The sequence below is a fragment of the Enterobacter sp. ECC-249 genome (assembly GCF_043965265.1).
Classification (GTDB): Bacteria; Pseudomonadota; Gammaproteobacteria; order Enterobacterales; family Enterobacteriaceae; genus Enterobacter; species Enterobacter quasiroggenkampii.
The window spans coordinates 3,215,613-3,676,985 of the sequence record NZ_CP143660.1 but is presented as its reverse complement, the minus strand read 5'-3'; the positions used below and the strand labels follow the sequence as shown (position 1 = coordinate 3,676,985).

Annotated in this window: 414 protein-coding genes, 7 tRNA genes, 3 pseudogenes, 2 riboswitches and 1 other annotated feature (2 of these 427 running past the window's edge); of the genes and pseudogenes, 263 read left to right on the top strand and 161 right to left on the bottom strand. The window is 55.0% G+C overall.

What is annotated here, in order from left to right:
* Positions 1-885, top strand: partial view of a catecholate siderophore receptor CirA gene (cirA, locus tag V1587_RS17540; RefSeq protein WP_371897293.1) — the end only. It extends 1,086 nt beyond the left edge of the window; 885 of the gene's 1,971 nt are visible here — the last part of the coding sequence; its start codon lies off the left edge, out of view; its stop codon occupies positions 883-885.
* 103 nt (positions 886-988) lie between these two features.
* On the opposite strand, the gene fghA is transcribed toward cirA, so the two are convergent.
* Positions 989-1,816, bottom strand: coding sequence for an S-formylglutathione hydrolase (gene fghA, locus V1587_RS17535; RefSeq protein ID WP_371897292.1), 828 nt, complete (start codon positions 1,814-1,816; stop codon positions 989-991).
* A 138-nt stretch (positions 1,817-1,954) separates the two neighbouring features.
* On the opposite strand from fghA, the gene V1587_RS17530 reads away from it, so the two are divergent.
* The 7 genes from V1587_RS17530 to mglC all read left to right on the top strand — a co-directional run bounded on the left by V1587_RS17530 (position 1,955) and on the right by mglC (position 10,070).
* Positions 1,955-3,025: a YbfB/YjiJ family MFS transporter gene (locus V1587_RS17530; RefSeq protein ID WP_395314437.1), complete on the top strand. Its 1,071-nt coding sequence runs from the start codon at positions 1,955-1,957 to the stop codon at positions 3,023-3,025.
* A 102-nt stretch (positions 3,026-3,127) separates the two neighbouring features.
* Positions 3,128-3,796, top strand: coding sequence for a GTP cyclohydrolase I FolE (gene folE, locus V1587_RS17525; protein WP_008500927.1), 669 nt, complete (start codon positions 3,128-3,130; stop codon positions 3,794-3,796).
* A gap of 19 nt (positions 3,797-3,815) precedes the next feature.
* Positions 3,816-4,973 carry a DUF418 domain-containing protein YeiB gene (yeiB, locus tag V1587_RS17520; RefSeq protein WP_395314436.1) on the top strand — a complete coding sequence of 386 codons (1,158 nt, stop codon included), beginning with the start codon at positions 3,816-3,818 and terminating at the stop codon, positions 4,971-4,973.
* 155 nt (positions 4,974-5,128) lie between these two features.
* The gene (galS, locus tag V1587_RS17515) at positions 5,129-6,151 is read left to right on the top strand and encodes an HTH-type transcriptional regulator GalS (protein ID WP_371897289.1); all 1,023 of its coding nucleotides are present in this window, start codon (positions 5,129-5,131) and stop codon (positions 6,149-6,151) included.
* Positions 6,152-6,445: 294 nt separating this feature from the next.
* Complete coding sequence (mglB, locus tag V1587_RS17510) at positions 6,446-7,444, top strand: galactose/glucose ABC transporter substrate-binding protein MglB (protein WP_014884564.1); 999 nt, start codon at positions 6,446-6,448, stop codon at positions 7,442-7,444.
* A 79-nt stretch (positions 7,445-7,523) separates the two neighbouring features.
* The gene (gene mglA, locus V1587_RS17505) at positions 7,524-9,044 is read left to right on the top strand and encodes a galactose/methyl galactoside ABC transporter ATP-binding protein MglA (protein WP_148242272.1); all 1,521 of its coding nucleotides are present in this window, start codon (positions 7,524-7,526) and stop codon (positions 9,042-9,044) included.
* A 15-nt stretch (positions 9,045-9,059) separates the two neighbouring features.
* Complete coding sequence (gene mglC / locus V1587_RS17500) at positions 9,060-10,070, top strand: galactose/methyl galactoside ABC transporter permease MglC (protein ID WP_029740401.1); 1,011 nt, start codon at positions 9,060-9,062, stop codon at positions 10,068-10,070.
* 50 nt (positions 10,071-10,120) lie between these two features.
* Here the strand turns inward: mglC and V1587_RS17495 are convergent, their stop codons facing one another.
* From V1587_RS17495 to V1587_RS17470, 6 genes are all read right to left on the bottom strand, one after another.
* A complete protein-coding gene (locus V1587_RS17495) occupies positions 10,121-11,509 on the bottom strand; it encodes a glutamine synthetase family protein (RefSeq protein WP_371897288.1) in 1,389 nt (462 codons plus the stop codon).
* A 124-nt stretch (positions 11,510-11,633) separates the two neighbouring features.
* On the bottom strand, positions 11,634-12,350 hold the full coding sequence (gene sanA / locus V1587_RS17490) for an outer membrane permeability protein SanA (RefSeq protein ID WP_008500918.1): 717 nt from the start codon (positions 12,348-12,350) through the stop codon (positions 11,634-11,636).
* Positions 12,351-12,477: 127 nt separating this feature from the next.
* Positions 12,478-13,362 (bottom strand): cytidine deaminase, encoded by an 885-nt coding sequence (gene cdd, locus V1587_RS17485; protein WP_371897287.1) that lies wholly within the window; start codon positions 13,360-13,362, stop codon positions 12,478-12,480.
* 129 nt (positions 13,363-13,491) lie between these two features.
* The gene (locus V1587_RS17480) at positions 13,492-14,187 is read right to left on the bottom strand and encodes a CidB/LrgB family autolysis modulator (protein WP_029740398.1); all 696 of its coding nucleotides are present in this window, start codon (positions 14,185-14,187) and stop codon (positions 13,492-13,494) included.
* A complete protein-coding gene (locus V1587_RS17475; protein ID WP_023312463.1) occupies positions 14,184-14,579 on the bottom strand; it encodes a CidA/LrgA family protein in 396 nt (131 codons plus the stop codon). Before V1587_RS17475 ends, V1587_RS17480 begins: the two co-directional genes overlap by 4 nt.
* A 184-nt stretch (positions 14,580-14,763) precedes the next feature.
* Complete coding sequence (locus V1587_RS17470; protein ID WP_371897286.1) at positions 14,764-15,474, bottom strand: type 1 glutamine amidotransferase; 711 nt, start codon at positions 15,472-15,474, stop codon at positions 14,764-14,766.
* A 59-nt stretch (positions 15,475-15,533) separates the two neighbouring features.
* Between V1587_RS17470 and V1587_RS17465 the strand changes: the two genes are divergently transcribed.
* From V1587_RS17465 to V1587_RS17430, 8 genes and pseudogenes are all read left to right on the top strand, one after another.
* Complete coding sequence (locus V1587_RS17465) at positions 15,534-16,331, top strand: helix-turn-helix domain-containing protein (protein ID WP_371897285.1); 798 nt, start codon at positions 15,534-15,536, stop codon at positions 16,329-16,331.
* Positions 16,332-16,372: 41 nt separating this feature from the next.
* Positions 16,373-17,305 carry a tRNA dihydrouridine(16) synthase DusC gene (dusC, locus tag V1587_RS17460; protein ID WP_371897284.1) on the top strand — a complete coding sequence of 311 codons (933 nt, stop codon included), beginning with the start codon at positions 16,373-16,375 and terminating at the stop codon, positions 17,303-17,305.
* Positions 17,306-17,664: 359 nt separating this feature from the next.
* The gene (locus V1587_RS17455) at positions 17,665-18,954 is read left to right on the top strand and encodes a carbohydrate porin (protein WP_371897472.1); all 1,290 of its coding nucleotides are present in this window, start codon (positions 17,665-17,667) and stop codon (positions 18,952-18,954) included.
* 166 nt (positions 18,955-19,120) lie between these two features.
* Positions 19,121-19,954 carry a BglG family transcription antiterminator LicT gene (licT, locus tag V1587_RS17450; RefSeq protein ID WP_023336336.1) on the top strand — a complete coding sequence of 278 codons (834 nt, stop codon included), beginning with the start codon at positions 19,121-19,123 and terminating at the stop codon, positions 19,952-19,954.
* A 24-nt stretch (positions 19,955-19,978) separates the two neighbouring features.
* A pseudogene (gene bglF, locus V1587_RS17445) lies at positions 19,979-21,942 on the top strand (PTS beta-glucoside transporter subunit IIABC).
* 15 nt (positions 21,943-21,957) lie between these two features.
* The gene (locus V1587_RS17440; protein ID WP_371897283.1) at positions 21,958-23,352 is read left to right on the top strand and encodes a glycoside hydrolase family 1 protein; all 1,395 of its coding nucleotides are present in this window, start codon (positions 21,958-21,960) and stop codon (positions 23,350-23,352) included.
* Between the two features lie 326 nt (positions 23,353-23,678).
* A complete protein-coding gene (mdtQ, locus tag V1587_RS17435; protein WP_395314435.1) occupies positions 23,679-25,097 on the top strand; it encodes a multidrug resistance outer membrane protein MdtQ in 1,419 nt (472 codons plus the stop codon).
* A gap of 50 nt (positions 25,098-25,147) precedes the next feature.
* Positions 25,148-25,912, top strand: a complete 765-nt coding sequence (locus V1587_RS17430; protein ID WP_371897281.1) for an SDR family oxidoreductase — start codon at positions 25,148-25,150, stop codon at positions 25,910-25,912.
* A 429-nt stretch (positions 25,913-26,341) separates the two neighbouring features.
* Here the strand turns inward: V1587_RS17430 and V1587_RS17425 are convergent, their stop codons facing one another.
* Positions 26,342-26,914, bottom strand: a complete 573-nt coding sequence (locus V1587_RS17425; protein WP_371897280.1) for a DedA family protein — start codon at positions 26,912-26,914, stop codon at positions 26,342-26,344.
* A 157-nt stretch (positions 26,915-27,071) separates the two neighbouring features.
* On the opposite strand from V1587_RS17425, the gene V1587_RS17420 reads away from it, so the two are divergent.
* Both V1587_RS17420 and pbpG read left to right on the top strand, forming a co-directional pair.
* Positions 27,072-27,659 carry a Yip1 family protein gene (locus V1587_RS17420; protein ID WP_371897279.1) on the top strand — a complete coding sequence of 196 codons (588 nt, stop codon included), beginning with the start codon at positions 27,072-27,074 and terminating at the stop codon, positions 27,657-27,659.
* 167 nt (positions 27,660-27,826) lie between these two features.
* Positions 27,827-28,750 (top strand): D-alanyl-D-alanine endopeptidase, encoded by a 924-nt coding sequence (gene pbpG, locus V1587_RS17415; RefSeq protein WP_371897278.1) that lies wholly within the window; start codon positions 27,827-27,829, stop codon positions 28,748-28,750.
* A gap of 96 nt (positions 28,751-28,846) precedes the next feature.
* Here the strand turns inward: pbpG and V1587_RS17410 are convergent, their stop codons facing one another.
* Positions 28,847-29,401, bottom strand: a complete 555-nt coding sequence (locus V1587_RS17410) for an N-acetyltransferase family protein (protein WP_371897277.1) — start codon at positions 29,399-29,401, stop codon at positions 28,847-28,849.
* Positions 29,402-29,513: 112 nt separating this feature from the next.
* Complete coding sequence (gene dld, locus V1587_RS17405) at positions 29,514-31,262, bottom strand: D-lactate dehydrogenase (RefSeq protein ID WP_371897276.1); 1,749 nt, start codon at positions 31,260-31,262, stop codon at positions 29,514-29,516.
* 189 nt (positions 31,263-31,451) lie between these two features.
* Here dld and bglX point away from each other — a divergent pair, with 189 nt between their 5' ends.
* The 5 genes from bglX (at position 31,452) to V1587_RS17380 (ending at position 37,648) form a co-directional block, all read left to right on the top strand.
* The gene (bglX, locus tag V1587_RS17400; RefSeq protein WP_371897275.1) at positions 31,452-33,749 is read left to right on the top strand and encodes a beta-glucosidase BglX; all 2,298 of its coding nucleotides are present in this window, start codon (positions 31,452-31,454) and stop codon (positions 33,747-33,749) included.
* Positions 33,750-33,896: 147 nt separating this feature from the next.
* A complete protein-coding gene (locus tag V1587_RS17395; protein WP_395314434.1) occupies positions 33,897-34,814 on the top strand; it encodes an ABC transporter substrate-binding protein in 918 nt (305 codons plus the stop codon).
* 12 nt (positions 34,815-34,826) lie between these two features.
* Entirely contained in the window at positions 34,827-35,984 is a 1,158-nt protein-coding gene (locus tag V1587_RS17390) for an ABC transporter permease (RefSeq protein ID WP_371897273.1), read from the top strand.
* The gene (locus tag V1587_RS17385; protein WP_371897272.1) at positions 35,977-36,927 is read left to right on the top strand and encodes an ABC transporter ATP-binding protein; all 951 of its coding nucleotides are present in this window, start codon (positions 35,977-35,979) and stop codon (positions 36,925-36,927) included. The genes V1587_RS17390 and V1587_RS17385 overlap by 8 nt, the downstream gene beginning before the upstream one ends.
* Positions 36,911-37,648 (top strand): ABC transporter permease, encoded by a 738-nt coding sequence (locus tag V1587_RS17380; RefSeq protein WP_371897271.1) that lies wholly within the window; start codon positions 36,911-36,913, stop codon positions 37,646-37,648. The genes V1587_RS17385 and V1587_RS17380 overlap by 17 nt, the downstream gene beginning before the upstream one ends.
* Here V1587_RS17380 and V1587_RS17375 read toward each other — a convergent pair.
* The gene (locus V1587_RS17375; protein WP_202781890.1) at positions 37,623-37,736 is read right to left on the bottom strand and encodes a protein YohO; all 114 of its coding nucleotides are present in this window, start codon (positions 37,734-37,736) and stop codon (positions 37,623-37,625) included. The genes V1587_RS17380 and V1587_RS17375 overlap by 26 nt on opposite strands.
* A gap of 69 nt (positions 37,737-37,805) precedes the next feature.
* Positions 37,806-38,546 carry an HTH-type transcriptional regulator MlrA gene (gene mlrA, locus V1587_RS17370; protein WP_048224086.1) on the bottom strand — a complete coding sequence of 247 codons (741 nt, stop codon included), beginning with the start codon at positions 38,544-38,546 and terminating at the stop codon, positions 37,806-37,808.
* 217 nt (positions 38,547-38,763) lie between these two features.
* Here mlrA and V1587_RS17365 point away from each other — a divergent pair, with 217 nt between their 5' ends.
* From V1587_RS17365 to V1587_RS17355, 3 genes are read left to right on the top strand one after another with little or no spacing between them, the layout of a single operon-like run.
* On the top strand, positions 38,764-40,449 hold the full coding sequence (locus V1587_RS17365; protein ID WP_371897270.1) for a LytS/YhcK type 5TM receptor domain-containing protein: 1,686 nt from the start codon (positions 38,764-38,766) through the stop codon (positions 40,447-40,449).
* The gene (gene btsR / locus V1587_RS17360) at positions 40,443-41,162 is read left to right on the top strand and encodes a two-component system response regulator BtsR (RefSeq protein ID WP_024908144.1); all 720 of its coding nucleotides are present in this window, start codon (positions 40,443-40,445) and stop codon (positions 41,160-41,162) included. Before V1587_RS17365 ends, btsR begins: the two co-directional genes overlap by 7 nt.
* A gap of 46 nt (positions 41,163-41,208) precedes the next feature.
* Positions 41,209-41,679 (top strand): DUF1456 family protein, encoded by a 471-nt coding sequence (locus V1587_RS17355; RefSeq protein WP_023312442.1) that lies wholly within the window; start codon positions 41,209-41,211, stop codon positions 41,677-41,679.
* A 107-nt stretch (positions 41,680-41,786) separates the two neighbouring features.
* On the opposite strand, the gene metG is transcribed toward V1587_RS17355, so the two are convergent.
* The gene (metG, locus tag V1587_RS17350; RefSeq protein ID WP_045908657.1) at positions 41,787-43,820 is read right to left on the bottom strand and encodes a methionine--tRNA ligase; all 2,034 of its coding nucleotides are present in this window, start codon (positions 43,818-43,820) and stop codon (positions 41,787-41,789) included.
* Positions 43,821-43,957: 137 nt separating this feature from the next.
* On the opposite strand from metG, the gene apbC reads away from it, so the two are divergent.
* Positions 43,958-45,067, top strand: a complete 1,110-nt coding sequence (gene apbC / locus V1587_RS17345) for an iron-sulfur cluster carrier protein ApbC (protein WP_029740176.1) — start codon at positions 43,958-43,960, stop codon at positions 45,065-45,067.
* Positions 45,068-45,162: 95 nt separating this feature from the next.
* On the opposite strand, the gene V1587_RS17340 is transcribed toward apbC, so the two are convergent.
* Complete coding sequence (locus V1587_RS17340; RefSeq protein WP_371897268.1) at positions 45,163-45,648, bottom strand: GNAT family N-acetyltransferase; 486 nt, start codon at positions 45,646-45,648, stop codon at positions 45,163-45,165.
* Positions 45,593-45,925: an RcnB family protein gene (locus V1587_RS17335; protein WP_296235877.1), complete on the bottom strand. Its 333-nt coding sequence runs from the start codon at positions 45,923-45,925 to the stop codon at positions 45,593-45,595. Before V1587_RS17335 ends, V1587_RS17340 begins: the two co-directional genes overlap by 56 nt.
* Positions 45,926-46,410: 485 nt before the next feature.
* Here V1587_RS17335 and V1587_RS17330 point away from each other — a divergent pair, with 485 nt between their 5' ends.
* From V1587_RS17330 to V1587_RS17315, 4 genes are all read left to right on the top strand, one after another.
* Positions 46,411-47,550 carry a polysaccharide export protein gene (locus V1587_RS17330; protein ID WP_371897267.1) on the top strand — a complete coding sequence of 380 codons (1,140 nt, stop codon included), beginning with the start codon at positions 46,411-46,413 and terminating at the stop codon, positions 47,548-47,550.
* Positions 47,550-47,999 (top strand): protein tyrosine phosphatase, encoded by a 450-nt coding sequence (locus tag V1587_RS17325; RefSeq protein WP_371897266.1) that lies wholly within the window; start codon positions 47,550-47,552, stop codon positions 47,997-47,999. The genes V1587_RS17330 and V1587_RS17325 overlap by 1 nt, the downstream gene beginning before the upstream one ends.
* On the top strand, positions 47,999-50,179 hold the full coding sequence (locus V1587_RS17320; protein WP_371897265.1) for a polysaccharide biosynthesis tyrosine autokinase: 2,181 nt from the start codon (positions 47,999-48,001) through the stop codon (positions 50,177-50,179). The genes V1587_RS17325 and V1587_RS17320 overlap by 1 nt, the downstream gene beginning before the upstream one ends.
* Before the next feature lie 76 nt (positions 50,180-50,255).
* A complete protein-coding gene (locus V1587_RS17315) occupies positions 50,256-50,771 on the top strand; it encodes a protein disulfide oxidoreductase (RefSeq protein ID WP_371897264.1) in 516 nt (171 codons plus the stop codon).
* Between the two features lie 36 nt (positions 50,772-50,807).
* Here the strand turns inward: V1587_RS17315 and V1587_RS17310 are convergent, their stop codons facing one another.
* The 3 genes from V1587_RS17310 to V1587_RS17300 all read right to left on the bottom strand — a co-directional run bounded on the left by V1587_RS17310 (position 50,808) and on the right by V1587_RS17300 (position 55,010).
* Positions 50,808-52,274, bottom strand: coding sequence for an aspartate aminotransferase family protein (locus V1587_RS17310; protein ID WP_371897263.1), 1,467 nt, complete (start codon positions 52,272-52,274; stop codon positions 50,808-50,810).
* Between the two features lie 18 nt (positions 52,275-52,292).
* Positions 52,293-53,669: a diaminobutyrate--2-oxoglutarate transaminase gene (locus V1587_RS17305; protein WP_014884533.1), complete on the bottom strand. Its 1,377-nt coding sequence runs from the start codon at positions 53,667-53,669 to the stop codon at positions 52,293-52,295.
* A 333-nt stretch (positions 53,670-54,002) separates the two neighbouring features.
* Entirely contained in the window at positions 54,003-55,010 is a 1,008-nt protein-coding gene (locus V1587_RS17300; RefSeq protein ID WP_371897262.1) for a LacI family DNA-binding transcriptional regulator, read from the bottom strand.
* A gap of 238 nt (positions 55,011-55,248) precedes the next feature.
* Here V1587_RS17300 and V1587_RS17295 point away from each other — a divergent pair, with 238 nt between their 5' ends.
* Positions 55,249-56,490: an MFS transporter gene (locus V1587_RS17295; RefSeq protein WP_119312181.1), complete on the top strand. Its 1,242-nt coding sequence runs from the start codon at positions 55,249-55,251 to the stop codon at positions 56,488-56,490.
* Positions 56,491-56,506: 16 nt separating this feature from the next.
* Complete coding sequence (locus V1587_RS17290) at positions 56,507-57,940, top strand: glycoside hydrolase family 32 protein (protein WP_371897261.1); 1,434 nt, start codon at positions 56,507-56,509, stop codon at positions 57,938-57,940.
* Positions 57,941-58,060: 120 nt separating this feature from the next.
* Here the strand turns inward: V1587_RS17290 and V1587_RS17285 are convergent, their stop codons facing one another.
* Together V1587_RS17285 and V1587_RS17280 are read right to left on the bottom strand one after the other, a co-directional pair.
* Positions 58,061-58,564 (bottom strand): YrhA family protein, encoded by a 504-nt coding sequence (locus V1587_RS17285; RefSeq protein WP_371897260.1) that lies wholly within the window; start codon positions 58,562-58,564, stop codon positions 58,061-58,063.
* Positions 58,565-58,577: 13 nt separating this feature from the next.
* Positions 58,578-59,723 carry an HNH endonuclease signature motif containing protein gene (locus tag V1587_RS17280; protein WP_395314433.1) on the bottom strand — a complete coding sequence of 382 codons (1,146 nt, stop codon included), beginning with the start codon at positions 59,721-59,723 and terminating at the stop codon, positions 58,578-58,580.
* 388 nt (positions 59,724-60,111) lie between these two features.
* A riboswitch (TPP riboswitch) is annotated at positions 60,112-60,208 on the top strand.
* 35 nt (positions 60,209-60,243) lie between these two features.
* Between V1587_RS17280 and thiM the strand changes: the two genes are divergently transcribed.
* The 3 genes from thiM to V1587_RS17265 are packed head-to-tail and all read left to right on the top strand — an operon-like array spanning position 60,244 to position 62,600.
* Positions 60,244-61,014: a hydroxyethylthiazole kinase gene (gene thiM / locus V1587_RS17275; protein ID WP_371897258.1), complete on the top strand. Its 771-nt coding sequence runs from the start codon at positions 60,244-60,246 to the stop codon at positions 61,012-61,014.
* A complete protein-coding gene (gene thiD / locus V1587_RS17270; RefSeq protein WP_371897257.1) occupies positions 61,011-61,811 on the top strand; it encodes a bifunctional hydroxymethylpyrimidine kinase/phosphomethylpyrimidine kinase in 801 nt (266 codons plus the stop codon). The genes thiM and thiD overlap by 4 nt, the downstream gene beginning before the upstream one ends.
* A 42-nt stretch (positions 61,812-61,853) precedes the next feature.
* Positions 61,854-62,600 carry a GntR family transcriptional regulator gene (locus tag V1587_RS17265; RefSeq protein ID WP_069720624.1) on the top strand — a complete coding sequence of 249 codons (747 nt, stop codon included), beginning with the start codon at positions 61,854-61,856 and terminating at the stop codon, positions 62,598-62,600.
* Here the strand turns inward: V1587_RS17265 and V1587_RS17260 are convergent.
* The 3 genes from V1587_RS17260 to V1587_RS17250 are packed head-to-tail and all read right to left on the bottom strand — an operon-like array spanning position 62,574 to position 65,802.
* Positions 62,574-63,527, bottom strand: coding sequence for a PfkB family carbohydrate kinase (locus tag V1587_RS17260; protein WP_371897256.1), 954 nt, complete (start codon positions 63,525-63,527; stop codon positions 62,574-62,576). The genes V1587_RS17265 and V1587_RS17260 overlap by 27 nt on opposite strands.
* Complete coding sequence (locus tag V1587_RS17255; protein WP_371897255.1) at positions 63,524-64,528, bottom strand: ADP-ribosylglycohydrolase family protein; 1,005 nt, start codon at positions 64,526-64,528, stop codon at positions 63,524-63,526. Before V1587_RS17255 ends, V1587_RS17260 begins: the two co-directional genes overlap by 4 nt.
* Entirely contained in the window at positions 64,525-65,802 is a 1,278-nt protein-coding gene (locus V1587_RS17250; RefSeq protein WP_371897254.1) for a nucleoside permease, read from the bottom strand. The genes V1587_RS17255 and V1587_RS17250 overlap by 4 nt, the downstream gene beginning before the upstream one ends.
* A 250-nt stretch (positions 65,803-66,052) precedes the next feature.
* On the opposite strand from V1587_RS17250, the gene fbaB reads away from it, so the two are divergent.
* Positions 66,053-67,105 carry a class I fructose-bisphosphate aldolase gene (fbaB, locus tag V1587_RS17245; protein WP_023312424.1) on the top strand — a complete coding sequence of 351 codons (1,053 nt, stop codon included), beginning with the start codon at positions 66,053-66,055 and terminating at the stop codon, positions 67,103-67,105.
* Positions 67,106-67,173: 68 nt separating this feature from the next.
* Here the strand turns inward: fbaB and yegS are convergent, their stop codons facing one another.
* The 12 genes from yegS to yegD all read right to left on the bottom strand — a co-directional run bounded on the left by yegS (position 67,174) and on the right by yegD (position 84,811).
* Positions 67,174-68,073, bottom strand: a complete 900-nt coding sequence (yegS, locus tag V1587_RS17240) for a lipid kinase YegS (protein WP_320711149.1) — start codon at positions 68,071-68,073, stop codon at positions 67,174-67,176.
* 175 nt (positions 68,074-68,248) lie between these two features.
* Entirely contained in the window at positions 68,249-68,800 is a 552-nt protein-coding gene (locus V1587_RS17235; RefSeq protein ID WP_371897253.1) for a hypothetical protein, read from the bottom strand.
* A gap of 61 nt (positions 68,801-68,861) precedes the next feature.
* On the bottom strand, positions 68,862-69,827 hold the full coding sequence (locus V1587_RS17230) for a hypothetical protein (protein ID WP_371897252.1): 966 nt from the start codon (positions 69,825-69,827) through the stop codon (positions 68,862-68,864).
* Between the two features lie 417 nt (positions 69,828-70,244).
* A complete protein-coding gene (gene yegQ, locus V1587_RS17225; protein WP_023312421.1) occupies positions 70,245-71,606 on the bottom strand; it encodes a tRNA 5-hydroxyuridine modification protein YegQ in 1,362 nt (453 codons plus the stop codon).
* Positions 71,607-71,760: 154 nt separating this feature from the next.
* Positions 71,761-72,093, bottom strand: coding sequence for a YegP family protein (locus V1587_RS17220; protein WP_048991161.1), 333 nt, complete (start codon positions 72,091-72,093; stop codon positions 71,761-71,763).
* Positions 72,094-72,228: 135 nt separating this feature from the next.
* A complete protein-coding gene (gene baeR / locus V1587_RS17215; RefSeq protein WP_032642850.1) occupies positions 72,229-72,951 on the bottom strand; it encodes a two-component system response regulator BaeR in 723 nt (240 codons plus the stop codon).
* Positions 72,948-74,351 carry a two-component system sensor histidine kinase BaeS gene (gene baeS / locus V1587_RS17210; protein WP_371897251.1) on the bottom strand — a complete coding sequence of 468 codons (1,404 nt, stop codon included), beginning with the start codon at positions 74,349-74,351 and terminating at the stop codon, positions 72,948-72,950. Before baeS ends, baeR begins: the two co-directional genes overlap by 4 nt.
* The gene (locus V1587_RS17205; protein WP_371897250.1) at positions 74,348-75,763 is read right to left on the bottom strand and encodes an MFS transporter; all 1,416 of its coding nucleotides are present in this window, start codon (positions 75,761-75,763) and stop codon (positions 74,348-74,350) included. The genes baeS and V1587_RS17205 overlap by 4 nt, the downstream gene beginning before the upstream one ends.
* Complete coding sequence (gene mdtC, locus V1587_RS17200; protein WP_395314432.1) at positions 75,764-78,841, bottom strand: multidrug efflux RND transporter permease subunit MdtC; 3,078 nt, start codon at positions 78,839-78,841, stop codon at positions 75,764-75,766. It lies immediately after the preceding gene.
* The gene (locus tag V1587_RS17195; RefSeq protein ID WP_395314431.1) at positions 78,842-81,964 is read right to left on the bottom strand and encodes an MdtB/MuxB family multidrug efflux RND transporter permease subunit; all 3,123 of its coding nucleotides are present in this window, start codon (positions 81,962-81,964) and stop codon (positions 78,842-78,844) included.
* Positions 81,964-83,166 carry an MdtA/MuxA family multidrug efflux RND transporter periplasmic adaptor subunit gene (locus V1587_RS17190; RefSeq protein ID WP_371897247.1) on the bottom strand — a complete coding sequence of 401 codons (1,203 nt, stop codon included), beginning with the start codon at positions 83,164-83,166 and terminating at the stop codon, positions 81,964-81,966. The genes V1587_RS17195 and V1587_RS17190 overlap by 1 nt, the downstream gene beginning before the upstream one ends.
* Before the next feature lie 292 nt (positions 83,167-83,458).
* The gene (yegD, locus tag V1587_RS17185; RefSeq protein WP_371897246.1) at positions 83,459-84,811 is read right to left on the bottom strand and encodes a molecular chaperone; all 1,353 of its coding nucleotides are present in this window, start codon (positions 84,809-84,811) and stop codon (positions 83,459-83,461) included.
* A 130-nt stretch (positions 84,812-84,941) separates the two neighbouring features.
* On the opposite strand from yegD, the gene alkA reads away from it, so the two are divergent.
* Complete coding sequence (gene alkA / locus V1587_RS17180; protein ID WP_371897245.1) at positions 84,942-85,820, top strand: DNA-3-methyladenine glycosylase 2; 879 nt, start codon at positions 84,942-84,944, stop codon at positions 85,818-85,820.
* On the opposite strand, the gene V1587_RS17175 is transcribed toward alkA, so the two are convergent.
* A complete protein-coding gene (locus V1587_RS17175) occupies positions 85,779-89,108 on the bottom strand; it encodes a diguanylate cyclase (RefSeq protein ID WP_371897244.1) in 3,330 nt (1,109 codons plus the stop codon). The two genes, alkA and V1587_RS17175, sit on opposite strands and share 42 nt — an antisense overlap.
* A 343-nt stretch (positions 89,109-89,451) precedes the next feature.
* Between V1587_RS17175 and udk the strand changes: the two genes are divergently transcribed.
* The 3 genes from udk (at position 89,452) to asmA (ending at position 92,639) form a co-directional block, all read left to right on the top strand.
* Positions 89,452-90,093: a uridine kinase gene (gene udk, locus V1587_RS17170; RefSeq protein WP_008500855.1), complete on the top strand. Its 642-nt coding sequence runs from the start codon at positions 89,452-89,454 to the stop codon at positions 90,091-90,093.
* A 91-nt stretch (positions 90,094-90,184) separates the two neighbouring features.
* Entirely contained in the window at positions 90,185-90,766 is a 582-nt protein-coding gene (dcd, locus tag V1587_RS17165) for a dCTP deaminase (protein WP_024908111.1), read from the top strand.
* Between the two features lie 22 nt (positions 90,767-90,788).
* A complete protein-coding gene (asmA, locus tag V1587_RS17160; protein WP_371897243.1) occupies positions 90,789-92,639 on the top strand; it encodes an outer membrane assembly protein AsmA in 1,851 nt (616 codons plus the stop codon).
* 127 nt (positions 92,640-92,766) lie between these two features.
* Here asmA and V1587_RS17155 read toward each other — a convergent pair whose 3' ends face one another.
* Complete coding sequence (locus V1587_RS17155; protein WP_023312406.1) at positions 92,767-94,350, bottom strand: TerC family protein; 1,584 nt, start codon at positions 94,348-94,350, stop codon at positions 92,767-92,769.
* Between the two features lie 693 nt (positions 94,351-95,043).
* Here V1587_RS17155 and V1587_RS17150 point away from each other — a divergent pair.
* The 37 genes from V1587_RS17150 (at position 95,044) to ugd (ending at position 136,354) form a co-directional block, all read left to right on the top strand.
* Positions 95,044-96,183 (top strand): polysaccharide export protein, encoded by a 1,140-nt coding sequence (locus V1587_RS17150; protein WP_014170829.1) that lies wholly within the window; start codon positions 95,044-95,046, stop codon positions 96,181-96,183.
* A gap of 6 nt (positions 96,184-96,189) precedes the next feature.
* Complete coding sequence (gene wzb / locus V1587_RS17145; RefSeq protein WP_371897242.1) at positions 96,190-96,633, top strand: low molecular weight protein-tyrosine-phosphatase Wzb; 444 nt, start codon at positions 96,190-96,192, stop codon at positions 96,631-96,633.
* Positions 96,634-96,635: 2 nt separating this feature from the next.
* On the top strand, positions 96,636-98,798 hold the full coding sequence (gene wzc, locus V1587_RS17140) for a tyrosine-protein kinase Wzc (protein WP_371897241.1): 2,163 nt from the start codon (positions 96,636-96,638) through the stop codon (positions 98,796-98,798).
* Between the two features lie 151 nt (positions 98,799-98,949).
* Entirely contained in the window at positions 98,950-99,792 is an 843-nt protein-coding gene (wcaA, locus tag V1587_RS17135; protein WP_371897240.1) for a colanic acid biosynthesis glycosyltransferase WcaA, read from the top strand.
* On the top strand, positions 99,792-100,283 hold the full coding sequence (gene wcaB / locus V1587_RS17130; RefSeq protein WP_023312402.1) for a colanic acid biosynthesis acetyltransferase WcaB: 492 nt from the start codon (positions 99,792-99,794) through the stop codon (positions 100,281-100,283). The genes wcaA and wcaB overlap by 1 nt, the downstream gene beginning before the upstream one ends.
* A complete protein-coding gene (gene wcaC, locus V1587_RS17125; protein ID WP_371897239.1) occupies positions 100,280-101,497 on the top strand; it encodes a colanic acid biosynthesis glycosyltransferase WcaC in 1,218 nt (405 codons plus the stop codon). Before wcaB ends, wcaC begins: the two co-directional genes overlap by 4 nt.
* Entirely contained in the window at positions 101,472-102,692 is a 1,221-nt protein-coding gene (wcaD, locus tag V1587_RS17120) for a colanic acid polymerase WcaD (protein WP_045908624.1), read from the top strand. Before wcaC ends, wcaD begins: the two co-directional genes overlap by 26 nt.
* Positions 102,693-102,708: 16 nt before the next feature.
* On the top strand, positions 102,709-103,455 hold the full coding sequence (gene wcaE, locus V1587_RS17115) for a colanic acid biosynthesis glycosyltransferase WcaE (protein WP_371897238.1): 747 nt from the start codon (positions 102,709-102,711) through the stop codon (positions 103,453-103,455).
* 15 nt (positions 103,456-103,470) lie between these two features.
* Positions 103,471-104,019 carry a colanic acid biosynthesis acetyltransferase WcaF gene (gene wcaF, locus V1587_RS17110; protein WP_371897237.1) on the top strand — a complete coding sequence of 183 codons (549 nt, stop codon included), beginning with the start codon at positions 103,471-103,473 and terminating at the stop codon, positions 104,017-104,019.
* 24 nt (positions 104,020-104,043) lie between these two features.
* Positions 104,044-105,165: a GDP-mannose 4,6-dehydratase gene (gmd, locus tag V1587_RS17105; RefSeq protein WP_014884502.1), complete on the top strand. Its 1,122-nt coding sequence runs from the start codon at positions 104,044-104,046 to the stop codon at positions 105,163-105,165.
* Positions 105,166-105,167: 2 nt separating this feature from the next.
* Positions 105,168-106,133, top strand: coding sequence for a GDP-L-fucose synthase (locus tag V1587_RS17100; RefSeq protein ID WP_032642824.1), 966 nt, complete (start codon positions 105,168-105,170; stop codon positions 106,131-106,133).
* A gap of 2 nt (positions 106,134-106,135) precedes the next feature.
* Positions 106,136-106,615 carry a GDP-mannose mannosyl hydrolase gene (locus V1587_RS17095; RefSeq protein ID WP_126330696.1) on the top strand — a complete coding sequence of 160 codons (480 nt, stop codon included), beginning with the start codon at positions 106,136-106,138 and terminating at the stop codon, positions 106,613-106,615.
* Positions 106,612-107,835 (top strand): colanic acid biosynthesis fucosyltransferase WcaI, encoded by a 1,224-nt coding sequence (wcaI, locus tag V1587_RS17090; protein ID WP_371897236.1) that lies wholly within the window; start codon positions 106,612-106,614, stop codon positions 107,833-107,835. Before V1587_RS17095 ends, wcaI begins: the two co-directional genes overlap by 4 nt.
* Before the next feature lie 3 nt (positions 107,836-107,838).
* Entirely contained in the window at positions 107,839-109,275 is a 1,437-nt protein-coding gene (cpsB, locus tag V1587_RS17085) for a mannose-1-phosphate guanyltransferase (RefSeq protein ID WP_023336268.1), read from the top strand.
* Between the two features lie 111 nt (positions 109,276-109,386).
* The gene (cpsG, locus tag V1587_RS17080) at positions 109,387-110,757 is read left to right on the top strand and encodes a colanic acid biosynthesis phosphomannomutase CpsG (protein WP_029742028.1); all 1,371 of its coding nucleotides are present in this window, start codon (positions 109,387-109,389) and stop codon (positions 110,755-110,757) included.
* Between the two features lie 46 nt (positions 110,758-110,803).
* Entirely contained in the window at positions 110,804-112,198 is a 1,395-nt protein-coding gene (gene wcaJ, locus V1587_RS17075; protein WP_371897235.1) for an undecaprenyl-phosphate glucose phosphotransferase, read from the top strand.
* Position 112,199: 1 nt separating this feature from the next.
* Complete coding sequence (gene wzxC, locus V1587_RS17070; RefSeq protein ID WP_371897234.1) at positions 112,200-113,678, top strand: colanic acid undecaprenyl disphosphate flippase WzxC; 1,479 nt, start codon at positions 112,200-112,202, stop codon at positions 113,676-113,678.
* Between the two features lie 15 nt (positions 113,679-113,693).
* Positions 113,694-114,974 carry a colanic acid biosynthesis pyruvyl transferase WcaK gene (gene wcaK, locus V1587_RS17065; protein ID WP_371897233.1) on the top strand — a complete coding sequence of 427 codons (1,281 nt, stop codon included), beginning with the start codon at positions 113,694-113,696 and terminating at the stop codon, positions 114,972-114,974.
* The gene (wcaL, locus tag V1587_RS17060; RefSeq protein WP_371897232.1) at positions 114,971-116,191 is read left to right on the top strand and encodes a colanic acid biosynthesis glycosyltransferase WcaL; all 1,221 of its coding nucleotides are present in this window, start codon (positions 114,971-114,973) and stop codon (positions 116,189-116,191) included. Before wcaK ends, wcaL begins: the two co-directional genes overlap by 4 nt.
* Positions 116,192-116,203: 12 nt before the next feature.
* Positions 116,204-117,595, top strand: coding sequence for a colanic acid biosynthesis protein WcaM (wcaM, locus tag V1587_RS17055; RefSeq protein ID WP_371897231.1), 1,392 nt, complete (start codon positions 116,204-116,206; stop codon positions 117,593-117,595).
* 176 nt (positions 117,596-117,771) lie between these two features.
* Positions 117,772-118,668: a GalU regulator GalF gene (galF, locus tag V1587_RS17050; protein ID WP_029742022.1), complete on the top strand. Its 897-nt coding sequence runs from the start codon at positions 117,772-117,774 to the stop codon at positions 118,666-118,668.
* A gap of 353 nt (positions 118,669-119,021) precedes the next feature.
* The gene (gene rfbB, locus V1587_RS17045; RefSeq protein ID WP_371897229.1) at positions 119,022-120,104 is read left to right on the top strand and encodes a dTDP-glucose 4,6-dehydratase; all 1,083 of its coding nucleotides are present in this window, start codon (positions 119,022-119,024) and stop codon (positions 120,102-120,104) included.
* 53 nt (positions 120,105-120,157) lie between these two features.
* Entirely contained in the window at positions 120,158-121,102 is a 945-nt protein-coding gene (locus tag V1587_RS17040) for an NAD-dependent epimerase/dehydratase family protein (protein ID WP_371897228.1), read from the top strand.
* A complete protein-coding gene (locus V1587_RS17035; protein ID WP_371897227.1) occupies positions 121,102-122,136 on the top strand; it encodes a glycosyltransferase family 4 protein in 1,035 nt (344 codons plus the stop codon). The genes V1587_RS17040 and V1587_RS17035 overlap by 1 nt, the downstream gene beginning before the upstream one ends.
* Complete coding sequence (locus tag V1587_RS17030; protein WP_371897226.1) at positions 122,137-122,697, top strand: sugar O-acyltransferase; 561 nt, start codon at positions 122,137-122,139, stop codon at positions 122,695-122,697.
* A gap of 38 nt (positions 122,698-122,735) precedes the next feature.
* The gene (locus V1587_RS17025) at positions 122,736-124,622 is read left to right on the top strand and encodes a polysaccharide biosynthesis protein (RefSeq protein WP_371897225.1); all 1,887 of its coding nucleotides are present in this window, start codon (positions 122,736-122,738) and stop codon (positions 124,620-124,622) included.
* Between the two features lie 80 nt (positions 124,623-124,702).
* A complete protein-coding gene (rfbC, locus tag V1587_RS17020; RefSeq protein WP_371897224.1) occupies positions 124,703-125,242 on the top strand; it encodes a dTDP-4-dehydrorhamnose 3,5-epimerase in 540 nt (179 codons plus the stop codon).
* Positions 125,239-126,057 (top strand): NAD-dependent epimerase/dehydratase family protein, encoded by an 819-nt coding sequence (locus V1587_RS17015; protein ID WP_371897223.1) that lies wholly within the window; start codon positions 125,239-125,241, stop codon positions 126,055-126,057. The genes rfbC and V1587_RS17015 overlap by 4 nt, the downstream gene beginning before the upstream one ends.
* The gene (gene wzx / locus V1587_RS17010; protein ID WP_371897222.1) at positions 126,050-127,309 is read left to right on the top strand and encodes an O45 family O-antigen flippase; all 1,260 of its coding nucleotides are present in this window, start codon (positions 126,050-126,052) and stop codon (positions 127,307-127,309) included. Before V1587_RS17015 ends, wzx begins: the two co-directional genes overlap by 8 nt.
* The gene (locus V1587_RS17005) at positions 127,296-128,270 is read left to right on the top strand and encodes a glycosyltransferase family 2 protein (RefSeq protein WP_371897221.1); all 975 of its coding nucleotides are present in this window, start codon (positions 127,296-127,298) and stop codon (positions 128,268-128,270) included. Before wzx ends, V1587_RS17005 begins: the two co-directional genes overlap by 14 nt.
* Position 128,271: 1 nt before the next feature.
* A complete protein-coding gene (gene wzy / locus V1587_RS17000) occupies positions 128,272-129,420 on the top strand; it encodes an O45 family O-antigen polymerase (RefSeq protein WP_371897220.1) in 1,149 nt (382 codons plus the stop codon).
* Entirely contained in the window at positions 129,413-129,949 is a 537-nt protein-coding gene (locus tag V1587_RS16995; protein ID WP_371897219.1) for a serine O-acetyltransferase, read from the top strand. The genes wzy and V1587_RS16995 overlap by 8 nt, the downstream gene beginning before the upstream one ends.
* Position 129,950: 1 nt before the next feature.
* The gene (locus V1587_RS16990) at positions 129,951-130,961 is read left to right on the top strand and encodes a hypothetical protein (protein ID WP_371897218.1); all 1,011 of its coding nucleotides are present in this window, start codon (positions 129,951-129,953) and stop codon (positions 130,959-130,961) included.
* A 47-nt stretch (positions 130,962-131,008) separates the two neighbouring features.
* Positions 131,009-131,881 carry a glucose-1-phosphate thymidylyltransferase RfbA gene (gene rfbA / locus V1587_RS16985; protein ID WP_371897217.1) on the top strand — a complete coding sequence of 291 codons (873 nt, stop codon included), beginning with the start codon at positions 131,009-131,011 and terminating at the stop codon, positions 131,879-131,881.
* 58 nt (positions 131,882-131,939) lie between these two features.
* Complete coding sequence (locus V1587_RS16980) at positions 131,940-133,406, top strand: glycoside hydrolase family 1 protein (RefSeq protein WP_371897216.1); 1,467 nt, start codon at positions 131,940-131,942, stop codon at positions 133,404-133,406.
* 148 nt (positions 133,407-133,554) lie between these two features.
* Positions 133,555-134,961: an NADP-dependent phosphogluconate dehydrogenase gene (gene gndA, locus V1587_RS16975; RefSeq protein ID WP_371897215.1), complete on the top strand. Its 1,407-nt coding sequence runs from the start codon at positions 133,555-133,557 to the stop codon at positions 134,959-134,961.
* Between the two features lie 226 nt (positions 134,962-135,187).
* Entirely contained in the window at positions 135,188-136,354 is a 1,167-nt protein-coding gene (gene ugd / locus V1587_RS16970; RefSeq protein ID WP_371897214.1) for a UDP-glucose 6-dehydrogenase, read from the top strand.
* Between the two features lie 53 nt (positions 136,355-136,407).
* Here the strand turns inward: ugd and V1587_RS16965 are convergent, their stop codons facing one another.
* Positions 136,408-137,412: an NAD-dependent epimerase gene (locus V1587_RS16965; RefSeq protein WP_371897213.1), complete on the bottom strand. Its 1,005-nt coding sequence runs from the start codon at positions 137,410-137,412 to the stop codon at positions 136,408-136,410.
* A 191-nt stretch (positions 137,413-137,603) separates the two neighbouring features.
* Between V1587_RS16965 and wzzB the strand changes: the two genes are divergently transcribed.
* Positions 137,604-138,584 carry an LPS O-antigen chain length determinant protein WzzB gene (gene wzzB / locus V1587_RS16960; protein ID WP_371897212.1) on the top strand — a complete coding sequence of 327 codons (981 nt, stop codon included), beginning with the start codon at positions 137,604-137,606 and terminating at the stop codon, positions 138,582-138,584.
* Positions 138,585-138,622: 38 nt separating this feature from the next.
* Here wzzB and hisIE read toward each other — a convergent pair whose 3' ends face one another.
* From hisIE to hisL, 9 genes are all read right to left on the bottom strand, one after another.
* A complete protein-coding gene (gene hisIE / locus V1587_RS16955; RefSeq protein WP_371897211.1) occupies positions 138,623-139,234 on the bottom strand; it encodes a bifunctional phosphoribosyl-AMP cyclohydrolase/phosphoribosyl-ATP diphosphatase HisIE in 612 nt (203 codons plus the stop codon).
* Positions 139,228-140,004 carry an imidazole glycerol phosphate synthase subunit HisF gene (gene hisF / locus V1587_RS16950; RefSeq protein ID WP_371897210.1) on the bottom strand — a complete coding sequence of 259 codons (777 nt, stop codon included), beginning with the start codon at positions 140,002-140,004 and terminating at the stop codon, positions 139,228-139,230. The genes hisIE and hisF overlap by 7 nt, the downstream gene beginning before the upstream one ends.
* Positions 139,986-140,723 carry a 1-(5-phosphoribosyl)-5-[(5-phosphoribosylamino)methylideneamino]imidazole-4-carboxamide isomerase gene (gene hisA / locus V1587_RS16945; protein ID WP_371897209.1) on the bottom strand — a complete coding sequence of 246 codons (738 nt, stop codon included), beginning with the start codon at positions 140,721-140,723 and terminating at the stop codon, positions 139,986-139,988. Before hisA ends, hisF begins: the two co-directional genes overlap by 19 nt.
* The gene (gene hisH, locus V1587_RS16940) at positions 140,723-141,313 is read right to left on the bottom strand and encodes an imidazole glycerol phosphate synthase subunit HisH (protein WP_371897208.1); all 591 of its coding nucleotides are present in this window, start codon (positions 141,311-141,313) and stop codon (positions 140,723-140,725) included. Before hisH ends, hisA begins: the two co-directional genes overlap by 1 nt.
* The gene (gene hisB / locus V1587_RS16935) at positions 141,313-142,380 is read right to left on the bottom strand and encodes a bifunctional histidinol-phosphatase/imidazoleglycerol-phosphate dehydratase HisB (protein ID WP_371897207.1); all 1,068 of its coding nucleotides are present in this window, start codon (positions 142,378-142,380) and stop codon (positions 141,313-141,315) included. Before hisB ends, hisH begins: the two co-directional genes overlap by 1 nt.
* Entirely contained in the window at positions 142,377-143,438 is a 1,062-nt protein-coding gene (gene hisC, locus V1587_RS16930) for a histidinol-phosphate transaminase (RefSeq protein WP_371897206.1), read from the bottom strand. Before hisC ends, hisB begins: the two co-directional genes overlap by 4 nt.
* Complete coding sequence (hisD, locus tag V1587_RS16925) at positions 143,435-144,739, bottom strand: histidinol dehydrogenase (protein WP_371897205.1); 1,305 nt, start codon at positions 144,737-144,739, stop codon at positions 143,435-143,437. Before hisD ends, hisC begins: the two co-directional genes overlap by 4 nt.
* A gap of 5 nt (positions 144,740-144,744) precedes the next feature.
* Complete coding sequence (hisG, locus tag V1587_RS16920) at positions 144,745-145,644, bottom strand: ATP phosphoribosyltransferase (RefSeq protein WP_000886595.1); 900 nt, start codon at positions 145,642-145,644, stop codon at positions 144,745-144,747.
* A 45-nt stretch (positions 145,645-145,689) separates the two neighbouring features.
* Positions 145,690-145,813 (bottom strand) — a sequence feature (His leader region).
* Positions 145,789-145,839, bottom strand: a complete 51-nt coding sequence (gene hisL, locus V1587_RS16915; protein WP_001364200.1) for a his operon leader peptide — start codon at positions 145,837-145,839, stop codon at positions 145,789-145,791. It overlaps the preceding feature by 25 nt.
* A 175-nt stretch (positions 145,840-146,014) precedes the next feature.
* Between hisL and V1587_RS16910 the strand changes: the two genes are divergently transcribed.
* The 4 genes from V1587_RS16910 (at position 146,015) to plaP (ending at position 149,440) form a co-directional block, all read left to right on the top strand.
* The gene (locus V1587_RS16910; RefSeq protein WP_395314430.1) at positions 146,015-146,839 is read left to right on the top strand and encodes an SDR family oxidoreductase; all 825 of its coding nucleotides are present in this window, start codon (positions 146,015-146,017) and stop codon (positions 146,837-146,839) included.
* A 41-nt stretch (positions 146,840-146,880) separates the two neighbouring features.
* Positions 146,881-147,810 (top strand): LysR substrate-binding domain-containing protein, encoded by a 930-nt coding sequence (locus V1587_RS16905; protein WP_395314429.1) that lies wholly within the window; start codon positions 146,881-146,883, stop codon positions 147,808-147,810.
* Between the two features lie 219 nt (positions 147,811-148,029).
* Positions 148,030-148,092 (top strand): membrane protein YoeI, encoded by a 63-nt coding sequence (gene yoeI / locus V1587_RS16900; protein ID WP_100245854.1) that lies wholly within the window; start codon positions 148,030-148,032, stop codon positions 148,090-148,092.
* Positions 148,082-149,440, top strand: coding sequence for a putrescine/proton symporter PlaP (plaP, locus tag V1587_RS16895; RefSeq protein ID WP_371897202.1), 1,359 nt, complete (start codon positions 148,082-148,084; stop codon positions 149,438-149,440). The genes yoeI and plaP overlap by 11 nt, the downstream gene beginning before the upstream one ends.
* 123 nt (positions 149,441-149,563) lie before the next feature.
* On the opposite strand, the gene sbcB is transcribed toward plaP, so the two are convergent.
* The gene (gene sbcB / locus V1587_RS16890) at positions 149,564-151,000 is read right to left on the bottom strand and encodes an exodeoxyribonuclease I (protein WP_371897471.1); all 1,437 of its coding nucleotides are present in this window, start codon (positions 150,998-151,000) and stop codon (positions 149,564-149,566) included.
* 198 nt (positions 151,001-151,198) lie between these two features.
* Here sbcB and dacD point away from each other — a divergent pair, with 198 nt between their 5' ends.
* The 4 genes from dacD to V1587_RS16870 all read left to right on the top strand — a co-directional run bounded on the left by dacD (position 151,199) and on the right by V1587_RS16870 (position 154,727).
* The gene (dacD, locus tag V1587_RS16885; protein WP_032646438.1) at positions 151,199-152,365 is read left to right on the top strand and encodes a serine-type D-Ala-D-Ala carboxypeptidase DacD; all 1,167 of its coding nucleotides are present in this window, start codon (positions 151,199-151,201) and stop codon (positions 152,363-152,365) included.
* 119 nt (positions 152,366-152,484) lie between these two features.
* Positions 152,485-152,958 (top strand): DNA gyrase inhibitor SbmC, encoded by a 474-nt coding sequence (gene sbmC, locus V1587_RS16880; RefSeq protein ID WP_235404692.1) that lies wholly within the window; start codon positions 152,485-152,487, stop codon positions 152,956-152,958.
* 92 nt (positions 152,959-153,050) lie between these two features.
* On the top strand, positions 153,051-154,109 hold the full coding sequence (locus tag V1587_RS16875) for an FUSC family protein (protein WP_371897200.1): 1,059 nt from the start codon (positions 153,051-153,053) through the stop codon (positions 154,107-154,109).
* Positions 154,110-154,391: 282 nt separating this feature from the next.
* A complete protein-coding gene (locus V1587_RS16870; RefSeq protein WP_008499467.1) occupies positions 154,392-154,727 on the top strand; it encodes a DUF496 family protein in 336 nt (111 codons plus the stop codon).
* A gap of 47 nt (positions 154,728-154,774) precedes the next feature.
* Here the strand turns inward: V1587_RS16870 and V1587_RS16865 are convergent, their stop codons facing one another.
* Positions 154,775-155,110 carry a gamma-glutamylcyclotransferase family protein gene (locus V1587_RS16865; protein WP_029739253.1) on the bottom strand — a complete coding sequence of 112 codons (336 nt, stop codon included), beginning with the start codon at positions 155,108-155,110 and terminating at the stop codon, positions 154,775-154,777.
* A 53-nt stretch (positions 155,111-155,163) separates the two neighbouring features.
* A tRNA-Asn gene (locus V1587_RS16860) sits at positions 155,164-155,239 on the bottom strand.
* 161 nt (positions 155,240-155,400) lie between these two features.
* Here V1587_RS16860 and emmdR point away from each other — a divergent pair.
* On the top strand, positions 155,401-156,855 hold the full coding sequence (emmdR, locus tag V1587_RS16855) for a multidrug efflux MATE transporter EmmdR (RefSeq protein WP_371899906.1): 1,455 nt from the start codon (positions 155,401-155,403) through the stop codon (positions 156,853-156,855).
* Between the two features lie 103 nt (positions 156,856-156,958).
* A tRNA-Asn gene (locus tag V1587_RS16850) sits at positions 156,959-157,034 on the top strand.
* 136 nt (positions 157,035-157,170) lie between these two features.
* Here the strand turns inward: V1587_RS16850 and V1587_RS16845 are convergent.
* The 3 genes from V1587_RS16845 to shiA form a co-directional block, all read right to left on the bottom strand.
* A complete protein-coding gene (locus V1587_RS16845; RefSeq protein WP_371899392.1) occupies positions 157,171-158,943 on the bottom strand; it encodes an aminopeptidase P family protein in 1,773 nt (590 codons plus the stop codon).
* Between the two features lie 18 nt (positions 158,944-158,961).
* Complete coding sequence (locus V1587_RS16840) at positions 158,962-160,416, bottom strand: AMP nucleosidase (RefSeq protein WP_371899391.1); 1,455 nt, start codon at positions 160,414-160,416, stop codon at positions 158,962-158,964.
* 73 nt (positions 160,417-160,489) lie between these two features.
* Positions 160,490-161,806, bottom strand: coding sequence for a shikimate transporter (gene shiA / locus V1587_RS16835; protein ID WP_371899390.1), 1,317 nt, complete (start codon positions 161,804-161,806; stop codon positions 160,490-160,492).
* Between the two features lie 256 nt (positions 161,807-162,062).
* On the opposite strand from shiA, the gene pagP reads away from it, so the two are divergent.
* On the top strand, positions 162,063-162,638 hold the full coding sequence (pagP, locus tag V1587_RS16830; protein ID WP_371899389.1) for a lipid IV(A) palmitoyltransferase PagP: 576 nt from the start codon (positions 162,063-162,065) through the stop codon (positions 162,636-162,638).
* On the opposite strand, the gene V1587_RS16825 is transcribed toward pagP, so the two are convergent.
* From V1587_RS16825 to V1587_RS16815, 3 genes are read right to left on the bottom strand one after another with little or no spacing between them, the layout of a single operon-like run.
* A complete protein-coding gene (locus V1587_RS16825; protein WP_048029361.1) occupies positions 162,635-163,600 on the bottom strand; it encodes an acyltransferase in 966 nt (321 codons plus the stop codon). The genes pagP and V1587_RS16825 overlap by 4 nt on opposite strands.
* Complete coding sequence (locus tag V1587_RS16820) at positions 163,597-166,659, bottom strand: efflux RND transporter permease subunit (protein WP_371899388.1); 3,063 nt, start codon at positions 166,657-166,659, stop codon at positions 163,597-163,599. Before V1587_RS16820 ends, V1587_RS16825 begins: the two co-directional genes overlap by 4 nt.
* Positions 166,659-167,744 (bottom strand): efflux RND transporter periplasmic adaptor subunit, encoded by a 1,086-nt coding sequence (locus V1587_RS16815; protein WP_371899387.1) that lies wholly within the window; start codon positions 167,742-167,744, stop codon positions 166,659-166,661. Before V1587_RS16815 ends, V1587_RS16820 begins: the two co-directional genes overlap by 1 nt.
* 396 nt (positions 167,745-168,140) lie before the next feature.
* Between V1587_RS16815 and V1587_RS16810 the strand changes: the two genes are divergently transcribed.
* From V1587_RS16810 to ldtA, 3 genes are all read left to right on the top strand, one after another.
* Complete coding sequence (locus tag V1587_RS16810) at positions 168,141-168,572, top strand: universal stress protein (RefSeq protein ID WP_371899386.1); 432 nt, start codon at positions 168,141-168,143, stop codon at positions 168,570-168,572.
* 47 nt (positions 168,573-168,619) lie between these two features.
* Positions 168,620-171,313 carry a cation-transporting P-type ATPase gene (locus tag V1587_RS16805; protein WP_371899385.1) on the top strand — a complete coding sequence of 898 codons (2,694 nt, stop codon included), beginning with the start codon at positions 168,620-168,622 and terminating at the stop codon, positions 171,311-171,313.
* 62 nt (positions 171,314-171,375) lie between these two features.
* Entirely contained in the window at positions 171,376-172,272 is an 897-nt protein-coding gene (ldtA, locus tag V1587_RS16800; RefSeq protein WP_371899384.1) for a L,D-transpeptidase, read from the top strand.
* A gap of 136 nt (positions 172,273-172,408) precedes the next feature.
* Here ldtA and V1587_RS16795 read toward each other — a convergent pair.
* Positions 172,409-172,484, bottom strand: a tRNA-Asn gene (locus V1587_RS16795).
* Between the two features lie 320 nt (positions 172,485-172,804).
* Between V1587_RS16795 and nac the strand changes: the two genes are divergently transcribed.
* From nac to V1587_RS16780, 3 genes are all read left to right on the top strand, one after another.
* Positions 172,805-173,722, top strand: a complete 918-nt coding sequence (gene nac, locus V1587_RS16790; protein ID WP_045908128.1) for a nitrogen assimilation transcriptional regulator NAC — start codon at positions 172,805-172,807, stop codon at positions 173,720-173,722.
* A 96-nt stretch (positions 173,723-173,818) separates the two neighbouring features.
* A complete protein-coding gene (gene cbl / locus V1587_RS16785; RefSeq protein WP_028013741.1) occupies positions 173,819-174,769 on the top strand; it encodes an HTH-type transcriptional regulator Cbl in 951 nt (316 codons plus the stop codon).
* Between the two features lie 163 nt (positions 174,770-174,932).
* Entirely contained in the window at positions 174,933-176,219 is a 1,287-nt protein-coding gene (locus tag V1587_RS16780) for a hypothetical protein (RefSeq protein ID WP_371899383.1), read from the top strand.
* Between the two features lie 36 nt (positions 176,220-176,255).
* On the opposite strand, the gene V1587_RS16775 is transcribed toward V1587_RS16780, so the two are convergent.
* Positions 176,256-177,176 carry a LysR substrate-binding domain-containing protein gene (locus tag V1587_RS16775; RefSeq protein ID WP_371899382.1) on the bottom strand — a complete coding sequence of 307 codons (921 nt, stop codon included), beginning with the start codon at positions 177,174-177,176 and terminating at the stop codon, positions 176,256-176,258.
* A 141-nt stretch (positions 177,177-177,317) separates the two neighbouring features.
* Between V1587_RS16775 and V1587_RS16770 the strand changes: the two genes are divergently transcribed.
* The 4 genes from V1587_RS16770 to V1587_RS16755 all read left to right on the top strand — a co-directional run bounded on the left by V1587_RS16770 (position 177,318) and on the right by V1587_RS16755 (position 179,573).
* Positions 177,318-177,755: a RidA family protein gene (locus V1587_RS16770; protein ID WP_371899381.1), complete on the top strand. Its 438-nt coding sequence runs from the start codon at positions 177,318-177,320 to the stop codon at positions 177,753-177,755.
* Positions 177,755-178,714 carry a zinc-binding alcohol dehydrogenase family protein gene (locus V1587_RS16765; RefSeq protein ID WP_371899380.1) on the top strand — a complete coding sequence of 320 codons (960 nt, stop codon included), beginning with the start codon at positions 177,755-177,757 and terminating at the stop codon, positions 178,712-178,714. The genes V1587_RS16770 and V1587_RS16765 overlap by 1 nt, the downstream gene beginning before the upstream one ends.
* Positions 178,715-178,982: 268 nt before the next feature.
* Positions 178,983-179,240, top strand: a complete 258-nt coding sequence (locus V1587_RS16760) for an antitoxin (RefSeq protein ID WP_371899379.1) — start codon at positions 178,983-178,985, stop codon at positions 179,238-179,240.
* The gene (locus tag V1587_RS16755) at positions 179,241-179,573 is read left to right on the top strand and encodes a type II toxin-antitoxin system PemK/MazF family toxin (RefSeq protein ID WP_371899378.1); all 333 of its coding nucleotides are present in this window, start codon (positions 179,241-179,243) and stop codon (positions 179,571-179,573) included.
* Positions 179,574-179,627: 54 nt separating this feature from the next.
* Here V1587_RS16755 and V1587_RS16750 read toward each other — a convergent pair.
* From V1587_RS16750 to V1587_RS16725, 6 genes are all read right to left on the bottom strand, one after another.
* A tRNA-Asn gene (locus V1587_RS16750) sits at positions 179,628-179,703 on the bottom strand.
* A 164-nt stretch (positions 179,704-179,867) separates the two neighbouring features.
* Positions 179,868-182,057 carry a TonB-dependent siderophore receptor gene (locus tag V1587_RS16745; RefSeq protein ID WP_371899377.1) on the bottom strand — a complete coding sequence of 730 codons (2,190 nt, stop codon included), beginning with the start codon at positions 182,055-182,057 and terminating at the stop codon, positions 179,868-179,870.
* A 26-nt stretch (positions 182,058-182,083) separates the two neighbouring features.
* Entirely contained in the window at positions 182,084-183,409 is a 1,326-nt protein-coding gene (locus V1587_RS16740) for a lysine N(6)-hydroxylase/L-ornithine N(5)-oxygenase family protein (RefSeq protein WP_371899376.1), read from the bottom strand.
* Positions 183,406-185,148: an aerobactin synthase IucC gene (iucC, locus tag V1587_RS16735; RefSeq protein WP_371899375.1), complete on the bottom strand. Its 1,743-nt coding sequence runs from the start codon at positions 185,146-185,148 to the stop codon at positions 183,406-183,408. Before iucC ends, V1587_RS16740 begins: the two co-directional genes overlap by 4 nt.
* Complete coding sequence (locus tag V1587_RS16730) at positions 185,145-186,092, bottom strand: GNAT family N-acetyltransferase (RefSeq protein ID WP_371899374.1); 948 nt, start codon at positions 186,090-186,092, stop codon at positions 185,145-185,147. The genes iucC and V1587_RS16730 overlap by 4 nt, the downstream gene beginning before the upstream one ends.
* Complete coding sequence (locus V1587_RS16725; protein ID WP_395314428.1) at positions 186,092-187,834, bottom strand: IucA/IucC family protein; 1,743 nt, start codon at positions 187,832-187,834, stop codon at positions 186,092-186,094. Before V1587_RS16725 ends, V1587_RS16730 begins: the two co-directional genes overlap by 1 nt.
* 138 nt (positions 187,835-187,972) lie before the next feature.
* On the opposite strand from V1587_RS16725, the gene V1587_RS16720 reads away from it, so the two are divergent.
* Positions 187,973-189,184, top strand: coding sequence for an MFS transporter (locus tag V1587_RS16720; RefSeq protein WP_371899372.1), 1,212 nt, complete (start codon positions 187,973-187,975; stop codon positions 189,182-189,184).
* On the opposite strand, the gene mtfA is transcribed toward V1587_RS16720, so the two are convergent.
* On the bottom strand, positions 189,181-189,978 hold the full coding sequence (mtfA, locus tag V1587_RS16715; RefSeq protein ID WP_371899371.1) for a DgsA anti-repressor MtfA: 798 nt from the start codon (positions 189,976-189,978) through the stop codon (positions 189,181-189,183). The genes V1587_RS16720 and mtfA overlap by 4 nt on opposite strands.
* Positions 189,979-190,192: 214 nt before the next feature.
* Between mtfA and V1587_RS16710 the strand changes: the two genes are divergently transcribed.
* From V1587_RS16710 to V1587_RS16700, 3 genes are all read left to right on the top strand, one after another.
* Positions 190,193-190,339: a DUF2256 domain-containing protein gene (locus V1587_RS16710; protein ID WP_071530926.1), complete on the top strand. Its 147-nt coding sequence runs from the start codon at positions 190,193-190,195 to the stop codon at positions 190,337-190,339.
* Positions 190,336-191,865: a cryptochrome/photolyase family protein gene (locus V1587_RS16705; RefSeq protein WP_371899370.1), complete on the top strand. Its 1,530-nt coding sequence runs from the start codon at positions 190,336-190,338 to the stop codon at positions 191,863-191,865. The genes V1587_RS16710 and V1587_RS16705 overlap by 4 nt, the downstream gene beginning before the upstream one ends.
* A gap of 92 nt (positions 191,866-191,957) precedes the next feature.
* Positions 191,958-192,857: a LysR family transcriptional regulator gene (locus tag V1587_RS16700; protein WP_371899369.1), complete on the top strand. Its 900-nt coding sequence runs from the start codon at positions 191,958-191,960 to the stop codon at positions 192,855-192,857.
* Here V1587_RS16700 and V1587_RS16695 read toward each other — a convergent pair.
* The 3 genes from V1587_RS16695 to V1587_RS16685 form a co-directional block, all read right to left on the bottom strand.
* Complete coding sequence (locus V1587_RS16695; protein WP_371899368.1) at positions 192,832-193,620, bottom strand: substrate-binding domain-containing protein; 789 nt, start codon at positions 193,618-193,620, stop codon at positions 192,832-192,834. The two genes, V1587_RS16700 and V1587_RS16695, sit on opposite strands and share 26 nt — an antisense overlap.
* Complete coding sequence (locus tag V1587_RS16690; protein ID WP_371899367.1) at positions 193,617-194,930, bottom strand: MFS transporter; 1,314 nt, start codon at positions 194,928-194,930, stop codon at positions 193,617-193,619. Before V1587_RS16690 ends, V1587_RS16695 begins: the two co-directional genes overlap by 4 nt.
* Positions 194,931-195,211: 281 nt before the next feature.
* Positions 195,212-196,510 (bottom strand): serine hydrolase domain-containing protein, encoded by a 1,299-nt coding sequence (locus V1587_RS16685; protein ID WP_395314427.1) that lies wholly within the window; start codon positions 196,508-196,510, stop codon positions 195,212-195,214.
* A gap of 106 nt (positions 196,511-196,616) precedes the next feature.
* Between V1587_RS16685 and V1587_RS16680 the strand changes: the two genes are divergently transcribed.
* The gene (locus tag V1587_RS16680) at positions 196,617-197,510 is read left to right on the top strand and encodes a LysR family transcriptional regulator (protein ID WP_371899365.1); all 894 of its coding nucleotides are present in this window, start codon (positions 196,617-196,619) and stop codon (positions 197,508-197,510) included.
* On the opposite strand, the gene fumA is transcribed toward V1587_RS16680, so the two are convergent.
* Both fumA and V1587_RS16670 read right to left on the bottom strand, forming a co-directional pair.
* Positions 197,499-199,148 carry a class I fumarate hydratase FumA gene (gene fumA, locus V1587_RS16675; RefSeq protein WP_028019612.1) on the bottom strand — a complete coding sequence of 550 codons (1,650 nt, stop codon included), beginning with the start codon at positions 199,146-199,148 and terminating at the stop codon, positions 197,499-197,501. The genes V1587_RS16680 and fumA overlap by 12 nt on opposite strands.
* A 55-nt stretch (positions 199,149-199,203) precedes the next feature.
* Positions 199,204-200,712: an anion permease gene (locus V1587_RS16670; RefSeq protein ID WP_023325580.1), complete on the bottom strand. Its 1,509-nt coding sequence runs from the start codon at positions 200,710-200,712 to the stop codon at positions 199,204-199,206.
* A 609-nt stretch (positions 200,713-201,321) separates the two neighbouring features.
* On the opposite strand from V1587_RS16670, the gene V1587_RS16665 reads away from it, so the two are divergent.
* Together V1587_RS16665 and V1587_RS16660 are read left to right on the top strand one after the other, a co-directional pair.
* Entirely contained in the window at positions 201,322-204,102 is a 2,781-nt protein-coding gene (locus tag V1587_RS16665; RefSeq protein ID WP_371899364.1) for a flavocytochrome c, read from the top strand.
* 94 nt (positions 204,103-204,196) lie between these two features.
* Positions 204,197-205,159, top strand: coding sequence for an FAD:protein FMN transferase (locus V1587_RS16660; protein WP_371899363.1), 963 nt, complete (start codon positions 204,197-204,199; stop codon positions 205,157-205,159).
* Here the strand turns inward: V1587_RS16660 and dcuR are convergent.
* Positions 205,140-205,859, bottom strand: a complete 720-nt coding sequence (gene dcuR / locus V1587_RS16655) for a two-component system response regulator DcuR (RefSeq protein ID WP_023336197.1) — start codon at positions 205,857-205,859, stop codon at positions 205,140-205,142. The two genes, V1587_RS16660 and dcuR, sit on opposite strands and share 20 nt — an antisense overlap.
* Positions 205,856-207,472: a sensor histidine kinase gene (locus tag V1587_RS16650; RefSeq protein WP_063143643.1), complete on the bottom strand. Its 1,617-nt coding sequence runs from the start codon at positions 207,470-207,472 to the stop codon at positions 205,856-205,858. Before V1587_RS16650 ends, dcuR begins: the two co-directional genes overlap by 4 nt.
* Before the next feature lie 164 nt (positions 207,473-207,636).
* On the opposite strand from V1587_RS16650, the gene V1587_RS16645 reads away from it, so the two are divergent.
* Positions 207,637-208,500 carry an N-acetylmuramic acid 6-phosphate etherase gene (locus V1587_RS16645; RefSeq protein WP_371899361.1) on the top strand — a complete coding sequence of 288 codons (864 nt, stop codon included), beginning with the start codon at positions 207,637-207,639 and terminating at the stop codon, positions 208,498-208,500.
* A 54-nt stretch (positions 208,501-208,554) separates the two neighbouring features.
* On the opposite strand, the gene V1587_RS16640 is transcribed toward V1587_RS16645, so the two are convergent.
* Positions 208,555-209,709: a porin gene (locus V1587_RS16640; protein WP_371899360.1), complete on the bottom strand. Its 1,155-nt coding sequence runs from the start codon at positions 209,707-209,709 to the stop codon at positions 208,555-208,557.
* A 308-nt stretch (positions 209,710-210,017) separates the two neighbouring features.
* Between V1587_RS16640 and V1587_RS16635 the strand changes: the two genes are divergently transcribed.
* The 3 genes from V1587_RS16635 to V1587_RS16625 all read left to right on the top strand — a co-directional run bounded on the left by V1587_RS16635 (position 210,018) and on the right by V1587_RS16625 (position 212,671).
* Positions 210,018-210,722, top strand: coding sequence for a phosphohydrolase (locus V1587_RS16635; protein WP_371899396.1), 705 nt, complete (start codon positions 210,018-210,020; stop codon positions 210,720-210,722).
* A gap of 61 nt (positions 210,723-210,783) precedes the next feature.
* Complete coding sequence (locus tag V1587_RS16630) at positions 210,784-212,199, top strand: DNA cytosine methyltransferase (protein WP_395314426.1); 1,416 nt, start codon at positions 210,784-210,786, stop codon at positions 212,197-212,199.
* The gene (locus tag V1587_RS16625) at positions 212,180-212,671 is read left to right on the top strand and encodes a very short patch repair endonuclease (RefSeq protein ID WP_371899358.1); all 492 of its coding nucleotides are present in this window, start codon (positions 212,180-212,182) and stop codon (positions 212,669-212,671) included. Before V1587_RS16630 ends, V1587_RS16625 begins: the two co-directional genes overlap by 20 nt.
* Here the strand turns inward: V1587_RS16625 and yedA are convergent.
* Positions 212,643-213,557, bottom strand: coding sequence for a drug/metabolite exporter YedA (gene yedA, locus V1587_RS16620; RefSeq protein WP_371899357.1), 915 nt, complete (start codon positions 213,555-213,557; stop codon positions 212,643-212,645). The genes V1587_RS16625 and yedA overlap by 29 nt on opposite strands.
* A gap of 178 nt (positions 213,558-213,735) precedes the next feature.
* Between yedA and V1587_RS16615 the strand changes: the two genes are divergently transcribed.
* The 3 genes from V1587_RS16615 to dgcQ all read left to right on the top strand — a co-directional run bounded on the left by V1587_RS16615 (position 213,736) and on the right by dgcQ (position 216,682).
* The gene (locus V1587_RS16615) at positions 213,736-214,647 is read left to right on the top strand and encodes a DUF808 domain-containing protein (RefSeq protein WP_008500306.1); all 912 of its coding nucleotides are present in this window, start codon (positions 213,736-213,738) and stop codon (positions 214,645-214,647) included.
* 78 nt (positions 214,648-214,725) lie between these two features.
* Entirely contained in the window at positions 214,726-214,908 is a 183-nt protein-coding gene (locus V1587_RS16610; RefSeq protein WP_023618677.1) for a YodC family protein, read from the top strand.
* Between the two features lie 73 nt (positions 214,909-214,981).
* Positions 214,982-216,682, top strand: a complete 1,701-nt coding sequence (gene dgcQ, locus V1587_RS16605; protein ID WP_371899356.1) for a cellulose biosynthesis regulator diguanylate cyclase DgcQ — start codon at positions 214,982-214,984, stop codon at positions 216,680-216,682.
* On the opposite strand, the gene V1587_RS16600 is transcribed toward dgcQ, so the two are convergent.
* Together V1587_RS16600 and yodD are read right to left on the bottom strand one after the other, a co-directional pair.
* Complete coding sequence (locus tag V1587_RS16600; protein WP_371899355.1) at positions 216,667-217,467, bottom strand: mannosyl-3-phosphoglycerate phosphatase-related protein; 801 nt, start codon at positions 217,465-217,467, stop codon at positions 216,667-216,669. The genes dgcQ and V1587_RS16600 overlap by 16 nt on opposite strands.
* Before the next feature lie 301 nt (positions 217,468-217,768).
* Positions 217,769-217,996, bottom strand: coding sequence for a YodD family peroxide/acid resistance protein (gene yodD, locus V1587_RS16595; protein ID WP_008500310.1), 228 nt, complete (start codon positions 217,994-217,996; stop codon positions 217,769-217,771).
* Between the two features lie 129 nt (positions 217,997-218,125).
* On the opposite strand from yodD, the gene dsrB reads away from it, so the two are divergent.
* Positions 218,126-218,314 carry a protein DsrB gene (dsrB, locus tag V1587_RS16590; RefSeq protein ID WP_008500312.1) on the top strand — a complete coding sequence of 63 codons (189 nt, stop codon included), beginning with the start codon at positions 218,126-218,128 and terminating at the stop codon, positions 218,312-218,314.
* Positions 218,315-218,415: 101 nt separating this feature from the next.
* On the opposite strand, the gene rcsA is transcribed toward dsrB, so the two are convergent.
* From rcsA to fliF, 14 genes and pseudogenes are all read right to left on the bottom strand, one after another.
* Positions 218,416-219,039, bottom strand: a complete 624-nt coding sequence (gene rcsA / locus V1587_RS16585; protein WP_008500313.1) for a transcriptional regulator RcsA — start codon at positions 219,037-219,039, stop codon at positions 218,416-218,418.
* Positions 219,040-219,326: 287 nt separating this feature from the next.
* Positions 219,327-220,119: pseudogene (fliR, locus tag V1587_RS16580) on the bottom strand (flagellar biosynthetic protein FliR); the annotation flags it as partial.
* A gap of 7 nt (positions 220,120-220,126) precedes the next feature.
* The gene (fliQ, locus tag V1587_RS16575; protein WP_008500315.1) at positions 220,127-220,396 is read right to left on the bottom strand and encodes a flagellar biosynthesis protein FliQ; all 270 of its coding nucleotides are present in this window, start codon (positions 220,394-220,396) and stop codon (positions 220,127-220,129) included.
* Positions 220,397-220,405: 9 nt separating this feature from the next.
* Positions 220,406-221,143, bottom strand: coding sequence for a flagellar type III secretion system pore protein FliP (fliP, locus tag V1587_RS16570; RefSeq protein ID WP_185791107.1), 738 nt, complete (start codon positions 221,141-221,143; stop codon positions 220,406-220,408).
* Positions 221,143-221,517: a flagellar biosynthetic protein FliO gene (gene fliO / locus V1587_RS16565; RefSeq protein ID WP_127731516.1), complete on the bottom strand. Its 375-nt coding sequence runs from the start codon at positions 221,515-221,517 to the stop codon at positions 221,143-221,145. Before fliO ends, fliP begins: the two co-directional genes overlap by 1 nt.
* Positions 221,518-221,519: 2 nt before the next feature.
* Positions 221,520-221,933, bottom strand: coding sequence for a flagellar motor switch protein FliN (fliN, locus tag V1587_RS16560; protein WP_008500318.1), 414 nt, complete (start codon positions 221,931-221,933; stop codon positions 221,520-221,522).
* On the bottom strand, positions 221,930-222,934 hold the full coding sequence (gene fliM, locus V1587_RS16555) for a flagellar motor switch protein FliM (RefSeq protein ID WP_008500320.1): 1,005 nt from the start codon (positions 222,932-222,934) through the stop codon (positions 221,930-221,932). The genes fliN and fliM overlap by 4 nt, the downstream gene beginning before the upstream one ends.
* 4 nt (positions 222,935-222,938) lie before the next feature.
* Complete coding sequence (gene fliL / locus V1587_RS16550) at positions 222,939-223,409, bottom strand: flagellar basal body-associated protein FliL (RefSeq protein ID WP_023312306.1); 471 nt, start codon at positions 223,407-223,409, stop codon at positions 222,939-222,941.
* 106 nt (positions 223,410-223,515) lie between these two features.
* A complete protein-coding gene (fliK, locus tag V1587_RS16545) occupies positions 223,516-224,748 on the bottom strand; it encodes a flagellar hook length control protein FliK (protein WP_371899353.1) in 1,233 nt (410 codons plus the stop codon).
* Positions 224,745-225,188 carry a flagellar export protein FliJ gene (gene fliJ, locus V1587_RS16540; RefSeq protein WP_021241386.1) on the bottom strand — a complete coding sequence of 148 codons (444 nt, stop codon included), beginning with the start codon at positions 225,186-225,188 and terminating at the stop codon, positions 224,745-224,747. The genes fliK and fliJ overlap by 4 nt, the downstream gene beginning before the upstream one ends.
* Positions 225,189-225,209: 21 nt before the next feature.
* Complete coding sequence (gene fliI, locus V1587_RS16535) at positions 225,210-226,580, bottom strand: flagellar protein export ATPase FliI (RefSeq protein WP_371899352.1); 1,371 nt, start codon at positions 226,578-226,580, stop codon at positions 225,210-225,212.
* The gene (gene fliH, locus V1587_RS16530) at positions 226,580-227,287 is read right to left on the bottom strand and encodes a flagellar assembly protein FliH (RefSeq protein ID WP_395314425.1); all 708 of its coding nucleotides are present in this window, start codon (positions 227,285-227,287) and stop codon (positions 226,580-226,582) included. The genes fliI and fliH overlap by 1 nt, the downstream gene beginning before the upstream one ends.
* Positions 227,280-228,278, bottom strand: coding sequence for a flagellar motor switch protein FliG (fliG, locus tag V1587_RS16525; RefSeq protein ID WP_008500327.1), 999 nt, complete (start codon positions 228,276-228,278; stop codon positions 227,280-227,282). Before fliG ends, fliH begins: the two co-directional genes overlap by 8 nt.
* Positions 228,271-229,950 carry a flagellar basal-body MS-ring/collar protein FliF gene (gene fliF / locus V1587_RS16520; protein ID WP_371899350.1) on the bottom strand — a complete coding sequence of 560 codons (1,680 nt, stop codon included), beginning with the start codon at positions 229,948-229,950 and terminating at the stop codon, positions 228,271-228,273. The genes fliG and fliF overlap by 8 nt, the downstream gene beginning before the upstream one ends.
* Positions 229,951-230,178: 228 nt before the next feature.
* Here fliF and fliE point away from each other — a divergent pair, with 228 nt between their 5' ends.
* A complete protein-coding gene (gene fliE / locus V1587_RS16515) occupies positions 230,179-230,493 on the top strand; it encodes a flagellar hook-basal body complex protein FliE (RefSeq protein ID WP_008500329.1) in 315 nt (104 codons plus the stop codon).
* 472 nt (positions 230,494-230,965) lie between these two features.
* On the opposite strand, the gene V1587_RS16510 is transcribed toward fliE, so the two are convergent.
* The 4 genes from V1587_RS16510 to V1587_RS16495 all read right to left on the bottom strand — a co-directional run bounded on the left by V1587_RS16510 (position 230,966) and on the right by V1587_RS16495 (position 235,081).
* A complete protein-coding gene (locus V1587_RS16510) occupies positions 230,966-232,060 on the bottom strand; it encodes an acyltransferase family protein (protein ID WP_371899349.1) in 1,095 nt (364 codons plus the stop codon).
* A 107-nt stretch (positions 232,061-232,167) separates the two neighbouring features.
* Positions 232,168-233,802 carry a DUF6056 family protein gene (locus V1587_RS16505; protein ID WP_395314424.1) on the bottom strand — a complete coding sequence of 545 codons (1,635 nt, stop codon included), beginning with the start codon at positions 233,800-233,802 and terminating at the stop codon, positions 232,168-232,170.
* On the bottom strand, positions 233,799-234,722 hold the full coding sequence (locus V1587_RS16500; protein WP_028013696.1) for a glycosyltransferase family 2 protein: 924 nt from the start codon (positions 234,720-234,722) through the stop codon (positions 233,799-233,801). Before V1587_RS16500 ends, V1587_RS16505 begins: the two co-directional genes overlap by 4 nt.
* The gene (locus V1587_RS16495; protein WP_371899395.1) at positions 234,719-235,081 is read right to left on the bottom strand and encodes a GtrA family protein; all 363 of its coding nucleotides are present in this window, start codon (positions 235,079-235,081) and stop codon (positions 234,719-234,721) included. Before V1587_RS16495 ends, V1587_RS16500 begins: the two co-directional genes overlap by 4 nt.
* 384 nt (positions 235,082-235,465) lie before the next feature.
* Between V1587_RS16495 and yedD the strand changes: the two genes are divergently transcribed.
* Entirely contained in the window at positions 235,466-235,879 is a 414-nt protein-coding gene (yedD, locus tag V1587_RS16490; protein ID WP_371899347.1) for a lipoprotein YedD, read from the top strand.
* A 94-nt stretch (positions 235,880-235,973) separates the two neighbouring features.
* On the opposite strand, the gene amyA is transcribed toward yedD, so the two are convergent.
* The 4 genes from amyA to fliD form a co-directional block, all read right to left on the bottom strand.
* The gene (gene amyA / locus V1587_RS16485; protein WP_371899394.1) at positions 235,974-237,461 is read right to left on the bottom strand and encodes an alpha-amylase; all 1,488 of its coding nucleotides are present in this window, start codon (positions 237,459-237,461) and stop codon (positions 235,974-235,976) included.
* Between the two features lie 63 nt (positions 237,462-237,524).
* Positions 237,525-237,887 (bottom strand): flagella biosynthesis regulatory protein FliT, encoded by a 363-nt coding sequence (fliT, locus tag V1587_RS16480; protein ID WP_371899346.1) that lies wholly within the window; start codon positions 237,885-237,887, stop codon positions 237,525-237,527.
* A gap of 5 nt (positions 237,888-237,892) precedes the next feature.
* A complete protein-coding gene (gene fliS, locus V1587_RS16475) occupies positions 237,893-238,297 on the bottom strand; it encodes a flagellar export chaperone FliS (protein ID WP_023325565.1) in 405 nt (134 codons plus the stop codon).
* A gap of 13 nt (positions 238,298-238,310) precedes the next feature.
* Complete coding sequence (gene fliD, locus V1587_RS16470; protein WP_371899345.1) at positions 238,311-239,729, bottom strand: flagellar filament capping protein FliD; 1,419 nt, start codon at positions 239,727-239,729, stop codon at positions 238,311-238,313.
* A 354-nt stretch (positions 239,730-240,083) separates the two neighbouring features.
* On the opposite strand from fliD, the gene V1587_RS16465 reads away from it, so the two are divergent.
* The 14 genes from V1587_RS16465 to sdiA all read left to right on the top strand — a co-directional run bounded on the left by V1587_RS16465 (position 240,084) and on the right by sdiA (position 256,356).
* A complete protein-coding gene (locus V1587_RS16465; protein ID WP_371899344.1) occupies positions 240,084-240,920 on the top strand; it encodes a flagellin in 837 nt (278 codons plus the stop codon).
* Positions 240,921-241,122: 202 nt separating this feature from the next.
* The gene (locus V1587_RS16460) at positions 241,123-242,517 is read left to right on the top strand and encodes a hypothetical protein (protein WP_371899343.1); all 1,395 of its coding nucleotides are present in this window, start codon (positions 241,123-241,125) and stop codon (positions 242,515-242,517) included.
* Between the two features lie 36 nt (positions 242,518-242,553).
* Positions 242,554-245,904: a methyltransferase domain-containing protein gene (locus tag V1587_RS16455; RefSeq protein WP_371899342.1), complete on the top strand. Its 3,351-nt coding sequence runs from the start codon at positions 242,554-242,556 to the stop codon at positions 245,902-245,904.
* Between the two features lie 64 nt (positions 245,905-245,968).
* Positions 245,969-247,129, top strand: coding sequence for a DegT/DnrJ/EryC1/StrS family aminotransferase (locus V1587_RS16450; protein WP_371899341.1), 1,161 nt, complete (start codon positions 245,969-245,971; stop codon positions 247,127-247,129).
* Positions 247,126-248,292 carry an acetyl-CoA carboxylase biotin carboxylase subunit family protein gene (locus V1587_RS16445; protein WP_371899340.1) on the top strand — a complete coding sequence of 389 codons (1,167 nt, stop codon included), beginning with the start codon at positions 247,126-247,128 and terminating at the stop codon, positions 248,290-248,292. Before V1587_RS16450 ends, V1587_RS16445 begins: the two co-directional genes overlap by 4 nt.
* Positions 248,293-248,302: 10 nt before the next feature.
* Positions 248,303-249,418 (top strand): Gfo/Idh/MocA family protein, encoded by a 1,116-nt coding sequence (locus tag V1587_RS16440; protein WP_371899339.1) that lies wholly within the window; start codon positions 248,303-248,305, stop codon positions 249,416-249,418.
* A gap of 22 nt (positions 249,419-249,440) precedes the next feature.
* Positions 249,441-250,565, top strand: coding sequence for an FkbM family methyltransferase (locus V1587_RS16435; RefSeq protein WP_371899338.1), 1,125 nt, complete (start codon positions 249,441-249,443; stop codon positions 250,563-250,565).
* Positions 250,566-250,666: 101 nt separating this feature from the next.
* Positions 250,667-251,386: an RNA polymerase sigma factor FliA gene (locus V1587_RS16430; protein WP_014170714.1), complete on the top strand. Its 720-nt coding sequence runs from the start codon at positions 250,667-250,669 to the stop codon at positions 251,384-251,386.
* 54 nt (positions 251,387-251,440) lie between these two features.
* Entirely contained in the window at positions 251,441-251,992 is a 552-nt protein-coding gene (gene fliZ, locus V1587_RS16425) for a flagella biosynthesis regulatory protein FliZ (protein WP_008500339.1), read from the top strand.
* 86 nt (positions 251,993-252,078) lie between these two features.
* Positions 252,079-252,879, top strand: a complete 801-nt coding sequence (tcyJ, locus tag V1587_RS16420) for a cystine ABC transporter substrate-binding protein (RefSeq protein ID WP_023336163.1) — start codon at positions 252,079-252,081, stop codon at positions 252,877-252,879.
* A gap of 107 nt (positions 252,880-252,986) precedes the next feature.
* Complete coding sequence (gene dcyD, locus V1587_RS16415) at positions 252,987-253,973, top strand: D-cysteine desulfhydrase (RefSeq protein ID WP_371899337.1); 987 nt, start codon at positions 252,987-252,989, stop codon at positions 253,971-253,973.
* 21 nt (positions 253,974-253,994) lie between these two features.
* Positions 253,995-254,663, top strand: a complete 669-nt coding sequence (gene tcyL / locus V1587_RS16410) for a cystine ABC transporter permease (protein WP_014884380.1) — start codon at positions 253,995-253,997, stop codon at positions 254,661-254,663.
* Positions 254,660-255,412 carry an L-cystine ABC transporter ATP-binding protein TcyN gene (gene tcyN, locus V1587_RS16405; protein WP_371899335.1) on the top strand — a complete coding sequence of 251 codons (753 nt, stop codon included), beginning with the start codon at positions 254,660-254,662 and terminating at the stop codon, positions 255,410-255,412. Before tcyL ends, tcyN begins: the two co-directional genes overlap by 4 nt.
* Before the next feature lie 221 nt (positions 255,413-255,633).
* The gene (gene sdiA, locus V1587_RS16400) at positions 255,634-256,356 is read left to right on the top strand and encodes a transcriptional regulator SdiA (protein ID WP_371899334.1); all 723 of its coding nucleotides are present in this window, start codon (positions 255,634-255,636) and stop codon (positions 256,354-256,356) included.
* Positions 256,357-256,423: 67 nt separating this feature from the next.
* Here sdiA and V1587_RS16395 read toward each other — a convergent pair whose 3' ends face one another.
* Complete coding sequence (locus tag V1587_RS16395; protein WP_008500345.1) at positions 256,424-256,648, bottom strand: DUF2594 family protein; 225 nt, start codon at positions 256,646-256,648, stop codon at positions 256,424-256,426.
* A gap of 466 nt (positions 256,649-257,114) precedes the next feature.
* On the opposite strand from V1587_RS16395, the gene uvrY reads away from it, so the two are divergent.
* From uvrY to V1587_RS16360, 7 genes are all read left to right on the top strand, one after another.
* Positions 257,115-257,771 carry a UvrY/SirA/GacA family response regulator transcription factor gene (gene uvrY, locus V1587_RS16390; protein WP_013096026.1) on the top strand — a complete coding sequence of 219 codons (657 nt, stop codon included), beginning with the start codon at positions 257,115-257,117 and terminating at the stop codon, positions 257,769-257,771.
* Positions 257,768-259,600: an excinuclease ABC subunit UvrC gene (gene uvrC, locus V1587_RS16385; RefSeq protein WP_395314423.1), complete on the top strand. Its 1,833-nt coding sequence runs from the start codon at positions 257,768-257,770 to the stop codon at positions 259,598-259,600. The genes uvrY and uvrC overlap by 4 nt, the downstream gene beginning before the upstream one ends.
* A 56-nt stretch (positions 259,601-259,656) precedes the next feature.
* Positions 259,657-260,205, top strand: a complete 549-nt coding sequence (gene pgsA / locus V1587_RS16380; protein ID WP_023336158.1) for a CDP-diacylglycerol--glycerol-3-phosphate 3-phosphatidyltransferase — start codon at positions 259,657-259,659, stop codon at positions 260,203-260,205.
* Between the two features lie 152 nt (positions 260,206-260,357).
* A tRNA-Gly gene (locus V1587_RS16375) sits at positions 260,358-260,433 on the top strand.
* A gap of 46 nt (positions 260,434-260,479) precedes the next feature.
* Positions 260,480-260,553 (top strand) — tRNA-Cys (locus tag V1587_RS16370).
* An 11-nt stretch (positions 260,554-260,564) separates the two neighbouring features.
* Positions 260,565-260,651: transfer RNA gene (locus V1587_RS16365), tRNA-Leu, on the top strand.
* A 302-nt stretch (positions 260,652-260,953) separates the two neighbouring features.
* Positions 260,954-261,631, top strand: coding sequence for a DUF2076 domain-containing protein (locus V1587_RS16360; RefSeq protein WP_371899332.1), 678 nt, complete (start codon positions 260,954-260,956; stop codon positions 261,629-261,631).
* A gap of 279 nt (positions 261,632-261,910) precedes the next feature.
* On the opposite strand, the gene V1587_RS16355 is transcribed toward V1587_RS16360, so the two are convergent.
* The 5 genes from V1587_RS16355 to V1587_RS16335 form a co-directional block, all read right to left on the bottom strand.
* The gene (locus V1587_RS16355) at positions 261,911-262,627 is read right to left on the bottom strand and encodes an ABC transporter ATP-binding protein (protein WP_371899331.1); all 717 of its coding nucleotides are present in this window, start codon (positions 262,625-262,627) and stop codon (positions 261,911-261,913) included.
* A complete protein-coding gene (locus tag V1587_RS16350) occupies positions 262,624-263,499 on the bottom strand; it encodes an ATP-binding cassette domain-containing protein (RefSeq protein ID WP_371899330.1) in 876 nt (291 codons plus the stop codon). Before V1587_RS16350 ends, V1587_RS16355 begins: the two co-directional genes overlap by 4 nt.
* A complete protein-coding gene (livM, locus tag V1587_RS16345; protein ID WP_371899393.1) occupies positions 263,496-264,770 on the bottom strand; it encodes a high-affinity branched-chain amino acid ABC transporter permease LivM in 1,275 nt (424 codons plus the stop codon). The genes V1587_RS16350 and livM overlap by 4 nt, the downstream gene beginning before the upstream one ends.
* Before the next feature lie 11 nt (positions 264,771-264,781).
* Complete coding sequence (locus tag V1587_RS16340; protein WP_109845204.1) at positions 264,782-265,696, bottom strand: branched-chain amino acid ABC transporter permease LivH; 915 nt, start codon at positions 265,694-265,696, stop codon at positions 264,782-264,784.
* Positions 265,697-265,795: 99 nt separating this feature from the next.
* Positions 265,796-266,917 (bottom strand): branched-chain amino acid ABC transporter substrate-binding protein, encoded by a 1,122-nt coding sequence (locus V1587_RS16335; RefSeq protein WP_023312277.1) that lies wholly within the window; start codon positions 266,915-266,917, stop codon positions 265,796-265,798.
* A 424-nt stretch (positions 266,918-267,341) separates the two neighbouring features.
* On the opposite strand from V1587_RS16335, the gene V1587_RS16330 reads away from it, so the two are divergent.
* The 11 genes from V1587_RS16330 to V1587_RS16280 all read left to right on the top strand — a co-directional run bounded on the left by V1587_RS16330 (position 267,342) and on the right by V1587_RS16280 (position 279,058).
* Positions 267,342-268,010, top strand: a complete 669-nt coding sequence (locus tag V1587_RS16330) for a YecA family protein (RefSeq protein WP_371899328.1) — start codon at positions 267,342-267,344, stop codon at positions 268,008-268,010.
* Between the two features lie 380 nt (positions 268,011-268,390).
* On the top strand, positions 268,391-270,910 hold the full coding sequence (locus tag V1587_RS16325) for a type VI secretion system Vgr family protein (protein WP_371899327.1): 2,520 nt from the start codon (positions 268,391-268,393) through the stop codon (positions 270,908-270,910).
* Positions 270,907-273,048, top strand: coding sequence for a DUF3274 domain-containing protein (locus V1587_RS16320; protein ID WP_395314422.1), 2,142 nt, complete (start codon positions 270,907-270,909; stop codon positions 273,046-273,048). The genes V1587_RS16325 and V1587_RS16320 overlap by 4 nt, the downstream gene beginning before the upstream one ends.
* A 2-nt stretch (positions 273,049-273,050) precedes the next feature.
* Positions 273,051-273,746, top strand: coding sequence for a hypothetical protein (locus tag V1587_RS16315; protein ID WP_371899325.1), 696 nt, complete (start codon positions 273,051-273,053; stop codon positions 273,744-273,746).
* A 215-nt stretch (positions 273,747-273,961) separates the two neighbouring features.
* A complete protein-coding gene (locus V1587_RS16310) occupies positions 273,962-274,657 on the top strand; it encodes a hypothetical protein (protein WP_395314421.1) in 696 nt (231 codons plus the stop codon).
* A gap of 2 nt (positions 274,658-274,659) precedes the next feature.
* The gene (locus V1587_RS16305) at positions 274,660-275,364 is read left to right on the top strand and encodes a hypothetical protein (protein ID WP_395314420.1); all 705 of its coding nucleotides are present in this window, start codon (positions 274,660-274,662) and stop codon (positions 275,362-275,364) included.
* Positions 275,365-275,366: 2 nt separating this feature from the next.
* On the top strand, positions 275,367-276,059 hold the full coding sequence (locus tag V1587_RS16300) for a hypothetical protein (protein WP_395314419.1): 693 nt from the start codon (positions 275,367-275,369) through the stop codon (positions 276,057-276,059).
* Between the two features lie 3 nt (positions 276,060-276,062).
* On the top strand, positions 276,063-276,572 hold the full coding sequence (locus tag V1587_RS16295; protein WP_395314418.1) for a hypothetical protein: 510 nt from the start codon (positions 276,063-276,065) through the stop codon (positions 276,570-276,572).
* Between the two features lie 185 nt (positions 276,573-276,757).
* The gene (locus tag V1587_RS16290) at positions 276,758-277,417 is read left to right on the top strand and encodes a hypothetical protein (RefSeq protein WP_371898715.1); all 660 of its coding nucleotides are present in this window, start codon (positions 276,758-276,760) and stop codon (positions 277,415-277,417) included.
* A gap of 10 nt (positions 277,418-277,427) precedes the next feature.
* Entirely contained in the window at positions 277,428-277,685 is a 258-nt protein-coding gene (locus V1587_RS16285; RefSeq protein WP_395314417.1) for a PAAR domain-containing protein, read from the top strand.
* Positions 277,685-279,058 (top strand): hypothetical protein, encoded by a 1,374-nt coding sequence (locus V1587_RS16280; protein WP_371898713.1) that lies wholly within the window; start codon positions 277,685-277,687, stop codon positions 279,056-279,058. Before V1587_RS16285 ends, V1587_RS16280 begins: the two co-directional genes overlap by 1 nt.
* Before the next feature lie 120 nt (positions 279,059-279,178).
* On the opposite strand, the gene tyrP is transcribed toward V1587_RS16280, so the two are convergent.
* Positions 279,179-280,390 (bottom strand): tyrosine transporter TyrP, encoded by a 1,212-nt coding sequence (gene tyrP / locus V1587_RS16275; RefSeq protein ID WP_371898712.1) that lies wholly within the window; start codon positions 280,388-280,390, stop codon positions 279,179-279,181.
* A gap of 229 nt (positions 280,391-280,619) precedes the next feature.
* Between tyrP and V1587_RS16270 the strand changes: the two genes are divergently transcribed.
* The gene (locus tag V1587_RS16270) at positions 280,620-280,961 is read left to right on the top strand and encodes a hypothetical protein (protein ID WP_371898711.1); all 342 of its coding nucleotides are present in this window, start codon (positions 280,620-280,622) and stop codon (positions 280,959-280,961) included.
* Positions 280,962-280,997: 36 nt separating this feature from the next.
* Here the strand turns inward: V1587_RS16270 and ftnA are convergent, their stop codons facing one another.
* Together ftnA and yecR are read right to left on the bottom strand one after the other, a co-directional pair.
* A complete protein-coding gene (gene ftnA / locus V1587_RS16265) occupies positions 280,998-281,495 on the bottom strand; it encodes a non-heme ferritin (RefSeq protein ID WP_014884366.1) in 498 nt (165 codons plus the stop codon).
* Positions 281,496-281,698: 203 nt separating this feature from the next.
* On the bottom strand, positions 281,699-282,037 hold the full coding sequence (gene yecR, locus V1587_RS16260) for a YecR family lipoprotein (protein ID WP_371898710.1): 339 nt from the start codon (positions 282,035-282,037) through the stop codon (positions 281,699-281,701).
* Positions 282,038-282,269: 232 nt separating this feature from the next.
* Between yecR and azuC the strand changes: the two genes are divergently transcribed.
* Both azuC and V1587_RS16250 read left to right on the top strand, forming a co-directional pair.
* Positions 282,270-282,353 (top strand): stress response protein AzuC, encoded by an 84-nt coding sequence (gene azuC, locus V1587_RS16255; RefSeq protein ID WP_014884364.1) that lies wholly within the window; start codon positions 282,270-282,272, stop codon positions 282,351-282,353.
* A 107-nt stretch (positions 282,354-282,460) separates the two neighbouring features.
* Positions 282,461-282,712 carry a DUF2766 family protein gene (locus V1587_RS16250; protein ID WP_008500405.1) on the top strand — a complete coding sequence of 84 codons (252 nt, stop codon included), beginning with the start codon at positions 282,461-282,463 and terminating at the stop codon, positions 282,710-282,712.
* 42 nt (positions 282,713-282,754) lie between these two features.
* Here the strand turns inward: V1587_RS16250 and V1587_RS16245 are convergent, their stop codons facing one another.
* Together V1587_RS16245 and V1587_RS16240 are read right to left on the bottom strand one after the other, a co-directional pair.
* A complete protein-coding gene (locus V1587_RS16245) occupies positions 282,755-284,098 on the bottom strand; it encodes an anaerobic C4-dicarboxylate transporter (protein ID WP_371898709.1) in 1,344 nt (447 codons plus the stop codon).
* Between the two features lie 156 nt (positions 284,099-284,254).
* The gene (locus V1587_RS16240) at positions 284,255-284,758 is read right to left on the bottom strand and encodes a non-heme ferritin-like protein (RefSeq protein WP_371898708.1); all 504 of its coding nucleotides are present in this window, start codon (positions 284,756-284,758) and stop codon (positions 284,255-284,257) included.
* A gap of 787 nt (positions 284,759-285,545) precedes the next feature.
* Between V1587_RS16240 and araF the strand changes: the two genes are divergently transcribed.
* The 5 genes from araF to otsA all read left to right on the top strand — a co-directional run bounded on the left by araF (position 285,546) and on the right by otsA (position 291,501).
* On the top strand, positions 285,546-286,535 hold the full coding sequence (araF, locus tag V1587_RS16235; RefSeq protein WP_008500409.1) for an arabinose ABC transporter substrate-binding protein AraF: 990 nt from the start codon (positions 285,546-285,548) through the stop codon (positions 286,533-286,535).
* A gap of 71 nt (positions 286,536-286,606) precedes the next feature.
* Entirely contained in the window at positions 286,607-288,121 is a 1,515-nt protein-coding gene (gene araG, locus V1587_RS16230) for an L-arabinose ABC transporter ATP-binding protein AraG (RefSeq protein ID WP_371898707.1), read from the top strand.
* 11 nt (positions 288,122-288,132) lie between these two features.
* Positions 288,133-289,122: an L-arabinose ABC transporter permease AraH gene (gene araH, locus V1587_RS16225; protein WP_371898706.1), complete on the top strand. Its 990-nt coding sequence runs from the start codon at positions 288,133-288,135 to the stop codon at positions 289,120-289,122.
* Positions 289,123-289,298: 176 nt separating this feature from the next.
* Positions 289,299-290,102: a trehalose-phosphatase gene (gene otsB / locus V1587_RS16220; protein ID WP_371898705.1), complete on the top strand. Its 804-nt coding sequence runs from the start codon at positions 289,299-289,301 to the stop codon at positions 290,100-290,102.
* Entirely contained in the window at positions 290,077-291,501 is a 1,425-nt protein-coding gene (gene otsA, locus V1587_RS16215; protein ID WP_371898704.1) for an alpha,alpha-trehalose-phosphate synthase, read from the top strand. Before otsB ends, otsA begins: the two co-directional genes overlap by 26 nt.
* A gap of 15 nt (positions 291,502-291,516) precedes the next feature.
* Here otsA and uspC read toward each other — a convergent pair whose 3' ends face one another.
* Positions 291,517-291,945 (bottom strand): universal stress protein UspC, encoded by a 429-nt coding sequence (gene uspC, locus V1587_RS16210; RefSeq protein ID WP_371898703.1) that lies wholly within the window; start codon positions 291,943-291,945, stop codon positions 291,517-291,519.
* A 795-nt stretch (positions 291,946-292,740) separates the two neighbouring features.
* Here uspC and flhD point away from each other — a divergent pair.
* From flhD to cheW, 6 genes are all read left to right on the top strand, one after another.
* Entirely contained in the window at positions 292,741-293,091 is a 351-nt protein-coding gene (flhD, locus tag V1587_RS16205; protein WP_008500415.1) for a flagellar transcriptional regulator FlhD, read from the top strand.
* 2 nt (positions 293,092-293,093) lie between these two features.
* Positions 293,094-293,672 carry a flagellar transcriptional regulator FlhC gene (flhC, locus tag V1587_RS16200; RefSeq protein WP_013096051.1) on the top strand — a complete coding sequence of 193 codons (579 nt, stop codon included), beginning with the start codon at positions 293,094-293,096 and terminating at the stop codon, positions 293,670-293,672.
* A gap of 123 nt (positions 293,673-293,795) precedes the next feature.
* Positions 293,796-294,683, top strand: coding sequence for a flagellar motor stator protein MotA (gene motA, locus V1587_RS16195; protein WP_008500417.1), 888 nt, complete (start codon positions 293,796-293,798; stop codon positions 294,681-294,683).
* Entirely contained in the window at positions 294,680-295,609 is a 930-nt protein-coding gene (gene motB / locus V1587_RS16190) for a flagellar motor protein MotB (protein WP_032658606.1), read from the top strand. Before motA ends, motB begins: the two co-directional genes overlap by 4 nt.
* A gap of 4 nt (positions 295,610-295,613) precedes the next feature.
* The gene (gene cheA / locus V1587_RS16185; RefSeq protein WP_371898702.1) at positions 295,614-297,650 is read left to right on the top strand and encodes a chemotaxis protein CheA; all 2,037 of its coding nucleotides are present in this window, start codon (positions 295,614-295,616) and stop codon (positions 297,648-297,650) included.
* A 19-nt stretch (positions 297,651-297,669) separates the two neighbouring features.
* Positions 297,670-298,173: a chemotaxis protein CheW gene (gene cheW, locus V1587_RS16180; RefSeq protein WP_008500420.1), complete on the top strand. Its 504-nt coding sequence runs from the start codon at positions 297,670-297,672 to the stop codon at positions 298,171-298,173.
* Between the two features lie 96 nt (positions 298,174-298,269).
* On the opposite strand, the gene V1587_RS16175 is transcribed toward cheW, so the two are convergent.
* Positions 298,270-299,535, bottom strand: coding sequence for a dicarboxylate/amino acid:cation symporter (locus tag V1587_RS16175; protein ID WP_033145875.1), 1,266 nt, complete (start codon positions 299,533-299,535; stop codon positions 298,270-298,272).
* 430 nt (positions 299,536-299,965) lie between these two features.
* Here V1587_RS16175 and V1587_RS16170 point away from each other — a divergent pair, with 430 nt between their 5' ends.
* The 11 genes from V1587_RS16170 (at position 299,966) to cheZ (ending at position 311,582) form a co-directional block, all read left to right on the top strand.
* Positions 299,966-300,538 (top strand): spore coat U domain-containing protein, encoded by a 573-nt coding sequence (locus V1587_RS16170; protein WP_371898701.1) that lies wholly within the window; start codon positions 299,966-299,968, stop codon positions 300,536-300,538.
* Between the two features lie 12 nt (positions 300,539-300,550).
* Positions 300,551-301,099, top strand: a complete 549-nt coding sequence (locus tag V1587_RS16165; RefSeq protein WP_371898700.1) for a spore coat U domain-containing protein — start codon at positions 300,551-300,553, stop codon at positions 301,097-301,099.
* Positions 301,100-301,115: 16 nt separating this feature from the next.
* Entirely contained in the window at positions 301,116-301,871 is a 756-nt protein-coding gene (locus tag V1587_RS16160; protein ID WP_371898699.1) for a molecular chaperone, read from the top strand.
* On the top strand, positions 301,847-304,231 hold the full coding sequence (locus tag V1587_RS16155; protein WP_395314416.1) for a fimbria/pilus outer membrane usher protein: 2,385 nt from the start codon (positions 301,847-301,849) through the stop codon (positions 304,229-304,231). Before V1587_RS16160 ends, V1587_RS16155 begins: the two co-directional genes overlap by 25 nt.
* The gene (locus tag V1587_RS16150; RefSeq protein ID WP_371898697.1) at positions 304,228-305,190 is read left to right on the top strand and encodes a spore coat protein U domain-containing protein; all 963 of its coding nucleotides are present in this window, start codon (positions 304,228-304,230) and stop codon (positions 305,188-305,190) included. The genes V1587_RS16155 and V1587_RS16150 overlap by 4 nt, the downstream gene beginning before the upstream one ends.
* Positions 305,191-305,274: 84 nt before the next feature.
* The gene (gene tar, locus V1587_RS16145; RefSeq protein WP_371898696.1) at positions 305,275-306,942 is read left to right on the top strand and encodes a methyl-accepting chemotaxis protein II; all 1,668 of its coding nucleotides are present in this window, start codon (positions 305,275-305,277) and stop codon (positions 306,940-306,942) included.
* A 44-nt stretch (positions 306,943-306,986) separates the two neighbouring features.
* On the top strand, positions 306,987-308,588 hold the full coding sequence (gene tap, locus V1587_RS16140) for a methyl-accepting chemotaxis protein IV (protein ID WP_371898695.1): 1,602 nt from the start codon (positions 306,987-306,989) through the stop codon (positions 308,586-308,588).
* 19 nt (positions 308,589-308,607) lie between these two features.
* The gene (cheR, locus tag V1587_RS16135) at positions 308,608-309,474 is read left to right on the top strand and encodes a protein-glutamate O-methyltransferase CheR (RefSeq protein WP_023312253.1); all 867 of its coding nucleotides are present in this window, start codon (positions 308,608-308,610) and stop codon (positions 309,472-309,474) included.
* The gene (locus tag V1587_RS16130) at positions 309,471-310,520 is read left to right on the top strand and encodes a chemotaxis response regulator protein-glutamate methylesterase (RefSeq protein ID WP_008500430.1); all 1,050 of its coding nucleotides are present in this window, start codon (positions 309,471-309,473) and stop codon (positions 310,518-310,520) included. Before cheR ends, V1587_RS16130 begins: the two co-directional genes overlap by 4 nt.
* A gap of 17 nt (positions 310,521-310,537) precedes the next feature.
* Positions 310,538-310,927, top strand: a complete 390-nt coding sequence (cheY, locus tag V1587_RS16125; RefSeq protein ID WP_008500431.1) for a chemotaxis response regulator CheY — start codon at positions 310,538-310,540, stop codon at positions 310,925-310,927.
* 10 nt (positions 310,928-310,937) lie between these two features.
* Entirely contained in the window at positions 310,938-311,582 is a 645-nt protein-coding gene (cheZ, locus tag V1587_RS16120; RefSeq protein ID WP_023312251.1) for a protein phosphatase CheZ, read from the top strand.
* Positions 311,583-311,630: 48 nt separating this feature from the next.
* On the opposite strand, the gene V1587_RS16115 is transcribed toward cheZ, so the two are convergent.
* The 4 genes from V1587_RS16115 to V1587_RS16100 all read right to left on the bottom strand — a co-directional run bounded on the left by V1587_RS16115 (position 311,631) and on the right by V1587_RS16100 (position 316,754).
* Positions 311,631-312,797: a fimbrial protein gene (locus V1587_RS16115; RefSeq protein WP_371898694.1), complete on the bottom strand. Its 1,167-nt coding sequence runs from the start codon at positions 312,795-312,797 to the stop codon at positions 311,631-311,633.
* Positions 312,798-312,801: 4 nt separating this feature from the next.
* Complete coding sequence (locus V1587_RS16110; protein WP_371898693.1) at positions 312,802-315,258, bottom strand: fimbria/pilus outer membrane usher protein; 2,457 nt, start codon at positions 315,256-315,258, stop codon at positions 312,802-312,804.
* A gap of 93 nt (positions 315,259-315,351) precedes the next feature.
* The gene (locus tag V1587_RS16105; protein ID WP_371898692.1) at positions 315,352-316,044 is read right to left on the bottom strand and encodes a molecular chaperone; all 693 of its coding nucleotides are present in this window, start codon (positions 316,042-316,044) and stop codon (positions 315,352-315,354) included.
* A 134-nt stretch (positions 316,045-316,178) separates the two neighbouring features.
* A complete protein-coding gene (locus V1587_RS16100; protein WP_371898691.1) occupies positions 316,179-316,754 on the bottom strand; it encodes a fimbrial protein in 576 nt (191 codons plus the stop codon).
* Positions 316,755-317,258: 504 nt separating this feature from the next.
* Between V1587_RS16100 and flhB the strand changes: the two genes are divergently transcribed.
* The 3 genes from flhB to V1587_RS16085 are packed head-to-tail and all read left to right on the top strand — an operon-like array spanning position 317,259 to position 320,870.
* A complete protein-coding gene (gene flhB, locus V1587_RS16095; RefSeq protein WP_033145863.1) occupies positions 317,259-318,407 on the top strand; it encodes a flagellar biosynthesis protein FlhB in 1,149 nt (382 codons plus the stop codon).
* Positions 318,400-320,478 (top strand): flagellar biosynthesis protein FlhA, encoded by a 2,079-nt coding sequence (gene flhA / locus V1587_RS16090; RefSeq protein ID WP_371898690.1) that lies wholly within the window; start codon positions 318,400-318,402, stop codon positions 320,476-320,478. The genes flhB and flhA overlap by 8 nt, the downstream gene beginning before the upstream one ends.
* Positions 320,478-320,870 (top strand): flagellar protein FlhE, encoded by a 393-nt coding sequence (locus tag V1587_RS16085; protein WP_371898689.1) that lies wholly within the window; start codon positions 320,478-320,480, stop codon positions 320,868-320,870. Before flhA ends, V1587_RS16085 begins: the two co-directional genes overlap by 1 nt.
* A 59-nt stretch (positions 320,871-320,929) precedes the next feature.
* Here V1587_RS16085 and argS read toward each other — a convergent pair whose 3' ends face one another.
* Complete coding sequence (gene argS / locus V1587_RS16080) at positions 320,930-322,663, bottom strand: arginine--tRNA ligase (protein WP_371898688.1); 1,734 nt, start codon at positions 322,661-322,663, stop codon at positions 320,930-320,932.
* Between the two features lie 239 nt (positions 322,664-322,902).
* On the opposite strand from argS, the gene V1587_RS16075 reads away from it, so the two are divergent.
* Together V1587_RS16075 and cutC are read left to right on the top strand one after the other, a co-directional pair.
* Positions 322,903-323,463 carry a VOC family protein gene (locus tag V1587_RS16075; protein WP_371898687.1) on the top strand — a complete coding sequence of 187 codons (561 nt, stop codon included), beginning with the start codon at positions 322,903-322,905 and terminating at the stop codon, positions 323,461-323,463.
* Positions 323,464-323,541: 78 nt separating this feature from the next.
* Positions 323,542-324,285 (top strand): copper homeostasis protein CutC, encoded by a 744-nt coding sequence (gene cutC, locus V1587_RS16070; RefSeq protein WP_371898686.1) that lies wholly within the window; start codon positions 323,542-323,544, stop codon positions 324,283-324,285.
* Between the two features lie 262 nt (positions 324,286-324,547).
* On the opposite strand, the gene cmoB is transcribed toward cutC, so the two are convergent.
* From cmoB to V1587_RS16045, 5 genes are read right to left on the bottom strand one after another with little or no spacing between them, the layout of a single operon-like run.
* On the bottom strand, positions 324,548-325,519 hold the full coding sequence (gene cmoB / locus V1587_RS16065) for a tRNA 5-methoxyuridine(34)/uridine 5-oxyacetic acid(34) synthase CmoB (protein WP_371898685.1): 972 nt from the start codon (positions 325,517-325,519) through the stop codon (positions 324,548-324,550).
* A complete protein-coding gene (cmoA, locus tag V1587_RS16060) occupies positions 325,516-326,259 on the bottom strand; it encodes a carboxy-S-adenosyl-L-methionine synthase CmoA (RefSeq protein WP_371898684.1) in 744 nt (247 codons plus the stop codon). The genes cmoB and cmoA overlap by 4 nt, the downstream gene beginning before the upstream one ends.
* Positions 326,260-326,299: 40 nt before the next feature.
* Positions 326,300-326,695: an MAPEG family protein gene (locus V1587_RS16055; protein WP_021240443.1), complete on the bottom strand. Its 396-nt coding sequence runs from the start codon at positions 326,693-326,695 to the stop codon at positions 326,300-326,302.
* Positions 326,696-326,746: 51 nt separating this feature from the next.
* Complete coding sequence (locus V1587_RS16050) at positions 326,747-327,565, bottom strand: DUF72 domain-containing protein (protein WP_371898683.1); 819 nt, start codon at positions 327,563-327,565, stop codon at positions 326,747-326,749.
* Complete coding sequence (locus V1587_RS16045; RefSeq protein ID WP_371898682.1) at positions 327,562-328,128, bottom strand: hydrolase; 567 nt, start codon at positions 328,126-328,128, stop codon at positions 327,562-327,564. Before V1587_RS16045 ends, V1587_RS16050 begins: the two co-directional genes overlap by 4 nt.
* 263 nt (positions 328,129-328,391) lie before the next feature.
* Between V1587_RS16045 and aspS the strand changes: the two genes are divergently transcribed.
* From aspS to ruvB, 6 genes are all read left to right on the top strand, one after another.
* On the top strand, positions 328,392-330,164 hold the full coding sequence (gene aspS / locus V1587_RS16040; RefSeq protein WP_395314415.1) for an aspartate--tRNA ligase: 1,773 nt from the start codon (positions 328,392-328,394) through the stop codon (positions 330,162-330,164).
* A 1-nt stretch (position 330,165) separates the two neighbouring features.
* A complete protein-coding gene (nudB, locus tag V1587_RS16035; RefSeq protein ID WP_023336110.1) occupies positions 330,166-330,609 on the top strand; it encodes a dihydroneopterin triphosphate diphosphatase in 444 nt (147 codons plus the stop codon).
* Positions 330,610-330,636: 27 nt separating this feature from the next.
* Positions 330,637-331,377, top strand: coding sequence for a YebC/PmpR family DNA-binding transcriptional regulator (locus V1587_RS16030; protein ID WP_008500447.1), 741 nt, complete (start codon positions 330,637-330,639; stop codon positions 331,375-331,377).
* Between the two features lie 34 nt (positions 331,378-331,411).
* Positions 331,412-331,933: a crossover junction endodeoxyribonuclease RuvC gene (gene ruvC, locus V1587_RS16025; protein WP_003859749.1), complete on the top strand. Its 522-nt coding sequence runs from the start codon at positions 331,412-331,414 to the stop codon at positions 331,931-331,933.
* Between the two features lie 80 nt (positions 331,934-332,013).
* On the top strand, positions 332,014-332,628 hold the full coding sequence (gene ruvA / locus V1587_RS16020) for a Holliday junction branch migration protein RuvA (RefSeq protein ID WP_023312236.1): 615 nt from the start codon (positions 332,014-332,016) through the stop codon (positions 332,626-332,628).
* Positions 332,629-332,636: 8 nt separating this feature from the next.
* On the top strand, positions 332,637-333,647 hold the full coding sequence (gene ruvB / locus V1587_RS16015; protein WP_371898681.1) for a Holliday junction branch migration DNA helicase RuvB: 1,011 nt from the start codon (positions 332,637-332,639) through the stop codon (positions 333,645-333,647).
* Positions 333,648-333,710: 63 nt separating this feature from the next.
* On the opposite strand, the gene znuB is transcribed toward ruvB, so the two are convergent.
* Positions 333,711-334,496 carry a zinc ABC transporter permease subunit ZnuB gene (gene znuB, locus V1587_RS16010; protein WP_371898680.1) on the bottom strand — a complete coding sequence of 262 codons (786 nt, stop codon included), beginning with the start codon at positions 334,494-334,496 and terminating at the stop codon, positions 333,711-333,713.
* Positions 334,493-335,248, bottom strand: a complete 756-nt coding sequence (gene znuC / locus V1587_RS16005) for a zinc ABC transporter ATP-binding protein ZnuC (RefSeq protein WP_023344425.1) — start codon at positions 335,246-335,248, stop codon at positions 334,493-334,495. The genes znuB and znuC overlap by 4 nt, the downstream gene beginning before the upstream one ends.
* 77 nt (positions 335,249-335,325) lie before the next feature.
* On the opposite strand from znuC, the gene znuA reads away from it, so the two are divergent.
* From znuA to lpxM, 3 genes are all read left to right on the top strand, one after another.
* A complete protein-coding gene (znuA, locus tag V1587_RS16000; RefSeq protein WP_371898722.1) occupies positions 335,326-336,270 on the top strand; it encodes a zinc ABC transporter substrate-binding protein ZnuA in 945 nt (314 codons plus the stop codon).
* A 15-nt stretch (positions 336,271-336,285) separates the two neighbouring features.
* Positions 336,286-337,605, top strand: a complete 1,320-nt coding sequence (mepM, locus tag V1587_RS15995; protein WP_196365033.1) for a murein DD-endopeptidase MepM — start codon at positions 336,286-336,288, stop codon at positions 337,603-337,605.
* Between the two features lie 122 nt (positions 337,606-337,727).
* On the top strand, positions 337,728-338,699 hold the full coding sequence (lpxM, locus tag V1587_RS15990; protein ID WP_371898679.1) for a lauroyl-Kdo(2)-lipid IV(A) myristoyltransferase: 972 nt from the start codon (positions 337,728-337,730) through the stop codon (positions 338,697-338,699).
* 62 nt (positions 338,700-338,761) lie between these two features.
* Here the strand turns inward: lpxM and pyk are convergent, their stop codons facing one another.
* Together pyk and V1587_RS15980 are read right to left on the bottom strand one after the other, a co-directional pair.
* On the bottom strand, positions 338,762-340,204 hold the full coding sequence (gene pyk, locus V1587_RS15985; RefSeq protein ID WP_020883399.1) for a pyruvate kinase: 1,443 nt from the start codon (positions 340,202-340,204) through the stop codon (positions 338,762-338,764).
* 145 nt (positions 340,205-340,349) lie between these two features.
* A complete protein-coding gene (locus V1587_RS15980) occupies positions 340,350-341,219 on the bottom strand; it encodes a MurR/RpiR family transcriptional regulator (protein ID WP_023312229.1) in 870 nt (289 codons plus the stop codon).
* 356 nt (positions 341,220-341,575) lie between these two features.
* Between V1587_RS15980 and zwf the strand changes: the two genes are divergently transcribed.
* From zwf to V1587_RS15965, 3 genes are all read left to right on the top strand, one after another.
* Complete coding sequence (zwf, locus tag V1587_RS15975; protein WP_008500457.1) at positions 341,576-343,051, top strand: glucose-6-phosphate dehydrogenase; 1,476 nt, start codon at positions 341,576-341,578, stop codon at positions 343,049-343,051.
* A gap of 232 nt (positions 343,052-343,283) precedes the next feature.
* Complete coding sequence (edd, locus tag V1587_RS15970) at positions 343,284-345,095, top strand: phosphogluconate dehydratase (protein WP_045908212.1); 1,812 nt, start codon at positions 343,284-343,286, stop codon at positions 345,093-345,095.
* A 39-nt stretch (positions 345,096-345,134) separates the two neighbouring features.
* Entirely contained in the window at positions 345,135-345,776 is a 642-nt protein-coding gene (locus V1587_RS15965) for a bifunctional 4-hydroxy-2-oxoglutarate aldolase/2-dehydro-3-deoxy-phosphogluconate aldolase (protein ID WP_262808430.1), read from the top strand.
* Between the two features lie 41 nt (positions 345,777-345,817).
* On the opposite strand, the gene purT is transcribed toward V1587_RS15965, so the two are convergent.
* On the bottom strand, positions 345,818-346,996 hold the full coding sequence (purT, locus tag V1587_RS15960; protein ID WP_371898678.1) for a formate-dependent phosphoribosylglycinamide formyltransferase: 1,179 nt from the start codon (positions 346,994-346,996) through the stop codon (positions 345,818-345,820).
* 170 nt (positions 346,997-347,166) lie between these two features.
* Between purT and V1587_RS15955 the strand changes: the two genes are divergently transcribed.
* Both V1587_RS15955 and ptrB read left to right on the top strand, forming a co-directional pair.
* On the top strand, positions 347,167-347,817 hold the full coding sequence (locus V1587_RS15955; RefSeq protein ID WP_395314414.1) for a tellurite resistance TerB family protein: 651 nt from the start codon (positions 347,167-347,169) through the stop codon (positions 347,815-347,817).
* 85 nt (positions 347,818-347,902) lie between these two features.
* Positions 347,903-349,963 carry an oligopeptidase B gene (gene ptrB, locus V1587_RS15950; protein ID WP_371898676.1) on the top strand — a complete coding sequence of 687 codons (2,061 nt, stop codon included), beginning with the start codon at positions 347,903-347,905 and terminating at the stop codon, positions 349,961-349,963.
* Here the strand turns inward: ptrB and exoX are convergent.
* The 3 genes from exoX to V1587_RS15935 form a co-directional block, all read right to left on the bottom strand.
* The gene (gene exoX, locus V1587_RS15945) at positions 349,960-350,622 is read right to left on the bottom strand and encodes an exodeoxyribonuclease X (protein WP_010432611.1); all 663 of its coding nucleotides are present in this window, start codon (positions 350,620-350,622) and stop codon (positions 349,960-349,962) included. The two genes, ptrB and exoX, sit on opposite strands and share 4 nt — an antisense overlap.
* Positions 350,623-350,646: 24 nt before the next feature.
* A complete protein-coding gene (locus tag V1587_RS15940) occupies positions 350,647-351,297 on the bottom strand; it encodes a nitrilase-related carbon-nitrogen hydrolase (protein ID WP_371898675.1) in 651 nt (216 codons plus the stop codon).
* Between the two features lie 110 nt (positions 351,298-351,407).
* Positions 351,408-351,638, bottom strand: coding sequence for a DNA polymerase III subunit theta (locus tag V1587_RS15935; RefSeq protein WP_013096102.1), 231 nt, complete (start codon positions 351,636-351,638; stop codon positions 351,408-351,410).
* 137 nt (positions 351,639-351,775) lie between these two features.
* Here V1587_RS15935 and yobA point away from each other — a divergent pair, with 137 nt between their 5' ends.
* Genes yobA through V1587_RS15920 form a run of 3 tightly spaced genes read left to right on the top strand, consistent with a single transcriptional unit; the run spans position 351,776 to position 353,373 of the window.
* Complete coding sequence (gene yobA / locus V1587_RS15930) at positions 351,776-352,147, top strand: CopC domain-containing protein YobA (RefSeq protein WP_371898674.1); 372 nt, start codon at positions 351,776-351,778, stop codon at positions 352,145-352,147.
* 1 nt (position 352,148) lies between these two features.
* Positions 352,149-353,018 carry a copper homeostasis membrane protein CopD gene (gene copD / locus V1587_RS15925; RefSeq protein WP_371898673.1) on the top strand — a complete coding sequence of 290 codons (870 nt, stop codon included), beginning with the start codon at positions 352,149-352,151 and terminating at the stop codon, positions 353,016-353,018.
* 16 nt (positions 353,019-353,034) lie between these two features.
* Positions 353,035-353,373 (top strand): YebY family protein, encoded by a 339-nt coding sequence (locus V1587_RS15920; protein ID WP_148241952.1) that lies wholly within the window; start codon positions 353,035-353,037, stop codon positions 353,371-353,373.
* 405 nt (positions 353,374-353,778) lie between these two features.
* Here V1587_RS15920 and V1587_RS15915 read toward each other — a convergent pair whose 3' ends face one another.
* Positions 353,779-354,720 carry a VirK/YbjX family protein gene (locus V1587_RS15915; RefSeq protein WP_371898672.1) on the bottom strand — a complete coding sequence of 314 codons (942 nt, stop codon included), beginning with the start codon at positions 354,718-354,720 and terminating at the stop codon, positions 353,779-353,781.
* A 166-nt stretch (positions 354,721-354,886) separates the two neighbouring features.
* Here V1587_RS15915 and pphA point away from each other — a divergent pair, with 166 nt between their 5' ends.
* Positions 354,887-355,531 (top strand): protein-serine/threonine phosphatase, encoded by a 645-nt coding sequence (gene pphA / locus V1587_RS15910; protein ID WP_395314413.1) that lies wholly within the window; start codon positions 354,887-354,889, stop codon positions 355,529-355,531.
* A gap of 34 nt (positions 355,532-355,565) precedes the next feature.
* Here the strand turns inward: pphA and V1587_RS15905 are convergent, their stop codons facing one another.
* From V1587_RS15905 to yebS, 4 genes are all read right to left on the bottom strand, one after another.
* The gene (locus V1587_RS15905) at positions 355,566-355,805 is read right to left on the bottom strand and encodes a YebV family protein (protein ID WP_008500472.1); all 240 of its coding nucleotides are present in this window, start codon (positions 355,803-355,805) and stop codon (positions 355,566-355,568) included.
* A gap of 106 nt (positions 355,806-355,911) precedes the next feature.
* Complete coding sequence (gene rsmF, locus V1587_RS15900) at positions 355,912-357,354, bottom strand: 16S rRNA (cytosine(1407)-C(5))-methyltransferase RsmF (RefSeq protein ID WP_371898670.1); 1,443 nt, start codon at positions 357,352-357,354, stop codon at positions 355,912-355,914.
* A gap of 77 nt (positions 357,355-357,431) precedes the next feature.
* Positions 357,432-360,065 (bottom strand): MlaD family protein, encoded by a 2,634-nt coding sequence (locus V1587_RS15895; RefSeq protein WP_371898669.1) that lies wholly within the window; start codon positions 360,063-360,065, stop codon positions 357,432-357,434.
* On the bottom strand, positions 360,034-361,317 hold the full coding sequence (gene yebS / locus V1587_RS15890) for a membrane integrity lipid transport subunit YebS (RefSeq protein WP_371898668.1): 1,284 nt from the start codon (positions 361,315-361,317) through the stop codon (positions 360,034-360,036). Before yebS ends, V1587_RS15895 begins: the two co-directional genes overlap by 32 nt.
* 132 nt (positions 361,318-361,449) lie before the next feature.
* On the opposite strand from yebS, the gene V1587_RS15885 reads away from it, so the two are divergent.
* The 4 genes from V1587_RS15885 (at position 361,450) to htpX (ending at position 365,873) form a co-directional block, all read left to right on the top strand.
* The gene (locus tag V1587_RS15885; RefSeq protein WP_008500476.1) at positions 361,450-361,947 is read left to right on the top strand and encodes a GAF domain-containing protein; all 498 of its coding nucleotides are present in this window, start codon (positions 361,450-361,452) and stop codon (positions 361,945-361,947) included.
* Between the two features lie 96 nt (positions 361,948-362,043).
* Entirely contained in the window at positions 362,044-362,730 is a 687-nt protein-coding gene (proQ, locus tag V1587_RS15880; protein ID WP_371898667.1) for an RNA chaperone ProQ, read from the top strand.
* A gap of 19 nt (positions 362,731-362,749) precedes the next feature.
* Positions 362,750-364,798 (top strand): carboxy terminal-processing peptidase, encoded by a 2,049-nt coding sequence (prc, locus tag V1587_RS15875; RefSeq protein ID WP_371898666.1) that lies wholly within the window; start codon positions 362,750-362,752, stop codon positions 364,796-364,798.
* 193 nt (positions 364,799-364,991) lie between these two features.
* On the top strand, positions 364,992-365,873 hold the full coding sequence (gene htpX, locus V1587_RS15870; RefSeq protein WP_014884290.1) for a protease HtpX: 882 nt from the start codon (positions 364,992-364,994) through the stop codon (positions 365,871-365,873).
* A gap of 50 nt (positions 365,874-365,923) precedes the next feature.
* Here the strand turns inward: htpX and V1587_RS15865 are convergent, their stop codons facing one another.
* Entirely contained in the window at positions 365,924-367,297 is a 1,374-nt protein-coding gene (locus V1587_RS15865) for an MFS transporter (RefSeq protein ID WP_371898665.1), read from the bottom strand.
* A 179-nt stretch (positions 367,298-367,476) separates the two neighbouring features.
* On the opposite strand from V1587_RS15865, the gene kdgR reads away from it, so the two are divergent.
* Positions 367,477-368,268, top strand: a complete 792-nt coding sequence (gene kdgR / locus V1587_RS15860) for a DNA-binding transcriptional regulator KdgR (RefSeq protein WP_371898664.1) — start codon at positions 367,477-367,479, stop codon at positions 368,266-368,268.
* 66 nt (positions 368,269-368,334) lie between these two features.
* Here kdgR and V1587_RS15855 read toward each other — a convergent pair whose 3' ends face one another.
* Complete coding sequence (locus V1587_RS15855) at positions 368,335-368,574, bottom strand: YobH family protein (RefSeq protein WP_371898721.1); 240 nt, start codon at positions 368,572-368,574, stop codon at positions 368,335-368,337.
* Between the two features lie 161 nt (positions 368,575-368,735).
* Here V1587_RS15855 and mgrB point away from each other — a divergent pair, with 161 nt between their 5' ends.
* The 7 genes and pseudogenes from mgrB to rlmA all read left to right on the top strand — a co-directional run bounded on the left by mgrB (position 368,736) and on the right by rlmA (position 373,969).
* Positions 368,736-368,879: a PhoP/PhoQ regulator MgrB gene (gene mgrB / locus V1587_RS15850; protein WP_006175995.1), complete on the top strand. Its 144-nt coding sequence runs from the start codon at positions 368,736-368,738 to the stop codon at positions 368,877-368,879.
* A gap of 74 nt (positions 368,880-368,953) precedes the next feature.
* The gene (locus tag V1587_RS15845; protein ID WP_024909723.1) at positions 368,954-369,244 is read left to right on the top strand and encodes a YebO family protein; all 291 of its coding nucleotides are present in this window, start codon (positions 368,954-368,956) and stop codon (positions 369,242-369,244) included.
* A gap of 23 nt (positions 369,245-369,267) precedes the next feature.
* On the top strand, positions 369,268-370,257 hold the full coding sequence (locus V1587_RS15840) for an MBL fold metallo-hydrolase (RefSeq protein WP_371898663.1): 990 nt from the start codon (positions 369,268-369,270) through the stop codon (positions 370,255-370,257).
* A gap of 525 nt (positions 370,258-370,782) precedes the next feature.
* Positions 370,783-370,927: pseudogene (locus tag V1587_RS15835) on the top strand (DUF2627 domain-containing protein).
* A 13-nt stretch (positions 370,928-370,940) separates the two neighbouring features.
* Positions 370,941-371,150: a transcription antiterminator/RNA stability regulator CspE gene (cspE, locus tag V1587_RS15830; RefSeq protein WP_001062678.1), complete on the top strand. Its 210-nt coding sequence runs from the start codon at positions 370,941-370,943 to the stop codon at positions 371,148-371,150.
* Between the two features lie 219 nt (positions 371,151-371,369).
* On the top strand, positions 371,370-373,088 hold the full coding sequence (ftsI, locus tag V1587_RS15825; protein ID WP_371898662.1) for a peptidoglycan glycosyltransferase FtsI: 1,719 nt from the start codon (positions 371,370-371,372) through the stop codon (positions 373,086-373,088).
* Positions 373,089-373,153: 65 nt separating this feature from the next.
* Positions 373,154-373,969: a 23S rRNA (guanine(745)-N(1))-methyltransferase gene (gene rlmA, locus V1587_RS15820; RefSeq protein WP_371898661.1), complete on the top strand. Its 816-nt coding sequence runs from the start codon at positions 373,154-373,156 to the stop codon at positions 373,967-373,969.
* On the opposite strand, the gene mntP is transcribed toward rlmA, so the two are convergent.
* From mntP to manX, 5 genes are all read right to left on the bottom strand, one after another.
* Positions 373,966-374,532: a manganese efflux pump MntP gene (mntP, locus tag V1587_RS15815; RefSeq protein WP_371898660.1), complete on the bottom strand. Its 567-nt coding sequence runs from the start codon at positions 374,530-374,532 to the stop codon at positions 373,966-373,968. The genes rlmA and mntP overlap by 4 nt on opposite strands.
* Positions 374,533-374,542: 10 nt before the next feature.
* A riboswitch (yybP-ykoY riboswitch) is annotated at positions 374,543-374,732 on the bottom strand.
* A 198-nt stretch (positions 374,733-374,930) separates the two neighbouring features.
* Positions 374,931-375,389, bottom strand: a complete 459-nt coding sequence (locus V1587_RS15810; protein WP_371898659.1) for a DUF986 family protein — start codon at positions 375,387-375,389, stop codon at positions 374,931-374,933.
* A gap of 55 nt (positions 375,390-375,444) precedes the next feature.
* Positions 375,445-376,296, bottom strand: a complete 852-nt coding sequence (locus V1587_RS15805) for a PTS mannose transporter subunit IID (RefSeq protein ID WP_006810994.1) — start codon at positions 376,294-376,296, stop codon at positions 375,445-375,447.
* 12 nt (positions 376,297-376,308) lie between these two features.
* A complete protein-coding gene (gene manY / locus V1587_RS15800) occupies positions 376,309-377,109 on the bottom strand; it encodes a PTS mannose transporter subunit IIC (RefSeq protein ID WP_024909729.1) in 801 nt (266 codons plus the stop codon).
* Positions 377,110-377,155: 46 nt separating this feature from the next.
* The gene (gene manX, locus V1587_RS15795; protein WP_371898658.1) at positions 377,156-378,121 is read right to left on the bottom strand and encodes a PTS mannose transporter subunit IIAB; all 966 of its coding nucleotides are present in this window, start codon (positions 378,119-378,121) and stop codon (positions 377,156-377,158) included.
* 266 nt (positions 378,122-378,387) lie between these two features.
* On the opposite strand from manX, the gene V1587_RS15790 reads away from it, so the two are divergent.
* Together V1587_RS15790 and yoaE are read left to right on the top strand one after the other, a co-directional pair.
* A complete protein-coding gene (locus tag V1587_RS15790; protein WP_371898657.1) occupies positions 378,388-378,597 on the top strand; it encodes a protein YoaL in 210 nt (69 codons plus the stop codon).
* The gene (yoaE, locus tag V1587_RS15785) at positions 378,585-380,144 is read left to right on the top strand and encodes a CNNM family cation transport protein YoaE (protein ID WP_033145827.1); all 1,560 of its coding nucleotides are present in this window, start codon (positions 378,585-378,587) and stop codon (positions 380,142-380,144) included. The genes V1587_RS15790 and yoaE overlap by 13 nt, the downstream gene beginning before the upstream one ends.
* A 6-nt stretch (positions 380,145-380,150) precedes the next feature.
* Here yoaE and V1587_RS15780 read toward each other — a convergent pair whose 3' ends face one another.
* The 4 genes from V1587_RS15780 to pabB form a co-directional block, all read right to left on the bottom strand.
* The gene (locus V1587_RS15780; protein WP_371898656.1) at positions 380,151-381,749 is read right to left on the bottom strand and encodes an EAL domain-containing protein; all 1,599 of its coding nucleotides are present in this window, start codon (positions 381,747-381,749) and stop codon (positions 380,151-380,153) included.
* A 130-nt stretch (positions 381,750-381,879) separates the two neighbouring features.
* Positions 381,880-383,244: an L-serine ammonia-lyase gene (gene sdaA, locus V1587_RS15775; protein WP_032647740.1), complete on the bottom strand. Its 1,365-nt coding sequence runs from the start codon at positions 383,242-383,244 to the stop codon at positions 381,880-381,882.
* A 185-nt stretch (positions 383,245-383,429) separates the two neighbouring features.
* On the bottom strand, positions 383,430-384,008 hold the full coding sequence (locus V1587_RS15770) for a CoA pyrophosphatase (RefSeq protein ID WP_371898655.1): 579 nt from the start codon (positions 384,006-384,008) through the stop codon (positions 383,430-383,432).
* A 6-nt stretch (positions 384,009-384,014) separates the two neighbouring features.
* Complete coding sequence (gene pabB / locus V1587_RS15765; RefSeq protein WP_395314592.1) at positions 384,015-385,340, bottom strand: aminodeoxychorismate synthase component 1; 1,326 nt, start codon at positions 385,338-385,340, stop codon at positions 384,015-384,017.
* Positions 385,341-385,401: 61 nt separating this feature from the next.
* On the opposite strand from pabB, the gene V1587_RS15760 reads away from it, so the two are divergent.
* On the top strand, positions 385,402-385,593 hold the full coding sequence (locus V1587_RS15760; protein ID WP_033145823.1) for a YoaH family protein: 192 nt from the start codon (positions 385,402-385,404) through the stop codon (positions 385,591-385,593).
* A gap of 6 nt (positions 385,594-385,599) precedes the next feature.
* On the opposite strand, the gene V1587_RS15755 is transcribed toward V1587_RS15760, so the two are convergent.
* Entirely contained in the window at positions 385,600-385,944 is a 345-nt protein-coding gene (locus tag V1587_RS15755; protein WP_008500498.1) for a RidA family protein, read from the bottom strand.
* A gap of 133 nt (positions 385,945-386,077) precedes the next feature.
* Here V1587_RS15755 and V1587_RS15750 point away from each other — a divergent pair, with 133 nt between their 5' ends.
* The 5 genes from V1587_RS15750 (at position 386,078) to rnd (ending at position 392,457) form a co-directional block, all read left to right on the top strand.
* Positions 386,078-387,988 (top strand): ATP-dependent DNA helicase, encoded by a 1,911-nt coding sequence (locus V1587_RS15750; protein ID WP_023293935.1) that lies wholly within the window; start codon positions 386,078-386,080, stop codon positions 387,986-387,988.
* 66 nt (positions 387,989-388,054) lie between these two features.
* Entirely contained in the window at positions 388,055-388,750 is a 696-nt protein-coding gene (gene tsaB, locus V1587_RS15745; RefSeq protein ID WP_371898653.1) for a tRNA (adenosine(37)-N6)-threonylcarbamoyltransferase complex dimerization subunit type 1 TsaB, read from the top strand.
* A gap of 37 nt (positions 388,751-388,787) precedes the next feature.
* Complete coding sequence (locus V1587_RS15740; RefSeq protein ID WP_371898652.1) at positions 388,788-389,369, top strand: Slp family lipoprotein; 582 nt, start codon at positions 388,788-388,790, stop codon at positions 389,367-389,369.
* 203 nt (positions 389,370-389,572) lie between these two features.
* Complete coding sequence (gene fadD, locus V1587_RS15735; RefSeq protein WP_371898651.1) at positions 389,573-391,258, top strand: long-chain-fatty-acid--CoA ligase FadD; 1,686 nt, start codon at positions 389,573-389,575, stop codon at positions 391,256-391,258.
* Between the two features lie 71 nt (positions 391,259-391,329).
* Entirely contained in the window at positions 391,330-392,457 is a 1,128-nt protein-coding gene (gene rnd, locus V1587_RS15730; protein ID WP_371898650.1) for a ribonuclease D, read from the top strand.
* A gap of 86 nt (positions 392,458-392,543) precedes the next feature.
* Here the strand turns inward: rnd and minE are convergent, their stop codons facing one another.
* Genes minE through minC form a run of 3 tightly spaced genes read right to left on the bottom strand, consistent with a single transcriptional unit; the run spans position 392,544 to position 394,357 of the window.
* A complete protein-coding gene (minE, locus tag V1587_RS15725; RefSeq protein WP_024909868.1) occupies positions 392,544-392,810 on the bottom strand; it encodes a cell division topological specificity factor MinE in 267 nt (88 codons plus the stop codon).
* 3 nt (positions 392,811-392,813) lie between these two features.
* Positions 392,814-393,626 carry a septum site-determining protein MinD gene (gene minD / locus V1587_RS15720; protein ID WP_023312187.1) on the bottom strand — a complete coding sequence of 271 codons (813 nt, stop codon included), beginning with the start codon at positions 393,624-393,626 and terminating at the stop codon, positions 392,814-392,816.
* Between the two features lie 23 nt (positions 393,627-393,649).
* Entirely contained in the window at positions 393,650-394,357 is a 708-nt protein-coding gene (gene minC / locus V1587_RS15715; RefSeq protein WP_023312186.1) for a septum site-determining protein MinC, read from the bottom strand.
* Between the two features lie 123 nt (positions 394,358-394,480).
* Between minC and V1587_RS15710 the strand changes: the two genes are divergently transcribed.
* From V1587_RS15710 to V1587_RS15700, 3 genes are all read left to right on the top strand, one after another.
* Positions 394,481-394,756 carry a YcgL domain-containing protein gene (locus V1587_RS15710; RefSeq protein ID WP_029742143.1) on the top strand — a complete coding sequence of 92 codons (276 nt, stop codon included), beginning with the start codon at positions 394,481-394,483 and terminating at the stop codon, positions 394,754-394,756.
* 47 nt (positions 394,757-394,803) lie between these two features.
* On the top strand, positions 394,804-395,463 hold the full coding sequence (locus V1587_RS15705) for a fumarylacetoacetate hydrolase family protein (RefSeq protein WP_371898649.1): 660 nt from the start codon (positions 394,804-394,806) through the stop codon (positions 395,461-395,463).
* Between the two features lie 93 nt (positions 395,464-395,556).
* Positions 395,557-395,997 carry a YcgN family cysteine cluster protein gene (locus tag V1587_RS15700; RefSeq protein WP_371898648.1) on the top strand — a complete coding sequence of 147 codons (441 nt, stop codon included), beginning with the start codon at positions 395,557-395,559 and terminating at the stop codon, positions 395,995-395,997.
* A gap of 125 nt (positions 395,998-396,122) precedes the next feature.
* Here the strand turns inward: V1587_RS15700 and dsbB are convergent, their stop codons facing one another.
* Positions 396,123-396,653: a disulfide bond formation protein DsbB gene (gene dsbB, locus V1587_RS15695; RefSeq protein ID WP_045908244.1), complete on the bottom strand. Its 531-nt coding sequence runs from the start codon at positions 396,651-396,653 to the stop codon at positions 396,123-396,125.
* Between the two features lie 143 nt (positions 396,654-396,796).
* A complete protein-coding gene (gene nhaB, locus V1587_RS15690; protein ID WP_371898647.1) occupies positions 396,797-398,335 on the bottom strand; it encodes a Na(+)/H(+) antiporter NhaB in 1,539 nt (512 codons plus the stop codon).
* 201 nt (positions 398,336-398,536) lie between these two features.
* Here nhaB and fadR point away from each other — a divergent pair, with 201 nt between their 5' ends.
* The gene (gene fadR / locus V1587_RS15685; RefSeq protein ID WP_371898646.1) at positions 398,537-399,256 is read left to right on the top strand and encodes a fatty acid metabolism transcriptional regulator FadR; all 720 of its coding nucleotides are present in this window, start codon (positions 398,537-398,539) and stop codon (positions 399,254-399,256) included.
* 109 nt (positions 399,257-399,365) lie between these two features.
* Here the strand turns inward: fadR and V1587_RS15680 are convergent, their stop codons facing one another.
* Complete coding sequence (locus V1587_RS15680) at positions 399,366-400,898, bottom strand: SpoVR family protein (RefSeq protein ID WP_023293929.1); 1,533 nt, start codon at positions 400,896-400,898, stop codon at positions 399,366-399,368.
* 321 nt (positions 400,899-401,219) lie between these two features.
* On the opposite strand from V1587_RS15680, the gene V1587_RS15675 reads away from it, so the two are divergent.
* Both V1587_RS15675 and dadX read left to right on the top strand, forming a co-directional pair.
* Positions 401,220-402,518: a D-amino acid dehydrogenase gene (locus V1587_RS15675; protein ID WP_371898645.1), complete on the top strand. Its 1,299-nt coding sequence runs from the start codon at positions 401,220-401,222 to the stop codon at positions 402,516-402,518.
* Between the two features lie 9 nt (positions 402,519-402,527).
* Positions 402,528-403,598 (top strand): catabolic alanine racemase DadX, encoded by a 1,071-nt coding sequence (gene dadX / locus V1587_RS15670; RefSeq protein ID WP_371898644.1) that lies wholly within the window; start codon positions 402,528-402,530, stop codon positions 403,596-403,598.
* Positions 403,599-403,692: 94 nt separating this feature from the next.
* On the opposite strand, the gene V1587_RS15665 is transcribed toward dadX, so the two are convergent.
* Positions 403,693-405,426 (bottom strand): potassium/proton antiporter, encoded by a 1,734-nt coding sequence (locus tag V1587_RS15665; protein WP_371898643.1) that lies wholly within the window; start codon positions 405,424-405,426, stop codon positions 403,693-403,695.
* Positions 405,427-405,523: 97 nt separating this feature from the next.
* Positions 405,524-406,438: a muramoyltetrapeptide carboxypeptidase gene (ldcA, locus tag V1587_RS15660; protein ID WP_371898642.1), complete on the bottom strand. Its 915-nt coding sequence runs from the start codon at positions 406,436-406,438 to the stop codon at positions 405,524-405,526.
* 106 nt (positions 406,439-406,544) lie between these two features.
* Between ldcA and emtA the strand changes: the two genes are divergently transcribed.
* Positions 406,545-407,156: a membrane-bound lytic murein transglycosylase EmtA gene (emtA, locus tag V1587_RS15655; protein WP_024909815.1), complete on the top strand. Its 612-nt coding sequence runs from the start codon at positions 406,545-406,547 to the stop codon at positions 407,154-407,156.
* Positions 407,157-407,194: 38 nt separating this feature from the next.
* Here emtA and V1587_RS15650 read toward each other — a convergent pair whose 3' ends face one another.
* Positions 407,195-407,926 (bottom strand): flagellar brake protein, encoded by a 732-nt coding sequence (locus V1587_RS15650; protein WP_371898641.1) that lies wholly within the window; start codon positions 407,924-407,926, stop codon positions 407,195-407,197.
* 208 nt (positions 407,927-408,134) lie between these two features.
* On the opposite strand from V1587_RS15650, the gene V1587_RS15645 reads away from it, so the two are divergent.
* Complete coding sequence (locus tag V1587_RS15645) at positions 408,135-408,389, top strand: GlsB/YeaQ/YmgE family stress response membrane protein (RefSeq protein WP_008502662.1); 255 nt, start codon at positions 408,135-408,137, stop codon at positions 408,387-408,389.
* A 112-nt stretch (positions 408,390-408,501) separates the two neighbouring features.
* Positions 408,502-410,604 carry a TonB-dependent siderophore receptor gene (locus V1587_RS15640; RefSeq protein WP_395314412.1) on the top strand — a complete coding sequence of 701 codons (2,103 nt, stop codon included), beginning with the start codon at positions 408,502-408,504 and terminating at the stop codon, positions 410,602-410,604.
* 64 nt (positions 410,605-410,668) lie between these two features.
* On the opposite strand, the gene V1587_RS15635 is transcribed toward V1587_RS15640, so the two are convergent.
* Together V1587_RS15635 and V1587_RS15630 are read right to left on the bottom strand one after the other, a co-directional pair.
* Positions 410,669-412,354 carry an alpha,alpha-trehalase gene (locus V1587_RS15635; protein ID WP_395314411.1) on the bottom strand — a complete coding sequence of 562 codons (1,686 nt, stop codon included), beginning with the start codon at positions 412,352-412,354 and terminating at the stop codon, positions 410,669-410,671.
* 102 nt (positions 412,355-412,456) lie between these two features.
* Complete coding sequence (locus tag V1587_RS15630) at positions 412,457-413,413, bottom strand: AraC family transcriptional regulator (protein ID WP_371898638.1); 957 nt, start codon at positions 413,411-413,413, stop codon at positions 412,457-412,459.
* Between the two features lie 115 nt (positions 413,414-413,528).
* Here V1587_RS15630 and V1587_RS15625 point away from each other — a divergent pair, with 115 nt between their 5' ends.
* Positions 413,529-414,716 carry an MFS transporter gene (locus V1587_RS15625; RefSeq protein ID WP_371898637.1) on the top strand — a complete coding sequence of 396 codons (1,188 nt, stop codon included), beginning with the start codon at positions 413,529-413,531 and terminating at the stop codon, positions 414,714-414,716.
* Between the two features lie 40 nt (positions 414,717-414,756).
* On the opposite strand, the gene gap is transcribed toward V1587_RS15625, so the two are convergent.
* Positions 414,757-415,767, bottom strand: a complete 1,011-nt coding sequence (gene gap, locus V1587_RS15620) for a type I glyceraldehyde-3-phosphate dehydrogenase (protein ID WP_371898636.1) — start codon at positions 415,765-415,767, stop codon at positions 414,757-414,759.
* Positions 415,768-415,845: 78 nt separating this feature from the next.
* The gene (locus tag V1587_RS15615; protein ID WP_371898635.1) at positions 415,846-416,826 is read right to left on the bottom strand and encodes a GlxA family transcriptional regulator; all 981 of its coding nucleotides are present in this window, start codon (positions 416,824-416,826) and stop codon (positions 415,846-415,848) included.
* Positions 416,827-416,975: 149 nt separating this feature from the next.
* Between V1587_RS15615 and V1587_RS15610 the strand changes: the two genes are divergently transcribed.
* Complete coding sequence (locus V1587_RS15610) at positions 416,976-417,947, top strand: fatty acid desaturase (RefSeq protein ID WP_371898634.1); 972 nt, start codon at positions 416,976-416,978, stop codon at positions 417,945-417,947.
* Positions 417,940-418,698 (top strand): phosphate/phosphite/phosphonate ABC transporter substrate-binding protein, encoded by a 759-nt coding sequence (locus tag V1587_RS15605; RefSeq protein WP_371898633.1) that lies wholly within the window; start codon positions 417,940-417,942, stop codon positions 418,696-418,698. Before V1587_RS15610 ends, V1587_RS15605 begins: the two co-directional genes overlap by 8 nt.
* Here the strand turns inward: V1587_RS15605 and V1587_RS15600 are convergent.
* Together V1587_RS15600 and V1587_RS15595 are read right to left on the bottom strand one after the other, a co-directional pair.
* The gene (locus V1587_RS15600) at positions 418,677-419,573 is read right to left on the bottom strand and encodes a LysR family transcriptional regulator (RefSeq protein WP_371898632.1); all 897 of its coding nucleotides are present in this window, start codon (positions 419,571-419,573) and stop codon (positions 418,677-418,679) included. The genes V1587_RS15605 and V1587_RS15600 overlap by 22 nt on opposite strands.
* Positions 419,574-419,595: 22 nt before the next feature.
* A complete protein-coding gene (locus tag V1587_RS15595; protein WP_371898631.1) occupies positions 419,596-421,884 on the bottom strand; it encodes an FdhF/YdeP family oxidoreductase in 2,289 nt (762 codons plus the stop codon).
* A 1,003-nt stretch (positions 421,885-422,887) separates the two neighbouring features.
* On the opposite strand from V1587_RS15595, the gene V1587_RS15590 reads away from it, so the two are divergent.
* The 34 genes from V1587_RS15590 to V1587_RS15425 form a co-directional block, all read left to right on the top strand.
* A complete protein-coding gene (locus tag V1587_RS15590; protein WP_371898630.1) occupies positions 422,888-423,382 on the top strand; it encodes an SH3 domain-containing protein in 495 nt (164 codons plus the stop codon).
* A 23-nt stretch (positions 423,383-423,405) separates the two neighbouring features.
* On the top strand, positions 423,406-423,909 hold the full coding sequence (gene tssJ / locus V1587_RS15585; RefSeq protein ID WP_371898629.1) for a type VI secretion system lipoprotein TssJ: 504 nt from the start codon (positions 423,406-423,408) through the stop codon (positions 423,907-423,909).
* 28 nt (positions 423,910-423,937) lie between these two features.
* Positions 423,938-425,281, top strand: coding sequence for a type VI secretion system baseplate subunit TssK (gene tssK / locus V1587_RS15580; protein WP_371898628.1), 1,344 nt, complete (start codon positions 423,938-423,940; stop codon positions 425,279-425,281).
* Positions 425,282-425,298: 17 nt separating this feature from the next.
* The gene (locus V1587_RS15575; RefSeq protein WP_045404313.1) at positions 425,299-426,537 is read left to right on the top strand and encodes a DotU family type VI secretion system protein; all 1,239 of its coding nucleotides are present in this window, start codon (positions 425,299-425,301) and stop codon (positions 426,535-426,537) included.
* A gap of 3 nt (positions 426,538-426,540) precedes the next feature.
* Positions 426,541-430,161, top strand: a complete 3,621-nt coding sequence (gene tssM, locus V1587_RS15570) for a type VI secretion system membrane subunit TssM (protein WP_371898627.1) — start codon at positions 426,541-426,543, stop codon at positions 430,159-430,161.
* 16 nt (positions 430,162-430,177) lie between these two features.
* Positions 430,178-430,894, top strand: a complete 717-nt coding sequence (gene tagF / locus V1587_RS15565) for a type VI secretion system-associated protein TagF (protein WP_371898626.1) — start codon at positions 430,178-430,180, stop codon at positions 430,892-430,894.
* Between the two features lie 11 nt (positions 430,895-430,905).
* Positions 430,906-431,922, top strand: coding sequence for a type VI secretion system protein TssA (tssA, locus tag V1587_RS15560; RefSeq protein ID WP_371898625.1), 1,017 nt, complete (start codon positions 430,906-430,908; stop codon positions 431,920-431,922).
* Positions 431,923-431,997: 75 nt separating this feature from the next.
* Positions 431,998-432,522 carry a type VI secretion system contractile sheath small subunit gene (tssB, locus tag V1587_RS15555; protein WP_008502644.1) on the top strand — a complete coding sequence of 175 codons (525 nt, stop codon included), beginning with the start codon at positions 431,998-432,000 and terminating at the stop codon, positions 432,520-432,522.
* A 3-nt stretch (positions 432,523-432,525) separates the two neighbouring features.
* Positions 432,526-434,025, top strand: coding sequence for a type VI secretion system contractile sheath large subunit (tssC, locus tag V1587_RS15550; RefSeq protein WP_021240385.1), 1,500 nt, complete (start codon positions 432,526-432,528; stop codon positions 434,023-434,025).
* 98 nt (positions 434,026-434,123) lie between these two features.
* Positions 434,124-434,789, top strand: a complete 666-nt coding sequence (locus V1587_RS15545) for a hypothetical protein (RefSeq protein WP_256043249.1) — start codon at positions 434,124-434,126, stop codon at positions 434,787-434,789.
* A 681-nt stretch (positions 434,790-435,470) separates the two neighbouring features.
* A complete protein-coding gene (locus tag V1587_RS15540; protein WP_008502640.1) occupies positions 435,471-435,953 on the top strand; it encodes a type VI secretion system tube protein Hcp in 483 nt (160 codons plus the stop codon).
* Between the two features lie 58 nt (positions 435,954-436,011).
* Positions 436,012-436,503, top strand: a complete 492-nt coding sequence (locus V1587_RS15535; protein ID WP_032645536.1) for a type VI secretion system amidase effector protein Tae4 — start codon at positions 436,012-436,014, stop codon at positions 436,501-436,503.
* On the top strand, positions 436,500-436,853 hold the full coding sequence (locus tag V1587_RS15530; RefSeq protein WP_371898624.1) for a T6SS amidase immunity protein Tai4 family protein: 354 nt from the start codon (positions 436,500-436,502) through the stop codon (positions 436,851-436,853). Before V1587_RS15535 ends, V1587_RS15530 begins: the two co-directional genes overlap by 4 nt.
* Positions 436,854-436,939: 86 nt before the next feature.
* Positions 436,940-438,703 (top strand): type VI secretion system-associated FHA domain protein TagH, encoded by a 1,764-nt coding sequence (gene tagH, locus V1587_RS15525; RefSeq protein ID WP_395314410.1) that lies wholly within the window; start codon positions 436,940-436,942, stop codon positions 438,701-438,703.
* Complete coding sequence (locus tag V1587_RS15520) at positions 438,700-439,497, top strand: PP2C family serine/threonine-protein phosphatase (protein WP_014884226.1); 798 nt, start codon at positions 438,700-438,702, stop codon at positions 439,495-439,497. Before tagH ends, V1587_RS15520 begins: the two co-directional genes overlap by 4 nt.
* 16 nt (positions 439,498-439,513) lie before the next feature.
* Positions 439,514-440,512: a hypothetical protein gene (locus V1587_RS15515; RefSeq protein WP_371898622.1), complete on the top strand. Its 999-nt coding sequence runs from the start codon at positions 439,514-439,516 to the stop codon at positions 440,510-440,512.
* Positions 440,513-440,521: 9 nt separating this feature from the next.
* Positions 440,522-441,334 carry a type VI secretion system accessory protein TagJ gene (locus V1587_RS15510; RefSeq protein WP_371898621.1) on the top strand — a complete coding sequence of 271 codons (813 nt, stop codon included), beginning with the start codon at positions 440,522-440,524 and terminating at the stop codon, positions 441,332-441,334.
* Positions 441,327-441,890, top strand: coding sequence for a type VI secretion system baseplate subunit TssE (tssE, locus tag V1587_RS15505; protein ID WP_371898620.1), 564 nt, complete (start codon positions 441,327-441,329; stop codon positions 441,888-441,890). Before V1587_RS15510 ends, tssE begins: the two co-directional genes overlap by 8 nt.
* A gap of 2 nt (positions 441,891-441,892) precedes the next feature.
* A complete protein-coding gene (gene tssF / locus V1587_RS15500; protein WP_371898619.1) occupies positions 441,893-443,764 on the top strand; it encodes a type VI secretion system baseplate subunit TssF in 1,872 nt (623 codons plus the stop codon).
* Entirely contained in the window at positions 443,761-444,804 is a 1,044-nt protein-coding gene (tssG, locus tag V1587_RS15495) for a type VI secretion system baseplate subunit TssG (RefSeq protein ID WP_371898618.1), read from the top strand. Before tssF ends, tssG begins: the two co-directional genes overlap by 4 nt.
* Before the next feature lie 38 nt (positions 444,805-444,842).
* Positions 444,843-447,458: a type VI secretion system ATPase TssH gene (tssH, locus tag V1587_RS15490; RefSeq protein ID WP_371898617.1), complete on the top strand. Its 2,616-nt coding sequence runs from the start codon at positions 444,843-444,845 to the stop codon at positions 447,456-447,458.
* A gap of 24 nt (positions 447,459-447,482) precedes the next feature.
* On the top strand, positions 447,483-448,901 hold the full coding sequence (locus V1587_RS15485) for a serine/threonine protein kinase (RefSeq protein WP_395314409.1): 1,419 nt from the start codon (positions 447,483-447,485) through the stop codon (positions 448,899-448,901).
* Positions 448,902-449,132: 231 nt separating this feature from the next.
* Entirely contained in the window at positions 449,133-449,543 is a 411-nt protein-coding gene (locus V1587_RS15480) for a hypothetical protein (protein ID WP_371898615.1), read from the top strand.
* Between the two features lie 315 nt (positions 449,544-449,858).
* Positions 449,859-450,929, top strand: coding sequence for an ADP-ribosylarginine hydrolase Tri1 (gene tri1 / locus V1587_RS15475; RefSeq protein ID WP_371898614.1), 1,071 nt, complete (start codon positions 449,859-449,861; stop codon positions 450,927-450,929).
* A gap of 80 nt (positions 450,930-451,009) precedes the next feature.
* Positions 451,010-451,390, top strand: a complete 381-nt coding sequence (locus tag V1587_RS15470; protein ID WP_371898613.1) for an immunity protein Tsi6 family protein — start codon at positions 451,010-451,012, stop codon at positions 451,388-451,390.
* Between the two features lie 37 nt (positions 451,391-451,427).
* The gene (tri1, locus tag V1587_RS15465) at positions 451,428-452,528 is read left to right on the top strand and encodes an ADP-ribosylarginine hydrolase Tri1 (RefSeq protein ID WP_371898612.1); all 1,101 of its coding nucleotides are present in this window, start codon (positions 451,428-451,430) and stop codon (positions 452,526-452,528) included.
* Between the two features lie 258 nt (positions 452,529-452,786).
* A complete protein-coding gene (locus V1587_RS15460; protein ID WP_371898611.1) occupies positions 452,787-453,134 on the top strand; it encodes an immunity protein Tsi6 family protein in 348 nt (115 codons plus the stop codon).
* Positions 453,135-453,243: 109 nt separating this feature from the next.
* On the top strand, positions 453,244-453,678 hold the full coding sequence (locus V1587_RS15455) for a hypothetical protein (RefSeq protein ID WP_371898610.1): 435 nt from the start codon (positions 453,244-453,246) through the stop codon (positions 453,676-453,678).
* Between the two features lie 64 nt (positions 453,679-453,742).
* The gene (locus V1587_RS15450; protein WP_371898609.1) at positions 453,743-456,283 is read left to right on the top strand and encodes a type VI secretion system Vgr family protein; all 2,541 of its coding nucleotides are present in this window, start codon (positions 453,743-453,745) and stop codon (positions 456,281-456,283) included.
* 58 nt (positions 456,284-456,341) lie between these two features.
* Positions 456,342-456,776, top strand: a complete 435-nt coding sequence (locus V1587_RS15445; RefSeq protein ID WP_371898608.1) for a hypothetical protein — start codon at positions 456,342-456,344, stop codon at positions 456,774-456,776.
* Positions 456,777-456,851: 75 nt separating this feature from the next.
* Positions 456,852-457,400, top strand: a complete 549-nt coding sequence (locus V1587_RS15440) for a hypothetical protein (RefSeq protein ID WP_371898607.1) — start codon at positions 456,852-456,854, stop codon at positions 457,398-457,400.
* Between the two features lie 3 nt (positions 457,401-457,403).
* Positions 457,404-458,480, top strand: a complete 1,077-nt coding sequence (locus tag V1587_RS15435) for a hypothetical protein (RefSeq protein ID WP_371898606.1) — start codon at positions 457,404-457,406, stop codon at positions 458,478-458,480.
* A gap of 73 nt (positions 458,481-458,553) precedes the next feature.
* Positions 458,554-458,994: a DcrB-related protein gene (locus V1587_RS15430; protein ID WP_167211171.1), complete on the top strand. Its 441-nt coding sequence runs from the start codon at positions 458,554-458,556 to the stop codon at positions 458,992-458,994.
* A 3-nt stretch (positions 458,995-458,997) separates the two neighbouring features.
* Positions 458,998-461,373 carry the 5' portion of an RHS repeat-associated core domain-containing protein gene (locus V1587_RS15425; RefSeq protein ID WP_371898605.1) on the top strand. The gene runs 2,049 nt beyond the window's last position, so only the first 2,376 of its 4,425 coding nucleotides appear in the window; its start codon is at positions 458,998-459,000; the stop codon falls past the right edge of the window.

Here is a 461,373-nt window from a genome sequence, read left to right as displayed (position 1 = left end):
CTGTTCCTTGAAGATGAGTGGCGTATCTTTGAACCTCTGGCGCTGACCACCGGCATCCGTATGGATGACCATGATACCTACGGCGATCACTGGAGCCCGCGCGCCTATCTGGTCTACAACGCGACCGATACCGTAACGGTGAAAGGGGGCTGGGCTACCGCGTTTAAAGCGCCGTCACTGCTGCAGCTGAGCCCGGATTGGGTCACCGGCTCGTGTCGCGGTGCCTGTGAGATTGTCGGTAACCCGGATCTGAAGCCGGAAACCAGCGAGAGCTTCGAATTCGGTCTGTACTACAGCGGGGAAGAGGGATGGCTGGAGGGCGTGCAGGCCAGCGTCACTACCTTCCAGAATAATGTGGATGACCGCATCAGCATCAGCCGTACGGCCAATGCGAAACAGGCCCAGGGCTACCCTAACTACGTTGGCCTGAATGCGGACGGTGAACCGATTTTCCGGTATTACAACGTTAACAAGGCGCGCATCCGCGGGGTGGAAACAGAGGTTAAGTTCCCGGTTGCTGAAGACTGGAAGGTGACGCTGAACTACACCTATAACGACGGTCGTGATATCAGCAACGGCGGCAACAAGCCGCTGTCCGATCTGCCGTTCCACACCGCCAACGGGACCGTTGACTGGAAGGCAACGCAGGACTGGTCGTTCTATGTTCAGGGCAACTACACCGGTGAGAAACGCGCGCTGACCAGCAGTGCACCAACGCCGGGCGGCTACGTGATCTGGAATACCGGTGCCGCGTGGCAGGTAACGAAAGCCGTTAAGCTGCGCGCGGGCGTGCAGAACCTGCTGGATAAAGATCTGAGCCGTGACGATTACAGCTACACGGAAGATGGCCGTCGCTACTTTGTCGGCGTGGATTATAAGTTCTGATCCAGCCATGTGCCGGGTGGCGGCTGCGCCTTACCCGGCCTACATAAGGGCACAGGCCCGTAGGCCCGGTAAGCGAAGCGCCACCGGGCAAAACAGGCAGCGCTTATGCAAATAAATGCTCCGCATGGAAGCGAAGATGATCCTCAATAAAGGACGCAATGAAGTAATAGCTGTGATCGTATCCCGGCTGAATGCGCAGCGTCAGCGGCCAGTCCTTCTGGCGTGCCGCTTCTGCCAGCACCGCAGGCTGTAGCTGTCCGGCGAGGAACTGATCCGCATCACCCTGATCGATAAGCATCGGGATCGCATTTGCTGAGCTGCTGGCCAGCATCAGCGCACAGCTGTCCCATTCCTGCCATTTCGCTTCATCTTCACCCAGATAGTTCGTGAAGGCTTTCTGCCCCCACGGCACCTGCGTTGGGTTCACAATTGGCGCAAATGCCGACACGCTGACGTATCTCCCCGGATTTTTCAGCGCCATGATGAGCGCGCCGTGTCCGCCCATCGAGTGGCCGCTGATCGCGCAGCGCTCGCCGACCGCAAACTGCGACTGCACCAGCGCAGGAAGTTCATCGCGAAGGTAATCATACATGCGGTAGTGGCGCGCCCAGGGCTGCTCGGTCGCATTCAGATAAAACCCGGCGCCTTTGCCCAGATCGTATCCGGCATCGTCGGCCACATCATCGCCGCGCGGGCTGGTGTCAGGCATCACCAGCGCAATGCCCAGCTCGGCAGCAATACGCTGCGCGCCCGCTTTGGTGGTGAAGTTTTCGTCGTTACAGGTCAGGCCTGAAAGCCAGAACAGAACCGGCGGATTTTCCGTCGGCGGCAGGAAAATGCTGAACGTCATTGCACAGTTCAGGACGGTGGAGTCATGCCGCCAGCGCTGCTGTCGACCTTCAAAACAACGGTGCTCTTCGAGCAGTTCCATGCAGGGCTCCTTAATGAGAATACGTATTCATAAAAACCATAATACAGTCTTTTCATTGACCTGTGAGTAACTTTCACTTTCGCCAGACGACGAGATGCTGCATCATAAATTTACTTTTCTTTAACAATTGGAGCGGTCATGGCGCTGCGTATTGCGCTCAGTGGGTTTGTCGTTCTGGTGGTGGCGATGGGGATAGGGCGCTTTGCCTTTACGCCTCAGGTGCCGCTGATGATTGCTGCCGGGCAGCTTACGCTGACCAGCGCGGGTCTGGTCGCGGCGATGAATTATCTGGGCTATCTGGTGGGCGCGTGGGATGCGATGCGCGCGCACCGCTTTGTGGAAACGCGCCTCTGGCTTGGCATCACCGGCGCGGTGGCGCTGACGCTGCTCTCCGCGGCGGCGGAGAACGCCGTCGTGCACGGCCTGCTGCGCTTCGTGATTGGCTGTATGAGCGGCTGGTCGATGGTACTCATTGCCGCCTGGACCAACGAACGGCTGGGACAGCTGGGTAAACCGGGCCTGAGCGCTGCGGTGTTTGCCGGACCGGGGGCGGGGATTGCCCTGAGCGGCCTGCTCGCCGTCTATATCCAGGCAAAATCCCTTTCGGCCGGGGCGGCATGGCAAATCTACGGCGTGCTGGCGCTGGTGCTGACGGCGGATTTAAAGCGCCTGGTCTGGAGCTACAGCCTGGCCGGTTTTGGCTATATCCTCCCGGCGACCTTCCTGTCGCAAATGGCGGCCGTGCGTTTTCCCGGCAGCCTGTTTGCGCAGTTTGTCTGGCCGATTTTTGGTATCGCCGCCGTGGTGGGCATTGCGCTCAGTATTCTTTTACGCCATACCTCAACGGCTAACCGCAGGCTGGCTATAGTCCTGTGGTTACAGGGGGCGGGCGTGCTGGCGGCCTGGCTGCTGCCGGGGATTGGCGGTTTGCTGACGGGCGGGCTGCTGGTGGGCGGCGGCTTTTTGTGTGCCGTGCAGCTCTCGCTTTTATACGGTCGCGAACTGGCGCCAAACCACACGCGCTATATGGCCGGCCTGCTCACCACCGGATATGCGATTGGGCAGTTGATTGGCCCGATGACCTCGGCGTTATCAACCTGGCTTACCCACCGACTGGAGCCCGCGCTGGGGCTGGCGGGCATTGCGCTGTTCGTGGGGGGAGCCCTGGTCTGGAATCGTCACGCTGAAAGGCAACAGCAATTGCAATAATTATCGTCGTGAATACTGGATTATGTGCGCCGCCTCACGCACAATGAACGCATACTTTTGCCACAACGAGGGCAAAAGACGCCACACCTGCAGGAGAACAAAATGTCATCACTCAGTAAAGAAGCTGCCCTGGTCCACGAAGCCCTGGTTGCGCGCGGTCTTGAAACGCCACTGCGTCCGCCCGTACAGGACTTGGACAATGAAACCCGCAAGCGTCTGATTGCCGGTCATATGACCGACATCATGGAGCTGCTGAATCTCGATCTGAGTGACGACAGTCTGATGGAGACGCCGCACCGCATCGCGAAAATGTATGTCGACGAAATTTTCTCGGGGCTGGATTACGCCAACTTCCCGAAAATCACCGTCATTGAAAACAAGATGAAGGTGGATGAGATGGTGACGGTGCGCGATATCACGCTGACCAGCACCTGCGAACACCATTTCGTCACCATCGACGGCAAAGCGACCGTGGCGTATATCCCAAAAGATACGGTGATTGGGCTGTCGAAGATCAACCGCATCGTGCAGTTCTTCGCTCAGCGTCCGCAGGTGCAGGAGCGTCTGACGCAGCAGATCCTGACCGCGCTGCAAACGCTGCTGGGTACCAATAACGTGGCCGTCTCTATCGACGCGGTTCACTACTGCGTCAAGGCGCGCGGCGTGCGTGATGCAACCAGCGCGACCACAACAACTTCGCTGGGCGGCCTGTTTAAATCGAGCCAGAATACCCGCCAGGAGTTCCTGCGCGCGGTACGTCACCACAATTAAGTCTTACAGGGCAGGGACCATGGAGCGAAACGTCACGCTCGATTTTGTTCGCGGCGTCGCCATTCTCGGTATCCTGCTGCTTAATATCAGCGCCTTCGGTCTGCCGAAGGCGGCTTATCTCAATCCTGCCTGGTATGGCGACATCACGCGCAGCGATGCCTGGACCTGGGCAATCCTCGATCTCTTTGCGCAGGTCAAATTCCTCACGCTCTTTGCCCTTCTGTTTGGCGCAGGCCTGCAGCTTCTCCTCAAACGCGGCACGCGCTGGATCCAGTCGCGCCTGACGCTGCTGGTTATCCTCGGCTCTATTCACGGCCTGTTCTTCTGGGACGGCGATATTCTTCTTGCCTATGGGTTAGTCGGGCTCATCTGCTGGCGCCTCATTCGCGATGCGCACAGCGTTAAAAGCCTGTTCAACACCGGGGTGATGCTCTATGTCATGGGGCTTGCTGTATTGCTGCTGCTGGGGATGATCTCCGGCGAGGCGACAAACCGTTCCTGGATACCGGATGCCGCTAACCTGCAGTACGAACAGTACTGGAAGCTGAAAGGCGGTACGGAAGCGATAAGCAACCGCGCGGATATGCTGGGGGATAACCTCCTTGCGCTCGGGGCGCAATACGGCTGGCAGCTGGCGGGCATGATGCTGATGGGCGCGTCACTGATGCGCACCGGCTGGCTGAAAGGCGAATTCAGCCTGCGTCACTATCGTCGTACCGGCGCCGGTCTGGTGCTGCTCGGCGTTCTGATTAACCTCCCGGCGGTAATTATGCAGTGGCATATCCACTGGGATTACCGCTGGTGCGCGTTCCTGCTCCAGGTGCCGCGCGAACTGAGCGCGCCGTTTCAGACCATCGGCTATGCGGCGCTGATCTATGGCTTCTGGCCAATGCTTTCCCGCCTGTGGATCGTCAGCGCTATCGCCTGCGTGGGCCGTATGGCGTTGAGCAACTACCTCCTGCAAACGCTGATTTGCACCACGCTTTTCTATCGCTTTGGCCTGTTTATGAAATTCGACCGCCTTACGCTGCTGGCGTTTGTTATCCCGGTCTGGGTAGTAAACCTGGCGTTTTCTGTGCTCTGGCTACGTTATTTCCGCCAGGGACCGCTGGAGTGGGTGTGGCGTCAGTTAACCGCACATGCTTCAGGGGTATCATTGAAAAACACATCCAGATAACGATCTGGATCACAATCATTAACAAAACGGATGTAAGCGTTTTCATGAGTGTGAGCTTCTTCACGTAGTCCCCTTTCTCTCGCTGCCAAAATAGCCACCTTGCTAAACACAGGGGGTGTCTGTGAGTTGCTGCAATCCTTTGAAGGATGGTGAATATGATCACCATTCGTGACGTCGCCCGTCAGGCGGGCGTTTCCGTGGCTACCGTCTCACGCGTGCTCAACAACAGCGCGCTGGTCAGCCCTGAAACCCGTGAAACCGTAATGAAAGCCGTGACCCAGCTCGGGTACCGGCCAAATGCCAATGCGCAGGCGCTTGCGACGCAGGTCAGCGACACCATCGGCGTGGTGGTGATGGATGTATCAGATGCCTTTTTCGGCGCGCTGGTGAAAGCGGTCGACGTGGTCGCCCAGCAGCATCAGAAATACGTCCTGATCGGCAACAGCTATCATGAGGCCGAAAAAGAGCGCCATGCCATCGAAGTGCTGATCCGCCAGCGCTGTAACGCCTTGATTGTCCACTCAAAAGCCTTAAGTGATGAAGAGCTAACCGGCTTTATGGATCAGATCCCGGGCATGGTGTTGATCAACCGCATCGTTCCGGGCTATGCCCACCGCTGCGTCGGGCTGGATAACGTTAGCGGCGCCATGATGGCCACGAAAATGCTCATCAACAACGGGCATCAGCGGATCGGTTATCTGGCCTCCAGCCATCAGATTGAAGATGACGATCTGCGGCGCGAGGGGTGGCAGAACGCCCTGAAAGAGCACGGCATTACGCCGTCTGAAAGCTGGACGGGCACCGGCACGCCGGACATGCAGGGCGGTGAGGCGGCAATGGTGGAGCTGCTGGGCCGCAACCTGCAGCTGTCTGCGGTGTTTGCCTATAACGACAGCATGGCGGCTGGCGCCCTGACGGCGCTGAAGGATAACGGCATTGCGGTGCCGCAGCATTTATCACTCATTGGTTTTGATGATATTCCGATTGCCCGTTACACCGACCCGCAGCTGACAACGGTGCGTTACCCCATTGCTTCTATGGCGAAACTGGCGACTGAGCTGGCGTTACAGGGGGCGGCAGGGCTGCTGGATCCGGGCGCAACGCACTGTTTCATGCCGACTTTAGTGCGCCGCCACTCCGTCGCGGCCAGGCAAATTGTGGTTCCGATCACTAACTGATTACATCAGGTGATGTAACCGTTTTCAATCTGTGAGTAAATTCACAGTATCTTAACAAGGCGCTGACTATGATGTCAGCGTTTTAGGAGCTGAAACGCTATGTAACGGTGATTATTCACTTTCACTATAGCCAACGAGCCGCAAACAACGAATAAAACGCATTTCTGGAGCGTTACCGAACACGGAAGATAGAAATTTTATAAGTGAACTTCGGCTGTCAGTAACGTTTTATTAACACCTGCCCGCCGATCGTTATTCACAAGAACTACCCTGCATAAAAAAACCGGAGATACCATGAATAAGAAGGTGTTGACCCTGTCTGCTGTAATGGCAAGCATGCTTTTTGGTGCAGCAGCGCACGCTGCGGATACCCGTATTGGTGTGACCATCTATAAATACGACGACAACTTCATGTCTGTTGTGCGTAAAGCGATTGAGAAAGATGCGAAAGCAGCGCCAGACGTTCAGCTGCTGATGAACGACTCCCAGAACGACCAGTCCAAACAGAACGACCAGATCGACGTTCTGCTGGCGAAAGGCGTGAAAGCCCTGGCCATCAACCTGGTTGACCCGGCTGCAGCAGGCACGGTTATTGAAAAAGCGCGCGGCCAGAACGTGCCGATCGTCTTCTTCAACAAAGAACCTTCCCGTAAGGCGCTGGATAGCTACGATAAAGCGTATTACGTCGGTACCGACTCCAAAGAGTCCGGTATTATTCAGGGCGATCTGATCGCCAAACACTGGGCGGCGAACCCGAACTGGGATCTGAACAAAGACGGCCAGATTCAGTTCGTGCTGCTGAAAGGCGAACCAGGCCACCCGGATGCTGAAGCGCGTACCACTTACGTTATCAAAGAGCTGAACGACAAAGGTCTGAAAACCCAGCAGCTGGCGTTAGATACCGCGATGTGGGATACCGCTCAGGCGAAAGATAAGATGGACGCGTGGCTGTCCGGCCCTAACGCCAACAAAATCGAAGTGGTTATCGCCAACAACGATGCGATGGCAATGGGTGCGGTAGAAGCGCTGAAAGCACACAACAAATCCTCCATTCCTGTGTTCGGCGTGGATGCGTTGCCAGAAGCGCTGGCGCTGGTTAAATCCGGTGCGATGGCCGGTACCGTGCTGAACGATGCCAACAACCAGGCGAAAGCGACCTTCGATCTGGCGAAAAACCTGGCCGATGGCAAAGGTGCGGCTGATGGCACCAGCTGGAAAATTGACAACAAAATCGTTCGCGTACCTTACGTGGGCGTAGACCAGTCCAACCTGGCTGAGTTTATCGGTAAATAAGTAAGCGGTACTGTCTCCACTGGGCGCAATTCGTTGCGCCCTTTTATAACGCGATATGCGAGGCCAACAAGGTATAATTATGGTCAGCACAACTACTCAGTCATCCGGTGAATACCTGTTGGAAATGAGCGGTATCAACAAGTCATTTCCCGGCGTTAAGGCACTCGATAATGTTAATTTAAAAGTTCGTCCTCACTCTATTCACGCCTTAATGGGGGAGAACGGTGCGGGTAAATCAACATTATTAAAATGTCTTTTTGGGATCTATCAAAAAGATTCTGGCAGCATTCTTTTTCAGGGGAAAGAGATCGATTTCCATTCAGCGAAAGAAGCACTGGAAAACGGTATCTCGATGGTTCACCAGGAATTAAACCTGGTTCTGCAGCGTTCAGTCATGGATAACATGTGGTTGGGGCGTTATCCAACCAAGGGTGTCTTTGTCGATCAGGAAAAAATGTATCGCGACACCAAGGCGATTTTCGACGAGCTGGATATTGATATCGATCCGCGCGCCCGCGTGGGAACATTATCCGTCTCCCAGATGCAGATGATCGAAATTGCCAAAGCGTTCTCCTATGATGCGAAAATCGTCATCATGGACGAACCGACATCGTCATTAACGGAAAAAGAGGTTAATCACCTTTTTACCATTATTCGCAAGCTGAAAGATCGCGGCTGCGGCATTGTGTATATCTCCCACAAAATGGAAGAGATCTTCCAGCTGTGCGATGAGATCACCATCCTGCGCGACGGCCAGTGGATTGCCACGCAGCCGCTGGAAGGGCTGGACATGGACAAGATCATCGCCATGATGGTCGGCCGCTCCCTGAACCAGCGCTTCCCGGATAAAGAGAACAAGCCGGGCGAAGTGATTCTGGAAGTGCGTAATCTGACCTCGTTACGCCAGCCGTCCATCCGCGATGTCTCCTTCGACCTGCACAAGGGTGAAATCCTGGGGATTGCCGGTCTGGTCGGCGCAAAACGCACCGATATCGTGGAAACCCTGTTTGGCATTCGTGAGAAAGCCGAAGGCACCATTACGCTGCACGGTAAGAAAATCAATAACCACAACGCCAACGAAGCCATTAATAATGGTTTTGCGCTGGTGACGGAAGAGCGTCGTTCGACCGGTATTTATGCTTATCTGGATATTAACTTTAACTCGTTAATTTCTAACATTCGCAATTACAAAAACAAAGTCGGGCTGCTGGATAACTCCCGCATGAAGAGCGATACCCAATGGGTAATAGACTCCATGCGCGTGAAAACGCCAGGCCACCGCACCCAGATTGGTTCGCTGTCAGGCGGTAACCAGCAGAAAGTGATTATTGGCCGTTGGTTATTAACGCAGCCAGAAATTCTGATGCTGGATGAGCCGACCCGCGGTATTGACGTCGGCGCGAAGTTTGAAATTTATCAGCTGATTGCCGAGCTGGCGAAAAAGAATAAAGGGATCATTATTATTTCTTCCGAAATGCCGGAATTGTTAGGGATCACGGACCGTATTCTGGTTATGAGCAATGGTCTCGTCGCCGGTATTGTTGACACCAAAACGACAACGCAAAATGAAATTTTGCGTCTTGCGTCTTTGCACCTTTAAGATCAGGGGCTCCTCATGAGTGCGTTAAATAAAAAAAGTTTTCTCACTTACCTGAAAGAAGGCGGTATTTACGTTGTTCTTTTAGTCTTGCTGGCAATCATCATTTTCCAGGACCCTACGTTCTTAAGCCTGCTGAACCTGAGTAACATTCTGACCCAGTCCTCCGTGCGTATTATCATTGCGCTGGGCGTGGCGGGCCTGATCGTGACCCAGGGGACGGACCTCTCCGCGGGGCGTCAGGTAGGTCTGGCGGCGGTTATCGCGGCAACCCTGCTGCAGTCGATGGAAAACGCCAACAAGGTCTTCCCGGAAATGGCCACCATGCCGATTTTCGTGGTGATCCTGATTGTCTGCGCCATCGGTGCGGTGATTGGTCTGATCAACGGTATTATCATCGCCTACCTGAACGTGACGCCGTTTATCACCACCCTGGGTACGATGATCATCGTTTACGGTATCAACTCCCTGTACTACGACTTTGTCGGTGCTTCACCTATCTCGGGCTTTGACAGCGGCTTCTCGACCTTTACGCAAGGGTTTATCGCGCTGGGCAGCTTCCGCCTGTCGTATATCACCTTCTATGCGCTGATTGCGGTGGCCTTCGTCTGGATCCTGTGGAACAAAACGCGCTTTGGTAAAAACATCTTCGCTATCGGCGGTAACCCGGAAGCGGCGAAAGTTTCCGGCGTAAACGTTGCCCTGAACCTGCTCTTCATCTATGCGCTGTCCGGGGTGTTCTACGCCTTCGGCGGGATGCTGGAAGCGGGCCGTATCGGCTCTGCCACGAACAACCTTGGCTTCATGTACGAACTGGATGCGATTGCAGCCTGCGTGGTGGGCGGCGTCTCCTTCAGCGGCGGCGTGGGGACGGTGCTCGGCGTGGTGACCGGTGTGATCATCTTCACCGTCATCAACTACGGGTTGACCTATATCGGCGTGAACCCGTACTGGCAGTACATCATCAAGGGCGCCATTATTATCTTCGCGGTTGCGCTGGATTCACTGAAGTACGCGCGTAAGAAATAATCGTCTCTCGCTATACCCGGCCCGCTCACCGAGCGGGCTTTTTTTATGCCCTATGCCAGATGGAACTCCTCCTGCGTCACAATCCGCTCAAACCAGTCGAGTTCAGAAAGCTTGCAGGCGACCCACTGTTCGGAAAAGGCGTCGCCCAGGCTGTCGGTGAGATACTGACAGCGGGCAAAGGCCTCAATAGCCTCCTGCTGGAACAGGGGAAGTTCGGGCCGATCGTGCTGCGGTTCGGGCAAATCCTCCTCGTCGATGTTTTCCAGCCCGTAGAGCATGCCGGTAAGGATAGTGGCCGCCACCAGATACGGATTCGCATCGGCTCCGGCCAGCCGGTACTCAATACGACGGTTGTGGTCATCCGAGCAGGGAATACGCAAGGCGGCGGAGCGGGTGTTATAGCCCCAGGAGTTAAAGACGGGTTCCGTCAGGTTTTTACGCAGGCGACGAAACGCGTTGACCCCCGGCGCAAGAATGGCGACGGAGGCGGGCATCAGCGCCAGCTGGCCCGCGATGCACAAACGCATCATGCTGCTCGGCGCATTCACCGGGGAAGCAAAAACGTTGTCGCCGCGGCTATCGTTCAGGCTGAAATGGATGTGCAAACCGCTACCGGACAGCTGGCTGAATGGCTTAGCCATAAAGTTGGCCTGCAGGCCGTGCTTTTCGGCAACGTATCGGGTCAGGCGACGCAGCGCCAGCACGTTATCGCAGACCTCAACGACGCGATGGCTGTGCTTCAGGTTTAATTCGTACTGACCGGACTCGGCTTCCGCTACGACCCCTGACAGCGGGATGCGCTGCAGGTGAGCCAGCTGTTCCAGCTCGTCAAACAGCGCCGCATGCGCCGACGAGGTATCCATATGAAAGCAGCCCTGATTTTGCGGATCGCGATCGCCCTGCCCCGTCAGATAGAACTCGATTTCCGGGGCAATCACCGGGAAAAGGCCGTGCCGGTGGAAGCGGGCCACGACGTTCTGCAGTATCGCGCGCGGCTCAAGCGGGCAGGGGTTACCGCCGCTGTCTTTCATCGTCAGCAGGATCTGCGCGTTGTGCTCCGGATCCTGCGGACAGGGACGCAAAGAGCCGGCGACCGGAACGCAGAGCCGGTCCGGTTCATCATGAAGCGGGGCGGCGATTTTTCCTTTTTGATCCATTGAGTAAACGGAAAGCGGAAAATAACAGCCTTTTTCCAGACTCAGCATGCTCTCCACTGAGAGGCGCTTGCCGCGCATCGTGCCGTTGATATCGTTCAGGTAAACGTCAACATGTTTCGTCTGCGGGTAACGTTCCAGATAATCGGCCACTTCCACGGCAACGTCGTGCTGCAGGGCGTCAATTTTTTCATCCAGCCAGAGACCAGAATGGAGTGCGCCAGGGAGTGATAAGCCGGGAAAGTTAAAGTAAGGGCGGAGACTTTTGAGGAAAAACGCATTCATTATCGAGTTCATAGTCATTCTTCAATGAAGCCGTAGCGGCAGTGAACTCAGCTTAAAAGAGCCGACGTAAAGGGGAGATAAAAAGCGTCAGGCCCGGCGTAAAGAAAGTATAAAGGCGGTCCCGCTATTTCTCTTTTTTCTGCATATCGAGCAGCTGCTCGGGCGTGACGGCCGGGTAACCCTGCGCGTCTTCCGGTACTTCGTGCATCGCCGGAATCGGCACCAGCGGGCCTAAAAAGCGCGGTTCGCGTTTGAAGATGTACAGATCGGCAAGGGCACCAAAGCGGGCGCCGAACTCGCGGACGCGCACGCTAAGCATATCTTTTGGCGACGGCACCGCGTAGCACTGCGCCTGAATGCCCATATGCAGGGCAATAAACAGCGCGCGCTCGCAGTGGAAGCGCTGGGTGATGATGATGAAGTCGTTGGTGTCGAAGACTTTGCGCGTGCGCACGATGGAGTCCAGGGTGCGGAACCCGGCGTAGTCGAGCACGATATCGGCAGGATCCACGCCCGCGGCAATCAGGTCCTTACGCATCGTCACCGGTTCGTTGTAGCTTTGCAGGGCGTTATCGCCGCTCAGCAGCAGGTAGTTCACCTTGCCGCTGTTGTAGGCGTTCAGCGCGCCCTGAATTCGGTAACGGTAATACTGGTTAATGACGCCGGTGCGATAATACTTGGCGGTGCCGAGCACCACGCCAACCTGGCGATAGGGCAGGTCCTGCAGGTCGTCAAAGATGTAGGGAGCGGTTTTCCAGCTCATCCAGCGGTCGAGACCGAGCACGATCAACAGCAGTATGCCGACCAGGACAGACAGGCTGTAAAAAACGCGCTTTAACATGCAGATGGCTCGTACCGAAGGTGAAATTTAACTCAGGCTACTTTACCCGCCTGGTTAGCGCAAGAAACAGCGACTCAACTGAGGGGTTTTTCAGCAAACTGGCGGGCATTTCTGCCCGCCGGAAGGATTACGCCAGCAGTACGCGGTCAATCGTCGTACAGCCCAGCGCTTTAAGCGTTGCGGCAGTGGCATCCCACTGAATCAGCGGCGCATCGGCAATTTCAGCCAGAATGGCGCGCTGAATGTCAGGATAATCATAGCCGTTCAGGCTCAGCAGGTTGAGTGCGCCCTGCAGAGGCGGCAGCGTTGGGTTAAACGCGGCGTTTTCCGCATAGCTGCCGGTGAAGATTCGGCCATCGCGGCACTGTAGCGCCACGCCGCTCGGGGACTTGCTGTAAGGCGTGTGGCTCTTGTTGGCGGCGGTAATCGCCGCCTGGCTCAGGTCATCGCCGGACAGGGCGAAACCGTGGTCCTGATCGTCCATCAGCAGCGTTTTGATCTCCAGATCTTTCGGGCCAAACGCGTCAGGCAGATAATCCCCCAGGGTATGCGGCGCGCGGCCTGGCAGATTGATGCGCAGCTGCAGCCCGCTGTTCAGCTCGTTCATAAACTGACGGCAGTGGCCGCACGGAGTGTAGTTAACGGTAATGGCGCTCAGCGCTTTTTCACCGCGCAGCCAGGCGTGACTGATTGCGCTCTGCTCGGCGTGCACGGTTTGCTGCATGGTTGCGCCCAGGAACTCCATGTTGCCGCCGAAGTACCAGGTGCCGCTAACGCCGCGCGCAATGGCCCCGACGTTAAAGTGGGAGAGATCGGCCCGCGCGCAGGCGGCAGCCAGAGGAAGCAGTGCGAAAGCCAGCGCGTCTTCGTCCAGTCCCGTTGCCTGTTTCAGCAACGTGACCTGCTCCGCGGTCAGCAGGGCGGGGAAGTGCGCATCTGCCAGAACGGGAGCAAGGGCTGACTGCAAATTCTCTGCAAGCTGGGCGAAAGCAGCTTGAAAACGTGGGTGCATGGCGTTTGCCTCATAAAGGTTAATGGATCGGTAGTTTACGGAGCCGTCAGGGCTTTATATGTGATCCACTTCTCATTATGTATGCAACTTATGAAATCAAAATGAAATTTGCGCGACGTATCGCAAATTTTAGCCCATCACCGCCAGAATCAGCGGGAAAATAAACGGAGCCAGCAGGGAGGTGATAATCCCGCAGATCACCAGCGCCAGCGAGCTAAACGCCCCTTCCTGATAATCCAGCTCCGCGCAGCGGGCCGTGCCCAGCGCGTGCGAGGCGGTTCCCATCGACAGTCCCCGCGCCGCTTTCGTATGAATACGCATCCCGTTCAGCAGGGTGTGACCAAACACCGCGCCGAGAATACCGACGAAAATGACGCACATCGCGCTGATGGCCGGAATGCCGCCGAGGCTGCCCCCGACAGCCATCGCGATAGGCGTGGTCACCGATTTAGGCAGGATAGAGGCGGCAATCTGTGGAGAGGCTCCCATCAGCAGCGCTACCGACGTTCCGGTGATCATCGCCACCAGGCTGCCCACAAAACAGATGGTAATGATGGATTTCCAGCGGGCGCGGATCTGGTGGAGCTGCTCGTATAAAGGAAAAGCGAGCGCCACAACGGCAGGCTGCAGCAGGTCGTTTAAGATTTTACTGCCGGCAAAGTAGCGTTCGTAAGGAATGCCGGTGAGCAGCAGGAACGGAATAATCACCACCATCGCCACCAGCAGCGGGTTCAGCAGCGGCATTTTGAAACGCGCGGCAAGTTTGCGCGCGGCGAAGAACACCGCCAGGGTTAACGGCAGCGACCACCAGATATTGGCCATCATTTTTTTGTTTTCTCCCCGACCACGTTACGTTCGCCATGCACCAGATGCGAACTCCAGCTCACTACCAGGAAAACTACCAGCGTACTGACCGCGCAGGAGACCACAATCGGGCCGAACTGGGCTTTGAGCAAATCAAAATACTGCATGACCCCGACGCCAATTGGCACGAAAAGCAGCGCCATATAGCGAATGAGGACGAAGCAGCCGGGGTTGACCCATTTTGCGGGCAGGATTTGCAGCGCCAGCAAAACGAAAAGGATCAGCATGCCGATAATGCTGCCGGGAATGACGATGGGAAGCAGCGACGCGATGAAAATCCCGGCATACAGGCAGGCGTAAATCAGGACGAATGCGCGCAGATATTGCCAGATAATGTTCAATGATTTGCTCATGGTGATAGTCCTTGCTGAAACGCATTCATCATACAATTAAACCTAAAAATGTGCCACGGATCACATCATGAAATTTGAGCATACCAGACATTCCAGAATGGAACGTCCGGTATCACCTTACTGGTGCAGGCTACAGTTTAGAGGAAAGGGGTTGCGCTGGCGACGTGGCGCGCCAGAGAATGCATCAGCATCTGGCGGTCAGTTTATCGAGAAAAGAAAACAGCACCTGGTTCATTTCGCGATAATCATGCGAGCGGAGCTTTTCTGCCGTTTCGACAAAACGGTATTCACCCGCGCGACGGAGGTCGTTCTGTGAATGCTCAATCAGCAACTCTACCACCTCCGGCGTTAGTTCCATGTGGCACTGGAAACCGTAAACCCGTTCGTCGTATTGCACAATCTGGCGGGGACAGCCCTCGCTGTAAGCGAGAACCTTAGCCTGCGGCGTCAGCCCTGGCATGTCGTTATGCCAGTGACCGACGTTCAGCACGCTGCCAAAGTCCTCAAACAGCGGATTCGCCTTGCCTGCATTTGTGAGCCTGACCGGGAATTTGCCGATCTCTTTTTCCGGGCTATGACAGAACGCTGCGCCCAGCGCTTCGCCGATAAGCTGTGAGCCCAGGCAAACGCCTATCACCGTTTTACCTGCCTTTATCGCGCGGCTGATGAGTGCTTTTTCCGCCTGCGCATCAAACCAGGGGCATTCCTGCAGCGTGGTGGCGGGTGACTGCGGGCCTCCCATGATGATAAGCAGGTCTATGTGCCCCAGCGCCTCGGGTAACGGATCGCCCTGATACACTCTGGTGTAGCTCAGACTGCAGCCGCGATTTTTCCCCCAGATTTCATAGGCGCCTGGCGCCTCGAAATGTTCATGAATAATAAAATGGATGTGCATTGCGTCTCTCTCTGGTTACGTGTACAAGCAGCATCATAAGAGGAAGGGGGGAATGTGAAATGCCAACCGTTATCGATAAAACGCCAATTCACGACGATGCCATCGGATGGTCAAGAGGAGCAATCCGCTATACGCGCGGCGAAATCGATCCGCCTCACCAGCATTCGCAGGGACAGCTTTTGTTTGCCATCAAAGGGGTCATGCTGGTCGAAACCGGCAGCAAGCGCTGGGTCATACCGCCGCAGCGCGCGCTGTGGGTCCCTCCCTTCCAGGAGCATACCTACCGCGTGTTATCCACAACGGAGCTGCGCGCTGTCTGGTTTAGCCCGGCGCTGATAGCGCAATGCGAGCCCTTTAAGCGGAAAGACGAGGTTCACGTGATTATGGCAACCGCGTTGTTCAAAGAGCTGATTGCCGGGCTGTTCAGCGCGGAATACCGGCCAGCCATCCAGCGCAGCATGGCCGTTTTGCTGCTCGATATCCTCAGTGAAGCTCAGCAAATCTCGGCCGAATTACCGATGCCCGTGGATGAGCGCTTACATCGCGTTGCCTGTGACATCATTGCCAACAATCTCTGGGATCTTTCTCTGGAAAGGCTGGCGGAACGGGCCGCGATGTCTGAACGCACATTTTCACGCGCGTTTATCAAAGATACCGGCTTTAGCTTCCGGGCCTGGCGACAGCGTGCAAGGATTTGTGCCTCGCTGGATCTGCTCGCAAACGGATACCCAGTAAAGCAGGTGGCCTGGATGCTGGGGTTTTCCGGCCAGGCGGCATTTGCGGCGGCATTTCGCGCCATTGTTGGGGCAACGCCGGGTGACTTTCTGCCTGAACAGAAGCGCTTCCCAGCGGTATAGAGAGCGGCTACTATAGCGCGTCTTTTTTCACAGGTACTGCTATGCGTGTTTTACTGGCCCCAATGGAAGGCGTGCTCGACTCCCTCGTGCGCGAGCTTCTGACCGAGGTGAATGATTACGATCTCTGCGTGACGGAGTTCCTGCGCGTGGTCGATATGCTGTTGCCGGTAAAATCCTTCTACCGTCTGTGCCCTGAGCTGCACAACCAGAGCCGGACCTCTTCCGGCACGCTGGTGCGTATTCAGCTGCTCGGCCAGTATCCGGAATGGCTGGCGGAAAACGCCGCCCGGGCGGTTGAGCTGGGCTCTTACGGGGTGGATCTCAACTGCGGCTGTCCGTCGAAGCTGGTGAACGGCAGCGGCGGCGGGGCGACGTTGCTGAAAGATCCTGAGCTGATTTACCGCGGCGCGAAGGCCATGCGCGAGGCGGTACCCGCGCATTTGCCGGTGACGGTTAAGGTGCGCCTGGGATGGGACAGCGACGCGCGGCAGTTCGAGATCGCCGATGCGGTGCAGCAGGCCGGAGCCACCGAGCTGGTGGTGCATGGCCGTACCAAAGAAGATGGCTACAAAGCCGATCGCATAAACTGGCAGGCGATCGGTGAGATCCGCAAACGCCTCACCATTCCGGTGATCGCCAACGGCGAAATCTGGGACTACGAGAGCGCGCAAACCTGTCTGCAGGCCACCGGCTGCGACGCGGTAATGATCGGCCGCGGCGCGCTGAACGTGCCTAACCTCAGCCGGGTGGTGAAATATAACGAACCGCGGATGCCGTGGGCAGACGTCGTCACGCTGCTGCAAAAATACAGCCGTCTGGAAAAGCAGGGCGACACCGGTTTGTATCACGTCGCGCGAATTAAGCAGTGGCTGAGTTATTTACGCAAAGAGTACGATGAAGCGCTGGGGTTATTTCAGGAGATTCGTACTTTACAGACGTCGGCTGATATTGCCCGGGTGATTCAGTCAAAATAATAAGCGTTAAATTGCTCACACTTTTTTAAAGCAGAAAACAGTTCAGGTTTTCAACGTGGCGCGACGGTGTTAAGGTGCCACTGTTTTCAACGCAGGATTGTTACTGGTTAACAGGCAAAACCTAAGCGTTTCACGGCATTTTCGCTGTGGAGCGCTTAGGTTTTTTTTTGCCTGTCGTTTACGCAGGAGAGACATTTGGCTTAGCGCTATTTACGGGTTTTTAAAAAATGAAATATCGACAGGAAATAGAAAAATTTCCTGCGGCCGGTTACGCACTCAATACTCAATCACAGGTTGTTATTATGGCATATAAAAATAAACTCTATGCGCTCGCCTTATTGGCGATATCCCCGCTGTCGATGGCGCAAGACTGGAACGGAACGGTATTAGGGTTTGAATCTCCGCCGGAGCCTGTTCTCGGCGAAATGCTCGGCATACGTAAAATCCTTAGCGATAACGGTTTTACCTACAACCTCGGATACCTGAATGAAATTGGCTGGAACGGCGGCGGTGGCTATAACCACGACTCCCACGTAGCCTATATTGACCAGTTCGCGCTGACCTTCAACCAGGATCTGGAGCGCTGGACCGGTATCCCGGACGCGCGTATCGAGGGGAACATCGTCAACCGCAACCACAATGACGACCTCACCACCAAACGCGTGCAGGACCCGCGCGTCAACTTTAACGATTTGACCCAGGAGAGCTGGGGCGGGCAGTCGATTACCCGTCTGGGCTGGCTGACCTTTGCCCGCAGCTTTGACGACCGGCGTCTGACCTGGCGCATCGGAATGATGAACAAGGTGCAAACCTTCGATCAAATTATCCCCTGTGATTTCCAGCTGCTGTCCCAGTGCGGCGGTAAGTCAGCCAACTCGCTCACCTGGAACAACTGGAACGTGCACACCTGGGGCACCACGCTTGCCTATAAATTAACGCCGACGCTGACCCTGAAGGGCGGCGTGATGGAGCAAAATCCGCAGGCATCCAGCCGCAGCCACGCGTGGAGCTGGTCGACGAAGGGAAGCAAAGGGGTCTTACTGCCGGTTGAAATCGAAGCGCGTCCGCTGATTAACGGTCTGCCGGGCGCTTACAACCTGGGCGTGGTGTTTACCAACGCGCCGCAAACCGATCTTTATCGCGGTAAATCGGGTGGGGCGGGGGCGACGGACCCGGACGGATTCGATACGCACAGCCGGACATGGTTTATGTACGCCGGGCTGAACCAGCAGCTTACGCAGCACCAGGATGACCCGAATCGCGGGTTGAGCACCTCGTTCAGCATGAGCCTTGCGGATCAGAGCACTAACTACATGCACCAGGTTTACGCCGCCTCGCTGCGCTACCGCGGGCTGTTTGATGCGCGACCGGAAGACTGGATTGGCTTTGGCTTAACCTGGATTGATATGAGCAGCCAGTACGCCCGCAACCAGCGTTACCTGAACAGCGTGAGCGGCGTAAGCGATTATAACAATCCGGCATATCACCCGGTGCCGGGCCATTCCCTGAACGGCGAGTTTTACTACCGTTTTCGTCCGGTGTCATGGCTTGAGCTGCAGCCGGGCATTCAGTACTGGCACCATCCCGGCGGGGTCAGTCGCACCCAGGATGCCTGGGTCACCGAGCTGAAAACGGTGGTGAGCTTCTGATATCTCCGCAGCAAGTTCGATCCGCGTCACGTTTCTGACGCGTGAGGCATTGAGGCTACGAATGAAACTGATAGAGTGCCAGAACTGGATTGTTACTGCTTAGGCAGGCAAAACCTGATTTTCTGGCATCTGCCGGAGGTCAGGTTTTTTTGTTTCTGGGGTTCAGATGAAAATCGCCAAGATACTCAATAATAACGTGGTGGTTGTTCAGGATGAGCGCGGGCGCGAACAGGTGGTGATGGGCCGTGGGCTGGCCTTTCAGAAGCGCGTCGGTGAAGCGCTGGATACCGCGTTGGTTGAAAAGGTGTTTGCGTTACAAAGCGATGAACTGGTGCGTCGGCTTGGGGAGCTGCTGAGTCAAATTCCGCTGGAGGTGATGACCACCTGCGACCGCATCATCGGGCTGGCGGCGCAGCGGCTGGGCAAGCTGCAGGAGAGTTTGTATATCACCCTCACCGATCACTGCTACTTTGCGATTGAGCGGCAGAAGAAAGGGCTGGCCATCAAAAACGTGCTGCTGTGGGATATTAAGCGGCTGTATCCGAAGGAGTTCGAGTTAGGGCAGGAGGCACGGGCCATTATCGCCAGACGCCTGAACGTCGAACTGGAGGAGGATGAGGCCGGATTTATCGCGCTGCATCTGGTCACCGCGCAGCTGAACAGCGAAATGCCGGAGGTGATGCACGTGACGCGGGTGATGCAGGAGATCCTGCAGCTGGTGAAGTATCAGCTCCAGCTTGAGTATGACGAAGAGTCGCTCAGCTATCAGCGTTTTGTCACCCACCTGAAGTTTTTTGCCCAGCGGATGCTCACCCGCACGGTGGTGGAAGATGATGATGTCTCGCTGCATACGGCAGTAAAAGACAACTACGCGAAAGCGTGGAAATGCGCCGAGAAAATCGCGCAGCACCTGAACAAAAGCTATCAGCGTGAGCTGACAACCGAAGAAATTATGTTCCTCGCCATTCATATCGAGCGGGTGAGAAAAGAGGGGCGTTAAGCCTCAAAACAGGATTGTTACTGCATCACGCAGGCAAAACCTGAGCGCGGCCTTCGTCAGAAGGCCGTTCTCGGGTTTTTTTATTTTTTGTACTCAGTCAACAGGTGCCTGCGGGCATCGGATGTAAGGAAATCGAGATGGAATACCAGGCTTTAGCGAAGGATATTCTCGGCCACGTTGGCGGAAAAGAGAACATCGTCAGTCTTGTGCACTGCGCGACCCGGCTTCGCTTCAAACTGAAAGAGAATCAACGGGCGGATGCAGAAGGGCTGAAGAAAAATCCGGGCGTAATCATGGTGGTCGAAAGCGGCGGCCAGTTTCAGGTGGTGATTGGCAACCACGTTCACGACGTCTGGCAGGCTGTCCGTAATGAAGCAGGCCTTACGGATGACGCCCCTGCTGTGGAAGAGAAGGGTGAAAAGGGGAACCTGCTGGGCCGTCTGATTGACATTGTCTCCGGGATCTTTACCCCGTTTATCGGCATTCTGGCCGCGTCCGGTATTCTGAAAGGGCTGCTGGCGCTGGCCGTGGTGTGCGGCTGGCTCAGCACCGAAAGCGGCACCTATAAAATCTGGTTCGCCGCCAGCGATGCGCTGTTCTTCTTCTTCCCGCTGGTGCTGGGCTATACCGCCGGGAAAAAGTTCGGCGGCAACCCGTTCATTACCATGGTGATCGGCGGGGCGCTCACCCATCCGATGATGATTGCGGCGTTTAATGCCAGCCAGCAGCCGGGGGCGGTTTCCGAGGCGTTTCTCGGCATCCCGGTGACCTGGTTTAACTACAGCTCGTCGGTGATCCCGATCATTCTCGCCGCGTGGGTCAGCTGCTGGCTGGAAAAGCAGAGCACCAGGCTGCTGCCTTCCTCGATGAAAAACTTCTTCGCGCCGCTGATCTGTCTGGTCGTGACCGTGCCGCTGACTTTCCTCGTTATCGGGCCGCTGGCGACCTGGCTGAGCCAGATGTTGGCGAATGGCTATCAGACTATTTACGTTCTGGCACCGTGGCTGGCGGGCGCGGCGATGGGCGCGCTGTGGCAGGTCTGCGTCATCTTCGGCCTGCACTGGGGGCTGGTGCCGCTGATGATCAATAACCTGGCGGTGCTGGGGCATGACTCCATGCTGCCCATGCTTTTGCCTGCAGTGTTCGGCCAGGTGGGAGCGGCGCTGGGGATCTTCCTCCGTACCCGCGATGCGCGTCAGAAAATGCTGGCCGGTTCATCCGTGACGGCAGGTATTTTCGGTATTACCGAACCCGCAGTGTATGGCGTAAACCTGCCGCTGCGCCGTCCGTTTATTTTTGGCTGCGTGGCAGGCGCTATCGGCGGGGCTATTGTCGGCTTCAGTGACACCCACGTTTACTCTTTCGGCTTCGCCAATATCTTTACTATTGCCCAGATGATTCCGCCGGGCGGCGTGGACGCTACGCTGTGGGGCGGCATTATCGGTACGGTGGTGGCGCTGGTGCTGAGCTGCGGCCTGACGCTGGCGGCGGGCATGCCAGCACGCTCAGCGCCCGAGGCGGTTGCGCCAGCGGGTGTAAACGATGTGCTGGCACCGATGACCGGTACCGTTCTTGCGCTCGACCAGGTGCCGGATACCACGTTTGCCAGCGGCCTGCTGGGCAGTGGTGCCGCGATTATTCCCTCCGATAACAAAGTGATTGCCCCGTTTGCCGGCGTGGTGGCCTCGCTGTTTCAGACCAAACACGCCATCGGCCTGCTCAGCAACGGCGGAATAGAAGTGTTGATCCACGTGGGGATCGACACCGTGAAGCTCGACGGCAAGCCGTTTACCGCCCACGTGAAGGTGGGCGACAAGGTACAGCCCGGCGATCTGCTGCTGGAGTTTGACCGACAGGCGATTATCGATGCCGGATACGACCTGGCGACACCGATCATTATCAGCAACAGCGATGAGTATCGTGACGTGGTGACCGTGGCGGCAACGTCCGTCAGTGCCGGTGCGCCGTTACTCAGCGTAAGCCATTAATAACAGGAGAATGTGATGAAAACTTTCCCGGACGATTTTTTATGGGGCGGCGCGGTTGCCGCGAATCAGGTAGAAGGCGCGTATCTGGATGATGGCAAAGGGCTGTCCACCTCAGACGTTCAGCCGCAGGGGGTCTTCGGCCCGGTGGTTGAGCGCGTGGCGGGCGACAGCGGCATCAAGGACGTCGCCATCGACTTCTATCACCGCTACCCGGAAGACATCAGGCTCTTTGCCGAAATGGGCTTTAGCTGCCTGCGCGTCTCCATTGCCTGGACGCGTATCTTCCCGAACGGTGACGAGCAGCAGCCTAACGAAGCGGGGCTGGCGTTTTACGACCGGCTGTTTGACGAGCTGGCCGCGCACAACATTACCCCGCTGGTGACGCTGTCGCATTACGAAATGCCGTGGGGGCTGGTGAAACAGTACGGCGGCTGGGGCAGCCGCCAGACCATTGGGTTCTTCGAGCGCTACGCCCGTACCGTGTTTACGCGCTACAGGGAGAAGGTGAAGCTGTGGCTGACCTTCAACGAGATCAATATGTCTCTGCACGCGCCGATGACCGGCGTGGGCCTGCCGGAAACCAGCAGCAAAGGGGAGGTGTACCAGGCGATCCACCACCAGCTGGTGGCCAGCGCGCTGGCGGTGAAGGCCTGCCACGAGATTATTCCGGATGCCAGAATCGGCAACATGCTGCTGGGCGGTCTGATGTATCCGCTGACCTGCAAGCCGGAAGATGTTCTGGAGACGCTGCAGGAAAACCGCGCGTGGCAATTCTTTGGCGACGTGCAGTGTCGCGGCGCCTACCCGGGCTATATGCAGCGTTTCTTCCGCGACAACGGTATTCAGCTAGAGGTAACGGATGCCGACCGCGAGGCGCTGAAATCGACCGTCGATTTTATCTCGTTCAGCTACTACATGACGGGCTGCGTCACCGCGGACGAGGCGCTCAACCAGCAGGCGCGCGGCAACATCCTGAGCATGGTGCCAAACCCGCATCTGGCAAGTTCCGAATGGGGCTGGCAGATTGACCCCATCGGCCTGCGTACCCTGTTAAACGTGCTCTGGGATCGCTATCAGAAGCCGTTGTTTATCGTGGAGAATGGCCTCGGGGCGAAGGATAAACCGGATGCGGACGGCGTGGTGCAGGATGACTATCGCATTAGCTACCTCAACGACCACCTGGTGCAGGTGCGAGAGGCGATTGACGACGGCGTGGAGGTGATGGGATATACCAGCTGGGGGCCAATCGACCTGGTAAGCGCGTCTAAAGCTGAACTTTCTAAGCGCTACGGCTTTATTTACGTCGATCGCGATGACAGCGGAAAAGGCTCCCTGGCGCGCAGCCGTAAGAAAAGTTTCTACTGGTATAAAGAGGTTATTGCCACGAAAGGCGCTTCGCTGAAAGACTGATATCAACGCCGTTGCCCGGCTCAGAGCCGGGCAAATGAATCAGAAAATCATCTTGAAAACGCCGGTAACCACTAAGAGCCCTATCAGAAATATAATCAAAATAACCCACAGTAATATTTTCATTTCTTTCTCCCGCTCATGTATGTCCTGAATAAGTGTAGCAGCGTATTTATATTTGACGTGAATGTATTGAATTTAATCATTCTCTATGGGAATAAATTTCCGGGTATTAAGATGTATGACAATTTGCGGATTGCCACGCGTTACTAAAAAAATGAACAACATCGAGCGTAACGTGCGCCTTTATTTTTTGAGTGTATGGCGTCATGAAACGTTCTCTTATTTTATCTCTGAGCGCACCCTTCTTTTTTATTCTGGCTGCCTGCGCGCCTGAACATGCCACGGTGTCTCCCATTAAAAAGCAAACCACGGCGGCGTCGGTTAATACGGTTCTGAATCATCAGGACTGGCCGAAAAATGAGTGGTGGAAAGCGTATAACGATCCCCAGCTTAACGGGCTTATTGCGAAAGCATTAAGCGATGCGCCGGATATGCAGATTGCCCGTCAGCGCATTACGCTTGCGGAAGCCCAGGCCAAAGCCGTAATGGCGGCAGACGGTCCGCAGATTGATTTTTCCGCCGATGCGGAGCGCCAGAAAATGTCCGCCGAAGGGCTGATGGGTCCCTTTGCCCTTACCGACCCGGCTGCAGGCACCACCGGGCCGTGGTACACCAACGGCACCTTTGGCCTGACCGCAGGTTGGGATCTCGATCTGTGGGGAAAAAATCGCGCCCTGGTCGAGGCCCGGATTGGCAAAGTGAATGCGCAAAAAGCGGAGCTGGAGCAGACCCGGCAGCTGCTGGCCAGCAGCGTGGCGCGGCTCTACTGGGAGTGGCAAACGCAGGCCGCCGCAGGGGAGGTACTCGCGCAGATCAAACATGAGCAGGACAACATTATAGGCGCCGATCGCGAACTGTATCAGCACGGCATCACCTCCTCCGTGGAGGGTGTGGAAACCGATATCAACGCCAACAAAACCGAAGAGCAGCTGGCAGAAGTCAACGGGAAGATGAAAGCCGTCGAGGCGCGTCTGGTCGCGCTGACGAATTCTTCCTCCGTAACGCTTACGCGCCATGCGCTGCCGACGGTAGACGCTTCGTTACCGTCGACGCTCGGCTATGAACTGCTGGCACGCCGTCCGGATCTACAGGAGGCGCACTGGTATATCGAAGCCTCCATGAGCGAGGTGGAGGCCGCCAGAGCGGCTTTCTATCCTGACGTGAACCTGATGGCGTTCCTGCAGCAGGATGCCCTCCATCTGAGCGATCTGTTTCGCTCTTCAGCGCAGCAGATGGGCGTGACCGCCGGATTGACGCTGCCGATTTTTGACAGCGGCAGGCTGAACGCCAGCCTTGATATCGCCCAGGCGCAGAATAATCTCTCGGTAGCCAACTACAACAAAGCGGTGGTTGAGGCTGTCAATCAGGTGGCACGCACGGCCAGTGAAGTCGAAACGCTGACGGCGAAGAACCGCCATCAGCAGGAGGTCGAAAAAGATGCGGCGCGGGTTGTAGCGCTGGCGCAGGCGCGTTTCAGCGCGGGGATCGTTGCGGGCTCCCGGGTCAGCGAAGCCAGAATTCCGGCACTGAAAGAACGTCTTGAAGGCGTCATGCTGAAAGGCCAGTATCTCGACGCCACGCTGCAGCTGACGTCGGCGCTGGGCGGTGGCTATCATCATGGCTAAAAAAGGCCATTATCTATACTTACCTCTTTGTAGTTTTTCAGGAGGTGAGTATGACCAGAGTAGCGATTGTTACCGCATCGGATTCCGGAATTGGGAAAACCACGGCCCTGATGCTGGCCGAGCGCGGGTTTGATATTGGCGTCACCTGGCACTCGGATGAAAAAGGGGCGCTGGAAACCTGCCGCGAAGTCGAAGCGCAGGGGCAGCGCGCGGAGGCTATCCATCTTGATTTAAGCACGCTGCCGGAAGGCGCTGAGGCCATTGAAACGCTGATTGCGCGTTTTGGTCGGCTGGACGTGCTGGTCAATAATGCAGGGGCGATGACCAAAGCGCCGTTTCTCGAGATGCCGTTTGACGACTGGCGGAACATTTTCACCGTCGACGTGGACGGCGCGTTTCTCTGTTCACAAATTGCCGCAAGGCAGATGGTGAAGCAGGGGAAAGGGGGGCGGATTGTGAACATCACCTCGGTACATGAGCACACGCCCCTGCCGGAGGCCAGCGCCTACACGGCGGCGAAACACGCGCTCGGCGGGTTAACCAAATCCATGGCGATGGAGCTGGTTAAGCACAATATTCTGGTGAACGCCGTCGCGCCGGGTGCCATTGCCACGCCGATGAATGATATGGACGACAGCGCAGTGAAGGAAGGTTCAATGCCGGAAATCCCGCTGGCAAGGCCGGGCCACACGAAAGAGATTGCCAGCCTGGTGGCGTGGCTGTGCGACAGCGACGCCAGCTATACAACAGGGCAATCGTTTATCGTCGACGGGGGCTTTATGCTGGCGAACCCGCAGTTTAAGCCGGGGGGATAGTAACCTTTCTCCCTCTCCCTTGAGGGAGAGGGCTGGGGTGAGGGGGAACATACGACTGTAGTGGTCATTCCGTTCACTTTATGTTCTTTGCTACTCTGTAACAGCATGACCTGTGAACGTGCCAGGGCGGCTCAATCGCCGCCGCCCTGGCGACCCGGGCTCCCGGCGGTAAATCGCCGCTTCGCGGTACCCTCAGCTTATTCCTTCGGGCTATCGGGTCGGGCATGAGCCTGCATCCCTGCAGGCCACGCCCTCTCGGCGCATCCCTGCGCCTCGCCCCGGCCCTACGGAAACGCCTCGGCGATTTACAGCCGGACCAGGGCGTCGCTGTAAGCCATTAATTTTCCTGAAGCAGTGTTCATCGCTTCAGGTAAAAAAATTACTGGGGAACCCTCAGCCCTGTGGGTGAGGGCATCAGGCTGAACCAGGCTACTCATCATCCCGCCTCTTTTCCCGGTGCTTCAGCCACAGTCGAACCGCAATCACCGCCACGACCACCAGAATCAACCACGCCCAGTGCTTCAGATGCTGGTCGAGATTATGCAGCCAGGGCGCAATCACTTCGCCCCCTACATAACCGAGAGTCGTAAAGATCAGCGCCCAGGCAATCGCGCCCACAATGTTGAGCGGCAGAAAAATTTTGGGCGGCAGATGGCTGGCGCCAATCAGTATCGGCCCGATAATGCGAAAGCCATACATAAAGCGCGTGCCGATGACGAACAGATAGGGATGACGTTGAATGAGCCGCTGAGCGCGGAGGATTTTCTTCTGATGCTTTGCGAAACGCTTAAGCAGCGTTGGCCCGAAGCGCAGCCCGAGAAAGTAGAGCAGCTGATCGCCTATCATCCCGCCCAGCGCGACCGCGGCGACGACCAGCGGGAATTTCAGTAACCCCTGATGCGCGGCGACGCCCCCTAACAGCGTGATGGTTTCACCTTCTGCCACGCTACCGATGACCAGCGCGGCATATCCATATTGCTCAATGAGTGCGTTAATATCCATTACGTAACTGTTATCTCCCTCTGCGTGCCTCGTTTAATCATATACCCCATGAATCAACAGCGGGGAAATCAACGGAAATTTCCCACTGTACATAAAATAATCTAAAGCCTGCATTATACTTAAGGTATCGCTGACGGGCCGACAACAAGGGGGCGCTATGAACCATGTCTGGGGACTTTTCTCCCATCCCGATCGTGAAATGCATGTCATTAAAAGTGAGAACGAAACGGTCTCGCATCATTACACGCACCACGTGCTGCTGATGGCTGCGGTACCGGTAATATGCGCTTTTATCGGAACGACACAAATCGGCTGGAACTTCGGTGATGGCACCGTGGTTCAGCTTTCCTGGTTTACCGGACTCTATCTGGCCATCGTCTTTTATGGCCTGATGCTGGCGGGTGTGGCGGTCATGGGGCGGGTCATTCACTGGATGGCGCGTAACTATCCGCAGCGTCCATCGCTGGCGCATTGTATGGTCTTTGCCGGATATGTCGCGACCCCGCTGTTCTTAAGCGGTATTGTTGCGCTCTATCCACTGGTCTGGCTGTGCGCGCTGATCGGTACCATTGCCCTCTTTTACACCGGTTATCTGCTGTATCTGGGGATCCCAACCTTCCTGAATATCAATAAAGAAGAGGGCCTGAGCTTCTCCAGCTCAACGCTCGCCATCGGGGTGCTGGTGCTGGAGGCGCTACTGGCGCTGACGGTGATTCTCTGGGGTTATGGATACCGTCTCTTCTAAACGCACTGCATTGCTGGCGTAAATGCCAGCAATGCAGCATCTGTTCACGATTATCCTCTGGCGACAACGCCCGCTGACGGCTATGATGCCGAAGCCAGCCTGAGTTTATCCGTCGACCCAGGCGGTGTACGTCATAACGTGCGTGAATAATTATCAGAAGTCTCACCATGCTGAAATTCCGAGTCTCTTTACTTAGCCTGGCGCTGTTGCTGGGTGCGTCCGCTGCCGTGCCGGCCGTCGCTAAAACGCCTGCGGTGGTTGCCGCAGCCGCTCAGCCGCAAATTGCTTCCGGCAGCGCGATGATTGTCGATCTCAACACCAATAAGGTGATTTACGCCAGCCATCCGGATCTGGTGCGACCGATCGCCTCTATTACCAAATTAATGACCGCGATGGTGGTGCTTGATGCCCATCTGCCGCTGGACGAAAAGCTGAAAGTGGATATTAGCCACACGCCGGAGATGAAGGGGATCTACTCTCGCGTGCGGCTGAACAGTGAGATCAGCCGTAAAAATATGCTGCTGCTGGCGCTGATGTCGTCTGAAAACCGCGCGGCGGCGAGCCTGGCGCACCACTATCCGGGAGGCTACGACGCCTTTATCCGCGCAATGAACGCCAAAGCCAAAGCGCTGGGGATGAACAATACGCACTACGTTGAACCGACGGGGCTGTCGATCAACAACGTCTCCACGGCGCGCGACCTGACGAAACTGCTGATTGCCAGCAAACAGTATCCGCTGATTGGTCAGCTCAGCACTACCCGTGAAGAGATGGCGACCTTTGCGAATCCGGCCTATACGCTGCCGTTCCGCAATACTAACCATCTGGTTTACCGCGATAACTGGAATATTCAGCTAACCAAAACCGGCTTTACCAACGCGGCAGGACACTGTCTGGTGATGCGCACGGTGTTTAACGGTAAGCCGGTGGCGCTGGTGGTGATGGATGCGTTCGGCAAATACACGCACTTTGCGGATGCGAGCCGCCTGCGTACCTGGATTGAGACCGGGAAAGTGCAGCCTGTACCGGCCGCGGCATTGACGTATAAAAAGCAGAAAGCCGAGCAGATGGCGACGGCGCAGAACGATTAGGTAAAAGCAAAACGGTAACGCATGTTACCGTTTTTTATGTTTTCTCCCTCTCCCTGTGGGAGAGGGCCGGGGTGAGGGCACCAGACCGCACTGCGTTTATTCCGGCAGCGTCCAGTCACCGTCGTTGAGCGGGCGCTGCATAATCACCGTATCCCGCCAGTCGCCTTTCTTATAGCCCACGCTGCGCAGCTGACCGACAATCACGAAGCCATGTTTTTTATGCAGGCGTAACGAACCGGCGTTGTTATTACCATCTCCCACTACGGCAATCATCTGCCGCCACGGCCCTTGCTCGCAGCGTTCAATCAGCGCATCCATCAGTGCCGAACCAAAACCGCGCCCGGTGATGCTGGCATCCACGTAAATCGACTCTTCCAGGGTATAGCGGTAGGCGTGTCGCGGTCGGTAAGGGGTGGCGTAGCAGTAGCCCACCACTATGCCGCGATACAGCGCGATAAGCCACGGTAAACCGCTCTCTGCTACGCTTTTCATACGCTGACGCATTTCATCGACGGTGGGGGGGACTTCTTCAAATGACGCGCGCCCGTGAAGCACATGCCAGGCGTAGATCGCAGCAATGGCATGCACATCATCGGGAAGGGCATCGCGCACTTCCAGTTCGGTCTCGGATAAAACATCAATAGCCGACATGATGTGCCTGCTCCTCGTTATCGAATGCCGGAGAAACGTTCCTCCGGCGTCAGACGGTTACTCTATTACGATTAAGGAGCGCTAAACAATCTCTCAAATTTGGCTGTAGGAATTAATCAGACGCTTGCGTTATGCGCTGCTCCGCGTCTGTGCTCTCTTTCCAGTATTTCTTCCGCGTTGTTTTACCGATGCCGGGATTCATGCTGTTTGTAGGGTCATTCTCGCGATAAAACTGCTTAAGTGCGTCAGGGGCTTTATAAAGATGCCCGACGTTGTGTTCCGCAGGATATTGTGCGCCGCGTTCACGCAGCAGGGCGAGCATCTGCTCCTTCAGTTCGTGCGCATCGACCCCTTTTTTGACGATATAGTCCTGATGGAAGACGTAACACATAAAGTGGCCGTAATAGAGCTTGTGCACCAGCTTGCTGTCGATTTCCGGCGGGAGGTGCTCAAACCACTCGGTGTCGTTACGGCGCAGGGCGATATCCAGCGCCAGAATATCTTCCACCTCTTCGGAATGCACCGCCTGGTAACGAATGGCGGCTCCTGCGGCGGCAAAGCGGTGCAGGAAGGCTTTGCTGCCTTCTTCAGGCGTACAGGCAAAGAAATCCCCTTCGGCGGATTTGAAGAATTCGGTCAGCCAGCTCTGCGCTTCAGCGATCCCGTCTCCGGCCATTTTCAGCAGCAGGTGGTGTTCATACTTGTCGCGCCAGGTTTTCATCCTCTCCGGCAGATGCGCCGGGAAAACGTTGCCCAGCTTCTGCATAAAGCGGTCGGTGAAGTGGGGCTTGAACAGCGACACTTTCTCCAGCATCGCGTCGGTACGGCCCTTCATGGTGAAGAAGAACGGCATTTTGTCGGTGCCGAGCTTGTCGATCATCAGGAATGTGTCTTTGCCGTAACGCTCGGCGATGTCGTAAATGTCCCGGTGCATGTACTCGCCCGCCACCGGCAGATGGGTGAATTCGCCCAGAATATGACGACGGATCTCTGTCAGAACCTCAGGCTGGTTGGTGCCGATATAAAATACCTGCTGCTTTTTCTCTGCCGGGAAGGTATCCAGACGCACGGCGAAAACGGCCAGCTTGCCCGCGCAGCCGGAGGATTCAAACAGGCGGTCCGGGTCGGCGTTGTAGCGCGCCGGCGTATCGGCGTCGATATCCCGCACGCGGGTCACATAGTCGTGATCGTGCGCATGACGACCATCGTGCTGCACGTCTTCGTCCTTCACGCGATCGTCGTCGAGCTTGCTGAGGATCTGTTCCGGCGTTACGCCGAGGTCGATGCCCAGATGGTTCACCAGCGTCAGCTTGCCGTTTTCGTCAATTCGGGCAAACAGCGACATCTCGGTGTAGGCCGGGCCGCGCTGCACCAGCGAGCCGCCGGAGTTATTGCAGATCCCACCGACCACCGAGGCGCCAATGCAGGAGGAGCCAATCACCGAATGCGGCTCACGACCCAGCGGCTTAAGGGCTTTTTCGAGGGAGTAAAGCGTGGTGCCGGGGAACGCAAGCACCTGCTCACCCTTATCCAGCAGGTGCAGCTTGTCGAGGCGCAGGGTACTGATAATCACGATGTCACGATCGTAATCATTGCCGTTCGGCGTGGAGCCTTCGGTCAGGCCGGTATTGGCCGCCTGCATTAAAATAATCTTGTCGGCGGCGACGCAGGCGCTCAGCACGCGCCACAGCTCCAGCAGCGTGCCGGGGAAAACCACCGCCAGCGCCTCGCCCTGACCGGAGCGGAAGCCCTTGCGGTAGCGGGCGGTTTTAGCCGGGTCGGTAAGCAGGTGAGAGGAGCCAACCAGGCGCGACAGTTCGTTAATAAATGTTTTGTTATCGTCAGTTCGAACAGAAGACATCTTCCACTCCTTGTGGTGGGGCAAATTTCTCGCTGTAAAGCATAGCGCGATTAACTGTTAAGCGGTCGAGTATTCACGAGAAAAATCAGAGAATAACCCTGCAACGTTCAGAGGGTTTGTGGCACACTGCGCTTTTCGCACGGTATGGCCGAGATCGTCCGGCGGTTATTGATGAGAGAGTAAAACGACATGAAATGGCTATGTTCTGTAGGTGTCGCCGTCAGCCTGGCGCTGCAACCTGCGCTGGCAGAGGATTTGTTTGGCAATCACCCGCTCACGCCTGAAGCGCGGGATGCGTTTGTCACGGAATTGCTCAAGAAAATGACGGTCGATGAGAAAATCGGCCAGCTGCGTCTGATCAGCGTCGGCCCGGATAACCCGAAAGAGGCCATCCGCGAGATGATCAAAGACGGGCAGGTGGGGGCCATCTTTAATACCGTCACCCGCCAGGATATCCGCAAGATGCAGGACCAGGTGATGGATCTCAGCCGCCTGAAAATTCCGCTGTTCTTTGCCTATGACGTGGTGCACGGCCAGCGTACCGTCTTCCCCATCAGCCTCGGCTTAGCGTCTTCCTTTAACCTCGACGCGGTGAAAACCGTCGGGCGCGTGTCGGCTTATGAAGCGGCGGACGACGGCCTGAACATGACCTGGGCGCCGATGGTGGACGTCTCGCGCGATCCGCGCTGGGGCCGCGGCTCGGAAGGCTTTGGTGAAGATACGTATTTAACCTCCACGATGGGTAAAACCATGGTGGAAGCGATGCAGGGCAAAAGCCCGGCGGACCGCTACTCGGTGATGACCAGCGTCAAACACTTTGCGGCCTACGGCGCGGTGGAGGGCGGTAAAGAGTACAACACCGTCGACATGAGCCCGCAGCGCCTGTTCAACGACTATATGCCGCCGTACAAGGCTGGTCTGGACGCGGGCAGCGGCGCGGTGATGGTGGCGCTGAACTCGCTGAACGGCACGCCTGCAACCTCTGATTCCTGGCTGCTGAAAGACGTGCTGCGCGACCAGTGGGGCTTTAAGGGCATCACCGTATCCGACCACGGCGCGATTAAAGAGCTGATCAAACACGGCACCGCCTCCGACCCGGAAGACGCGGTGCGCGTCGCGCTCAAGTCCGGCATCAACATGAGCATGAGTGACGAGTATTACAGCAAATACCTGCCGGGGCTGGTGAAGAGCGGCAAGGTGACGATGGCGGAGCTGGACGATGCCGCGCGCCACGTTCTGAACGTGAAATACGACATGGGGCTGTTTAACGATCCGTACAGCCACCTGGGTCCGAAAGACTCTGACCCGGCAGATACCAACGCCGAAAGCCGCCTGCACCGCAAAGAAGCACGTGACGTGGCGCGCGAAAGCCTGGTGCTGCTGAAAAACCGCCTCGACACGCTGCCGCTGAAAAAATCCGGCACTATTGCCGTGGTAGGCCCGCTGGCCGACAGCAAGCGCGACGTGATGGGCAGCTGGTCCGCCGCAGGCGTAGCCGACCAGTCCGTGACCGTGCTGACCGGTATCAAGAGTGCCGTCGGTGAAAATGCCAAAGTGGTTTACGCCAAAGGGGCGAACGTCACCAACGATAAAGACATCGTGACCTTCCTCAACCAGTACGAGGAAGCGGTCAAGGTCGATCCGCGCACGCCGAAGGAGATGATTGACGAGGCGGTGAACGCCGCGAAGCAGTCTGACGTCGTTGTCGCGGTCGTGGGGGAAGCGCAGGGTATGGCGCACGAAGCCTCCAGCCGTACCGATATCACCATTCCACAGAGCCAGCGCGATTTGATCGCCGCCCTGAAAGCGACCGGCAAGCCGCTGGTGCTGGTGCTGATGAACGGTCGTCCGCTGGCGCTGGTGAAAGAAGACCAGCAGGCTGACGCCATTCTGGAAACCTGGTTCGCCGGTACCGAAGGCGGTAACGCCATCGCCGACGTGCTGTTTGGCGATTACAACCCGTCGGGCAAGCTGCCGATGTCCTTCCCGCGCTCCGTCGGGCAGATCCCGGTTTACTACAGCCACCTGAATACCGGTCGCCCGTACAACGCCGACAAGCCGAACAAGTACACGTCTCGTTACTTCGACGAAGCTAACGGCCCGCTGTATCCGTTTGGTTACGGCCTGAGCTACACCACCTTCAAGGTCTCTGACGTCAAAATGTCGTCGCCGAGCCTGAAGCGTGACGGCAAAGTTACCGCCAGCGTTGAGGTGACCAACACCGGCAAGCGCGAAGGGGCAACGGTGATTCAGATGTACGTTCAGGATGTCACCGCGTCGATGAGCCGTCCTGTGAAACAGCTGCGCGGCTTTGAGAAGGTCAACCTGAAGCCGGGCGAAACCCAAACCATCAGCTTCCCGATCGACGTGGATGCGCTGAAGTTCTGGAACCAGCAGATGAAATATGACGCGGAACCGGGCAAGTTTAACGTCTTTATCGGCGTGGACTCCGCCCGCGTGAATAAAGGCGAGTTCGAGCTGCTGTAACCTTTCCCTCCTTTGCCTCCCCCCGTCCTGCGGGGGAGGCGTCTTACCTTATGCTAAAAAGGCATTTTGACGGTTAATTCCGCCGTTTTAAGCTACGCTTTTCTCTCAAGCCTCTGAAAAAGGCAGCAAAAAAATGAGGATAGCGGAATGACGATTGCAAAGGGGATGTTGGGATCTGCGGTGTTACTGGCGGCGCTGAGCCTGCCGTTACAGGCGGCGGAGCCGGTAAAGGTGGGCTCAAAGATCGATACTGAAGGCGCGCTGCTCGGCAATATTATTTTGCAGGTGCTGGAAAGCCACGGCGTGAAAACCGTCAATAAAGTTCAGCTCGGCACCACGCCCGTCGTGCGCGGCGCGATTACCTCCGGCGAGCTGGATATCTACCCGGAATACACCGGCAACGGCGCGTTCTTCTTCAAACAAGAAAACGATCCGGCCTGGAAAAACGCCAAAGCCGGGTATGAGAAAGTCAAAAAACTCGACGCGGAACAGAACAAGCTGGTCTGGCTGACCCCGGCGCCGGCCAACAATACCTGGACTATCGCCGTGCGCAAGGACGTGGCGGAGAAAGGGAAGCTGACTACACTGGCGGATCTCAGCCGCTACCTGAAAGAGAAGGGCGACTTTAAGCTGGCGGCGTCCGCGGAGTTTATCGAGCGTCCTGACGCGCTGCCGGCGTTTGAAAAAGCCTACGACTTCAAGCTCGATCAGGCGCAGCTGCTCTCGCTGGCGGGGGGTGATACCGCGGTAACCATCAAAGCGGCGGCACAGCAAACCTCCGGCGTTAACGCGGCAATGGCCTACGGCACCGACGGCCCGGTGGCGGCTCTCGGCCTGCAAACCCTGACCGATCCTAAAGGCGTACAGCCGATTTACGCGCCGACCCCGGTGGTGCGCGAGGCGGTGCTGAAAGCCTATCCGGATATTGCAGAATGGCTCAAACCGGTCTTCGAAAAGCTGGATGAAAAAACGCTGCAGCAGTTGAATGCCAGCATTGCCGTCGAGGGACTGGATGCCAAAAAAGTGGCCGCCGACTTCCTGAAGCAACAAGGGCTTGTGAAGTAACGGGAAAAGGCTGTGCCAATAAAATGTCATAACCGCGTCCTGCTGCTGCTGGCCTGCGTGGCCATCGCGGCGGTCGCGTTACCGTTTGTCAACGTTGCCCCAAACCGCCTGATGTCGGGGGAGGGCAAAGCGCTCTGGCAGGTCTGGTCGTTCACGCCGGTGTGGCTTGTGGCGTCTCCTGGCGCGTGGGTTATCCTGTCGCTCTGGCAGGGACGCCCGGCGCAGTGGCTGACGCTGCTCCTCTCCGAAGGGCTGTTTATCATCCTGTTCTGGAGTGCCGGGCTGGCGGCGACGCATATGGCCTCGGCGGAAAGTCCGCTGGCGAGAACCACGGTGGGCAGCGGTCTGTGGCTGTGGCTGGCGCTCTGTCTGCTGGCCTGCAGCGATGCCATTCGTCGACTCATCGCCAGCGCCGTCTGGCGCTGGGTGCTCAATGCGCAGATATGGTGTATTCCTTTACTCCTGCTGTTCAGCGGGGAACTGAACAATCTCTCGCTGCTAAAAGAGTACGCCAACCGTCAGGAGGTGTTTGATGATGCCCTGGCGCAACACCTGACGATCCTTTTCGGCACGCTGATCCCGGCTCTGCTGATCGGGATACCGCTCGGCATGTGGTGCTATCGCCATCCTTCACGCCAGGGGGGGATCTTTGCCGTGCTCAACGTGATCCAGACCATTCCTTCCGTTGCGCTGTTTGGCCTGCTGATTGCGCCGCTGGCCGGGCTGGTGAAGTCATTTCCTGTGCTGGGAACGCTCGGTATTGCCGGAACGGGGTTAACGCCCGCCCTAATCGCGCTGGTGCTGTATGCCCTGCTGCCGCTGGTGCGCGGCGTGGTTGCGGGCTTAGGTCAGGTCGCACCTGACGTGCTGGAAAGCGCCCATGCGATGGGCATGAGCGCCCGGCAGTGTTTCTGGAAAATTCAGCTCCCGCTGGCGCTGCCCCTGCTGCTGCGCAGCCTGCGGGTGGTGGCGGTACAGACCGTCGGCATGGCGGTGATTGCGGCGCTGATTGGCGCGGGCGGCTTTGGCGCGCTGGTGTTTCAGGGGCTGCTGAGCAGTGCCCTGGATCTGGTGTTATTGGGCGTGGTGCCCACGATTGCGCTGGCGGTGGTCGTCGACGCACTGTTTGCCTTATGGCTCGCGCTGCTCGGGAGAAGAGCCAATGATTGAATTTCATGATGTCAGTAAAACCTTTGCCGGTCGCCCCGCGGCGAGCCACCTGAACCTGAACTTTGCCGAGGGGGCGTTTTCCGTGCTGATAGGCACCTCGGGGTCGGGCAAGTCTACCACGCTGAAGATGATCAACCGGCTGGTTGAGCATGACAGCGGGCTGATTCGCTTTGCCGGGGAGGAGATCCGCAGCCTGCCGGTGCTGGAGCTGCGTCGGCGGATGGGCTATGCCATTCAGTCTATCGGCCTGTTTCCGCACTGGACGGTGGCGCAGAACATCGCCACCGTGCTGCAGCTGGAAAAATGGTCGCGGGCGAAAATCGCCGAGCGTGTTGATGAGCTGATGTCGCTGCTGGGGCTCGAGCCCGCGCTGCGCGATCGCTATCCGCATCAGCTTTCCGGCGGGCAGCAGCAGCGCGTGGGCGTGGCGCGCGCGCTGGCGGCCAACCCGCAGGTGTTGCTGATGGACGAACCCTTTGGCGCGTTGGATCCGGTTACGCGCGGGGCGCTGCAGGCGGAGATGACCCGCATTCACCGCATTCTCGGACGCACGATCGTACTCGTGACGCACGATATTGATGAAGCCCTGCGCCTGGCCGACCATCTGGTGCTGATGGATCATGGCGAAGTGGTGCAGCAGGGCTCGCCGCTTGAGCTGTTAACCTGGCCGAAGAACGACTTTGTGCGCGAGTTTTTTGGCCGCAGCGAGTTGGGCGTCAGGCTGCTCTCACTGCGAACGGTCAGCGACTATATGCGTCGGGATGCGGTGTCGGTGAGCGGCGAACCGCTGCAGGCGCAGATGAGCCTGCGGGATGCGCTCTCCGCGTTTGTCGCACGCCAGTGCGAGGTATTGCCCGTTTCGGATGCCCGGGGCGCGCCGTGCGGAACCTTACACTTTCGCGATCTGCTGGCCGGGGAGGTGACGCGTGAAGGCACTGCGTGATCCGCTCCTCTGGCTGATAGCGCTCTTTGTCGCCTTACTGTTTTTGATGCCCCACAGCGCGGCGCTGTTTAACAGCCTCTTTCCCGGGCTGCCGCGGCCGGTGTATCAGCAGGAGAGCTTTATTAATCTCGCCCTGGCGCATCTCTGGCTGGTGGCGCTCTCCAGTGCCATCGCGGTTGTGCTGGGCGTGGGGGCGGGCATCGCGGTGACGCGGCCTGCGGGCCGGGAGTTTCGCCCGCTGGTGGAGACGATTGCGGCTATCGGACAGACGTTTCCCCCCGTGGCGGTGCTGGCGATAGCGGTTCCGGTTATGGGCTTTGGTCAGCAGCCGGCGATCATTGCGCTGATTTTATACGGCGTATTGCCGGTGCTGCAGGGCACGCTGGCGGGCCTCGCGGCGGTACCGGCGTCGGTGCTGAGCGTGGCTGAAGGGATGGGAATGAGTCGTTTCCAGCGGCTGCGCAAGGTTGAACTGCCGCTTGCGGCACCGGTAATCATTGCCGGGATCCGCACCTCGGTAATCATTAACATCGGGACGGCGACCATTGCGTCTACGGTCGGTGCCAATACGCTGGGAACGCCGATCGTTATCGGCTTAAGCGGGTTTAATACGGCTTATATTGTGCAGGGAGCGGTGCTGGTCGCGCTGGCGGCAATCGTCGTCGATCGCCTTTTTGAGCGGCTGGCGCTGTATCTCAGCCGACACCGCCGCGAACAATAAACGAGTATCCTGCCAACATCACGCCGCCGATACCGCTCACGGCCATCAGGATAAAAAGGGTAATAATGGCCAGTTTGGTTGCCTTCATCATGTGCTCCTGTTGTTAACGGAACAATTATACGGTGAAGCGCAGCTGTTAATGAACCATTAAATGCCGTTATGGCTCATCCGGGCCAAGGGAATAAACCGGGTAACCATTCTCTCGCCATTCCGTCAGCAGCTGTTGCTGCGTGGCGGACGGCACTTCGCCACACCAGACCAGCAGGGTCTGGCCGTCGAAAAACTCAGGTCTGAGCTGCGCCAGCGAGTGCGCCAGGACATCCACGCGCCAGCCCTTCTGGGTCGCAATCCACGCTTCCAGCCACAGGCGGGTGGTATCGTGTACGTTCCAGCCGACTACCAGCGCATCTTTTCCGGCTTTGTTCTTCGCCGAGGCAAGGCAGACGGCAATGTAGTTGATCAGCACCCCGTCGAGCATGCTGAGCAGCGCCTGCAGGGTAGACTGCTGGCACTGCAGGCGTCGACGGAGCGGAATGAAAAGATGGGAGATCAGCGTCTGTGCCGGGTAATCGCGGCCTTGCTCTTTTATCCATGCGCGCAGGCGCTGAAGATTGCCCGCCTGCAGGAGCCGCAGCAGGGTTTCCTGCTGTTCGCGCCAGAGATGCTGCGTATCCGGGTCGTCGTGGCTCAGAAGGGACTTCACTTTGCCAACCTGCACCCCGTTGTCGATCCAGCTTTTAATTTCGCGAATGCGGTCGATATCGGCTTCATTGAAAAGGCGATGCCCACCGTCGGTCCTCTGCGGTTTGAGTAATCCATACCGTCGCTGCCACGCCCGTAGGGTAACGGGATTGATATCACAAAGGAGTGCCACTTCACCTATCGTGTAAAGCGCCATATTCGCCCCCTGGCTTACGCGTCCCCAGCTTAACTGTAGACTCACTTTGGCGAACCAGGAAGGATTGTTTGATTTTTGAACAAACAATGCGAAGCATGCGCGATATTCAGAAAAAGGTGTGATAACGGACACGATTTTGCGCTTTTTTGGGATGCTTCAAAGAAAGTAAACCCGCATCAGTGTATGTTACGCGTTTTTAGCGTGTGCGGTTTTGAGTATGTACGAGTTTAATCTGGTGCTGCTGTTGCTTCAGCAGATGTGCGTGTTTCTGGTCATTGCCTGGCTGATGAGCAAAACGCGCCTGTTTATCCCGCTGATGCAGGTCACCGTCCGTCTGCCGCATAAGCTGCTCTGCTACGTCACCTTCTCTATTTTCTGCATCATGGGGACTTATTTTGGTCTCCATATCGAAGACTCTATTGCTAATACGCGCGCTATCGGCGCGGTGATGGGCGGACTGCTGGGCGGTCCCGTCGTCGGTGGCCTTGTCGGTTTAACCGGGGGTCTGCATCGCTATTCCATGGGCGGTATGACGGCGCTCAGCTGTATGATCTCGACGATCGTGGAAGGGCTGCTCGGCGGGCTGGTGCATAGCTATATGATAAAACGCGGTCGCCCGGATAAAGTCTTCAGCCCGCTCACGGCCGGTGCCATTACCTTTGTGGCCGAAATGGCGCAGATGGCGATCATTCTGCTGATTGCCCGTCCGTTTGAAGATGCGCTGCACCTGGTCAGCAGTATTGCCGCCCCGATGATGGTAACCAACACCGTGGGCGCGGCGCTTTTTATGCGTATTCTGCTCGACAAGCGCGCCATGTTTGAGAAGTACACCTCGGCCTTTTCCGCCACGGCGCTGAAGGTCGCCGCCTCGACCGAAGGGATACTGCGCCAGGGCTTTAACGAAGAGAACAGCATGAAGGTGGCGCAGGTGCTCTACAAGGAGCTGGATATCGGCGCGGTGGCCATCACCGACCGCGAGCGGCTGCTGGCCTTTACCGGTACCGGCGACGATCACCATCTGCCGGGCAAACCGATCTCCTCAGCCTACACGCTGCGCGCCATTGAAACCGGCGAGGTGGTCTATGCCGACGGTAACGAAGTGCCTTATCGCTGTTCGCTGCACCCGCAGTGCAAGCTGGGCTCCACGCTGGTGATTCCGCTGCGCGGCGAGAATCAGCGGGTGATGGGCACCATCAAACTGTATGAGGCGAAAAACCGTCTGTTCAGCTCGATCAACCGCACGCTGGGGGAGGGGATCGCTCAGCTGCTGTCCGCGCAAATCCTCGCCGGGCAGTATGAGCGGCAGAAAGCCCTGCTGACGCAGTCTGAGATTAAACTGCTGCATGCCCAGGTCAACCCGCATTTCCTGTTTAATGCCCTCAACACGCTCAAAGCGGTGATCCGCCGCGACAGCGATCAGGCCGCCCAGCTGGTGCAGTTTCTGTCGACCTTTTTCCGCAAGAACCTGAAACGGCCGTCTGAGATTGTGACCCTCGCTGATGAGATTGAGCACGTGAACGCCTATCTGCAAATTGAGCAGGCGCGTTTCCAGTCGCGCCTGCAGGTGACGCTCTCGGTGCCGGACGAGCTGGCGTATCAGCATCTCCCGGCCTTTACCCTGCAGCCTATTGTCGAGAACGCCATTAAGCACGGTACATCGCAGCTTCTGGGAACGGGGGAGATAACCATTGCCGCCAGCAGTTTTAATCACCATCTGGTGCTGGATATTGAAGATAATGCCGGGCTCTATCAGCCTTCCGCTTCAGGCGGTTTGGGGATGAGCCTGGTGGATAAACGCCTGCGCGCCCATTTTGGCGACGACTGTGGCATTACCGTCGCCTGCGAGCCTGACCGATTTACCCGTATTACCGTACGACTGCCGCTGGAGGAAAACGCATGTTAAGAGTGCTGATTGTGGATGACGAGCCGCTGGCACGGGAAAACCTGCGCGTTCTGCTGCAGGAGCAGCCGGATATTGAGATTGTGGGGGAGTGCGCCAACGCCATTGAGGCCATCGGCGCGGTGCACAAACTGCGTCCGGACGTGCTGTTCCTCGATATTCAGATGCCCCGCATCAGCGGCCTGGAGATGGTGGGCATGCTCGACCCGGAACATCGTCCCTACATCGTGTTTCTGACGGCGTTTGATGAATATGCCGTTAAGGCCTTTGAGGAGCACGCGTTTGACTATTTACTCAAGCCGATTGAAGAGAAGCGCCTTGAAAAAACGCTCACCCGTTTACGCCAGGAGCGCACCGTACAGGACGTCACGCTGCTGCCGGAAAACCAGCAGCCGCTGAAGTTTATCCCCTGCACCGGGCACAGCCGGATTTATCTTCTGCAGATGGATGATGTGGCCTTTGTCAGCAGCCGTCTGAGCGGGGTGTTTGTCACCAGCGCGGAGGGGAACGAAGGGTTTACCGAGCTGACCCTGCGCACGCTGGAGAGCCGCACGCCGCTGATTCGCTGTCACCGCCAGTACCTGGTGAATATGGCGCACCTGAAGGAGATCCGCCTGGAAGATAACGGCCAGGCCGAGCTGGTGCTGCGTGCCGGGCAAACGGTACCCGTCAGCCGTCGCTATCTGAAGAGTTTGAAAGAGGCGATTGGCCTGTAAAACTGATACACTGCGCGCCATTGCATCATCGACATTCGAAGGCTCTATGCTAAGTAACGATATTCTTCGTAGCCTGCGCTACACCCTGAAAGCGAACAATAACGACATGGTGCGCATTCTTGCGTTGTCCGACATGGAATCCACGTCTGCCGGTTTCGACACCTGGATGACCAAAGAAGACGAAGAGGGCTTTGTCCGCTGCCCTGACATCATTCTGTCGGGTTTCCTGAACGGCCTGATTTACGATAAGCGTGGCAAAGATCCGGCCGCACCAGAGCTGGCGCTGGAGCGGCGGGTGAACAACAACACGGTGCTGAAAAAGCTGCGCATCGCTTTCTCGCTAAAAACGGACGATATCGTGGCGATCATGACCGAGCAAAAATACCGCGTATCCGTGCCGGAAGTGACCGCCATGATGCGCGCGCCGGATCATAAAAACTACCGCGAGTGCGGCGACCAGTTTCTGCGTAATTTCCTGCGCGGGCTGACCCACCGGGTGCATCACCCGAAGGCGTGATTGCGGAATGGGGGCGGCCTGATGCCCTCACCCCGACCCTCTCCCACGGGGAGAGGGAGAAAACAAAATGCCATAAAAAAAGCCGGAGATTATCTCCGGCTTTTTTCTTATTTCACCTGCTGACCCGGCTTCGCGCCTTCGTCAGGGCTTAACAGGAAGATATCTTTCCCGCCAGGGCCTGCGGCCATCACCATCCCCTCAGAAATGCCGAAGCGCATTTTACGCGGCGCCAGGTTAGCCACCATCACGGTCTGACGGCCGATCAGCACCTGCGGGTCCGGATAGGCGGAACGGATGCCGGAGAAGACGTTGCGCTTCTCACCGCCCAGATCCAGCGTCAGGCGCAGCAGCTTGTCTGAACCCTCCACGAACTCCGCGTTTTCAATCAGCGCCACGCGCAGGTCAACTTTAGCGAAATCATCGAAGGTAATGGTTTCCTGAATTGGATCGTCTGCCAGCGGGCCGGTAACAGGTGCCGCAGCCGCCTTCACCTCTTCTTTAGACGCTTCCACCAGGGCTTCAACCTGCTTCATCTCGATGCGGTTGTACAGCGCCTTGAAGGTGTTCACCTTGTGGCCGAGCAGCGGCTGCTGGATAGCATCCCAGGTCAGTTCGGTATTCAGGAACGCTTCAGCCCGGGCTGCCAGCTGCGGCAGTACCGGCTTCAGCCAGGTCATCAGCACGCGGAACATGTTCAGCCCCATGGTGCAGATCGCCTGCAGATCGGCGTCGCGGCCTTCCTGTTTCGCGACAACCCACGGGGCCTGCTCGTCCACATAGCGGTTGGCAACATCGGCCAGCGCCATGATTTCGCGAATCGCTTTACCGAATTCACGGCTTTCCCAGGCTTCACCAACCGCAGCGGCGGCATCGGTGAAGGTTTTATACAGCTCAGGATCGGCCAGTTCTGCAGAAAGCACGCCGTCAAAACGCTTGGCGATAAAACCCGCGTTACGCGACGCCAGGTTCACCACCTTGTTCACGATGTCCGCGTTCACGCGCTGTACGAAATCTTCCAGGTTCAGATCGATATCGTCGATGCGGGAAGAGAGCTTCGCGGTGTAGTAGTAGCGCAGGCTGTCCGCATCGAAGTGGTTCAGCCAGGTGCTGGCCTTGATGAACGTCCCGCGGGACTTGGACATCTTCGCGCCGTTCACCGTCACGTAGCCGTGAACAAACAGGTTGGTTGGCTTGCGGAAGTTGCTGCCTTCCAGCATGGCCGGCCAGAACAGGCTGTGGAAGTAAACGATGTCTTTACCGATGAAGTGGTACAGCTCGGCAGTGGAATCTTTCTTCCAGTATTCGTCGAAGCTTACGGTGTCGCCACGCTTGTCGCACAGGTTCTTGAAGGAGCCCATGTAGCCGATTGGCGCGTCCAGCCAGACGTAGAAGTACTTGCCCGGCGCGTTCGGGATTTCAAAGCCGAAGTACGGCGCATCGCGGGAGATATCCCACTGCTGCAGGCCGGATTCGAACCACTCCTGCATTTTGTTCGCCACCTGCTCCTGCAGGGCGCCGCTGCGGGTCCACGCCTGCAGCATTTCGCTGAAGGACGGCAGATCGAAGAAGAAGTGCTCGGAGTCACGCATCACAGGCGTGGCGCCGGAAACCACGGATTTCGGCTCGATAAGCTCGGTCGGGCTGTAGGTTGCGCCGCACACTTCGCAGTTATCGCCGTACTGATCCGGGGATTTACATTTCGGACAGGTGCCTTTGACGAAACGGTCCGGCAGGAACATGCCTTTTTCCGGATCGTACAGCTGAGAGATGGTGCGGTTTTTGATAAAACCGTTCTCTTTCAGACGGGTGTAGATCAGCTCCGACAGCTCGCGGTTTTCATCGCTGTGCGTGGAGTGATAGTTGTCATAGCTAATGTCAAAGCCAGCAAAATCGGTCTGATGCTCCTGACTCATTTCGGCAATCATCTGCTCCGGGGAGATCCCCAGCTGCTGCGCTTTCAGCATGATCGGCGTGCCGTGGGCATCGTCCGCACAGATGAAGTTAACCTCGTGGCCGCGCATTCGCTGGTAACGGACCCAGACATCAGCCTGGATATGCTCCAGCATGTGGCCGAGGTGGATTGAGCCGTTGGCGTACGGCAGTGCGCACGTTACCAGAATTTTCTTCGCGACTTGAGTCATAGTAGGCATTACTTCTTTTAACTGTGAAAAGGGTTTTTGATATTACCAAAAGGGGCATTATTAAGTAAGCACAAACCACGGCCTTTCAGGTAAACTTGTTCATCTAAGGTCTTATTCACAAGAACAAAGGAGTCGGGATGAGTTCTCAATCCCAGGCCAAATCACCGGAAGCCTTACGAGCAATGGTCGCCGGGACGCTGGCTAACTTTCAGCATCCAACCCTGAAGCATAATCTCACTACGCTGAAAGCGTTACACCACGTTGCCTGGCTGGACGATACGCTGCACATTGAGCTGCAGATGCCGTTCGTCTGGACCAGCGCCTTTGACGCGCTGAAAGAGCAGACCAGCTCTGAGCTGCTGCGCATTACCGGTGCGAAGGCGATCGACTGGAAGCTGAGCCACAGCATCGCCACGCTGAAGCGCGTGAAAAACCAGCCTGGCGTGAACGGCGTGAAAAATATCATTGCCGTCAGCTCGGGCAAGGGTGGAGTAGGGAAATCCTCTACCGCCGTTAACCTGGCGCTCGCGCTGGCAGCGGAAGGGGCAAAGGTCGGAATTCTGGATGCGGATATCTACGGTCCGTCTATTCCGAATATGCTGGGCGCGGAAAACCAGCGCCCAACCTCGCCGGACGGGACCCACATGGCGCCAATCATGGCCCACGGTCTGGCGACCAACTCCATCGGTTACCTTGTGACTGACGATAACGCCATGGTCTGGCGTGGCCCGATGGCCAGTAAAGCGCTTCTGCAGATGCTGCAGGAGACGATGTGGCCGGATCTGGATTATCTGGTGCTGGATATGCCGCCGGGCACCGGTGACATTCAGCTGACGCTGGCGCAGAACATTCCGGTGACGGGGGCGGTCGTCGTGACTACGCCGCAGGATATTGCGCTGATCGACGCTAAGAAAGGCATCGTGATGTTCGAGAAGGTGGAAGTGCCGGTGCTCGGTATCGTGGAGAACATGAGCATGCACATCTGCAGCAACTGCGGTCACCACGAACCTATCTTCGGTACGGGTGGCGCAGAAAAACTGGCCGCGAAGTATCACACCCAACTGCTGGGACAGATGCCGCTGCACATTACCCTGCGCGAAGATCTGGATAGCGGCAAGCCGACGGTTGTCAGCCGTCCGGACAGCGAATTTGCAGAGATGTATCGTCAGCTGGCGGGACGCGTTGCGGCGCAGCTCTACTGGCAGGGCGAAATCATCCCAGGGGAAATCGCGTTCCGCGCGGTGTAACGCCTTAGCGTAGAATTGCCGGGTGGCGCTTCGCTTACCCGGCCTACAAGTGGCACCATCACGTAGGTCGGGTAAGGCGAAGCCGCCACCCGACTTTAACCCAACCGATAGTGCATCAAATAATACTCTCCCTCCGGAGAATCACCCGTCGCCTCAATGTGCCAGCCGTGCCGCTGGTAAAACGCGACAGCCCGCGCATTCTTCACCAGACACTTAAGCGAACCCGTACTGGTAAAGGTCTTCTGAACCTGTTCCAGGAGTAACTTCCCGACCCCGAGGTTCTGATACTGCGGATCCACAAACAGGTTGTGAAGAAAATTATCGTTCGTCCAGACGGAGGCAAAACCCAGGCGATGGCCGTTCTGCGTGGCAACCCAAATCACTTCGTCACGGGTCGCCGCGTCAAAGTCTTCCAGCTGCCAGTCTGAACCGTCCAGCCATGGCCAGGCTTCACGCCGGGCGTGGAGGAAAAGCGTGCGCAGGAAAGGGCGATCGATTTCCTGCCAGGGGCGGATCAGAATGGTATTAGCGGTGATAGAAAATATCTCCGTTATAGGCTTTGTAGATTTTGCCGTCCGCATCACCGATCAGCACGTAGTTCTCACCCATGTAGGTCCAGTGGGTTCCGGCATCCGGAGCCGGCAGGTTACGCAGCTGGTATTGTTTGATGGTGTACTCGGGCGTCTGATACTGCGCCGGTGCCGTGTCGCCAATCTTGAATTTCGTGAAGTCAGCGATGAACTCTTGTTCTTCGTAGGCCTTGATGCCGGAGGGGGCAGCGGCCGGTTGCGGGGCAGAGAATGCAGATCCCGCCAGAGACAGTAATACACCCAGAAGCAGCAATTTACGCTTAGCCATTTTTTCTCCAGTGATATCGTGACAGATACTTTTCGTCTGCGGGTCGTGCAAAGCGGAGCAGACAGTCCATTTTAAGTATCAACGCAGGGTATGTTTGAAAAAAAATGTAACAAAAGTGGACGGTTTTGTGTAGTCGAATTGGAAGATGTCTATCATTGTGGTGAATATTACCTGCGCTTTATATTTTTAAAATTTATTATTTCGCTACTCAATTCTCAAAAGGAATTTTCACGTCAAAATTGGACTGCTATGCGAATGCTTTACCATTAAAGAAGATTTAATATTGTTTTTGAGTGAAGCGGGCTTACTTCCGTTTTATTACAGGGCTGAGTATTGCTTTTGTTTTTTAGAGAGCAATTTGGTCATGTTTTGTTATGCCAGAATTTCATATTGCAGAAGAATAAGCAATTAAATTTCATAAAGTTAGGTGAGACCTCTTCGCAAGCCTGACGATAAACGCAACGTTAAAAAGAAATTTTTATATAATGAAAGGTACAACTGTATTTTCGCTTTTATTTCTTACTGTTAGTCAATTAACAGGGTGTGTATTTTCCCCCGGCCAGAACTTAAGTGTATCCGGGAAAAAAGTCATTTCTGCAGAAGACGCCAATTATCAGCTTGATAAGCGCGTAGAAGTTTTTCCACTAACGCCGGGTTTGATTGAAAAGCTGCGTCCGACCGTATCAAAATCTCAGGCGAATCCTAATCTGGATGAGCAGATCAAAAACTGGGAATACCGTATAGGCACAGGCGACATCCTGACGGTCACCGTCTGGGATCACCCTGAATTAACGACGCCCGCGGGACAATATCGTAGTGCGAGCGATGCAGGCAACTGGGTCAACGCCGATGGTACGCTCTTTTATCCCTACGTCGGTAAGCTGCGGGTGGCGGGAAAAACAGTTTCACAGGTACGTGAAGAGATTACAGCGCGACTGGATAAAGTCATTGAGAGCCCGCAGGTGGACGTCAGCATTGCCGCCTTCCGTTCCCAAAAAGCCTATGTCACCGGAGAGGTCGAAAAATCGGGCCAACAGCCCATAACCAATATTCCACTGACGGTGATGGATGCGGTTAACGCCGCTGGCGGTCTTTCTGCGGATGCCGACTGGCGTAACGTCGTGCTCACGCATGATGGCAAGGACTCCCGCCTTTCGCTCTATGCGCTGATGCAGAATGGCGATTTGACCCAAAACAAGCTGCTTTATCCTGGCGATATCCTGTTTATTCCCCGGAACGACGCGCTGAAAGTGTTCGTGATGGGCGAGGTGGTCAAGCAGAGCACGCTTAAGATGGATCGTAGCGGCATGACGCTGGCCGAAGCCCTGGGGAATGCCGGGGGGCTTAACCAAAATATGGCCGATGCAACCGGCATTTTTGTTATTCGACAGGTATTTAAGAAAGGCGGCACGGACAAAATCGCCAATATCTATCAACTAAATGCGGAAGATGCTTCAGCCATGGTGCTGGGTACGGAATTCCAGCTGGAGCCGTATGACATTGTCTACGTCACCACCTCACCGTTATCCCGGTGGAATCGCGTGATATCGCAGCTGGTGCCTACTATCAGTGGCGTACATGACCTGACTGAAACCGTTCGTTACATCAGATCGTGGCCGCAATAATGTTCCAGTCAATCTTAGTGGTCTGCACCGGCAATATTTGCCGTTCACCGATGGGGGAGCGGCTGTTGCGCCAGCAATTGCCTGGCAAGCAGGTGACCTCAGCAGGTATTTTTGGACTTGAAGGACGCCCGGCGGATGCAGCTGCGCAGGCTGTGGCCCGGCGTCATGGTGTTTCGCTGGAAGGTCATGTTGCCCGCAAGGTGACGCGCAGCCTGTTGCAAAAATCCGATTTGATTCTGGTGATGGAGCCGGAACATCTCCGTTACATAGCCGCTATGGCCCCGGAGAACCGGGGAAAATCGCTACTCTTTGGACAATGGCTGGAAACCAGGGACATTCCCGACCCGTATCACAAAAGTCGCGAAGTCTATGAATATGTTTTCGAGCAATTGGGGAAAGCCAGTCAGGAATGGGCTCGTCGTTTGAGTCAACAAGGAATGAAGCCGTAATGTCGTCTTCTAAATCAGATAAAAATAGTGCTGCGACACCGCAGAATAATGAAATCGATCTTCTTCAGTTGCTTGCTGAGATGGTTGATAACCGGGTGACTATCGCGTGTGTCACGCTCCTGCTCACCGTATGCGCGGGTATCTACGCGTTCAGCGCCACGCCAGTTTATCAGGCCGATGCCCTGGTGCAGGTAGAAGCCAGACAAAGTAACTCGCTGCTCAAGAACCTGCCCCCGTTCGGGTCCGATCTCTCGCCAGAGGTCGCGCCGGAACTTTTACTCCTTAAATCGCGGATGATTCTGGGAGAGACCGTTGATCAACTAGGGTTGACGTACAGCGTTAAGCGACGCGTGTTTCCTGTCATCGGGCCTCTGTGGGAATACGTGCGGGGACGTAAATCCGATGAAATAAAGATTGGCGCGCTGGCTATTCCCCTTCTGGAAGGAAAGCCACAAAAGCTATTACTTACCGTACAGGAGAAAGGGCGGTATCGTCTTGAGGGTAAAAACCTTGAAGCAGACGGCATCGTGGGGAAAACGCTGGTTAAAGACGGAATATCGCTTCTGGTAACATCCCTCCGCGCGGAACCAGGCACCCAGTTTACCCTCGAAACCGTCACAAGGCTTGACGCGATCAACGCCATTCAGAACAGGCTTACGGTTGTTGAGTCGGCGAAACAGAGCGGTATGATCGCATTAACATTAATGGGTGAAGATCCCGCCAGGATCGCCACGGTACTTAATACCATTGCTGATAGTTTTCTCAGCCAGAATATTGCGCGCCAGGAAGCGAAAGATTCCCGCAGCCTCACGTTCTTACAGGAGCAATTACCTAAGATCAGCCGGGAACTGGATGAAGCTGAAGCGCGACTGAATGCCTACCGAGAGCAACGCGATTCTGTCGACTTATCTCTGGAAGCGAAGTCAGTCCTTGATCAGGTTGTTAACGTGGAAAACCAGCTTAACGAGCTGACGTTCCGCGAAGCAGAGGTTTCACAGCTTTTCAAAAAGGACCATCCCACCTACCGTGCCTTGACGGAGAAGAAACAAACGCTTGAGCGGGAGCGTGCGCGCCTGAATAATCGAGTCTCAACCATGCCTTCCACGCAGCAGGAGATCTTACGGCTGAGTCGCGACGTTGAATCCGGGCGTACTATATACCTGCAGTTGCTGACGCGTCAGCAAGAGCTGAGTATCTCGCGCTCCAGCGCTATCGGGAACGTGCGGATTATAGACCCGGCCGTAGCGAAGCCAGATCCGATCAAACCGCACAAAGCGCTCATTATCATACTGGGTATGCTGATGGGGTTGATGCTCTCTGCCGGAATGGTTTTAGTGCGTTCAGCCTTTAATCGGGGCATTACCTCTTCTGAACAACTGGAATTGCAGGGGATACCGCTTCTGGCGACGCTTCCGCGCTCGGTATGGCTCTGGAAAAAAACGCACCTGCGCAGGAAAACCCTGTTTGCGTCCCACTGGAGGCACAGGACGTCGAACGTTCCTTTTCTGCCCGTTGACCGTCCGGCAGATATGTTTGTCGAGGCGGTGCGCGGGCTGCGCACCAGTCTGCATTTTACCATGATGGAGGCCACAAACCGGATCGTCGTGGTGTCTGGCCCCACGCAGGACTGCGGAAAGACGCTGGTCAGTACGTCACTGGCGTCGATTGCCGCTCAGGCCGGACAGCGAGTGCTGTTTATTGATGCGGATATGCGCAAGGGATATGTCCACAATGTTTTCAAACTGAGCAATCATCGGGGATTATCCTGCGTGCTCGGCGGAGTCGTTGAGTGGCAGGAGGCAATTCAACGCGTCGAGAAAGGCGGTTTTGATGTATTGACCTGCGGACCCCAATCTTCGCATCCCGTTGAGCTGCTCATGAGTGAACGCTTCCAGGTCGTGATGTCTCAGATGGACAAACTGTATGACATTGTTATCGTCGATACCCCGCCTGTGCTTGCCGTAACGGATGCCTTGCTGATAGCCAGAACAGCGGCTACCACGCTGCTGGTCGCCCGCTTTGGTAAAACCAGCGTAAAGGAGATCGAGAACTGCCTGAAGCGTCTGCAGCAAATGGGTGTGCAGGTGAATGGCGCGATCCTCAATGATATCGTGAAATCTGCCGTGCTCTATTACAACTCGGGATATAGCTATTACGACTACGGTTATACCCAGGAGTAAACCTGGCGCGACACTTCTTTACAGCGTGATGGTGTATTGCCCGCTAAGATGACCTTCGTTAAATCAAGAGGTCACAATGGAAAACCGCAAAATGAGTCGACTGCGCCGCTGGGTGCGGGAAGGGATCATCCTCGTTCTCCTGACGCTGGTCGTGGTGTGGGCCGTGGATCGGTACCGGAAGCCGACGCTGCCCGCCACCTTTAGCGCAACCCCAATGCAGAGCATTGACGGCAAGATGCACGATATCGCGGCGCTCAGCCAGGATCGCCCGCTGCTGATCTACATCTGGGCGACCTGGTGTAGCATTTGCCGCTACACAACGCCTTCGGTTAATCAACTGGCAGAAGAGGGCGGGAACGTGGTGAGTATCGCCATGCGTTCCGGAGACAACGCAAAGCTTGAGCGATGGGTTGATAAGAAACAGCTGAAAATGCCGGTGATTAACGATGCAAACGGTGATTTGTCGCAGCAGTGGCAGGTGAGCGTCACGCCAACGCTGGTGGTTGTGTCGAAGGGAAATGTGGTGGGTACAACGACGGGCTGGACGAGCTACTGGGGATTAAAATTAAGGATGTGGTGGGCAGGCGTATAAAAATAACCCCTCTCCCGGCGGAAGAGGGGTTTTGTATTACTTAGCCAGAACTTCCTGCGCGGTGCGCTCAACCAGAGACAGCAGGATTTTAATATCTTCCAGCGTCACGGTTGGGTTCAGCAGCGTCAGCTTCAGGCAGGTCACGCCGTTATGCTCGGTCACGCCGACGTTTGCACGGCCTGATTCCAGCAGCGCATCACCAATTTTCTGGTTCAGCAGGGCGATACCCGCGTCGTCCATCTGGACCTGTCCGCGGAAGCGGAACAGGACGCTTGCCAGCTGTGGCTGCATAACCAGTTCCAGAGCAGGCTGCTCTTTCACGTAGGACGCAACCTGCTGTGCCAGCGTGACGCCGTGATCGATGATCGCCGCGTACTGTTCCTGACCCAGCGCTTCCAGGCTCATCCACAGCTTCAGCGCGTCGAAACGACGGGTAGTCTGCAGAGATTTGGACACCAGGTTTGGCACGCCTGCCTCTTCGTCGAACTCAGAGTTCAGGTAGGCCGCCTGGTAGCGCATCAGCTCATAGTGGCGCGCTTCTTTCAGCAGGAACGCGCCGCAGCTGATTGTCTGGAAGAACTGCTTGTGGAAGTCCAGGGTTACGGAATCCACCAGCTCAATGCCGTCCAGGTAGTGACGATACTGCTCAGACATCAGCAGCGCGCCGCCCCAGGCCGCATCAACGTGTACCCAGATGTTCTGCTTCGCGGCAAGCTCTGCAATCGCACGCAGCGGGTCGATAGCACCGGCATCGGTGGTACCTGCCGTCGCGACGATGGCCAGAATCTGCTCGCCGTTCGCATTGCACTGTTCAATTTTCGCCGCCAGATCGGTCAGATCCATACGGGAGAATTCGTCCGTTTTCACCTGCACTACGGACTGGTAGCCCAGACCCATCAGCGCCATGTTCTTCTGCACGGAGAAGTGCGCATTTTCGGAACACAGCACGCGGATTTTACGCAGATCGCCCACCAGGCCGTCCTGCTGAACGGAGTGACCCTGACGCGCGAAGAACGCATCGCGCGCCAGCATCAGGCCCATCAGGTTGCTCTGGGTACCGCCGCTGGTGAAGACACCTGCGTCGCCGGCCTGATAACCCACGCGGGTACGCAGCCACTCGATCAGCTTGATCTCAATGATGGTTGCGGACGGGCTTTGATCCCAGGAGTCCATACTCTGGTTAGTGGCGTTGATCAGCACTTCCGCCGCCTGGCTTACCACCAGGCTTGGGCAGTGCAGGTGCGCCACACACTGCGGGTGATGAACGGACAGGCTGTCTTTCAGGAAGAACTCGACGGCGCGTTCAATCGCCGCTTCGTTGCCCAACCCTTTCGGGTTGAAATCCAGCTTAATACGGTCGCGCAGTTCCGCGACCGTTTTGCCCTGGTACATCTCAGGCTGTTTCAGCCACTGCATCACAGCCTGAGTGCTTTGTTCAATCGCCTGCTGGTAAGCTTCAATGCTCTGCGCAGAGGAGAACAAAATTGGGTTTGAATCAGACATCGTAATCAACAACTCCGGTTACGCCGGGCGAACGCCCGCAGCAAGCAGTGCCTGCTCGAATTTATCCAGGAAGATCTTCAGCTCTTCATCGCTGATCAGCAGAGAAGGCAGCAGACGCAGAACGATACCGTTACGGCCACCGCGCTCCAGAATCAGACCGGCTTCGAAGCACTTCTTCTGAATCAGTGCAGACAGCTCGCCGTCGCCCGGGAAGCAGCCCATGTGGTCAGCGGCTTCGTGTGGCTTAACGATCTCAATACCGATCATCATGCCCAGACCGCGCACGTGGCCGATAACCGGATAACGTTTCGCCATCTCTTTCAGCTGGCCTTTCAGCCATTCGCCCTGTGCAGCCACTTTGCCTGCAATGTTCTGATCTTTCAGGATTTTCAGCGTCGTCAGACCGGTTGCCATCGCCAGCTGGTTGCCGCGGAAGGTACCGGTGTGGTGACCTGGTGCCCATGCATCGAACTGCTTTTTGATACCGAGCACGGCCAGCGGCAGACCGCCACCCACTGCTTTAGACATCACGATGATGTCTGGCTCAATGCCAGCGTGTTCGAAGGCGAAGAATTTACCGGTACGGGCAAAGCCAGCCTGAACTTCGTCGAGGATCAGCAGAATGCCGTGTTCCTGAGTCACTTTACGGATGCGCTGCAGCCATTCAGCCGGAGCCGGGTTCACGCCGCCTTCGCCCTGAACCGCTTCCAGGATCACCGCAGCAGGTTTACGCACGCCGCTTTCAACGTCGTTGATCAGGTTATCGAAGTAGTAAGTCAGCGCTTTCACGCCCGCTTCACCACCGATACCCAGTGGGCAACGGTACTCGTGCGGGTAAGGCATGAACTGCACTTCTGGCATCATACCGTCAACCGCTTCTTTAGGAGACAGGTTGCCGGTCACGGACAATGCGCCGTGGGTCATGCCGTGGTAACCACCTGAGAAGCTGATGATACCGCTACGGCCGGTGACTTTTTTCGCCAGCTTCAGCGCCGCTTCAACGGCGTCAGCACCGGATGGACCGGTGAACTGCAGGCAGTACTCTTTGCCCTGACCAGGCAGCAGAGAGAGCAGGTATTCAGAAAACGCGTCTTTCAGAGGCGTAGTCAGATCCAGGGTATGTAACGGCAAGCCGCTGGTAATGACATTTTGGATGCTTTTCAGCACATCAGGATGGTTATGGCCAAGCGCAAGGGTCCCCGCGCCTGCTAAACAGTCAAGGTATTCTTTATTGTCTGCATCGGTGATCCACACGCCTTCTGCTTTAGTGATGGCTAAAGGCAGTTTGCGCGGATAACTCCTGACGTTAGATTCAAACTCGGCCTGACGGGCCAGATAGGTTTCGTTGCTTTTGTGGGCATCTACGGTGTCAATACGGACTTTATCCGTCATCATATCACTCCTACAACCGCCGCTTCGTTATGAGCCACGATTGAATAAAAAGTTAAAAAACAGATGGGGGCCTGAAAAAAACGCCGCCAATATAGAGCCTTTTGCCACGGGGCTCAATGGTTAATTTGTTTACTGTTTTGTGACACGGGGCTGTAGGGAGAGAATATCCCCATTTATAAAATGAAAATTGCAATTTATGCCAAATAAAAACAGCCTGTTACAGGCTGTTTATCCCGTGTGTAAAGTCCCAGAAAAGAGTGTGACAAAACGTGCCATCGAATGGCAAAAAAGGAGGCTGGCTCTCTCTATTCCTGTGTCATGTGTAAAAAACGGTGCTTATGATGCAAGTACAACGGAATTACGCATTAAAAAAGGACTCTCAACGCGCGTGATGTTCTGATGCTCTTCACCGTTAATAATATGCAAGGCGCTCAGGCGACCAATTTCATAGTGTGGCAGTTGAACCGTCGTGAGAGGAGGCAGGAACAACTCCCCAATACCCACCATATTGTCATAGCCGATTACCGCGACATCTTCCGGTATGCGAAGCCCTTGCGCCAGAAGCGTCTGGTACACCATAAACGCGATACGGTCGTTGCCGCAGATAACGGAGTCGAACCGGGGAATGCCATTCTGCATGTGCGCCAGCAACACTGACGGGATATCACGATAGTGCTCGTCCCCGAACGCCATATAGCTGTGTACCAGGCTGTGAGGATCGAGCCCCGCTTCACGGCATGCACGTTCCAGCCCCTGACGACGTCGGGTTGTGGCCAGATGCCCCTCAGGCAGATGCAGGCAGAGAGGTTGGCGATAACCCTCCGAGAGTAACGCCCGCACGGCGGTATATTGCCCCTGTTCATCATCTGGAATATAGCTGGCGACCTTTTCGCCGTCGCTTTCGCAGTTGGCCAGCACGCAGGGAAGGGTGAGGAGTTTGGCCGGGAGAGGAACCTGACGTAACCCCATGGTGGTGTAGATAATTCCGTCAGGCCGATGCGAGAGGAGAAGGTCGACAATGGCATCCGGGTTGTCATCGGTAAACATATTCATCACGAAGCTGTTCCAGCCGTGCATTCTGGCCGTCTCTTCAATCGACAGCGTGATGTCCACCGAGAAAGGCGTCGTCACCGTATCGAGCGCCAGCACGCCTATGGTTTTCGGCGAGGCATGCGCGCCGCGAATTTTCTTGGCGGACAGGTCTGGCACGTAGCTGGTCTGCTCGATAGCCAGCTGAACGCGCGCCAGCGTTTCCGGCTTAAGGCGCTCCGGGCTGTTCAGCGCGCGGGAGACCGTCATCAGCGATACGTTTGCCAGCTTTGCGACGTCCTTCAGGGAAGCCATTTTCTTACTCCGTTAATGCTCTGTGTGAAAGGGTATACAACTAAGTCGCTGATGTAAAAGGAAGGCTAATGCACGGGCCAGGTCAGGCTTACCTCAGTGATAAATATTTGATCGCGATCTCACTCTCTTGATGTTAACGTTAACTTTCGTGATTAACATCTTAAATTTTTACCAAACAGCATGAGAAAGGATAAATGTTAACGTTACCATCGCGTCATTACTCCAACATGAGAATGTCATGATGAAAACGCATCACTCTCACAGCTACCCTTTATTAAGCGCATTACTGTTTTTCTTTTTTGTCACGTGGTCCTCTTCCGGCTCGTTGCTCTCCATCTGGCTTCATCAGGAAGTGGGCTTAAAAGCGGGGGATACCGGCGTTATCTATGCCGTGCTTTCTGTCTCCGCGCTGTGCGCGCAAATCTGCTATGGCTTCATTCAGGACAAGCTCGGCCTGCGAAAAAACCTGCTCTGGTTTCTGACCAGCCTGCTCATTCTTTCCGGTCCGGCCTTCCTGCTGTTTGGTTATCTGCTGCAAATTAACGTGTTGCTCGGCAGTATTTTCGGCGGGATTTATATCGGGCTGACGTTTAACGGCGGAATAGGGGTGCTGGAGTCCTATACCGAGCGCGTGGCCCGCCAGAGCCAGTTTGAGTTTGGCAAGGCAAGGATGTGGGGATCGCTTGGCTGGGCGGCGGCAACTTTTTTTGCAGGGCTCCTGTTCAACATTAACCCGAAGCTGAACTTCGCGGTGGCGAGCTGCGCCGGGCTGGTGTTTTTTGTGCTGCTGGCGCGCCTCAGGGTCTCTTCCGCTCCGCACGCCATGCAGGAGGCGGTGTCCGGCGGTAAGGTCACGCTGGAAGATGCCTTGCGCCTGCTGACGTTGCCGCGCTTTTGGGCGCTGGTGTTTTTCGTTATCGGCACCTGTATTTATGGCGTTTATGACCAGCAGTTCCCGGTCTATTTCTCGTCCCAGTTCCCGACGTTACAGGAAGGGAACGCCATGTACGGCTATCTCAACTCCTTCCAGGTTTTCCTTGAGGCGGCGGGTATGTTTTGCGCCCCGTGGCTGGTGAATCGCCTCGGTGCGAAAAACGGCCTGATTTTCGCCGGAATGGTGATGGCGATGCGTATGGTGGCATCGGGTCTGGTTGAGGGTCCGGTATTGATCTCCATTACCAAGCTCTTGCACGCGGTTGAACTGCCCGTTTTGCTGGTCTCCATCTTTAAATACAACAGCCTGCATTTTGATAAGCGGCTCTCTTCCACCCTCTATCTGGTGGGCTTTGCCTGTACAAGCTCGGTGATTGCCTCGGTGCTGTCGCCGCTGGCAGGTTACAGCTATGAGAAATACGGCTTTGCCCAGTCCTATCTCATCATGGGGCTACTGGTCTTCAGCACCACGTTTATCTCCATCTTCCTGTTGCGCTCGGGTAAGTCTTCTTCTGACCCGCTTATGCCGCAACCATCCACCATCTGATCGAAAGAGTAGAGAAATGACGTATACAATCGCGAAAGCAGAACAGGAACTACAGTCCAGACGCGAAGGGCTTAACTTGCGCTGGTATCCGCGTTACCACCTCGCTGCACGCGCTGGCTGGATGAACGACCCAAATGGTCTGGTCTGGTTTGACGGCTGGTATCACGCCTTTTATCAGCATCATCCGTATTCGACCCAGTGGGGTCCGATGCACTGGGGCCATGCGCGCAGCAAAGATTTAGTTCACTGGGAGCATCTCCCGGTTGCGCTGGCACCGGAAGGACCAGACGACAAGGACGGCTGTTTTTCCGGCTCAGCGGTGGTGGATGGCGACACGCTGGCGCTAATCTACACCGGCCACAAATTCCACGGCGATCCCGGCGATGAGGCTAATCTCTACCAGGTTCAGTGCCTGGCAACCAGCCGTGACGGCATCCACTTTGTGCGCCATGGGACCGTCATTGACACACCGCCTGGACTGCATCACTTCCGCGATCCGAAAGTATGGCGTGAAGGGGAGTGGTGGTACATGGTCGTTGGCGCGCGAGAGGGTGATACGGGCCAGGTGCGTGCGTACCGGTCTGCCAACCTGCGCGAGTGGGAGGACTGGGGCGTGCTCGCGGTGGCTGAAAAAGAGATGGGTTATATGTGGGAATGCCCGGACCTCTTCACTCTCAGTGGCAAACGCGTGCTGATGTTCTCTCCTCAGGGGCTGACCGCAGACGGCTTTAAAAATCGCAATCTTTTCCAGAGTGGCTATCTGGTAGGTGAATGGCAGCCCGGTCAGCCCTTTGTGCGTGAAGGTGAATTTGTGGAGATGGATTACGGGCATGATTTTTATGCGCCGCAAAGTTTCCTGACGCCGGATGGTCGACGCATCGTCATCGGCTGGCTGGACATGTGGGAATCTCCGCTGCCGGAACAGGACGATGGCTGGGCGGGCATGCTCTCCTTACCTCGCGAGCTGACGCTGAGTGCGGATAATCATCTGCAAATGCGGCCGGCCAGAGAAGTTGAAACCCTGCGCGGGGCTTGGTTCCCCTGGCCGGTAAGTACGCTTAATAACCAGCAGATGACGCTGGTGGAACACTGCGATGCGATGGAGGTCATTCTGCAATGGGATTGCGCGAACAGCAGCGCGGAGCAATACGGCATTCGTCTCGGCGACGGGCTACGCCTCTATGTTGATGCACAGATGCAGCGCCTGGTGCTGGAGCGACACTATCCACAGTATGGCCTGTGCGGTACCCGAAGCGTTGCGCTTAACCTGAACGACGCGCTCAGCCTGCGCCTGTTCTTTGATAGCTCGTCTGTGGAAGTGTTTGTTAACGAGGGTGAGGCGTGCCTCAGCAGCCGTATCTATCCTGATGCAGACTGCCGCGAGCTGGCGTTATTTGCCTGGACGGGGGGAGCGTCGCTTATTCATGGCGGAGCGTGGCAGTTAGAGTAAATTTATATTTAGTCACGAGCCAAAATAAAGCCCCATACAAATGGGGCTACGTTAATGTTAGATTATTATATAATATGGACAGTTTAGAAGAAGGGGACTCTCAAGTCCCCCATCCACAGACTATGCGACAGTATCAAGGATCTCTTTTAAAAAATAAGTGAAGTTATCAAATGAATCAAAAACATTTTCTGTACCAACATTATCCCTAATTTCAAATAAATTAGATTTAGTATCATAAGTAAATAATGAAATACTATCTTCTCCGATCACTAGTCTCTGAGCAAGATCAGGATTGATATAATCATCATTATCTCTATAAAAATCGTTCATAACAAATAAATTTCTAACGAATGGTTCAGGTATAGAAAGACTGAACAAGATTAATCCGTTATATTCAAATCCATCCATAAACTTTAAAAAACTTACATAATCAGGCTGATTTGTAAATAACAAGTCAATTTCATTACCTAAAGTCTGTAACATCGGATTTAGAGTATTGCTAGACTCTCTATTTTTTATGCTTTCAAGAAATGAATCTTTGATAGGGGCTTCTACTGGATACTCCCATTTATCCATTATTCCTTTTAATTCGATAAGAATATCATTTATGTTATTTTCCATCATTGTTCCTTTCAAATCATTTAAGTGGATAAATAGAACCAGTAGGCATAGCCCACGGAGTTATCTTACTTTCACCTGCTATCATATCTCTTATTACGGATGATTGCATATTGGTAAACACTTTATGGTACGGTTCATTTTCAATTAATGACAGGTTTTCAAAAGCGTTAGTACCGCCATCATCTAATGGTAACTTGTGGTGAACGCTCCAACCACTGGGGACACCGCCTTCTGACATACGCAATAAATCTGATGGATTAAACTTGTTTGCAGCTTCCGGTGTACCAGCAATGTCTTTAAGGAAATTTTTTCTGATAGAACTATTAAACTCTCGTCTTAATACTACTGCTTCGGCTGGATCACGTCTGACATAGTTAAGTTGCTTAATTTCTAATCCATCAAGCAACTTAGTTTCACCTCTCAACTTTCCTAAGTAACTATTCATTTCTTCATACAGTTGAGAATTAGGTCTTTTAGCCATTAAAATAGAGGCTGCTGCTATTGCTGTACCTGCTGTTTTTTCATTTAATACCTGTTCATAACCCTGTATAGCTTCACCGCCTAATTGTTCTGCTGTTTTCCTGAATCCTTGAATGTTTCCATTATAAATCCCACCAGCGGCTAATAAACGTCCTGCTGCTTTGCTATTGATAGTTTTAGCTGATTGCGCATATTGGATAGGGGCGTATGAATAATGAATTTTTTGTGTAGGCGCTGGTTTCCTTCCCTGATGATGATTTAAACACTTTTCATATGCTTCCCTGACTTCCATTTCAAACCATGGATGCCAATGTTCCATAAAGCTATCATAAACGAGATTGCCATTTTCATTAAAATAAAATGGATGTTTGAAGTAATCCCATTTTTCAGAGGTGTCTATTCCTATAAACCAGCCAGTATTTATATTATGCTGTGTATGATCATACGCACCATCATACATGCCATTAAGTTTACGGTCATATTTAGCTGAATGAGGATTTACAAACCCACTCTTTCTGTTTGGCATTTGATGGAGACTAAAATAAGAATAGTTGTCAGAATCAAGATCGTAGAAGATTCTTGCTTTTTCAAAAGCGACTTCCGGACTTAGTATGTATTGAAAATCTTCGGGTTTAAGTTCCCTTTCTGCATCCCATATCATGAACAATCTGAAATCGTGCATGTAGATCCCTCACAATGCAAAAGGTTTATATTATCAGAGGAAATTATATTATCAATTATTCCCATGATAGATAAATCCCTTGGATGTATTCATTGGATTGATATGAATTGCAAGCCATGAGTAACAATAAGGGAATCTATTATCTACTTTTAAACATCTTTTGAAGTGTGGTTAGTTATTTTGTCTATTGGCATGTCTTTGGCGTGGATTATATTTCGATGGTGCCAAAAGTAGTATTTATGTAATATAAAATCAATAAAAAATCTCTATTTATCTTCTGGCGGCAGACTTGAATTTAGTTGTAAATCGAAAATCCTTGCGCCTGATCCCTACCCCCGGTTACACTAAGAATCTACAATTTGTTTCTGTGTAACTGATTGTTTTATATAGCTTTGACTCGGGGTGCCCTTCTTTGTGAAGGCTGAGAAATACCCGTATTACCTGATCTGGATAATGCCAGCGTAGGGAAGTCAGATGCCTTCCCGGTCATCGCTTCTTCACGCAAGGCAGGAGCGAACCCATGCAGCCTGACCTGCTCGATTTACACGTTTTACATCACTTCCGCACCCGTTCTCCGCTTACCCATTGTATGACCAATGACGTCGTACAGACCTTTACGGCCAACGTCTTACTGGCGCTTAGCGCATCGCCGGCGATGGTGATCGAGGCCGAAGAGGCCGAGCAGTTTGCCCCGTTAGCCGATGCGCTGCTGGTTAACGTTGGCACGCTGACCGCGCCGCGCGCCCAGTCGATGCGTCGGGCGATTGAAAGCGCGGTGGCGGCAGGCAAGCCCTGGACGCTGGACCCGGTTGCCGTGGGCGCCCTGGCGTTCCGTACCCGGTTTTGCCATCAAATTCTTGCCCTGAAACCGGCGGCCATTCGCGGCAATGCTTCCGAAATCCTGGCGCTTGCCGGGATGAGCGCAGGCGGACGCGGCGTCGATACGACCGACACCGCAGCCAGCGCGGTGCCCGCTGCACAGGCGCTGGCCCGCCAGACCAATACGATTGTGGTGGTCACCGGCGAGGTGGACTACATCACGGACGGGCAACGCACCCGAACGGTAACCGGCGGTGACCCGCTGATGACGCGCGTGGTGGGCACCGGGTGCGCGCTTTCTGCCGTTGTGGCGGCGAGCTGTTCGCTGCCGGGCGACCGGCTGGATAACATCGCTGCCGCCTGCGGATGGATGAAGCGAGCCGGAACGGTCGCCGTAGCGCAGTCGCGTGGGCCAGGCAGTTTTGCCAGCGCGTTCCTCGACGCGCTCTATACGCTGGAGGAGCAGGCATGAAGCGGATTAACGCCCTGACTATTGCCGGCACCGATCCCAGCGGCGGTGCGGGTATCCAGGCTGACCTGAAAACTTTCTCGGCCCTTGGCGCGTACGGCTGCTCGGTCATCACCGCGCTGGTGGCGCAAAACACGCGCGGCGTGCAGTCGGTCTATCGTATTGAGCCGGATTTTGTTGCCGCGCAGCTGGATTCGGTGTTCAGCGACGTACGCATCGATACCACCAAAATCGGCATGCTGGCCGAGACGGATATCGTGGAAGCGGTGGCCGAGCGGCTTAAACGCTATCAGGTGCAAAACGTGGTGCTGGATACGGTGATGCTGGCGAAAAGCGGCGATCCGCTGCTCTCCGCCTCTGCCGTGGAGACGCTGCGTACAAAGCTGCTGCCGCAGGTGGCGCTCATCACGCCCAATCTGCCGGAAGCCGCCGCGCTGTTGGGCACATCGCACGCGCAAACTGAGCGCGAGATGAAAGCGCAGGGGAACGCGCTGCTGGCGATGGGCTGCGGGGCGGTGCTGATGAAGGGCGGGCATCTGGATGACGCGGAAAGCCCGGACTGGCTCTTCACCCGCGACGGCGAAGTGCGCTTTACCGCGCCGCGCGTGCAGACCAGAAACACCCACGGCACGGGCTGTACGCTTTCGGCCGCGCTGGCGGCGCTGCGTCCCCGGCATGAAGGCTGGGCCGATACGGTTCGCGAAGCGAAAGCCTGGCTCTCGGCGGCGCTGGCAAAAGCCGATACTCTGGAAGTCGGTCACGGTATTGGGCCGGTACACCATTTTCATGCATGGTGGTAAGCCAGTATACTGGCAGAATACATCACGCCTGAGAAAACAGAGATGGAACAAGCGCATACCCGGTTAATCGCTCAACTGAATGAACGGATCGCCGCGCCCGATAACACGCCGCTGTACCTGAAGTTTGCCGAAACAGTAAAAAATGCGGTGCGCAGCGGGGTGCTGGAGCACGGGAATATTTTGCCCGGCGAGCGCGATCTGAGCCAGTTGACCGGGGTGTCGCGCATTACCGTGCGTAAAGCGATGCAGGCGCTGGAGGAAGAGGGCGTGGTGACGCGCGCCCGTGGCTACGGGACGCAAATCAACAATATCTTCGAATATTCGCTGAAAGAGGCGCGCGGCTTCTCACAGCAGGTGGTGCTGCGCGGCCAAACGCCAAATACGCTCTGGGTTAACAAGCGGGTGGTGAAATGCCCGGAAGAGGTGGCTGACCACCTGTCGATCTCCCCGGACAGCGAGGTCTTTTTGCTCAAGCGCATTCGCTATGTGGATGACGATGCGGTGTCGATTGAAGAGTCCTGGGTCCCGGTCGGGTTAATTCCCGACCCGGATGCGATTGGCATTTCGCTGTACGACTACTTCCGCAGTCAGAATATTTTCCCGCAGCGCACCCGCTCAAGGGTGAGCGCCCGCATGCCGGACAGCGAGTTTCAGGCGCACATTAAGATGGATGAAAAAATACCGGTGCTGGTGATTAAACAGGTCGCGCTTGACCAGCAGCACCGGCCGATTGAGTACAGCATCAGCTACTGTCGTAGCGACCTATACGTCTTTGTGTGCGAGGAGTAATTCCTCGCGAGTTGGTGCGCAATCGCCGCCGCGCTGGCTGACTACCCAGGACGCCACGGCATTCCCTAGCAGAACCGCGTCCGCCAGCGACCATCCTCCCGCCAGTCCGGCAAGCGTGCCGCCCGCGTGGCTGTCGCCTGCGCCAATGGTATCCACAACCGTCGCCGGGAACGCCGCAACAACGCCCGAGGTATTACCGTCATACCACGCGGCGCCGTCTTTATCGTGGCGCACAATCAGCGCGGCACCGAAACGCAGCTGCCACTCCGCACCCAGGTTTTCAGCCGCTACACCCAGTCGTTCGGCTGCTATCTCCGCTTCCTGACGATTAAGCGACACAATAGGCCTGCAGGCCATAATTCGCGCCATCAGCGCGTCGGGGATATCCGCGATGCGGGGGCCGAAATCGATAAAGGCCGTTACCTCCTGCAACCCCTCCAGCCAGCGTGTCAGCAGCTCGCCGCACGGCGAGGCAAGCTGATAGCCGGACAAATAGACCAGGCTGTTTTGCGGAACGTGAAGCGCATCCAGCCAGCGCTGCTGCCACTGGTTCTCCACGCCGCTAAAGGACATAAAGGTGCGCTCGCCGTCAGGCTCAACCAGCGCCAGGCACCAGCCGTTATCGCCCGTATCGGCCTCCACGGCGCTGTGCAGATCCTGCTTCGCCATGGCGTTGCGGATAATGTCCGCCCACACGCCGTGGCCGACGGGCAGGGCGTTTTGCGCCGAAATGCCGAGCCGCTTCAGAGCGATGGCGATATTCAGCGCGCAGCCGCCAATATTCACGCCCTGCTGCTTAAGTTCGATATCGCACCCGCGCCAGGGCAGGGCGTAGGCGTCGGCGATGACGTCAATCACCGCTGCGCCCAGCACCGTCACCGGACGCGTGGCGTGCAGATTTTCGAGACGTTGGGCAAATACATTCATACGCCCTCCCTTTGCTCCCTGAAGTGCAGCAGTTTCTCGCAATAGTGGCCGAAATCGAGCCGGTTGACGGCGTCGAGTTCAGCTTTGAGCGCTGGGTCAATCGCCTGCACACCGTGGAGCGCACCGCAGATGGCCGTCGCCATGGCGCCAATGGTGTCCGTATCACCGCCAAGATTGGCGCATAAAATGGCGCAGCGGTTCGGGTCGGTTCCCGCCAGTTCCACCATCGCAATGGCTGCCGGAACGGACTCAATGGTGCTGGTTCCCGCGCCAATCAGCTGATAAACCTGCTCGCTGGCGGACTCAATCCCGTTGGCTTCCCGCACGGTTTTCAGCGCGAGTTCAATACGCGCCGCCAGCGACGCGCTGAAGGTGGTGGTTTTCGCCTCCTGCGCATAGCGGGCGATCCCCGGCAGGGCATCAACGATGTTCTGCCAGCTTTCGCCGTCGATGGCGCGGGATACCGCCCAGGCAATCACCACCGCGCCTGCAATGGCGAGGTCCGATTTATGGGTCGGGCTGGAGGCCAGCGCCACCTGCTGAACAAAGTGTTCCAGACGCGTGGCCGGGAGCAGGCAGCCCAGCGGGGACGCGCGCATCGCCGCCCCGTTGGTCACGCCGTTGTTTTCCAGTTCGCTGACCGGCTTGCCGTCGCGAATCGCGTTAAGCGCGATTTTGGAGGTCGGCCCGAGCACGTTCTTATTAAACGCGTCGAAATCGAGCGCCCAGCGCAGAATATGCTTGCCAATAACGTCCGCGTTAATCTCTCCGTCGCACTCGACGATCGCGTCAGCGAGGCACAGCGCCATTGAGGTATCGTCGGTGAACTCTGCCTGTTTGAAATAGCAGGCCGCATTATTCTCTGCCGGGCCGGGTAAAAAGCGGTCGATCCAGCCGAAGTGCGCCTTGACGCGCTTTCTCGGCCACAGCTCCGACGGCATGCCCATCGCATCCCCTAACGCCTGCCCGTAAAGGGCTCCGAGAACACGTTCTTGTTTCATTTAACTTCCCCTTGTGTCAGCGCGGTATCGCCATCAACCACCTCAATTGCGGTGATCTCTTTGTCCGATTCGCGGAAAAACAGCATAAACAGCACGGCAATCACGGCAATCATGATTGCACCAAACGCCCACATTCCGGCCCAGTTGAAGGTCAGCCCATTCACCGGCTCTTTGTATGCGAACATTTTTTCCATCATCACGCCGCCCAGGCGGTAACCCAGCAGGCTACCAAAGCCCTGACAGCACAGCGTAATCAGGCCTTGCGCGGCGGTACGCATATGCACCGGCGCTTTTTTGTCCACGTAGATATACGCGGTGACGTAGTAGAAGTCGTAGCTCACGCCGTGCAGCAGAATGCCGAGGAACAGCAGGGCGTAGGTGAAGTACTGCTCCGCACCGCCGTAAACGAAGAAGCCGTAGCGGATGGCGGCGGTGATCAGACCCAGCAGTAAGACCTTTTTAATACCAAAGCGTTTGGTAAAGAACGGCAGCGCCAGCATAAAGAAGATTTCAGAGAACTGGCCGAGCGTCATCCAGCCGGTGGCGTTTTTCATTCCCACTTCGGTGAGATAGCCGTTGGCGAAGATGTAATAAAAGGCCAGCGGCATGGCGAACAGGAACGAGCAGAAGAAGAACACGAGGAAGTTTCTATCGCGCAGCAGGATCAGCGCGTCCAGCCCCAGCATCACTTTGAAGTCCAGCTTGCCGGTGCTCTTCGGCGGCGTGTTCGGCAGGAACAGGGCAAATACGCCGAGCAGGGCGGAACTGGCTGCGGTCATCAGCAGCGGGATATTGGTATCGGAGATGTCGCTGTAGCCCAGCATCTGCGGCAGGAACCCGCACGCCAGCCCGGAGGCGATCCAGCCGATAGTGCCCATTACGCGGATACGCGGGAAATCGGCCTCGACGTCGTCCACGTTCGCGAAGGCAATACTGTTGGTCAGCGCGATGGTGGGCATATAGGTCAGGGAGTAAACCAGCAGCAGCGGGAAGAAGGTGCTGAACTGGGTTTGCTGTGCGGCGAAGTACATCAGAATCGCGCCGGCAAACATCAGCACCGCCAGCACTTTCTGCGCGGCAAAGAAGCGGTCCGTCAGCGAGCCGACGAGAATAGGAGAGAGGATTGCGGCAATCGCGGTACAGGCGTAAGACCAGCCGATTTCCCCGGCGGTAAACCCGCTTTTGCTCAGCCACAGCCACAGCGGCACGAACCATGCGCCCCAGATAAACCATTCAACAAACATCATGAATGACAGTTGGACTTTCGTTTTCATTTTTTAATCCTGCATGTCAGAGAGGGTACGCCTTTAACATACCACTCAATAATACCTTTTAAATACCTTTGTGGCGATTGTTTGATCAATGTAACAGTTTTGTTGTACACGAATCGAGCCAGCAGATTGTGCTGAAAAAAAATGCAAAGGGTGGAAAATCTGTTAAGTCGGTACCAGGCTTAGTCTGCCCATAAAAGATGGGACTGGATAAACACACACCGACACGACGTCGGACTTACGGGAGTATCACATGACTGATATTGCGCAGTTGCTTGGCAAAGACGCCGACAGCCTTTTACAGCATCGTTGTATGACCATTCCAGCCGACCAGCTGTATCTGCCTGGTCACGACTACGTTGACCGCGTGATGATCGATAACAACCGTCCGCCTGCGGTCCTGCGAAATATGCAGACGCTCTACAACACTGGGCGCCTCGGCGGCACCGGGTATCTCTCTATTCTGCCGGTGGACCAGGGCGTTGAGCACTCGGCGGGCGCCTCTTTTGCGGCGAATCCGCTCTACTTCGATCCGAAAAATATTGTTGAGCTGGCGATTGAAGCGGGCTGTAACTGTGTAGCCTCCACCTACGGCGTGCTGGCCTCGGTTTCGCGTCGCTATGCCCACCGCATCCCGTTCCTCGTGAAGCTGAACCACAATGAAACCCTGAGCTACCCTACCGAATATGACCAGACCCTCTACGCCAGCGTCGAGCAGGCGTTCAATATGGGGGCGGTAGCGGTAGGTGCGACCATCTATTTCGGCTCTGAGCAGTCCCGTCGTCAGATTGAAGAGATCTCCGCGGCGTTTGAGCGCGCGCACGAGCTGGGCATGGTCACCGTACTGTGGGCCTATCTGCGCAACAACGCGTTCAAGAAAGACGGCGTGGATTACCACGTGTCTGCCGACCTGACCGGGCAGGCGAACCACCTGGCGGCGACCATTGGCGCAGACATCGTGAAGCAGAAAATGGCCGAAAATAACGGCGGATACAAAGCGGTTAACTTTGGTTACACCGACGACCGGGTTTACAGCAAGCTGACCAGCGATAACCCGATCGACCTGGTGCGCTACCAGCTGGCGAACTGCTATATGGGACGTGCAGGGCTGATTAACTCCGGCGGCGCGGCGGGCGGCGATACTGACCTGTCAGACGCGGTGCGTACGGCGGTTATCAACAAACGCGCGGGCGGTATGGGGTTGATCCTTGGCCGCAAGGCGTTTAAGAAATCGATGGCCGACGGCGTGAAGCTGATCAATGCGGTGCAGGACGTCTATCTGGACAGCAAAGTCACGATTGCCTGACGCCTCCATCTCCCTCTCCCTGTGGGAGAGGGTTGGAGTGAGGGCATCATCGCGCACCGTGTGAAACATCAGCGCAAAAGCACACAGTCCGGCGGCAGCCGACACTGCAGCGCGCCGGGCAACACCTCAATGCGGAACTGCGTCCCGCTCAGCGGCTCTCCGTCAAGATTAAACGTCATCCCGTGCGGCGCATTTACCTCAAACCACGCCGATTTCCCGGCAATGATATTCGGACTCTCTTCCGGCTGCGTCAGCGTGGTAAACAGCGCGGGCAGCAGGCCGTCGCCCGTGAAAATTCGCAGCTGTAGCTGGCCGTCATTGATCAGCGCCTCCGGGCACAGCTGCTGGCCGCCGCCCGCCTGACGTCCATTGCCAATCCCTATCACCAGCGCGTCACCCTGCCACTGAAAATCCTCGCCGCGAATTTCGCAGCGGTCAGGCTTGAGGGTGTCCATGCGCATCAGCCCGTGGATCAGGTACGACACGCCGCCCAGCGCCGCCTTCAGCTTTTCCGGCGTTTCGCTGGTGATACGCGTGCCGAACCCGCCGGTGGCCATATTGATAAAGCAGGTTTTGTCATTCACCTGCGCAATATCCACAGCGGTGGCCTTGCCGAGGATCGCCAGCTGGAGCGCCTTCTCTAACTCTTCCGGGATCCCGGCGCTGGTGGCAAAATCATTGGCGGTGCCGAGTGGTAAAATACCCATAACCGGGCGGTTTGCCGGGGGGAGGTCGATAAGCGCTGACGCAATCTCATTGATGGTGCCATCGCCGCCGCCGGAAATGATGGTGTTGACGCCAAGCCCGAGGGCTTCATTGATATAGCGTGCCGCGTCGCCTTTTTCCCACGTCACCCTGACGTGAATACGCGCGCCGTCGTCACGCAAACCCTGAATTGCCTGACGCAACAGATCGTTGCCCGCACTTTTGCCGTTGAGAATCAATAAACTGTCTGGATAGGTTGCCATCCGCGCTGCTCCCTTTTTTAGCGTTAGTAAGAGTGTATAGCAGAGAGGGAAAAAGCGGGTAAGAACAGGATGAAAGGGAAAAATTAGCCCGCGTAAAAAGGGGCTCCTTTACAACGAAAGCGGCGCCCCGCGTTGTTGACTCTTTTTACGGCTTTTGCTCAACTGACTCTTACCGTTAACGTTTGAGCCCTGCCGTTTGCTTTGCCTCTATTTTCAACTGCTTACGCCACACCCGATTATGTAGCGTTAGCGCAATTGAACGGTAAAAGACCGATGTGTTCATCCACAAGATATTCAGGCAGAAAAATCCCAGCCCTAATAATGAGGTTATTTGCGGTGTGTAATTCTCTACAGAGCTGAATAAAAGCGAAATCCACGTCCAGATAAAGTAAACGATGCTCATCAAGCCAGTCAGTGTAATGACAGAAATATGCAGTTTATATCCCGTAAAGGACCCTCTGGCAGTTGAAAACATCGTGCTCATCACAATCATGCAATACACCACTGCTCCAAGGAATACTCCCATCATTACTTTAAACTCAGGTAAACCGAGCAGACGAAACAGCAACATCCAGACAGAAACTTGCAGCATAGCGTAGCAAAAAATAGTGAGTAAGGTACTTATTGCTAATGGAATGCCTGTCATATGTACGCCCACAGGAACGCCGAACTGACCTTTTAAGCGATCTTTCAATGATTCAAGCCGTTGGCGATCGTCAGTCGCCATTTCACCTGTTATCACTGTACTTAATGCAAGGCTCTTCTTGATGTAATTTATCATGTCCGGGTCAATAACTTCCTGTAAATGAAAAAGACTGAATCAAACCAAAAACGTATTTACCAGATTGTGTAATATTCTGAGGGTTCCGGATTGTACCCGAGAGAGCACTACCAACAAATGCTGAGGAGTTTGAAATAGCATTCAACAGCTCTCGCTGTAAGAGCAACTGCAGCGCTTCCGATGGATAACGTTTAGGATATACCCCGGCTTTCATTGCTGCTTTAACCCCTGAATTCGAGATGCCGGGATTTCGGATACGAATGATTTCCTCAGTTAACCGCGTGCGGTCTGCCCGGCTCATTTTTTGTAATAACGAGAGTAAACTTTCAGACGTTGAGCGATTAAGCAGGCGGTAGGTTAATACAGCGCTTTTTAGACCCGCAGCAGCCCCGGCAAGTGAAATCGCATCCAGAGCAGTATTGGTTGCGGTATACCATTCCTGGGAGTCCATCCACGCAACATAGTCATTATGATTCATGGCAATAAGTGACAAGCGGCCAAGCCCGTTTGCACACTGAATTCCTGTTGCTACACCACCAGCGACAATCACAGCGGCAACAGCACCGGAAGAACCTGCGGTGAGAGGAATGGCCATACCTGCACCTGCAGCAAGTACTACAGTGAGAATGGCAGCTCCGCAAGAAATCGCCGTAGAACCTATTTCAGTCGCTAATGACGGTGACTGAATCGTCGTCGTCGTTGCCTGGATGGGATTATTTGATGAGGCATTTACTTTAGTGATGACGACATGGCTTACCGAGCTTTCGTTTGGCGTCGCAATTCGCCTTGAGGGTCTTACTAACCACTGACGCGCGCCGTCTGAGTAGATGATCCCAACCTGGCTAAAGTTACGGCTACAGTCCAACTGATTGGCAAGAGCGGTGAAATTTATATCCCCGCCGGAGGCAAGACCCAGACTGCGTGCAAGTTCGTAATCCGGAATATCCTTTGAAATCTGACCAGGAAATGTCATGTCGTCTCTCCGTCCGTGTGAAATCGTATATCGCTAAGAAATCAAGAGTAAAGGGCATGTTGTGGGCGGGAATTAGGAATGATCCTAATAACGCTCCATCCTGCCAGATCCAATGAAAATTGTGATGGATATCATATACCCGCCCGATTTTCGTAAAAGATATTCCAGCAGACGCTGTCGCGAATCAACACCCTTCATTTGGTGGGGCGGTGCAATTTCATTCTGACTAAGTGGACTGAATGGTACAAAAAAATAAGCCCGCGTAAGGGAGATTACGCAGGCTAAGGAGGTGGTTCCTGGTACAGCTAGCATTTATGGGTTATGTTTTTCAGCGGGGGGATAATACCCGTATTGAACGAAGCGGTATGTGATCCGATTCTAAGAATTATCCCAGCGCGAAAAAATTTCCCTGATTAACTATTTGCCGTGTGGGTTTCGGGTGCTTTCACCGTTGAAGTTACGCATCAGCAGCGCGAACTTCAGCTCCACCTCTTCCGGAACCGGCAGCCATACGGTATGGCCGTCACCCGGCGCCACGTCAATCGCTTCGCCTTTGCCGTTTTCCAGATGCTCCAGCGTGAAGTTCATGTTGCCCTGCGGGGTCATCAGCTCCAGGCTGTCGCCTTTGGTGAATTTGTTTTTCACCGCAACGGCCGCCAGCGCGCCTTTGCGCTCGCCGGTGAAGTCTCCGACAAACTGCTGGCGCTCGGATACGGAGTAGCCGTGCTCGTAGTTCTGGTAGTCGTCGTGGGTATGACGGCGCAGGAAGCCTTCGGTATAGCCGCGATGCGCCAGGCCTTCCAGAGTTTCCAGCAGGCTGGTATCGAACGGTTTACCGGCGGCCGCATCGTCGATGGCTTTACGATACACCTGCGCGGTACGCGCGCAGTAGTAATAGGATTTGGTGCGGCCTTCGATCTTCAGGGAGTGCACGCCCATCTGGGTCAGACGCTCTACGTGGGCGATGGCGCGCAGATCTTTCGAGTTCATGATGTAGGTGCCGTGCTCGTCTTCAAAGGCGGTCATGTACTCGCCCGGACGTTTGGCTTCTTCAATCATAAACACGCTGTCGGTTGGCGCGCCGATGCCCAGCGTCGGCTCAACGTTGGTCACCGGGATAGGCTCATGCTTGTGGACGATGTTGCCGACGTCATCCTCTTTGCCTTCCTGAACGTTATATTCCCAGCGGCAGGCGTTGGTGCAGGTGCCCTGGTTAGGGTCGCGCTTGTTGATATAGCCGGAGAGCAGGCAGCGGCCGGAGTAGGCCATGCACAGCGCGCCGTGGACGAAGATTTCGATTTCCATATCCGGCACCTGGGTGCGGATCTCTTCGATCTCTTCCAGCGAAAGCTCGCGAGACAGAATGACGCGGGTCAGCCCCATCTGCTTCCAGAACTTCACCGTCGCCCAGTTGACGGCGTTAGCCTGTACGGAGAGGTGAATATCCATCTCCGGGAAGTTCTCCCGAACCAGCATGATTAAACCCGGGTCCGACATGATCAGCGCGTCCGGCCCCATATCGACCACCGGCTTCAGGTCACGGATAAACGTTTTCAGCTTGGCGTTGTGCGGCGCGATGTTCACGACCACGTAGAATTTCTTGCCCAGGGCATGCGCTTCGTTGATGCCGAGCTGCAGGTTCTCGTGGTTGAATTCGTTGTTACGCACGCGCAGCGAGTAGCGCGGCTGGCCCGCATACACGGCATCGGCGCCATAGGCGAAAGCGTAGCGCATATTTTGCAGCGTTCCCGCCGGGGAAAGGAGTTCCGGTTTAAACATGTTTGTTCTCGTTCTGATGACAGGTCAGATCCGCGTGCACCAGGTGCAGCGGTAAGGGGAGATCCCCCACTTTAAGGGCGGGCATTGTAGCGCTGCGGGGCAGGGAGGTAAAGCGCCGGGTCGCGTCAACGCTATCCCGGCGTGCTTCGTGTTGTCAGGTGTTGTCTTTTACCGTCTGAGTGGACCCGTTAGTTTTGACCGAGGCTATGCCCTTATCACGCGATTGTTCCGTTGCATAAAGCTGACTGCTGCCAATCACCTGATGATTGCCCGCCTTGAGATTGAAATGGTATTTACCGTTAGAGGCTGTTTTTTTCTCATAGCGCTCGTCCAGGGGGCTGTTCGTGCGTACGGAGGCAATGCCGTTTTCGGCGGCACTTTTACTGGTGTAAAGCTCGCTGGTAAGAACGATCTCCCCGTTACCCGCCTTCAGCACAAACCTGAACTGACCATCGCTGCTTTTACTTAATTCGAACCAACCAGACATAGGAACTCCTTGATCGAAAGTAAAATGAGAGGCACCAGTTATAAGCAAGCGAACCGGTAAAAAGAGTATGGTTGATTCCTGAATTGATTCCAGAAAAGAAAAACCCGCCCTGGGGCGGGTTTCAGCGTCGAAAGGTCACGCAATCCTGCACGCATCCGCTTCCCAGCGATATCCCACCCCATACACTGCGCGAATAAACGACTGCTCGGCGTCCAGCGCCTCCAGCTTGCGGCGCAGGTTTTTGATATGGCTGTCGATGGTGCGATCGGTCACCACGCGGTAATCGTCATACAGGTGGTTCAGCAGCTGTTCGCGGGAGAAGACTTTGCCCGGCTCGTGGGAGAGGGTTTTCAGCAGGCGGAACTCCGCAGGCGTCAGGTCCAGCAGCTTGCTGCGCCAGCTCGCCTGGAAGCGGCTTTCGTCGACAATCAGCGGGCTTTCGGCATCCAGCACCTGAAGCTCGCGCTGCGGCCTGCAGCGGCGCAGAATGGTTTTCACGCGGGCAACCACTTCACGCGGACTGTAGGGCTTGCAGATGTAATCGTCCGCGCCGATTTCGAGCCCCAGCAGGCGGTCAATCTCTTCGATTTTGGCGGTGACCATGACGATCGGCACGTCGGAGAAGCGACGAATTTCCCGGCAGAGGGTCAGTCCGTCAACGCCTGGCAGCATTAAATCAAGCAGGATCAGATCCGGCGGGGTCTGGCGCACGTACGGCAGCACCTGATCACCGTGGCTTATCAGTGACGGGGCATAGCTGGCCGCGCGTAAATAGTCGATCAGCAGCTGTCCCAGCTTGGGTTCGTCTTCGACGATCAAAATGCGCGGCGTGTTTTCGTCAATCGGTAACTCGGTCATACTTCTCTCGATAAATCCCGTTCCAGAGGTAACTCTACTGTAATGCTAACCCCGCCAAAAGGCGAATGGGCGGCGCGGATCGTGCCATTATGCGCCTCAACGATGTTTACGCAAATCGCCAGCCCCAGGCCGGAACCGCCGCTGGCGCGGTTGCGGGAGCCTTCGGTACGGTAGAAACGTTCAAACAGTTTTTCCAGCTGCGCGTCCTGCACGCCGGGGGAGGAATCCGCGAAGGTGAGGGCAAAGCGCCCGTTTTCCTGCCTGCCGGAGATATGCAGCCCGCCGCCGCTGTCGGTGTAGCGCAGGCTGTTTTCCAGCAGGTTGTTGAACAGCTGCATCAGCCGATCTTTGTCGCCAAACACCACCGCGCTGTCCGGCAGGGAGAGATCGATTTTCAGGTTGCGGCTGGCAAACCGCTCGCGGAACGCGCCGCTGATCACTTCCAGAATGTTAATCACGTCCACCGGCGCTTTCTGGTAGGCCAGCGCGCCTTCGTCGGACATGGAGAGCTGGTGGAGATCGTCCACCAGCTTGGTGAGCGTACCCACCTCCGCCTGCAGAGAGGCCACCGATTCGGGGGTAAACTGGCGCACGCCGTCCTGAATGGCCTCCAGCTCGCCGCGCAGCACCGCCAGCGGCGTGCGCAGCTCGTGGGAAATATCGGCCATAAAGTCGCGACGCATCTGCTGGTTCTTCTCCAGCGTGCTGGCGAGCTGGTTAAAATCCTGCGCCAGCTTGCCCAGTTCGTCCTGGCTGCGGGTATCGACGCGGGTGGTGAAATCCCCGGCGGCCAGCTTGTGCGTGCCCTCTACCAGCCGTTTCACCGGGGCGAGCAGACCGCGCGCCAGCGGGAAGGTGGCGAGCGCGGCGAGCAGCGTGGAGAGGGCGACAATCAGCCAGCTTGTACGACGCTGCTGGCGGTCAAAGTTGATGTCGGTGTTGCGCGTCAGGCGCTCCACCGGGGAGGCGATCACCCAGCCAACGGTGGCGTTATTCACTTTTATCGCTCGCCGGGTGCCGTCCGGCGGTATCGGCGCGCGCGGGCCAACCAGGGGACGCATATCCTGGTCGATCACCCAGAACTGGGTGCGCCAGCCGTGCGGCGGCATGCCCGGGCCGGGACGGTCGTCACCGGTATCGTGCTCCAGCGAGCGCAGGATCTGGAAAATAAAGCGGTCGTTATTGCGCAAAAAACGCCAGTTACCGTGCTGGGCGTACTGTTCACTCAGCGCATCGCTCAGTCCCTGCAGACGCTGCTCATTGCCATGCTTGATGTAATCAATAAAACCGCGCTCAAAGCTTACTCGCACCGCCCAGTGCATGGTGACCAGCAGGACGATACAGGTGGCAAATATCGCCACGAAGAGCTTGCCGGTAATGCCCGGACGCCAGAATTTCATGAGCCACTCCTTTTGCCGCGCCTAATCACGACGTTCTTGCTGGTATCATCCGGCACTCTGGCGAAGATGAAAGCGGGCAGGGCGATGATGACCGCCATGCTGAGATAGGTATACAAAAAGACCTGATGCGCCACCGGCGTGTCGACGCTGAGGTGGTGCTGGCCGTACATGCCGAGCAGTAACCCCGCGATAGTCACGCCCACGCTCATGGAGAGCTGCATCACCATCGACAGCAGGCTGTTGCCGCTGCTCGCCAGATCGTCCGGCAGGTCTTTAAGGGTCAGGGTATTCATCGACGAGAAGCGCATGGAGTTGACGATCCCCTGGCAGAACAGCACTAGCGGCAGAACGTAGTACCAGCCCATCAGCGCCACGGCCATAAACAACAAGCTGACAAGCGCCAGCCCCAGCGTGGCGGCCACCAGCACGTGTCGATAGCCAAAGCGGTTTACCACCTGCACCACAATGCGCTTCATCCCCATGCTGCCGAGCACCATCGGGATCATCATCAGACCCGCGTGGAACGGCGAAAAGCCCATGCCAATTTGCAGAAAAACGGGCGTCATAAACGGCAGCATCCCGCTGCCGATGCGTCCGGCAAAGCTGCCAGACAGGCCCAGACGGTAGGTGGGGTTTTTAAACAACGCCAGGCTGAACAGCGCCTTATCGTTTCCTCTGGCATGCCGGAGGTACCACAGAATAGCGGTAACGCCGAGCGCGATCAGGAGACCGAGCGTCAGGGGCGAAATCCCAAGTCCTTTTTGCCCGTCGAGCGCCAGGGTAAGCGTTGCCATACCCGCCGCCAGCAGGATAAAGCCAAAGAAATCAAAGCGCCGCGTCTGCATTTTGTAGTTCGGCATCAGCGCCAGGGTCGCAATCGCGCCGATAATGCCTACCGGGAGGTTGATTAAGAAGATCCAGTGCCAGGAGGCGTACTCCACCAGAATGCCGCCCAGCGCCGGACCCAGCAGCGGCCCCACCTGACCGGGCAGGGTGACAAAGGTCATCGCCGCCATGTACTGCTCGCGCGGCACAATCTTCATCACCGTTAACCGCCCGACGGGCACCATCATCGCCCCGCCGATGCCCTGCAGCACGCGCGCCATCACCAGCTGGTCGAGGGTATTGGCCTGCGCGCAAAACAGCGAGCCGGTGGTAAACAGCACGATGGCGGTAAAGAAGATATTCCGCACGCCGACCTTATCGGCCAGCCAGCCGCTGGCGGGCAGCATCACGGCAACCGTCAGCACGTAGGAGACAATCACCATGTGCATATGCAGCGGGCTCTCCCCCAGGCTTTTCGCCATGGAGGGGAGGGCGGTGTTGACGATGGTCGTATCCAGCGACTGCATAAAGAAGCCGAAGGCGACTATCCATAATTGCCAGCGAACGTTGCTGGGAAGCTCGGTCATTTACCCGTTTACCGTTTCTCTGTTTTTACGCGAAAAGCGCAGCCGCAGGCGGTCGAAGAACAGATAGACCACCGGCGTGGTGTACAGCGTCAGCAGCTGGCTCATCACCAGCCCGCCGACAATAGTGATCCCCAGCGGCTGACGCAGCTCTGAGCCGTCGCCGCCCGAGATAACCAGCGGCAGCGCGCCAAAAAGCGCCGCCAGAGTGGTCATCATAATCGGACGAAAACGCAGCAGGCAGGCCTGGAAGATCGCCTCTTCCGGCGAGAGGTTGCCGTTGCGCTGGGCGTCCAGCGCGAAGTCCACCATCATGATGGCGTTTTTCTTCACGATGCCGATCAATAGCATGATCCCGATAAGCGCGATAAGGCTGAACGGCGCGCCGAACAGCTCCAGCGCCAGCAGCGCCCCAACGCCCGCCGACGGCAGCGTCGAGAGGATGGTCAGCGGGTGCACGTAACTCTCATACAGTACGCCCAGCACAATATAGACCGTGGCGATGGCGGCCAGAATCAAAATCACCTGCGAGTTCATCGTCTCCTGGAACACCTGCGCGGTCCCGGCGAAGCTGCCGCGGACGGTGGACGGCACGCCAAGCTGGGTCATCGCGCGGTTGATTGCATCGCTGGCCTCAGACAGTGACGAACCGGCGGGTAGGTTAAAGGAGATGGTCGACGCCGCCGAAAGCCCCTGATGGTTCACCGACAGCGGCGCGTTGGCAGGCTGCCAGCTGGCGAAGTAGGAGAGCGGAATCGCCTTGCCGTCGTTGTTAATCACAAACATTTTGTCCAGGGCGCTGATGTCCTGGGTGTAGCGCGGGTCAACCTCCATCACCACCTTATACTGGTTCATCGGCTGGTAGATGGTGGAGATCTCGCGCTGGCCGAAGGCGTTATTCAGCAGGCTGTTGGCGGCTTCAACGTTGATGCCCAGCCGCGACATGGTTTCACGGTCGTAGGTCAGGGCCATCTCGGCGCCGTTGTCCTGCTGATCGGAGTTGACGTCCGCCAGCTCCGGCAGGGCGGCCAGCGCCTTACGGATCTTCGGCTCCCACTCGCGCAGGGCGGCCAAATCGTCCGAGAGTAACGTGTACTGATAGCTGGCGTTCGCCTGTCGCCCGCCGACGCGGATATCCTGAACGGCCATCAAAAACAGGTTTGCCCCCGGCTCTTTGGCGAGCTTCACCCGCAGGCGGTCTATCACCTGCTGGGCGGTTTCGTTGCGCTCGCCGCGCGGTTTCAGGGTGATAAACATCATCCCGCTGTTGACGCGCGACCCGCCGGTAAAGCCGGTCACGTTATCCACGGCTTTGTCTTCACGAATGATCTTCATAAAGTCCTGCAGCTTGCCGCGCATGGCCTGGAAAGAAATGCTCTGGTCCGCCTGAATGCCGCCCATCAGCACGCCGGTGTCCTGCTCCGGGAAGAAAGTTTTCGGGATGGTGATATACATCCAGACGTTGAGCACGATGGTGCCGATCAGCACCAGGCCGACCAGTCGGGTATGGTTCAGCACCCACTTCAGCGATTTTCCGTAGCCTTCCTGCATTGCCATCAGGAAACGGCCAAAGCCTTTGCGGCGCGGCTGCGAATGCGGTTTGCTGCGCTTGAGCATCCAGCCGCACATCATTGGCGTCAGAGTTAAGGAGATAACCAGCGATATTCCGATAGCGACGGAGAGAGTGACGGCAAACTCGCGCAGCAGCCGGCCCGGCAGCCCGCCCATCAGCAGCAGCGGCAGGAATACCGCCACCAGCGACAGGCTCATTGAGAGCACCGTAAACCCGACCTCGCGCGTGCCCTGCAGGGCAGCCTGCAGCGGCTTCACGCCCGCTTCCAGATGGCGGGAGATGTTCTCCAGCACCACGATGGCGTCATCCACGACGAAGCCCGTGGCAATCGTCAGGGCCATTAGCGACAGGTTGTTGAGGCTGAACCCGCACAGATACATGGCGGCAAAAGTACCGATCAGCGATACCGGCACGGCCACCGCCGGGATCAGCGTCGCGCGGCCGGAGCGCAGGAACAGGAAAACCACCAGGATCACCAGCGCGACGGAGATCACCAGCGTTTGCTCGACCTCTTCCAGCGAGGCGCGAATGGTCGGGGAGCGATCCTGGGCAATTTGCAGATCGATTGCTGCCGGGATGGTCTCCTGCAGGTCCGGAAGACGGGCGCGAATGCTGTTCACCGTCTCAATAATATTGGCCTCCGGCAGCTTGCGGATCATCAGCAGAATGGCCGGTTTAGCGTTGGTCATCCCGGCGTTACGCACGTCCTGCACCGAGTCGGTGACGCTGGCTACGTCGCTTAAGCGCACCGCCGCGCCGTTGTTGTAGTGAATAATAAGCGGCTGATATTCCGCCGCGGTTTTCAGCTCGTCGTTGGTGTGGATCTGCCAGCGGTGGCTGCTGTCCTCAATCGCCCCCTGCGGTTTACGCACGTTGGCGTTGCTGATGGCGGAGCGCACGTCGTCCAGCGACACGCCCTGGTTAAACAGCGCCTGCGGGTTTAACCCCACGCGCACGGCGGGCAGGGAACTCCCACCGACGCTCACGTCACCGACGCCGTTAATTTGCGAGATGGTCTGCGCCAGCTGGGTAGACGCAAAGTCGTAAAGCTGCCCCTGAGAATAAGTGTCCGAGGTCAGCGTCAGGATCATGATTGGCGCATCGGACGGGTTGGCCTTGCGGTAGGTTGGGCGGCTCGGCATCCCGCTCGGCAGAAGGCTTTGCGCGGCGTTGATGGCGGCCTGCACGTCGCGCGCCGCGCCGTTAATGTCCCGGTCGAAGCTGAACTCCAGAATAATGCGCGTGCTGCCCAGCGAGCTGCTGGAGGTCATCTCGTTGACCCCCGCAATCCGCCCGAGCGAGCGCTCCAGCGGCGTGGCAACGGACGAGGCCATGGTTTCCGGCGAGGCGCCCGGCAGCGAGGCGCTGACCATGATCACCGGGAAATCCACCTGCGGCAGGGGGGCTACCGGCAGCAGCCGGAAGCCCAGCACGCCACAGAGGGTAATGGCGAGCGAGATTAAAATCGTCGCCACCGGGCGATAAATGAAGAGGGCGAAAAACTTCACTTATGCCTCCTCTTCACGTTTCGGGAAGCGGCTTTTGGTCCACAGCGCCAGGCGGTCAAACAGCAGGTAGATCACCGGCGTAGTGAACAGCGTTAGCACCTGGCTCACCAGCAGACCGCCGACCATGCCGATACCCAGCGGACGGCGCAGCTCCGCGCCGACGCCGGTGCTCAGCATCAGCGGCAGCGCACCCAGCAGGGCGGCCAGCGTGGTCATCAGGATCGGACGAAAACGCAGCAGACAGGCCTGGAAGATGGCATCGCGCGGCGACATGCCCTGCTCGCGCTCGGCGGCCAGGGCAAAGTCGATCATCATGATGGCGTTTTTCTTCACGATCCCGATAAGCAGGATAATGCCGATGATGGCAATGACGTCCAGCTCGCTGCCCGCCAGCATCAGCGCCAGCAGCGCCCCCACGCCCGCCGTCGGCAGGGTAGAGAGAATGGTGATCGGGTGGATAAAGCTTTCATACAGCACGCCGAGCACGATGTACATCGCCACAACCGCCGCCACGATCAGCCAGATGGTGTTACCCAGCGCGGCCTGAAACGCCAGCGTGCTGCCCTGGAACTGGGTCTGAATATCGGACGGGAAGCTGAGATCTTTTTCAGCCGCCTGAATGGCCTCCACCGCTTCACCCAGAGAGTAATTATCCGGCACGTTAAAGGAGATGGTGGTGGACGGGAACTGATCCAGATGGTTAATCGACAGCGGGGTATAGCGTTCTTCCACCGTGGCGATAGCGCTCAGCGGCACAATGCCGCCGTCTTTGCTGGTCAGGCGCACCGAATCCAGCCCCGCCAGGCCAGGCGTGTTCTCCGTGTTGTGCTCCAGCACCACGCGGTACTGGTTGGCCTGGGTGTAGATGGTGGAGATCAGGCGCTGACCGAAGGCGTTGTACAGGGCGTTGTCCACGTCTGCCATGGTGATACCCAGGCGGCTGGCGGTATCGCGGTTGACGTTAACGTACGCCGCCAGCCCTTTGTCCTGCCAGTCGCTGCTGACGTCGGAGAGCTGGGGCAGGGTGTTAAGCTTGTTCACCAGCTGCGGCACCCAGGTGCTGAGAGCATCCAGCGTGGTGGCCTGCAGCGTGAACTGGTACTGCGTGCGGCTGACCTGCGTATCAATGGTCAAATCCTGAATCGGCTGCAGGTAAAGCTCAACGCCCGGCACGCGCGCGACGGCGTTTTGCAGACGCTCAATGACGGCGTTGACGCGATCGTCACGTTCATCCAGCGGCTTAAGGTTGATCTGCAGACGCGCGCTGTTGAGCGACGGGTTGGTGCCGTCGACGCCCACGTAGGAGGTCAGGCTCTCCACCGCCGGATCTTTCATGACGATCTCAGACACCTGCTGCTGGCGCTGGGCCATATTGGCGAAGGAGACCGACTGCGGGGCCTGAAGCGTGCCCTGGATAATGCCGTTGTCCTGGATCGGGAAGAAGCCTTTCGGAATGAAAATCCACAGCATCACGCTGAGCGCCAGCGTTCCCAGCGCCACGCCGAGCGTGGCCCACGGATGGTTCAGGACTTTCGCCAGCACGCGACCGTAGGCGGCAATAATCCGCTCGAACATGCGCTCGGAGGCGCGCGAGAAGCGGTTTTGCTTGCGCAGGGACTCGTGGCTCAGCATGCGGGCGCACATCATCGGCGTCAGGGTCAGCGACACCACGGCGGAGATCAAAATGGCGACCGCCAGCGTTACTGCAAACTCGCGGAACAGACGCCCGACGATATCGCCCATAAACAGCAGCGGGATCAACACCGCAATCAATGAGAAGGTCAGCGAGATAATGGTAAAGCCGATTTCCCCTGCGCCCTTCAGCGCGGCGGCCAGCGGTTTTTCGCCTTTCTCGATATAGCGCGAGATGTTCTCGATGACGACGATGGCGTCGTCCACCACGAACCCGGTGGCAATGGTGAGCGCCATCAGCGTCAGGTTGTTGATCGAAAAATCGAGGAACACCATCACCGCAAAGGTCCCGACCAGCGAGAGCGGCACGGCGACGGCGGGAATAATGGTTGCCGGAACGTTACGCAGGAACAGATAGATGATCATGACGACCAGCGCAATCGCCAGCATCAGCTCAAACTGGGTGTCGGTGACCGACGCGCGAATATTCGTGGTGCGGTCGGAAAGCACCTTCACGCTGACCGATTTCGGCAGGCTTTCGATCAGCTGCGGCAGCATGGTGCGGATGCTGTCGGCGGTTTCGATGATGTTAGCGCCCGGCTGGCGCTGCACGTTCATCACGATCGCCTGCTGCTTGTTGGCCCATGCCCCCAGCCAGCTGTTTTCCGCGCCTTGTTCTACGGTCGCCACGTCGCCCAGACGCACCGGGGCGCCGTTTTGGTAGGCGATAATCAGCTGACGATATTCGTCGGCGGACTGCATCTGGTCGTTGGCGGAGAGCGTGACGGCGCGGGTTGGGCCGTCCAGCGAGCCCTTCGCCGAGTTGACGTTCGCGTTGCTGATGGCGCTGCGGATGGTTTCGCTGGTGAGCCCCAGCGCGGCAATCGCCTGCGCGTTAAGCTTCACGCGCACGGCGGGACGCTGGCCGCCCGCCAGCGTGACGAGGCCGACGCCGGAGACCTGAGAAATTTTCTGCGCGACGCGCGTTTCGACCATATCTTCGACCTGGGTCATCGGCATGGCGGAGGAGGTGACGGCAAGCGTCATGATCGGCGGATCCGCCGGGTTCACCTTGCTGTAGACCGGCGGGTTAGGCAGGTCTGACGGCAGCAGATTGGTGGCGGCGTTGATGGCGGCCTGTACCTCCTGCTCGGCGACGTCCAGCGACAGCGTCAGCTGGAACTGCAGCGTCACGACGGACGCCCCGCCGGAACTCTGGGAGGACATCTGTTTTAGCCCCGACATCTGCCCGAACTGGCGCTCCAGCGGTGCGGTGATGGCGGACGTCACCACGTCCGGGCTTGCGCCGGGATACAGCGTCACCACCTGAATCGTTGGGTAATCCACCTCCGGCAGCGCCGACACGGGCAGGAAGCGATAGCCGATAATCCCGGCGAGCAGGATCGCCACCATCAGCAGCGTGGTGGCGACAGGACGAAGGATAAACAGGCGTGACGGCCCACCTGTAGAGCCCGGCGGCAGCACCTGCATCAGGAGGTCGCTCCCTGTTTCGCAGGTTCAACCACTTCCACTTTGGCCCCTTCGGTCAGACGGTCAATGCCGTCGGTGACCACGCGGTCGCCTGCGGAAAGCCCGGCGCTGATGACCACCGTCTGGCTGTCCTGAATTCCGGTTTTTACCAGATGCTTGCTGACCTTATTGTCGCTGTTAAGCACCCAGACGAAGTTACCTTCGTTACCCATTTGCAGCGCGGCGGTGGGGATCACCACCGCGTTTTCTTCGGTGGCGACCAGCATGCGCGCATTGACGAACTGGTTCGGGAAGAGGGCATCGTCCTGGTTATTAAAGCGCGCTTTCAGCTTGATGGTGCCGGTGGTGGTGTCGATCTGGTTATCCAGACTGAGCAAAGACCCTTCACTTAATTTCTGCTTGTTGGTGCGGTCCCAGGCTTCCACCACCAGGCCTTTACCGGCTTTTTGCGCCTGCATGACGGTCGCGATATCGCTTTCCGGCAGGGTAAAGACTAAATCAATCGGGTGGGTTTGGGTGATCACCACGATGCCCGTGGTGTCGCCGCTGGAGATTTGGTTGCCGATATCAACCTGCTTCAGGCCGACGCGGCCGTCTATCGGCGCGGTGATGCGGCTCCAGTCCAGCTGCAGCTGGGCGCTGGCAACGGCGGCTTCGTCGGCTTTGATAGTGCCCTGCGTTTCGCTGACCAGCGACTGCTGGGTATCAAGCTCCTGACGAGACACGAGGTTGGTTTTCACCAGCTGCTGGTAGCGGGCCAGATCGCGACGGGCATTAGCAAGAGTGGCTTTGTCTTTCGCGAGCTGTCCCTGCGCCTGGGCGAGGGCGACCTTAAACTGGCTCGGATCGATTTCTGCCAGTAAATCACCGGCTTTGACCTGCTGCCCTTCCTGGAAGTGAATGGCCATCAGCTGGCCGTCGACGCGGCTGCGCACCGTGGCGGTGTTGGCGGCGGTAATGGTCCCGAGACCTGTGAGATAGCGAGGAACGGCTTTATTCACCGCCGTCGCCGCCTGAACCGGCGCCAGCGCACCTCCGCGCATGCCGTGGCGCCCTCCGCCTGACGGGCGCTGTGCCTGACTGTTGGCACCGGCGGGAGCGGCGGAGTTCGCGGATTGACTGTGCCAGTACCAGGCGGCGGCAAGGACCACCACAATGATGCCAGCGGCGATTGCCCAGCGGGATTTGTTACTGCCTTTCATCGTTATACGTTCTCATCCTGAAGACTTCGGGGAATGATACTAGTTTAGTCAGCTAACACAGCGGAAAAATGGAGGAAATATGGAAGACTGTCTGGAATTGTCTGAGTGTTGCCGGGTGACGCTTCGCTTATCCGGCCTACAAGGTAAATGCAAACAGCAACGGATGTTGCCGTTTTGGGTGTTTTCTCCCTCTCCCTGTGGGAGAGGGCCGGGGTGAGGGCACCAGACCGCACCGCAACAGCACGCGTTTTGTAAGCCGGGTAAGGCGAAGCCGCCACCCGGCACGACCGCATTAGCTAAACATCACCTGCGCCCAGCGCGCCAGCCCTGCGGTAACGGAGCCAAAATCATCGCCACCCGCAATCGGTATTCCCGGCAGCTGTTCCGCCAGCGCTTTCTTGATCAGCGGTGAACGGGCGCTCCCCCCGGTCAGGTAGATAACGTCCGGCTTCTCTTTGCCGTTCTCCAGCGCCAGCTGCACCTGCTCCAGAATACGCTGCAGCGGCTGGGCGAGCGCCGTCTCCAGCCCGTCCTGCGAAATGGCGGTAGCCAGTTCGTCACTGATGAACGGCAGGGAGACCTCATGTTCAGCGCGGTCGGAAAGGGCGATTTTGCTCTCTTCCGCCGTACGCACCACGCGGTAGCTCAGACGCTGGCGCCACACTTTATAGAGCAGGGCGACTTTTTCGCCGTCCTGTGCATCGCGCACCAGATCGTTAAGGAAGCGGCCGTTGGCGGTGCTGTAAAAATCACTCTGCGCAGGCACATCGTTGATGGCAATCGCGTTCCACCACGGCAGGATCGGCAGGGCGATGCCTTTTTCCGTCTGCCCGCCCATGCCGAGCAGCGGCATCAGGCTCTTGAATGCCAGGGCGATGTCAAGATCGTTACCGCCTACGCGGCAGCCGCTGTGCCCAAGCAGGCTGTTTTCACGATCGCGACGGTTATGCCACTGGGGGCCCATCAGCAGCAGCGAGCAGTCCGTTGTGCCCCCGCCGATGTCCACGACTAATACGCGCTTCTCTTCCGTCAGCGTGGCTTCAAAGTCCAGCCCCGCTGCAACAGGCTCATACTGGAATACCACGTCGCGAAAGCCTGCGCGGTGCGCCGCGCGTTCAAGGATCCCCTGCGCCTGCTGGTTGGCCTCTTCGCCGCCCAGCCCCTGGAAGTTGATCGGGCGGCCAATGACTGCCTGGGTAATCGCATCGGAGACCTGCGTCTGCGCCTGCTGACGAATATGCAGCATCATCGCGCACACCAGGTCTTCGAATAGCGCGACCTGCTGCGGCTTCAGGCCGCTGGCGCCGAGGAAGGATTTTGGCGATTTAACGAAATAGACTTCTTCGGGGTCTTCAACGTAGTGCCCGAGCGAAGAGAGGCCGAACTGCACGCTGGACGGCGTAACATCGATATCTTCCTCGCGGTTAAAGCTGACCGCCCGGCGCAGCAGCGCCTGGGTCTCTGCCGCCGTGGCCGGAACCTGATGGTGGCGGAACAGCCATTCGCTCACCGCTTCACGCGTCGGCGCGCAGAGCATAGACGGCAGCAGCGTGCTCTCTTTTTCCATTTTCAGGAGCCGTGGCTGCCCGTTTTGCATAATCGCAACCGAGCAGTTTGCCGTACCGTAGTCAAATCCAATAAACACGATGAATCCCCATGCCGGTGAGAAGGGGCGAGACTTTAACGAAATGTCCGCATGGCGACAACAGGAATATGAAAGCAAGGCGAAACAGGACCTTTCCGTTTATGCTGTGAAGAACCCAAAAGGAGAGACGATGTACACCCTCAACTGGCTTCCCCCTTACGACTGGCAGTGGATGTTTGGCTTTCTTGGCGCGCGTGCGGTAACGGGCATTGAAACCGTCACTCACGACTACTACGAGCGCAGTTTTGCCTGCGAGGGGCATCAGGGGATTTTCCGCGTGACGCCGGATATCGCAACACAGACGCTGACCGTGACCCTCAGTCCGGGGTTAATTCCGGTTGCACAGCCGTGCCTTAAACGCATCGAACGCCTGTTCGATCTTGCCTGCAATCCGCAGCACATCGCGGAGACGCTGGGCGATCTCGGTGCTGCCCGCCCAGGCTTGCGTTTGCCGGGAGCGATGGATGCCTACGAGCAGGGCGTCCGGGCGATTCTCGGGCAGCTGGTGAGCGTGGCGATGGCGGCGAAGCTGGCGTCGCGCGTGGTGGCGCTATGCGGTGAACCCGTGGCGGATTGTCCGGGCTATCTCTGCTTCCCCACGCCGCAGGCGCTGGCGGCAGCGGACCCGCTGGCGCTGAAAGCATTGGGCATGCCGGTAAAGCGCGCTGAGTCGCTGATTCACCTGGCGCAGTCGGTTATCGACGGAACGTTTCCGCTTTTCCCACCCGCGAATATAGAAGAGGGGATGAAGGCGCTACAGCAGCGGCCGGGAATAGGGCGCTGGACGGCAAACTACCTGGCCCTGCGCGGCTGGCAGGCGAAAGATGTGTTTCTGCCGGATGATTACCTGATTAAACAACGCTTCGCCGGAATGACGCCCGCACAAATTCGTCGCTATGCCGAACGCTGGAAGCCGTGGCGCTCCTACGCGCTGCTGCATATCTGGTATACCGACGGCTGGGCACCGTCAGTTGATCGCGAAATAACTGGTGTTGAGAAGAAGATCTAATGGCTGCGGCTCGGCGATGGTATCACCAAAGATAAAATCGATGCCGATACCGGAGAGCGTATCCATCATGATGGGCTGGTTGCAGGGACCTGCGATAGTTTTCATGCCCAGTCGCTGGGCGTGGCCCTGAATAATGGTCACCATCATCTCATCCATCAGATTGCCGTATACGTTGGTGACCACCTCCGCATCCAGCATCAGATAGTCGGCCATATTCGCGGTCAGGTGGGTAAAGACGTTCATATCGCGTCCCACCTGGCTGAAGATCACGCGGCAGCCCGCCTGACGGAGCTTTTGCAGACCCCGATGCAGGTTCTTTTCCGGGCTGCACACCACATCGGCAGAGATAACCAGATGCAGCAGACGGCCCGGCATCGGGCTTTTATCCAGCAGGTCGAGCAGTTCATCCACCAGCGTCACGCTGGCTAAACCGGCTTCAGAAAGCGGCAGCGCCACGCCCATGCCTTTACTGGCGATCTGTGCGGCTGAGGTGCGGAAAAACTCGCTAAAGATCCGTCTGTCGAGGGCATGCAGAAGCTCAGGCTCCGCCAGGCCCGAGCGGAAGGCATGCTCTTCCTGAACTTCGCCCTGGCTGGTCCACAGGCGTAACGACAGCAGCCAGAAATTACTGCTTTCCGGGATGCGCGGAGAGGCGACGCTGCGGGCAATCATCATCAGATGATTGTCTTTAATCATGTGCCACTGTTCATCAAGCGACATCATGCTGCGCGTGTTGTGATCCCGCTCCTGCTGGGGTTCGTAAACCGTCACCATGCCGCGCCCGCTGTTTTTCGAGGCGTAACAGGCAATGTCCGCCTGGGACATGATCTCCGACGCCTGATGGTTATTTTCATCAATCAGCGTGATGCCGGCGCTGGCGCCGATCCGGTGCAGACGGCCTTCCCACATAAAGTGATAGTCATTGATCGTGTGAATCAGGCGCCCGGCGATATAGCGCGCGCTTTCAATATTGCAGTCCGGTAACAGTAATCCGAATTCGTCCCCGCCCAGACGTGCCAGCACGTCGCTGGAGCGGAGCATGGTCAACATCAGGGAGGCGAGTTCCCGCAGCAGGGCATCGCCCGCCGCGTGGCCAGCCGTATCGTTGACGGCTTTGAAGCGATCGAGGTCGATAAACACCAGAGCATGACGCTGGCGCGTTTCGCGAACGGTCTGCAGGAGCCGTTTAAGATGGTTTTCGAAGCTGACCCGGTTTGCCAGATGGGTCAGGGCATCGTGGGAGGCGCTGTAGCTCAGCTGACGCAGCATTTTGCGCGATTCGGTCACGTCCTGAATTACGATCACCGAGCCGATATTCTGTCCATCCAGCGTGCTGAGCGGCGTAATGCTGTAGTGAATATCAAAATTGCCGCCGGTACGGCAGTTCAGCACCACGTCCTGATCAATATCGGAACGGGACATATCGCCGCTGTGAATATTCTCCATCAGCGGCCCTTTTTCACCAAAGGTGATGTGTAACACCTTCAGGATCGGCTGACCAATAGCTTCGGTCTGCAGCCAGCCGCTCATTTTCTCGGCGACCGGGTTCATAAAGGTGACGTTCATGTTGATATCGGTGCACAGCACTGCTTCACCGATGGAGTCGAGGGTAATGTGCAGACGCTCTTTTTCCTGGAAAAGCGCCTCGTTAAGCTGCTTAACCTCGGTCATGTCCATGTTGATGCCGAGCAGCCGTTCGACTTCCCCCTGCTTATTGAGCACCCGGTTCGCCAGGGAGCGAATATGACGCACGCCTTCCTTCACGCGAATGCGGAATTCCAGCTTAAACGGCAGGCGGGAAATCAGAGAGTCCCGCAGTACCTGCTCTGCGTGGGCGCGATCTTCCGGCAGCATCGTGTCGTGCCAGAGCTGCCAGGTGGGCTTGATGTGCGGCGGAATTTCATACAGCTCAAACATCCGCTTATCCCAGCTGATAATGTCGGGTTCCAGATCCCACTCCCAGATGCCGATGCCCCCTGCTTCGTTTGCCAGGGTGATGCGCTCCATCAGACGTTTATTGACCCACTCGGTCTGCTTTAGATCGTTAATGTCTTCAATCTGGGCGATAAAATAGAGCGGCGAGCCGTCGGCATGGCGCACCACGGAGACGGCAAGCAGCGCCCAGACCACTTCTCCATCGCGCGTGTAATAGCGCTTCTCGAGGGTATAGGTATTGATGTCGCCGTTAATGAGCTGTTCGAGCTGCTCCAGGTCGGTATTCAGATCTTCCGGCCAGGTGAGCTGCTGGAAGGTCAGCGACTGGAGCTCCGTCTGGCTGTAGCCGAGGAAATTGCACAGCGCCTTGTTCGCCTGAAGCCATTTTCCTTCGATGCTGACCAGCGCCATACCGATGGCAGAATATTCCATTGCGTTACGAAAACGCTCTTCGCTTTCGGTGATGTGTTTGCGCTCGGCGCGGAAGGCGTACATCACCATGGTCATCACGTTAGCAGGCAGGAGCAACATCAGGAACGGTAGCCACGGGGCGTTCAGCATCGGCCCGGCGTGCTGGGTGGTCAGCGCCAGAGGGTTGCGGGCAATCATCAGCGACACCACCATCACGGTGACCAGAAACACCATGAACGCTTCCATCCGCGGCAGGCGCACGGCGCTCCACATCAGCAGAACGATCACGCAGGTGAAGGGCCACGGCAGCCAGGTGATGGCTGCCCAGCTGAGGGCCAGCGTCACGGCCAGCGTGGCCAGCGTTTCCAGCAGCAGTCTCGGGTCACGGTGGCGTAGCAGATAATGCGGCTTAAACAACAGCCCTAGCGGCACCAGCGCCAGCGCGCCAATCGCTTCTGACAATACCCAGACGAAGAAATTACGCAGGGGCTCAGGGCCCGGTGCCAGCAGAGACACCAGAATACCGCCTGCCAGCGGCGGCACCAGCGCGCTGCCGACGGCCACGCGGATCCAGTCGTTCAGATTCTGCAGCGGGTTATACCACGGGAGCCATTTGCGCAGGAACAGCGCGCCGATTGCGGCCTCAATGACGTTGATAGAAGGGTAGATGAGGCTGACCGACCCCCACGAAAACAGCATCCACGAGGCCAGAACATTGCCGAACGAGCAGGCCAGGGCGATTCCTGGCCACATTTTTCCGGCATGACGGTAAAACGCCACCATCATAATCGCGGTGGGGAACCAGAGCGGGGCAAGCAGGGTGCCGAACCGGGTGAGCTCCAGCGAAAATAAGGTAAAGATAAAGGTGACCAGGCCCAGACAGACAAGTCGTATTAAAGGATGTGGGGTGGTAACCAAAACCCGCTGGTATTGTTTATTCATTACCGCTTTATCCAGAGACGCCATGCCGTCAGGGAAGATGTCCGAACGCGTGAATTTGATAATTTGGTTTATGCTAGTACAAACAATTTACAATTCATATGGTGACCGCTCAGAATTTGACACCACAGACTTATTAAATAGAGGCTCTGTGAAAAAAAACGGTTAAACGCTGAAAAAACGTTCATTTAAATTTCACTCAGGGATTAAAGCGCTACTTTTCGGCCAGTCTCGCAGAACCTGTGCTTTCGACTGGTATCACGCCCGCGAAATCCCTATAATTGCCGCGTTTGACGCTCCGGCGTCGTCCTTCCTTAACATCCAGGTTAATCAGGTCGCTAAATTTATGACTGATAAGTCTCATCAGTGCGTCATTATAGGCATCGCCGGCGCATCGGCTTCAGGTAAAAGTCTAATTGCCAGTACGCTTTATCGCGAACTGCGTGAACAAGTAGGTGATGAGCATATCGGCGTCATTCCCGAAGACAGCTATTACAAAGATCAATCCCATCTGTCGATGGAAGAGCGCGTCAAAACCAACTATGACCACCCAAATGCAATGGATCACAGCCTGCTGTTCCAGCATTTAGAAGCGCTTAAGAGCGGCCAGGCGATTGAGCTGCCCGTTTACAGTTACGTAGAACACACCCGCACGCAGGAAACCATCCGCATCGAGCCGAAAAAGGTCATTATCCTTGAAGGCATCCTGCTGCTGACCGACGCCCGTCTGCGTGAATCCATGAACTTCTCGATTTTCGTCGATACCCCGCTGGATATCTGCCTGATGCGCCGCATCAAGCGTGACGTTAATGAACGTGGCCGTTCAATGGACTCCGTGATGGCGCAATACCAGAAAACGGTCCGCCCGATGTTCCTGCAGTTTATTGAACCCTCCAAACAATACGCCGATATCATCGTGCCGCGCGGGGGTAAAAACCGCATTGCGATTGATATCTTAAAAGCGAAAATCAGCCAGTTTTTTGAATAAGCCGCGTGAATTGTGTACCGTTCAGAGATAACCTGGTTTTACCCTGAGCGCTTACCGACTCAGGGTACGATGCATGAAAGGAGAAAGAGGCATGCGTCTTTGTGATCGCGATATAGAAGCCTGGCTGGATGAAGGCCGTTTGTCTATAACCCCACGTCCACCTGTTGAGCGTATCAATGGGGTGACCGTTGACGTCCGGTTGGGGAATAAATTCCGCACCTTTAGCGGCCATACCGCACCGTTCATTGACCTCAGCGGGCCGAAGGACGAAGTCAGCGCCGCCCTCGATCGCGTGATGAGTGACGAAATCGTTATCGACGATGGCGAAGCCTTTTATCTGCATCCGGGTGAACTGGCGCTGGCGGTAACGTTTGAATCCGTCACCCTGCCTGCGGACCTGGTCGGCTGGCTTGATGGCCGCTCTTCGCTGGCGCGACTGGGACTGATGGTACACGTGACCGCGCACCGTATCGATCCAGGCTGGTCGGGGCGTATCGTGCTGGAATTCTTTAATGCCGGTAAACTGCCGCTGGCGCTGCGCCCGGGCATGATGATCGGCGCGTTGAGCTTTGAACCGCTGTCAGGCCCGGCAGATCGTCCTTACAACCGTCGGCAGGACGCAAAATATCGCGACCAGCAGGGCGCGGTTGCCAGCCGTATTGATAAAGACTGATCGTTAGCCCATTGAGGATGCCATGAGAAGAGTTCTGACAACGCTGATGATTTTGCTGGTGGTGCTGGTGGCTGGCCTTTCGGCGTTGGTTCTGCTGGTTAACCCCAACGATTTCCGCGCTTACATGGTGCGGCAGGTCGAGGCGCGCAGTGGTTATCAACTGAATCTTGACGGGCCACTGCGCTGGCACGTCTGGCCGCAGCTCAGCATTCTCTCTGGCCGCATGTCGCTCACGGCACCGGGGGCGTCCCAGCCGCTGGTGTCCGCAGACAACATGCGCCTTGATGTGGCGTTAATCCCGCTCATTTCCCATCAGCTGCAGGTTAAGCAGGTGATGCTGAAGGGCGCGGTGATCCAGCTTACTCCGCAAACCGAAGCCGTGCGTGATGCCAATGCGCCGGTTGCGCCGCGCGAAAATACCCTTCCTGATGAGCCGTCCGATACCGGCTGGTCCTTTGATATTGGCAAGCTGAAAGTTGCCGATAGCGTGTTGGTTTTCCAGCATGAGCACCAGGAGCAGGTGACCGTTCGCAACATTAACCTGCAGATGGAACAGGATGCACACCATTTAGCGTCGCTGGAGTTTAGCGGGCGCGTGAACCGCGATCAGCGCGATTTGACCCTGTCGTTAAATGCCAGCGTCAACGCTTCAGACTATCCGCATCAGCTTACGGCCGACATCCAGCAGCTGAACTGGCAGCTGACGGGGGCAGATCTTCCCAACCAGGGGATCGCCGGGCAGGGAACGCTGCAGGCCGTGTGGCGCGAAGAGCAAAAGCAGCTGGAGCTGGATAACCTCAACCTGCAGGCAAATGACAGTAGCCTCAAGGGGCAGGCAAGCGTCACGCTCGAAGAGAAGCCAAAGTGGGTGCTGAATTTACAGTTTGACAAGCTCAATCTGGAAAACCTGCTGCCGCCTCTGCCGGCCAGCGCCACGGACAGCGATGCCACGCAGACGGGGCAAAGTCAGGCGCCGATCTCACGTCCGGTTATCTCGTCTAATCTCGATCAACCTGACTATAACGCTCTGCGCGGATTCACAGCGGATATTCTGCTGAAAGCCAATAGCCTGCGCTGGCGCGGTATTGATTTTACCGACGTGAGCAGCCAGATGTTTAACCATAACGGTTTGCTGGTGATCTCCGATCTGAGCGGGAAGATGGGCGCAGGGAATCTCTCGCTGCCCGGCACGCTGGACGTCCGTAAAGACGTTGCCAGCGCCGAATTCCAGCCGCGTCTCGACAACGTTGAGATAGGCACTATCCTGAAAGCGTTTAACTACCCGATATCCCTGACGGGGCAGTTAACCCTCGCGGGTGACTTCTCAGGCACGAAAATTGATGCCGCTGCTTTCCGCCGCGAGTGGCAGGGACAGGCGCATCTTGATCTGAAAAATTCCCGCATGGAAGGGCTTAACTTCCAGCAGCTGGTGCAGCAGGCGGTTGAGCGCAGCAGCGATGTGAAGGTCCAGGATAACTACGATAGCGCCACGCGCCTCGACAGCTTCACCACGGACCTGACGCTGGACAACGGGCAACTCACGCTCGACGGTATGCAGGGTGCCTCTTCACTGTTATCAATGACCGGTGAAGGTAAGCTGGATCTGGTGAAAGAGACGGCGGACACGCGCTTTAACGTGCGCGTACTTTCCGGCTGGCAGGGAGAAAGCAAGCTCATCGACTTCCTGAAAGAGACGCCGGTCCCGCTGACCGTATACGGCAAATGGCAGGCCCTGAATTACAGCCTGGAGGTGGATCAGATCCTGCGCAAGCATCTGCAGGATGAAGCGAAACGTCGGCTTAGCGGCTGGGCGGATCGCAATAAAGATTCACAGGACGGCAAGGATATGAAGAAGCTGTTGGATAAGCTTTGACGTTCGTTGTGCCGGGTGGCGGCTCCGCCTTACCCGGCCTACAAAAGCCTGACGCCATTGTACCGGGTGGGCGGCCAACAAAAATCTGATGTCGTAGGCCGGGTAAGCGCAGCGCCACCCGGCTTTTTTACACCTCAAAATCCAGTTCTTCCTCATCCCGCAGCGGGATGAGCTGAACCTTCTGCACGCGATGATTTTCAATCTGCAGCGTTTTGAGCAGATAGTCGCCTACCTGAACCTCTTCTCCCGGCTGCGGGATACGCTGTAAATACTCCATCAGCAGACCGGCAATAGTGTGATATTCCCGTTTTTCATCCAGCGGCAGCGGCACGTATTGCACCAGGTCTTCCAGCGGCATATGGCCGTTAGCCGTCCACGAACCGTCTGCGTTTTTCTGAATATCATGGCGGGCATCAATCTCATCCACCTCGTTAGGCAAATTACCGGCGATGGTTTCCATTACGTCGCTCAGCGTGACCAGCCCTTCCACCGAACCAAACTCATCCACCACAAAGGCAAAGTGCGTACGCGCGTTACGGAATTGCTCAAGGGCGGAAAGCAGCGGCAGCCCCTCAGGGAAAACCAGCGGCTGGCGCACCAGTACGCGCAGGTTGAGCGCCTCGCCGTGAAGCTGCTGCTGGAGCAGGTCAATAACGTGCACCACGCCCAGCAGCTCCTCTTCCTCTTCACCGCCGGTTACTACCACGCGGGTGTGCTGGTTTTTATCCAGCAGGGCGCGAATGTGCTCTTCCGGTGCCGTCAGGTCGATATGCTCAATGTCATGCCGCGAGGTCATGATGCTGCTGACCGTCCGCTGATTCAGATTGAGCACCCGCTCGATCATCCGTCGTTCCTGCGGATCAAAGATCAGCCCGTCGCTGTGGTCGGCCAGCATGGCGGAGGATTCCGCGTCCAGCTCCGCATCCTCTTTCTTACCGCTTAGCAGGCGCATAACCGTGTCGGCCGTGCGCTGACGAAGGGTTTGATTCGCGGACAGGAAGCGGCGGCGGTTAAATATCGCCAGCTGGTTGAGCGCTTCAATCATGACGGAGAATCCGATGGCGGCGTACAGGTAGCCTTTCGGAATATGGAAGCCAAAACCGTCGGCCACCAGGCTAAAGCCAATCATCAGCAGGAAGCTCAGACAGAGGATCACGATGGTAGGGTGACTGTTTACAAAGCGGGTCAGCGCCTTGCTGGCCATTACCATCAGCGTGATGGCAATAATCACCGCGGCCATCATTACCGCAAGGTGGTCCACCATTCCGACGGCGGTGATCACCGAGTCAAGGGAGAAGACCGCATCCAGCACCACGATTTGCGCCACTACCGGCCAGAATTTCGCTCCGCGCCGCTGGGTTGGGTTCTCGCTGTCTTTGCCCTCCAGCCGCTCGTTGAGCTCCACCGTGGCTTTGAATAGCAGGAACAACCCGCCGAAGAGCATGATCAGATCGCGGGCGCTAAAGCTCAGGCCGTGAATGGAGAACAAAGGCTGAGTGAGCGTCACCAGCCAGGAGATAGAGGCCAGCAGCAGCAACCGCATCACCATCGCCAGCAGCAGGCCCGTCACGCGCGCGCGGTCGCGCTGGGAAGGCGGCAGTTTTTCAGCAAGGATGGCGATAAAAACCAGATTATCAATCCCGAGCACCAGCTCGATGACGACCAGCGTAACCAGCCCGGCCCAGATTGAGGGATCGGCAATCCATTCCATAGTAATAGCAATACCTTCTGTTATATGACGAATGTCACACTTCGATCATGGATAAAGCTGGGGGAAATTGCAATGCCGGGCTGAGATTTCTCTTAATACGGCGGTTAAAAAAGAGAGCATTCTCAATAATGTGTAAATAAGCGAAATGCGAATATTTAATTGCAGAGATAGCATTTTAGGATATATCGCAGGCGCTATTTTTTACTCTCACTTTGTCAATATAAAGAAAATCCTAAAAGGTCAAAAATTTGCTCTTAATATTAATCTTAAAAACCGATATTAGGACAGTTGTCTCCTTGCCTGCTATTAGGTTAGCTGCAACAATTCTCCCAGCATCAAATGTTAAATCTCGGTGTTGCTATTAATGTTCGGTCTTCAGGAGATGGTTATTCATTATCCGTCGGGTTTCTCAAGCGACTGATATATTTCCAGAAGACCTTGCTCAAGAGGGTGTCTATCCATAACACATTGTTTAGTCAGTGGATTGGTAACTGAAAGCCAAGGGCGGTAGCGTGCCTGAAAGCGTGTGAATCAGCCTCGATTATTCTGTCAATAGCCAATGGATGAATAAGCTTTTTTTAGGACTGATGCCAGTTATATTTCTATTTGATTAACTGCATGCTGAAACCCAATACGACTCGAGCTTATTTAAATTGCACAGGATAATTACTCTGCCAAAGTGATAAATAATCAATGATGAAATCCAAAATGAAATTGATGCCATTATTGGTGTCTGTGACCTTGATGAGTGGTTGCACGGTCTTTCCCGGCAGCAATATGTCTACAATGGGTAAGGATGTGATCAAGCAACAGGATGCCGATTTTGATCTCGACAAAATGGTGAATGTTTATCCACTTACGCCTCGACTGGTCGAACAATTACGTCCACGTCCGAATGTTGCCCAGCCGAATATGTCGCTGGACCAGGAAATTGCGTCCTACCAGTACCGCGTGGGTCCGGGTGACGTGATCAACGTGACCGTCTGGGACCACCCCGAACTGACCACGCCAGCGGGTCAGTACCGCAGCTCAAGCGACACCGGTAACTGGGTGCAGTCAGATGGCACCATGTTCTATCCCTATATTGGTAAAGTGCATGTTGCAGGGAAAACGCTTGCCGAGATCCGTAGTGATATTACCGGCCGCTTAGCGCAGTACATCGCCGATCCGCAGGTGGACGTTAATATCGCCGCATTCCGCTCGCAAAAAGCCTATATCTCCGGCCAGGTGAACAAATCCGGCCAGCAGGCCATCACCAACGTTCCTCTGACAGTACTGGATGCCATTAACGCTGCGGGCGGGTTAACCGACGGTGCCGACTGGCGCAACGTCGTACTGACCCACAACGGGAAGGAGCAGCGCATTTCTCTGCAGGCGCTGATGCAAAACGGCGATCTTACCCAGAACCGCCTGCTCTATCCGGGCGACATTCTCTACGTGCCGCGCAATGACGATCTGAAAGTCTTCGTGATGGGTGAAGTGAAGAAACAGAGCACCCTCAAAATGGACTTCAGCGGTATGACGCTGACCGAAGCGCTGGGCAATGCTGAGGGTATCGATCTGACGACCTCTAACGCGACCGGTATCTTCGTTATCCGTCCGCTGAAAGGTGAGGGCAGTGCGAAAGGCAAGATTGCCAACATCTACCAGCTGGATATGTCCGATGCGACCTCTCTGGTGATGGCAACGGAGTTCCGCCTCCAGCCATACGATGTGGTGTATGTCACCACCGCGCCGGTTGCCCGCTGGAACCGTCTGATCAACCAGTTGCTGCCAACCATCAGTGGCGTTCGCTACATGACGGATACGGCGCGCGACATTCATACCTGGTAATCCGCGATGTTTAACAAAATTCTGGTGGTATGCGTGGGGAACATTTGCCGTTCCCCTACGGCTGAACGGTTGTTGAAACACTACCAGCCCGAGCTGACCGTTGATTCGGCAGGGCTGGGTGCACTGGTCGGTAAAGGTGCCGATGAGCGCGCAACGAGCGTGGCGCGGGATCATCACCTCTCTCTCGACGGCCACGTGGCTCGCCAGGTCACTGGCCGCATGTGCCGGGAGTATGACCTGATCCTGGCGATGGAAAAACGCCATATTCATGCGCTGTGCGATATCGCTCCGGAGATGCGCGGCAAGGTGATGCTGTTTGGTCACTGGGACAATGAACGTGAAATCCCCGATCCGTATCGCAAAAGCCATGAGGCCTTTGAGGCGGTTTACACCTTACTTGACCAGTCTGCCCAACAGTGGGCGCAGGCACTGAAAGTTCAGCAGGGATAACAATGACAGAAAAAACAAGACCTTCCGCCGCCCCGACTTCGGGCAGTGATGAAATTGATATTGGGCGCCTGGTCGGCACTGTTGTAGAGGCAAAATGGTGGGTGCTGGGCATTACCGCCGTGTTCGCGGCGGCGGCCGTCGTCTATACGCTGTTCGCCACCCCTATCTACAGTGCCGACGCGCTGGTGCAAATCGAGCAGAATACCGGCAACTCTCTGGTGCAGGACATTGGCTCCGCGCTGGCGAACAAGCCGCCGGCATCCGACGCCGAAATTCAGCTCATCCAGTCACGCCTGGTGCTGGGTAAAACGGTTCACGACCTCGGGCTCGATATCTCCGTCACCAAAAATACCTTCCCAGTCTTTGGTGCCGGCTGGGATCGTCTGATGGGGCGAAGCAACGACACGGTGAAAGTGACTGACTTCGTGCTGCCGAAAGGGGCTGCCGATCAGACGTTTACCCTGACGGTGCTGGGCCCGAAACAGTACCAGCTAACCAGCGACGCGGGTTTTAGCGCCCGCGGCGAAGTGGGGCAGATGCTGACCAAAGACGGCGTCAGCATGATGGTCAGCGCGATTAACGCCCAGGAGGGCGGTGAATTCACCGTTACCAAATTCTCCACGCTGGGGATGATCAACAATCTGCAGAACAACCTGACCGTCACCGAAAACGGTAAGGACACCGGCGTGCTGAGCATGACCTTTACCGGTGAAGATAAAGATCAAATCCGCGACATCCTGAACAGCATTACCCGCAACTATCTTGAGCAGAACGTTGAGCGTAAGTCGGCGGAAGCGGCGAAAAGCCTGGCCTTCCTCGCGAAACAGCTCCCGGAAGTGCGCGGCCGTCTGGATGATGCCGAGAACAAGCTGAACGCCTATCGTCAGGATAAAGACTCCGTTGACCTGCCGCTGGAGGCGAAATCGGTCCTCGATTCGATGGTCAACATTGATGCGCAGCTCAACGAGCTGACCTTCAAAGAGGCGGAGATTTCCAAGCTTTATACCAAGCGTCACCCAGCCTACCGCACGCTGCTGGAGAAACGCCGCACGCTGGAAGAGGAGAAGGCGAAGCTCAATGACCGCGTGACCGCGATGCCGAAAACGCAGCAGGAGATCGTGCGTCTGACCCGCGACGTGGAGTCCGGACAGCAGGTTTACATGCAGCTGCTGAACAAGCAGCAGGAGCTGAAAATCACCGAAGCCAGTACCGTCGGTGACGTGCGCATCGTCGACCCGGCTATTACCCAGCCTGGCGTACTGAAGCCGAAGAAAGCGCTGATCATTCTCGGCAGCATTATTCTCGGCCTGATGCTCTCCATCGTGGGCGTGCTGCTGCGTTCGCTGTTCAACCGCGGTATCGAAAGCCCGCAGGTGCTGGAAGAGAGCGGTATCAACGTCTATGCCAGCATTCCGCTGTCTGAGTGGCAAAAATCCCGTGACCGCGTCAAAACCATCAAGGGCGTCAAGCGTTACAAACAGAGCCAGCTTCTGGCGGTGGGTAACCCGACCGACCTCGCCATCGAAGCGATCCGTAGCCTGCGTACCAGTCTGCACTTCGCCATGTTGCAGGCCAAAAATAACGTCCTGATGTTGACCGGCGTGAGTCCGTCAATCGGTAAAACCTTCGTCTGCGCCAACCTGGCGGCGGTGGTCAGCCAGACCAACAAGCGCGTGCTGCTGATCGACTGCGATATGCGTAAGGGCTATACCCACGAACTGCTGGGCACCAACAACGTTAACGGTCTGTCGGAAATCCTGCTCGGCAAAGGTGACATTAGCCAGAGCGCGAAACCTACAACGGTGCCGAAATTTGACCTGATCCCACGCGGTCAGGTGCCGCCTAACCCGTCCGAGCTGCTGATGAGCGAACGCTTTACCGAGCTGGTGGAGTGGGCGAGTAAAAACTACGACCTGGTGCTGATCGATACGCCGCCAATTCTGGCCGTGACCGACGCAGCGGTTGTTGGCCGCCACGCTGGCACCACGCTGATGGTAGCGCGTTACGCGGTGAACACCCTGAAAGAGGTGGAAACCAGCCTGAGCCGCTTCGAGCAGAACGGGATTGAGGTGAAAGGGGTGATCCTGAACTCCATCTTCCGCCGCGCGACCGGGTACCAGGATTACGGCTATTACGAATACGAATACAAGTCTGACAGTAAATAAAAAAACACCCCCAACACCCCTCACCCTAACCCTCTCCCCAAAGGGGAGAGGGGACTGTTCGGTGCTGGATTTGGGGGACAAACGTAATGATAACCACTGGCTGCCTTTCACCCTCTCCCCTTTGGGGAGAGGGCCGGGGTGAGGGGAAAAAATGACCACACAACGCCCTTTAGTTTCAATCTATATGCCGACATGGAATCGTCAGCAGCTGGCGATCCGCGCAATAAAGTCGGTGTTACGTCAGGATTACGATAACTGGGAGCTGATCATCGTTGATGACTGCTCTTCCTCGTATGAACAGCTGCAAAAGTTTGTGACTGACCTCAACGACCCGCGGGTGGTCTATACGCACAACGCCATTAACTCCGGCGCCTGTGCGGTGCGTAATCAGGCGATTATGCAGGCCAAAGGGCAGTTTCTGACCGGCATCGACGACGACGACGAATGGACGCCGAATCGCCTGTCAGTCTTCCTGTCGCATAAAGAGCAGCTGGTTACGCACGCTTTCCTGTATGCCAACGACTATGTCTGCCAGGGCGAGGTTTACTCGCAGCCCGCCAGTCTGCCGCTGTACCCGAAATCACCGTACTCTCGCCGCCTGTTCTACAAGCGCAACATTATTGGTAACCAGGTCTTCACCTGGGCGTGGCGTTTCAAAGAGTGCCTGTTCGATACCGAACTGAAGGCCGCGCAGGATTACGATATCTTCCTGCGCATGGTGGTGGAATACGGCGAACCGTGGAAAGTGGAAGAGGCCACGCAGATCCTGCACATCAACCACGGGGAGATGCAAATCACCTCCTCGCCGAAAAAATTCTCCGGCTACTTCCATTTTTACCGCAAGCACAAGGACAAGTTTGACCGTGCCAGCCGTAAATATCAGCTCTTTACCCTCTATCAGATCCGCAATAAGCGCATGAACTGGCGCACGCTGCTGACGCTGTTTTCCGTGCGTAACGGCAAGCGCCTGGCTGATGGACTTCGGGGGAAATAATGTTTCTGGAAGATTGCCGCGCTAACAGCTGGAGCCTGCGTCCGTGCTGCATGGTTCTGGCGTACCGCATCGCGCATTTTTGCTCGGTGTGGCGTAAAAAAAATGTCCTGAACAACATCTGGGCGGCACCCGTGCTGGTGCTGTACCGCATCATCACCGAATGCTTTTTCGGCTATGAAATCCAGGCCGCTGCCACAATTGGCCGCCGCTTTACCATCCATCACGGCTATGCGGTGGTGATCAATAAGTTCGTGGTCGCCGGGGATGATTTCACCATTCGTCATGCGGTCACCATTGGCAACCGCGGCCCTGACAGCCTGGCCTGCCCGGTCATCGGCAATAACGTCGAGCTGGGGGCGAACGTGGTGATTATTGGTGACATCACGATTGGTAACAACGTCACGATTGGTGCGGGCAGCGTGGTGCTGGACAGCATTCCGGATAACGCGCTGGTGGTGGGAGAAAAAGCCCGCGTGAAGGTGATTAAATGAACATTCTGCAATTTAACGTACGCCTCGCAGAAGGCGGAGCGGCGGGCGTAGCCCTGGATCTACACCAGCGCGCGCTGCAAAAAGGACTCCAGTCTCGTTTTATCTACGGCTACGGCAAAGGCGGCAAGAAAAGCGTCAGCCACGATAATTTTCCGCAGGTGCATAAGCACACGCCGCGTCTGACCTCGATTGCCAACATTGCGCTTTTCCGTCTGTTTAACCGCGATCTGTTTGGCAACCTGAACACGCTTTACCGCACGGTGACCCGCACTACCGGCCCGGTTGTGCTGCATTTTCACGTGCTGCACAGCTACTGGCTGAATCTGGAAGAGGTGGTGGCCTTTTGTCAGAAGGTACAGGCCCACAAGCCCGACACCCGTTTCGTCTGGACGCTGCACGATCACTGGAGCGTGACGGGCCGCTGCGCGTTTACCGACGGCTGCGAAGGCTGGAAAGATAACTGCCAGAAGTGCCCGACGTTAAGCAACTACCCGCCGGTGAAGGTGGATCGCGCGCATCAGCTGGTGGCCGGAAAGCGCCAGCTGTTCCGCGACATGCTCTCGCTCGGCTGTACGTTTATCTCCCCGAGCCAGCACGTAGCCGATGCCTTCAACAGCCTTTACGGGGCAGGGCGCTGTCAGATTATCAACAACGGGATCGACGTGGCGACGGAAGCCATTCTTGCCGAGCTGACCCCGGTGGCGGAAACCGCGGGCAAACCGAAAATCGCTATCGTTGCGCATGACCTGCGCTACGACGGTAAAACCAACCAGCAGCTGGTGCGCGACATAATGGCGCTGGGTGACAAGATAGAGCTTCATACCTTCGGCAAGTTTTCACCGTTCGAAGGGGCCAACGTGGTGAACCATGGGTTTGAGACAGACAAGCGCAAGCTGATGAGCGCGCTGAATGAAATGGACGCGCTGGTGTTCAGCTCCCGCGTGGATAACTACCCGCTGATCCTCTGCGAAGCGCTCTCTATCGGCGTGCCGGTGATTGCTACCCACAGCGATGCGGCCCGCGAAGTGCTGGAAAAGTCCGGCGGGAAAACTTTTGCGGAGCAGGAGGTCCTGCCGCTGGTGCAGCTGCCGAAGGCGCAAATTGCTCAGGCCGTTTTTGGCACTGACCTGGAATCGTTCCGCAACCGCAGCCGCAAGGCCTACAGTGGACAACAGATGCTGGAGGAATATGTCTCGTTCTATCAGAATCTGTAGTTATCTGCTGCTGCCGCTGATTTATCTGCTGGTCAACGTCAAAATTGCCCAGCTTGGCGAAAGCTTCCCGATAACCATCGTCACCTTCTTGCCCGTTCTGCTTCTGCTGTATGTCGATAAAATCAACCTGAAGAAGCTGATGATTGCCCTGGGGCTGGGCACGGGCCTGACGCTGTTTAACTACATCTTTGGCCAGTCGCTGGATGCCAGTAAATACGTCACCTCGACCATGCTGTTTGTTTATATTGTTATTATTATCGGAATGGTCTGGAGTATTCGCTTCAAAACGATTTCTCCGCACAATTATCGGAAAATCCTCAGGTTCTTTTATATTGCCGTTGCGTTAATTGTTATGCTTGCTGCCATGGAGATGGCGCAAATTATTCTTACCGGCGGCAGCAGCCTGATGGAGATAATTTCGAAATATCTCATTTACAGCAACAGCTATGTATTGAACTTCATCAAGTTTGGCGGGAAGCGTACTACGGCCCTCTATTTTGAACCGGCGTTTTTCGCTCTGGCGTTAATCTCAATTTGGCTCAGCATCAAACAGTTTGGTATCAAAACGCCTAAGACCGATGCTATGATTCTTGCAGGAATTGTTCTGTCTGGATCGTTCTCAGGGGTAATGACATTTATCCTGTTTTACCTGCTGGAGTGGGCGTTCCAGTACCTGAACAAAGATGCGATTAAGAAAAAACTGCCGCTGGCGATTATCTCCCTGACGGTATTTATGGTAGGCGTGATATTTGCCTTCCCGTACATCTCAGAACGTCTGGGTGATTTGGGAACGGAAGGGTCTTCGTCCTATTATCGCATCATTGGGCCACTGGTGATGGTGGGTTATTCCTTAACCCACATTGATGGGGTAGTAAGATTCGGCTCACTTTACGAATATGTTGCATCATTCGGAATCTTTAACGGTGCGGATGTCGGTAAAACCATAGACAATGGTCTGTATCTGTTAATTATTTATTTTTCGTGGTTCGCCGTACTGTTGACCCTGTGGTATCTGTTTAAAGTTTTCAAAATGATGATTAACGCGTTTGGTGATAACCAGAACTTTCGCGTTCAGCTTTATCTTTTTACTCCGGTGTCGCTGTTTTTTACCGGGTCAATATTTAGCCCGGAATATGCTTTCTTGATTGTCTGTCCGTTTATTCTGCGCAAAGCGCTTAATATTACGAACGTATGACGAAATGAGGTGATTTATGTTTCTTAGCGTCATTACTGTCGCTTTTCGTAATTACGAAGGGGTGGTAAAAACCTGGCGCTCGCTGCGCAACCTGGCGCGCGATCCAAGCCTCACCTTTGAGTGGATTGTGGTCGACGGCGGCTCGAACGATGGCACGGCGGAGTTTCTGGAAAAACTCAACGGTGAGTTCAACTTACGCTACATCAGCGAGAAAGATAAAGGCATCTACGATGCAATGAATAAAGGCATTAACATGGCGCAAGGCCGTTATGCCATCTTCCTGAACTCGGGCGACATTTTCCATGATGACGTGGCGCTATTTGCCCGTCAGCTGGCTCGCCAGAAAGAGGACGCCATGTATATTGGCGATGCGCTGCTCGATTTTGGCGACGGACATAAAGTGTGTCGCAGCGCGAAGCCGGGCTGGTATATCTATCACAGCTTGCCGGCCAGCCATCAGGCCATTTTCTTCCCGGTAAAAGGTCTGAAAAAACAGCCTTACGATTTGCAGTATAAAGTGTCTTCGGATTATGCACTGGCGGCCAGCCTGTATAAATCAGGTTACCCGTTCCGTCGAATTAAAGGGCTGGTATCTGAATTCTCAATGGGCGGCGTGTCAACGTCTAATAATCTGGAATTGTGCCAGGATGCCAAAAACGTACAGCGTAAAATATTACGCGTGCCGGGATTGTGGGCGGAATTGTCTTATTTATTGCGCCTGCGTACCACAGGTAAAACGAAAACCTTATATAACAAAGCCTGAATATAAGGAAACGCAATGCAGGATTTAAAAGGTTTCTCCGTGCCGAAAGGTTTTCGGGGCGGGAACGGTATTAAGGTACAGCTGTGGTGGGCCGTTCAGGCAACCTTATTTGCCTGGTCGCCGCAAATACTGTACCGCTGGCGAGCTTTTTTATTGCGCCTGTTTGGCGCAAAAATAGGAAAAAACGTAGTCATCCGACCTTCTGTGAAAATTACCTATCCGTGGAAATTAACGCTGGGGGATTATGCATGGGTTGGGGATGACGCGGTGTTATATACCCTTGGCGAAATAACGATTGGCGCAAACTCGGTTGTTTCACAGAAATGTTATTTGTGTACCGGTAGCCACGATTTTATGAGTCAGCATTTTGATATTACCGCTTCGCCTGTTGTGATTGGTGAAAAATGCTGGCTGGCAACGGATGTTTTTGTTGCACCGGGTGTTTCTGTTGGCGATGGCACGGTAGTTGGTGCCCGCAGCAGCGTTTTTAAATCGCTACCGGCAAATAAAATTTGCCGTGGCAACCCCGCAGTGGTGATACGCGAACGCGTTGAAACTGATTAAATTCATAAGTAGAGGAATATAAACATGTCTAAAGTCGCTCTCATCACCGGCGTTACCGGGCAGGATGGTTCTTACCTGGCAGAGTTCCTGCTGGAAAAAGGTTATGAAGTACACGGTATTAAACGTCGTGCGTCTTCTTTCAACACCGAACGTGTGGATCATATCTATCAGGATCCTCACGCGGCGAACCCGAAATTCCACCTGCACTACGGCGACCTGACCGATACCTCCAACCTGACCCGTATCCTGCAGGAAGTGCAGCCGGATGAAGTGTACAACCTGGGCGCGATGAGCCACGTAGCGGTTTCCTTCGAGTCCCCGGAATACACCGCTGACGTTGATGCCATGGGTACGCTGCGTCTGCTGGAAGCGATCCGCTTCCTGGGCCTTGAGAAGAAAACGCGCTTCTACCAGGCGTCTACCTCAGAGCTGTACGGTCTGGTGCAGGAAATCCCACAGAAAGAGACCACGCCGTTCTACCCGCGTTCTCCGTATGCGGTAGCAAAACTGTACGCTTACTGGATCACCGTGAACTACCGTGAATCCTACGGCATGTACGCCTGTAACGGCATTCTGTTCAACCACGAATCTCCACGTCGCGGCGAAACCTTCGTGACCCGCAAAATTACCCGCGCTATCGCCAATATTGCGCAGGGTCTGGAGTCTTGCCTGCACCTCGGCAACATGGATTCCCTGCGTGACTGGGGCCATGCCAAAGACTACGTAAAAATGCAGTGGATGATGCTGCAGCAGGAACAGCCGGAAGACTTCGTGATTGCGACCGGCGTGCAGTACTCCGTACGTCAGTTCGTTGAAATGGCCGCGGCACAGCTGGGCATCAAGCTGCGCTTCGAAGGTACCGGCGTGGAAGAGAAAGGTATCGTGGTTTCCGTAACCGGCCACGACGCTCCGGGCGTGAAGCCAGGCGACGTGATTGTGCAGGTTGACCCGCGCTACTTCCGTCCTGCTGAAGTGGAAACCCTGCTGGGCGACCCAACCAAAGCGCACGAGAAGCTGGGCTGGAAACCAGAAATCACTCTGCAGGAGATGGTTTCCGAGATGGTAGCCAAAGATCTTGAAGCAGCGAAAAAACACTCCCTGCTCAAGTCTCATGGCTACGAGGTTGCCATCGCGCTGGAGTCCTGAGAATGACAAAACAACGTATTTTTGTCGCCGGTCATCGCGGAATGGTGGGTTCCGCGATTGTTCGCCAGCTGGAGCAGCGCGGTGACGTCGAAGTGGTTGTCCGTTCGCGCGACGAACTGAACCTGCTCGACAGCCGTGCGGTACAGGACTTCTTTGCTAACGAACGCATTGACCAGGTGTATCTGGCCGCGGCAAAGGTGGGCGGCATTGTCGCTAACAACACCTACCCGGCGGATTTCATCTACGAAAACATGATGATCGAGAGCAACATCATTCACGCGGCGCATCTGCACAACGTGAACAAGCTGCTGTTCCTGGGCTCATCCTGTATTTACCCGAAAATGGCGAAACAGCCGATCGCCGAAAGCGAGCTGCTGCAGGGCACGCTTGAAGCGACCAACGAGCCGTACGCCATTGCCAAGATTGCCGGGATCAAGCTGTGTGAGTCTTACAACCGTCAGTACAACCGCGACTATCGCTCGGTGATGCCGACCAACCTGTATGGACCTCACGACAACTTCCACCCGAGCAACTCGCATGTGATCCCGGCGCTGCTGCGTCGTTTCCACGAGGCAACCGCCGAGAACGCGCCGGACGTGGTGGTGTGGGGCAGCGGTACGCCGATGCGTGAATTCCTGCACGTGGATGACATGGCTGCGGCCAGCATTCACGTGATGGAGCTGGATCGCGAAGTGTGGCAGGAGAATACCGAGCCGATGCTGTCGCACATTAACGTGGGTACCGGCGTGGACTGCACCATTCGCGAGCTGGCGCAAACCATCGCGCAGGTGGTGGGCTACAAAGGCCGCGTGGTGTTTGATGCCACGAAACCGGACGGCACGCCGCGCAAGCTGCTGGACGTGACCCGTCTGCATCAGCTGGGCTGGTATCACGAGGTGTCACTGGAGCAAGGGCTGGCAAGCACCTACCAGTGGTTCCTGGAAAACCAGCACCGCTTCCGGGGGTAACGATGTTTTTAAGTCAGGAAGATTTTGCCACGGTAGTGCGTTCCACTCCGCTCATCTCGATTGATTTGATCGTGGAGAACGAACGCGGCGAGTTCTTGCTGGGGAAACGAACCAACCGTCCTGCGCAGGGCTTCTGGTTCGTGCCCGGCGGGCGCGTTCAAAAGGATGAGACGCTTACCGATGCGTTTGAGCGTCTCACTCTGGCGGAACTGGGTCTGCAGCTGCCGATGGCAGCGGGCCAGTTTTACGGGGTCTGGCAGCACTTCTATGACGATAACTTTTCAGGCACCGGGTTCACCACGCACTACATCGTGCTGGGGTTCCGCCTGAAGGTGAGTGAGGCAGACCTGCGTCTGCCTGATTCTCAGCATGACGACTACCGCTGGCAGACGCCAGAGGCGCTGCTTGCCAGCGACAATGTGCATGACAACAGTCGTGCCTATTTCCTGGCCGATCGTCAGTCCGGAGTGCCGGGCTTATGAAAATTTTAGTGTACGGAATCAACTACTCGCCGGAATTAACCGGCATCGGGAAATACACCGGCGAGATGGTCGAGTGGATGGCGAGCCAGGGACATGACGTGCGGGTCATTACCGCGCCGCCGTACTACCCGGAGTGGAAAGTCGGGGAGCGCTACTCAAGCTGGCGCTACCGTCGCGAAGAGGGTGCAGCGACCGTCTGGCGCTGCCCGCTGTATGTGCCTAAGCAGCCCTCAACGCTTAAGCGGTTGATTCATCTCGGCAGCTTTGCCCTGAGCAGTTTCTTCCCGCTGATGGCGCAGCGTCGCTGGAAGCCGGATCGCATTATCGGCGTGGTGCCGACGCTGTTTTGCACGCCGGGCATGCGCCTGCTGGGCAAACTCTCCGGCGCGCGCACCCTGCTGCACATTCAGGATTATGAAGTTGACGCCATGCTGGGCCTGGGGATGGCAGGCAAAAGCAAGGGCGGCAAGGTAGCGAAGCTCGCCAGCGCGTTTGAGCGCAGCGGCTTACACAACGTGGATTATGTTTCGACTATCTCGCGCTCGATGATGAACAAGGCGCAGGAAAAGGGCGTCCCGGCAGAGAAGGTGATCTTCTTTCCGAACTGGTCCGAAGTGGCGCGTTTTCGCGACGTGACAGAGCAAGACGCTCAGGCGCTGCGCGCGCAGCTCGGTTTGCCTGAAGATCAAAAAATCATTCTTTACTCAGGCAACATCGGCGAAAAGCAGGGGCTGGAGAGCGTGATCGAGGCGGCTCAACTGCTGAACGAACATCCATGGATGTTTGTGATTGTCGGGCAGGGCGGTGGAAAAGCGCGGCTGGAGAAAATGGTCAGCGAGCGCGGCCTGACCAACGTGAAATTTTACCCGCTTCAGTCTTACGAGGCATTGCCTGCGCTGCTGAAGATGGGCGACTGCCATCTGGTGGTGCAAAAACGCGGCGCCGCGGATGCGGTGCTGCCGTCCAAGCTGACCAACATTCTGGCAGTGGGCGGCAACGCGGTGATTACGGCAGAAGCCGAAACAGAATTAGGCCAGCTGTGCGACAGCTATCCGGGAATTGCCGTGTGCGTGGAGCCGGAATCGGTCCCGGCGCTGGTGTCCGGAATTGAGCAAGCGCTTGCCATGCCAAAAGTGAACACGGTGGCACGTGAATATGCCGAACGCACGCTCGAGAAAGAGAACGTGCTGAGCCAATTTATTGCAGATATACGGGGATAAATCATGAGTCAAACCACTTTGTATCCGGTTGTGATGGCTGGTGGCTCTGGTAGCCGGTTGTGGCCGCTGTCCCGCGTGCTCTATCCAAAACAGTTCCTCTGCCTGAAAGGGGATCTCACCATGCTGCAGACGACGGTAAACCGTCTGCACGGCGTGGAGTGTGAAAGCCCGGTGGTGATTTGTAATGAACAGCACCGCTTTATCGTTGCCGAGCAGCTGCGCCAGCTGAACAAACTCACAGAAAATATCATCCTGGAGCCTGCCGGACGTAACACCGCGCCTGCGATCGCTCTGGCGGCGCTGGCGGCAAAACGCAGCAGCCCGGACTGTGACCCGCTGATGCTGGTCCTGGCGGCAGACCACGTTATCCAGCAGGAAGACGCATTCCGCGACGCGGTGCGTGCGGCCATTCCTTATGCCGAGAGCGGCAAGCTGGTGACCTTCGGCATCGTGCCGGATCTGCCGGAAACCGGCTACGGCTACATCCGCCGCGGCAGCGTGACGCCGGGTGAGGGCGACAGCGTGGCGTTTGACGTGGCGCAGTTTGTTGAAAAACCGAATCTGGAAACCGCGCAGGCGTATGTCGCCAGCGGGGAGTATTACTGGAACAGCGGGATGTTCCTGTTCCGCGCCGGACGCTATCTGGAAGAGTTGCGCAAATACCGCCCGGATATTCTGAACGCCTGCGAGAAAGCGATGGCGGTGGTGGACCCGGATCTCGACTTCATCCGCGTGGATGAAGAGGCGTTCCTCGCCTGCCCGGAAGAGTCTATTGACTACGCGGTGATGGAACGTACGGCAGACGCCGTCGTGGTACCGATGGATGCGGGCTGGAGCGATGTCGGCTCCTGGTCCTCCCTGTGGGAGATCAGCGCCCACACCCCGGAGGGTAACGTCCACCACGGCGATGTTATTAGCCACAAAACGGAAAACAGCTACGTTTACGCCGAGTCCGGCCTGGTGACAACGGTCGGAGTGAAGGATCTGGTGGTTGTCCAGACCAAGGACGCCGTGCTGATTGCCGACCGTAACGCCGTGCAGGACGTTAAAAAAGTGGTGGAGCAGATCAAGGCGGATGGTCGCCACGAGCACCATATTCATCGCGAAGTCTACCGTCCATGGGGGAAATATGACTCCATTGATTCCGGTGACCGCTATCAGGTGAAACGCATCACCGTGAAGCCGGGCGAGGGGCTGTCGGTGCAGATGCACCATCACCGCGCCGAGCACTGGGTAGTGGTGGCGGGTACCGCGAAAGTAACTATTGACGGTGAAGTCAAACTGCTGGGTGAAAACGAGTCCATTTATATTCCGCTGGGGGCGACGCACTGTCTGGAGAACCCGGGGAAAATTCCTCTCGACTTAATTGAGGTGCGCTCCGGCTCGTATCTGGAAGAGGACGATATCGTGCGCTTCCAGGACCGCTACGGGCGGGTGTAGCACTTAGCATCATGCCCGGTGGCGCTGCGCTTGCCGGGCCTACGAATGACAAAAAAATCAATTTGGCCATTTAGTGGTCAGGGCCGACTGTTGCCTGAAAAAGGGGTCATCATGGAAAAATTAACCTGTTTCAAAGCCTACGATATTCGCGGCAAGCTGGGCGAAGAGCTGAATGAAGACATCGCGTGGCGCATTGGCCGCGCGTACGGCGAATATTTAAAACCGCAGACCATCGTGCTGGGCGGCGACGTGCGCCTGACCAGCGAGTCCCTCAAGCTGGCCCTGGCGAAAGGGCTGCAGGACGCGGGCGTGGACGTGCTGGATATCGGCCTTTCCGGGACCGAGGAGATTTACTTTGCCACCTTCCACCTGGGCGTGGACGGCGGTATCGAAGTGACGGCCAGCCACAACCCGATGGACTACAACGGCATGAAGCTGGTGCGCAAGGGCGCCCGCCCGATCAGCGGCGACACCGGCCTGCGCGACGTGCAGCGCCTGGCGGAAGCTAATGATTTCCCGCCGGTGAACGAGGCGAAGCGCGGCAGCTACAAAAAAATCAACCTGCAGAAAGAGTACATTGACCACCTGCTGGGCTACATCAACGTGGCGAACCTGAAGCCGCTGAAGCTGGTGATTAACTCCGGTAACGGCGCTGCCGGCCCGGTTGTCGATGCCCTTGAAGCGCGCTTTAAGGCACTGAACGTGCCGGTCACCTTTGTCAAGGTGCACAACACCCCGGACGGCAACTTCCCGAACGGTATTCCTAACCCGCTGCTGCCGGAGTGCCGCGACGACACCCGCAACGCGGTGATTGAGCACGGCGCTGACATGGGTATCGCCTTTGACGGTGACTTTGACCGCTGCTTCCTGTTCGACGAGAAAGGGCAGTTCATCGAGGGCTACTACATTGTTGGCCTGCTGGCGGAAGCGTTCCTTGAGAAAAACCCGGGCGCGAAAATCATTCATGATCCGCGCCTTTCCTGGAACACCGTCGACGTAGTGTCAGCGGCGGGCGGCACGCCGGTGATGTCCAAAACCGGCCACGCCTTCATCAAAGAGCGCATGCGCGAAGAAGACGCCATCTACGGCGGCGAGATGAGCGCCCACCACTACTTCCGTGACTTTGCCTACTGCGACAGCGGGATGATCCCGTGGCTGCTGGTGACCGAGCTGCTGTGCCTGAAGGGGCAGACGCTGGGCGAGCTGGTGCGCGATCGCATGGCAGCGTTCCCGGCGAGCGGGGAGATCAACAGCAAGCTGGCGCAGCCAGCCGAGGCTATTGCCCGCGTGGAGCAACACTTTGCGATTCACGCGCTGGAAATTGACCGCACCGACGGCATCAGCATGGCGTTCCCGCAGTGGCGCTTTAACCTGCGCTCGTCCAACACCGAGCCGGTGGTGCGCCTGAACGTGGAGTCCCGTGCTGACACGGCGCTGATGGAAGCCCGAACGAAGGACATTCTGGCGCTGTTGAATCAGTAATAATTGCCCCTCCCGGTGGGAGGGGGAACCGAATACAGGAACAACGATGACGAATCTAAAAAAACGCGAACGAGCGAGAACGAATGCATCGTTAATCTCTATGGTGCAGCGTTTTTCTGATATCACCATCATGGTCGGTGGATTGTGGGCGGTGTGTCGGATCAGCGGGCTGCCGTTCTTATACATGCATCTGCTGATGGCCCTGATTGCGCTGGTCGTGTTTCAGATGATCGGCGGGATGACCGATTTCTACCGCTCGTGGCGCGGCGTGAAAATGACCACCGAACTGATGCTGTTGCTGCAGAACTGGACCCTGAGCCTGATCTTCAGCGCAGGTCTGGTGGCCTTCAGCCATGATTTTGACAATCGCCTCGTCACCTATCTCTGCTGGTATCTGTTAACCAGCGTCGGCATGGTGGTGTGCCGTTCTCTTATCCGCTTTGGCGCGGGCTGGCTGCGTAACCGCGGTTATAACCGTCGCTTCGTTGCCGTGGCGGGCGATCTGCCGGTCGGGAAGGTGCTGCTCGATAGCTTCCGCAAAGAGCCGTGGTTAGGGTTTGAAGTGGTCGGGATTTATCACGACGCGAAGCCGGGCGGCGTGCCATCGGACTGGGCGGGTAATTACGACCAGCTTATTGAGGACGCGAAAGCCGGTAAAATTCATAACGTCTACGTCGCCATGCAGATGAGAGACGAATCCCGCATTAAGCAACTGATGCGCGAGCTGGCGGACACCACCTGTTCGGTGATCCTGATCCCGGACGTCTTTACCTTCAACATCCTCCATTCACGCATTGAAGAAGTGAACGGCGTGCCGGTGGTACCACTGTACGACACACCGCTGTCGGGCATTAACCGCGTGCTGAAGCGCGCGGAAGATATCGTGCTCTCTTCGCTGATCCTGCTGCTGATTTCGCCTGTTTTGTGCTGCATTGCCCTGGCGGTGAAGCTGAGCTCTCCCGGCCCGGTTATCTTCCGCCAGACCCGCTACGGTATGGACGGTAAGCCGATTATGGTGTGGAAATTCCGCTCCATGAAGGTGATGGAAAACGACAAGGTGGTGACCCAGGCAACGCAGAACGATCCGCGCGTCACCCGCGTGGGCAACTTCCTGCGCCGCACCTCGCTGGATGAACTGCCGCAGTTTATCAACGTCTTCACGGGCGGCATGTCGATTGTTGGCCCGCGTCCACACGCGGTGGCGCACAACGAGCAGTACCGCTCGCTGATTGAGGGCTACATGCTGCGCCATAAGGTGAAGCCGGGCATTACCGGTTGGGCGCAGATCAACGGCTGGCGCGGCGAAACCGACACGCTGGAAAAAATGGAAAAACGTATCGAATTCGATCTGGAGTACATCCGTGAATGGAGTATCTGGTTCGATATTAAGATTGTTTTTCTGACCATCTTCAAAGGTTTCGTGAACAAAGCGGCGTACTAAGATGAGCTTACGTGAAAAAACCATCAGCGGAGCGAAGTGGTCAGCGATGGCGACCATCGTCATCATTGGCCTCGGTCTGGTGCAGATGACCGTGCTGGCGCGCATTATTGATAATCACCAGTTCGGTCTGCTGACCGTCTCGCTGGTGATCATCGCGCTGGCCGATACGCTGTCTGATTTTGGTATTGCCAACTCGATTATCCAGCGCAAAGAGATCAGCCATCTCGAGCTGACTACGCTCTACTGGCTGAACGTGGGGCTGGGGATTTTCGTCTTCGTGCTGGTGTTCCTGCTGAGCGACACTATCGCCAGCGTGCTGCATAACCCGGATCTCGCTCCGCTGATGCGCACGCTGTCGTTTGCATTCGTGGTGATCCCCCACGGGCAGCAGTTCCGCGCGCTGATGCAGAAAGAGCTGGAGTTCAATAAGATCGGCATGATCGAGACCAGCGCGGTGCTGGCGGGCTTTACCTTTACCGTGGTGAGCGCCCATTTCTGGCCGCTGGCGATGACCGCCATCCTCGGTTACCTGGTGAACTCTGCCGTGCGTACGCTGCTGTTCGGCTACTTTGGCCGTAAAATTTACCGTCCGGGACTGCATTTCTCTCTTGCGTCCGTCTCGTCCAACCTGCGCTTTGGCGCGTGGCTGACGGCGGACAGCATCATCAACTATGTGAATACCAACCTGTCGACGCTGGTGCTGGCGCGTATTCTTGGCGCGAGCGTGGCGGGGGGCTACAACCTGGCCTACAACGTCGCGGTAGTACCGCCGATGAAGCTGAACCCGATAATCACCCGCGTCCTGTTCCCGGCGTTCGCCAAGATTCAGGACGACACCGAGAAGCTGCGCGTCAACTTCTACAAGCTGCTTTCCGTGGTGGGGATTATCAACTTCCCGGTGCTGCTGGGGCTGATGGTGGTTTCCAGCAACTTCGTGCCGCTGGTGTTTGGCGAGAAGTGGAACGGCATCATCCCGATCCTGCAGCTGCTGTGCGTGGTGGGGCTACTGCGCTCCGTGGGGAACCCGATTGGGTCCCTGCTGATGGCAAAAGCGCGCGTGGACATCAGCTTTAAGTTCAACGTGTTCAAAACCTTCCTGTTTATTCCGGCAATTATCGTCGGCGGGCACATAGCGGGCGCCATCGGCGTTACGCTGGGCTTCCTGCTGGTGCAGATCGTTAATACCGTTCTGAGCTACTTCATCATGATCAAGCCGGTGCTGGGCTCCAGCTACCGTCAGTACATCCTGAGCCTGTGGCTGCCGTTTTATCTCTCCTTACCCACTCTTGCGGTTAGCTATGGCCTGGGCGTGGTGCTCAGCGGTCATCTGCCGCTGGCCGCGCTGCTGGCGGTACAGGTCGCCGCGGGCGCGCTGGCGTTCGGCGTGATGATTGTGCTGTCGCGCAATGCGCTGGTGGTAGAGATGAAGCGCCAGTTTTGCCGTAACGAAAAAATGAAAACGCTGCTTCGCGCAGGCTAATTTTAAGAGGCCATTATGAAATTACTTATTCTTGGCAACCATACCTGCGGCAACCGTGGCGACAGCGCCATCCTGCGCGGTTTACTGGATGCGATTAACACCCTTAAGCCTGAGACCGAAGTGGACGTGATGAGCCGTTATCCGGTCAGCTCATCCTGGTTACTGAACCGCCCGGTGATGGGCGACCCGCTCTACAGCCAGATGAAACAGCACAACAACGCCGCGGGCGTGATGGGCCGCGTGAAGAAAGTGCTGCGCCGTCGCTACCAGCATCAGGTGCTGCTTTCCCGCGTGACCGATACCGGCAAGCTGCGCAATATTGCCATTGCCCAGGGCTTTACGGATTTCGTCCGTCTGCTCTCCGGCTATGACGCCATTATTCAGGTCGGCGGTTCTTTCTTCGTCGATCTCTACGGCGTGCCGCAGTTTGAGCATGCGCTCTGCACCTTTATGGCGAAAAAGCCGCTGTTTATGATTGGGCACAGCGTCGGGCCATTCCAGGATCCGCAGTTTAACCAGCTGGCGAACTACGTGTTCGGCCACTGCGACGCGCTGATCCTGCGCGAGTCGGTCAGCCTCGACATGATGAAGCGCAGCGAAATTGACACCTCAAAAGTTGAGCACGGCGTGGACACCGCCTGGCTGGTGGAGCACCAGGACGACAGCTTCCAGCCGAGCTACGCGGTGCAGCACTGGCTCGACGTGGCGGCGAAACAGAAAACCGTCGCCATAACCCTGCGCGAGCTGGCGCCCTTTGATAAACGTTTAGGCACGACGCAGGCGGCGTATGAGAAAGCCTTCGCCGACGTGGTTAACCGCGTGCTGGACAGCGGGTACCAGGTGCTGGCGCTTTCAACCTGCACCGGCATCGACAGCTATAACAAAGACGACCGTATGGTGGCGCTGAACCTGCGCAACCTGGTTAACGATCCGTCCCGCTATCACGTAGTGATGGACGAACTGAACGACCTGGAGATGGGCAAGCTGCTCTCCGCCTGCGACCTGACCGTGGGTACGCGCCTGCACTCCGCCATTATCTCCATGAACTTTGGCACGCCGGCCATTGCCATCAACTATGAGCACAAATCAGCAGGCATCATGCAGCAGCTTGGTATGCCGGAAATGGCCGTGGATATCCGTCATCTGCTTGATGGTTCGCTCGGGGCGATGGTGGGCGACACGCTCGGCCAGCTGCCTGCGATCAATGAACGCCTGGCCGTGGCGGTGAAAGCCGAGCGCGAGAAGGGCATTGGGATGGTGAAATCGGTACTTGACCGCGTACGGGAGGGGAAATGAAGGTTGGTTTCTTCTTGCTGAAATTTCCGCTGTCGTCTGAAACGTTTGTCCTGAACCAAGTCACCGCGTTTATCGATATGGGATATGACGTGGAGATTATCGCCCTGCAAAAGGGCGATACCAAAAATACCCATGCGGCGTATACCCAGTATGGTCTGGAGGCGAAAACCCGCTGGCTGCAGGATGAGCCGTCCGGGAAGCTGAGCAAGCTGCGCCACCGGGCCAGCCAGACGTTGCGCGGGATCCACCGCGCGTCGACCTGGCGGGCGCTGAATGTTTCCCGCTATGGGTCCGAATCCCGCAATCTGATCCTGTCGGCCATCTGCGGGCAAACGGCGCAGCCGTATCGTGCCGACGTGTTTATCGCCCACTTTGGCCCGGCGGGCGTCACCGCCGCGAAGCTGCGCGAGCTGGGCGTGATTGAAGGTAAAATTGCGACCATCTTCCACGGTATCGACATCTCCAGCCGGGAAGTGCTGAACCACTACACGCCGGAGTATCAGCAGCTGTTCAGGCGCGGCGACATGATGCTGCCTATCAGCGACCTGTGGGCCGGACGCCTGAAAAACATGGGCTGTCCGGGAGAGAAAATTGCCGTTTCGCGTATGGGCGTGGATTTAACGCGCTTCACTCGCCGTCCTGTAAAGGTGCCGGGAAAACCGCTGCAGATCATCTCCGTTGCTCGTCTCACCGAGAAGAAAGGCCTGCATGTGGCCATTGAAGCCTGCCGCCAGCTAAAAGCGCGCGGGGTGGATTTCCACTATCGCATTCTCGGCATTGGGCCGTGGGAGCGTCGTCTGCGCACGCTCATCGAACAGTATCAGCTGGAAGATGTCGTAGAGATGCCCGGCTTCAAGCCGAGCCACGAGGTCAAGGCCATGCTCGATGAGGCGGATGTCTTTCTGCTGCCCTCGGTTACGGGCGCCGATGGCGATATGGAAGGCATACCGGTGGCGCTGATGGAGGCGATGGCCGTAGGTATTCCGGTGGTATCGACTCTGCACAGCGGGATCCCGGAGCTGATTAAGTCTGACCATTCCGGGTGGCTGGTGCCGGAGAATAACGCGATGGCTCTTGCGGACCGACTGGCAGCCTTCAGCGATATCGACCAGCAGGCGCTGGAGCCCGTGCTCCATAACGCCCGACAAAAAGTGGAAACCGATTTTAACCAGCAGGTGATTAACCGCCAGTTAGCGAGCCTGCTGCAAACGTTGTAACGCCGAGGATGTATGCTGAAAAAGATTACCCGACGCACCTTTGTCTCTTCTCTCTCCGTTCTGGCGGCCACGCCGCTGCTGTCGTCACGTATTGCCCGGGCGGCAAGCGGAAGAACGGTCTCTGTTAATCAGTACAATAACAACGACTGGATCGCCGCCTTTAAGCAGGCGTTTAATGATGGCGACACCGTCGTGGTCCCTGCCGGGCTGACCTGCGAAAACATCAACACGGGCATTTTCATTCCCGACGGTAAAACGCTGCTGATCCGCGGGGCATTAACCGGTAACGGGCGCGGCCGCTTTGTTCTTCAGGAAGGCAGCAAGGTAATAGGCGAAGGTGCTGGCCGCACGGAGAACATAACGCTCGACGTTCGCGGCTCTGACTGCGTCATCAAAGGGCTGGCCATGAGCGGTTTTGGCCCGGTGACGCAGATCTACATCGGTGGCAAGAAACCCAGCGTGATGCGCAATTTGCTGATTGATAACATCAGCGTGAGTCAGGCCAACTACGCCATCCTGCGCCAGGGTTTCCACAACCAGGTGTACGGTGCCCGCATCACCAATAGTAAATTTAGCCATCTGCAGGGGGATGCGATCGAGTGGAACGTCGCCATCAACGATCGCAATATCCTGATCTCCGATCATGTCATCGACAACATCAGCTGTACCAACGGCAAGATCAACTGGGGCATCGGCATTGGCCTCGCCGGCAGCACCTACGATAACGACTACCCGGAGAAGCAAACCGTCAAGAACTTCGTGGTGGCCAACATTACCGGCAGCAACTGTCGCCAGCTGGTGCACGTTGAAAACGGTAAGCATTTTGTTATCCGCAATATTAAGGCCAAAAATATTACTCCCGACTTCAGTAAAAAGGCGGGAATAGACAACGCCACGGTCGCCATTTATGGCTGTGATAATTTCATTATTGATAATGTCGATATGGTGAACAGCGCCGGAATGTTAATCGGCTATGGGGTGATAAAAGGCGATTATTTGTCCATCCCGCAGAACTTCAAGCTCAACAATATTCACCTCGATAATCGACAGCTTGCGTATAAATTGCGCGGAATACAGATTTCATCCGGTAATGCCACTTCGTTTGTGGCGATTACCAACGTGGAAATGCAGCGTGCAACGCTGGAATTGCACAACAAGCCGCAGCATCTTTTTTTACGCAATATCAATGTCATGCAGGAAGCCTCCGTGGGGCCTGCCCTGAAGATTAACTTCGACCTGCGCAAGGATGTGCGAGGAAAATTCATGGCGAAAGACGAGACGCTGCTGTCGCTGGCGAACATAAAAGCAGTTAATGAGAAGGGGCAAAGCTCGGTGGATATTGACCGGGTCGACCAGCAGGTGGTGAATGTGGAAAGGCTGAACTTTGCGCTTCCGCACAGATAATCGACAATAATCTGTTTTAAGACAATTCCTGGCATAAAAGCGCGTTCGAATCAGATTACAACTACAGAAATTTGTAGTGCTAAGGCGTAACATTACCGAAGGATTACGGCAAATCATGCTGGCGAAAACAGGTTTAAGAGCTATAATTCGTCAACCATTTTAAGGTGGAAGAAATAATGATTAATTTGAAAGCAGTCATTCCGGTAGCAGGCCTGGGCATGCATATGCTGCCAGCCACAAAAGCCATTCCTAAAGAGATGCTGCCGATCGTCGACAAGCCAATGATTCAGTACATTGTCGACGAGATTGTTGCTGCAGGGATCAAAGAAATCGTCCTGGTTACGCACTCGTCCAAGAATGCGGTAGAAAACCACTTCGACACCTCTTACGAACTCGAAGCGCTGCTCGAGCAGCGCGTTAAGCGCCAGCTGCTGGCGGAAGTGCAGTCTATTTGTCCGCCGGGCGTGACCATCATGAACGTGCGTCAGGCGCAGCCGCTGGGTCTGGGTCACTCAATTCTGTGTGCCCGTCCGGTTGTGGGCGATAACCCATTCATCGTCGTGCTGCCGGATATCATCATTGATACTGCTTCTGCCGATCCGCTGCGTTATAACCTGGCGGCAATGGTGGCACGTTTCAATGAAACCGGCCGTAGCCAGGTGCTGGCGAAACGTATGAAGGGCGATCTCTCCGAGTACTCTGTGATCCAGACTAAAGAACCGCTGGAAACGGAAGGGCAGGTGAGCCGCATCGTTGAGTTCATCGAAAAACCGGATCAGCCACAGACGCTGGACTCAGACCTGATGGCTGTGGGTCGTTACGTTCTGAACGCCGATATCTGGGCAGAGCTGGAGAAAACCGAGCCAGGCGCCTGGGATCGTATTCAGCTCACCGATGCGATTGCCGAGCTGGCGAAAAAGCAGTCCGTGGATGCCATGCTGATGACCGGCGACAGCTATGACTGCGGTAAGAAAATGGGGTACATGCAGGCGTTCGTGAACTATGGGCTGCGCAACCTGAAGGAAGGGGCGAAGTTCAGAACCCGTATTGAGAAGTTGCTCGCAAACGACTGATATTCCAGCCACGACTTGAACAAGCGGCAGTCATTATTTTGGTGTGTTGATATCTAACCAAAATGATGACTGCCGTTTTTTGTTATAAAGTAAATGATTACATAGAGTTATGCGGTTTAAATCTGGACCGCTTTGTAGCGATTTGTGCTTGTTTCTGAGGTCGTTTAGGACGACAATTAACGCCAGTTTTTTGTCTGTATCCAGACAAGAAAATCATTTAATCAAACATCGCTCAGTGCACTGGTAGCTGTTAAGCCAGGGGCGGTAGCGTGCTCAATTTCTGAAATCGTTAATAAATGCTCAGGTTTCAGAACGCCAGTATCCAGACAAATACACTAGACGGAACAGATAACGTGAAAATTCTTGTGACGGGTGGGGCCGGCTTTATCGGCTCAGCGGTTGTACGACATATTATTAAAAATACCCAGGACGACGTCGTCAACGTAGATAAGCTGACCTATGCCGGCAACCTTGAGTCGCTTAGTGAAGTCAGCGACAGCGATCGATATGCTTTTGAGCATGCGGATATTTGCGATAAAAACGCTATGGATCGCATTTTCGCAAAGCATAAGCCTGATGCGGTGATGCATCTGGCGGCTGAAAGTCATGTCGATCGTTCTATTACCGGCCCGGCTGCTTTTATCGAAACCAATATCGTTGGCACTTATGTGCTTCTGGAAGCCGCCCGTGCTTACTGGTCAACGTTGGATGAGCAGGCGAAGAAAGCGTTCCGTTTTCATCACATTTCTACCGACGAAGTGTATGGTGATTTGCCGCATCCTGATGAACATCCCGCATCAACTGAGCTGCCACTCTTCACTGAAACCACCGCATATGCACCTAGCAGCCCATATTCAGCGTCGAAAGCCTCGAGCGACCATCTCGTTCGTGCCTGGCTGCGTACCTATGGTTTCCCGACCATTGTCACCAACTGTTCAAATAACTACGGCCCGTATCACTTCCCTGAAAAACTGATCCCTCTGGTTATCCTGAATGCGCTGGACGATAAAGCTTTGCCTATTTACGGCAAGGGGGACCAGATTCGTGACTGGCTGTATGTTGAAGACCACGCGCGCGCACTCTACACCGTTGTCACTCAGGGGAAACCGGGTGAAACGTACAATATTGGCGGTCATAACGAGAAGCAGAACCTGGACGTGGTCCATACGATTTGCGATCTGCTTGATGAGATTGTGCCAAAAGAGGGGTCTTATCGCGATCAGATTACCTATGTTGCTGATCGCCCGGGCCATGACCGTCGCTACGCCATTGATGCAAATAAAATTGGTGCTGAGTTGGGATGGACGCCACAGGAGACCTTTGAAAGTGGCATTCGTAAAACCGTTGAATGGTATTTGACAAATACAGAATGGGTTGAAAACGTTAAAAGCGGTAATTATAAATCCTGGATTGCGCAAAATTATCAAAATCGTTAAGAGCAGTTCATTTCTATATTTGTTTATAGTTCATTAACTGATAGGGGATGACAATGAAAGTTTTAGTGACAGGGGGAACTGGTTTTCTCGGTTCTGCTTTAGTCAAAACGCTGAGGTCGGCAGGTCATCAGGTAATTTTCACTTCCCGTCGAGACGAAAATATCGACAATGGGATGTACAACCTTGGCGATATCTCTGCACAAACAAACTGGACAACCCTTCTCCAGGGTTGTGATACTGTCATTCACACAGCAGGCAGAGCACATATCCTTAATGATAAAGCCGAAGATACGCTGACAGAATTTCGTCGTGTGAATCATGATGCCACGATGAAATTAGCTCATGATGCAATAAGTTGTAATGTGAAACATTTCATCTTTGTCAGTTCAATAGGTGTTAATGGTAATTCCACTTCGGGGATACCTTTTAGTGAAACGACACCTGCCAGACCCACTTCAGATTATGCTGTTTCAAAGCTAGAAGCCGAGGAAAGTCTTCTTAAAGCATTTACTGGTAGCAATATGGGGATAACCATAGTGCGTCCGGCATTGATTTGTGGTCCAAATGCACCGGGTAACATTCAACGATTGTTAAAATTAGTGTCGCGAAATCTGCCACTACCTTTTAAATCGGTTAAAAATAAGCGTGCTCTTGCTTCACTGGACAATGTTGTGAGTTTTATCAGTGAATGTGTCACGAATGAGAAGTCAAAGAATGAACTCTATCTTTTGGCTGACGAGGTGCATCCTTCAACGGAAGAAATGATAACGGCATTTACTACCGGGATGGGTATGAAAGCGCGACTTGTCTATTTCCCCAAAACAATACTGAAAATTTTCCTTTCTATACTGGGCAAGAAAAGTATATATGATCAACTGTTTGGCGATCTGGAAGTTGATTCAAGAAAATCAAGAGAGCAGCTTCAATGGACGCCACCCGTCTCGTTACAAGAAACGATGGTAAAAACAGCGAAGTATTTTATTGAAGGTAACAAATAATGTTGTATCTGGGCATTGTCGTTTTTGCATTCTTTATATCATGCGCGTTGACCTGGGGTTTAAGGTTATATGCCATCAAGAATAATGTAATTGATCAACCAAACCAAAGAAGTTCTCATAGTGTTCCTACACCTCGTGGGGGAGGGGTAGCTATTGTATTAACATTGTTAGCTTCATTAGTATGGCTGGTCCTTACAAATCATATAACTACGGCAACATTTTTAGGTTTCTTCGTGCCTGGCTTATTGATTGCGGTTATTGGTTTCCTCGACGATCATGGCCATATCGCCGCACGCTGGCGCTTGTTAATGCACTTCATCGCTGCAGCTATAGGGCTTTTTTATCTAGGATCGTTCCCAAGCATTAATATGTTTGGCTATGATGTTTCTTTGTCATGGTTTGGAATGATCCTCGGTAGTATCTATCTTGTATGGATGTTGAATTTATATAACTTTATGGATGGTATTAATGGTCTTGCAAGTGCGCAAGCTATTACCTTTTCGCTTTGTAGTATCTTGATAATAACTATCAATAACTACTCTGATTCATCTGATGCAATGACTATGCTTGCATTAGCACTCGCTGGATCGGTCGCGGGGTTCATCGTGTGGAACTTCCCTGTGGCAAGGATCTTCATGGGCGATGCTGGAAGCGGTTTTCTGGGTATCACCATTGGGTTGATGATCCTTTATTTTGCAAAGCTAGACTCACGTGTTCTGATCGCAGAACTCTGTCTGCTGGGTGTTTTCATTGTTGATGCAACTACTACCTTACTGAGAAGATTACTGGCGGGTAAGAAAGTCTATGAAGCACATGCGAGTCATTGTTACCAAATTCTTGCCCGTAAATATAAGAGCCATGTTCCTGTTACTATGGCGGCTATAGCTATTAACTTCATGTGGCTGCTCCCTATTGCTTACTTAATCATCTCTGCAAAAATTGATGGAATTGTAGGCATTACCATCGCCTGGTTACCATTGATTATTCTTGCATTCAGATGTGGTGCTGGAGTTAAAGATAAAGAGAAGGCATAAATGAATGATCTGATCATTGTGGGAGCTGGAGGACATGGACGTACATTGTACGAAACTGCTACGCTATTGGGATATGAAAAAATTGTATTCCTCGACGATAATGAATCTGGCTCCGACAATTCAAAGGTTCGTGTTATCGGGAAAACCTCAGATCTGAAGCTTTATGCTAGTACTGCTAAACACATTGTAATTGGCATAGGTAATAATAAGCTCAGAGAGTCATTACACCAACAGCTAGAATTGCTAAGCATTTATCCGATAACGCTAATTCATCCTTTTGCATTTGTGAGCCCGTCCGCTACTTTGGGACATGGCAGCGTAGTTTTAGCCGGTGCGGTTGTAGGAGCGAACTCAACTCTTGGTGTAGGTACGATAGTTAATTGTCATTCTACAGTCGATCATGATTCAACTCTCGGTGATTTCGCCCATTTAGGTGTTGGGGTGCATCTTGCAGGGGGAGCGCGTATTGGTAAATCGGCATTTCTGCAAGCGGGAACAGTGGGTGGATATAGTGCAACAGTGGAAGAGCATGTCATATGCCCTCCAGGTACTATTTTATAAATTAATAGCAAGCTTTAACGAGGCGACTAGTTTTTAGTATGCTAACTTATTTAATTTCTTTGCCAAGACCAATAAAACGGATTATAACGCTCTCTATTGATGTAGTACTATTAATGTGCGCATTTTGGTTTGCATTTTGGGTCCGTATTGATTCAATGACGCCATTATCAAGCGTATCTCATTGGTTACTGCTGACATCGATAATAGTGATTACTTTGGCCATCTTTGTAAAACTTGGCCTTTATAGAGCAGTCATAAGGTATATAACTGCGAAAATACTGCTTGTAGTTGCTATTGGGATGCTAATTTCGTCGTTGTTGCTGATTATTGCCGCATTTTACACGAATCTCTATCTTCCAAGAACAATCCCGTTTATCTACTTCTCTTTCGGAGTATTGTTCGTTGCAGGCTCACGCCTTGCTATGAGAATGCTGGTCAATCGTGGTTTAAAATTGGGAACCCGCGTAATTATATACGGGGCTGGAGCGTCTGGACGCCAGTTACTTCCTGCGTTAAGCCAAATGGATGAATACTATCCTGTGGCTTTTGTTGATGACAATCGCTCATTGCAGGGGCAGGTCATCCATGGTGTAAGCGTATTTTCACCTGAAAAATTGGCCTGGTTGATAGAGAAGTATGAAGCTAAGAAAATCCTCCTGGCAATGCCAAGTGCCAGCCGCGCCAGAAAAAATGAGGTTATATCTACCCTTGAGGGACTTCCGTGCGAGGTGCTTTCAATACCTGGAATGGTCGACCTCGTTGAAGGAAAAGCAAGAATCGATGCCTTACGTAAGGTAGTAATTACTGACCTTTTAGGACGCGATCCTGTTACCCCGATCCCTGAATTAATTTCAAAGAATATTCAGGGTAAAACAGTCATGGTTACTGGCGCGGGTGGTTCTATAGGCTCTGAACTATGTCGACAGATAATCAGAAATAAACCTTCTCAACTAATTCTTTTCGAATTATCAGAATTCTCACTATATTCAATTGATTCTGAATTGCGAAATTTAATACTTTCACAATCTTTAAATGTTAAGATTTACCCAATTCTGGGCAACGTTCAGGATATTGCACATCTTGAAAGGTTAATCAAGGCATTTAACGTTGAGACCATCTACCATGCGGCTGCTTATAAGCATGTTCCCCTGGTTGAATTTAACGTTATTGATGGTGTTCGTAATAATATCTTCGGGACCTTATGTTGTGCACAAGCTGCCGAAAACTGTGGTGTCGAAAGTTTTGTGCTTATCTCTACGGATAAAGCTGTGCGACCAACGAACACCATGGGCGCAACAAAAAGAATGGCAGAGCTAATACTTCAGGCTCTCGCATCAGAGTCAAGTAAAACCTGTTTCAGCATGGTCCGGTTTGGAAATGTGTTGGGTTCATCCGGCTCCGTCGTTCCATTATTTGAAAAACAAATTGCTGCTGGTGGTCCGGTGACGTTAACGCATCCTGACATCACACGTTATTTCATGACCATTCCTGAGGCAGCACAGCTTGTTATTCAAGCTGGAGCAATGGGCAGTGGTGGGGATGTTTTCGTATTGGATATGGGGGATCCGGTCAAAATTATTGACCTCGCCCACCGTATGATTGCCTTACAAGGACTTTCAGTACGTGATGATAAAAACCCTTATGGCGATATTGCTATCAAAACGACTGGCTTGCGTCCTGGTGAGAAGCTGTATGAAGAGCTGTTGATTGGCGATAATGTCTCAATAACACAGCATCCACGAATTAAGACGGCTAATGAGGTCATGCTTCCGTGGAATGAAATGAAAGGCATTATCGCAGAATTGGATAGCTCATGTCGCAACTTTGATTATGAGCGGGTACGCGAAATATTGCTTAATGCACCTACCGCATTTAATCCTACTGATGATATCTGTGACTTACTTTGGAAAGAACACAAAAGTTAAGTATTTATAGTTTCAACCAGTATCCGAAATTAACTAACAAAGCAGCTGGTGAGAATATTTTTCCAGCTGAGGGATTTTAAATGAATGTAATTCAAACACCTTTAAAAGATTGTGTCATCATTGAACCTAAGGTTTTTGGCGATTCTCGCGGTTTTTTCCTTGAAGCCTGGCATAAAGAAAAATATGAAAATGCAGGAATCAAAGGTAATTTTGTACAGGATAACCGCTCACGTTCGAGTCGAAATGTTTTGCGTGGACTGCATTTCCAGAAAACGAAACCCCAGGGTAAATTAGTCAGCGTAATCAGCGGGGAAGTTTATGATGTTGCAGTGGACCTGCGCCGCGATTCTGAGACGTTTGGTCAGTATGTGGGGGTTCTTCTTTCTGGCGAGAAGAATAACCAGTTGTACGTTCCTCCCGGATTTGCCCATGGATTTTGTGTATTAAGCGAATATGCTGATTTTCACTATAAGTGTACTGATTTTTACGATCCAAAGGATGAAGGTGGAATTATCTGGAATGATCCGGATATTGCGATTGACTGGCCGGTAACAGAACCACTTCTCTCAGAAAAAGATATTAAATTAATTACACTTGCAGAGTATAAAAAATCTTTATGAAAGCACATTATACAGTGATCGGTGGACGTGGTTTCATTGGCAGTGAAATCGTTGAAAACCTTCTGGCTAAGGGTGAGAATGTTGAGGTTCCACCGCGTGATGATAAGACTCTTTTTGAAAGAGATCTGGGAATTGTCATTTATGCTGCTGGCAATGGTGATTGTGCAAACACGCCGTTTGAAGTATATAAATCTAACACCGAGTTGCTGGCAACACTTTTGGAACGCGCTCAATTCTCGAAATTAATCTATATTTCATCAACGCGTGTTTACATGGAACAGGATAGCGCGTCGGAAATGGATAATCTTACGGTATGCACGAGCGATAACCGAAGGCTTTTCAATCTTACTAAACTGGTAAGTGAAGAGTTATGCTTAAAAAGCAACCGAGATACGATTATTGTCAGACCTAGTAATGTATATGGTTTGGCATTAAAGAGTAAGTTATTCCTACCTAGCATAATCAGAAATGCAATCTCGAATAAACATATTGATATGTATGTTGCCCCTGCCTATGCAAAAGATTATGTTTCAGTTACGGACGTTGCTGAGCTTATTTACCAGATCAGCCGTAAAAATGAGTATAGAATCTACAATATTGCATCAGGTGTTAATACAACAGCTGCTGATATTGCCGACTTAATTGCAAGTAAAACTGGTTGCACGATCAAATGGCATGAAGGTTTCAAAGGTGAATATTTCCCGCCAACAGATAATACCAGAACCACGAACGAGTTTGGCCATGTCTATAACAATGTATTGTCTGATATAGAAATAATGATTGATAACTTTAGAAAGAATATGACAGATGTCTAATTTTTTATTATCAGCCATAAAAAAAAATTTGGCGGATGAAGATAAAAGAAAAGTCTTTGTTAACTTCTTTTATCTTAGCCTCGAGAGAATCACTCAACTTGTTATCATTATTATCATTAACAGATTATTGATAAATAATTATGATTTTAGTGATTTCAGCAGTTGGCAATATTCTCTCGTCATTTTAGCTATATTTATGACAGGTACATGGATCTGTGGGGCCGAGGTGGTAATTCCTAAATTGCTGGATGCTCCATCTAAAATAAATACCACAATGAGCAACGTGATTATATTACGTCTGGCTGCAGGGACCTTCGTTGCGTTGTGCATGGTGGCATGGGGGTTTTTTGCTGCAAGTGGGCTGTCCAGACAGTTCATAATTGGTTTGGCCATATCTGTCGCATTGAGAGAAACTTTCATCGTCGGTTTAACATGGTACCAAAGCCAGGCTCGTCTCAAATTACCTTGCCTGGTACTAATGTTAGCTGCAATAATTAAACTTATTGTCATTTATATTGGTGTAAGGAATCAGTTACCAATAAATTATCTTTGGGTAGCATGGGTCATTGAATCACTTTTACCTTGTGGCTTTATCTTTTATTCTTTCAGAAAGGCTACCGGGTTTAGATTTGTGAAGGTTGATTCTGAAATTTTCTCATATCTTAAGATTGGCGTTGCCGTATGGTTTTGTTTGATCATGCAACAGGTCACGATGAAGTTTGATCGTGTATATCTGGAAGGTAAAATTTCCGGAGAAATGTATTCAAACTATGCTGCAGCACTTCAGTTGGTCGATAACTGGTATGCAATATGTATTCTGTTTGTCCAGGCAATTGCACCAATTTTTATATTTAAATTCATTGATATAACAAACATTAAAAGAAAATTACCATTCTGTGTTTTCGCTACACTTGCTGTAACCTGCGCAGGCGCATTATTTACAACAGTTCTTGCAGACATGATTATTCATATTCTTTATGGTACAAAGCTTGTTAATGCCTATAGTTATTTGCGAACGTTTGTCTGGCTAACCCCAATTTTAGCTATAGATCAATTGCTCAGTATGGTTCTAATTAGAATGAATCAGCTAAATAAATTAGCTATTAAGTGGTTGATAGCTTTCTGCCTGGTAGTGGCTGTTGTGCCTGCTATTTATCATTATATGGGTGTTAGTAACATCGTCTTCGGTTTAGCAGTAGTTTACGCCTTCAATATAATTTATTCTACGAGGTGCATTGGTGCAGTACAATGATAAGATTTCAATAGTGGTCCCTGCCTATTGTGAACCATCGAAAGTTAAGCGTTTCATGGATGCCATGCTGAATATTGATTATCCTGATAACCTTATTGAATTAATTGTTATTGATGATTGTAGTCCGGTTTCACTGGAAGAAATCGCAGCCTCTTATGGAGAAGCCTTTAAAGATAAAATAAATTTTTCATTTCACAGGAATCAGGTAAATTCTGGCAGGGCTATTTCCCGCAATGTTGGTATTTCTTTAGCGACAAACTCGTTGATAATGTTTATTGATATCGACAACCTGCTTGAACCTAATGCAATAAAAAAAATAGTTTCTTTTTTCCATGGTAAGCACTTCACTGCAGCCAGAATTAATATACGAATCGACCCAGCCAGACTTTCCACTAGCAATTATCTCCGTTATTTTGATAGCCGTTATCTCGGAGCGCGTAATATACCTGAAGGGATTATAAGTACTCGCTTCTTTGCAAGTGACGGCATTATCCTGACACGAGATATCATTAATACAATCGGTGGTTTTGATGAGACGTTCTATCATTACGGCTGTGAAGATGAGGAACTTGGCATCCGAGTTTCAAAAGCAAAATATGACTTTTATTTTTTACCCGATGCAAAGGCAGAAGACAGTGATACACCAACATTGCGCCGAGCATCAGAAAGAATGGTTGTGTATGCATCAAAATCTTTCCCTGTATTGAAAGAGAAACATCCGGAGTGCGTGAAGGACAGCCTCTTTTCATCCTACGAAGTAATGTTAGATGATACGAGACTCCCTAGTAAATTGCTCATAAATGTTATCCATCTTCTCCCACTTACAACAACCCGTAAAAGCCTTCTTTGGTTGTGTGACAAACTAGATACGAAAGCGATTAAAGTACCTGACTTCATATATAAGATCGTATTGGCACTTTCATATATTGAAGGTGGACGAATTCGACAGCTGAGGATGTAGGATGAGTATTTTTTTAATGTCCCCAGGTTTTGTGTATGCTTCAATTTGGCTGTTCACAATTATATTATATTCGCTTGGATTGACTACTAACATTAGCCCGCTCTCAAACGAGATGGTGGTGTTTTTATCAATTAATGTGGTTCTGGGTTTGATTTTTTCACTTCCATTTATCACTCCTGGCAGTATTAATCGCGTTCGTCTGGATAAAATTATGCCATCCTGGCGAGCGACTAAAATATGGCTCATCATTTGGTGCTTTGCGATAATTCCTGATGTGGTTGTTGCTGGCGGGATTCCAATGATTATGCAGTTTAGGGGCGGCTATAATTATACTGAGTTCGGTATACCGACGTATCATGGGATAGTTAATATGCTATTCCTTTTTGTTTTTCCGTCATTGTATTATCATTTTCTTTTGTCAAAAAGAAAAATTATTCTGCTGATTATACTATTGATGAGTATATGGGAAATGCTGGTCTTCAGACGAGGTATACTGATGTCTGGCCTCGTGGAAATATTCTTTTTATTTTTTATCTATAAAAAATTCACTAAAAAGATGTTTATTTACACAGTGTTTTCTGTAATCACAATAGTTCTCCTTTTTGGAGCAGTAGGAGATATCAGGGGCGCTGAAAATCCTTATCAATATTTGTTGTCACCAGAAGGACAATTTCTGTCGAGTTTGCCTTCAGGCTTCACATGGTTTTATGTCTATGTTACGGCAGGTCTTGCAAACCTTGCATATAACTTTGCGCACATAGTTCCGGTATACGATTTTACAAGCTTCCAGGATCTTTTCCCCAGTGTTATCCGAAATCTCATTTACAGTGATTTAGGATTCCATGATACCATGGCGTTAGTAGACGATAATGCCAACGTTTCGACAATGTTTGAAAAGCTAATGCCCGATCTTGGGATAGCGGGCTCCCTTATTGTGGTTACATGTTTACTTCTGCTTTTTAGTATTGCTTACAAGAATTTGCTTAAATCGTATCGTTATAGTTTGTTTCCTTATGCGATTGCAATGCAATGTGCAATATTCAGTGGCTTTTATAATTTATTCTTTATTCAAACATATTTTTTACTTTTCATTGTTACTCTTGTTTTTGTGAGAATAAAAATATTTACAGGGAGTCATTCTCATGTTTGAGTTAGTTAAAGATGATGTGCTGAGATATTACAAACTGACTGGGCGAAATAAATCAAAAGTATCTATCTTCGGTATAATATCGGCTTTTTTTGGAATGAAAATGACTCCAGTTATATTATACCGGATGAGTCATTTTTGCTTTAAGAAAAAAATACCTGTTTTAGGGAAGGTTTTTTCTCTAATAAATTTTGTTGTCTTTGGTGTTGAGATCGCTTCTAATTGCGAAATAGGTGGTGGTTTCTTTATTCCTCATTCGCAGGGCATTGTTATTGGTGCATCTAAAATTGGTGTTAACGCTACGATATACCAACAAGTTACTCTGGGTGCAAAAAATATAGATATTCCCTTTAATCACCTAAATCGCCCTGTTTTAGGTGATAATGTGGTTATTGCATCTGGGGCTAAGGTTCTTGGCGGTATTCGAATTGGCGACAACGTTATTGTCGCTGCTAACGCTGTTGTAATGCATTCCTGTGATAACAATGTGCTACTTGTAGGCATCCCGGCCGTTGTGAAAAAGAGTATTTGAAATGAAAGTGTTGTTTTTATGTCCTCGCTTTTTTAACTATGAAAATGAAATATCTGATGGATTAAGGCGAGCCGGTGCCACCGTTGATTATTTCGATGAAAAACCATTTAATAACGTATTTTTTAAAATATTACTCAGGCTTTGGAAAGATAATAATTTTCTTAAACGTATTTCAGATGCGTATTTTGAGAAAATTTTGCTTCAAACAAATGATGACTATGACTACGTCATAGTACTCAAAGGTGAATCTCTCAATAGAAAAAATTTATTAAAATTCAAAAATAAATATAAAAAAGCTAAATTCATTTACTACGCATGGGATTCTATTAAAAATTACCCTCATATTCAAGAGTATCTGAATTTATTTGACCGCGTGTTTACCTTTGATGATAACGATGCGCGAGAATATGATTTTATGACTCATTTGCCATTGTTTTATTCCCCGGATTTTGTAAGCACAGCGAAAAAAGACGCTTCAAAGAATTTTAAGCCATCTATTGCATTTCTCGGTACCGTACATAGTGACAGATACAGGCTATTGGGGGGAATTTATGAGAAATATAAAAATGAATATGATTTGAGGTTTGTTCTTTATTTCCCTTCAATTGTTGTCTTGGCAGGTTTTATTCTTACTAATATTAAGTCTATCATTAGGTTCAGACTTTTTAGTTTTACCCTTCGCTCTAGAAATAAAAAGCAGATAGCATCATTCTTCTCTAGTGCTGATGCGGTCCTTGATATCCAGCACCCCCGTCAGACAGGTTTGACGATGAGGACAATAGAATGCTTGCCTCTCAAGAGGAAATTTATAACTACCAATTCACGAGTTAAAAATTACGATTTTTATTCAGCTGAAAATTTTTACTTTATCGATCGCGATAATATCCATATCGACTCTGATTTTTTTGAAATCCCATATAACGATGCGCACCTGAATGCAATTTCGCGTTATAGTGTAGACTCGTGGGTAAAAACATTATGCTCGACTGATATCAGAGAAGATGTTGTTTAAATAAAGATATCTAATCTATTTTAGCTTAAAAGTATTGAGGTAGTAGAATGAAAGGCATTATCCTGGCTGGCGGTTCTGGAACACGTTTGCACCCGATAACACGTGGAGTCTCTAAACAACTCTTACCCATTTATGATAAACCTATGGTTTATTATCCAATGTCAGTGCTTATGCTTGCGGGAATTCGAGATATTCTCTTAATCACAACACCTGAAGATATGCCTTCTTTTAAACGTTTGCTGGGCGATGGCAGTCGTTTCGGAATTAATTTATCCTATGAAATTCAGCCATCTCCTGATGGCCTCGCGCAAGCATTCATTATTGGTGAAGAGTTTATCGCGGGTGATAAATGTGCCCTTGTATTAGGCGATAACATTTTCTTCGGGCAAAGTTTCGGCAGAAAACTTGAATCGGTTGTTTCCGGCAATGCCGGAGCTACTGTTTTTGGTTATCAGGTAATGGATCCAGAACGTTTTGGAGTTGTCGAGTTTGATGAAAACTTCAAGGCATTAAGTATAGAAGAAAAGCCAGCTGCGCCTAAATCCAACTGGGCTGTCACTGGCCTATACTTTTATGATGAAAACGTGGTTGATATGGCTAAACGTGTCAAGCCATCAGCACGCGGTGAACTTGAAATTACTACACTGAATGAAATGTATCTCGAGCAGGGGAATCTTCAGGTAGAATTGCTCGGCCGTGGTTTTGCATGGCTCGATACCGGTACCCATGATAGTTTAATCGAAGCATCACAATTTATTCATACTATTGAGAAACGACAGGGATTCAAAATCGCCTGCCTGGAAGAAATTGCTTACCGTAACGGCTGGCTCACTGAAAGTGAGGTCGTGACCTTAGGGAATGAGATGAGCAAGACTAATTACGGTCAATATTTACTCAATTTAATAAAGAATAGTAAATAGCAGTTATTGTTATCAAACAATATCATATCTTTCATGGGTATCTGGTAATAATTCTAAAATGAAAGCAAAATATTTTTTCTTTACCTCTGTACTTCTGTTACCTCCCGCATTCTCCGGCGAAAAACAGCAATGCGATTTTCTCTGGGGCACGGCATCCTCATCCTACCAGGTTGAAGGTGGTTGGAATATAAATGGAAAGGGGCCTTCAAATTGGGATTATTTTACCCATAATGAGGTCACAAAGTATACCATTGGCACTGTTCAAAATGGAGATATTGCGGCCAATCAAATTTCGCGAGATGTCTATCTAAAAGATATACAACTCATGAAAGAACTAGGTGTCAATTCGTACCGCTTCTCTATTTCCTGGTCAAGGATCATGCCCGACGGAGTGACGGTTAATAAAAAGGGATTAGAATATTATAGCCAATTGATTACTGACTTAAAAGACGCCAATATTGAACCTGTGATTACACTTTACCACTGGGACATGCCATTAGCACTTTATAAGAAAGGAAGTTGGTCTAATCCTGAATCACCAGTTTGGTTTGAGAAATATGCACAGGTCATTTTTGAAAATTTTGGTAGCAGAAGTCATTATTTTATAACTTTTAATGAGCCTGAAGGATACGTTTTTACTCTTGAACCTCTTGCAGCAAACCTTATTGATAAAAAGCCAGACGGATATCGTGACGTTTTATCCGTTGCTTCTCGTGGAAAACAAGCGGTAGCACTTCACAATCTTTTGATCGCTAATGCGATGGTTGTACGTAATTACCACAAAGCAAAATATGATGGACGTATTGGGATTGCATTAAACTTATCGCCATGCATTGATAATGACAATCCAAATAGTGCTACTGAGAAGTTATGTAACGATCTCCATAACAACTGGATCCTGGATGCCCTTTATAAGGGGAAATATCCTGATTCAGTATTGAAAATGTATCAGTCTGCATATCCTAAATTCAAGCCTACATCTCAAGATATGCAACTCATTACCCAGGGGAAACCTGATTTTATCGGCGTAAATTATTATGGTCCTACATTGGTTAAGCATGATAAATCTGAACCGTTTGAAATAGGTAACGTTCCAAATCCAGATAAAGAGCCTTCTGTCAACGGACCAGTCTCTCCAGAGGCGCTGGTAATGATGATGAAAAAGTTTGATACCCAATATTCGCATCCTACTTTCATTATTACTGAGAATGGTGCAGGTTTTGGTTTAGCCGATGAAAAACTTAATGATGGTATCATTTCTGATAAGTTGCGAGCAGACTATCTAAAGAGACATGTATCTGCAGTTATTGAAGCAAAAAAGGAAGGTTTGGATATCCAGGGCTATCTATTTTGGAGCTTACTTGATAATTTCGAATGGCTATGGGGTTACAAAAATAGGTTTGGCATAATTGGTGTTGATTTTGATGATAAGACATTGAAGCGTACACCGAAGTTAAGCTATTATAGCTATCAGAAAATTATTAAAGAAAATAAAAATCAATGTGTTTCATTGATGAAAAAATAACCTCACAATAAACCATGCTTTTGTTAAGGCTTAAGCGTGTCAATGACCATAATTACCTACCTCTGCTCTCGATTTCTGAGTTAAGATAATTCGATAATATCTCCACCGGGAAGTACCCCGGTGGGACCACACCTGACAGGAGTATGTAATGTCCAAGCAACAGATCGGCGTTGTCGGTATGGCAGTGATGGGGCGCAACCTGGCGCTCAACATCGAAAGCCGTGGTTACACCGTCTCCGTTTTCAACCGCTCCCGTGATAAAACTGAAGAAGTGATTGCCGAGAACCCTGGCAAGAAACTGGTTCCTTTCTATACGGTGAAAGAGTTTGTTGAGTCTCTGGAAACGCCTCGTCGTATACTGTTAATGGTGAAGGCGGGTGCAGGTACTGACGCAGCTATCGACTCCCTGAAGCCTTACCTCGAAAAAGGTGACATCATCATTGATGGCGGTAACACCTTCTTCCAGGACACCATTCGTCGTAACCGTGAGCTGTCTGCTGAAGGTTTCAACTTCATCGGTACCGGTGTTTCCGGTGGTGAAGAGGGCGCTCTGAAAGGCCCATCTATCATGCCTGGCGGCCAGAAAGACGCATACGAACTGGTTGCGCCTATCCTGACCAAAATCGCAGCCGTGGCTGAAGATGGTGAGCCTTGCGTAACCTACATTGGCGCCGACGGTGCAGGTCACTATGTGAAAATGGTTCACAACGGTATCGAATACGGCGACATGCAGCTGATTGCTGAAGCTTATTCCCTGCTGAAAGGCGGTCTGAATCTCTCCAATGAAGAGCTGGCTGAAACCTTTACCGAGTGGAACAAAGGCGAGCTGAACAGTTACCTGATTGACATCACCAAAGATATCTTCACGAAAAAAGATGAAGACGGTAAATACCTGGTTGATGTGATTCTGGATGAAGCAGCGAACAAAGGTACCGGTAAATGGACCAGCCAGAGCTCTCTGGATCTGGGCGAACCGCTGTCTCTGATCACTGAATCCGTCTTTGCGCGTTACATCTCTTCCCTTAAAGAGCAGCGCGTCGCGGCGTCTAAAGTGCTTTCTGGCCCACAGGCTAAACCCGCTGGTGACAAAGCCGAATTCATTGAAAAAGTTCGTCGTGCACTGTACCTGGGCAAAATCGTTTCTTACGCGCAGGGCTTCTCTCAGCTGCGTGCTGCGTCAGAAGAGAACAACTGGGATCTGAACTACGGTGAAATCGCGAAGATCTTCCGCGCGGGTTGCATCATTCGTGCGCAGTTCCTGCAGAAAATCACTGATGCCTATGCTGAAAACGCCGGTATCGCGAACCTGCTGCTGGCACCGTACTTCAAGAAAATTGCGGATGATTATCAGCAGGCGCTGCGTGACGTGGTTGCCTACGCTGTCCAGAACGGTATCCCGGTTCCGACCTTCTCTGCTGCAGTAGCCTACTACGACAGCTACCGTGCGGCTGTTCTGCCTGCTAACCTGATTCAGGCACAGCGTGACTACTTTGGTGCGCATACTTATAAACGCATCGATAAAGAAGGCGTATTCCATACCGAATGGATGGAATAAGTTAGCTTACTCGCTGTAATCAAAACCCGGAGCCTGTCTCCGGGTTTTTTTATGCAAAAAATGTCACCTGTTATTCGAAGTAGTCCGAATCTCGGCCCGCTCGTAGTGATTACTCCTGGTTTGCCTTGACAGTTCAGTTTGCCAGGAGGTACAAAGCCCAACAGTTATGTTTATCGCGATGGTCTGGCGGCCATCAGTACAGTTAACTCACAGAAGTCATTAGCGAATGAAAATAACAATCTCCGGAACAGGGTATGTCGGTCTTTCTAACGGCATTCTGATTGCTCAGAATCATGAAGTGGTTGCGCTGGATATCGTGCAGGCCAAAGTTGATATGCTCAATCAGAAAAAATCGCCGATTGTGGATAAAGAAATCCAGGACTATCTCAGCAATAAACCGCTGAATTTCCGCGCCACGACAGATAAAGAAGATGCATACCGCAATGCGGATTACGTCATCATCGCGACGCCTACTGACTACGATCCTAAAACCAACTACTTCAACACCTCAACGGTAGAAGCGGTGATCAAAGACGTTATCGCGATCAACCCTGATGCGGTGATGGTCATTAAATCAACCATTCCTGTCGGTTTTACCAAATCCATTAAAGAAAAATTTGGTATCGATAATATCTTCTTCTCGCCGGAATTCCTGCGTGAGGGCAGAGCGCTTTACGATAACCTGCATCCTTCGCGAATCGTCATTGGCGAACGTTCTGAGCGCGCTGAACGTTTTGCTGCGCTGCTTCAGGAAGGCGCAGTGAAAAAAGATATTCAGGTGCTGTTTACCGATTCCACTGAAGCTGAGGCGATTAAGCTCTTCGCGAATACCTACCTGGCAATGCGTGTGGCTTATTTCAATGAGCTCGACAGCTATGCTGAAAGTCTTGGACTGAATACCCGCCAGATTATTGAAGGGGTGTGTCTCGACCCGCGCATTGGCAACCACTATAATAACCCGTCATTTGGCTACGGTGGCTATTGCCTGCCGAAAGACACGAAGCAACTGCTGGCAAACTATCAGGCTGTGCCAAATAACCTCATTTCGGCGATTGTTGATGCGAACCGTACACGTAAAGACTTTATCTCCGATTCCATCCTTGCGCGTCAACCGAAAGTGGTTGGCGTGTACCGTCTGATCATGAAGAGCGGCTCCGATAACTTCCGCGCCTCTTCCATTCAGGGGATCATGAAGCGCATTAAGGCGAAAGGGGTTGAGGTTGTTATCTATGAGCCTGCCATGCCGGACGATCAGTTCTTCAATTCCCGGGTGATCCGCGACCTGGATGCATTCAAGCAAGAAGCGGATGTCATCATTTCAAACCGTATGGCGGAAGAGCTGTCTGACGTGGCGGATAAGGTTTATACCCGAGATCTGTTTGGTAGCGACTGATTCTCTGCTTTATCTGGTAAAAAACCCGGCTAAATTGCCGGGTTTTTTTATTTTCAAACCTTGTAAAAAGCGCGGTACCAGTCGACGAAGTTCTTCACCCCATCTTTAACTGAGGTTTGCGGTTTAAATCCGATCGCGTCATAAAGTGGCTGGGTATCTGCGCTGGTTTCCAGAACATCCCCGGGCTGGAGTGGCAGCATATTTTTCTCCGCTTTTTTACCGAGGGCCTCTTCCAGCGCGGTGATGTAATCCATCAGTTCCACTGGTGAACTGTTACCGATGTTGTAGACCCGGTAAGGCGCTGAGCTGGTTGCCGGCGAACCGGTCTCAACGGTCCAGTTTGTGTCAGACTGAGGAATAACATTCTGCAGACGAATAATTGCCTCAGCGATGTCATCAATGTACGTGAAGTCGCGCTTCATCTTACCGTAGTTATAGACATCAATGCTTTTGCCTTCAATCATCGCCTTTGTAAACTTAAACAGGGCCATATCCGGACGTCCCCACGGACCGTACACTGTGAAGAAGCGCAGGCCAGTGGTCGGCAGATTATAGAGATGCGAGTAGGTATGCGACATCAGTTCGTTGGCTTTTTTGGTCGCGGCATAGAGTGAGACCGGATGATCCACGGAATCGTCAGTGGAGAAGGGCATCTTGCGGTTGAGGCCATATACAGAGCTGGATGAGGCATACAGAAGATGCTGAACGTTATTATGTCGGCAGCCTTCCAGTACGTTGAGATGGCCGATAAGGTTGGCATCTGCATAGGCGTGCGGATTTTCCAGGGAGTAGCGTACGCCTGCCTGTGCGGCCAGGTGAATGACGCGATCAAATTTCTCACGAGCGAAAAGTGCAGCCATGCCTTCACGATCTGCTAACTCCAGCTTGTGAAAGGTGAAACGCTCAGATTGCAACCGTTCCAGACGCGCCAGCTTCAGATTGACATCATAGTAATCATTCAGATTATCAATACCGACAACCTGATGACCGACCTCAATGAGGCGTTTACTGACATTCGCACCGATAAAACCTGCAGCGCCCGTGACCAGAAATTTCATATCTTCCCTCAAATGCATTTACGTACTGATGCTTGTGTACATCAAATGATGTCTATGATACCGCGAAGACAGCAAGTTACATAACGCATCTTTCCGATATAACTCATCGGATTCTTATAGAAAAATTTTCAGCAATATATACACTATGCAAACATAATAATGTTTACCCTTTTTTATCTGTTAGGGATTGTATGACGCAAAACAACAATAGCCCGGTCAGCCGAAGCAATGACCCTGAGCATATTGATTTACTTGAATTAATGCAGCAGCTGTGGCGTGGGAAGGGGACGATAGCGATCTGTGTTGTTGTTTTTATCGCCATGGCAGTTGGATATCTGGCACTCGCGAAGGAAAAATGGACCTCAAAGGCTATTATTGCACAACCTGATGCGGCCCAGATTGCTACCTATTCAAATGCATTGAACATCCTCTATGGAAGTGCTGCCCCTTCAATGCTGGACATCCAAACGCGCGCGATTGGCCGTTTTAACTCTTCTTTCTCAGCGTTATCGCAGGCGCTGGACAATCAGGACGAACCTGAAAAGCTTACCATTGAGCCTGCTGTTAAAGGGGAAACGCTGCCGTTAAGCGTCACCTATACCAGTACATCAGCTGAAGCTGCTCAAAAGCAGCTTGCGCAGTACATCCAGCAGGTTGATGAACAGACGGCAAAAGAACTTGCTCTTGACCTCAAGGACAATATCAAGGAGCAGATTAAAAGCCTGAACGATTCTCTGGTAAGTCAGGAGAAGGTCGCTCAGGAGCAGAAAGATCTGCGAATCAAACAGATTGCTGAAGCGCTGAAAAATGCTGAGGCAGCGAAAATTACCTCGCCGCGCATTCAGCAAGCCCAGGATGTAACTCAGGAAACGTTGTTCCTGCTTGGAAGCGACGGGCTGAAATCGATGATTGACAATGAAGCTTCACGCCCGCTGGTCTTCTCAGCCGCGTACTATCAGACCAAACGAAACCTGTTGGACATCCAGAATCTGAACGTAAACCCGGACACTATTCACGTTTATCGTTACGTGATGAAGCCAAATCTACCTGTCCATCGTGACAGCCCAAAAAAACCTATTATTCTGATTCTTGCCGTGCTGCTGGGCTTAATGATCGGTTCTGTAGTGGTACTGGCGCGTAGTGGATTACGCAACTACAAACCTAAAGCCTGATTTGTAGATAAAAAAACCGGGGAATATCCCCGGTTTTTTTATTTGTGACGTTTGCGAAGATTTTCAATCACTGCCGTCAAATCCAGCTCCTGATCCTGCAGCAGCACCAGCAGGTGATACATCAAATCAGACGCTTCATTCGTCAGTTCCTCGCGGTCATGCACCGTCGCGGCCAGCGCGGTCTCAACGCCTTCTTCTCCCACCTTCTGTGCGATACGCTTGGTTCCGCTGGCGTACAGCTTCGCGGTGTAGGAACTTTCGGGATCCGCTGTTTTACGCTCTGCCAGCAGCTGTTCCAGTTGATACAGGAACAACCACTGGTGGCTCGTCTCGCCGAAGCAGCTGCTGGTGCCCTTATGGCAGGTTGGGCCGATTGGGTTTGCCAGCACCAGCAGGGTGTCGTTATCGCAATCAGGCGCGATGCTGACCACGTTCAGGAAATTACCCGAGGTCTCGCCTTTGGTCCAAAGGCGCTGTTTCGTGCGCGAGTAAAAGGTCACTTTGCCACTGTCGATCGTTTTCGCCAGCGCGTCCTGGTTCATATAACCCAGCATCAGCACTTCGCCTGACACGGCATGCTGGACAACTACCGGCAGTAATCCGTCCGTTTTTTCCCAGTCCAGCTGTGCCTGTTGTTGCTCTGTTAACATACCCTGATCTCCACGCCCTGGTCGGCCAGGTACGTTTTTAATTCACCAATATTAATAATCTGTTTGTGGAACACGGAAGCGGCCAGCGCGCCGTCCACGTTCGCATCGCGGAAGGCTTCGAGGAAGTGTTCCATGGTGCCCGCGCCGCCGGAAGCAATCAGCGGAACGTGGCAGACCGCGCGGACTTTTTTCAGCTGCTGGAGGTCATACCCATTACGCACGCCATCCTGGTTCATCATGTTCAGCACAATCTCGCCCGCGCCACGCTTCTGCACTTCCTGCACCCAGTCGAGCGTTTCCCACTGCGTTACGCGCGTGCGGTTTTCGTCACCCGTATATTGATTGACGTGGTACTTGCCCGTTGCGGCGTCATGCCAGGTGTCGATCCCAACCACAATACACTGTACGCCAAAACGATCTGCGAGGCGGGTAATGAGCTCCGGGTCGGCCAGGGCAGGGGAGTTGATGGAGATCTTATCGGCACCAAACGAGAGAATTTTGGCCGCATCGTCAGCGGATTTAATCCCGCCCGCCACGCAGAACGGAATATCGATCACTTCCGCCACGCGAGCTACCCAGCTTTTGTCCACCACGCGGCCATCGCTGGAGGCGGTAATATCATAAAAGACCAGCTCGTCTGCACCTTCATCGGCATAGCGTTTTGCCAGCGGGACGATGTCGCCAATGATCTCGTGGTTGCGGAACTGCACGCCTTTCACGACCTGGCCGTCACGTACGTCCAGGCAAGGGATTATCCGTTTTGCCAGCATTGAATCGCCTCCGTCACAGTAAATTTACCTTCCAGCAGGGCACGGCCCACAATCACACCCTGCACGCCGGTACCGCGCAGCGCGGCCACGTCGCTTATATCACCGATACCGCCAGAAGACTGGAACGCCACCTGCGGATAGCGCGCACAGACCTCTTCATACAGCGAGACGTTGGATCCCGCCAGCGTTCCGTCGCGGGAGATGTCAGTGCATAACACGTGCTTCAGGCCAACGGGCAGATAGATATCAACCAGCTCTTCCAGCGTCACGCCGGAGTTTTCCTGCCAGCCGCTAACGGCCACCTGCTTATTGCCCTGTTCGTCAATACGCACGTCCAGCGCCAGTACAAGGGCGTCGGCGCCAAAGCGGCGAAACCAGCCTTTTACCGTCTCAGGATCTTTCACGGCGGTTGAACCTACCACCACGCGTGCCACGCCAGCGTCCAGCAGCGCCGCAACGTCATCTTCCGTACGCACGCCGCCGCCGACCTGGACGGGCACATCAACACCCGCAACAAGTTGTTTAAGCAGCGGGATCTGGCGTTTCGCCGGATCTTTCGCGCCCGTCAAATCCACCAGATGCAATACCTGCGCCCCCTGGACGGCATAATCCTGCAGACGCGGCAGCGGGTCGTTTCCGTAGTCGCGCTGCTGGCCGTAATCACCCTGATGAAGACGGACAACCGTGCCGTCAATTAAATCTAACGCGGGAATAATCATCACATCTCCAGGAAGTTTTTCAGCAGCTGCGCGCCCGCGGCGCCTGAGCGCTCCGGGTGGAACTGCACGCCGAAGAAATTGTCTTTCTGTACGGCTGCCGTAAACGCCTCGCCATAAGTGCACTGGGCGATCGTATTCACGTTCACCGGCATGGCGTAGCTGTGCACGAAGTAAAAATACGCGCCGTCGTCGATGCCGCGAAACAGCCTGTCGCCCGCTTTGGCGTACACGCGGTTCCAGCCCATATGCGGCAGAGGCAGACCGTGGTCGGTCATTTTCGGCACGTCTTCATCAATAATGCCCAGCAGGTCAACGCCGTTGCTCTCTTCGCTGCGGCGGCCCAGGATCTGCATGCCCAGGCAAATGCCCAGCACCGGTTGGGTACAGGCTTTGATAAGATCGACCAGCTCGCGTTCACGAATCTGCTCCATCGCGGCCTGCGCGGTTCCCACGCCCGGTAAAAAGAGTTTGTCGGCACGCAGCACCACGTCCGGGTCACGGCTGACCATCGGCTCATAGCCGTGGCGCGCAATTGCCGATTTGACGGAGTTCAGGTTGGCGCATCCGGTATCCAGAATTACCACGTTCATTACAGCACTCCTTTCGATGAAGGCAGGGCGTCACCGTCCACGCGAATTGCCTGGCGCAGGGTGCGGCCAAAGGCTTTGAAGAGGCTCTCCACGCGGTGGTGGTCGTTCTTGCCTTTGGTCTTCAGGTGTAGCGTCAGGCCCATGGTGTAGGACAAGGAGCGGAAGAAGTGCTCCACCATTTCGGTGCTCAGATCGCCCACGCGCTGGTAGGTGAAATCGGCTTTATATTCCAGATGCGGACGACCGGAGATGTCCATCGCGCAGCGCGCCAGACACTCGTCCATCGGCAGAACAAAGCCGAAACGGTTAATGCCACGTTTATCACCGAGCGCCAGCTTCAGGGCTTCACCCAGCGCCAGACCGGTATCTTCCACGGTGTGGTGATCGTCAATGTAGAGATCGCCTTTTACCGTAATTTCCATGCGAAAACCGCCGTGGGTGGCAATCTGATCCAGCATGTGGTCGAAGAAACCGACGCCGGTGTGGATCTTGCTGCCGCCTTCGCGGTCCAGCCAGACCTTCACATCAATCTGCGTCTCTTTGGTGTTACGTTCAACGTGCGAGTAGCGGTCACGTTTTGTCAGCTGTTCACCAATCATCGCCCAGTTAAGGTTGTTACGGTCGTAGCGAAGCCCCGCGATGCCCATGTTTTCCGCGAGCGTAATATCAGTGATGCGATCGCCGATGACATAGCTGTTGGCTTTATCCAGCACATCCTCCGCCAGATAGCGCTCTACCAGCTTCACCTTTGGCTTACGGCAGTCACACTCTTCGGCCGGCATGTGCGGGCAAATCAGCACTTCATCAAACACCACGCCCTGAGAGGTTAGCACCTGCATCATTAAATTATGCGGGCCGTCAAAATCTGCCTGCGGGAAGCTGTCGGTACCCAGACCGTCCTGGTTGGTGATCATCACCAGCCTGTATCCGGCTTTTTGCAGCTTAAGCAGCACCGGGATCACGTCCGGTTCAAACGCCAGCTTGTCGAATCGGTCGACCTGAAAATCAGCTGGTGGCTCCGAAATAAGGGTGCCGTCACGATCGATGAAAAGGATCTTCTGGGTCATACTTTCTCCGCTTTCAGGGCGTCAATTACGCGCTGGCTCTCTGCACGGGTGCCGACGGTAATGCGCAGGCATCCGCTCAGAGAAGGTTGTTTATTCTGGTCTCGTAAGATAATGCCCTGATCCCACAAAGATTTAAATACGGCACTGGAGGCGGTGAAGCGAACCAGGATGTAGTTGGTTTCCGAGTCGAACACCTGCTCCACGCACGGGATATCCTTCAGGGCAACCACCAGATACTGACGTTCCTCAAGGATTTGCGCCACGCGCTCGCGCATCGCGTTAATCCCCTGAGGCGTTAGCGCCTGTGCCGCAATATCGGCAACCGGCGTCGAGAGGGGATACGGAGCGATCACTTTCAGCAGCAGGTCGATGACCTCCTTATTCGCCAGGGTGAATCCGCAGCGCAGACCCGCGAGGGCGAAAGCCTTCGACAGCGTACGCAGCACCACCAGGTGCGGATACTCTTCCAGCCAGCCTGCCAGCGTCGCCTGCGGACAGAATTCGATGTAGGCTTCGTCGGCCACCACCAGGGCTTTACCGCGCGTCATCTCCAGCAGGGTGCGGATATCCTGCGGATCGATAATCTGTCCGGTCGGGTTGTTCGGGCTACAGACAAACACGACTTTTACGCCATCGAGGTTGTCGGCAATCCCCTGCAGATCCAGCTGCCAGTTCTCCAGCGCCTGCACGTTGCGACACGCTACGCCGAAAGTTTCCGCGCTGACGCTGTACATGCCGTAGGTAGGCTGGCAGTACATCACCGCATCTTTGCCAGGCTCGCAGAATGCGCGGATCAGCAGTTCAATGCCTTCATCTGCGCCGCGGCTGACCAGCACCTGCTCCGGCTTCACGCCCGCGTACTGGGCGTAGTTTTCAATCACTGCTTTCGGCTGACACTCCGGATAGCGGTTCAGCGTTTGCTGCGACAGCTCAAACTGCACCGCCGTTGGATACTCGTTGGCGTTCAGCCAGACATCCCCTTTGCCGCCCAGACGACGCGCAGACTGATAGGGCGTCAGGCGACGGACATTTTCGCGGGCTAATTCTTCAATGTTCATGCTTGCTCCTTCAGGGCTGCAACGCGCAGCGTAACGGCATTTTTGTGGGCGGTCAGGCGCTCGGCAGCGGCAAGGGTTTCAATGGTGGACGCCAGTGAGGCAAACCCTTCACGGGAGAGTTCCTGCACGGTCATGCGTTTCTGGAAGTCCGCCAGCCCCAGGCTGGAACAGGTAGAGGTGTAGCCATAGGTGGGCAGCACGTGATTGGTGCCGGAGGCGTAATCGCCTGCGGACTCCGGTGACCAGTCGCCGAGGAACACCGAGCCAGCGCTGGTAATGCGGTCTACCAGATCGCGCGCGCTGCGGGTCTGAATAATCAGGTGCTCCGGACCGTACTGGTTGGAGATAGCAATACACTGGTTCAGATCGCGCGCCACAATCAGGCGGCTGGCCGCTAAGGCCTGGCGTGCCGTGTCGGCGCGGGGCAGATCGTCAAGCTGACGCTCCACGGCTTCGCCCACGCGTTTCGCCATATCGGCATCCGGCGTCAGCAGGATGACCTGCGAGTCCGGGCCGTGTTCCGCCTGAGAAAGCAGGTCGGAGGCGACGAAGTCCGGCGTTGCGCCGCTGTCGGCAATCACCAGCACTTCAGACGGACCGGCAGGCATATCGATGGCCGCGCCGTCCAGACGCTGGCTGACCTGACGCTTGGCTTCGGTCACATACGCATTGCCCGGGCCAAAAATTTTGTCGACCTTAGGAATGGAGTCTGTGCCAAACGCCAGGGCCGAAATCGCCTGCGCGCCGCCAACTTTATATACCGCCTGCACGCCGCATAGCTTCGCCGCATAAAGGATCTCGTCGGCAATCGGTGGCGGTGAGCAAAGCACCACTTTCTGACATCCGGCAATGCGCGCCGGTGTCGCCAGCATCAGTACGGTGGAGAAAAGCGGGGCAGAGCCGCCGGGAATATAGAGACCGACGGAGGCAACAGGGCGGGTTACCTGCTGGCAACGCACGCCGGGCAGGGTTTCCACATCCACGGTCTGCAGCTTTTGCGCGGTGTGGAAGGTGTCAATGTTTTTCACCGCAACGGCCATCGCCTGCTTGATGTCGTCGCCCAGACGATTGCTGGCATCAATGATTTCCTGCTCGGTAACCTGTAATGCACCGACTTCCGTCTTATCAAATTTTGCACTGTATTCACGCAGCGCGTCATCGCCACGGGCTTTGACGTTATCCAGGATCTCCGCCACGGTGCGCGAGATGCTTTCAGAGGCGGAAATCGCCGGGCGCATCAGCAGCTCGCGCTGCTGTGCGTCGCTACAGGTATTCCAGTCGATGATTGTGTTAAAGCTCATGGCAATTACTCCATCATCTTCTCAATTGGCAGCACCAGGATGGAGCTTGCGCCCAGCGCCTTCAGTTTTTCCATGGTTTCCCAGAACAGGGTTTCGCTGCTCACCATGTGCATCGCCACGCGCTGCTGATCGCCCGCCAGCGGCAGGATGGTCGGGCGCTCGGCGCCCGGCAGCAGGGCAATCACTTCATCCAGACGCTCGGTTGGGGCGTGCATCATGATGTATTTGGATTCACGCGCCTGAATCACGCCCTGAATGCGGGTCAGCAGCTTGTCAATCAGCTGCTGCTTGGCGTCTGCCATCTCTCCGTCGCGCTGAATCAGGCATGCTTTAGAGCGGTAAATCACTTCTACTTCGCGCAGACCGTTCGCTTCCAGCGTCGCGCCGGTAGAGACGAGGTCACAGATGGCGTCCGCCAGACCGGCACGCGGCGCCACTTCAACAGAGCCGTTCAGCAGGCATGACTTAAACTGCACGCCTTTCTGGTCGAGATAACGCTTTAACAGGTGAGGGTAAGAGGTGGCGATACGTTTGCCGTTCAGCGCGGCCGGACCGTCCCACGCTTCGTCAACCGGCGTCGCCAGCGACAGGCGGCAGCCGCCGAAGTCCAGACGACGCAGGGTAAAGTAACGCGGATCTTCGCCCTGCGCACGGCGGGTCAGCAGCTCTTCTTCCAGCACGTTTTCCCCGATGATGCCGAGGTCAACGACGCCGTCCATGACCAGGCCGGGAATATCGTCATCACGCACGCGCAGAATATCGATGGGCATGTTTTCAGCCAGAGCAATCAGGCGCTGGGTGTGCAGGTTAATTTTAATCCCGCAGCGGGCCAGCAGTTCGCGTGAATCGTCGCTCAAACGGCCTGATTTTTGAATAGCTATGCGTAAGCGTGAGTTATCTAACATTCTTTATTCCTCGTTAACCTGTTTTAACCTGTCTGAATTCGGTCCAAAAAAAAGCCCCCGGAAGAAGATCTTCCGGGGGCTTTCTCATGCGTTCATGCACCACTGGAAGATCCAAACGTCTTCCAGCACACATCGCCTGAAAGACTAGTCAGGATGATGGTGATGATGGTGGTGTTTAAATTGAACGCGTGTCATATAAATTCTCGATGAATGCTTATTCATTTGATGTCTTTTAACCTAAACCAGTTGTACGACATATTGCAAGGGCTTTTTTTGATCATTAATTCATTTCATATTGATGCTATGAATTGTGTGTTCTGCCGGGCTGGCGTAGCCTTATAAAAGACGAGTGAGAGTCAGGAGAATTCGCATGAAAAAGGTCGCGATTGTCGGTTTAGGATGGCTGGGAATGCCGCTGGCGATGTCATTAGCCGCGAAAGGCTGGCAGGTGACCGGGAGCAAAACCACGGCGGATGGGGTAGAGGCAGCGCGCATGTGCGGTATTGATGGCGTTGAACTGCGACTTGAACCGGAGCTGGTGTGTGATGCTGACGATCTGGACACGCTAATGAACGTCGATGCGCTGGTGATCACGCTACCCGCGCGGCGCAGCGGTCCGGGTAAGTCGTTTTATCTGCAGGCGATGCAGGAGATTGTCGATAGCGCGCTGGCTCACCATGTGCCGCGCATCATTTTTACCAGCTCGACGTCGGTGTATGGCGAAGTTGAGGGCGTGGTGAAAGAGAGTTCCGAGCGCCGTCCCGTTACGGCGAGCGGTCAGGTTCTGAAAGAGCTGGAAGACTGGCTGCATCATCTTCCCGGCACGCAGGTCGATATTGTTCGTCTGGCGGGGCTGGTTGGCCCGGGTCGCCATCCGGGACGCTTTTTTGCCGGAAAGTCGGCGCCAGATGGCCAGCATGTTGTCAATCTTGTGCATCTTGATGATGTGGTTGGCGCGATTGAGCTACTCTTACAGGCCCCGAAAGGTGGACACATCTATAATATATGTGCACCGTCTCATCCGACGCGCAGCACGTTTTACCCGCTGATGGCACGTCAGCTGGGCCTGGCGGCGCCGGTTTTCGGTGAGGCAAAGGATGACAGTAAAGGCAAAATTGTTGATGGCAATCGCATTTGTCATGAGCTGGGGTTTGAGTATCAGTATCCCGATCCGCTGGTGATGCCCATGGAATAAATCCCGCAGCGGAGACCGTCGCACACCGAAAGGGGGCGAGCATGAAACCGCTGCTGGATGTTCTTATTATTCTGGATGCACTGGAAAAAGAGGGGAGCTTTGCCGCAGCGTCGGCAAAGCTCTACAAAACCCCATCTGCGTTGAGCTATACCGTTCAAAAACTGGAAAGCGATCTTAATATCCAGATCCTCGATCGCTCCGGACACCGCGCTCGTTTTACCCGTACCGGACAAATGCTGCTGGAAAAAGGCCGTGAAGTCCTCCATACCGTTCGTGAACTCGAAAAACAGGCCGTGAAACTCCATCAGGGATGGGAAAACGAGCTGGTTATTGGCGTGGATGATACCTTTCCGTTTTCTCTCCTCACGCCGCTGATTGAAGACTTTTATCAACATCACAGCGTGACCCGGCTTATCTTTATCAACGGCGTGCTGGGTGGCTCCTGGGATGCCTTAACGCAGGGCAGGGCGGACATTTTCGTTGGTGCACTGCATGAGCCCCCCCAGCTGAGTGATTTTGGTTTTGCCCGGCTGGGCGTGCTGGAGCAGGTGTTCGCCGTGGCGCCACATCATCCGCTGGCTCAGGTGCCTGAGCCGCTTAACCGCCGCGTGATAAAAGGCTACCGCGCCATCGTGGTCGGGGACAGTTCTCGTCCGGAATGTGCGGTTTCGTCGCAGCTGCTTGACGAGCAGGAGGCCATCACCGTTTTTGACTTTAAAACCAAGCTGGAGCTGCAAATAAGCGGTCTGGGCTGCGGCTATTTGCCCCGCTATCTGGCACAGCGGTACATTGACAGCGGTGCGCTTGTTGAAAAACAGGTACTTGCTCAAAACAGTCAAGAATCGGTATGGGTAGGGTGGAATGAGCAAACCGCGGGGCTGGCCAGCGCCTGGTGGCGGGACGAAATTTTAGCAAATAGTGCTATCGCCGCTGTATATGCTCAGGGCAGTGTCGAGAAATCAGCCAGTTAGAAAAAAGAAAATTACCCGCTGCGTTGCAAAGTATTGCCTTTTGTATCCGATGTGGGGCAAAATGCCGCCGCTGCAACCAAATGAATAATCGACGATATAAAAGGCGTCGGTTATTTTTTTTTGCATGTACGAAACGAAACTAAAAACCAAGAGGCCGGGCTTCGTACCGGATAGATATTTACTAAAATCCGACAGTTGTTGTCGCTGAGGAAGAAAGAAATGGGGCAATTTTTCGCTTACGTGGCGGTTATCACCGTAAAGGAGATTAACTATGTCGCATAACGCAACTCCAAACACCTCTCGCGTGGAATTACGTAAAACGCTTACGTTGATTCCGGTTGTTATGATGGGCCTGGCCTATATGCAACCGATGACGCTGTTCGATACATTCGGTATCGTATCGGGCCTCACCGACGGTCATGTGCCGACGGCTTACGGCTTCGCGCTGATTGCGATCCTCTTTACCGCGCTGAGCTACGGTAAGCTGGTGCGTCGCTATCCGTCTGCTGGTTCCGCCTACACCTATGCCCAGAAATCCATCAGCCCGACGGTTGGCTTTATGGTGGGCTGGTCTTCGCTGCTCGACTACCTGTTCGCGCCGATGATCAACATTCTGCTGGCAAAAATCTATTTTGAAGCGCTGGTGCCGTCGATTCCATCCTGGATATTCGTCGTGGCGCTGGTGGCCTTTATGACGGCCTTTAACCTGCGCAGCATTAAGTCCGTTGCCAACTTTAACTCCGTTATCGTTGTGCTTCAGGTTGTGCTGATTGCGGTTATTCTTGGCATGGTTATTTATGGCGTATTCCACGGCGAAGGCGCGGGCACCCTGGCGAGCAGCAAACCGTTCTGGTCTGGTGATGCGCATGTGATCCCGATGATTACCGGGGCAACCATTCTGTGCTTCTCCTTTACCGGTTTTGACGGGATCAGCAACCTGTCTGAAGAAACGAAAGATGCAGAGCGCGTGATTCCTCGTGCCATCTTCCTGACGGCGCTGATTGGCGGTCTGATCTTTATTTTCTCGACCTATTTCCTGCAGCTGTACTTCCCGGATATCTCTCGCTTCAAGGATCCGGATGCGTCTCAGCCGGAAATCATGCTGTATGTGGCGGGTAAAGCGTTCCAGGTCGGCGCGCTGATCTTCTCCACCATCACCGTACTGGCGTCCGGTATGGCCGCGCATGCAGGCGTTGCGCGTCTGATGTACGTGATGGGCCGTGATGGCGTATTCCCGAAAAGCTTCTTCGGCTACGTGCATCCAACCTGGCGTACCCCGGCGATGAACATTATCCTGGTCGGTGCGATCGCGCTTCTGGCGATTAACTTTGACCTGGTGATGGCAACGGCGCTGATTAACTTCGGTGCGCTGGTGGCGTTCACCTTTGTTAACCTGTCGGTTATCTCTCAGTTCTGGATCCGTGAGAAGCGTAACAAGACGCTGAAAGATCACTTCCAGTACCTGTTCCTGCCGATGTGCGGTGCCCTGACCGTGGGCGCGCTGTGGGTTAACCTGGAAGAGAGCTCTATGGTGCTTGGCCTGATTTGGGCAGGTATCGGCCTGATTTACCTGGCCTGCGTTACGAAGAGCTTCCGTAACCCGGTTCCTCAGTACGAAGACGTCGCGTAAGACTGTGTCGGGTGGCGGCTACGCCTTACCCGACCTACATACCCCGTAGGCCCGCGCAAGCGCAGCGCCATCGGGCAAAAAAAAGCCGGAGACATCGCCTCCGGCTTTTTTTATACCCCTCACTCAGACAATTTCTTGAGCGTACTGGAACAGTGATTTCAACAGCGCCTGTTTCTCAGCATTTCCTTCATACTGGCCATAAAGCATTTCCAGCTCCTGGGCATAGCTATTAAGGAATTCCTGGGTAAAGACATTGCGACGATGCTGCAGCCAGCGTTCCTGCTCTGCTTCATCCAGCGTGCCGGGGTAGTTACGCGCGCGGTAATTAAACATCAGCTTTTCGATGCGCTTATCGGCGAAAGTAATATCCAGCGCCGGTAAGTTACGTGGCTCGGTTTGCAGAACGATATTCATCGCAGCGCGGTCGGCATCGCTGAAGAAACCGTTATAGAGCTGAGCGTCCACGTTTTCAGACGGCACGAACGGCTCGGCTTCGGCAAAAATGGCCACCACTTTCTCGCGCACCTGTGGATTTTCACGCAGCACTTTCAGGTTATCCAGGCAATGCTGACGGTTAATGCCCAGTCTGTCTGCATCTTCCGGGCGCAGCGTGTTCGCCTGCGCCAGTACCGGACATTTATTGATATGCACCAGCTTGACCGGCACCGCAGGCAGATCGCCGAGTTCATTTTTCGGCGTGTACAGCCGTTCACGCAGGGTATCGCTGTCAAGTTCCAGCAGCGGTGAAATATCGCCCGCCAAATCCACCATGATGACCGCATTTCGGTTGTCCGGATGCCACGCCAGCGGGGCGACCCAGCTTGTATTGCCGCGCCATGCGCCAAACATGCCGGAAATATGCACCAGCGGCTTCATCTGCGGCACATCAATCAGCGTGGTCAATTTCTGCTTACTGCGGTGGCTCAGGAGATACTCGAACAGTCGTGGCTGCGCGCTTTTCACCAGCTTCGCCATGGCAATGGTGGCATAGACGTCCGCCATCGCATCGTGGGCATTACTGTGCTCAATACCGTTGGCGCGCGTCAGGTGTTCCAGCCGGAAGCTGGTCAGCCCTTCCTCATTTTCCGGCCAGTTAATGCCCTCAGGACGCAGGGCATAACAGGCGCGCATGATGTCGAGCAAATCCCAGCGTGAATTGCGGTTCTGCCAGCTCCAGGCATAGGGATCGTAGAAGTTGCGATAGAAAATGTTGCGCGTCACTTCGTCATCGAAGCGGATGTTGTTGTAACCGACCACGCAGGTATTGGGAACGGTAAACAGATCGTGGATGCGTCGGGCGAATTCTGCTTCGTTAACGCCTTTCTCCCGCGCTTCCTGAGGGGTGATCCCGGTAACCATGACCGCGCCGGGCTGCGGCAGGTAGTCGTCCGCAGGCTTGCAGTAAAAGACCTCGGGCTCGCCAATGATGTTGAATTCGTCGTCGGTACGGATGGCGGCAAACTGGGCCGGTCGGTCCAGCGCCGGATGCGTGCCAAAGGTTTCGTAGTCGTGGAATAAAAAAGTCGGGCGAGCGGCAGAGTCAGACACCAGTAATACCATCCTGTTAAAAAATGACGTCACTATGGTAAACGATCGTGCGGGCCAGACCGAATAAAAAGCACCGCCGCGTCGCAAATTTGCGCGCCAGCTTCAGAGAAAAATCAGCGTTCTGTCACATTTTTTTGCAATTAAGCCAGGTAACGACATCAGAACTCCCGTAAAAAGGTCATCGATTTTTAATGACCTGAGGATATACCGTTGAAACGCCGTCTGTTTATTGCTGTTTCTTTACTCGCTTCGAGTGTCTCATCTGCTTTTGCGGCCGAACCACTGGATTTTTCGCCGCAGCCTCCGGCCATTCAGGCTGGCTCCTGGGTGCTGATGGATTACACGACTGGTCAGATCTTAACGGCGGGCAACGAACATCAACAACGCAATCCGGCGAGCCTGACCAAGCTGATGACGGGCTATGTTGTGGATCGGGCCATTGATAGCCACCGCATTACCCCGGATGACATCGTCACCGTAGGGCGCGATGCCTGGGCAAAAGGTAACCCGGTGTTTGACGGTTCATCGCTTATGTTCCTGAAAGAGGGCGATCGCGTCTCCGTGCGCGATCTGAGCCGCGGCCTGATTGTCGATTCCGGCAACGACGCCTGCGTGGCGCTGGCCGATCACGTGGCGGGCGGGCAGCCGCAGTTTGTGAAGATGATGAACGACTACGTGCAGAAGCTGAACCTGCGCGATACGCACTTTGAAACCGTCCACGGGCTGGACGCGCCTGGTCAGCACAGCTCGGCCTATGACCTGGCCGTCCTCTCCCGGGCCATCATCCACGGCGAGCCTGAGTTTTATCATATGTACAGCGAAAAGAGCCTGACCTGGAACGGGATCACCCAGCAAAACCGCAACGGCCTGCTGTGGGATAAGACCATGAATGTGGACGGCCTTAAAACGGGACATACCTCGGGGGCGGGTTTTAACCTGATTGCGTCTGCCGTTGACGGCCAGCGCCGTTTAATCGCGGTGGTGATGGGGGCGGACAGCCCGAAAGGACGTGAGGACCAGGCCCGAAAACTGCTGCACTGGGGGCAGCAGAATTTCGATACGGTGCAGATCCTGCATAGCGGTAAAAAAGTAGGGACGGAGCGCATCTGGTACGGCGATAAAGAGCAGGTGAAGCTGGGCACCGACCAGGACTTCTGGTTGGCCTTGCCGAAAGCGGAAGTGCCGAACATCAAAGCCAAATACGTGCTGGATAAAAAAGAGCTGGAAGCGCCGATTGCCGCGCATCAGCGGGTCGGGGAGATTCAGCTCTACGATCGCGACAAGGTGGTAGCCCACTGGCCGCTGGTAACGCTGGAAGCCGTTGATAAAGGCGGCCTGTTCTCTCGTCTGAGCGATTATCTGCACCACACGCTCTAACGGCAGATGAGCAGACTAGCAGGGTTGCGAGTCTGCTCACATAATAAACACTCCTCGTTTGCTGATAATGATAATCCAGTTTTATAGTGTATAAATATACAGTGATAAACGGAGGCAGCATGGACTACAGCATTACGCAGCAACAGAAACGTAAGATTGCCGGTTTTCATTTAGTCGGCCCGTGGGAACACACGGTAAAACAGGGCTTTGAACAGCTAGTCATGTGGGTCGACGGGCGTCACATTGAGCCGCTGGAGTGGGTTGCGGTTTACTACGATAATCCCGATGAGGTCCCGCCAGAAAAACTGCGCTGTGATACGGCCGTTACGGTACCGGATGATTTCGTTATCCCGGAAAACAGCGAAGGCGTCATGATGACGGAAATCGCGGCCGGGGATTATGCCGTGGCGACGGCGCGCGTGGAAAACTACGACTTCGCCACGCCGTGGTATCAGTTCTTCAATTCCCTGCTGCAGGACAATAAGTACCAGATGGCGCTCAAACCTTGCTTCGAACGCTATCTCAATGACGGCAATGCGGACGGCTACTGGGATATCGAAATGTATATCGCCGTCGAGCACAAAACGGTTTAAGCCTGCTAAATGAAGGGTTTTTCAGCCGGGAGCGATCCGCCCGGCTGAAAACACAGTACAATTGTGATTTGCCGTGTAGCTGGAGAGCGGGTGTGCGTCCCGACAAATCATTAACCCCTTTTGAAATTCGGTTGTACAAACACTACCGCGTGGTGCACGGGTGCCGCATCGCGCTGGCTTTCGTATTGACGTTTGTACTGGTCCGTTTGCTGAATGTTCCGGAAGGGACGTGGCCGCTTATCACGCTGGTGGTGGTGATGGGGCCCATCTCGTTTTGGGGGAACGTTGTTCCGCGCGCTTTCGAGCGAATTGGCGGGACGGTGTTAGGCTCGGCCCTCGGGCTTATTGCCCTGAAGCTGGAGCTCATCTCATTTCCCGTGATGCTGGCATGGTGCGGTGCCGCCATGTTCCTTTGCGGCTGGCTGGCGTTGGGCAAAAAGCCGTATCAGGCGCTGCTGATTGGTATTACGCTCGCGGTGGTTGTCGGCGCACCCGCCGGGGATATGACCACGGCTCTGTGGCGAAGCGGGGACGTCATCCTGGGGTCACTGCTGGCCATGCTCTTCACCGGCATATGGCCACAGCGAGCTTTTCTGCACTGGCGTATTCAGATGGCGAACTACGTCACCGCGTTTAACCGCGTCTATCAGGCCGGTTTTTCCCCGAATCTGGTCGAGCGCCCCCGGCTGGAAAAGCATCTGCAAACGATCCTCAACGACGTGGTTAAAATGCGTGGCCTGATCACGCCCGCCAGCAAAGAAACCCGTATTCAGAAATCGATTTTCGAAGCCATCCAGACGGTGAGCCGCAATCTGGTCTGCATGCTTGAGCTGCAAATCAACGCGCACTGGGCTTCGCGTCCCAGCCATCTGTTGATGCTTAACGCGCAGACCCTCAAAGAGACCCAGCAGATGACGCAGCAAACGCTGTTGACCATCGCCCATGCGCTCTATGAAGGGAACCCGCAGCCGATACTGGCCAACAGCGAGCGACTGAATGAGATCGTCGCGGAGCTGAAGCAGCTAATCAACGAGCGCCAGAGCGATAACGTCGCGGAAACGCCTATTCATGGCTACGTCTGGCTGAGCATGGAACTGGCGCGGCAGCTTGAGCTGTTATCGCACCTGATTTGCCGGGCGCTGCGCAAATAAAAGGCGTATGTGACGCCTGCTGCTTCGATTCAGCAGCAATTGGGGTTATGATAGCTTTAAACGATATATACCCTAAATAATTCGAGTTGCGTGAAGGCGGCGACGCAGCGAATCCTCAGGAGCGTACATCAGTACGTGACTGAGGTGAGCGAGGAAGCCAACGCACAGGCAACTTGAAGTATGACGGGTATACTCATTGCCATTCGCAGCCGCTGTCAGTAAGGTTATTGTTACAACGGTTGCCTTAACGAATCCGAATCTCACATTATCAGGGGTGTAAAAATGGAAACTACCAAGCCTTCGTTCCAGGATGTTCTGGAATTCGTCCGCCTGTTCCGCCGCAAAAACAAACTGCAGCGTGAAATCCAGGACGTTGAGAAGAAGATCCGTGACAACCAGAAACGTGTTCTGCTGCTCGACAACCTGAGCGACTACATCAAGCCAGGCATGAGCGTTGAAGCTATCCAGGGCATCATCGCCAGCATGAAGAGCGACTATGAAGACCGCGTTGATGACTACATCATCAAAAACGCAGAGCTGTCCAAAGAGCGTCGCGACATCTCCAAGAAGCTGAAAGTGATGGGCGAAATCAAAAACGGCGAAGCAAAAAGCGAGTAATCGCAGCGAATAGTGAAAAAGGCTCTCTGGTGACAGAGAGCCTTTTTTTATGATGCAGAACGCGGCTGTAGCTGATAAATCCAGGCCTTAACCTGTTTGCCTTCAAGGGTGGTCACGGTGACCTCAACCCGATCGTAGCCGTCTTCAAATTCATCCAGCATTTGCCAGTGTGCGGCAAGGTTATCAGAGATAAACAGATAGCCTTCGACGCGGGGACCATCAGGGTGGAGCACGATCCCCGGGAAGTCAGCCGCAGCGCCCCAGCCGCGTTCATAAAATGTACCGGATACGGAACCGGCCAGCCATTCACCGCCAATGTTTTCAAGAATATGCGCATTAGAGTGGCCCGGGCGCAGCGTGCCGTAGACAAACAGAGCGTTCATTTTCCCTCGTCCGCAAAGCAAAAAGCCTGCTTTAAAAGCAGGCTTTTTAAATTTGGCTCCTCTGACTGGACTCGAACCAGTGACATACGGATTAACAGTCCGCCGTTCTACCGACTGAACTACAGAGGAATCGTTGTGGAGGCTTATCTTAGCGGCGAAAAAAGTTTTGTCAAACCTGATCTTAGGGAAAATCGACCGATTGCTGATTCTGTCATCAGTTTGTTGTAAATCCACACATCTTTTTCTGGAAAATACTTTGCAGGATTAGCATTTGTCCCCCATCATTTGAAATGGAGTTTCAACTTTTCTCGCTAAGGTCCATTTTGAACGTCACTGCCTCCTTACGCCAGGCGATCGCGCGCACGCCATGGTATGCAAAACGTAAAAGCTATCGTGTCCTGTTCTGGCGTGAAATCACCCCTCTTGCCGTGCCTATCTTCCTGGAAAATACCTGCGTTCTGCTGATGGGAGTTCTGAGCACCTTTCTGGTGAGCTGGCTGGGAAAAGAGGCGATGGCTGGGGTGGGGCTGGCGGACAGCTTTAACATGGTGGTGATTTCGTTCTTTGCCGCCATTGACCTCGGGACGACGGTGGTGGTGGCCTTTAGCCTCGGCAAGCTTGACCCCAAACGTGCACGCGAGGCGGCCCGCCAGTCGCTGATGATCATGACCATTTTTTCGATCGTTCTGGCGGCGGCGATCCACTATTTCGGTAAAGAGATTATCGACTTTGTCGCCGGGGAGGCCACGAACGAGGTTAAAGATCTGGCGCTGACCTATCTGGAGATGACCGTCATCAGCTATCCGGCGGCGGCTATCGCCCTCATTGGCAGCGGCGCGCTGCGCGGGGCAGGGAACACTAAAATTCCTCTGCTGATCAACGGCGGAATGAATATCCTGAATATTATCATCAGCAGCGTGCTGATCTACGGCGTGTTCTCGTGGGACGGGCTGGGCTTCGTCGGTGCCGGACTGGGTTTAACCATTTCACGCTATATTGGTGCGGCGGCGATTATCGGCGTGCTGATGGCGGGGATCACCCCCTCGCTGCGTCTGACGCTAAAAAGCTATTTCCGTCCCTTTAATTTCGCCATTATCTGGGAAGTGATGGGGATCGGCATTCCCGCGAGCATTGAATCGGTGCTGTTTAACGGCGGGAAATTGCTGACGCAGATGTTTGTCGCCGGGATGGGCACCGACGTGATCGCCGGTAACTTCATCGCCTTCTCCATCGCCTCGCTGATTAACCTGCCGGGTAACGCGCTGGGCTCTGCATCGACCATTATCACCGGGAAACGGCTCGGGAAAGGGCAGATAGGCCAGGCGGAGCGACAGCTGCGCCATGTTTTCTGGCTGTCGACCATTGGACTGACGCTGATCGCCTGGGGAACCGCGCCGTTTGCCGGGCTGATGGCCTCGTTCTACACTCACGAAGACGATGTTAAAGAGGTTGTAAAAGTCCTCATCTGGCTCAATGCGGCCTTTATGCCCATCTGGGCAGCCTCATGGGTACTGCCCGCCGGGCTGAAAGGGGCGCGCGACGCCCGCTTTGCGATGTGGGTGTCGATGCTCGGCATGTGGGGATGTCGCGTCGTGGCGGGGTATACGCTCGGGGTGATGCTCGGATGGGGTGTGATTGGCGTCTGGCTGGGGATGTTCCTGGACTGGGCCGTGCGGGGCGCGTTGTTCTACTGGCGTATGGTCAGCGGGCGCTGGCTGTGGAAATATCCGCGACAAAATGCCTGACAATTGCGCGAAGTGGAGAATAATTCGGCAAACGATCGGAAATATGCATTCTGCCTTTGACATCGTGGGGGAGCATCGATAATATGCGCCCCGTTCACACGATTCCTCTGTAGTTCAGTCGGTAGAACGGCGGACTGTTAATCCGTATGTCACTGGTTCGAGTCCAGTCAGAGGAGCCAAATTTAAAAAGCCTGCTTTTAAAGCAGGCTTTTTGCTTTTCTGCACCAGGTAAAATTGTCGGGTGGCGGCTTCGCCTTACCCGACCTACGGAACTGTAGGCCCGGTAAGCGCAGCGCCACCGGGCAACAAACCGCACTACTGTTTGACGCGAACCGGCGCCGTCGCCTCCACCAGCCACTCGCGCGCCTCGCTGTTCACCAGAGGTGAAAGCGCCTCGCGTACCTGCTGGTGATATGCATCCAGCCACTGTTTTTCCTGCTCGCTCAACAGATGCAGCTCAACCTGGCTTAAGTCGATCGGGATAAGCGTCAGCGAGGCAAATCTGCAGAACCCCGGACGGCTCTCGGCAATCTCCACCTGGTTTTCAATGCGAATACCGTGGCTATCGCCCAGATAGTAGCCCGGCTCGATAGTCATGATATTTCCCGCCACCAGCGGCCACGGGTTGACCTTTTTGGCAATGCGATGCGGGTTTTCGTGGATAAGAAGCTGATGACCCACGCCATGCCCCGTGCCGTGATCGTAATCCAGCCCCATCTCCCACAGCGGGCGACGCGCAAATGCATCCAGCTGATGCCCCTGAGTCCCGGAAGGGAACTGCAGGGTAATGAGCGACAGGAAGCCTCTCAGCACGGCGGTGTAGTGCAGACGTTGCTGCGGATCGACCTTACCCCACGCCAGCGTGCGCGTGGCGTCGGTGGTGCCATTAACGTACTGACCGCCGGAATCGTTCAGGTAAAAATGGTCATGACCGATGGGCTTGTTGCTGGCCTCGCTCGAATGATAGTGACACATCGCCGCATTGCTCGAAGAGGCGGAGATGGTCGCAAAACTTTGCTCGATGAACCCGGTCTGCTGTTGACGGAACGCCAGCTGCTGCGCCTGGACTTCCAGCTCTGTTAGCGGATTCCCTGCCGCCTCGCGCAGCGGAACTTCACGGCTCAGCCAGGCCAGGAAGTTGACCCAGGCGGCGCCGTCCTGGTGATGACACGCGCGATAACCGGCCAGCTCAACCGGGTTTTTGGTGGCTTTCATCAGGGTGATGGGGTCGGTCCGCCAGACAATTTCTCCCCGGGGTTCGATGGCGAAGCGCAGGGCGACCGGCGCGGAATCGGCATCAACCATCACCCGTTTTCCTGCAGCAATCTGCTGGCAGCGTTCGACGAAGGCGTCCTGTGGCGCAAGGGTAAACGCATTGCGCACATCTTCCGGCAGGACGGCGAGCTTGTTGTCGTTAACAAACCACTCAACGTGGCCGTCACGGCCCAGAAGAGCAAAAGAGAGCGGTACCGGGCTGTAAGGGATATCCGCGCCACGGACGTTTAACAGCCAGGCGATATTATCCGGCAGGGTAACGGCGAGATAATCGGCATTGCTTGCAGCCAGCACGGCGGCGACGCGCTGGCGTTTATCAGCGCTGCTTTCACCGCTGTGTTCAACCGGCATTTCCCGAATAAGCCCCGCCGGCGCGGCAGGGCGGTCAGTCCAAAGAGTGTCAAACGGCGAGGCTTTCAGCGGGACCAGCTCGCAACGCGTGGCAGACAGTTGCTCAAACTCTGAGTGGGTCATCAGCAGCGGATCAAAACCGATGCGCGTCCCGGCCTCAACGTTTTCCGCCAGCCATTCAGCCAGCGGCTCGTTGTGCAGGTGGCGGATCTCTACCTCATCCATATTGACCTGAACGCGGGCCTGAACCTGATAGCGCCCGTCAACGAACAGCAGCGCTTTGTTTTTCAGCACCAGCGCGACGCCGGCCGAACCGTCAAAGCCTGTCAGCCAGGCCAGCTTTTCGTCGTATGGCGCGCAGTATTCGCTCTGCCACGCATCCGCACGCGGGACGATCATCCCGTCGAGATGGCTGGCCTCAAGCCAGTGGCGCAGGGCAGAGAGCGGAGATGTGCTGGACATGGTGATTCCTTATCGTTATTAGCGGAACGGCGGCTCGTTGAAGGTGCGCAGCTTGCGGGAATGGAGCCGGTCACCTTCTGCCCGCAGCAGGTCAATGGCGCGAATGCCGATTTGCAGATGTTCGGATATCGCACCTTCATAGAAACGGTTGGCCTGGCCCGGCAGCTTAATTTCACCGTGCAGCGGCTTATCGGAAACGCACAGCAGCGTGCCGTACGGGACGCGGAAGCGATACCCCTGCGCGGCGATGGTGGCGCTCTCCATATCAATGGCCACCGCGCGGCTCAGGTTGAACCGCAGCGCGGAGGCGGAATAGCGCAGCTCCCAGTTGCGGTCATCCGTCGTGACGACCGTACCGGTGCGCAGGCGCTGCTTAACTTCTTCTCCCGGCATGCCGCTGACCTCTTTGGTGGCGTCGTACAGCGCGCGCTGCACTTCCGCGATGCTCGGGATGGGGATATCCGGCGGCAGCACCGCATCCAGCACGTGGTCATCGCGCAGATACGCGTGGGCCAGCACGTAGTCGCCAATCAGCTGGCTTTCACGCAGGCCGCCGCAGTGGCCGATCATCAGCCACACGTCCGGACGCAGCACCGCCAGATGGTCGCAGATGGTCTTGGCATTTGACGGGCCTACGCCGATGTTGATCAGCGTAATGCCCTGACCGTCGGCGGTGATCAGGTGCCAGGCGGGCATCTGATGTTTTTTCCACGCCAGGTCGGAAATGGCCTGCTCGGGCGCTTCGGTCTCGGCGGTGATCCAGATCCCTCCCGCACAGGAGAGCGCGATATACGGGCTTTCCGGGTCGAGGATCTGGCTGCAGCCCCAGCGGACAAACTCGTCAACGTAGCGGGTGTAGTTGGTAAAGAGGACGAACGGCTGGAAATGTTCGACGGGCGTGCCGGTGTAGTGGCGCAGACGCGCCAGGGAGAAATCGACCCGGCGGGCATCAAAGTGCGACAGGGGAGAAAATTCTGCCGGGTGATAGATCCCATCGGCCGTCTCATCGCCAATCTGCGACAGTTCCGTTGTCGGGAAGTGGCGGGTCAGCCCCGCGCTCATGGAGCGGTCAAGGGTTAACGCCGAACCGTCAATCACGTACGGATACGGGATCTCATGCTGCGAGGGCTCAACGGAAATATGCGCGCCGTAATCCTGGTACAGGAGCGTGAGCTGTTCTTCAAGATACGGGCGGAACAGCGCAGGGCGGGTGACGGTGGTGCTGTAGCAGCCGGTGTGGGTAAAGCGCGCATAGGCACGGGTTTTGGGATTACTGCTAGCGCTGCCATCCCAGGTCACAGAGAGCGATGGATAAACAAAAAGGCCCTCGGTTCTGGCCTTTTCGTCGGGAAGTTTCCCTGTTTCGATATATTCGCTGATGGCGCTGCGCAGCGCGTTGACGGACTGTTCATACAGCGCGTCGAGTTTTTCCAGCGCCTGAGCCGGGGTCAGGCTGGAGCCCTTATTATTCATCTCTGTCTCCTTGTTCCACAGGTGTGCGACTCTACCCGATAGTATGTCACACGCCTGTGAAACAAAAGTGAGATCAGCGGTGGCTCGTCTCTTTCATCAATAGCGCCGTTGCCGCCGACAGCAGGCAACCGGCCAGCAGATAAATCGCCACGCTGTGCCAGTTACCGCCGGAGAAGGTCACCAGCGCGGCGGCAATAAACGGCGTAAACCCGCCGCCGACCACGCTTGCGACCTGGTAGCCCACGCCCGCGCCGCTGTAGCGGTAGCTGGCGCCGAACAGTTCGGTAAACATCGGCTGCTGCACGCACACCACCATATCGTGGGCGATGTTCGCGAGCATGATGGCGAAGAAGACAATCCAGAAGATCGACTGCGCCTCCAGCGCCATAAAGAACGGCCAGGCGCTGAGGGTTCCAATCAGCGCCCCGGTAATGTAGACGCGACGGCGGCCAAACCTGTCCGCAAGCCAGGCGAAGCAGGGTATCGTCAGACAGCTGATCCCGCCGACCAGCAGGCCAATATTCAGGAACAATTCACGGGGCAGGCCGAGATTCTGCGTCGAGTAGTTCAGCGCAAAGGCGGTGACGATATACATCGTCAGCAGCTCGCACAGGCGCAGGGCGATAATTTTCAGAAAAGCGCCAGGGTGTCGAATCAGGGCTTCCATCACCGGCAGACGTTTTTTAACGGCCGATTCCTCCTGCTGCTGTTGTTCGAATTCAGCAGACTCCTCCATGCCGTTACGGATCCACAGTGCGGCAATCACCAGCACGATGCTGAAGATGAACGGAATGCGCCAGCCCCAGCTCAGGAACTGCTCGTCGGTGGTGAGCTGGCTGATTAACGACACCAGCCCTGTGGAAAGCAACAGTCCGACGCCGTACCCGACCTGCACGCCGCTGCTATAAAATGCTTTTTTATTTTTTGGTGCGCTCTCAACGGATAACAGCGCCGCGCCGCCCCATTCGCCGCCCACGGCGAAACCCTGGATGGCGCGCAGGGTGACCAGCAGTACCGGCGCCCACCAGCCGATAGAGGCAAACGAGGGGAGAATACCGATAAGCGCAGTGGCGATCCCCATCATCCAGACGGTGAGCATCAGCATGCGCTTGCGGCCCAGGCGGTCGCCGAAGTGGCCGAAGATCACCCCACCCAGCGGGCGAAACAGAAAGCCGACGCCGAAGGTAGCAAACGCGGCGAGCGTACCCATCGCAGGGCTGATCTGGGGGAAGAATTCACGGTTAAACACTAGCGCGGCGGTAATGCCATAAAGCAGAAAATCATACCAGTCGACGACGGCACCCGCGAAGCTGCCGAGTGCGGCGCGGCGGGCACGATTGAGCGAAGGTGTCTCCTCGTTGGGACGATCGGAGATGAGGGTGGAGTCCATAGTTGTCCTGTCCGTACTAATTTTTAATTATTGGTATAAGAAAAGGTCACTCACATTGCGCCCGTCATATAAACGGAACCTATGAGACTACCGCGACAAAACGCCTTAGAAAACGTTTTTATCTTTCCGGAAGGTGCTGAATAAATAAATTTCATCTTCCCCTGCCTCGAGATAAATCAGTCTGTTTGGCTCCGGTTAGTGCTGAATGGATTACAGTAATAGATACCGCTGCGTGACTTAAGCTGAGGGAAAAACGATGCAACGCACCTTTTCGGCCATCTGGATTGTCCTGTTTTTATTCGCCGCACCGCTTCATGCCGAGCCGAAAGTCTATGGAGAACAGCGAATTAGCGGCTGGTGGAATGCGCTGACGGATGATATTTCGCAAACCTGGGAGCAGCCTCAGCGTTACGATCTGTACCTGCCGTTTCTGAGCTGGCACGCTCGCTTTATGTACGACAAAGAAAAAACCGACAAGTACAATGAAATGCCGTGGGGCGGTGGCCTGGGCGTGTCCCGCTATAACGAAGAGGGCAACTGGAGCGCGCTCTTCGCGATGATGTTCAAGGACTCGCACAACGAATGGCAGCCCGCGATGGGCTATGGCTGGGAGAAGGGCTGGTATCTGGATAGTGCCAAAGATTTCCGCCTTGGGCTCGGTGCCGCAGCGGGCATCACGGCGCGAGATGATTTTGCGAACTATGTCCCGCTACCGTTCATCTTCCCGCTGTTTTCAGCCGGGTATAAGCGCGTTACCGTCCAGTTCACCTATATTCCCGGGACTTATAATAACGGCAACGTGCTTTTTGCCTGGCTGCGCTTAGGCTTTTAAAGGGTGATCACCTTTTTTGCTACGGCGTTAGACAATACCAGCATGGAGAAGAGAACAGAGGTGACGAACGTAAGAACAATCAACGCCAGCTTCATTCCGAGAGAGGTCACCGGTATCAGCGCCGTCAGCAGATGAAACACCGAGTAGTGCACAATATATACGCCAGTCATCGTTTTGCTGATGGCGGCCAGTATGGACTCCTTAAATTCAGCATTGCGGCGAAAGCGCACGCCGTTCGCGGCAATCACCAGCGCGATGATCAGAATGTAAATTTGAGAGCCGGTGAGGATAAAGGCGTTTCTGTCGGCCTTGAACAGCGCGAAGAAGAAGTGGCGCTCGTAAAACCAGGTGAAGAGATAGATAAACGGGATGGCGATAACCGCCGCCCTGACTACATTTTTGCGGCTTATCCACTCGGCGATTTTTGGGTCGCAGAAGAGTTGCCCCGTCAGATAAAACAGCAGCCATGTCCACAGCCGATACTGCGGTGAAAGAGAAAGGACGTGCGTTTCAGGATAAAGCGCCGATAACAGATCGTATCCGTAGGAAAAGAACAGCAGGGCAGCAATCGCGCCGCAGAACAGCGATCTCCGCTGGCTAAGCCACTCCACCGCCGGGTGGAAGGTGTAAATCACGACAAAGGCGAACACGAACCAGGGCTGGATTAAATACCCGCGCTGATAAGGCTCCCACAGGTAGTAGATCGTTATCCAGAACAGAAAAACAATCACCAGGCTTTTAATTTTACCCAGCTGCCAGCGCGTGCCGTGCCGGGATTGTCCGTCGAGATAGCCCGACACCACAAAAAACAGCGGCGTGGCGATGGTCGAGATAAAGGTTAAAAACCCGAGGATCCAGTGATAGTCATAATCATAATGATCCCAGGTATTGTAGATAGTGAAGAAGGTAACCGCCGTCATGCAGCCCAGCGTCTTGATAATGTTCAGCCCTGTCGCATTCATTGTTGTTTGGCTTCGTCCTTACGATGGAAACACGCGTAGATCACGGGGAGTACCAGTAGCGTCAGGATTGTAGCAAACCCCAGTCCAAACATAATCACAACGGCCATGCTCTGGAAGAAAACATCCAGCAGCAGCGGAGCCAGGCCAAGTACGGTAGTGAACGCGGTGAGCAGGATAGGGCGCAGGCGCGAGGTGGCGGCATAAACGATCGCGCTGTGCTGATCCTTTTGCGTTTTCTGCTGTTCGATCTCTTCCACCAGCACGATGCCGTTGCGGATGAGCATTCCGCTCAGGCTCAGCAGACCAATCAGCGCCATAAAGCCGAACGGGATACCGGTAATTAAAAATCCTGGCGTGACGCCAATCAGCGCCAGCGGTACGGTCAGCCAGATTGCGACGGCATTTTTTACCGAGCTGAACATCAGCACCGTAATGACAAACATCACCAGATACCCGAGAGGCAGCGTAGTGAATAGCCCTTGCTGCGCTTCGCTGGAGTTTTCCGCGTCGCCGCCCCACTCGATGCTGTAGCCGTGGGGCAGGGGAAGGGCATCTACCTGCGGCTTAACGCGGGCGAGAATATCGCCGGAGGTTTGCTGGCTCAGCGGGTCCGGGTCCGTCTGAACCGTCAGTACCCGCGAGCGGTCGCGTCTAAGAATGAGCGGATCTTCCCACTCCAGCGAAAAGCTGCTGACGACGTTACTCAGCGGGATATACTGCTGCCGCGCCTGGCTCCACACCAGCACGTTGTTCAGGTGGCTGGCATCCAGCCTTTCGCTTTCCGGGGGCCTCACCACCACGGGCAGAAGGTCGCTGCCTTCCCGATACAACCCCGCCCGACTGCCGGAGAAATTCATCTCCAGCGCGTTGTCGACGTCCTGTTTATCCACGCCAAGCTCGCGTCCCAGCGCGGCGACGTACTGCGGACGGATCACTTTACTGCGGTTTTGCCAGTCGTTTCGGACGCTCCCCGTGGCCGGGTCGCGCGCCAGAATATCGTCCACCTGGCTGGCGATCAGGCGCAGCCTGTCAGGATCCGGGCCTTTAATGCGCACTTCAATGGCGCTGTCGCCGGAGGGGCCAAACATCACCCGTTTCGTGCTGGCGTTGACCTGCGGGTAGTTTCGCGCGATGTACTCATCAACGTGGCGGGTCAGGGGAGAAATGTTACGCTGGTCATCCATTCTTACCATGATTTGGGCATAGTTGCTGTACTGGCGCTGTCCGCTGTAGGTCAGAATAAACCGCATGCTCCCCTGACCGATGGTAGAAACAGTAGTTTCCACGCCGGGCTGGCCCTTGATGGTTTTCTCAATATCACCGGTCATTTTCTCGGTCCATTTGATATCGGTCCCGTAGGGTAACCAGAGATCGACAAAGAAAATCGGCGTATTAGATGACGGGAAAAAGTTTTGCCGCACCGCGCCAAACCCCCAGACAGACGCGGCCAGCAGGGCGGCCATCACTACCAGCGTCGGTGCCTTATGGTGCAGCAGCGTGTTAAGCAGGCGCTGGTAGAGGCGGTAGAGACGTTTGTCGTAAGGATCTGACTCGTCAGTGGTGTCCGGCGCGCTGTCGTTTTTAAACAACCACCACTTAATCATCACCGGGGTGAGGGTGAGCGCCGAGAACCAGCTCAGCATCAGGGAAATCAGCAGCACCTGGAAGAGGGATTTACAGTATTCCCCGGTGGAATCCTGCGACAGACCGATAGGCGCAAACGCAAGGATAGCAATCACCGTCGCCCCCAGCAGCGGCAGGGCGGAGCGGCGGATGATAGTATTAACGGCGGTCAACAGCGGGGAGCCCTGCTGTCGGGCAATCAACACCCCTTCGACAATTACGATGGCGTTATCCACCAGCATGCTGAGGGCGATAATCAGCGCCCCAAGCGAGATGCGCTGCAGCTCAATGCCCCACAGATACATAATCAGCAGCGTGCCCAGCACGTTAAGGGCGAGAGAAACCGCAATGATGATCCCGCTGCGTACGCCCATAAAGATCAGCAGCACGCCGATGACAATCGCCAGCGCCATCAGGAAGTTAATAATAAAACCGTTAACAGAGTGGCCCACTTCGGCTGCCTGATCGTAAAACAGATCTATCTGTATGCCTGCCGGTTTTTCCGCCGACATCTGGTTTAGCTTCGCCTCCAGCGCGTGGCCCACGTCGATCACGTTCACGCCGGGAATAAACGAGACGCCCATGGTGACGGCTTTTTTGCCGTTGGCATGGTAGATACTGGCTGGCGATTCGTTCAGCCCGCGCGACAGCGTGGCGATATCCCGCAGACGCGTTGCCGCCCCGGTGCCGGAAGGCGTGATGATGAGATCCGCCAGTTCATCAAGATTCTCGAACTCACCGGTCGGGTGCAGACGAATGGATTCGCTGCCGGAGGTGATTTCTCCGGCGCTGGAAACGACGTTGAGTCTGCTGAGCAGGGCCGAAAGCTGGTTCAGCGTAATGCCGCGCGCGGCCATTTTGGTCAGGGAAATATCGATGTTGACCTGTTGGCTAATCGCTCCGCCGATGGCAACCTTCGCGACCCCGGGGACCAGAATCAACTCGCGGCGCAGCTGTTCCGCGTATCTCACCAGTTCAGGATTACTGAATTCATCCCCGGATATTGCGAAGAAGAAGCCGAACACGTCGCCGAAATCGTCATTTACAAAGGGCGTGACGACGCCGGGCGGGAACTGACGAGAGGCATCGCCAACGCGGCGGCGCAGCTCATCCCAAATCTGCGGCAGTTCGTTTGAGTGATAGCGTGAAGCAATGTTAACGGTGATTTGCGACAAACCGTTTGAAGAGATGGAGCTCACGTTGTCCAGATAAGGCAACTGCTGAAGGGCATTCTCCAGCGGCAGCGTCACCTCTTCTTCGACCTGCTGAGCGGATGCGCCGGGGTAGTGGGTGACCACCACTGCGGTTTTGATGGTAAAGGCGGGATCTTCCAGCCTGCCGATATTCAACAGCGCGAAAATACCCCCGATGCCCAGCAGCAGGATCGTTAGCCAGACGCGAACAGGGTTATTAATAAACTGACGAGAGATATCCATTACAGTCCCCGTTCACGCGTCCAGATACGCACCGGCTGGTTAGCATGCAGCTCCCCAACGCCTGCGGCCACCACGCGCTCGCCCGCCTTAAGCCCGCTGGTGATCACCACGCCTTCGGTAATCACTTGCCCCACGCTGACCTTGCGGTCTTCAAGATGGAGCGTGTCGCCTTCCCCCGCCACAACCCAGACGTGCGGCTCATTGCGCGGGCTGTTGTCCGGATTAAAGACTGCCTCAACGGGTACGACCAGCGCCTCAGCGCCCGCGCCAGCCGGGAGGTTGGTTAAATTGATGGTCACCGTACCGCTTACGCCACCGACGGCGGGAAAATCATCTGGCCGCGGCATGGTCAGTATTACCTGCCAGGTCAGGGTATTACTGTCGCTGCTGCCCGAGTGTTCTTTATAAACGGCGGTAAATTCCCGATCCGGAATGGCGTTAATTCTCACTACCGGGCGATACTGCGCGTTGCGGATATCAAAGGTCTTAAACAGGTTTTCAGGAATGCTGAACACCACGTCAAGCAGATCGGTGCGGGTTAACGTCGCGATGGGCTGACCGGCAGACACCACCTGATGGTTTCGGACATGCACGCTGGCCGCCGTTCCGCTGAAGGGGGCGACAAGCGTCATTTGATTCAGCTCTTCTCGGGCGATCTGTAGCGCCGCATTCGCCGAATCGCGGTTCGCACGCTGCACGTCCATTTCGGCTTTCGAAATTGCCTGGCGGCCCGCCAGCGTCTGGAAGCGCTCGAATTGCCTCTGGGCAAGCGTCGCCGCCGTTTGTCTGTCATTTACCCGCTGCTGGGCTTCACGGGCGTTCAGTCTGGCAAGCTGTTGCCCCTGTTTGATGGCTGCGCCCTGACGCACATCGAGCGCTTCAATTTGACCTGCGCGCTTGAAGGAAAGGTCTGTGGCATCGCCCGATTCAATGCGGGCGGGAAAAACGCGCTGCTGGGCGTGACCGGGAACCGTCACCTCCGCCACTTTTACCATTCTGGGAAGGGGTGAGGCTTGCTTCGGTTTCGGGTCGCACGCTGTGAGCGTTAACAAAACGAACGGTAAAAGAGAGAGGTAGCGGTTCACTGTATTCCCCTAATAAATAACTGTTTTATTTATTCCATAACCTGGACAGGGGTGACACTATTCTGCCAGAAAAGTGACGACCATATAGGTAAATAAACCAATCGCCGTGCTGGCGATAATGGCAAGCGCAATAAACATACCCAGACGGATCAGGCTTAAACCATACATACATTCCTCCATGAGCCGGAAGCGGTGGCTAACAATGAGCATAGTCGGCGAAAAGATAAATGTTAAATAACCATTAGCATTGGGGAAGCGCTAAACCTGATATTCCTGTGCTACGTTTAATATCATCCATCTTTTTTTACCGTAACTGGCATTAAGGGCAACCCCCTGCATTTAATGCGTTTTTTTGCTTCATTCACTCTCGTGTTGGTTATAAAAAGGATGCTCGATATGTATAAAAACATTCTCGTTCCGGTGGACGTCTACGAGACAAGCCTGGCGGATAAAGCGCTGCAGCATGCACGGTTTCTGGCGCAAAGCGCATCGGGTGACATTCATTTGCTGCACGTCATGCCCAAATTCTCAGCCGAACTGACGCGTGGTTTTATTTCAGATGCGCGCAAGATGGATGAATATATGATTAATAATTCGAAAGAAAAATTGTCTGAACTGGTCAAAAAAGTGAATCTGCCAGAAGATCGTGTTCATCTCCATGTGCGCAGCGGAAATGTTCGTGATGAGGTTATTAAGCTGGCGGATGAACTTGCTGCTGGCGCGATTATTGTCGGCTCCCGGAATCCAAATATTCAAACCCATTTGTTAGGATCGGAGGCGGCAAGTATTGTTCGTTACGCCCATGTTCCTGTTTTCGTTATTCGTTAATGACATAAAAGCAAGGTGGTTTCTGAATAGAACCTGAGGAAGGAACGATGAAAACAGGAAAACCTGAACGTCCGTATTATCAACAAACCGTTGACGAAACCCTGTCGAATATCCACTCCACCCTGGAAGGACTTAGCGGCACTGAGGCATCAGCCCGACTTCAGCAGCACGGTGAGAATGCGTTGCCGCAAAAAAAGGGCAAACCCGCATGGCTGCGCTTTCTGGCGCATTTTAACGACGTATTGATTTACGTTCTGCTGGTGGCCGCGTTGCTTAAGCTATTCATGGGCCACTGGGTAGACATGTTTGTGATCCTTGGGGTTGCCATCATTAACGCGCTGATTGGCCATATCCAGGAGAGCAATGCTGAAAAATCGTTGCAGAGTATTCGCAATATGCTCTCCAGCGAAGCCGTGGTTGTACGACAGGGGAATCATGAAACGATCCCCACCACGTCGCTGGTCCCGGGAGATATCGTGGTGATCCGTGCCGGGGATCGTATCCCTGCGGACCTGCGCGTGATTGAAGCGCATAACCTTCGCGTGGAGGAGGCCATCCTGACCGGCGAATCCACCGTTGTTGAGAAAAACAGCGATGCGTTAAGCGGGGAACTGCCTTTAGGTGACCGGTATAATCTGCTCTACTCAGGCACCACCGTCAGCTCCGGCGGCGGTAAAGGCGTGGTGGTGGCAACCGGCGGTGAGACCGAACTGGGCCACATCAATCAGATGATGTCCGACATTGAAAAGCACCGCACGCCGCTGATGGTGCAGATGGATAAGCTAGGTAAAACCATCTTCATGACTATCCTGGTGATGATGGTGGCGCTGTTTGTTTTCAGCCTCCTGTTCCGGGATATGCCGGTTTCTGAACTGGTGCTATCGCTTATCAGCCTCGCCGTTGCCGCCGTGCCGGAAGGCCTGCCGGCCATCATTTCCATCATCCTTTCCCTTGGCGTACAGGCCATGGCGCGTCGCAAGGCCATCATTCGTAAGTTGCCCACGGTAGAAACGCTGGGCGCAATGACGGTCATCTGCTCGGATAAAACCGGCACCCTGACGATGAATGAAATGACAGTCAAAGCGGTGATTACCGCTGACACGACCTATCGCGTGGAGGGTGACAGCTACGAACCGGTGGGGAATATTCACCCCGTAGATGACCCGACGCCCGTCAGCGTGACGCAGGGTTCCCTGCTGGAACGCTACCTGCGCACCATTGACCTCTGTAATGACAGCCAGCTGATCAAAGACGAGCAGGGGCTGTGGAAAATCACCGGGGGACCAACCGAGGGCGCGCTGAAGGTGCTGGCGGCGAAAATTCCGCTCCCAGCGCTCGATACCGAAATGCGCAGCAAAATCCCGTTTGATTCGCAGTATAAATACATGTCCACGCTGTACCGGCTGGGCGAAGAAGAGGCGATCTTAATCACCGGCGCGCCGGACGTCCTGTTCCGCCTCTGCCAGTACCAGCAGACGAATGACGGACTGCAGCCGTTCGATCAGCCTTACTGGGAAGGGAAGATTGAAGAGTATGCCCGGGAAGGGTTGCGTATGGTGGCTGCGGCCTGGAAGCCTGCCCGCGAGGGACAACGCGAGCTGGATCACCCGGACCTGCACGATGGGGTGATCCTGCTGGGTATTGCTGGAATGATGGATCCACCGCGTCCGGAGGCCATTACCGCGATTGCCGACTGTCTGCAGGCCGGGATTCGCGTGAAAATGATCACCGGCGACCACCCGCAAACGGCCATGAGCATTGGGCAGATGCTGGGGATTGGTAACGCGGCAAGCGCTATCACCGGACGTGAGCTGGAGGCGATGGACGATCGTCAGCTAAGCGACGCCGCGCAGCAGTATGATATTTTCGCCCGTACCAGCCCGGAGGATAAATTCCGCCTCGTGCAGGCCCTGCAAAGTAAACAGGAAGTGGTGGGCATGACCGGGGATGGCGTAAATGATGCCCCGGCGCTCAAGCGGGCGGATGTGGGTATCGCCATGGGGATTAAGGGGACTGAAGTTACCAAGGAAGCCGCCGACATGGTGTTAACGGATGACAACTTTGCCACTATTGCCAGTGCGGTGCACGAGGGGCGTCGGGTCTACGATAACCTGAAAAAAACCATTCTGTTCGTAATCCCGAGCAACATCGCGCAGGCACTGCTAATCATCATCGCGCTGCTGGCGGGGAACCTGATCCCGCTGACGCCGGTCCTGATCCTGTGGATGAACATGGCGACATCGGCAACCCTGTCGTTTGGCCTGGCGTTTGAAGCGGGTGAGAAGGACATCATGAACCGGCCACCGCGTAAGGCGAATCTGCATGTGATGGACGGCTATGCCATCTGGCGCGTAGTGTTTGTCGGTCTGATGATTGCCATCAGCGCCTTCGTGCTGGAAGCCTGGCTACAGCCGCGCGGCTATTCGGCGGAATTTATCCGCACCGTGCTGCTGCAAACCCTGGTGACCGCGCAGTGGTTCTACATGCTTAACTGCCGCGTTAACGATGGCTTCTCGCTGAGCAAAGGCCTGCTGGCGAACAAAGGGATTTGGATCGTGAGCGGCGTACTGCTGGCGCTACAGCTTCTTATCATTTACGCCCCGTTCATGCAGATGCTGTTTGGCACCGAAGCGCTGCCGTTCCGCTACTGGGTCATCACCTTCCTGATTGGTTTTGTGATGTTCCTGATTGTCGAGGCGGAAAAAGTGCTGACGCGCAGATGGCGCAAAACCGAGGCGTAATAGCGTAAACTGAGAAAGCCTGCCTGAGCCCGGGCTTTCTCTTTTTTTGAGCACAGGAAATTATGATGCGATTTACCTGGTTCGTCCTTACGCTGTGTGCCGCTGTTCCCGGCGCGTTTGCCGTAACCTATACCCTACCGCCGCAAGGCAGTCGTCTGGTGGGAAACCCGATTACCATCACCGTTCCCGAACGCAATACGTTACCGCTTGAGGCCTTTGCCGCGCAGTATGGGCAGGGGCTAAGCAATATGCTGGAAGCGAACCCGGGAGTGGATCCTTTTTTGCCCAAATCCGGCACCCGGCTGGTGATCCCCCAGCAGCTGATTTTGCCCGACACCGTCCGCGAGGGCATTATCGTTAACGCGGCAGAAATGCGCCTCTACTACTACCCGCCTGGCGGCAATACCGTTGAAGTGCTGCCCATCGGCATCGGTCAGGCCGGGCGTGAAACCCCGCGTAACTGGGTGACGGCCGTTGAGCGTAAGCAGGAGGGGCCAACCTGGTCTCCGACGCCGAATACGCGCCGTGCCTATGCGGCAGAAGGGAAAACGCTGCCGGCATTCGTGCCCGCCGGGCCGGATAACCCGATGGGGCTGTATGCGATTTATATTGGCAGGCTGTATGCCATTCACGGCACAAACTCGAATTTTGGCATCGGGCTGCGGGTGAGTCAGGGCTGTATCCGTCTGCGTAATAACGACATCAAATATCTTTTCGATAACGTTCCCGTCGGAACCCGCGTGCAGCTTATCGACAGGCCCGTTAAAGTCACCACCGAGCCGGACGGCAGCCGCTGGGTGGAAGTTCACGAGCCGTTGTCGCGTAACCGCGCGGAATTTGAATCGACCCGGAAAGTGCCTCTGCCTGTTTCAGCCGCGCAGCGAACGCAGCTGATAAACGAGGGCGCGGGAGCCGAACTGGAGCGACGGTCGGGGATGCCGGTTAAGATGGGCAACTGAGGGCATGTTAGTCGGGTGGCGGCTGCGCCTTACCCGACCTACGTGACAAGCAGGCCCGGTAAGCGCAGCGCCACCGGGCAATCTTTCCAGATGCCGAAAAGCAAAAGGCCTGCTTTAAAAGCAGGCTTTTCAAATTTGGCTCCTCTGACTGGACTCGAACCAGTGACATACGGATTAACAGTCCGCCGTTCTACCGACTGAACTACAGAGGAATCGTGTGAACGGGGCGCATATTATCGACCTGCGTTCGCCTTGTCAAAGGGTGGATCAACGCCTTTTGATCGTTTGCTGACAAAATCGGCAAAGTGATGTTTTTGGCAGCGGAATGCACCGTCATGGTGCGGGTATACCCCTAATGGGGCAGATCATAAACTGCTGTTTCGGTAATAAAACCCCCCTCCATGATTAGGTTTCCTTATTTTCAGGCGCTTAGGGCGCAATTTGTACCGCCTGGTAAAAGTGGCATTCATATTGCAAAACCTGTTCAACAACGACAGCCGGTTCCGGCACAGCATTTCGAACAGGGGGCAAAATGAACTTAAGACGACTGAAATACTTCGTAAAAATCGTCGATATCGGCAGCCTGACTCAAGCGGCAGAAGTGCTGCATATCGCGCAGCCTGCGCTGAGCCAGCAGGTGGCTACTCTGGAAGGCGAGATGGATCAGCAGCTGTTGATCCGTACCAAACGCGGCGTCACGCCAACGGAAGCCGGTAAGATCCTGTATACCCATGCGCGCACCATTCTTCGCCAGTGTGAACAGGCGCAGCTGGCGGTGAATAACGTGGGTCAGACTCTGAGCGGGCACGTGTCCATCGGGCTGGCGCCGGGAACGGCGGCATCGTCCATTACCATGCCGCTGCTGCAGGCCGTCCGCGCCGAGCTGCCTGAAGTGCTGGTCTATCTGCACGAAAACAGCGGTTCCGTACTGAATGACAAACTGCTGAGCGGCCAGCTCGATATGGCGGTCCTTTACGATCGCTCCCCGGTCGCCGGCATCACCAGCCAGCCGCTGCTGAAAGAAGATCTCTACCTCGTGGGCACCCGCGACTGTCCGGGCCAGAGCGTAGACCTTACCGCCGTGGCAGAGATGAATCTCTATCTGCCGCGCGACTACAGCGCCGTGCGCGTGCGCGTGGACGAAGCGTTCTCCCTGCGCCGCCTGACGGCCAAAATTATCGGTGAAATCGACTCAATCTCCACGCTGACCGCAGCCATTGCCAGCGGCATGGGGGTGACCGTTCTGCCGGAATCCGCAGCACGCTCGCTGTGCAGCGCGGCAAACGGCTGGATGGCGCGGATCACCACGCCTTCGATGAGCCTGCCGCTGTCGCTGAACATGTCCGCACGCGGTTCGCTGTCGCCACAGGCGCAGGCGGTAAAAGAAATTTTGATGTCGCTGGTCAGCAAGCCATCGCTTGAGAACCGTGAACTCCAGCTCGTGAGCTGATATTCCATAAAAGCATAAGATGCTGGTTTTTATTATTTGTTCTGCAGCTCGGCTGACTCTAACAATAGAGCTATGTCAGATGCGCCGGAGTGAATCGTGAATTTCCAGCAACTTAAAATTATCCGTGAGGCGGCCAGGCGGGACTACAACCTGACCGAGGTCGCCAATATGCTTTATACCTCTCAGTCCGGCGTCAGCCGCCATATCCGCGAGCTGGAAGAGGAACTGGGTATAGAGATCTTTATCCGTCGCGGCAAGCGGCTGCTCGGCATGACTGAGCCGGGTAAGGCTTTGCTCACCATCGCAGAGCGAATCCTCAACGAGGCCAGCAACGTGCGTCGTCTGGCGGATCTCTTCACCAATGACGCCTCGGGCGTACTCACCATCGCCACCACCCACACCCAGGCGCGCTACAGCCTGCCGCCGGTGATTAAAGCGTTCCGCGAACTTTTCCCCGACGTCCGTCTGGAGCTTATCCAGGGCACGCCACAGGAAATTGAAGTGCTGCTGCAAAACGGTGGGGCGGATATCGGCATTGCCAGCGAACGCCTGAGCAACGACCCGCTGCTGGTGGCATTCCCCTGGTTCCGCTGGTATCACAGCTTATTACTCCCGGTCGATCATCCACTAAATCAGGTTTCTCCCCTGACGCTGGAAGACATTGCTAAATGGCCGTTGATCACATACCGGCAGGGTATTACGGGACGTTCGCGCATAGACGAGGCTTTCAACCGCAAAGGTTTAACGCCGGACATCGTGCTGAGCGCGCAGGATTCTGACGTGATCAAAACCTACGTCGAGCTGGGGCTGGGCATTGGGCTGGTGGCGGAACAGTCCAGCGGAGAACGCGAAGACGGGAACCTGGTGCGTCTTGACACGCGTCATCTGTTTGACGCCAACACCGTATGGCTTGGCCTGAAGCGCGGACAGCTGCAGCGCAACTACGTGTGGCGCTTTATCGAGCTATGCAATGCCGGGCTGTCGGTGGATGAGATTAAGCGTCAGGTAATGGAGCCGGAAGAAGTGGCGATTGATTATCAGATTTAATAATCCAACTTAGACAAGCAGTCTGTTATCGTTTATGCCCGGTACGCTAGTATCGCGGCATAAATTTTATGAAGTATGCATGCAGGAATAAATAATGAATATATTGATAGCAAAAGCTTAGGCGTGTTAAAAATGGAGGCTACGTCGATGCCGGGAGGGCACAATGGCAAATGTTATTCATGATTTTATTTATGATATCTGCCACTCAGAAAATCTTGAGGCAGCTGTTCAACAATATGCACTCTATTACCACTATCTTGACGATTATACCTTCATTTTTGCAGCGGAGAAAGGTGCGACTCCGGGCTTATCGGTTAACAGGAACTTCAGCAGTGGTTCTGCCGTGCGTAGCTTATTCAAGACGCCGCATGTGTTTATTCTTACACCAGACATATTCAGAGAAATGTTTATCTCTGGTAACAGCGTTACATTTCCCATCGACTATTCTATCTCGCTCGATACGCAGGTATTAAGTTATCTTAAACCTTTCTTTGAAGGGCAAAGATCGCGACTTCCCGATGATTTTGAAGAAATTTTTGACTTCATAGCCAGAGAGGAGGTCAATGTTGATCCTTTGCTGTATGAACTCGAAAATCTGTGTAATTTTAGCGATCTCAATAAACAGGAAAAAATCTTCGAACGCATTCGAGCTTATGAAATGTTACGCAACCTGGATGTTGCGGCCTGGCAGCAGCATAGGCAGTTAAAATTTAATGTGTCTGAACAGGAAATTATAGCTAAAACGCAGCAATATATGGCGCGTAAAAATTATGAGTTTATAAATAAATCGCTAATGGAAGAGCTGGCTCGCGACTATAATCGCTTATATGTATATGTGTTAAAAATGTGCGCGATTCACCTGCGGAACCCAAAAACAAGTGCTAAGCAGGTGCAGGAAAAATTACTCGAACTTCTCGAATTTACTCACAATGAGGCCCATTTCTTTGGCATTAGAGAAATTTTGCTTGCTAAGCGTTTTTTTGAAAATGGTTGTAAGGAAGCCTTTTTTCACAAAGTGAACCGTAATACGGCGAGATTTTGGGAATATGTTAGAGGTATGGCCTGGGATCTTCGCCATCAGCGCTTTCTCGAATTTGTTGTTACCTTAAATATTGATAAAAACGCGGCATTCTTTTTTCCCTCAATCTTAACCTGTGATAAAAAATTCATTGAGGTTCTGGATGCTCATAGCGTAAAAGTCATCGTTTTTAATAACAAAACTAAAGAAATTCTTCCATTTTATGATATTGATTTTATTGAAGAGATAGCATCATGCGGTGAACGCGTCAAAGAACGATTAACTTTGCTCTCTTCCGAAGAGTACCAGTTACAACGTCGCCAGTATCAGGAAGGCCCAGACTATCTTCAATCGTTGGTTAAAACACTCGAAGCCGAACTTGAGGGCATTTGCGGTATTGCCTGTGAAAAGAATCCGCTTGGTAACTATTAGTGAGTCACAGAAGCAAAAAGCCGGCTTCAAATGTCGTCACTTATTGGTAGAAGTAGGGACATGCTGCTGCATCAATTCAACGATCCAATCAATAAAAACGCGCAGTTTAGCGTTGACATGGCGGTTAGGCGGAAATGCGAGGTACAGGGGCATTGGCTTAATACGCCAATCTTCAAATAGCGGTATCAAGGAGCCACACGCCTGATGCGCTGCCGCCATATAGACGGGTAGCGCAATCACGCCTAACCCGGCTAATCCCGCTTCGAGATAAGCATTGCCATCATCCACGGCAAGTACATAGCTGCCCGTGACTTCAATATGTTCGCTATCACAGCGTAGTACCAGAGGATCAACCTTACCGGTGCGTGAAGATAAGAATCCCACGATACGATGATCCGTGTTTTCCAGCTCTCGCGGATGCGCAGGGGCGCCAAGGCGTTCCACATAGCTCGGTGCGACGTAAACACCGATTTGCAAATCGCCGACGTGGCGTGCGATCAGGGACTGGTCGTTGATTTCGCCACCGCGCAGGACGCAATCCACGTTGTCGCCAATCAGATCCACAACCCGGTCACTGACGCCCATGTTGAACTGGATATCAGGGTAGCGCGCGTGAAAAGCCGGTAGCGCGGGCACCAGCAACAGGCGGGCGAGAGGAGAAGGCACATCTACCCGCAGGCGTCCCCTGGGCGTCATCGTCGCACTGGACAGGCTGTTTTCAGCATCTTCCATGTCCGCCAGAAGACGGATGACGCGCTCGTAATAGACCGCACCATCAGGAGTGACGCCAAGCCTGCGGGTGGTACGATGAAGCAGCTTGACGCGCAGGCGCGCTTCCAGCTGTTGAATAAGCTGCGTCACCGTGGTTTTGCTCATATGAAGCGTTTGGGCAGCCTTTGTGAAACTGCCTGCTTCCACCACGCGAGCAAAGGCGCGCATCGCATCGAAACGATCCATCCCTTGTCCTCTCTTTTCACCGATTGTTTGGATATTACAAACAATGATGGACAAAGTCGCTTGTTTATCCGCCCGATCTGGCGCCTGTAAAGTGTCTTTATCTTCACTGGGCAGATTTAGCCCCATAACAAAGGTACAGACATGACAACACGCGAAGCAGTTTTTCCCTTCGGACGCCAGGCGCTCTACGAGCGCAATCGGTATTCACCCGCCATCAAATCTAACGGCTTCCTGTTTGTTTCGGGGCAAGTTGGTAGCCGGGAGGATGGTTCACCTGAAGAGGATCTCAACGCGCAGGTCCGGCTGGCATTCGATAACCTTAATGCTGTTCTTACGGCTGCGGGCTGCACGTTCGCTGACGTGGTTGACGTTACCCTCTTTGTCGTCGATCCCGAGTCAAACCTCGACGCTATCTGGAGTATCCTGCCAGAATATTGGGGGGAAGCACCTTATCCGACGCTGACCGGGATCGGCGTGACGTGGCTGTACGGATTCCAGTGTGAGATTAAGGTGATTGCCAGGCTGCCCTGGCGTTACGGGTCTTTCCGCCGGTCGAAAGATAAGACAGAGGAAAATTGATGAAAGCAGCGGTTTTTGACGTGGAAGGCGCTCCCGACGTCCTGCAGTATGCCGACGTCCCGGATCCGGTCGTAGGGCCTGACGACGTCCTGATTTCTGTTGAGGCTATCTCGATTGAAGGGGGCGATCTGATCAATCGCCGCTCAACTCCGCCGCCTCTTCCTTCATGGATCGTCGGCTACGCGGCCGCGGGCACGGTGGTTGCCGTCGGATCGAAAGTCCATAACCGCAGGGTTGGAGACAGAGTGACAGCTTTTAACATGCAGGGATCGCATGCGGAACGTTGGGCCGTGCCTGCGGAACGTACCTGGCTTATACCAGACGGGGTGGATTCAGCAGAAGCGGCGGTGGTACCGATCTCTTTTGGAACCGCACATCATTGCCTGTTCACACGAGGCATGCTCCGGCACGGAGAAACCGTCCTGATTCAGGCTGCAGCGGGGGGCGTGGGGCTCGCGGCCGTTCAGCTTGCCGCACAGGCAGGCGCGACGGTCATCGCCGTGGCAAGCGGAACGCAGCGAATAAACCGGTTGCTTGAATTGGGGGCCGATTATGTCGTGGATCGTGCACGGCATGACGTCGTGGACAGTGTCCAAGAGTACACCCTTGGCGCCGGGGTTGACCTCGTCATCGATCCGGTAGGGACGACGTTGCCAGCTTCGCTTTCTGCACTCGCTCCGGAAGGACGTCTCGTCTTCGTCGGTAATGCGGGCGGCGGCGGCCTGACTGTCGACCTGTGGCCGCCAATGCAGTCTAACCAGACGCTCATGGGGGTATTCATGGGGCCTCTTTTTGAAAGGCCCGGCGTTCGGACAAGTGTCGACGACATGTTGCAGGCTGTGGCTGCAGGGCGCATCAGGGTTGTCATTGATCGCATCTTCCCCCTGGCTAACGCCGCCGCGGCCCATGAATATGCTGAGACAGCGAAACCGCTTGGCCGCATCGTTATGAAGCCGTGAGAGGGGGGCTCAACCTGGCCCCGAGACGGCTCCGAGCCGGAAGCCGCCTCGCATTTCGTTTATCCGATCCGCCATAATCCTTTGAACCGCAAAAACAGTTCTCTATTATCTGCCTTCTTAGTTACGCACTACGTTCCCACCTGCACTGCGATGGATTACGGCTTTATGGACACTTAATTACGAAAAGGAAATCACCATGAATCTGATGAATAATTGCGCACCTCCCGCCATAAATGTTATATTAAAATATAATATTTGGAGGTGCGCTATGTATAAAACTCGTCTTAAAAAGGTCGGTGGGTCCATCATGCTGGCGGTTCCTCCCGCCGTGCTGAAAACGCTGGAACTCTCGACGGACAGCGAAGTCGGCATGACCATCAATAATGGCTGCCTGATTATCGAACCCCAGAAACGGCCTCATTATTCGCTTGAGGAGCTGCTGGCTCAGTGCGATCCGCACGCTGATATGAGCGAAGAGGATCGGGAATGGATTGATGCGCCTGCGGTGGGTAAGGAGATCCTGTAAATGGACAGAGGGGAAATCTGGCTTGTTTCACTGGATCCGATTGCTGGTCACGAGCAAAGTGGAAAGCGTCCGGTACTCATCATATCGAAGGCGTCGTTTAACAAGCTGACCCGGCTACCGGTAGTGGTTCCCGTTACCAGCGGCGGAAACTTTGCACGTACAGCAGGCTTCACCGTTTCACTGGAAGAGGCGGGGACAAAAACAACGGGCGTTATTCGCTGCGACCAGCCCAGAACTATTGATATGGCTGCCCGAAACGGCATGCGGTTGGAACGCATACCTGACGCCGTGGTAAATGAGGTGCTTGCCAGGCTGGATGCGATTCTGAGTTAACATCAGAGACGCAGAAAAGCAAAAAGCCTGCTTTAAAAGCAGGCTTTTCAAATTTGGCTCCTCTGACTGGACTCGAACCAGTGACATACGGATTAACAGTCCGCCGTTCTACCGACTGAACTACAGAGGAATCGTGTGAACGAGGCGCATAGTAGCGACCTCAATACGCCTTGTCAAAGGGTGAAAACGCACTTTTCGTTCGTTTGCCGACAATTTCAGCAAATCGCTGATTTTATAGTAAATTTGCTTCGAAATTACACAACAAAATGCGCCGCCCGAAGGCGGCGCGCAGGATTAGAACAGAACGGAATAGTTCAGACCAAAGGTACGTCCACGGCCTTTGTAGGTATAAAGACCCGGTGCACCGTAGGTTGGGCTATACAGCCCCGGCGCGCGCTGGCCCCATGCGGTGGTGTAGTCTTTGTCCAGCAGGTTTTCCACGCTGAAGCTGACTTTACCCACCGGCAGGGCGTAGCTGCCCAGGAAGTCGACCGTGTTATAGCCATCGATCTTCTTACCGTCGGAGTCTGATACGTCAAAGGTCTGCATGCTCTGCACGCGCAGGGTCCAGTCGCCCGGCGCCCAGTTGACCCACGCGCTGGCTTTCGACGGGCTGGCGCTGTCGACCGTCAGCTTCTCCCATTTCCCGTTTTCGCGGGTTTCAGACTTAATGGCGTTAAAGTTCGCCCCGGTGCTCCAGTCGCTGTCGGTGAAGAAATAGTCCACCTGGCCTTCCACCCCGTAGATACGACGCTTGTCGTCTTCCAGGTTGATGGTCATGTCCGTCTTGTTGATGGTGATGGTTTTATCCGAGAGCGAGTAATACGCCGCGACCTGGGTACGCAGGTTATCGCCGGTGTAGCGCCAGCCCAGCTCATAAGCGTTGACCTTGATACCGTCCAGCTTCGAGTCGTTGACGTTGACGCTGTTGAGCAGGCGATAGTGACCGTTGCTGAGCTGATAGGTGCCGGAGCCGTAGTACTTCGCCAGGTCCGGAATTTCGAAGCCCTGGGAGAAGTTAAACCACACCTGCTGCTGTTCGGTCAGGCGACCGAGGATCCCGGCGTTAAACAGGAAGTTGTTGTAATCGGTTTTCCCGCCCGGCACCGCGTCGGCGGAGGTGGCTTTCCCGGTAGCGATGGCCTGCTGCTGGGTGTAACCGACAAAGTCGTCCACCTTGTTCTCGGTGTACTGGTAGCGCACGCCGCCGCTCAGGGTGATGGCGTCAATGTCGTAGCTGGCCTGCAGGAACGGGGCGAGGTTGGTGATGCTGTACCCCGGGTAACGACCCACGTTGTAGGCGTTATCCAGCTCCATGCCGCCGCTCGCCGCGGCTTTGCTCAGGTTAAAAAACTGCTGGTTAGCATCAAAGGTTTCGTGGTCGGCATCCACACCCCAGGTCAGGGTTAAATCGTCCACCGGCTTGCTGTTCAGCGTCAGCTTGCCGCCGTAGAAATCGGTTTTCTGCTGGGACGCGCCGATGCTGCTCACCACGCCTTTGGTCAGGGTCGGGAACGGATAATAGGTCAGGCTCTCGTCGCGATAGTAAATCTGCGCGACCAGATCCTGGCCCCAGAAGTCGGTATTGGAGTACTGCAGGTTGATCAGATGGCGCTCGGTACCCGGTACGCGGTCAGAATCAAGATTACCTTTGTTGTAGGCGGTCGCATCTCCCGTTACCGCCGAGAAGTTCTTCCCGAGATACAGACCATGCTTACCGTCGGACTCGCTCTTGTAGTACTGGGTCGTCAGCTGAAGCTGCTGATGATCGTCAATATTGATGGTGCCTGTGCCCATCACATCGATACGGTCGGAATACTGTAAGCCGGTCTGGGTGTTATCAATAATCACCTCATCGCCGTTGCCGTCATACCAGCCGCCGTAGCGCTGATACGACACCGACAGACGACCGGAAGCGTTATCGTTGCCGCCGCTGACCGCTGCCGACACGTTCTCATCGTGGTCGTTGTGGCTGTTAAACCCGCTTTTAGCCCCGGTCTGGAACTCGACTTCGGTCTCAGGCTGGCCTTTTTTGGTGACGATGTTCACCAGGCCGCCGGTGCTGCCGCCGCCGTAGAGTGAGGTGGCACCGGAGATGACTTCGATACGGTCAATGTTGAACGGATCGATAGAGTCGAGCTGGCGGCTGTCGCTGCGGGACGAGTTCAGGCGCACGCCGTCCACCATTACCATCATGGAACGGCCGCGCAGGTTCATGCCGTAGTTGGTGCGTCCCTGGCTGCTGACGTCCATACCCGGGATCAGCTGCGCCAGCACTTCTTTAATCTCTTTCCCGCCCTGAACCTGCTGCTCAATTTCAGCCCGCTCAATGACCCAGGTCGTCTGCGCCATCTCCGCCACGCTGCGGTGCGCGCGGCTGGCGGAGACAACGATATTTTCTTCCTTTTGTTCTTCCGCCCACGCAGAGGTAGAAAGCATTGCAAGCAAGCAAGGATTTAAAACCCAAAGATGAGAACGTTTCATTGTTATGTTGACCCTGATTGTGTGTGTCAGTACTCGGTGGTTTTTGCTAATGATTTAAAAACCTGACTGTTCTCCGGGCTGGTGGTGCTTCGCCAGTGGATAACGCCAGGGGTAGTAGCCAGCTCAAACGGCTCGTCAGCGTGCGCGCGATTCAGAATGCGCGCCGCGCGCCAGGCCATCAGGCTGAGCTGGGGTTCGGCAATGCCGAGACGGTGCATCCCGGCATTCACGGCGAACAGGCGGTTGCTCTGCGGACCGTCCCATTCGAGGGTGAAATCATTGTTGATGCAGAAGGCTTCGTCCGTATCCAGATGCAGGCGGTGAGACAGCGGCGCCAGGAACGCAGGCTGAACGGCGCGGTAGCCGGTGGCAAAGATCGTCACGTCGCTCTCCAGCTGCTCGCGGCCGCCGTCGAGGTGATGCTGTATGCTCAGACGCTGGCCGCTTTCCAGGCGCGTCAGGGCCGTCACCGAGCGGGACGGCATCAGGTGTGCCCAGGGTTTTTCACGCAGCACTTCGAAGCGGTGGTACATGGCGCGGTAAATTGCCAGCAGTGACTCGGTGGTTATGCCGTCGGACGTCATCTTCTGCTCGTGCAGCATCTGCCGACGGGCCTCATCGCCGAGCGTGGAGAAGCTGTCCACGTACTCCGGCGTGAAGTACTCGTTGGCGAAGGCGGCTTCATCCAGCGCGTTGTAGTTGTTGCGGCGCGAGACCCAGTTCAGGCTCAGCGGCTGGCCCCATTCGCCACGGAAGATATTCAGGAACAGGTCGGCTCCGCTCTGGCCGCCGCCGACGACGGTGACGCGCTTGCCTGCGAGATCCGGCGTGCGCAGCATCATCTCGCTGGCGTGGAAGCAGGTATCGTCCTGCGTCGTGACGCAGTCGGGCAGGTTGATCTGTTTGCCAATCCCCACGCAGACGTGCCGTGCCAGGAAGCGGTCGCGCTGGGTCACCACCTCAAACAGGCCGTTTTTCTCATCAAAGCTCACCTGCTGCACCTGCTGGCTAAAGGACAGGTTGGTGAGGTTTTCCGCCGCCCAGCACAGATAGTCCGCAAACTCCTCGCGGGAAACGGTGCGCTGCTCGGTGGTCAGGAAGCGATAGAACTTTTTGCGCTGCACCAGGTAGTTCAGGAAGCTGTGGCGGTTGGTCGGCTCCACGGCGCTGACCAGATCCTTCAGGAAGCTGGTCTGCATGTGGCAGTCCGGCACCATCATCCCCGGGTGCCAGGAGAAGTGCGGTTTACGCTCAAGAAACAGCGAGCTAAAGCCGTCCAGCCCTTCCGCCAGCGCGGCGATGCTGAGGTTAAACGGGCCGATACCAATGCCGATGAAATCATAGGTTTTCATTGCGCGGACTCCCGGGAGGCGAGAAAAAGAGGGTTATCAAGGTCGGTGACGTAGTTCGGCAGCATGCGGCTGCCGCCGTCGTGTTCGGAGAAGGTCAGTTTGACCGGGTTGAGGATCACGCGAATAATCTGCGGCTTAAACAGGTCAAACTTCGCGAAGCGCTCGGCAAGCTCGGGGTGCGCGGCCATATAGCGGTGCAGCACCCCGGCGAGGATCTGATAGAAACGCGTTTCGCTGACGCCGCTTTGCAGCGTGAGGCGCGAGATAAAACGCAGCACCGTCACAAAGTTGCCGGTTTGCAGGTCGTGAATGATGTAATCCGCGTTCAGGCGCGCCGTGACGGCCTTCACCTGCTCCGGCAGGCTCTGCGCCTGCGGGAAATCCTCATCCACCAGGCGCATATCGCCCTGGAAATCCTTCAGCAGGATGCGCTGCGGGATGTAATCCTTCATCACCAGCGTCACGTTCTGGCCGTGGGCGATCAGCGCCACGCCGTAGCGGCAGAGCAGGTGATAAAACGGGATCACCGTTGCCTCAAACAGCTTTTCCAGCCACGCTTCGGCGCTTAAGCCCGAGCGTTTAATCCACGCGTCGATCAGCGGGCGCCCGGCGTTGTCGGTTTCCATCAGCGCCGCCATCAGCACCGCCTGTTCACCGTCTTGTAAATAACAGGACGGGTTCTCGCGCCAGATCACCCCCAGCATCTCCTGATAGCGGTAGGGCGCTTTCGGCAGCGCCGCATAGCCCGAATGCGACAGATATCCGGCGGCGGGTTCGCCAAGCACCTGTGCGCCAGAGCGGACAAGCGTGGCGTCGGTGGCGAACTGCTGCTGCAGCCAGCGCGAGGCCAGCGGCCCGGCGGCAATGTATTTGCCCGGAATACCGCGATAGCAGGAGGTGTTGTAGATCGTCAGCGGAAGCTTGATGTCGTACGGCGCGCGACGGCTGGCGTTGGTGAGCGTGCGCAGGGACTGCTGGGCAAGATACTCGTCGCCAAACTCGCCAAGCTCAACCAGCTCTCCGCGCGCCAGCTGCGCCAGGAAATGAATGGCAATCTTCTGCTGCCACTGCCACGGGTGCAGCGGCAATGGCAGCCAGCTCTCATCGAGACCCAGCGCCTGCCAGCGGGCGTCAAAGCGGGCGCGCTCGGCGTTGTCCATAGCGCTGGCGAGCAGATGGTGAATGTCGCAATCGGCGTCGCTGCTCCAGACCAGATGCTCCCGCTGAACGGCAACCCAGTGCAGACGAAAACGTCCGCGATACTCAGGCGCGTACTGGCGCAGCGCGTCCAGACCCCAGCCGCGGCGGCCTTTGTTGAAAATAAACTTCGGGTGACCACTCATCAGACACTGTAATTCGTCCGGATCGAGGTGGATCAGCGCGTCCGCGTCCAGCGCTTCACGCGCCTGCAGCAGCTGAATGTCGCCGCGCAGCGTGGCGTAGAGATCTTCCATATGCTCCGCCGTCTGCGCGTCGCTCATCTCCAGCACCACAGCCAGCTGCAGCAGCGCGCTTTCCGCTTCGACGGCATTGCCGCTGGCGGTAGTCAGGCTGTCCGGGTCGATATGCAGCCAGCCCCAGATCCCGCGCGTGGCGCGAAACTGCCAGGACTCGTTGCCCATGGTGATGCGCCAGGTGTCCGACGAAACCGGCTCGGCGCGCAGGGTGCGTTCATACTCCAGCTCGGCGAGGATCTTCGCCACCATCTCGCGGTTCACTTTTTCCCAGAGCGCGTTCACAGGCCCACCTCGCTGAAGAAGCGGTGACGCTGGCTCATAATGAGGCGCGAGCGTTTATGCGGGAAGTCGAACTCTTTCACCGTGTCAAAACCGGCAGAGGAAAGGTGTCGGAACAGGCGCTGGTTGTCGAAGCGCGGCTCGGCCACGATGCGCGTGGTGCGCGGTTCATCGAGATACAGGTAGTGGCTCAGACCGCGCAGCCAGCTGCGGATGTACTGCGCGCCGCGCCAGTTCTCTTCCCCCACCAGCATGTGTAGCCCGCGGTCAAACGGCTGCCAGCGGTAGTGGCGGCCAATGCGGTCTTCCGGTGCCCAGTAGAGTTCAAAATAGCCAAACGGTTGATCGTCGAAGCAGCCGATAACCGGGTAACAGTAGGTCGAGTCGAGCTGACGGCGCAGGTAGTTTTCCTGCTCGGCCTGCGGGCCCGCCATCTCCCAGAAGGCGTTCACGCGCGGGTTATTCATCCAGCGGGTAAAGCGCTCGCCGTCCAGCTCCACGTCGGCCACGCGGAAGCTGAGGGTGCGCTTAATTTGCGGATCGTAACGGCGGTACACTTCGCCCTGCGGGCGGTGAGGGCGCAGCGGGAAATACAGCTGACGGCTATCATCAAACTGCATTCCGGCGCTCGCCTGCGGACGCTCGCCTTGCAGCCACAGTGGCAGCTGCCAGAAGGTTTCACGCGCCAGATAATCCCCGTGGGCCTGGCCAAACAGCGCCTGCGACTGGGGTTCATCCTGCCAGCTTGCCCACGGCAGGGTAATGCCGGTCAGCGCCGGTGCGGCAACAAACAGCTGATCCAGGGCTTCAACCAGCCAGCCGTCCGGGATCCCCTTCAGACGCTCCAGCACCGCGCTGCCGTCGAGACCCAACGCCAGCGGCAGCGCGCGATCCGTTGCGGTGCAGCGAAAGCCATAGCCGGAATGGACGATATTCGCGATTGCCATTACGCCTTCTCCTTGTAAAACGGGTTGCTAAAGTCGAAATAGATCACTGCCGGATCGGCGATGGTGTTTTCATTGCGATCGTGCAGGTAGCAGAAGAAGTTGCCTTTGCAGTTCCAGGTCGGGCTATCGAGCACGTAGTCGAGGCAGCGGGTCTGTTTCGCCGTGCGGCGCAGTTCTGCCAGCGCGTCGCGCACCCGGGACATCAGGCTCTCCTCGCTGTCGAAACCTGCGGCGGCGAGGGCGGCGGTGACGGCAAGGGTAGAGTTCAGCAGCAGGTAGTAAGGGAAGTAGCGCAGCAGCTGGCTCTCGCCAAAGCGGTTTTCCACCTCCGTTTCGCCCGCCTCTTTCAGCCACGCGTCGGCGCCTTCGGTCCACGCGCTGCCCTGGCAGTCGCGGTAGATCAGCCCGACGGGGAAATCCTGCTGCATCTCAACGAGGATATTTTGCTGGTGCGCCAGCAGGACCAGACCGTAGTCCGCCTCGGCGCTGAACAGCGGAAGCAATACGCGGTCGCAGTAGGCCTCCAGCCAGCAGCGGGCGGCCTGGGCGAGCGGTAATTCCAGACGCTGGCTCAGACGGCGCACCGCCGCAGCGAGCAGGCTGTCACCGCCGTCCGGCGCGGCCTGCGTCAGGCTGACCAGCACGTTGGTCTGGGTCTCTGGCGTATCGAAAAGCAGGTTGACGCGCAGGGCCATCAGGCTCTCTTCCTGAACGACGCCGTTTTCATCGCGCAGTCCCGCCCAGCCGTCTTCCTGCATCACGCGCATGGTCGGGTAGCGCGCCTGTAAATCTTGCCAGCGTTCCGTTTTCGCCAGGCGCGCCAGGCGCATGCCGCGCTTAACTTCTTTGACCGACAGCGTGCGCACGGAGTTGGTCAGGCGCACGCTGAGGGAGAACTTAATCATGTCGCTGTTGGTTTCGCTGTACAGCGAGCGTGAGGAGCTGGTGGGCAGCCACTGTGCGCCCGCTTCACCCAGGTCCTGCAGTGAACCGTTTTCCGCCAGACGCCGGCACCAGTCCTGCTCCAGCAGATAGTCGGCCTGCCACGGATGCATCGGCAGCAGCCAGCGGGTGTCGGTGAAGTGGCCGAGCAGCTCAGGCGCGCTCTGGGCCGCGAAGCGCAGCAGACGCTCGCGCAGGGAGACGTTCAGGCTGTCGCCAGCAACGAGCGTACTCTCAACGGCAAACCAGCGCAGCGGGAAGCGGGAGGCGAAATCAGGCAGATAGCGACGCGCCTCTGTTTCGTTGAACGGCTCGTGCGACTTCGGCGCCGGGTGAAACGCGTGGCCGACCAGCAGCGCCTGCTCCGCGTCGGCAAACGTCAACGGCTTATCGCGCAGGTTTGCCCAGCTGTGGCGCAGATCGATCGCCTGCCAGGTGTGGGCATGGCTTTCGAGAACGCGCTGCTTAAAACGCGCCAGCGTATCGGCATCCAGCGAGCCTCTTACTGACGGTTTTTCAAGAATTAAATCAACCAGTTGATCAAATGTGACGGCGTCACCGTCATCACTGTTGCTCTGAATAAGCGTTGCCGGGAAACGGTACTGATGATGCTGGGTGGGAGAGAAATAGCGTACCGGCACCCGAAGCGCCTGGGTTTGGGAAAGCGGGATATGAATGTCCGGTAACGCATCCGCAGCGGTAGCGGGCAGATAGCGCCAGTCCTTCGTTTCGCGCAACAGGGCGTTTAAAAAACACTGGGCTGCAACGTCTGTACCGGCAGAGCGGGGCAGAGCACGCATAGATGTACCTCATTCCATGATTGATAATAATTCTCGTTATGATATTCATTCTGTTTACAGCCGCAACCATTTTTGCAATATTTGTTTTCATAAACTTCATAATTTCCACACATTTATTGACACTATGTTCACATTCTCATGCGCACTGACTCAGAAACATTGACCGAAAACGTCACCTCAAAAGCTAACTGGCCCCTGGCGCTATGTGCGGGTTTATTAGGTATCGGACAAAACGGCCTGCTGGTGATGCTCCCGCAGCTGGTCACTCTGACCGGGCTGTCGCTCTCGGTCTGGGCCGGGCTGTTGATGTTCGGATCCATGCTCTTTTTACCGGCATCGCCCTGGTGGGGACGCCAGAGCGAGCGGCGGGGGTGTAAGGTCGTGATGGTGGCCTCGCTCAGCGGCTATCTGGCCAGTTTCGTCGTGATGGCGCTGGTGGTCTGGGCGATGGCGGCCGGAAGGCTGGATACGGTCTGGGGACTGGCGGGACTGATCCTCTCGCGCCTGGTCTACGGGCTGACGGTCTCGGGGCTGGTGCCTGCGGCCCAGACGTGGGCTATTCAGCGTGCGGGGCTGGAGAAGAGGATGGCAGCGCTGGCGACGATAAGCTCCGGCCTCAGCTGCGGACGTTTGGTCGGCCCGCCGCTGGCGGCGATGATGCTTAGCGTTAATCCGGTGGCGCCGCTCTGGCTGATGGCGATCGCACCGTTAATCGCTCTGCTGCTGGTGCTTCGCGAAGTCGCGGACCCGCCGCTGCCGCCGGTAGCCCACCAGGCAACCCGCCTGCAGGCCTCCATGCTGCCGTTTCTGCTGCTGGCGCTGCTGCTGGCGGCGCTGGTGAGCCTGATGCAGCTTGGCCTGTCACCGCATCTTAGCCCCCTGCTGGAGGGCAATGCCCGGGACATCAGCCATCATGTTGCGCTTCTGCTGAGCCTGGCCGCGCTGGCCACGCTCGCGGCGCAGTTTCTGGTGGTCCGCCCGCAGCATTTCACCCCGATGACGTTGCTCTGCATCGCGGCGGTGTTAATGGTAGCAGGGCTTGGGCTGATGTCCGTCGCGGGCTTAACGCTGTTCTACGTGGGGATTGTTATCACTTCACTCGGGGCGGCGATGGCCACGCCGGGCTACCAGCTGCTGTTGAACGACAGGCTCACCACCGGAAAAGGGGCGGGCGTCATCGCCACCAGCCACACGCTAGGCTACGGTGTCAGCGCCCTGCTGGTGCCTGTGGTGACGCGCTTTTACGGCGAGCAGTCTTTAACGGTGACCGCATGGGGAATGGCTGTGCTGTTTTTAGCGTTGAGCATAGGGGTACGGTCAAGCGAGCGGACCCCTGCTGAAAAGCCTTAATGGATCTGGCGGGAGGAATGACCGCCAGACTCCTCATTTTGCCGCAGACGCTGCAGGGGATCCTGCTGATAAAACTGGCAGAAACGCTGCCAGAGCGCGGGGAAGCGGGGCGCGAAGAGCTCCGGCGCGCTGAAGAAATACTCCGAGAGTACCGCAAAGCACTCGGCCGGATCGGTTGCCGCATAGGCGTCAATGCTGGCCGCGCTTTCGCCCACCAGGTCTATTTCATCCTGAATGTTATCCATCGCCGCGTGCAGATCGTGCTCCCAGCCCGCCACCTCGCGAAGCGGGATCAGCGGTACTCCGCTGGCGCGATCGCCGTTGCGGGTATCCAGCTTGTGCGCCACTTCATGGATAATGAGATTAAAACCGGACGCGTCGAACGAGTCCTGAATATCAAGCCAGTTGAGGATTATCGGCCCCTGCTGCCAGCTTTGTCCGGACTGCACCACGCGCTGGTTGTGTACCAGCCCGATATCGTCCTGCCATTCGTCATCCACCACGAACGGCGCGGGATAGATAAGCACTTCGTGGAAACCGTCCAGCCACTCAATGCCGAGCTCAAGCACCGGCAGACAGAACAGCAGGGCGATGCGTGCGTTTTTCAGGGGATCGAGTTCGAAACCCTGCAGTGGAACCAGGCGTTTTTGCTGTAAAAAACGATCCGCCAGCTGAACCAGTTTCGCTTGTTCCTCCGGCTTAAGATTAGCCAGAACAGGGATCGTCAATGCGTCATCCCATGGCAGCGCCATATCCCGGCCAGCCTCATTCGTTTTCCAGGGCCACTTTATCATCGCTTTGCTCGCAAACTCGTCACTTGAACAAAAATGGGAAAGTCAGGTTCGGTTAAGATGCCAGAAAATCGCTCACTGCGACAAATCCAGCCTGAATAAACTATCATTCGTACGTAGCGGTGGGTAGCGGTTTGCGGGCATCACCTTCATTTTGTGAAGTCTGTCGTAGCCTTAACCCACAGGTTCAGTGAAGAAATCAGTACGGTATTGAAAAATGAGCGATTTCAAAGGTAACAAGCAGGACCTGCCCAGTCGACTGTGTGTGCACTGCCAGCGGCCCATGACGTGGCGCAAAAAATGGGCCAAATGCTGGAATGAGGTTAAATACTGTTCTGAACGTTGCCGCAGGAGCCACCGTTGACCGAGCTGCGTCTGATCCTGGGCGATCAGCTTAATCCGCATCACAGCTGGTTTGATACCTGCAGTCCGAACGTCATTTACGTGATGCTGGAGCTGCGGGCGGAAACCGCGTACGTGCTTCATCACGCTCAGAAAGTGATCGCCATCTTCGCCGCCATGCGCGCGTTTGCCTCTGCGTTAAAAGAAAAGGGGCATCGGGTGAGGTATGTCCGGCTCTCTGACAGCTCAAACCGCGGCGCGCTGGAAGATAATCTCAACGCGCTTGTCGCGCATTACGGCGCTGACAGGGTGTTGTGGCAGGAGCCCGACGAATGGCGTCTTGATACTCAGCTGCAGGCGTGGGCGAAGACGGTCTCCGTTGAAACGGCCTGCGTCAGCAGCGAGCATTTCTTCACCACACGTGGACAGGTGAGCGCGTTCTTTGCGACCCGCAAAAGCTGGCGAATGGAGTACTTTTATCGGGAAATGCGTCGTCAGCACGGCGTCCTGTTAACCGCTGAAGGCGAGCCGGAAGGGGGGAAATGGAATTTCGATGCTGAAAACCGCAGGCGCTGGTCCGGCGAGCCTCCCGCGCCGGGGGACGCGCGTCCGCTCCACGATTATTCAGCCTTATGGGCGGAGATCCAACGCTGCGGCGTAAACACCTTCGGCGAACCGCAGGCCGGGAATTTTCGCTGGCCGCTCAACCGTTCGGAAGCCAAAGCCGGGCTGGATGAATTTATCACTCACGTGCTCCCGCAGTTCGGCGCCTGGCAGGACGCGATGCACGCTGAGGAACCCTTTCTTTTCCACTCGTTAATTTCATTCGCGCTTAACACCAAAATGCTTAATCCGCGGGAAGTGGTGGCTGCCGCCCAGCAGGCATGGCGTTCGGGCCATGCGCCGCTGCCTGCCGTTGAAGGGTTTATCCGACAGATTCTCGGCTGGCGGGAGTACGTGCGTGGGATTTACTGGTCGCAGATGCCGGGCTATCGGGAGCTGAATGCCTTAGACCAGCACGCCCCGCTGCCGGACTGGTTCTGGACGGGAAAAACGCAGATGCGCTGCCTGGCGCATGCCGTTGGACAGTCGCTCACCGAGGCTTACGCCCACCATATCCAGCGCCTGATGGTCATCGGGAACTTTAGCCTGCTCAGCGGCCTGTCGCCGCAGGCGGTTCATGAATGGTATCTTGGGGTCTACATTGATGCCTTTGAATGGGTGGAGCTGCCCAATACCCTCGGCATGAGCCAGTTTGGCGATGGCGGGTTACTGGCGAGTAAACCCTACGTCTCAAGCGCGTCATATATTCATAAGATGAGTAATTATTGTCAGGGGTGCCGGTATCAGCACAACCAGCGTACCGGAGAGCAGGCGTGCCCCTTCAATGCCCTTTACTGGGACTTCTTTGCGCGCAATCGGGCGCGTCTCGGTAACAATCCCCGCCTGGGCATTGTCTTTAAACAGCTTGCGGACATGAAGGAAGAGGAGCGGCAGGCCATTGCTGACCGCGCAGAATACGTTCGCCTGCATCTCAACGACCTCTGACCTATTTCATCGCCGCACCGGTTGCGGTGGGTCAATAAGACGCTATTATTTTTGACTTTGTTGCGTATTCCCTGACAGGACATCCAGACGCTATGCCCGTGAATTTTGACCTTAACGATCTTTATGCTTTCAGAGCGTTAGTGGAGTACGGTAACTTCCGTGTCGCCGCTGAATCTATCTGTTTATCCCAGTCGGCGCTGAGCCGCAGGATTGAAAAGCTGGAAGCCGCGCTGGGAAACAGGCTGTTCGATCGTACCACCCGGCGCGTGGCCTTAACGCTATACGGGCAAAACTTTGCTGAACGCTCCGCGCAGCTGCTCGACAACGTTGAGTCAATGCTGGCGGATGTTGATAAAGTCAGTGAAGAGCGGACGGGGCTGATCACGGTTGCCACGGTACCGTCCGCCGCCTGTTACTTTATGCCTGATGTGATCCGTCGTTTTCAGTCTCGCTATCCGCGCGTTCGCATTAAGCTCATCGACAGCAGCGCGGGGAATGTGATTGACGCCGTGGCCCGAAGCCAGGCGGATTTTGGCATCTCCTTCGCAGGAAACCTGCCGTCTGACATCGAATTTTTCCCGCTGGTGGAGGATGTCTACGTTGCGGCGTGCAGAAAGGATCATCCGCTGGCGCAGAAGAGTCACCTGAGCTGGAAGGCGTTTTATCAGCAGGATTATATCTCCCTCGATAAAACGTCTGGCAACCGCAACCTGCTCGATCGGATGCTGGGGGATATCGTTCCCGAACGCCCCAGCGTCTGCGAAACACGTCACGTTACCACGATGATCGGCATGGTAGAGGCGGGGATCGGCATTGCTGCCGTTCCCGCCATGTCAATGCCGACCTCAGAGCACACGCTGCTGACGCATCTGCCGCTGGTGGCGCCGGAAGTGAAACGCACCGTGGGGCTTATCCGGCGCCGGGGGCGCATCCAGTCTTATATTGCGGCTGAACTGGAAAAGCAGATCACCGAACAGTATCGCCGGACGTAACGGGGATCATCCCCGTCTCCTTGATGACGGCCCTTGAGGGCGGTGAGGCGAGATAGGTCAGCAGCGCTTTCCCCTCTGCGGGATGTTCGGCATGGCGGGTGACCGCACCCGCGAAGCGCGTGATGTACTGCACATTATCAGGGATTTTCCCGATAAAGGTGACGCCCTGAACCGGCAGCAGCTCGCTGACCTGCTGGAAGCCCACGGCGTATTTTCCTTTCGCCACTTCTGAGGCGACCGGAATACGCTCGACCATTGTCGCTTTGCCCGCTACTTCCTTTTCAATCCCCAGCTTTTTGAACAGCGCCTGGCTGACGTACCTGCCGCTGGCGCTGTCAGAGTAGGCGATGGAGCTGGCCTGCAGCAGCGCGTTACGCAGGGTCGCCTCGCTGCTGATATCAGGAACATCCGCACCTTTTTTCACCACCATGCCAACGGGAGAGTCCGCGAGTTCCGTTCGCGAACCCGGCTGGGTCTGGCTGGCTTTTTCGAGCTTCTCCAGCGCATCGCCCACCATAATCACCACGTCGGCTTTCTCGCCGCGCGCCAGGCGGTTCGGGATCGCCTGCGGCGTAGCGCCCATTGAGGGGCCGGGGATGATCACGATTTTATCCCCGGTCTGGCGTTCATACTCGGGCGCCAGCTTTTCCAGGGCGGCTTTGAAGCCGCCTGAGATCATGACCTTCACGTCCTGAGCGCAGGCGCTCACGCTCAGGAACGTCAGTACCAGCGCGCTGGCGGTATAGCGATAAGTGCGTTTCATACTGCCCCCTCTGACTTGACGGTGTTTTGCATCGATACCGCGCGGCGGCGGTAGAGGTAGAGCGTCGCCAGCAGGGCACACACCGCGGCGAAACTCATCCAGTAGCCAGGCGAGGCTTTATCACCGGTGTATTCAATCAGCGCGGTGGACATGACCGGGGTAAAGCCGCCAAAGACCGCCGTTGCCAGGCTGTAAGCCAGAGAAAAGCCCGCCACGCGCACTTCTGCAGGCATAATTTCCGTCAGGGCCGGGATCATCGCGCCGTTATAGAGGCCGTAGAGGAAGGAGAGCCACAGCAGCACGCTCAGCATCATTGAGAAGCTAGGGGCACTCGCCAGCAGCGTCAGGGCCGGGTAGCTGGTCGCCAGCGCCAGCAGGGTCATGGCAATCAGCACCGGCTTGCGCCCGAAGCGATCCGACAGGGCACCGCCCACCGGCAGCCAGATGAAGTTAGAGATCGCCACCAGCAGCGTGACCAGCAGGCTGTCCGACGCGCTCAGCATTAGCACCTTTTTGCCAAAGGTGGGGGCGTAGACGGTAATCAGGTAGAACGCGGTGGTGGTCATCGCCACCATCAGCATGCCCGCGACCACCACCTGCCAGTTGCCAAGCAGCGTTTTAAAGACCTGACGCATCTCCAGATGATGGCGGCGCGCGCTGAACTCTTCCGTCTCCTCCAGCTTGCGGCGCAGGAAAAAGATAAACGGCACGATTAAACAGCCGAACAGGAACGGGATGCGCCAGCCCCATTCGCGAATGGCGCTCTCTTCCAGCACGGCGTTCAGCGCAAAGCCCATCGCGGCGGCGACCATAATGGCGACCTGCTGGCTGCCGGACTGCCAGCTGGTGTAAAACCCTTTGCGGCCCGGCGTGGCGATTTCAGCCAGATAGACCGAGACGCCTCCAAGCTCCGCACCGGCGGAAAAGCCCTGCAGCAGACGGCCCGTCAGCACCAGCAGCGGCGCCCACAGACCGATGCTTTGATAAGAGGGGATAAGCACAATCAGAAACGTACCCGCCGCCATGATGGACAGCGTGACGATTAGCCCCTTCCTGCGCCCCACCTTGTCGATATAGGCGCCAAGCACGATGGCACCGATGGGACGCATCAAAAAGCCCGCGCCGAAGACGGCGAAGGTCATCATCAGCGACGCAAATTCACTGCTCGCCGGGAAGAACGTGTGGGCGATGTAGGTGGCATAGAAGCCGAACAGAAAGAAATCGAATTGCTCAAGAAAGTTGCCGGACGTGACGCGAAGTATCGCGCCCGCCTTCGACCGTACGGTTGCAGGTGAGGTTGAGGAAAACATGGTTATCTCCAGTTTTATTGTTGACGTTTTACGCGTCTGTTTCTGAAAACTGGATCAGGATGAGGAATTAGATAAGCGCAAATGCCGCATCGACTGATGCATTTCTTGCATGAATATAATCCGGTGAATAAATACAATTAATGGCAACAATAACTTAACAAAATATTGGCTTTTTATTCACCAGCATTCTGTAAGTCTCTGATATTGCGATTTTGTGATGCGGCGCAGAGGCGCGTTTCAGAATGAGCCGGGTAACCGCGTCGTTACCCGGCGGAGGCCATTTAGCGCAGCGCCCTGGCAATCGCGCTAAACATCAGAGAGGCTTCCAGCGGCTGGGCGCTGAAGGACGGTTCCGCCTGCGGCCAGGTAGACCACTGGACGATGACCAGATTTTCCTTCGGGTTCACCATAATCATCTGCCCGAAAATGCCCAGCGCCCAGAGTGAACCTTTCAGCGAATCCTGTGCCGTCGGCTCTACGCCCGTGGCGTTGGCGGGCACTTCGTTGTTCCACCACTGATAGCCGTACAGCCCCTCGGGATGGGCGACAGAGACCGAGCCTTTGGCCTTCGTCCAGTCTGACGACTGCCGGATCCAGTTTTCCGGCAGGATGGTCTTACCGTTCGGCAGCGTACCGTTGTTCAGGATAAATTGCCCGAAGCGTCCCCAGTCCTCCAGCGTGGCGTTAAAGCCGTGCGCGCCGACATCGTGCTGGCCTTTGCTGTAGGCATGCCACACGCCGTCGCTCGCCATGCCGTAAGGCTGCCAGATGCTTTTCTCCAGATAGGCCGCAAGCGTCATGCCGGTGGCCCGCTCCAGCACGTCACCCAGCAGCCAGGCGCCGCCCGAAGAGTAGGACCAGCTCTCTCCGGCCGGGTGAATCCTGCGCAGCCCCTTCACCAGCTTGCGCACGCAGTCATAGGTACCCGGCTTCGCCTCGCACTCGGTGAGCTGCGCGAAGTCGGATTTAGGGTTGGTGTAATCCTCGTTCCACGCCACGCCGGAGGTATGGGTGATAAGCTGCTTAAGCGTCACGCCGTCCCACGCGGTGCCTTTCAGGTCGGGTTCATACCGCGTGACCAGGTCGTCGAGCGAGTGAATTTTTCCCTCTTTGAGGGCCACGCCTACCAGCGCCGATACCACCGATTTCCCAACCGAGCGCGAGGTCCAGAGCGTGGAGTCGGTGTTGCCTTCTCCAAGGTACTTCCAGGCGATTTTGCCGTCCTTCAGCACCAGCATGCCGCTGACGTTCTGGCGTTTAAGATACTCTTCCAGGCCGTAGCGCCTGCCGTTGACCTGATAGTGGGCGTCCGTGAGCGGCTTGTCCGACACCCGCAGCGGCACGGCGTTACCGTGGCGGAAAACATCCCCGGCGTAGTTGCGGTAGTCATTGCGAAAGCCCACCACGCGGTCAGCCTGGCTCCAGGTGAGCATCTTATGGGGGTCAGGCAGCGTGGTGTCGAAGGGGGCTGGGCAGGCGCTGAGGTCGGTGCCTTTACAGGCCGCCACTGCCGAAGGGGATATCAGGGTGCTGAAGACAAGGCCCGCCAGCAGGGCATGGTTTACTTTTCTGTTTTTCATATCCGTCTCTTACAGGTTAGGAACGGCTTCAGTTTAAAAACCCCGGGGCTATAATAAAAAACGCGTAGCGGGGGAAAATCCCCCAAAAAAACAGAAGGAGCGTAGCGTGGCGGGACTGATTTACTCTTTTGCACAGCTCGAGGCATTTACCGCCGTGGCCGAGAACGGGAGCCTGAGTAAAGCCGCGGTGGCGCTGAAGAAGGACCGAACGACGCTTCGCGATCTGGTTGATTTTCTTGAGGATGGGTTAGGCTACGCGCTGTTTATTCGCGACGGCCGCACCCTGCGGCTCACGCCCGAAGGGGAACAGCTTCAGCGTCAGGCGCACCTGCTGATGCGGCAGGTAAAAGCCTTTGAGGCGTTTGCCAGAGAGGTGCCGCACGGTGCCACGCAGGGCCTGACGCTGGTCTACGATCCTTTTACGCCCAGAGCCTTTCTGCACGGGGTAATTGCTGAAATGGCGGTGCGAAAAATCCGCCTGAGCCTTATTTGCGCCTCGCGGGATGAATCGGAACGGCTGCTGGCGAACAACGACGCGGATCTCGCCATCTGCCAGGCGCGCAACCGCAGCGTGGGTAATGATATGGATTGGCGTGCCCTGGGTGCCATCGATATGGATTTTTATGCCGCCAGCGGGCTGTTTGCTGACTGTTCTTCGCCTCTGTCGCTGCTCGATCTCTCCCTGGTACCCCAGGTCGTCATGCACCCCGCCTCGGACGAGCCGGTGGCGCGCCGCCTGCAGATTTCCGGGCATACCCTCTTTACCAATGAACCGGAGATGCTGCGCGGTTTGCTTGAACGCGGCTGCGGCTGGGGATTCTTACCGACGCATTTTCATGCCTGTCAGTGGCAAAACGTAAAAAGGCTGCACACCGAAGTGGGCAGCCAGGGGATTGGTCAGACGATGGTCACCATCTGGAAGCCGGGGAGCGACAAGCGCAGCACGATCGCTGAAACGCTGTCGCTCTTGCCGGACGTATGGAAGCACTCAGCGCTGTGAACAGCCTTTACACTGCTGGTTCTGGATCTGCTGGAAGAAATCGTTGCCTTTGTCATCCACCAGGATAAACGCCGGGAAGTTCTCCACTTCAATTTTCCAGATGGCCTCCATTCCCAGCTCAGGATACGCGACGCACTCCAGGCTCTTAATGCTGTTTTGCGCCAGCACCGCCGCCGGGCCGCCGATGCTGCCCAGGTAGAAGCCGCCGTGCTTATGGCAGGCGTCGGTTACCTGCTGGCTGCGGTTGCCTTTTGCCAGCATGATCATGCTCGCGCCGTGGGACTGCAGTAAGTCCACATACGAATCCATGCGTCCTGCGGTGGTTGGGCCGAGTGAGCCAGACGCGTAGCCTTCCGGCGTTTTGGCCGGGCCCGCGTAATAAATCGGATGATCTTTGACGTACTGCGGCAGTTCTTCGCCATTGTCGAGCAGCTCTTTCAGCTTCGCGTGGGCGATGTCGCGCGCCACGATGATGGTTCCGTTCAGCGACAGGCGGGTAGAGACCGGGTGCGCGGAAAGCTGCGCCAGGATCTCATTCATCGGCTTGTTCAGGTTGATGCTGACCACGTCGCCTTCGCCCTGCTGGCGCAGCGATTCAGGAATATACTGACCCGGGTTGTGCTCCAGCTTCTCAATCCAGATCCCGTCACGGTTGATTTTCGCTTTGATGTTGCGGTCTGCGGAGCAGGAGACGCCCATGCCGATCGGGCAGGACGCGCCGTGGCGCGGCAGGCGGATCACGCGGATGTCGTGGGCGAAGTATTTACCCCCAAACTGCGCGCCGAGGCCGAGGTTCTGTGCTTCCTGAAGAAGCTCCTGTTCCAGCTGAACATCGCGGAACGCCTGGCCGTGTTCGTTGCCTTCGGTTGGCAGCGCGTCGTAGTAGCGCGTGGAGGCCAGCTTCACGGTTTTCAGCGTGCTTTCCGCCGAGGTGCCGCCAATCACGAATGCGATATGGTACGGCGGACAGGCCGCCGTTCCCAGGGTACGCATCTTCTCAACCAGGTAGTTTTTCAGCTTAGCCGGGGTGATCAGCGCTTTGGTTTCCTGATACAGATAGGTTTTGTTGGCAGAGCCGCCGCCTTTAGCCATGCACAGGAATTTATACTCATCGCCGTCAACGCTGTAGAGATCGATCTGCGCGGGCAGGTTGGTACCGGTATTCACCTCTTTATACATATCCAGCGCCGCATTCTGGGAGTAGCGCAGGTTGTCTTCAATGTAGGTGTTATACACGCCCTGGCTCAGTGCCGCTTCGTCACCGCCGCCGGTCCAGACGCGCTGGCCTTTTTTACCCATGACGATCGCGGTGCCGGTATCCTGGCAGGTCGGCAGCACGCCCTTGGCGGCGATTTCGGAGTTGCGCAGAAACTGCAGGGCAACGTACTTATCGTTCTGGCTGGCTTCCGGGTCGTTGAGGATGGCGGCAACCTGCTTCTGGTGGGAAGGACGCAGCATAAATGCGGCATCGTGGAAGGCCTGCTGCGCCAGCAGGGTCAGCGCTTCCGGCTCCACCTTCAGGATTTCCTGGCCTTCGAACTCGGCAACGGAGACGTGCTCTTTGGTCAGCAGATAGTATTCGGTGTCGTCATGCGCAAGAGGGAAGGGGTTCTGGTAGATAAACGGTTTGTTTGACATAGCGTATTGCTCCACAAAAATTAAACCGCCGGAGGATAAGTCCGGCGGTCAGGAATCAGAACATCATGGACATCCACGGATAGCCAATCAGCAGCAGGGCCGCCAGGAAGATGGCACCGAAGATGGTGCCGAGGCGCCAGTAGTCTTTGGTTGGCAGGTAGCCGCTACCGTAGTAAATCGGGCTTGGGCCAGTACCGTACGGGGTGATGATCCCCATCACGCCCAGCGAGGTCACCATCAGCAGGACAAACACTTCCATATTCATGCCCGGAATGGTGGAGGCGATGGTCAGCATCGCTGGCAGCAGCGCCGTGGTGTGCGCGGTGGTGCTGGCAAACAGGTAGTGCAGCAGGTAGAACGCCAGCAGCAGGACGATGGTCGCCACGCCCGGAGAGATACCGCTCATTAACAGACCGCCTTCTTTACCCAGCCAGCTGATAAAGCCGGTAGAGGAGAGGCCGTCCGCCAGCGCAACCAGGGTGGCGAACCAGACGAAGGTGTTCCACGCCGCTTTGTTACCGGTGATATCGTTCCACTCCAGCACGCCGGTCCACAGCATCAGGCCGACGATGAGCAGGGCAGCCATCGCGGGCTCAATCCACGCGGCAGCGAAGATCCACATCAGCAGCGCGCAGCACACGAATACCAGCAGCAGGATTTCATTGCGGGACAGTTTGCCGAGTTTTTCCAGCTCACGGGTCGCCCACAGCGGCACTTCGTTGTTCACCTTCACTTCTGGCGGGTAGAACCAGTAGGCCAGCAGCGGCATGGTCAGAATCAGCAGGATGCCCAGCGGCAGGAAGGCGAGGAACCAGGTACCCCAGGAGATATCAATCCCAACCGTACTTTTCACCAGCGCCAGGGCCAGCAGGTTTGGCGCGAGGGCGGAGAGGAACATTGAGCTGGTGATACAGGCCGCGGTGATTGCCACCCACATCAGGTACGAACCAATTTTACGCGCGCTTGGGTCGTTCGGTTTTGAACCGTACAGCGGCGGCAGGTTAGCGATAATCGGGTAGATGGTCCCGCCGCTGCGCGCGGTGTTCGACGGAGTGAACGGTGCCAGCAGAAGGTCTGCAAACGTAATCGCGTAACCGAGCGTCAGGCTGCGACGGCCAAGGTATTTCACCAGAATCAGCGCCAGACGGCGGCCGAAGCGGGTTTTGTCATAGCCTGCGGCGAACATAAAGGCACCGAAAATCAGCCAGACGGTAGAGTTACCAAACCCGCTCACCGCCCACTTAAAGGAGGCGCCTGCCAGCTTGAATTTCGGGTCGGCCAGCTGTTCAGGGCTGAACAGCACCCACTGGCTGCACAGGGCAATGGCGACCACGCCGGTCAGACCGATCACCGCGCCCGGCAGCGGTTCGAAGATCAAACCAACGATCACGCCGACGAAGATGGCGAAGTAGTGCCATGCGTAAGGAGGCAGTCCTTCCGGTACCGGAACAAACAGCAGCAGTACGGCGACGATGACGGGCAGAGCCATCATCAGCAGACGTTTTGCGTTTCCATTTGATGCCTGGTTCGCCACAGGGGGCGTTACAGCAGTTTTTGTATTCATAGTTTCACGTCTTAAGTTGTCAAAGATTCGGTCGTACTGAAAAAACAAAATCACTTTCTTAAGTTTCTTTGCTTTTTTTAGTTATTAAAGGTGCGGTTTTGTATTTTCAGTAATAGCAATTTAACGCTTTTACGGTGGCGCTAAATTAAAAAATGATGATGTTTTTATATTGCGCTTTTGGATGCCATAACTATTGATCGCGATCAAAAAAACAGAATCGCAGCGTTATTTTTATGCTTTTATTAATAACCACTCAGGCGTATGTGGGTATTGCCTGTTTTATTGGTTTGTTTTATCATTTTTGTAACATTTATGTTTTCTGTGCTTTGCATTCTATTGTTTTTTATCGGTTTATTTGTGTCCTGTGAATTGGTTTTACCAATTTTTATTTAACGAACTTTAAATTATTGTGAATGACTGAATTACATTCGCTAACACCAATGTGTTATTTGTGTTATTGCAGGGATTAAATAGTTTTTTAACTAACGTAATAACTTTAGAAACTAAAAAAATCATTATATTAATATCATGACATCGGCAAATAACGACGAACTAAAAAAACAATCCGATAACGAATTCTTAATTTTTTAAAAGTTTGGAGTTTCTATTATGAGCACTAACGAACGCATTCTTAGCCCCTTCACATTACCGAATGGCACTGAACTGAAAAACCGTTTGTTAATGGCACCTATGACCACCTGCACCGGCTATTACGACGGCACCGTTACCAGCGAACTGGTGGAGTACTATCGTGCCCGCTCCGGCAGTATCGGCACCATCATTGTGGAGTGCTGCTTCGTCGACGATCTCGGTCTGGCCTTCCCTGGCGCGATCGGGATTGATAATGACGAGAAAATTGCCGGGCTGGCGAAAATCGCGGAGGCGATTAAATCTAAAGGCTCTAAGGCCCTGTTGCAGATCTACCACGGCGGCCGCATGGTTGACCCGAAACTGATCGGTGGTCGTACGCCGGTTGGCCCAAGCGCCGTTGCCGCGCCGCGTGAGGGTGCAGCAACGCCAGTGGCGCTGACTGGCGAAGAAGTCGAAGGCATGATCGGCAAGTTTGGTGAAGCGGTGCGCCGCGCCATCCAGGCCGGCTTCGACGGCGTGGAAATCCACGGGGCAAACACCTATCTGATTCAGCAGTTCTACTCACCGAATTCAAACCAGCGTGACGACGAGTGGGGCGGCAGCCGCGATAACCGCGCGAAGTTCCCGCTGGCGGTTCTGGATATCACCCACAAAATGGTGCGCCAGTACGCGGACGACGCGTTTATTATTGGCTACCGCTTCTCCCCTGAAGAGCTGGAAGTGCCGGGCATCCGCTTTGAAGACACCATGTACCTGCTGGAAAAACTGGCGGCACGCGGTGTGGATTACCTGCACTTCTCCGTCGGCGCGACCCTGCGTCCTTCCATTGTCGACACCCAGGACCCGACGCCGCTTATCGAAAAATACTGCGCGATGCGTTCTGAAACGCTGGCGCAGGTTCCGGTCATGGGCGTGGGTGGAGTAGTGAATGCCGCCGATGCCAATGAAGCGCTTGAACACGGTTACGACCTGATTGCCGTGGGCCGTGCCACTATCGCCTATCCGGACTGGACTGACCGCATCGCGGCCGGGGAAACGCTGGAGCTGTTTATGGACAGCACCCAGCGCGAGGCGCTGAACATTCCTGAACCGCTGTGGCGCTTCTCGCTGGTAGAAGCGATGATCCGCGACATGAGCATGGGCGAATCCAAATTCAAACCGGGTACCTTTGCTGAGAAAGTACAGGACGACGCTAATGAACTGGTGATTAACGTCAGCCTGGAAACCGACCGCATTGCGGACATCGAGCTGGCCTCCGGCCCGAGTGACGACGTTGAGTTTGTGACCAGCTTTGAAGAGATCCGTACCCGCATTCTGGATGCCAATACCCCGCACGTGGATGCCATCACCGGCGCAACCAGCCAGAGTGAAGCGGTGAAGAAAGCGGTCTCTAAAGCGATGCTGAAATCCAGCAAAGCGCTGGCAGCGGAAGAGGGCGTTGACCCGAACGAAACCCGCAGCGTGGACGTGGTGGTTGTCGGCAGCGGCGGTGCCGGTCTGGCGGCGGCGATTCAGGCGCACGACGAAGGCGCGAGCGTGCTGATTGTTGAGAAAATGCCAACCATCGGCGGGAATACCATTAAAGCTTCTGCCGGTATGAACGCCGCCGAAACCCGCTTCCAGCGCGTGAAGGGCATTCAGGACAGCAAAGAGCTGTTCTACCAGGAAAGCCTGAAAGGCGGCGGCAACAAGAACAACCCGGAACTGCTGCGTCGCTTCGTCGAGAATGCGCCGCAGGCGATTGAGTGGCTGGCAACGCGCGGCATTATGCTGAACGATATCACCACCACCGGCGGGATGAGCATCGACCGTACTCACCGTCCAAAAGACGGTTCTGCGGTGGGCGGTTACCTGATTAGCGGCCTGGTGCGTAACGTCAACAAACGCAACATCGAGGTAATGCTGGATACCTCCGTCAGCGACATCATCTTCGAGAACGGCGAAGTCACCGGCGTGCGCCTGACCACCGAAGAGAATGAAACCGTCACCGTAGCAGCGAAAAGCGTGATTGTGGCAACGGGCGGCTTCAGCGCCAACAGCCAGATGGTCGTGAAATACCGTCCGGATCTGGAAGGTTTCGTCACCACCAACCACAAAGGGGCAACCGGTGGCGGTATCGCGCTGCTTGAGCGCATCGGGGCAGGCACTGTCGATATGGGTGAAATTCAAATTCACCCAACCGTGGAGCAGAAAACCTCGTATCTGATTTCCGAATCCATCCGCGGCGGCGGGGCGATTCTGGTGAACCAGCAGGGGAACCGCTTCTTTAACGAGATGTCGACCCGCGATAAAGTCTCCGCGGCAATCATCGACCTGCCGGAGAAATACGCTTACATCGTCTTTGACGAGCACGTACGCGCCAAAAACAAAGCCGCTGATGAGTACATTGCCAAAGGCTTCGTGACCAGCGCCAGCTCGCCAAAAGCTCTGGCGGAAGCGCTCGGTATGGATCACCACGCTTTCCTGGCCACCCTGGAACGTTACAATGGTTTCGTAGAAAAACAGCACGATGACGACTTTGGTCGTACCACCGCGCTGCGTGCGCCAATCAATGAAGGGCCATTCTACGCCATTCAGATTGCGCCGGGCGTGCACCACACCATGGGCGGCGTGACCATCAACACCGAAACCTGCGTGCTGGACAGCAGCCACAACGTGCTGCCAGGGGCTTTTGCGGCCGGTGAAGTGGTCGGCGGGATCCACGGCGGTAACCGTATCGGCGGTAACGCGGTGGCAGATATCATAATTTTTGGTACCCTTGCAGGACATCAGGCGGCTCTGCGTTCGAAAAAGAGGTAAGGCACCTGTTTCCCAGGCCGGATACGCGCAGCGCTATCCGGCATTTTCCCCGGCGGCGCGGTGCTAGCCGGGGCTACATCTGAGGACTCCTGCCATGCCTGATAGCCATCGCGTTTACAGCTACTCCGCCGTCCTGATGGGCTCACCCATTCTCCTGAAACTCTTTTCCCACGATGAAGCCCTCGCGTCCCGCGTGTTTCGCCTGATCAAACAGTATGAAGACCTGCTCACCGTCAACCGCGCGCACTCGCAGGTGATGGACATCAACCATGCCGCTGGGCAGAACCCGGTCACCGTCAGTCGGCCTGTGTTTGAACTGATCCGCTGTGCAAAAGCGGCAAGCCTGTTCAAGGACAGCGCTTTTAACCTGGCTATAGGTCCGCTGGTGAAGCGCTGGAAGATTGGTTTTCAGGGGGACAGCGTTCCGCCTGCCGATGAAATCGCGTCGCTGCTGGCGATAACCCGTCCAGAAGATGTCCTCCTTGATGAGGCCAGCAGCAGCGTGTTTCTGACCCGGGCGGGGATGGAGATCGATCTGGGGGCCATCGCCAAAGGCTATATCGCCGACAGGGTGCGTGATTACCTTCGTAAAGAGGGCGCTGAGCTGGGGCTGATCAACCTCGGCGGAAACATTCAGACGTTAGGCTCGCCGGAAGGGGGTTGGAGCGTTGGGCTGAAAAAACCGTTCGCCGGTGACGCGCTGATCGGCACGATGACCGTAGAGAACCTGTCCGTCGTGACGTCGGGAACGTACGAGCGCTACTTTGAGCAAAACGGCAAGCGCTATCACCATATTCTCGATCCGCGCACCGGGTATCCGCTGGACAACGAGCTGGACAGCGTGACGATCGTTTCGAAAGACTCCATCGACGGCGATATCTGGACCACGCTGATGTACGGCATGGGGGTAGAGAAGGGCTGTGCCGCCCTGCGCGCGCGCCCCGATATTGAAGCAATCTTTGTGACCAAAACAAAAGAAGTGGTGTTCTCTTCAGCACACCACTTCCGCTTTACCCTGCTGGATAACGACTACCGCGTTACTGGCAATATTGCTTGAGCAAGCCGGTCTGCTCCGGCTGGAGACGGTAGCGATACACCGGACGCCCGGTGGCGCCGTAGTGAATGCTGGTGAACAGAATGTTGATTTGCGCGAGCCAAATCAGGTATTTACGGCAGGACACGCGGGAGATGTTGACGGCGTTTGCCAGGTCATCGGTAGAAAACTCGGTTTCCGGGTGAGCGTCAATCCACTGGCAAATCGTGCGCAGCGTTTGCGGCGTTAACCCCTTCGGCAACTTTTTACTGTCCGCCAGTTCCGGCGCCCCGCCGTGGATCAGCCGGTCGACGTCGGCCTGCTCATAGTACTGGTGCGAACCCATCAGGTTGTGCTTTGCCTTCCAGCCGTTCAGCGCCTCTTCAAAGCGCGGGAACTGGAACGGCTTGATCAGATAATCCACCACGCCGTAGTGAATGGAGGTCTGGATCGTGGCTGCGTCGGCAGCCGACGAGATCATAATCACATCAATTGGGCGGCCGGATGCGCGAATAACGGGCAGCAGATCCAGCCCGTTATCCTGCTGCATATAGACATCCAGCAGCACCAGATCGACAGGCTGCCCGGGGTTATTAATGATGGCCTCGGCCTGGTTTAGCGTGGAGGCGACGCCGCAGCAGCTAAAACCTTCAACACGGTTGACATACAGACGGTTGAGGTCGGCTACCATGGCGTCATCATCGACAATTAATACATTTATCACGCGATATTCCTCTCGCTATCCCAGGGGATGTGAACAAAAAATTGGGTAAATACGCCCGGCTCAGACTCGACGGTAATATCGCCGCCGAGGTTCTGGATTTGCTGGCGAGCAAGGAACAGCCCAACGCCACGGTTTTCACCTTTTGTTGAGAAGCCCTTTGTAAAAATAGCCTCCAGCTGAGTGGGATCAATGCCGGGGCCATCGTCGCTGACTTCGCAGCTGAGCCAGCCATTCTGATAATGCAGCAGCAGGCCGATTTCACCTTCCTGCTGTCCTTCCATCGCGTCGAGCGCGTTTTCAATGAGGTTACCCAGCGCGGTGATTAGCACCGCGACCTGCTCTTCACTCGCGGTATCCGGTATCTGGCATTCATCCGCCAGCGTCAGGGTGACGCCCGCTTCTTTCGCCCGGTTGATTTTACCCAGCAGGAACCCGGCGATAACCGGGGATTTTACCTTGCTCTGTATCGTACCGATATCCGTCTGGTAATTTTGTGCCGTCTGAATGATGTACTCTTCCAGCTTGTCGTAGCGCTTCATGTGCAGCAGGCCCAGGATCACATGCAGCTTATTCATAAACTCGTGCGTATGGCTGCGCAGGGCGTCGACGTAGTTGACCATGCCATCAATACGCTGCATTAGCTGGCTGATTTCTGTTTTATCACGGAAGGTGGTGATGGCGCCGATCACCCGATCCTGACTTTTAACGGGCACCATATTGCACAGCAATAGACGCCCGTTACAGCTGATCTCCTGATCCTGGCGCGCGACGCCCGTCTTTGAGACTTCACGCAGGCTGGCCAGCAGGGGCGCGCTGGCGTTTTCGGTCTGCTTGCCGGAGGGGAGAAGCAATATTTCTCTGGCGGTCTGGTTGATCATCGTCACGCGCCCGTGAATATCGACGGCCAGCACCCCCTCGCGAAGCGACTGCAGCATCGCCTGACGCTGTTCGAACAGGGCGGAAATTTCGTAAGGTTCGAGCCCGAACAGGATGCGTTTCAGGACCCGCACCAGACCCCAAATTGCCATCGAACTCATAAAAATACTGAATAAAATGGTCCAGACGGCGTTTAGCCGCCCGCGGGCAATCTGCTCTTCAACCTTATTCAGGGAGATACCGACCACCACCACGCCGATCTGCTCGTGCTGGCCGTCGTAGACGGGTGTAAAAACGCGCAGCGCTTCCGCGAGCGCCCCCCGGTTAACCGATACGTTCTCTTTGCCTTCCAGCGCGGGGGTTAAATCGTCGCCGATAAAATGCAGCCCAAGCAGCGCTTCGTTCGGGTGTGAATAGCGGATCCCGCGCATATCGGTGACCACGGTGAACAGCAGGTCGTTTCGCTTCGTTACCGCCTGGGCGATGGGCTGAATAATATTCTCCTGCGGTGCCTGCATCAGGCCGCGCTGTATCTCGGGGCTGTCGGCGAGGGTGCGGGCAATGCCGAGCGCGGTGTCTTTAACATCATCGCGGGTCGCCCGGGTAATTTGTACGGAGTAGAGCGCAAAGACTACCAGCAGCACAGAGGCAATAATCGCGCACACCATCAACGTGACCAGGGTGTTCAGCTTCATGGGGCGCTTGCGCGTCGGAAGGAAAGGCTGCAAATCGCTCATCAACACTCCGCGATGATAAAGAAAGGGGTAATTATCGCCGATGACGCGCATTTCTTAAAGCCATGTAAAGGCGTGGATTTGGTCCTCTTTTCGTGACCCTCCTCGCAGGTCATCTATATAAAACACTTTATAGTGTGTGGGTACTCATAATAAGGAGGCTGTTTATGAGCATTATGCTTACCGGTTCGGTCAAGGAAAGACGGCACGCCAGCACGATGAATATTGATAGATTGTCCACGCTGGACATGCTGAAAGTCATTCACCAGGATGATGCACTCATTTCTGCTGCGATCGCCCCCTGTTTACATACCCTCGCCCGCGTAGTGGACAACGCCGCCGCGACGCTCAGCCACGGCGGTCGCCTGGTCATCGTTGGCGCGGGGCCGTCGGGGCGCATTGCGCAACAGGTTGCCGATGAATATGCGCCGGGCAAAACCCCTGTGATGGCCGTTACGGGACAAGAAGGGGAAGGGAGCTACGAGCGCGGCGTTGCCGATATTCAGGCTATTAAGTTTGGTGAACACGATATGATGCTGGCCGTGACCGTCAGCGGAAAAACGCCGTGGGTCTGGGGGGCAATGCGGCATGCGTGGTCGCTGGGTTCACCGGTCGCCATTATTACCGGTGATGCGCAAAGTGAAGCCGCACAGCTGGCGAGCATGGTTATCGCTCCGGAGCTGGGGGCCGATGTCGTTGCAGGCTATATCAACACCAAAGCGGGGATTGCACAGAAGATGATCCTCTCGATGATCGCTACCGGGCTGGCCGTCCGAACCGGACGGGTTTACAGCAATCTGCGTGTGGATCTTGAGGCAGGTACAACCAAATGGGTTGAACGGCAAATCGCCATTGTGATGGAAGCGGGAGGATGCAGCCGGACAGAGGCAAAAGCCGCGCTGGAGAGCTGTAACTTTAACTGTAAAACGGCGGTATTAATGGTGCTGACAGGGCTGGATGCATGGAAAGCCCATGAGTTGCTGGCGCAGAATAACGGGTTTATCCGCGTAGCGCTGCAGGAAGCCCCGTAATTTAAAGTGAAGATATAAAAAAGGCCGCAGTTGCGGCCTTTGGTATTTTGGTGATTAGAACTGGTAGGTCATGCCTACGCCAACGATGTCATCGGTGGAAATACCGTATGCGTCATACTGCGCTTCGTCCTGATCCAGCATGTTGATTTTGTAATCAACATAGGTGGAGAAGTTTTTGTTGAAGCTGTAGGTCATGCCCAGGTCGATGTAGTTAACCAGATCCGGATTGAATCCTTTACCGTCCAGGTCTTTACCTTTTGAGTAGACCCATGCCAGGGAAGGGCGCAGACCGAAGTCGAACTGGTACTGGGCTACCGCTTCAAAGTTCTGGGTCTGGTTGGCGATACCAATTTTCTTGCTAGTGCTACCGAATGGGGTCATGTTGCTGGTTTCAGCATACATCATGGCCAGGTAGACACTGTTAGCATCGTATTTCGCGCCAACGGTCCAGGCTTCAGCTTTATCGCCACCCGCATAACCGATGCTTTCAAAGCTTTTGCCGTATCCAACCTGCTTGTTGGTACGATCCGAAGACGAGTACGCCGCACCCAGGCTCAGGCCGGAGAGATCGCCAGAGAAGTCGTAGGTGGTAGAGATACCGAAGCCGTCGCCATTCTGGAAACGAATATCATCATGACCGTTTTTAGTGCCTTCCTGATCTTCTGAAGGATCCTGACCTTCATTCGCGCCCTGATACTGCAGCGCGAAATTCAGACCTTCAACCAGACCGAAGAAATCCTGGTTACGGTAGGTTGCCAGATTGTTAGCACGGCCGTTCATAAAGTTATCGGTACGGGTGTAAGAGTCACCGCCAAATACAGGCAGCATATCGGTCCAGGCTTCTACGTTGTACACGACGCCGTAATTACGGCCATAATCAAATGAACCGTATTCGCCATATTTCAGGCCAGCATATGCCAGACGATTAAAGGATCTATCACCGGCAGACTCGGTATTATTCGCGTAGGTTTTGTATTCCCACCGGCCGTAACCGATCAGGTCGTTAGCGATTTGAGTTTCGCCTTTGAAACCAATCTGCACATAGGTTTCGTCGCCGTCGTCGCCAGGGTTATCAGAGAAGGTATGGCGTGCATCGACTTTGCCGTACAGGTCAACTTTGTTGCCGTTTTTGTTATACATTTCAGCCGCATTAGCAGCGACTGCCATTAATAAAGCGGGGACCAGAATTGCCAGAGCTTTTCTTTTCATTATATATTCCCTTAAAATATAATTTATATGAATAATTCAAACATAATTTATATGAATAAATGTAATCACCCTCCGTAATTACAGCGTCGATACTATTCCATGAGGCGTTATTTAGTTTCAAAAATAAATGTAATTAAATGCTGTTAAATATTGCTAAATGTTTCTATTAATCTCTTTATTTTTCTTATGAATTAATTGATTGAATTTATTTGGCGTAATTATTATTAAGTATTTCGGAGTTCTATTTTTAAATTGGTTTAATTTATATATGTTATAATTCATTCTCTTTTGACCAACAGGACATGATGATGGAACTTGCCCGCTGGCAGCACAGATTTGAGCGCTGGCTCGAGGAAAACCACAGCACCGACGATACTGCACATGATATTTCGCATTTTCGTCGGGTCTGGATGACGGCGCAAAAAATCATGGATTGCCAGGTGGTGGTGGAGCCGCTGGTGATCCTGACCGCATGCTATTTCCACGATATCGTCAGCCTGCCGAAAAACCATCCCGAACGCGGCCGGTCATCGCAGATGGCAGCGCGCAGAACGTGCGAGATTCTGCACCGCTACTTCCCTGACTTTCCGCCAGAGCATATTGCCGCCGTCGCGCACGCGATTGAGGCGCACAGCTTTAGCGCCGGAATTGCGCCGCAGAGTATGGAAGCCAAAATTGTGCAGGATGCTGACCGGCTGGAAGCGTTAGGCGCCATCGGCCTGGCGCGCGTTTTTGCCGTCTCGGGCGCGCTGGGCGTGCCGCTTTTTGACGCAGACGATCCCTTTGCCGGTGCGCGTCCCCTCGATGACCGTGCGTTTGCCCTCGACCATTTTCAGACCAAGCTGCTGCGTTTGCCTGATACAATGCAAACGGAAATGGGCCGCGAACTTGCAAGTCACAATGCCGATTTCCTGATTCAGTTTATGGCGAAACTCAGCGCCGAATTACACGGCGACTGCCTCGGGCTGGATAGCCAGGTGCTGAGCCGCTTCCGTCGCAGTTTGCGCAACTGAACTGTGGTAATCTGTTCCCAGTCTTTACTCTCCGGTTAAAAGAATGCAGGAAAATCGATCAGTGACAGAGCCCGCGCCCGCGCAGGCTGAGAAATCAACGGCAACGGTGCAGGCCTTACTGCGCCAGCTGTTGGATATCTATGATGCTAAAACGCTGGCCAGTCTGCTGGTGGCGCACGGCGAGAGCCACTGGAGCCCGGCGATCCTTAAACGTCTGCTGACCAGCGAACGCGCAGGGCGTCGCCTGAGTGAAGGCGAGTTTCGTTATCTGCAAAACCTGCTTCCTCGTCCTTCTGCTGCGCACCCGAATTATGCCTTCCGGTTTATCGATCTGTTTGCCGGTATCGGCGGCATTCGGCACGGTTTTGAAGCTATCGGCGGACAGTGCGTGTTTACCAGCGAGTGGAACAAACATGCCGTCCGGACCTACAGGGCCAACTGGTACTGCGATCCGAACGAGCACCATTTCAACGCGGATATCCGCGATGTGACGCTGAGCCATAAAAGCGGCGTGAGCGATGAACAGGCAGCCGAGCACATTCGCCAGACGATCCCGGCGCATGACGTGCTGCTGGCGGGCTTCCCGTGTCAGCCTTTCTCGCTGGCCGGCGTTTCCAAAAAGAATGCCCTTGGACGCGCCCACGGTTTCGCCTGCGATACGCAGGGAACGCTGTTTTTTGATGTGGCGCGCATTATCGACGCCTGCCGCCCGGCCATCTTTGTGCTGGAAAACGTCAAAAACTTAAAAAGCCACGACGGCGGGAAAACCTTCCGCATTATTATGCAAACGCTGGATGAGATGGGCTATGACGTGGCCGATTCAGAGGACATGGGCGCGGACGATCCTAAAATCATTGATGGGAAACATTTCCTGCCCCAGCATCGCGAACGTATCGTGCTGGTGGGCTTCCGCCGCGACCTCAATTTGAAAGGCGATTTCACACTGCGGGATATTCCTTCTCTGTATCCCGAGCGCCGTCCCACCGTGGCCGATCTGCTTGAACCGGTCGTCGACGCGAAATTTATCCTGACCCCGGTGCTGTGGAAATACCTTTACCGCTATGCCAAGAAGCACCAGGCGAAAGGCAACGGCTTCGGTTTTGGGATGGTAAACCCGAACGATCCGCACAGCGTCACCCGCACGCTGTCTGCTCGCTACTATAAAGACGGCGCGGAAATCCTGATCGACAGAGGCTGGGACAAGGCGCTGGGTGAAAAAGATTTCGACGATCCGCACAACCAGCGCCATCGCCCGCGGCGCTTAACGCCGCGAGAATGCGCCCGGCTGATGGGCTTTGAGTCCCCGCAGGGTTACCGCTTCCGCATCCCGGTTTCGGACACCCAGGCGTACCGCCAGTTTGGTAATTCGGTGGTGGTTCCCGCGTTTGCGGCGGTGGCCAAACTGCTGGCCTCGCGCATTCGACAGGCGGTGGCACTTCGTCAGGGTGAGGCCGTCAATGACGGATGTTCACGATAAGGCGACGCGCAGTAAAAACATGCGTGCCATCGGCACGCGTGACACCGCCATTGAAAAGCGCCTGGCCGGGCTGCTGACGCAGGCGGGGTTTGACTTCCGCGTGCAGGATCCCACGCTTGCGGGACGCCCGGATTTCGTCATCGACGCCTGGCAGTGCATCATCTTTACCCACGGCTGTTTCTGGCACCATCACGACTGCTACCTGTTTAAAGTCCCGGCGACGCGCACCGATTTCTGGCTGGATAAGATTGGCAAGAACGTCGAGCGCGACAGGCGGGATCTGGCCACGCTGATGGCGCAGGGCTGGCGGGTGCTGATCGTCTGGGAGTGTGCGCTGAGAGGCAGATTAAAGCTGAACGATGCCGATCTGAGCGAACGGCTGGAAGAGTGGATCTGCGGCGGCGGCCAGACCGCGCAGATCGACACGCAGGGCATTCACCTGCTTACGGTTTCTCCGCCTCGCAAGGCGTGACCACCGGTTTTGCCGGCAGCAGATATTTGCCCAGCGTGACCAGCACGACGGCAAACACGATGATCCCTAAAGCCATCCATTCCACAGGTGAGAGCGTTTCTCCCCCCAGTCCCGTCCCGAGCAGCACGGCCACGACCGGGTTGACGTAGGCGTAGCTGGTGGCGACAGCCGGAGAGACGTTGCGGATCAGGAACATATAGGCGTTAATGGCGATGATGGAGCCAAACAGCGCAAGATACCCTACCGCGAGAAAACCCGACAGGTCCGGCAGCGTGGCCAGCTTTTCTCCCGTCAGCGCGGAGGCCAGCAGCAGGACAATCCCCGCGGCAAGCATCTCAATCGCACCGGCCATCATGCCGGTCGGCAGTTCGATACGTGAACCATAGACGGAACCAAACGCCCAGCTCATCGAGCCAATCAGGATAATCACCGCGCCCCACGGATTCCCGCTCAGGTTACCGCCGCTATTCAGCAGAATGATGCCTGCAAGGCCAATTCCAATCCCCAGCCATTCCAGCTTGCGGGTGCGGATGCCGAAAAGGCGGCTAAAGCAGAGGGTAAACAGCGGTACGGTGGCAACGACCACGGCGGCGATCCCGGACGGGACGTTCTGGTGCTCGGCAATCGTCACAAACCCGTTACCCACCGCCAGCAGCAGCAGGCCGATCAGGGCGGCATTCAGCATCGGGCGCAGCGGGGGAAGCTTATGCCCGCGCAGGAGCAGGAAAGCCAGCAGCAGGATGCCCGCCGAGAGGAAGCGAATGCCCGCCATCATCAGCGGCGGCCAGCTCTCCACGCCGATGCGAATAACAAAGTAGGTTGAACCCCAGATGATGTACAGCGAAAAGAGTGCCCCGATGAGCGGTAGCAATTGCCGGAAACGCATAATCCCTCACGACGAAATAAAAAGTTCGCTGATAGTAAACGCGAAAACTATCGCGCTGGCGAGCCCTTTAATTGTGTAGCGGATGTGAATTTTTTGTTGACGTTAGGTGCCTGTTTCCGGGTTTGCACTTTTGCTCCATACTATTCACTTAATTACCAAAAAATGAAGGATTAAGATTTTGGCAGGAAGTAGCTTATTAACATTGCTGGATGATATTGCCACCTTACTGGATGATATTTCAGTGATGGGGAAACTGGCGGCGAAAAAAACCGCAGGCGTGCTGGGAGATGATTTATCGCTTAACGCCCAGCAGGTGAGTGGGGTAAGGGCTAACCGTGAACTGCCGGTGGTATGGGGCGTGGCGAAAGGCTCCTTCCTGAACAAGGTGATTCTGGTGCCGCTGGCGCTGCTGATCAGCGCGTTTATTCCCTGGGCCATCACGCCGTTACTGATGATTGGCGGGGCATTTCTCTGCTTCGAGGGCGTGGAGAAGGTGCTGCACTCCTTTAGCGCGCGCAAGCAGAGCGATACGCCGGAGGTGCGCCAGCAGCGTCTTGAAGCGCTGGCCGCGCAGGATCCGAAAACCTTCGAGCGCGATAAGGTCAAAGGCGCCATTCGAACCGACTTTATCCTGTCCGCCGAGATTGTCGCCATTACGCTGGGCATTGTCTCTGACGCGCCGCTCCTGAATCAGGTCCTGATCCTCTCAGGAATCGCGATTCTGGTCACCGTGGGCGTGTACGGTCTGGTGGGGCTGATCGTCAAGCTGGACGACATTGGCTACTGGCTGGAAGAGAAGTCGAGCGCGGTGGCAAGAGGCATCGGCAAAAGCCTGCTGGTGCTGGCCCCGTGGCTGATGAAGAGTTTGTCGGTGGTAGGCACGCTGGCGATGTTCCTCGTGGGCGGCGGAATTGTGGTTCACGGCATTGCGCCGCTGCACCATGCCATCGAACATTTCTCCTCCACGCAGGGGGCAGTTATCGCGGCGATTCTGCCCACGCTGCTGAATCTTGTGCTGGGCTTTATCATTGGCGCTATCGTCGTTGCGGCGGTGAAGCTGGTTGAGAAAATTCGCGGCACGTCGCACTAATTGTTACCCGCGGCAGGATGCAAAAAGACCATTCCTCGTCTAAATTGAAACAGTTTCACCCTGATACAGGAGGCAGGTATGGTCTTTTTGGTCAGTGATGAAGTTAAGCCTAAGAAGGGCGGTCCACGTATGATTGTCACCGGGTATTCCAGCGGAATGGTGGAATGTCGGTGGCACGATGGCTATAGCATCAAGCGGGAAGCATTCCGTGAAGATGAGCTTCAGCCGGGTGACGGGCAGCACCAGCGGGACAAGGCTTAATCACATAACGCCCGGCTTTGCCGGGCGTTTTTATCTCAAGTACCGGGTGTAAGGCAGCGTTCAGGGAGTGTGTGTGCAGCGCGATACCTTTGTTGTAAGACAATCTTTTTTGCAATGGCTGCATAAGCGTAGCAATCCGGGGCTGATTGTTAACCTCTGTTTTTTGGTTGTTCTGGTATTTTCTACTCTATTGACCTGGCGTGAAGTGGTGGTGCTGGAAGAGGCTTACATCTCCAGCCAGCGCAACCATCTGGATACGGTGGCCAGTTCGCTGGACAGGCAGTTACAGAACAGCGTCGACAGGATGCTGTTGTTTCGCCAGGGCATGCATGATGCGATCGAGACGCCGCTGGCTTTTGATGTCTTACAGGATGCGGTGTCACGCTTTAATGCCGTCCGCATGCTTCCCACCTGGCAGCTTGCCGTTGATAAAAAGCGCACGCTTCCCATTAACGGGGTCTCGGACGCGTTCGTGGATAAAACCACGCTTCTGAATCGGGACGCCGATCGCATCAGTCATGAAATTTCTGCCGCGCTTGAAGTGGGGTATCTGCTCAGGCTGGCGTCATCGAGAGCGCAAACGGAAACGCGGGTGCTCTACGTCTCTCGCGCCGGGTTTTACCTTTCCACGGATACGCCGGATCGGGCGGGGGATATTACCTCCCGCTATTACCATCTGGTCACGCAGTCCTGGTTTACCCAGCAGTCAGAGCGTAACAATCGTGCGCGCGCCGTGCGCTGGTTTATCTCCACAGCCTCATTCTGGACCAGGGATGAACGAACGATTACCGCCAGCGTCCCCATCTATTTCGATCACTACTGGTACGGCGTCGTGGCGATGGACTTTACCTTAGACACGATGCAGCGTCTGCTGACCGACGCGACGGAAGAGCGGACGGAGGGGGAGTATCAGCTGTACGATACCCGGCTCAATATGATTGCCACCTCAGCCCATGCGGGAAGCCAGGTTAACCAGTTTGACGAACGCGAAACGGCGCAGATTGCCCACGCGATTGAGCATGATACCGGCGGCGGGATCCGCCTCGGGAGCCGGTTTATTACCTGGGAGCGGCTCGATCACTTCGATGGCGTCGTCCTGCGCATCCACACCCTGCATGAAGGGGTGCAGGACGATTTCGGCAGTATCAGCATCGTGCTGGCGCTGCTGTGGGCGCTCTTTACCGCCATGCTGTTGATCTCGTGGCTGGTGATCCGTCGGATGGTGAGTAACATGTATACGCTTCAGCACTCCCTCCAGTGGCAGGCCTGGCACGATCCGCTGACCCGGCTCAATAATCGCGGCGCGCTGTTCGACCGCGCAAAATTGCTGGCGGAAACCTGTCGGCAGCAGGCGCTGCCGTTCTCGGTGATTCAGATCGATCTCGACCATTTTAAAAACATCAACGACCGCTTCGGCCATCAGGCCGGTGACAAGGTGCTTTCCCATACGGCAGGCGTGATTGCCAGCGCGTTACGCAAGAATGATGTGGCCGGGCGCGTCGGGGGAGAAGAGTTTTGTGTAGTCCTGCCGGGGATCGGTCTGGAGGAGGCGAGAGGCGTCGCGGACCGCATTCGTTGCCGAATCAACAGTAAGGAGATCCTGGTGAAAAAGAGCACAACCCTGCGCATCAGCGCGTCGCTGGGCGTCAGCAGCGCGGATGAAACGGGCAACTACGATTTTGAACAGCTGCAGTCCGTGGCGGACGCCCGGCTCTATCAGGCCAAGCAGAGCGGGCGTAACCGGGTCGTGTGGCGGGATCAGGACAGGAAGTGATCCAGCCCCTCCTGCCAGCCCGCCGGGCCGGGCTGTTGGGTGTGATAGACCCGCTCGGGGTTATCGTCCCGTAGCGTGATGCCCTGGCGGTTAATCCCCTTGATGACCACCGCGAAGTCCATGCTGTCGAGCAGCGGCGCATCGTTAGGGCCATCGCCGAGCCCCAGCGTGGTGGGCGCGATCTCGTCCTGCTGGCGATACTGTTCAATCAGCCAGTTAACCGCCACGTCTTTACCGCAGCGGGCGTCCAGAATATGCCAGAAGCGCGCCCCCTGCAGACACTTCAGGCCGCTGTGCGCCAGTTGCTCTTCAAACTCGACCAGTTTCTCGTCGGTATCGCGCCAGATGAGCGTGACGGAGGCTTCATGCTTGCGTGCAAGGGTCGAACGGTAGCGCGTCAGTCCGGTCCACTCGCTGATAACGTGCTCATCCACGTCGTCAAAGGTGGTGAATTTATAGCCTGTCTGCAGGCGAATTTGCTCAATCCGCGGGCGAATATCCCGGTGCGTCATCCCTCTTATCTGGCGCTGAACCTTGTCCCAGCGCACGTCTGGCTGAATCACCGCGCCGTTCTCGGCAATAAAAGGCAGGCCTTCCAGCCCCAGATCCTGCTGGATATCCAGCATCTCTGCCGCAGTCTTGCTGCTGCAGAGAATGACCGGAATCTGGTTATCCTGCAGCCTGTCCAGCCAGGGCATTGCGGGTTGCCAGTTGTAGGTATGAATATCCAGCAACGAGCCATCCAGATCGGAAAAAATCAGCAAGGTATCCCGCAGTGAAGGCATAGTGGCTCCTGGTATCGGCTACGTTTGATACTAAGAAAATTCCTAAAAAAGATCCGAATTGTTAACAGAAGAAATGGGAACAATCCCTGGCAAACCCGCATTCGGCGTATGTTATTGCTCATAACGAAAAGCATAATGTTAAAAATATTATATTCATCGTAAGAATATATGCTTGTCAGACAAATTCGTTGGGGATAGTGTGGCTTGTACATCAGATTTCCTGGTGTAACGAATTTTCAAGTGCTTCTTGCATAAGCAAGTTTTGATCCCGGTCATCCCCATGACCGGGATTTTTTTCGCCCTAACGATTGGCCTCAGACACGCTAAAGTCGTGAATATCGAGCTCGAAGGCCTCCGCCAGCTCACGATAGGTGTGATAATCCCTTCCGTTGACAATGACGCGGTCAGAATTGTCGTCCGAGCGGCGGACTTCTGACTCGCTGATCTCATTGATGGCGGCCAGCAGGGCATCGACATCCACCTCGACTTCGCGCTTGATGGTGTCGCTGTACTCTTTATCGGTCTTCATTACAGGGTTCCTCATTCAACCGTGTCCAACGGTAAGTATAGACTGTGCATAAAAACGCCATTCACGCCGGGCGGCGATGTGCGTTTTTGCGTTTTGTTCTACACTGGCTCAAAACCAGAGGAGGAATGTATGAAGGTCAACGATCGGGTAACCGTTAAAACGGACGGTGGGCCGCGCCGCCCGGGTGTGGTGCTGGCAATTGAAGAGTTTAGCGAAGGTACAATGTACCTGGTATCACTGGAAGACTACCCGCTCGGCATTTGGTTTTTTAACGAACTGGGGCATCCGGACGGGATTTTTGTTGAGAAAGCTGACTAACACGGCGTCGGGTAGCACATCGCGTGCCCGACAACCTCATAGAAGCAAAAATCTCTGGCCAGGCCAGAGATCAAAGGTAGGGTGCACAGGGTCTTAAGCGACTAACGCATGTTGACGAAAATCCCGTTCGTCACATTATCGGTCAGGCGTACCACATGGTAGATCACTTGCTTATTATGCGTTTTAATTTTCCGTTTAATATTTCCTTTGTGTGACGAAACGGTTTTCGCTTTAATATTCATCTGGTCGGAGATCTGAATAGTTCCTTGTCCCGCCATCCACATTCGCAGCATACTTGATTCAGTCCTGCTTAATGATAGGGTGGGTAAGTTAACCGCTCCTACATTTTTAACTTCTTTATTCAAATAATCACCCAGAATGTCATCCAGCGACTCGGGTTTAATCGATTTAGAACTGATCAATAAATTTTTACGGACCAACAAATACTCATCGAAATGGATATTCGCGATCGCCATAAAAACAATAAACAGGGTTTTTGGATGCTGATTAATGATTTGCTTAATGTGCTGACTGTTGGCTGGATCGTGAATGAAACAGTCCTCATTAATAAACACCACGCCTGGTTTTAGTTCGTCACAAGCGGCTGCGAGTTCGTCAACGGTGTGTGCATCGTTGATGTCTCTCTTTCTTACCCCTCTGCTTGCCAGGTACCCGGTTAACCCTAGCCGGGTGTAGCTGCATAAATCCATAATGATCGTTGACATGGCATACCCTCACTCAATGCGTAACGATAATTCACCATCTGCCTGAGAGCTCAAAACAGCCATACGGGATGGAAAAAAATAATAAACCTGTGAGCATGACAAAGACTTTCAGGCGGACTCACTATCCCGTAAAGTTACGTATAATTTGCCAGGAATCTTCTTAAAGTAAAGTAAATATTAAGTATTGTGAGGTGGTTAGAAACAATTAAACCGCGTCAGATATATCCTGGAAGATGTTTTTCGCGTTTTATTTTAGGAATATCCTCAGAAAGACAGTAGCAACAGTGCGGGCTATTATTTACGAGGCAGTTCGCTGACAATATCCGCTAAGAGGTTGAATATCTCGCCGAATAAATGTTCACAGAAAGGAGCGATCAGTGGCATCAGTAATGACATTAATAAAATTCCCACCGTCAGCGTCAGCGGAAAACCAATGACAAACACCGAAAGCTGCGGCGCCATTCGGTTGAGTAAACCTAATGCCAGGTTGACGGTCAGCAGCAGGGTGATGATCGGCAGCGCCAGCATCAGCCCGTTTAGGAAAATCAGCCCCGCCGCGCGGGTTAGCGCCAGGAAAGCGTTGCTGTTCACCGGATTTTCGCCAATCGGCAGCGTATGGAACGTATCCACCAGCATGGAGATAAGCCACAGATGACCGTTGAACGACAGGAACAGCAGCATGGCGAGCAGATCGATAATGCGCGCCAGCACGGGCATGTTGAGATGACTGCCGGGATCGACAAACGTGGCGAACGATAGCCCCATCTGCAGGCCAATCAGTTCCCCCGCGGTTCGCACCGCGGCAAAAGCCAGCTGCATGGTAAAGCCGACGGCGACGCCAATCATCACCTGCTGCAGGGCCACCCACACCGCGTTCGCCGAGAAGATCGGAATATCCACGGGGGGCAGAGAGGGCGCGACGATAATGGAGATGATAATCCCCAGCCCCACCTTGACGCGTTTGGGTATCGATTTCTCGCTGAGAATGGGGGCGGTGGAGATCAGCGCCATGATGCGGAGCATCGGCCAGAAGTAGACGCCGAGCCACTGAACCCACTGGTCGCTGGTGAAGTGCAGCATCGTCAGATCAGCCGATGATGTACGGCAGGTTGGTAAACAGGTTGCGCATATAGTCCAGCAACAGGTTCAGCATCCACGGTCCGGCCACGATAATTGCCACGAACACGGCGATGATTTTCGGAATAAATGACAGCGTCATTTCGTTTATCTGCGTGGCGGCCTGCAGAATACTGATAATCAGACCGGTAACCAGCGCGACAAGCAGCAGCGGAGCGGCAACGGCAATCGCGATTTTCATCGCTTCCGTGCCCATCATCATGACCGATTCGGGTGTCATTGCCGTTCCTTAACTGTAGAAACTCTGCGCCAAAGAACTGACCAGCAGCTGCCAGCCGTCGACCAGAACAAAGAGCATGATCTTAAAGGGCAGGGCAATGGTCGCAGGCGGCACCATCATCATCCCGAGCGCCATCAGGACGCTGGCGATCACGAGATCGATAATCAGGAACGGAATAAAGATGGTAAAGCCAATCTGGAACGCGGTTTTCAGCTCGCTGGTGACATACGCAGGCAGAAGAATACGCATTGGCACCGCTTCCGGTCCCTGCAGCTCGCCGGTGTTGGACAGGCGGGCGAAAAGGGCCAGGTCGGCCTCGCGTGTCTGGCGCAGCATAAATTCCCGCAGCGGCTGCGCGCCTTTATCCAGCGCCTCCTGCATAGAGATTTTATCTTCGCTGAACGGCTGGTAGGCGTCGGTGTAAATCTTATCGATCACCGGCGACATAATGAAAAAGGTCAAAAACAGCGCCAGGCCAAGCAGAACCTGGTTTGGCGGAGCGGAAGGGGTTCCCAGCGCGTTTCGTAGCAGACCAAAAACGATGATGATGCGGGTGAAGCTGGTCATCATCAGCAGGATGGCCGGAATAAACGTCAGCGAGGTGATGAAAACCAGCGTCTGAACCGGAAGCGACCAGCTTTGACCGCCGCCCGCGAGAGGGGTTGAAACCAGACCGGGCAGCTGTGCATAGACCGCGGGAGCAAACAGGCCAACGCCCACGAGCGTCAGGGATAACAAACGGCGCATCAGGATCTCCCGGAACGCTTAAGCAAACTCTTCATGACGGACTGAAAATCCGCAGGGGCCTCTGCGCGCTCGTCCACCACAACAGGGGCGGGCGGCAGCTTATGTAATACGCTGATGTTTGAGGCCGTTACGCCAAGGACCAGGCGCGCGTCCTCCACCTCAACGATGACCACGCGTTCGCGTGGCCCCAGCGTGGTGCTGGCGCTGACCTTCAGGCCGCGGGCTCCGGCGGTTTTACCCGCCAGGCCAAAGCGTTTTGCCAGCCAGGCGGCGATAAGAATAAAGGCAATAATACCGAACAACGCCCCGCTCACCTGCAGCAGAGGCGAGCCGGGAACGGCAGAAGGTTGTGATATTGTTGCCTGGGTTTTCATGCTTAACGGCTCAGACGACGCATACGTTCAGACGGGGTAATGATGTCGGTGATACGTACGCCGTATTTATCGGCAACCACCACCACTTCACCCTGGGCAATCAGATAGCCGTTGATCAGAATATCCAGCGGTTCGCCGGCCAGACCGTCAAGGGCCACCACGGAACCCTGCGTCAGGCGCAGCAGCTCTTTAATGGTCATACGGGTGCGTCCCAGCTCAACGGTCAGCTTAACCGGGATATCCATAATCAGGTCGATGTCCTGCAGCGTGCCGCTGACATCACCGCCGCCGAGCTGCTGGAATACGGCATCCGCTGCGCTTTTGGCCGGGGTCGCTTTTTGCTCGTTTAACGCGTCAGCCCACAGATCGTCCAGTGCTCCGCTGTTTTCATCGGACGGATTGTTCATGTCACTCATTTGGGCTGTTCCTCATTCAGCGAATTCAAAATCGGGTTGATCAAGTGCTCAACGCGTAACGCATACTGACCGTTAATCGTGCCGTACTGGCTTGTCAGCACGGGGACACCATCCACATGGGCAATAATGCGGTCGGGTTTTTCTATCGGCAAAACATCGCCGGGTTGTAATTTCAGAATCTGAGATAACCGCAGCGGGATATCGGCGAAGCTCGCCACCAGTTCAAGCTGTGAATGCTGGACCTGGCGAACCAGGTTTTCACGCCAGTTCTGGTCTTCGTTGCGGGAGTTCTCCAGCGGCGGGTTAACCAGCAGCTCGCGCAGCGGTTCGATCATGCTGAACGGCAGGCAGATGTTGAACTCACCGGTCAGGTTACCGATCTCCACGTGGAACGGGGTGTTAACGACAATATCGTTCGGGGAGGTGGTGATATTGGTAAATTTCACCTGCATCTCAGAACGGACGTACTCCACTTCCAGCGGGTTAATCGCTTTCCACGCGTCACTGTAAGACTCCAGCGCCAGCTTCAGCATGCGGTTAATGACGCGCTGTTCGGTGTGGGTGAATTCACGACCTTCTACTTTGGTCGGGAAACGCCCGTCGCCGCCGAACAGGTTATCCACCGCGATGAACACCAGGCTTGGGGAAAACACCACCAGACCGGTGCCGCGCAGCGGCTTCAGATGAATCAGGTTAAGGTTGGTTGGCACCGGCAGGTTGCGGGCAAACTCATGATACGGCTGAATGCGGATCGCACCGACCGTGATATCCGGGCTACGACGCAGCAGGTTAAACAGCCCCATACGGAACTGACGTGCAAAACGTTCGTTAATGATCTCCAGCGCCTGCAGACGTTCACGGACTACGCGACGCTGGGTATTCGGATCGTAGGGACGAATATCGCTATCGCCGCCAATACCCGGTTGCGGATCATCACTTTTATCGCTGTCGCCGTTGAGCAGCGCATCGATTTCTGCCTGAGAAAGAATACTGTCGCCCATGTCGTTACCGCAGAATGAATGCTGTATACAGAACGTCAGTGACTTCCTGCTTAGGTTGGCCGTTTACCAGCGGGGTCGCCAGCGTTTGTTTAATGGCGTCGACCAGCTTTTGCTTACCCACATCGGTAGCCAGCGCCGAAGCGTCCTGACGAGAGAACAGCAGCAGAAGGCGGCTGCGCACTTCCGGAAGGTAATCGTTCAGACGTGAACGGGTGGCTTCATCTTTCAGGCGCAGCGTAATGCCAACATAAAGCACGCGATCCGCATCACCCAGATTGACGGTGAAGGTATCCAGCGGGAAGAACACTGGAGCCGGCGGAGGTGGCGCTTCAGCTTTGGCTGCAGCGGTGGTAGGTTCCTGCTGCATACGCCAGTAACTATAGCCCGCGGTGGCGCAGGCGGCGAGCGTGATCAACACCAGCAGCGGGATCCAGATGGAACGCTTACTTTTTTTGGTGATAGCGGAGTCAGTCATCTGATACGAGCTTCCTGTTTCGGTACAGCTTAATAAGGTGATTATCCCGTGTCCTGCTGTCGTCAAAGCGTGGAAAAGACGGGGATAATCACGCTACCTCGGGCGTTTAGGCGAAGATGTCTACGGCACTGTTACCGCGCGCGGCGGATTGCAGGGCGGCAGGAACAGCCAGTAGCTCATCGCTCTCTTCATTAAAACCGCCGGTGTTGCCGGAACGCGAAGCCTGGTGCTGCTGCTGGGATGAGGACTGCTGCTGCCCGGCAAAGCTATCGCTGCTGACGCTGCTTTGCGAAAGCTGAATGCCGTTCTCCGCCAGTGATGTCCGCAGTACCGGCAGCGCGGCTTCCAGCGCCGCACGAACATGGCTGTGCGCAGAGACCATCTGCAGCTGGGCCTGGTTATCATCCAGCTTAAGCGAAATTTGCACCTGACCCAGATCTTCCGGGTGCAGACGCAGCTCGGCTGTCTGCTGGCCCTGCTTAGTGAACAGGGTGATGTGCTGGCTCAGGGATTGCTGCCATTCGTGGGTCCCCAGAGGCTGGCTTAACACCGGCGCGGTGGCGACGGTGGCGGCCGTCTGACTGGTTGCATGGCTGGACATAATCGGTGCCAGGGTAGCCGTCGGCGATGATGATGAGGAGGCGCTGGCGAACTCCTGCTTCTCTGCGGTTGCGGCCACGGCCGGCGTGGCCGGCGCGTTGCCGGACGGGGCCGGATCGCTGTTTTTCGCCTGGCTCTGATAAGGCGCAGAGCTCAGCGCTTTATCATGGCTTCCTGGAAGCGCGTTCAGGGAAGGTTGGCCTGCGCCGTTTTGCGCAAGCGGCGCTGAATTCAGCGTTGCGGTGGCGGAAACGCCGTCACTGCCTGCCGCGCGTGAAGTGCTGGTCTGCTGGTGCGGCAGCATTGCCATCAGCGCGCTTAATCCGGCCAGTTCTTCTTCGCTCAGCTCGCTTTTACCGTCATCCTTGCTGTTCGCTACATTGAGCGTCTTCAGCGCGTCACCTTTAGACAGCGGCACCAGCCCGGAAACCAGCGTATCAAGCGGCGCGACGGGCGACGTTTCATCGCCATTCAGCGCGGTCTGGCGCGAGAGCAGGTCGGCAATTTTGGCCTGCAGGGTGGTATCCCCTTTGGCGTCCTGAGCCACTTTTGACAGTTTACTGCCGGCGGCTTTCAGGTCAGCCAGGGTCAGCGGCGCATCTTTGCCCTTGCCCGTTGCGTCCGACAGGGCGCCCGCGAGCAGTGCGAGAAAGTCCTGTGCACCGTCGGTGCCTTTCCCCGTCTGCGTACCGCCTGACAGGTCGCTGTCGCTCATCAGCAGTTGTTGCAGTGTGATCATTCCGGTTTCCTCATTGATGCGCGCTGGGCAAACTCATCCATTTTCTTCTGATCCAGACGGTTTTCCGCCAGGGTCGTTGCCGCGATCTGTCGGTCCTGTAAAGTCTGCCAGGCCTGCAGTCGCTGCTTCTTCTCGCGCCAGAAATTCAGCGCGGTATCGACTTTCTGGGTCCACTGGTGAAGCTGCTGGCGATGCTGATCTATCGCCTTCTCCAGCGTCTGGATAAACTGCTGATAGTTAATCCAGCGCTGGCTTCCAATGCCCTGTGTCATATCGGTATTGAGGTTGGTGCGATATTCATGCTGATAGTCGATCAACATCTTCAACTGTTCTTCAGCCTGCTGGCACCCGCGTCGCATTGCGCCAAGCTGCAATGCGGCATCATCAACTTCTTTTTCAGCCAGATCTTTCAGCGTTGATAACGCGCTGTTTTGCGCCATGACCTTCGCCCTCCACCTGTGTTACACCTGCGGGAAAATCAGCTCCAGTGCCTGAATCGAATCTTCCCAGTCGGCGCGTTCAAAAATGCCTTGTTGCAAAAATGCCTCCAGCTGCGGCCACAGGGTAATCGCTTTGTCGAGCATCGGGTCGCTGCCTTTGGCATACGCCCCCACGCTGACCAGATCGCGGTTGCGCTGGAAGCTGGAGAGCAGTTGTTTAAAGTTACGCACGCGGGCGTAGTGCTTCTCGGTTATCAGCGCCGTCATTGCGCGGCTGATAGAGGCTTCAATATCAATTGCCGGATAGTGTCCGGCTTCGGCGAGACGACGCGACAGCACAATATGGCCGTCAAGGATCGCGCGCGCGGAGTCGGCAATCGGATCCTGCTGGTCATCGCCTTCCGTCAGTACCGTATAGAACGCGGTGATGGAGCCGCCGCCGCTGATGCCGTTCCCCGCGCGTTCCACCAGGGCAGGGAGCTTGGCGAATACGGAAGGCGGGTAGCCTTTGGTCGCCGGTGGCTCGCCGATGGCCAGCGCGATTTCACGCTGCGCCATCGCGTAACGGGTCAGGGAATCCATGATCAGCAGCACGTGCTTGCCGCGGTCGCGGAAATCTTCGGCGATACGGGTGGCATACGCTGCCCCCTGCATACGCAGCAGCGGCGACACATCCGCCGGCGCGGCGATAACCACCGAACGGGCGCGGCCTTCCGCACCCAGAATGTTTTCAATAAAGTCTTTTACTTCACGACCACGTTCGCCAATCAGCCCCACGACGATCACATCGGCCTGGGTATAGCGCGCCATCATGCCTAGCAGGACGGATTTACCTACGCCTGACCCGGCGAACAGGCCCATACGTTGTCCACGTCCCACGGTCAGCAGGGCGTTAATAGGGCGCACGCCGGTGTCCAGCACATGCTCGATAGGGGTACGCTGCAGGGGGTTGAACGGTTGGGTGATCAGCGCGCCGGTTTCGGTGGTGTCCGGGGATGGCAGCCCGTCGAGCGGTTTCCCGCTGCCGTCCAGCACGCGGCCCAGCAGGGCAGGGCCAAGCGGCAGCTGTTTCCCGCTTTGCAGCCCATCGCCAGAAATGTTTTTGGCATACACGCGCGCGCCGGGCAGAATGCCTTCCACCTCTTCAAGCGGCATCAGGAACAGGCGCTGGCCGTTAAACCCGACCACTTCGCTTTCCACTTCACGCGTTTCCAGACCGTCCTGACGCTCGATCACGCAGGTCGCGCCCAGCGGAAGCTGCAGGCCGGTGGCTTCGAGAACCAGGCCGGTGGCGCGCGTCAGTCGGCCATAACGACGAACGGACGGCAGTTGCGCCATCTTCGTCTCAAAGTTGTCGAGCGTAGTGAGCCAGCGGGTGAGGCGCGCGGTCATCAGACGACTCCCGGTGCCGCCAGGCGGCACAGTTCCTGCCAGCGGGTGGCGACGCTGGCATCCAGATCGCCTTCATCGGCAGAGACTTTGCAGCCGCCGTGATGCAACGACGGGTCGCCCCGCAGACGCCAGCCGTGCAGGTTTAGCGTTGCGCCCAGGCTCTCTTCCACCCGCTGCAGGTCGTCCGGATGGACGCGCAGCTGCGGCTTACCGCTGAACAGCGGCTCCTGCTGAAGCAGGCCCTGAATTTGTTTGATCAGCGCCGTGTTATCCACCACGGGCGTCTGGCCGATAACCTGACGCGCGGCTTCCAGCGCCATCTGCATCAGACGCGAGGCAATCACGCTGTCCAGCGCGTCCAGGGTGTGCTGAAACTCGCTGACCAGCTGCTGCATGCGGGCATGGATCGGCGCCTGCTGCTGGCGCGCCTGATCGATACCGTGCTCTAACCCTTTCGACAGGCCTTCCTGATACCCCAGCTCGTGGCCTTTCTGCCGGCCTTCGTTCAGACCGGCATTGTAGCCCTGCTCGTGCGCCTGCATTTGCAGCTGAGCCAGCATTTGCGCCTGCTGCTCCTCTTCGCTCAGCTCGGGCTTCTCGACGTCCGGGTCAAGCTCCTCGGTCGGGATCACGGCTGGCGTGAACTCGGAGAGGGGAGGGGCCAGATCGTCCGGCGTCCAGCGCTTCCACGGCAGCTCATTAGACATAGGTGTCGTCTCCGCTGCCAATCACCATCTCGCCGGTTTCCGCCAGACGACGAACAATAAGCAGAATGGCTTTCTGTTCGTTTTCCACCTGAGACAGACGAACCGGGCCGCGGTTGGCAAGGTCGTCGCGCAGAATATCGGCTGCACGCTGAGACATGTTGCGCAGGAACTTCTCGCGCAGCGGCTGCTCGGCGCCTTTGAGGGCGATAAGCAGCGACTCGGAATCCACTTCCTGGAGCAGGCGCTGGATGCTGCGGTCGTCCACTTCGACGAGGTTTTCGAACAGGAACATCTCGTCGATAATTTTCTGTGCCAGCTCGCCGTCGAATTCGCGAACCGCCGTAATGACGGCTTCTTCCTGCTGCGTTTTCATCAGGTTGATGATTTCCGCCGCCGTTCTCACGCCGCCCATTTTGCTGCGCTTGAGGTTCTGGCCGTCGAGCAGGTTGTTCAGCACTTCGGTCAGCTCCGCCAGCGCGGCCGGCTGTACGCCGCCGAAGGTGGCGATACGCAGCATCACATCGTGACGCAGGCGCTCTTCGAACAGCGCCAGAATATCGGCCGCCTGACCACGTTTGAGGTGGACAAGGATGGTGGCGATAATCTGCGGGTGCTCGTCGCGAATAAGGTCGGCGGCACTCTGCGGTTCCATAAAGTTGAGCGTTTCGATACCGCTGGCGGTATCGCGCGTTTCCAGAATATCTTCCAGTAGGCTGGCGGCGCGCTCTTCGCCCAGCGCCTTGACCAGCACGGAACGCAGGTAGTCGTTGGCGTTGACGTTCAGCGCGGCAAACTGTTCGGCTTCCTGCTCAAACTCCGACAGCACTTCGGTCAGCTGTTTGTTGGAGATTTGACGCACGTTGGCCATCGCCGCACTGAGAATCTGTACCTCTCGCTGGGAGAGGTGCTTAAACACCTCTGCCGCGCGATCTTCGCCAATGGTCATCAGCAGGATGACGCTTTTATCGGTGCCCGTAAGCGTATTACTCATGTTCGTTACCCATCCACTGACGGATGACCAGCGCCACGACGCGCGGATCGTTATCTGACATTTCGCGAATGCGCTGGCTCATCACCTCGGCACCCATGCGCTGGTTAGCACGGCGCTGCTGCATCTGTTCATCTTTACTGAGGCGAACTTCAACCGCTTCTTCCGTTTCCTGACGCGCATTCATCTGCTCGCGAGCCGCTTTTTCAGCTTCAGCACGGCGCTGGAGCTGCGGACGAACGCCCTTACGCCACAGCAGCCACGCGACAATCAGCACCAGCAGCCAGCGTCCTGCGGACATCAGCTGGTCGATAAACGCCTGCTGTTGCCAGAACGGCAGTTCACCGCCGGTCTCTTCAACCGAGTTGAACGGTGAGTTCACCACGTTGAGGGTATCGCCGCGCTTCTCGGAGTAACCCATCGCTTCGCGGGTCAGGTTTTCAATCTGCTTCATCTGCTCGGCGGTCAGCGGCAACGGTTTGCCATCCGCCAGCGTTTTGTAGTTCACCACTACCGCAACAGAGAGACGCTGAATATCGCCCACGTTCAGTTTAGTGTGACGAATCGTTCTATCCACTTCGTAGTTCGTGGTTTCGTTACGGCTGCTGGTACGCGGACCGGCGTTACTGGTCGTTGAGGTGGTCTGCTGATTATTTTGCTGACCGTTCTGCTGATTGACCGGCGGCGTAGAGATCGGCGCCGCGTTTGCCGGGGCAGGCTGGTTAGACAGCGCGCCCGGCACGCCGCCCGGGTAGGCACCGCCGACCTGTTCGTTCGAATTGATCTGGCGTGAACGCATCACCGCCTGAGCCGCATCGCCGTTCGGGCTGTACTGCTCTTCGGTTTGTTCTTTATTCGCGAAGTCGATCTGCGCGGTGACCTGCGCGTGCACGTTGCTGTTGCCCACGACCGGGCCGAGGATCGCTTCGATACGGCGCTGGAGACGGCTTTCGACATCGGCGGCATATTTCAGCTGCGCGTCATTCAGATCGCGACCGGCGGTATTAGATTGCGTCAGCAGGTGACCGCTCTGGTCAACCAGCGTCACGTTACCCGGCGGCAGACCAGCGACGGCGCTGGAGACGAGATGCGTCACCGCGCTGATTTGCCCTTCGTCCAGCGCGCGGCCGGGCTCAAGGTTCACGGTCACGGAAGCCGAAGGTGATTTCTGTTCGCGGACAAATAAGGAAGGTTTAGGCATCGCCAGGTGCACGCGGGCACTCTTCACCGGGCCTAATGTTTCAATGGTGCGGGCCAGTTCACCTTCCAGCGCACGCTGGTAGTTCACCTGCTCGCTGAACTGGCTGATACCGAACTTTTCCTGATCCAGCAGCTCAAAGCCCACCGCGCCGCCCTTCGGCAGCCCCTGCTGAGCCAGACGCAGACGCAGTTCGTGCACCTTATCTGCCGGGACCTCCAGCGCACCGCCATTATCGGCAAAGCGATAAGGGATGTTCATCTGGGTCAGCTGGGTGACGATGGCGCCGCCATCCTGATCGGAAAGGTTACTGTAGAGCGTCCGGTAATCAGGGCTTTTTGCCCACAGGACCATCGCTACAAGGATCGCAATTGCGGCAGCGCCTGCCACGATCAACGGGATTTTAGGATTCGCGCGAAGGCGGTTCATCCACTCGAGTGATTTATTCTGCGGCGCTGTCGATGCTGTTGCACTCATTGCGCACCTCTTAAATCCTGGTGGTTTACGTTATTCGTGTAGAGAAACAAAACTGACTCCCGGGTCGGCAAACACGACAAAAGTTCCATATTGATGGCCCTGCCATTATTTGATGATTCGTGATTTTCTATGCGTCAAATAACCTGGTTTTTTCATGCTATTTACCGCCATTATCTTATTGACAAGCTGTTAGTCTTGACCGCGTAAAAAACCATCCAGGGGAAAGTCATGGCTATACAGGGCATTGAAGGGGTAATCAGTCAGTTGCAGGCAACGGCGATGACGGCCCGTAATCAGAATGTGGCAGATCAGCAGCCAAGCATCAGCTTCGCAGGGCAACTGCATGCCGCTCTTGACCGTATCAGTGATACCCAGACGGCAGCGCGCACTCAGGCCGAAAAGTTCACCCTCGGCGAGCCGGGCGTGGCGCTGAATGATGTGATGACCGATTTGCAAAAAGCTTCGGTTTCTCTGCAGATGGGGATCCAGGTGCGTAACAAGCTGGTGTCGGCGTATCAGGAAGTGATGGGGATGCAGGTGTAGGTTATCTAACCTGATGCTATTTATAATTAATAACCATCCGATCCCACAGGGTGGGAGATGTATGGGGCAAACTCGCTCGATTTCTGGTTGAGGATGAGGACCTGGTCCTGGTTATTTTAGCCATCCAGGATCCCTACATCCGGTAAACCATCTGCGCGCCGCATTGCTGCCTCCTGTGACTGGTTGAAAGACCCGACTGCGTAATGATGGCAGGCACGGGTAATCATTGTTCCCGATTGAAGGGCTATGCCCAATTAATGGGTACGATTAAAAGCAGCAATTGCACACCTTCCCGATGCGTCATCGCCACGTCTCAAAAGTTCGATACAGCTTTCAAAACATAATGGTTGAGATATTTCCCATCACAATCAGCCGAATGTGAATGGAGCTGAAAATAATTTCGCTGGCACGCGCGTGCTGAGCCCCAGGTAAGGGGCCGATTTTAGAATGAGGCACATTGCGAACTATTTATCTATGAAACAACACGCTCTGGGTTGTTTCTGTCTATCCATGATATGATTTTCTTTGAAAGGCTAATTGATGGAGTCTCAATGAGATTGAATGAAATCCAGGCTATTGCAATTGAGCAGGTTGTCATAATGGCTAAGGTATAAAATCCATTTATTGAAATATTTGGGAAATATGCGTTAGTTATTTCTATAAAAATGAAATGCCACATGTAAAGAGAAAATGAAATATTCCCGAGTATAATTAGAGGTTTGTATTTTGCCGTCGTGAAACTTGCTTCCATTAAAGTTGTTGATACGACAAGGATAAATGCCATAGCCCCCCAGCCTAAAGGGCCGTGGTCGTTGTGTTGGGTTGTAAATATTAATGCTGTAGTAACAATTATGGCTGAAATTAGCAAAACGTTTAAAACTGTTCCCTTGTGTCTCGATAGAGTTGGTAAGAGATTAATATATATAACATACGATATTATGCCATATACAAAGTCAATATATATAGGTGATGAAATAAGAGTGATGAAGTCATTTTTGATATAGTTTGTATTTACGGCATTGAGTGTTGGAGTGGCGCTCATTAATTGTGAAGATAAAACCATTGTCAAGATTATAGACGAGCATAATATAGCCCTATACTTGTGGGATATAATCATAGCTGCAAGAAAAATAATATAAAAAGAAATCTCGTAAGTTAATGTCCATGCTATCGCAAGTACATTGTATCCAAAGAAAGGAGCCCCAGCATGATAATCGATTTGGAGAGGGGCGATTGACCATAGAAACCATGCGTCTAAGCCGGTTGATCCCTTTTTGATTGCCAAAAAGATAAAGTAAATTGACACTGCCAGGATCAAAAGTGGATAGATTCTAAAAAATCTTCTTATAAAAAACTTAAGTGGATAAAAGTATTCCTTTTTTTGAGTTGCAAAGCAGATTATAAATCCACTAATTACAAAGAATAAATCTACACCAAAAGCTCCATTAACAAACAGTAAATCTCCAAGATTTGACTGTACGTAGGTGTTGTTAACATAGCCTCTTAAATGGAAAAGAACCACGAATAAAGCCGCAATTCCCCTTAAATAATGAATGCTTTTGACCACATTGATATCCTTAATATAAACAGGGAAGCTTTTTTTACGTAATACTTCAAAAAAATGGCGTTCTGGATAACGCCATTTCCGGATCTACCAGTAAAACCGCAAGGTGATTATTTAAATTCTAAATAATTGCTGGACAGTATTTTTACTGGATCAGTAGTGTACATTCCGATATTGATTTTACTTATTTCTGATAAATCTAACTTTCCTGCATCACTATAAGTATACCAATCACTCCCTACTTTAATCGCCTTAACGATAGTATCCATGTTTATGTTATCATTATTTTTTAAAGTAACATGAGAAAAAATGGCGGTATTATTCATCAAATAAACATTTATGTCACCCGAGATACGATATATAAGCTTATTTTTCCCTGATAATTTATCAGTGTAAAAATAAATCGATTTCAATGTTATGTCTTCATTTAATTTTGCATTAACGTCTCTTTTGGGAAGTGAGTCAATGATTGAGTAATCGAAATTAATTGGCTCTTCAGTGATTTTATCTACTTTAAAATAATTAAACATATATGAGTTCTTGAAAGTAGGGAAACCATCTGATTTTTTTAAAAGTCGGTTTAGGTAAAAGTCAGGTATTACGATCTCTTTTTTTCCTTCGTTGATTTGCTGTGTTAACATCTCCATGCGTATTGCATCTTGCTTTGACGCTCTTATATTAGAATAGGAAATTAAGCCGTAAGAGGGTACAAAGTAAGTCATAGCGAACACAAAGACAATGCCAAATATCGAGTTTCTATATATTTTTTCGTTTGAAAAATTAGCCGAGTAAATTAAAAAAGAAAGGGTTATTAAAAACATAAATAAGGTACCAATACCAGCTCTTTCAGGCATGTACGGTGAAGCAACAAATGCAAGGTCACACAATATCCCACCAATGAAAAATGCTAGTGCACAAATTAATGAACCCCTTGGTTCTATTTTGAGCAGTCCAAATGAAAGTGCAATGAAAATAATGATTAGAAATATTGGCCATAAGCTATCCAGCGCTGCAGGCAGTCTTTCAAATAAATGTAGATCAAGTTTTTCAATTAATGTTAATGAGTGCCAATCTTTAAAATAAGACGATCTGATGGCAGAGCCTGGACTGAATAAAAGCACCGCAGAGCCTAAGATAATCCCAATCAAATAGGGTGCCGACAGTTTAAAGCGGTTAAAACAAATAGAATATAAAACTGTCAGTATCGTTGCAACAATGCAAGTGTTTTCGTTTGAGCAACCTGCCAAAAAACCAACTAAAATCGCCCCGGAATAACTCAGTAATGTATGTGATTTTCTTTGTCGAGCGAGAATAACGAAAAATAAAGATATGTAAAATATAGGCCATAAATAATTAGATGCGCCAACAAACCAGAAAAAAGTTTCACCAAGCGCTGGATTTGATATCCAAAGAGCTAAAAAGATAATTACTATCGAAATGGCGCTTGGTTTTGGCTTACCATCAAATAATGCAGATGGTATCGCTGCAATAAGATAAACGCTGGCAACTAGCGCAGCAGCTGTCAAAGATTGATAAATATCATGATTGACATATTTGAGCATATAGGAGCTAAATATGTTAGTAACTAGCCTCCCGCTCCAGACTAAATAATGACCAATTTGCTCTTGCAGGCTGGCATGAAAATAATAATAATAGTCATCTGACAATACTGGTGTGTGTAGGTATGGCACCAACATAAGTAAAAAAATAATACTTAGAACTAACAGATTATTTTTGGAAATCATTTTTCTTTATTCCGTTTTAAACAATAGCGTGGTCTTTTTTTGGTTTCAATATAGATGCGCCCTATATATTCACCTAAGACACCAATGCCGATTAATTGAACGCCGCCGATAAACAGGATGGATACCAATAGAGATGTGTACCCTTTTATCGGATTGCCTATAATTAATGTTTGTAAAGTCATCCATGCGCCGTATAAGAATGAAATAGATGCAATTATGAAGCCTATATACATCCAAACCCTTAACGGAAAAGTAGAGAAACTTGTTATTCCCTCAAGTGCAAGGTTCCACAGTTTCCAGCCGTTAAATTTAGTGCTGCCGGCAACGCGCTCAGCGCGTGCATACTCCACGACATCAGTACGCCCGCCAACCCAACTCAGCACGCCCTTCATGAACAAGTTGCGCTCTGGCATGAGCTGAATATTTTCCACGACCTCGCGGGACATCAGGCGGAAGTCTCCAACATTCTCTTCGATTTGCGGATTGCTGATTTTGTTATGTAGCTTATAAAACCACTCAGCGGTCTTGCGCTTCAGACGGCCATCTGTGGAGCGATCGGAGCGTTTGGCAAGCACCATATCTGCTCCGGCCTGCCACTTCTCTATCAGATGTGGAATGACTTCAATTGGATCCTGCAGGTCAACATCAATCGGGATAATAGCTTCTCCGCTAGCGTGATCCAGACCTGCGAACAGCGCAGGTTCTTTACCAAAGTTGCGAGTGAAGGACAGCGGAACTACAAGCGGATCGGCAAGGGCAAGTGCGTTAATAATTGATTCTGTACTATCTTTGCTGCCGTCATTAATGAACACTATCTCGACTTCATGTTGCTTAAGCTCTTCAAACTCACGCACGGCTTTGTAGAAAATCGGAATTGCATCCTCTTCATTAAAAACTGGAACGACCAGTGAAATTTTCATTTAGCATCCCTGAATACTACGAACTTTGAATATACAAACCCGCACACCAGACTGATGGCGGAGAACACGATTAATGTGATGACAGGAGCCATGCCTGATTTGTCTGCACACCAGCCAAAAGCGGCACTTAATGAGCCCATAAAACCTACGTAAAGCAGGTAGCGAATGGATGTTGTGGAAGATTTAAAAGTAAATTTGGCATTGGCGAAGAAGCTGAACGACACAGCGACAACGAATCCGGCAAAGTTGCCAAGCGCCTGTCCTGTGTGGAATGCGTATATGCATACAGCAAAGACGACCCAGTGAATTAGCGTGTTTATTACGCCTATTGATGTGTACCTGGCGAACAACTTGAACATGTGATAAATCAGTAAATTCAGAAAAGTCTGAAGTGTAGCATCTGGCATTCACTTGATCGACCCTCATGTTTAACTACGCAGCGTATTTATACAGTTGATTTTATGAATGATCATGCCACGCACTGCAGACATACACGCTGTCTTCGTTGCGGCAGTAGAGCTCACCACTCATCTGCTTTCGTGGCCGTGAGCTGCGCCCAGCCGTTCAGCTCATTCCAGTGGACAGCACGTACTCGACGATCATTAAGGTCGACCAGGCCTTTGTTGATTATGAAAAATGTCCGCTCATAACATTTATATACAGGTCTAAGACCTGTCGATCTTCGCTGGCAGCCGCAGCGCTTTAATGCCACAATATTTTTTTCTTCGAATGCAGGAAAGATGATGAAAAAAATAGCAATTGCTGGCGCGCTGCTGGCACTGACCGGGTGCGTTCAGGTCGATAATTATAACGACGTGATCAAGCATCCTGTCCCGGCGCATCTGGCGGGATACTGGCAGTCGAAAGGGCCGCAGAGCAACATGGTCAGCCCGAATGCGATTGCCACGCTGGTGGTGACGGAAGAGGGCGATACGCTGGACTGCCGACAGTGGCAGCGCGTGATTGCCGTGCCGGGTAAAATCATGCTGCGTTCAGACAGTTATTACAACGTGACGCGCAAGCTGGATATCTATCCGCTGGAGCGCGAAGGCTCGACGCTTGAGTACGACGGGCTGGAGCTGCAGAAGGTCGATCGCCCAACGGTTGAGTGTGCTGATTACCTGCGCAAGAATCCGCTGGAAAGTAAGCTACCGTAGCCGTTTTTTTGCCGGGTGGCGGCTTCGCCTGACCCGGCCTACAAAAGTACCGTACCGTAGGCCGGGTAAGCGTCAGCGCCACCCGGCATTGTTTCTACAACGCATCCTCAATCACCCACACGCTGACGCTTCCGCCTTTGCAGGTAAACGTCCCTTCGCCATCCGCCGCCGTAGTGATGGTTTCTTCGCGATTGCCGAGAAAATCCCGCCACGTTTTGTTGCCGTAGTTTTCCCCCAGGCAAATCACTTTTTCACCGTCGTCCCCGTTTGACATCACCACCACGCAGCCGGGATCGTCATCGGTGCCGCTGCGGCTGAAGGCAATGCAGTTAGGATGGTCGAAAAACAGCGTCTGCACGCCGTGGGCAAAACGCTGGCGCGCGAGGATCAGCTCGTGAAGCTGCTCAATGACCGGCATATCAATATGGTACGTTTCACCGTCACCTCCCGTGTCGTCATAGCTGGCGCCAAAGAGGTCCGGATAAAAGACGCTCGGCACGCCATTTTCCCGCAGCAGGATCAGCGCGTAAGCGAGCGGTTTAAACCAGGCTTCGACCGGTGCTTCCAGCGCCTGCAAAGGCTGAGTGTCATGGTTCGCGACGAGGGTGACCGCATGAAACGGATCGGCTTCTACCAGCGTGCCGGTAAAGATTTGGCTCATGTCGTAATCCCGACCCTGACGTGACGCCTCGTGGAATTTCATCTGCAGAGGGGCATCAAACAGCATGGTTTTGCCTTCGACCTGGTCGATATAGGCCTGAAGCTTATCCACCTCGTGAGACCAGTATTCCGCCACGATAAACAGCGGCTGGTCGGCGACTTCCTGGACGTGCTCAATCCACTCTTTATAGAACCAGGCGGGAATATGCTTGACGGCATCCAGACGAAAACCGTCGCAGCGGGTCTGTTCCATGACCCAGCGGGCCCAGTATTTGATCTCCTCGGTCACGGCGTGATTGCGAAAGTCGATATTTTCGCCCATCAGATAGTCGAAGTTACCCATCTCATCATCAACCTGATCGTTCCAGCCTTCACCGGTGTAGTCGTTGACGATTTTAAAGATGCCGTCTTCATCAGGATTTTCTATATGGTCGACGCCGCTGAAGCATTTGTAATCCCAGATGAACTGGGAATATTGCCCGGCGCGGGCAGGGAAGGTATAGCGGGTCCAGGCTTCGCACTCGATGACCTCATCGTCGATCTGCGTGCGATCCTGCTCGTTCACGCGCTGAACGCGGACGGGCTCTTTTTCATCGGCACCCATTTTGTGGTTCACCACCACGTCCAGCAGTACGGCAATGTCGTTGCGCTTGAGGGCGTCGATGGCTTCCAGCAGCTGCGCTTTGTCACCGTATTTCGTGGCGATACTGCCTTTCTGGTCAAACTCGCCCAGATCGAACAGGTCATAGGAGTCATAGCCGACAGAATACCCGCCTGACGCGCCTTTATAGGCGGGCGGTAGCCAGATCATGTTAATGCCGATTTCGTTAAGATTGGGTGCTAACGCCGTGACCTCTCGCCACAATTCACCGCCAGCAGGGTAGTACCAGTGAAAACATTGTAACAGGGTGGGGTTTTTCATCATCCTTGCTCCAGAAGCCATTGGCAGACTTCTGGAGTATGGATGAAGAATCGCTAGTGTGTATTATTGATTCATCTCTCCGGGAAATAAAATGTTGCCAGAAAGCCTACCGTAGGTCACGTTTACGTTTTTTTGCTTGTTGGTTTGCGCAATAAGGCCGCTCAGCTCACTCATCCTTTCCTGTAGCAACGCTTTAAGAATGATTTCATTCTGAAGCACCTGATTTAGTATCACCATTGCCTGGTCCTGAACAAACTTACTGTCAGGCGGAAATGGGGTCGTGCTGATCTCTTCAACCAGCGAAACGTACGCAACCTCCTGGTCAATAAGCTCATCCCATTTCCCGGATTGAGCAAGGCTTAGCATGGTATTACTAAGCGCATTAAGGGCATGCCACTTTTTTAGGGATAAGCTGGAGTTGTTCATTACCGTTAATCCTGCTTGGGAGAATAACCCGGGCCGATTTGCTTCCAGGCGTCAGAAATATTGAGCAGCAGAGCCTCGACTTCGGTAATAGCCTCGATGTCATTGCGCAGGTTGGCATGTAACAAACGGCGTACCATATAGTCATAAAGCGCAGAAAGGTTGCGGGGAAGTTCCCCCCCCACATCCATATTTAACCCAGCCTTAAGGCCATTTTCGATAATATTAATGGCCTTGGACAGGGCTTCTCCTTTCGCTGGGATATCCCCTTGCTCAAGGAAAAGGCGCGCCCGAATAAGCGCGCTATGGATACCGTCGAACAGCATGACTACCAACTGGTGCGGGCTGGCACTCAAGACAGCAGATTCAAGTCCTACCTGTTGATAGGCTTGTACACCAGATTTGCTATACATATCGGTTCCTTTATTACTTACTGCTGAACTGTTGGTTCAGATAAGTGGCCGTACCATTGAATTTAGTGACCAGCTTATCCAAATCGTTAAATTGCTTTTTATAACGCGCCATCGTGGCTTCAATGGTCAACTCCATCGCATCGTAACGTTTGCCGATGGATTTGAGCGTGGCGTTAATACCGTCCTTCGCATTCTGAATCACACCTTCTTTACCGATAGAGGTGCTCAGCATATCGGTCAAGGTGTTATTCATCTGTGTGGCGAAACCGGTTTTTTTCCCGTCACCCACAAAATAGGCCTGCACGCCAGCCGGATCGTCGGTGAGAATCTTGGTTAATTTTTTATCATCAATTTTTAGGTTGCCAATCGCGCCGTCTGCGCCTTTGACCGGGTCCTGAGTGATGCCAAGTTGAGCCATAATGGCATAGGAGCCACTCTGTACATTGGTCAATAAAGCACGAAGATCGGATTGTACTCCACGGATAGTACTGTCACCCATTAACACGCCGTTGTTCGAAGACTGGGCGGTTGCACCCACTGCTGGCGGCTCGTATTTGGTCAGCGCAGCAATGGTAGACTGCAGAGAGTTATAGGCATTGACCCATTCCGTAATGGCTTTTTTGTTATCGTCGGTTGAGCGGGCTATCGTCAGAGTTTCATCTGCCGTGCTCGGGGCTTTCAGGGTTAATGTTACGCCAGGCAGGGCGTCAGTGATGGTATTGCTCTGGCGAACAATTTGAATACCGTTCACGTTAATGACAGCATTTTGCGACTTAACCTGCACATTTAGCGCGGCGCTGCCGATCACGGCATTTAGCGTATCGTCTCCCGCCACCGTCACCGTCATATCGGAGTCGGTACCCGTGGTTTTTGAGGTCAGCATCAGACGGTAGTCGCCGTCATCGGCTTTCACCACGCTTGCTGATACGTTGCCGTTAGCCGCATTAATAGCTTTAGCAATCCCATTCAATGACGTATCGCTATCGGCGAGCGTTACTGTCAGCGGTTTGCTGTCGGCTCCTGCCTGGGTGATGGTAATGGTTCGGCTATTGGAACCCGTTGTCCCCCCCAGCTGCTTTGTGTTGCTATCAATGGTGCCGGGAGTGGTCGTCAGGACTTGGCCTTTCGCGATCTTACTGACATTAATAGTCACGTCGCCAACGTTAGCGCTGGAGGTACTGACAGCGGAGAATGCGGTGTTGGTACTGGAAACGGACGTAGAGTTCCAGGTATCCGTCTTTGCCAGCTTTGCCGCTGCGGTTTGCAGGGTAGTCAGGGCGCTTTGTAATTTTCCGTAACCGGTGATTTGCGCGTCGTAAGTAGTCTTTTGTTTGGCAATCGCCGTTAATTTAGTCTCTTCTGCTGCCTGCAGCTTATCGTACAGATCCGACAGGCCGGGCACGCCCACCCCGAGGTTACTGATAGTCGCCATGTAATGTTCCTTTTCAATGGATGTTTCAGTCGTTTATCGGCCCATCTTGCAAAAAGTTTACGGCGAGTTTTAAAAAATAATTGCGTAATAAGCGTTCATTATGTTGCTTTTAACGCCTGACAGGTCGTTATTGGTAAGCGTAAAAAAGAAGCAATTAGCCTTAACGTTTTACAACTGGCAGGTATTTCTTGAGCTGTTTTTGTTAAATAAACGCTTATAAAACAACTGTTTAAATTTTTTTCTTCGATATTTTCTAAAGTCTGCTTCAAGGGCGTCGATAACCTTGTTGACGGTGAGAGACGCCGTGAGTGTTAGGCACCGACCCTAGAAACCATTTTTGAAGGAATTAAAATTATGGCAGTTATCAATACTAACCTGTTGTCCCTGACCACTCAGAACAACCTGAACAAATCTCAGTCTTCTCTGGGCACCGCTATCGAGCGTCTGTCTTCCGGTCTGCGTATCAACAGCTCTAAAGATGACGCTGCTGGTCAGGCAATTGCAAACCGCATGAACTCTCAGATCAAAGGGATGACTCAGGCTGCACGTAACGCTAACGACGGTATCTCTCTGGTTCAGACCGCTGAAGGTAACCTGAACGAGATCAACTCCAACTTACAGCGTATCCGTGAGCTGGCTGTTCAGGCTGCGAACGACACAAACGGTACTACTGACTACACCTCAATCAGCACTGAAATCACTCAGCGCCTGGGTGAAATCGACCGTATCGCTGGCGCTGCTAACTTCAACGGCAAAAAACTGCTGGATGGTAGCCAGACAGCTTCTCTGAACATCCAGGTTGGCGCAGGTACTGGCGCAACTGATAGCATCGCTATCACCACTGGCGCTCTGATCGACGCTAAAGCAACCAGCCTCGACACTGGCCTGACCGGTACCATCACCGATAACAGCACTGCAAAAGCGTTCATCACTGCTGCAGACAATGCTATCTCCAAAATTGATACCGCGCGTTCTAACATGGGTGCGATTCAGAACCGTTTCGAATCTACCATCAACAACCTGAACAACTCTATCACAAACCTGTCTGCTGCTCAGTCCCGTATCCAGGACGCTGACTATGCAACTGAAGTTTCTAACATGTCTCGCGCGCAGATCCTGCAGCAGGCTGGTACTTCTGTGCTGTCTCAGGCAAACCAGGTTCCACAGGCTATGCTGTCCCTGCTGCGTTAATAGACGCCAAATATTTAAAAAAGGTTGCTGGAAACAGCAGCCTTTTTTTTCACTATTTATCTAAAAAAAAACCGTCTTTAATCTGCAAAATAAGGCTGCATTTAGCGGCGTTTTCCTGCCATCACCCCCCGTAATGCAGTGTTACTCTGCCTAAAATGTCCTTTTCCGGTCGTCTGACGACAGTTTACCGATGAGTTATAAGATGAGTGAATTCGCACGTAGCCGGGCCATGCGTCAGTTTTATCGGAATGTCTTTACCCGATTCATTGATCTCCCGGAAGCAGATGTTATGCCCGCTAACATCGTGGCGGAAATCTTCAGCTTTAAGAGCGCCAATATTACGGCACTCGAACCCATGATACGTGCGGTAGAAACGGGGCTGGAGGCGAACAAAGACTCGGCCTTAAAAAACATGCTGTGCGCGATCGTGCTGGCCAACAGTGCGCTTGATGAGTCCCGTACTGGTGATAAACAGATATTATCTTCATCCCAATGTGCACAGCTGACCGAATATGTTGTCTCGGCATTAAACGCCGACAGTAATATTCATTATCTTGTCGCCGCCATTCAGCTGCTGTTTCGCGTAAATGAAATCAGCTCAGCGCTATTCTTAATAAACAACAATCTTTCGCTGGTAAGCAGCTCGGCTCCGGTTCTGAAAATTCTGCTGCTGATCTGTTTAATGGAAAACGACTTAAATCAGGCGATGGTCGTGATCCAGGTACTGACCACCGATGCGTTACTTATTGGTGAAGATCCTATGGCCCTGCTGCTGATTACCTGTGGGATCTACCGGCTTGGAGGCATTCCGGATTCTTACATTGATTTTAGATCGCTTAACGCGAGCGAGTACGTAGCGGTGAAGGGGGCCTGGGAAAACTGGATTGTAAAAACCTCAGGCACCAGGACGACGGTGTTGCTAACCTGCACTCGCGAAGATTATTTCGAACACGCCGTACCGACGCTTTACTCCCTCTATGAAACCAATCGCGATGTCCTGGATGTTCACGTTCACGTGTTCAATGGCAGCAATGAGATAAAACAAAGTCTGCTGGCGCTTCGGGAACAGTTTCCCGAGCTCAATCTCTCTGCCAGCCATGAGACGATCGCCAGCAATACTGACACCGCAGTGATCGGCGCTGCGCGTCGCATTGTTTTCCTGCGCCATGCTCTGAGCACTTTTAATACACCTGTTATTGCCATTAATGCAAATGTTCTTGCGCGTAAATCCTGGGCCGAGCCTGACGCGTCGCTGATGTTGTTACAAAACGAAAACTCGCCGTTCTGGGAAGAGGTCTTTGCCGGTTTTATCTACGCCAGGCCTTGCGGCATCGCACAACGCTATCTCGATCGGGTCGCACACTTTATCGACGTTAACCTTACCAGCGGCAACTGTGCGCCGGGCCTTGAACAGGTAGCACTCTTTGCGTGCCTGGATAGCCTTTCGCCACAAGACCAGCATTCGATTACCCGTGCTGAGCGTAGCGCAGTACTGGATAGCCAGGCTGGGGATGAGGCGTTTTGCTGGGTGGCGATGAAGGCAGAGGGCTCCTATCAGGAGTTTAAATCGACGCTTATCGGTAAATACCAACGCTAAACAATGGCCCTGTAATAACGAGAATCTGGAATAAACGTGACGACACTGTATCCCAACCAACGGGTCAGCCCTGAGACCCTTTATGCCGCTGCGGCACTTAATCTCCTGGCCACGCCGGTTCCTGCGTTTGCCCGTGTCATGGAGATTGGCTGTGGATCAGCAACGAGCCTCATTATGCACGCCTGGGCTCACCCGGAGAGTATCGCTATTGGTGTGGATATTGATGGAAAAGCGATCCTGAAGGGTAAGCAGTTGGTTGCAGAGTTGGGATGTCAGAACGTTGAACTGTTTGAGGCAGGATTAGGGGATTTGCTTGCGGCCGATCCCGGCGACTTTGATTACATCATTATCCACCGGAGTTTTGCTTTTCTGGGCAAAAGCGAGCGGGAAGCACTCTTGCAGTGGTGTCACGCGCATTTATCCGTCAATGGTGTTATCGCCATAAAATGGTCTGTACTGCCGGGAAGTTCAGCGCGCCTCGCGTTGGGTGAAGCGCTACGCTTTCATCTTGAACGGGCAGAAGCGGGCACCGACCTGCTGGCCTCAGCCCGTGCGATGCTGAGTTTTATGCTATTAACTCTGGAAGAAGGTACGCTCAAAAACGAAGTCCTGCTTGCTGAAGAAATGGACGACAACGCACTGATTCTCGCCTTCTTAACCCCGACTGACGGGGCTTGTACTTTGGCTGCCTTCTGTTCACAGGCGGAACAGGTGGGTCTGCAGTATGTGGGCGATATCCTTCCGCAGTCAGAGCTGGGAAACTTCTATAATCCGACAATTGAAAAACTGCTCGAGGCCGTCAGTGCCGGAGCCAGCAGAACAATGGCACAGCAGTATCTTGACTATGCCGTGCAGCGCTCAGAACGTTTTACTCTGCTGTGTTACCTGAACAGTCACCAGCCTCCCATCAAGCCGGATCTTAATCAGCTTAGAAACCTGCACTGGGCCGGAAGCTTTGTGCCAGTCGAAATGGATTCCGCAAAAGCACCGCATGAATTCAGGAACAGTAACGGTCGAATCATTCGCACCGACAATGCCGTCATTATCCGCATCATGGAGTTGCTGGGTAATGTCTGGCCGATGTCCTTAAGTTTCGAGCAGCTACTGCTCAACTCTCGCGCCCCTGAAACGCAGGAGGATTATCAGGATACTGTCCTGGATGCCCTCGCAACGCTGTTTATGACAGGCGCGGACGGCCTCTTTTGGAGTGCGGCTCCTGGCCCCTATAACGCTGCGCAAAACGATGAGCTGGCACCAGTGGGGGTGCTGCCTTCCGAACGTCCGGTGGATGCTATCCGCATGATGAATTTGTGGGGAGAGTGGGTCTCCTTAGCGCCCGACGAGTGGGGTTATCTTCAGTACGACATGAACAAAGCAGGACGGGCAAACTGGCAACACTACTCGTCGCTAAAAATCAAAGGGCTGCTGACGGGCTCTCCGGAGGCGTGGAAAAAACATCTGCAGTGTTTTCTGCGTGCGGGGATGCTCGATGTACTCAAATCGCAGCTTTCGCTGCTGTTATTATTGAGCGTCGACAGGGCACAGGGGGGATTGTTGCTGAAGGGCAACGCCGAATCCGAATTAGCCGATCCTGACGTCGATGCCATTTATGCACGAGCGAACAGTCTTATTCAACAAGGGCGTTCTAAAGAAGCCCGGGAGTACGCCCGCGCATTGATGGAGAAAAACCCTGACAATATTCATGTGCTTCGCTGCTATTCAAAAACGTGCGTCTTAACCTCTGCCTGGGATGACGCTCTGGCATCACTTTGCACGCTAATGGGATATTATTTCTCCAGCCTTGATATCTATTATGATCTCGCCACGGTGCTTCAGCGCAAGCGTGAGTTTTACGGTTCGCGGCTCATCGTCCGTACTTTACTGCGCCTGAATAATAAAAATATTGATTACTGGCTCAGCATGGCATCGCTGCACCATGCTTACGGCGATATGTCGTTGGCAGAAAAATGCTGCAGGGAAATTATGCGCTTTCAGCATCCTGGCCCCAGTTCGCTTGGACTCACCGGCATTGTACTGAGCGATAACCATAAAATGGCAGAAGCGCGCTATTTTATGGAAAAGGCTGTTGAGCTCAGTAATTACAATTTTGGTTACTTCAGCAATTTACTTTTCGTGATGAGTCATGACGCAAGCGTGAAGGCTGAAGAGCTGCTGGAAAAGCATATCGAGTTTGGCCGCCGTACGGCATCCTGGGCTAAAGAGAGCGGGGTAAAGCTGACGCTAACTCATTCCCTGGAACCTCAGCGCAAACTTCGGCTCGGTTTTGTTTCCGGAGATTTGCGTAAGCATCCGGTGGCAAATTTCCTGCTGCCATACTGGGATGCTATCAATCGCCAAAAATATGATTTGGTTGCCTATAACACGCTTTTCCTGGAAGAAGATGACGTTTATTGCCACCTGCGTCAGAGCGCTACCCTTTGGCGCCAGGTTGATGCTATCAGCGATATTGAGCTGGCAAAACTGATCGCAGAAGACGGGATTGATATTCTGTTCGATTTATCGGGCCATACCGCTTACAACAGGCTACCGGTCTTCGCTCTGCGCCCTGCACCGATCCAGATTACATGGATAGGCTACCCCGGCACCACCGGGATGAAAGAGATGGATTACATTCTGCTTTCGGCGAGCCTGGCACAGTCTCCGGCCCTTGAAAAACAGCTGGTGGAAAATGCGATGTTCGTGGCAACGCGTAAGAGTTTCGAACCTCACCCACGAAGCCCGGATATTAACCCCTTACCTGCACTGCACAATGGCTTTATCACGTTTGGCAGCTTCAACCGGTCAAAAAAAATAAATGACCAGGTTCTGGATACGTGGGCTTCAATTTTGCAGGGCTACCCTGAGAGTCGCCTCTTAATCGGTAATATGACCGATGCTGAAATGATCTCTGCCATGACGAAGCGCTTTAAACAGCGTGGAGTTTCGCAAGACAGATTACTTTTCCGTGGGCTGGTCGAACTGGACGAATACCTGGCTCTGCACCATGAAATCGATATTTTACTGGATGCCTTCCCCTACAGTGGTGGTACGACGACGCATCATGGAGCCTGGATGGGCGTTCCGACAATTACGATGAATGGCCCGACCATACCCTGCCAGCAGGGCGTAGATATTATGCGCTCTTATGGGCTGGAGCAATTTATCGCTGATGATGAGGGTGATTATATTTCTAAGGCAATAGGCTGGCGTCAACATATTTCAGCGTTAGCTGAAATACGTCAGGGGATGCGGGAAAGGATTCCGGTTAATCCCGTGCCAGATTTTAATATTGCCGAAAATTTTGAACGGGCGCTGCGTGAAGCATGGGAAATCTATTGCCGGGGAGAAAAGCCGCATTCGTTTCTCATTGCCGAGGAGCGTTTGTGAATGGCAATCGATATCAGGCTGCCAGTTTGGGCAAAATTTAACGGTATCAATACCGAGGTACGCTATGAATGAAATTTACGTAACCAGTCCATTTTTGCCCCCTCTTGAGGAGTTTATTCCTTATCTGGAGAAAATCTGGCAAAACAAGACGCTGACAAACGGCGGGCCTTTCCACCAGCAGCTGGAAGAGGCTCTGGCGCAATACCTTGGCGTTAAGCACCTGTCTCTATTTGCGAACGGTACGCTGGCGCTGCTGACGGCATTTCAGGCATTGCGTCTGAGCGGAGAGGTAATCACTACGCCGTATTCCTTTGTGGCGACCTCACATAGTTTGCTGTGGAATGGCTTAACCCCTGTCTTCGCTGATATTGATCCACGAACCTATAATATTAACCCGGATTGCATCGAAGAATTAATTACGCCCAATACCACGGCCATTTTGCCTGTCCATTGTTATGGCATCCCTTGCGACATCGACAAAATACAGAAAATTGCTGACGTCTATGGTTTAAGGGTAATTTATGATGCCGCGCATGCGTTTAATGTTCGAAAAAATGGTATCAGCATTCTAAATCACGGCGATTTATCGGTACTCAGCTTCCATGCCACCAAAGTTTTTAATACCTTTGAAGGCGGGGCGATCATTTCCCAGGATCTTAAAACTAAACAGCGCATCGACTATCTCAAGAACTTTGGTTTTGCCGGCGAGACCCGCATCGTGGCACCAGGCATAAACGCCAAAATGAACGAAGTGGAGGCGGCATTTGGTCTTCTGCAGCTTAAGCATATTGATAAAGCTCTTGAAGAACGCAAAGCGATTCATCAACGCTATCGCGAGCTGTTAAACGGTCTGGAAGGATTAACGTTTGTCGACGTTCCAGACGATGTGAGCTGGAACCATGCGTATTTCCCGGTACTCATTGAGCCGAAATTTGGCATGAGTCGCGATGATGTTTATACATTATTTAAAGCTGACGGCATTCTGACTCGCCGCTATTTCTATCCGTTAATCAGTTCTTTTGCGATGTACAGGGGGTTCCCTTCTTCTGCTGAAGAGCATCTGCCTGTTGCCAATGATATCGCCGACAAGGTGCTGTGCCTTCCAATTTATCCCGGATTGACGCCAGAAGATCAAGACCGCGTAGTGAATGCTCTTAGGCGTGCATCCCTGTCTGGTGAAGTACCGTCTAACGAGTCGGTAATATACACGGGGCTCGTAGTATGACCATGATGCACACTGCAATGATCCTGGATGCGGGTTTTGCCTCACTGCCGTTACAACAGTCTATTAAAGCGGCGGGTTTTCGTACGCTCGCCTGTAGCGGCAAAGCTCAGGATGCAGGGATGAAATATGCCGACGCGACCTGCGTGCAAAATTATGCCGATAGCAAAGCCGTACTGGCGATTGCCCGTAATGAAAAAATTACGGCGCTTTCCCCCGGCGTAACCGATGTGTCCTATCTTTCAGGTAGCCGGGTGGCGGATGAGCTTGGCCTTCCGGGCTTCGACTCACCCGAGGTCAGCGATCTTCTCTTTTTGAAAGATCGCTTCAGAAAATGGGCCAGCGCCAAGGGCTACCCTATACCGCGTGCTGTGAGAAGTCTGCAGGACGCGCACGCGCTAACATTCCCGCTGCTGGTTAAACCCGTTGATGCTTACAGTGGTATGGGGATTTCACTTATTCATCAGCCGTCAGAGCTGGATAAGGCGGTGAATATCGCCTGCGCTGCATCTCCGGGAGGGCAGTGCGTCATTGAAACATTCTGCCAGGGTGCCCTGTATAGCCACTCCGCTTTTATTCGCAATGGGCAAATCGTCTGCGAATTTTTTGTTGATGAGTTTTGCACAGTCTATCCGTGGCAGGTAAATAGCAGCTGCTTGAGCGTCAATCTCAGCGAGCCGATGCGCGACCGCATCAGCGAGTGTATGCAGGCTATTGTCAGCGACCTGGCTCTGGTGGATGGTTTGTTGCACACGCAACTCATCGCTGACGAACGGGATTTTTGGTTGATTGAAGTCACCCGCCGATGCCCGGGCGATCTCTACTCAAAATTGATCGAATATTCAACTGGCGTGGATTATTGCCGTGAATTTGTGTCGCCCTTTATCGGTGGGGGGAGTGCGTTCCCAAATCGGCGACCGGCGCGCCAGCGATACGTTGCGCGCCATACGGTCTCTTGCGAACGGCAGAGCCGATTTTTTGGCTTCAGCTATGCTCCGCTACCAGCCACGATCATTCAGACTATCCCCCTGAAACAGCCGGGCGATGAACTCGGACCAGCACCAGAGGATCGCGCCGGACTGGTTTTTGCGGAGTTTACCGAACTCGATGCCATGGCACGCCACACGCCGCAGCTAAAAAACTATTTCTCATTTAATTCATTGTAAGGACCGGATTATGCACAGGCCTCTGTCTCTTGGGTTTATCGGCGGTGGGATCAATTCTGCCATCGGTCTTACTCACAAAATCGCTAGTCAAATGGACGGGCATTTTCAGCTTACGACGGGCTGCTTTAGCCGCGATACGTCGCTGAATCAGCAGACGGGTCGAGCCTGGGGGGTTAAAGACGAGGCCATTTACTCCAGCGCAGTCACGCTGCTTGAAGAACAACACGCGCAGATGGATGCTGTCGTCATACTGACGCCCACGCCCTCCCACCGTGAAATTATCCTCGCCTGTCTGGAATATGGCCTGCCGGTGATCAGTGAAAAAGCGATGGTTGCAAGTGTAGGCGACGCGAGGGATGTCGCCCGGCGAGTCTTCGAGATGAAAGGACAACTGTACGTCACCTATAACTACACTGGTTATCCCATGGTGCGCGAACTGCGTAATCGTCTGCTTAGCGGCGAGTTGGGCAAAATTCAGCATGTTATGGTTGAAATGCCCCAGGAAGGATTTATTCGCAGCCGCGAGGATGGCAGCGTGCCTCAGCCTCAGGAATGGCGACGAGTTGATGGGGATATTCCTACTGTTTCACTCGACCTGGGTGTCCATGTGCACCAGTTGGTGGAGTTTCTGACGGATAAGCAAGCCGAAGATGTCTATGCGATCAACAGCACCTTTGCCCGTGTTTCGGACGTTATCGATACGGTTAACCTGATCTCCCGCTATAGCGACAACATGGTCTGTAACTACTGGTACGGCAAGGCGGCGCTCGGTTACCGCAATGGTTTGCGGATCCGTATATATGGGTCAGAAGGCAGCGCAGAGTGGCTGCAAATGGAGCCAGAATATCTTCGACTCGCCGATCGCCATGGCAACGTGCGTCTGATTGATCGAACGGCAGGAGACAACAAGGTGGCTAATCAGCCTCGCTATTGTCGTTTTAAAGCAGGGCATCCTGCCGGATTCATTGAGGCATTCGCTAACTACTACGCCGACATCGCCGCCAGTTTACGCGGTGATCCCACGGGATATAGCTTCAGTTGTGATACGGCCGTTCGCGGTCTCGAGTTTCTCGAAAAAGCGCAGCAGAGCGCCGTGACGTCTGCCAAAGTCGATTTGCATCGTTAATAAAGGTTGAACTGAGGACTATATGACATTACTGGAACAGATACAGGGCTACGATAATCACTTCTTCAAGGGCATCCGCAACATGCGCGCCAACGGACTTCCGCTGGTTCTCTATGGAGCCGGTTGCCTTGGGCAGATGACCGCGGAATTTATGTTCCGGGAAAATATGCCTCTCGATAAGGTAGCGTTAAACCGAGAATATATCACTGAAGGCATGACCTTCCATGGTCTGCCGGTGGTGGCAATTGAAGATCTTATCGAACAACCCGGTAAATTTAACTGTATCGTTGCGCTTCAATACGTCCCTGATGCATTGCAACAGGAATTACGTCGCGGCGGCGCAAACGTGCTGGTTTACGATCCCGCCTTTATCGGAGTTAGCACCACGCTGTGGTATACACCGTCGTTTTGTGACGAGCATAGCGATACCCTTGAAGCCGTCTATGCCGGCCTCGCGGACGAACGTTCAAGAGAAACGCTGGTCGCGTTCCTTAAACAGCGTCTCAGCGCAACCCGCGGCTATTACCAGGCAGTATACGAGCCAGCCCACTATTTTCCTGCCGATATTCTCCGCCTGCAGAACAACGAAGTGTTCATCGATTGCGGTGCCTACAATGGTGATAGCATCGGCGCGTTTATGCAGGAAGTTGTCCATCAGGGCGTTGAGATGCCGGAGAAGATTGTCGGTTTCGAACCTGATGCCGATAATTTTTCTCAGCTTTGTGACAATACCCGACAATGGCCATTCTGTCAGCCAGTGCAAAAAGGGGTATGGGAAAATAATACCGTGCTCTCTTTTCAATCTGGAAATGCGCTCTCTTCGCGGCTTGTGGAGCAAAGCTGCGATACGGTTACGATTGAGCTCGATAGCATTGATAATATCTTGCAGGGCGGTAGAGCCACTTTCATAAAAATGGATGTTGAAGGTGCAGAGCTCAAAGCACTCCAGGGCGCCGCGGGCACTATTCGCGCCTGGCATCCACTATTAGCGATTAGTCTTTATCATAAGCCGGAAGATCTTCTGACTGTTCCACAATATATTCAGACACTCAGCGCTGATTACCATTTTTATCTTCGCGGCCACCATCCGGAACTGGCTTTTGAACTGGTTTTATATGCTGTGCCGAAAACGAGGTTATTACAGTAATAGGCAAATAACCGCCCATTTCACCCATTATTCATCCAATTGATTGCCCTCCAGAATCGGATAATCATGCCGATAACTCAACTAACGCAGGGCTGTTTATCGTGAATTCACTCTATACCGCTGAAGGTGTAATGGATAAACACTCGCTGTGGCAGCGTTATGTCCCGCTGGTGCGTCACGAAGCATTGCGCCTCCAGGTGCGCTTGCCGGCGAGCGTGGAACTCGACGATCTGCTACAGGCGGGCGGTATCGGGTTATTGAATGCAGTTGACCGATACGACGCTCTGCAAGGAACGGCATTTACGACTTACGCAGTTCAGCGTATTCGTGGTGCGATGCTGGACGAGCTGCGCAGCCGCGACTGGGTGCCGCGCAGTGTTCGCCGCAACGCGCGCGAAGTGGCGCATGCGATGGGGCAGCTGGAACAGGAACTGGGACGCAACGCAACGGAAACTGAAGTGGCGGAACGTCTTGGCATTGCTGTTGAAGAGTATCGTCAGATGTTGCTCGATACCAATAATAGCCAACTCTTCTCTTATGACGAGTGGCGAGAAGAGCATGGCGATAGCATCGAGCTGGTGACGGATGAGCACCAGCAGGAAAACCCGTTACACCATTTAATGGAAGGGAATTTACGCCAGCGCGTCATGGAAGCTATTGAAGCTCTGCCTGAACGCGAGCAGCTGGTATTGACCCTTTATTACCAGGAAGAGCTTAACCTCAAAGAGATTGGCGCTGTTCTGGAGGTGGGAGAGTCGCGGGTGAGCCAGCTGCACAGCCAGGCCATTAAACGCTTACGAACCAAGCTGGGTAAGTTATAGGTGATTGATTCACCTTAAAAATGCCGCACAACGTATTGACAACCAGGAGTTATCATGACGGTGCAGCAATCTAAAAGACGGCCTTTAAGCCGCTACCTGAAAGACTTTAAACACAGCCAGACGCATTGCGCCCACTGTAACAAGTTACTCGATCGTATCACGCTGGTTCGCCGCGGCGAAATCGTCAATAAAATTGCGATTTCGCGCCTCGACACGTTGATGGACGAAGCAGCATGGCTCGAAGAGCAAAAAGAGTGGGTGGCGCTTTGCCGTTTCTGTGGGGATCTCCACTGCAAAGAGCAAAGCGACTTCTTCGATATTATCGGCTTCAAGCAGTTCCTGTTTGAACAAACGGAGATGAGCCACGGCACCGTTCGCGAATATGTCGTTCGCCTGCGTCGCCTTGGGCAACATCTGACCGTAAACAATATTTCTCGCGATCTGCTGAAAACCGGTTATCTGGATGAAAATCTGGAGCCGTGGCTGCCTGCGACCAGCACCAACAACTACCGAATTGCGCTGCGCAAGTATGCGCAATACAAGGTACAAATGCCGGGTGCCATAAAGCAGAAAGCCCACGCCGGAACAACTTCTGATATATATTAAAAAAGAATAAGATGTAGCGCAGTCGCCTTTGACGTTGCAGGCGATTTCTCTACACTACGTAAAAATTCCACTATATCGGGGTATTTATGAAATTTGCACTTCTGGGTCGTCAGGCGCTGATGGGTGTTATGGCCGTTGCGCTGGTTGCGGGCATGAGCGTGAAAACGTTCGCCGCAGAAAACCTGCTGAATAAAGTAAAAGAGCGCGGTACGCTTCTGGTCGGGCTGGAAGGAACCTATCCTCCGTTCAGCTTCCAGGGCGATGACGGCAAGCTGACCGGTTTTGAAGTGGAGTTTGCTGAAGAGCTGGCTAAGCACCTCGGCGTTAAAGCGTCACTGAAACCGACCAAATGGGACGGTATGCTGGCGTCGCTGGATTCCAAACGTATTGATGTGGTCATTAACCAGGTGACCATTTCTGACGAGCGTAAGAAGAAGTATGACTTCTCTACGCCGTACACCGTGTCCGGTATTCAGGCGCTGGTGAAGAAAGGTAACGAAGGCGGGATTAAAACTGCCGCAGACCTGAAAGGGAAGAAAGTCGGTGTCGGTCTGGGAACCAACTACGAAGAGTGGCTGCGCCAGAACGTGCAGGGCGTGGATATCCGCACCTATGACGATGACCCGACGAAATACCAGGATCTGCGCGTGGGCCGTATCGACGCCATTCTGGTTGACCGCCTGGCAGCGCTGGATCTGGTGAAGAAAACCAACAATACCCTGGCCGTAGCGGGTGATGCGTTCTCTCGTCAGGAATCAGGCGTGGCCGTTCGTAAAGGTAACGAAGACCTGGTCAAAGCGATTGATTCCGCGATTGCTGACATGCAAAAAGACGGCAGCCTGAAAGCACTCTCTGAGAAGTGGTTCGGTGCAGACGTTACGAAATAAGTTTCTGCCGTAAAAAAAAGGCGCTTTTAAAAGCGCCTTTTTTATTTCTTACGCGTCTGCGTGCATAATGAAAAATATCACATTTTGTCAGAGTTACCGGAGCATCCATGCCATTACAGAATTTAACGCGCTTTCCCCGCCTGGAGTTTATCGGCGCGCCGACGCCGCTGGAGTACCTGCCGCGATTTTCCGATTATTTAGGGCGCGATATTTTTATTAAGCGTGATGACGTGACGCCGATGGCGATGGGGGGCAACAAGCTGCGCAAGCTGGAGTTTCTGGCGGCGGATGCCCTGCGCGAAGGCGCGGATACGCTCATCACTGCCGGGGCTATCCAGTCAAACCACGTTCGCCAGACGGCGGCCGTGGCGGCGAAACTCGGGCTCCACTGCGTGGCGTTGCTGGAAAACCCGATTGGCACGCGGGCAGAAAACTATCTGACCAACGGCAACCGCCTGCTGCTGGACCTGTTTAACGTGCAGGTCGAAATGGTAGATGCGTTGACCGACCCGACCGCCCAGCTCGACGAGCTGGCAACGCGCCTGGAAGCGCAGGGTTTCCGCCCCTACGTTATCCCAGTTGGCGGTTCGAACGCGCTGGGTGCGCTGGGATATGTGGAAAGCGCGCTGGAAATCGCCCAGCAGTGCGAGGGCGCGGTGAGCCTCTCCTCCGTGGTTGTCGCGTCCGGCAGTGCGGGCACGCATGCCGGGCTGGCGGTGGGGCTGGAACAACTGCTGCCGGACGTCGAGCTGATTGGCGTGACGGTGTCCCGCAGCGTCGCAGATCAGAAGCCGAAAGTGGTCACTTTACAGCAGGCTGTGGCCGCGCAGCTGGAGCTGAAGGCAAAGGCGGATATTCTGCTCTGGGACGACTATTTTGCGCCGGGTTACGGCACGCCTAACGAAGAGGGCATGGAGGCGGTGAAGCTGCTGGCGCGTCTCGAGGGGATCCTGCTCGATCCGGTGTATACCGGCAAAGCGATGGCCGGACTGATCGACGGCATTGCGCAGAAACGCTTTAAGGATGAAGGGCCGATTTTATTTGTCCATACCGGCGGAGCGCCTGCGCTGTTTGCCTACCATCCTCATGTCTAAAAATCAGGTCGAAAAATAATAATGCAAGAAAGTATTCAACTGGTTATTGATTCTCTGCCGTATCTGCTGAAAGGTGCGGTATTTACGTTACAGCTCAGTATCGGCGGGATGTTCTTCGGGCTGGTTCTGGGATTTGTGCTGGCCTTGATGCGCATGTCGCCCATCCTGCCGGTGCGCTGGCTGGCGCGCTTTTATATTTCCGTGTTTCGCGGTACGCCGCTCATCGCCCAGCTCTTTATGATCTACTACGGCTTGCCGCAGTTTGGTATCGAGCTGGATCCGATCCCCGCAGCGATGATTGGTCTGTCGCTTAATACCGCGGCGTACACGTCAGAAACCCTGCGTGCGGCCATCTCCTCCATTGACAAAGGGCAGTGGGAAGCGGCGGCCAGTATCGGGATGACGCCATGGCAGACGCTGCGTCGGGCCATTCTGCCGCAGGCGGCGCGCGTGGCGCTTCCGCCGCTCAGCAACAGCTTTATTAGCCTGGTAAAAGATACCTCCCTGGCGGCAACGATTCAGGTGCCGGAACTGTTCCGTCAGGCACAGCTCATTACTTCGCGCACGCTTGAAGTCTTTACCATGTATCTGGCCGCCTCGCTGATTTACTGGGTGATGGCGACGGTGCTGTCTGCTCTGCAAAACTACTTCGAAAACCAGCTTAACCGCCAGGAGCGTGATCCAAAATGAGTGCTATCGACGTCAAAAACCTGGTGAAAAAATTCCACGGTCAAACGGTGCTCCACGGGATCGATCTTGAAGTAGAGCAGGGTGAAGTGGTGGCGATTATCGGTCCGAGCGGTTCGGGAAAGACGACGCTTCTGCGCAGCATTAACCTGCTTGAACAGCCGGAAGGCGGCACCATCCGTGTCGGGGAGATAACGATTGATACCGGGAAATCCATCAGCCAGCAGAAAGGGTTGATTCGCCGCCTGCGCCAGCATGTCGGCTTCGTTTTCCAGAACTTTAATCTCTTCCCGCACCGTACGGTGCTGGAGAACATCATTGAAGGGCCGGTCATTGTAAAAGGTGAGCCGAAAGAGGACGCGACGGCGCGCGCGCGCGAACTGCTCGCTAAAGTCGGGCTAGCGGGGAAAGAGACCAGCTATCCGCGCCGTCTGTCGGGAGGGCAACAGCAGCGCGTGGCGATAGCGCGCGCGCTGGCTATGCGCCCTGACGTGATCCTTTTTGATGAACCGACCTCTGCGCTCGATCCGGAACTGGTGGGGGAGGTGCTGAACACCATTCGCCAGCTGGCGAAGGAAAAACGGACGATGGTGATCGTGACCCATGAAATGAGCTTTGCGCGCGATGTTGCTGACAGAGCCATCTTTATGGATCAGGGGCGAATTGTGGAGCAGGGGCCGGCGAAAAGCCTGTTCGCCAACCCTCAACAGCCGCGAACCCGTCAGTTCCTTGAAAAATTCCTTATGCAGTAGCATTTTTGCACTAATTTGCTCCAGAAATTTAGGCTGGAGCAAATTATTCTCCCCTCGGGGGCAGTGGTTTGTTTTTTTATTCCATCCGGCCTGGATAAGCTTTATCGATAGTAAAGTTAATTGTGCTAATGCCGATATTTTGTAGTTAGAAAAAAGTTTTATGTGTTAGGTTATATTCACCATAATAATGATTATCTGTTCAGAGGCTTCATTTAGTAAGTATGAAGGATTTAGACTTTTTCACCTGGCGACGGGATTGCTCCCTCCGGTTTCAGGAATTGACCTGTGCCGCCGAGGTATATGAGGAGCTGGAGCGACAAACTCAGGCGCTGGAATTCGATTATTACGCGCTCTGCGTGCGACATCCCGTGCCATTTACCCGCCCCAAGATCTCCCTGCAAACCACTTACCCCAAGCTGTGGATGGCGCAATATCAATCCGCGAACTATTTCGCGATCGATCCGGTTTTAAAACCGGAGAATTTCATTCAGGGGCATCTCCCCTGGACAGACGCATTATTCGCTGAGGCGCAGGAATTATGGCATAGCGCCCAGGACCACGGTTTACGCGCGGGAATAACGCAGTGCCTGATGCTGCCGAATCATGCGCTCGGCTTCCTGTCAGTTTCTCGTACGCGTGTGCAGGAAGGGCCATTAGCTCATGAGGAAATAGAACTGCGGTTGCAAATGCTGGTGCAAATGGCCTTAACCTCTCTGATGCGTTTTGACCATGAAATGGTCATGCCGCCCGAAATGAAATTCAGCAAGCGCGAGCGTGAAATTCTGAAATGGACTGCGGAAGGGAAGACGTCAGCGGAAATAGCGATCATTCTCTCTATCTCTGAGAATACCGTTAACTTCCATCAAAAAAATATGCAGAAGAAATTCAACGCGCCAAACAAAACCCAGATTGCGTGCTACGCGGCGGCAACGGGTCTGATCTGACAGGATAATACGTTCTGCGTGACAGACGAGCAAACGGCTGAATGCACTGCATCCAGCCGTTTTTTTGTTACTGGCGGTAGGCTTGTTTGATTTGCTTAACGGTGTTCGCAAATACCGCAGATTCAGCCTGGTCTTCCATCTCCGCGATTTGTTTTTCCATTTTAATGATCACACGACCGGCGTCCGCCTGGCCCATCGCCTGCAGCATCAGCGTTAGCAATGCTTTCAGGCAGTTTACTTCCTGTGCCAGTTCCTGGTTATTCTCCGCAGTGGCAAATTCAGGTGTGCTCATTTATTTTCCTCATTATTAAACGGCGCTAAAGCGCGACGACGAAAGTCAAGGCGGCGGAGTATACCACAAGCTGAAGCAAAAAATGCAGCGGTTGTTTTTTGTACTTTTACGCGGATGTTTAATTGCGTAAACAGAACGTACCGGTAAACTTAACCGCTGTTAAAGGCTATTAATTGCTGATGCCCGGTTCGCTTGTCGTTAATTATTGTTACAAAAATTTGAGAGCTGTTTTTTTGCAGGGAAAGCCTGCAAGTTTTTTGTAACTTTTTGAATACAGATGCTTAAAAAAAGCTGCAAAAGCCCTGAATGCATGGTCTCTCTTTCCACGGACTGTACAGTCTAATTTCCAAAAACGAGAGCAAAATCGAATAGCCGGTTTTTTAACGTTTTAATCTTGTGAGGAAAACCGTTAATATAAACCAAATTATCACTCAGTAGCGTTATCCCTATTCTGGAGACATTTCCTTTGATCAACGTCCTTCTTGTTGATGACCACGAACTGGTGCGCGCAGGGATACGACGCATTCTTGAAGATATTAAAGGTATTAAAGTTGCCGGTGAGGCGTGCTGTGGCGAAGATGCGGTAAAATGGTGCCGTACCAACTCCGCCGATGTGGTACTGATGGATATGAACATGCCCGGTATCGGTGGTCTTGAGGCAACACGCAAAATCGCGCGTACCTTTGTTGATACAAAAGTCATCATGCTGACCGTGCATACCGAAAACCCACTGCCCGCGAAAGTGATGCAGGCGGGGGCAGCGGGCTACCTGAGTAAAGGTGCTGCACCGCAGGAAGTCGTCAATGCTATCCGTTCCGTGTTTGCCGGACAGCGTTACATTGCATCCGACATCGCTCAGCAGATGGCACTGAGTCAGATCGAGCCTGAGAAAACCGAATCACCTTTTGCCAGTTTGTCTGAGCGTGAATTGCAGATTATGCTGATGATCACCAAAGGTCAGAAGGTGAATGAGATCTCGGAACAGCTGAATCTCAGCCCGAAAACGGTCAACAGCTATCGTTACCGGATGTTCAGTAAATTGAACATTCATGGTGATGTCGAACTGACGCATCTGGCCATCCGACATGGTTTGTGTAATGCGGAGACGTTGTTAAGTCAGTGAGTGATGTGTTCGATTCAAAAGCATTTCTGAAAACCGTAACCAGCCAGCCTGGCGTCTATCGCATGTATGACGCTGGCGGTACGGTTATCTACGTGGGGAAGGCAAAAGATCTTAAAAAACGTCTCTCCAGCTATTTTCGCAGCAACCTGGCCTCCCGTAAGACCGAAGCGCTGGTCTCACTCATTCAGAATATTGATGTCACCGTCACGCACACCGAGACAGAAGCGCTGCTGCTTGAGCACAACTATATAAAGCTCTACCAGCCGCGCTATAACGTCCTGTTGCGTGATGATAAATCCTACCCGTTTATTTTTCTGAGCGGCGACACCCATCCGCGCCTTGCCATGCACCGTGGTGCGAAACATGCGAAGGGTGAATATTTCGGGCCGTTCCCTAACGGCTATGCCGTGCGTGAAACGCTGGCGCTGCTGCAAAAAATCTTCCCGATCCGCCAGTGTGAGAATAGCGTTTACCGTAACCGCTCGCGCCCGTGCCTGCAGTATCAGATTGGGCGCTGCCTGGGGCCGTGCGTGGCCGGGCTGGTGAGTGAAGAAGAGTATGCCCGGCAGGTGGATTATGTGCGTCTGTTCTTAGCCGGAAAAGACGATCAGGTCTTAACGCAGCTGATCGCGCGGATGGAAAAAGCCAGCGCCGCGCTTGAGTTCGAAGAGGCCGCGCGTATCCGTGACCAAATCCAGGCGGTGCGCAGAGTTACTGAGAAACAGTTTGTCTCGAATACCGGTGACGATCTCGACGTCATCGGCGTAGCCTTTGACGCCGGGATGGCCTGCGTACACGTGCTGTTTATTCGCCAGGGCAAAGTGCTCGGCAGCCGCAGCTATTTCCCGAAAGTGCCCGGCGGTACTGAACTGGGTGAAGTGGTGGAAACCTTTGTCGGCCAGTTCTATCTGCAGGGAAGCCAGATGCGCACGCTGCCTTCTGAGATCCTGCTCGATTTTAATCTTGACGATAAAACCCTGCTGGCCGATTCGCTCTCTGAACTGGCGGGCCGTAGGGTCAATGTACAAACCAAACCGCGCGGCGATCGTGCGCGTTATTTGAAGCTGGCACGAACCAACGCGGCAACGGCACTCACCACTAAGCTGTCGCAGCAGTCGACGGTAAACCAGCGTTTAACGGCCCTGGCGACGCTGCTGAAGCTGCCGGAAGTGAAACGGATGGAGTGTTTCGACATCAGCCATACGATGGGGGAACAGACGGTAGCGTCCTGCGTGGTGTTTGATGCTAACGGCCCGCTGCGCGCTGAGTATCGCCGCTATAACATCACCGGGATCACACCGGGTGACGACTATGCGGCGATGAATCAGGTGCTGCGTCGTCGCTATGGTAAAGCCATAGAAGAGAGCAAGATCCCGGATGTGATCCTGATTGACGGCGGGAAAGGGCAGCTCGGCCAGGCGAAAGCGGTATTTGAATCGCTTGATGTCAGCTGGGATAAAAACCATCCACTGCTGCTGGGCGTCGCAAAAGGGGCCGATCGTAAGGCCGGTCTGGAGACATTGTTCTTCGAGCCGGAAGGAGAGGGCTTCAGCCTGCCGCCTGACTCCCCGGCGCTGCACGTCATCCAGCATATTCGCGATGAATCGCACGATCACGCCATCAGCGGTCACCGTAAAAAACGAGCGAAGGTGAAAAATACCAGTAGCCTGGAAACGATCGAAGGCGTGGGGCCAAAACGTCGCCAGATGCTGCTGAAATATATGGGCGGATTGCAAGGATTACTCAACGCCAGCATGGAGGAAATTGCAAAAGTGCCGGGTATTTCGCAAGGGCTGGCAGAAAAGATCTACTACTCGTTGAAACATTGAGGGCTCTGTAGCAACATAGAGCTAAATTTTACTGACAACAAATAGTTACCGTCACTATGCAATATAATATCCCTACGTTGCTCACTCTTTTTCGTGTTGTACTCATCCCGTTCTTTGTGCTGGCGTTTTACCTGCCGGTTGTTTGGGCGCCCTTTGCCTGCGCATTGCTCTTTCTGATCGCGGCGGTCACCGACTGGTTTGATGGCTATCTGGCCCGCCGCTGGAACCAAAGCACCCGTTTTGGCGCTTTCCTCGATCCGGTGGCGGATAAGGTGATGGTCGCGATTGCGATGGTTCTGGTGGCCGAGCACTATCACACCTGGTGGGTGACGCTGCCTGCGGCAACCATGATCGGCCGCGAGATCATCATCTCTGCGCTGCGCGAGTGGATGGCTGAACTGGGGAAACGCAGCAGCGTGGCGGTCTCGTGGATCGGTAAAGTGAAAACGACGGCTCAGATGGCGGCGCTGGTCTGGATGCTCTGGCGTCCGAATGCCTGGGTTGAATGGGCGGGAATTGGTCTGCTGTGGGTGGCGGCAGTGCTGACGCTGTGGTCTATGCTGCAATATTTGAACGCCGCGCGCGGGGATTTGCTTGATCAGTGATCGTTTCGCCGTAAATTTCAGCAAACGATCCGGGTATGCAAAAAATAACGTTGACTCATAACGTCATATCAGTAGAATGCAACGCATCGAACGGCGGCACAGTCAGCCGGACGATAATGAAATCAAGTGGTTAGATGTTTACTTGATGACATGCGGGAATAGCTCAGTTGGTAGAGCACGACCTTGCCAAGGTCGGGGTCGCGAGTTCGAGTCTCGTTTCCCGCTCCAGATTAAAGACATGCGCAGTAGCGGGTGTCATTTTGAAAAGTTTTACGGCGCGTTAGCAAAGCGGTTATGTAGCGGATTGCAAATCCGTCTAGTCCGGTTCGACTCCGGAACGCGCCTCCACTTTCTTCCCTGGCCGGATGGTGGAATCGGTAGACACAAGGGATTTAAAATCCCTCGGCGTTCGCGCTGTGTGGGTTCAAGTCCCACTCCGGCTACCATGGGAAACAAAGAATAATCAAAGCAATAAGCAGTGTCGTGAAACCACCGAAAGGTGGTTTTTTTGTGCCTCTGGTTTAGCGCGAGGTGAGCGTGTCTCATCGTCATCACGATCGTGCTGTGCCCGAGAATTTGCTGCTATACCAGAACGTTAAGCCTAACTCTCTAACAGCAAGCCCAGCAAGCAGGGCGATTTTTAGCTAACCTGCAACCAATCTTAAACAAACATTTCACTCGCCAGACACAGGTTGCAGCCGCTGATAAACTGGCTGGTATCCATCCTGGAGAGCGGAAGGTTATTGTCATGCAATATGAAGAACAGCAGCTTATCAACGGCCTTTTCGAACGTCTGAAACAGGCCGGACAACAAAACAGCCAACGGGATGCAGATGCAGAGCGTCAGATCGCTGAATTCGTCAGACAGCAGCCTGCGGCCCCGTACTATATGGCTCAGTCGATTTTGATTCAGGAAGCGGCGCTGAAACGCCTGCAGGCCCGGGTTCAGGAGCTTGAAAGCGAATTAGCCGCGCAAAAAAGCAAACCCTCGACGGGCGGCAGTTTCCTCGGCGGCCTGTTTGGTGGCGCGAAAAGTAACCCGCAGCCTGACAACAGCTGGAATACCCAGCCGCAACAGCCACCGGCGCAGGATTACTCTCGGGCGCCAGCGCCAGCTACTCGCGGCGGCGGTTTTATGGCTGGCGCGCTCCAGACAGCCGCTGGTGTGGCCGGTGGCATCGCGCTTGCCGAGATGCTTACCAGCATGTTCCATCAGTCGCGGCCGGAAGAGATCGTGAACATCATCGAAGAACCGACAATGCCCGTCGGCGGTGAACCGTTTGTCGGCAATCAATACGGCGACTTTAATAACGTCTCTGACACCCGTTTCCTCAACCAGAACGATCCGTTCGGCAATAATAACGACGCCTGGCAGAACGACGATATTGATGACGACTACAGCAATGACGACGACAGTTTTATTTAACGACGCTATCGTGAAACCACAGAAATGAAGTGAACCCCGAAAGTTGGACATCCAATGATTAGGGGTTTTGCTTTTCCGGGTCAAAAAAGCCTTCGAGGCTAAGCCTGAAGGCTCATAAATCACATTCTTTTTACGGCTTTTCTTACTAACAAACCTGTAAGAATTGCCGGAAGTAATCCAAATATAGAGGCGATATCGACTAACGTATCCTCCAGTTCTTCTATCCCGTATGTGCCGAAGTGATTCATCATGGAATCAGCCCATTTGGCAGATATCACATCACACCCCGCCCAAATACGCCTTCCTCACCTCCTGATTGCCCAGCAGCTCCTCGCCGCTGCCGCTCAGCCGGATCTGCCCGTTAACCATCACATATCCGCGGTCCGAGAGCTTCAGCGCGTGATGCGCATTCTGCTCCACCAGAAAAATGGTCATGCCGCTGCGGGCCAGCTCGCTCAGCGTCTGGAAGATCTGCTTCACCACAATCGGGGCTAAGCCCAGGCTGGGCTCATCCAGCAGCAGCAGCTTCGGACGGCTCATCAGCGCCCGGGCGATCGCCAGCATCTGCTGCTCCCCGCCGGACATAGTCATCGCGCGCTGCTTGCGTCGTTCTTTAAGGCGAGGGAAGAGGTCAAACATGGTTTGCATATCTTCAGCCGCAAACTGGCTGCCGATGGGGATGGTCCCCATCAGCAGGTTCTCTTCAACGGTCATATCCGGGAAGATTCGTCTGCCTTCAGGCGCCTGCGCAATGCCGCCGGACGCGACGTAGTGGGTGGATTTATGGCTGATATCTTCACCACTAAACAGGATCTGTCCGTTGCGGATACGGGGCTGGCCGAAGATGGACATCAGCAATGTCGATTTACCCGCGCCGTTTGCGCCAATCAGCGCCACGGTTTCCCCCTTATTCACCTCAAGAGAGACCTGCTTCAGCGCCTGAATCACGCCGTAAAATACATCCACCTCGCGAAAAGCCAGCAGCGGTTCGTTCATAGGGTGACCTCGCTTTCGTCCGTGCCCAGGTAGGCAGCAATGACCTTTTCGTCATGCTGGATCTGCTCGGGTTTACCCCTGGCAATCACATCGCCGTGGTCGAGCACGATAATGTCGTCCGAAATCTCCATCACCATCCCCATATCATGCTCAATCAGTAATACCGTGATGTCGTGGTGATCCCGCAAAAAGCGAATAATGCCGCTCAGCTTGTGCGTTTCAACCGGGTTCAGCCCTGCGGCGGGTTCATCCAGACAGATCATTTCCGGCCCGGTGCACATTGCCCGCGCAATTTCCAGACGCCGCTGCTGGCCGTACGACATCTCTCCCGCCAGGCGATTGGCGCACTCCACCAGATCCACCACTTCCAGCCAGTAAAAGGCTCTGTCCAGGGCGTCGCTTTCCGCCCTCCGGTAGGACGGCGTATTCAGGATCCCGGCGAGCAGATTGCGGTTCACCCGCATATGCTGCGCGACCAGCAGGTTTTCCACGACCGACATCTCGCGAAAAAGACGGATATTTTGAAACGTGCGCGCCAGCCCGGCACGGTTGACCAGGTGGGTTCCGCCAAACATTTTGTAGAACAGACGCTGCCCGAGCTGCGCGGGGTTAATCCAGTCGCCGGGCTGGAATTTTTGTCCAAGGACCTGAATAACGTTGGTCGTTTTATGGCGGGTATTAAATAAAATGCTGCCGCCGGAGGCTCTGTAGAACCCCGTCAGGCAGTTAAAGACGGTGGTTTTTCCCGCCCCGTTTGGCCCAATCAGGGCGGTAATGGAGCCGCGCTGCACCTCCAGGTTGACGTCATTCAGGGCCTTAATCCCGCCAAAATGCATCATCAGATGCTCAACGCGTAATATCGTTTCGTTCATGGCGCGACGCCCTTACGCACGGCAAACCCGCTGCGGTTAATGCGGATCAAACCGCGTGGACGCCAGATCATCATCACCACCATCAGCATGCCGAACAGCAGGACGCGGTACTCGGCAAAACTGCGCAGCAGCTCCGGCGTGACCGTGAGCACAAAGGCGGCCAGCACCACGCCCAGCGTCGAGCCCATACCGCCCAGCACCACAATGGCGAGGATCAGTGCCGATTCAAAGAAGGTAAAGGAGGTTGGATTCACGAACCCCTGATAGGTGGCGAAGAACACCCCGGCAATGCCCGCGGTCGACGCGCCCAGCGTAAAGGCGGAAAGCTTGACCAGAACATGATTCAACCCCATTGAGCGACAGGCGATTTCGTCTTCACGCAGGGCTTCCCATGCCCGGCCAATCGGCATGCGCGTCAGGCGGTGCTTGATGTAGAGCACCAGCATCACCACCAGAAAGAGCACCGCGTAGATAAAGATAAACTTCATGTTCGGGTTATAGGTCAGGTGGAAAAACTCGTGGAAGGGCACGCCGCCTTCTTTCGCCCGTCGTCCAAATTCCAGGCCGAAAAAGGTGGGGGGAGGGGCCGACACGCCGTTAGGTCCGCCGGTGAAGGTCAGCCAGTTGTTCAGTATCAGGCGAATGATCTCCCCGAATCCGAGGGTGACGATGGCCAGATAGTCACCGTGCATGCGCAGTACCGGGAAGCCGAGCAGGGCGCCTGCGGCGGCGGCCATGATTGCCGCCAGCGGCAGCATGCTCCAGAAGCCTAAGCCGAGATACTGGTATCCCAGCGCCAGGCCGTACGCCCCAATCGCGTAGAACGCGACATACCCCAGATCCAGCAGACCGGCCAGGCCCACGACGATGTTCAGCCCCAGGCCGAGAAGCACGTAGATCAGCCCGAGGATGGCGACGGTCAGCACATATTTAGTGGCGACAAACGGGAAGCAAACCGCAAGAGCAATCACCAGAGGAATAATCCAGCGCATGCGGCTTTTGTAATCCGCTGGCCTGACATATACGCCCGCGCTATCGGCCTCGAAGCGCGCCTGGAAACGGGCCCCGGCAGCGGTACCTAAAAAAGCGCTCAACAGAAAACGCCCGAGCATGACGATGCCAACCATCCAGGCCAGCCGCTGTCCGGCGAAGTTAAAGCTGTACCCGTCCAGCACCACGCCCGCGATGGGGCCGAAGATTATCAACGCAATAAGCCCTGAAAAAACAGCGTCCAGAATGCAGCGTTTAAGTGAAAAACCGTGTGATGTCATCATTCTCTTCCTCACACTTTGGCCACAATCGGGCGCCCAAGCAGGCCCTGGGGACGGAAAATAAGGATCATGACCAGCAGGCCGAACGAAAAGACGTCTTTATAGTCTGAGTTCACCATGCCTGAGAACTGCGCTTCCGCCACGCCGAGAATGAGGCCACCGAGCATGGCGCCCGGGAGGGAGCCGATGCCGCCGAGTACCGCTGCAGTAAAGGCTTTAATACCGATCACGAACCCGACGTAGAAATCAAAGGTGCCGTAGTTCATGGTGATCAGCACACCCGCCAGGCCCGCCATCGCCGCGCCGATGACAAAGACCAGCGAAATAATCCGGTCGGTGTTAATGCCCAGAATGGAGGCCATCTTACGATCCTGCTGGACCGCGCGGCACATCCGCCCCAGGCGGGTACGGTTGATTATCCAGGTGAGCACCAGCATGCCGGCAAACGAGGCAACCAGAATAAACACTTTGGTGTAGGTAATCTGCACGAACCCGTCGCCCAGATGCAGGCGAATAACGCCGTCCAGCATGGTCGGCACCCCTTGCTGGCGCGGGCCCTGGCTCAGCTGCGCGTAGTTCTGGAGGATAAGCGACATCCCGATGGCGGAGATCAGCGGCGCCAGGCGCGTGGAGTTGCGCAGCGGCTTGTAGGCGATACGCTCGATAGTCCAGCCGTACACCCCGGTGACCACAATGGTGAACACCAGCGTGCCGAGGATCAGCAGCGGGAACGACTGCAGGCCGAAGAACGAGAGCAGCGCCAGGCCAATGGCGCAGAGATAGGCGGAAATCATATACACTTCGCCGTGGGCGAAATTAATCATGCCGATAATGCCGTACACCATGGTGTAGCCGATGGCGATCAGGCCGTAGACGGAACCCAGCGTTAAGCCATTGATTAACTGTTGCAGGAAGAATGTACTCATCTTAGCGCGCTCGTTTTATAGGCTGCGCGATACGCGCAGCCTGATGTTTATTACGCGCCGACGGGCAGGCCCGCCGACGTTGAGCGTGACTCCGTCCCGTTACTGAACTTCCTTGTATTTTCCTTTGTCGTCCCACTGGTAAACCACGTAGTCAGAGACCTTCAGATCGCCTTTGCTGTCCCAGGCTTTTTTACCCATCACCGTGTCGACGGAATTGGCCTTCAGCCACTCGCTGGCTTTGGCAGAATCCTTGCCGCCGGTGGCCTTGAAGGCCGCGGCAATGGCCTGTACGGAGGCATAGGAGTAAAGCGTGTAACCTTCCGGCTCGAATTTACCGGCGCGGAATTTCTCGATAACCGCTTTGCCGTCCGGGATCAGGCGCGGGTCTTTACCGAAGGTCATGTAAATGCCGTTGGTGTACTGCGGGCCGCCCGCCGCGGTGACCATCTCCTCGTTGACAATACAGTCCCCGGAGAAGAATTTCGCCTGCACGCCCTGCTCACGCATCTGGCGAACCAGCGGTCCGGCTTCCGGGTGACAGCCACCGAAAAACACGACGTCCGGTTTTTGCGCGCCGATCTTGGTGACCAGCGCGTTAAAGTCTTTTTCACCGCGGGATAACCCCTCGTACATCACATCCTGAACCCCGCGTTTCGCCAGCGCCGCTTTGGTGGCGTCAGCCAGACCCTGACCATAGGTGTCTTTGTCGTGAATAATCACCACACGTTTGGCCTTCAGCTTGTCGATGATGAAGTCGCTGGCAACCTGACCCTGCTGGTCGTCGCGGCCGCACATGCGGAACATATCGCTCATGCCGCGTTCGGTGATCAGCGGGTTAGTTGAGCCGGGGGTAATCGCAATAATGCCTGCGTCGCTATACACCTCGGAGGCGGGCATTGTTGAAGAGGAGCAGAAATGGCCGACCACGGCGTTGACTTTATCCTGGTCAACTAATCGGTTGGCGACGGCGACGGCCTGCTTCGGCTCGCAGGCGTCATCTCCCTGAACCAGTTTGATCTTCTCACCGTTAATGCCGCCGGCGGCATTAATGTCTTCGGCGGCCTGGGTTGCGCCGTGCCAGTACTGATCGCCATAGGTGGCGTTCGGTCCCGTGAACGGCCCGGCCACGCCAATCACAATATCTGCCCGGGCGGAAAACGCCGTCACCAGGCAACCGGCCAGCACAAGAGAAAGAGGAGTTCTGATAAATTTCAGCGACATTATTATGTTCCTTAGCAAAGAGGTTTTTGCACCACGGCGTAAACCCGAACGACCGACGGCGCAGCCAATCCGAAACACGAGCAAGAACAAAATGCACTAAACGAACAAGATACAGACGGCATCCTGCATATACGGCGAGGTATCCCTGCGCAGCGTCGCGCGAAGAACATTAAGCAAAAACGTTGCCAGAATGGTTAACCCATTGACGGGCTTGTGACATGTTTGAGTATAGAGCGCCGCGTTATGCCGCCTTGCGGGAGGAGAAGAAATTACAGCGGAGATCACATATCGTTAACAATAAAGCCCATAAGTTGTGCAAAGGTCACGGTTTGCACGTTTTTGCAGCAATAAAGACCTAAACTTCAGCCCGGAGAGGCGTGAGTTATGTGTTAGGATCGTTTCCTTTTTTGCAGGAGTATCAGCGATGACTGAAGGCCCATTGAATGAAAGCGAGATGGCGTGGCTTGAAGAGACGTTAATGTCTTACGGTCATGATGACGCGTCCGTGATTGACGTGTCCGAACTGGACGGCATGCTTACCGCAGTGCTTTCCGGTTCTGTTGTCGTTGAGCCAGATGCCTGGCTGGTGGCGGTTTGGGGTGGCGAGAAGTACATTCCGCGCTGGAAAAACGATCGTGAGATGAACCGTTTTATCGATCTCTGCTTTAAGCACATGAACGATATTGCCGAGCGCCTGAGCGAATACCCGGATCAATTCGAACCGATGTTTGGCTATAACGACGTGGACGGTGAGAGCTATACCGTGGTGGAAGAGTGGTGCTACGGCTATATGCGCGGCGCGGCGCTGACGGACTGGTCAGCCTTGCCGGAATCTCTGAAGGCCGATCTTGATACGATTGCGCTGCACGGTACAGAAGAGAACAGCGACAAGCTGGATGAACTGTCCGAAGAGGAGTATATCGCCAGCATCGAGAGCATCCAGCCTGCGGCGCTGCGCCTGTATAACTACTGGGCGAACAACCCGCAGCAGCCGGAAGCGAAGAAGCCGATTGTGAACGGCACGAAGGTCGGGCGTAACGATCCGTGTCCTTGCGGCAGCGGGAAGAAGTTTAAGAGCTGCTGTTTGCACTGATACATTTTTGTGGCTTTGGTTCGTTCACCTTAAGACCAGTAGAAAATAATACGTTTTTAACCTGTGACCGAGATAAGGGGCCGTCGAGGCCCCTTATATGGCCAGGCGTATCAGACGTGAATAAGCTCAATGTTATCGTTGCTCACCGAATATCATTGATCTATACGCCTTGAGATTCTTATTTGTATTCTGATATTGTCATATTTCTTTCTGGTATTTATTTTATCTTTTCATTTAATTCATGAATGTTTATTTTGTGTTTATTTGTGCATTGAATGAATTAAATCTCTTATCCCTTTTTGCGAAATAATGTTTTAATGAGTGGTCTCCAGGCGTATATTTTGATTAATCTTCTCGATTGATCAAAAGGATATTTGACGATGGCAGGACAATCAGACACGGTTCAACAACAGGATACTCTGAATCGTTATTTACTGTATTTCCCACGAAGTAAAACCGTTTCACCGGATGTTCATTCGTTTTGCGGGGAAGAAGAACTCAGTAAGCCCTACCGTTACACCATTCGCTTCTCCAGTCCAAATCCGAACGTTGCAGTCAAAGACGTTCTGAACCAGATGGCTGAATTTATTCTGCGCGCGCCTGACCCGAAAGCGAAATCGACCTGGCACAATCAGGAATCCTGGTTGCCGGTGCGCCAGATTAATGGCGTGATCACGTCATTTTCCCGTCTGAAGTCGTCCTCTGATGAAGCCCTGTATGAGTGCGTGCTGGAGCATGAATTGGCGCTGCTGGACCGGAATTACCGTTCAGCCGTGTACATGGACATGACAGTGCCTGAGCTCGTCAAGAAGCTGATGAAGGAGAGCGGGCATTTTCAGGGTTACAACATCGATTTTGATCAACTGAGCCACAACTACCCCAGCCGCGAAATGATTATCCAGTGGAAGGAAACCGATCTACAGTTTATCCGCCGTCTACTGGCCGAAGTCGGGATCTGGTTCCGCTTTGAAAATCACGACAAGGTACAAGGTGAAACGGTGGTGATTTTCGGTGACGGTGGTCGCCGCTATGTTTTCAGCAATAAGCAGCTGCCATACGTCCGCCATTCCGGCATGACCAGTCATGAAGAGTATGTAACCGAATTCGAAGAGCAGTACCAGCTCATCCCCGAAAATGTACTGGTCCGCACATATAACTACCGCGATTCGTTTTCCCCACAGGCGGATAAAACCATTGCAGGGAACGACATTCCTCACGGGATAACCCGCGGAAAACAGTACCACTACGCCGATCACTTTCTGGCTGCAGGTGACTTTTACGGCCAGGAGGCAGAAACAGCCTCGTTCTACGCACGCCTGCGTTATGAACGCCTGCTGAACAAACAGAGCGTACTGGGGGTGACAACCAGCGATCCGGAACTGCTGCCGGGCGTGATGTTTCACCCGACAGGGGATATTCCTGACGGGTTCAAGTCCGGATATCTTGTGACCATAATGACGCTATCCGGCAGTCGCGCACAGCACTACCGCGCCATCCTGAAGGGGATCCCTTATCTGAACGGCTACAGCTACCGTCCGGACTATCTGCCGCGCCCGGTGATAGCCGGTACGGTACCCGGTCACGTGGCGGCCATCAATCGGGATCACACGTATGCCGGAGTCGATGCGCATGGCCGCTACCGCGTGAAGTTTGATTTTGACCTCGACGAGAAACGTGACGGCTTTGAAAGTGCTCTAATGCGCTTAGGCAGACCGTACGGTGGGGATGTGTTTGGTTTTCACTTCCCGCTGCTGGACGGCACAGAAGTGGCTGTAGCCTTTGAAGGCGGCGATCCGGACCGGCCCTTTATTGCGCATGTCATGCATGACGGCAAGCACCCTGATCTGGTCACAAACCGCAACGACACCCGCAACGTGATCCGCACTGCTGCTTCGAACAAAATCCGCCTGGAGGACCGGCGCGGGCAGGAACATATCAAGATTTCCACAGAGCACGGCAAGGGACAGGTCAGCGTCGGCCACCTGGTCGATGCCACGGGGAAAAAACGCGGGCAGGGCGTGGAAGCCCGCACTGATGACTGGATGGCGCTGCGTGCCGCCAAAGGGGTACTCATTACCACAGAGGCCCAGCCCCGCGCGCAGGGCCAACAGCTGGATATGACGGCCGCCATTGCGCAGCTGGAGAAAGCGTTGTCGCTGGCAATCACGCTGCAACAAAGCGCACTGACAGCCGGGGCCAGTAATTTAGAAACCGATCAGCAAAGTCAACTGAGCCAGACACTGACTAACCTTACCGGCGCGGGCCTGCTGACCTATGCCGACAAAGGTCAGGCGCACGTCACGCCGGACAGTCTGCAGCTATCCGCCGGGAAAGACCTGATCGCAACAGCAGGCCAGGATACCAGCCTAAACGTGGTGAAAAAGTTCTCGCTGGCCGTGGGGGAAAAACTTTCTCTGTTTGTCCGCAAGCTCGGCATTCAGATGATTGCCGGGGCCGGGGATATCACGACGCAGGCCCAGCGCGGTGCCATGCATATGCTCTCGCAGAATGATTTCACGATGGCGAGTACCGCCGGGCAACTGAACGGCAGCGCCAAGCAAGGCATACAGCTGGTCTGTGGCGGTGGCGGAATACGCGTCAGTCCAAACGGACTGGTCACCATCTTCTCGCCAACAGGAATCGAACTGAAAGGGCCAAATCTGAAGTATGACGGCCCGGAAAGCGCACAGGTCACGGTCCCGCCGTTCAATCAGGGCGCGTTTAAACTCCGCTACCAGCTGCACGCCGGAGACGACCCGGAGCAAATTCTCGCAAACAAAAAATTCAGGCTGACCAGCACTGCCGGGAAAGTGGTGGAAGGCGTGACGGACAGCAACGGCCACTCATCATTGCTCGATGCCGATGACCTGGACACCTACAAAATGGAGTTAATGGAATGACGGAAGCCAGACAAAGCCCGTACGCCTCACGGGTCATATCAGAAGGGGATATTCCGGTACACAAAGATTTGGGGGAGGTGGCCCAGACCCGTCGCGTTGGCGTGCCGCGCCCGATGCCGGGAATTGTAATTCTGGTCCACGGGGTGAATGACGTGGGTGAGGCGTATCAGAATCAGGAAAAGGGTATTCTTGCGGGACTGAGTAAGCGTCTTAATCGTCAGGATTTTTACGCGCATGAGTGGGGGGAATACAGAATTGCGCATCCTGGCCGTTCGCCTGTTATCCCGTTTTACTGGGGGTACAAGCCGGTAACGCATGAGGATTACGTTGCAGATCAGAAGCGATATAGGGATGAAGTCGGAAAACTGTCTTCCGGTGCCCATCTGCCGTATGACGCCTATCAGGAAGATAACGAGACGAACAAGGCCGCGCTGGGTAATGACGGTAAGGGTTCGTTTAAGTACCAGAATGACAGCCTCAAGAATGGTCTTGATTCAAATTTTGCAAAAGGTGGCGGGACGTTTGCCAATGCGACTACCAACATTCCCGATATGCTGGGGCCAGGTGCTGGAGGTTTTGGGGTGGCAGCGGCGGGATTTGCATCACTGCATATGAACGACGGGGATTACACTCACCCCATTTATGAAAACCCGCACCGTATTTACCAGTTTTTTGCTGCCCAGCGTCTTGCAGATTTGATTATTCAGATTCGAAGTGAACCTACTACAACGAAAGATGTGATTAATGTGGTGGCTCACAGCCAGGGCACCATTATCACCATGCTGGCAAATATGCTGGTGAAGCAGGCGGGATATGATCCAGTTAACTGCGTCATTCTGAACCATTCCCCTTATTCACTGGAGTCCCGCGTGGCTGAAAATATTCAGCCCGGATACCAACAGACGGATGCTGCCAGGCAGAAGACATTCAAAAATTTCTGTAGCCTGATGCATACGCAGTGGAAAGGGGGAGGGATATTAGGCGAGGATGAATTACTGACCCTGGAAGCCTCCTGTACGCTGCGCAAACCCTCTGATAATCCGTTGCGAGCTGATGATCGCTATGGACGCAACAATAACGGTAAAGTGTATAACTACTTCTGTCCAAATGATGGCGTTGTATCGCTGGAAAATGTACAGGGATTTGGCTGGCGAGGGATCCCTCAGAAAATTGCAGATGGCATTCCTAACCTGTTCCAGCGAGTTTTTTATCAGCACGGCGAAGTCGGGAAAGCACCTGACACTAAACCCTTTGAGTTGCCACAACGAAAAGAGGGGGATGCAAAATATGCGTTTCTCCCGAATGCCAGCTACCGCGCCCATGACGTAGTGGTAAACGGTGAAGAATTGCCGGAACCCTTTATTTTCAAACTACAGGGTCAGGATAACCATCCGGATAATGACCCTAAAACGAGTGACAAGCCGTATACGTATTATATCGATCCGGATAGCCCGGATGCCTACATATCCTATTCGGCTAAAGCCAGTGCCACCAAGCGCACGGATTCTGCGATGTATATGCTTAACAGTTATCAGCGTATTAGCTGTAAGCCTGGGCATGTTTTAACACCAGATGAACTGAATGTAGAAAGCCATGACCGGGAGCATACCGTTATTCACGGGGAAGTTACTGGTTCTAAAGAATATCCTGTGTTGTCCATTACCTGGCTGAAAACCCGTGAAGAACTTGAAAAAGAATGGAAAAAAACTGACCCGGTAAGCTACAGCCAGCATTCGTCAATTGTCATGAGTGAGTTCGCGCCATCGCACGCGATGGCATTCGACCTTGCAATTGGTCAGTGTAAGTCGTTTGACTACAAAGCCGGTAAATTCTGGGAAAGCTTGTTACATCGTGCTGACTGGCGTGATCCGTTGAATGGTTTTCCTGCTGCTAAAGAATATTATCGGACTGGCAAGTTGGATGAACCGCAAACTAAATGGTTTATGAACAAGCCTGATGACATTCTACCAAAAGGTGATTTTGGGGTTGAAAACGATTATGCCGGTATCCGGCCTCGTCCGCGTAATCTTATGGATATTGAGGCGGGAACTGTCAGGCCGGGAGATTTCCAGGAAATAAAACTGCTGCAATGGGAAATGCCAAAGCCCAAGAGTGACAGCCAGTTAGCTAAAGGATAAACATGAAAGAGTTATGTGTAGGGATTATTACTACTGCTGTTTTATTTTCGGCTGCTTGTAAGGCTTCAGAACCGCCAACACAGGTGGTTTACCGATTTGATGATCATCGTTATCTGGAGCTGAAAGGCTGGGATTGTGAAGGGGAACTCTGGTACACGGATATAAAACGCGGTATCCATACTGAGCCTGTTAGCCAATATTACAGATTATTTACCCGTAAATTTATCCATCCATCGGAGCGGTATATAGCAATCACTGGCTGGGGGGCGGGGGGTTTTATTGTGTCTAAAGATTATGGGCAAACCTGGAGTTCTGTGCGGTTTGCCCCTGGACCTAATGAACCAAATGGCGATGATTACGCGCCTTATGAGGACGTTCTTTCTTTCACCGTCGTCAACGATCAAGGATTTTTACAGACCAAACACAGGCTGTATATGTCATCCAAACCATTTGAAGATCCTCGTGTATTAGCTAATGGTCCAGGGATTCCCTATAAAATGGATGATGGAACAGAGCAAGTATTGGAGGCCCGCTCACCTGGTTGGGCTTGGGGGATGGTCTACATGACTAAACAGCTATTGGAACATAGTACGCAGCAGTATAAGACAAACTGGAAGGGCTTACCCGACAAAGTACCGGAGGTGAAAGGTTATACCGGCTGGGACCATATGCAGTGCAATATGGACGCAGGGAGATAGCCATGAAAGGACTATGTGCAGCTGGCTGTCACCGTTTTTTTAAAGGCTGCAAGCTGCCAGGCAGAAAAGCTACCGACGCAAGTGGTTTACCGATTTGACGACTGATGGATATTGAGACGGGAACTGTCAGGCCTGGAGATTTCCATGAAATAAAGCTGCTGAAATGGGAAATGCCGAAACCTAAAAGCGACAGCCAGTTGGCTAAAGGATAAGACATGAAAGGACTATGTGTAGGAGTTATTACTATTTTCGTTTTATTTGCGGCAGCTTGTAAGGCTTCAGAGCCGCCGACGCAGGTGGTTTATCGGTTTGACGATCATCGCTATCTGGAGCTGAAGGGCTGGGACTGCGAAGGAGAGCTTTGGTACACCGATACGCAAAGGGCTATCCATTCTCAAGTTTATTTACAGTTTTATAGGATCTTCACCCGTAAATTTATTCATCCTTCAGAAAAATATATGTCTATCCCTATTTGGGGGGCTGATGGATTTAGGGTTTCGAAGGATTATGGTCGAACATGGAAACTTGCACAATTTGCACCAGGGGAAAATGAACCTAACGGCGATAATTACGCGCCTTATGAGGACGTTCTTTCTTTCACTGTCGTCAACGATCAGGGATTTTTACAGACTAAACACAGGCTGTATATGTCATCCAAACCATTTGAAGATCCTCGTGTATTAGCTAATGGTCCAGGGATTCCCTATAAACTGGATGATGGAACAGAGCAAATATTGGAGGCTCGCTCACCTGGTTGGGCTTGGGGGATGGTCTACATGACTAAACAAGGTCTGAAAGAGGATATAGCCCAGTTTAAGGCTAACTATCAGGGCTTACCCGATAAAGTACCGGAAGTGAAAGATTATACCGGCTGGGACCATATGCAATGCAATATGGATGCAGGGAGATAGCCATGAAAGGACTTTATTCATTGCTGACCGCGCTGTTGCTGGTGGCCGCAGGTTGCAAGGCTTCAGAGCCGCCAACGCAGGTAGTGTACCGGTTCGATGACCATCGTTATCTGGAGCTGAAGGGCTGGGACTGCGAGGGTGAACTCTGGTACACGGATACACTGCGGGGTATCCACACGGAGCCTGTCAGCCAGTTTTACCGGATATTTACCAAAAAATATGTCCATCCATCTGAGAAATATATTGCAATAACTGGTTGGGGTGTTGGTGGATTTAGGGTTTCGAAAGATTATGGGCAGACCTGGCAAATTGCACAGTTTTCCCCTGGTGAAAATGATCTTAATGGAATGAATGCCCCACAGCAGGAAGATGTTCTTTCCTTCACAGTGGTCAACGATCAGGGTTTTTTGCAGACCAAACATCGACTGTATATGTCGTCCAAACCGTTTGACGACCCGCACCTTGCCGCTGGTGGTCCTGGGATTGAATACATCGTGGATGACGGTATGGGAGGTAAGGTAAACGGCAAGCTGGAGCCAAGCAATGCTGGCCCTGCATGGGGGCTGGACTACATAACTAAACAAGGTCTGAAAGAGGATACAGCCCAGTTTAAGGCTAACTATCAGGGCTTACCCGATAAAGTACCGGAAGTGAAAGATTATACCGGCTGGGACCATATGCAATGCAATATGGATGCAGGGAGATAGCCATGAAAGGACTTTATTCATGCCTGACCGCGCTGTTGCTGGTGGCCGCAGGTTGCAAGGCTTCAGAGCCGCCAACGCAGGTAGTGTACCGGTTCGATGACCATCGTTATCTGGAGTTGAAGGGCTGGGACTGTGAAGGTGAACTCTGGTATACGGACACAGAACGAGGGATTCACTCTCAGCCATTTTTTCAATTTTACCGGATATTCACTAAAAAGTTTGAACACCCATCCCGGCGCTATATTGCTGTTCCAAACTGGGAGGTGGATGGATTTATGGTTTCCAAAGATTATGGGCAAACCTGGAAGACTGTAGGTTTTTCTCCTTCGGGGAATGAACCGAATGGTGATAACCGAGCGCCAGCGGAAGACGCAGTATCCTTCACCGTCGTTAACGATCAGGGATTTTTACAAACTAAACACAGGTTGTATATGTCGTCAAAGCCGTTCGATGACCCTCGTTTATTGCCTGGGGGGGCGGGGATTCAATATAAACTTGGCGATTTAACAAAAGGATATATTAAGCCCGGTTCTGGGGGGTGGGCTTGGGGAATGGTTTATATGACTAAGCAAGGGCTTAAAGGAACAGTTCAGGAACTTCAGTCCAACTGGCAGGATCAGCCGGACAAGGTGCCCGAAGTGAAGGGGGACACCGGTTGGGACCATATGCGTTGTGACATGGACATGGGGAAATAACTCATGAAAGGGTTATATGTAGGGATTATTACTACTGCTGTTTTATTTGCGGCGACTTGTAAGGCTTCAGAACCGCCTACCCAAGTAGTTTATCGTTTTGATGATCACCGCTATCTGGAACTGAAAGGCTGGGACTGCGAAGGAGAACTCTGGTACACCGATACGCAAAGGGCTATCCATTCTCAAGTTTATTTACAGTTTTATAGGATCTTCACCCGTAAACTTATTCATCCTTCAGAAAAATATATGTCTATCCCTATTTGGGGGGATGATGGCTTTAGGGTCTCGAAGGATTATGGTCGAACATGGAAACTTGCACAATTTGCACCAGGGGAAAATGAACCTAACGGCGATGGTTACGCGCCTTATGAGGACGTTCTTTCCTTCACCGTCATTAATGACCAGGGTTTTTTACAGACCAAACACCGGCTGTATATGTCGTCAAAACCGTTTAATGATCCGCGAATTTTGCCGGGCGGACCGGGGATTCAATATCGTTTAGACACTGGTTAAATGGATGAAATTACTCCAGATGCCCCAGGATGGTCCTGGGAGGGGTATTTTACGAAGGAAGGTTTACAGGAAAAGGTTATGTGCCGTGAGGCCAATTATCAGGACCTGCCCGACAAAGTGCCGGAAGTGAAAGGCTACACCGGTGGGGATCATATGCAGTGCAACATGGATGAAGGTCGTTAGTTATGAATATATTAAGAATGATTTTTGTTGTTTTCTTTGCTTTTAATTTAACTGGTTGTTTTACAATTAGCTTATCAAATGCCATTAAAGATAGTAAATATAGCACAGAAAAAGTCTTATCTGATACAATAACTGATGTTTATATTGATAGAAACTCCCCTTATTATATTCAACTGGGTGGGGTGAATAGCTCTTTTCTGGTGTTTGATGATTCGGATAGGTTGAAAACACTTCTATCTTCATCTTTGATGAATGTTGATAACTTATCATTAAGGCAAAATGGTGGGTTTATTTTGAGTGACGAAGGTAATTATACAAAAGTTTATGGGAAAGTAAATTTTGTTTATTCATTTAAAAACTTGGATAAAACTAATGAATTGCTTTCTAACACAAATTGCCAATTAAATGAGATGAATGAATGTGTTTTTGAAATCAGTGAGTTATCTGGTGATTACAATCAGAAGCCTGTGAGAGTTGAAGAACAAAATATTATCCACTTACAAAAACCAGTAATATTGGCTATGAAAAAGTATACTGAGCACACGCCTCTCAGTTCATATGCTTTAATGTTGCTTTATCCTGTGACTATTCTCCTTGATGCTGTGACCATTCCAGTGCAGATTTTCATCATTCCATTTGGGATGGGTACCGTAGGTAAATAAGGACATAACCATGAACGGTGTAATTCGACTGAACGATCCGCTGATGAGCGGTGGAAAAGTGATTAAAGCGTCCGGCGCGGACTTTATGGAAAAACCTGTGGCCCTGAAAAACGATCTGGTTATGTGCCCTGAGCATAAAGGAACGTTCCCTATCAACGAATGCCACCCGACCTGGACGATGAACGGCCGCGGCGTGGTCGTGGATGGCTGTAAAGCGGTGTGCGGCTGTGCCATTCGCACCACGCTCCCCACTGCGGGGGCTGTTTGATGAACTGGTGGTTATTCTCAAAACAGAATGAATTTGACGAGAAATATCCCTATTGGTGGATATGTCTCTTATATGTGGTCGTCTTGGTTATCTGCCTGGCCGTCCGGGCTGTCACCTGGCCGGGTAATAAACATGTCAATCTCGATTTTCTTGCCCAGTCCGTGGTTATTCCAGTTGTTTTTCTGACGGGGTTCGTTCAGGTGTGTTCTATCGGGTATCACGTCATGAGGCATTACATGGAAACGAGGCTGCTGATTGCCGCCCGGCAGGAATACAAGGTTGTCAGCTTCGCCAGGGGGAACATTACCCTTGCAGGCTGGTCGGTACTCACTCCACCAAAGGCAACAAAGGAACTGGCATTGAGAATGCTGAAACTTGAGGGAGAGTTTCCGCTGGCCGCTAAAATGCCGTTGAAAATCGAGTTGGAAGAATCTTTCCATTTCACGAGGGCCGGGCAGGCAATATCCCGCGTTCTGGAGCCCATGGCTGGGAAACTTTCTCGGTACCAGCAGATAGAAGTGCTGGTGTGGGTTCGAGGCGGGGATGAAGCCTGTAGCGATGAGCTCCGGCGCGTGCTAAAACGTTCGGCGATCGCGACAAAGAAAATCACTTTTTTACCTGAATGCCCGGACTATACGCAAGTCACGGAATGGATAAAGCTGGCGAAAAGCTACGTCGTAGAACGGCTGCTTATCTGTGTCGATCTGCATTCTGACGAAGAAGCGTCTAAACAGATGGAAAATGTTACGGCACTTCTCTTCACGAACGACTACGTCAAAACAGAAGGAGAAAAACCGGTTTATTTTTATCAGCCGATGACGGGTGTCACAGACGTAGAAAGCAAAGTGCCCGTGTACCTGAGGACAGAAACCATCAGCAAGCCTAAACAACTCTGGTATACCGGGTTATCCCGCACAGAGAAGTATCCGCTGCTGGAAGTGCTGGATGAGAACAAAGTGGTGCCTGACAGGCTGGAGCTTGAAGCATCGCTCGGTGAGGGCTCTGCCGGTTATCAGTGGCTGATGCTGACGCTGGCCGCTGATGCGGTTATGTACGGGCAGGGCGATCAGCTTGTGGCCGTGTCCGAACAGAACCATTTTGCCATGGCCGCGCTATCCTCCCGGTTAACCTGCCAACCAGATTATCCCGAAGAAAAAAGATATACGTTGCCGTGGGAAGTTGGCGGGATCGGCGGTCTGATGTTCTTTTTTGGATTGATGTTAAGCATTGCCAGCGCTGGTGACGACGGCAAAACGTTATCCGGCTGGTTTATAACTTTAATGGCTGTTCTGGTAATAGGATTATTCATTGGGATGGGGGCATTGTTTACCTGGTATTATGGTGACAAAGCTTATGAGCACATGGGGATGTGATGATGAATGAACCAATGATTTTAACGACAGCATAATGGATTGTTATGATCAGGATATAAGGGATTTTTAAAAGGGGAATCGATCCCTATGAAAGCGGGTAGTTTCCCCTTAAACCCTTTTTTAACCCACTTCCGGCAGCATCCCGGCTGCAATCAACACCTGCACCAGAATAATCACCACCCCACAGCCAAACACAACGCACAGCAGCGGTTTTCCTCCCGCCACGCGGTAACCCTGCTGCGGATGCTGCTGGCGGCTTTTCCACGCCAGCAGGGAAGGGAGGAGGAGAGCAAGGATCGAGAGCGCCACCCCCGCATAGCCCAGCGCCATCACAAACCCGCGTGGATAAAACAGCGCGAACGCCAGCGGCGGCAGGAAGGTAATTGCGCCCGTCTGTAAACGTCCGGCCGCGGTATTGCGGCGCTGGAACAGGTCGGCAAGGTAATCAAACAGGCCGAGCGCCACGCCCAGGAACGAGGTTGCCAGCGCCAGGTCGGCAAACAGGTGCACCGCCAGCTCTACGTGCGGGGAGGTGACAACCTCGCGCAGTGCCAGCAGAAAACCATTCAGACCAGCGTGTTGCGCCATCAGCCCAATAAAGGTTGAAGAGTCAATGCTGCCCAGGGTCACCAGCTGCCAGAAAATATAGGCGATCAGCGGGATCGCGCTGCCGATCACAAAGACGCGGCGCAGCTTGCGGATATCGCCGTTCATATAGCTGACGATGCTCGGCACGCTGCCGTGGAAGCCAAAGGAGGTGAAAATGACCGGGATGGCGGAAAGCGCGAGTCCTTTTTCCAGCGGCAGCGTCAGCAGGTTGACCTTATGCACGTGCGGCGCCAGCAGCACCAGCATGACTATCAGGAAGAGAATTTTGGCGCTGAACAGAAAACGGTTAAACAGATCGACCAGCGATGTGCCCACGCAGACCACGCCGCCGCCGATGAGCGCAAAGAAGATAGCCCCCGTCGCTGGGCTAATGTCAGAGCCAAACCAGTCGTTGATGCTGGAGGCGATGAGCTCCCCGGCGCCGCTGATATAGGCGGCGGTCAGGGCGTACATCAGGAACATCATGCTAAAGCCGGTTATCCACTGGCCGTAGCGTCCAAGATAGCGCGCCGCAAGCGAACCCAGACCGGTGTCGGCGGGCACGTGCTGGTAAACCTCAAGCAGCAACAGTGCGGTGTAGCACATCAGCGCCCAGAGCGTACCCAGCAGCAGGAGGGTCATTCCAAATCCCACGCCCGCAGCAGCCAGGGGCATTGCCAGCATTCCTGCGCCAATTGTCGTTCCGGCGACGATAAAAATACTTCCCAGGGTTCTGTTTTTCACGCTTTCCTCTACAACGCTTCTTAACCGCGACAAAATCTGCGGCGCAGAGTAAGGGAAAAGCCGCAACTCGTCAAATCACCGTTACAAGTGCTGTAATGAATGATTTACGGATTAATAGCCCTGAGATCCTTTTTAAGCTTATGTCTACCTCATAAGGGCAATGTTGCTGCGCGACATTCCGGCGTAACGTAAACAATAAATATAAATTATCAAATAAAGTGAGGGTTTTATGGCGGGGGAGAATCCCTTTACCGCGGCATGGAGTCGGGGAGGTAACCTGTTGTGCCATGGTCACTGGATAATCAGCTGGCAGAACCAACCCCTGAACCTTCCCGAGTCCCGCCGCGAAAAGGATATGGGCACCTGGGGGATCTATTCGGTTATTGATCCTGAAGATGAAACCTTTGCGCAAGGCTTACAGGAAGATGAGTGGATTGTCGAGAATGTCGACTGGTTAACGGATATGTTCTTCGAGGTGGGTATTCCGCTGGAGACGTCCAGCTACCGCTATTTTTACCAGGCCGTGAATCCCCATGACTGGCGTTGCACCAGCTGTGCGGGGTGTATGTAAATTAACGCGGTGCCGGAAACCGGCACCGCGCTGAAATTAATTCTGCGTATCAAGCGTGGAGAGTTCTTTATCAATAAAGTAAAGACCTTCGCCGGATTTGCCCACAAGAGATAATTTATCCAGCACGGATTTAAACAGCTTCTCTTCTTCGTGTTGTTCCGCAACGTACCACTGCAGGAAATTAAAGGTTGGATAATCCTGGCTGGTCATCGCCGCATGAACCAGTTCGTTAATTTTCTGCGTGATCAGCTGCTCGTGCTCGTAAGTGGCGCGAAACAGTTCATCGAGAGAATTATACTCTGCAAACGGTGATGCCACGGTTTCAATGCGCGGCAGGCTGCCCGTATCGGTCAGATAATCAAACAGACGCTGCATGTGGGTCATCTCTTCCTGAGCGTGACGACGCAGAAACGCGGCAGCGCCTTCGAAACTGTGGTAGCTGCACCAGGCGCTCATCTGCTGGTAGAGGAGGGATGAAAAAAGCTCGAGGTTCATTTGCGCGTTGAGCTTGTCGATCATTTCAGTTTTCAGCATGGTGACGCTCCGGGTTATTATTTCTGGTTCACGATGAGCGACACTATAATTTGTTATTTAATTATATGCAAAACGTAAATTATTATTTTATTTATTTAAAATACGAATGGGAATAAAACGCATTGGCAATTTTTATAATTTATTAATGAGAATTATTTTTGTTCTTGATGAAATAAACTGCCAGCACACGCTGGCAGCTTCGATTAATACCAGGGATTAGTTGACTTAGGGTTAACGGCGTAACCCATACATTTATACTGGATAGTCACGCTTTCGTTCAGGCACAAAGAGCCGCTCGTCAGGGTGCAGGTTTTAATGGGCTGACCATAGGCTGAGGCGGTGGCATACCCCATGCTCTGACACGCTTTTGCCGCCGTGCCGTTATTCACATACTCATCGGAATACGCATTTTGCAGCGCAGCCTGGCCGTAGTCGAGGCGGACGATGCCGTTCGGCGCGTCGAGGCTGCTGACTTCAGCCTGGCGGTTAATAGTACATCCCGCGAGCAGCAGGAGTGTGCCGGCTACAATGACTCTTTTCATGGTTCGCTCTGAGTGGATGGAAATACGTTATCGTACCCGCAGATGCCCGCTGCAATGGCTGGAATAGCCGGACAATCTGCCCTCACTCTTCGCAACGGGTCAGTGGTGAGCGCTATCAGGCCATTCGCGATAAAATGTGATGTTAGTCACAAAAATATTGATTTTTGTGATGGTGGTCATATTATAAGCACGTTGACGATAAAGTTGTATAACAAGTTAATGGAGCATCATCGTGAAACTGCGCAAAATCCTGAAAAGCATGTGGGCCAATTACTGCCGCACGTTCAAAGACGTGCCGCCAGGCGCCATGTTCTGATAAAAAAACCTGCTTCGGCGGGTTTTTTTGTACCTGCAGGCGATGAAGGGAAGATGTCAGGGGGCGTGTTTTGCTACTATGGCGGCCTTTAAATAAGGAGAAACCCCATGTCACAAAACCTGAGCGCCGATCAGGAACTGGTCTCTGACGTTGTTGCCTGTCAGCTGGTTATCAAACAAATCCTTGATGTTCTTGACGTAATCGCGCCGGTTGAAGTGCGCGAGAAGATGTCTACTCAGCTGAAAAACATCGATTTCGCCAGCCATCCCGCTGCCGCTGACCCGGTTACGCTTCGTGCGATCCAGAAAGCCATTGCGCTGATTGAACTGCGATTCACGCCGCAGGGTGAGTCCCACTGAAGCAGGGAAATGGGCGACGGCATGAGTCGCCCTTTAATGCGGTTAGAAGAACGTCTGGACCAGCAGGTAGCTCGCCGCGCACGCGCAGCTTACCCCAATCAGCCCTGGCAGAATGAAGCTGTGGTTGATGATAAATTTGCCGATGCGGGTGGTGCCTGAACGGTCAAAGCCGATGCAGGCCAAATCACTTGGATAGGTCGGCAGAACAAAATAGCCGTATGACGCCGGGAAAAAGGCGATCAGCATTTTCGGATCGATGCCGAGCATCAGCCCCATAGGCGCAACGGCCGTCAGCGCAGCCGCCTGGCTGTTCACCAGTTTTGATACCAGAAACAGCACAATGGCATACGTCCACGGGTGGCTTTTCACAACGCCTTCCAGCGCCAGCTTTAACTCGTCGAGATGTGCCTGGAAAAAGGTATCGCTCATCCACGCCACGCCAAATACCGAGAAGATCGCGACCATACCGGCTTTGAACACCGCGCCGTTGGAAATCGCGGATGCATTGACCTTACAGGCCATCAGCATCACGGCGCCCGCAATTAACATCATCATCTGAATGACAAGGTTCATCGAAAGCGCCGTCATTTTGCCTTTCAGCTCAAAGGCGGGGCGCAGTTCAGGGAAGGCGCCCAGCAGAACGACCACGGCAATTCCCGCAAAGAAAATCCACGTGGACCAGTAGGCCTGCTTTGGGAAACGCTGATTCATTAACGTCTCCGTACCGCCGTAGATAAATTCGTGCTGCTTAGGATCTTTCAGCTTTTCCTGAAACTCCACGTCGTCAGCCAAATCTTTCCCACGGCGTAAGCTCCACAGGGCCGCAATGGCCACGCCAAAAAGCGAAGCGGGAACCGACACGGCGAGAATTTCCAGGATCCCCCACGCGTGACCGATACCATGCTGGGCCGCCAGGATGGACACCAGGGACACCACGGCAACGGAAACGGGGGATGCCGTAATCGCCATCTGCGACGCGACCGATGCCACGGCCATGGGGCGCTCGGGGCGGATCCCTTTTTTTAGGGCGATATCCGCAATGATGGGGAACATGGTGTAGACCACATGCCCGGTGCCGCACAGAAAGGTCAGCATCCAGGTGGTGAAAGGGGCGAGCAGGGTGATGTGCTGCGGGTGCCTGCGCAGCAAACGTTCAGCAAACTGCATCATGACGTTGAGGCCGCCCGCAGTTTGCAGCGTAGCGGCACAGCCAATCACCGCGAGGATGGTCAGCATAACGTCTACCGGCGGCTTACCCGGTTGCATACCAAAGACAAAACATAAAATAAAAAGACCAATACCGCTAATTAACCCAAGCCCCATACCGCCGAAACGCGTACCCGTCAGCAGGCAGAGGAGTATGACAACAAACTCAATGGTGATCATGATGCTCCCTCGTCAATGATTATGTAACTAAATAAATCATCACACGTTGTGTGGTTAATCATTGGGAGCCAGATCTGATTTGTTAAATTTCAGCAAAAGCAGAAGGTTGGAGATAGGGAGAGAGCCTGCTTCCCCGGATGGGAGCAGGCCAAAAACTCAGTGGTGCTGCACCGCCACAATGTCGAGCAGGTGACGGTCGGTCTGCTCGGGACATAAACCTGCCTGCTGCGCATTATGGATCTCATCCGCCAGCGTCTTCAGCAGCAGGCCATCCTGCTGCTGTTCTTTGTCCATATCGCGTAAGAATCTGAGCGTCGTAATATCCTGCTGCGCTTTGGCTTCATCAGCCAGTTTGTTGAGCGTGCTGCAGCGCTGTTCGTACTCTTCAAGCGTTTTCTGAAACAGTTCTTCCAGGCAAGAGTAGTTTTCATTGATCCCATCAAGGGCTTTAACGACAGGATTTGCCCCTGAGGCCTTCAGGAAGTTAAAGACACGCATCATATGGGTGACGTTACTTTGCGCCTGAGAGCGAAAGAAGGTGGCAGACCCCGTGAGACTATTCTCGGCACACCAGGCACTTAAATGAAGGTGCAGGTTCGAGGCGTAGAACTCAAGGTTCATCTGCGCGTTAAGTTTTTGCATCATCGTTTGGGTAGCCATACTCATATCCTTATTGACTGTGGGACGTGATGTCCGTTGCTTAACCTGAGCGCCAGGCAAATACGAAGAAAAGAGCAGAAATACGCTTTCTGCAGTAAACGAAGTCGACCGAAATTCACTTCCTGTGTTCGATATAAATAAGCATACCCTTGTCTGTGGTCTAAGAAAACTCTTAAATAGGCTGTGTTTACCATACATTACAAACTTTAATATAGTACATAAATACAATTTGCTCTCCATCGATTGCTCATTCATTAATTTATTGATAATCAATGGTTTTTGTTGAAGAGATATACTGTTACTCTTTTGGAAATATTAAGCTGGAATAATCCTCCATAAAAGAATGAATTACGGATTAATTATTTCAAATATATGATGCAGTAATAAAATTGCGCTAAATCAAATTCTACAAAATAAATAATGCTCAGGACGTGCTGCGTTTTTGATGAGAAACATGCTGCAGCTTTCTGACGTCTGGCTTCCTCACGCCTGTTACAGGCCATCAGGGATATCTTAGCTAATCTTATGGATAATCCTGCTTACCCTTGTTTCATTTGTCTGACATATCCTGCCTTTTTTATGTCATTTTTCGCTGAATTTATGTACGCAATTACTGTAATTCTGCGGTGTGATGGGGCTCTCTTATGGATGATTAATTTCCCGCTAAAACTATCACCAGCAATAACGCTTATGACGAGGTAAGCGCTAATGCCTTGTTTTAAGTCCGATTAAATAAGAAGCACGCACATATTCCCTACAGAAAAGAACGCTAAAGCTGGAGTTTACCATGCACAAATTTACTAAAGCGCTGGCGGCCATCGGTCTGGCTGCCGTTATGTCACAATCCGCTATCGCTGAGAATTTAAAACTCGGTTTTTTGGTAAAACAGCCCGAAGAGCCCTGGTTCCAGACGGAGTGGAAATTCGCCGATAAGGCCGGGAAAGATTTAGGTTTTGAAGTGATTAAAATCGCCGTGCCTGACGGTGAGAAAACCCTTAACGCCATCGACAGCCTGGCGGCCAGCGGCGCGAAAGGTTTTGTGATCTGCACGCCGGATCCAAAGCTGGGCTCGGCCATCGCGGCCAAGGCCCGGGGCTATGACATGAAGGTCATCGCCGTTGACGACCAGTTCGTTAACGCCAAAGGCAAGCCGATGGACAGCGTCCCGCTGGTGATGATGGCGGCGACCAAAATCGGCGAACGTCAGGGCCAGGAACTCTATAAAGAGATGCAAAAGCGCGGCTGGGATGTCAAAGAGACCGCGGTGATGGCCATTACGGCGGATGAGCTGGACACGGCACGTCGTCGTACGACCGGGTCAATGGACGCGCTGAAAGCAGCCGGCTTCCCGGAAAAACAGATCTACAAGGTCCCAACCAAATCCAACGATATCCCGGGCGCTTTCGACGCCGCGAACTCAATGCTGGTACAGCATCCAGAAGTCAAACACTGGCTGGTGGTCGGTATGAACGACAACACCGTGCTGGGCGGGGTGCGCGCGACGGAAGGTCAGGGCTTCAAAGCGCCTGACGTGATCGGAATTGGCATCAACGGCGTTGACGCCGTCAGCGAGCTGTCCAAAGCGCAGGCAACCGGCTTCTACGGCTCACTGCTGCCAAGCCCGGACGTTCACGGCTACAAATCCAGCGAGATGCTCTACAACTGGGTCACCAAAGGGGCTGAACCGCCGAAATTTACCGAAGTGACCGACGTGGTGCTGATCACCCGCGACAACTTCAAAGAGGAGCTGGCGAAAAAAGGACTGGGCGGGAAGTAATACGCGGTGATTGTGCCCCTCATCCTTAGTGAGGGGCCTGACGTACACATTACAGGAATCACGGAGACGTTATGCAACAGTCTGATCCGTATCTCTCTTTTCGCGGCATCGGGAAAACCTTCCCCGGTGTTAACGCGCTGACCGATATCAGCTTCGACTGCTATGCCGGCCAGGTCCATGCCCTGATGGGGGAAAACGGTGCGGGAAAATCCACGCTGCTGAAAATCCTCAGCGGCAACTACTCGCCCACGACCGGTGCGCTGGCGATCCGCGGCGAAGAGGTCGCTTTTGCCGATACCACGGCGGCGCTCAATGCCGGGGTAGCCATTATTTATCAGGAGCTGCACCTCATCCCTGAGATGACCGTGGCGGAAAACATCTATCTAGGACAGCTCCCGCACAAAGGCGGCGTGGTGAATCGTTCGCTACTTAATTATGAAGCGGGGCTGCAGCTTAAACACCTGGGTCTGGACGTCGATCCCCAGACGCCGCTGAAATATCTCTCCATCGGCCAGTGGCAGATGGTCGAAATTGCCAAGGCGCTGGCGCGTAACGCCAGAATTATTGCCTTCGATGAACCCACCAGTTCGCTCTCGAAGCGTGAAATCGAAAATCTGTTCCGCGTGATCCGCGAATTGCGTCAGGAAGGGCGTACGATTCTGTACGTTTCGCACCGCATGGAAGAGATATTTGCCCTGAGCGATGCCATCACCGTATTTAAAGATGGACGCTATGTGCGCACCTTTACCGACATGGCGCAGGTGAACCATGACCAGCTGGTCCAGGCGATGGTCGGACGCGATCTGGGTGATATCTATCACTGGCAGCCGCGCCAGTACGGACCGGAACGCCTGCGCCTGGATAGCGTAAAAGCGCCAGGCGTCAGAACGCCGATTTCGTTATCCGTACGCAGCGGTGAAATCGTCGGCCTGTTTGGCCTGGTGGGCGCGGGGCGTAGCGAATTGATGAAAGGTCTGTTCGGCGGTACCCGTATTACCGATGGGCAGGTCTCCATTGACGGCGAACGGGTAGATATCCAGAAACCGGCCCACGCAATCAGGGCGGGCATGATGCTCTGCCCGGAAGACCGGAAAGCGGAGGGCATTATTCCGGTGCACTCGGTGCGCGACAACATCAATATTTCCGCCCGCCGCAAGTTTATTCGCGCAGGCTGCCTGATAAACGACAGCTGGGAGTCGAGCAACGCCGACCACCATATTCGCTCGCTGAATATCAAAACGCCGGGTCCGGAACAGCTGATCATGAATCTTTCCGGCGGAAACCAGCAGAAGGCCATTCTGGGCCGCTGGCTGTCGGAGGATATGAAGGTCATTTTGCTGGACGAGCCGACGCGCGGTATCGACGTGGGGGCAAAACACGAGATTTATAACGTGATCTATGAGCTGGCAAAACGCGGCGTGGCGGTGCTCTTCGCCTCCAGCGATCTGCCGGAGGTGCTGGGCGTGGCCGACCGCATTGTGGTGATGCGTGAAGGCGAAATTGCCGGTGAATTACTTCATGAACAGGCGAATGAACAACAGGCGTTGAACCTCGCCATGCCTAAAGTCAGCCAGGCTGTCGCCTGAGTAAGGAGTTAATGATGTCCTCTGTTACTACATCCGGAGTGCCGAAGTCGAAGTCGGCGTTGAGCGTTGGGCGTATCTGGGACCAGTACGGCATGCTGGTAGTGTTTGCCGCGCTGTTCCTCGCCTGCGCGATCTTTGTCCCTAATTTTGCCACCTTTATAAATATGAAGGGGCTGGGGCTGGCCATTTCTATGTCCGGGATGGTGGCCTGCGGGATGCTGTTCTGCCTGGCCTCCGGTGATTTTGACCTGTCGGTGGCGTCGGTGATTGCCTGCGCAGGCGTTACGACGGCCGTGGTGATCAACATGACGGAGAGCCTGTGGATTGGCGTTTTTGCCGGTCTGCTACTCGGCGTCATCAGCGGTCTGGTGAACGGTTTTGTTATCGCCCGCCTGAAGATTAACGCCCTGATCACCACGCTTGCGACGATGCAAATTGTCCGCGGGCTGGCCTATATTATCTCCGACGGTAAAGCGGTGGGGATTGAAGACGAGCGCTTCTTTACGCTGGGTTACGCCAACTGGCTTGGGCTGCCTGCGCCAATCTGGCTGACCGTGGCCTGCCTGATCCTGTTCGGCTTCCTGCTCAACCGGACCACCTTTGGCCGTAATACGCTGGCGATCGGCGGTAACGAAGAGGCCGCCCGTCTGGCTGGGGTGCCGGTCGTACGCACCAAGATTATTATCTTTGTGCTCTCAGGGCTGGTTTCTGCCGCCGCGGGGATTATTCTGGCGTCGCGTATGACCAGCGGCCAGCCAATGACCTCTATCGGTTATGAGCTGATCGTCATTTCAGCCTGCGTGTTAGGGGGCGTTTCCCTCAAGGGCGGCATCGGAAAAATCTCATATGTGGTGGCCGGTATCCTGATTTTAGGGACGGTGGAGAACGCCATGAACCTGCTGAATATTTCGCCGTTCTCTCAGTACGTGGTTCGTGGTCTGATCCTGCTCGCAGCCGTGATTTTCGACCGTTACAAGCAAAAAGCGAAGCGTACCGTGTAATCCTTTTTCCCGTCTTTTATTGCTCAACTTATAACCATAGTTGACCCCCGAACCGCCCCGCCAGTAATACTGGCGGGGCGGTTGTCAAATGGCGAGCCACGTCACACTGTCTATACTTACATGGCTATGAAAGAGGTAAAGGCGTTTACCTCTCGTAAACCGTAAGGAGGAAAAGGGTGGCTGACATGTTAACCGCACCGCCTGTACTGCCCGGACACTATGCTTTCTTTTTTGATCTCGACGGCACGCTCGCCGGGATAAAACCGCACCCCGATCAGGTGTCTATTCCGGAGGCGGTGTTACAGGATTTGCATCAGCTCTCGCTCATGAACGAGGGAGCACTGGCATTGATATCAGGGCGCTCAATGGCCGAGCTGGATCTGCTCGCCAGTCCTTACCACTTTCCGCTGGCCGGTGTACACGGAGCGGAGCGCCGCGACATCCATGATCAAACGCATATCGTTTCACTCCCCGACGCACTCACGCAAACGCTCCAGAAGCAGCTCTCTGCTGCGCTGGCAGGCCTGCCTGGCACCGAGCTGGAAGCCAAAGGGATGGCCTTTGCCCTGCATTATCGCCAGGCGCCGCAGCATGAAGCTGCCGTGCTTGCGCTTGCGCAGAAGGTTGCGCAAGCACATCCACAGCTGGCGCTGCAGCCGGGCAAATGCGTGGTGGAATTAAAGCCGAAGGGGATTAATAAAGGCGCAGCCATCGCCGCATTTATGGCGGAGGCACCTTTCAAGGGCCGGACGCCTGTTTTCTTTGGGGATGACCTGACCGACGAGGCCGGGTTCCGTGTGGTTAATCAGGCCGGAGGGATCGCCGTTAAGGTAGGGCCTGGTGACACTGTCGCCGAATGGCGGCTGGCGGATGTCGCCAGCGTCTGGCAGTGGGTATCTGATATCGCTAACCAGCAACAACAACAAATAGCGCAAAACAAAGGGGGAAACCATTATGGGTCGCTTAGTCGTCGTCTCTAACCGAATCGCACCGCCTGATGATAAAAAAGCCAGTGCGGGTGGCCTGGCGGTAGGGGTGTTAGGTGCCTTAAAAGCCGCTGGCGGGCTGTGGTTTGGCTGGAGTGGGGAAATCAGTGAAGAGGAGAAGCCGCTTAAAAAGGTGACGCGCGGAAACATTACGTGGGCTTCATTTGCATTGAAAGAGAAAGACTACGACGAGTATTACTCGCAGTTCTCGAATGCCGTCCTGTGGCCTGCGTTTCACTATCGTCTTGACCTGGTCAAATTTCAGCGTGAATCTTTCGAAGGCTACTCGCGCGTGAATGCGCTACTGGCGGATAAACTGCTGCCATTAATAGAAGAAGACGATATTTTATGGATCCACGATTATCACCTGCTGCCCTTCGCGCGCGAGCTGCGAAAAAGAGGGGTGAATAACCGGATTGGTTTCTTCCTCCACATTCCGTTCCCGACGCCGGAAATTTTTACCGCGCTGCCGCCGCATGAAGAGCTGCTGGAGGCGCTGTGCGACTACGACTTGCTGGGCTTCCAGACGGAAAATGACCGACTGGCATTCCTTGACTCCGTGTCAGGGAAGGCGCGTCTGGTGACCAAAGGCGGGAAAACCCATACGGCGTGGGGAAAAACGTTCCACACCGAAGTGTATCCAATAGGAATTGAACCTGACGAAATCGCGGAGCAGGCCTCTGGCCCGCTGCCGCCGAAGCTGGCTCAGCTTAAGAATGAACTCAAGCACGTGAAAAATATCTTCTCGGTTGAGCGTCTTGATTATTCCAAAGGGCTTCCGGAGCGCTTCCTGGCATACGAAACGCTGCTGGATAAATACCCGCAGCATCACGGGAAAATTCGCTATACCCAGATCGCCCCGACGTCGCGCGGTGAGGTGCAGGCTTATCAGGACATTCGCCACCAGCTGGAGACAGAAGCAGGGCGCATTAATGGCCGCTACGGCCAGCTGGGCTGGACGCCGCTGTTTTACCTGAATCAGCATTTTGACCGTAAGATCCTGATGAAGGTCTTCCGCTATGCGGACGTTGGGCTGGTCACGCCGCTGCGCGACGGGATGAATCTGGTGGCGAAAGAGTATGTGGCGGCCCAGGATCCTGCCGACCCGGGTGTTCTGGTGCTTTCCCAGTTTGCCGGAGCTGCAAATGAGCTCACGTCGGCGCTTATTGTGAACCCTTACGATCGCGATGATGTGGCTAATGCGCTGAACCGCGCGCTGACCATGCCGCTCACGGAGCGTATTTCCCGCCATGCTGAAATGATGGAGACGATCCGGAAAAACGATATTAACCACTGGCAGGCGCGTTTTATTCAGGATCTCCGCGATATCGCCCCGCAAAGCCAAGAAGGCGATTTACAAAAAAAGATCGCAACCTTCCCTAAACTGGCCTGATATTTCCCCGGGGGGTTAACGCCCCCCAAGCGGCACTAGCAGGACATCAACCTGGCTTGACGCGACAATAGATTTCGCCGCGCAGGCCGCGCGCGATAAAAAGCTGTGGTTATGATTCCCGCATATCACTAAATCAATATTCTGTTTACGACACATATCGAGAATATGGGCATTAAGTTCTCCTGTCGCAATAACGGTTTCAAAGACAGGATAGTGTGCCTTTTCTACCAGCTCGCGCAGAAACTGCTGCGTTTCCTCCTGAAGTACCTCACGAATATCCTCCAGCATAGGGGCGGCCAGCTGATTATACATCTCCGGTTCGGCGGCAAGCGTGATGAGGCTGATGCGGGCATTGTGGGGTCTGGCAATCGAAACCGCCCGGGCGACGAGCTGATGGCTTTCTGGGGAAACGGCAACAGAAACAAGTAGATGGGAGTAACTCATGGCGCACTCCTTGGGGGTCTGAAAGACAGCGTTTGATCACCTTTACCGCGAATTCCCTGGTTCTGCAAGAGCTGATTACGACATTAGTGTGAAGCTTATCATAATTATTCATTAATTATTCTTATAAGAAGAATAACTGAAAAATGCGCCTAAATGAAAAAAATTAACAACTTAACGTAAATCACACAAATTCACGCTTTCACTGTTAAATCGTTTTTCCACGTTACAAAATCATTTCGAATGATCACCCCCTGAAACATCTTTCTTGTGCTATCTGCATAACTATATGTTTTTTCACGGTAAGAAAAATGTTTCCTGGAGAGGGGGTTGCTGTAAATGTTTCCGCACGGCGCTTACGACGGTAAAAGCACGTTGCATGCCAGTTCGGATCGCCCGTCTGCATGAGTATTCGTCAATTAAGAATACAAAACAGTACTGATTGGTTAAAAATTGAACAAATTACAAGTCATACTGATGGATTTATGGGTCATATTCACTTAAATTGTGTGACGTGGATCACATTTTTTTTAAATTTGAGGGTGGCTGGATTGTATGTGGCAAAACTGACGAGTAGAGTTTGCGTCGAATTAGGAAAAATCTTAGTTATTTGTAAGAAATGATAAAACATGTAAGAGACGCATTCGCGGTTTCTCTCTTACGGGTTTCAATGAATACAAACCTAAATTCAACTATGCATTTAGCCTTTTCTTTTTTATACCGGGTGATTTCCCGGCGACATCACGGGGTGCGGTCTTTCCGCATAAAAATAATAGTTGGTTATTCGGGATGGGAACAATGCATACATCCGAGTTGCTAAAACATATCTATGACATCAATTTGTCGTATTTACTGCTCGCGCAGCGTTTGATTAGTCAGGACAAGGCGTCCGCGATGTTTCGTCTGGGTATTAACGAAGAGATGGCAACCATGCTGGGCGGTTTAACCCTCCCGCAGATGGTTAAACTGGCTGAAACGAATCAACTGGTTTGCCAGTTCCGTTTCGATGATTCGCAGACAATAACGCGTCTGACGCAGGAGTCCCGTGTAGACGATCTTCAACAGATCCATACCGGTATTCTTCTTTCCACTCGCTTGCTTAACGAAATCAGCCAGCCTGATGACGTAGCCCGCAAGAAAAGGGCCTAGCAATGAGCGAGAAAAGCATTGTTCAGGAAGCGCGTGACATACAGTTAGCCATGGAGCTGATTACACTGGGTGCTCGTTTACAAATGCTGGAAAGCGAGACTCAGTTGAGCCGTGGTCGTCTCATCAAGCTGTACAAAGAGTTACGTGGTAGTCCCCCGCCGAAAGGCATGCTGCCGTTTTCTACCGACTGGTTTATGACGTGGGAGCAGAATATTCACGCTTCCATGTTCTGTAATGCCTGGCAGTATCTTCTGAAAACCGGTTTGTGTAGCGGCGTTGATGCCGTGATCAAAGCGTACAAACTTTACCTTGAACAATGCCCACAGCAGGAAGAAGGCCCTCTGCTGGCGCTGACCCGCGCATGGACGCTGGTGCGTTTTGTTGAGAGCGGAATGCTTGAACTGTCGCGCTGCAACTGCTGCGACGGCAATTTTATTACCCATGCTCATCAGCCTGCAGGCAGCTTCGCCTGTAGTTTATGTCAGCCTCCATCCCGAGCAGTAAAAAGACGTAAACTTTCCCGGGATGCTGCCGATATTATTCCACAACTGCTGGATGAACAGATCGAACAAGCTGTTTAACCCGAACGTGTGGGAAAGATTCCAGCAGCGGTAAGCAATTACCGCTGCTTTTTTTTACCCCGCAAACGGTAAACGCTGCGAGCTGGACGTCCTTGCCATAGTCACTAGCGGAAGGATGATGTCGTGCTTATCTTATTAGGTTACCTGGTAGTTCTCGGTACAGTTTTCGGCGGTTACATGATGACCGGCGGGCACCTTGGAGCACTCTATCAACCGGCTGAACTTATTATCATCGGCGGCGCAGGGGTAGGGGCTTTTATCGTTGGCAACAACGGTAAATCGATCAAGGGCACGCTGAAAGCGATTCCGTTGCTGTTCCGTCGCTCAAAATACACCAAAAGCATGTATATGGATCTGCTGGCACTGCTCTATCGCCTGATGGCGAAGTCGCGTCAGCAGGGGATGTTCTCGCTTGAACGGGATATTGAAAACCCGAAAGAGAGCGAGATTTTTGCCAGCTATCCGCGCATTCTTGCCGATGCCATGATGCTGGACTTCATCGTCGATTATCTGCGACTGATCATCAGCGGCAACATGAACACCTTCGAAATCGAAGCGCTGATGGACGAAGAGATCGAAACCCATGAAAGCGAATCTGAAGTGCCGGCCAACAGCCTGGCGCTGGTCGGCGACTCGCTTCCGGCATTCGGTATCGTTGCTGCGGTAATGGGAGTGGTTCACGCCCTGGCCTCGGCAGACCGTCCGGCAGCCGAGCTCGGCGCGCTGATTGCCCATGCGATGGTGGGGACTTTCCTCGGTATTTTGCTGGCGTATGGCTTTATCTCCCCGCTGGCAAGCGTACTGCGCCAGAAGAGCGCGGAAACCACCAAAATGATGCAGTGCGTGAAAATCACGCTGCTCTCTAACCTCAACGGTTATGCGCCACCGATCGCGGTTGAGTTTGGCCGTAAAACGCTTTACTCCAGCGAGCGTCCGTCGTTTATCGAGCTTGAAGAACACGTGCGTGCGGTGAAAAACCCAAACCAACAGACGACAACTGAGGACGCATGAAAAACCAGTCCCATCCGATCGTCATCGTAAAAAAACGCAAGCACAAGGGCGGTGGGCATGGCGCGCACGGCTCGTGGAAAATTGCGTACGCCGATTTTATGACCGCAATGATGGCGTTCTTTCTGGTGATGTGGCTGATCTCCATCTCCAGCCCAAAAGAACTGATCCAGATTGCCGAGTATTTCCGCACGCCGCTGGCAACGGCGGTGGCCGGTGGGCCGCGTATCTCTAACAGCGAAAGCCCGATTCCGGGCGGCGGCGATGATTACACCCAGCAGAAGGGTGAGGTGAAAAAAGAGCCGAACATCGACGAGCTGAAGAGAAAGATGGAACAGGCGCGCCTGAAGAAACTGCGTGGCGATCTTGACCAGCTGATTGAAGCGGATCCTAAGCTGCGCGCGCTGCGACCGCATCTGAAGATCGACCTGGTGCAGGAAGGCCTGCGTATTCAGATTATCGACAGCCAGAACCGCCCGATGTTTAAAACCGGGAGTGCGGAAGTTGAACCGTACATGCGCGATATTCTGCGTGCTATTGCACCTGTGCTGAACGGCATTCCTAACCGAATCAGCCTGTCAGGACACACGGACGATTTCCCGTACGCCAGTGGGGAGAAGGGATACAGCAACTGGGAACTTTCTGCCGATCGTGCCAACGCCTCGCGTCGCGAGCTGGTGGTAGGTGGGCTTGATGATGGCAAGGTACTGCGCGTAGTCGGCATGGCCGCAACCATGCGCGTTTCCGACCGCGGGCCGGATGATGCCATCAACCGTCGTATCAGTCTTCTAGTGCTGAACCAGCAGGCGGAGCAGGCCATCCTGCATGAAAACGCCGAAAGTCAGAATGAGTCACTGGACGATTTAAAACAGCCTGGGGCCGTTCCTTCGGCTGCCGTTCCAACATCGCCACCAGCCAATCCGAGGTGATAGCGTGAGCATGGATATTAGCGATTTTTACCAGACATTCTTTGATGAAGCCGACGAATTGTTGGCCGATATGGAGCAACACTTGCTCGATCTGGTGCCCGAAGCACCGGATTCCGAGCAGCTCAATGCCATCTTCCGTGCGGCGCATTCTATTAAAGGCGGAGCCGGAACGTTTGGATTTACCATCCTGCAGGAAACGACCCATTTAATGGAAAACCTGCTTGATGACGCACGACGCGGTGAGATGCAGCTCAATACCGACATTATCAACCTGTTTTTGGAAACCAAAGATATTATGCAGGAACAGCTCGACGCCTATAAAAGTTCGGCAGAGCCTGATGCCGCCAGCTTTGAATACATCTGCAATGCGCTGCGCCAGCTCGCCCTGGAAGCAAAAGGTGAGGTCGCTGTAGCCGTTGTCCCTGCGGCGAAACTGAGCGTTGTCGATGCGGTTGCTGCCGACGAGGCCGCGCCAGCCGCTGCACAAGCGGGCAAACTGCGCGTTGTGCTGTCTCGCCTGAAAGAGAATGAAGTTAACCTGCTGGAAGAAGAGCTGGGTAACCTGGCGAAATTAAGCAACGTGGTAAAAGGCAAAGACAGCCTGGCCGCGACGCTTGATGACGGCATTGGCCAGGACGATATCGTGGCGGTTCTGTGCTTTGTGATTGAAGCTGACCAGATCGCCTTCGAAACCGAAACGGCTGCGGTTGACGCCCCTGCCGCTGCGGAAGAGGTGGCCGTTGTCGCTCAGGCCGCCGCACCGGCTGTGGCCCCTGCGGCCCCGGCGCTGAAGGCAGTGCCAAAAGAGGCCGCTGCGCCTGGCCGTGGTGAGAAACCTGCCGCGCGCTCCAGCGAGTCAACCAGTATCCGCGTTGCCGTTGAGAAGGTCGACCAGCTTATTAACCTGGTTGGCGAGCTGGTGATCACCCAGTCGATGCTGGCGCAGCGTTCTAACGAGCTGGACCCTGTCACCCACGGCGATCTGATTACCAGCATGGGCCAGCTGCAGCGTAACGCCCGCGACCTGCAGGAATCGGTCATGTCCATCCGTATGATGCCGATGGAATATGTCTTCAGCCGCTTCCCGCGCCTGGTCCGCGACCTTGCCAGCAAGCTGAATAAACAGATTGAACTGACCCTGATGGGCAGCTCAACCGAGCTGGATAAGAGCCTGATCGAGCGCATTATTGACCCGTTAACGCACCTGGTGCGTAACAGCCTCGACCACGGTATCGAACTGCCGGAAAACCGCATTGCCGCCGGAAAATCCCCGGTCGGCAACCTGATCCTCTCTGCGGAACACCAGGGCGGGAACATCTGCATCGAAGTGACCGATGACGGCGCCGGTCTTAACCGCGAGCGCATCCTGGCAAAAGCCATTTCGCAGGGGATGGCGGTCAATGAAAACATGACCGACGAAGAAGTGGGCATGCTCATCTTCGCGCCGGGCTTCTCTACCGCTGAGCAGGTGACCGACGTCTCCGGGCGCGGCGTAGGCATGGACGTGGTGAAACGTAACATCCAGGAGATGGGCGGCCACGTTGAGATCCAGTCTAAACAGGGTTCCGGCACTACCATTCGCATCCTGCTGCCGCTGACGCTGGCAATCCTCGACGGCATGTCGGTCAAAGTGGCGGACGAAGTCTTTATCCTGCCGCTGAACGCCGTGATGGAATCCCTGCAGCCGCGTGAAGAAGATCTGCATCCGCTGGCGGGCGGCGAGCGCGTGCTTGAAGTGCGCGGTGAATACCTGCCGCTGGTGGAACTGTGGAAAGTGTTCGAAGTGGACGGGGCGAAGACCGAGGCCACGCAGGGCATCGTTGTGATCCTGCAAAGCGCGGGCCGCCGCTACGCGCTGCTGGTCGATCAGCTGATTGGTCAGCACCAGGTGGTAGTGAAGAACCTCGAAAGCAACTACCGCAAAGTGCCGGGTATTTCTGCCGCCACCATTCTGGGTGATGGTAGCGTGGCGCTGATCGTCGACGTGTCGGCGCTTCAGGGATTAAATCGTGAACAACGTGTGGCGTACACAGCCGCCTGATTAAGTAGAAGGTAATAACATGACCGGTATGAGTAATGTAACGAAACTGGCGGGCGAGCCATCAGGGCAGGAATTCCTGGTATTCACTTTAGGCGATGAGGAGTACGGCATCGATATCCTGAAAGTGCAGGAAATCCGTGGTTACGACCAGGTTACCCGCATCGCTAACACGCCTGCTTTTATTAAAGGTGTCACCAACCTGCGTGGCGTTATTGTGCCCATCGTGGACCTGCGCGTGAAGTTCAGCCAGGGCGACGTTGACTATAACGACAACACCGTGGTGATCGTTCTCAACCTGGGGCAGCGCGTGGTCGGTATCGTGGTGGATGGCGTATCTGATGTGCTTTCCCTGACCTCTGATCAAATTCGCCCTGCGCCGGAGTTTGCGGTCACGCTGTCGACCGAATACCTGACCGGTCTGGGCGCGCTCGGCGAGCGTATGCTGATTCTGGTGAACATTGAGAAGCTGCTGAACAGCGATGAGATGGCGCTGCTGGATATCGCCGCGAGTCATGTAGCCTAAAACAAAGCCGGGTGGCGCTGACGCTTACCCGGCCTACGTGTTCGAGCCATTTGTAGGCCGGGTAAGGCGAAGCCGCCACCCGGCTTTTTCATACCCTTACGCTTCCTGCTTTACCAGCTCAGCTTCAGCTTCCGCTTCCCGCGCGCCTTCATTCTGCGACAGCATCGCGGTCGCAATACCATTCCCCAACACGTTAATCGCGGAACGGCCCATATCCAGGAAGTGGTCGATACCCATCAGCAGCAGAATACCTGCCACCGGAATGTTAAAGCTTGGGATCGTCGCGGCCAGCACCACCAGCGAGGAGCGCGGCACGCCCGCAATCCCCTTGGAGGCCAGCATCAGGGTCAGCATCAGCACCGTCACTTCAGAGAAGCTCAGGTGAATGTTGTACGCCTGTGCGATAAACATCGAGGCGAAAGAGCAGTACACCATCGACCCCACCAGGTTGAAGGAGTAGCCAATCGGCAGAACGAAAGAGGCGATGTTGCGCGAGCAGCCAAAACGCTCCAGCTGCTCCAGCGTTTTAGGGTAGGCCGCTTCAGAACTGCTGGTGGTAAACGCCACCAGGACCGGATCCTTGAGCATGCTGACCAGGCGGAACACCTCTTTTTTCAGCACCATGTAACCCACGGCCAGCAGCACCATGCAGGTGAGAAGAATGGCAACATAGTAGCCGCCAATAAAGGAGGCGTAGTTCAGCAGAATGCCCAGACCCTGCGTGGCGATGACCGATGAGATTGCCGCGAAAATGGCCAGCGGAGCCACGTACATCACATAACCCGTGACCTTCAGCATAATATGGGAAACCACGTCCAGCGCGGCCACCAGCGGGGCGTTGAATTTCTGCCCCAGCGACGCGCCGCCAATGCCGAAGAACATTGAGAACACCACAATCTGCAGGATCTCATTGTTCGACATTGCCCCCGCGATGCTGGTTGGAATGGTGTGTGACAGGAACGCTTTCAGCGTCATGCCGCCCACGGCCAGACCGGTATCTACCGCCTCGGTAGGGACCGTCAGGTTCAGACCGCTTCCCGGATGCTCCAGCGTGACGATAAACAGGCCAACCAGAATAGAGAGCACGGATGAGCTGATAAACCACACCATCGCTTTGCCGCCAACGCGTCCAATGGTAGAGGTTTCGCCCAGCTTCATAATGCCGACGGTGAGCGTACTAAAGACCAACGGTGCAATGACCATTTTGATCAGTCGGAGGAAAATATCGGTCAGAAGGGTAATATTATCCGACCAGGCTTTGATGGCATCCGCAGATGCATATTCATGAATTGCTGCCCCTGAAAGAATACCCGCCAGCATGAATATCACGATGAAGAGTGTGAGTTTGTTTGCACTTGCCACGAAAAAAGACCCTCTATGCGCTTCAGATGTAGCCCGCGGCGATACATATAAATTTTTTATTACGACGCGGGAAATTATTCGGCACATAAATTGACGCAAAGCGTAGGGGGATACAACTCCTTTTTAAGTTTTATTAATTTTGTTGTTATTACCCTGACGATATATTGTGATCGCCATCACACTTTAATGGATATATTCTCTCCAGATAAAATAAAAAAGCTGAAAAAATGAATTTAACTCACTGTTATATAAGGTAATAAGAAGTCAATAGGACAAAGTGCTTAGGCGTTAAGGGGCAGGTGGTCGAAGCGATATCCGTAAACTAAATTCTCAATAACCCCCCTCAGAGGAACCTTAAGCGGGGCTAACATCTTGAACGACAAAAATAAAACGTGGCAAGGGAACGAAGACGTCTTCTGGAGGGTGGTAAATGAAAAGAAAACTCCTTTTGATCTGCGCAGGCACCTTACTGACTGCGACAACGGCCCATCAGGCACTGGGCGTCACCAGCAGCGGCACCATCGGCGCGACGCTGACGCTCACGAATGGTTGCCTGATAAACGGCTCGCCCACGCAAAACGGCATTAACTTCGGGACGCTGGATTTTGGCACCCATCCGGCAACGTTTTCCACTCTGACCACGCAGCTAACCGGTGCCAGCGGCGGAAACACCTTCACCATTCAATGTACGACCGCCAGCTATACGGTGGCGATCACCGGCAACACCAACTCCTCGGCACCCGGCACCGTTGTAGGCACGCCGGGAACGCCAGCACGCTATCTGGTCAATACGAGCAATACGGCGCAGGGCGTGGCTTACAGCCTTTACAGCGACAGCGGGTTTAACAGCGTGATTGCCAACAATACCGCACTGCCGATCGCCTCTACGGCCGGAGGAGTGGACAGTTACACCCTCTACGGGCGTATTACCGGCGGCGGTAACAGCGTGACGGTCGTCCCGGGAACCTACACCGACACGATAAACGTCAGCGTTACCTACTAGTCCCGAACCGCCATGAAGGCAACTCTCACAGGTCTGCGCAAACGCGCGGAGGGACGCGTGCAGCCTTTTTTCGCGCTGATGGCAGGAGTGCTCATGATGCCCGCGGCGGGGGCGGTGACATCACAGTCCTTTAAGGTCAGCGCGACCATTGTTCCAGGGTGCGTGGTGGCCACCGGTAGCGGAGGGCTTCTCGGTACGCTGGATTTTGGCAGCCATAACGGCGTCGAGAGCGCACCGGTGAGCACCAGCTTTGTGCCAAACGGGGCGTTATCCATCGCCTGTACGCCAGGCGTGACGCTAAGCATGAGCATTAATGGCGGCCAGAATTATTCATCCGTTCGCCGCATGAAGCGGTCCGGTGGAACAGACCTGGTGCCATACCGGCTCTACAGCAGCAGCTCGCTGGCCGCGAACAGTGAAATCGGCGTCAACCAGGCGATACCGGTTACCTATACCAACAGCAATAACATCGCGCTGCCGCTTTTTGGCGTGGCGCTACTGACCGGGTTTAGCCCGGCGGGAACGTATACCGATCAGCTCACTGTGACCTTGTCATGGTAAAAAAGGGAGAGTGTTGATGAAGCCATTTTTTAGACCTGTTTGTCTGGCGGGCGCGTTGGGAATGGCGGTTGCTGGCCAGGCGCAGGCGGCAGCCACCATTCTGCTCTGGCCTATCGATCCATGGCTTGCTGCGGATGCCAACGCCACGGAGCTGTGGATCCAGAACCAGGGGAGCAGCGCGACGACGATGCAGGTACGCATCGTGCGCTGGAAGCAGGAGAACGGGCTAGAGCGCTACACCGCGCAGCAGGACGTGGTCGCCAGCCCGCCCATCGTCACGATTGGCACCGGCAGCAAGCAGCTTATTCGCCTTATCAAACAGGCTTCGGTTCCCGCGGGTGTCGAACAGGCTTACCGCATCATCGTAGATGAAATCCCCCAGCCTGATGCCAAAGCCGAACCCGCCATCGGCCTCAAATTGCAGATGCGTTACTCCATTCCTTTGTTCGTGTATGGACAGGGGATCCCGACCATCAAAGAGGGCGCGCATCACGCGCTGGCGGAAACCCAAAACCTGAGCTGGCGGGTGACGCGTTCGGACGGGCAGCCTGCGCTGGAGGTCAGAAATCGGGGGGATGTCCACGTCAGGCTCAGCCAGGTGGCGCTGGAGCAGGGAGGGCAGAAACGCACGGTTGCGGAGGGATTGCTGGGTTACGTACTTCCCGGCAGCACCCGCAGCTGGCCCATACCCGCTGGCGTTCGCCAGCCAGAGCGGATGAGCGCGCAGATTAATGCCAGGGACGCACAATGGCAGTCGACGCCCGTCAACTGAAGCCGGCAATAATGATACTGCTCTGCGTCAGTTCCGCGACCCTGGCCGAGCCCGGCGACGACAGTTTACCGCCGCCACCCCAGGCACAGGCGATAAATGATGAAGCGGTGTTCCAGCTTGCCCTGGTGCTCAACCACTACGATACCGGTCTGGTCGTGCCCGTGACGCAGCGTAAAGGCGCTTTCTTTATTTCCAGCGCCGACCTGCTGCGCGCGGGGCTGCCACCGGCCCATGTTCCCCCCGGAGAGGTGAATCTCTCTTCGCTTACACCGGTGCGGGCGGAGTACGACAGCGCCGCGCAGCGCCTGCTGTTGACGGTTCCTCGCGACTGGGTGACGGCCCGCGTGACGCCGTTCAGCACGCAAGCGGCGCAGGCCAAACCGCACTTTGGGCGCGGGGCGCTGCTGAATTACGATTTCTACACCAACCACACGGAACATATCGGCGGTCAGGCGTCGCTCTGGCATGAGTTCCGCTACTTCAATGAGAGCGGTTCGTTTTCCTCCACCGGCTATGCCCGGGAAAATTTCACCGGCAACGAGGGGCAGCAGGAGGGATATGTTCGCTATGACACGTCCTTGCTGTTCACCAACGAGGATGACGCGATGAGCTGGAGCGTCGGGGACGTGATCAGCGATGCCCTGAGCTGGAGCTCCAGCGTGCGGATGGGGGGGATAAGCGTCGGGCGGGATTTCTCCCTGCGCCCTGACCTGGTGACGTGGCCGCTGCCCGAATTCGCAGGAGAAGCGGCGGTACCCACGTCGGTCGATCTCTTTATCAACGGGTACCGCTCCGGCTCAACCCAGCTTCAGCCGGGCCCCTTCACCCTGACCAATCTGCCCTATATCAACGGCGCCGGGGACGCTGTGCTGGTCACGACGGATGCGCTGGGGCGACAGGTAAGCACCACGCTGCCGTTTTACGTCACCAGCGACTTGCTCAAAAAAGGGCTTAGCGACGGCGCCGTGACGCTGGGCAGCCTGCGGCGCAATTACGGTATCAAGAATTTTGACTACGGCTCGGCGGCGGGCAGCGGTTCGTATCGCTACGGGGTGACGGACTGGCTGACCCTGGAAGGGCACGCGGAAGGGGCGCAGGAACTGGCGCTGGGCGGGGCAGGGACGGTGATTAAACTCGGCCAGCTTGGCGTGGTGAATACCGCTTACTCGCAGAGCCGCATGCGCGGGGATGCGGGCGGGCAAATCAACTGGGGTTACCAGTACAGCACCAGCGAGTTCAGCGTGGCCACCCAGCATACCCGTCGCGACCGCGGCTTTGGCAATCTGGCCCTTTACGACCAGCCGACGGTGTATGACGAGAACGATAAACCCATCGCCAGCTTCAGCCGTAATACGGACCAGTATTCTCTGACCTTCAACCTGGGACAGTACGGCAACATCAGCGCGGCCTGGATCGGGGTGGAGAGTTTTGACAGCCAAAAAACCGAGCTGCTTAACCTCTCATGGAGCCGCAATCTGTGGGGCGCGAGCAGTATTTATCTGGCCGGCAGCCGGGACCAGCAGCGGGGAGACTGGACGGTCGCGCTGTCGCTGCAGGTGCCGCTGGGGGCACGCGACAGCGCTGCCATTACCGTTGAAAACACCCCGGATGCCGGCAGTACCCAGCGCATCAACTATAACCACTCCATGCCTTCTGACGGTGGGTTCAGCTGGAACATGGCCTGGGCCAACCAGTCAAGATCCAGCGATTATCAGCAGGGCACGCTGGGCTGGCGCAATAACAACATAGAGCTGCAGGGCGGCGGCTACGGCGAAAGGGACATGATGACCTGGTGGGGCGAGGCGATGGGCGCAATTGTGTTGATGGACGGCGAGCTGTTTGCGGCGAATAAGATCAACGATGCGTTTGTCGTCATCAGTACCGACGGTCATCCGGATGTGCCCGTCAGCTATGAGAATCAGCCCGTCGGCAAAACGAATAACAACGGTTACCTGCTGGTCAGCGGGGTGTCGGCATATTATCCGGCAAGCTACCGCATTGATACCCTGAACCTGCCGGCGGATACCCGTCTGAAAGAGACCGAGCGGCGGATCGCGATCCGGCGTCACAGCGGCTATCTGGTTGATTTCCCGATGGAGCAGGAGCGGGTGGCAAGCGTCATTCTGCACGATGCGCGCGGCCAGGCGCTGCCGGTGGGAAGCCAGGTCCGACGCGCCTCGCGCAGCAATGCGGTGGTGGGGTATGACGGCATCGCCTGGCTGGAAAATCTTAGCGATGTTAACCCGCTGGAGGTGATCGCGCCTGATGGAAAACGCTGCCGGGCTACCCTGACCGTGGGAGCCAACCCGGAGCATAAGCTGCAAACCTACGGTCCGCTGGTCTGTCGGGAGGCGCCATGAAGCGCCTGCTGCTGTTGATACTGCTGCTATTTTCCGGCGGAGGCTGGGCGGCGTGTACCGTCAGTACGGTCAATGCCTCGTTTGGCAGCGTCACGTCGTTTGCGCTCAGCGGAACCGGGGAGGTGGAAACCACCGGCACGCTGGTGGTGGCGTGCGATGCCATACTGAATCTGTTGACCAGCGACTCGGTGACCCTGACCTATACCGCGGCATCGGTCTCGGGCAGCAGCCGGGCCACCATGAAACGCACGGATAACGCGGCCATCACGGACGTGATCCCCACCCGGCTATGCGGGCTCGCGGGCTGTGCGAGCAGCAGCGAGGTACAGATAAGTAAATCGTATACCTGGAGCGGGAATACCCTGCTGGGGTTGCTGGGCTCAAAGCAGTACAACATCCCGCTCTATTTCCGCACCGTCGCCGGACAGAACGTTTCTGCCGGGCCGTACCAGGTGCAGTTAACCTTCAGCGTTAACTACAGCGTCTGCTCCGTGGGCGCGCTAGGCATTTGCACAAGCAATCAGACGGGCACGGCGACGACCACCATCCTCCTTAACCTGACCGTGACCAACGACTGTAGCGCCATGACCACGCCGGACGTCAACTTCAACAGCGCGCCGCTGGTGCAAAGTTTCCCTACCGTCTCGCAGGCGATTGCCGTCACCTGTACCAAAGGCAGTACGTATACCATCGGCATTAACAACGGTGCTAACGCGCTGAATAACGTGCGCCGGATGGTAAGCGGCAGTAACTACCTGAGTTATGACATCTATAAAGAAGCCACGGGTAACCGCTGGGGCGGCAGCGGCAGCGAACGCTGGACCAGCGCGACCTCGTCGCAGGTCAGTACCGACGGTCTCCTGCGAACCTACAACTACACCGCGAAAGTGCTGACCAATCAGGCCACGCCACCCGCCGGAACCTACACCGATACGCTGATTGTCGACGTGGCTTTCTAACCCCGCGCTTTTCCCTTTCTCAAATGTAAAGTTCCTGTTGGCTGTGCCGATAACACCGTTAATAAATCTATGAGAAGGTGTTGTATGTTGAACCGTATCCGCGTTGTCACAATGCTCATGATGGTGCTGGTCATTTTCGCACTTCTTCAGCTTATCTCCGGCGGGCTTTTTTTCTCGTCATTAAAACAGAACCAGGACAGCTTCGCGGCCTCGAACGATCTCCGCCTGCAGCAGAGTGAGCTCACCTCAACGTGGGATCTGATGCTGCAAACGCGTATCAACCTGAGCCGCTCGTCCGCGCGCATGATGATGGATCCCAACAATCAGCAGAGCAGCGCGAAAACCGATCTGTTGAAAAATGCCCGCGCCACTCTCGCTGACGCCGCAAAACATTACGACGCCTTCAAAAAGATTACCCCGCAGCCTGCGATGGAGCAGGTGAGCCAGAATATTGACGAAAAATACAACGCCTACCATGCCGGTCTGGCAGAGCTGATTCAGTTCCTTGAGAGCGGCAACATGGACGCCTATTTCGCGCAGCCGACGCAGGGGATGCAAAACGCCCTCGGCGCGGCGCTGGGGGAGTACGCGAAGGTCAGTGGCGATCTCTATCACTCCGCGTTTGCTGAAAGCCAGAATGACTACCGCTTTGCGAAATGGCAGATGGCGGTGCTGGCGCTGGCGCTGGTTATTGTGCTGGTTGCGGTCTGGTACGGCATTCGCCATATCCTGCTGAACCCTCTCGGCCGCGTCATTGCCCACATTCGTGACATTGCCGGCGGTGACCTGACCAAAACGCTGACCGTGTCCGGGCGCAATGAGATCACCGAGCTGGCAAACAGCGTTGACCATATGCAGCGTTCGCTAATCGAAACCGTCGCCAACGTGCGTAGCGGCACGGATGCCATCTATACCGGCACCAGCGAAATTGCGATGGGCAATAACGACCTCTCTTCGCGCACCGAGCAGCAGGCGTCCGCCCTGGAAGAGACGGCCGCCAGCATGGAGCAGCTCACCGCGACCGTGAAGCAGAACGCCGATAACGCCCGCCAGGCGTCTCAGCTGGCAGAAAGCGCCTCCGAGACCGCGCAGCGCGGCGGTCGCGTGGTGGATGGCGTGGTGAAAACCATGCACGAAATCGCCGACAGCTCGAAGAAAATTGCCGACATCATCAGCGTCATCGACGGCATTGCCTTCCAGACCAACATTCTGGCGCTGAACGCCGCCGTGGAAGCGGCGCGTGCGGGCGAGCAGGGACGCGGGTTTGCCGTGGTGGCCGGGGAGGTGCGCAACCTGGCCAGCCGCAGCGCCAACGCGGCAAAAGAGATCAAGTCGCTGATTGAAGATTCCGTCTCCCGCGTCGATACCGGCTCCGTGCTGGTGGAAAGCGCCGGGGAGACCATGAATGACATCGTGAATGCCGTCACCCGCGTGACGGACATCATGGGTGAAATCGCCTCTGCGTCCGATGAGCAGAGTCGTGGTATCGACCAGGTTGCCCTGGCGGTATCGGAAATGGATCGCGTGACACAGCAAAACGCCGCGCTGGTGCAGGAGTCCGCTGCGGCGGCCGCTGCGCTGGAAGACCAGGCGAGCCGTCTGAAGATGGCCGTCTCGGCGTTTCGTCTCGCTTCACTCGCTGGAAACACGGTCACCCCGCAGGCGACGTATCGCGCGCCAGCCGCTGAACCGGCTGCAAACCGTACGCGCACCGCGACGACCGGACAAGATGAAAACTGGGAAACATTTTGACTGACAATTAAACCGCGGCTGCTTGCCGCTTGATGGGAGCGTGGATGTTAAATCGTATTCGTATCTCGACCACACTGTTTTTGATTCTGATCCTTTGCGGTGTGTTGCAGGTTGGCAGTAACGGGTTGTCTTTTTGGGCGTTTCGCGATGGCTATCAGAATTTGCAGGACGTTGAGGCGAGTAATCAGCAGCGCTCCGCACTGGCACAAACGCGTGCCGTGCTGTTGCAGGCAAGCACTGCGCTGAACAAGGCGGGAACCTTAACCGCGCTGAGTTATCCGCCGGATGACATTAAGGCGCTGATGGCGACCGCGCGCGACAGCCTGAAGCAGGCTGACGCACAGTTTAAGGCCTTTACGGCACAGGCCGCCGACAGCGAGAAAGAGAAAGCGCTGAAGGCCGCCATGAAGACGAACTTTGAACAGTGGTACAGCGATCTGGACCATCAGGCGACGTGGCTTGAGAACAACCAGCTGTCGGACTTTATGACCGCACCGGTTCAGGCGTCTCAGGCGGCGTTTGACGGCAGCTTTAACGCGTGGCAGCAGAATATCAATCAGTCTGTTCAGCGTGCGGGTGAACAGAGCCGTCAAAGCTATCACATGTCTGGCGTCATCTTTGCCGTGGTTGTGATTCTGGCAGGGCTGCTGACCGGCGGGGCACTGCTCTGGTCCCGCAGAATGATCGTGCAGCCGCTGGCGATTATTAGCAGCCACTTCGACAGTATTGCGAAAGGGGATCTGGCGCGTCCGGTGGCGGTGTTCGGCAGGAACGAAATTTCGGCGATCTTTGCCAGCCTGAAGGCGATGCAGGGATCGCTGCGGGAAACGGTGAGCGACGTGCGGCAGGGTAGTTATGCCATGCACACCGGGATCTCTGAGATTGCGGCGGGTAACAACGATCTCTCTTCCCGCACCGAGCAGCAGGCGGCCTCGCTGGCGCAGACGGCGGCCAGCATGGAGCAGTTGACCGCGACGGTAGGCCAGAACGCCGATAACGCGCGTCAGGCGTCTGATCTGTCAAAACAGGCGGCGATGACGGCGAAGAAGGGCGGCGACCAGGCGTCCCACGTCGCCAGCACCATGCAGGAGATCGCCACCAGTTCGCAGAAAATTGGCGACATCATCAGCGTGATTGACGGTATCGCGTTCCAGACCAACATTCTGGCGCTGAATGCCGCGGTTGAAGCGGCGCGTGCCGGTGAGCAGGGGCGCGGATTTGCGGTGGTGGCGGGGGAAGTGCGTAACCTGGCGAGCCGCAGTGCCAACGCGGCGAAAGAGATTAAGGTGCTGATCGAAGAGTCGGTCTCGCGCGTTCAGCAGGGCTCAACGCTGGTGGATACCGCGGCGAAAACCATGCATGAAATCGTCACTTCCGTCACGCGGGTTAACGACATCATGGGCGAGATTGCCTCGGCGTCGGACGAACAGCGTCGCGGCATTGAGCAGGTTGCTCAGGCCGTCAGCCAGATGGATCAGGTGACGCAACAGAACGCCTCGTTAGTTGAGGAAGCGGCAGCGGCAACCGATCAGCTGGCCAGCCAGGCGGATCGTCTGACCGGACTGGTCGCGGTATTTAATGTCAAAGAGCACGTTGAAGCAGTAACAGAAGTCGGGCGGTCGCAGGCCGTGCCAGTTGTATCCTGAATGTAATTAAGAAGGCGCTATGACATCACCAATGCCCCCTGGGCAAACGTCATTATTGTTGCAGATGACACAGCGCCTCGCGCTGTCCGACGCGCATTTTCGTCGGATATGTCAGTTAATCTACCAGCGTGCGGGGATCGTGCTTGCGGATCATAAGCGGGACATGGTCTACAACCGTCTGGTGCGGCGCTTGCGTACGCTGGGGCTGGATGATTTTGGCCGCTATCTGAGCATGCTTGAGGCGAACCAGAACAGCGCAGAGTGGCAGGCTTTTATCAACTCGTTAACCACCAACCTGACGGCGTTTTTCCGCGAGGCTCACCACTTCCCGGTACTGGCCGAGCATGCGCGCCGTCGCACCGGGGAGTATCGCGTCTGGAGTGCGGCCGCCTCGACGGGTGAAGAGCCGTACTCGCTGGCGATCACCCTGGCCGACACCCTGGGCATGACGCCCGGACGCTGGAAAGTCTACGCCAGCGATATCGATACCGAGGTGCTGGAGAAGGCGCGTAACGGCGTTTATCGCCAGGATGAACTGAAAACGCTGTCGCCGCAGCAGCTGCAGCGCTATTTCATGCGCGGGACGGGCCCGCATGAAGGCCTGGTACGCGTACGCCAGGAGCTGGCGAACTGCGTCGAATTCGCGCCCGTAAACCTGCTGGATAAGCAGTACAACGTGCCGGGGCCGTTCGACGCTATCTTTTGCCGTAACGTCATGATCTATTTTGATAAAACGACGCAACAGGACATTCTGCGTCGGTTTGTTCCGTTGCTCAAGCCTGACGGTTTACTGTTTGCAGGGCACTCGGAAAACTTCAGCAACCTCGCGCGTGAGTTTAGCCTGCGTGGGCAAACGGTATATGCGCTGAGTAAGGAAAAAGCATGAGTAAAATCAGGGTGTTGTCTGTCGATGATTCAGCGCTGATGCGTCAGATCATGACTGAAATTATCAATAGCCACAGCGACATGGAGATGGTGGCAACCGCGCCCGATCCGCTGGTAGCGCGGGATTTAATTAAAAAATATAACCCCGACGTGCTAACGCTGGATGTCGAGATGCCGCGCATGGATGGCATAGATTTCCTCGAAAAATTAATGCGGCTTCGGCCCATGCCGGTGGTGATGGTCTCCTCCCTGACCGGAAAAGGCTCGGAAATCACCCTGCGCGCGCTGGAGCTGGGGGCGGTGGATTTTGTCACCAAACCGCAGCTCGGCATTCGCGAAGGGATGCTGGCCTACAGCGAAATGATCGCCGAGAAGATCCGCACCGCGTCGCGGGCGAAGCTTGCCGCCCACACGCCAATGGCCGCGCCTGCGACCCTGAAGGCCGGTCCCTTACTCAGCTCGGAAAAACTGCTGGTCATTGGGGCGTCAACCGGAGGAACAGAGGCAATTCGTCATGTACTCCAGCCATTGCCGCTTTCAAGTCCGGGTATTCTGATCACGCAGCATATGCCGCCAGGCTTTACCCGTTCGTTCGCCGAACGCCTGAACAAGCTGTGCCAGATCAGCGTGAAAGAGGCGGAAGACGGCGAGCGCGTGCTCCCGGGGCATGCCTATATCGCGCCGGGCGACAAGCATATGGAGCTGGCGCGCAGCGGCGCTAACTATCAAATCAAAATTCATGACGGACCGCCGGTTAACCGGCACCGTCCGTCTGTGGATGTGCTGTTTCATTCGGTGGCGAAACATGCGGGGCGCAACGCCGTTGGGGTGATCCTGACGGGGATGGGCAACGACGGTGCCGCCGGAATGCTTGCAATGCACCAGGCTGGCGCCTGGACGATTGCGCAGAATGAAGCAAGTTGTGTGGTGTTCGGCATGCCGCGCGAGGCCATCAATATGGGTGGCGTGAGCGAAGTGGTCGATCTTAGCCAGGTAAGCCAGCAGATGCTGGCGAAAATCAGTGCCGGACAGGCAATACGTATTTGACTCAGGAGTATTATTTTATGGCGGATAAAGAGCTTAAGTTTTTGGTTGTGGATGACTTTTCCACCATGCGTCGCATCGTGCGCAACCTGCTGAAAGAGCTGGGCTTCAACAACGTTGAAGAAGCAGAAGACGGCGTTGATGCGCTGAACAAGCTGCAGGCTGGCGGGTTTGGTTTTGTTATCTCCGACTGGAACATGCCAAACATGGACGGTCTGGAACTGCTGAAAACCATTCGTGCCGATGCGGGAATGGCGTCTATGCCAGTTCTGATGGTTACTGCAGAAGCGAAAAAAGAGAACATCATTGCCGCTGCACAGGCGGGCGCAAGCGGCTATGTGGTGAAGCCATTCACCGCGGCAACCCTGGAAGAGAAGCTCGGTAAGATCTTCGAGAAACTCGGCATGTGAGGTGATGGAAATGTTGCAACCTGCTATGAAACCCGTAGAAGAACACTCGCCGAGCGATATCATCGTCCGCATCGGCAGCCTGACGCGCATGCTGCGTGACAGCCTGCGTGAGTTGGGTCTGGATCAGGCGATTGCCGAAGCGGCGGAAGCCATTCCTGATGCCCGCGATCGTCTGGACTATGTTGTGCAGATGACCGCTCAGGCTGCGGAACGTGCGCTGAACAGCGTTGAAGCGTCACAGCCGCACCAGGATGCGATGGAAAAGGGGGCGAAAGCGCTGAGCAAACGCTGGGACGAGTGGTTTGAGAACCCTATCGAGCTGGCGGATGCCCGCGAGCTGGTGACGGATACCCGTCAGTACCTGGGGGATGTGCCGGGTCACACCAGCTTCACCAACGCACAGCTGCTGGACATCATGATGGCGCAGGATTTCCAGGACCTGACCGGTCAGGTGATCAAGCGCATGATGGATGTTATCCAGGAGATTGAGCGTCAGCTGCTGATGGTTCTGCTCGAGAACATTCCGGAACCGGCAGCCCGTCCAAAACGCGAGAACGAAAGCCTGCTCAATGGTCCACAGCTCGACGCCAGCAAGGCGGGCGTGGTGGCAAGCCAGGATCAGGTCGACGATCTGCTGGACAGCCTCGGCTTCTGATTATTCTGATTACCCTCAGGTTGCGGCGTCAACCTGAGGGTATTTCGGTTACCGAAGATCCATCTTCACCGTTACGTTACCTTCAAAGCGACCCGGGGCCGGGGGAGCATTAGTCGTGCTGACAGGTACAGCCTGAATTTTGACCACACCGTTTCCCTGATTGTCCATCGTTACCGGAAACTCATAGGTACCATCCAGCGCAACGTTCTGACTGTTTTGATCATATACACGTACGCCGAGATCGTCCCTGTCCAGAAGTTTTGCAATGTAAGGCGTACTGCTATCCGCGACCCCCTGATCTGCTGTCAGCGTGAGCTTTATCCTGTCCGTGTTTCCCACTGCGTTATCATCACAGTGGTAGGCAATATCAACGTTTTTGATGGCATAACGTTTTGGCGGTTGCCCCTTGATGACGAATTGCTTGCTGACGATGCTGCCGAACTCTACCTCGATGGTACTGCCTGCGTTGATGGTGCAGCTGAGCGGCGCAGAAAGCGTGCCGCTAAACCAGATATCAGATACCTGATCCGCCTGCCCGGGATCGCAGGTTCCCCCTGTGCCGAAATAGAGGCAGGCATAGTTTTGCGCGACGATCGTCGAAGGTATCACCTCTTGACCCAGGATGGGTTTTTTAACGTGAAGCGTGACCGCAATGACGTTCCAGCGGAAATTACGCTTTACCGTAGCGGCATTGCTCGGCTGGGTGCCACTTCTGCAAACGTTGGCATCGCCCTCCGTTTTGGCGAGTGCATTCTCGGTCGTGTTACGCATATTCCCTTTGGGCGTCGGGTATTCATTGACGGCTATCGGGGTCAAAGAATTGCCGTCCGGAGAGTTGATTGCATCAGCGTAGGCGGTGATATCGGCATCGATCTTTTCGGTCAAATAGCCGTATCCGGTTGTTCCCGGACTCAGCGGGCTCCCGGCAAACGTTTTTTCATAGACCATGCTCGAAGAAAAAATATTTCCGGGACAGCTGCAGTTGGCCACTATCGCCGGACCATCGCCGACCAGATGATTTGGCACGTCATAGTCATGATTGGCGATATTTTCGCTGGACGAAAACTCATGATCGTACGTCATGGTGTAGGCTTGCGGCGCACCGAAGCAGTTACGAAGTAAAGTCACCGCCCCCCTGGTCGGGCTGGCTGCGGCCAGGCTCAATGCCGTGGCCAATAAAGCCCAGACGGCCTGTTTCGTGAGTATAGTTCTCATGTGCTTATTCCTGCTGACAAAGCTCGCTAACCGAGCGAATACCGTTAGGGCTTTCGGTTTGGTTGGCTGACTGTTGCGTAATGCTGGCGCGGCACTGCTGGCCCGTGCCGTTGCCCCATTTCACGGTAATCTGCGCGGTCTCTCCAATGCCTGCCAGATAGACGGTTCCGGTTTCATCGGCAATGCCGCTCATTACCGGGTCGCTACTGGTCGCGATGGCGCCGAACGGAACGGGGAGGCCGTTTGGACGCCTGAGGGTGACCAGCATCCGGTAGCCTGTGTGGGCGTCAAATCTGGCTAACACCGCCGCGTTGCGCGAGGGAATGACGGTGATGGCGGTATCGCTGCTGTCCACATTTTCCGGCAGGCTCGAGGTATCAATACGAATATTGTTTTCCTGGTACGGAGTGAGCGATGGGATGACTGCGTTACCCTGCCAGTCGGTCTGAATACCCCGCTGGTTCAGGAAACGGACGCCGGAAGCGTCGTTGGCGTTCACGATAGCAAACTGGCTGCCTAAAGGTTGAGCCAGCGTGACGCCCTGAGGATGGGCGACAATACCGCCGCTAATGCCGTAATTAAGCTGCTGAGAGTCATTAGTGGAGGCGTAATAGCCTGCGGTCAGGTTGGCATACTGCGAGCGGTAGCTGCCATAGACGCTGCTGGTATCGCCCCCGTCGTGGTTGGAATGGCTCTGCTGCAGCGAGTAGCTCAGACGCTCGTCGTCCAGCAGCGTGCCGCTGAGGCCGACGTTTTGTCGCGTATAGCCATTTTTAGTGTTGCTGATGTTATAGCTACTCCAGGCGTGTGGCAGCCATCTGGCGAGAGGAATGCTAAACCCCAAAGAGACCATCCTGTCAGACTCTTCGTCGTTGGTTTTGCTGTACGTATAGGCCACGTGATAACTCGTACCGGCAACAACGGTATTGAATCCAACAGACAGGCTTCGCTCCTTTTTAGAGGTATCCCAATAATCCTGCTGATAACCGTTAAGATACAGGCTTACCCCAGCAAGGGTTTGGCTGACGCTGGCCTGGATGCGGTTGCGTTTATTGTAACGAAACAGCCAATCGTCTTCGTGGCCGTCACGTTTTTGGTTGGCGTCGGCAAAGGTGTAATATCCGCGGCTGGAGTATCGGTAGCTGCCGAGGCTGAAGTTGGTATCGGTCGAATCCAGTTTACCGGTATAAAGCAAACGCCATGACTGGCCGGTATGCTGGCTGTTATCGTCCAGCCGGGTGTCGGCCACGGTAACGTCAGCCGACAGTGAGCCCAGCGGCCCGAGCGCCAGACCGGCACCGGTATTGGCTGCGTTATAGTCTTTCGAGAGCGTCAGTCCGCCAAACCCGGTGAGAAGGTTATTTAGACCGTAAATCATGCTTGCCTGGAGGAAGTCGGGTTCCTTTTGGTCGCTCCCGCTATCAGCACGATAATGGCCTGCCGTAATTTCGTACTTCATACGCCCGGGCCGCAGCATAACCGCGATACTGGAGTAGGGCTGGGTAAAGTGATGCTCGGTGCCGTCAGCCTCTTTCACCGTAACGTCCAGATCGCCGCTGTTGGTCGTGGAGTAGAGATCGTTGATTACGAACGCGCCCGGCGCGACATTTTGCTGATAGATGAGATAGCCGTTCTGGCGCACCGAGACTTCAGCATTTGAACCTGCGATGCCGCGTATGACAGGGGCATAGCCGCGTTGGCTATAGGGAAGCATTTCTTCATCTGATGCAAGGTTGACGCCCCGGTACTGTAAGCTATCAAATACTTCGCCCCGCGTGCTGCTTTCCCCGACCGTGAACTGCGACTTGAGGGCGTCAACGTCATGCTGCAGGAAGGTATTGATGTTTTCCCACTGGTTTTCACTCTCTGAATTGCTCCACGTAGAATAGTTGCGCACTTGCCAGCCACCCAGGTTAGCGCCGGTGCGCAAATTCAGATACTGACTGGTGGCGCTGTTGTCGCCGCTGTCCTTATTGTTTGATCCTGAAAAAGCGTAGTCACTGAACAACACGGGAACCCCATCGTCCCAGCGCGAGGGATCGATATAATCGTGACCGGTACCACTTAACGCGGCCTGAGGAATACTCAACGCTAACGTCATGGTTGAAAAATCAAGCCGCGCGGAGGCCTGGGGGATATAGTTGCTGATATCGTTGGGCAAAACCTTATTGGCGGGTAATGCAAGCAAGGCGGGATACCGGTCGATAGCAATCCCCCATGCCCGCAGCATATCCGGTGTGAGCTGTGGTATCAGTGACCCTTCCGGCGAGCTGACGTAAGCGATATTGGTGGTGCTCAGGCGGCGTTCGTTCACCTGTACTCGTGAAGAATAGGTGCCGGGTAGCTGAGCATTCGACTTTGAAAAGAGTGAAAGATCGATATCCTGCTGTGCCAGCATGTCCCCTTCAAGCGATGAGGGAGAGAAGCGATACTCACGGGCCAGCGTCGAGAAGCTCGCCATGAGCAAGACACCGCCAAGGCAGCGAAGAAGCGGATTCGGTCTAAAGAGCCGCCCGTATGACAAATAATTACGTCCTGTCATCATCGCGGTCTTTTAATCCTGCGCAAGGGTGGAAGTGTATTTATCTGAAGCATTGCCGTAATCGGTAATGCAACGCCAGGTGACGTTCGTCCCCTGAGCATTCTCTGGGAGAGGAATGTCAACGCGGGATTTAGGGGCAGCCATGTCGGCTTTTTCCACTTTATGGGAGCCCAGCGCAAGTGAATCAAAGACGCTGTAGAATGCCCCCGCGTTGATGACAGTGAGCTGCTGACCATGACGAGCGAAGCGCAGGTTTTTGCAGGATTCAGAGGGGCTACCACTCAGTCCGACAGGGCGCCAGAACAGTTTCAGACGCGTTTTATAGATTAACCGCAGGACGTTTTTGTCACCCCCATCCGTAGCCGTGGCAGGAACGGTTCGCACGTTCATATAGAACAATGACTCTTTATCTCCTGCTAAGGTTGTCCCGTTCCAGGTAATGCGCAGGCTTTGCTCTTTTTGCGGATCGAGTCGAAAGAGAGGTGGTGTCACGATAAACGGTCCGTGCGTTTTCCCATCACCCGTATCCGTCCATGACTGTATTAACCAGGGAAGCTCTTTATCATTATTTTGTAAGGGCAGGGCAACTTCCTTTTTCGCGGCATCGTAGATTATGCGTGTGCGACCTATCTGAACACCTGCTGCGTGACAAAAGGTGCTCGCAATAACAGGAATACATAATAAGACCAGGGGTGATATGCGCATGGTGAAACCTTCAATAAAGGACGTTGAGGGGGAATGATAATAGTCCGAATCCGGATTCGGACTATTATCAGAGCATGACTCCTTAAACGTCATGACGCCTAATATATATATTCTGAATATCAGTGCTGTGTTTATTAACGGTAAAGAATATTTACCGTCATATCAGCATCTGCCGGACCGGCGGTAACCGCAGCTGCAAATGATTTATAGCGAGCATTAAAATCAGCTTTAATCGTATCTGAGGTTTTTGTCGCCAGCTCGATATAGACCTGCCCTTCAGCGCCGTCCATAGTGATGAATTGATCGTCTTTACCCGACGGGCTGACGGCAACGCCGATACCGGTGGCCGCAGTTTCACCCGTGGTGGTAATTTTACTGACGTCCAGCATCGTTTTGCTCCCGGTCAGGGTTGTTGGGCCGTTAAAGGTCAGCTGTACAGCCGGAAGCCCATCGCTTTTCAACGGGCAGTTCGCCAGCGTAATGGAGAACGGCGTAAGTGAGGTTTCTGTCCCAACGGCAGTAAACAATGATATAGGATAGGTTCCCAGTGGGATAGTACTGTCCGCACCATTGTCGCCCTGAATCGTACAGCTTGATTCGATTATTTCACCCGTAAAGTGAATAGTACCGGCATTCAATTCTGCAGCGAAACCATTTAACGAGAGTGTCGCAAGGGCTAAGCCCGCAATAATATTCTTTTTTAAATCCATCTTAAATGTTCCTTTAAGTAGAAAATATATCTGGCATACATTCTGCTTTCTTGCGAAAAGTAAATTATGTCGCGCGGAATTATAACATTTAAACTTCTTCTGGTAAGTGGGTTTTAGGATTAGTGCTATGTTGATTAATCCATTTCTGGATTTCCTGCGGTAATGGGTGAATATAATACAATTGCTCTGAATTATCGAATTTACATATTTGCATCATCCCTGCAATATTAAGCGGTTAAAATTGACGTCTATGTTAATTTTCTTCTGGAATGTTTTTTGAGTAAACGTTCTTTTAAACTGCGATTAATTCATTTCGTAATTTGAAGCGCATCACAAAAACTGAATAATATTTTCCCGGTCATTATTTGTTCTCTCTTCGCTCACCCAACGTGCGGAGGGTGGCCTTAAACTGGATAAAAAGACCCGGTTATAGGGGTTTATCAGCCCATTGATGAAAGGCGGTGCTGGCATGATACCCGTGACGTAATGGGCTGAGCATGCATTGTGGCAGAAGAGAACGACGACAAAACGGAAGCCCCCACACCCCACCGACTAGAAAAGGCGCGTGAGGAAGGGCAGATCCCCCGATCCCGAGAATTAACCTCCCTGCTGATCCTTATCGTAGGGGTGTGCATTATCTGGTGGGGCGGGGAGTCGCTCGCCCGCAAGCTGGCGGGAATGTTGTCCACCGGCTTACGTTTTGACCACAGCATGGTCAACGATCCGAATCTGATCCTCAGCCAGATTATTCAGCTTATCAAAGGGGCCATGGTCGCGCTGTTGCCCCTGATTACCGGGGTCGTGCTGGTCGCGCTGGTCTCGCCGGTGATGCTCGGCGGTCTGGTTTTTAGTGCCAAATCGCTGCAGCCAAAATTTTCCAAACTGAACCCGCTGCCGGGTATTGCGAAAATGTTCTCTGCGCAGACCGGGGCCGAGCTGCTCAAAGCCGTTCTCAAATCGGTGCTGATGGGCAGTTCCGCAGGGTTTTACCTCTGGTACCACTGGCCGGAAATGATGCGTCTTATCAGCGAATCGCCTCTCACCGCGATGAGCAACGCGCTGAATCTGGTCGGGCTCTGCGCGCTGCTGGTGGTGCTTAGCATTATTCCGATGGTGGGTTTTGACGTGATTTTCCAGCTTTATACCCACTTCAAAAAGCTGCGCATGTCACGTCAGGATATCCGTGATGAATATAAGCAGATGGAAGGTGACCCGCACGTAAAAGGGCGTATCCGCCAGATGCAGCGTGCCGCCGCCCGTCGCCGGATGATGGACGATGTGCCGAAGGCCGACGTCATTGTTACCAACCCGACGCACTATTCCGTTGCGCTGCGCTATGACGAAAACAAAATGAGCGCGCCGAAAGTGGTGGCGAAAGGGGCGGGGCTGATCGCACTGCGAATCAGAGAAATTGGGACTGAAAACCGCGTGCCGATCCTGGAAGCGCCTCCGCTGGCGCGTGCCCTGTATCGCCATGCGGATATTGGACAACAGATCCCGGGACAACTCTACGCCGCCGTGGCGGAAGTGCTGGCCTGGGTATGGCAGTTGAAGCGCTGGCGTCTGGCCGGCGGTCAGCGGCCTGTGAAACCTGAGAACCTTCCGGTGCCTGCCGCGCTGGATTTTATGAACGAGAAGGACACTGATGGCTAATCTGGTGGCAATGTTGCGCCTGCCCGGCAACCTGAAATCGACCCAATGGCAGATCCTTGCCGGGCCGATTCTGATCCTGCTAATTCTGTCGATGATGGTACTGCCGCTCCCGGCGTTCATCCTCGATCTGCTTTTCACTTTCAATATCGCGCTGTCCATCATGGTGCTGCTGGTGGCGATGTTCACCCAGCGTACCCTGGAGTTCGCCGCATTCCCGACCATTCTGCTGTTTACTACCTTGCTCCGACTGGCGCTGAACGTAGCGTCCACGCGTATCATCCTGATGGAAGGTCACACCGGGGCGGCAGCGGCGGGTAAAGTGGTGGAGGCGTTCGGCCACTTCCTGGTGGGCGGCAATTTCGCTATCGGTATCGTGGTGTTCGTTATCCTCGTTATCATCAACTTTATGGTTATCACCAAAGGTGCTGGGCGTATCGCGGAAGTGGGCGCGCGCTTTGTGCTGGACGGCATGCCGGGCAAGCAGATGGCGATCGACGCCGACCTGAACGCCGGTCTTATCGCTGAAGATGAAGCCAAAAAGCGCCGTGCGGAAGTGACGCAGGAGGCGGACTTCTACGGCTCCATGGACGGTGCGAGCAAGTTTGTCCGCGGTGACGCCATCGCGGGCATTCTGATCATGGTGATTAACGTAGTCGGCGGCCTGCTGGTGGGCGTGTTGCAGCACGGGATGGACATGGGCCACGCGGCGGAAAGCTATACGCTGCTGACCATCGGTGACGGTCTGGTCGCACAGATCCCGGCGCTGGTTATCTCTACTGCGGCGGGTGTCATCGTGACCCGCGTGAGCACCGATCAGGACGTTGGCGAGCAGATGGTGGGCCAGCTGTTCAGTAACCCGCGCGTGATGCTGCTGGCCGCGGCGGTTCTCGGGTTGCTCGGTCTGGTGCCGGGTATGCCAAACCTCGTTTTCCTGCTGTTTACGGCAGGTCTGCTGGGGCTTGCCTGGTGGATGCGTGGCCGTGAAACCAAACCGGCAGCGGAACCTGTTCAGGTCAAAATGCCGGAGAATACCCAGGCCGTCGAAGCGACCTGGAACGACGTTCAGCTCGAAGATTCCCTGGGTATGGAAGTCGGGTACCGCCTGATCCCGATGGTCGATTTCCAGCAGGATGGCGAGCTGCTTGGGCGTATCCGCAGTATCCGTAAAAAATTCGCGCAGGATATGGGCTTCCTGCCGCCGGTCGTTCACATCCGCGACAATATGGACCTGCCGCCCGCGCGCTATCGCATTCTGATGAAAGGCGTTGAAATTGGCAGCGGCGATGCCTATCCGGGCCGCTGGCTGGCGATTAACCCAGGCACCGCCGCAGGCACGCTTCCGGGCGAGCAAACTATCGACCCGGCCTTTGGCCTGGCCGCGATCTGGATTGAAAGTGCCCTGAAAGAGCAGGCGCAGATCCAGGGCTATACGGTTGTTGAAGCCAGTACCGTGGTGGCGACCCATCTTAATCACCTGATTGGGCAATTCTCGGCCGAGCTGTTTGGTCGTCAGGAAGCGCAGCAGCTGCTGGACCGCGTCACGCAGGAGATGCCGAAGCTGACGGAAGATCTGGTTCCTGGCGTGGTGACCTTAACCACGCTGCACAAGGTGCTGCAAAATCTGCTCGAAGAGAAGGTGCCGATTCGCGATATGCGCACCATTCTGGAAACGCTGGCAGAGCATGCGCCAATCCAGAGCGATCCGCACGAGCTGACGGCGGTGGTGCGCGTGGCGCTGGGTCGCGCGATCACCCAGCAGTGGTTCCCGGGAACCGGAGAAGTGCAGGTCATTGGCCTCGATACGCCGCTTGAGCGTCTGCTGCTGCAGGCCCTGCAGGGCGGGGGCGGCCTGGAGCCGGGGCTGGCGGACCGTCTGCTGGCGCAAACGCAGGAGGCGCTGGCGCGTCAGGAGATGCTGGGCGCGCCGCCGGTGCTGCTGGTGAACCATGCGCTGCGTCCGCTGCTGTCCCGCTTCCTGCGTCGTAGCCTGAATCAGCTGGTCGTGCTGTCGAATCTGGAGCTGTCGGATAACCGTCATATCCGCATGACCGCGACGATTGGAGGAAAATAATGCGTAAATGGCTTTGGATGTTGCTCTTCCCGCTGGCGGCGCAGGCTGCCGGGGGAGGCACCTGGCAGGCGAGCAGCATGGGGGTGACCCTCAGCAACCGGGGCGTCGCCATGTCTTCTAACCCGCTGTCGCCTTCTGAAGGCGTTTCCGGTCAGATGGGGCTTGTGGTCTGGAATTACCGGCTGATTGGCCCAACGCCTGCGGGGCTGCGGGTGCGCCTCTGTTCTCAGACGCGCTGCACGGAAATCGACGGCGAGAATGGCACAACGCAGGCATTCAACGGCGTACCGGCCATTGAACCTTTGCGTTTCATCTGGGAAGTGCCGGGCGGGGGGCGCTTAATCCCTGCGCTGAAGGTGCAGAGTAATTCCGTCATCGTGAACTACCGCTGACGCTTGAATTAGCAGAACTGCAAAAAACAAAACCCGGCAATTGCCGGGTTTTTTGTCGTTTACATGCGTTCTACGGTTTCGATACCCAGGGTATCCAGACCCAGCTTCAGGGTCTTCGCCGTGAGCTGCGCCAGCTTCAGGCGGCTGTTGCGGACCGATTCATTCTCCGCAGAGAGAATAGGGCAGTGCTCGTAGAAGCCGGAGAACAGACCCGCCAGATCGTAGAGGTAAGCACACATCACGTGCGGCGTGCCGTCACGCGCGACAACCGTCAGCGTCTCTTCGAACTGCAGCAGACGCGCTGCCAGCTGCGCTTCACGATCTTCCGTGATGGTCACGGTGGCATTCGCCAGCACGCTTTCGTCGATATTGGCTTTACGGAAGACCGACAACACGCGGGTGTAGGCGTATTGCATGTAAGGCGCCGTGTTGCCTTCAAACGCCAGCATGTTATCCCAGTCGAAGATATAGTCAGTGGTACGGTTCTTGGAAAGATCCGCGTATTTCACCGCACCGATACCCACGGCATTGGCCAGTTTTTCCAGCTCATCGGCAGGCATGTCCGGGTTCTTCTCTGCCACCAGACGGCGGGCGCGTTCCAGCGCTTCGTCCAGCAGATCGGACAGCTTCACGGTACCGCCCGCACGGGTTTTGAACGGCTTGCCGTCTTTACCCAGCATCATGCCGAACATGTGGTGTTCCAGCGGAACGCAATCCGGCACGTAACCGGCTTTACGCACGATGGTCCACGCCTGCATCAGGTGCTGGTGCTGACGGGAGTCGATGTAGTACAGCACGCGGTCAGCATGCAGCGTTTCGTAACGGTATTTCGCGCAGGCAATATCGGTGGTTGTGTAGAGGTAGCCGCCATCCTTTTTCTGGATGATCACGCCCATCGGTTCACCTTCCTTGTTTTTATACTCATCAAGGAACACAACCGTTGCGCCTTCGCTCTCAACCGCCAGGTTTTTCGCTTTCAGGTCAGCCACAATGCCGGGCAGCATTGGGTTATAGAGGCTTTCACCCATCACGTCGTCACGGGTGAGGGTGACGTTCAGACGGTTATAGGTCAGCTGGTTCTGGGACATGGTGATGTCAACCAGCTTGCGCCACATCTCAAGGAAATACCGATCGCCGCCCTGCAGCTTAACCACGTAGCTGCGCGCGCGCTCGGCAAAGGCTTCGTCTTCGTCGTAGTGTTTTTTGGCTTCGCGATAGAACCCTTCCAGGTCCGCCAGCGCCATTTCACCCGCGTTTTCCTGCTGCTGTTTTTCCAGGTAAGCAATCAGCATGCCGAACTGGGTACCCCAGTCGCCCACGTGGTTCGCGCGGATCACCTTGTGACCGAGGAACTCGAGCGTGCGCACCGCGGCATCACCGATGATGGTGGAGCGCAGGTGGCCAACGTGCATCTCTTTCGCCACGTTCGGAGCGGAGTAGTCGATCACGACGGTCTGCGCCTCCGGCTGGGAAACACCCAGACGGTCAGATTTCAGCGCCGCGTCAACGTGGCTTGCCAGGAACGCAGGTTCCAGGAAAATATTGATAAAGCCCGGGCCGGCAATTTCGGTTTTGCTGGCAATGCCGGAAAGATCCAGATGCGTCAGTACCTGCTCAGCGAGCTGTCGCGGCGGCATGCCCAGTTTTTTAGCCACTGCCATCACGCCATTAGCCTGATAGTCGCCAAACTGTACTTTTGCTGACTGACGAACCTGCGGTTCGCAATCCGCAGGCGCGCCTGCGGCAATCAGTGCCTGACTGACTTTTTCGGAGAGAAGAGCCTGAATATTCACCTGGATACCTTACGTTTTTGATGCGGGCTTACAACCGCCCGCGCCAGTTAAAGAATTTAGGGCGGGAGTATACTGCAAATGCCTTCTGGCGTCAGCATTGCGGGGCCTGAAGATTGCTCAGAATCCAGGCGATGAAGGTATGCATAATCATGCAGTCGCAAAAAGCCGGATTCTGCATTTGGTCAAAACAGGGCAACAGAGTAAATTAGCGGCTTTGCGACATGAAAAGAGAGTGACTTATGGCGAACTGGCAATCCATTGACGAACTGCATGATATTTCCGCAGATTTACCGCGCTTCACCCAGGCGTTCACAGAACTTGCCACCCGTCTTGGTCTGGATATCGCGCCGCTTGAGGCCGATCACATCTCTTTGCGCTGTCACCAGAATGCCACCGCCGAGCGCTGGCGTCGCGGGTTCGAACGGTGCGGCGAGTTGCTCTCCGAGAACATCATTAATGGTCGCCCGATTTGCCTGTTTAAATTGCATGAGCCTGTGAACGTGGCGCACTGGCAATTCACCGTGGTTGAACTGCCGTGGCCGGGTGAGAAACGCTATCCGCACGAAGGCTGGGAACATATCGAGATTGTCCTGCCGGGTGAGCCGGAAACGTTGAACGCGCGCGCGCTGGCCCTGTTAGCGGACGAAGGCTTAAGCCAGCCGGGAATTTTTGTGAAGACGAGTTCACCCAAAGGCGAGCGCGAGCGGTTACCTAACCCGACGCTGGCCGTCACTGACGGAAAGGTCACGGTGAAGTTTCATCCGTGGACCATTGAGCAGATTGTTGCCAGTGAAGCGTAAGAGATGTGAGTTCACGCCGGGACTGAAAATGGACGGCGTGGCATGATGGTTCGTTTAGTGGGATTTCAGGAGGATTAAATGGCGCTGCTGGAGATTTGTTGTTACAGCGTGGAGTGTGCCGTGACCGCGCAAAAGCACGGGGCTGACCGCATTGAACTGTGCGCGGCACCCAAAGAGGGCGGTCTGACGCCGTCCTACGGCGTATTGAAGTCTGCCCGTCAGGCCGTCACCATTCCCGTTCACCCGATTATTCGTCCGCGCGGCGGTGATTTTTGTTACACGGCGAGCGAGTTCAGTGCCATGCTTGATGATATTGCACTCGTTCGGGACCTGGGGTTTCCAGGGCTGGTGACCGGCCTGCTGGATGAAGACGGCAATATCGATATACCGCGCATGCGTCAGATAATGAGCGCCGCACAGGGGCTGGCCGTTACTTTTCATCGCGCATTTGATATGTGCAAAGATCCGCTTCAGGCCTTTGAAACGCTTGGAGAACTTGGCGTGGCGCGCATTCTGACATCGGGTCAGCAGGCGTCAGCTGAAAAAGGACTGCAATTAATTACGGAACTAAAAGCACATTCCGGTGTTCCAATAATAATGGCGGGTGCGGGAGTCCGTGCCAGCAATCTGGAACGGTTTTTAAACGCCGGGGTAGAAGAGCTTCACAGCTCCGCGGGTAAATGGATACCTTCACCCATGCGTTATCGCAATACAGGATTGTCAATGTCGACGGATGCTGAAGCGGATGAGTATTCACGCTACGGCGTAGAGGGAGAGTCGGTTGCGGAAATGAAGTCGCTGATTGAGCGCCATCACGTGTAGCAACGTACCGATTTTTACCGCGCATCATGTCGCCCAATATGATGCTTGCTTGTACCAGGCCCCTGCCAATTACACAGGGGCCTTTTTTTCTCCTTCATATTTCAAGCCGCAGCCGCGTTGGCCGCCTCGCTCACCCCGGTCACTTACTGATGTAAGCTCCCGGGGATTCGCTGCGTTGCCGCCTTGCTGCAACTTGAACTATTTTGGAGAAAACGTGCGACGCGTAGGCCGGGTAAGGCGCAGCCGCCACCCGGCTAAAAGACTACGGCTTGGTCGCAATCAACACCGCACGCATCGGGGCCGGATAGCCTTCGATGGTTTTGCTGTGGTCGGTCGGGTCGAGGAACTGCTCCAGCGATTCGGTGATCATCCAGTCGGTGCGGCGCTGCTCTTCGATAGAGGTCACGCTGACATCGGCAATTCGCACATCCACAAACCCGCACTTCTCAAGCCAGTTCTTCAGCGCCAGCGCGGAAGGAATAAAGTAAACGTTGCGCATCTGCGCGTAACGATCGCCCGGCACCAGAACGGCATGTTCATCACCTTCAATCACCAGCGTTTCCAGCACCAGCTCGCCGCCGCTGACCAGCTGATCCTTCAATTGCCACAGGTGTTCAAGCGGAGAACGACGGTGATACAGCACGCCCATGGAGAACACGGTATCAAACGCTTTCAGGGTAGGGAGTTGTTCGATGCCCAGCGGCAGCAGGTGCGCGCGCTGGTCGTTACCCAGCAGCTTGCGCACCGCTTCAAACTGGCACAGGAACAGCTGCATCGGGTCAATACCGACAGCCAGATGCGCGCCCGCGCCAATCATGCGCCACATGTGGTAACCGCTGCCGCAGCCCACGTCCAGAATGGTACGTCCGGTCAGGTCGGAAAGGTGGGGCAGAACGCGATCCCATTTCCAGTCCGAGCGCCATTCGGTATTAATGTTCACGCCGTAAAGTGAAAACGGCCCTTTGCGCCACGGCATCAGGTTCCGCATCAGCGTTTCGATGCGGTTGATCTGCCCGGCCGGAAGCGGCTCTTCGCTCTCTGCGGTAACGCTGTGGAGCAGGTCGAGGCGATGCGGGGTCAGTTCCGGCAAAAACTCCACCGCATTTGACCACTGCTTTAACAGGCCGTGCTGCTGGTCGCGCTGCCAGGCGGCAATCTGCGCGGGCAAGGTTTCCAGCCAGTGGGAGAGCTGGTTTTTGGCAATCAGCTGATAGAAGTTACTGAATTCGATCATGCGGATTCTCCCGCTTTCAGCGCCACCAGAGAGCCAAAGTTAAAGCACTGGAACCACAGTTCGCTGTGCTCAAACCCGGCTTTGCTCAGACGCGCTTTGTGGGTTTCTACGGAATCCGTCAGCATCACGTTTTCGAGCATGCTGCGCTTCTGGCTGATCTCCAGCTCGCTGTAGCCGTTCGCCCGTTTGAAATCGTGGTGCATATTGAACAGCAGTTCGCCAACCTCGGCATCTTCGAAGCTGAATTTCTCAGAGAGCACCAGCGCGCCGCCAGGATTCAGCCCCTGATAAATTTTGTCCAGCAGCAGCTGGCGGTCTTCCGGCACCAGGAACTGCAGCGTGAAATTCAGCACTACCATCGACGCGTTAGTGATCTCAATCTCGCGGATATCACCTTCCACCACGTCCACTGGCACAGGGGCCTTGTAGGCGTCAATATGGCGACGGCAGCGTTCAACCATGGCCGGGGAGTTATCGACGGCGATGATTCGGCAGCCTTCCTGGTGAATATTACGACGAACCGACAGCGTTGCCGCGCCGAGCGAGCATCCCAGGTCATAGACCTGCGTGCCGGGTTGAACGAAGCGCTCAGCCAGCATGCCGATCATAGAGATAATATTGGAATAACCGGGAACAGAGCGCTGGATCATATCCGGGAAGACTTCGGCTACCCGTTCATCGAAGGTCCAGTCGCCCAGGCTGGCGATAGGCGCGGAAAAAAGCGTGTCGCGATCTGACATAACGTAAAAATCCGGGAAAAATAAAGTGGCGTATTGTGCGCTAATGGAGGGAGAAAACCAACTCCCACGGCATATACCACAGGTTAGCCAGCACCATCAGCAAAAGCGAACACCAGGTCGCGCTCATGCCGGAACGACGCCAGCGGATTAAGCGGTGGTGAAAACCGTAATAGTGCATCAGTCGGCCAGCAATAAGAAGCAGGCCACAGATGTGCACCATCCAGGTTTCTGCGCCATTCATCTCCATAAACAGCAGCAGGATTAAGGCTGCGGGGATGTATTCGACCGCGTTGCCATGAATGCGGATAGCGCTTTGTAGCTCGGAAAATCCGCCGTCACCGTAGGAGACGCGGTAGAGCGTTCTCAGGCGCACAACATCAAATGAAAACTTAATCAGCAGTAATGCACCTAACACCGCATACAGCGCGCTGACCATACAAACTCCCTGTTTTTGGCAGATGGCACTTCACTATGATAGGGGGTGATATCAGAAAAGAGAAGATTGTTGTGGGATGGAAGGGGCGCTTCCCACGGACGGCACCGCAGCCTGCAAGGCCTGCCACAGAGCATCGACCAGTTCGGGGGCCTGGGCAATATCCGGCGTGTGCAAAAAGAGATACGGCGTGGTGGTATGTTCCCACGAGGCCAGTTTTTCCAGCCAGACGGCGAACAGCGCCTGGTTTTGCTGCATGTTATCGCTACCGATAAACCTGACCATTGGGTTCTGCGCGGTCACGATGGCGTGGACCGGCACTTTCGGTTTTTTACGCTGCGCCTCAACGATGGCTTCGCTATGGGGGATTGCGCTGTGCACCGGGCGGCTGTCGAGAATCACCCGGTTTACGGAACGCTCAAGCAGGCCGCGGTTGAGCGCTTTTTCCGCTTCGCCCTTTGCAAAAAACTCAGGATGCCTGACTTCAACGCCGTAGGTGAATTCACGGGGCAGGGCGTCCAGAAACGTCCACAGTGCGGGCAGGTCTCGCGGGCCAAAGACGGCAGGAAGCTGCAGCCAGTACTGGCCGATGCGGTTTGCCAGAGGCGCCATCCGGGCAAAGAACTCGTCGGTCAACTCACCGCAGTTTCTCAGCGCGGCCTGATGGGAAATCGTTGCCGGAAACTTGAAGCAGAAGCGGAAGTCGTCGGTCGTTTGTTCCCGCCAGCGCGCAACAATCTCGGCTTTGGGGAGCGCATACAGGGTGGTGTTGCCCTCGACGCAGTTGAAGTGTCGGGAATACTCCTCAAGGCTGGTGATGCCAAGGCGCACCCATTTCGGGTGCGACCACTGGGGCAGGCCCACGTACATCATAGCGCGCTGATAATCTCATCCGTGCTGCGCACGCGGCCGATGCGCGGGAAGATATGGGTCATGCTGCCCTGATGCTGTTCCGCGGAGGCCGCGCTGCAGGCATCTTCGGCAATCACCAGGTTAAAGCCCAGCTCCCACGCGTTGCGGGCGGTCGACTCCACGCCGATGTTGGTGGAAATGCCGCACAGGATGATGGTGTCGATGCCGCGACGGCGGAGCTGCAGCTCAAGATCGGTGCCGTAAAATGCGCCCCACTGGCGTTTGGTGACTTCGATGTCGCTGTCGCGTTTGCCAAGCGAGACCGGGTACGTCCACCAGTTTTCCGGCAGGGCATGCGCGGGAGCCTGCGCATCAACGGGCTGTTTTAACGCTTCGGCGTAATCCGCAGACCAGCCGACGCGCACCATGACAACCGGGGCACCGCTGGCTCGGCATTTTTCCGCCAGGCGGGCGGCGCGGCTGACTACATCGTTCGCGGTATGAGGGCCACCGGCGAAGGGCAGAATACCTTCCTGTAAATCAATGACTACAAGCGCTGTTTTTCTGGCATCAAGGGTTAACATCGTTACTCCCGTTAAATTAATCACTTCCAGACACCATACGACGTGATGGCCTGTTATTGGTCGCATAATTTTGTTAATTTTTGTGAGAATGCGCAATAAGAGTGCAGCAAACGACCGCCTGGCCGTGGTTCGCTCTTATCGTCCGGCGGAATTTCCAGTATAATAGCCGCCTTTTTTCATCCAGTTGTGACATACAGAAAGCTGCGACATAGTAGCCTGCATACCAGGCGACATTTAGCCTGCGGCTAATTAAGGGATATCTCATGCGTACAGAATATTGCGGGCAGCTGCGTCAGTCCCACGTCGGACAGCAGGTCACCCTGTGTGGTTGGGTCAATCGTCGTCGTGATCTTGGTAGCCTTATCTTCATCGATATGCGCGACCGCGAAGGTATCGTTCAGGTGTTCTTCGACCCGGATCGCACAGATGCGTTGAAGCTGGCCTCTGAGCTGCGTAATGAGTTCTGCATTCAGGTCACCGGCACCGTGCGTGCGCGTGACGAGAAAAACGTCAACGCCGACATGGCGACGGGCGCCATCGAAGTGCTGGCGTCCGATCTGGTGATTATCAACCGTGCAGAAGCGCTGCCGCTGGACTCCAACCACGTCAACACTGAAGAAGCGCGTCTGAAATACCGCTACCTGGATCTGCGTCGCCCGGAAATGGCTCAGCGCCTGAAAACCCGTGCGAAAATCACCAGCCTGGTGCGTCGCTTTATGGATGACCACGGTTTCCTCGACATCGAGACCCCGATGCTGACCAAAGCCACGCCGGAAGGCGCGCGCGATTACCTGGTCCCATCCCGCGTTCATAAAGGCAAATTCTACGCGCTGCCGCAGTCTCCACAGCTGTTCAAACAGCTGCTGATGATGTCCGGCTTCGATCGCTACTATCAGATCGTTAAATGCTTCCGCGACGAAGACCTGCGCGCTGACCGCCAGCCTGAATTTACCCAGATCGATGTGGAAACCTCCTTCATGACCGCCGAGCAGGTGCGTGAAGTGATGGAAGCCCTGGTGCGTAGCCTGTGGAACGACGTGAAAGGCGTTGAGCTGGGCGATTTCCCGATCATGACCTTCGCGGAAGCCGAGCGTCGCTACGGCTCCGACAAACCAGACCTGCGTAACCCGATGGAGCTGGTGGATGTTGCAGACCTGGTGAAAGGCGTTGAGTTTGCCGTCTTCGCTGGCCCGGCTAACGATCCGAAAGGCCGTGTGGCGGCCCTGCGCGTGCCGGGTGGTGCAGCATTGAGCCGCAAGCAGATCGACGACTATGGCAACTTCATCAAGATCTACGGCGCGAAAGGTCTGGCCTATATTAAGGTGACCGAGCGTGCGAAAGGTCTGGAAGGTATCACCAGCCCGGTAGCGAAATTCCTGAACGCGGACATCGTGGAAGCTATCCTTGAGCGCACCGGCGCGCAGGACGGCGACATGATCTTCTTCGGCGCAGACAATAAGAAAGTCGTGGCGGATGCGATGGGCGCGCTGCGTCTGAAGCTCGGCAAAGACCTGAGCCTGACCGACGAAAACAAATGGGCGCCGCTGTGGGTTATCGACTTCCCAATGTTTGAAGACGACGGTGAAGGCGGTCTGACCGCGATGCACCACCCGTTCACCTCGCCAAAAGACATGACGGCGGCAGAGCTGAAAGCGGCGCCGGAAGACGCGGTCGCGAACGCTTATGACATGGTTATCAACGGCTACGAAGTGGGCGGCGGTTCCGTGCGTATTCACAGCGGTGAAATGCAGCAAACCGTGTTCGGCATCCTGGGCATCAACGAGCAGGAGCAGCGCGAGAAGTTCGGCTTCCTGCTGGACGCGCTGAAATACGGTACGCCTCCGCACGCGGGTCTGGCCTTCGGTCTTGACCGTCTGACCATGCTGCTGACCGGCACCGATAACATCCGTGATGTTATTGCCTTCCCGAAAACCACTGCCGCCGCGTGTCTGATGACCGAAGCGCCAAGCTTTGCCAACCCGGCCTCTCTGGCCGAGCTGGGCATCGAAGTGGTGAAGAAGGAAGAGAAAAACTGATATGGCATATAAGCTTCCCGTTTCGGTCCTGGTGGTCATTTATGCAGAAGACACGAAGCGGGTGCTGATGTTGCAGCGGCGCGATGACCCTGATTTCTGGCAGTCGGTAACCGGCAGCCTGGAAGAGGGGGAAACCGCGCCGCAGGCCGCCGCGCGTGAAGTAAAGGAAGAGGTCGCCATTGACGTTGCCCGCGAGCAACTGACCCTGAAGGACTGCCAGCGCACGGTGGAGTTTGAAATTTTTAGCCATTTACGTCATCGCTACGCGCCGGGTACCGAGCGCAATACGGAGTCGTGGTTCTGTCTCGCGCTCCCCCATGAACGGGAGATCGTGTTTACCGAACACCTGACCTACCGCTGGGTGAATGCGGCGGATGCTGCCGCACTGACCAAGTCGTGGAGCAACCGGCAGGCGATTGAAGAATTTGTAATTAACGCTGCCTGAAAAGGCGCGCTCTTTGAGGATATTTTTATGGCAGGTCATAGTAAGTGGGCCAACACCAAACACCGCAAAGCGGCACAGGATGCCAAGCGCGGTAAGATCTTTACCAAAATCATTCGCGAGCTGGTGACGGCAGCGCGTCTGGGCGGCGGCGACCCGGCTTCTAACCCGCGTCTGCGAGCGGCGGTAGATAAAGCGCTGTCAAACAACATGACGCGTGACACCCTGAACCGTGCTATCGCACGTGGCGTGGGCGGTGACGAAGACGCGAACATGGAAACCATCATTTATGAAGGTTACGGTCCTGGCGGTACGGCGGTGATGGTTGAGTGCCTGTCCGACAACCGTAACCGTACCGTTGCGGAAGTGCGTCACGCGTTCACCAAAACCGGTGGCAACCTGGGCACTGACGGTTCCGTTGCTTACCTGTTCAGCAAAAAAGGCGTCATCTCCTTCGAGAAAGGCGACGAAGATGCGATCATGGAAGCGGCGCTGGAAGCCGGTGCGGAAGACGTGGTGACCTTTGATGACGGTGCTATCGACGTTTACACCGCCTGGGAAGAGATGGGTGCCGTACGCGACGCGCTGGAAGCAGCTGGCCTGAAAGCGGACAATGCTGAAGTCTCCATGATTCCGTCCACCAAAGCGGACATGGATGCGGAAACCGCACCAAAACTGCTGCGTCTGATCGACATGCTCGAAGACTGCGACGACGTGCAGGAAGTGTACCACAACGGTGAAATCTCTGATGAGGTTGCAGCGACTCTCTGATGAGAGCGTGTAGATCCGTTACAGGAGACGCGTGATGTCGATTATTCTCGGGATTGACCCAGGCTCACGCGTCACCGGGTATGGCGTTATCCGTCAGGTGGGACGCCAGTTAACCTACCTCGGCAGCGGCTGTATTCGCACCAAAGTGGACGATCTGCCTTCGCGCCTGAAGCTCATTTATGCGGGCGTGTCGGAGATCATCACCCAGTTTCAGCCGGACTATTTCGCCATCGAGCAGGTCTTTATGGCCAAAAACGCCGACTCGGCGCTAAAGCTCGGTCAGGCGCGTGGTGTCGCCATTGTCGCTGCGGTAAACCAGGATTTGCCGGTATTTGAATACGCGGCAAGGCAGGTTAAGCAGACGGTGGTGGGCATTGGCAGCGCGGAGAAAAGTCAGGTGCAGCACATGGTGCGTACCCTGCTGAAGCTCCCGGCGAACCCGCAGGCTGACGCCGCGGATGCGCTGGCGATTGCGATTACCCACTGTCACGTCAGCCAGAACGCGATGCAAATGAGCGAGTCGCGGCTCAATCTGGCGCGGGGCAGGTTACGATAATGACAAATCAGGCTGGATGTTTATCCAGCCTTTTTTTATTATGTCGGCAGTTAATTTCTTCCAGAACGCAGGAGCGTCACGTGATAGGCAGACTCAGAGGCATCATCATTGAAAAACAACCCCCGTTAGTGCTGCTGGAAGTGGGTGGCGTGGGCTATGAAGTCCATATGCCGATGACCTGCTTCTACGAGCTGCCGGACGCGGGCAAAGAGGCGATTGTCTTTACCCAGTTTGTGGTGCGTGAAGATGCTCAGCTGCTGTACGGCTTCAACAACAAACAGGAACGCACGCTGTTCCGCGAGCTGATTAAAACCAACGGCGTCGGCCCGAAGCTGGCGCTGGCGATCTTATCCGGCATGTCGGCGCCACAGTTTGTGAATGCCGTTGAGCGTGAAGATCCTGCGGCGCTCATTAAGCTTCCGGGCATTGGCAAGAAAACCGCCGAACGCCTGATTGTCGAGATGAAAGACCGCTTTAAAGGCCTGCATGGCGATCTGTTCACGCCGGCTGCCGATTTGGTACTGACCTCTCCAGGCGGCCCTGCGACGGATGATGACGCCGAGCAGGAAGCGGTTGCCGCGCTGGTGGCGCTGGGCTATAAACCTCAGGAGGCCAGCCGCATGGTGAGTAAAATCGCCAAACCGGATGCCAGCAGTGAAACCCTGATTCGTGAAGCGCTGCGCGCTGCATTGTGAGGTAAAGGATGATTGAAGCAGACCGCCTGGTATCGGCAGGCACAATTCAGGCAGATGACGTGGTGGATCGCGCGATCCGCCCAAAACTGCTTGATGAGTATATCGGCCAGCCGCAGGTTCGTTCCCAGATGGAGATTTTCATCCAGGCGGCAAAGCTGCGCGGCGATGCGCTCGATCACCTGCTGATTTTTGGCCCTCCGGGTTTGGGGAAAACCACGCTGGCGAATATCGTCGCCAATGAGATGGGCGTCAACCTGCGCACCACTTCCGGCCCGGTGCTGGAGAAGGCGGGCGATCTCGCTGCGATGCTGACCAACCTCGAACCGCATGACGTGCTGTTTATCGATGAGATCCACCGCCTGTCACCGGTGGTGGAGGAAGTGCTCTATCCGGCGATGGAAGATTACCAGCTGGATATCATGATCGGTGAAGGCCCGGCTGCGCGCTCTATCAAAATCGATCTGCCGCCGTTTACCCTGATTGGCGCCACAACCCGCGCCGGGTCGTTGACCTCTCCGCTGCGCGACCGTTTTGGCATCGTGCAGCGTCTTGAGTTTTATCAGGTGGCGGACCTCCAGCACATTGTTGGCCGTAGCGCCCGCTTTATGGGGCTGGAAATGAGCGAAGAGGGCGCGTTTGAAGTGGCGAAGCGTTCCCGCGGTACGCCGCGTATCGCCAACCGTCTGCTGCGCCGCGTGCGTGACTTTGCCGAAGTGAAGCACGATGGCTCGATTTCCGCCGAGATCGCCGCTCAGGCGCTGGATATGCTTAACGTCGATGCCGAAGGCTTTGACTATATGGACCGTAAACTACTGCTGGCGGTGCTGGATAAGTTCTTTGGCGGCCCGGTCGGGCTGGATAACCTGGCGGCGGCAATCGGGGAAGAGCGTGAAACCATTGAGGATGTGCTTGAACCGTATCTGATCCAGCAGGGCTTCCTGCAGCGCACCCCGCGTGGACGTATGGCGACGGTGCGGGCGTGGAATCATTTCGGCATTACGCCACCGGCAATGCCGTAATGCATTATTCCCTCTCCCTGTGGGAGAGGGCCTGGGTGAGGGCATCAGCGCCCTCAATATTAATTAATTTGCTGTCTTCTTCATCATACTGAAGATAAACAACACCGCTGCACTTAATACCACGGACGGCCCCGCAGGAGTGTCATAGAACGCCGAGAAGGTTAGTCCACCCGTTACCGCAATCATCCCGATAATCACGGCCACACCGGCCATCTGCTCCGGCGTACGGGCAAAACGACGCGCCGTAGCCGCAGGGATGATCAGCAGCGAGGTAATAATCAGCGCGCCGACGAACTTCATCGCCACGCCAATGGTTAACGCCGTTACCAGCATCAGCAGGAGCTTAACGCGCTGTAGCTTCACGCCGTCGACAAACGCCAGGTCCGGGCTGACGGTCATGGCCAGCAGGTTACGCCACTGCCAGAGCAGAATTGCGAGCACCACCAGCACGCCAATAGCAATAGCGATGAGATCGTCTGGCGTAACCGCCAGCAGGTCACCGAACAGATAAGCCATCAGATCCACGCGGATATTTGACATCAGGCTGACCACCACCAGGCCCAGCGACAGGGCACTGTGCGCCATGATGCCAAGCAGGGTATCAATCGCAAGATGAGGGCGTTTCTCCAGCCAGACCAGACCGGCCGCCAGCAGCAGCGTCACCACAATCACCGCGTAGAACGGATTGACGTTAAGCAGCAGGCCAAAAGCCACGCCCAGCAGAGACGCGTGCGCCAGGGTATCACCGAAGTAAGACATTCTGCGCCACACCACAAACGAGCCGAGTGGGCCCGCGGCGCAGGCAAGCATAATCCCGGCCAGCCAGCCGGGCAGTAACAGTTCAATCATGAGTGTCCATTTCCCCGACGCAGTACGATTCGTCCCTGTAAATCATGGCGATGATTATGATGATGGCGGTAAATGCCCAGCTGTTCAGCGCCGCGAGGGCCGAACATGGAGATAAACTCCGGGTGCATTGACACCACTTCAGGCGTACCGGAGCAGCAGATATGGTGGTTGAGACATAGCACTTCGTCAGTCTTTGCCATCACCAGATGCAGGTCATGGGATACCATCAGCACCGCGCAGTTCAGTTCCCGACGCAGCTGGTCGATCAAATCATAAAGCGCCACCTGACCATTCACATCCACGCCCTGAGTTGGCTCATCCAGTACCAGCAGCTGCGGGCTGCTCAGCAGCGCGCGGGCAAGTAAAACGCGCTGAGTTTCACCGCCGGACAGTTTTTGCAGCGGCGCATCGACAAGATGGCCCGCCTGCACGCGCTTCAGCGCCGGAAGAATATCGGCTTTACGGGTGCCGGGGCGCAGACGCAGGAAACGGCTGACCGTCAGCGGCAGCGTGGCGTCGAGATGAAGTTTTTGCGGCACATAGCCAATACGCAATTTTTCCTCGCGCTTAATCACGCCTTCATCGGGTGCGACCAGACCCAGTACCACGCGCACGAGGGTGGATTTACCTGCGCCATTGGGGCCGAGCAGCGTCAGAATTTTGCCGGGCTTCAGATCGAGCGACACGTCAGAGAGGACGCGGCGCTGCCCGAATGAGACCGAAATATTTTCAAGGGAAACCAATGTCGTCATGTCATTTTAAGCTTGAAGAAGTCAACGAATGTTATAATATCACATTCCACGCATTCACTACGATGATTAGTCGCATTATGTTACATAAAAATACGCTTCTTTTCGCAGCATTATCCGCTGCCCTTTGGGGTACAACCGCACAAGATGTTAACGCTGCGGTTGTCGCTTCGCTTAAACCACTCGGGTTCATCGCGTCAGCCATTGCTGACGGGGTAACGGAAACCCAGGTTTTGCTCCCGGATGGTGCATCCGAGCATGACTATTCCCTGCGCCCTTCTGATGTAAAACGCTTACAAAACGCGGACTTAGTCGTCTGGATTGGCCCGGAAATGGAAGCGTTCATGCAGAAGTCAGCAAAACAGGTTGCTGGCGAAAAGCAGGTCGCGATTGCCGACCTCCCCGGCGTGAAACCGCTGCTCATGAAAGGGTCGGATGACGACGGCGACGAACATGACCATCACGCTGTAGACGGTGAAAAAGGTGATGGAGATCACCATCACGGCGAGTACAACATGCATCTTTGGTTATCCCCAGAGATAGCGCGGCTTTCAGCGGTTGCAATCCATGACAAATTAGTGGAACTTATGCCGCAAAGTCGAGCCAAACTAGACGCCAACCTGAAGGATTTTGAGGCACAATTAGCCGCAACCGATAAGCAGGTAGGTAATGAGCTCGCACCGTTGAAAGGAAAAGGGTATTTCGTTTTTCATGACGCCTACGGCTATTACGAAAAACACTACGGTTTGTCCCCGCTGGGTCATTTTACCGTCAACCCGGAAATTCAACCTGGTGCGCAGCGTTTACATGAAATCAGAACACAGCTGGTTGAGCAAAAAGCGACATGCGTTTTTGCTGAGCCACAGTTCAGGCCAGCGGTCGTAGAAGCCGTGGCCAGGGGAACATCCGTGCGCATGGGAACCCTTGACCCGCTAGGTACGAATATCCAGTTGAGCAAAGCGAGCTATTCGCAGTTCCTCAGCCAACTGGCGAACCAGTATGCGAGCTGCCTGAAAGGAGATTAACGAGGAAGTGAATACGTGCAACAGATAGCCCGCTCTGTCGCCCTGGCATTTAACAATCTGCCTCGACCCCACCGCGTCATGCTGGGGTCGCTTACAGTACTCACCTTAGCGGTCGCCGTCTGGCGGCCCTATGTTTACCACCCGAGTTCTGCCCCTATCATCAAAACCATCGAGCTTGAAAAGAGCGAAATCCGTTCTTTGCTGCCTGAAGCCAGTGAGCCTATCGACCAGTCGGCTCAGGAAGATGAAGCTATTCCACAGGATGAGCTGGACGATAAAACCGAGAACGAAGCGGGTATTCACGAATATGTTGTTTCTACCGGGGACACGCTGAGCAGCGTGCTGAACCAGTACGGCATCGACATGGGTAATATCAGCCAGTTGGCGGCTGCGGATAAAGATCTTCGCAACCTGAAAATTGGGCAACAGCTCTCCTGGACGTTAACGGCGGATGGCGATCTCCAGCGTCTGACCTGGGAAATGTCCCGCCGCGAAACCCGCACCTACGATCGCACTGCAAACGGTTTCAAGATGACCAGCGAAATGCAGAAGGGCGATTGGGTTAACAGCGTTCTGAAAGGCACCGTGGGCGCGAGCTTTGTCTCCAGCGCGCGAGATGCAGGCTTGACCAGCGCTGAAATCAGCTCGGTGATCAAAGCCATGCAGTGGCAGATGGATTTCCGCAAGCTGAAGAAGGGCGATGAGTTCTCCGTCCTGATGTCCCGCGAAATGCTGGACGGCAAGCGCGAGCAAAGCCAGCTGCTGGGCGTACGTCTGCGCTCTGAGGGCAAAGATTACTACGCGATTCGTGCCGAAGATGGTAAGTTCTACGACCGCAGCGGTACGGGCCTTGCGAAAGGCTTCCTGCGCTTCCCGACGGCGAAACAGTTCCGCGTCTCCTCCAACTTTAACCCGCGTCGTCTGAACCCGGTAACCGGGCGCGTCGCGCCGCACCGTGGCGTTGACTTTGCTATGCCGCAGGGCACACCGGTACTGGCGGTAGGGGATGGCGAAGTGGTGGTGGCCAAGCGTAGCGGTGCAGCCGGGTATTACGTCGCGGTACGTCATGGCCGTACGTATACGACCCGCTACATGCACCTGCGTAAGCTGCTGGTTAAACCGGGCCAGAAGGTGAAGCGTGGTGACCGTATTGCAATCTCCGGTAATACCGGACGTTCTACCGGCCCGCACCTGCACTATGAAGTGTGGATCAACCAGCAGGCGGTGAACCCGCTGACGGCGAAACTGCCGCGCACCGAAGGGCTGACGGGTAAAGATCGTACTGATTACCTGGCGCAGGTGAAAGAGGTATTGCCGCAGCTGAGCTTAGACTAAGCCCTCTGTTTTTGTTAAAAAAAGCCGGCGCACACTGACGCCGGCTTTTTCTTTTGTGCGTGGACGACTGCCTCGCTACACTATCTGAATAAAATTTTGCGTCATCAGACCCTGGATCCAGCATGGAAACCAAAAAAAACAATATTGAATACATTCCTGAGTTTGAAAAATCCTTCCGCCATCCGCGCAACTGGGGCGCCTGGCTTGGTGTTTACGCTTTTGCGGGGATGGCGATGCTGCCTGCCTCTGTTCGCGATCCTGTTCTGGGGAAAATTGGTCGGCTGGCCGGGCGTTTAGGCAAGAGCGCCCGCCGTCGCGCGCAGATCAACCTCTACTACTGTTTTCCTGAGAAAAGCGACGCCGAGCGCGAGGCAATCATTGATGAGATGTATACCACCGCGCCGCAGGCCATGGCGATGATGGCTGAACTGGCTCTGAAAGGGCCGGATAAAATCGTCGATCGCGTTGACTGGAAGGGGCTGGACATCATCGATGAGATGCGCCGCAATGACGAGAAAGTCATTTTCCTTGTCCCCCACGGCTGGGGTGTTGATATTCCGGCGATGCTGATGGCGTCTCAGGGCCAGAAAATGGCGGCGATGTTCCATAACCAGGGAAATAAAATCTACGATTTTGTCTGGAATACGGTGCGTCGTCGTTTTGGCGGACGTTTGCATGCGCGTAACGATGGCATTAAGCCCTTCATTCAGTCGGTACGTCAGGGGTACTGGGGCTACTATCTGCCGGATCAGGACCACGGCCCCGAGCACAGCGAGTTTGTCGATTTCTTTGCGACCTATAAAGCGACGCTCCCGGCGATCGGTCGCCTGATGAAAGTCTGTCGTGCCCGCGTGATCCCGCTTTTCCCGGTCTATGACGGCAAAACGCATCGCCTGAGTATTGAGGTCCGTCCGCCGATGGACGATCTGCTGACCGCTGACGACCACACGATCGCGCGTCGAATGAACGAAGAGGTGGAAATCCTGGTAGGGCCGCATGCCGAACAGTACACGTGGATACTGAAGCTGCTTAAAACGCGCAAGCCGGGCGAAACAGAGCCGTATAAACGCAAAGAGCTTTATCCGAGGAAATAAAAAAACACCCCTCACCCTGTCCCTCTCCCCATAGGGGAGAGGGGATCGCACATATACCGGTATTATTCGACCGTGAGTACGCGGGTGGTATTGGTTGAGCCAATGGTGCTCATCACATCGCCCTGGGTCACAATGACGATATCACCGGACACCAGATAGCCTTTGTCGCGCAGCAGGTTTACGGCATCGTGTGCCGCCGCTACGCCGTCATTGGTGCTGTCGAAGTGAACCGGCGTCACGCCGCGGTACAGCGCCGTCAGGTTCAGCGTACGTTCGTGGCGGGACATGGCGAAGATCGGCAGACCAGAGCTGATACGCGAGGTCATCAGCGCGGTGCGGCCAGATTCGGTCATGGTGATGATCGCGGTTACGCCCTTCAGATGGTTTGCCGCATACATGGCAGACATCGCAATCGCTTCTTCCACGTTGTCGAACTGCACGTCCAGACGGTGTTTAGAGACGTTGATGCTTGGGATCTTTTCAGCGCCCAGGCAGACGCGCGCCATGGCGGCCACGGTTTCGGCCGGATACTGGCCCGCTGCGGTTTCTGCGGAGAGCATCACCGCATCGGTACCGTCCAGCACGGCGTTAGCCACGTCCATGACTTCCGCACGGGTTGGCATTGGGTTGGTGATCATCGATTCCATCATCTGAGTGGCGGTGATCACGGCGCGGTTCAGCTGACGTGCGCGACGAATCAGCGCTTTCTGGATACCTACCAGCTCAGGATCGCCAATTTCCACGCCCAGATCGCCGCGCGCAACCATCACTACGTCAGACGCGAGGATCACGTCGTCCATGGCATCCTGATCGCAAACGGCTTCCGCACGCTCAACTTTGGCGACGATTTTGGCATCGCAGCCTGCATCGCGTGCCAGGCGACGCGCATAGTTCAGATCTTCGCCGCAGCGCGGGAAGGAGACAGCCAGGTAATCAACGCCGATCAGCGCAGCCGTCACGATGTCCGCTTTGTCTTTATCGGTGAGCGCTTCTGCAGAGAGGCCGCCGCCCAGCTTGTTGATGCCTTTATTGTTGGAGAGCGGGCCGCCGACGGTAACTTCGGTGAACACTTTCATGCCCTGAACTTCCAGCACTTTCAGCTGTACGCGACCGTCGTCGAGCAGCAGGATATCGCCAGGCACTACGTCAGCCGGCAGGCCTTTATAGTCGATACCGACTTTTTCTTTGTCGCCTTCGCCTTTGCCCAGGTTGGCATCCAGCAGGAATTTGTCGCCGATATTGAGGAAAACTTTACCTTCTTTAAAGGTGGATACGCGGATTTTTGGACCCTGCAAATCGCCGAGGATAGCCACATGGCGGCCCAGTTTTGCTGCGATTTCACGCACTTTATCGGCACGTAATTTATGGTCTTCTGGCGTACCGTGAGAGAAGTTCATACGCACCACGTTGGCACCGGCGGCGATAATTTTCTCAAGATTATTATCGCGATCGGTGGCCGGGCCTAAGGTAGTTACGATCTTGGTTCTGCGAAGCCTTCTGGACATGTAATACTCCGTTGACTGAAACAACTTTGGTGTTGCGTGAACATTGAATTGAATCGGCCTTCATCTGCTGCAAGGCAGCAGCGAGGGGACCGAATGCCGTAAATCGTTACATCGTCATTATTCGTGACGTATTCGTTATCAACTATCAGGGAACATCGCTCTTTATAAGCAATTCTTTATCAAAACGCGATTCCTTCAGCGCTTCCTTGACCCGCTTCAAGTTATCCCGGAATTTTGCTCCCCGACGTAAGGTAAAACCGGTCGCGAGCACGTCAATCACGGTGAGCTGGGCCAGGCGGGAGACCATCGGCATATAAATGTCGGTATCTTCCGGCACGTCGAGGGTGATCGCCAGCGTTGCCTCACGCGCCAGCGGCGTGCCTGCCGTCGTAAGGGCAATCACCATGGCATCGTTTTCACGGGCCAGCTGCGCCAGTTCTACCTGACTCTTGGTGCGGCCGGTATGCGAAATCAGTACCACGACGTCATCTTCACTGCAATTCATACAGCTCATGCGTTGCAGGACAATGTCATCGGAATAAATCACCGGGACGTTAAAGCGGAAAAATTTGTTCATGGCGTCATGCGCGACGGCCGCCGAGGACCCGAGCCCAAAGAACGCAATTCGCTTGGCCTGGGTGAGTAAATCCACCGCGCGATTCACGGAGCTCATGTCCAGTGACTGGCGGACGTGGTCAAGCGAAGCCATGGCCGACTCAAAAATTTTCGCGGTATAGGCATCAACGCTGTCGTCTTCATCCACATTACGATTAACATAAGGGGTGCCGTTAGCCAGACTTTGCGCCAGATGCAGTTTAAAATCAGGAAAGCCGCGCGTTTCCAGGCTGCGGCAAAAGCGATTGACCGTGGGTTCGCTAACACCCGCTTCCTGTGCCAGAGCGGCGATGCTTGAATGAATCGCCTGAGCGGGAGAGGCGAGAATGACCTCAGCCACTTTTCGCTCGGATTTGCTAAGGTGTTCCAGTTGAAACTGGATTTTTTCCAGCATGTTCATGTTAACAGGATGCTCATGGGTGTAAACGATTTCATAAATTGATGAAATCGTGATTCGATTTAGCCGATATTACCCTTGTGGCTTCCATTAAGGGTAACAATCGACAAGATAATGTTGTTGTTTTTTTTCATTACTTGATCGGTGTCGGGTTTTGCTATGACCCTGTTGCGCAAAGAAACGACGGTTGTTGCGTCATTAAGCCGTCGAAATGATCCGACGGGTGAAAAATCGCGGTATCGCACGCGACGATAAGCGCTAATGGTTTCGGGAATGACGTAAAAGCAGTACAGTGCATTGTAATAAAATTACAACGATACCTGGCAGAAGTACCAGGTGATCCAACTGAGGAGAATGACATGGCGGTAACGCAAACAGCCCAGGCATGTGACCTGGTCATTTTCGGCGCGAAAGGCGATCTTGCACGCCGAAAATTGCTGCCTTCCCTGTATCAACTGGAGAAAGCGGGCCAAATTCACCCGGATACCCGTATCCTGGGTGTAGGGCGCGCCGACTGGGACAAGGACGCTTATACCAAAGTCGTCCGCGAGGCGCTCGAAACTTTCATGAAAGAAAAGATTGATGAAAGTTTGTGGGACACCCTGAGTGGACGCCTCGATTTCTGCAACCTGGACGTCAATGACGTCAGCGCGTTCGCCCGCTTAGGCGCGATGCTGGATCAGAAAAACCGTGTCACCATTAACTACTTCGCCATGCCGCCAAGCACTTTCGGCGCCATTTGCAAAGGTCTGGGCGAAGCCAAACTGAACGCCAAACCGGCGCGCGTCGTGATGGAGAAGCCGCTGGGTACGTCGCTGGCAACCTCACGTGAAATCAACGACCAGGTGGGCGAGTTCTTTGAAGAGTGCCAGGTCTACCGTATCGACCACTATCTCGGTAAAGAGACGGTACTGAACCTGCTGGCGCTGCGTTTTGCCAACTCCCTGTTTGTGAATAACTGGGACAACCGCACTATCGACCACGTGGAAATCACCGTGGCGGAAGAGGTAGGTATTGAAGGTCGCTGGGGTTACTTTGACCAGGCAGGCCAGATGCGCGACATGATCCAGAACCACCTGCTGCAGATTCTGTGCATGATTGCCATGTCCCCACCGTCAGATCTGACGGCGGACAGCATCCGTGACGCAAAAGTGAAAGTGCTGAAGTCACTGCGCCGCATCGACCGCTCCAACGTGCGCGAGAAGACCGTTCGCGGTCAGTACACCGCCGGGTTTGCGCAGGGCAAAAAAGTGCCTGGCTATCTGGAAGAAGAGGGTGCGAACAAGTCCAGCAACACAGAAACGTTCGTGGCGATCCGCGTGGATATCGACGACTGGCGTTGGGCGGGGGTTCCGTTCTACCTGCGCACCGGTAAACGTCTGCCAGCCAAATGTTCCGAAGTGGTGGTTTACTTCAAAAACCCTGAACTGAACCTGTTCAAAGAGTCCTGGCAGGAGCTGCCGCAGAACAAACTGACCATTCGTCTGCAGCCGGACGAAGGTGTGGATATCCAGATCCTGAACAAAGTGCCTGGTCTGGATCATAAACACAACCTGCAGACCACCAAGCTGGATCTGAGCTACTCCGAAACCTTTAACCAGACGCACCTGGCCGATGCTTACGAGCGTCTGCTGCTGGAAACCATGCGCGGTATCCAGGCGCTGTTCGTGCGTCGCGATGAAGTGGAAGAGGCGTGGAAATGGGTCGACTCCATCACCGAAGCCTGGGCTGCCGATCAGGATGCGCCAAAACCTTATCAGGCAGGTACCTGGGGGCCTGTCGCGTCGGTGGCGATGATCACCCGCGATGGCCGCTCCTGGAACGAGTTTGAGTAAGATATTCCTCTAGCTCGAAAGTGTTATTTTACCGGTAACATGATCTAACACAGCTAGTGGCATAATTTTCAACTTTTAAGCTCCGCGTGGATTCACCCGCGGAGCTTTTTTTATTACACTGCCGGAAGTGATTTTGCCCCTGAGCTCCGGACAGCAAGCGTTTCAGCGTTGTTAACAACTGCCAGCGACTTTGTAAACTCCCGAGCCGGACAGATAATTTAGAGGAGCTTTTATGAATCCGACATTGTTACGCGTAACACAGCGCATTATCGAGCGCTCGAAAGAGACCCGCTCGGCCTACCTCGCCCGGATTGAACAGGCAAAGAGCAATACAGTCCACCGATCTCAGCTGGCCTGCGGTAACCTGGCGCACGGCTTCGCCGCCTGCCAGCCTGACGATAAAGCGTCGCTGAAAAGCATGTTGCGTAACAATATCGCTATCATTACCGCCTATAACGATATGCTTTCCGCGCACCAGCCCTATGAGGTTTACCCGGATATCATCCGTAAAGCGCTGCACAGCGTGAATGCGGTCGGCCAGGTGGCGGGTGGGGTACCTGCCATGTGCGACGGCGTAACGCAGGGTCAGGACGGTATGGAGCTCTCCCTGCTGAGCCGTGAAGTTATTGCCATGTCTGCGGCGGTAGGCCTGTCGCACAACATGTTTGATGGTGCTCTCTATCTCGGCGTGTGCGACAAGATTGTCCCGGGCCTGGTGATGGCGGCGCTGTCGTTTGGGCATCTGCCAGCGATCTTCGTGCCATCAGGCCCAATGGCGAGCGGTCTGCCGAACAAAGAAAAAGTGCGTATTCGCCAGCTGTACGCGGAAGGGAAAGCAGACCGTCAGGCGCTGCTGGAGGCGGAAGCCGCGTCCTACCATGCGCCGGGAACCTGTACGTTTTACGGTACGGCTAACACGAACCAGATGGTGGTGGAATTTATGGGGATGCAGCTTCCGGGCTCGTCCTTTATCCAGCCGGATGCGCCGCTGCGCAAGGCGCTAACCGAGGCTGCAGCCCGTCAGGTTACGCGCCTGACCGGCAACGGCAACGAATGGATGCCGATGGGCAAAATGGTCGACGAAAAGGTCATCGTCAACGGGATTGTCGCGCTGCTGGCGACCGGGGGTTCAACCAACCATACCATGCACCTGGTGGCCATGGCGCGTGCGGCGGGCATTCTGATTAACTGGGATGACTTCTCCGAGATCTCTTCCGTGGTGCCGCTGATGGCACGCCTGTACCCGAATGGCCCGGCGGACATTAACCACTTCCAGGCCGCGGGCGGCGTACCGCTGCTGATGCGCGAGCTGCTGAAAGGCGGTCTGCTGCATGAAGATGTCAACACCGTGGCGGGCTTTGGCCTGCAGCGCTACACCCAGGAGCCATGGCTGAACAACGGCGAGCTGGACTGGCGTGAAGGGGCGAGCGCGTCTCTTGATGCGCAGGTTATCGCCACCATCGACAAACCGTTCTCTCCTCACGGTGGCACCAAAGTGCTCAGCGGTAACCTCGGTCGCGCGGTGATGAAGACCTCTGCCGTACCGGAAGAGAACCAGATTATCGAAGCGCCGGCGGTGGTATTTGAAAGCCAGCACGACGTATTACCTGCCTTTGACGCCGGTCTGCTCGATAAAGACTGCGTGGTAGTGGTGCGTCATCAGGGGCCTAAAGCCAACGGGATGCCAGAATTACATAAACTTATGCCACCACTTGGTGTATTATTGGACCGCCGTTTCAAAATTGCACTGGTGACCGATGGACGCCTCTCTGGTGCCTCAGGTAAAGTGCCTTCAGCCATCCACGTGACGCCGGAAGCGTACGACGGCGGGCTGCTGGCGAAAGTGCGTGACGGTGACATGATCCGCGTTAACGGTCAGACAGGCGAGTTAACCCTGCTGGTGGATGATGCCGAACTGGCGGCACGTCAGCCCCATATTCCTGACCTGAGCGCGTCGCGCGTGGGAACAGGACGCGAAATGTTTGGCGCGCTGCGTGAGAAACTCTCCGGTGCTGAGCAGGGCGCAACCTGTATTACGTTTTAAGACGACTTGATTTTAACGATCTGGCGAGAGAAAACTCTGATGAAAAACTGGAAAACAAGTGCAGAAGCAATCCTGACCACGGGCCCTGTCGTGCCGGTTATCGTGGTAAACAAGCTGGAGCACGCTGTACCGATGGCGAAAGCGCTGGTTGCGGGCGGCGTTCGCGTTCTGGAAGTCACCCTGCGCACCGCCTGCGCGATGGATGCTATTCGCGCGATTGCCAAAGAAGTGCCGGACGCCATCATCGGTGCGGGTACCGTGACGAACGCAAAACAGCTGGCTGAAGTGACCGAAGCGGGCGCACAGTTTGCCATCAGCCCGGGTCTGACCGATTCGCTGCTGAAAGCCGCGACCGAAGGCACAATTCCGCTGATCCCTGGCATTAGCACCGTCTCTGAACTGATGCTGGGCATGGACTACGGTCTGAAAGAGTTTAAATTCTTCCCGGCTGAAGCGAACGGCGGCACCAAAGCGCTGCAGGCGATTGCGGGTCCATTCTCTCAGGTACGCTTCTGCCCGACAGGCGGTATCTCTCCTGCCAACTACCGTGACTACCTGGCGCTGAAAAGCGTACTGTGCATCGGTGGCTCATGGCTGGTTCCGGCGGATGCGCTGGAAGCGGGCGACTGGGATCGCATCACCAAACTGGCTCGTGAAGCGGTTGAAGGCGCGAAGCAGTAAGCCATTCGCCGTATGAAAAACGGGCCTTACGGCCCGTTTTTTTATCCTGCAACCTTGACGCTCGCAGCGGCCGCTTTCGCTCTCTCCACGGCGTCGTCAACGTTATCCCCGGTGGCTAATGCCACGCCAAGACGACGGGTTCCGTCGATCTCCGGCTTGCCGAACAAACGTACCTGCAACCCGGCACCCACCGCCGCGTCGACATTATCAAACGTAACGTTCTGGCTGGTTAACTGCGGCAGGATCACCGCCGAGGCGGCCGGGCCGTACTGACGAATACCGCCGACGGGCAGGCCGAGGAACGCGCGCACGTGCAGGGCGAACTCGGAGAGATCCTGCGAAATCAGCGTCACCATGCCGGTGTCATGCGGGCGAGGGGAGACTTCGCTGAAAATCACCTCATCACCGCACACAAACAGCTCCACGCCGAACAGGCCATAGCCGCCCAGCGCCAGGACGGTTTTACGGGCGATCGCCTGAGCACGCTCCAGCGCCAGGGCGCTCATCTGCTGCGGCTGCCAGGATTCGCGGTAATCACCGTCTTCCTGACGGTGGCCAATCGGGTCGCAGAAATGGACGCCGTCAACGGCGCTGACGGTCAGCAGGGTGATCTCAAAATCAAACTTCACGACGCCTTCGACGATAACGCGACCGGCACCGGCGCGGCCGCCCTGCTGGGCGTAATCCCACGCGTTATCCAGCGCGCTGCTGTCGCGAATAAAGCTCTGCCCTTTTCCGGAGGAGCTCATCACCGGCTTAACGATGCACGGGTAGCCAATCTCCTCGACGGCCTGCAGGAATGCGGCCTTATCGCCAGCAAAACGGTAGCTCGAGGTGGGCAATTCCAGCTCTTCTGCCGCCAGGCGACGAATGCCTTCGCGGTTCATGGTCAGCTTTGCGGCTTTCGCGCAGGGCACCACGCGCTGGCCTTCCTGCTCAAGCGCAATAAGCGTATCGGTGGCGATAGCTTCAATTTCCGGTACAACGAAATCGGGCTTCTCGCGCGTAATCAGCTCGCGAAGGGCATCGCCATCCAGCATGTTAATCACATAAGAACGATGGGCGACGTGCATGGCGGGCGCATCGGCGTAACGGTCTACGGCAATGACTTCCACACCTAAACGCTGGCACTCAATGGCGACCTCTTTTCCCAGCTCGCCCGATCCCAACAGCATCACTCGCGTCGCCGCAGGTCGCAGCGCGGTTCCTAAACGAATCATAACAATCCCCCTGAAAAAGTTGCGCGCAGTATAAACGAAAACGTTTGCGTCTGTCTTGTGCACGGCTAAACGAGAGGGGAGAAATTTGCGCTTCTTTAGCCCGTCCAGACATTTCCTGACGCCCGCTCGCTTACGCTGTGGAACATATTCACCGTTAAGTGAGGGAAACCATGTCTGGCTGGCTAAATCAATTGCAATCCCTGTTAGGGCAGAAAACATCGTCTTCCGGCGAGCGGGATCTCAGTAAACTGCTGGTACCCGGGGCGCTCGGCGGGCTGGCGGGCCTGCTGGTCGCCAATAAATCCTCGCGCAAGCTGCTGGCAAAGTATGGCACAGGCGCACTGCTCGCCGGTGGGGGCGCCATTGCGGGCACCGTCCTGTGGAACAAATACAAGGACAGGGTCCGGACCGCGCACAGTGATGAACCGCATTATGGCGAGCACACCTCGCCGCTGGATCTGCGTACCGAACGGCTTATCCTTGCGCTGGTTTTTGCCGCGAAAAGTGACGGGCATATTGACGATAAAGAACGACTGGCGATCGAGCAGCAGATGCGCGAAGCTGGCGTCGAAGAGAAGGTCAGAGCGCTGGTGGCGCAGGCCATCGAACAGCCTCTGGAGCCGCAGCGTCTGGCGCAAAGCGTGAAAAATGAGGAAGAGGCGCTGGAGCTCTACTTCCTCAGCTGCGCCGCCATCGATATCGATCACTTTATGGAACGCAGCTACCTGAATGCGCTTGGGGACGCGCTGAAGATCCCACAGGACGTGCGCGAAGGCATTGAGCGGGATATCCGGGAACAAAAACAGGCGTTACAGGGATAGTGCTCGCCGTTGCAATCCGGTTTCGCTTGCATCATGCGTGGGTTTTGCCAACCTTATAGGATGTAAAACTTAAAAGAATGATGACATGCCACCGAAAGCCCGACGTATACCTTATGCGATCACCACGCATGGCGATACGCGTATAGACAACTATTACTGGCTAAGGGACGATTCTCGCTCCCGGCCAGAGGTACTCGATTACCTGCACGCGGAAAACGACTATGGCCGTAAGGTCATGTCGAGCCAGCAGACGCTTCAGGACCAGCTGCTGAATGAGATGGTGCAGCGCATTCCTCAGCGCGATATCTCCGCGCCCTGGACCAAAAACGGCTATCGCTATCGCCATATTTACGAGCCCGGCAATGAGTATCCCATCTACCAGCGTCAGTCGGTGTTAAGCGCCGAATGGGACGAGTGGGATATTCTGCTGGATGCTAACCAGCGTGCTGCCCACAGCGAGTTTTATACCCTGGGCGGCATGTCCATTTCGCCTGACAACGCGGTGATGGCGCTGGCGGAGGATTATCTCTCCCGTCGCCAGTACGGCCTGCGGTTTCGCAATCTGGAGAGCGGCAACTGGTATCCGGAAATGCTGGAAAACGTCTCCCCGGATTTTGTCTGGGCGAATGATTCCGAGACGGTTTACTACGTCAAAAAGCACGCGTCGACGCTGCTGCCTTATCAGGTGTGGCGACATACCGTTGGAACGGACTCCGCAGGCGACGAGCTGGTCTATGAAGAGAAAGACGAAACGTTCTATGTCAGCCTGCATAAAACCTCCTCGCGCCACTATGTGATTATCTTCCTTGCCAGCGCGACGACGTCTGAAGTTCTGCTGCTGGATGCCGAACTGCCGGACGCCCAGCCGCTCTGTTTCCTGCCGCGGCGCAAGGATCACGAGTACAGTCTGGATCACTTCCAGCACAGCTTTTATCTGCGCTCGAATCGCGAGGGCAAAAACTTTGGTCTCTATAAAACCAAAGTGCGCGATGAGCGCAAGTGGGAGGTGCTTATCCCCGCGCGGGATCAGGTGATGCTCGAAGGGTTCACCCTCTTTACCGACTGGCTGGTGGTGGAGGAGCGTCAGCGCGGGCTGACCAGTATCCGGCAAATCAACCGTAAAACGCGGGAAGTGGTGGGGATCGCGTTCGACGACCCGGCCTATGTGACGTGGATTGGTTTCAACCCTGAGCCTGAATCATCGCGGCTGCGCTACGGCTACTCCTCCATGACCACGCCGGACACCCTCTTTGAACTGGACATGGATACCGGACAGCGCCAGGTGATTAAACAGACCGAGGTTAAAGGGTTTGAGTCTGAAAACTACCGCAGCGAGCACCTGTGGGTCACCGCCCGGGATGGCGTTGAGGTCCCCGTCTCGCTCGTCTATCACAAAGCCCATTTTCAGAAAGGCAAAAACCCGATCCTGGTGTACGGCTACGGCTCCTATGGCTCAAGCATGGACGCCGATTTTAGCAGCAGCCGGTTAAGCCTGCTCGATCGCGGCTTTGTCTTCGCCATCGCCCATATTCGCGGCGGCGGTGAGCTGGGGCAGCACTGGTATGAAGACGGGAAATTCCTGAAAAAGAAAAACACCTTCAATGACTACCTCGACGTCTGCGATGCGCTGATTGAGCAGGGCTATGGCGATCCGCAACTCTGCTTTGGCATGGGCGGCAGCGCGGGCGGCATGCTGATGGGGGCGGTTATCAACCAGCGTCCCGATCGCTTTAAGGGGATTGTCGCGCAGGTTCCGTTTGTCGATGTGGTGACGACCATGCTCGATGAATCCATTCCTCTTACCACCGGGGAGTTTGAAGAGTGGGGGAATCCGCAGGATGAGATGTACTACCGCTATATGAAAGAGTACAGCCCGTACGACAACGTGGAGGCGAAAGCCTACCCGCACATGCTGGTCACCACAGGTTTGCATGATTCTCAGGTGCAGTACTGGGAGCCGGCAAAATGGGTGGCGAAACTGCGGGAGCTGAAAACCGACGACAACCTGCTGCTGCTGTGTACCGATATGGACTCCGGCCACGGCGGGAAATCGGGACGATTTAAATCCTACGAAGGGGTTGCCCTGGAATATGCCTTTTTGATAGGCCTGGCGCAGGACACGCTGCCAGGCCGTGCGGAGCGTTAAGCGTCGCCCAGATAGTGTTTCAGCGTTAAGCGCAGCTCCGGGCTCATTCTGTCGAGGTTGTTATACAGCCAGCGCAAATAGCCCGGGTCTTTATCCGCCACCTCGGACACCGGCTTCCCGCGATATTTCCCAAAGGTAAATGTGGTCAGAAGTGCGGGGCGTCCGGTGATGGTCGCCATATCATCCGGTGTCCAGCCAGAGATATTCATAATATCAATCAGCAACGCGGCGGTGATATAGCAGTCATACAGGGCGCGGTGATGGTGAAGCCCTTCAGGCGTGCGGACGCTGAGCTTGCGGGACTTGTACAGCGCCATGTTGCTGTATTTAATCCCCGGCCAGAGACGACGCGCCAGCTTCATGGTGCAAATCCATTCACCCGGCATCTCAGGTAGCACCCGGCGGTCAAAGCTGGCGTTATGCGCGACGTACCACGGGCTACCGTAGTAGTGGGGAATGATCTCTTCGATCCACGGCTTATCCGCCACCATCGATTCGGTAATGCGATGGATAGCCATTGCCTGAGGGCTGATAGGGCGGTCGGGACGCACCAGATGGCTCATTGGGTTGACGATTTTACCATCAACCACGTCGACAGAGGCCACTTCCACAATTCCGCCCTGAAGATCGCAAGTTTCGGTATCGATGACGCGCAGCATTGAACACTCCTGAGCTTAAAACGCCTAGCCTAAAGGAATGACATCGCCTTGCCAACCCTCTCCGCCGAGCGTACCGGTCACCAGAAGCTCGCCCTTATCCGCACGCACGACCAGCTGGCCTTTTTCATCCCACAGCGCGCTACCGCTGCAGGCATTTGCCATTAGCACCGCAATGGCATACTTATGCGCGAAGCGCTGCAGGGTACTGATAGACTGCCGCCAGCGGTTATCCCTGACTGACTGGCAGCTGGTAACCAGAGTTGCCCTGGGATCGAGATTGGGGGAATCGGCGTGCGCATCAATAATGCTGAGTTGTTTCTCTCCCTGCACCAGGCTGGCACCGTGCCCTTGCGGATAGCGCAGGATGCGGTTGCGGGCGGGCGTGAAGAGCGCGAGGCCTTTCTGGCGCAGGCCATTGTGTTCCACGGGGAGCCCGGCAATAACGGTAATCTGGTATAGGTGTGCCGCGTTGAGCAGCGGCTCCAGCTGCGCGTCATCGGGTGGGGGAGGTAGCGTCGACGCGCCAGAGCCCGTTAATGAGAGTTCAGGGAAAACCAGCAAATCGCACCGCTGCCGTGCTGCTTCGGCGATGAAGCGCAGGTGGTGCGTAACATGGTCATCCACGCTGTGGTGCTGATCGCCATACTGAGCTGCCGCTATATTCCAATGTGACATCGTGACTTCCTTATACACTGAGTCGCAGGGATTTAAGAATACACCTAAATTTATCAGGGTTTTCTTATCCTGCCAGATTACGCGTAAGGAAGTGTAACGGCTCGTTAAGCTTATTTAACTTTAGGTTCGTACGGTAAACGGGAGAGGTTAACCGAGGCGAGGCGGTGGGCAATTAATCTTTCGCGAAACCAGTCGCGCAGATGGGCGGGCTGTTCCCGTTCCACGACTTCAGCCACGATGGGCATGTTGTAACGCTCTTTGAACGCGACGCCAGCGGCAGCAAGATCGACATTCACTTTATCCATCTCGTCCTGCGGAAGGGCGGCCAGATTGATCTTCATTACCTTCTCCTTTTTCTGCGGCGGCAACGTTACCGCGATTGCACGATGATGACAAGCGGAGGCAGGATGATCCTCGACTCGCTTATTATACAGCGTTATTCTTTAGCATACAGACATAACAAAAAGGAATGATTGCGATGGGTTTCTCCGCTTCCCGCGCGGTATGCGCACTGGTTTTTCTGACCTCTACAATGATGACGCCCTCCGTGCTGGCACATGCACATCTTAAACAGCCGATCCCGGCAGCAGACAGCGTGGTGGCCGCACCGCAGGCACTTACGCTGCATTTTTCAGAAGGTATCGAACCGGGATTTAGCGGTGTGGTGGTGACGGATGCGCAAAAGCAGGTCATCAAAACGGGTACCGCTACGCGAGACGAAAAGAACAAGGCGCAACTCACCGTTCCGCTGGAACAAACGCTGACGTCAGGGACGTACCAGGTAGACTGGCACGTAGTCTCTGTAGACGGTCATAAAACCAAAGGCAGCTATCACTTTAGCGTGAAATAGCATGCTGGCGCTGTGTTATATCGGGTTGCGCTTTATCCATTTCGGGGCGCTGATGCTGGTTTTTGGCAATGCGCTTTACAGCGTCTGGTTTGCGCCTTCCTCTCTCCAGCGACTGATGTCCCGGCGTTTCCAGCTGCAGCAGAAAGTGGCGGCCTTATCGAGCCTGGCGGCTGCACTCCTGATGTTTATGCTTCAGGGCGGACTGATGGGTAACGGCTGGGGAGATGTGTTTGCCCCGCAGGTCTGGTACGGCGTAATGAGGACACAGTTTGGCGGCGTCTGGCTGTGGCAAATGATTCTTGCTGTGATGATGGTCGCTGCAGCATGGCTCGCGCCGCTGAAAGGGTCGCGGCTGCTGCTGCTCGCCATGGGCCAGCTTATTCTGCTGGCGGGAGTAGGACACGCGGCGATGAACGATGGTCCGATGGGGGCGTTGCAGCGCATTAATCACGCTTTTCACCTGATCTGTGCCGCAGCCTGGCTTGGCGGATTACTGCCCCTGCTGTTCTGCATGCGTCTGGCTAAAGGGCGCTGGCAGAATGCCGCCATCTATACCATGATGCGCTTCTCGCGCGTGGGCCATTATGCGGTCGCGGGCGTGCTGCTCAGCGGAGCGATCAATGCGCTCATGATACTGGGCGTCCATATTCCCTGGCAGGCTGAGTACGTGCAGTTTTTGTTGTTCAAATGTGCGCTGGTGGCGTTGATGGTGGTAATCGCGCTGGCAAATCGGTATTTTCTGGTGCCACGGTTTCGTCCGGAGACCGGCCGGGCACAACAGATTTTTATCAGGATGACACAGGCAGAAGTGGTACTGGGGGCGCTGGTACTGGCAACGGTCAGTCTGTTCGCCACCTGGGAACCCTTCTGACAAGGTTAAATATCATATGAAAAAAACAGTACTTTCTCTCATCTTGCTGGCCTGCACGGGGAGCGCGCTTGCCGCACCGCAGGTTATCACCGTCAGCCGTTTTGAAGTGGGTAAGGACAAATGGGCGTTCAATCGTGAAGAGGTGATGCTGACCTGCCGTCCAGGCCATGCGCTGTATGCCATTAACCCGAGCACGCTGGTGCAATACCCGTTAAATGAAACCGCCGAGCAGCAGGTGGCCAGCGGAAAGAGCAGCGGCCAGCCGATTAGCATCATTCAGATCGATGACCCGGCGCATCCGGGACAAAAAATGAGTCTGGCGCCGTTTATCGAGCGTGCCGACAAGCTCTGCTAACGTTCAGGTTTCCAATAAAAAACCGCAGATGCTTGCGAAAGCACTGCGGTTTTTCACATTTTATGATGCTCTGGCGCTTTTTTTCCGACCGCTTTAGCTGTGGACTGGAAAACCTGGCGTCGTCATCTATTCTTAAAAGGCAAGGCGACTTAGCCTGCATTAATGCCAACTTTTAGCGCACGGCTCTCTCCCAAGAGCCATTTCCCTGGACCGAATACAGGAATCGTATTCGGTCTCTTTTTATCTGCATGAAAGTAAAAGACTAATCCTTTCGATGTCTCACTTCTGCAGCGCACGTCCTGTACGTCTGGTTAAAACATAACACACTACAGCATGCTGTAGTCCAGCCCTTTTTGCCTGTTTTGTTAAATTTTCGTGTGCAATTCAGGAAAGCGCGTGCGGGGTCTAAAAGTGCGATTTAACCGACGCCTCGATTTCATCGAGCAGCTCAAAGCGACGACGGTATTCAGCGCGTTTTTTACTGGCAATCTCTTCCAGGGATTTGCGCTCCATCCGCAGCGGCAGCTGCCAGCAGAAAGTGGAGAGCTTTTTACCGTCCAGAGATGCCCAGAATTCATCGTAGCTGGCGTGGAAATGGCGGCCTTTGCTGAGACGATATCGCAACGCGCGGAACACGTGCCCCTCATCGCTGACGGCAAAAATCGCCCGGACAGATGACTGCGCAGCCAGCTGGAAGAGGACTTCCATCAACACGCGCTTAGGGAACAGGCCATGGCAGGCGCGGGTGGCCTGTTTAATAACGTCTCGCGTTACGCAGCGACGGGGTCCCTGAAGCCCGCCGATGACCATGACTTGCTGACCGTTGCTGCGTGCGACGCTAAAGGTCAGGCTGGCCAGCAGCGTATCCTCGTTGTCACGAAGCCACAGTGTGCTTTCACCTTCGCGTTCGGCTTTCCCCGCAGAGGACGCATTGACCGTATAGATAACACCGTCTTTGGCATGGAACTGTGCGACAGTTTGCTCCTGCGGGCTGGTCATCGCCTGAGCAAGACCGCTCTCTTTCAGGCTATCAATCCAGTAATAATGGCTAACGATCGCGTCGGCGCGATCGTTAGCCGTCAGGCCGCGCATCAGGTACTGCCGGTGGGTCTTGCTCGGCAATGTAATTTGAGAGGCCAGCAGTTTGTCGAAATCGTCACGGCCTGAAAGGGCCTCCAGCATGCGATGGGTAGAGGACCAGAACACCAGCGAACGTAACAGGAACTTCAGGCGATATTCGCGCTTGCGCCAGATCGGCCCCGGGACGCGTTTGCCGTTCACCAGCTCGGAAATAATATTTGTGCGATGCGGATAAAAAACATCGTTATGCAGGTGCGTATTAGACACGTGAAGACCCTCTTTTTTTTCTACCCTTATTCTAAAGAGCCAATAAAAAGGGATTAATAGCGCGAGGATCTTTATTTCTGTTTGGTTTACCGTTTGTTTCACTTGATGAGGACCACGCCCGTCCGTTGCCTTTTCAGCGGTGGCTATACTATTAAAAGGAGGTCCTATGTATCAGCGAATTGAAGGTGGGGAGTGGCGTCACGTCTGGGTTGTCAGCGATATACACGGTTGTTATCAGTGGCTTATGGATGAGCTTAAACGCCGCCATTTTAACCCGTATGAGGATTTACTTATTTCAGTCGGGGATGTGATCGATCGTGGCCCTGATAGCGTTAAATGCCTGCAGTTAATTCATGAAAAATGGTTTCGTGCCGTGCGGGGAAACCATGAACAAATGGCTCTCGATAGTCTGGATAATAACGATTTTTCGCTCTGGACGATGAATGGCGGAATGTGGTTTTCTCAACTTGAACGGGGCCAGCAACAGCTTGCGCTGTCGTTACTCGAAGCCTGTCGTGAATTACCGCATATCATCGAGATAACCTGTGCGAACGGTCTGAATGTCATTGCCCATGCTGATTATCCGGCTGCGGAATACCAATGGCAAAAGCCGGTAAGCGCCCAGCGCGTCTTATGGAACCGCGACAGGCTGATGGGATTTATGGTGGGCAAAGGAGAGGGCATCAGCGGCGCGGATCATTTCTGGTTTGGGCATACGCCCCTCGACAGAAGGTATGATTTTAATAATCTCCACTACATTGATACGGGGGCTGTTTTTGACGGTTACTTTACGCTGGCGCAGCTGCAGTAATAAATAACCCGCCTTCGGGCGGGTTCTCTTTAGGTCAGGCAAGACGCATGACCCAGGCATCGGTTTTACTATCGTAATGCTCACGGTAAAGGACAGAATGTTCGCCATCAAGTATTGCCGGGACGCTGGTGTCTGCATCCCATGCATCGAGCTGCATGCACAAATCCGGGTCGGATTTGCAGGGAATACTTAACGTTCGATCGCCCTGTGCTTCGCCGCGCAGCTCTGCGTCGTCGATCTCAAAAGCGCCAATACGCACGCTGGTTTTCGTCATAGTGCTCTCCGGGTCGGTTGTCAAAATCTGGTATGACCAGTGCGGCCACCCATTTTTGATCGTAGACAAGGAGAGCAAAATCGCCAGTAAAAAAATGCGCTTTTTTTCAGTCCGTGCGATCGTTACCGGTAAACAGTCGGCCGTCCCGCACCAGCTCGCGCGGATAGCTGTTTTTCAGCCTTGAGCCGACCTTTTTTGCCAGCCCCAGCGGGTAGCCCTGATACGTCACAATCACTTCATCGTCTGATGGCGTGCTGTCCGGATAGACATCGCGACCACGGTACCACTCTTCAGCTTCCTGATGCGTCAGGGCAAAGGTATTCTCGCTTCCGGCAAGGGCGATTACGGCCTCATGCTGCCAGCGATAGCCTTTATTATGGACTTCCGCCAGGCGGATCCCGATTCGGGAAAAACGGACCTTGCCGATGAGCGGCTCGATCTGTGCCGGGAACAGCCAAATCTCTTTATCACGCATCCAGGGATGCAGGCTCTCATCCCAGACCAGCCCAACCTTTTTGGCGGCAGCGATAAGCTGTGCTGCATCGCGGCCTTTAAGAGGGGCAAACGGGAAGTTGCCGACCTTGAATTTAGGGGCGGGCAGGGGAGCAACCGCCTGCGTTTTACGCAGACGCGCTACAAAAAACCCTTCGCAGTCGTAAATCTGCGGGAAAACGTGGAGGAAACCCTCCGGCGTGAGCGCCTCCTGTGCCGAGGCGAACAGATCGTTAAGCGGCAGGAACTCGACCGCATCGGGGTATTGCGCTTTCAGCCACAGGCAGACGTCTTCGTTTTCATCGCGGTTTAGGGTGCACGTGGAATAGACCAGCGTGCCGCCAGGGCGCAACGCGTGAAATGCGCTCTCGATCAGCTCTCGCTGCGTGGCGGCGATCTCATGGTTGCTTTCCACGGACCAGTTCTTTAACGCATCGGGATCTTTCCGTACCACTCCTTCGCCGGAGCAGGGGGCGTCCAGCAGAATGGCGTCGAAGGCTTCCGGCAAGGCGGCGCCAAACACGCGTCCGTCGAAGTGCGTCAGGGCAACATTATGAATACCGCAGCGGCTGATGTTGGCATGCAATACCTTCACGCGGCTGGCGGAAAACTCGTTGGCGAGGATCGCCCCGCGGTTACCCATGCGGGCTGCAATTTGCGTGGTTTTTGAGCCAGGCGCCGCGGCCACATCCATCACGCGCTCAGGCGCGTTGCCCTCTGCGAACAGGGCGGCCACCGGCAGCATCGAGCTGGCCTCCTGGATATAGAACAGACCGCTCAGATGTTCAGCGGTACTGCCCAGCGGCAGTGAGGCTTCGTCATCGCGTTCGATCCAGAACCCCTCAGCGCACCACGGTACCGGCGTAAGCTGCCAGCCGTACGGCGAGACCAGCGCCAGAAAATCATCGACGCTGATTTTCAACGTGTTGACGCGAATACTTCGGCGTAACGGACGCTGGCAGGCGGCGATAAAATCGTCTAACGACAGGTGAGAAGGAAGCGCCTCGCGCATCTGCGCCAGGAATTGTTCAGGAAGAAATACGGAGTTTTGAGCCACGGGCACACCACAGGGAAAAGTTCAGGTGCGCAGTGTAGCATAAAGGCTCCGGTGCGTTGACACCGGAGCCTCTCAGATTAACGCGGCAGGGCGGTTCCCCATTCGCGCCACTCTTTCGGTTCGCTTTCAAGCAGCAGGAAGTGTTTGCCCGGCTGCGCTTTCGGCGCCAGCGGCGTACCCGGCGGCGTGGCAAACGCGATACCGCCGCGAATGAACTGGTTGAAGGTGCCGGTTTTCACCACGCCTCCCGTCAGGCCAAAGTCCAGCGAATAGCCGGATGCCAGCCAGAATACCGAGTTATTACGCACCAGGTGCTGGTAGCGTTCGCTGATGCGTAATGCCACCATCACGCGGTCGGAAAGCGTACCGAGCGTCAGGCCCGTGACCGTACCCACTTCAATGCCGCGGAACAGTACCGGGGTGCCGATGCTCAGCGAGCCCGCTTCCGGCACTTCCACCACGATGCTCAGGCCGCCAAGGTAGCGCGAGTCGGTGATTGTGGCTTCCTGCAGCTCGAAATCACGACGGGCATTGCCCTGGCCTGGCTCCACGTTGATGTACGGCTGCAAAATGGTGTCGAGATGCTCAACGCCCGCGGCCGAGATCTGCGGCGTGACCACCGAGAAGCGCGAGCCGGTGCGGGCAAAGGTCTGCACATATTCCGGGTAGAGCACTGCGGTGGCCTGCACCTCGTTACGCGAGGTAATTAGCGTCAGCTTCTGGATCTGCCCGATATCAATGCCCAGATAGCGGATTGGCATGCCTTCCGCCAGCTTACCGGCATCAAACGCGTGCAGGGTTATCTGTCCACCCACGGCACGCGCAGCGGTTTCGGACGGGAAGAGAATACGTTTGTCACCTTTACGCAGATTCGCGCCCGCGCCGCTGAGGTTATCGAAGCTAATCGCCCCGCGCAGCGCGCGCGACAGCGGGGAGGCCTGCACGGTCAGCCCGTTACCGTTAAGCTGAACTTTCGCGCCGCCTTCGGCCCAGAAGACGCTGTTTGGCGTCAGCAGCTTGCGGTACTCCGGCTTGATGTGCAGTTCGATATCGAACGCATCCGCACGCGGGCGAACGGCGATCACTTCCCCGACTTCAAACTTGCGATACAGCACCACGGATCCCGCCTGTACGTCCGGCAGCGTCTCGGCGCTCAGCGTCAGCGTGGTGGTAGGAAGATCGCTCAGGCTGTTTTCAATCGCTTTCTCCAGGTTGGCATACAGCGGATAGCTGTCGCGCACGGGGCCTTTGTCGCCAGGCAGAATGCGGATACCGCCGTTAACCCATTCGCTGGCGCTGGCACCGAGGAACTCCACGCCGTCCAGACCCACCTTCACGTCGACGCGACTGTTCACCACGAATTTACTGTCACCGTGCACCAGGTCGCTGTATTGCGGATCGATAGCGACCGAGAACGTCACGCCATCCGCGGAGAGCTTACGCTCCAGCACCTGACCGACCTGCACGCCGTGTAAAATCAACGGCTGACCGGCTTCAATCCCATAGCTCTCTGGCGCATTCAGGGTAACCGTCACCACGCCCGGCTTTTGCAGCAGGGCTTTATCCGCCGGGGCAATCACGAAGCTGTTGCTGGGCTCACCTTCACCCGGGATCAGCTCAAAGGTATTGCCGGTCAGCAGCGTGCTGAGGCTGGTATCGTTCAGGGAGATCTTTGGACTGCGCATTTCAATGCGCGTTTTCTCACGCAGGAGATCGACCACGCTCGGATCGACCGTCATTTCGCCGGTGACCGAGCCGCCCGGGTTGAGCGTCATTTTGGTGAGCTGACCAACCTGCAGCCCCTGATACATCAGCGGCGTTGAGCCCGCTTTTAGACCTTTAGCATCGGGCAGGGCGAGTTTAACGATCACGCCGCGCTGGCTGTGCGCCAGGTCGGCGTACAAGCCAAATGAATCATCAGCGGTGGCAGGGCTTGAGTTTTCCGGGGAGTCAAAGGCAATGGCGCCATTCACCAGCGCGGCCAGACTCTCCAGCTTCACTTTCGCACCGCTCAGGCTGAGGTCCGCATCCACGCCGGACACGTTCCAGAAGCGGCTGCCTTTTTTCACCAGATTGGTGAAGCGACGTTCGATCAGCACGTCGATGGTGACGCCTTGTTTATTCGGATTGATCGCGTAGTCGTATACGCGCCCAACCGGGATCTTCCGGAAATAGACCAGGGAGCCACTGTTCAGGGAACCGAGGTCCGGCGCCTGGAGATGAATCATCAAATCGCCGTTATTGAGGCGGTATTTGGGCTGTGTATCCAGAGCCACAAAGTGATCCTGCGGTTCGCCTTTGCCCGGCATCATGCCGATATAGTTACCGCCCACGAGCGCATCCAGCCCGGACACGCCGGCCAGAGAGGCTTTTGGCGTCACCAGCCAGAACTGCGTTTCGCTGCGCAGGGCATCCTGCATGTCAGATTTGATACTGACCCGTACCTGAATTTTGTTCAGCCCTTTTCCAAGGGAGATGTCCTGAACCGTACCGACCTCAACCCCCTGGAAGCGAACGGGCGTTCGTCCGGCGACGATGCCGTCGGCGGTCTGGAAATCAATGGTGACCGTACTCCCGCGATCTTCATAGCTTGTCCAGATGAGCCAGCCTGCAATCATCAGGGCGATGACGGGCAGCAACCAGAATGGCGAAATGCGGCGTTTTGTTTTAATTCTCGCTTCAGTCGGCGAAGCGGGGGTTTCCTGACTCATGTGCATCCCAAAGTAAGCGGCTATCCAGCCATTCCACAGCAAGAATAGTCAATATCACCGCAGAGCCGAAATAAAAAGCCGCGGGTCCCATTGTAAAAGCAAGTAACTGATCGCGATTGATGAGCGACATCATCAGCGAAATCACGAACAAATCTAACATTGACCAGCGGCCAATCCAGGTGACGAACCGCAGAAGCAGAATGCGGGTTCGCAAACCTTGTTCACACTTTAAGTGAATGCTGATGAGCAGGGTAATCATCACCACCACTTTGGTAAAGGGAACCAGGATGCTGGCAATAAAAACGATCGCCGCCACCCCGACGTTGCTGTGCGCAAGGGAGATAATCCCGGAGAGGATAGTATCCTCCTGGCGTCCGCCATTCACGTAAATGATGGAAATCGGCAGCATATTGGCTGGGATCAGAAACACCAGGGAGGCGATCAGCGCGGCCCAGCATTTTTGCAGGCTGTTGTTGCGCCGCAGCCGTAATGGAATGTGGCACCGCGGGCAGCGTCCGCGCGGGTCGGGCAACCCGGTATAGTGGCATCCCAGACAGACGCGAAGATTATCATCGGGGCGCGTGGCGGGGCGCTGAGGGTAAAAACGCTCCCAGAGCTGCTCAACGTTCAGGTGGATCAGCGTCAGGATGCTCAGCAACACCAGACAGATGAAAGCAAAGAGGCCGACGCCGGGCTGCAAAAAGGCGTAGTCCTGGACTTTTATTGACGCAACGCCCACGCCGACCAGATAAATATCCAGCATCACCCACTCTTTGAGCTTATCCAGCATCAGCAGCACCGGGCGAAGGTTCATGCCAAGAATATTGCCAAACCAGAGATAGGCAATGGCGGCAACCAGCACCAGCGGTGCGCCAACGGTGCAGAACAGCACCATGGCAGCAGTGATGGGATCGCCCTGACGGGTCATCTGCCAGATACCCTGCAGTACGTTGGCGTCAATGCGCACGCCAAGCAGGTAGAGTTTCAGCAGCGGTTCGCTCCAGGCGAAGGGCATCAGCAGCAGCATGGTGACGGCCATGGCGGCGAGACGGGTTAGCGACCAGTCGCGGCCATCGCGAATTTTCGCGTCGCAGCGCGGACAAAAGGCACTTTGGTGCGATTTCATCTTCGGCAACATAAAAAGCGTATCGCACTGGGGGCAACGCTGATAATGTGCACGTGGCAAAGCTTCGCTTACCGTATGGACAGTTATCTTTCTCGTCGGCGTAATTTTGGTTGTTTTTAAGGCCATCAGCTGCGCACAAATAAGTATTGTTGAAAGTTATAATAACTCATGAACGGATTCATCTTGAGCATGAGCGCATTTAATGCTTATTTTAATAGGCTATGCGGTAATTTTGTAAGACAACTAAGTGATTGAATAATGAACAAAACAGAATTCTACGCGGATCTGAACCGCGATTTTAAAGCATTGATGGCGGGTGAGACCAGCTTCTTAGCCACTCTGGCAAATACTAGCGCATTGCTGTTTGAACGTCTCTCTGACGTAAACTGGGCCGGCTTTTACCTCCTGGAAGGTGAAACGCTGGTGCTTGGCCCGTTCCAGGGCAAACTGGCCTGCGTGCGTATTCCGGTTGGGCGTGGCGTATGCGGCACGGCGGTGGCCGAGAATCAGGTGCAGCGTGTGGAAGACGTTCATGCGTTTGACGGGCACATTGCCTGTGATGCAGCCAGTAACTCTGAAATCGTTCTGCCGCTGGTGGTCAAAAATCAGATTATTGGCGTTCTGGACATCGACAGTACGGTCTTCAGTCGCTTTACAACCGAGGACGAACAGGGGCTGCGCGAGCTGGTGGCGAATCTGGAAAACGTACTCGCAGCAACCGATTATCAAAAATTCTTTGCGAGCGTCGCAGGATAATCAACGGATAACGTAGCATTTACTGATAGCGTCATTATAATGACGCCTGTTCATGCCTGCGCTTGTTGGCAACGTCCGTTGTAATCAGGAAATTTCATGGAAAATCAACCTAAGTTGAATAGCAGTAAAGAAGTTATCGCATTTCTGGCCGAGCGTTTCCCGCAGTGCTTCAGCGCGGAAGGTGAAGCTCGTCCCCTGAAAGTCGGTATTTTTCAGGATCTGGTGGCGCGTGTTGAAGGGGAAATGAACCTCAGCAAAACTCAGCTGCGTTCCGCCTTACGTCTTTATACTTCGAGCTGGCGCTACCTGTACGGTATCAAACCTGGCGCGACCCGCGTGGATCTCGACGGCAACCCTTGTGGCGAGCTGGACGAGCAGCACGTTGAGCACGCGCGTAAGCAGCTTGAAGAAGCCAAAGCACGCGTTCAGGCACAACGTGCCGAGCAGCAGGCGAAAAAACGCGAAGCCGCAGCGGCAAACGGCCAGGAAGAAGCGCCTCGTCGCGAGCGTAAACCACGCCCTGCGCCGCGTCGTCACGATAATAACGATCGCAAACCGCGTGCAGACAAACCAGCAGCAAAAGCCCCGCGTGCCCCTCGTGAAGAGCCGCGCCATACGCCGGTTTCTGACATTAACGCCCTGAGCGTGGGTCAGGCACTGAAGGTAAAAGCGGGTAACAATGCTATGGACGCCACCGTAATGGAAATCACCAAAGATGGCGTTCGTGTACAGCTGACTTCTGGTATGTCAATGATTGTACGCGCAGAACACTTGTTGTTCTGAAACGGAGGCCAAGCCTGGCATGAACACTTTTTTTAAGCTCACCGCGCTGGCGGGCCTGTTTGCAATAACAGGCCACGCTTTTGCAGTGGACGATATCACGCGTGTTGATCAAATTCCGGTACTCAAGGAAGAGACGCAGCACGCGACGGTGAGCGAGCGCGTGACCTCACGTTTTACCCGCTCGCACTATCGTCAGTTCGATCTCGATCAGGCCTTTTCGGCCAAAATCTTTGACCGCTATCTGAACTTGCTGGATTACAGCCATAACGTTTTGCTCGCCAGCGATGTCGAGCAGTTCGCTAAGCGAAAATCCGAGGTGGGTGACGAGTTGCGTTCAGGCAAGCTGGATCTGTTCTACGATCTCTACAACCTGTCGCAAAAGCGCCGCTTCGAACGCTATCAGTACGCGCTGAAAGTGCTGGAACGTCCAATGGACTTCACCGGCAACGACACCTTCAATCTGGACCGCAGCAAAGCGCCCTGGCCAAAAGATGAAGCCGAGCTGAATGCGCTGTGGGACGGCAAAGTTAAATACGACGAACTGAGTCTTAAGCTGACCGGCAAAGACGAAAAAGAGATCCGTGACACCCTGACGCGTCGTTACAAATTTGCCATTCGTCGTCTGGCCCAGACCAACAGTGAGGATGTTTTCTCGCTGGCCATGACCGCCTTTGCGCACGAAATCGATCCGCACACCAACTATCTCTCACCACGCAACACTGAACAGTTCAATACCGAGATGAGCCTGTCTCTGGAAGGTATCGGCGCGGTGCTGCAGATGGACGATGACTACACGGTGATCAATTCGATGGTCGCGGGTGGCCCGGCATCTAAAAGCAAAGCGATTAGCGTAGGCGATCGCATTGTGGGTGTAGGACAAACCGGCCAGAACATGGTCGACGTGATCGGCTGGCGCCTCGATGACGTGGTCGCACTGATCAAAGGTCCGAAAGGCAGCAAGGTTCGTCTGGAGATTCTGCCTGCCGGTAAAGGCACCAAAACCCGTATCGTTACCCTGACCCGCGAGCGTATCCGTCTGGAAGACCGCGCGGTGAAAATGTCGGTGAAAACCGTGGGTAAAGAGAAAGTTGGTGTCCTGGATATTCCTGGCTTCTACGTGGGGCTGACTGACGATGTGAAAGTTCAGCTGCAGAAGCTTGAAAAGCAGAACGTCAGCAGCATTATCATCGACCTGCGCAGTAACGGCGGCGGGGCGCTGACGGAAGCGGTTTCACTCTCTGGTCTCTTCATTCCATCGGGTCCTGTGGTTCAGGTGCGCGATAACAACGGTAAGGTCCGTGAAGATGCTGATAACGACGGTGTGGTCTACTATAAAGGCCCGCTGGTGGTCCTGGTTGACCGCTTCAGTGCCTCCGCGTCTGAAATCTTTGCCGCTGCTATGCAGGACTATGGCCGCGCGCTGATTGTCGGTGAGCCAACCTTCGGGAAAGGCACCGTTCAGCAGTATCGCTCTCTGAATCGTATTTACGATCAGATGCTGCGTCCGGAGTGGCCTGCACTGGGCTCGGTTCAGTACACCATTCAGAAATTCTACCGCGTGAACGGCGGCAGTACGCAGCGTAAGGGCGTAACGCCGGACATCATGATGCCGACAGGCACGGAAGAGACGGAAACCGGCGAGAAGTTTGAAGATAACGCGTTGCCATGGGACAGCATCAATGCCGCTACCTACGTGAAAGCGGGTGATATGACGCAATTTGGCCCTGAACTGCTGAAAGCGCATAACGACCGCATCGCGAAAGATCCGGAGTTCCAGTACATCATGAAGGACATTGCGCGGTTCAATGCCCTGAAAGATAAGCGGAATATTGTTTCTCTGAACTACGCACAGCGTGAGAAAGAGAACAACGAAGACGATGCAACCCGCCTGGCGCGTATCAACGATCGCTTCAAGCGTGAAGGTAAGCCTCTGCTCAAGAAACTGGACGATCTGCCTAAAGATTACCAGGAACCGGATCCGTATCTGGACGAGACGGTGCATATTGCTATCGACCTGGCGAATCAGGAAAAAGAGAAACCTCCCGTACAGCCCGCTCCGGCAAAATAACCTCCCAACAGGCACAAGAAATTGTGCCTGTTTCTTTTTGTTCTTCATCCTTCCGTCAGTCAGATTTCCAATTGTGTAAAGTTGTGTCTTTCTGGTGACTTACGCCCGCCGGATGCTTGAAAATAGCCGCAATACCCATACGATGTGGGTAATCGCATAGTGCGTTTTGTTAAACTGAGGTAAAAAGAAAATTATGATGCGAATCGCGCTCTTCCTGCTCACCAACCTTGCGGTCATGGTGGTTTTCGGGCTCGTGCTAAGCCTGACGGGAATTCAGTCGAGCAGCGTTCAGGGTCTGTTGATTATGGCGCTGCTGTTTGGTTTTGGTGGCTCGTTCATCTCCCTGCTGATGTCGAAGTGGATGGCACTGAAATCGGTGGGTGGTGAGGTTATTGAACAGCCGCGTAACGATATGGAACAGTGGCTGATGAATACGGTGGCTCAACAGTCCCGTCAGGCCGGGATCGCCATGCCGCAGGTGGCGATTTACCATGCCCCGGACATCAACGCTTTTGCCACGGGCGCCCGTCGCGATGCGTCGCTGGTGGCCGTCAGCACCGGATTGCTGCAGAACATGAGCCGTGACGAAGCCGAAGCGGTTATTGCCCACGAAATCAGCCATATCGCCAACGGTGACATGGTGACCATGACCCTGATTCAGGGCGTGGTGAACACCTTCGTGATCTTCATCTCCCGTATTCTGGCGCAGATTGCGGCAGGCTTTATGGGCGGCAACCGCGACGAAGGTGAAGAGAGCAACGGCAATCCGCTGATCTACTTCGCCGTTTCGATGGTTCTGGAACTGGTATTCGGTATTCTGGCCAGCATCATCACCATGTGGTTCTCTCGTCACCGTGAATTCCACGCGGATGCCGGCTCTGCGAAGCTGGTTGGTCGTGAGAAGATGATTGCCGCGCTGCAGCGCCTGAAAACCAGCTACGAGCCGCAGGAAGCGAACAGCATGATGGCCTTCTGCATTAACGGTAAATCCAAATCGCTGAGCGAGCTGTTTATGTCTCACCCGCCGCTGGATAAACGTATCGAAGCGCTGCGCAGTGGGGAATACCTGAAGTAACGCTAAGAACCCTAATAAGCCGGGCAGGAGAACACTCCGCCCGGCTTTTTTTATGCCTGAATCCTGGGCTGGGTCACGCGCAGGCCGCTGATGACCGCCGCGAGGGAGGCAAGGGCACCCGCGGTGAGAAGCGCTATGTGGTTACCGTTTTGTCCGGCGAGGTTAAACATCAGGGCGACAAGCGCCGCTCCGCTGCTTTGCCCCAGAAGGCGCGCGGTCCCCAGCATGCCGCTGGCACCTCCGCTGCGATGGCGCGGCGCGGCGGTGATAATGGTGTGATTGTTAGGGGACTGAAACAGGCCAAACCCCGCGCCGCACAGGATCATGCGCCAGATGATGTCCAGATCGGTTGGCGATGACGGTAGCAGAGCCAGCGCGAAAAGGCCTGTCGCCATCACCGCCAGCCCCAACGCTCCCAATAAACCGGCATGAACGCGTTCAATTAAATAACCTGCCAGCGGTGCCATCACCATCGTCGCCAGCGGCCAGGGGGTGAGCAGCAGCCCGGTTTCCACCTCTGAACGGCCAACTACGCTCTGCAGAAAGAAGGGCAGAGAAACCAGGGCCAGCATCTGGGCGCAGAACGAGCAGACGGACGTGCAAATGGAGAGGGAAAAGAGGGGAATACGCAGCAGATCGACCGGCAGCAAAGGAACGGGCAGGGTGAGCTGGCGGCGTACAAAGAAGAAGCCGATTGCCAGCAGGGCGATGAGCTCCGCGGCGGTAAGCATCAGAGATTGTCCCTGCGCAAAGCCGCTCAGCGCCGTAATCAGCAGGCCAAAGGTCAGGGCATTCATCACCGCACTCGCCACGTCGAAGCGCGGCATGCTGCTTTTGGGACCGTTAGCGGGAAGAAAGCGCAGGGCAAAGAAGATGGCGACGATACCCAGCGGCACGTTAATGGCGAACAGCCATTGCCATGACGCAACGGAGAGAATAGCTGCCGCTATCGTTGGCCCGGCGGCGGAAGAGACGGCGACAATAAACGAGTTTATCCCCATGCCGCGCCCCAGATGACGTTGCGGATAAATCAAGCGGATCAACGCCGTATTTACGCTCATCAGCGCCGCGCCGCCAAAACCCTGCGCTATGCGCGCAAGCGTCAGGGTATGCAGTGAATCTGAAAGGGCACAAAGCAGAGAGGTAAAAGTGAAAACTACCAGGCCGCACTGATACACCCGACGGTAACCGAACATATCGCCCAGGAAAGAGAACGAGAGCAGGGAAACCACAATCGCAATCTGATAGGCGTTAACAATCCATATCGAACTGGCGGGAGAGGCGTGCAGGTCGCTGGCAATGGTTGGCAGAGCAACGTTCGCGATTGCGCCGTCAAGGACGGCCATTGAGATACCGATAATGATGGTCGCTATTGCGCCATACCGCTGGGGTAAAGGCAGGCCATCGGAAAGATTTTTTTCCATTAGGATTAAAAAAGCTCAGCGTGAAATTATTCTCCTGGTAACTATTTTAGCATTGTTACAGCCGCGATATGTCGCAGATTTGTAACGAAGTAAACGCGGATTGATTGCAGGTGACATGACGGGAACTTATAATAAAAACCGGTTCTGATTTTTATAAAACACTTTCTATGAGGTGGTAAATGGCTATTGCGGATTTGGATAAACAGCCAGATTCTGTTTCTTCCGTGCTGAAGGTGTTTGGCATCTTACAGGCGCTGGGAGAAGAGCGTGAAATAGGTATTACAGAGTTGTCGCAGCGCGTGATGATGTCAAAAAGCACCGTGTATCGCTTTTTGCAAACCATGAAGTCGCTGGGTTACGTTGCCCAGGAAGGCGAATCTGAAAAATACTCTCTGACGCTGAAGCTGTTTGAGCTGGGTGCCCGTGCGCTACAGAATGTTGACCTGATCCGCAGCGCTGATATTCAGATGCGTGAAATCTCTCGCCTGACCAAAGAGACCATCCATCTCGGCGCGCTGGATGAAGACAGCATTGTTTACATCCATAAAATCGACTCCATGTACAATCTGCGCATGTATTCGCGCATTGGTCGTCGCAACCCACTCTACAGTACCGCTATTGGTAAAGTTCTGCTGGCGTGGCGCGATCGTGAGGAAGTGAAGCAGATCCTCGAAGGCGTGGAATACAAGCGCAGCACGGAACGAACCATTACCAACACGGACGCGCTGCTTACAGTGCTCGACCGCGTGCGCGCGCAGGGGTATGGCGAAGATAACGAGGAGCAGGAAGAAGGGCTGCGCTGCATCGGCGTTCCGGTATTTGACCGCTTTGGCGTGGTGATCGCGGGCTTAAGTATCTCCTTCCCAACCTTACGCTTCTCCGAAGAGCGTCTGCATGAGTATGTGGCTATTCTGCACACTGCCGCACGTAAAATTTCTGAGCAGATGGGGTATCACGACTACCCGTTTTAATCCCTGCTGGCAGAAAAAAACGCCGCATCTGATGCGGCGTTTTTTGTTTGTCATTCACCAGGGTGATTAGCCATTATCAATGACGACGGATGTTTTACGCAGTACAGGACATTGGGTTAAGCCAACGATCCCACTGTCAGTATGCAAATACTGGGCAGTGCTCATTCCTTGTGCTGTTAAATATTTGCACTGAATGCCTAGCCCGGCTGCGTTTTCGGTGCTCCCCACGAGCACGCCATAGCCCGTTAACAGAAGGCCAATCCAGACAAGGGCCAGTGCAATAATTGTTCGAATAATGAATCGCATCATTACCTCTTTTATCGTTGTTATCGTAATGCTAGCGTAAAGTGTTTACGCGATGAAACAAGTGCAGGATTCTTAAAAAAAGCGCGATGGAGGCACAGTTAGTCCTTGTTTAAGATAAGCGTGATAATCTCGTTACATCAGGTCCTTAGACGGAGTGTGGAGTGAAAAAAATACGCTGGGTAATTCTGATTATCGTGCTGATAGCGTGCGTGGTGTTATGGACACAGACGATCAATGTGATGTGCGATCAGGATGTACAGTTTTTTAGCGGCGTTTGCGCAATAAACAAGTTTATTCCATGGTAGTAGACATTTTTTCTCAACGTGATTTCCTTCCTTCGCGCCAGTGGTAAAATAGACGTTTTTATTGAGGTGGTGAAATGGGTGAGTTACTGAATTCAGGGCTGCTGAATATAGCATCCCTGATGATTTCTTTGGTTGTTCTGCTTGTGGGGCTGGTCATCTGGTTTTTCGTGAACCGCGCCAGTTCCCGTACTAACGAGCAGATCGAACTGCTGGAAGCGCTGCTCGATCAGCAAAAACGTCAGAATGCGCTGCTACGCCGTCTGTGTGAGGCTAACGAACCGGAAGAGAAAGACGCGCCGAAAGACGCGGTCGCTGAAGATAACAAAGACGAAGACGACTTTATCCGCCTGGTGGCTGAGCGTTAATCTTTTTGTCCTGGGAGGTGGCTGTGGTTTGGAAAAATCCCTGGTATGACCCCTCCCTGAAACATCACACCCCGAACGGTTTTCGTAATACCTCTCCTGTCGAACATCAACCCGGCGACCTTGACCGCTGGCGTAAAGCGCGTAAAAAGGCCGGTTTACCGAAGCCGCCCGCGCTGGGTTATGAAGACTTTATCCGTCAGTGGTGGCAACCTGTTGAGCTAACGCAACCTCAAGAAGATGGGGTATGGTGGCTCGGACACGCGAGCGTGTTGCTGCAGCTGGACGGCAATATCATCCTTACCGATCCGGTGTTTTCACGGCGCGCTTCTCCGCTGCCTTTCCTGGGGCCACAGCGTAAGACACCCCCCGTACTGTCTGTCGAGCAACTTCATCAGCTGGATGCGGTCGTTATTTCCCATAATCATTACGATCATCTTGATGACGCAACCATTCGACGAATCCTCAAACGCTTTCCCGACGTCAGTGTTTTTGTGCCTTTGGGCCTGGCCGACTGGTTTCGTCGCCGGGGAGCAAAACGCGTGGTCGAACTCGACTGGTGGCAGAGTTTTACCTGGCAGGGAATGACGCTGACCGCCGTACCGGCACAGCACTGGAGCATGCGCACGCCATGGAACCGCAATCGTTCCTTATGGTGCGGCTGGGTGATGGAAGGACGGCATCACCGCTTCTGGTTCAGCGGTGATACGGGGTATTCGCCCGAGCTGCTGTTGATACCTGAACGCCTGGGCCAGATAGATGCCGCCGCGTTACCGATTGGTGCCTATGCCCCACGATGGTTCATGGCTGTCCATCATATGGATCCGCAATCTGCGGTGGCATTGTGGCAGCAGCTGGGCTGTCCTGTGGCGTTCCCCATTCACTGGGGCGTGTTTGAACTTGCAGATGAAGCCTTAGATGAACCTGTGCAGGAGTTAACTATCGCGCTCGATAATTTAGCATCAGTTAATCATTCTTTCAGGATACTGAAAATTGGTGAATATTTATCCTTATAAACGAAGCGATAAATTGTTGCATATATTGTTGATGTAAACGCGCGCAGGAATGTTTTATTTTTATCGAAACGTTTTGCTTGCCTTCTTTTGATGCAGAGTCATAAAAATTTCATTATTTTGGTGCATAACGCTGTTTATTAACTGGTGCATTTTAATACAGCCGGGCACCGGTTATTAACACTGTTTTTTCTCTGAAACAATTTGGTCGCGTTACAATGATTTAAGCATAAGTTTTCACAAATTGTTCTAACTCAATCAAGACGTAAGATTTCTTTTACCGGTTGCTGGACGCTTCGTTAGGATTGAGCTATGTTAAAAAAGTCTTAGATTACAGCGGTCGTGAAAACAACGCTGGGTCTTTGTTACGCAGCAGAGCTGTCTGTATGTGATGCGCATAATTGTGCAAAACCTGACAGGCACTGTTCGAATTTGTGCGGCGGATCGAGACATGTTTAAAAATGGCTTGCCATATTAAACATAGTGTGTGATAACACGTTTTGGGTCAAACGAGGTACAGTTCTGTTTATGTGTGGCATTTTCAGTAAAGAAGTCCTGAGTAAACACGTTGTCGTTGAATACCGCTTCTCTGCCGAACCTTATATTAGTGCCTCATGCAGTAATGTCTCAGTTTTATCTCAGTTAATGCCTGCGGGCTAAGAAAACACTCTAAGGAATTTTGCAAAATGGCAAAGATTAAAGGTCAAGTTAAGTGGTTCAACGAGTCTAAAGGTTTTGGTTTCATTACTCCTGCTGACGGCAGCAAAGACGTGTTCGTACACTTCTCTGCAATCCAGGGTAACGGCTTCAAAACTCTGGCTGAAGGCCAGAACGTTGAGTTCGAAATTCAGGACGGCCAGAAAGGCCCAGCTGCAGTTAACGTAACTGCTATCTGATCGAACCGCTGCTGACTGAAGCGCTTAGCACTTCACTCTCAGACATAAAGCCTCGCATAACGCGGGGCTTTTTTATGTCCCTAATCTTTCAAAATATTACCATTCGCGGTCTCGTTATTAACTTGTTGCAAAGCTGCGAGGTTAGTAGCACTGTTTTGCCACCCTAACCCCATCTTTTCCCGTTAAATCAGGGCGTTGTTTTACAGCCCTGGGGTTCAGGTGAAGAAGACATTGATAACAGCAACTGGAAATTTCACGCCGGCGCGTTTTGTGCTGCTCTGTTTAGCGATTTTTTGTAGTCTGGCTTTTTTGCTGGGCCGCGTTGCCTGGCTGCAAATCATCAAGCCTGACAATCTGGTGAAGCAGGAAGATATGCGCTCCCTTCGCCAGCTGTCGATTGATGCGCCGCGTGGCATGATAATGGATCGCGAAGGTCGCCCCCTGGCGGTGAGCGTGCCCGTCCGGGCCGTCTGGGCCGATCCTAAAACGGTGCTGGCAAAAGGGGGCGTTGGCGTTGATGAACGCTGGCAGGCGCTGGCAAACGCGCTGCATCTGTCCCTGGGCACGCTCTCGGCGCGAATCAACGCCAACCCGCAGGGCCGTTTTATTTATCTTGCCCGTCAGGTCGATCCGGCACAGGCAAAGTGGATCGATAAGCTCAATCTGCCCGGCATCAATTTACGCGATGAATCCCGCCGTTTTTATCCTGCCGGCCATGTTGCAGCGAACCTGATTGGCTTCACCAATATTGACGGGCAGGGCATTGAAGGCGTGGAAAAAAGCTTCAACGCGCAGTTGACCGGCAAGGCCGGAGTGCGGCAGGTAAGGGAAGACCGCTACGGCCGCGTGGTTGAGAACCTGACGGAAGTGGCACCCGCACCGGCGCATAACATCCAGTTAAGTATCGACGAGCGGCTGCAGACCATCACCGAAGATGCGCTCGATAATGCCGTGGCCTGGAACAAGGCCGAGTCCGGGGCATCGGTATTAATTAATATCCCAACCGGGGAAATCCTCGCCATGGCGAGCTATCCGGATTTCAACCCCAATAACCGGGAAGGGGCGACGATAAACGACTTTCGCAACCGTGCGATCAGCGATACGTTCGAACCCGGTTCGACCGTCAAGCCGCTGGTGCTGATGACGGCTCTGCAGCAGGGGCTGGTCCAGCCGGACAGCGTGATTGACACGCACCCGTATACACTTGACGGGCACCGTATTCGCGACGTGGGCTTTTACCCTGAGCTGACGATGACCGGGATCCTGCAAAAATCGAGCGATACCGGCGTGTCACGGCTTTCGCTGGCGATGCCTGTCCAGCATCTCATTGACACCTATCGCAACTTTGGTTTTGGCACCAGTACGGGGCTTGGCTTAACGGGGGAAAGCTCAGGGCTGTTGCCCCAGCGTAAATACTGGAGCCAGCTCGATCGCGCGACCTTTGCCTTCGGCTACGGGCTGATGGTAACGCCGCTCCAGCTGGCCCACGTCTACGCCACGATTGGCGGGTTCGGGCTTGAGCGTCCGCTCTCCATCACCCGCATCGATCCCCCCGTTATCGGGCACCGCGTCATGCCGGAAGAGATTGCCCATGAAGTGGAGCACATGATGGAGAGCGTTGCGCTGCCGGGCGGCGGAGGGGTTAAGGCCGCCGTTCGTGATTACCGGGTGGCGGTGAAAACCGGTACGGCGAAGAAAATTGACGATAGCGGGAAGTATGTCGATAAATACGTCGCCTACACCGCGGGGGTTGCACCTGCCAGCGATCCGCGCTTTGCCCTGGTGGTGGTCATTAACGATCCGCAAAACGGGGCCTACTACGGCGGGGCCGTTTCCGCGCCTGTCTTCAGTGAGATTATGGGCAACGTGCTGCGTCTGGAGAATGTGAAACCTGACGGGTTACCGGCGGGTTCCGATCACCTCATCGTTATGCGTTAACCGGACGTTTATAACCTGGGCGAATAGCGGTACACTTCGCCCTTTGATTATGCTCCGGAGTCACCATGTCCTTCAGCTGTCCCCTTTGCCACGCCCCCCTGACGCACTCAGATAAAAGTTATACCTGTCCGCAGGGGCATCAGTTTGATATGGCAAAAGAAGGCTACGTGAATCTTCTGCCGGTGCAGCATAAGCGCTCCCGCGATCCAGGCGATAGTGCAGAGATGATGCAGGCGCGCCGCGCGTTTCTGGATGCCGGGCACTATCTGCCGCTGCGGGAGGCAGTCGCGCAGATGCTGAATGACATTCTGCCGGGGTCAGCCACCGCCGTGCTCGATATCGGCTGCGGAGAAGGGTACTACACCGCACGGTTTGCAGAGGTTGCTCGTGAGAAGAGCGCACAGACATTCGGTCTGGACGTGTCGAAAGCGGCCATTCGCGCGGCGGCAAAGCGTTACGCCGACGTGACGTTCTGCGTGGCATCCAGCCACCGGCTGCCGTTTGACGATGCCAGCATGGACGCGGTCATCCGCATTTACGCGCCGTGTAAGGCAGAGGAGTTGGCGCGCGTGGTGAAGCCTGGCGGATGGGTGGTCACCGTGACGCCGGGCCCGCGTCATCTGATGGAGCTCAAAGGGCTGATCTACGACGAAGTGCGTCTGCATGCCCCGCATTCGGAACAGCTGGCCGGTTTTACCCTGAAGCAAGCGGAATCGGTGGCGTACGAAATGACGCTGAAAGGGGAAGAGGCCGTCGCGTTATTGCAGATGACGCCGTTCGCGTGGCGGGCAAAACCGGAGGTGTGGGAAACGCTAGCGGCACATTCAACATTTCGCTGCCAGACCGACTTCAGCATCCACGTCTGGCAGCGCGAAGACTAACCGGCGAAGTGCGCCCAGAGGATCTGGGCACCAATACCAATTAGCACAATACCGCCCAGGATCTCGGCGCGTTTACCCAGAAGCGGGCCGATAAACCGTCCGACCATCATGCCCAGCGTGGACATAATCAGCGTTGCACAGCCAATAGCCAGCGCGGTGGCGATAATATTGACCTGCAGGAATGCCAGACCGACACCGACGGCCATCGCATCAAGGCTGGTGGCGACGGCCGTGGTGACCAGCAGCCAGAATCCGTGGCGATGCTGCGGCTCCACGTCTTCTTCATCACCTCCGCGAAAACCTTCAATGACCATTCGGCCTCCGAGGAACGCCAGCAGGACGAAGGCAATCCAGTGGTTCCACTCCAGCACGAACTGGCTGGCGAGCATGCCAAGTCCCCAGCCGATAAGCGGGGTCAGCGTTTCGATAGCGCCAAAAATCAGGCCGGTACGCAGGGCTTCAGAGAATTTAGGTTTGTGAAGCGTGGCGCCTTTTCCGATGGAAGCAGCGAATGCGTCCATGGACATGCCAAAAGCGAGAAGGATCGTAGCGGAGATATTCATAACAGCGTCCAGACCGGGGATATCCATATGACACATCACTGCCCCCAGTAAACAGCAGTTGATGTATCTATGGTCTCGCCTGATCGCAATGCACATAAGATGTGCGGTAAGCGATCCGTACGCGCCACGTTTTTCAACGAGTATGTTGACACGTACATTTCCTGCGAACAGGAAATCGGCTACTCCCCAACGACGGGCGCAACCTTAACATATTTTGAGAATATAAAACAACAATGAAGAGACATTATTTAAAATGCTTATTGATAACGATTTTCATTTGTCTTTAAGCGTGAAAATATCGTTAATAAATAGAGATAAAATTAACGGTGGGGATATAGCTTCGGCTATATTTCTTGCGCAAAATGAACACAGGATATAGCCGTTGCTATATATATAACTCATTGAGTTTTAACGAGTAACTTGTATATCTTTTCCAGGTCATCAATATTCTTCACCCGAATAAGCAGGCGGCGTTGTTCTAATTGCATCACCAGCACGCCGTCTTCGGATAAATTCATCTCTTTAATACGGTTATATTCTATCCACACATTGGCGAAGAAAAATCCGCGTGATTTAAAAATGATTTTCGGCGTGCGGATCCAGAACAGATACACAGCCATTAATGCCAGCGCACATAATAACCATGTGGTTAATATTGCACCATGGCTAGTGACGTTATTGTAAATAAGAATAACGATGAGACCCGCGAAGATAAACGCATCCATGCGCCCGCGTCGCAGGAGGGGAAGGGAGAGCAGCGTCTCGCCGTAACGGCGCGGCATGATGAACTCGTCATAGATAGCGTAAGCCAGAAGGGCAGCAATAAATAAAACCAGTACGATGTCCGTGACAGTCATTCATCCTCCAGATAAAAAAAGCCGGGGGCAAGCCCCCGGCCTATAGCATTGAAACTTACAGACCCAGCAGGCCGACGGCGTAGCCCGCAATACCGATGACGAAGAAGCCAACGATAATCCACAGCGGGTTCACTTTCTTACGCAGCAGCCACATGCAGGCGAAGGTCAACAGAAGCGGGACCAGGCCCGGCATCAACTGGTCCAGAATCGTCTGCACGGTGGTGACGCGGGTCTGACCATCCTGCCCGGTGATGGTCGATACCACCAGCGGGATGTTCACGTGCGTCCACTTGTTAACCAGCGCCCCCATGACAAACAGGCCGAGGATTGACGCCCCCTCAGTCAGTTTCTGCAGGAAGCCGCCGCCCATGTCCTTAACGATGTCCACCCCTTTACGGTAGCCGTAGGCCACGCCGTAGTAACGGGTCAGCAGACGCACGGCGTTGAACAGGATGAAGAACAGCAGTGGGCCAAGCAGGCTGCCACTCATCGCGATACCGGCACCCAGCGCCGCGAAGACCGGACGCACGGTACCCCAGAAGATAGGGTCACCGACACCGGCCAGCGGCCCCATCAGACCGACTTTGATACCGTTGATAGCACCATCGTCGATCTCTGCGCCATTCGCACGCTGTTCTTCCATCGCCAGCGTTACGCCCAGTACGGGGGCCGCAACGTAAGGATGGGTGTTAAAGAATTCCAGGTGACGCTTGATCGCCTGACGGCGCGCTTCGTTGTTTTCCGGGTACAGGCGTTTGATCGCCGGTACCATGGAGAAGCAGAAACCCAGCGCCTGCATACGTTCGAAGTTCCATGAACCCTGAAACAGGTTAGAACGGATGAACACGCCACGAATATCACCCGGAGTGAGTTTTTTCTCGGTGGTAGTTTTTGTCATATCAACCATTTCGCTCACCTGTTAGTCCAGTTCGTTATCGAGATCGTTGTTACCAGCAGCCTGCGCTGGGGCACCCGCGACGCGGTTGTATTTCGGGCTGAGCTGGATGTAGAGAATCGCCATCACAGCACCAATCACACCCAGTGCAACCAGGTTGAAGTTGGTGAATGCCGCGGTCACGAAGCCGAGGTAGAAGAACGGCATCAGGTAGCCTGCGCGCATCATGTTGATGACCATCGCATAACCCACAACCACGATCATACCGCCCGCGATGTTAAGACCGCCGGTGACCACTTCTGGAATGGCGTTCAGCATGCTCTGGACTTCACTGGTACCGACAGAGATCGCCACGATAACCGCCGGGATCGCGATACGCATCGCCTGCAGGAACAGGGATGACACGTGTATCCACGACAGTGCCGTGAGGTTGCCGTTGTCGGCCGCCTTATCCGCCGCGTGCTGGAAGGCAACGGTGATAGTACGAACGATGATGGTCAGAACCTGGCCTGCTGCTGCCAGCGGGATCGCCAGGGCGATACCGGCACCAATACTCTGGTGACCAGCAATAACCAGAACGGTCGAAATGATAGAGGCCAGCGCGGCATCGGGCGCAACCGCCGCACCGATGTTCATCCAGCCCAGGGCGATCATTTCCAGGGTACCACCGATGATAATACCGGTTTTCATGTCACCCAGAACGGCGCCAATCAGCGTACAGGCCACCAGAGGGCGGTGGAACTGAAATTCATCAAGTACGGATTCCATACCCGCAATACATGCGACGACGAACACCAGCACAATCTGAAGAGTGGTAATCTCCATTGCACTTCTCCTATTACATAAGCTTTATGTGAGAACCGGCACGGGCTTATTTCCCAACTTTGCCGATCAAATCCATCATTTTCAGTTTCTGGTCCGTGGAAACCTTACGGGCTTCCAGCTCAATACCGCGTGCATTCAGCTTATTGAATGCTTCAATGTCTTTCGCATCGACTGAAATGGCGTTGTTGACCTGCGTTTTGCCCTGACGGAATGCCATACCACCAATGTTAACGGAGGTGATTTTCACGCCGCCTTCAACAATGCGCTCAACGTCTGTCGGGTTAGTGAACAGGAGCATCACGCGTTCGCCCGCATATTTCGGGTTGTTGTAAACGCGGATCATCTTGGCGACATCCACGACGTGCGCGGTAACGCCTGGAGGAGCAACCTGAGTCAGAAGGGTTTTACGTACGGTATCAGCGGCCACTTCGTCGCTGACCACGATGATGCGTCGAACGTTGGTCTCTTTGGTCCAGCGCGTGGCAACCTGACCGTGGATTAAGCGGTCATCAATACGCGCAAGGCCGATCACCATGTAATCGTTCGGGCCCATCGGTTTTGCCGGTGCCGCCGCTTTCGGTGCCGCTACAGGCGCAGGGGCAGGTTTTTCAACCGGCTGTGCCTTCAGCGCCTTAACCCCTTCACGACCGGTTTCAACGGCCAGAGCAACCAGCTCGTCGAAGGACGGATTGTCGTCACGCGCCATGAAGGTTTCCACCAGCATGGGAATATTGACCCCGGCGACAACTTCATAGTGCTCTTTATCGACGACAATGCGGCTGGCAGCATTGAACGGGCTGCCGCCCCATGTATCAACGAGAAACAGCACGCCTTTGCTGGTATCCAGCTTCTCGAGCTGAGCGTTGTACTTCTCTATCAGCGTCTCGGCGTTTTCACCGGGAACGAAATCGATCCAGCCGACGTTTTCCTGCTCGCCCAACAGCATCTCTGCCGTTTTGAGTAGCTGCTCAGCAGCCCAACCATGTGTGCCTATGACAATAGCAATGGTCACTTGCTACCTCCTTTTATTATCATTAATACGCCTGCCAGGCAGCCGTACTGAGAATCGTATTGGCGAACCGAATCGATTCAGATAAGGGTTAGAGTTCAAAAAAACTAAGACTTCCGCGAATTATTTTAGATAGTGAAAAAATAATTTATGTGATGAAGATCCGTAATTTAGCCACGCGTTACAGAATTATCTGTAGCGTATAGCCGCTGTGTTACAGAACTTTGCAAAGGAACGTAAATCTTTGCTAAAAACACAGTCTCTCTGATATGTTTAGCCTCCGTTTAATTGTTCAGGAGTATAGGGCTCCAGCCCACTATATGGACCGTCACCGACGTCAGTCATCTGCCAGGCCATTTCGCGCCTTTTTCTCCGGCGATCCTCGCCACGTATCGACTCTGTCTGCCTCTGTTTTGCCCACATTGAGTGGGGCACCGTTTCGTCATTCCTTTAGCAGGAGCTTGTCATGGAATTCTTAATGGACCCGTCAATCTGGGTGGGATTGCTCACGCTGGTGGTGCTCGAGATTGTTCTCGGCATCGATAACCTGGTGTTTATCGCCATTCTTGCGGACAAACTGCCGCCAAAACAGCGTGATAAAGCGCGTCTGATTGGCCTCTCGCTGGCGCTGGTTATGCGACTGGGGCTGCTCTCCGTCATCTCCTGGATGGTCACATTGACCAAACCGCTGTTCTCCGTCATGGACTACACCTTCTCAGGGCGTGATTTAATCATGCTGATAGGGGGGATATTCCTGCTCTTCAAAGCGACGACAGAACTTCATGAGCGGCTGGAAAACCGTCAGCACGATGATGGTCACGGTAAAGGCTATGCCAGTTTCTGGGTGGTGGTGCTGCAGATCGTGGTGCTGGATGCGGTCTTCTCGCTGGATGCGGTGATCACGGCGGTCGGCATGGTGAACCATCTGCCGGTAATGATGGCGGCTGTCGTTATTGCAATGGCGGTCATGCTGCTGGCCTCGAAGCCTCTGACGCGCTTCGTGAACCAGCATCCGACGGTGGTCGTGCTGTGTCTGAGCTTCCTGCTGATGATTGGCCTGAGCCTGGTGGCGGAAGGCTTTGGCTTCCATATACCGAAAGGCTACCTGTACGCCGCGATTGGCTTCTCGATCCTGATCGAGCTGTTCAACCAGATTGCGCGCCGTAACTTTATCAAGCAGCAGTCAAATCAGCCGCTGCGCGCCCGTACCGCAGATGCCATTCTGCGCCTGATGGGCGGTCGTCGTCAGGTGAACGTTCAGTCTGATTCCGAAAACCACAACCCGGTTCCTGTTCCGGAAGGGGCGTTTGTGGAACAGGAGCGCTACATGATCAACGGCGTGCTCTCCCTGGCCTCCCGTTCGCTGCGCGGCATCATGACGCCGCGCGGGGAGATCAGCTGGGTTGATGCTAACCTGAGCGTGGATGAAATTCGCCAGCAGCTGCTCTCTTCACCGCACAGCCTGTTCCCGGTGTGTCGCGGTGAGCTGGATGAGATCATCGGCGTCGTGCGGGCGAAAGAGATGCTGGTAGCCCTGGAAGAGGGCGTCAACGTGGAAGCCGTTGCTGCCGCGTCGCCTGCGATCGTCGTGCCGGAAACGCTGGATCCGATCAACCTGCTTGGGGTGCTGCGTCGCGCTCGCGGTAGCTTTGTTATCGTCACCAACGAGTTTGGCGTGGTGCAGGGGCTGGTTACGCCGCTGGACGTGCTGGAAGCGATTGCCGGTGAGTTCCCGGATGCCGACGAAACGCCAGAAATTGTTGCCGACGGCGAAGGCTGGCTGGTTAAAGGTACCACCGACCTGCACGCGCTCTCGCACACGCTGGGGCTGGAAAACGTGATTAACGATGAAGAAGACATCGCGACCGTTGCCGGTCTTGTGATCGCGGTTAACGGGCAAATCCCGCGCGTCGGAGATGTAATCGAACTGGCGCCGCTGCACATTACGATCGTTGAGGCTAACGACTATCGCGTTGATATGGTTCGTATTGTTAAAGAACAATCAGCCCACGACGAAGATGAGTAAGCCGGCTTAGCGCAGCGGCATTAAGGGCACGATGTGCCCGTTATGATGCGCTGGCGGGGACGCGCTTCCCGCCAGCCACTTCGGAAAATCCCGCAGCGGCATCGGCCGCGCATAGAAAAAGCCCTGCAGGACAGGTACACCATGGCGGCGCAAATAGCGCGCCTGCTCCTCTGTCTCGACCCCCTCAGCAACCAGTTCAATATTCAGCCGCTGACCCAGCGCAATAATCATATCCGTCACCGTTGAATTCACGGCGTCGGTGCCGATGGCGGTGGTAAAGGACTGGTCAATTTTCAGCACGTCCGGGTGCAGCTTCTCAAGCCAGGAGAGGGAGCTGTTCCCGGTGCCAAAATCGTCGATTGCCAGCTTCACCCCTTTGCGATGCAGCTCGCGCACGATGCGATAATCCGCATCCAGCAGCGCATCCCGTTCCGTGAGTTCAATTACCAGCTGCTGTCGCGGACTGGCGCTGAACCAGAGGCGGTTCAGATCCTGTATCAGCACAGCGTGACGGAAATGGCTGGCAGCGACGTTAATGCCGATGTGAAAACCGGCGCTGGAAGGGAAGTAGCCTATCTGGCGCACCGTTTCGGCGATGACATAGCGGGTCAGGGGGACAATCTGGTTATGTTCTTCTGCCAGAGGGATAAACACTTCCGGGGTGATCCAGCCCTGACGGGGGTTGTTCCAGCGCAGCAGGATCTCCACGCCAGTGCACGCCTGGGTACGGGCATTCACCAGCGGCTGGCAGAAAAGCTCAAATTCCCGCCCCGCAATCCCCATATCGATCTCCCACGTAAAGCTCATCCGGTTTGCCGTCGCCAGCCAGGCGAGATAGCCCAGCAGCAGGCTGAGCATGAGTCCCAGCGGCAGCTGGGCTGGCAGGCTTTTTAAGGCTAATGCTCCGGGACCTGGCCCGCTGACCGTAATGGTGAAAGGATTTCGGGTTGATGCCTGCCGGAAAAGAGAGCCCTCCTCATCAAACGTCAGGCTGTCGCTGACGCGTTGACCATAGCGCAGAAAGCGATCGCCCACGGTCAGCGCCACGTCATTAATAAGCGGGCGCTGGGGCTCGAGGATCATTCTGGCGATCAGATCGATATTGATGATTTCGATGACGCCTGCTTCACCGTCCGGAGAAACGGGATACCACTGGATCAATATAGGGCTATCTTTAAGCAGCCACTGGTCGGTGGATAAAATCAGCTTCGCCGTGCTGGCGGGTAATTCTTTCAGGAAGTCACGAACGGGCACATTGCGGCTGCCGAAAATACTTGAGCAATACAGGACACCGTCGTTAATCAGGGCGATGGAGCGAACCGTCTGCAAAATGGCGGCCTGCTTTCGCAACGCAAGATGCGCCAGGGGACAGGGCTGTCCCACCAGGGGCTGCAGTACGCTGCGACGGTTCTCTAAAGAAAGCAGTATGTTATCAAGGGCGCGGACGGTGTGGCTGGTAAAATCGAGGATCCGCTGTTGGTTAACGTTGCGCTGGGAAATAAAGCGAATGCCTAGCGTCAGGATGAGCGTGAGGAGCGCAACCGTCACACAGACGATAACGCGTTTTCGGCGATAGTTTTTAATGATCGTTTGTGCAGTTTGCATGAACGGTCGCCTGATAAGCCACCAGCCACAAAAGCCGGACGCAACAGTGAAAGTGTAGTGGGGAAAGCAGAAGGAGACGAGGAAGAAGAGGGAAATTCGCCCATCCGTTGCAGATGGGCGAAAGGCAGTATTAGTCGCACTGCACCTTAATGGCCAGGCCACCACGGGACGTCTCGCGGTATTTCGCGTTCATGTCTTTGCCCGTTTCGTACATGGTTTCAATCACCTTATCCAGCGATACGCGAGGTTCGCTGGTACGGCGCATCGCCATACGGGAGGCGTTGATGGCTTTCACCGAGGCAATCGCGTTACGCTCGATGCACGGCACCTGCACCTGGCCCGCGACCGGGTCACAGGTCAGACCGAGGTTATGTTCCATTCCGATCTCAGCCGCCACGCAGACCTGCTCAGGGCTTGCGCCCAGCAGCTCTGCCAGACCCGCCGCCGCCATGGAGCAGGCCACGCCGACTTCACCCTGACAGCCCACTTCCGCACCTGAAATGGAGGCATTCATCTTGTACAGCGCGCCGATGGCACCTGCCGCCAGGAAGTAGCGGATGTAGATGTCCGGCGTCACGGGCTCAATAAAGTGATCGTAATACGCCAGCACCGCCGGAACGATACCGCAGGCACCGTTGGTTGGCGCCGTCACAACGCGGCCGCCGGCGGCGTTCTCTTCGTTAACGGCCAGGGCAAACATGTTTACCCAGTCAACCACGTTCATCGGGTCGTTGGAAAACTTGTCCGTGGTCACCAGCATACGGCGCAGGGCGGAGGCACGACGCGGGACGCGCAGTGGACCCGGCAGAACCCCTTCGGTGTTCATCCCACGGTCGATACAGGCGCGCATGGTTTGCCAGACGTTGGCAAAATAGTCTTCAATCTCTTTTTTGCTGTGCAGGGCCAGCTCGTTCTGCATCACCATGCCGGACAGGGAAAGACCGGTCTCTTTGCAGTAGCCCAGCATTTCGGTAGCCGATTTGAACGGGTACGGTACGCTGACGTCGCCGACGCTGTCTTTGCCAAAATGCTCTTCATCCACGATGAAGCCACCGCCGATGGAGTAGTACGTCTTGCTGTAGATCTCTTTTTCACCGCTCCAGGCGTGAATGGTCATGCCGTTTTCATGCAGCGGCAGGTTGTCGCTACGGAAACGCATGCCGTCATCCTGCGGGAAATCGACTTCCTGCTGGCCGTTTGCCAGCAGCAGGCGACCGCGTGTTTCCACGTCGCGGATGAATGCCGGGATGGCATCAATATCAACGGTATCCGGCATGTTGCCTGCCAGACCCATAATAATGGCGATATCGGTGTGGTGGCCTTTACCCGTTAATGACAGCGAGCCGTAAACATCCACGGCAACACGGGTAACGCTTTCCAGTAATCCTTTTTCGACCAGATCATCGACGAACTGTTTACCGGCCTTCATCGGGCCAACAGTATGGGAAGACGAAGGGCCAATTCCCACTTTGAACATGTCGAATATACTAATCACTTTCACACTCCTGACAGGGTTACCGGGGTTCCAGTAACGATGTTATAACTGCGCATAGTGTAAGAGGGAACACCGACCTCGGCTTAACTATTCACATGAATTAAACTAATGGTTAACGATGGGTTTTGCTAATAGCGCGACGCAGATCGCAAACCTGGCCGAAGAGGGCGGAATGTAAAGTATAGTCAAGGCTTCAGGCCGATTTGCAACGCCAGCTCACGAATAATGCCCGCCGTCATGCCCCAGACAAAATAATGCTGATACCAGGACAACCAGACCCGATGGTCATGCCCGCGACGCTGAATATCCAGCGGGTGATAACGACTCAGTCGGAGGGCTTCATCCAGCGGCATTTCAAACACCGCTGAGACTTCATCGACGCTAGCGTGATACTGCAGGCCCGGCGGGATAATGCCGACCACCGGCGTGACCTGAAAACCGGTGACGCTGTCGACGGGCGGCAGCACGCCGATGACCTCAACGGCCTCCGGCGGAATGGCAACCTCTTCCTGCGCTTCGCGCAGCGCGGCGGCAATCAGCGAGACGTCTGAGCTGTCTACCGCGCCCCCTGGAAAAGCGACCTGACCCGCGTGCTTGCGTAAATGGGGAGAACGCTGGGTGAGCAGCAGGCCCGGCTGCGCGCGACGCACGACCGGGATCAGCACGGCCGCCTGACGCTGATTCAGGGCTTCGCGGTTGACCTGCGGTCTTAGTAGCTGAAAGCGAGATAAAAAGTCATCCAGCGTCAGGTTCTCTTTTTCCACCCGTTATTACTCCAGTTGTTTCAGGATACGGTTAACTTTATCAAAGGTTTCCTGATATTCCGCATCGACCTGGCTATCGGCAACAATGCCGCCCCCGGCCGAACAGTAAAGGTTTCCGTTGCAGGCGGTCAGCGTGCGAATGGTGATGCTGGTATCCAGCGTGCCGCACAGGCTGATATAGCCAATGCTGCCGCACCAGGCGTTGCGGCGGTGGGGCTCCAGCTCATCAATGATCTCCATTGCCCGCACCTTAGGCGCGCCGGTGATGGAGCCGCCCGGGAACGCGGCGCGCAGAAGATCGCAGGCCGTGCGCGAGTCAGGCAGCCGCGCGGTAATGGTGCTGACCAGATGATGCACCGCCGGGAAAGGCTCAACGACAAACAGTTCCGGCACGCGGACGCTGCCCGGAACGGCCACCCGGCCAATGTCGTTACGCATCAGATCGACAATCATCAGGTTTTCGGCGCGATCTTTTGGCGAGGCGGCCAGTTTTTCCGCCTGCTGGCGATCGGCATCGGGATCGGCAAGACGCGGCAGGGTGCCTTTAATCGGACGGGTTTGGATCGTGCCCTCGGCCAGATGAATAAAGCGCTCGGGCGACAGGCTGAGGATCGCCCCCTGTTCCAGACGCACAAACGCGCTAAACGGCGCCTTATTGCTGGCATTAAGACGGGTAAACGCCTGCCACTCATCTCCCCGGTATGTCGCCTGGAAACGCTGGGCGAGGTTAACCTGGTAGCAGTCACCGCTTTGCAGATACGCCTGAACGCGTGCGAATTTTTCGCCATACTCCGCGGCGCTCATGTTCGAGCGCCAGCCGGAGGTCAGCGTGAACGTCTGTGCCGGTGCAGGCTGCTGCGCCTCAAGCCAGGCCAGACGCGCCTGCACGTCTTGATGGCTCAGCAGGGAAACCGTTTTTTTCTGGTGATCAACAATTAACGCCCAGTCATACAGCCCCACGGCCATGTCGGGCAGGGGAATATCAGCCTGCGCATGCTCGGGCAGCGTTTCGAAACGGCGACCCAAATCGTAGCCAAACAGGCCCAGCGCGCCCCCCTGAAAAGGAAGATCCGGGTTGGGTGTGGCAGATAAGCCCAGCGCGTTAATGTCGTGCTGAAGCTGCATCAGCGGATCGTCCGTCAGCGACAGGTCATCGGTTGTCAGCGTCTTCAGCGGATCGGCAACCAGAATATCAAAGCGGCTATAGGGATGGTCCGCATGGCCGGAGTGCAGCAGCATCGCAAACGGAAGATGGCTCAGGCGGGCAAACCAGTATTCAGCGGCGTCTGTCCGCCAGGGCAGGGTAATAACAGTGGGGAAGCGCATGTTCATGTGTGGCATACTACCGGGCAGCGTGAAATAATTAGCGCGAATAATTTAGCAGGAGTTGACGATGTTTGCAGGTTTACCTTCTCTGAGCCATGAACAGCAGCAGAAAGCGGTTGAGCGAATTCAGGAACTGATGTCCCAGGGGATGAGCAGCGGACAGGCGATTACCGTTGTCGCCGAGGAGATTCGCGCCAGTCATTCCGGCGAGCGGATCGTGGCGCGTTTCGAAGATGAAGATGAAGATCCAGAAGAGTAATCGGGCTTACACCGCCGCGATAATCTTGATCTCAACCTTATACTCCGGTTTCATCAGCGTGGCCTGTACGGTGCAGCGTACAGGCGCGTGACCCGCCACAACCCACGCATCCCAGGCTTTATTCATTGCCGCGAAGTCATCTTTGTTTGCCAGGAAAATCGTCGCATCCAGAATGCGGGATTTGTCGCTGCCCTGTTTTTCCAGCACCGCATCAATCTGCGCCAGAGTGTTAGCCGTCTGCTCGAACGCATCCGCGTCCAGGTTAGCCGGAACGCCGGTGTAGTAAAGCGTCTGGTTATGGATCACCACATCAGACCAGCGGGCTTCGGCATCAATGCGCACAATTGTCATAAACGTTTCCTCGTTATTTTTCGTCGTCAGGCGGCAAGACTGCCATATTGTTCACCTGTCGTCACTATTTGGGGTGGCACAGGAGAGGATGGGCTGACATAATCCCTGTGCAAAAATACAGTGAGAGAACACCGTGGCAGACGATTTTTCCCCTGAAGGTCAATTAGCGCAGGCGATCCCCGGCTTCAAACCCCGTGAGCCTCAGCGACAGATGGCGCACGCTGTTGCACGCGCCATTGATAAGGCCCAGCCGCTGGTGGTCGAAGCCGGTACCGGCACGGGTAAAACCTATGCTTACCTTGCGCCAGCGCTGCGGGCGAAAAAGAAGGTGATTATTTCCACCGGTTCGAAGGCGCTGCAGGATCAGCTCTACAGCCGCGATTTACCCACCGTAGCAAAGGCGCTGAAATATAAAGGCCGTCTGGCCCTGCTGAAGGGGCGCTCCAACTATCTCTGTCTGGAACGCCTTGAGCAGCAGGCGCTGGCGGGCGGCGACCTGCCGGTGCAAACCCTCAGCGACGTCATTATCCTTCGCGCCTGGGCGAACCAGACCGAAGAGGGCGATATCAGCACCTGCGCGAGCGTACCGGAAGACTCTCCCGCCTGGCCGCTGGTGACCAGCACCAACGACAACTGCCTCGGCAGCGACTGCCCGCTGTATAAAGACTGCTTCGTGGTGAAAGCGCGCAAAACGGCGATGGACGCGGATGTCGTGGTGGTCAACCACCATCTGTTCCTCGCGGATATGGTGGTTAAGGACAGCGGTTTCGGCGAGCTGATCCCGGAGGCAGACGTGATGATCTTCGACGAAGCCCACCAGCTGCCGGATATCGCCAGCCAGTATTTCGGCCAGTCGCTCTCCAGCCGCCAGCTGCAGGATCTGGCGAAAGATTTTACCATTGCCTACCGGACCGAACTCAAAGATACCCAGCAGCTGCAGAAGTGCGCGGACCGTCTGGCGCAAAGCGCGCAGGATTTCCGCTTACAGCTCGGCGAGCCGGGCTATCGCGGCAACCTGCGCGAGCTGCTGGCGGACAAAAATATCCAGCGCGCGCTGCTGCTGCTCGATGATGCGCTTGAGCTCTGCTACGACGTGGCAAAGCTGTCGCTCGGCCGCTCCGCGCTGCTGGACGCGGCCTTCGAACGCGCCACGCTCTATCGCGGGCGGCTCAAACGGCTGAAAGAGATCAATCAGCCGGGGTACAGCTACTGGTATGAGTGCACTTCACGGCATTTCACGCTGGCACTCACGCCGCTGACGGTGGCCGATAAATTTAAAGAAGTGATGGCGCAGAAGCCGGGCAGCTGGATCTTCACCTCGGCAACCCTGTCGGTGAATGACGATCTGCACCACTTCACCGAGCGCCTCGGCATTGAGCAGGCGGAATCGCTGCTCCTGCCCAGCCCGTTCGATTACGAAAAACAGGCGCTGCTCTGCGTCCCCCGTAATCTGCCGCTGCCGAACCAGCCGGGTGCTGCGCGCCATCTGGCCGCGATGTTAAAACCAATGATCGAGGCCAACAACGGGCGCTGCTTTATGCTCTGCACCTCTCACGCCATGATGCGCGATCTCGCCGAGCAGTTTCGCGCCACTATGACCTTACCGGTGCTGCTGCAGGGCGAAACCAGTAAAGGCCAGCTGTTACAGCAGTTTGTCAGCGCCGGTAATGCCCTGCTGGTCGCAACCAGCAGCTTCTGGGAAGGAGTGGACGTGCGCGGCGACACGCTTTCGCTGGTGATCATTGATAAGCTGCCGTTTACCTCCCCGGACGATCCGCTGCTGAAGGCGCGGATGGAGGACTGCCGTCTGCGCGGCGGCGATCCGTTTGACGAGGTTCAGCTGCCGGATGCGGTCATTACGCTGAAGCAAGGGGTAGGGCGCTTAATCCGCGACGTCACCGACCGCGGCGTGCTGGTCATCTGCGATAACCGGCTGGTGATGCGTCCCTACGGTGCGACTTTCCTCGCAAGCCTGCCGCCCGCGCCGCGGACGCGGGACATAAAACGCGCGGTGCGTTTCCTGGCAAACCCAACGGCGGAGTAATTTACCCCGGAGTGTGCTAAGATGCGCGCCATTTTGTGACTGACCCTTGCGAGAGCGCGACGACTGATGCGAATTCTGGCTATTGATACCGCGACAGAGGCTTGCTCTGTCGCTCTGTTGAACGACGGTGCTGTTTCTGCCCATTTCGAAGAGTGCCCCCGGGAACACACCCAACGCATTCTGCCCCTGGTAAAAGCCATTTTAACCCAGGGCAACACCTCCTTAACCGACCTCGACGCGCTGGCCTTTGGCCGCGGCCCCGGCAGCTTTACGGGCGTACGTATCGGGATTGGCATTGCGCAGGGGCTGGCGCTGGGCGCCGAACTGCCGATGATCGGCGTCTCTACCCTCGCCACCATGGCGCAGGGTGCATGGCGCATGACCGGGGCAACGCGCGTTCTGGCCGCGATTGATGCCCGCATGGGCGAAGTTTACTGGGCCGAATACACCCGCGACGAGCAGGGCGTGTGGCACGGTGAAGAGACGGAAGCCGTGCTTAAGCCGGAAGCGGTCACTGAACGACTGAAGCAGTTGTCCGGTGAGTGGGCAACCGTCGGCACCGGCTGGCCAGCGTGGCCTGAGATGGCTAACGACACCGGTTTGACGCTGGTGGACGGCAACATGCTTCTCCCGGCTGCGGAAGATATGCTTCCGATTGCCTGCCAGCTGCTCGCAGCAGGAAAAACCGTGGCCGTTGAACAGGCGGAGCCGGTTTATTTGCGAAACACCGTCGCGTGGAAGAAACTTCCGGGCCGCGAGTGAATCTCAGTAACAGGAACTGAGAAAAAGGAGTCGCATCATGGCGGTTCAGACTAAAGTAGTACGCCTTATTATGGCAGGCGCAATTGCCATAGCATTGAGCGGATGCGTTTCCGTTCCTGATGCGATTAAGGGCAGCAGCCCGACGCCACAGCAGGATTTGGTTCGGGTGATGAATGCGCCTGAGCTGTACGTTGGCCAGGAAGCGCGCTTTGGCGGTAAGGTCATCGACGTACAAAACCAGCAGGGGAAAACCCGCCTGGAGATCGCCACCGTTCCGCTGGACAGCGGCGCGCGGCCTGTACTGGGCGAAGCCTCCCGGGGACGTATCTATGCGGACGTCAGCGGGTTCCTCGATCCGGTCGATTTCCGCGGACAGCTGGTGACCGTCGTCGGGCCGATTACCGGCGCCGTGCAGGGCAAAATCGGCAGCACGCCGTATAAATTTATGACCATGCAGGTCAACGGGTATAAACGCTGGCGGCTGGCACAGCAGGTGATCATGCCGCCGCAGCCGATCGATCCGTGGATGTGGGGTCCACATCCATATCGTTACGGCTACCCGGGCTGGGGCTGGTATAACCCGGGTCCTGCACAGGTTCAGACGATCGTTACTGAGTAACTTACTGTTATTGTTAGAAAAGAGACAGCGGCTCAGCCGCTGTCTCTGTTTTTTTACGGATAAAACGAAAAAAAAGAGTGACGCGCTTCGCAACCTTAAATCTGAACAATTAATAAACTGGTACGCTGAGTTAATATAATGTTAACAAACTGTTTATTATCGGGGTTGTGATGACGACGAACACTCATTTCAGAGGTGATGCATTGAAGAAGGTTTGGCTTAACCGTTATCCCGCAGACGTTCCTGCTGAGATCAATCCTGACCGTTATCAATCCCTGGTGGAATTATTTGAGCATTCGGTAAGGCGCTACGCGGACCAGCCCGCATTCGTGAATATGGGCGAGGTGATGACGTTCCGTAAGCTGGAGGAGCGCAGCCGGGCGTTTGCGGCGTATCTTCAGGAAGGGCTGGGGCTGCAAAAAGGGGATCGCGTCGCGCTGATGATGCCGAACCTGCTGCAATACCCGGTGGCGCTGTTCGGTATCCTGCGTGCCGGGATGATCGTCGTTAACGTTAACCCGCTCTACACCCCGCGCGAGCTGGAGCATCAGCTGAACGACAGCGGCGCGGTCGCGATTGTGATTGTGTCCAACTTTGCCCATACGCTGGAGAAAGTGGTCGACAAAACCCAGGTTAAACACGTCATCCTGACGCGCATGGGGGACCAGCTCTCCACCGCCAAAGGCACGCTGGTTAACTTTGTCGTCAAATACGTCAAACGTCTGGTGCCAAAATACCACCTGCCGGACGCCATCTCCTTCCGCCGCGCGCTGCATGCGGGCTATCGGATGCAGTATGTGAAACCCGAAGTGGTGGCGGAAGATCTTGCGTTTCTGCAGTATACCGGTGGGACCACCGGCGTGGCGAAAGGCGCAATGCTGACCCACCGCAACATGCTGGCGAATCTTGAGCAGGTAAACGCAACCTACGGGCCGCTGCTGCATCCCGGCAAAGAGCTGGTCATCACGGCGCTGCCGCTGTACCACATTTTCGCTCTCACCATGAACTGCCTGCTGTTTATTGAGCTGGGCGGGCAAAACGTGCTGATCACCAACCCGCGCGATATCCCGGGGCTGGTGAAAGAGCTGGCGAAATACCCGTTTACCGCCATGACCGGGGTAAATACCCTGTTTAACGCGCTGCTTAATAACAAAGAGTTCCAGCAGCTGGACTTCTCCACGCTGCATCTCTCTGCGGGCGGCGGCATGCCGGTTCAGCAGGCGGTAGCCGAGCGCTGGGTGAAGCTCACCGGTCAGTATCTGCTGGAGGGCTATGGCCTGACGGAATGCGCGCCGCTGGTCAGCGTTAACCCGCATGACATCGACTATCACAGCGGAAGCATTGGTCTGCCGGTTCCTTCCACTGAAGCGAAACTGGTCGATGATAACGATAATGAAGTTGCCCCGGGCGAGCCGGGAGAGCTGTGCGTTAAAGGTCCACAGGTGATGCTGGGCTACTGGCAGCGTCCCGATGCGACCGACGAAATCATTAAAGACGGCTGGCTGCATACCGGTGACATCGCGGTGATGGATGACGAGGGCTTCCTGCGCATCGTCGATCGCAAGAAAGATATGATCCTGGTCTCCGGCTTCAACGTCTATCCGAATGAGATCGAAGACGTGGTTATGCAGCACAGCGGCGTGCTCGAAGTGGCGGCCGTCGGCGTGCCTTCCGGCAGCAGCGGCGAAGCGGTGAAGATATTTGTGGTCAAGAAAGATCCTTCTCTCACTGAGGAAGCGCTGGTAACGTATTGTCGTCGTCAGCTAACGGGCTATAAAGTGCCGAAGCTGGTGGAATTCCGCGACGAGCTGCCGAAATCCAACGTCGGGAAGATATTACGACGAGAATTACGTGACGAAGCCCGTGCCAAAGTAGACAATAAGGCCTGAGCTACACGTTAATCGCCCAGACGCCGGTTAAGCCGGCGTTTTTTATGGGCGCAAACATAAGAGAATCCGATTTGAATTACCAGATAATCACGACCAACGACGAGCTGGTTTCGCTGTGCGAAGTGACGCGCGACTTTCCTGCCATTGCCCTGGATACCGAGTTTGTCCGTACCCGGACCTATTATCCGCAGCTGGGTTTGATTCAGATGTACGACGGTAAACACGTGTCGCTGATCGACCCTCTCGGCATTACCGACTGGACGCCGATGCGTGACCTGCTGCTCGATACCGCCGTGACGAAATACCTGCACGCAGGCAGTGAAGATCTGGAAGTCTTTCTTAACACCTTTGGCATCATGCCCCAGCCGCTGATTGACACGCAGATCCTCGCGGCATTCAGCAATCGTCCGCTTTCATGGGGCTTTGCTGCCATGGTAGAGGAGTATACGGGCCTGACGCTGGATAAAAGCGAATCCCGTACTGACTGGCTGGCGCGTCCGCTTACCGAGCGTCAGCTGGAGTATGCGGCGGCAGACGTGTTTTACCTGCTGCCGATTGCCGGACAGTTGATGAAAGAGGCGGAAGCCTCCGGCTGGCTGTCTGCGGCGCTTGACGAGTGTCGTATGACCCAGCAGCGTCGCCAGGAAGTGGTCGACCCGAAAGAGGCCTGGCGCGATATCAGCAACGCCTGGCAGCTGCGCACGCGTCAACTGGCATGCCTGCAATTGCTGGCAGACTGGCGTTTGCGTAAAGCGCGCGAGCGCGATCTGGCCGTTAACTTTGTCGTTCGCGAAGAGCATCTCTGGGCGGTGGCGCGCTATATGCCGGGCAGCCTGGGCGAACTGGACAGCATTGGCCTTTCGGGCAGCGAGATCCGCTTCCACGGCAAAACCCTGCTGGCGCTGGTCGCAAAAGCGCAGGAGCTGCCGGAAGATGCGCTGCCGGAACCGCTGCTGAACCTGATGGATATGCCGGGCTATCGCAAAGCGTTTAAAGATATCAAAGCGCTGGTGCAGGCAGTGGCAACGGAAAGCAAGCTGAGCGCGGAACTGCTCGCCTCACGCCGTCAGATTAACCAGCTGCTGAACTGGCACTGGAAGCTGAAGCCGCAGAATGGCGTACCGGAAATGATGGCGGGATGGCGCGGGGAATTGATGGCCGATCGCCTGAATACGCTGCTGGCAGCATACCCACGCTAAAAAATTGTAGCCCCGGTAAGCGCAGCGCCACCGGGGAAATTGCCGGGCGGCGCGACGCTTGCCCGGCCTACAAAATCACAAACGGATTAACGCGACTCTTCCGCTTCCGGGAGCGTAACGTTCAGCTCCAGAATCGAAATATCCCCGTCTTTTTGTTCCAGCTGCACCGTCACCATCTCCGGGTCAATCTGCACGTACTTACAGATCACTTCCAGGATGTCCTTGCGCAGCTGGGGCAGGTAGTGAGGCTCGGCGTCGCTACGACGACGCTCCGCAACGATAATTTGCAGACGTTCTTTTGCGATGTTGGCGGTGTTCTTTTTCCGCGAGAGAAAAAAGTCCAGTAATGCCATAACTTATCCTCCGAACAGGCGTTTGAGGAAACCTTTCTTCTCTTCTTCAATGAAGCGGAAAGGACGTTCTTCTCCCAGCAGACGGTCAACGGTATCGGCGTAAGCTTTACCTGCATCTGCCATTGTATCCAGGATCACTGGCTCGCCCTGGTTAGAAGCGCGTAACACGGACTGATCTTCCGGGATAACGCCCACCAGCTTAATGCGCAGGATCTCCAGCACGTCTTCCATGCTCAGCATGTCACCTTTGTTCACGCGGCCCGGATTGTAGCGGGTGAGCAGCAGGTGTTCTTTAATCGGGTCTTCGCCATTTTCCGCACGACGGGATTTAGAGGCGAGGATCCCCAGAATGCGGTCTGAGTCACGCACGGATGAAACTTCAGGGTTAGTGGTGATGATCGCTTCATCAGCGAAGTACAGTGCCATCAGGGCACCGGTTTCGATGCCGGCAGGGGAGTCGCAGACAATGAAGTCGAAATCCATTTTTTTCAGATCGTCGAGCACCTTTTCCACCCCTTCACGGGTCAGGGCGTCTTTGTCACGCGTCTGAGAGGCCGGGAGAATGTAGAGGTTCTCGGTGCGCTTGTCTTTAATCATCGCCTGGTTCAGCGTGGCATCGCCCTGAATGACGTTCACGAAGTCATACACGACGCGACGCTCACATCCCATGATGAGGTCGAGGTTACGCAGACCGATATCGAAGTCGATAACGATGGTTTTCTTTCCCTTCTGGGCCAAACCAGTAGCGATGGCCGCGCTGGAGGTGGTCTTGCCAACGCCTCCTTTACCCGAAGTAACAACAATAATGCGTGCCATAGAAATTCCTTGTTAAAAAGGGATCAATTCAACGGTTGAACGGTCAACGCGTCGTCTGCCAGAAGCAGGCGAGCCGCTTTGCCATAAAATTCGGCTGGGATCTTGTCGCTCAGCCAATATTCACCTGCGATGGACACCAGTTCCGCCGTCAGGTGAGTACAAAATATTTGCGCATCTCGATCGCCACTTGCACCTGCGAGCGCACGTCCACGCATCATACCGTATACGTGAATATTGCCATCTGCAATCAGCTCAGCGCCAGCACTGACGTGGCTTGTAACAATCAGATCACAGTTTGGTGCATAAATGCGCTGACCGGAACGAACCGGCACATCAATCATTCGCGTTTTTGTGACGGTAGTAACGTTTTGCACCGCAGGAGGGGGCGTCTGCACGGCAACGGGTGCCGCACGCGAGGCTTTTTCTTTGCCTTCATTCAGAAGAGGCAGCCCCGCACGCTCAATTTCCGCTTTCAGCTCAGTATCTTTGCAGCCGCTGATGCCCACGATACGCAGCCCGGTGGACGAGACGGCCTGCTGGAGAAGTTTCCAGTTAACCGGAGCCTCAAGACCGCTGACGTTGATAACAACAGGGGCGTGCTTCAGAAAGGCGGGAGCCTGGGCGATTTTGTCTTCTAACGCCTGACGAATAACCTCGGGTTTTGCATCATGCAAATGTACCACTGATAAGGTGAAGCTACTGCCTTTAAGCTCGATGGGCGTGTTTGACATCCTGGCCTTACTCAATTTGCTATTAACCGCAACCACTCGCTGCGATATTCCGAAGAGTATCAGGCATGTTATAGTCAGGAGTATATTGAGGCAAGCAACCACCCATTAATTCAGAGTAAAAACATGTTTTGTGTGATCTACAGAAGTACAAGCCGTGACCAGACCTATCTTTATGTCGAAAAGAAAGACGATTTTTCACGCGTGCCTGAAGAATTAATGAAGAACTTTGGCCGACCACAGCTGGCGATGCTGCTGCCGCTTGATGGTCGTAAGAAACTGATTAATGCCGATCTGGATAAAGTGAAAACGGCCTTAGCCGAGCAAGGCTATTATTTACAGCTTCCACCGCCACCCGAGAATTTATTAAAACAGCATCTTGAGGCGAACGGTAAAAAATAGTCTCAACTGTTTTTGGGCACAACACATCAACCGTTTAGGGGTCGACCATGTATCAACATCATAACTGGCAAGGTGCATTACTGGATTATCCCGTCAGCAAAGTGGTTTGCGTGGGCAGCAACTATGCAAAACATATTCAGGAGATGGGCAGCGCGACGCCAGAAGAGCCGGTCCTGTTTATTAAGCCTGAAACGGCGCTTTGCGATATCCGCCAGCCGCTGGCGCTGCCGCAGGGGCTGGGCTCTGTGCATCACGAAGTTGAACTCGCCGTGCTGATCGGCGCGACGCTGCGCCAGGCTTCCGAAGAGCATGTTCAGAAAGCGATTGCCGGATACGGCGTGGCGCTGGATCTGACGCTGCGTGACGTGCAGGGCAGAATGAAGAAAGCAGGGCAGCCGTGGGAAAAAGCCAAAGGGTTTGATAATTCCTGCCCGATCTCGGCGTTTGTGCCGGTGAGCGAATTTACCGGCGACCCGCAGGACACCCCGCTTAGCCTGAAGGTTAACGGTGAAATCCGCCAGCAGGGCACCACCGCGGACATGATCCACAAGATTGTGCCGCTGATCGCCTACATGAGCCGCTTTTTTACCCTGAAGCCAGGTGATGTGATTCTGACCGGCACGCCGGAAGGCGTTGGTCCGCTCGCTAGCGGTGATGAACTGGAGGTCGGTTTTAACGGCCTGTCGCTGAAAACCCGCGTGCTGTAACCTCCTCTTGCCGCCTGAAAAGGGCGGCAAAACTTGCAACGACGTGCCAGACTCGTTATAAGGTGCGCTTTCTTTTGACGTGTGGACATCCTGATGAACAACATCCCTTTCTGGCAAAGCAAAACTCTCGACGACATGACTGACGCGGAATGGGAATCCTTGTGCGACGGCTGCGGCCAGTGCTGCCTGCACAAGCTGATGGATGAAGACACGGACGAAATCTACTTCACCAACGTTGCCTGCAAGCAGTTAAACATTAAAACCTGCCAGTGCCGCAACTATGAACGCCGGTTTGAATTTGAGCCGGACTGCATCAAGTTAACCCGGGATAATCTGCCGACGTTTGAATGGCTACCGCATACCTGCGCGTATCGCCTGCTGGCGGAAGGAAAAGATCTGCCGGCCTGGCATCCCCTGTTAACCGGTTCAAAAGCGGCGATGCACGGTGAACGCATTTCTGTGCGCCACATTGCGGTGAAAGAGTCCGAGGTGCGTGACTGGGAAGATCACATCATGAACCACCCGACCCGTTGAGATTAAAAAACCCGCCGAGGCGGATTTTTTATTGTGTTTGTGCGGCCTGATGCCCTCACCCCAACCCTCTCCCACGGGAGAGGGTGCAAACACTAAAAACGGCAACCGAGGTTGCCGTTTTGCTTTTACCTTCCAAATAGATCACGTTTCTTCGGTTTGAACGGCTGAGCGATCAGCACCAGCAGCGCCACGACGAAGTAGGCGGCAAAAATGCCCACCAGCCACTGCGGCATCTCGAGGGTCAGGAACTCCCACTGACGAACGGAGCAGTCACCGGATGCAACAAACACCTGCGGCAGCCATTTATCCAGCGGCAGCCAGCTCGGGAAGCGGGCGGCAAAATCACAGGTCATAAACGGCGACGGATGCAGCTGCATCATGGTGTGCTGCCAGGAGAGTTCAATGCCTTTCCAGGCGCTGTACAGCCAGATGGCGATAGCGGCATAGCGAAGCGGGGATTTCGGCGCAATCGCGCCCACCAGGCCCGCACCCATAATGCCGAACAGCGCGCAGCGTTCGTAAATGCACAGCACGCAAGGTTTGAGTCCCATTACGTGCTGGAACCATAGCGCCACCATTTCCAGCGCAAAGGCGGTCAGGGCCATTAACAACCACGCTCCGCGACCGCGGGAGCACTGGTTTAAAAATCTCAACATAATCATTTCCCTGGAACATGCTTAGAAATCGCAGTGTAAACGAATTCGTTTTTCGCGCCACCTGTACCTGGCGAAATAAAACGTAATTGGATGTTTATCGTGCGAAAAGGCAAACGGGCAGCGAACTGCCCGAGATGCAGTATTTACTGCGCCGCAAGTATACCCGCTTGTATCAACCATTGCGTACAGGGAATGAGGGTAATTTTGACGCAAAGCAATCCCACGATCGTGAGCACCAGCGTGTAGGGCAGTGCCATCCACACCATCCGGCCATAGGAAAGACGTATGAGGGGCGCGAGAGCGGAGGTCAGCAGGAACAGGAAGGCGGCCTGGCCGTTTGGCGTCGCCACCGACGGCAGGTTGGTGCCGGTATTGATCGCCACGGCGAGCAGCTCAAACTGTCCGGCGCTGATAACGCCTTGCTCCATTGCCGCTTTGGCCTCGTTGATGTAGACCGTCCCGACAAAAACGTTATCTGAGATCGACGAGAGCAGGCCGTTAAACAGGTAAAACAGCGACAGCTGAGCATCCGGCGATGCCTGTAATACAAAGGCAATAATCGGCGCGAACAGGTGCTGGTCGATAATCACCGCCACGACCGCGAAGAAGACCGCCAGCAGGGCGGTAAACGGCAGGGCTTCGGTAAAGGCTTTGCCGATGGCATGTTCGTCCGTTACGCCGGTAAAGGTGGTGGCGAGAATAATGACCGACAGGCCTATCAGCCCCACTTCGGCAAGGTGGAACGCCAGCGCTGCAATCAGCCAGACGCCGATGATCCCCTGAGCAATCAGACGCAGCGTCTCCTGGCGCGTCCGCTGGCGTCGGCTCTGCAAATCGAATTTATGCAGCTCCTGACGCACCGGCTCCGGAAGCTGCGCCCCATAGCCGAAGAGGCGAAACTTCTCCACCAGAAGACAGGTCGCCAGCCCGCAGATCAGCACCGGTACGCTCACCGGCGCCATTCTCAGGAAGAAATCACCGAAGTGCCAGCCCGCCGCTTTGGCAATGATCAGGTTTTGCGGCTCGCCCACCATGGTCATTACGCCGCCCAGCGCGGTACCGACGCCAGCATGCATCATCAGGCTGCGCAGGAAGGCGCGAAACTGTTCCAGTACCTCACGGTTATGTGCCTCGACGTGGCTGTCATCCTGCAAATCGTCACCCGGGCGAGAAGAGGCCACGCGGTGATAAATACCGTAAAACCCAACCGCTACGCTTATCACCACCGCGACAACCGTCAGCGCGTCCAGGAAGGCCGACAGGAAGGCGGCCGCAAGGCAAAAAGCCAGCGAGAGGAGCATTTTCGACGGAATGCTGAGCAGCAGGCGCGTGAAGATAAACAGCAGCAGCTGTTTCATAAAGTAGATGCCCGCCACCATAAACATCAGCAGCAGTAGCACTTCGAGATTTGACGCCAGCTCGGCTTTGACATGCTCGGCGCTGGTCATGCCGATGACGACGGCCTCGAATGCCAGCAATCCGCCCGGCAGCAGGGGATAACACTTCAGCGCCATCGCCAGGGTGAAGATAAACTCCGCCACCAGCAGCCACCCGGCAATGAACGGGTTTACGCTAAAGAGCAGGGGGTTAACGACCAGGAACACCAGAAGTATAAGTTTGTACCAGTCCGGAGACTGGCCTAAAAAGTTGCGCCACAGTGCGCGCCCAAAAGAAATTTCCACGACAGACATCCATCCCCGTCAAGTAAGACAAAACATCAGTATACGCAAAAATCGCGGCCTGGAGGCGGATAAGCCTGCATTGTAAATTTCACAAAAATGAAACGGCGATCCCTCTTTTCTCTCTTTGCCCTGCTACCTGCCACTGGCTGCCTCTGGTATGATGAGTCCAATTTGCTAAAGCTGTGTAATGGAAATCTCACTATGGTCATTAAGGCGCAGAGCCCGGCGGGTTTCGCGGAAGAGTACATCATTGAAAGCATCTGGAATAATCGTTTCCCTGCGGGGTCCATCCTTCCGGCTGAACGCGAACTCTCTGAACTGATTGGCGTCACTCGCACCACGCTGCGTGAAGTGCTTCAGCGACTGGCGCGCGATGGCTGGTTGACGATCCAGCACGGCAAGCCAACAAAAGTGAACAACTTCTGGGAAACCTCCGGGCTGAACATTCTTGAAACGCTGGCGCGTCTGGACCATGAAAGCGTGCCGCAGCTCATTGATAATCTGCTCTCCGTTCGCACCAACATCGCGACGATCTTTATCCGTACGGCTTTCCGTCAGCATCCGGAAGACGCCCTTGCGGTGCTGGCCACAGCGAACGCGGTGGAAGATCACGCCGACGCGTTTGCTACCCTCGATTACAACGTGTTTCGCGGCCTGGCGTTTGCCTCCGGCAACCCGGTGTACGGTCTGATCCTCAACGGTATGAAAGGGCTTTACACCCGCATCGGGCGCCACTACTTTGCCAATCCGGAAGCGCGTAGCCTGGCGCTGGGCTTCTACCATAAGCTGAGCAAGCTGTGCTCTGAAGGCCTGCACGATCAGGTTTATGAGACGGTGCGCCGCTACGGTCACGATTCCGGTGAAATCTGGCACCGTATGCAGAAAACGCTGCCGGGTGATTTAGCGATTCAGACCCGCTAAAATAAAAAACCTCTCGTACGAGAGGTTTTTTTTCGTCGGGCGGCGCTTCGCTTACCGGGTCCACAAAACTCGTAGGCTGGGTAAGGCGTAGCCGCCACCCGGCAAAAAACTACAGCGTATTCAACCGCGCCGGGCAGCGTTCCAGCAGCTCGACGCTGCCGTCTTCATTCTGCTGCTCCAGCTGCACGTCAAAGCCCCACAGGCGATGCACATGCTTCAGCACCTCTTTACGCCCTTTATCCAGCGGCGCGCGATTGTGCGGGATATAGCGCAGCGTCAGGGAGCGGTCACCGCGTAAATCCACGTTCCAGACCTGAATATTCGGTTCAAGGTTGCTCAGGTTGTACTGGGAAGAGAGGCGAGAGCGGATCTCACGGTATCCCTCCTCGTTATGGATCGCGGAAATCTCCAGATAGTTGTTGCGGTCGTCGTCCAGCACGGTGAAGAAGCGGAAGTCACGCATGATCTTCGGCGACATAAACTGGCTGATGAAGCTCTCATCCTTAAAGTCGCGCATCGCAAAGTGCAGCGTTTCCAGCCAGTCAGAACCGGCGATATCCGGGAACCAGTACTTGTCTTCTTCCGTCGGCGACTGACATATACGCTTGATGTCCTGGAACATGGCAAAGCCAAGGGCATACGGGTTAATGCCGCTGTACCACGGGCTGTTGTAGGGCGGCTGGAACACCACGTTGGTATGGCTGTGGAGGAACTCCATCATGAACCGCTCGGTGACTTTCCCCTCGTCATACAGGTGGTTGAGGATGGTGTAGTGCCAGAATGTCGCCCAGCCTTCGTTCATCACCTGCGTCTGCTTTTGCGGGTAAAAATACTGGCTCACCTTGCGCACGATGCGCAGGATCTCACGCTGCCACGGCTCCAGCAGCGGGGCGTTCTTCTCCATAAAATAGAGCAGGTTTTCCTGCGGCTCGGACGGATAGCGACGCGCTTCGGCGATCGTTTTTTCCTCCTCACGCTTCGGCAGGGTGCGCCACAGCATGTTCACCTGGCTCTGGAGATACTCTTCGCGGCTTTTCTGCCGCGCTTTCTCCTCCTGGAGGGAGATTTTCTGCGGGCGTTTATAGCGGTCCACGCCGTAGTTCATCAGCGCATGGCAGGAGTCGAGCAGTTTTTCCACCTCGTCCACGCCGTAGCGCTCTTCGCAGTCGGTAATGTATTTACGGGCGAAGATCAGGTAATCGACGATGGAGCTGGCATCCGTCCAGCTGCGGAACAGGTAGTTATTCTTGAAAAAGGAGTTGTGCCCGTAGCAGGCGTGCGCCATTACCAGCGCCTGCATGGTAATGGTGTTCTCTTCCATTAAATAGGCGATGCACGGATTGGAGTTAATGACGATCTCATACGCCAGCCCCTGCTGGCCGTGCTTATACAGCCGCTCCGTTTCAATAAATTTTTTACCAAACGACCAGTGCGGATAGTTAATCGGCATCCCGACGCTGGAGTAGGCGTCCATCATCTGTTCGGACGTAATGACTTCAATCTGATGGGGATAGGTATCCAGACGATACAGCTTTGCGACCCGGTCGATTTCGGCGAGGTAAACATCCAGCAGCTCGAAGGTCCAGTCGGGTCCATCGCTCAGACGTGTGTTGTCCTTGTTCAGGGAATCAATAGTAGCCATTAGCGCGCCCTCGTTGTGGGTGCTCTCTCTGTCTGGAGAGCCTCCTTTCAAGCATAGATCAACGTGTTAAAAAGCGTGCTGGGGCAGAAATTTTTTCTTTGCGATTTCGCGTTTTTGATACGGCAAAAAAACGGTATGTCTCAGCATATTATGCTGGTTAAAAATAACGCGCAGCAGGAGATCCCAAATTAGCGCTATCCCCTGATGCTGGGGGATGTGTGAGGTAAGTCACCATAAAAAAGTCGTATGTTGAATAATATTTTCAACTAGGTTATCAATCTGTAATTAGAAGATTGTTCTTTTGCACATAATGGAGTGGCTATGCGTGTTGTCATACTGGGAAGTGGTGTCGTTGGGGTAACCAGCGCCTGGTATTTAAGTCAGGCGGGACATGACGTCACCGTTATCGATCGTGAATCCGGTCCCGCGCTTGAAACCAGCGCGGCGAACGCCGGGCAAATCTCTCCGGGGTATGCGGCACCTTGGGCTGCGCCGGGCGTTCCGCTGAAAGCGATTAAATGGATGTTCCAGCGCCATGCGCCGCTGGCCATCAGCCTTGACGGCACGCAGTTCCAGCTGAAGTGGATGTGGCAGATGCTGCGCAACTGCGACACTCGCCACTACATGGAGAACAAAGGGCGCATGGTGCGACTGGCGGAGTACAGCCGCGACTGCCTGAAAGCGCTGCGCGCGTCGACGGGGATTGAGTATGAAGGCCGTCAGGGCGGAACGCTGCAGCTGTTCCGCACCGAGCAACAGTACGAAAACGCCACCCGCGATATCGCCGTGCTGGAGGATGCCGGCGTACCGTACCAGCTTCTGGAAGCCAGCCAGCTTGGTCAGGTTGAACCCGCGCTGGCGGAAGTGGCCCATAAGCTGACGGGCGGCCTGCGCCTGCCGAATGACGAAACCGGCGACTGCCAGCTCTTTACGCAGCGTCTGGCGCAAATGTGCGAGCAGGTGGGGGTGAAATTTCGCTTCAACACCTCTGTCGACAAGCTGCTGTCGGAAGGGGAAAAAATTTACGGCGTGAAGTGCGGCGACGAGGTGATCAAAGCCGATGCCTACGTGATGGCGTTTGGTTCGTACTCCACCGCCATGCTGAAAGGCATTCTCGACATTCCGGTCTACCCGCTAAAAGGCTACTCGCTGACCATTCCGGTGAAAGAAGAGAGCGGCGCGCCGGTGTCGACCATTCTGGATGAAACCTACAAAATCGCCATTACCCGCTTCGATAACCGCATCCGCGTAGGCGGCATGGCGGAGATCGTCGGCTTCAACACCGAGCTGCTGAAACCGCGTCGTGAAACGCTGGAAATGGTGGTAGGCGATCTTTTCCCGCGCGGTGGCTTTGTCGAGCAGGCGACGTTCTGGACCGGCCTGCGTCCGATGACCCCGGACGGCACACCGATCGTGGGGCGTACGCCGTTTAAAAACCTGTGGACCAATACCGGACACGGCACCCTCGGCTGGACGATGGCCTGTGGCTCCGGCCAGCTGCTGAGCGACCTGATTTCCGGGCGCACGCCGGCCATTCCGTTTGACGATTTAAGCGCCGCGCGCTATCAATCGGGATTTACGCCGTCGCGTCCACAGCACCTGCACGGCGCGCATAGCTAAGGAGTTGTCATGTCCCGTCCTGTTCTGGCCCAGCTGAACCTGCAGGCCCTGAAGGATAATCTGCAAATTGTTCGACGGGCGGCGCCTGGCGCTCGCGTCTGGTCGGTGGTGAAAGCGAATGCCTACGGCCACGGCATTGACCGTATCTGGAGCGCGCTGAGCGCCACCGACGGCTTTGCGCTCCTGAATCTGGAAGAGGCCATTCTGCTGCGCGAGCGCGGCTGGAAAGGGCCGATACTGCTTCTGGAGGGCTTCTTCCACGCCGACGATCTGCCTCTGCTGGACAAGTACCGTCTGACCACCAGCGTTCACAGCAACTGGCAGATCAAAGCGATTCAGGATGCGAAGCTCCATGCTCCGCTGGATATCTATCTCAAGGTCAACAGCGGCATGAACCGCCTGGGCTTCCAGCCTGAGCGGGTGCATACGGTCTGGCGGCAACTGCGCGCGCTGAAGAATGTAGGTGAAATGACGCTGATGGCGCATTTTGCCGATGCGGAAAAACCGGACGGCATCGCAGACGCCATGGTCCGCATCGAGCAGGCGGCAGAAGGGCTGGACTGCCCGCGCTCGCTGTCCAACTCGGCGGCCACGCTGTGGCATCCCGAGGCGCACTACAACTGGGTGCGTCCGGGGATCGTTCTGTACGGCGCGTCGCCCTCGGGCCAGTGGCAGGATATCGCCAACAGCGGCCTGAAGCCGGTCATGACCCTGCGCAGCGAAATCATTGGCGTGCAGACGCTGAAGGCCGGAGACACGGTGGGCTACGGTAGCCGCTATCGGGCAAAGGGCGAGCAGAGGATTGGCATCGTGGCGGGCGGTTATGCCGACGGCTACCCGCGCATCGCGCCGACCGGCACGCCGGTCTGGGTCGACGGGGTACGCACGGGAACGGTGGGTACCGTATCAATGGATATGCTGGCCGTTGACCTGACGCCATGCCCGCAGGCGGGCATCGGTTCGCCGGTCGAGCTGTGGGGTAACGAAATCAAAATTGATGACGTGGCGGCCGCAGCGGGCACGGTGGGGTATGAACTGATGTGTGCCCTGGCACCACGAGTGCCGGTTGTGACGGTGTAACGAATGTTCGCCGGGTGGCGCTAACGCTTACCCGGCCTACGTTCGAGGATTTTGTAGGCCGGGTAAGGCGAAGCCGTCACCCGGCAAAAAACAGCTACTCCGCTTCCTCTTCCATCGGCCTCAAACCGACTTTCCGCACCGCGTTATCTTCTTTCTCTGCTACCGTCCAGATCATCCCGGCAAACTCTACCTGATCGCCCACGACCGGGGCAGCGCCAAGCCGCTGCTGGATGATTTCGCCCAGCGTTTGCTGGCTATCTCCGTCTTCAGCACCTTCATCCAGGCCGTAAATCAGCGCGACATCGGCAAACCTGGCGCTGGCTTCCAGAATAAAATCGCCGAAGAAGCGCTGATCCAGCGCCACCGGAGGCGACTGGCTGAACAGTTTGCCTAGGGCGGGCAGGTCGCGCTCGCGGCCAATCACGCACAGAATATCCCCTTCGCGCAGGCGGGTGCTGCCGGTAGGGTGCAGCAGGACATTATCGCGGAACAGGGCGGCAATACGCGTTTCGGCCGGCATGTGCAAATCGCGCAGCGAGGCTCCCACGCACCATTTGTCAGCGCTTAGCTGATAGACAAACTGTTCCCACGGATTCTCCGGGTGAATGTCGAGCCCCACGCGGGAGACCGGCCAGCCCACGGGAGGCACCACCACTTTGGCTTTTTTCGCCGCCCACCCGAGGGACGTTCCCTGGAACAGCAGCGAAATCAGCACCACGAAGAACGCCACGTTAAAGAACAGCCGCGCGTTATCCAGACCGGCCATCATCGGGAAGACGGCAAGGATAATCGGCACCGCGCCGCGCAGGCCCACCCAGCTGATGAAGACCCGCTCGCGCAGGTTGAAGCCGCGAAACGGCAGCAGGCCCGCAAATACCGACAGCGGACGGGCGAAGAAGATCATCCACGCGGACAGCAGCAGCGCCGGAATGGCGATCGGCAGCAGGTCAGATGGCGTGACCAGAAGACCCAGCACAAGGAACATGCCGATCTGCGCCAGCCAGGCCAGACCGTCGAAGTTCTGCAAAATAGCGTGCCGGTTGCGAATAGGGCGGTTGCCCATCAGGAACCCGCAGAGGTAGACGGCGAGAATGCCGCTGCCGTCCAGCGCGGTGGTAACGGCAAAAATAAGAATACCGCCGCTCAGCGCCAGCAGGGGGTATAGCCCCGCGGGCAGCGAGATGCGGTTGATCGTCTGCTGTAACAGATATCCCCCCGCCAGGCCGATAACAATCCCCAGCCCGAACTGCTGCAGGATATGCCAGACGAACATCCAGCTCAGGCCCGTCTCGTGCTGCTGGATCATCTCAATCAGCGTGATGGTGAGAAACACCGCCATCGGATCGTTACTGCCGGATTCAATCTCAAGCGTGGAGCCAACGCGTTCGTTAAGCCCTTTTCCGCCGAGCAGGGAAAACACCGCTGCCGCATCGGTTGAGCCAACAATCGCGCCAATCAGTAAACCTTCCATGATATTGAGATGGAAAAGCCACGCGGCCATCATTCCGGTGAGGCCAGAGGTAATCAACACGCCGACGGTGGCGAGCGACAGCGCAGGCCCTAAGGCCACGCGGAAGGAACTCGCCTGGGTGCGCATCCCGCCGTCCAGCAGGATCACCGCCAGCGCCAGGTTACTCACCATGTAGGCGAAAGGGTAGTTATCGAATGGGATACCGCCAATACCATCAATGCCGGCGAGCATGCCGATGGCGAGGAAAATGACAAGAATAGGTATGCCGAGACGCGATGAAAATGAACTTAATAAAATACTGCTGGTTACAAGGACCGAACCCAGAATGAAAAGACTGATTATCGCTGCGGCATCCAATGTTCTCTTACTCCCACCTCAATGTTAACGCTGTTACTAAAACCCTAACATATTAACGACGGCAACAGCGTTTTATTAAGGGGGTATAACGGCTTTTTTATGCCTTTATGACAGGATGGCCGCTGATGGTCAGCCGACTGCCGGAATCGTTGTGGATCAGGGAGGCATGCGCCCCCAGCGCCAGGGTCACGGTTTGCTGCTCATGGCCGAAATCCAGACCGGTGATGACCGGAATATCCAGCCGCGAGCGAATGAACTCAATCATGGTTTCCAGGGAGTAACCCGCGTCATAGTCATTCGGGGCAGAGCCGCTGAAGCTGCCCAGCACAATTGCGGACTGGCGTTCAAGAATACCGGCATGATAGAGCTGCAGCAGCATTCGCTCGACGCGGAACGGATGTTCGTTGATATCTTCCAGCACCAGAATGCCGTCCTCGATGTGCGGCATCCACGGCGTGCCGATAAGCGAAACCAGCATCGCCAGGTTGCCGCCCCAGAGCTGGCCCTCACATTCCCAGTGCGGTCCATTGCCCTGCCATTCCACGCTGTAGGTGGGATTACGCAGCGCGCGCCAGAAATGTTCCACGGTAAAGGCATCCAGCTCCGGCGCGCCGAAGTTACCGGCCAGCATCGGGCCGCTGAAGGTGACAACGTTATGCAGCGCCAGCAGCCCAAGCTGAATGACGGTGAAATCGCTATGGCCGCATATCAGCAGCGGATCCTGCTGCTGACGCTGCGCCAGACCCTGCCAGTCGATGCTCTCCAGCAGCCGGCTCGCGCCATATCCGCCGCGCACCGCCAGCACTATCCGGTTTCCGCCCGTCAGGTTCACCAGACTATTGATATCATTCAACCTCTGCGCTTCCGTACCGGCAAAACGCTGCTGGCGGCGGGGGATAATTGTCTGATTTTCTACCTGGTGGCCCGACTCCAGCAAACGCTGAACGCCCCGCTGCGCCGCGTCCTGGTTAATGCAGTAGCCCGACGGCGCGATGAGATGAAACTGAGACATGGCAATTCCTTGCTGAATGAGAAACTAATTGTCTATATCATGCCGCTTATACGCCGCCTGCTTCAAGAGCGGCGCACCGCGATGATCGGCTATAAGGATAGATGACGTGAAATTGAGATGGTTTGCTTTTTTGATTGTGTTGCTCGCTGGCTGTAGTTCAAAACATGATTATCAAAACCCGCCCTGGAACCCGGAAGTGCCGGTGAAGCGGGCGATGCAGTGGATGCCGATCAGTGAACAAGCCGGGAAAGCCTGGGGCGTCAGTCCGCGTCTCATCACGGCGATCATTGCGGTGGAGTCCGGCGGTAACCCCACGCTTGTCAGCAAGTCCAACGCGGTGGGGCTGATGCAGCTTAAAGCGTCAACGGCGGGGAAAGAGGTTTACCGCTATATGGGCTGGAGCGGCCAGCCGTCGACCAGCGAGCTGAAGAACCCGGAACGCAACATTTCAATGGGCACGGCCTACCTGAGCATCATGGAGCATGGCGTGCTGAAGGGCATTAAGGATCCGGAGGTGATGCAGTACGCGCTGGTGGTCTCTTACGTTAACGGTGCCGGCGCGTTGCTGAGAACCTTCTCCTCTGACCGCAAAGAGGCGATAGAAGAGATTAACGGCATGGACAAAGACGAATTCTTTGAACATGTGGCGAAAAATCACCCGGCACCACAGGCGCCTCGTTATATCTGGAAAGTACAGAAAGCGATGGATGCCATGTAATGCCGCAGACGGGCGGCGGTCACGCTGCCCGATTTCCCTTACAGAACTTTATTTGCGCGTTCCCGCGCTTCCCGCTCCAGAGAGTAGATAATGCGCTGCAGTTCGCGCTCTGCGCCAGGCCCGACATTCAGAAAACGGAAGCTCAGACGCGGCGTGGTGATGGTTTCATTTTTACTGTCCACGACGGTGCGATCGCTGATGGCAATCAGCTGTGCATCGAAATAAAAGCGACCCCAGCCCCCCATATCCAGTTCAATTTGCGTAAACCGCATGCCCTCTACCAGTCCGTCAGGTTTCGGCGTATCCATCAGTGCGCCCATGCCGCCCAGCGACAGGTCGAAGAGGCGAAAGCGGATCTCTTTTTTGTCCGGCATTTTGGCCTTGCAGAAGTAAGCGGGATGAAGCGGGGCGTTGATGCGGAAATATTCGCGACGCTGGACAAACCAGAGGTTGGTGGGAAGAGGGGTAGCAAAAGCAGGGAGTCCCTGGTATTCGCTCATTTCCAGCCGCGACAGGACAAACTCCACTTTGGCACCCTGCGTTTCGGCCATCACCGCGACATTTTCCGCTTTTAGCGCCGCGCGGTTTTCATACTCCTGACTGCCTAAATCAATCACCAGCCGCTCCTGCGAGGCGTCAAGGATCTTGCTGATGAACTGATTATTCGACCAGCTGATGCGCAGCGGCACTTCACCTTTTTGCAGGTCGCGTAATACCCCTAATACAGCCAGCGGATTTTGCTTGAGGAACTGCTCACTGTAATGACTCACGCCGGATGGCTCCTTGATTGATGACAGACTGTCTTAGCGTTATCGGCAATCTGCGATGAAACTTAATACAAACCGGTGAGTTTTTTTTGCCTGTTTACGCAAAGATAAGTCGGTGAGATGAAAATGGTTTTCCTGCGATGACCTATACTTAAGTTAGCTGTGCAGAAGGTTTTCTGCGCACGCGTTAAACCTGCAAGAGGGCATCGCTATGGGTATCATCGCCTGGATTATCTTTGGTCTTATTGCTGGCGCTATCGCTAAACTGATCATGCCGGGAAACGATGGTGGCGGCTTTATTTTGACCTGTGTACTCGGGGTCGTTGGTGCGGTTGTGGGCGGCTGGCTGGCGACGATGTTTGGTTTTGGAGGCAACATAAGTGGTTTCGACCTGCACAGTTTTCTGGTCGCTGTCGTGGGTGCCATTGTGGTGCTGGGCATATTCAGGTTACTGCGACGAGCATAAATTGACGTAAACGGCTCTCTGCGGAGGGCCGTTTTTTTGCCTGAGTATTGATTTGTTAATCTAAATGATAATAATTGTCGTTCCGTATTGCATCTAACAACAAGACGACATTATGAATACCTCACGCTTTACGCTTTGCGCCCTGGCAGGCGCCGTCACGGTGGCATTGCAGGTCCCGGCATTCGCCGAAGAATCCACCATCGTCGTCACCGGCTCAGAGCAGGGCAGCGCGCTGCCGGCCTGGACGAACAGCGCCACAAAATCGGCCGTTGCTGAAAGTAAAACGCCGCAGGTCATCACGACCCTCTCTGCGCCGGAAATTGAAAAGCGCCATGCGAATTCGGTGAATGAAATCCTGCGCTATGCCCCGGGCGTCTCAACCGAGGTGCGGGGAAATACCTCCTACATGAGCGAATATAAAATTCGTGGCTTTACCGTCGACCAGGAGTTCTACAACGGCCTGCAGCTGCCCTATAACGTCACCGGCAATACCAAAGCGCGCATCGATCCGCTGCTGATCGACAGCGTTGATATCCTGAAAGGCCCCTCATCGGTCCTTTACGGCGGCGGCTCGCCGGGCGGGCTGGTGAATATTCAAAGTAAAAAACCGCAGCGAGAAGCCCGAACGGAGATCGGCGTTAACACCGGCAACCGCAACCTGAAAGAGGGCTATCTCGACTCAACCGGGCAAATTGCCGACAGCGACTGGAACTACCGTCTGCTGGGCAAAGCCACGGAAAATGACGATCAGCCGCACACCACCCGGTATGAAAATTACCTGGTTGCCCCGTCCGTCAGCTGGCAACCGGACAGCAAAACCCGCCTTACCCTGGACGCGCTGGCGCAAAACACACCGAGCCTGACGCCGTCTAACCCTCTGCCGCTCGCCTACCTGCGCTCGAAATACGCGGGCAAGCGCGACTACGCCGGTGACGAGTGGAACGGGTTTAAGCAGCGTCAGTGGATGCTGGGCTACAGCTTTGAACATGAATTTGACAGCGGCTGGGGCTTTAATCAGAAAGCTCGCTATTTTGACGTCGATACCCATCAGCGCAGCGTCTATGCGACAGGGACGGGAAGCGAGGTCTATCAGCTAAACCGCTTTGCCTACACCACCGATGAAGATCTAAAGAGCTTCAACATTGACAACCAGGTGACCAAAACCGTTGCGCTGGGCGACTGGCAACACCACTTGCTGGCCGGGTTTGACTATCAGAAGCTGAACTCCCATTTCCACTACCGCTACGCGTCGACCACGCCGGGCATTGATATGCGCAACCCTGACTATTCGCAGATCGTCGAAAGCGCGCTGGGCCTGTATACCGCCCAGAAAAACCGTCTGAGCTATCAGCAGAACGGCTACTACCTGCAGGATCAGGTGGAGTGGGGTGGCCTCAATCTGCTGGGCAGCCTGCGCTACGACGATTATCGCTCCGTTACCACCAATTATCTGCAAAACGGTGATAAGGCCTGGGTCTCTCAGGATCGCGTCACCAAACGCCTGGGCGCGCTTTACGCCTTTGATAATGGTCTGTCACCGTTTATCAGCTACTCCGAAGGCTTTGCTCCGGTATCGCCGCAGGGAACCCTCGTGGCGAAAGACGTCAAACCGACCACCAGCAAGCAGGTGGAGGGCGGCGTGAAATATCTGCTGGCCGACTACGCAACCACCTTTACCGCCTCGGTGTTCAACATCCGTCAGAAAAATGTCGTCACCTCCGATCCGGGCTTCCTGAACTATCGTCAGACCGGGGAAGTGGAGTCTAAAGGGGCAGAACTCTCCGCCATTAGCCGCCCGACGGACAACCTGACGCTGATTGCTAACTATGCCTACACCCACGCGATCAATACGCAAGATGACAAGTACAAAGGGAAACGTCCAACGCAGGTGCCGGAGAATGCCTTCAACCTCTGGGGGGATTACACCTTTGAGAACACGCCGCTGAAGGGGCTGATGCTGGGGGCGGGGGCGCGCTATACCGGCCCGATGGAAATCTCTCCGGCAAACGATGCGGGTAAACTGGGGGGCACTACGCAGTACGATCTGGCGGCTTCCTACCGGATGGGTGAAATCCTGCCCTCGCTGGCAGGGCTAACGCTTAAGGCCAGTGCGCAGAACATCACCAACAAAGAGACGCTGACCTGCTACGACGCGACCAACTGCTGGATTGGGCGTGACAGAACGTATCAGCTAGGGGCGAGTTACAGTTTCTAAGCAAAGCCCTGTTATTTCAAAAAGTAGGCCGGGTAAGGCGTAGCCGCCACCCGGCAATACTCCCTTACTGCGCCGCAGCTTTTACCGGTGCAGCCTCATCATTCGCCGCAGGCCGATTCTCCGGCACGCTGTCGCACGGTTTCTCTTTCGGGCAGACCCGATCCAGCATCTTCAGCGTTACGCCGTTGCTCCAGCCAAAGCCGTCCTGAAGCGGATACTCTCCGCCGCCGCCGCCCGTCCCGGTTGACGACACGTCATACTTCTCGACCAGTTTCTTTTCCCGGTCATAAGTGTGCTGAACGTTCTTCAGGAAGCGCCAGGTCACATCCATCGAGACCTTCTCTTGCCCGTAGTTCTGCAATCCTTCCGCCGCTACCCACTGCAGCGGAGCCCAGCCGTTTGGCGCATCCCACTGCTGGCCGCTGTTTACGGTGGTGGTCGCAATACCGCCCGGTTTCAACAGGCGCGACGAGGTTGCCGCGGCGACTTTATCGGCACGATCCTGCGCCGCCGCCTTCACGTAAAGCGGGAACAGGGCTGCGGCCGTGAGCTGATTGCGTACTTTCTTACTCTTCAGATCGTAATCCGCGTACCAGCCCTCTTTATCATTCCACAGGTGGCTCTCGATGGCTTTCTGGCGCGCGGTGGCCAGCGTCTCATACTTGTTTGCGCTGGCGGCATCGCCACTCTCCTGGCTTGCCCGGGCCAGCAGTTTTTCCATCTTGAACATCAGGGCGTTCAGGTCCACGGGCACAATGCTGGTGGTCCGGATGGTGCCGAGTTTTTGCGGATCGTCCATCCAGCGGGAGCTAAAGTCCCATCCCGAGGCCGCGGCGGAACGCAAATCACGGTAGATCTCGGTTGCCGGTCGGTTAGGGTTATTTTTCGCGGTATTCACATCGTCAAGCCAGGACTCCGGGCGCGGGGTGTCGCGATCGTCCCAGTAGCGGTTGAGGATCGCGCCGTCATCCAGTTTCACCACGCGCTTGTTGGCCTGACCCGGCTGAAGGGCATCGACGCCGTCCATCCAGTAGGCATACTCTTTCTCCATCTGCGGACGATACTTCTTCAGCGCATCGCTGTCGTGCGTTGCCAGCAGTTCCACCATCAGCGAGAAGAACGGCGGCTGGGATCGGCTCAGGTAATAGCTGCGGTTGCCGTTGGGAATGTGGCCGAAGGTGTCAATCTCATAGGCAAAGTTATCCACCATGTCGCTGATTTTGTCCCAATGATCGCTCTCAGCTAGGCCCAGCATGGTGAAATAGCTATCCCAGTAGTAGACCTCGCGGAAACGACCGCCGGGCACAACGTAAGGCTTCGGCAACGGCAGAAGGGAATCCCATTTGTTGCTGGCTTTATCCGTGGTGCGCGTCAGTACGGGCCAGAGATCGTCAATGTGCTCACGTAAACTTTGTCCAGCAGGCGGAACATATTTTTCCCCTTCCGCAGGGAGCGTAAAGTTCATCTCGACAAAGTGGCGTAAGTCAAAGCTGGACTGCGTGTGCTGCATACGATAATCCGCCAGAATCATCAGCGGGTCGCTTTTGGGGACGGCATCAGCGAAGGTTTTCTGATCGGGAAACAGTTTCGCGCTTTGCACATCATTAAACAGAGGGCCCAGCAAAATATCGGGTGAGGTTGTCTGGGCTGCGGGGGTATCGTCGGCATAACCGAAAGTCGTTACGCCGAGCAGCGCGCTTCCTAACGCAAGGGGCAAAAACGCGGGGCGTAGTGTACGAGGTCTTATCATTAGTTCGTCTCCTGTCTTCACTAAACAGCGTGACCGCTGTTGTCAATCACCTGAAAACCTTAGACGAATATTGCCCGCTTCGCGTTAATAATTGCTTGCCCGTCAGACCTCTTCCGGCGTCTGGCTGGCTTCCCGCAGCGTGCCCGGCGCATGTCCAATGATACGCTTAAATGCCCGGCTAAATGCCGCCAGAGAGCCGTATCCCAGCCGCAGCGCGACGGTTTCAATCGGCTGATTTTCGTGGCGAATGTACTGGATGGCCAGCCGCATTCTCAGCTCGCTGAGATATTTTGCCGGGGTGGTTCCCGTCGCGGCCAGAAACCGTTCCGCGAACACGGAACGGGACGTTCCCGCTTCTTTTGCCAGATCCGCCACGCTCCAGTTCAGGCCTGGCTGCTGATGCATGGCGTAAATGGCGCGGCTGAGGCGCGGGTCGCGCAGAACCTGCACCCAGCCGGTGGATTTACCACAGCCGCCTTCAACCCAGCCCCGCACGATTAACGCCGCCACCACGTCGGCCAGCCGCGCAAGGATCCCGGCATACCCGGCCTGACGCGCCGCGGATTCCCGCTCCATCGCCGCCAGCAGCGGATGAATTTCCGGCCAGGTAGACATTAGCCGGCTGACCATCATCACTTCCGGCATCGCCTTGATCAGCGGCTGCATTCCGCCCAGCTCAAAATCCATGCACCCGCTAAAGATAAGGGTGTTCTCGCTTTCCGGGCAGGGCTCGCAGGTGATAGCACAGACCGAGCTGCAGATAGGCTCGCTCGGAAAGGCGTTGACGGGGGTAATGGTGGCCTGCTCGTCCGAGAGCAGGGCATGGGAATTTCCGCCGGGAATAAAGAGGGCGTCGCCACCGCTCAGTTCGAACGTTGCGCCGCTCTCCATGCGCAACAGGGCGCTACCGTGGCTCACAAAATGAAACTGCGCCCTGCCGGGAGCCTGATGAAACGCGACGCCAAATGGCGCACTGGCTTCAATCCGCCGGTATTTCACGCCTGACAGGCGCATGCCGCGTAAAAGTTCGCTGATCAAATCGGGTGACTGTACGGTCATGGCGCAACTCCGGACGAATAATCAATAAGTGGAGATTATATGTCATAGATCGTCCAGGGTGAACCTTCTATTCTTTTGCGACAGTAGTCACATTTTTATAACGGGAGATCAACAGATGAGTTCATGTGTCGCGGCGAGCGAGGCGGTAGCGCCTGCAAAACCCGCCTGGCGGGCCGTCTATTCACTGGGGCTGGGGGTATTTGGTTTGATTACGGCAGAATTTCTGCCCGCCAGTTTGTTAACACCCATGGCCGCGAGCCTGGGCGTTACCGAGGGGATGGCTGGACAGGCCGTCACCGCCACCGCGCTGGTGGCGCTGGTCACCGGGTTGCTGATTACCCCGGCAACCAAGAGTATCGACCGCCGCTGGGTACTGATGTTTTTCTCGGTGCTGCAAATTATCTCCAGCCTGCTGGTGGCCTTTGCGCCTAATCTGCACGTCCTGCTGATGGGGCGCCTGCTGCTGGGGGTCGCCATCGGGGGATTCTGGGCGATGTCGACGGCCACGACGATGCGTCTGGTTCCGGCAGATAAAGTGCCGAAAGCGCTGGCGGTGATCTTCTCCAGCGTGTCGATTGCCACGATAGTCGCGGCGCCGCTGGGCAGCTATCTGGGCAGCCTGATCGGCTGGCGCAACGTCTTTGTGCTCTGCATTCTGCCGAGCATGCTGGCGCTGCTGTGGCAGCTCTGGGTCCTGCCGTCCATGAAGCCGGAGAGCAGCGGCAGTCTGAGTACGCTGTTCCGCGTGCTGCGCCGTCCGGGGATGATCGGCGGGATGCTGGCGACCATTCTGATCTTCAGCGGCCATTTCGCCTTCTTTACCTACCTGCGTCCGTTCCTGGAGACGGTAGGCCAGGCGAGCGTGGAGACCATTTCACTGATCCTGCTGGGCTTTGGTATCGCCAACTTTGTGGGCACCTCCGTAGCCGGGCATCTGCTGGCACGTAATCTGCGCCTGACGCTGGCGCTGGTGCCGTTTGCGATGGGCGTTCTCGCGCTGATGATGGTTGCGTTTGGTCATCTGGCCATGCTGGACGGGCTGCTGGTCGCGCTGTGGGGCTTTGCATTTGGTCTGGTTCCGGTGGGCTGGTCAACCTGGCTTGCCACTACGGTCCCGGATGAAGCCGAAAGTGCAGGAGGGCTGCTGGTGGCCTCAATCCAGCTGGCAATCAGTGCCGGTGCGGCCGGGGGCGGGGCGGTATTTGACCTCAACGGCGCCAGCGGCGTATTCGCGGGAAGCGGTTTCCTGCTGGTCACGGCGATGGTGATTGTGTTTATGGGTGTGAAAGTGAAAGCGGAATGATTTTTTGCCGGGTGAGCAATCGCGCCACCCGGCCTCAGGCTTACAGCCCTTTCTTATCCATCAGCACCGCCAGGTCCACCAGGCGGTTGGAGAAGCCCCACTCGTTGTCATACCACGCAAGGATCTTCACCATGTTCCCGCCAATCACCAGCGTGGAAAGCCCGTCGATAATTGAGGAGCGTGGGTCGCCCTGGTAATCGCTGGAAACCAGAGGTTCATCGCTATAGCCCAGAATGCCTTTAAGAGGGCCGCTGGCAGCCGCGTTGCGAAACGCGTCATTCACCTCTTCGGCGGTCACGTTACGGCTCAGCGTCACGGTTAAATCGACAATCGACACCACCGGCACCGGCACGCGCAGGGAGTACCCGGTCAGCTTGCCGTCAAGAGAAGGGATCACTTTCCCCAGCGCTTTCGCCGCGCCGCTTGAATAAGGCACAATCGACAGCGCCGCCGCGCGCGCGCCGCGCAGATCTTTCTCCGGCTGATCGTGCAGCGCCTGGCTGTTGGTGTAGGCGTGCGTCGTGTTCATCAGGCCATGCTCAATCCCGAACTGCTGGTGCAGCACCTGAGCGACCGGCGCCAGACCGTTCGTGGTGCAACTCCCGTTGCTTACCACCGCGTGCCGGGCGGGATCGTACTGGTCATGGTTGACGCCCATCACAATCGTCAGGTCGTCGTTCTTACCGGGAGCGGAAATGATGACGCGCTTAGCGCCGCCGTGGGTGATATGCACCGCCGCTTTCTCCCGCTCGGTAAAGAAGCCGGTGGCCTCAATCACCACGTCTACCCCAGCGTCACGCCACGGGATATTCGCCGGATCGCGTTCGCTAAATACGGCGATCCGCTGTCCGTCTACCTGCAGCGCGCCGTCAGCCGCTTCAACGGGCGCGGGCAGCTTGCCCAGAAGGGAATCATGTTTTAGCAGATGGGCGAGGGTTTTGCTGTCCGTCAGATCGTTGATGGCCACAATCTGAAGCGCCGGGTTGCCCAGCGCCGCGCGCAGGAAATTACGTCCGATACGGCCGAAACCGTTAATACCGACCTTAACCATGGTGCACTCCTTATCTCTGTTGTCTGGAGTCACTGTAGGCGTCGGGCAGGTTGGCGTAAACGACAAAAAAGGATCAGATTACGCCATCTTGCGGCAGTGAAAGCGCTGGCGGTATTCGCCGGGCGTGAGGTGAAGCTGTTTCTCAAAGATGCGGCGCAAGTTAATGCTGGTACCAAAGCCGCTTTGCTCAGCAATGAGATCAAGGGGATCGCGGGTCTGTTCAAGCAGCTGCCGGGCGGCGGCCAGACGCGCTTCGGTCACGTAGCGGGCAGGAGAGACCCCGGCCTCGCGGGTAAACACGCGGGTGAAGTTACGCGGGCTCATCGCCGCTTTCTCGGCCAGGTTTTCCACGCATAAATCGGCGGTGAGGTTCTGCAGGATCCAGCTTTGCACCTCGCCTATCGGTCCTGCTGCGCCGGGCTGCTGCAGGCTGTAGCGGCTGAACTGCAGCTGTCCGCCGGGACGTCGCAGATACATCACCATATCCTGCGCCACGTCGCGGGCGAGGGTAAATCCGTAGTCGTCCTCCACCAGCGCCAGGGTCAGATCGAACCCGGAGCTCACGCCGCCGGAGGTCCAGATGGGGCCGTCCTGGATATACAGCGGACCGCCTTCGACCTGGATTGACGGGTACTGGGCTTGCATGGTCTCCAGCAGCCGCCAGTGGGTGGTGGCGCGACGGCCGTCCAGCAGGCCGGTCTGGGCCAGCAGCATCGCGCCGCCGCAGATAGAGGCGATTCGCCGGGCGTGCGGCGCAGCGAGGTGCAGCCAGTCGACTACGGCTGTGCTCTCCTGCTCGTTCATACCGCGCCCGGTAATGATAATGGTATCCAGCGGCTCGCGCGGATCCAGCTCCGGCAGACGATAGTCCGCCAGCAGGTTCAGGCCGGACTGGCCGTGGATCACCTGGTGAGGCTGCGTGGTGGCGATGATAATCCGGTAGCGGGGCTGCTCAAGCCCGTCCGGATGCAGCCGGTTGGCCTGCATCAGAATGTCGGCGATACCGGCGGCTTCAAACAGCATGCCGCCGTCGGGAACGATAATCAGGATCTTTTTCATGTCCTGAAAAGTACCTTTATTACAGAATAAGTCAAGCGACGCGCACGCTCTGTGTTTCTGGCAAAGCAAAGCGATTTAAGTTCTTTGTTATTTCAGGCGTAATCCCCGATCTTCAGGGCTCTGTCTCTGGCGAAACGGCGTCTGAAGGAATGGGTAAACGAAGCTCCCTCTATTTACATCCGCAACAACGCGAACAAATCCGTCATCTTGCATCGGGTTTTATATGGCGAAGCGAACTGCCCACCTGGCTGTTAATGTTCACGATTTATGCGGGCTGGTTTGCCACGCTGGCGTTCTGGCAAACGCTCGGCCTGCTGCCCGCCACGCTGCTGCTCATCTGGTTTACCGCCTGGTACATGTCGCTGCAGCATGAGCTGATCCACGGACACCCCACGCGTTTTGCCTGGCTGAACCAGCTGTTCGGCACGCTCCCGCTGGCGGTCTGGTACCCGTATGGCCTGTACCGGGATTCCCATCTGGCCCACCATCGGTACGATAGCCTGACCCATCCGGTGGATGACCCGGAGTCGTACTATTTTACCGAGGCGAGCTGGGCGCGCTTTTCCCCCTGGCAGAAGCGCCTGATCCGGGCCCGAAATACTTTTGCCGGGCGGCTTTTGCTGGCGCCGCTGCTGGATATCCTGCAGACGCTGGGCAGCGCCCTGGCGGCGTTTCGTCATCTTCATCTGCGGGCGATGACGATGTGGCTGGTTCACATCACGCTGCTTGCGGCACTCTTCGCCTGGATGACGCACGTCGGTTTTTCACCCGTCTGGTTCGTGCTGGCGGTCAGTTATCCGGCGCTGGCGCTGACCAAGGTGCGATCGTTTTTCGAACATCGTGCAGCGGACGATCCGCTGGCGCGCTCCGTCATTAACGAGGCCGGGCTGTTCTGGCGGATACTGTTTTTGAATCTCAACTATCATTCAGTACATCATGATTTACCGGGGGTGCCGTGGTACGGGCTGAAGGCGATCTACCAGCAAAACCGGGAGGCGTACCGGGAGCGAAACCGCGGTTTTCTCGTCAGAGGCTACGGTGAATGGCTGCGCCGATTCTGGGTCAGTCCCGTCGACGTCACCGTTCACCCCGGAAAGCAACAGGGGGAAGGGTATGAGTAACCTGCTGGCGTTTCCCATGTATGCGGTGGATCGCGCCGATACCCGCGCGCTCTGGCTGGCGGTAAAGGGGCTGCTGGCCGCACGCGGTGTGCCCGTCGATGATCTCCCCGACGGGCCGGAGTCCGATCTGCTCACGCACTGGCGACAGCCCCGGCTTGTCCTCAGCCAGACCTGCGGTTATCCGCTGGTTACCCAGCTTCCGGACGTGCAGGTTGTCGGCTGTTTTCACTACGCGGCCCCGGGCTGCGAAGGGATCCAGTACCGCAGCTTTCTGGTGGTGCGCGAGGAGGATCGGCATCTCACGCTGGCGGATTTTCGCGGACGACGGGCGGTCTGTAACTCTGCGGATTCCCAGTCCGGCTACAATGCGCTGCGAAAAAAAGTGGCGCCTCTCGCGACGGACGGTCCGTTTTTCGCGCAAACGTCCTTTAGCGGCAGCCATCGCCAGTCGCTGAAGGATGTCAAACGCGGAGCAGGGGATATCGCAGCCATCGACTGTGTCACCTGGGCACTGCTGCAGCGTCACGAACCGGAAGGTCTGACGGGTCTGGCGGTCATTGACCGTACCCCTCTGTCGCCGGGGCTGCCGCTTATAACCTCGCACCACACCTCGCCTGACACCCTTGATGCCCTTCGCGATGCGCTCCACGCGCTGGTGAGTTTGCCGGAACACCGGGCCGTTTGCGACGCGGTGCTGATCGGCGGTTTTAGCGTCGTGACGCGTCAGGCCTACGCCTCATTGCTGGCGTGATAAATCTCCTGTGCGTCGGTAAAGCAGCGCAGCGCCAGCGAGGAGACCGGTTTTTGCCTGCGCATAATCAAGCCGACAGGAGCCTCAATGTTCGCATCGGCGATGGGGACAATCCGGAAATGGCTGTTCAGATCTTCCAGCCCGTTGTTCAGCGGCATCACGGCGCAGCACACGCCGCTCTGCACGGCCTGAATGATCTGGAACGTGGAGTCGCTCTCGAAAACGGACGTCGGTTCAATGCCGACAGACTTAAAGCTGGCCTCCATATGCGCCCGGTAATGCATCCCTTTGGTCAGGAACCCCAGCGGAAAATCCGTCAGATCGCGCCAGGTTAATGTCTCCTGGCCGAGCTGGAAATGGCGGACGTCGTGCAGCAGGCCCATCTTCGTTTTGGGAAGCTGGATAATATCGAACAGGCTGGTGTCGATGCTGTTGAGATAGCAAATTCCCAGCTCAAGCTGATTGCGGCTGACGCCGTCGGCTATCTGCGCGGAGGACATGGAATAGAGGCTGTAGGTCAGCTCCGGGTATTTTTGCGTCAGCAGGCGAATAAAGATCATCGGATCCACGCTTGCCAGCGGCACCATCCCCAGACGGAGTTCGCCCACCACCTGGCCTTTGCACAGCGCGGCTTCCGCCTGTAGCCCGTCGTGCGCGGCCAGCAGCGCGCGGGCCCACGCGAGGATGCGTTCGCCCTCCGGCGTAAACCCTTCAAAGCGCTGCCCGCGCACAATCAGCACCAGCCCCAGCTCCTCTTCCAGGCTGCGGATGCGCATGGAGAGGGTCGGCTGGGTGACGTTGCACTGCGAGGCCGCCTTGCCAAAATGGCGGGTCTCGTCGAGCGCGATTAAATATTTTAACTGTTTAATATCCATCTTTTTCTTTGCGCGAACAGCCTTACAGCATGCGGATCTCTTTTGAGCGCAGGGTGATGCGAACCGGAACGGATTTATACGACGGCGTACCGCTGTCTTTATCCAGATAATCAAGCGGTACCAGCACGTTGGCCTCCGGATAATAGGCCCCGACGGTCCCCGGCGCGATGTTGTACGCCACCACGGTAATATCTTCCAGACGCTGTCCGTTGCCGGGCAGGGCGGTTTCGATATCCACGCGGTCGCCGTGTTCCAGCCCTGACTGCGCCATATCGTCTTCGTTCATAAACAGCACGTCGCGACGGCCAAACACGCCACGGTAGCGGTCGTCCAGGGCGTAAATGGTGGTGTTGTACTGGTCGTGGCTGCGCAGCGTGATCAGGCGCAGAACGTGGTCACCTTCACCGCTGGCGTTCTCGTGTACGCCGTCGAAGACCGAGAACATCGCTTTTCCCGTCGCCGTTGGCCAGATGCGTTGCGTTGGCGGCAGCGGCATACGGAAGCCGCCGGGAACCCGGATCCGCGCATTGTAGTTCTCAAAGCCCGGTATGGTCTGCTCGATCAGATCGCGGATGCGGTCATAATCCTCAACCAGCGTCATCCAGTCCACGCGGGTATCCGGCAGGGTGGCTTTCGCCATGCCCGCGACGATAGCGGGTTCTGACCGAAGCAGCGGCGAGGCGGGTTTCAGCTTGCCGGATGAGGCATGGACCATCGACATCGAGTCTTCGACGGTAATGGACTGGCGGCCGGTGGCCTGAATATCCAGCTCGGTACGGCCAAGACACGGGAAAATAAAGGTCTCTTTGCCCACCAGCAGATGGGTACGGTTCAGCTTGGTCCCGACGTGAACGCTCAAATCCAGGTTACCCATCGCCGGAAAACCGCGTTCATGATCGGGCATTGCGACGGCAAAATTACCCCCGAGGCAGATGAGCGCTTTCGCGCGGCCGTCGATCATCGCCTGCGTGGCCTGCACCGCGTCGTGTCCGTGGTGCGATGGAGGCTCAAAGCCGAACACGTCTTTGAGACTGTTCAGGAAGGCCGGCGTGGGTTTCTCGCTAATCCCGACGGTACGGTTCCCCTGCACGTTTGAGTGGCCGCGCAGCGGGCATATTCCCGCGCCGGGCTTGCCGATATTCCCGCGCAGCAGCAGCAGGTCGGCAATCAGGCGGACGTTCGCCGTGCCTTTATTGTGCTGGGTAATGCCCATCCCGTAGGTAATGATGGTGGCATTCGATTTCGCATAGGCCTCGGCTACCTTTTTGAGCGCCGCCTGACTGAGACCTGACTCGCGTTCGATCTCGTCCCAGCGGGTTTGCGCGATATCGGCGGCGAAGTCCTCAATGCCCTGGGTGTGTTCGGCAATAAATGCATGATCCAGCACGCCACCGCGCTCGGCCTCCATTTCGAGAAGGTGTTTGGCAATGCCTTTCAGCGCGGCGGCATCGCCTCCGGCCTTCACCTGGAAATAGGTCGAGGCGATATCCGTGGAGCTGTAGGTCGCCATCTCAATCACGCTTTGCGGGTCCGCAAAACGTTCCAGCGCGCGCTCGCGCAGAGGGTTAAAGACGATAATCGGCACGCTGCGGCGGGCCAGCTCGTGGAGGGTCCCCATCATTCGCGGATGGTTGGTGCCGGGGTTATGGCCGATGGAGATCACCAGCTCCGTCTTGTCGAAGTCGTCCAGCGAGACGGTCCCTTTCCCAATGCCGATCGAACGGGGCAAACCGACGCTGGTGGCCTCGTGACACATATTCGAGCAGTCGGGGAAGTTGTTGGTGCCGTATTCGCGAGCAAACAGCTGGAACAGATAAGCCGCTTCGTTAGAGGCGCGTCCGGAGGTATAGAACTCGACCTGGTCCGGTTCGAGCCCGCGCAATACGTCGCCGATGCGTTGAAACGCCTCGTCCCAGTCGACGGGGCGGAAGGTGTCGCTCGCCAGATCATAGCGCAGGGGGTGCGTGAGTCGACCGTAGCCCTCCAGCTCAAAGTCCGATTTTGCCAGCAGCGAGGAGACGCTGTTTTCGGCCAGAAACGCGGGGGTGACGCGTTTGCTTGTCGCTTCCCAGGTCACCGCTTTGGCGCCGTTCTCGCAGAACTGGAACGTCGACTTGTGTTCTTTATCCGGCCACGCGCAGCCCGGGCAGTCGAAGCCGTCAGGCTGGTTGGTGCGCAGCAGCGTCGCGGGGGCGTCAAGGGTATCCATTTGGGTACGTACCACAATGGCCGTTGCTTTTAATGCCCCCCAGCCGCCGGCAGGGCCATCATAGTGTCTGATACCTGGCACCGAGCGTCTTTTCTTGTTCATACCCACTCCTGATTTGTTCGATTACACAACGTCCGAGCTCAAAAACTCACTGAAGGGAGCAATAGGTGAAAGCAATGACCGCCGGGTGGCAACGCACATACGGGGTGTGAAAATGCCTTAACCAAAACTCTTTTTATTACAGTGATTTGTATGGTCTGGCGTTTAAATATTTAAAGAAATTATAACGAATTTTTATCATTTTAATAATAAATCTTATCTATTAGCCGGTAGGCGAGATAGATGGCGGCGAGCAGGAAAGGATGTAGTGCCAGTAAAACTTCGAATGAAGCTAATGAGCGAGAGATATAGCCGCGATTCACGACTGGCGGGCTGCTGGAGGCATTTTTCATTTGAGGAAATGACAGGAAGGTTTACTCAGGCTTAATCAATAATAGATATAAGGTATCCCTTATAGTGGAAATATCACCGCGTGAATATACAGTTTTTTTGCGGCGTAAAATTAACGTCTGGGTGCATAAGTGAAATATTCTCACCCAAACGATGAAGCGTGTTCAATATTAAATATACTCTGTTAATGCAACAAATAATTCATCTGCGATATATTCCTTTGACATCAAAAAAACGTGAATTCTACTAATTATGGTAGTGGCGATAATAGCGTTATTGCGTTAATGAAAGTGGTTCTCTTTTGTGTTTTTTATTATATATAACATGAGTTTATGTTGCTTTGCATTGATGAAATTAGAAAGGGTTGGCCAGGTCGTTTTTTTTCATAGGATTAATCCTATAATTTTCCGACTGCTTCATTTACCAACAGTTACGCGGCGGTAAATATTGAATTGATGCGAAGCTCATGTAAACTTGCTTACCGTTTGTCAAAATATGTCAGGAAGACACTGGGCCTTATTCTGAAGGGCTCGTGCGGTAGCTATGCCCTTAAAATAGTAACGCCCCGAAAATATCCTGGCTATTTTAACAATAGCACTTAAGTCAAACTTCACCCCCTTATCTTCATCATCGAAATATCGCTACGGAAAAGCATATGAAAATGCGCGTACTGTTTTCACTTCTGTTTGTAATGGCGGTGGCGGGCTGTAAAGCGCCGCAGAAACCTGTGATCAACGACGATACGATCGAGACCAGTCAGGTCAACGGCGTCACCTTAACCCACCGTCACGCTGTTACGCCGCCGACGGAGTTCACGCCGGTGAACGAGCCGTATCGTGCTATGTATCCGGCCTCTCTGATGAGCCGTCCTGACTTCGGCGGCAAAGTTATCCGTAATCTCGAGACCGGAAAAACTTACGTGGTGCTGGGGCAGGTTGAACACTACTGGATGGCGCTTGCCGATGAAGGTAACGAACAGCTGATTGGTTACGTCCCGATGCGCGCCGTGATCAAGGCCGACCAGTACGACGCCGCCGTGCGTAAACAGGCTATTCGTCCAAAGACGCGTAAAAAAGCGACCTGTGTTGATGTCGACGGTAACAGCAAAGCCTGCAAAGACAGCGCTAACGGTACCTGGATCCTGAACTAAACGGCTTTCATGAGCGCATTTTTATGAATAATAAAAATTTTCATAAGCTGTGGTTATTCTTTTACGCGGTGATTTTCGCCCTGGTCAGTGGTTGTACGTCGTCTTCACACAGCGACCCCTCCCGCTACAATCTGCAGTTTCAGGCTCATCCACAAATCAATGAATCTGCGCCGCTTAAGGTCCGGGTATTGTTGCTGAAATCCGATGCGGATTTCATGTCCAGCGACTTCTTCTCCCTGCAGAACAACGCGTCGGCCACGCTTGGCGCGAATCTGCTGAACAGCGACGTGTTCTTCCTGATGCCGGGACAGCTGTCCAAAACCCTCAGCGGGCAAAGCTCTCCGGAGGCCCGCTACATCGGCGTGATGGCGGAGTATCAGGTGCTGGATGGCAAAAAATGGCGCGTTTCACTTCCTCTGCCCGTGCCTGGCGAAAATCATATCTACCAGTTCTGGAAATGGTCCGCAGATGAACTTCAGGCCAACGTTTTTCTCGACGTGAACGGCATTCGGGTCATCAGCCAGTAACGCGCTTCAAAACAGGAAACACATCATCATGACGAAAGCAGAAAAGGTCGTCTGGACCGAAGGCATGTTCCTGCGTCCACACCATTTTCAGCGGACTGAAAGCTATCTGCTCAACCATGTTCGTGAATGGGGCGCGCTACAGCGATCGTATCTCTGGGGCTTTCTTGACGTTGAACTGGATGAAGCGATGCTTCGTCAGGGATGCATTGCCCTGAGCTACTGCAGCGGACTGCTGCCGGACGGCACCTTTTTCCAGGTGCGTAACGGGCGAAACGGGCCTGTACCGCTGAAAATTCCTGACAATCTCACTAACGAAAAGGTGGTGCTCGCGCTGCCGGTTCGTCGTGGCGAGAGAGAAGAGGTGATCTTTAGCGAAGAGCCGGCCTCGCTGGCGCGCTTCATCGCGTTTGAGCAAGAGGTGGAAGACGATAACGCCATGTCGGTGGGGGATGCCACCGTCCAGTTTGGCCGCCTGCGTCTGACCCTGATGCTTGAAAAAGACCTCACGGCAGAGTGGACCGCCATCGGCGTGGCCTTTGTGACCGAGAAACGTAACGACAACCACGTGCGGCTCGACAACAGCTACATCCCGCCGATGCTCAACGCCAATAACAGTCCGCAGATCTACAGCATGATCAACGATCTGCACGGCTTGCTGGTGCAGCGCAGCCAGCAGATTGGCGGTCGTTTGCGCCAGCCCGGCCGCTTTAATACCTCTGAACTGATTGAGTTCACGCTGCTGTCGCTGGTTAACCGCCACCTGGGCGAGGTGTCTCATTTAAAAACCCTCCCGCTGCTGCATCCGGAAACGCTCTGGCGCAGCTGGCTGCCATTCGCGACAGAGCTCACCACCTGGACGTCGCAGCGGACCGCCGAAAGCGTGCTGCCGATTTACGATCATGACGATCTGGCTAACTGCTTCAGCAAGCTTATGCTGATGCTGCGTCAGGGGCTGTCGCTGGTGATGGAAGACCACGCGATTCAGCTGCCTCTTAACGAACGCTCTCACGGTCTGAACATTGCCACGGTGCCTGAAACCAGCATGGTGCGTGAGTTCGGCTTCGTGCTGGCGGTTAAAGCCAACGTGCCGGGCGAACACCTGCAAACCCATTTCCCGGCGCAGATGAAGGTCGCACCGGTGTCGAAAATTCGCGATCTGGTTCAGCTTCAGCTGCCAGGCATTATGCTGCGCGCCATGCCGGTCGCGCCGCCGCAGATCCCGTGGCATGCCGGCTACAGCTACTTTGAGCTGGAGAAGGGCAGCGAGCTGTGGCACGAGATGGATAAGTCCGGCGCATTCGCCCTGCATCTTGCAGGGGAATTCCCGGGGCTGGATATGGAGTTTTGGGCCATCCGTAGCCCGACAGAATAATAAAGCGAGCGCTAAATATGCAGGAACGACAGGACACCGGCAGCGATGCCGCGTTTACCGGGGCCAGTAGCAACAATCAGCTGGTGGCGGCCGCCAATCCGCTGCTCAATGCGATTCCGCAGATCCGTCATTCGGTTTCCCATGACGATCAGGTGGCGTTACGCCAGCGTCTGATCGATGAGATTCGCCGTTTCGAAGTCCGCTGCCAGCAGGCGGGGCTGCCCTACGAAGTCATCGTCGGGGCACGCTACTGCCTGTGTACGGCGCTCGATGAGGCCGCCGCGCTCACCCCCTGGGGCAGCAGCGGGGTCTGGTCAAGCAACGGTCTGCTGGTGACGTTCCATAACGAAACCTGGGGTGGGGAGAAGTTCTTCCAGCTGCTGGCGCGCCTGTCGCAAAACCCGCGCGAGCATATCCTGCTGCTGGAGATGATCAACTACTGCCTGCTGCTCGGCTTCGAAGGGCGCTATCGGGTGCTGGATAATGGCCGCACCCAGCTTGAAACCATCAAGCAGCGGCTGTGGCAGATGATCCGCGGCGTGCGCGGCAGCTATCCGCCACCGCTTTCTCCCCATCCGGAAGATCGTCCGGTGCTGCGCAAGCTCTGGCGGCCGATGGTTCCCCTGTGGGCCTGCGTGGCGCTGGCCGGGTTTATCGCCTGCCTGTTTTATATCGTGCTCAACTGGCGTCTAGGCGACAGCACCAACCCGGTACTGGCGAAGATTTACCAGTCCCAGCTGCCGGAAACCACTATTCAGCAGCCGGCGCGACAGCTTCCGGCTGTGCTGAACCTGCGCGGCTTCCTGAAGCCTGAAATCGAGGCTGGCCTGGTCGCGGTGAAAGACGAAGCGGATCGCAGCGTCGTTATCCTGAAAGGCGACGGGCTGTTTGCCTCTGCCTCGACCGTCGTGCGTGACCGCTATGAACCGGTCATCAACCGCATTGCGCAGGCGATGAATAACGTCAGCGGCAAAATTCTGGTGGTGGGCTACAGCGACAACGTGCCGATCCGCAGCGCGCGCTTTGCCTCTAACTATGAACTCTCTCTGGAACGCGCCCGCTCGGTACAGAAAATGCTGCAGGGAAGCCTCTCTCAGCCTGGCCGCGTGAAAGCGGAAGGGCGGGGCGAGATTAACCCGGTGGCGCCGAACACGACGCCTGAAAACCGCGCCCGTAACCGCCGTGTGGAAATTACTCTGCTGGTGTCGCCTGAAAATACCCAGGCCGAGCTGAACGGATTGCCGCAAGGAAACTAAGGAATGCTGACGACTCTTCTTTCCATACTGACTAACCGCATTCTGTGGAGCTTCCTCGGCGTCACGGCGCTGGCGGCGGTGATCTGGATGATTGGACCTCTGCTGTCCATCGTGGACACCCGACCGCTTGAATCTGAACAGAACCGCATCATCAGCATCGCCGTGGTCTACCTGCTCTGGGCGCAGGGCCACATTCTGCCGCGCCTGTACAACGCCTGGCTGAACCGCAAGCTGATGGACAAGCTCAAAGAGAACACCGCCAGCCCGGAAGCGGCGGATCCGCAGAAGCGACTGAACAACGAGGAGCAGATCCTCGCCAGCCGTTTTGATGAAGCCGCGCAGATGCTGAAAAAAGCGCACTTCAGCAAGGCGGGACAGGGCACCCAGTGGACGCAGCGCTTCAGCACGCAGTACCTCTACCAGCTCCCGTGGTACGTCATTATCGGCGCGCCGGGATCCGGTAAAACCACGGCGCTGGTCAACTCCGGGCTGCAATTCCCGCTGGCCGATCGTTTCGGTAAGACCGCGCTGCGGGGCATTGGCGGCACGCGTAACTGCGACTGGTGGTTCACCAACGAGGCGGTGCTGCTGGACACCGCGGGTCGTTATACCACCCAGGAGAGCGAGCAGGTGCAGGACGCCGGGGAATGGCTGCAGTTTATGGGGTTACTGCGTAAGTATCGCCGCCGCCAGCCGATCAACGGCGTGATCGTCACCATCAGCATTTCCGATCTGCTCACCCAGTCAGCCGAGGCGTCCCGCCAGCAGGCGGTAAATCTGCGCCAGCGTCTGTCCGAGCTGCATGAACAGCTGGGTATCCGCTTCCCGGTCTACGTGATGGTGACCAAGGCCGACCTGCTCAAGGGCTTCCGCGCCTGGTTTGCCGACTACGACAAAGCGCAGCGCGACCAGATCTGGGGCTTTACGCTGCCGTGGGAACAAACCAAACACGCCGATTACGACCTGATGGGCAACTTCCAGCAGGAGTTTTCTCTGCTGCAGCAGCGCCTCGATGCCGGGCTGCCGGAAACTATGCTCAAAGAGCATGACGCGAAAACCCGCGCAGAAGCGTATCTCTTCCCGCAGGAGTTCGCCGCGCTGCGTCCGCTGCTGGCGGATTACCTGAGCACGGTCTTCGCCCGCTCCAACTTCGAAACCGAGTTCTCCCCGCGCGGGATCTACTTCGCCAGCGGGACGCAGGAAGGCATGCCGTTCGACCGGGTGATGGGCGAACTGAACCGCGCCCTGTCGCTGCCGGAAGGGGGCGAGGCGGATAACTGGGATTCGGTCAGCAAAGAAGCGCCAATCCCGGGCGCAAAAGGCCAGAGTTTCTTCATCAAGAACCTGCTGCAAAACGTCATCTTCCAGGAAGCCGGGATCGCCGGGGAAAACCGCTGGTGGGAGCTGCGCAACCGGGCAGTTATCTGGTCCGGCTATGCGGCGCTGCTGGCGCTGCTCGCGATTCTGGGCGGACTGTGGCTTACCAGCTATGCCAAAAACAAGGCCTACCTGGAAGAGGTGGATGCGAAGGTGCCGCTGCTTGACCAGCAGAGCAAAGCCTTACAGAACCAGGCTCAACGTGACCTGTTCGAACTGCTGCCGCTGCTGAACGGGCTGGTTGACCTGCCGAAAAGCGACGCGTTTGATGTGAACGATCCGCCAGTCTCCCGCCGTATGGGACTCTATCGCGGGGATGACGTCAGCGACGCCTCCCAGTCCCTGTATCAGAAAGCGCTGGATCAAATGCTGCTCCCTGCCGTCGCCATGCACATCACCACCTGGCTTCGCAACGACAACGGCAGCGATGTGGAATACAGCTATGAAGCGCTGAAAGCCTATCAGATGCTGTATCAGCCGAAACACTACGACGGCAAATTCCTGCATTCATGGGTGATGCTCAACCTGCAACGTAACCTGCCGCAGAACGTCACAAAAGCGCAGCTGCAGCAGCTTGAATGGCACCTGACGCAGCTGCTGGAGCCGAAAATCCAGGCCTCGCCGTACGCGCAGGATGAATCTCTGGTTGCCCGCGAAAGAGCGATGATCGGCCAGCAGCCGCTCTCCACGCGCGTATACGGTCGTCTCAAGCGCCTGCTGGAACATGATGACAACCTCAAGCCGGTCTCCCTTTCCGACCTGGGCGGACCGCAGAGCGAGCTGGTGTTTTCACGTAAAAGCGGCAAGCCGGTGAGCGAGGGCGTACCGGGTCTCTATACGCCGGACGGCTACTGGAAAAGCTTTAACGGCCAGATTGACAGCGTTACCACCGCACTGCACGAGGACGACGCCTGGGTGCTTGGGACCGCCACCGCGCAGGAGGATAAGCAGCAGATCGATAACGCCGTGCGCCAGCTCTACATGCGCGACTTTATCGCCAACTGGGATCGCTTCCTCGCCGACATTCAGCTTAATAACAGCGCCGACCTTTCCCAGCGCATCAACACCGCGCGCCTGCTCTCCGGTGCCAACTCGCCGCTGCGCCGTCTGGTGCAGAACCTGAGCCAGGTCCTGACGCTGTCACGCAACGCGCCAGCGCCAGAAGATGCGGGTAAAGCGCAGGATCAAAGCAACCGCGCCACCCGTACGCTGGAAGCCCTGTTCAGCAACAATGACGCTGCGCCGACCCAGGCCGCCGTTGTTACGCAGGCACCGGAACAGCTGGTGACCGATCACTATGCGCCGATGATTGAGCTGGCGCAGCCGCTGGAGAAGGGCGGGAAGACCATCGTGTTTGATGATTTTCTCAAGCAGGTGGATGAACTCTATCGCTACCTGACCGCCGTTCAGGATGCGGCCAACAGCGGCATGCCTGCGCCGGGCGGGGAGGCGATCAGCCGCCTGCAGGCCAGCGCCGGTCGTCTGCCGGGCGGGCTGCAAACCATGTTCAGCAACATGGCGGTAGGTGCCAGCAGCGATACCCAGCGCCGCGACCTGGAAAACGTACGTAAGCGGATTAACGTTGAGGTGGGCGGGTTCTGCCGCCAGGCGATTGCCGGTCGCTACCCGCTGGTGCGCAGCGCCAGCACCGAGGTCACCCCTGACGATCTCGCGCGCATGTTTGCGCCGGGAACCGGGCTTATGGACGCCTTCTTCCGCGACAATCTGACCAATAAGGTGGATACCACGCAGGCCAACTGGCGCTTTATGCCGGGCATTGACGGGAAAACGCTGCCGGGAAGTGAAGGGCTGCTGAGGCCGTTCCAGCAGGCCCAGTCGATTCGCGACGCCTTCTTTGCTAACGGCGCAACCACGCCGTCTTTCAAGGTGACGGTTCGCACCGTGCGGATGGATAACACCATTCTGAACCTGACCCTGGACGTTGACGGCCAGCTGCTGCGCTACAGCCACGGCCCGCAGGCCGTGCAGATCATGAACTGGCCGGGGCCGGGCGGCACCAACCAGGTACGCATGCAGCTGGGGCTGGCGAACGGCAGCACGGCGACGCTGGTCACCAACGGCGCCTGGGCGCTCAACCGCTTCTTCGATAAAGCGAGCACTAGTCCGGGCGCGGGCAGCCTCAGCCGTCAGGCCACCTTCAGCGTCGACGGACATCAGGTCACGCTGGAGTTTGCGCCGAACAGCATTCGTAACCCGTTCCAGCTTCCTCGTTTCTCATGCCCATAACCGCAAGGACAGCCGTATGACGAATACCCCTGCGATGAACCGCTACAGCTGGTATGGCAAGTTACCCAGCGCCGGAGATTTTTTGCAGCGTCGCTTTCCTGACACTCTGCAGCGCCAGTGGTCGCACTGGTTCCAGGTCGGTCTGCTGGCCTGGCAGCAGGAAGAGCAGCGCAGCGGCGAGCGCCCGTTCCAGAAAGCGCCAGTATGGAATTTTGTGGTACCGCCCATGCTGGGCAGCCAGATGATCCAGATGGGCTGTCTGCTGCCCGGCCGCGACAGCGTTGGCCGACAGTACCCGATTTGCCTTCAGCTGAGCTTCGCGCCGTCCGAATGGTCGACAAGCCTGCTCAGCCAGGCCGAAAGCTGGTACCAGCAAATTGGGCGCCTGGGGCTGCACGCGGTACGCAACAGTTTTTCCGCCTCGCAGCTGGATGAGATGCTGATGACCATTCCGGCGCCGCAGCCCGTCGAGCCGCAAAAGCGTTCCGACATCCTGGATGTGATTGGCTATGACGAGGACGGTCAAAGCACGCTGGGCTGGCCGCAGGCGGCCGAGTGTTTTGATCCGCTGCGTCAGACCAGCTACTGGTGGACCAACCGCTGCGACGGTTACCCGCTATACACCCACGTGCACAGCGGTAACTTCACCGGGCAGCTTTTCACCCTGCTGTTCGACCCGGCAGGGGGCGCCCGTCCGGGCCGTCACGGTCTCTATCCGCCTATGTTTGAATAAGCAGGGATCTCATGAATATCGAAGAATTTCTCGCGCCAATAAGCTCCGAAAAGCCCTGCGGCGAAAACCTGGAGTACGACGCTGACTTTCAGGCGATGAACCAGGCAAGCCTCGGGAAAGCAGAGCAGCAGTTTGGCGACACCATCATCCCGGCGGAGCCTGCTGACTGGAATACGGTCGAAAAATACGCCACCAGCCTGCTGAGCCGCACCAAAGATCTTCGCGTCCTGCTTGCGTTAACCCATGCCTGGACCCGCCGTCGCGGGCTGGCGGGCTACGCGGACGGATTATTGCTGGTGCAGGAGGCAATCGCCCGCTACTGGGAGCCGCTCTATCCGCTGCTCGAAGAGTATGGCGAAACCGATCCGTTCTACCGCATTAACGCCCTGGCGGGGCTGAGCGATAAATCCGACCTCACCGTCGCCGTGCGAAACGCCTCGCTTCTGCGTTCAAACGGCGATGAAATTTCGCTCCGGGATGCCCAGGCCCTGCTGGACGGCAGCAAGACGGAATGTCCGGACTATCCCGGCGGCCGTCCGCGGCTGATTGACGAACTGGCTCGCGGCGACCAGCCGGGAACCGCAGCGGTTATCGTTATTAACGAACGTCTGCTGGCGATTCGCGAGCTGCTCACGGGGCATCTCGGTGAAAGCGGCGTGCCCGAGATGGAACAGCTGCTGAAAACCGTGGGGCTGGTAGCCAGCGCCTGTCAGGTGACCGACATCAGCAAGCTGCTGCCAAACCGTGAGGCGCAGGCGGAACCCCAGGCTGAGAAGCAGCCGGCGACAGCGCAGCCCGCTCAGCCGGTCACCGACTGGCGCAGCGTGCAGGTCACCAGCCGCGCCGACGCGCAGCTGATGCTGGAAAAAGCGAAGCAGTATTTTGCGCAGTACGAACCGAGCCACCCCGCACCGCTGATGATTGAACGGGTGCAGCGGCTGTCAGAACTTAACTTTATGGACATTATTCGCGACCTGGCGCCAGACGGCGTTAACCAACTTGAAAACATCTTTGGGCGCCGCGAATAACGCGTCCAGGCATTATGACGACAGGCATGGAGCCTGCCGTTTCACCTTCACCGCGCATCTTTGATGGAGAACATCATGGCAATGAGTAACAGTGGGCAGAAATTCATCGCACGTAACCGTGCCCCCCGCGTGCAGATCGAGTACGACGTAGAGATCTACGGTGCAGAACGTAAGATTCAGCTGCCGTTTGTGATGGGCGTTATGGCCGATCTGGTCGGCAAACCGGTGGAAAACCTGCCGGCCGTCGACGAGCGTAAATTCCTCGAAATCGACATCGACAACTTTGATGAACGCATGAAGGCGCTGAAGCCGCGCGTGGCGTTCCAGGTGGATAACACTCTGACCGGCGAAGGTAAGCTCAACGTGGATCTGACCTTCGACAGCATGGACGACTTCCTGCCGGACGCGGTGGCCCGCAAGGTTGAGCCGCTGAACAAGCTGCTGGAAGCGCGTACCCAGCTCTCTAACCTGCTGACCTATATGGACGGTAAAAACGGTGCGGAAGAGCTGATCGCAAAAATTCTGCAGGATCCGACGCTGCTCAAATCCCTGAGCCAGTTGCCGAAAAATGACGAAAGCGCGAAAGGTAGCGAGGAATAATCGATGAGCAACCAGACTCAACAACACGAGCAGCAGGCGGGTCAGGCGTTCAGCCAGGATGAATTCAGCGCGCTGCTGAATAAAGAGTTCCGCCCGAAAACCGATCAGGCCCGCTCCGCCGTAGAAAGCGCGGTCAAAACCCTGGCGCAGCAGGCGCTGGAAAATACCGTCACCTTCTCGAACGATACCTACCGTACCATTCAGAACCTGATTGCCGGTATCGACGAGCAGCTGTCGCAGCAGGTAAACCAGATCATTCACCACGAAGAGTTTCAGAAGCTGGAGAGCGCCTGGCGCGGTCTGAGCTACCTGGTGAACAACACCGAAACGGACGAGATGCTGAAGATCCGCTTTATGAGCATCTCCAAGCAGGAGCTGGGCCGTACCCTGAAGCGCTACAAGGGCGTGGGCTGGGATCAGAGCCCGATCTTCAAGAAAATCTACGAGCAAGAGTACGGTCAGTTCGGCGGCGAGCCGTTTGGCTGCATCGTCGGCGACTACTACTTTGACCACAGCCCGCAGGACGTTGAGCTGCTGGGCGAAATGGCGCGCATCGGCTCTGCGGCGCACTGTCCGTTCATTACCGGTACCGCACCGGGCGTGATGCAGATGGAATCCTGGCAGGAGCTGGCTAACCCGCGCGACCTGACCAAGATCTTCCAGAACACCGAATACGCGGCCTGGCGTTCGCTGCGTGAATCAGAAGATGCCCGCTATCTGGGTCTGGTGATGCCGCGCTTCCTGTCGCGCCTGCCGTATGGCATTCGCACCAACCCGGTCGACAGCTTTGACTTTGAAGAGCAGACCGACGGCGCGAACCACAACAGCTACTCCTGGGCGAACGCCGCGTACGCGATGGCCGCCAACATCAACCGCTCCTTCAAAGAGTACGGCTGGTGTACCTCGATTCGCGGCGTGGAGTCCGGCGGGGCGGTGGAAAACCTGCCGTGCCACACCTTCCCGAGCGATGACGGCGGCGTGGACATGAAGTGCCCGACCGAGATCGCCATCAGCGATCGTCGTGAAGCCGAGCTGGCGAAAAACGGCTTTATGCCGCTGGTTCACCGCAAAAACTCCGACTTTGCCGCCTTCATCGGCGCGCAGTCCCTGCAAAAACCGGCCGAGTACCACGACCCGGATGCCACCGCTAACGCGCGTCTGGCCTCTCGCCTGCCGTACCTGTTCGCCTGCTGCCGCTTTGCCCACTACCTGAAGTGCATCGTGCGCGACAAAATCGGCTCCTTCCGCGAGCGCGAAGAGATGGAGCGCTGGCTGAACGACTGGGTCATGAACTACGTCGACGGTGACCCGGCGAACTCTTCCCAGGAAACCAAGTCCCGTAAACCGCTGGCAGCTGCGGAAGTGCAGGTGCAGGAGATTGAGGACAACCCAGGCTACTACGCCGCGAAGTTCTTCCTGCGTCCACACTACCAGCTGGAAGGTCTGACCGTTTCCCTGCGTCTGGTTTCTAAGCTGCCGTCGCTGAAGACGAAAGACGCGTGATGATGAGTGCCGGCCCTGGAGGGCCGGCAAAGTAAACTACATTGGCAAAATTCATCTAGAAAGCCATCGACATTCATGAACCTCAGGAGGAATCAACTTTGGGAACGAGTTCACCAAAAGAAATTGCAGATGGCATGCTGAAAATTTTTGATACGCGTAAACAAAGTGGCCCAGAAATTTTCGCTCGCAGCGCGGTCGATGGTTTTATGTCAATTCCAGAAGACTTATGGATGTTAACAAAAGATTTTCTGGATACAGACCATCGGTGGCGAAATGAAACAGATAAAATTAGATTGTTAACTTTAATAAAAAAAGGGCTTACATCAGAAGATGTGCGTCGGTTAATCAATACAGTGGTCAAACGATATCTGTCTGGTTTATCTGAAGAACAATCTAAGGAACTCCTCCTAAAAGTCGGTGGGTCACAAGTAGGTGGTATAGCCTTTAAAATGGTTTTCGTAAATGAATTAATTACGCTATTCGTTTCAAAAATTGTGCCGCGATTTCTTGTTTCTGCAGGGCTTACTGGTGTATTAAGTGTGGGGGCTTCAATTTCTCGCTCAGTTTATGCCTCATACGATCTATTAAAATTAAACAAAAATGTTTACTATGAGTTGCGTGGTGCGGGCGATTTAGATTTGTTATATTTTCTCGTTGAAGATAATATTAAGCCATTTATTGAAGCTATAAATTTCCAACAGAGTCATGGTGCCATAGATAAAGAGATTTTTAGTCAGTTTTTAGCAGGAGCTACTCGTGTTTGAAAGAGCATCAAAGTACGTTATAGTCTATCTCATGCTTATTGTTTCATTTATGCTTTTTTTCTCAACTCTTGGCTATTATATTTTTGTTTTTGATTGGTCGGTAACCATCTTGGAAATAACGATAAATGCCGCTCTATTAATCATTCTCTTAGTTGCATCTATCGCTATTTACTATTTTGCGGAAAAATTAAAATCAAGGCTTTGATTTGCGCAAAAATCTTAGCGAGAAGTAAAATGCTAAAAGTATGACCAGCAGGAAAAGTAATTTTCCAAAAAGTAAACCTGCAGAAGTTGTAGTGACTTTTTCTAATGAAAATACATACCAGGCGGACTGAAAAAGATCTACAGTTGTGAAAATTGCGATAATTAAAAATACAATGGTAAGTATTAATAACAATATTTTCTTCATGTTATGTTGCCTTTGATGAATGATAGACGATTGAAAATATTCTAGATGATACAGTGAATGATTGTCTAGCGCTTAGTTACCATGAAGTGTAACTAACAAAATTTAGGGTGGTTGCAATTGCAGGCACTCTGAAGAGTCTGTACGAAGTACGAATTCGTCAGGCTAGAGGCAGAGGTAAAATATGGACGGTTTTATTCAGCCCCATGCTTTCCTGTTTGCCATATAAGTGCTTTTTCGAAAGCAATATTGTTCATCCACGAAGAGTAGATATTATGGCTATTGATATGTTTCTGAAGGTCGAGGGTGTTACGGGCGAATCTAAAGATTCTAACCACACCGGCTGGACTGATATTACCTCCTTCTCCTGGGGCGCTTCCCAGCCAGGTAATATGAGCGTTGGCGGTGGCGGCGGTGCCGGTAAAGTTAACTTTAACGACCTGCACGTTAACGCGCTGATCGACAAATCCACCACCGCTATCCTGAAACACTGCGCCAGCGGTAAACACCTGACCAAAGTCGAACTGTCCGTTTGTAAAGCCGGCGGCCAGCAGGTGGAATACTCCCGCATTACGCTGGAAGATGTGCTGGTGACCTCTGTTCAGTACACAGGTGCTGACAACGGCGATACCGTTGGTGTGACCTACGCATTCCAGGCTGCGAAAGTGAAACAGCAGTACTGGGAGCAGACCACGTCGGGTGGTAAAGGTGCTGAAAGCAGCGCTGGCTGGAACATCAAAGAGAACAAAGAAGCGTAATAATAGTGGGCCCGAAAGGGCTCACTTTATCCTGAGCTTCTTATCAAGGAGAAACAAGATGTCTCAAATGCGTCCTGCTTTTGGTGCCGCCTGGAACAGATTCAGAGAAGTAAACGTAAGCGTAGAACAGGTTGGCAAATTGTTGGGTGGAAAAGTTCAGCATAATATTGACGCCGGTATTTTTAAAAATGCCTGCCCAATTCGTATGAGCTACGTTTTAAATTACTGTGGCATTCCGATTCCTTCTAACAGTAAATATGCGACAGTGACCGGAAACGACAAAAAGCGCTATATGTTCCGCGTTAAAGATATGATTGCATTTCTACCCACGGTACTGGGCAATGCCGATATGTCTGTCTCTTCTCCCACTCCTGCGCAATTTGCAGGCAAACAAGGCATTATCATCTTCACCGGGCACGGCTGGAGCGACGCTACCGGGCATGTCACACTCTGGAATGGAAATATTTGCTCTGATGATTGCCATTTTCTGGGCTCACCGGGTAATGGTTCATTTATTCCGACCAACGCAACATTCTGGAGCCTGAAATGAAACGTTTATTACTGCTGATCCTGGCTATAAATGCCCCTGCTGTTTATGCCCAAACCCTGCCTGATGTCAGCGCTTTTTCTCAGCAACAAATCTTTGAAAACTGGGTGCAAAATCGATGCATCAGTAAGATTGCGGACAGTAAAAGTCTCAAAGATGATGCAGAGGCCAGTGCAGCCGCATGGCTGGAAGCAAGCAATCTCCCTGCTGAGAATTTTGAAAAAGCTGACAAGGTGATTGTTTCTTTACTGAAAGAGAAAGTAGGCGGTACCGAACCGGGTCAATATCAGGTTTTAAAGTGCAGCTTAATCGCCAACAGCGACGCGATTCGTCCGCTCCAAACCGCAAAATAGAAGCAATGGAATCGCCCCCAAACGCCGCCGTTCTCGTCCTGAGAGCGGCAGCGTTTGAGCGCTAATCATACCAGCAGGAATACGCCATGCGATTCACGATTATTTCTACGAAACCCGGTCATCAGCCGCCGCAAAGCAGCTGTGATTTTTACGCCCCGGGCGGCACCATTGGGCGCGGTACGGATAACAACCTGGTGTTGCCGGACAATGACCGCACCATCTCTCGTCTGCAGGCGATTGTTCACGTTGACGCCCAGGGCGAATGCCGCGTCACCAACCGCGGCAGCGTTACCCGCGTGGTATTGAATGACATTCCGCTGGAGCGAGGACGTCAGGTTGAGCTGCAGGATGGCGACATTCTCGGTATTGATGACTACCGTATTGAAGTGACCGAACTGATCCACGATACGCAGCCCGTGAGCCGCATGGCGGCCAGCCTGCACCAGCAGGCGCGTCCGACGGTCGCCCCTGCGCCTGCGCAGCAGCCGAAACCGGCGAATGCCGCACCCCGCGGGAAAACCGAGCCGACCGCCGTGCCAACGGAGATCTGGGATAGCCTGATGCAGGAGTTCTCCATCTCCGACAGCATCTCCAGCAACCGTACAAAACCGCAGCCTGCGGCATCGCACGATCCATTCTCTCAGCCTGCGGCCCCGGAGCGTAACGCCGAAGATCCGCTGGCGATGTTCAACGACAGCGATCCGACGCTTGAGCGTAAGCATGTCGATCCGGATACGCTGTTCAGCGATGAAGCGCTGTTCAAAAAAGAGAGTATTTTTGACGACGTCACCCCGTCAACGCTGGTGCCGCCGGGCGAGACGAACCCCGTTAAGCCTGAAGAAGAGGCAACGGATGAGCTCGATCCGCTGGCCCTGTTTGGCGGTAAAGCCAGCGCGCCAGCCGCGCGCAATGACGACCCGCTCGGGCTGATGGGCGGCGCGCCGTTAACCCATCCGGATGACATTATTGACGAAAAGCCTGCCCAGGTGACGGAACCTGAGCAGGAAAAGGACGCGCTGGCAGATTCTCCGCTGTTCGCTCCTGAGCCGCAGGAAGAACCGCGTGCTGAAGAGGAACCCGCGCGACCGGATTACGCAGGCTTCACCATGCCAACGCCACAGGCCGTTGCGCGCAGCAGCGCGCAGGCCCCGAAGGGGCGCCTGCGCATCGACCCGGTCAATAACGCCGCCTCGCCAACCGCCACGGCAAACAGCGGTGAGAAGGGTGAAGTGCTGCAGGGCGAGCTGCTGGAAGCGCTGCTGGAGGGGATGGGGCTCAGCGAAATGCAGCCCGTTCCGCAGTTTGACCGTGAAAATATGCGTCAGCTGGGGCAGATCCTCGGTATGTTCTCTCAGGGGACCGTGGCGCTGCTCTCCTCGCGCTCTATCCTCAAGCGCGGCGTAAAAGCCGACATGACCATGGTGCTGGACGATGCCAACAACCCGTTCAAGCTGTTGCCAACCGGCAAAACCGTGTTAATCCAAATGTTCGGCACCCCGATGCCGGGCTTTATGCCGCCAACCAAATCCGTGCGCGACGCGCTGATCGATCTGCAGGCGCACCAGCTGGGTATGATCTCCGGCATCCGCGCCATTATTGCCGCGATGCTGCAGTCCTTTAACCCGGAGCAGCTGGAAGAGCAGGCGAAGCAGAACGGTATGACCTCGCGTCTGGCGCTGCCGGGCAGCCGCAAAGCCGCCCTGTGGGACTATTTTGTTCGCAGCTATGGCGAGACGGCGGGCGAGATTGAGGACGACTTCCACACCCTGTTCGGCGAGGCCTTCCTTCATGCGTATGACATGGAGGTGAATCAGTACAAAGACTCACAGAGCGGATCGGAAGATAAATGAATATCGCAACGGCTTCTCTCTCCCGCCAGGGGACGCGCGCCAGCAACCAGGATCAGACGGGAGAAACCATAGGGGAACGTTCAGCCTGCTTCGTCGTCTGCGACGGCATCGCGGGCCTGCCGGGCGGTGAGGTGGCTGCAGAGCTGGCCCGCAACAGCATTATCTCCCGCTTCGATGGCGACAAACATCTTAATGCGCAGCACATCCGCGACTACGTGCAGACGGCGAATCGCACCATTCTCAGCGAACAGCAGGCCGTTCAGGACTATCGCCGGATGGGCACGACGCTGGTCAGCCTGTTCATCGACCGTGATTACGGGCTGGCCTACTGGGCGCATGCCGGTGACAGCCGCCTGTACCTGTTCCGCCGCGGATGGCTGTGGCATGTGACCACCGACCACAGCCTGGTGCAGCAGATGAAAGATGCCGGACACCAGACCGACAACCTGAACAGCAATCTGCTCTATCTGGCGCTCGGGATTGAAAACGGCGGGCCGGAAGCGAGCTACAGCGACGTGGTGCAGGTTGAAGACGGCGATGCATTCTTACTCTGCACCGACGGATTCTGGCACGGCGTCAGCGAAGAGCAAATGAAGCAGTCGCTGCACATGGTGAATACGCCGCAGGAGTGGCTGACCTTAATGAACCAAATCATTCAAAAGAATGGCGAGCAGGAGGGGAATGCTCAGGATAACTATACCGCCCTGGCGGTATGGATGGGCAACCCTCAGGACACCACTTTGCTGCACACCCTCTCTGACGCAGCACAATTTCTTCCCTGCGGAACTGATTAGACACACAAGGAACGATATGAAACTTTGGCTATCGGGTTTGGCACTTCTGGCGGCGACCTCCACCGCACAGGCTGAAAATTTCCGCATCGTGCAGTCTCCTGCGCAGAAGCTGGATATCTGGATCGACAACATCAAAGACAACACGCCGCAGAGCTGGTGTAAGCCTGAGGTGGCGCTGCGTATTGTGGCGAACGGCAAGAAAGACGTCTCCGTGCTGGAGAACTTTGTGCCGCGTCTTGGCTCACTGCTGGAACACCAGTGCAGCAAAGTGAATAAACTCAGCTGGACGCTCAACGATCCGGCGGGTACCACGTTGGCGCAGGGCACGGCTGGCAAAGCGCAGGACTGGGCGCTGGTGGTGAAACAGGAGCAGGCCGCGCCTGCCGCGACCGTCGCCGCAACCCCAGCCAGCGGCGCGTTAATGCCGCCAGATCAGAACGTGGCTTCCCGCACCGTTGCCGCCGACCGTACGCCGTGGCAGGAGTTTACGCTTCAGGACGGCTGCCACCTGCGCACCTTCTGGGAAGGGGGCGCTTCTGCACCGGCGCTCTTTATTCCGGATTCTGACACCACCCGCTGCGGGAACGGCAGCTGGCTGAGCGGACATACCGTTGTGTCGCAGTCCCGTAACGGCGGGCAGAAAGAGATGGCGGTGACTTACATCCACGGCTTCCCGGTGACCGGACTGAATCAAAGCGCCGACCCGGAAAACGCGCTGATCACCTCCGTCAACAAAGAGCGCATGGTATTCAGTACCCCAGACAGCGACCAGAGCTGGATGATCCTGCCTTACGACAACGCCCTGAACAGCTGGAAGAGCAACGGCACCGTCGCGGTGGAGATTTCCCGTGAAACCGCCAGCGATGATGCAAAACTGCAGGCGCGTATCGCGGCGGTGAAAAAGACCTGGAGCGCCTGGGTGGCACCCGGCACCCCGCTGAATATCGTTCTGATTGACACCCTGCGTCCTCAGCTGCGCGATCCGGCCGTCGGCGCATGGCGCGCGGCAAATTAAGGAATGGCGATGAATACGCTCTATCAACACCTGGCGGGTGAGTCGCTCAACGACGCGCTCGCGCGCCTTGAAGCAGAAATCAAAGCCCGTCCAGCGGATGCCGATCTCCGCGCCGCGTTCGTGCAGTTTTTAACCCTCAGCGGCAACTGGACGCGTGCTCTGACCCAGCTCAAAAGCTGGCTGGCGCTGAAGCCGCAGGCGAAGCCCACCGTCACGCTGCTGGAGCAGTCCATTCAGGGCGAGCTGCAGCGCGTGCAGGTGATGACGGGACAGGCGCGTCCGGCCATGCCTGAAACCCAGTGGCCGTGGCTGACCACCCTTGCCGCGGCGCTGAGCGAAGAGGGCGAGCGCGCGCAGGCGCTGCGTCTTGAGGCTCTCGAACAGGCGCAGGCCACCCCCGGCAACATTACTCTCGAAAACGAGGAGACGCAGGCCTTTGACTGGCTGATGGACGGCGATGCCCGTCTCGGCCCGGTGTGCGAAACCATCGTCAACGGCCGCTATTTCTGGCTGCCGTTTAACGCCATCGCGGAGATCCGTTTCCAGGCGCCTGCCAGCGTCACCGATCTGGTCTGGCGTCACGCGCTGGTGCGCCTGACCGACGGAACGGAACAGGTGTGTCAGATCCCGGCGCGTTATCCGTTTGCAGACGATGCCTCTGATGCGGTCAAGCTGGGGCGCACCACCGACTGGCAGCCGCTCGACGAAGACGGCACCCTATACGAAGGTACGGGTCAGAAAGCCTGGCTGAGCGAGCAAAGCGAAAGCCCGCTGCTGTCGCTAAGCCTCGTGACGTTTGCGACGGATGGAGCCGATGAGTAATCCCGCTGGCGAAGGCGATCTGCTGCGCAGCGGCTGGCAAGCCCGCAGCAAGCAGGAGAAGGTGGGGGCGCGCGACAAAATGCAGCCCTCGCTGCTCGATCGCCTCACCGATAACGATCCGGAAAAAAAGCGCGAGTCGGCCAACAGCAATCTGATCACCCACGCCGCCCTGCGCCGCAATGTCCTGCGGGATCTGCAGTGGCTGTTTAATACCATCAACCACGATGCCTCCGGTGATTTGAGCGCGCTACCGCACGTCAGCCGCTCGGTGGTTAACTTCGGCGTCGCGCCGCTGGCCGGGAAAAGAATGTCGGACATCGAATGGCACGACATTCAGCGCAAGCTCACTGAAGCCATCATCAATTTTGAACCACGCATTTTGCCGAAGGGGCTGCAGGTTCGCTGCGTGTCGGATACCTCCTCGCTGGATCTGCACAACGTGCTCTCCATCGAGATCAAAGGGCGTCTATGGTGCGTGCCGTACCCGCTGGAGTTTCTGTTTCGTACCGATGTCGATCTGGAAAACGGCCATTTTGAACTGAAAGATGCGGGGTAATCATGGAAAGTAAACTGCTCGAATACTACAACCGTGAGCTGGCCTACCTGCGCGAAATGGGAGCCGAGTTTGCCGAACGCTACCCCAAAGTCGCCGGACGGCTGGGCATGCGCGGCATCGAAGTGGCGGACCCGTATACCGAACGTCTGATGGAGGGCTTCGCCTTCCTGACCTCCCGCGTGCAGATGAAAATGGACGCGGAGTTTCCGCGCTTCTCCCAGCGTCTGCTGGAGATGATTGCGCCTAACTATCTCGCGCCCACGCCGTCGATGGCGATCGCAGAGATTCAGCCCGACAGCAGCCGGGGTGACCTGAGCAAGGGCTTCATCGTGCCGCGCGGTACCATGATGGACAGCCTGGCGCTGAAAAAAACCGGCGTGACCTGCAGCTATACCACGGCGCACGAGGTTAACCTGCTGCCGCTGAAAATTGACAAGGTCGAGCTGGGCGGCGTGCCCGCCGATCTGCCGCTCGCGCAGCTGGGGCTGAGCCAGCGGGGGATCGGCAGCGCCTTACGGATCCGCATCGCCTGCGACGGCCCGCAAAATCTTGGCCATCTGGATTTCGACCGTCTGGAATTTTTCCTCGCCGGTCCGGATATTGAAGCGCTCAAGCTGCTGGAGCTGGTGATGGAGCACCACGCCGGGATCGTCTGTCAGACGGTCAGCCCGCAGCCGCAGCGGCAGCTGCTGGCGTCGGATGCGCTGCGCCAGGAGGGCTTTGAGCCCGATCAGGCGCTGCTTCCGGACGATCTGCGCAACTTTGACGGCTATCGTCTGCTGCAGGAGTATTTCGCGTTTCCGGCCCGTTTCCGCTTCATTAGCCTGAGCGGTCTGAGCACGCTCATCCAGCGCTGTGAAGACGAAAAAGCCTTCGATATCTTTATCCTGCTGGATAAGTCGGATGAACAGCTGGAGCGCGTGGTCGATGCCAGCCATCTGGCGCTGCACTGTACGCCGGTCATCAACCTGTTCCCAAAGGTCGCGGCGCGTCAGAAGCTGAATGAAGGCCAGCATGAATACCATCTGGTGGTGGATAACATCCGTCCGCTGGATTATGAAATTTACGCGGTCAAAAAAATCTATGGCAGCGCGGATGGTCAGCGCGATGACCAGACGTTTCGCCCGTTCTGGAGTACCTGGAGCGGTGATGCGGGCAACTACGGAGCCTATTTTTCCCTGCGCCGTGAACAGCGCGTGCTGTCCGAGCATGCCCTGCGCTACGGCACCCGTACCGGCTATATCGGCTCGGAGGTCTTCGTCTCGCTGGTGGATGAACAGCACGCCCCCTGGCAGGAAAACCTGCGCTATATCTCTGCCGAGGTGCTCTGCACCAGCCGCGACCTGCCGCTGATGCTGCAGCAGGAGCTCGGGCAGTTCATTATGGCGGACTCCATGCCGGTGAAATCCCTCACCCTGCGTAAAGGCCCGACGCCGCCGCGTCCGGCGCTGGCAGAAGGGTTCAGCACCTGGCGGCTTATCAGCCAGCTGCAGATGAACTACCTCAGCCTGATGGACAGTGACAACGAGGAAGGGGCGGCCGCGCTGCGCCAGCTTTTAGGGCTGTATGCCAACCTGGCCGAAACGCCCGTGGCGCGTCAGGTGGAAGGCGTTCGTCACTGCGTGCTGGAGCCGGTTCACCGCCGCGTGCCTGAACCCGGCCCGGTGGTGTTTGCCCGCGGGATCGGCATTACCCTGACGGTGGATGAGCGAGCCTTTTCGGGTGCCAGCCCGTGGCTCTTCGGCAGCGTGATGGAGCGTCTTTTTGCCCGCCTGGTCTCCATCAACAGCTTTACGGAGTTCACCCTGAAAAGTCAGCAGCGCGGCGAGATTGGCTGCTGGGCGCCGCGCATGGGTAAAAGGGCACTGATATGAGTGACGCCGCCACTGCACCGCTGCGCGTGCATCGCCTGACGAAGCTGCCGGATGCGTTCTGGCACAGAGTCCGCGAGACGCCCTGGCGCTACGATCTGTTTCAGCTGTTAAGGCGCATTGATGCCCAGGGCGGCGAGCGCTACCCGCTGGGCCGCGCGCCGCTGCCAAAATTTGAACCGCTGCGCATCGGCCAGCAGCCGTCGATGAGTTTTGCTCCGTCGACGCTGGCCCAGGTGCGTCAGCGGGAAGAGAGCGGGCTGCATGAGGTATCTATCCTCAGCTTCGGCCTGTTTGGCCCGAACGGCCCGCTGCCGGTCCACATGACCGAGTACGCCCGCGAGCGTATTTATCATCATCAGGACACCAGCCTGAGCGCGTTTGCCGATCTGTTTCATCATCGTCTGGCGCTGCTGTTTTACCGCGCCTGGGCGGATGCGCAGCCCACCGTCTCGCTGGACCGCGCCGATAACAAACGCTTTGAGGGCTATCTGGCGTCGCTGATTGGTATGGGCCAGCCGGGTCAGATGAACAAAGGCAGCCTGAGCTCGCACGCCCGCTTTACCCACGCCGGGCACCTGACCCGTCACGGGCGGGATCCGGACGGGCTGGAGAAGATCCTGCGCAGCTATTTTAAGGCGCCGGTCAAACTGGTCAGCAACGTGCCGCAGTGGATGCCGCTCTCCACACGCGAGCAGGCGCAGCTGGGAGCAGGGCGCCGCATGCCGCGCATGGGTGAATCCGCCTTTCTCGGCGTTGCCGTCCGCGACGTGCAGCATAAGTTTCGCATCGAGATTGGGCCGCTGAGCGCGGAGGAGTACAACCGCTTTCTCCCGGGCGAAGCGTGGGTCACCGAGCTGCGAGACTGGGTGCGTCAGTACGCCGGAGTGGAGTTTGAATGGGAAACGCGGGTGATCCTGCGCGAAGACGCGGTGCAGGGCGCCACGCTCGGCAGTCATGCGCGATTGGGCTATAACACCTGGCTGGGCCTTCAGCCGCAGCCTGTCCCGCGCGGCGATCTGGTGTATCGCGCAGAGCGGTAATCCTTCCGTATACCGAATCATTGTTAATGGAAACTAACATGTCAGAAATTAGCCGTGCCGTGCTTTTCGGCAAACTGGATACGCTGTTATTTACCTCTCTGGAAAGCGCCACTGCGTTCTGCAAGCTGCGCGGCAACCCCTATGTTGAGCTGGTGCACTGGCTGCATCAGCTGATGCAGCAGCAGGATGGCGATCTGCAGCAGGTCATCCGCCACTTTGCCCTTGATGAACAGCAGCTGACGCGCGATATCGTTGCGGCGCTGGATGTCCTTCCGCGCGGGGCGAGTTCCGTTTCCGATCTCTCCGAGCATATCGACAGCGCCGTTGAGCGCGCCTGGGTCTTCGGCTCGCTGAAGTTTGGCGTCAGCCGTATTCGCGGCGGCCATTTGCTGATCGGCATGCTCAAAACCTGGAATCTGGCCAACGTGCTGAAAAGCATTTCGGCGCAGTTTACCCGCCTTAACGTCGAGGTATTGATCGAGCAGTTCGATACCATCTGCGCCAACAGCAAAGAGACGCAGCAGGCCGCTGCCGCCGTCGATGCACCGGCGGGTGCGGTACCGGCAGCCCAGGGGACGCTGGCCCAGTACGGCCAGGACCTGACCGCCCGCGCCCGCGACGGGAAGATTGACCCGGTTGTCGGGCGCGACGAGGAGATCCGCCAGATGGTCGATATCCTGATGCGCCGTCGTCAGAACAACCCGCTGTTGACCGGGGAAGCCGGGGTCGGGAAAACGGCGGTGGTGGAAGGGCTGGCGCTGCGTATCGCCGACGGCGACGTGCCGGAGCCGCTGCAGAACATTCAGCTGTGGCTGCTGGATATCGGCATGCTGCAGGCCGGTGCAGGCATGAAAGGCGAGTTTGAGGCCCGTCTGCAGGCGCTCATTAACGAAGTCCAGTCCAGCGCCACGCCGATCGTTCTGTTTATCGATGAGATCCATACCCTGATTGGCGCAGGCGGCCAGCAGGGGACCGGCGATGCGGCAAACCTGCTGAAGCCCGCGCTGGCGCGCGGCCAGCTGCGCACCATCGGGGCCACCACCTGGGCGGAATACAAAAAGTACATCGAGAAAGACCCGGCGCTGACCCGTCGTTTCCAGACAGTGCAGGTTCACGAGCCGGACGAAGCGAAAGCCATTCTGATGCTGCGCAGCACCGTGTCGCCGCTGGAGACGCACCACCAGGTCCTGCTGCTCGACGAAGCGGTCAGCGCGGCGGTGAAGCTGTCCCATCGCTACATTCCGGCGCGTCAGTTGCCGGACAAAGCTGTTGCGCTGCTCGATACCGCCTGCGCCCGCGTCGCGGTCAGCCAGAGCGCGCCGCCGGCGCATCTGGAAGACTGCCTGCGCCATCTTGCCGCGCTGGATGTGGAAATTGAGATTGCTGAACGCGAGGCGCGCGTGGGGGCAGGTGATGCCGAGCGCGTAGCAACGTTACGCGCCGAACGCGACGCGTATGAAACAAAACGCGAAGCCCTGGCCGAGCGCTGGGAAGAAGAGCGCAGCCTGGTGCAGGAGATTATTCGCCTGCGCGCGGCGCTGTTCGCGGCGGGCGAGGAAGACACCGCTGAGCTGCGTAGCCAGCTGGCAGAACAGCAGCAGGCGCTGAATGCCTTGCAGGGTGACGAGCCGCTGCTGTTTGCGGCGGTGGATGAAAACGTGGTCGCCGCGGTGGTCTCTGACTGGACCGGGATCCCGCTGGGCCGGATGGTGAAAAACGAGATCGATGCGGTGCTTAACCTCGCCGACACGCTCAACCAGCGCGTTATCGGCCAGCGTCACGGTCTGGATCTCATTGCCCGCCGCGTGAAAACCTCGCGGGCGAAGCTCGACGACCCGAACAAACCGGTGGGCGTCTTTATGCTGTGCGGCCCATCCGGGGTCGGTAAAACCGAAACCGCGCTGGCGCTCGCCGAATCTCTGTACGGCGGCGAGCAGAACGTTATCACCATCAACATGAGCGAGTTCCAGGAAGCGCACACCGTCTCCACCTTAAAAGGTGCGCCTCCGGGGTACGTAGGGTATGGTGAAGGCGGGGTATTAACCGAGGCCGTCCGCCGCCGCCCGTACAGCGTGGTGCTGCTGGACGAAATTGAGAAAGCGCACCCTGATGTGCACGAGATCTTCTTCCAGGTCTTCGACAAAGGCTGGATGGAAGACGGCGAGGGGCGCCACATTGATTTCCGCAACACCATTATTATTCTGACGTCCAACGTCGGTACCGACCTGATTAGCGCCATGTGCGCCGATCCGGAGCTGATGCCGGAGCCTGAGGCGTTAAGCGGCGCGCTGCGCCAGCCGCTGCTGGAGGTATTCCCGCCCGCGCTGCTGGGCCGTCTGCTGGTGGTGCCGTACTACCCGCTCAGCGACGAGATGCTGGGGCAGATCGTTCGCCTGCAGCTCAAGCGCATTCAGCGCCGTCTGGAAGAGAATCACAGCATTATTTCTGAGTTTGACGACAGCGTGGTGGAACAGATTGTTCAGCGCTGTACCGAGGTGGAGTCCGGCGGTCGCATGGTGGATGCTATTCTGACCAACACCCTGCTGCCTCAGATGAGCCAGATCTTACTTACCGCCAGCCGCAGCGACGAACAGTATCGACGTCTGCACGTCACCTGCGAGCAGGGCGAGTTTCACTGTCAGTTTGCCGCGTAATAATCATCAAGAGAACTGTAAAAGATGACGGATAATGATAACAATCGGACTGTCCCAAACGCGCTCCCGGTCGGGTACCGCTTCAACGAGTTTGAAATCAAAGAGGTGATCGGCGGCGGCGGTTTTGGCATTGTCTATCGCGCGTGGGATCACCAGCTCGAACGCACTATCGCTATCAAAGAATTTATGCCTTCTTCGCTCGCCGTACGCGGCGACGACATGACCCTGGTGCTGCGCAGCGAGCGCTTTGGCAAAGCATTCTCCGCGGGCCTGAACAGCTTTATTCAGGAAGCCCGTCTGCTGGCGCGCTTTAACCATCCGAACCTGCTGCACGTCCTGCGTTTCTGGGTGCAAAACGACACGGCCTACATGGGGACGCTGTTTTACAGCGGCACGACGCTCTCACGCCTGCGCGAAGAAAAGCCTGAGCTGATCAACGAAGCCTGGATCCGCCGCACGCTGCCGATGCTGTTCGGTGCGATCAAGACCATCCACGACGAAGGCTACCTGCACCGCGATATCTCTCTGGATAACATCCAGATCCAGGATAACGGCCTGCCGGTGCTGCTCGATTTCGGCTCCGCGCGCCGCACGATTGGTAACCTCTCCGACGAAACGGAAACCATGCTGCGCCCGGGCTTTGCGCCGATTGAGCAGTACACCGACGACAACGAAAGCGAGCAGGGCCCGTGGACGGATATTTACGCCCTCGGCGCCGTGCTGCGTACCCTGATTGTGGGCTCTCCGCCACCGGTCAGCGTGGTACGCTCTATTCAGGATACCTGCAAACCGCTGGTGGAAATCATGCCGCAGGGCTATTCCATTCCGCTGCTGCAGGCCATTGACCGCGCGCTGGCTCTGCACATGGAGGACCGTCCGCAGTCCATCGACGAGTTCGCCGCGCTGATTGAGATGCCGGTCGCCGGTATCAACGATGTGCTGACCGCGAAAAAGCCCGGCACGATGCTGGTTCCGGTCGAAGACGAAAAACCGGCGTCGCTGCTCGACTGGCGTCGCTATAAGATCCCGGGCATGATTGCCGCAGGCGTGCTGGTGGGTGTTGTCGCCGGGGCGATGCTGTTCAGCGGCGGTAACGATGCGCCAGAGCAGGCTGCGCAGGCACCGGCAGAGACGCGTCCAACCGAAACCGCCGCGAACGCGCCAGACGTGAAGCCAGAAGCGGCGAAGGTGAGCGAGCCTGCGACGGCACAGCAGACGCCACCGCCTGCCGAGAGCCCTGTTGCGTTGGTCTATATCCGCATCCTCGACGGCGAAACGCTGAAAGTAAACGGCGAGCCAAAAGCGCTGCGCCCGGGAACCAACGGCTATGCATCGCTCAAGCTGCCGGCCGGGGAGACGAAGATTGAGTTGCAGGGCAACGGAAGAACGCGTGGTCAGACGCTGGATATCACCAAGCCGGGCACCTGGCTGGTGAACCCGTAGGAATATAAACAGGAGATGCTATGGAAGCGTACGATCTTCGAAGCCAAAGGCTTCATCCAAAGGAATTCGAAAAGATTGTCTCTCCTGTTTATGCGTTTTGAATTTAATCCTAACCTGGAGAGTTGAGTTGAAGCCAACATGCGCCTCCCCATTTTTGTAAATAACAATATCGGGCGTACACAACATAACCTCGCTCATTTAAATAGCAATCTATGGTATTTCTGGGGAAGCATGGATCTTCTCGCAATGTTACTTTATTGCGTGAACTCAGTTCGCCACGACAGAATTCCATTCATTTCTGATGCAAAAGCGTTTAGTGATTCGTTGCATTATTATGCAGGTGATGGTTTCAGCATTTTGGTCATGCTTTTTTTTGTGCTTGACTTACTTTTATTACTCTCTTTGTTTACTTCGGCCTGGTTATTCTTTAAGAGAAAGATTGGAGCGGTTAAATTTGCCCTTGCTCAGGAATTATTTCGCTTGATTTCATTCAGATGTTCGGTCTCATTGTTCCCACTTTTAGTAAGTATGTTTGATATTTCAAACATCTGGTTGAATGTAGGTTTATTTGTCACATCAGAGTCACTGAAAATCTACTCTCTTGTTTTTTGGATGATCAAGAGGGAAAAGCCCCTTTCTTGAATGACGCTTTATCACAGATGCGAACTTTAGTGGAAAGACATACCGCGGGATGAACAGCCTACCTTCGCACATATTGGAAGGATATACTCCCGGCAAAACAGTTATCGATCCCGTCTTTCTTAGTACTGATGTTAATCGAGGCTTCAGCGGTCCTATCCAAATGCGTATTGAAGGTTTTTCCGGTAGGAAAATTGACTTCCTTTCAGAGTTCATTGCAACAGAGACTGACGTGCTATTTAAGCCGAATACATCGTTTGAGGTTATCAGCAGGTCAGATGAACTTGGTATAACGAATATAGAATTAAAGGAAATACCATGATCGACCTTCATTCCGAAGATTCAGTAATCAATCATTATGCCGATCGCTATCATACATACATGCCAGTTAATGTCCGTAAGGCAATAAGAAGCAACAGTATTGATAATTTGAGTTCTTCACAAGCCTGGGATGCAACTTTACCTTTAATTACGACTGAAGATGTTTCACGTGATAAAGCGCTTGGGGCACTGGTGGGTTTGGCTGTTGGGGATGCAGTCGGCACTACTCTTGAGTTCAAGAAAAGAGACAGCGAACATGTAGTGGATATGATTGGCGGCGGGCCTTTTCAATTAAAACCTGGTGAATGGACAGATGATACATCTATAGCATTATGTCTGGCGGAAACTTACCTTTCAGAAAACAGAATGCATACCGATGTACTTAGACAATATCTCCTGAAATGGTACCTAAATGGGGATAATAGCAGTAATGGTCGTTGTTTTGATATAGGGGACACGACACGATTTGCGCTTGAACAGTATATGCGCGTCGGGCCTTCCTGGTATGGTAATACAGAGAAACACACCGCTGGTAATGCTGGGATTATTCGTCAAGCTCCGGTTTCTATCTTTCGTCGAAAATCATTGCGTGCGATTTACTTCGAATCCCAGGCTCAAAGTCGAGCAACTCATGGAGCAGTAGAGTCAATTAATGCATGCCAATTTCTTGGATTGGTATTGCACTATTTAATTAACGGATATCAAAAAGAAGAAGCTTTTTCGCCTCATGTTTTCCCATTATGCGCGCGCGTAATGATCATAAATGCGGGTGAGTATAAGCAAAAAACTCGCGATCAGATTCGTTCAAGTGGTTATGTTATCGATACGCTTGAGGCCGCGATGTGGTCCGTATGGAATACGGATAATTTCCGCGATGCGATTCTGCTGGCCGCCAATCTTGCCGATGATGCTGACAGCGTTGCGGCGACGGCGGGACAAATAGCGGGAGCATTATATGGTTATTCCGGTATCCCGCAGGGGTGGAAAGATAAACTCGTGCAACACGAACGTATCGCCACAATGGCAGGTGAGTTATTCGATAGAGCACCTCAGGATAATTTTTTATAGTTAGCATTACCAAGGGTAAGCGAAGGGATATGATGACTTGCGATCAGATGTGGAATGGTTAGTTAACTGAATCTACTGTAATGAATGAAATGACAATTTTTGGTTACGTTGATAAAGCATTAACTTTAGCACAGAAGAGATATGCAGACGTCAAGAATCGTGATCCCCAATCCCCGCTTTTACAAATGTACGACTCTATTGTACAACAATTAATATTTCTACGAGATTTAATCGAAGGCAAGGAAAAGGATAAAGCAAAATTATGGAAAATGACTTTCGGTATGTATGCAGCGAAGGCGTTTGATAATTCTGATGAGTTGTTTTTTGAAAGGTTGTCGGATGCCTGGTTTATTGTGGATCAAATACGTCGAGGGTTAAAGGTTAGGCTACCGCACGAAGTTGACGCCAATTACACAATAAAGCAACAAAACCTAAAGATGAGATATCCTGATGAATTTTAGGATGCGATATTGAATGTAACTATATTTTAGGTGATGGATGATAGATTTACATGCTAATTTGAATATCCTGATGAAATATGTTGATAAATATCGCGAATACTTACCGATTAGCAATCCTTCCGTCCAGCGGAGGCAGCAGTATACTTATGATAATAAACCCTTAGAATCACCCTCAAATAGTGATGTACAAAAACAATGGGACTTAACACCATCATGTAACATCTCCCTGGCTGAATCACGGGATCGTGCTGTCGGTGCGCTTATTGGTCTTGCTGTAGGAGATGCTGTAGGTACTACGCTTGAGTTTTTACCTCGAGACAAAGTACACGTCAACGATATGACAGGTGGTGGGCCATTTCGACTTCGCGCAGGCGAATGGACGGATGATACATCCATGGCATTATGTCTTGCGGAAACGCTTCTTGAGAAAGGTGATGCTGATACTATATGCTTCAGGAATAAGCTTCTGGAATGGTATCGGCATGGTTATAACAGTTCAAATGGCATCTGTTTTGATATAGGTAATACAACTCGTTTTGCTTTAGACCAATATTTAACTGTTGGTCCTGGGTGGAGCGGTAATACAGCGCCAGAGACTGCAGGTAATGCTTCCATTATCAGACAAGCACCTGTCTCTATTTTTTTTAGAAAATCATTAAGCAAAGCGTTTTATGAAGCTAAAAAACAAAGTATCGCAACACACGGTGCCGCGGAAGCAATAAATAGTACACAGTATTTAAGTTATTTGCTTGTGCATATGATTAACGGTAGCAATAAAGATTTTGTTTTTTCTCCGCACGTCATGCCGCTTCAGCCACGTGTAATGATAATCAACGCGGGTGAGTATAAGCAAAAAACTCGCGATCAGATTCGTTCAAGTGGTTATGTTATCGATACGCTTGAGGCCGCGATGTGGTCCGTATGGAATACTGATAATTTCCGTGATGCCATTCTACTGGCAGCTAACCTTGCCGATGATGCTGATAGCGTTGCAGCGACGGCGGGACAAATCGCGGGGGCATTATATGGTTATTCCGGAATTCCGCAGGACTGGAAAGATAAACTCGTGCAACACGAACGTATCGCCACAATGGCAGGTGAGTTATTCGATAGAGCACCTGAGGACAATTTATTATAATTGAATAATTCCTATGGCACGGCTATTGTAGCGTGCTATTCAGTTGAACAGAAAATGTCGTGTTAATGTGAAGTTATATGTGAGAAAAAACTCACCTAGCCAGCACTGAAAATATATTGAATTGCTCAGCAATAAAATACACCTGTTAGGTAATGTTGTTTTCTCGCACCTTATATTTTCGGTTAAAAAACGACCTCACCAGCAAAAAGATGGAAGGATAGAGTATTTTTCAAGATAAAAATCGGTGTAAGAATGCACATGAGTAAAGAAAACTATACCGGTCTGGATTACATTAATGATGCCATTGATATAATCAATCAACGATTAGAAATAAAACCTGATTTTTCACTATATGTTATGGTGAAGTGTCAGTTGGATTATATTAAATCTCTTTTAATCGGTGCTGAAAAAGATAGAAGTAAATTACATGCGTTGAACCTAGGGTCACTCGCGTCCAAAGAATTTGATACAACAGATGCCGAGCTTGCTGAGCATTTATCTAATGCAAATTATATAGCTTCGCAGATGGGGCAAGGGTTAAAGATCATTCTTCCTCATGAACAAGATGTGGAATATTTGAAAAGACAAAAAAGAAATCGCAAGTGATTAAGATTCTTTGTTTTAATGTCTGATAAGCTGTGAACTTTCTAGCCCGATTGGTTTTATTTTTACTGTTTGCATGGCGATGAGTAAAAATTGAGTGGAGAATGAAAAGATGAAATGGATTGGCTGTATATTTTTCACTCTTATCACTTTAGCCTATATCTGGAATGGAAAAGATTTTTTCAACAAAAATCAATGGCTCCTGGCCGGGTTAATGTTTGTTCTGGTGCTGGTGGCTACGGTTGGCATTGGCTTTACGTTGAAATGGTTCGCGCAGTCAATGTCATTATTCTCCATCGCAACGGCGAAACAATATTCGATTATCTTTTCCATGTCTTTCCTGTGCGTATGGGGACTAAAAGTTACCGTTGTGCTGCTCTGCACGATCTTTTCCGGGATTATAAGGGGGCACAAAAAATACAATGCTGAAAATTATGAAGCGATATCGTCTTTAACACGCGTCGTTGCGCCTGGCTTACTTATCGTTGTTAAAAGCGTAGTTTCCCTGGGTAGCGTCCTTATGTTTTCAGGTTTATGGCTTAAATAAGCACGATATTAAATAAAAAATATCTCAATCAACACTGAGATTAGTCCATAGTGGAATAAAGATTATGCTCAACCGAATTACCGTTCAGCTCCCGGTGGAGGGGCTTCTGTTCTGGAAACTGACGGGCCGCGAGGCGATGTCTGAGTCGTTTGCGCTGACGCTGACCGTGCTCGGCACGGACGCGCGCATTGACCGCAGCAGGCTGCTGGGGCAGCCGGTCACGGTGACCATCCCGACGCAGAATCTGCTGGCGTCCCGCTATATAAACGGCAAGATTACCCGCGTGGCGGTCAGCGCCGTTGAGCTGACGGGTACCCGCTATGCGGTCTACCAGCTGACGGTGGAGCCGGACCTGTGGCCGATGAAGCGCGACCGTAACCTGCGTATCTTCCAGGGCCAGACGGTGCCGCAGATTGTGAAAACCCTGCTTGGCGAGCATCAGGTCAACGTTGAGGACAAACTCACCGGCAGCTACCGGGTGTGGGACTACTGCGTGCAGTATCAGGAGTCGAGCCTGGACTTCATCAGCCGCCTGATGGAGCTGGAGGGGATTGCCTATCACTTCCGCCACGAGGCGGACAAACATACCCTGGTACTCACCGACGCCGCGACGCAGCATCAGCCGTTCAGCGGCTATGAGGTCATTCCTTACCACCAGACGCCGTCGGGCGGCAGTACGGACGAAGAGGGCATCAGCCAGTGGGCGCTGGAGGACAGCGTGACGCCGGGGATTTACAGCCTCGACGACTATGACTTCCGCAAGCCGAACGCGTGGCTGTTCCAGGCCCAGCAGAACCCGGCGTCGCCGAAGCCGGGCAGTATTGACGTGTACGACTGGCCGGGTCGCTTTGTGGACAAGGGGCACGGGGAGTTCTATGCCCGTATCCGTCAGGAGCGCTGGCAGGTTGAGCATCAGCAGATTCAGGCCACCGCGACGGCGGCGGGGATTGCGCCAGGCCACACCTTCACCTTAACCAACGCGCCGTTCTTCAGCGACAACGGTGAGTATCTGGTGACGGCGGCGGGTTACCACCTCGAAGAGAACCGCTATGCCAGCGGCGAGGGGGAGACCATTCACCGTACCGATTTCACGGTCATCCCGGCGGCGGTGGTGTACCGTCCGGCGCAGACCACGGCGTGGCCGCGCACCTACGGCCCGCAGACGGCGAAGGTGGTGGGCCCGAACGGCGAGAGTATCTGGACGGACAAATACGGTCGCGTGAAGGTGAAGTTCCACTGGGACCGTCTGGCGAAGGGCGATGACACCAGCTCCTGCTGGGTGCGCGTGTCGAGCGCGTGGGCGGGCCAGGGCTACGGCGGGGTGCAGATCCCGCGCGTCGGCGACGAGGTGGTGGTGGACTTTATCAACGGCGACCCGGACCGTCCGATCATTACCGGTCGCGTGTACAACGACGCGAGCATGCCGCCGTGGGCGCTGCCGGCTGCGGCCACGCAGATGGGCTTTATGAGCCGCACGAAAGACGGTTCCGTCGACAACGCCAACGCCCTGCGCTTTGAGGACAAGGCGGGTGCAGAGCAGGTGTGGATCCAGGCCGAGCGCAACATGGACACCAGCGTTAAAAATGATGAAACGCACAGCGTCGGCGGAGCGCGCAGCCATTACGTGAAGAAAAATGAACTGCATCGCGTGGAGGCGAATCAGATCCAGGCGGTGAAGGGCGGCACAGAGATCCTGACGGGGAAAGGCAAGCTGGATGCGGCGGTGGAGCAGTACGTCATTGCTTCCGGGACGAAGCTGCGGCTGGTCTCCGGTGAGAGTGCAATTGAGCTGAATGCTAACGGCAAGATTAACCTCATCGGCAAAGAGTTTAACTTCTTCGTGGAAGGGGATGGGTATATCACCACGGGCGGTAAGCTGCATCTGAATACCTCGGGCACCAAGCCGGGCACAACGGCACCGGGATCGGGGCATAAGGGGGATATTGATGCGGCGGTGCAGGCGAAGTTTTCGCCGGGAAAGGAGAGTAAGGCAGGTGCGGCTGCAAGCGCGCCTGCCGAAACCTCTAAAAACGCAACGCCTCCAGCATCCAATGTTCCTTCAAGCGGATATGGAAAGGATGTAGATAGTCTTGTCGATAAATCACCGACGATGAAAAATGACATCGCTACGTTAAAGAAACGAGGCTGGACATTTGAAGAAGGTGAACCAGGCAAAGGGACGTTTGCAAATCGTCAAAAGCGAGTTATTACCGTTGATAAAAATGAGCTCGGTAATCCGGATGAGGTCGTTCAGTCTCTTTCGCATGAGAGTGGCCACGCTTTATATGAGCCCAATATTGATGTTTCTTCACGCGAGGCCTACCTCAACAGCACACTCAGTGATGAAGGCGCTGCAACGTTGAACAATATCCGGGTCCAACGCGAAATCATAGCCAACAAGGGTGGGGATATCGGTATTGCGGGCAATCCGGCAAATCAGACACAATATAATCGTATCTATGATTCTCTCGAACGCGGGGCTATAAAGGAAAGTGAAGCGCGAACGCAGATAGGCCGCATCTTTGGTAAAGGCGAACAAACGTCTACCACAGGGCAATATTACGAAGATTATTATGGCGGTTGGTATGATAAAAATTATCCATAGTCTAAAAACGGGTACTGTGCTTGCGGCTTTATTAACCACGGGAATGGCAGGAGGTAACATGCAGAAACAGGATCTTTGGCAGTTCATTGCAGAAATGAGCGCTTCACTTAAAACGTTGTCTGTTACCAGTCTGAGCGACGCTCCGTTGTCGTTCAAGCTAACGAAACAGAATGAATATATCAATTTCTACAATGCCGACGATGTCAAACTTGCGGATGGAACGAACATTACAGCAATTGATTTACGTTTAAGTAAAGAAAGTGGCGGTATGGCACCGTTACTGAATTTTTCACCGTCAGGCCAGTGCATCACTCTCGACTCCGTTAAAAAACATTATCCGCAGCTGACGCTAACTGATTATCCACGAGGACGTTCGGAGAACGAAGTGACCAGTTATACAGCGCCAAAGGATATGAATGGACAAAAAGTAAGCTTCAGTTTCACGGTAAAAAAACCTGACTGCCTGAGTGCGGTCGTTATTGGTGCAGACTAAGAATACTGATTCCATGACTCACCGCTTTTTCAAGTGGTGAGAAGCATAATATATATCCTGTAAATGACGGTTACCGTGAAAAAACGCATTTCTGCTTTTTTTTTCCTAATTTCTATCTGTTTAAGCAGTTATGCGGTATTTGCTCAGGCTATGCCATCCATTCTGACTAAACAGGATTTTTCCGTGCAGATCAAAGACCAGCCTGTCGCTCTGGGCGACAGATGGACGCCTGATATTGCCCGTAAAATTGACGTGCCGGTGGAAGGCAGTTTTATCGGTGAGGTTCCTTTTGATGGAATCCACTATAAATTCTTTCAGCATCAAAACGCTGGAGTAGAAATATTCACTTCCAACCTCTGGTGGGATAAAGCGGAAAGAAGCGTTGATGATTATATCGTGTCTCAAATTACGCTGACTGCCAAAGACTTCGCAACGCCGCGCGGTGTCCATGTGGGTTCAACGAGAGAGGAACTAAACCACGCATACGGCACCGGTCAGGTCGACAATGATGCCGGGGAGCAGTGGATTAGCTACGAATCGGGTAAAAAACTCATCTCTTTTGAGATAAATGGCGGCAAGGTTGTAAAAATAACAATGAATTACAATAATGGCTCTTTAGAATAATTTATGACCAAAAAATATCTGGCAGCCGTATTGTTCACGGCTTTATTGACAGGCGTCGTTGAAACGTCATCGGCACTTGAATTATCGCAATACAATAACCTCGATACGGTCAGTCGCATCGTTAACGACAGCGAAGTGACAGACAATCTCAGAAAAACGCTGGGAAATCATTACCAGACCTTTATTGATAACTTTGATGTCTTCGGCGAACCGCATACCACCACAGGTGGAGGATTGTTTGTCGAGGGCTGGCTAAAGGATCTCTACCAGGAGAATGCATCCGCGCTGGTTATCAATCCTGACGGCAAAATCTTTGCGGCCTGGGTGGTTCCGGAGTCAAACATTATCCATTACCAGTCCTCTGATAATAGTCAGCTCATTAATGCCGATATTCAGCGATGGGCCGCCAGATTTAATACGAAGCAGTTTGCAAAAAACAGCCAGTCAGGACCCGCGTTTGACGGGACGTGGGCTGGTGAAAACGGGAACGACTCGACGTTAACCCTGCAGTTAGCTGAATCAGGCAACCGTATCACCGGGTCTTATTGCTATATCTCCCAGCGAGGGAATCGCATCGACTGCCCGGAAGAAGATGAGCGAAATCTTAGCGGTACTATTGCGGGAAACCGTGCCAACGTAGAGTTCAACTCATCGTTTGGTGGCATAGGCGGACGGGCTGTTCTGGAAATAAAGGGGGGTGAAATGGAATGGCGTTTAGCTACTCCTCCTCAAAAAGGAAATGATTATGCTCCGGTGCGTTATACGTTACGTAAAGCCGCTTCGGTTCATCACGCTGAAACCAGAAAACTGGACACCGGAAAGTTCGCTATTTCGCTTATAAACAAGTGCGGACATTTCGAGAGCGAATGTGACGAGATGTTTTATCTCGGCGTGCGCAAAAGGGATAACAGTACGATCTCCTTAAAGGGAAAAACGTTACACGACTCCGCAGGTAAAATAATCGGCTCAACGTACAAGAATGGCGAGATCGTTTACACCGTGACGTATGCGCCTGTGAAATTGGTTGTCAGTAAAGGCAGCCATGTTTTAGTCGAACAGTCAGGTCAGTGGCGTAAATAAAACAGCCAGCCAAAAGGCCAGCATGGATTGGCCTCTTTTGTTTCTCTCACTATTAATCATCCCGAGTTCACTTATGAAATACACCCTCCAGGAAGGTTCATTTTCCCTTTTTCCTGCTGCCTGGCAGGATAACAGCATGAACATTATTCGCGATGACGAAAGCGGGCTGTCCGTGGTGGTCAGCCGCGGCGTGATTCCCGATGGCAGCGACTACGAACAAGAATTTCACCGCCAGTGGGATGTGCTGCGTCCTCAGATGGGTGAGATTGCCCAGAGCGAATTTAGGAACGTAAAAGCCGGGCCTGACGGAAAAATTAACGGGCTGGAAGTTGAGACGACGTTTGACCGTAACGGGCAGCGCCTGTGGCAAAAACAGCTGGCCGTGCAGACGCCGGGTAAACCGGTATTGATGATTTTTACCCTCTCGGCGCTCAGAGCCTTTACCAAAGAGGATGAGGTGCGCTGGAGCGCGCTGAAGCAGAGTCTGACGCTAAACGACAACCGGAATGTGTAAGGCATGAGCGATAACAACGCGGCCCGTAAGGGCGACGAGATTATTCACTCCAGCATTTTTGCTGACATCACCAGCATCGTCGCGGAAGGTGCCGCCTACGCGGTGATCGGCGCGGCGGTGGGCGCAGCAGCAACCGTAGCGGCGCCATTGCTGGGGGCTGGTGCAGCAGCTGCAGGCGTGGCGGCGATTGGATCCAGCTGTCTGTTAAGCGGGATTATCGGTGGCGTGCTGGCGAACGTGGCAGGGATCACCGACGATATCAGCAACGCTGCGGAAGGGTTAGGCAATGCGCTTTTCCCGCCGTCGCCTGCGGGTAAAATTACCACCGGTTCGAACAACGTACTGACCAACGCAATCCCCGCCGCACGTGCGGCAGGCACGCTGACGCCTGCCGATACACCGTCCCCTGAGCCGCAGTCGCCCGGCAGCTTTGCCGATTACGCAGGCATGCTGCTTTCCGCCGCCGGACAGTTTGGCAGCGAAATGTGGCAGCCGAGCGTCGCCTCGGCCGCCGCGGGAACCTCGCCGCTGGAAGAAGACAAGGTGGCGTGCGAAAAGCACTCCGGGCCGCAGTATTTGGCTGAAGGCTCCAAAAGCGTCTTTATCAACGGACAGCCTGCGGTGCGTGCGAAAGATCGCACCACCTGCGAAGGCACCGTTTCCGACGACGTCTCCCCGAACGTGATCATCGGCGGGGACACGCTCACGGTCCGCGATATCAAAAGCGGTAAAACGCCGGGTCTGGCGCTGGGGATGATTGCGCTCTCCCTGCTGCGCGGGCGTCCGGGCAAGATCCTGAAAAACATGCCCTGCGCGCTGGCCGCAGCCGGCGGTGGGATGCTGGCGGATATGGCCGTCAACGCCGTGTTTGGCTCCTCGCACCCGGTTCACGCCGCCACCGGCGTGAAGGTGCTGAACGACGACGATGAGCTCGACTTCTCGCTGCCGGGGCGCTTCCCGCTTCGCTGGCAGCGCAGCTACAACAGCCTGACGACCCGCGAAGGGCTGTTTGGTCTGGGCTGGGCAACGACTTTTGACAGCTATCTGACGCTGGAAGATAACAATGCGACCTGGTTCGACGAAACCGGGCGCGAGCTGAGCTTTGAGCTGCCGCCGGTCGACCGCGCGTTTTACAGCATCAGCGAAGGCATTATCATCCGCCGCAATGAGGGCGGCGACGTGGCGATTGCCGACGATGACGGCGCGGTGTGGCGTCTGTATAAACCGACCCGCGCGAATCCATCCATCCTGCGTCTGGCCTCCCTCAGCGACGAGTACGGCAATGCGCTGCTGACGGCGTGGGACGAGCACGGCAGGCTGGTTGGTCTTCACGACGAGCCGCGGGCAATAGACGTTACCCTGCGATATGAAGATGAGCGCTTCCCGCATCGCGTTACCGCAGCCAGCCATTTCGACGGCAGCCAGACATGGCCGCTGATGCAGTGGGGCTACGACGCGCGCGGCCAGCTGGCGAGCGCGACGGATGCCTCCGGCGTGGTGACGCGTGAATACCGTTACAACGACCACGGCCTGATGGTCTGGCACCGGATGCCGGGCGGTCTGGAGAGCGAATACCGATGGAAAAAATTCGACCACTGGCGCGTGGTGGAAAACCGCACCAGCACCGGCGACGGCTGCCGCTTTAGCTACGATTTAGCCGCCGGGCTGACGACCGTCGAGCACTACGACGGCCAGACGCGCCGCCACTACTGGAACGCGCAAAATCTAATCGTCCGCTACGTGGACGAACGCGGTGAAAACTGGCGCTACGAGTGGGACGACAACGAGCTTCTGACGCGTCGTATCGATCCGCTCGGAAACGCCGTCACCTTCGTCTACGACGAAATGGGCAACCGGGTGCAGGAGACCGATGCCGACGGCAATACCCGCACCACCACCTGGCTGGAGCACCGCGCGCTTCCTGCAGCCATTATCGAAGCCGACGGCAGCGCCACCCGGTTCTGGTACGACGAACACCACGGGCTGAAGCGCGTGGTGGACCCGATGGGGCAGACGACGCAGCTGCGCCGGGACGAGTTCGGCCAGGTCGTTGAAGAGGTCGATACCGCCGGAAACAGCCGCTACCAGGAGTACAACGAGGCCGGGCAGATCGTTCGTTCGACGGACTGTTCTGGGCGTATTACCCGCTATCGCTATCATCCGCTGGGCTGGCTGGTGGCTGAGATAGCCGCCGACGGCGAAGAGACGCGCTACCGCTACGACGCCGCAGGGCGTCCGGTGCAGCTTGACCGCCCGGAAGGCTGGACGGAATCGCTCAAATGGAACGAACGTGGCCTGCCGGTAAAGCATGCGGGCGCCGACGGGAAAGAGAGCGAGTTCAGATACGATGAGGCGGGGCGCTTAACCGCCACCCGTAAT

Excerpts from the sequence above, each read along its gene's own strand:
- fghA (WP_371897292.1), bottom strand. The coding sequence starts at position 1,816 with ATGGAACTGCTCGAAGAGCACCGTTGTTTTGAAGGTCGACAGCAGCGC.
- V1587_RS17530 (WP_395314437.1), top strand. The coding sequence starts at position 1,955 with ATGGCGCTGCGTATTGCGCTCAGTGGGTTTGTCGTTCTGGTGGTGGCG.
- folE (WP_008500927.1), top strand. The coding sequence starts at position 3,128 with ATGTCATCACTCAGTAAAGAAGCTGCCCTGGTCCACGAAGCCCTGGTT.
- yeiB (WP_395314436.1), top strand. The coding sequence starts at position 3,816 with ATGGAGCGAAACGTCACGCTCGATTTTGTTCGCGGCGTCGCCATTCTC.
- galS (WP_371897289.1), top strand. The coding sequence starts at position 5,129 with ATGATCACCATTCGTGACGTCGCCCGTCAGGCGGGCGTTTCCGTGGCT.
- mglB (WP_014884564.1), top strand. The coding sequence starts at position 6,446 with ATGAATAAGAAGGTGTTGACCCTGTCTGCTGTAATGGCAAGCATGCTT.
- mglA (WP_148242272.1), top strand. The coding sequence starts at position 7,524 with ATGGTCAGCACAACTACTCAGTCATCCGGTGAATACCTGTTGGAAATG.
- mglC (WP_029740401.1), top strand. The coding sequence starts at position 9,060 with ATGAGTGCGTTAAATAAAAAAAGTTTTCTCACTTACCTGAAAGAAGGC.
- V1587_RS17495 (WP_371897288.1), bottom strand. The coding sequence starts at position 11,509 with ATGAATGCGTTTTTCCTCAAAAGTCTCCGCCCTTACTTTAACTTTCCC.
- sanA (WP_008500918.1), bottom strand. The coding sequence starts at position 12,350 with ATGTTAAAGCGCGTTTTTTACAGCCTGTCTGTCCTGGTCGGCATACTG.
- cdd (WP_371897287.1), bottom strand. The coding sequence starts at position 13,362 with ATGCACCCACGTTTTCAAGCTGCTTTCGCCCAGCTTGCAGAGAATTTG.
- V1587_RS17480 (WP_029740398.1), bottom strand. The coding sequence starts at position 14,187 with ATGATGGCCAATATCTGGTGGTCGCTGCCGTTAACCCTGGCGGTGTTC.
- V1587_RS17475 (WP_023312463.1), bottom strand. The coding sequence starts at position 14,579 with ATGAGCAAATCATTGAACATTATCTGGCAATATCTGCGCGCATTCGTC.
- V1587_RS17470 (WP_371897286.1), bottom strand. The coding sequence starts at position 15,474 with ATGCACATCCATTTTATTATTCATGAACATTTCGAGGCGCCAGGCGCC.
- V1587_RS17465 (WP_371897285.1), top strand. The coding sequence starts at position 15,534 with ATGCCAACCGTTATCGATAAAACGCCAATTCACGACGATGCCATCGGA.
- dusC (WP_371897284.1), top strand. The coding sequence starts at position 16,373 with ATGCGTGTTTTACTGGCCCCAATGGAAGGCGTGCTCGACTCCCTCGTG.
- V1587_RS17455 (WP_371897472.1), top strand. The coding sequence starts at position 17,665 with ATGGCGCAAGACTGGAACGGAACGGTATTAGGGTTTGAATCTCCGCCG.
- licT (WP_023336336.1), top strand. The coding sequence starts at position 19,121 with ATGAAAATCGCCAAGATACTCAATAATAACGTGGTGGTTGTTCAGGAT.
- V1587_RS17440 (WP_371897283.1), top strand. The coding sequence starts at position 21,958 with ATGAAAACTTTCCCGGACGATTTTTTATGGGGCGGCGCGGTTGCCGCG.
- mdtQ (WP_395314435.1), top strand. The coding sequence starts at position 23,679 with ATGAAACGTTCTCTTATTTTATCTCTGAGCGCACCCTTCTTTTTTATT.
- V1587_RS17430 (WP_371897281.1), top strand. The coding sequence starts at position 25,148 with ATGACCAGAGTAGCGATTGTTACCGCATCGGATTCCGGAATTGGGAAA.
- V1587_RS17425 (WP_371897280.1), bottom strand. The coding sequence starts at position 26,914 with ATGGATATTAACGCACTCATTGAGCAATATGGATATGCCGCGCTGGTC.
- V1587_RS17420 (WP_371897279.1), top strand. The coding sequence starts at position 27,072 with ATGAACCATGTCTGGGGACTTTTCTCCCATCCCGATCGTGAAATGCAT.
- pbpG (WP_371897278.1), top strand. The coding sequence starts at position 27,827 with ATGCTGAAATTCCGAGTCTCTTTACTTAGCCTGGCGCTGTTGCTGGGT.
- V1587_RS17410 (WP_371897277.1), bottom strand. The coding sequence starts at position 29,401 with ATGTCGGCTATTGATGTTTTATCCGAGACCGAACTGGAAGTGCGCGAT.
- dld (WP_371897276.1), bottom strand. The coding sequence starts at position 31,262 with ATGTCTTCTGTTCGAACTGACGATAACAAAACATTTATTAACGAACTG.
- bglX (WP_371897275.1), top strand. The coding sequence starts at position 31,452 with ATGAAATGGCTATGTTCTGTAGGTGTCGCCGTCAGCCTGGCGCTGCAA.
- V1587_RS17395 (WP_395314434.1), top strand. The coding sequence starts at position 33,897 with ATGACGATTGCAAAGGGGATGTTGGGATCTGCGGTGTTACTGGCGGCG.
- V1587_RS17385 (WP_371897272.1), top strand. The coding sequence starts at position 35,977 with ATGATTGAATTTCATGATGTCAGTAAAACCTTTGCCGGTCGCCCCGCG.
- V1587_RS17375 (WP_202781890.1), bottom strand. The coding sequence starts at position 37,736 with ATGAAGGCAACCAAACTGGCCATTATTACCCTTTTTATCCTGATGGCC.
- mlrA (WP_048224086.1), bottom strand. The coding sequence starts at position 38,546 with ATGGCGCTTTACACGATAGGTGAAGTGGCACTCCTTTGTGATATCAAT.
- V1587_RS17365 (WP_371897270.1), top strand. The coding sequence starts at position 38,764 with ATGTACGAGTTTAATCTGGTGCTGCTGTTGCTTCAGCAGATGTGCGTG.
- btsR (WP_024908144.1), top strand. The coding sequence starts at position 40,443 with ATGTTAAGAGTGCTGATTGTGGATGACGAGCCGCTGGCACGGGAAAAC.
- V1587_RS17355 (WP_023312442.1), top strand. The coding sequence starts at position 41,209 with ATGCTAAGTAACGATATTCTTCGTAGCCTGCGCTACACCCTGAAAGCG.
- metG (WP_045908657.1), bottom strand. The coding sequence starts at position 43,820 with ATGACTCAAGTCGCGAAGAAAATTCTGGTAACGTGCGCACTGCCGTAC.
- apbC (WP_029740176.1), top strand. The coding sequence starts at position 43,958 with ATGAGTTCTCAATCCCAGGCCAAATCACCGGAAGCCTTACGAGCAATG.
- V1587_RS17340 (WP_371897268.1), bottom strand. The coding sequence starts at position 45,648 with ATGCGGACGGCAAAATCTACAAAGCCTATAACGGAGATATTTTCTATC.
- V1587_RS17335 (WP_296235877.1), bottom strand. The coding sequence starts at position 45,925 with ATGGCTAAGCGTAAATTGCTGCTTCTGGGTGTATTACTGTCTCTGGCG.
- V1587_RS17330 (WP_371897267.1), top strand. The coding sequence starts at position 46,411 with ATGAAAGGTACAACTGTATTTTCGCTTTTATTTCTTACTGTTAGTCAA.
- V1587_RS17325 (WP_371897266.1), top strand. The coding sequence starts at position 47,550 with ATGTTCCAGTCAATCTTAGTGGTCTGCACCGGCAATATTTGCCGTTCA.
- V1587_RS17320 (WP_371897265.1), top strand. The coding sequence starts at position 47,999 with ATGTCGTCTTCTAAATCAGATAAAAATAGTGCTGCGACACCGCAGAAT.
- V1587_RS17315 (WP_371897264.1), top strand. The coding sequence starts at position 50,256 with ATGGAAAACCGCAAAATGAGTCGACTGCGCCGCTGGGTGCGGGAAGGG.
- V1587_RS17310 (WP_371897263.1), bottom strand. The coding sequence starts at position 52,274 with ATGTCTGATTCAAACCCAATTTTGTTCTCCTCTGCGCAGAGCATTGAA.
- V1587_RS17305 (WP_014884533.1), bottom strand. The coding sequence starts at position 53,669 with ATGATGACGGATAAAGTCCGTATTGACACCGTAGATGCCCACAAAAGC.
- V1587_RS17300 (WP_371897262.1), bottom strand. The coding sequence starts at position 55,010 with ATGGCTTCCCTGAAGGACGTCGCAAAGCTGGCAAACGTATCGCTGATG.
- V1587_RS17295 (WP_119312181.1), top strand. The coding sequence starts at position 55,249 with ATGATGAAAACGCATCACTCTCACAGCTACCCTTTATTAAGCGCATTA.
- V1587_RS17290 (WP_371897261.1), top strand. The coding sequence starts at position 56,507 with ATGACGTATACAATCGCGAAAGCAGAACAGGAACTACAGTCCAGACGC.
- V1587_RS17285 (WP_371897260.1), bottom strand. The coding sequence starts at position 58,564 with ATGATGGAAAATAACATAAATGATATTCTTATCGAATTAAAAGGAATA.
- V1587_RS17280 (WP_395314433.1), bottom strand. The coding sequence starts at position 59,723 with ATGCACGATTTCAGATTGTTCATGATATGGGATGCAGAAAGGGAACTT.
- thiM (WP_371897258.1), top strand. The coding sequence starts at position 60,244 with ATGCAGCCTGACCTGCTCGATTTACACGTTTTACATCACTTCCGCACC.
- thiD (WP_371897257.1), top strand. The coding sequence starts at position 61,011 with ATGAAGCGGATTAACGCCCTGACTATTGCCGGCACCGATCCCAGCGGC.
- V1587_RS17265 (WP_069720624.1), top strand. The coding sequence starts at position 61,854 with ATGGAACAAGCGCATACCCGGTTAATCGCTCAACTGAATGAACGGATC.
- V1587_RS17260 (WP_371897256.1), bottom strand. The coding sequence starts at position 63,527 with ATGAATGTATTTGCCCAACGTCTCGAAAATCTGCACGCCACGCGTCCG.
- V1587_RS17255 (WP_371897255.1), bottom strand. The coding sequence starts at position 64,528 with ATGAAACAAGAACGTGTTCTCGGAGCCCTTTACGGGCAGGCGTTAGGG.
- V1587_RS17250 (WP_371897254.1), bottom strand. The coding sequence starts at position 65,802 with ATGAAAACGAAAGTCCAACTGTCATTCATGATGTTTGTTGAATGGTTT.
- fbaB (WP_023312424.1), top strand. The coding sequence starts at position 66,053 with ATGACTGATATTGCGCAGTTGCTTGGCAAAGACGCCGACAGCCTTTTA.
- yegS (WP_320711149.1), bottom strand. The coding sequence starts at position 68,073 with ATGGCAACCTATCCAGACAGTTTATTGATTCTCAACGGCAAAAGTGCG.
- V1587_RS17235 (WP_371897253.1), bottom strand. The coding sequence starts at position 68,800 with ATGGCGACTGACGATCGCCAACGGCTTGAATCATTGAAAGATCGCTTA.
- V1587_RS17230 (WP_371897252.1), bottom strand. The coding sequence starts at position 69,827 with ATGACATTTCCTGGTCAGATTTCAAAGGATATTCCGGATTACGAACTT.
- yegQ (WP_023312421.1), bottom strand. The coding sequence starts at position 71,606 with ATGTTTAAACCGGAACTCCTTTCCCCGGCGGGAACGCTGCAAAATATG.
- V1587_RS17220 (WP_048991161.1), bottom strand. The coding sequence starts at position 72,093 with ATGTCTGGTTGGTTCGAATTAAGTAAAAGCAGCGATGGTCAGTTCAGG.
- baeR (WP_032642850.1), bottom strand. The coding sequence starts at position 72,951 with ATGACCGAGTTACCGATTGACGAAAACACGCCGCGCATTTTGATCGTC.
- baeS (WP_371897251.1), bottom strand. The coding sequence starts at position 74,351 with ATGAAATTCTGGCGTCCGGGCATTACCGGCAAGCTCTTCGTGGCGATA.
- V1587_RS17205 (WP_371897250.1), bottom strand. The coding sequence starts at position 75,763 with ATGACCGAGCTTCCCAGCAACGTTCGCTGGCAATTATGGATAGTCGCC.
- V1587_RS17195 (WP_395314431.1), bottom strand. The coding sequence starts at position 81,964 with ATGCAGGTGCTGCCGCCGGGCTCTACAGGTGGGCCGTCACGCCTGTTT.
- V1587_RS17190 (WP_371897247.1), bottom strand. The coding sequence starts at position 83,166 with ATGAAAGGCAGTAACAAATCCCGCTGGGCAATCGCCGCTGGCATCATT.
- alkA (WP_371897245.1), top strand. The coding sequence starts at position 84,942 with ATGTACACCCTCAACTGGCTTCCCCCTTACGACTGGCAGTGGATGTTT.
- V1587_RS17175 (WP_371897244.1), bottom strand. The coding sequence starts at position 89,108 with ATGAATAAACAATACCAGCGGGTTTTGGTTACCACCCCACATCCTTTA.
- udk (WP_008500855.1), top strand. The coding sequence starts at position 89,452 with ATGACTGATAAGTCTCATCAGTGCGTCATTATAGGCATCGCCGGCGCA.
- dcd (WP_024908111.1), top strand. The coding sequence starts at position 90,185 with ATGCGTCTTTGTGATCGCGATATAGAAGCCTGGCTGGATGAAGGCCGT.
- asmA (WP_371897243.1), top strand. The coding sequence starts at position 90,789 with ATGAGAAGAGTTCTGACAACGCTGATGATTTTGCTGGTGGTGCTGGTG.
- V1587_RS17155 (WP_023312406.1), bottom strand. The coding sequence starts at position 94,350 with ATGGAATGGATTGCCGATCCCTCAATCTGGGCCGGGCTGGTTACGCTG.
- V1587_RS17150 (WP_014170829.1), top strand. The coding sequence starts at position 95,044 with ATGATGAAATCCAAAATGAAATTGATGCCATTATTGGTGTCTGTGACC.
- wzb (WP_371897242.1), top strand. The coding sequence starts at position 96,190 with ATGTTTAACAAAATTCTGGTGGTATGCGTGGGGAACATTTGCCGTTCC.
- wzc (WP_371897241.1), top strand. The coding sequence starts at position 96,636 with ATGACAGAAAAAACAAGACCTTCCGCCGCCCCGACTTCGGGCAGTGAT.
- wcaA (WP_371897240.1), top strand. The coding sequence starts at position 98,950 with ATGACCACACAACGCCCTTTAGTTTCAATCTATATGCCGACATGGAAT.
- wcaB (WP_023312402.1), top strand. The coding sequence starts at position 99,792 with ATGTTTCTGGAAGATTGCCGCGCTAACAGCTGGAGCCTGCGTCCGTGC.
- wcaC (WP_371897239.1), top strand. The coding sequence starts at position 100,280 with ATGAACATTCTGCAATTTAACGTACGCCTCGCAGAAGGCGGAGCGGCG.
- wcaD (WP_045908624.1), top strand. The coding sequence starts at position 101,472 with ATGTCTCGTTCTATCAGAATCTGTAGTTATCTGCTGCTGCCGCTGATT.
- wcaE (WP_371897238.1), top strand. The coding sequence starts at position 102,709 with ATGTTTCTTAGCGTCATTACTGTCGCTTTTCGTAATTACGAAGGGGTG.
- wcaF (WP_371897237.1), top strand. The coding sequence starts at position 103,471 with ATGCAGGATTTAAAAGGTTTCTCCGTGCCGAAAGGTTTTCGGGGCGGG.
- gmd (WP_014884502.1), top strand. The coding sequence starts at position 104,044 with ATGTCTAAAGTCGCTCTCATCACCGGCGTTACCGGGCAGGATGGTTCT.
- V1587_RS17100 (WP_032642824.1), top strand. The coding sequence starts at position 105,168 with ATGACAAAACAACGTATTTTTGTCGCCGGTCATCGCGGAATGGTGGGT.
- V1587_RS17095 (WP_126330696.1), top strand. The coding sequence starts at position 106,136 with ATGTTTTTAAGTCAGGAAGATTTTGCCACGGTAGTGCGTTCCACTCCG.
- wcaI (WP_371897236.1), top strand. The coding sequence starts at position 106,612 with ATGAAAATTTTAGTGTACGGAATCAACTACTCGCCGGAATTAACCGGC.
- cpsB (WP_023336268.1), top strand. The coding sequence starts at position 107,839 with ATGAGTCAAACCACTTTGTATCCGGTTGTGATGGCTGGTGGCTCTGGT.
- cpsG (WP_029742028.1), top strand. The coding sequence starts at position 109,387 with ATGGAAAAATTAACCTGTTTCAAAGCCTACGATATTCGCGGCAAGCTG.
- wcaJ (WP_371897235.1), top strand. The coding sequence starts at position 110,804 with ATGACGAATCTAAAAAAACGCGAACGAGCGAGAACGAATGCATCGTTA.
- wzxC (WP_371897234.1), top strand. The coding sequence starts at position 112,200 with ATGAGCTTACGTGAAAAAACCATCAGCGGAGCGAAGTGGTCAGCGATG.
- wcaK (WP_371897233.1), top strand. The coding sequence starts at position 113,694 with ATGAAATTACTTATTCTTGGCAACCATACCTGCGGCAACCGTGGCGAC.
- wcaL (WP_371897232.1), top strand. The coding sequence starts at position 114,971 with ATGAAGGTTGGTTTCTTCTTGCTGAAATTTCCGCTGTCGTCTGAAACG.
- wcaM (WP_371897231.1), top strand. The coding sequence starts at position 116,204 with ATGCTGAAAAAGATTACCCGACGCACCTTTGTCTCTTCTCTCTCCGTT.
- galF (WP_029742022.1), top strand. The coding sequence starts at position 117,772 with ATGATTAATTTGAAAGCAGTCATTCCGGTAGCAGGCCTGGGCATGCAT.
- V1587_RS17040 (WP_371897228.1), top strand. The coding sequence starts at position 120,158 with ATGAAAGTTTTAGTGACAGGGGGAACTGGTTTTCTCGGTTCTGCTTTA.
- V1587_RS17035 (WP_371897227.1), top strand. The coding sequence starts at position 121,102 with ATGTTGTATCTGGGCATTGTCGTTTTTGCATTCTTTATATCATGCGCG.
- V1587_RS17030 (WP_371897226.1), top strand. The coding sequence starts at position 122,137 with ATGAATGATCTGATCATTGTGGGAGCTGGAGGACATGGACGTACATTG.
- V1587_RS17025 (WP_371897225.1), top strand. The coding sequence starts at position 122,736 with ATGCTAACTTATTTAATTTCTTTGCCAAGACCAATAAAACGGATTATA.
- rfbC (WP_371897224.1), top strand. The coding sequence starts at position 124,703 with ATGAATGTAATTCAAACACCTTTAAAAGATTGTGTCATCATTGAACCT.
- V1587_RS17015 (WP_371897223.1), top strand. The coding sequence starts at position 125,239 with ATGAAAGCACATTATACAGTGATCGGTGGACGTGGTTTCATTGGCAGT.
- wzx (WP_371897222.1), top strand. The coding sequence starts at position 126,050 with ATGTCTAATTTTTTATTATCAGCCATAAAAAAAAATTTGGCGGATGAA.
- wzy (WP_371897220.1), top strand. The coding sequence starts at position 128,272 with ATGAGTATTTTTTTAATGTCCCCAGGTTTTGTGTATGCTTCAATTTGG.
- V1587_RS16995 (WP_371897219.1), top strand. The coding sequence starts at position 129,413 with ATGTTTGAGTTAGTTAAAGATGATGTGCTGAGATATTACAAACTGACT.
- V1587_RS16990 (WP_371897218.1), top strand. The coding sequence starts at position 129,951 with ATGAAAGTGTTGTTTTTATGTCCTCGCTTTTTTAACTATGAAAATGAA.
- rfbA (WP_371897217.1), top strand. The coding sequence starts at position 131,009 with ATGAAAGGCATTATCCTGGCTGGCGGTTCTGGAACACGTTTGCACCCG.
- V1587_RS16980 (WP_371897216.1), top strand. The coding sequence starts at position 131,940 with ATGAAAGCAAAATATTTTTTCTTTACCTCTGTACTTCTGTTACCTCCC.
- gndA (WP_371897215.1), top strand. The coding sequence starts at position 133,555 with ATGTCCAAGCAACAGATCGGCGTTGTCGGTATGGCAGTGATGGGGCGC.
- ugd (WP_371897214.1), top strand. The coding sequence starts at position 135,188 with ATGAAAATAACAATCTCCGGAACAGGGTATGTCGGTCTTTCTAACGGC.
- V1587_RS16965 (WP_371897213.1), bottom strand. The coding sequence starts at position 137,412 with ATGAAATTTCTGGTCACGGGCGCTGCAGGTTTTATCGGTGCGAATGTC.
- wzzB (WP_371897212.1), top strand. The coding sequence starts at position 137,604 with ATGACGCAAAACAACAATAGCCCGGTCAGCCGAAGCAATGACCCTGAG.
- hisIE (WP_371897211.1), bottom strand. The coding sequence starts at position 139,234 with ATGTTAACAGAGCAACAACAGGCACAGCTGGACTGGGAAAAAACGGAC.
- hisF (WP_371897210.1), bottom strand. The coding sequence starts at position 140,004 with ATGCTGGCAAAACGGATAATCCCTTGCCTGGACGTACGTGACGGCCAG.
- hisA (WP_371897209.1), bottom strand. The coding sequence starts at position 140,723 with ATGATTATTCCCGCGTTAGATTTAATTGACGGCACGGTTGTCCGTCTT.
- hisH (WP_371897208.1), bottom strand. The coding sequence starts at position 141,313 with ATGAACGTGGTAATTCTGGATACCGGATGCGCCAACCTGAACTCCGTC.
- hisB (WP_371897207.1), bottom strand. The coding sequence starts at position 142,380 with ATGACCCAGAAGATCCTTTTCATCGATCGTGACGGCACCCTTATTTCG.
- hisC (WP_371897206.1), bottom strand. The coding sequence starts at position 143,438 with ATGAACATTGAAGAATTAGCCCGCGAAAATGTCCGTCGCCTGACGCCC.
- hisD (WP_371897205.1), bottom strand. The coding sequence starts at position 144,739 with ATGAGCTTTAACACAATCATCGACTGGAATACCTGTAGCGACGCACAG.
- hisG (WP_000886595.1), bottom strand. The coding sequence starts at position 145,644 with ATGTTAGATAACTCACGCTTACGCATAGCTATTCAAAAATCAGGCCGT.
- V1587_RS16910 (WP_395314430.1), top strand. The coding sequence starts at position 146,015 with ATGAAAAAGGTCGCGATTGTCGGTTTAGGATGGCTGGGAATGCCGCTG.
- V1587_RS16905 (WP_395314429.1), top strand. The coding sequence starts at position 146,881 with ATGAAACCGCTGCTGGATGTTCTTATTATTCTGGATGCACTGGAAAAA.
- plaP (WP_371897202.1), top strand. The coding sequence starts at position 148,082 with ATGTCGCATAACGCAACTCCAAACACCTCTCGCGTGGAATTACGTAAA.
- sbcB (WP_371897471.1), bottom strand. The coding sequence starts at position 151,000 with ATGGTATTACTGGTGTCTGACTCTGCCGCTCGCCCGACTTTTTTATTC.
- sbmC (WP_235404692.1), top strand. The coding sequence starts at position 152,485 with ATGGACTACAGCATTACGCAGCAACAGAAACGTAAGATTGCCGGTTTT.
- V1587_RS16870 (WP_008499467.1), top strand. The coding sequence starts at position 154,392 with ATGGAAACTACCAAGCCTTCGTTCCAGGATGTTCTGGAATTCGTCCGC.
- V1587_RS16865 (WP_029739253.1), bottom strand. The coding sequence starts at position 155,110 with ATGAACGCTCTGTTTGTCTACGGCACGCTGCGCCCGGGCCACTCTAAT.
- emmdR (WP_371899906.1), top strand. The coding sequence starts at position 155,401 with ATGGAGTTTCAACTTTTCTCGCTAAGGTCCATTTTGAACGTCACTGCC.
- V1587_RS16845 (WP_371899392.1), bottom strand. The coding sequence starts at position 158,943 with ATGTCCAGCACATCTCCGCTCTCTGCCCTGCGCCACTGGCTTGAGGCC.
- V1587_RS16840 (WP_371899391.1), bottom strand. The coding sequence starts at position 160,416 with ATGAATAATAAGGGCTCCAGCCTGACCCCGGCTCAGGCGCTGGAAAAA.
- shiA (WP_371899390.1), bottom strand. The coding sequence starts at position 161,806 with ATGGACTCCACCCTCATCTCCGATCGTCCCAACGAGGAGACACCTTCG.
- pagP (WP_371899389.1), top strand. The coding sequence starts at position 162,063 with ATGCAACGCACCTTTTCGGCCATCTGGATTGTCCTGTTTTTATTCGCC.
- V1587_RS16825 (WP_048029361.1), bottom strand. The coding sequence starts at position 163,600 with ATGAATGCGACAGGGCTGAACATTATCAAGACGCTGGGCTGCATGACG.
- V1587_RS16820 (WP_371899388.1), bottom strand. The coding sequence starts at position 166,659 with ATGGATATCTCTCGTCAGTTTATTAATAACCCTGTTCGCGTCTGGCTA.
- V1587_RS16810 (WP_371899386.1), top strand. The coding sequence starts at position 168,141 with ATGTATAAAAACATTCTCGTTCCGGTGGACGTCTACGAGACAAGCCTG.
- V1587_RS16805 (WP_371899385.1), top strand. The coding sequence starts at position 168,620 with ATGAAAACAGGAAAACCTGAACGTCCGTATTATCAACAAACCGTTGAC.
- ldtA (WP_371899384.1), top strand. The coding sequence starts at position 171,376 with ATGATGCGATTTACCTGGTTCGTCCTTACGCTGTGTGCCGCTGTTCCC.
- nac (WP_045908128.1), top strand. The coding sequence starts at position 172,805 with ATGAACTTAAGACGACTGAAATACTTCGTAAAAATCGTCGATATCGGC.
- V1587_RS16780 (WP_371899383.1), top strand. The coding sequence starts at position 174,933 with ATGGCAAATGTTATTCATGATTTTATTTATGATATCTGCCACTCAGAA.
- V1587_RS16775 (WP_371899382.1), bottom strand. The coding sequence starts at position 177,176 with ATGGATCGTTTCGATGCGATGCGCGCCTTTGCTCGCGTGGTGGAAGCA.
- V1587_RS16770 (WP_371899381.1), top strand. The coding sequence starts at position 177,318 with ATGACAACACGCGAAGCAGTTTTTCCCTTCGGACGCCAGGCGCTCTAC.
- V1587_RS16765 (WP_371899380.1), top strand. The coding sequence starts at position 177,755 with ATGAAAGCAGCGGTTTTTGACGTGGAAGGCGCTCCCGACGTCCTGCAG.
- V1587_RS16760 (WP_371899379.1), top strand. The coding sequence starts at position 178,983 with ATGTATAAAACTCGTCTTAAAAAGGTCGGTGGGTCCATCATGCTGGCG.
- V1587_RS16755 (WP_371899378.1), top strand. The coding sequence starts at position 179,241 with ATGGACAGAGGGGAAATCTGGCTTGTTTCACTGGATCCGATTGCTGGT.
- V1587_RS16745 (WP_371899377.1), bottom strand. The coding sequence starts at position 182,057 with ATGAAACGTTCTCATCTTTGGGTTTTAAATCCTTGCTTGCTTGCAATG.
- V1587_RS16740 (WP_371899376.1), bottom strand. The coding sequence starts at position 183,409 with ATGAAAACCTATGATTTCATCGGCATTGGTATCGGCCCGTTTAACCTC.
- V1587_RS16730 (WP_371899374.1), bottom strand. The coding sequence starts at position 186,092 with ATGGCAATCGCGAATATCGTCCATTCCGGCTATGGCTTTCGCTGCACC.
- V1587_RS16725 (WP_395314428.1), bottom strand. The coding sequence starts at position 187,834 with ATGCGTGCTCTGCCCCGCTCTGCCGGTACAGACGTTGCAGCCCAGTGT.
- V1587_RS16720 (WP_371899372.1), top strand. The coding sequence starts at position 187,973 with ATGCGCACTGACTCAGAAACATTGACCGAAAACGTCACCTCAAAAGCT.
- mtfA (WP_371899371.1), bottom strand. The coding sequence starts at position 189,978 with ATGATAAAGTGGCCCTGGAAAACGAATGAGGCTGGCCGGGATATGGCG.
- V1587_RS16710 (WP_071530926.1), top strand. The coding sequence starts at position 190,193 with ATGAGCGATTTCAAAGGTAACAAGCAGGACCTGCCCAGTCGACTGTGT.
- V1587_RS16700 (WP_371899369.1), top strand. The coding sequence starts at position 191,958 with ATGCCCGTGAATTTTGACCTTAACGATCTTTATGCTTTCAGAGCGTTA.
- V1587_RS16695 (WP_371899368.1), bottom strand. The coding sequence starts at position 193,620 with ATGAAACGCACTTATCGCTATACCGCCAGCGCGCTGGTACTGACGTTC.
- V1587_RS16690 (WP_371899367.1), bottom strand. The coding sequence starts at position 194,930 with ATGTTTTCCTCAACCTCACCTGCAACCGTACGGTCGAAGGCGGGCGCG.
- V1587_RS16685 (WP_395314427.1), bottom strand. The coding sequence starts at position 196,510 with ATGAAAAACAGAAAAGTAAACCATGCCCTGCTGGCGGGCCTTGTCTTC.
- fumA (WP_028019612.1), bottom strand. The coding sequence starts at position 199,148 with ATGTCAAACAAACCGTTTATCTACCAGAACCCCTTCCCTCTTGCGCAT.
- V1587_RS16670 (WP_023325580.1), bottom strand. The coding sequence starts at position 200,712 with ATGAATACAAAAACTGCTGTAACGCCCCCTGTGGCGAACCAGGCATCA.
- V1587_RS16665 (WP_371899364.1), top strand. The coding sequence starts at position 201,322 with ATGAGCACTAACGAACGCATTCTTAGCCCCTTCACATTACCGAATGGC.
- V1587_RS16660 (WP_371899363.1), top strand. The coding sequence starts at position 204,197 with ATGCCTGATAGCCATCGCGTTTACAGCTACTCCGCCGTCCTGATGGGC.
- V1587_RS16650 (WP_063143643.1), bottom strand. The coding sequence starts at position 207,472 with ATGAGCGATTTGCAGCCTTTCCTTCCGACGCGCAAGCGCCCCATGAAG.
- V1587_RS16645 (WP_371899361.1), top strand. The coding sequence starts at position 207,637 with ATGAGCATTATGCTTACCGGTTCGGTCAAGGAAAGACGGCACGCCAGC.
- V1587_RS16640 (WP_371899360.1), bottom strand. The coding sequence starts at position 209,709 with ATGAAAAGAAAAGCTCTGGCAATTCTGGTCCCCGCTTTATTAATGGCA.
- V1587_RS16635 (WP_371899396.1), top strand. The coding sequence starts at position 210,018 with ATGGAACTTGCCCGCTGGCAGCACAGATTTGAGCGCTGGCTCGAGGAA.
- V1587_RS16625 (WP_371899358.1), top strand. The coding sequence starts at position 212,180 with ATGACGGATGTTCACGATAAGGCGACGCGCAGTAAAAACATGCGTGCC.
- yedA (WP_371899357.1), bottom strand. The coding sequence starts at position 213,557 with ATGCGTTTCCGGCAATTGCTACCGCTCATCGGGGCACTCTTTTCGCTG.
- V1587_RS16610 (WP_023618677.1), top strand. The coding sequence starts at position 214,726 with ATGGTCTTTTTGGTCAGTGATGAAGTTAAGCCTAAGAAGGGCGGTCCA.
- V1587_RS16600 (WP_371899355.1), bottom strand. The coding sequence starts at position 217,467 with ATGCCTTCACTGCGGGATACCTTGCTGATTTTTTCCGATCTGGATGGC.
- yodD (WP_008500310.1), bottom strand. The coding sequence starts at position 217,996 with ATGAAGACCGATAAAGAGTACAGCGACACCATCAAGCGCGAAGTCGAG.
- dsrB (WP_008500312.1), top strand. The coding sequence starts at position 218,126 with ATGAAGGTCAACGATCGGGTAACCGTTAAAACGGACGGTGGGCCGCGC.
- rcsA (WP_008500313.1), bottom strand. The coding sequence starts at position 219,039 with ATGTCAACGATCATTATGGATTTATGCAGCTACACCCGGCTAGGGTTA.
- fliQ (WP_008500315.1), bottom strand. The coding sequence starts at position 220,396 with ATGACACCCGAATCGGTCATGATGATGGGCACGGAAGCGATGAAAATC.
- fliP (WP_185791107.1), bottom strand. The coding sequence starts at position 221,143 with ATGCGCCGTTTGTTATCCCTGACGCTCGTGGGCGTTGGCCTGTTTGCT.
- fliO (WP_127731516.1), bottom strand. The coding sequence starts at position 221,517 with ATGAAAACCCAGGCAACAATATCACAACCTTCTGCCGTTCCCGGCTCG.
- fliN (WP_008500318.1), bottom strand. The coding sequence starts at position 221,933 with ATGAGTGACATGAACAATCCGTCCGATGAAAACAGCGGAGCACTGGAC.
- fliM (WP_008500320.1), bottom strand. The coding sequence starts at position 222,934 with ATGGGCGACAGTATTCTTTCTCAGGCAGAAATCGATGCGCTGCTCAAC.
- fliL (WP_023312306.1), bottom strand. The coding sequence starts at position 223,409 with ATGACTGACTCCGCTATCACCAAAAAAAGTAAGCGTTCCATCTGGATC.
- fliK (WP_371899353.1), bottom strand. The coding sequence starts at position 224,748 with ATGATCACACTGCAACAACTGCTGATGAGCGACAGCGACCTGTCAGGC.
- fliJ (WP_021241386.1), bottom strand. The coding sequence starts at position 225,188 with ATGGCGCAAAACAGCGCGTTATCAACGCTGAAAGATCTGGCTGAAAAA.
- fliI (WP_371899352.1), bottom strand. The coding sequence starts at position 226,580 with ATGACCGCGCGCCTCACCCGCTGGCTCACTACGCTCGACAACTTTGAG.
- fliH (WP_395314425.1), bottom strand. The coding sequence starts at position 227,287 with ATGTCTAATGAGCTGCCGTGGAAGCGCTGGACGCCGGACGATCTGGCC.
- fliG (WP_008500327.1), bottom strand. The coding sequence starts at position 228,278 with ATGAGTAATACGCTTACGGGCACCGATAAAAGCGTCATCCTGCTGATG.
- fliF (WP_371899350.1), bottom strand. The coding sequence starts at position 229,950 with ATGAGTGCAACAGCATCGACAGCGCCGCAGAATAAATCACTCGAGTGG.
- fliE (WP_008500329.1), top strand. The coding sequence starts at position 230,179 with ATGGCTATACAGGGCATTGAAGGGGTAATCAGTCAGTTGCAGGCAACG.
- V1587_RS16505 (WP_395314424.1), bottom strand. The coding sequence starts at position 233,802 with ATGATTTCCAAAAATAATCTGTTAGTTCTAAGTATTATTTTTTTACTT.
- V1587_RS16500 (WP_028013696.1), bottom strand. The coding sequence starts at position 234,722 with ATGAAAATTTCACTGGTCGTTCCAGTTTTTAATGAAGAGGATGCAATT.
- V1587_RS16495 (WP_371899395.1), bottom strand. The coding sequence starts at position 235,081 with ATGTTCAAGTTGTTCGCCAGGTACACATCAATAGGCGTAATAAACACG.
- yedD (WP_371899347.1), top strand. The coding sequence starts at position 235,466 with ATGAAAAAAATAGCAATTGCTGGCGCGCTGCTGGCACTGACCGGGTGC.
- amyA (WP_371899394.1), bottom strand. The coding sequence starts at position 237,461 with ATGAAAAACCCCACCCTGTTACAATGTTTTCACTGGTACTACCCTGCT.
- fliT (WP_371899346.1), bottom strand. The coding sequence starts at position 237,887 with ATGAACAACTCCAGCTTATCCCTAAAAAAGTGGCATGCCCTTAATGCG.
- fliS (WP_023325565.1), bottom strand. The coding sequence starts at position 238,297 with ATGTATAGCAAATCTGGTGTACAAGCCTATCAACAGGTAGGACTTGAA.
- fliD (WP_371899345.1), bottom strand. The coding sequence starts at position 239,729 with ATGGCGACTATCAGTAACCTCGGGGTGGGCGTGCCCGGCCTGTCGGAT.
- V1587_RS16465 (WP_371899344.1), top strand. The coding sequence starts at position 240,084 with ATGGCAGTTATCAATACTAACCTGTTGTCCCTGACCACTCAGAACAAC.
- V1587_RS16460 (WP_371899343.1), top strand. The coding sequence starts at position 241,123 with ATGAGTGAATTCGCACGTAGCCGGGCCATGCGTCAGTTTTATCGGAAT.
- V1587_RS16450 (WP_371899341.1), top strand. The coding sequence starts at position 245,969 with ATGAATGAAATTTACGTAACCAGTCCATTTTTGCCCCCTCTTGAGGAG.
- V1587_RS16445 (WP_371899340.1), top strand. The coding sequence starts at position 247,126 with ATGACCATGATGCACACTGCAATGATCCTGGATGCGGGTTTTGCCTCA.
- V1587_RS16440 (WP_371899339.1), top strand. The coding sequence starts at position 248,303 with ATGCACAGGCCTCTGTCTCTTGGGTTTATCGGCGGTGGGATCAATTCT.
- V1587_RS16435 (WP_371899338.1), top strand. The coding sequence starts at position 249,441 with ATGACATTACTGGAACAGATACAGGGCTACGATAATCACTTCTTCAAG.
- fliZ (WP_008500339.1), top strand. The coding sequence starts at position 251,441 with ATGACGGTGCAGCAATCTAAAAGACGGCCTTTAAGCCGCTACCTGAAA.
- tcyJ (WP_023336163.1), top strand. The coding sequence starts at position 252,079 with ATGAAATTTGCACTTCTGGGTCGTCAGGCGCTGATGGGTGTTATGGCC.
- dcyD (WP_371899337.1), top strand. The coding sequence starts at position 252,987 with ATGCCATTACAGAATTTAACGCGCTTTCCCCGCCTGGAGTTTATCGGC.
- tcyL (WP_014884380.1), top strand. The coding sequence starts at position 253,995 with ATGCAAGAAAGTATTCAACTGGTTATTGATTCTCTGCCGTATCTGCTG.
- tcyN (WP_371899335.1), top strand. The coding sequence starts at position 254,660 with ATGAGTGCTATCGACGTCAAAAACCTGGTGAAAAAATTCCACGGTCAA.
- sdiA (WP_371899334.1), top strand. The coding sequence starts at position 255,634 with ATGAAGGATTTAGACTTTTTCACCTGGCGACGGGATTGCTCCCTCCGG.
- V1587_RS16395 (WP_008500345.1), bottom strand. The coding sequence starts at position 256,648 with ATGAGCACACCTGAATTTGCCACTGCGGAGAATAACCAGGAACTGGCA.
- pgsA (WP_023336158.1), top strand. The coding sequence starts at position 259,657 with ATGCAATATAATATCCCTACGTTGCTCACTCTTTTTCGTGTTGTACTC.
- V1587_RS16360 (WP_371899332.1), top strand. The coding sequence starts at position 260,954 with ATGCAATATGAAGAACAGCAGCTTATCAACGGCCTTTTCGAACGTCTG.
- V1587_RS16355 (WP_371899331.1), bottom strand. The coding sequence starts at position 262,627 with ATGAACGAACCGCTGCTGGCTTTTCGCGAGGTGGATGTATTTTACGGC.
- V1587_RS16350 (WP_371899330.1), bottom strand. The coding sequence starts at position 263,499 with ATGAACGAAACGATATTACGCGTTGAGCATCTGATGATGCATTTTGGC.
- livM (WP_371899393.1), bottom strand. The coding sequence starts at position 264,770 with ATGACATCACACGGTTTTTCACTTAAACGCTGCATTCTGGACGCTGTT.
- V1587_RS16340 (WP_109845204.1), bottom strand. The coding sequence starts at position 265,696 with ATGAGTACATTCTTCCTGCAACAGTTAATCAATGGCTTAACGCTGGGT.
- V1587_RS16335 (WP_023312277.1), bottom strand. The coding sequence starts at position 266,917 with ATGTCGCTGAAATTTATCAGAACTCCTCTTTCTCTTGTGCTGGCCGGT.
- V1587_RS16330 (WP_371899328.1), top strand. The coding sequence starts at position 267,342 with ATGACTGAAGGCCCATTGAATGAAAGCGAGATGGCGTGGCTTGAAGAG.
- V1587_RS16325 (WP_371899327.1), top strand. The coding sequence starts at position 268,391 with ATGGCAGGACAATCAGACACGGTTCAACAACAGGATACTCTGAATCGT.
- V1587_RS16320 (WP_395314422.1), top strand. The coding sequence starts at position 270,907 with ATGACGGAAGCCAGACAAAGCCCGTACGCCTCACGGGTCATATCAGAA.
- V1587_RS16315 (WP_371899325.1), top strand. The coding sequence starts at position 273,051 with ATGAAAGAGTTATGTGTAGGGATTATTACTACTGCTGTTTTATTTTCG.
- V1587_RS16310 (WP_395314421.1), top strand. The coding sequence starts at position 273,962 with ATGAAAGGACTATGTGTAGGAGTTATTACTATTTTCGTTTTATTTGCG.
- V1587_RS16305 (WP_395314420.1), top strand. The coding sequence starts at position 274,660 with ATGAAAGGACTTTATTCATTGCTGACCGCGCTGTTGCTGGTGGCCGCA.
- V1587_RS16300 (WP_395314419.1), top strand. The coding sequence starts at position 275,367 with ATGAAAGGACTTTATTCATGCCTGACCGCGCTGTTGCTGGTGGCCGCA.
- V1587_RS16295 (WP_395314418.1), top strand. The coding sequence starts at position 276,063 with ATGAAAGGGTTATATGTAGGGATTATTACTACTGCTGTTTTATTTGCG.
- V1587_RS16290 (WP_371898715.1), top strand. The coding sequence starts at position 276,758 with ATGAATATATTAAGAATGATTTTTGTTGTTTTCTTTGCTTTTAATTTA.
- V1587_RS16285 (WP_395314417.1), top strand. The coding sequence starts at position 277,428 with ATGAACGGTGTAATTCGACTGAACGATCCGCTGATGAGCGGTGGAAAA.
- V1587_RS16280 (WP_371898713.1), top strand. The coding sequence starts at position 277,685 with ATGAACTGGTGGTTATTCTCAAAACAGAATGAATTTGACGAGAAATAT.
- V1587_RS16270 (WP_371898711.1), top strand. The coding sequence starts at position 280,620 with ATGGCGGGGGAGAATCCCTTTACCGCGGCATGGAGTCGGGGAGGTAAC.
- ftnA (WP_014884366.1), bottom strand. The coding sequence starts at position 281,495 with ATGCTGAAAACTGAAATGATCGACAAGCTCAACGCGCAAATGAACCTC.
- yecR (WP_371898710.1), bottom strand. The coding sequence starts at position 282,037 with ATGAAAAGAGTCATTGTAGCCGGCACACTCCTGCTGCTCGCGGGATGT.
- V1587_RS16250 (WP_008500405.1), top strand. The coding sequence starts at position 282,461 with ATGTCACAAAACCTGAGCGCCGATCAGGAACTGGTCTCTGACGTTGTT.
- V1587_RS16245 (WP_371898709.1), bottom strand. The coding sequence starts at position 284,098 with ATGATCACCATTGAGTTTGTTGTCATACTCCTCTGCCTGCTGACGGGT.
- V1587_RS16240 (WP_371898708.1), bottom strand. The coding sequence starts at position 284,758 with ATGGCTACCCAAACGATGATGCAAAAACTTAACGCGCAGATGAACCTT.
- araF (WP_008500409.1), top strand. The coding sequence starts at position 285,546 with ATGCACAAATTTACTAAAGCGCTGGCGGCCATCGGTCTGGCTGCCGTT.
- araG (WP_371898707.1), top strand. The coding sequence starts at position 286,607 with ATGCAACAGTCTGATCCGTATCTCTCTTTTCGCGGCATCGGGAAAACC.
- araH (WP_371898706.1), top strand. The coding sequence starts at position 288,133 with ATGATGTCCTCTGTTACTACATCCGGAGTGCCGAAGTCGAAGTCGGCG.
- otsA (WP_371898704.1), top strand. The coding sequence starts at position 290,077 with ATGGGTCGCTTAGTCGTCGTCTCTAACCGAATCGCACCGCCTGATGAT.
- uspC (WP_371898703.1), bottom strand. The coding sequence starts at position 291,945 with ATGAGTTACTCCCATCTACTTGTTTCTGTTGCCGTTTCCCCAGAAAGC.
- flhD (WP_008500415.1), top strand. The coding sequence starts at position 292,741 with ATGCATACATCCGAGTTGCTAAAACATATCTATGACATCAATTTGTCG.
- flhC (WP_013096051.1), top strand. The coding sequence starts at position 293,094 with ATGAGCGAGAAAAGCATTGTTCAGGAAGCGCGTGACATACAGTTAGCC.
- motB (WP_032658606.1), top strand. The coding sequence starts at position 294,680 with ATGAAAAACCAGTCCCATCCGATCGTCATCGTAAAAAAACGCAAGCAC.
- cheW (WP_008500420.1), top strand. The coding sequence starts at position 297,670 with ATGACCGGTATGAGTAATGTAACGAAACTGGCGGGCGAGCCATCAGGG.
- V1587_RS16170 (WP_371898701.1), top strand. The coding sequence starts at position 299,966 with ATGAAAAGAAAACTCCTTTTGATCTGCGCAGGCACCTTACTGACTGCG.
- V1587_RS16165 (WP_371898700.1), top strand. The coding sequence starts at position 300,551 with ATGAAGGCAACTCTCACAGGTCTGCGCAAACGCGCGGAGGGACGCGTG.
- V1587_RS16160 (WP_371898699.1), top strand. The coding sequence starts at position 301,116 with ATGAAGCCATTTTTTAGACCTGTTTGTCTGGCGGGCGCGTTGGGAATG.
- V1587_RS16155 (WP_395314416.1), top strand. The coding sequence starts at position 301,847 with ATGGCAGTCGACGCCCGTCAACTGAAGCCGGCAATAATGATACTGCTC.
- V1587_RS16150 (WP_371898697.1), top strand. The coding sequence starts at position 304,228 with ATGAAGCGCCTGCTGCTGTTGATACTGCTGCTATTTTCCGGCGGAGGC.
- tar (WP_371898696.1), top strand. The coding sequence starts at position 305,275 with ATGTTGAACCGTATCCGCGTTGTCACAATGCTCATGATGGTGCTGGTC.
- tap (WP_371898695.1), top strand. The coding sequence starts at position 306,987 with ATGTTAAATCGTATTCGTATCTCGACCACACTGTTTTTGATTCTGATC.
- cheR (WP_023312253.1), top strand. The coding sequence starts at position 308,608 with ATGACATCACCAATGCCCCCTGGGCAAACGTCATTATTGTTGCAGATG.
- V1587_RS16130 (WP_008500430.1), top strand. The coding sequence starts at position 309,471 with ATGAGTAAAATCAGGGTGTTGTCTGTCGATGATTCAGCGCTGATGCGT.
- cheY (WP_008500431.1), top strand. The coding sequence starts at position 310,538 with ATGGCGGATAAAGAGCTTAAGTTTTTGGTTGTGGATGACTTTTCCACC.
- cheZ (WP_023312251.1), top strand. The coding sequence starts at position 310,938 with ATGTTGCAACCTGCTATGAAACCCGTAGAAGAACACTCGCCGAGCGAT.
- V1587_RS16115 (WP_371898694.1), bottom strand. The coding sequence starts at position 312,797 with ATGAGAACTATACTCACGAAACAGGCCGTCTGGGCTTTATTGGCCACG.
- V1587_RS16110 (WP_371898693.1), bottom strand. The coding sequence starts at position 315,258 with ATGGCGAGCTTCTCGACGCTGGCCCGTGAGTATCGCTTCTCTCCCTCA.
- V1587_RS16105 (WP_371898692.1), bottom strand. The coding sequence starts at position 316,044 with ATGCGCATATCACCCCTGGTCTTATTATGTATTCCTGTTATTGCGAGC.
- V1587_RS16100 (WP_371898691.1), bottom strand. The coding sequence starts at position 316,754 with ATGGATTTAAAAAAGAATATTATTGCGGGCTTAGCCCTTGCGACACTC.
- flhA (WP_371898690.1), top strand. The coding sequence starts at position 318,400 with ATGGCTAATCTGGTGGCAATGTTGCGCCTGCCCGGCAACCTGAAATCG.
- V1587_RS16085 (WP_371898689.1), top strand. The coding sequence starts at position 320,478 with ATGCGTAAATGGCTTTGGATGTTGCTCTTCCCGCTGGCGGCGCAGGCT.
- V1587_RS16075 (WP_371898687.1), top strand. The coding sequence starts at position 322,903 with ATGGCGAACTGGCAATCCATTGACGAACTGCATGATATTTCCGCAGAT.
- cutC (WP_371898686.1), top strand. The coding sequence starts at position 323,542 with ATGGCGCTGCTGGAGATTTGTTGTTACAGCGTGGAGTGTGCCGTGACC.
- cmoB (WP_371898685.1), bottom strand. The coding sequence starts at position 325,519 with ATGATCGAATTCAGTAACTTCTATCAGCTGATTGCCAAAAACCAGCTC.
- cmoA (WP_371898684.1), bottom strand. The coding sequence starts at position 326,259 with ATGTCAGATCGCGACACGCTTTTTTCCGCGCCTATCGCCAGCCTGGGC.
- V1587_RS16055 (WP_021240443.1), bottom strand. The coding sequence starts at position 326,695 with ATGGTCAGCGCGCTGTATGCGGTGTTAGGTGCATTACTGCTGATTAAG.
- V1587_RS16050 (WP_371898683.1), bottom strand. The coding sequence starts at position 327,565 with ATGATGTACGTGGGCCTGCCCCAGTGGTCGCACCCGAAATGGGTGCGC.
- V1587_RS16045 (WP_371898682.1), bottom strand. The coding sequence starts at position 328,128 with ATGTTAACCCTTGATGCCAGAAAAACAGCGCTTGTAGTCATTGATTTA.
- aspS (WP_395314415.1), top strand. The coding sequence starts at position 328,392 with ATGCGTACAGAATATTGCGGGCAGCTGCGTCAGTCCCACGTCGGACAG.
- nudB (WP_023336110.1), top strand. The coding sequence starts at position 330,166 with ATGGCATATAAGCTTCCCGTTTCGGTCCTGGTGGTCATTTATGCAGAA.
- V1587_RS16030 (WP_008500447.1), top strand. The coding sequence starts at position 330,637 with ATGGCAGGTCATAGTAAGTGGGCCAACACCAAACACCGCAAAGCGGCA.
- ruvC (WP_003859749.1), top strand. The coding sequence starts at position 331,412 with ATGTCGATTATTCTCGGGATTGACCCAGGCTCACGCGTCACCGGGTAT.
- ruvB (WP_371898681.1), top strand. The coding sequence starts at position 332,637 with ATGATTGAAGCAGACCGCCTGGTATCGGCAGGCACAATTCAGGCAGAT.
- znuB (WP_371898680.1), bottom strand. The coding sequence starts at position 334,496 with ATGATTGAACTGTTACTGCCCGGCTGGCTGGCCGGGATTATGCTTGCC.
- znuC (WP_023344425.1), bottom strand. The coding sequence starts at position 335,248 with ATGACGACATTGGTTTCCCTTGAAAATATTTCGGTCTCATTCGGGCAG.
- znuA (WP_371898722.1), top strand. The coding sequence starts at position 335,326 with ATGTTACATAAAAATACGCTTCTTTTCGCAGCATTATCCGCTGCCCTT.
- lpxM (WP_371898679.1), top strand. The coding sequence starts at position 337,728 with ATGGAAACCAAAAAAAACAATATTGAATACATTCCTGAGTTTGAAAAA.
- pyk (WP_020883399.1), bottom strand. The coding sequence starts at position 340,204 with ATGTCCAGAAGGCTTCGCAGAACCAAGATCGTAACTACCTTAGGCCCG.
- V1587_RS15980 (WP_023312229.1), bottom strand. The coding sequence starts at position 341,219 with ATGAACATGCTGGAAAAAATCCAGTTTCAACTGGAACACCTTAGCAAA.
- zwf (WP_008500457.1), top strand. The coding sequence starts at position 341,576 with ATGGCGGTAACGCAAACAGCCCAGGCATGTGACCTGGTCATTTTCGGC.
- edd (WP_045908212.1), top strand. The coding sequence starts at position 343,284 with ATGAATCCGACATTGTTACGCGTAACACAGCGCATTATCGAGCGCTCG.
- V1587_RS15965 (WP_262808430.1), top strand. The coding sequence starts at position 345,135 with ATGAAAAACTGGAAAACAAGTGCAGAAGCAATCCTGACCACGGGCCCT.
- purT (WP_371898678.1), bottom strand. The coding sequence starts at position 346,996 with ATGATTCGTTTAGGAACCGCGCTGCGACCTGCGGCGACGCGAGTGATG.
- V1587_RS15955 (WP_395314414.1), top strand. The coding sequence starts at position 347,167 with ATGTCTGGCTGGCTAAATCAATTGCAATCCCTGTTAGGGCAGAAAACA.
- ptrB (WP_371898676.1), top strand. The coding sequence starts at position 347,903 with ATGCCACCGAAAGCCCGACGTATACCTTATGCGATCACCACGCATGGC.
- exoX (WP_010432611.1), bottom strand. The coding sequence starts at position 350,622 with ATGCTGCGCGTCATCGATACCGAAACTTGCGATCTTCAGGGCGGAATT.
- V1587_RS15940 (WP_371898675.1), bottom strand. The coding sequence starts at position 351,297 with ATGTCACATTGGAATATAGCGGCAGCTCAGTATGGCGATCAGCACCAC.
- V1587_RS15935 (WP_013096102.1), bottom strand. The coding sequence starts at position 351,638 with ATGAAGATCAATCTGGCCGCCCTTCCGCAGGACGAGATGGATAAAGTG.
- yobA (WP_371898674.1), top strand. The coding sequence starts at position 351,776 with ATGGGTTTCTCCGCTTCCCGCGCGGTATGCGCACTGGTTTTTCTGACC.
- copD (WP_371898673.1), top strand. The coding sequence starts at position 352,149 with ATGCTGGCGCTGTGTTATATCGGGTTGCGCTTTATCCATTTCGGGGCG.
- V1587_RS15920 (WP_148241952.1), top strand. The coding sequence starts at position 353,035 with ATGAAAAAAACAGTACTTTCTCTCATCTTGCTGGCCTGCACGGGGAGC.
- pphA (WP_395314413.1), top strand. The coding sequence starts at position 354,887 with ATGTATCAGCGAATTGAAGGTGGGGAGTGGCGTCACGTCTGGGTTGTC.
- V1587_RS15905 (WP_008500472.1), bottom strand. The coding sequence starts at position 355,805 with ATGACGAAAACCAGCGTGCGTATTGGCGCTTTTGAGATCGACGACGCA.
- V1587_RS15895 (WP_371898669.1), bottom strand. The coding sequence starts at position 360,065 with ATGAGTCAGGAAACCCCCGCTTCGCCGACTGAAGCGAGAATTAAAACA.
- yebS (WP_371898668.1), bottom strand. The coding sequence starts at position 361,317 with ATGGCCTTAAAAACAACCAAAATTACGCCGACGAGAAAGATAACTGTC.
- V1587_RS15885 (WP_008500476.1), top strand. The coding sequence starts at position 361,450 with ATGAACAAAACAGAATTCTACGCGGATCTGAACCGCGATTTTAAAGCA.
- proQ (WP_371898667.1), top strand. The coding sequence starts at position 362,044 with ATGGAAAATCAACCTAAGTTGAATAGCAGTAAAGAAGTTATCGCATTT.
- prc (WP_371898666.1), top strand. The coding sequence starts at position 362,750 with ATGAACACTTTTTTTAAGCTCACCGCGCTGGCGGGCCTGTTTGCAATA.
- htpX (WP_014884290.1), top strand. The coding sequence starts at position 364,992 with ATGATGCGAATCGCGCTCTTCCTGCTCACCAACCTTGCGGTCATGGTG.
- V1587_RS15865 (WP_371898665.1), bottom strand. The coding sequence starts at position 367,297 with ATGGAAAAAAATCTTTCCGATGGCCTGCCTTTACCCCAGCGGTATGGC.
- kdgR (WP_371898664.1), top strand. The coding sequence starts at position 367,477 with ATGGCTATTGCGGATTTGGATAAACAGCCAGATTCTGTTTCTTCCGTG.
- V1587_RS15855 (WP_371898721.1), bottom strand. The coding sequence starts at position 368,574 with ATGCGATTCATTATTCGAACAATTATTGCACTGGCCCTTGTCTGGATT.
- V1587_RS15845 (WP_024909723.1), top strand. The coding sequence starts at position 368,954 with ATGGGTGAGTTACTGAATTCAGGGCTGCTGAATATAGCATCCCTGATG.
- cspE (WP_001062678.1), top strand. The coding sequence starts at position 370,941 with ATGGCAAAGATTAAAGGTCAAGTTAAGTGGTTCAACGAGTCTAAAGGT.
- rlmA (WP_371898661.1), top strand. The coding sequence starts at position 373,154 with ATGTCCTTCAGCTGTCCCCTTTGCCACGCCCCCCTGACGCACTCAGAT.
- mntP (WP_371898660.1), bottom strand. The coding sequence starts at position 374,532 with ATGAATATCTCCGCTACGATCCTTCTCGCTTTTGGCATGTCCATGGAC.
- V1587_RS15810 (WP_371898659.1), bottom strand. The coding sequence starts at position 375,389 with ATGACTGTCACGGACATCGTACTGGTTTTATTTATTGCTGCCCTTCTG.
- V1587_RS15805 (WP_006810994.1), bottom strand. The coding sequence starts at position 376,296 with ATGGTTGATATGACAAAAACTACCACCGAGAAAAAACTCACTCCGGGT.
- manY (WP_024909729.1), bottom strand. The coding sequence starts at position 377,109 with ATGGAGATTACCACTCTTCAGATTGTGCTGGTGTTCGTCGTCGCATGT.
- V1587_RS15790 (WP_371898657.1), top strand. The coding sequence starts at position 378,388 with ATGTTTAGCCTCCGTTTAATTGTTCAGGAGTATAGGGCTCCAGCCCAC.
- yoaE (WP_033145827.1), top strand. The coding sequence starts at position 378,585 with ATGGAATTCTTAATGGACCCGTCAATCTGGGTGGGATTGCTCACGCTG.
- V1587_RS15780 (WP_371898656.1), bottom strand. The coding sequence starts at position 381,749 with ATGCAAACTGCACAAACGATCATTAAAAACTATCGCCGAAAACGCGTT.
- pabB (WP_395314592.1), bottom strand. The coding sequence starts at position 385,340 with ATGAACATGCGCTTCCCCACTGTTATTACCCTGCCCTGGCGGACAGAC.
- V1587_RS15760 (WP_033145823.1), top strand. The coding sequence starts at position 385,402 with ATGTTTGCAGGTTTACCTTCTCTGAGCCATGAACAGCAGCAGAAAGCG.
- V1587_RS15755 (WP_008500498.1), bottom strand. The coding sequence starts at position 385,944 with ATGACAATTGTGCGCATTGATGCCGAAGCCCGCTGGTCTGATGTGGTG.
- tsaB (WP_371898653.1), top strand. The coding sequence starts at position 388,055 with ATGCGAATTCTGGCTATTGATACCGCGACAGAGGCTTGCTCTGTCGCT.
- V1587_RS15740 (WP_371898652.1), top strand. The coding sequence starts at position 388,788 with ATGGCGGTTCAGACTAAAGTAGTACGCCTTATTATGGCAGGCGCAATT.
- minE (WP_024909868.1), bottom strand. The coding sequence starts at position 392,810 with ATGGCATTACTGGACTTTTTTCTCTCGCGGAAAAAGAACACCGCCAAC.
- minD (WP_023312187.1), bottom strand. The coding sequence starts at position 393,626 with ATGGCACGCATTATTGTTGTTACTTCGGGTAAAGGAGGCGTTGGCAAG.
- minC (WP_023312186.1), bottom strand. The coding sequence starts at position 394,357 with ATGTCAAACACGCCCATCGAGCTTAAAGGCAGTAGCTTCACCTTATCA.
- V1587_RS15710 (WP_029742143.1), top strand. The coding sequence starts at position 394,481 with ATGTTTTGTGTGATCTACAGAAGTACAAGCCGTGACCAGACCTATCTT.
- V1587_RS15705 (WP_371898649.1), top strand. The coding sequence starts at position 394,804 with ATGTATCAACATCATAACTGGCAAGGTGCATTACTGGATTATCCCGTC.
- V1587_RS15700 (WP_371898648.1), top strand. The coding sequence starts at position 395,557 with ATGAACAACATCCCTTTCTGGCAAAGCAAAACTCTCGACGACATGACT.
- dsbB (WP_045908244.1), bottom strand. The coding sequence starts at position 396,653 with ATGTTGAGATTTTTAAACCAGTGCTCCCGCGGTCGCGGAGCGTGGTTG.
- fadR (WP_371898646.1), top strand. The coding sequence starts at position 398,537 with ATGGTCATTAAGGCGCAGAGCCCGGCGGGTTTCGCGGAAGAGTACATC.
- V1587_RS15680 (WP_023293929.1), bottom strand. The coding sequence starts at position 400,898 with ATGGCTACTATTGATTCCCTGAACAAGGACAACACACGTCTGAGCGAT.
- V1587_RS15675 (WP_371898645.1), top strand. The coding sequence starts at position 401,220 with ATGCGTGTTGTCATACTGGGAAGTGGTGTCGTTGGGGTAACCAGCGCC.
- dadX (WP_371898644.1), top strand. The coding sequence starts at position 402,528 with ATGTCCCGTCCTGTTCTGGCCCAGCTGAACCTGCAGGCCCTGAAGGAT.
- ldcA (WP_371898642.1), bottom strand. The coding sequence starts at position 406,438 with ATGTCTCAGTTTCATCTCATCGCGCCGTCGGGCTACTGCATTAACCAG.
- V1587_RS15645 (WP_008502662.1), top strand. The coding sequence starts at position 408,135 with ATGGGTATCATCGCCTGGATTATCTTTGGTCTTATTGCTGGCGCTATC.
- V1587_RS15640 (WP_395314412.1), top strand. The coding sequence starts at position 408,502 with ATGAATACCTCACGCTTTACGCTTTGCGCCCTGGCAGGCGCCGTCACG.
- V1587_RS15635 (WP_395314411.1), bottom strand. The coding sequence starts at position 412,354 with ATGATAAGACCTCGTACACTACGCCCCGCGTTTTTGCCCCTTGCGTTA.
- V1587_RS15630 (WP_371898638.1), bottom strand. The coding sequence starts at position 413,413 with ATGACCGTACAGTCACCCGATTTGATCAGCGAACTTTTACGCGGCATG.
- V1587_RS15625 (WP_371898637.1), top strand. The coding sequence starts at position 413,529 with ATGAGTTCATGTGTCGCGGCGAGCGAGGCGGTAGCGCCTGCAAAACCC.
- gap (WP_371898636.1), bottom strand. The coding sequence starts at position 415,767 with ATGGTTAAGGTCGGTATTAACGGTTTCGGCCGTATCGGACGTAATTTC.
- V1587_RS15615 (WP_371898635.1), bottom strand. The coding sequence starts at position 416,826 with ATGAAAAAGATCCTGATTATCGTTCCCGACGGCGGCATGCTGTTTGAA.
- V1587_RS15610 (WP_371898634.1), top strand. The coding sequence starts at position 416,976 with ATGGGTAAACGAAGCTCCCTCTATTTACATCCGCAACAACGCGAACAA.
- V1587_RS15605 (WP_371898633.1), top strand. The coding sequence starts at position 417,940 with ATGAGTAACCTGCTGGCGTTTCCCATGTATGCGGTGGATCGCGCCGAT.
- V1587_RS15600 (WP_371898632.1), bottom strand. The coding sequence starts at position 419,573 with ATGGATATTAAACAGTTAAAATATTTAATCGCGCTCGACGAGACCCGC.
- V1587_RS15595 (WP_371898631.1), bottom strand. The coding sequence starts at position 421,884 with ATGAACAAGAAAAGACGCTCGGTGCCAGGTATCAGACACTATGATGGC.
- V1587_RS15590 (WP_371898630.1), top strand. The coding sequence starts at position 422,888 with ATGAAAATGCGCGTACTGTTTTCACTTCTGTTTGTAATGGCGGTGGCG.
- tssJ (WP_371898629.1), top strand. The coding sequence starts at position 423,406 with ATGAATAATAAAAATTTTCATAAGCTGTGGTTATTCTTTTACGCGGTG.
- tssK (WP_371898628.1), top strand. The coding sequence starts at position 423,938 with ATGACGAAAGCAGAAAAGGTCGTCTGGACCGAAGGCATGTTCCTGCGT.
- V1587_RS15575 (WP_045404313.1), top strand. The coding sequence starts at position 425,299 with ATGCAGGAACGACAGGACACCGGCAGCGATGCCGCGTTTACCGGGGCC.
- tssM (WP_371898627.1), top strand. The coding sequence starts at position 426,541 with ATGCTGACGACTCTTCTTTCCATACTGACTAACCGCATTCTGTGGAGC.
- tagF (WP_371898626.1), top strand. The coding sequence starts at position 430,178 with ATGACGAATACCCCTGCGATGAACCGCTACAGCTGGTATGGCAAGTTA.
- tssA (WP_371898625.1), top strand. The coding sequence starts at position 430,906 with ATGAATATCGAAGAATTTCTCGCGCCAATAAGCTCCGAAAAGCCCTGC.
- tssB (WP_008502644.1), top strand. The coding sequence starts at position 431,998 with ATGGCAATGAGTAACAGTGGGCAGAAATTCATCGCACGTAACCGTGCC.
- tssC (WP_021240385.1), top strand. The coding sequence starts at position 432,526 with ATGAGCAACCAGACTCAACAACACGAGCAGCAGGCGGGTCAGGCGTTC.
- V1587_RS15540 (WP_008502640.1), top strand. The coding sequence starts at position 435,471 with ATGGCTATTGATATGTTTCTGAAGGTCGAGGGTGTTACGGGCGAATCT.
- V1587_RS15535 (WP_032645536.1), top strand. The coding sequence starts at position 436,012 with ATGTCTCAAATGCGTCCTGCTTTTGGTGCCGCCTGGAACAGATTCAGA.
- V1587_RS15530 (WP_371898624.1), top strand. The coding sequence starts at position 436,500 with ATGAAACGTTTATTACTGCTGATCCTGGCTATAAATGCCCCTGCTGTT.
- tagH (WP_395314410.1), top strand. The coding sequence starts at position 436,940 with ATGCGATTCACGATTATTTCTACGAAACCCGGTCATCAGCCGCCGCAA.
- V1587_RS15520 (WP_014884226.1), top strand. The coding sequence starts at position 438,700 with ATGAATATCGCAACGGCTTCTCTCTCCCGCCAGGGGACGCGCGCCAGC.
- V1587_RS15515 (WP_371898622.1), top strand. The coding sequence starts at position 439,514 with ATGAAACTTTGGCTATCGGGTTTGGCACTTCTGGCGGCGACCTCCACC.
- V1587_RS15510 (WP_371898621.1), top strand. The coding sequence starts at position 440,522 with ATGAATACGCTCTATCAACACCTGGCGGGTGAGTCGCTCAACGACGCG.
- tssE (WP_371898620.1), top strand. The coding sequence starts at position 441,327 with ATGAGTAATCCCGCTGGCGAAGGCGATCTGCTGCGCAGCGGCTGGCAA.
- tssF (WP_371898619.1), top strand. The coding sequence starts at position 441,893 with ATGGAAAGTAAACTGCTCGAATACTACAACCGTGAGCTGGCCTACCTG.
- tssG (WP_371898618.1), top strand. The coding sequence starts at position 443,761 with ATGAGTGACGCCGCCACTGCACCGCTGCGCGTGCATCGCCTGACGAAG.
- tssH (WP_371898617.1), top strand. The coding sequence starts at position 444,843 with ATGTCAGAAATTAGCCGTGCCGTGCTTTTCGGCAAACTGGATACGCTG.
- V1587_RS15485 (WP_395314409.1), top strand. The coding sequence starts at position 447,483 with ATGACGGATAATGATAACAATCGGACTGTCCCAAACGCGCTCCCGGTC.
- V1587_RS15480 (WP_371898615.1), top strand. The coding sequence starts at position 449,133 with ATGGATCTTCTCGCAATGTTACTTTATTGCGTGAACTCAGTTCGCCAC.
- tri1 (WP_371898614.1), top strand. The coding sequence starts at position 449,859 with ATGATCGACCTTCATTCCGAAGATTCAGTAATCAATCATTATGCCGAT.
- V1587_RS15470 (WP_371898613.1), top strand. The coding sequence starts at position 451,010 with ATGAATGAAATGACAATTTTTGGTTACGTTGATAAAGCATTAACTTTA.
- tri1 (WP_371898612.1), top strand. The coding sequence starts at position 451,428 with ATGATAGATTTACATGCTAATTTGAATATCCTGATGAAATATGTTGAT.
- V1587_RS15460 (WP_371898611.1), top strand. The coding sequence starts at position 452,787 with ATGAGTAAAGAAAACTATACCGGTCTGGATTACATTAATGATGCCATT.
- V1587_RS15455 (WP_371898610.1), top strand. The coding sequence starts at position 453,244 with ATGAAATGGATTGGCTGTATATTTTTCACTCTTATCACTTTAGCCTAT.
- V1587_RS15450 (WP_371898609.1), top strand. The coding sequence starts at position 453,743 with ATGCTCAACCGAATTACCGTTCAGCTCCCGGTGGAGGGGCTTCTGTTC.
- V1587_RS15445 (WP_371898608.1), top strand. The coding sequence starts at position 456,342 with ATGCAGAAACAGGATCTTTGGCAGTTCATTGCAGAAATGAGCGCTTCA.
- V1587_RS15435 (WP_371898606.1), top strand. The coding sequence starts at position 457,404 with ATGACCAAAAAATATCTGGCAGCCGTATTGTTCACGGCTTTATTGACA.
- V1587_RS15430 (WP_167211171.1), top strand. The coding sequence starts at position 458,554 with ATGAAATACACCCTCCAGGAAGGTTCATTTTCCCTTTTTCCTGCTGCC.